411 protein-coding genes, 4 tRNA genes, 1 other RNA gene and 25 pseudogenes (2 of these 441 cut by a window edge) are annotated in these 461,373 nt (G+C 67.0%); 254 read left to right on the forward strand and 187 right to left on the reverse strand.

The window, feature by feature from the left end; all coding sequences use genetic code 11:
* The 10 genes from W7S_RS09345 to W7S_RS09390 form a co-directional block, all read left to right on the forward strand.
* A protein-coding gene (locus tag W7S_RS09345) for a non-ribosomal peptide synthetase (RefSeq protein WP_041297820.1) crosses the window boundary here: on the forward strand, window positions 1-3,473 show its 3' portion. Its footprint begins 31 nt before the window's first position; only the last 3,473 of its 3,504 coding nucleotides appear in the window; its start codon lies beyond the left edge, outside the window; the stop codon is at window positions 3,471-3,473.
* 8 nt (window positions 3,474-3,481) lie between these two features.
* Complete coding sequence (locus W7S_RS09350; protein WP_008255555.1) at window positions 3,482-4,252, forward strand: thioesterase II family protein; 771 nt, start codon at window positions 3,482-3,484, stop codon at window positions 4,250-4,252.
* A 5-nt stretch (window positions 4,253-4,257) separates the two neighbouring features.
* Window positions 4,258-5,577, forward strand: coding sequence for a polyketide synthase (locus W7S_RS09355; protein ID WP_008255557.1), 1,320 nt, complete (start codon window positions 4,258-4,260; stop codon window positions 5,575-5,577).
* Window positions 5,577-8,624, forward strand: a complete 3,048-nt coding sequence (mbtD, locus tag W7S_RS09360; RefSeq protein WP_008255558.1) for a mycobactin polyketide synthase MbtD — start codon at window positions 5,577-5,579, stop codon at window positions 8,622-8,624. Before W7S_RS09355 ends, mbtD begins: the two co-directional genes overlap by 1 nt.
* A gap of 1 nt (window position 8,625) precedes the next feature.
* Window positions 8,626-15,201: a non-ribosomal peptide synthetase gene (locus W7S_RS09365; protein ID WP_008255566.1), complete on the forward strand. Its 6,576-nt coding sequence runs from the start codon at window positions 8,626-8,628 to the stop codon at window positions 15,199-15,201.
* Window positions 15,198-19,637 (forward strand): non-ribosomal peptide synthetase, encoded by a 4,440-nt coding sequence (locus tag W7S_RS09370; RefSeq protein ID WP_008255569.1) that lies wholly within the window; start codon window positions 15,198-15,200, stop codon window positions 19,635-19,637. Before W7S_RS09365 ends, W7S_RS09370 begins: the two co-directional genes overlap by 4 nt.
* The gene (gene mbtG / locus W7S_RS09375) at window positions 19,634-20,920 is read left to right on the forward strand and encodes an NADPH-dependent L-lysine N(6)-monooxygenase MbtG (RefSeq protein WP_008255571.1); all 1,287 of its coding nucleotides are present in this window, start codon (window positions 19,634-19,636) and stop codon (window positions 20,918-20,920) included. Before W7S_RS09370 ends, mbtG begins: the two co-directional genes overlap by 4 nt.
* Window positions 20,901-21,116: an MbtH family protein gene (locus tag W7S_RS09380; RefSeq protein ID WP_008255573.1), complete on the forward strand. Its 216-nt coding sequence runs from the start codon at window positions 20,901-20,903 to the stop codon at window positions 21,114-21,116. The genes mbtG and W7S_RS09380 overlap by 20 nt, the downstream gene beginning before the upstream one ends.
* A 224-nt stretch (window positions 21,117-21,340) precedes the next feature.
* Window positions 21,341-21,880, forward strand: a complete 540-nt coding sequence (locus W7S_RS09385) for a hypothetical protein (protein WP_008255575.1) — start codon at window positions 21,341-21,343, stop codon at window positions 21,878-21,880.
* A 251-nt stretch (window positions 21,881-22,131) separates the two neighbouring features.
* Window positions 22,132-22,656 carry a hypothetical protein gene (locus W7S_RS09390; RefSeq protein WP_008255577.1) on the forward strand — a complete coding sequence of 175 codons (525 nt, stop codon included), beginning with the start codon at window positions 22,132-22,134 and terminating at the stop codon, window positions 22,654-22,656.
* Here the strand turns inward: W7S_RS09390 and W7S_RS09395 are convergent.
* From W7S_RS09395 to W7S_RS09405, 3 genes are all read right to left on the reverse strand, one after another.
* Entirely contained in the window at window positions 22,650-23,555 is a 906-nt protein-coding gene (locus W7S_RS09395) for a sigma-70 family RNA polymerase sigma factor (RefSeq protein ID WP_008255578.1), read from the reverse strand. The two genes, W7S_RS09390 and W7S_RS09395, sit on opposite strands and share 7 nt — an antisense overlap.
* The gene (locus W7S_RS09400) at window positions 23,552-24,148 is read right to left on the reverse strand and encodes a carboxymuconolactone decarboxylase family protein (protein ID WP_008255579.1); all 597 of its coding nucleotides are present in this window, start codon (window positions 24,146-24,148) and stop codon (window positions 23,552-23,554) included. The genes W7S_RS09395 and W7S_RS09400 overlap by 4 nt, the downstream gene beginning before the upstream one ends.
* Window positions 24,149-24,231: 83 nt before the next feature.
* Complete coding sequence (locus W7S_RS09405) at window positions 24,232-24,546, reverse strand: type II toxin-antitoxin system VapB family antitoxin (RefSeq protein ID WP_008255581.1); 315 nt, start codon at window positions 24,544-24,546, stop codon at window positions 24,232-24,234.
* Between the two features lie 171 nt (window positions 24,547-24,717).
* Between W7S_RS09405 and hrcA the strand changes: the two genes are divergently transcribed.
* The 8 genes from hrcA to era all read left to right on the forward strand — a co-directional run bounded on the left by hrcA (window position 24,718) and on the right by era (window position 32,966).
* The gene (gene hrcA / locus W7S_RS09410) at window positions 24,718-25,749 is read left to right on the forward strand and encodes a heat-inducible transcriptional repressor HrcA (protein WP_008255582.1); all 1,032 of its coding nucleotides are present in this window, start codon (window positions 24,718-24,720) and stop codon (window positions 25,747-25,749) included.
* Between the two features lie 56 nt (window positions 25,750-25,805).
* Complete coding sequence (dnaJ, locus tag W7S_RS09415) at window positions 25,806-26,954, forward strand: molecular chaperone DnaJ (protein ID WP_008255583.1); 1,149 nt, start codon at window positions 25,806-25,808, stop codon at window positions 26,952-26,954.
* Window positions 26,955-26,967: 13 nt separating this feature from the next.
* Window positions 26,968-27,729 carry a 16S rRNA (uracil(1498)-N(3))-methyltransferase gene (locus W7S_RS09420; RefSeq protein ID WP_008255584.1) on the forward strand — a complete coding sequence of 254 codons (762 nt, stop codon included), beginning with the start codon at window positions 26,968-26,970 and terminating at the stop codon, window positions 27,727-27,729.
* A gap of 112 nt (window positions 27,730-27,841) precedes the next feature.
* Window positions 27,842-28,900 (forward strand): PhoH family protein, encoded by a 1,059-nt coding sequence (locus W7S_RS09425; RefSeq protein ID WP_036428749.1) that lies wholly within the window; start codon window positions 27,842-27,844, stop codon window positions 28,898-28,900.
* 20 nt (window positions 28,901-28,920) lie between these two features.
* Window positions 28,921-29,454, forward strand: a complete 534-nt coding sequence (gene ybeY / locus W7S_RS09430; RefSeq protein WP_008255587.1) for an rRNA maturation RNase YbeY — start codon at window positions 28,921-28,923, stop codon at window positions 29,452-29,454.
* A 50-nt stretch (window positions 29,455-29,504) separates the two neighbouring features.
* Window positions 29,505-30,725, forward strand: coding sequence for a hypothetical protein (locus W7S_RS09435; protein ID WP_263646491.1), 1,221 nt, complete (start codon window positions 29,505-29,507; stop codon window positions 30,723-30,725).
* Window positions 30,726-30,763: 38 nt separating this feature from the next.
* The gene (locus W7S_RS09440; RefSeq protein ID WP_008255591.1) at window positions 30,764-32,074 is read left to right on the forward strand and encodes a hemolysin family protein; all 1,311 of its coding nucleotides are present in this window, start codon (window positions 30,764-30,766) and stop codon (window positions 32,072-32,074) included.
* Window positions 32,067-32,966 (forward strand): GTPase Era, encoded by a 900-nt coding sequence (gene era / locus W7S_RS09445; RefSeq protein WP_008255596.1) that lies wholly within the window; start codon window positions 32,067-32,069, stop codon window positions 32,964-32,966. The genes W7S_RS09440 and era overlap by 8 nt, the downstream gene beginning before the upstream one ends.
* Before the next feature lie 8 nt (window positions 32,967-32,974).
* Here era and W7S_RS09450 read toward each other — a convergent pair whose 3' ends face one another.
* Together W7S_RS09450 and W7S_RS09455 are read right to left on the reverse strand one after the other, a co-directional pair.
* Window positions 32,975-34,435, reverse strand: a complete 1,461-nt coding sequence (locus tag W7S_RS09450) for an aminotransferase class I/II-fold pyridoxal phosphate-dependent enzyme (protein ID WP_008255597.1) — start codon at window positions 34,433-34,435, stop codon at window positions 32,975-32,977.
* 76 nt (window positions 34,436-34,511) lie between these two features.
* Window positions 34,512-36,002: an amidase gene (locus tag W7S_RS09455; RefSeq protein ID WP_008255598.1), complete on the reverse strand. Its 1,491-nt coding sequence runs from the start codon at window positions 36,000-36,002 to the stop codon at window positions 34,512-34,514.
* A 62-nt stretch (window positions 36,003-36,064) separates the two neighbouring features.
* On the opposite strand from W7S_RS09455, the gene recO reads away from it, so the two are divergent.
* The 3 genes from recO to W7S_RS09470 all read left to right on the forward strand — a co-directional run bounded on the left by recO (window position 36,065) and on the right by W7S_RS09470 (window position 38,325).
* Window positions 36,065-36,862 carry a DNA repair protein RecO gene (gene recO / locus W7S_RS09460; protein ID WP_008255600.1) on the forward strand — a complete coding sequence of 266 codons (798 nt, stop codon included), beginning with the start codon at window positions 36,065-36,067 and terminating at the stop codon, window positions 36,860-36,862.
* A gap of 165 nt (window positions 36,863-37,027) precedes the next feature.
* Window positions 37,028-37,897: a decaprenyl diphosphate synthase gene (locus W7S_RS09465; protein ID WP_014711362.1), complete on the forward strand. Its 870-nt coding sequence runs from the start codon at window positions 37,028-37,030 to the stop codon at window positions 37,895-37,897.
* The gene (locus tag W7S_RS09470) at window positions 37,897-38,325 is read left to right on the forward strand and encodes a hypothetical protein (protein WP_014711363.1); all 429 of its coding nucleotides are present in this window, start codon (window positions 37,897-37,899) and stop codon (window positions 38,323-38,325) included. The genes W7S_RS09465 and W7S_RS09470 overlap by 1 nt, the downstream gene beginning before the upstream one ends.
* A gap of 3 nt (window positions 38,326-38,328) precedes the next feature.
* Here W7S_RS09470 and W7S_RS09475 read toward each other — a convergent pair whose 3' ends face one another.
* Together W7S_RS09475 and W7S_RS09480 are read right to left on the reverse strand one after the other, a co-directional pair.
* Window positions 38,329-38,724: a Fur family transcriptional regulator gene (locus W7S_RS09475; protein ID WP_008255605.1), complete on the reverse strand. Its 396-nt coding sequence runs from the start codon at window positions 38,722-38,724 to the stop codon at window positions 38,329-38,331.
* Window positions 38,721-39,146 carry a helix-turn-helix transcriptional regulator gene (locus tag W7S_RS09480; RefSeq protein ID WP_173662756.1) on the reverse strand — a complete coding sequence of 142 codons (426 nt, stop codon included), beginning with the start codon at window positions 39,144-39,146 and terminating at the stop codon, window positions 38,721-38,723. Before W7S_RS09480 ends, W7S_RS09475 begins: the two co-directional genes overlap by 4 nt.
* 183 nt (window positions 39,147-39,329) lie before the next feature.
* Here W7S_RS09480 and W7S_RS09485 point away from each other — a divergent pair, with 183 nt between their 5' ends.
* The 3 genes from W7S_RS09485 to W7S_RS27790 all read left to right on the forward strand — a co-directional run bounded on the left by W7S_RS09485 (window position 39,330) and on the right by W7S_RS27790 (window position 42,988).
* Window positions 39,330-40,721 carry a glycine--tRNA ligase gene (locus W7S_RS09485; RefSeq protein WP_008255621.1) on the forward strand — a complete coding sequence of 464 codons (1,392 nt, stop codon included), beginning with the start codon at window positions 39,330-39,332 and terminating at the stop codon, window positions 40,719-40,721.
* A 251-nt stretch (window positions 40,722-40,972) separates the two neighbouring features.
* Complete coding sequence (locus W7S_RS09490; RefSeq protein WP_041298206.1) at window positions 40,973-42,196, forward strand: PPE family protein; 1,224 nt, start codon at window positions 40,973-40,975, stop codon at window positions 42,194-42,196.
* A gap of 504 nt (window positions 42,197-42,700) precedes the next feature.
* Complete coding sequence (locus W7S_RS27790) at window positions 42,701-42,988, forward strand: hypothetical protein (RefSeq protein WP_029384279.1); 288 nt, start codon at window positions 42,701-42,703, stop codon at window positions 42,986-42,988.
* Window positions 42,989-43,040: 52 nt separating this feature from the next.
* Here the strand turns inward: W7S_RS27790 and W7S_RS09500 are convergent, their stop codons facing one another.
* Window positions 43,041-45,020, reverse strand: coding sequence for a TPM domain-containing protein (locus W7S_RS09500; protein WP_014711366.1), 1,980 nt, complete (start codon window positions 45,018-45,020; stop codon window positions 43,041-43,043).
* Window positions 45,021-45,162: 142 nt separating this feature from the next.
* Between W7S_RS09500 and W7S_RS09505 the strand changes: the two genes are divergently transcribed.
* The 3 genes from W7S_RS09505 to dnaG all read left to right on the forward strand — a co-directional run bounded on the left by W7S_RS09505 (window position 45,163) and on the right by dnaG (window position 49,108).
* Window positions 45,163-46,440, forward strand: a complete 1,278-nt coding sequence (locus tag W7S_RS09505; RefSeq protein WP_014711367.1) for a deoxyguanosinetriphosphate triphosphohydrolase — start codon at window positions 45,163-45,165, stop codon at window positions 46,438-46,440.
* A 67-nt stretch (window positions 46,441-46,507) separates the two neighbouring features.
* Window positions 46,508-47,125 carry a superoxide dismutase family protein gene (locus W7S_RS09510; RefSeq protein WP_008255630.1) on the forward strand — a complete coding sequence of 206 codons (618 nt, stop codon included), beginning with the start codon at window positions 46,508-46,510 and terminating at the stop codon, window positions 47,123-47,125.
* Window positions 47,126-47,155: 30 nt separating this feature from the next.
* On the forward strand, window positions 47,156-49,108 hold the full coding sequence (gene dnaG, locus W7S_RS09515; protein WP_014711368.1) for a DNA primase: 1,953 nt from the start codon (window positions 47,156-47,158) through the stop codon (window positions 49,106-49,108).
* On the opposite strand, the gene W7S_RS09520 is transcribed toward dnaG, so the two are convergent.
* On the reverse strand, window positions 49,092-49,370 hold the full coding sequence (locus W7S_RS09520) for a hypothetical protein (protein ID WP_009953068.1): 279 nt from the start codon (window positions 49,368-49,370) through the stop codon (window positions 49,092-49,094). The two genes, dnaG and W7S_RS09520, sit on opposite strands and share 17 nt — an antisense overlap.
* Before the next feature lie 142 nt (window positions 49,371-49,512).
* Between W7S_RS09520 and W7S_RS09525 the strand changes: the two genes are divergently transcribed.
* Window positions 49,513-49,585: transfer RNA gene (locus W7S_RS09525), tRNA-Asn, on the forward strand.
* A gap of 28 nt (window positions 49,586-49,613) precedes the next feature.
* Here the strand turns inward: W7S_RS09525 and W7S_RS09530 are convergent.
* From W7S_RS09530 to W7S_RS09570, 10 genes are all read right to left on the reverse strand, one after another.
* Window positions 49,614-50,999 carry an NtaA/DmoA family FMN-dependent monooxygenase gene (locus tag W7S_RS09530; RefSeq protein WP_014711369.1) on the reverse strand — a complete coding sequence of 462 codons (1,386 nt, stop codon included), beginning with the start codon at window positions 50,997-50,999 and terminating at the stop codon, window positions 49,614-49,616.
* Entirely contained in the window at window positions 50,996-52,117 is a 1,122-nt protein-coding gene (locus W7S_RS09535) for an LLM class flavin-dependent oxidoreductase (RefSeq protein WP_014711370.1), read from the reverse strand. The genes W7S_RS09530 and W7S_RS09535 overlap by 4 nt, the downstream gene beginning before the upstream one ends.
* Complete coding sequence (locus W7S_RS09540; RefSeq protein ID WP_014711371.1) at window positions 52,114-53,235, reverse strand: LLM class flavin-dependent oxidoreductase; 1,122 nt, start codon at window positions 53,233-53,235, stop codon at window positions 52,114-52,116. The genes W7S_RS09535 and W7S_RS09540 overlap by 4 nt, the downstream gene beginning before the upstream one ends.
* A gap of 142 nt (window positions 53,236-53,377) precedes the next feature.
* Window positions 53,378-54,061 (reverse strand): serine O-acetyltransferase, encoded by a 684-nt coding sequence (gene cysE / locus W7S_RS09545; RefSeq protein WP_014711372.1) that lies wholly within the window; start codon window positions 54,059-54,061, stop codon window positions 53,378-53,380.
* Between the two features lie 2 nt (window positions 54,062-54,063).
* Window positions 54,064-54,996 carry a cysteine synthase A gene (cysK, locus tag W7S_RS09550; protein WP_014711373.1) on the reverse strand — a complete coding sequence of 311 codons (933 nt, stop codon included), beginning with the start codon at window positions 54,994-54,996 and terminating at the stop codon, window positions 54,064-54,066.
* Window positions 54,997-55,482: 486 nt separating this feature from the next.
* Entirely contained in the window at window positions 55,483-56,613 is a 1,131-nt protein-coding gene (locus tag W7S_RS09555; protein ID WP_041297821.1) for a YeiH family protein, read from the reverse strand.
* Complete coding sequence (locus W7S_RS27120; RefSeq protein WP_168160307.1) at window positions 56,607-56,759, reverse strand: hypothetical protein; 153 nt, start codon at window positions 56,757-56,759, stop codon at window positions 56,607-56,609. The genes W7S_RS09555 and W7S_RS27120 overlap by 7 nt, the downstream gene beginning before the upstream one ends.
* A 140-nt stretch (window positions 56,760-56,899) precedes the next feature.
* Window positions 56,900-57,703 (reverse strand): Stf0 sulfotransferase family protein, encoded by an 804-nt coding sequence (locus W7S_RS09560; protein ID WP_014711376.1) that lies wholly within the window; start codon window positions 57,701-57,703, stop codon window positions 56,900-56,902.
* Window positions 57,704-57,852: 149 nt separating this feature from the next.
* Complete coding sequence (locus W7S_RS27795; RefSeq protein WP_369751737.1) at window positions 57,853-58,110, reverse strand: hypothetical protein; 258 nt, start codon at window positions 58,108-58,110, stop codon at window positions 57,853-57,855.
* 118 nt (window positions 58,111-58,228) lie between these two features.
* Window positions 58,229-62,467: a bifunctional nitrate reductase/sulfite reductase flavoprotein subunit alpha gene (locus tag W7S_RS09570; protein WP_041298208.1), complete on the reverse strand. Its 4,239-nt coding sequence runs from the start codon at window positions 62,465-62,467 to the stop codon at window positions 58,229-58,231.
* A gap of 329 nt (window positions 62,468-62,796) precedes the next feature.
* On the opposite strand from W7S_RS09570, the gene W7S_RS09575 reads away from it, so the two are divergent.
* Window positions 62,797-63,264, forward strand: coding sequence for an LppP/LprE family lipoprotein (locus tag W7S_RS09575; protein ID WP_041298210.1), 468 nt, complete (start codon window positions 62,797-62,799; stop codon window positions 63,262-63,264).
* A gap of 44 nt (window positions 63,265-63,308) precedes the next feature.
* On the opposite strand, the gene W7S_RS09580 is transcribed toward W7S_RS09575, so the two are convergent.
* The 3 genes from W7S_RS09580 to W7S_RS09590 form a co-directional block, all read right to left on the reverse strand.
* Window positions 63,309-65,261 carry an acyl-CoA dehydrogenase gene (locus W7S_RS09580; RefSeq protein ID WP_041297823.1) on the reverse strand — a complete coding sequence of 651 codons (1,953 nt, stop codon included), beginning with the start codon at window positions 65,259-65,261 and terminating at the stop codon, window positions 63,309-63,311.
* Window positions 65,262-65,310: 49 nt separating this feature from the next.
* Window positions 65,311-67,653, reverse strand: a complete 2,343-nt coding sequence (locus W7S_RS09585; RefSeq protein WP_014711381.1) for an ATP-binding cassette domain-containing protein — start codon at window positions 67,651-67,653, stop codon at window positions 65,311-65,313.
* A 114-nt stretch (window positions 67,654-67,767) separates the two neighbouring features.
* Window positions 67,768-68,256 (reverse strand): MarR family winged helix-turn-helix transcriptional regulator, encoded by a 489-nt coding sequence (locus W7S_RS09590; RefSeq protein ID WP_014711382.1) that lies wholly within the window; start codon window positions 68,254-68,256, stop codon window positions 67,768-67,770.
* 109 nt (window positions 68,257-68,365) lie between these two features.
* Between W7S_RS09590 and W7S_RS09595 the strand changes: the two genes are divergently transcribed.
* From W7S_RS09595 to W7S_RS09605, 3 genes are all read left to right on the forward strand, one after another.
* Window positions 68,366-70,402, forward strand: coding sequence for an ABC transporter ATP-binding protein (locus W7S_RS09595; RefSeq protein WP_232518758.1), 2,037 nt, complete (start codon window positions 68,366-68,368; stop codon window positions 70,400-70,402).
* The gene (locus W7S_RS09600) at window positions 70,399-71,253 is read left to right on the forward strand and encodes an energy-coupling factor transporter transmembrane protein EcfT (RefSeq protein ID WP_014711384.1); all 855 of its coding nucleotides are present in this window, start codon (window positions 70,399-70,401) and stop codon (window positions 71,251-71,253) included. Before W7S_RS09595 ends, W7S_RS09600 begins: the two co-directional genes overlap by 4 nt.
* A gap of 127 nt (window positions 71,254-71,380) precedes the next feature.
* Window positions 71,381-72,835: an amino acid permease gene (locus W7S_RS09605; RefSeq protein WP_014711385.1), complete on the forward strand. Its 1,455-nt coding sequence runs from the start codon at window positions 71,381-71,383 to the stop codon at window positions 72,833-72,835.
* A gap of 8 nt (window positions 72,836-72,843) precedes the next feature.
* Here the strand turns inward: W7S_RS09605 and W7S_RS09610 are convergent, their stop codons facing one another.
* The 3 genes from W7S_RS09610 to W7S_RS09620 are packed head-to-tail and all read right to left on the reverse strand — an operon-like array spanning window position 72,844 to window position 75,876.
* The gene (locus W7S_RS09610; RefSeq protein WP_014711386.1) at window positions 72,844-74,184 is read right to left on the reverse strand and encodes an extracellular solute-binding protein; all 1,341 of its coding nucleotides are present in this window, start codon (window positions 74,182-74,184) and stop codon (window positions 72,844-72,846) included.
* Window positions 74,181-75,005 carry a carbohydrate ABC transporter permease gene (locus tag W7S_RS09615; protein WP_014711387.1) on the reverse strand — a complete coding sequence of 275 codons (825 nt, stop codon included), beginning with the start codon at window positions 75,003-75,005 and terminating at the stop codon, window positions 74,181-74,183. The genes W7S_RS09610 and W7S_RS09615 overlap by 4 nt, the downstream gene beginning before the upstream one ends.
* The gene (locus W7S_RS09620; protein WP_014711388.1) at window positions 74,992-75,876 is read right to left on the reverse strand and encodes a carbohydrate ABC transporter permease; all 885 of its coding nucleotides are present in this window, start codon (window positions 75,874-75,876) and stop codon (window positions 74,992-74,994) included. The genes W7S_RS09615 and W7S_RS09620 overlap by 14 nt, the downstream gene beginning before the upstream one ends.
* 58 nt (window positions 75,877-75,934) lie before the next feature.
* Here W7S_RS09620 and W7S_RS09625 point away from each other — a divergent pair, with 58 nt between their 5' ends.
* The 7 genes from W7S_RS09625 to W7S_RS09655 all read left to right on the forward strand — a co-directional run bounded on the left by W7S_RS09625 (window position 75,935) and on the right by W7S_RS09655 (window position 82,818).
* Complete coding sequence (locus W7S_RS09625; RefSeq protein WP_014711389.1) at window positions 75,935-77,452, forward strand: TldD/PmbA family protein; 1,518 nt, start codon at window positions 75,935-75,937, stop codon at window positions 77,450-77,452.
* Window positions 77,449-78,822, forward strand: coding sequence for a TldD/PmbA family protein (locus W7S_RS09630; protein ID WP_014711390.1), 1,374 nt, complete (start codon window positions 77,449-77,451; stop codon window positions 78,820-78,822). Before W7S_RS09625 ends, W7S_RS09630 begins: the two co-directional genes overlap by 4 nt.
* A gap of 41 nt (window positions 78,823-78,863) precedes the next feature.
* The gene (locus W7S_RS09635) at window positions 78,864-79,730 is read left to right on the forward strand and encodes a carboxymuconolactone decarboxylase family protein (RefSeq protein WP_014711391.1); all 867 of its coding nucleotides are present in this window, start codon (window positions 78,864-78,866) and stop codon (window positions 79,728-79,730) included.
* 438 nt (window positions 79,731-80,168) lie between these two features.
* Complete coding sequence (locus W7S_RS09640) at window positions 80,169-80,567, forward strand: hypothetical protein (RefSeq protein WP_009953104.1); 399 nt, start codon at window positions 80,169-80,171, stop codon at window positions 80,565-80,567.
* A 325-nt stretch (window positions 80,568-80,892) separates the two neighbouring features.
* Complete coding sequence (locus W7S_RS09645) at window positions 80,893-81,312, forward strand: hypothetical protein (RefSeq protein WP_008255672.1); 420 nt, start codon at window positions 80,893-80,895, stop codon at window positions 81,310-81,312.
* Window positions 81,313-81,442: 130 nt separating this feature from the next.
* A tRNA-Ile gene (locus tag W7S_RS09650) sits at window positions 81,443-81,519 on the forward strand.
* A gap of 111 nt (window positions 81,520-81,630) precedes the next feature.
* Window positions 81,631-82,818, forward strand: coding sequence for an IS481 family transposase (locus tag W7S_RS09655; RefSeq protein WP_036429757.1), 1,188 nt, complete (start codon window positions 81,631-81,633; stop codon window positions 82,816-82,818).
* 88 nt (window positions 82,819-82,906) lie between these two features.
* On the opposite strand, the gene W7S_RS09660 is transcribed toward W7S_RS09655, so the two are convergent.
* Window positions 82,907-84,058, reverse strand: a complete 1,152-nt coding sequence (locus tag W7S_RS09660) for an alpha/beta fold hydrolase (RefSeq protein WP_036429187.1) — start codon at window positions 84,056-84,058, stop codon at window positions 82,907-82,909.
* 111 nt (window positions 84,059-84,169) lie between these two features.
* Between W7S_RS09660 and W7S_RS09665 the strand changes: the two genes are divergently transcribed.
* Complete coding sequence (locus tag W7S_RS09665; protein ID WP_008255677.1) at window positions 84,170-86,716, forward strand: excinuclease ABC subunit UvrA; 2,547 nt, start codon at window positions 84,170-84,172, stop codon at window positions 86,714-86,716.
* Window positions 86,717-86,878: 162 nt separating this feature from the next.
* Here the strand turns inward: W7S_RS09665 and W7S_RS09670 are convergent, their stop codons facing one another.
* Window positions 86,879-87,052 carry a hypothetical protein gene (locus tag W7S_RS09670; RefSeq protein WP_014711392.1) on the reverse strand — a complete coding sequence of 58 codons (174 nt, stop codon included), beginning with the start codon at window positions 87,050-87,052 and terminating at the stop codon, window positions 86,879-86,881.
* A 165-nt stretch (window positions 87,053-87,217) separates the two neighbouring features.
* On the opposite strand from W7S_RS09670, the gene W7S_RS09675 reads away from it, so the two are divergent.
* From W7S_RS09675 to W7S_RS09685, 3 genes are read left to right on the forward strand one after another with little or no spacing between them, the layout of a single operon-like run.
* A complete protein-coding gene (locus W7S_RS09675; RefSeq protein ID WP_008255680.1) occupies window positions 87,218-88,690 on the forward strand; it encodes a hypothetical protein in 1,473 nt (490 codons plus the stop codon).
* Window positions 88,691-88,705: 15 nt separating this feature from the next.
* A complete protein-coding gene (locus W7S_RS09680) occupies window positions 88,706-89,245 on the forward strand; it encodes a hypothetical protein (RefSeq protein WP_008255682.1) in 540 nt (179 codons plus the stop codon).
* A 28-nt stretch (window positions 89,246-89,273) separates the two neighbouring features.
* Window positions 89,274-89,570, forward strand: coding sequence for a hypothetical protein (locus tag W7S_RS09685; protein WP_008255684.1), 297 nt, complete (start codon window positions 89,274-89,276; stop codon window positions 89,568-89,570).
* Window positions 89,571-89,703: 133 nt separating this feature from the next.
* Here the strand turns inward: W7S_RS09685 and W7S_RS09690 are convergent, their stop codons facing one another.
* Window positions 89,704-91,110, reverse strand: a complete 1,407-nt coding sequence (locus tag W7S_RS09690; RefSeq protein WP_008255685.1) for an aldehyde dehydrogenase family protein — start codon at window positions 91,108-91,110, stop codon at window positions 89,704-89,706.
* 216 nt (window positions 91,111-91,326) lie between these two features.
* Between W7S_RS09690 and W7S_RS09695 the strand changes: the two genes are divergently transcribed.
* The gene (locus W7S_RS09695; RefSeq protein ID WP_008255687.1) at window positions 91,327-92,211 is read left to right on the forward strand and encodes a YgcG family protein; all 885 of its coding nucleotides are present in this window, start codon (window positions 91,327-91,329) and stop codon (window positions 92,209-92,211) included.
* Here the strand turns inward: W7S_RS09695 and W7S_RS09700 are convergent.
* The 3 genes from W7S_RS09700 to W7S_RS09710 are packed head-to-tail and all read right to left on the reverse strand — an operon-like array spanning window position 92,208 to window position 101,945.
* Complete coding sequence (locus W7S_RS09700; protein ID WP_008255693.1) at window positions 92,208-93,809, reverse strand: bifunctional aminoglycoside phosphotransferase/ATP-binding protein; 1,602 nt, start codon at window positions 93,807-93,809, stop codon at window positions 92,208-92,210. The genes W7S_RS09695 and W7S_RS09700 overlap by 4 nt on opposite strands.
* A gap of 46 nt (window positions 93,810-93,855) precedes the next feature.
* Window positions 93,856-94,545 (reverse strand): Type 1 glutamine amidotransferase-like domain-containing protein, encoded by a 690-nt coding sequence (locus W7S_RS09705; RefSeq protein ID WP_008255695.1) that lies wholly within the window; start codon window positions 94,543-94,545, stop codon window positions 93,856-93,858.
* Entirely contained in the window at window positions 94,542-101,945 is a 7,404-nt protein-coding gene (locus tag W7S_RS09710) for a BTAD domain-containing putative transcriptional regulator (RefSeq protein ID WP_008255697.1), read from the reverse strand. The genes W7S_RS09705 and W7S_RS09710 overlap by 4 nt, the downstream gene beginning before the upstream one ends.
* Before the next feature lie 206 nt (window positions 101,946-102,151).
* On the opposite strand from W7S_RS09710, the gene W7S_RS09715 reads away from it, so the two are divergent.
* From W7S_RS09715 to W7S_RS09735, 6 genes are all read left to right on the forward strand, one after another.
* Entirely contained in the window at window positions 102,152-104,722 is a 2,571-nt protein-coding gene (locus W7S_RS09715; protein WP_008255701.1) for a SpoIIE family protein phosphatase, read from the forward strand.
* Window positions 104,722-105,039 (forward strand): STAS domain-containing protein, encoded by a 318-nt coding sequence (locus tag W7S_RS09720; protein WP_008255707.1) that lies wholly within the window; start codon window positions 104,722-104,724, stop codon window positions 105,037-105,039. Before W7S_RS09715 ends, W7S_RS09720 begins: the two co-directional genes overlap by 1 nt.
* Before the next feature lie 87 nt (window positions 105,040-105,126).
* Complete coding sequence (locus tag W7S_RS09725; protein WP_008255709.1) at window positions 105,127-105,558, forward strand: nitroreductase/quinone reductase family protein; 432 nt, start codon at window positions 105,127-105,129, stop codon at window positions 105,556-105,558.
* Between the two features lie 283 nt (window positions 105,559-105,841).
* Entirely contained in the window at window positions 105,842-106,039 is a 198-nt protein-coding gene (locus W7S_RS27445) for a hypothetical protein (RefSeq protein ID WP_232518761.1), read from the forward strand.
* 120 nt (window positions 106,040-106,159) lie between these two features.
* The gene (locus tag W7S_RS09730; RefSeq protein ID WP_008255710.1) at window positions 106,160-107,092 is read left to right on the forward strand and encodes a class I SAM-dependent methyltransferase; all 933 of its coding nucleotides are present in this window, start codon (window positions 106,160-106,162) and stop codon (window positions 107,090-107,092) included.
* A complete protein-coding gene (locus W7S_RS09735; RefSeq protein ID WP_014711393.1) occupies window positions 107,089-107,724 on the forward strand; it encodes a class I SAM-dependent methyltransferase in 636 nt (211 codons plus the stop codon). The genes W7S_RS09730 and W7S_RS09735 overlap by 4 nt, the downstream gene beginning before the upstream one ends.
* A gap of 97 nt (window positions 107,725-107,821) precedes the next feature.
* Here the strand turns inward: W7S_RS09735 and W7S_RS27450 are convergent, their stop codons facing one another.
* Window positions 107,822-108,463 (reverse strand): chitin-binding protein, encoded by a 642-nt coding sequence (locus W7S_RS27450; protein WP_081490085.1) that lies wholly within the window; start codon window positions 108,461-108,463, stop codon window positions 107,822-107,824.
* 203 nt (window positions 108,464-108,666) lie between these two features.
* On the opposite strand from W7S_RS27450, the gene W7S_RS09745 reads away from it, so the two are divergent.
* The 3 genes from W7S_RS09745 (at window position 108,667) to W7S_RS09755 (ending at window position 111,867) form a co-directional block, all read left to right on the forward strand.
* Window positions 108,667-109,380 (forward strand): VIT family protein, encoded by a 714-nt coding sequence (locus tag W7S_RS09745; RefSeq protein WP_008255713.1) that lies wholly within the window; start codon window positions 108,667-108,669, stop codon window positions 109,378-109,380.
* A gap of 100 nt (window positions 109,381-109,480) precedes the next feature.
* Window positions 109,481-110,323: a thioesterase family protein gene (locus W7S_RS09750; RefSeq protein ID WP_008255716.1), complete on the forward strand. Its 843-nt coding sequence runs from the start codon at window positions 109,481-109,483 to the stop codon at window positions 110,321-110,323.
* 2 nt (window positions 110,324-110,325) lie between these two features.
* Window positions 110,326-111,867, forward strand: a complete 1,542-nt coding sequence (locus tag W7S_RS09755; RefSeq protein WP_008255718.1) for a class I adenylate-forming enzyme family protein — start codon at window positions 110,326-110,328, stop codon at window positions 111,865-111,867.
* Between the two features lie 81 nt (window positions 111,868-111,948).
* Here W7S_RS09755 and W7S_RS09760 read toward each other — a convergent pair whose 3' ends face one another.
* The gene (locus W7S_RS09760) at window positions 111,949-112,569 is read right to left on the reverse strand and encodes a TIGR03085 family metal-binding protein (protein ID WP_008255721.1); all 621 of its coding nucleotides are present in this window, start codon (window positions 112,567-112,569) and stop codon (window positions 111,949-111,951) included.
* Between the two features lie 115 nt (window positions 112,570-112,684).
* On the opposite strand from W7S_RS09760, the gene htpG reads away from it, so the two are divergent.
* The 3 genes from htpG to W7S_RS09775 all read left to right on the forward strand — a co-directional run bounded on the left by htpG (window position 112,685) and on the right by W7S_RS09775 (window position 115,966).
* Window positions 112,685-114,619 carry a molecular chaperone HtpG gene (htpG, locus tag W7S_RS09765; protein ID WP_014711395.1) on the forward strand — a complete coding sequence of 645 codons (1,935 nt, stop codon included), beginning with the start codon at window positions 112,685-112,687 and terminating at the stop codon, window positions 114,617-114,619.
* A 69-nt stretch (window positions 114,620-114,688) separates the two neighbouring features.
* Window positions 114,689-114,904 carry a hypothetical protein gene (locus W7S_RS09770; RefSeq protein ID WP_008255723.1) on the forward strand — a complete coding sequence of 72 codons (216 nt, stop codon included), beginning with the start codon at window positions 114,689-114,691 and terminating at the stop codon, window positions 114,902-114,904.
* A gap of 42 nt (window positions 114,905-114,946) precedes the next feature.
* Window positions 114,947-115,966: a TIGR03617 family F420-dependent LLM class oxidoreductase gene (locus W7S_RS09775; protein ID WP_014711396.1), complete on the forward strand. Its 1,020-nt coding sequence runs from the start codon at window positions 114,947-114,949 to the stop codon at window positions 115,964-115,966.
* A 44-nt stretch (window positions 115,967-116,010) separates the two neighbouring features.
* On the opposite strand, the gene W7S_RS09780 is transcribed toward W7S_RS09775, so the two are convergent.
* The gene (locus tag W7S_RS09780; protein WP_014711397.1) at window positions 116,011-116,754 is read right to left on the reverse strand and encodes a sensor domain-containing protein; all 744 of its coding nucleotides are present in this window, start codon (window positions 116,752-116,754) and stop codon (window positions 116,011-116,013) included.
* 119 nt (window positions 116,755-116,873) lie between these two features.
* Between W7S_RS09780 and W7S_RS09785 the strand changes: the two genes are divergently transcribed.
* Window positions 116,874-117,233, forward strand: a complete 360-nt coding sequence (locus W7S_RS09785) for a VOC family protein (protein WP_014711398.1) — start codon at window positions 116,874-116,876, stop codon at window positions 117,231-117,233.
* A 252-nt stretch (window positions 117,234-117,485) separates the two neighbouring features.
* Here the strand turns inward: W7S_RS09785 and W7S_RS09790 are convergent, their stop codons facing one another.
* Together W7S_RS09790 and W7S_RS09795 are read right to left on the reverse strand one after the other, a co-directional pair.
* Window positions 117,486-117,878, reverse strand: coding sequence for a membrane protein (locus tag W7S_RS09790; protein WP_014711399.1), 393 nt, complete (start codon window positions 117,876-117,878; stop codon window positions 117,486-117,488).
* Between the two features lie 29 nt (window positions 117,879-117,907).
* Window positions 117,908-119,038 (reverse strand): NDMA-dependent alcohol dehydrogenase, encoded by a 1,131-nt coding sequence (locus tag W7S_RS09795; RefSeq protein WP_014711400.1) that lies wholly within the window; start codon window positions 119,036-119,038, stop codon window positions 117,908-117,910.
* A gap of 151 nt (window positions 119,039-119,189) precedes the next feature.
* On the opposite strand from W7S_RS09795, the gene W7S_RS09800 reads away from it, so the two are divergent.
* Window positions 119,190-120,365, forward strand: coding sequence for a thiolase family protein (locus W7S_RS09800; RefSeq protein WP_009952300.1), 1,176 nt, complete (start codon window positions 119,190-119,192; stop codon window positions 120,363-120,365).
* Between the two features lie 51 nt (window positions 120,366-120,416).
* Here the strand turns inward: W7S_RS09800 and W7S_RS09805 are convergent, their stop codons facing one another.
* Window positions 120,417-120,980, reverse strand: a complete 564-nt coding sequence (locus W7S_RS09805; RefSeq protein WP_014382325.1) for a hypothetical protein — start codon at window positions 120,978-120,980, stop codon at window positions 120,417-120,419.
* A 170-nt stretch (window positions 120,981-121,150) separates the two neighbouring features.
* On the opposite strand from W7S_RS09805, the gene W7S_RS09810 reads away from it, so the two are divergent.
* Window positions 121,151-121,879: a 3'(2'),5'-bisphosphate nucleotidase CysQ gene (locus W7S_RS09810; RefSeq protein WP_014711402.1), complete on the forward strand. Its 729-nt coding sequence runs from the start codon at window positions 121,151-121,153 to the stop codon at window positions 121,877-121,879.
* Window positions 121,880-121,910: 31 nt separating this feature from the next.
* On the opposite strand, the gene W7S_RS09815 is transcribed toward W7S_RS09810, so the two are convergent.
* From W7S_RS09815 to W7S_RS09835, 5 genes are all read right to left on the reverse strand, one after another.
* A complete protein-coding gene (locus tag W7S_RS09815; protein ID WP_014711403.1) occupies window positions 121,911-123,455 on the reverse strand; it encodes a multicopper oxidase family protein in 1,545 nt (514 codons plus the stop codon).
* A complete protein-coding gene (locus tag W7S_RS09820; protein ID WP_014711404.1) occupies window positions 123,452-123,847 on the reverse strand; it encodes a hypothetical protein in 396 nt (131 codons plus the stop codon). The genes W7S_RS09815 and W7S_RS09820 overlap by 4 nt, the downstream gene beginning before the upstream one ends.
* A 23-nt stretch (window positions 123,848-123,870) precedes the next feature.
* Window positions 123,871-124,239 carry a DoxX family protein gene (locus tag W7S_RS09825; protein WP_008255734.1) on the reverse strand — a complete coding sequence of 123 codons (369 nt, stop codon included), beginning with the start codon at window positions 124,237-124,239 and terminating at the stop codon, window positions 123,871-123,873.
* Window positions 124,240-124,621: 382 nt separating this feature from the next.
* Window positions 124,622-125,107 carry a MarR family winged helix-turn-helix transcriptional regulator gene (locus tag W7S_RS26045; RefSeq protein ID WP_014711405.1) on the reverse strand — a complete coding sequence of 162 codons (486 nt, stop codon included), beginning with the start codon at window positions 125,105-125,107 and terminating at the stop codon, window positions 124,622-124,624.
* A gap of 179 nt (window positions 125,108-125,286) precedes the next feature.
* Window positions 125,287-126,192 (reverse strand): haloalkane dehalogenase, encoded by a 906-nt coding sequence (locus W7S_RS09835; protein WP_014711406.1) that lies wholly within the window; start codon window positions 126,190-126,192, stop codon window positions 125,287-125,289.
* Between the two features lie 111 nt (window positions 126,193-126,303).
* On the opposite strand from W7S_RS09835, the gene W7S_RS09840 reads away from it, so the two are divergent.
* Entirely contained in the window at window positions 126,304-127,032 is a 729-nt protein-coding gene (locus tag W7S_RS09840) for a DUF2652 domain-containing protein (protein ID WP_014711407.1), read from the forward strand.
* Between the two features lie 10 nt (window positions 127,033-127,042).
* Here the strand turns inward: W7S_RS09840 and W7S_RS09845 are convergent, their stop codons facing one another.
* The gene (locus W7S_RS09845) at window positions 127,043-128,182 is read right to left on the reverse strand and encodes a MalY/PatB family protein (RefSeq protein WP_369751748.1); all 1,140 of its coding nucleotides are present in this window, start codon (window positions 128,180-128,182) and stop codon (window positions 127,043-127,045) included.
* A gap of 66 nt (window positions 128,183-128,248) precedes the next feature.
* Window positions 128,249-129,343, reverse strand: coding sequence for a dihydrodipicolinate reductase (locus W7S_RS09850; protein ID WP_014711409.1), 1,095 nt, complete (start codon window positions 129,341-129,343; stop codon window positions 128,249-128,251).
* A 254-nt stretch (window positions 129,344-129,597) separates the two neighbouring features.
* Between W7S_RS09850 and W7S_RS27290 the strand changes: the two are divergent.
* The 3 genes and pseudogenes from W7S_RS27290 to W7S_RS09865 form a co-directional block, all read left to right on the forward strand.
* Window positions 129,598-129,717: pseudogene (locus tag W7S_RS27290) on the forward strand (LLM class flavin-dependent oxidoreductase); the annotation flags it as partial.
* Window positions 129,718-129,872: 155 nt separating this feature from the next.
* Complete coding sequence (locus tag W7S_RS09860) at window positions 129,873-130,934, forward strand: dihydrodipicolinate reductase (protein WP_014711411.1); 1,062 nt, start codon at window positions 129,873-129,875, stop codon at window positions 130,932-130,934.
* A gap of 45 nt (window positions 130,935-130,979) precedes the next feature.
* Entirely contained in the window at window positions 130,980-131,954 is a 975-nt protein-coding gene (locus W7S_RS09865) for an LLM class flavin-dependent oxidoreductase (RefSeq protein ID WP_014711412.1), read from the forward strand.
* An 84-nt stretch (window positions 131,955-132,038) separates the two neighbouring features.
* Here the strand turns inward: W7S_RS09865 and W7S_RS09870 are convergent, their stop codons facing one another.
* Window positions 132,039-132,827, reverse strand: a complete 789-nt coding sequence (locus W7S_RS09870) for a spirocyclase AveC family protein (protein WP_014711413.1) — start codon at window positions 132,825-132,827, stop codon at window positions 132,039-132,041.
* A 196-nt stretch (window positions 132,828-133,023) separates the two neighbouring features.
* Here W7S_RS09870 and W7S_RS09875 point away from each other — a divergent pair, with 196 nt between their 5' ends.
* Window positions 133,024-133,686, forward strand: a complete 663-nt coding sequence (locus W7S_RS09875; RefSeq protein WP_014711414.1) for a TetR/AcrR family transcriptional regulator — start codon at window positions 133,024-133,026, stop codon at window positions 133,684-133,686.
* Between the two features lie 37 nt (window positions 133,687-133,723).
* Complete coding sequence (locus tag W7S_RS09880; protein ID WP_014711415.1) at window positions 133,724-134,929, forward strand: cytochrome P450; 1,206 nt, start codon at window positions 133,724-133,726, stop codon at window positions 134,927-134,929.
* Between the two features lie 12 nt (window positions 134,930-134,941).
* On the opposite strand, the gene W7S_RS09885 is transcribed toward W7S_RS09880, so the two are convergent.
* Window positions 134,942-135,931 (reverse strand): alpha/beta fold hydrolase, encoded by a 990-nt coding sequence (locus tag W7S_RS09885; protein WP_014711416.1) that lies wholly within the window; start codon window positions 135,929-135,931, stop codon window positions 134,942-134,944.
* 44 nt (window positions 135,932-135,975) lie between these two features.
* The gene (locus tag W7S_RS09890; RefSeq protein ID WP_036455125.1) at window positions 135,976-136,488 is read right to left on the reverse strand and encodes a lipoprotein LpqH; all 513 of its coding nucleotides are present in this window, start codon (window positions 136,486-136,488) and stop codon (window positions 135,976-135,978) included.
* Window positions 136,489-136,562: 74 nt separating this feature from the next.
* On the opposite strand from W7S_RS09890, the gene W7S_RS09895 reads away from it, so the two are divergent.
* The 3 genes from W7S_RS09895 to W7S_RS09905 are packed head-to-tail and all read left to right on the forward strand — an operon-like array spanning window position 136,563 to window position 138,831.
* Complete coding sequence (locus W7S_RS09895) at window positions 136,563-136,919, forward strand: helix-turn-helix transcriptional regulator (protein ID WP_036455126.1); 357 nt, start codon at window positions 136,563-136,565, stop codon at window positions 136,917-136,919.
* A complete protein-coding gene (gene arsB, locus W7S_RS09900) occupies window positions 136,907-138,415 on the forward strand; it encodes an ACR3 family arsenite efflux transporter (protein ID WP_179945076.1) in 1,509 nt (502 codons plus the stop codon). Before W7S_RS09895 ends, arsB begins: the two co-directional genes overlap by 13 nt.
* A gap of 2 nt (window positions 138,416-138,417) precedes the next feature.
* A complete protein-coding gene (locus tag W7S_RS09905; protein ID WP_036455596.1) occupies window positions 138,418-138,831 on the forward strand; it encodes an ArsI/CadI family heavy metal resistance metalloenzyme in 414 nt (137 codons plus the stop codon).
* On the opposite strand, the gene W7S_RS09910 is transcribed toward W7S_RS09905, so the two are convergent.
* Window positions 138,832-139,560, reverse strand: a complete 729-nt coding sequence (locus tag W7S_RS09910; protein ID WP_014711420.1) for a hypothetical protein — start codon at window positions 139,558-139,560, stop codon at window positions 138,832-138,834.
* Window positions 139,560-140,438 (reverse strand): LLM class F420-dependent oxidoreductase, encoded by an 879-nt coding sequence (locus W7S_RS09915; RefSeq protein WP_014711421.1) that lies wholly within the window; start codon window positions 140,436-140,438, stop codon window positions 139,560-139,562. The genes W7S_RS09910 and W7S_RS09915 overlap by 1 nt, the downstream gene beginning before the upstream one ends.
* 134 nt (window positions 140,439-140,572) lie before the next feature.
* Here W7S_RS09915 and W7S_RS09920 point away from each other — a divergent pair, with 134 nt between their 5' ends.
* Both W7S_RS09920 and W7S_RS09925 read left to right on the forward strand, forming a co-directional pair.
* Window positions 140,573-141,145: a TetR/AcrR family transcriptional regulator C-terminal domain-containing protein gene (locus W7S_RS09920; RefSeq protein WP_014711422.1), complete on the forward strand. Its 573-nt coding sequence runs from the start codon at window positions 140,573-140,575 to the stop codon at window positions 141,143-141,145.
* A complete protein-coding gene (locus W7S_RS09925) occupies window positions 141,142-142,398 on the forward strand; it encodes a cytochrome P450 (RefSeq protein ID WP_014711423.1) in 1,257 nt (418 codons plus the stop codon). Before W7S_RS09920 ends, W7S_RS09925 begins: the two co-directional genes overlap by 4 nt.
* A gap of 1 nt (window position 142,399) precedes the next feature.
* Here W7S_RS09925 and W7S_RS09930 read toward each other — a convergent pair whose 3' ends face one another.
* The 6 genes from W7S_RS09930 to W7S_RS09955 all read right to left on the reverse strand — a co-directional run bounded on the left by W7S_RS09930 (window position 142,400) and on the right by W7S_RS09955 (window position 149,764).
* Window positions 142,400-143,248: a sulfurtransferase gene (locus W7S_RS09930; RefSeq protein WP_014711424.1), complete on the reverse strand. Its 849-nt coding sequence runs from the start codon at window positions 143,246-143,248 to the stop codon at window positions 142,400-142,402.
* A gap of 46 nt (window positions 143,249-143,294) precedes the next feature.
* Window positions 143,295-144,434: a glycosyltransferase gene (locus W7S_RS09935; protein ID WP_014711425.1), complete on the reverse strand. Its 1,140-nt coding sequence runs from the start codon at window positions 144,432-144,434 to the stop codon at window positions 143,295-143,297.
* A gap of 89 nt (window positions 144,435-144,523) precedes the next feature.
* Window positions 144,524-146,050, reverse strand: coding sequence for an FAD-dependent monooxygenase (locus W7S_RS09940; RefSeq protein WP_014711426.1), 1,527 nt, complete (start codon window positions 146,048-146,050; stop codon window positions 144,524-144,526).
* Entirely contained in the window at window positions 146,043-146,675 is a 633-nt protein-coding gene (locus tag W7S_RS09945) for a TetR/AcrR family transcriptional regulator (protein WP_014711427.1), read from the reverse strand. Before W7S_RS09945 ends, W7S_RS09940 begins: the two co-directional genes overlap by 8 nt.
* Before the next feature lie 269 nt (window positions 146,676-146,944).
* A complete protein-coding gene (locus W7S_RS09950; RefSeq protein WP_014711428.1) occupies window positions 146,945-148,126 on the reverse strand; it encodes an AAA family ATPase in 1,182 nt (393 codons plus the stop codon).
* 33 nt (window positions 148,127-148,159) lie between these two features.
* A complete protein-coding gene (locus tag W7S_RS09955) occupies window positions 148,160-149,764 on the reverse strand; it encodes a Na+/H+ antiporter (protein ID WP_014379881.1) in 1,605 nt (534 codons plus the stop codon).
* A gap of 147 nt (window positions 149,765-149,911) precedes the next feature.
* Here W7S_RS09955 and W7S_RS09960 point away from each other — a divergent pair, with 147 nt between their 5' ends.
* The gene (locus tag W7S_RS09960; RefSeq protein WP_014711429.1) at window positions 149,912-150,346 is read left to right on the forward strand and encodes a protease inhibitor I42 family protein; all 435 of its coding nucleotides are present in this window, start codon (window positions 149,912-149,914) and stop codon (window positions 150,344-150,346) included.
* 19 nt (window positions 150,347-150,365) lie between these two features.
* Here W7S_RS09960 and W7S_RS09965 read toward each other — a convergent pair whose 3' ends face one another.
* Together W7S_RS09965 and fdxA are read right to left on the reverse strand one after the other, a co-directional pair.
* Window positions 150,366-151,640: an alpha/beta hydrolase gene (locus W7S_RS09965; protein WP_014711430.1), complete on the reverse strand. Its 1,275-nt coding sequence runs from the start codon at window positions 151,638-151,640 to the stop codon at window positions 150,366-150,368.
* Window positions 151,641-151,684: 44 nt separating this feature from the next.
* Window positions 151,685-152,011, reverse strand: coding sequence for a ferredoxin (gene fdxA / locus W7S_RS09970; RefSeq protein ID WP_008255784.1), 327 nt, complete (start codon window positions 152,009-152,011; stop codon window positions 151,685-151,687).
* A 224-nt stretch (window positions 152,012-152,235) separates the two neighbouring features.
* Here fdxA and W7S_RS09975 point away from each other — a divergent pair, with 224 nt between their 5' ends.
* The gene (locus W7S_RS09975) at window positions 152,236-153,177 is read left to right on the forward strand and encodes a LysR family transcriptional regulator (protein ID WP_008255786.1); all 942 of its coding nucleotides are present in this window, start codon (window positions 152,236-152,238) and stop codon (window positions 153,175-153,177) included.
* 91 nt (window positions 153,178-153,268) lie between these two features.
* Here the strand turns inward: W7S_RS09975 and W7S_RS09980 are convergent, their stop codons facing one another.
* Complete coding sequence (locus W7S_RS09980; RefSeq protein ID WP_014711431.1) at window positions 153,269-153,985, reverse strand: sirohydrochlorin chelatase; 717 nt, start codon at window positions 153,983-153,985, stop codon at window positions 153,269-153,271.
* The gene (locus tag W7S_RS09985; protein ID WP_014711432.1) at window positions 153,982-155,649 is read right to left on the reverse strand and encodes a nitrite/sulfite reductase; all 1,668 of its coding nucleotides are present in this window, start codon (window positions 155,647-155,649) and stop codon (window positions 153,982-153,984) included. Before W7S_RS09985 ends, W7S_RS09980 begins: the two co-directional genes overlap by 4 nt.
* 291 nt (window positions 155,650-155,940) lie before the next feature.
* On the opposite strand from W7S_RS09985, the gene trxB reads away from it, so the two are divergent.
* Window positions 155,941-156,933: a thioredoxin-disulfide reductase gene (trxB, locus tag W7S_RS09990; protein ID WP_014379888.1), complete on the forward strand. Its 993-nt coding sequence runs from the start codon at window positions 155,941-155,943 to the stop codon at window positions 156,931-156,933.
* A 3-nt stretch (window positions 156,934-156,936) separates the two neighbouring features.
* Here the strand turns inward: trxB and W7S_RS09995 are convergent, their stop codons facing one another.
* Entirely contained in the window at window positions 156,937-158,247 is a 1,311-nt protein-coding gene (locus W7S_RS09995; protein ID WP_041297824.1) for a cytochrome P450, read from the reverse strand.
* A gap of 120 nt (window positions 158,248-158,367) precedes the next feature.
* On the opposite strand from W7S_RS09995, the gene W7S_RS10000 reads away from it, so the two are divergent.
* Complete coding sequence (locus W7S_RS10000) at window positions 158,368-159,033, forward strand: TetR/AcrR family transcriptional regulator (RefSeq protein WP_014382337.1); 666 nt, start codon at window positions 158,368-158,370, stop codon at window positions 159,031-159,033.
* A gap of 168 nt (window positions 159,034-159,201) precedes the next feature.
* Here the strand turns inward: W7S_RS10000 and W7S_RS10005 are convergent, their stop codons facing one another.
* Window positions 159,202-159,786, reverse strand: coding sequence for a TetR/AcrR family transcriptional regulator (locus W7S_RS10005; protein ID WP_014711435.1), 585 nt, complete (start codon window positions 159,784-159,786; stop codon window positions 159,202-159,204).
* A gap of 85 nt (window positions 159,787-159,871) precedes the next feature.
* Between W7S_RS10005 and W7S_RS10010 the strand changes: the two genes are divergently transcribed.
* A complete protein-coding gene (locus W7S_RS10010; RefSeq protein WP_009952240.1) occupies window positions 159,872-160,273 on the forward strand; it encodes a nitroreductase family deazaflavin-dependent oxidoreductase in 402 nt (133 codons plus the stop codon).
* Window positions 160,274-160,275: 2 nt separating this feature from the next.
* Window positions 160,276-160,929, forward strand: coding sequence for a carboxymuconolactone decarboxylase family protein (locus W7S_RS10015; protein WP_014711436.1), 654 nt, complete (start codon window positions 160,276-160,278; stop codon window positions 160,927-160,929).
* Window positions 160,930-160,942: 13 nt separating this feature from the next.
* On the opposite strand, the gene W7S_RS10020 is transcribed toward W7S_RS10015, so the two are convergent.
* Window positions 160,943-162,328, reverse strand: coding sequence for an FAD-binding oxidoreductase (locus W7S_RS10020; RefSeq protein WP_014711437.1), 1,386 nt, complete (start codon window positions 162,326-162,328; stop codon window positions 160,943-160,945).
* A 187-nt stretch (window positions 162,329-162,515) separates the two neighbouring features.
* On the opposite strand from W7S_RS10020, the gene W7S_RS10025 reads away from it, so the two are divergent.
* Entirely contained in the window at window positions 162,516-163,985 is a 1,470-nt protein-coding gene (locus tag W7S_RS10025; protein WP_014711438.1) for a serine/threonine-protein kinase, read from the forward strand.
* Window positions 163,986-164,063: 78 nt separating this feature from the next.
* On the opposite strand, the gene W7S_RS10030 is transcribed toward W7S_RS10025, so the two are convergent.
* Entirely contained in the window at window positions 164,064-164,555 is a 492-nt protein-coding gene (locus tag W7S_RS10030) for a DUF1707 domain-containing protein (RefSeq protein WP_014711439.1), read from the reverse strand.
* A 69-nt stretch (window positions 164,556-164,624) separates the two neighbouring features.
* Between W7S_RS10030 and W7S_RS10035 the strand changes: the two genes are divergently transcribed.
* On the forward strand, window positions 164,625-165,221 hold the full coding sequence (locus W7S_RS10035; RefSeq protein ID WP_014711440.1) for a TetR/AcrR family transcriptional regulator: 597 nt from the start codon (window positions 164,625-164,627) through the stop codon (window positions 165,219-165,221).
* 4 nt (window positions 165,222-165,225) lie between these two features.
* Here the strand turns inward: W7S_RS10035 and W7S_RS10040 are convergent, their stop codons facing one another.
* A complete protein-coding gene (locus tag W7S_RS10040) occupies window positions 165,226-166,494 on the reverse strand; it encodes a cytochrome P450 (RefSeq protein WP_014711441.1) in 1,269 nt (422 codons plus the stop codon).
* A gap of 159 nt (window positions 166,495-166,653) precedes the next feature.
* Between W7S_RS10040 and W7S_RS10045 the strand changes: the two genes are divergently transcribed.
* The 8 genes from W7S_RS10045 (at window position 166,654) to W7S_RS10075 (ending at window position 179,446) form a co-directional block, all read left to right on the forward strand.
* Complete coding sequence (locus tag W7S_RS10045; protein WP_041297825.1) at window positions 166,654-167,106, forward strand: VOC family protein; 453 nt, start codon at window positions 166,654-166,656, stop codon at window positions 167,104-167,106.
* Window positions 167,107-167,385: 279 nt separating this feature from the next.
* A complete protein-coding gene (locus tag W7S_RS10050; protein WP_008258297.1) occupies window positions 167,386-168,618 on the forward strand; it encodes an IS256-like element ISMysp7 family transposase in 1,233 nt (410 codons plus the stop codon).
* A 38-nt stretch (window positions 168,619-168,656) separates the two neighbouring features.
* Window positions 168,657-168,851 (forward strand): hypothetical protein, encoded by a 195-nt coding sequence (locus W7S_RS10055; protein WP_238535840.1) that lies wholly within the window; start codon window positions 168,657-168,659, stop codon window positions 168,849-168,851.
* A gap of 573 nt (window positions 168,852-169,424) precedes the next feature.
* The gene (locus W7S_RS27455) at window positions 169,425-170,117 is read left to right on the forward strand and encodes a hypothetical protein (protein ID WP_238535841.1); all 693 of its coding nucleotides are present in this window, start codon (window positions 169,425-169,427) and stop codon (window positions 170,115-170,117) included.
* A complete protein-coding gene (locus W7S_RS27460) occupies window positions 170,102-170,653 on the forward strand; it encodes a hypothetical protein (RefSeq protein ID WP_232525769.1) in 552 nt (183 codons plus the stop codon). Before W7S_RS27455 ends, W7S_RS27460 begins: the two co-directional genes overlap by 16 nt.
* A gap of 262 nt (window positions 170,654-170,915) precedes the next feature.
* Window positions 170,916-173,972, forward strand: coding sequence for a BPTD_3080 family restriction endonuclease (locus tag W7S_RS10065; RefSeq protein ID WP_014711443.1), 3,057 nt, complete (start codon window positions 170,916-170,918; stop codon window positions 173,970-173,972).
* The gene (locus W7S_RS10070) at window positions 173,962-176,673 is read left to right on the forward strand and encodes a site-specific DNA-methyltransferase (protein WP_014711444.1); all 2,712 of its coding nucleotides are present in this window, start codon (window positions 173,962-173,964) and stop codon (window positions 176,671-176,673) included. The genes W7S_RS10065 and W7S_RS10070 overlap by 11 nt, the downstream gene beginning before the upstream one ends.
* 7 nt (window positions 176,674-176,680) lie before the next feature.
* Window positions 176,681-179,446 carry an ATP-dependent DNA helicase gene (locus W7S_RS10075; protein WP_014711445.1) on the forward strand — a complete coding sequence of 922 codons (2,766 nt, stop codon included), beginning with the start codon at window positions 176,681-176,683 and terminating at the stop codon, window positions 179,444-179,446.
* A 178-nt stretch (window positions 179,447-179,624) separates the two neighbouring features.
* Here W7S_RS10075 and W7S_RS10080 read toward each other — a convergent pair whose 3' ends face one another.
* Together W7S_RS10080 and W7S_RS10085 are read right to left on the reverse strand one after the other, a co-directional pair.
* Window positions 179,625-180,434 carry a hypothetical protein gene (locus W7S_RS10080; protein WP_014711446.1) on the reverse strand — a complete coding sequence of 270 codons (810 nt, stop codon included), beginning with the start codon at window positions 180,432-180,434 and terminating at the stop codon, window positions 179,625-179,627.
* 54 nt (window positions 180,435-180,488) lie between these two features.
* On the reverse strand, window positions 180,489-186,941 hold the full coding sequence (locus tag W7S_RS10085) for a DUF4011 domain-containing protein (RefSeq protein ID WP_014711447.1): 6,453 nt from the start codon (window positions 186,939-186,941) through the stop codon (window positions 180,489-180,491).
* A 190-nt stretch (window positions 186,942-187,131) separates the two neighbouring features.
* On the opposite strand from W7S_RS10085, the gene W7S_RS10090 reads away from it, so the two are divergent.
* The 5 genes from W7S_RS10090 (at window position 187,132) to W7S_RS10110 (ending at window position 193,131) form a co-directional block, all read left to right on the forward strand.
* Window positions 187,132-189,582, forward strand: a complete 2,451-nt coding sequence (locus W7S_RS10090) for an AAA family ATPase (RefSeq protein ID WP_232525832.1) — start codon at window positions 187,132-187,134, stop codon at window positions 189,580-189,582.
* Window positions 189,583-190,048: 466 nt separating this feature from the next.
* On the forward strand, window positions 190,049-191,269 hold the full coding sequence (locus W7S_RS10095; protein ID WP_255348944.1) for an endonuclease/exonuclease/phosphatase family protein: 1,221 nt from the start codon (window positions 190,049-190,051) through the stop codon (window positions 191,267-191,269).
* Between the two features lie 147 nt (window positions 191,270-191,416).
* Entirely contained in the window at window positions 191,417-191,938 is a 522-nt protein-coding gene (locus tag W7S_RS10100; protein ID WP_014711448.1) for a carboxymuconolactone decarboxylase family protein, read from the forward strand.
* A complete protein-coding gene (locus W7S_RS10105) occupies window positions 191,935-192,480 on the forward strand; it encodes a carboxymuconolactone decarboxylase family protein (RefSeq protein WP_008255850.1) in 546 nt (181 codons plus the stop codon). Before W7S_RS10100 ends, W7S_RS10105 begins: the two co-directional genes overlap by 4 nt.
* Before the next feature lie 54 nt (window positions 192,481-192,534).
* Window positions 192,535-193,131: a TetR/AcrR family transcriptional regulator gene (locus tag W7S_RS10110; RefSeq protein WP_008255851.1), complete on the forward strand. Its 597-nt coding sequence runs from the start codon at window positions 192,535-192,537 to the stop codon at window positions 193,129-193,131.
* Here the strand turns inward: W7S_RS10110 and W7S_RS10115 are convergent.
* Window positions 193,111-194,280, reverse strand: a complete 1,170-nt coding sequence (locus W7S_RS10115) for an acyl-CoA dehydrogenase (protein WP_008255853.1) — start codon at window positions 194,278-194,280, stop codon at window positions 193,111-193,113. The genes W7S_RS10110 and W7S_RS10115 overlap by 21 nt on opposite strands.
* 79 nt (window positions 194,281-194,359) lie before the next feature.
* On the opposite strand from W7S_RS10115, the gene W7S_RS10120 reads away from it, so the two are divergent.
* A complete protein-coding gene (locus tag W7S_RS10120) occupies window positions 194,360-195,106 on the forward strand; it encodes an Rv3717 family N-acetylmuramoyl-L-alanine amidase (protein WP_008255854.1) in 747 nt (248 codons plus the stop codon).
* A gap of 1 nt (window position 195,107) precedes the next feature.
* Here W7S_RS10120 and W7S_RS10125 read toward each other — a convergent pair whose 3' ends face one another.
* A complete protein-coding gene (locus tag W7S_RS10125; protein WP_036428776.1) occupies window positions 195,108-195,866 on the reverse strand; it encodes a cutinase family protein in 759 nt (252 codons plus the stop codon).
* A gap of 220 nt (window positions 195,867-196,086) precedes the next feature.
* On the opposite strand from W7S_RS10125, the gene W7S_RS26065 reads away from it, so the two are divergent.
* Both W7S_RS26065 and W7S_RS10130 read left to right on the forward strand, forming a co-directional pair.
* On the forward strand, window positions 196,087-196,353 hold the full coding sequence (locus W7S_RS26065) for a hypothetical protein (protein WP_020822262.1): 267 nt from the start codon (window positions 196,087-196,089) through the stop codon (window positions 196,351-196,353).
* Between the two features lie 66 nt (window positions 196,354-196,419).
* The gene (locus W7S_RS10130) at window positions 196,420-197,907 is read left to right on the forward strand and encodes an NAD(P)/FAD-dependent oxidoreductase (RefSeq protein ID WP_008255856.1); all 1,488 of its coding nucleotides are present in this window, start codon (window positions 196,420-196,422) and stop codon (window positions 197,905-197,907) included.
* A 4-nt stretch (window positions 197,908-197,911) separates the two neighbouring features.
* Here the strand turns inward: W7S_RS10130 and W7S_RS10135 are convergent, their stop codons facing one another.
* The 4 genes from W7S_RS10135 to W7S_RS10150 form a co-directional block, all read right to left on the reverse strand.
* Window positions 197,912-198,316 (reverse strand): hypothetical protein, encoded by a 405-nt coding sequence (locus W7S_RS10135; RefSeq protein ID WP_232536740.1) that lies wholly within the window; start codon window positions 198,314-198,316, stop codon window positions 197,912-197,914.
* A 78-nt stretch (window positions 198,317-198,394) separates the two neighbouring features.
* Window positions 198,395-198,937: an ester cyclase gene (locus W7S_RS10140; RefSeq protein ID WP_008255860.1), complete on the reverse strand. Its 543-nt coding sequence runs from the start codon at window positions 198,935-198,937 to the stop codon at window positions 198,395-198,397.
* A gap of 40 nt (window positions 198,938-198,977) precedes the next feature.
* Window positions 198,978-200,285 (reverse strand): cytochrome P450, encoded by a 1,308-nt coding sequence (locus tag W7S_RS10145; RefSeq protein ID WP_008255865.1) that lies wholly within the window; start codon window positions 200,283-200,285, stop codon window positions 198,978-198,980.
* A 38-nt stretch (window positions 200,286-200,323) separates the two neighbouring features.
* Window positions 200,324-200,671 carry an MmpS family transport accessory protein gene (locus W7S_RS10150; RefSeq protein WP_026071561.1) on the reverse strand — a complete coding sequence of 116 codons (348 nt, stop codon included), beginning with the start codon at window positions 200,669-200,671 and terminating at the stop codon, window positions 200,324-200,326.
* Between the two features lie 90 nt (window positions 200,672-200,761).
* Here W7S_RS10150 and W7S_RS10155 point away from each other — a divergent pair, with 90 nt between their 5' ends.
* Window positions 200,762-201,847: a dihydrodipicolinate reductase gene (locus W7S_RS10155; RefSeq protein WP_008255870.1), complete on the forward strand. Its 1,086-nt coding sequence runs from the start codon at window positions 200,762-200,764 to the stop codon at window positions 201,845-201,847.
* 109 nt (window positions 201,848-201,956) lie between these two features.
* A complete protein-coding gene (locus tag W7S_RS10160) occupies window positions 201,957-203,669 on the forward strand; it encodes an Hsp70 family protein (protein ID WP_008255872.1) in 1,713 nt (570 codons plus the stop codon).
* Between the two features lie 36 nt (window positions 203,670-203,705).
* Here the strand turns inward: W7S_RS10160 and W7S_RS10165 are convergent, their stop codons facing one another.
* From W7S_RS10165 to W7S_RS10180, 4 genes are all read right to left on the reverse strand, one after another.
* The gene (locus tag W7S_RS10165) at window positions 203,706-204,074 is read right to left on the reverse strand and encodes a hypothetical protein (protein WP_008255874.1); all 369 of its coding nucleotides are present in this window, start codon (window positions 204,072-204,074) and stop codon (window positions 203,706-203,708) included.
* 74 nt (window positions 204,075-204,148) lie between these two features.
* Window positions 204,149-205,243 carry a hypothetical protein gene (locus tag W7S_RS10170; RefSeq protein WP_008255876.1) on the reverse strand — a complete coding sequence of 365 codons (1,095 nt, stop codon included), beginning with the start codon at window positions 205,241-205,243 and terminating at the stop codon, window positions 204,149-204,151.
* A gap of 60 nt (window positions 205,244-205,303) precedes the next feature.
* Window positions 205,304-205,927, reverse strand: coding sequence for an MBL fold metallo-hydrolase (locus W7S_RS10175; protein WP_008255879.1), 624 nt, complete (start codon window positions 205,925-205,927; stop codon window positions 205,304-205,306).
* Entirely contained in the window at window positions 205,927-207,012 is a 1,086-nt protein-coding gene (locus W7S_RS10180; protein ID WP_008255882.1) for an S-(hydroxymethyl)mycothiol dehydrogenase, read from the reverse strand. Before W7S_RS10180 ends, W7S_RS10175 begins: the two co-directional genes overlap by 1 nt.
* A 77-nt stretch (window positions 207,013-207,089) precedes the next feature.
* On the opposite strand from W7S_RS10180, the gene W7S_RS10185 reads away from it, so the two are divergent.
* From W7S_RS10185 to W7S_RS10195, 3 genes are all read left to right on the forward strand, one after another.
* On the forward strand, window positions 207,090-208,148 hold the full coding sequence (locus W7S_RS10185) for a class I SAM-dependent methyltransferase (protein ID WP_008255885.1): 1,059 nt from the start codon (window positions 207,090-207,092) through the stop codon (window positions 208,146-208,148).
* Window positions 208,148-208,966 carry a serine hydrolase gene (locus W7S_RS10190; RefSeq protein WP_008255893.1) on the forward strand — a complete coding sequence of 273 codons (819 nt, stop codon included), beginning with the start codon at window positions 208,148-208,150 and terminating at the stop codon, window positions 208,964-208,966. Before W7S_RS10185 ends, W7S_RS10190 begins: the two co-directional genes overlap by 1 nt.
* 152 nt (window positions 208,967-209,118) lie before the next feature.
* The gene (locus W7S_RS10195; protein WP_008255895.1) at window positions 209,119-209,631 is read left to right on the forward strand and encodes a DUF3145 domain-containing protein; all 513 of its coding nucleotides are present in this window, start codon (window positions 209,119-209,121) and stop codon (window positions 209,629-209,631) included.
* A gap of 96 nt (window positions 209,632-209,727) precedes the next feature.
* Here W7S_RS10195 and W7S_RS10200 read toward each other — a convergent pair whose 3' ends face one another.
* Window positions 209,728-210,213, reverse strand: a complete 486-nt coding sequence (locus tag W7S_RS10200; RefSeq protein ID WP_008255897.1) for a nitroreductase family deazaflavin-dependent oxidoreductase — start codon at window positions 210,211-210,213, stop codon at window positions 209,728-209,730.
* Window positions 210,214-210,380: 167 nt separating this feature from the next.
* Here W7S_RS10200 and W7S_RS10205 point away from each other — a divergent pair, with 167 nt between their 5' ends.
* Complete coding sequence (locus W7S_RS10205; RefSeq protein WP_008255898.1) at window positions 210,381-210,674, forward strand: hypothetical protein; 294 nt, start codon at window positions 210,381-210,383, stop codon at window positions 210,672-210,674.
* A gap of 13 nt (window positions 210,675-210,687) precedes the next feature.
* On the opposite strand, the gene W7S_RS10210 is transcribed toward W7S_RS10205, so the two are convergent.
* Both W7S_RS10210 and W7S_RS10215 read right to left on the reverse strand, forming a co-directional pair.
* On the reverse strand, window positions 210,688-211,608 hold the full coding sequence (locus tag W7S_RS10210) for a diacylglycerol kinase (protein WP_008255899.1): 921 nt from the start codon (window positions 211,606-211,608) through the stop codon (window positions 210,688-210,690).
* Window positions 211,605-213,185: an FAD-binding oxidoreductase gene (locus tag W7S_RS10215; RefSeq protein ID WP_008255900.1), complete on the reverse strand. Its 1,581-nt coding sequence runs from the start codon at window positions 213,183-213,185 to the stop codon at window positions 211,605-211,607. The genes W7S_RS10210 and W7S_RS10215 overlap by 4 nt, the downstream gene beginning before the upstream one ends.
* A gap of 47 nt (window positions 213,186-213,232) precedes the next feature.
* On the opposite strand from W7S_RS10215, the gene W7S_RS10220 reads away from it, so the two are divergent.
* Both W7S_RS10220 and W7S_RS10225 read left to right on the forward strand, forming a co-directional pair.
* On the forward strand, window positions 213,233-213,799 hold the full coding sequence (locus W7S_RS10220) for a TetR/AcrR family transcriptional regulator (protein ID WP_008255901.1): 567 nt from the start codon (window positions 213,233-213,235) through the stop codon (window positions 213,797-213,799).
* Window positions 213,796-215,337 carry a glycerol-3-phosphate dehydrogenase/oxidase gene (locus W7S_RS10225; protein ID WP_008255902.1) on the forward strand — a complete coding sequence of 514 codons (1,542 nt, stop codon included), beginning with the start codon at window positions 213,796-213,798 and terminating at the stop codon, window positions 215,335-215,337. Before W7S_RS10220 ends, W7S_RS10225 begins: the two co-directional genes overlap by 4 nt.
* On the opposite strand, the gene W7S_RS10230 is transcribed toward W7S_RS10225, so the two are convergent.
* Window positions 215,334-215,765, reverse strand: coding sequence for a nucleoside deaminase (locus W7S_RS10230; protein WP_008255903.1), 432 nt, complete (start codon window positions 215,763-215,765; stop codon window positions 215,334-215,336). The two genes, W7S_RS10225 and W7S_RS10230, sit on opposite strands and share 4 nt — an antisense overlap.
* Window positions 215,766-215,865: 100 nt before the next feature.
* Between W7S_RS10230 and W7S_RS10235 the strand changes: the two genes are divergently transcribed.
* Window positions 215,866-217,428: an FAD-dependent monooxygenase gene (locus W7S_RS10235; protein WP_232525833.1), complete on the forward strand. Its 1,563-nt coding sequence runs from the start codon at window positions 215,866-215,868 to the stop codon at window positions 217,426-217,428.
* Window positions 217,429-217,490: 62 nt separating this feature from the next.
* On the opposite strand, the gene W7S_RS10240 is transcribed toward W7S_RS10235, so the two are convergent.
* The 7 genes from W7S_RS10240 to aceE all read right to left on the reverse strand — a co-directional run bounded on the left by W7S_RS10240 (window position 217,491) and on the right by aceE (window position 227,378).
* Complete coding sequence (locus W7S_RS10240; protein ID WP_008255905.1) at window positions 217,491-218,912, reverse strand: acyl-CoA carboxylase subunit beta; 1,422 nt, start codon at window positions 218,910-218,912, stop codon at window positions 217,491-217,493.
* 32 nt (window positions 218,913-218,944) lie between these two features.
* Complete coding sequence (gene kasB / locus W7S_RS10245; protein ID WP_008255906.1) at window positions 218,945-220,204, reverse strand: 3-oxoacyl-ACP synthase KasB; 1,260 nt, start codon at window positions 220,202-220,204, stop codon at window positions 218,945-218,947.
* Between the two features lie 135 nt (window positions 220,205-220,339).
* On the reverse strand, window positions 220,340-221,590 hold the full coding sequence (kasA, locus tag W7S_RS10255) for a 3-oxoacyl-ACP synthase KasA (RefSeq protein WP_008255907.1): 1,251 nt from the start codon (window positions 221,588-221,590) through the stop codon (window positions 220,340-220,342).
* Window positions 221,587-221,934 (reverse strand): meromycolate extension acyl carrier protein AcpM, encoded by a 348-nt coding sequence (acpM, locus tag W7S_RS10260; protein ID WP_008255908.1) that lies wholly within the window; start codon window positions 221,932-221,934, stop codon window positions 221,587-221,589. The genes kasA and acpM overlap by 4 nt, the downstream gene beginning before the upstream one ends.
* Window positions 221,935-222,009: 75 nt before the next feature.
* A complete protein-coding gene (locus W7S_RS10265) occupies window positions 222,010-222,918 on the reverse strand; it encodes an ACP S-malonyltransferase (RefSeq protein ID WP_008255909.1) in 909 nt (302 codons plus the stop codon).
* Between the two features lie 143 nt (window positions 222,919-223,061).
* Window positions 223,062-224,384, reverse strand: a complete 1,323-nt coding sequence (locus W7S_RS10270) for a CdaR family transcriptional regulator (RefSeq protein WP_008255910.1) — start codon at window positions 224,382-224,384, stop codon at window positions 223,062-223,064.
* Between the two features lie 204 nt (window positions 224,385-224,588).
* On the reverse strand, window positions 224,589-227,378 hold the full coding sequence (aceE, locus tag W7S_RS10275; protein ID WP_008255911.1) for a pyruvate dehydrogenase (acetyl-transferring), homodimeric type: 2,790 nt from the start codon (window positions 227,376-227,378) through the stop codon (window positions 224,589-224,591).
* A gap of 183 nt (window positions 227,379-227,561) precedes the next feature.
* Between aceE and W7S_RS10280 the strand changes: the two genes are divergently transcribed.
* The 4 genes from W7S_RS10280 to W7S_RS10295 all read left to right on the forward strand — a co-directional run bounded on the left by W7S_RS10280 (window position 227,562) and on the right by W7S_RS10295 (window position 229,233).
* Entirely contained in the window at window positions 227,562-228,149 is a 588-nt protein-coding gene (locus tag W7S_RS10280; protein ID WP_036390648.1) for a hypothetical protein, read from the forward strand.
* Between the two features lie 84 nt (window positions 228,150-228,233).
* The gene (locus W7S_RS10285) at window positions 228,234-228,656 is read left to right on the forward strand and encodes a DUF3052 domain-containing protein (RefSeq protein WP_008255913.1); all 423 of its coding nucleotides are present in this window, start codon (window positions 228,234-228,236) and stop codon (window positions 228,654-228,656) included.
* Complete coding sequence (locus W7S_RS10290) at window positions 228,656-229,117, forward strand: peroxiredoxin (RefSeq protein WP_008255915.1); 462 nt, start codon at window positions 228,656-228,658, stop codon at window positions 229,115-229,117. Before W7S_RS10285 ends, W7S_RS10290 begins: the two co-directional genes overlap by 1 nt.
* Window positions 229,118-229,161: 44 nt before the next feature.
* A tRNA-Val gene (locus tag W7S_RS10295) sits at window positions 229,162-229,233 on the forward strand.
* Window positions 229,234-229,298: 65 nt separating this feature from the next.
* On the opposite strand, the gene W7S_RS10300 is transcribed toward W7S_RS10295, so the two are convergent.
* The gene (locus tag W7S_RS10300) at window positions 229,299-230,012 is read right to left on the reverse strand and encodes an adenosylcobinamide amidohydrolase (RefSeq protein WP_008255917.1); all 714 of its coding nucleotides are present in this window, start codon (window positions 230,010-230,012) and stop codon (window positions 229,299-229,301) included.
* Between the two features lie 84 nt (window positions 230,013-230,096).
* Between W7S_RS10300 and W7S_RS10305 the strand changes: the two genes are divergently transcribed.
* On the forward strand, window positions 230,097-231,224 hold the full coding sequence (locus W7S_RS10305; RefSeq protein ID WP_008255919.1) for an epoxide hydrolase family protein: 1,128 nt from the start codon (window positions 230,097-230,099) through the stop codon (window positions 231,222-231,224).
* A 5-nt stretch (window positions 231,225-231,229) separates the two neighbouring features.
* Here the strand turns inward: W7S_RS10305 and W7S_RS10310 are convergent, their stop codons facing one another.
* Complete coding sequence (locus W7S_RS10310; protein ID WP_008255921.1) at window positions 231,230-231,625, reverse strand: VOC family protein; 396 nt, start codon at window positions 231,623-231,625, stop codon at window positions 231,230-231,232.
* A gap of 139 nt (window positions 231,626-231,764) precedes the next feature.
* Between W7S_RS10310 and W7S_RS10315 the strand changes: the two genes are divergently transcribed.
* Entirely contained in the window at window positions 231,765-232,709 is a 945-nt protein-coding gene (locus W7S_RS10315) for a cobalamin biosynthesis protein (RefSeq protein ID WP_008255923.1), read from the forward strand.
* On the opposite strand, the gene W7S_RS10320 is transcribed toward W7S_RS10315, so the two are convergent.
* From W7S_RS10320 to W7S_RS10330, 3 genes are read right to left on the reverse strand one after another with little or no spacing between them, the layout of a single operon-like run.
* The gene (locus tag W7S_RS10320; protein ID WP_008255925.1) at window positions 232,691-233,521 is read right to left on the reverse strand and encodes an SURF1 family protein; all 831 of its coding nucleotides are present in this window, start codon (window positions 233,519-233,521) and stop codon (window positions 232,691-232,693) included. The two genes, W7S_RS10315 and W7S_RS10320, sit on opposite strands and share 19 nt — an antisense overlap.
* On the reverse strand, window positions 233,521-234,018 hold the full coding sequence (locus W7S_RS10325; RefSeq protein WP_008255927.1) for a low molecular weight protein-tyrosine-phosphatase: 498 nt from the start codon (window positions 234,016-234,018) through the stop codon (window positions 233,521-233,523). The genes W7S_RS10320 and W7S_RS10325 overlap by 1 nt, the downstream gene beginning before the upstream one ends.
* A complete protein-coding gene (locus W7S_RS10330) occupies window positions 234,011-234,676 on the reverse strand; it encodes an HAD-IA family hydrolase (RefSeq protein ID WP_026071565.1) in 666 nt (221 codons plus the stop codon). Before W7S_RS10330 ends, W7S_RS10325 begins: the two co-directional genes overlap by 8 nt.
* Before the next feature lie 90 nt (window positions 234,677-234,766).
* Between W7S_RS10330 and cobC the strand changes: the two genes are divergently transcribed.
* From cobC to W7S_RS10350, 4 genes are read left to right on the forward strand one after another with little or no spacing between them, the layout of a single operon-like run.
* Window positions 234,767-235,795, forward strand: coding sequence for an Rv2231c family pyridoxal phosphate-dependent protein CobC (gene cobC, locus W7S_RS10335; RefSeq protein ID WP_008255931.1), 1,029 nt, complete (start codon window positions 234,767-234,769; stop codon window positions 235,793-235,795).
* On the forward strand, window positions 235,792-236,940 hold the full coding sequence (locus W7S_RS10340) for a Nif3-like dinuclear metal center hexameric protein (RefSeq protein WP_008255933.1): 1,149 nt from the start codon (window positions 235,792-235,794) through the stop codon (window positions 236,938-236,940). Before cobC ends, W7S_RS10340 begins: the two co-directional genes overlap by 4 nt.
* Window positions 236,937-237,674: a zinc ribbon domain-containing protein gene (locus tag W7S_RS10345; protein WP_008255935.1), complete on the forward strand. Its 738-nt coding sequence runs from the start codon at window positions 236,937-236,939 to the stop codon at window positions 237,672-237,674. The genes W7S_RS10340 and W7S_RS10345 overlap by 4 nt, the downstream gene beginning before the upstream one ends.
* Window positions 237,671-238,810: a bifunctional RNase H/acid phosphatase gene (locus W7S_RS10350; RefSeq protein WP_008255937.1), complete on the forward strand. Its 1,140-nt coding sequence runs from the start codon at window positions 237,671-237,673 to the stop codon at window positions 238,808-238,810. Before W7S_RS10345 ends, W7S_RS10350 begins: the two co-directional genes overlap by 4 nt.
* On the opposite strand, the gene W7S_RS10355 is transcribed toward W7S_RS10350, so the two are convergent.
* The 3 genes from W7S_RS10355 to W7S_RS10365 form a co-directional block, all read right to left on the reverse strand.
* A complete protein-coding gene (locus W7S_RS10355) occupies window positions 238,799-239,203 on the reverse strand; it encodes a VOC family protein (protein ID WP_014379932.1) in 405 nt (134 codons plus the stop codon). The two genes, W7S_RS10350 and W7S_RS10355, sit on opposite strands and share 12 nt — an antisense overlap.
* Window positions 239,157-239,999 carry an AraC family transcriptional regulator gene (locus W7S_RS10360; protein ID WP_036429208.1) on the reverse strand — a complete coding sequence of 281 codons (843 nt, stop codon included), beginning with the start codon at window positions 239,997-239,999 and terminating at the stop codon, window positions 239,157-239,159. Before W7S_RS10360 ends, W7S_RS10355 begins: the two co-directional genes overlap by 47 nt.
* Before the next feature lie 84 nt (window positions 240,000-240,083).
* Window positions 240,084-240,656, reverse strand: coding sequence for a helix-turn-helix domain-containing protein (locus W7S_RS10365; protein ID WP_008255945.1), 573 nt, complete (start codon window positions 240,654-240,656; stop codon window positions 240,084-240,086).
* Window positions 240,657-240,702: 46 nt separating this feature from the next.
* On the opposite strand from W7S_RS10365, the gene W7S_RS10370 reads away from it, so the two are divergent.
* Window positions 240,703-241,332, forward strand: coding sequence for a bifunctional 2-polyprenyl-6-hydroxyphenol methylase/3-demethylubiquinol 3-O-methyltransferase UbiG (locus tag W7S_RS10370; RefSeq protein ID WP_008255946.1), 630 nt, complete (start codon window positions 240,703-240,705; stop codon window positions 241,330-241,332).
* Window positions 241,333-241,335: 3 nt separating this feature from the next.
* On the opposite strand, the gene W7S_RS10375 is transcribed toward W7S_RS10370, so the two are convergent.
* A complete protein-coding gene (locus tag W7S_RS10375; RefSeq protein ID WP_008255948.1) occupies window positions 241,336-242,046 on the reverse strand; it encodes a 2OG-Fe(II) oxygenase in 711 nt (236 codons plus the stop codon).
* An 87-nt stretch (window positions 242,047-242,133) separates the two neighbouring features.
* On the opposite strand from W7S_RS10375, the gene rnpB reads away from it, so the two are divergent.
* An RNA gene (gene rnpB / locus W7S_RS25730) (RNase P RNA component class A) lies at window positions 242,134-242,535 on the forward strand.
* Between the two features lie 19 nt (window positions 242,536-242,554).
* Here the strand turns inward: rnpB and W7S_RS10380 are convergent.
* From W7S_RS10380 to W7S_RS10390, 3 genes are all read right to left on the reverse strand, one after another.
* The gene (locus W7S_RS10380; protein WP_008255950.1) at window positions 242,555-244,117 is read right to left on the reverse strand and encodes a CYTH and CHAD domain-containing protein; all 1,563 of its coding nucleotides are present in this window, start codon (window positions 244,115-244,117) and stop codon (window positions 242,555-242,557) included.
* Between the two features lie 91 nt (window positions 244,118-244,208).
* A complete protein-coding gene (locus W7S_RS10385) occupies window positions 244,209-244,463 on the reverse strand; it encodes a hypothetical protein (RefSeq protein ID WP_008255952.1) in 255 nt (84 codons plus the stop codon).
* Window positions 244,464-244,568: 105 nt separating this feature from the next.
* Window positions 244,569-245,780 (reverse strand): FAD-dependent oxidoreductase, encoded by a 1,212-nt coding sequence (locus W7S_RS10390; protein ID WP_080588010.1) that lies wholly within the window; start codon window positions 245,778-245,780, stop codon window positions 244,569-244,571.
* A gap of 128 nt (window positions 245,781-245,908) precedes the next feature.
* Here W7S_RS10390 and W7S_RS10395 point away from each other — a divergent pair, with 128 nt between their 5' ends.
* Window positions 245,909-246,289, forward strand: coding sequence for a heme-binding protein (locus tag W7S_RS10395; RefSeq protein WP_026071569.1), 381 nt, complete (start codon window positions 245,909-245,911; stop codon window positions 246,287-246,289).
* 10 nt (window positions 246,290-246,299) lie between these two features.
* Here W7S_RS10395 and W7S_RS10400 read toward each other — a convergent pair whose 3' ends face one another.
* Window positions 246,300-247,508: a 1,4-beta-xylanase gene (locus tag W7S_RS10400; RefSeq protein ID WP_197538614.1), complete on the reverse strand. Its 1,209-nt coding sequence runs from the start codon at window positions 247,506-247,508 to the stop codon at window positions 246,300-246,302.
* Between the two features lie 187 nt (window positions 247,509-247,695).
* Window positions 247,696-248,541, reverse strand: a complete 846-nt coding sequence (gene panB / locus W7S_RS10405) for a 3-methyl-2-oxobutanoate hydroxymethyltransferase (protein WP_008255960.1) — start codon at window positions 248,539-248,541, stop codon at window positions 247,696-247,698.
* A gap of 206 nt (window positions 248,542-248,747) precedes the next feature.
* Here panB and W7S_RS10410 point away from each other — a divergent pair, with 206 nt between their 5' ends.
* The 6 genes from W7S_RS10410 (at window position 248,748) to W7S_RS10435 (ending at window position 257,959) form a co-directional block, all read left to right on the forward strand.
* Window positions 248,748-250,304, forward strand: a complete 1,557-nt coding sequence (locus tag W7S_RS10410; RefSeq protein ID WP_008255962.1) for an alpha/beta hydrolase — start codon at window positions 248,748-248,750, stop codon at window positions 250,302-250,304.
* A gap of 137 nt (window positions 250,305-250,441) precedes the next feature.
* Window positions 250,442-252,004 (forward strand): alpha/beta hydrolase, encoded by a 1,563-nt coding sequence (locus W7S_RS10415; RefSeq protein ID WP_085976440.1) that lies wholly within the window; start codon window positions 250,442-250,444, stop codon window positions 252,002-252,004.
* An 81-nt stretch (window positions 252,005-252,085) separates the two neighbouring features.
* Entirely contained in the window at window positions 252,086-253,426 is a 1,341-nt protein-coding gene (gene glnA, locus W7S_RS10420) for a type I glutamate--ammonia ligase (RefSeq protein WP_008255967.1), read from the forward strand.
* Between the two features lie 50 nt (window positions 253,427-253,476).
* Window positions 253,477-256,461, forward strand: coding sequence for a bifunctional [glutamine synthetase] adenylyltransferase/[glutamine synthetase]-adenylyl-L-tyrosine phosphorylase (locus tag W7S_RS10425; RefSeq protein WP_008255969.1), 2,985 nt, complete (start codon window positions 253,477-253,479; stop codon window positions 256,459-256,461).
* Window positions 256,458-257,102, forward strand: a complete 645-nt coding sequence (locus W7S_RS10430) for a PaaI family thioesterase (protein WP_008255971.1) — start codon at window positions 256,458-256,460, stop codon at window positions 257,100-257,102. The genes W7S_RS10425 and W7S_RS10430 overlap by 4 nt, the downstream gene beginning before the upstream one ends.
* Window positions 257,099-257,959 (forward strand): TIGR03619 family F420-dependent LLM class oxidoreductase, encoded by an 861-nt coding sequence (locus tag W7S_RS10435; protein WP_008255973.1) that lies wholly within the window; start codon window positions 257,099-257,101, stop codon window positions 257,957-257,959. Before W7S_RS10430 ends, W7S_RS10435 begins: the two co-directional genes overlap by 4 nt.
* 23 nt (window positions 257,960-257,982) lie before the next feature.
* Here the strand turns inward: W7S_RS10435 and W7S_RS10440 are convergent, their stop codons facing one another.
* A complete protein-coding gene (locus tag W7S_RS10440; protein WP_008255975.1) occupies window positions 257,983-258,426 on the reverse strand; it encodes a MarR family winged helix-turn-helix transcriptional regulator in 444 nt (147 codons plus the stop codon).
* A 341-nt stretch (window positions 258,427-258,767) separates the two neighbouring features.
* Here W7S_RS10440 and W7S_RS27800 point away from each other — a divergent pair, with 341 nt between their 5' ends.
* From W7S_RS27800 to W7S_RS26070, 6 genes are all read left to right on the forward strand, one after another.
* Complete coding sequence (locus W7S_RS27800) at window positions 258,768-259,070, forward strand: NAD(P)-dependent oxidoreductase (RefSeq protein ID WP_020822292.1); 303 nt, start codon at window positions 258,768-258,770, stop codon at window positions 259,068-259,070.
* A complete protein-coding gene (locus W7S_RS27805; RefSeq protein ID WP_020822293.1) occupies window positions 259,067-259,399 on the forward strand; it encodes an NAD(P)H-binding protein in 333 nt (110 codons plus the stop codon). The genes W7S_RS27800 and W7S_RS27805 overlap by 4 nt, the downstream gene beginning before the upstream one ends.
* A gap of 336 nt (window positions 259,400-259,735) precedes the next feature.
* Window positions 259,736-260,044 (forward strand): hypothetical protein, encoded by a 309-nt coding sequence (locus tag W7S_RS10450; protein WP_232525834.1) that lies wholly within the window; start codon window positions 259,736-259,738, stop codon window positions 260,042-260,044.
* Window positions 260,041-260,214, forward strand: coding sequence for a hypothetical protein (locus tag W7S_RS27135; RefSeq protein WP_020822294.1), 174 nt, complete (start codon window positions 260,041-260,043; stop codon window positions 260,212-260,214). The genes W7S_RS10450 and W7S_RS27135 overlap by 4 nt, the downstream gene beginning before the upstream one ends.
* Window positions 260,211-260,456: a hypothetical protein gene (locus tag W7S_RS10455; RefSeq protein WP_008255987.1), complete on the forward strand. Its 246-nt coding sequence runs from the start codon at window positions 260,211-260,213 to the stop codon at window positions 260,454-260,456. The genes W7S_RS27135 and W7S_RS10455 overlap by 4 nt, the downstream gene beginning before the upstream one ends.
* Complete coding sequence (locus tag W7S_RS26070) at window positions 260,453-260,692, forward strand: hypothetical protein (RefSeq protein WP_008255989.1); 240 nt, start codon at window positions 260,453-260,455, stop codon at window positions 260,690-260,692. The genes W7S_RS10455 and W7S_RS26070 overlap by 4 nt, the downstream gene beginning before the upstream one ends.
* Window positions 260,693-261,055: 363 nt before the next feature.
* Here W7S_RS26070 and W7S_RS27140 read toward each other — a convergent pair whose 3' ends face one another.
* Together W7S_RS27140 and W7S_RS10460 are read right to left on the reverse strand one after the other, a co-directional pair.
* The gene (locus tag W7S_RS27140) at window positions 261,056-261,193 is read right to left on the reverse strand and encodes a hypothetical protein (RefSeq protein ID WP_008255991.1); all 138 of its coding nucleotides are present in this window, start codon (window positions 261,191-261,193) and stop codon (window positions 261,056-261,058) included.
* Between the two features lie 85 nt (window positions 261,194-261,278).
* Window positions 261,279-261,869 (reverse strand): Fic family protein, encoded by a 591-nt coding sequence (locus W7S_RS10460; RefSeq protein WP_008255993.1) that lies wholly within the window; start codon window positions 261,867-261,869, stop codon window positions 261,279-261,281.
* Window positions 261,870-262,356: 487 nt separating this feature from the next.
* On the opposite strand from W7S_RS10460, the gene W7S_RS10465 reads away from it, so the two are divergent.
* The 3 genes from W7S_RS10465 to W7S_RS26840 are packed head-to-tail and all read left to right on the forward strand — an operon-like array spanning window position 262,357 to window position 263,557.
* Window positions 262,357-262,755 carry a hypothetical protein gene (locus W7S_RS10465; protein WP_232525835.1) on the forward strand — a complete coding sequence of 133 codons (399 nt, stop codon included), beginning with the start codon at window positions 262,357-262,359 and terminating at the stop codon, window positions 262,753-262,755.
* Window positions 262,752-263,069, forward strand: coding sequence for a hypothetical protein (locus W7S_RS10470; protein ID WP_008255997.1), 318 nt, complete (start codon window positions 262,752-262,754; stop codon window positions 263,067-263,069). The genes W7S_RS10465 and W7S_RS10470 overlap by 4 nt, the downstream gene beginning before the upstream one ends.
* On the forward strand, window positions 263,066-263,557 hold the full coding sequence (locus tag W7S_RS26840; RefSeq protein ID WP_136244400.1) for a hypothetical protein: 492 nt from the start codon (window positions 263,066-263,068) through the stop codon (window positions 263,555-263,557). The genes W7S_RS10470 and W7S_RS26840 overlap by 4 nt, the downstream gene beginning before the upstream one ends.
* 397 nt (window positions 263,558-263,954) lie before the next feature.
* Here W7S_RS26840 and W7S_RS10475 read toward each other — a convergent pair whose 3' ends face one another.
* The 11 genes from W7S_RS10475 to W7S_RS10520 form a co-directional block, all read right to left on the reverse strand.
* Window positions 263,955-264,308 (reverse strand): hypothetical protein, encoded by a 354-nt coding sequence (locus tag W7S_RS10475; RefSeq protein WP_008255998.1) that lies wholly within the window; start codon window positions 264,306-264,308, stop codon window positions 263,955-263,957.
* Complete coding sequence (locus tag W7S_RS10480) at window positions 264,301-264,648, reverse strand: hypothetical protein (RefSeq protein WP_008256000.1); 348 nt, start codon at window positions 264,646-264,648, stop codon at window positions 264,301-264,303. Before W7S_RS10480 ends, W7S_RS10475 begins: the two co-directional genes overlap by 8 nt.
* A gap of 433 nt (window positions 264,649-265,081) precedes the next feature.
* A complete protein-coding gene (locus W7S_RS10485) occupies window positions 265,082-265,942 on the reverse strand; it encodes a hypothetical protein (RefSeq protein ID WP_232525836.1) in 861 nt (286 codons plus the stop codon).
* A 110-nt stretch (window positions 265,943-266,052) separates the two neighbouring features.
* Window positions 266,053-266,214, reverse strand: coding sequence for a hypothetical protein (locus W7S_RS27145; protein WP_157884937.1), 162 nt, complete (start codon window positions 266,212-266,214; stop codon window positions 266,053-266,055).
* Window positions 266,215-266,725: 511 nt separating this feature from the next.
* Window positions 266,726-269,500 (reverse strand): transglycosylase family protein, encoded by a 2,775-nt coding sequence (locus tag W7S_RS10490; RefSeq protein ID WP_008256004.1) that lies wholly within the window; start codon window positions 269,498-269,500, stop codon window positions 266,726-266,728.
* A gap of 124 nt (window positions 269,501-269,624) precedes the next feature.
* Window positions 269,625-269,810: an AlpA family transcriptional regulator gene (locus W7S_RS27810; protein WP_036428789.1), complete on the reverse strand. Its 186-nt coding sequence runs from the start codon at window positions 269,808-269,810 to the stop codon at window positions 269,625-269,627.
* Between the two features lie 550 nt (window positions 269,811-270,360).
* On the reverse strand, window positions 270,361-271,731 hold the full coding sequence (locus W7S_RS10500) for a phage/plasmid primase, P4 family (RefSeq protein WP_008256008.1): 1,371 nt from the start codon (window positions 271,729-271,731) through the stop codon (window positions 270,361-270,363).
* Window positions 271,728-272,729: a bifunctional DNA primase/polymerase gene (locus tag W7S_RS10505; protein WP_008256010.1), complete on the reverse strand. Its 1,002-nt coding sequence runs from the start codon at window positions 272,727-272,729 to the stop codon at window positions 271,728-271,730. The genes W7S_RS10500 and W7S_RS10505 overlap by 4 nt, the downstream gene beginning before the upstream one ends.
* Window positions 272,726-272,965, reverse strand: coding sequence for a hypothetical protein (locus W7S_RS10510; protein ID WP_008256013.1), 240 nt, complete (start codon window positions 272,963-272,965; stop codon window positions 272,726-272,728). Before W7S_RS10510 ends, W7S_RS10505 begins: the two co-directional genes overlap by 4 nt.
* Window positions 272,966-273,059: 94 nt before the next feature.
* Window positions 273,060-273,368, reverse strand: coding sequence for a hypothetical protein (locus W7S_RS10515; protein ID WP_008256014.1), 309 nt, complete (start codon window positions 273,366-273,368; stop codon window positions 273,060-273,062).
* Window positions 273,365-273,574: an AlpA family transcriptional regulator gene (locus W7S_RS10520; protein ID WP_008256016.1), complete on the reverse strand. Its 210-nt coding sequence runs from the start codon at window positions 273,572-273,574 to the stop codon at window positions 273,365-273,367. The genes W7S_RS10515 and W7S_RS10520 overlap by 4 nt, the downstream gene beginning before the upstream one ends.
* Window positions 273,575-273,672: 98 nt before the next feature.
* On the opposite strand from W7S_RS10520, the gene W7S_RS10525 reads away from it, so the two are divergent.
* Together W7S_RS10525 and W7S_RS10530 are read left to right on the forward strand one after the other, a co-directional pair.
* Window positions 273,673-274,260, forward strand: coding sequence for a helix-turn-helix domain-containing protein (locus tag W7S_RS10525; protein WP_008256018.1), 588 nt, complete (start codon window positions 273,673-273,675; stop codon window positions 274,258-274,260).
* Window positions 274,244-275,452, forward strand: a complete 1,209-nt coding sequence (locus tag W7S_RS10530) for a site-specific integrase (RefSeq protein WP_008256019.1) — start codon at window positions 274,244-274,246, stop codon at window positions 275,450-275,452. The genes W7S_RS10525 and W7S_RS10530 overlap by 17 nt, the downstream gene beginning before the upstream one ends.
* Before the next feature lie 6 nt (window positions 275,453-275,458).
* Here the strand turns inward: W7S_RS10530 and glnA (W7S_RS10535) are convergent, their stop codons facing one another.
* Window positions 275,459-276,895 (reverse strand): type I glutamate--ammonia ligase, encoded by a 1,437-nt coding sequence (glnA, locus tag W7S_RS10535; protein ID WP_008256020.1) that lies wholly within the window; start codon window positions 276,893-276,895, stop codon window positions 275,459-275,461.
* Between the two features lie 244 nt (window positions 276,896-277,139).
* On the opposite strand from glnA (W7S_RS10535), the gene W7S_RS10540 reads away from it, so the two are divergent.
* A complete protein-coding gene (locus W7S_RS10540; protein WP_008256021.1) occupies window positions 277,140-277,562 on the forward strand; it encodes an RDD family protein in 423 nt (140 codons plus the stop codon).
* Between the two features lie 23 nt (window positions 277,563-277,585).
* On the opposite strand, the gene W7S_RS10545 is transcribed toward W7S_RS10540, so the two are convergent.
* From W7S_RS10545 to sucB, 5 genes are read right to left on the reverse strand one after another with little or no spacing between them, the layout of a single operon-like run.
* Complete coding sequence (locus tag W7S_RS10545) at window positions 277,586-278,338, reverse strand: DUF4191 domain-containing protein (protein ID WP_008256022.1); 753 nt, start codon at window positions 278,336-278,338, stop codon at window positions 277,586-277,588.
* A gap of 28 nt (window positions 278,339-278,366) precedes the next feature.
* Window positions 278,367-279,308 (reverse strand): lipoyl synthase, encoded by a 942-nt coding sequence (gene lipA / locus W7S_RS10550; protein WP_008256024.1) that lies wholly within the window; start codon window positions 279,306-279,308, stop codon window positions 278,367-278,369.
* On the reverse strand, window positions 279,305-280,006 hold the full coding sequence (gene lipB / locus W7S_RS10555; RefSeq protein ID WP_008256025.1) for a lipoyl(octanoyl) transferase LipB: 702 nt from the start codon (window positions 280,004-280,006) through the stop codon (window positions 279,305-279,307). The genes lipA and lipB overlap by 4 nt, the downstream gene beginning before the upstream one ends.
* A gap of 48 nt (window positions 280,007-280,054) precedes the next feature.
* The gene (locus tag W7S_RS10560) at window positions 280,055-280,972 is read right to left on the reverse strand and encodes a TIGR01777 family oxidoreductase (protein WP_008256026.1); all 918 of its coding nucleotides are present in this window, start codon (window positions 280,970-280,972) and stop codon (window positions 280,055-280,057) included.
* Window positions 280,973-280,980: 8 nt separating this feature from the next.
* Complete coding sequence (gene sucB / locus W7S_RS10565; RefSeq protein ID WP_008256027.1) at window positions 280,981-282,774, reverse strand: 2-oxoglutarate dehydrogenase, E2 component, dihydrolipoamide succinyltransferase; 1,794 nt, start codon at window positions 282,772-282,774, stop codon at window positions 280,981-280,983.
* A 195-nt stretch (window positions 282,775-282,969) separates the two neighbouring features.
* On the opposite strand from sucB, the gene W7S_RS10570 reads away from it, so the two are divergent.
* On the forward strand, window positions 282,970-284,748 hold the full coding sequence (locus tag W7S_RS10570) for an SDR family oxidoreductase (RefSeq protein WP_008256028.1): 1,779 nt from the start codon (window positions 282,970-282,972) through the stop codon (window positions 284,746-284,748).
* Between the two features lie 5 nt (window positions 284,749-284,753).
* On the opposite strand, the gene W7S_RS10575 is transcribed toward W7S_RS10570, so the two are convergent.
* Entirely contained in the window at window positions 284,754-285,095 is a 342-nt protein-coding gene (locus W7S_RS10575) for a hypothetical protein (protein WP_008256029.1), read from the reverse strand.
* 141 nt (window positions 285,096-285,236) lie between these two features.
* Between W7S_RS10575 and W7S_RS10580 the strand changes: the two genes are divergently transcribed.
* Both W7S_RS10580 and W7S_RS10585 read left to right on the forward strand, forming a co-directional pair.
* Window positions 285,237-285,686 (forward strand): SRPBCC family protein, encoded by a 450-nt coding sequence (locus W7S_RS10580; RefSeq protein WP_008256037.1) that lies wholly within the window; start codon window positions 285,237-285,239, stop codon window positions 285,684-285,686.
* Window positions 285,683-287,278 (forward strand): NAD(P)/FAD-dependent oxidoreductase, encoded by a 1,596-nt coding sequence (locus W7S_RS10585; RefSeq protein WP_008256039.1) that lies wholly within the window; start codon window positions 285,683-285,685, stop codon window positions 287,276-287,278. Before W7S_RS10580 ends, W7S_RS10585 begins: the two co-directional genes overlap by 4 nt.
* Window positions 287,279-287,286: 8 nt before the next feature.
* Here the strand turns inward: W7S_RS10585 and W7S_RS10590 are convergent, their stop codons facing one another.
* Entirely contained in the window at window positions 287,287-288,834 is a 1,548-nt protein-coding gene (locus W7S_RS10590; protein ID WP_008256040.1) for a leucyl aminopeptidase, read from the reverse strand.
* 50 nt (window positions 288,835-288,884) lie between these two features.
* Here W7S_RS10590 and gcvT point away from each other — a divergent pair, with 50 nt between their 5' ends.
* A complete protein-coding gene (gene gcvT / locus W7S_RS10595; protein WP_008256042.1) occupies window positions 288,885-289,988 on the forward strand; it encodes a glycine cleavage system aminomethyltransferase GcvT in 1,104 nt (367 codons plus the stop codon).
* A gap of 55 nt (window positions 289,989-290,043) precedes the next feature.
* On the forward strand, window positions 290,044-291,150 hold the full coding sequence (locus tag W7S_RS10600) for a branched-chain amino acid aminotransferase (protein ID WP_008256044.1): 1,107 nt from the start codon (window positions 290,044-290,046) through the stop codon (window positions 291,148-291,150).
* A gap of 92 nt (window positions 291,151-291,242) precedes the next feature.
* Here the strand turns inward: W7S_RS10600 and W7S_RS10605 are convergent, their stop codons facing one another.
* Genes W7S_RS10605 through W7S_RS10620 form a run of 4 tightly spaced genes read right to left on the reverse strand, consistent with a single transcriptional unit; the run spans window position 291,243 to window position 294,258 of the window.
* Window positions 291,243-292,004, reverse strand: a complete 762-nt coding sequence (locus W7S_RS10605) for an adenosylcobinamide-GDP ribazoletransferase (RefSeq protein ID WP_008256045.1) — start codon at window positions 292,002-292,004, stop codon at window positions 291,243-291,245.
* Window positions 292,001-293,062 (reverse strand): nicotinate-nucleotide--dimethylbenzimidazole phosphoribosyltransferase, encoded by a 1,062-nt coding sequence (gene cobT, locus W7S_RS10610; RefSeq protein ID WP_008256046.1) that lies wholly within the window; start codon window positions 293,060-293,062, stop codon window positions 292,001-292,003. The genes W7S_RS10605 and cobT overlap by 4 nt, the downstream gene beginning before the upstream one ends.
* Entirely contained in the window at window positions 293,062-293,598 is a 537-nt protein-coding gene (locus W7S_RS10615) for a bifunctional adenosylcobinamide kinase/adenosylcobinamide-phosphate guanylyltransferase (RefSeq protein ID WP_008256047.1), read from the reverse strand. Before W7S_RS10615 ends, cobT begins: the two co-directional genes overlap by 1 nt.
* A 27-nt stretch (window positions 293,599-293,625) precedes the next feature.
* Window positions 293,626-294,258, reverse strand: coding sequence for a DUF3043 domain-containing protein (locus W7S_RS10620; protein WP_225324938.1), 633 nt, complete (start codon window positions 294,256-294,258; stop codon window positions 293,626-293,628).
* Window positions 294,259-294,500: 242 nt separating this feature from the next.
* Between W7S_RS10620 and W7S_RS10625 the strand changes: the two genes are divergently transcribed.
* Both W7S_RS10625 and W7S_RS10630 read left to right on the forward strand, forming a co-directional pair.
* Entirely contained in the window at window positions 294,501-295,577 is a 1,077-nt protein-coding gene (locus W7S_RS10625) for a glycerate kinase (protein WP_008256049.1), read from the forward strand.
* A gap of 79 nt (window positions 295,578-295,656) precedes the next feature.
* Complete coding sequence (locus W7S_RS10630; RefSeq protein WP_008256050.1) at window positions 295,657-296,013, forward strand: iron-sulfur cluster assembly accessory protein; 357 nt, start codon at window positions 295,657-295,659, stop codon at window positions 296,011-296,013.
* Between the two features lie 79 nt (window positions 296,014-296,092).
* Here W7S_RS10630 and W7S_RS10635 read toward each other — a convergent pair whose 3' ends face one another.
* A complete protein-coding gene (locus tag W7S_RS10635) occupies window positions 296,093-296,779 on the reverse strand; it encodes a hypothetical protein (protein ID WP_008256051.1) in 687 nt (228 codons plus the stop codon).
* Window positions 296,780-296,962: 183 nt separating this feature from the next.
* On the opposite strand from W7S_RS10635, the gene W7S_RS10640 reads away from it, so the two are divergent.
* Entirely contained in the window at window positions 296,963-297,937 is a 975-nt protein-coding gene (locus tag W7S_RS10640) for a carbohydrate kinase family protein (RefSeq protein WP_008256052.1), read from the forward strand.
* Between the two features lie 150 nt (window positions 297,938-298,087).
* On the opposite strand, the gene asnB is transcribed toward W7S_RS10640, so the two are convergent.
* Entirely contained in the window at window positions 298,088-300,046 is a 1,959-nt protein-coding gene (asnB, locus tag W7S_RS10645) for an asparagine synthase (glutamine-hydrolyzing) (protein ID WP_008256053.1), read from the reverse strand.
* Between the two features lie 145 nt (window positions 300,047-300,191).
* On the opposite strand from asnB, the gene W7S_RS10650 reads away from it, so the two are divergent.
* The 4 genes from W7S_RS10650 (at window position 300,192) to W7S_RS10665 (ending at window position 303,484) form a co-directional block, all read left to right on the forward strand.
* Window positions 300,192-301,286: a cytochrome c oxidase subunit II gene (locus tag W7S_RS10650; protein WP_026071572.1), complete on the forward strand. Its 1,095-nt coding sequence runs from the start codon at window positions 300,192-300,194 to the stop codon at window positions 301,284-301,286.
* A 13-nt stretch (window positions 301,287-301,299) separates the two neighbouring features.
* Window positions 301,300-301,719 carry a cytochrome c oxidase subunit 4 gene (locus tag W7S_RS10655; protein WP_008256055.1) on the forward strand — a complete coding sequence of 140 codons (420 nt, stop codon included), beginning with the start codon at window positions 301,300-301,302 and terminating at the stop codon, window positions 301,717-301,719.
* A gap of 188 nt (window positions 301,720-301,907) precedes the next feature.
* Window positions 301,908-302,840 carry an MmpS family transport accessory protein gene (locus W7S_RS10660; protein ID WP_008256057.1) on the forward strand — a complete coding sequence of 311 codons (933 nt, stop codon included), beginning with the start codon at window positions 301,908-301,910 and terminating at the stop codon, window positions 302,838-302,840.
* Window positions 302,840-303,484 carry a DUF2561 family protein gene (locus tag W7S_RS10665; protein WP_008256063.1) on the forward strand — a complete coding sequence of 215 codons (645 nt, stop codon included), beginning with the start codon at window positions 302,840-302,842 and terminating at the stop codon, window positions 303,482-303,484. Before W7S_RS10660 ends, W7S_RS10665 begins: the two co-directional genes overlap by 1 nt.
* A gap of 167 nt (window positions 303,485-303,651) precedes the next feature.
* Here W7S_RS10665 and W7S_RS10670 read toward each other — a convergent pair whose 3' ends face one another.
* The 4 genes from W7S_RS10670 to W7S_RS10685 are packed head-to-tail and all read right to left on the reverse strand — an operon-like array spanning window position 303,652 to window position 308,079.
* A complete protein-coding gene (locus W7S_RS10670) occupies window positions 303,652-305,355 on the reverse strand; it encodes a cytochrome bc complex cytochrome b subunit (RefSeq protein ID WP_008256064.1) in 1,704 nt (567 codons plus the stop codon).
* Entirely contained in the window at window positions 305,352-306,578 is a 1,227-nt protein-coding gene (locus tag W7S_RS10675) for a ubiquinol-cytochrome c reductase iron-sulfur subunit (protein ID WP_008256067.1), read from the reverse strand. The genes W7S_RS10670 and W7S_RS10675 overlap by 4 nt, the downstream gene beginning before the upstream one ends.
* Complete coding sequence (locus W7S_RS10680; RefSeq protein ID WP_026071573.1) at window positions 306,575-307,438, reverse strand: cytochrome c; 864 nt, start codon at window positions 307,436-307,438, stop codon at window positions 306,575-306,577. Before W7S_RS10680 ends, W7S_RS10675 begins: the two co-directional genes overlap by 4 nt.
* Window positions 307,439-307,467: 29 nt before the next feature.
* Window positions 307,468-308,079, reverse strand: a complete 612-nt coding sequence (locus W7S_RS10685) for a heme-copper oxidase subunit III (RefSeq protein WP_008256075.1) — start codon at window positions 308,077-308,079, stop codon at window positions 307,468-307,470.
* Between the two features lie 139 nt (window positions 308,080-308,218).
* Between W7S_RS10685 and trpD the strand changes: the two genes are divergently transcribed.
* Entirely contained in the window at window positions 308,219-309,301 is a 1,083-nt protein-coding gene (gene trpD / locus W7S_RS27465) for an anthranilate phosphoribosyltransferase (RefSeq protein ID WP_014711450.1), read from the forward strand.
* Here trpD and W7S_RS10690 read toward each other — a convergent pair.
* Window positions 309,239-311,107, reverse strand: a pseudogene (locus W7S_RS10690) (DEDD exonuclease domain-containing protein); the annotation flags it as partial. The gene trpD and the pseudogene W7S_RS10690 sit on opposite strands and share 63 nt — an antisense overlap.
* A gap of 107 nt (window positions 311,108-311,214) precedes the next feature.
* Between W7S_RS10690 and W7S_RS26090 the strand changes: the two are divergent.
* The 4 genes from W7S_RS26090 (at window position 311,215) to pimB (ending at window position 314,857) form a co-directional block, all read left to right on the forward strand.
* A complete protein-coding gene (locus tag W7S_RS26090; RefSeq protein ID WP_263646885.1) occupies window positions 311,215-311,469 on the forward strand; it encodes a hypothetical protein in 255 nt (84 codons plus the stop codon).
* Window positions 311,470-311,648: 179 nt separating this feature from the next.
* Window positions 311,649-312,797 carry a peptidoglycan hydrolase RipC gene (gene ripC, locus W7S_RS10695; protein WP_014711452.1) on the forward strand — a complete coding sequence of 383 codons (1,149 nt, stop codon included), beginning with the start codon at window positions 311,649-311,651 and terminating at the stop codon, window positions 312,795-312,797.
* 58 nt (window positions 312,798-312,855) lie between these two features.
* A complete protein-coding gene (locus W7S_RS10700) occupies window positions 312,856-313,671 on the forward strand; it encodes a DUF4157 domain-containing protein (RefSeq protein WP_008256084.1) in 816 nt (271 codons plus the stop codon).
* A 55-nt stretch (window positions 313,672-313,726) separates the two neighbouring features.
* Complete coding sequence (gene pimB / locus W7S_RS10705) at window positions 313,727-314,857, forward strand: GDP-mannose-dependent alpha-(1-6)-phosphatidylinositol monomannoside mannosyltransferase (protein WP_014711454.1); 1,131 nt, start codon at window positions 313,727-313,729, stop codon at window positions 314,855-314,857.
* Window positions 314,858-314,869: 12 nt separating this feature from the next.
* On the opposite strand, the gene W7S_RS10710 is transcribed toward pimB, so the two are convergent.
* Window positions 314,870-316,672 (reverse strand): long-chain fatty acid--CoA ligase, encoded by a 1,803-nt coding sequence (locus tag W7S_RS10710; protein WP_014384560.1) that lies wholly within the window; start codon window positions 316,670-316,672, stop codon window positions 314,870-314,872.
* A 147-nt stretch (window positions 316,673-316,819) separates the two neighbouring features.
* Here W7S_RS10710 and W7S_RS10715 point away from each other — a divergent pair, with 147 nt between their 5' ends.
* The 5 genes from W7S_RS10715 (at window position 316,820) to W7S_RS10735 (ending at window position 320,205) form a co-directional block, all read left to right on the forward strand.
* Window positions 316,820-317,209 (forward strand): hypothetical protein, encoded by a 390-nt coding sequence (locus W7S_RS10715; protein WP_009953492.1) that lies wholly within the window; start codon window positions 316,820-316,822, stop codon window positions 317,207-317,209.
* A 116-nt stretch (window positions 317,210-317,325) separates the two neighbouring features.
* Entirely contained in the window at window positions 317,326-317,763 is a 438-nt protein-coding gene (locus W7S_RS10720; protein ID WP_009953491.1) for an SRPBCC family protein, read from the forward strand.
* A complete protein-coding gene (locus W7S_RS10725; protein ID WP_193375027.1) occupies window positions 317,756-319,015 on the forward strand; it encodes an ArsA family ATPase in 1,260 nt (419 codons plus the stop codon). Before W7S_RS10720 ends, W7S_RS10725 begins: the two co-directional genes overlap by 8 nt.
* The gene (locus W7S_RS10730; protein ID WP_014384562.1) at window positions 319,012-319,395 is read left to right on the forward strand and encodes a hypothetical protein; all 384 of its coding nucleotides are present in this window, start codon (window positions 319,012-319,014) and stop codon (window positions 319,393-319,395) included. Before W7S_RS10725 ends, W7S_RS10730 begins: the two co-directional genes overlap by 4 nt.
* Window positions 319,396-319,482: 87 nt before the next feature.
* A complete protein-coding gene (locus tag W7S_RS10735) occupies window positions 319,483-320,205 on the forward strand; it encodes a 1-acyl-sn-glycerol-3-phosphate acyltransferase (protein ID WP_008256099.1) in 723 nt (240 codons plus the stop codon).
* Here the strand turns inward: W7S_RS10735 and W7S_RS10740 are convergent.
* The gene (locus W7S_RS10740; protein ID WP_193375019.1) at window positions 320,202-321,494 is read right to left on the reverse strand and encodes a glycosyltransferase 87 family protein; all 1,293 of its coding nucleotides are present in this window, start codon (window positions 321,492-321,494) and stop codon (window positions 320,202-320,204) included. The two genes, W7S_RS10735 and W7S_RS10740, sit on opposite strands and share 4 nt — an antisense overlap.
* A 117-nt stretch (window positions 321,495-321,611) precedes the next feature.
* Between W7S_RS10740 and W7S_RS10745 the strand changes: the two genes are divergently transcribed.
* From W7S_RS10745 to W7S_RS10755, 3 genes are all read left to right on the forward strand, one after another.
* Window positions 321,612-322,472, forward strand: coding sequence for a hypothetical protein (locus tag W7S_RS10745; protein WP_172417573.1), 861 nt, complete (start codon window positions 321,612-321,614; stop codon window positions 322,470-322,472).
* A 9-nt stretch (window positions 322,473-322,481) separates the two neighbouring features.
* Entirely contained in the window at window positions 322,482-322,976 is a 495-nt protein-coding gene (locus tag W7S_RS10750) for a polyadenylate-specific 3'-exoribonuclease AS (RefSeq protein WP_008256110.1), read from the forward strand.
* A 74-nt stretch (window positions 322,977-323,050) separates the two neighbouring features.
* Window positions 323,051-324,439, forward strand: a complete 1,389-nt coding sequence (locus W7S_RS10755; RefSeq protein WP_008256111.1) for a class II 3-deoxy-7-phosphoheptulonate synthase — start codon at window positions 323,051-323,053, stop codon at window positions 324,437-324,439.
* A gap of 6 nt (window positions 324,440-324,445) precedes the next feature.
* Here the strand turns inward: W7S_RS10755 and W7S_RS10760 are convergent, their stop codons facing one another.
* Complete coding sequence (locus W7S_RS10760; RefSeq protein ID WP_008256112.1) at window positions 324,446-325,735, reverse strand: protein kinase; 1,290 nt, start codon at window positions 325,733-325,735, stop codon at window positions 324,446-324,448.
* Window positions 325,736-325,815: 80 nt separating this feature from the next.
* Here W7S_RS10760 and W7S_RS10765 point away from each other — a divergent pair, with 80 nt between their 5' ends.
* A complete protein-coding gene (locus W7S_RS10765; RefSeq protein ID WP_008256113.1) occupies window positions 325,816-326,220 on the forward strand; it encodes an Rv2175c family DNA-binding protein in 405 nt (134 codons plus the stop codon).
* Here the strand turns inward: W7S_RS10765 and W7S_RS10770 are convergent.
* On the reverse strand, window positions 326,214-327,761 hold the full coding sequence (locus W7S_RS10770) for an alpha-(1->6)-mannopyranosyltransferase A (RefSeq protein WP_014711457.1): 1,548 nt from the start codon (window positions 327,759-327,761) through the stop codon (window positions 326,214-326,216). The genes W7S_RS10765 and W7S_RS10770 overlap by 7 nt on opposite strands.
* 4 nt (window positions 327,762-327,765) lie before the next feature.
* Entirely contained in the window at window positions 327,766-328,815 is a 1,050-nt protein-coding gene (idsA2, locus tag W7S_RS10775) for a bifunctional (2E,6E)-farnesyl/geranyl diphosphate synthase (RefSeq protein ID WP_014711458.1), read from the reverse strand.
* 261 nt (window positions 328,816-329,076) lie between these two features.
* On the opposite strand from idsA2, the gene W7S_RS10780 reads away from it, so the two are divergent.
* Window positions 329,077-329,973, forward strand: coding sequence for a mycobacterial-type methylenetetrahydrofolate reductase (locus tag W7S_RS10780; protein ID WP_014711459.1), 897 nt, complete (start codon window positions 329,077-329,079; stop codon window positions 329,971-329,973).
* A gap of 10 nt (window positions 329,974-329,983) precedes the next feature.
* Here the strand turns inward: W7S_RS10780 and W7S_RS10785 are convergent, their stop codons facing one another.
* Both W7S_RS10785 and W7S_RS10790 read right to left on the reverse strand, forming a co-directional pair.
* Window positions 329,984-330,634, reverse strand: a complete 651-nt coding sequence (locus W7S_RS10785) for a DUF3153 domain-containing protein (protein ID WP_009953480.1) — start codon at window positions 330,632-330,634, stop codon at window positions 329,984-329,986.
* A gap of 166 nt (window positions 330,635-330,800) precedes the next feature.
* Window positions 330,801-331,409 (reverse strand): N-acetyltransferase, encoded by a 609-nt coding sequence (locus W7S_RS10790; protein ID WP_014711460.1) that lies wholly within the window; start codon window positions 331,407-331,409, stop codon window positions 330,801-330,803.
* Window positions 331,410-331,735: 326 nt separating this feature from the next.
* Between W7S_RS10790 and W7S_RS10795 the strand changes: the two genes are divergently transcribed.
* The 5 genes from W7S_RS10795 (at window position 331,736) to W7S_RS10815 (ending at window position 337,595) form a co-directional block, all read left to right on the forward strand.
* Window positions 331,736-332,140, forward strand: a complete 405-nt coding sequence (locus W7S_RS10795) for a DUF3040 domain-containing protein (protein WP_008256119.1) — start codon at window positions 331,736-331,738, stop codon at window positions 332,138-332,140.
* 440 nt (window positions 332,141-332,580) lie between these two features.
* Window positions 332,581-333,012, forward strand: a complete 432-nt coding sequence (gene mraZ, locus W7S_RS10800; RefSeq protein WP_008256120.1) for a division/cell wall cluster transcriptional repressor MraZ — start codon at window positions 332,581-332,583, stop codon at window positions 333,010-333,012.
* Window positions 332,987-334,273 carry a 16S rRNA (cytosine(1402)-N(4))-methyltransferase RsmH gene (gene rsmH / locus W7S_RS10805; RefSeq protein WP_136244429.1) on the forward strand — a complete coding sequence of 429 codons (1,287 nt, stop codon included), beginning with the start codon at window positions 332,987-332,989 and terminating at the stop codon, window positions 334,271-334,273. Before mraZ ends, rsmH begins: the two co-directional genes overlap by 26 nt.
* On the forward strand, window positions 334,273-335,523 hold the full coding sequence (locus W7S_RS10810) for a hypothetical protein (protein ID WP_014711462.1): 1,251 nt from the start codon (window positions 334,273-334,275) through the stop codon (window positions 335,521-335,523). Before rsmH ends, W7S_RS10810 begins: the two co-directional genes overlap by 1 nt.
* 68 nt (window positions 335,524-335,591) lie before the next feature.
* Window positions 335,592-337,595: a penicillin-binding protein 2 gene (locus tag W7S_RS10815; protein WP_008256131.1), complete on the forward strand. Its 2,004-nt coding sequence runs from the start codon at window positions 335,592-335,594 to the stop codon at window positions 337,593-337,595.
* Here W7S_RS10815 and W7S_RS10820 read toward each other — a convergent pair.
* A complete protein-coding gene (locus W7S_RS10820; RefSeq protein WP_081490088.1) occupies window positions 337,592-338,722 on the reverse strand; it encodes an FAD-dependent monooxygenase in 1,131 nt (376 codons plus the stop codon). The two genes, W7S_RS10815 and W7S_RS10820, sit on opposite strands and share 4 nt — an antisense overlap.
* 63 nt (window positions 338,723-338,785) lie before the next feature.
* Here W7S_RS10820 and W7S_RS10825 point away from each other — a divergent pair, with 63 nt between their 5' ends.
* From W7S_RS10825 to W7S_RS10900, 16 genes are all read left to right on the forward strand, one after another.
* Window positions 338,786-339,391, forward strand: coding sequence for a TetR/AcrR family transcriptional regulator (locus W7S_RS10825; RefSeq protein WP_014711464.1), 606 nt, complete (start codon window positions 338,786-338,788; stop codon window positions 339,389-339,391).
* Window positions 339,392-339,456: 65 nt separating this feature from the next.
* Complete coding sequence (locus W7S_RS10830) at window positions 339,457-341,025, forward strand: UDP-N-acetylmuramoyl-L-alanyl-D-glutamate--2,6-diaminopimelate ligase (RefSeq protein ID WP_036428808.1); 1,569 nt, start codon at window positions 339,457-339,459, stop codon at window positions 341,023-341,025.
* Window positions 341,022-342,569 (forward strand): UDP-N-acetylmuramoyl-tripeptide--D-alanyl-D-alanine ligase, encoded by a 1,548-nt coding sequence (murF, locus tag W7S_RS10835; protein WP_008256138.1) that lies wholly within the window; start codon window positions 341,022-341,024, stop codon window positions 342,567-342,569. The genes W7S_RS10830 and murF overlap by 4 nt, the downstream gene beginning before the upstream one ends.
* Window positions 342,566-343,645: a phospho-N-acetylmuramoyl-pentapeptide-transferase gene (mraY, locus tag W7S_RS10840; RefSeq protein WP_008256140.1), complete on the forward strand. Its 1,080-nt coding sequence runs from the start codon at window positions 342,566-342,568 to the stop codon at window positions 343,643-343,645. Before murF ends, mraY begins: the two co-directional genes overlap by 4 nt.
* Window positions 343,645-345,102, forward strand: a complete 1,458-nt coding sequence (gene murD, locus W7S_RS10845) for a UDP-N-acetylmuramoyl-L-alanine--D-glutamate ligase (protein ID WP_036428810.1) — start codon at window positions 343,645-343,647, stop codon at window positions 345,100-345,102. The genes mraY and murD overlap by 1 nt, the downstream gene beginning before the upstream one ends.
* Window positions 345,103-345,110: 8 nt before the next feature.
* Window positions 345,111-346,808, forward strand: a complete 1,698-nt coding sequence (gene ftsW / locus W7S_RS10850) for a putative lipid II flippase FtsW (RefSeq protein WP_008256142.1) — start codon at window positions 345,111-345,113, stop codon at window positions 346,806-346,808.
* Window positions 346,805-348,022 (forward strand): undecaprenyldiphospho-muramoylpentapeptide beta-N-acetylglucosaminyltransferase, encoded by a 1,218-nt coding sequence (gene murG, locus W7S_RS10855; protein ID WP_008256143.1) that lies wholly within the window; start codon window positions 346,805-346,807, stop codon window positions 348,020-348,022. Before ftsW ends, murG begins: the two co-directional genes overlap by 4 nt.
* A complete protein-coding gene (murC, locus tag W7S_RS10860; protein ID WP_008256144.1) occupies window positions 348,019-349,497 on the forward strand; it encodes a UDP-N-acetylmuramate--L-alanine ligase in 1,479 nt (492 codons plus the stop codon). The genes murG and murC overlap by 4 nt, the downstream gene beginning before the upstream one ends.
* Window positions 349,497-350,459 carry a cell division protein FtsQ/DivIB gene (locus tag W7S_RS10865; RefSeq protein ID WP_008256145.1) on the forward strand — a complete coding sequence of 321 codons (963 nt, stop codon included), beginning with the start codon at window positions 349,497-349,499 and terminating at the stop codon, window positions 350,457-350,459. The genes murC and W7S_RS10865 overlap by 1 nt, the downstream gene beginning before the upstream one ends.
* A gap of 267 nt (window positions 350,460-350,726) precedes the next feature.
* Entirely contained in the window at window positions 350,727-351,884 is a 1,158-nt protein-coding gene (gene ftsZ, locus W7S_RS10870) for a cell division protein FtsZ (RefSeq protein ID WP_008256146.1), read from the forward strand.
* A gap of 100 nt (window positions 351,885-351,984) precedes the next feature.
* Window positions 351,985-352,692 (forward strand): peptidoglycan editing factor PgeF, encoded by a 708-nt coding sequence (pgeF, locus tag W7S_RS10875; protein WP_036428813.1) that lies wholly within the window; start codon window positions 351,985-351,987, stop codon window positions 352,690-352,692.
* A gap of 5 nt (window positions 352,693-352,697) precedes the next feature.
* Window positions 352,698-353,474, forward strand: a complete 777-nt coding sequence (locus W7S_RS10880; protein ID WP_008256148.1) for a YggS family pyridoxal phosphate-dependent enzyme — start codon at window positions 352,698-352,700, stop codon at window positions 353,472-353,474.
* 66 nt (window positions 353,475-353,540) lie between these two features.
* Window positions 353,541-354,185, forward strand: a complete 645-nt coding sequence (locus W7S_RS10885) for a cell division protein SepF (RefSeq protein WP_008256149.1) — start codon at window positions 353,541-353,543, stop codon at window positions 354,183-354,185.
* 165 nt (window positions 354,186-354,350) lie between these two features.
* Complete coding sequence (locus W7S_RS10890; protein WP_003878110.1) at window positions 354,351-354,641, forward strand: YggT family protein; 291 nt, start codon at window positions 354,351-354,353, stop codon at window positions 354,639-354,641.
* Between the two features lie 263 nt (window positions 354,642-354,904).
* A complete protein-coding gene (locus tag W7S_RS10895; RefSeq protein ID WP_008256153.1) occupies window positions 354,905-355,702 on the forward strand; it encodes a DivIVA domain-containing protein in 798 nt (265 codons plus the stop codon).
* A 92-nt stretch (window positions 355,703-355,794) separates the two neighbouring features.
* A complete protein-coding gene (locus W7S_RS10900) occupies window positions 355,795-356,133 on the forward strand; it encodes a phage holin family protein (RefSeq protein WP_008256156.1) in 339 nt (112 codons plus the stop codon).
* A gap of 3 nt (window positions 356,134-356,136) precedes the next feature.
* On the opposite strand, the pseudogene W7S_RS10905 reads toward W7S_RS10900, so the two are convergent.
* The 3 genes and pseudogenes from W7S_RS10905 to W7S_RS26100 form a co-directional block, all read right to left on the reverse strand.
* Window positions 356,137-356,820: pseudogene (locus tag W7S_RS10905) on the reverse strand (phosphoribosyltransferase); the annotation flags it as partial.
* A 623-nt stretch (window positions 356,821-357,443) separates the two neighbouring features.
* A complete protein-coding gene (locus W7S_RS10910; protein WP_232518766.1) occupies window positions 357,444-358,988 on the reverse strand; it encodes a helix-turn-helix domain-containing protein in 1,545 nt (514 codons plus the stop codon).
* 592 nt (window positions 358,989-359,580) lie between these two features.
* Entirely contained in the window at window positions 359,581-360,126 is a 546-nt protein-coding gene (locus W7S_RS26100) for a hypothetical protein (protein ID WP_008256161.1), read from the reverse strand.
* A 72-nt stretch (window positions 360,127-360,198) separates the two neighbouring features.
* On the opposite strand from W7S_RS26100, the gene W7S_RS10915 reads away from it, so the two are divergent.
* Window positions 360,199-360,408, forward strand: a complete 210-nt coding sequence (locus W7S_RS10915) for a hypothetical protein (protein WP_008256163.1) — start codon at window positions 360,199-360,201, stop codon at window positions 360,406-360,408.
* A 152-nt stretch (window positions 360,409-360,560) separates the two neighbouring features.
* Here W7S_RS10915 and W7S_RS10920 read toward each other — a convergent pair whose 3' ends face one another.
* From W7S_RS10920 to W7S_RS10950, 8 genes and pseudogenes are all read right to left on the reverse strand, one after another.
* Window positions 360,561-362,039 (reverse strand): hypothetical protein, encoded by a 1,479-nt coding sequence (locus tag W7S_RS10920; RefSeq protein WP_014711465.1) that lies wholly within the window; start codon window positions 362,037-362,039, stop codon window positions 360,561-360,563.
* On the reverse strand, window positions 362,036-362,614 hold the full coding sequence (locus tag W7S_RS10925; protein WP_014711466.1) for a DUF6036 family nucleotidyltransferase: 579 nt from the start codon (window positions 362,612-362,614) through the stop codon (window positions 362,036-362,038). The genes W7S_RS10920 and W7S_RS10925 overlap by 4 nt, the downstream gene beginning before the upstream one ends.
* On the reverse strand, window positions 362,614-363,129 hold the full coding sequence (locus W7S_RS26105; protein ID WP_014711467.1) for a helix-turn-helix transcriptional regulator: 516 nt from the start codon (window positions 363,127-363,129) through the stop codon (window positions 362,614-362,616). The genes W7S_RS10925 and W7S_RS26105 overlap by 1 nt, the downstream gene beginning before the upstream one ends.
* 364 nt (window positions 363,130-363,493) lie before the next feature.
* Entirely contained in the window at window positions 363,494-363,928 is a 435-nt protein-coding gene (locus tag W7S_RS10930) for a type II toxin-antitoxin system VapC family toxin (RefSeq protein WP_008256169.1), read from the reverse strand.
* Window positions 363,929-363,931: 3 nt separating this feature from the next.
* Window positions 363,932-364,386, reverse strand: a pseudogene (locus W7S_RS27470) (type II toxin-antitoxin system Phd/YefM family antitoxin).
* 488 nt (window positions 364,387-364,874) lie between these two features.
* On the reverse strand, window positions 364,875-365,453 hold the full coding sequence (locus W7S_RS10940) for a carboxymuconolactone decarboxylase family protein (protein WP_036428816.1): 579 nt from the start codon (window positions 365,451-365,453) through the stop codon (window positions 364,875-364,877).
* The gene (locus W7S_RS10945; RefSeq protein WP_008256175.1) at window positions 365,450-366,586 is read right to left on the reverse strand and encodes a zinc-binding dehydrogenase; all 1,137 of its coding nucleotides are present in this window, start codon (window positions 366,584-366,586) and stop codon (window positions 365,450-365,452) included. The genes W7S_RS10940 and W7S_RS10945 overlap by 4 nt, the downstream gene beginning before the upstream one ends.
* The gene (locus tag W7S_RS10950; protein ID WP_170320561.1) at window positions 366,583-368,076 is read right to left on the reverse strand and encodes an acetyl-CoA acetyltransferase; all 1,494 of its coding nucleotides are present in this window, start codon (window positions 368,074-368,076) and stop codon (window positions 366,583-366,585) included. Before W7S_RS10950 ends, W7S_RS10945 begins: the two co-directional genes overlap by 4 nt.
* A gap of 209 nt (window positions 368,077-368,285) precedes the next feature.
* Here W7S_RS10950 and W7S_RS10955 point away from each other — a divergent pair, with 209 nt between their 5' ends.
* The 5 genes and pseudogenes from W7S_RS10955 to W7S_RS27475 all read left to right on the forward strand — a co-directional run.
* Window positions 368,286-368,810 (forward strand): TetR/AcrR family transcriptional regulator, encoded by a 525-nt coding sequence (locus tag W7S_RS10955; RefSeq protein ID WP_008256180.1) that lies wholly within the window; start codon window positions 368,286-368,288, stop codon window positions 368,808-368,810.
* 53 nt (window positions 368,811-368,863) lie between these two features.
* Window positions 368,864-369,301: a PaaI family thioesterase gene (locus W7S_RS10960; RefSeq protein WP_008256182.1), complete on the forward strand. Its 438-nt coding sequence runs from the start codon at window positions 368,864-368,866 to the stop codon at window positions 369,299-369,301.
* A complete protein-coding gene (locus tag W7S_RS10965) occupies window positions 369,301-370,212 on the forward strand; it encodes an alpha/beta fold hydrolase (RefSeq protein ID WP_008256185.1) in 912 nt (303 codons plus the stop codon). Before W7S_RS10960 ends, W7S_RS10965 begins: the two co-directional genes overlap by 1 nt.
* Window positions 370,213-370,304: 92 nt before the next feature.
* Window positions 370,305-370,883, forward strand: coding sequence for a TetR/AcrR family transcriptional regulator (locus W7S_RS10970; protein ID WP_020822352.1), 579 nt, complete (start codon window positions 370,305-370,307; stop codon window positions 370,881-370,883).
* A gap of 551 nt (window positions 370,884-371,434) precedes the next feature.
* Window positions 371,435-371,545 (forward strand): annotated as a pseudogene (locus W7S_RS27475) (hypothetical protein); the annotation flags it as partial.
* Window positions 371,546-371,607: 62 nt separating this feature from the next.
* Here the strand turns inward: W7S_RS27475 and W7S_RS27480 are convergent.
* Entirely contained in the window at window positions 371,608-371,787 is a 180-nt protein-coding gene (locus W7S_RS27480) for a hypothetical protein (protein WP_036455211.1), read from the reverse strand.
* Here W7S_RS27480 and W7S_RS27340 point away from each other — a divergent pair.
* The 3 genes and pseudogenes from W7S_RS27340 to W7S_RS26120 form a co-directional block, all read left to right on the forward strand.
* A complete protein-coding gene (locus W7S_RS27340) occupies window positions 371,755-372,432 on the forward strand; it encodes a transposase (protein WP_145958867.1) in 678 nt (225 codons plus the stop codon). The two genes, W7S_RS27480 and W7S_RS27340, sit on opposite strands and share 33 nt — an antisense overlap.
* A gap of 78 nt (window positions 372,433-372,510) precedes the next feature.
* Window positions 372,511-372,879: a hypothetical protein gene (locus tag W7S_RS27350; RefSeq protein ID WP_198345441.1), complete on the forward strand. Its 369-nt coding sequence runs from the start codon at window positions 372,511-372,513 to the stop codon at window positions 372,877-372,879.
* A 70-nt stretch (window positions 372,880-372,949) separates the two neighbouring features.
* A pseudogene (locus tag W7S_RS26120) lies at window positions 372,950-373,093 on the forward strand (ISNCY family transposase); the annotation flags it as partial.
* Window positions 373,094-373,161: 68 nt separating this feature from the next.
* On the opposite strand, the gene W7S_RS27685 reads toward W7S_RS26120, so the two are convergent.
* A complete protein-coding gene (locus W7S_RS27685; protein WP_036455212.1) occupies window positions 373,162-373,941 on the reverse strand; it encodes an IS256 family transposase in 780 nt (259 codons plus the stop codon).
* Entirely contained in the window at window positions 373,893-374,501 is a 609-nt protein-coding gene (locus W7S_RS27690; protein ID WP_020822357.1) for a transposase, read from the reverse strand. The genes W7S_RS27685 and W7S_RS27690 overlap by 49 nt, the downstream gene beginning before the upstream one ends.
* A gap of 87 nt (window positions 374,502-374,588) precedes the next feature.
* Between W7S_RS27690 and W7S_RS25705 the strand changes: the two are divergent.
* From W7S_RS25705 to W7S_RS11010, 3 genes and pseudogenes are all read left to right on the forward strand, one after another.
* A pseudogene (locus tag W7S_RS25705) lies at window positions 374,589-375,904 on the forward strand (ISNCY family transposase); the annotation flags it as partial.
* Between the two features lie 276 nt (window positions 375,905-376,180).
* Window positions 376,181-376,915, forward strand: coding sequence for a hypothetical protein (locus tag W7S_RS11005; protein WP_050989379.1), 735 nt, complete (start codon window positions 376,181-376,183; stop codon window positions 376,913-376,915).
* Window positions 376,916-376,992: 77 nt separating this feature from the next.
* Window positions 376,993-378,225, forward strand: coding sequence for an IS256-like element ISMysp7 family transposase (locus W7S_RS11010; RefSeq protein ID WP_008258297.1), 1,233 nt, complete (start codon window positions 376,993-376,995; stop codon window positions 378,223-378,225).
* Between the two features lie 91 nt (window positions 378,226-378,316).
* On the opposite strand, the gene W7S_RS27695 is transcribed toward W7S_RS11010, so the two are convergent.
* The 7 genes and pseudogenes from W7S_RS27695 to W7S_RS11035 form a co-directional block, all read right to left on the reverse strand.
* Window positions 378,317-378,448, reverse strand: coding sequence for a hypothetical protein (locus W7S_RS27695; protein WP_255348945.1), 132 nt, complete (start codon window positions 378,446-378,448; stop codon window positions 378,317-378,319).
* A gap of 400 nt (window positions 378,449-378,848) precedes the next feature.
* Window positions 378,849-379,067: a hypothetical protein gene (locus tag W7S_RS27295; protein ID WP_157744825.1), complete on the reverse strand. Its 219-nt coding sequence runs from the start codon at window positions 379,065-379,067 to the stop codon at window positions 378,849-378,851.
* Window positions 379,068-379,244: 177 nt separating this feature from the next.
* Complete coding sequence (locus tag W7S_RS11020; protein WP_036429555.1) at window positions 379,245-380,330, reverse strand: IS630 family transposase; 1,086 nt, start codon at window positions 380,328-380,330, stop codon at window positions 379,245-379,247.
* 27 nt (window positions 380,331-380,357) lie between these two features.
* Window positions 380,358-381,233 carry an SDR family oxidoreductase gene (locus W7S_RS11025; protein WP_014711472.1) on the reverse strand — a complete coding sequence of 292 codons (876 nt, stop codon included), beginning with the start codon at window positions 381,231-381,233 and terminating at the stop codon, window positions 380,358-380,360.
* Window positions 381,234-381,608: 375 nt separating this feature from the next.
* Window positions 381,609-382,072: pseudogene (locus W7S_RS11030) on the reverse strand (transposase); the annotation flags it as partial.
* Between the two features lie 61 nt (window positions 382,073-382,133).
* A pseudogene (locus tag W7S_RS26130) lies at window positions 382,134-382,493 on the reverse strand (transposase); the annotation flags it as partial.
* 49 nt (window positions 382,494-382,542) lie between these two features.
* Window positions 382,543-383,073: pseudogene (locus W7S_RS11035) on the reverse strand (transposase); the annotation flags it as partial.
* Window positions 383,074-383,169: 96 nt separating this feature from the next.
* Here W7S_RS11035 and W7S_RS11040 point away from each other — a divergent pair.
* The 3 genes and pseudogenes from W7S_RS11040 to W7S_RS26135 all read left to right on the forward strand — a co-directional run.
* Window positions 383,170-384,253 (forward strand): annotated as a pseudogene (locus tag W7S_RS11040) (IS256 family transposase); the annotation flags it as partial.
* Between the two features lie 195 nt (window positions 384,254-384,448).
* Window positions 384,449-385,339, forward strand: coding sequence for a metal-dependent hydrolase (locus W7S_RS11045; protein WP_014711476.1), 891 nt, complete (start codon window positions 384,449-384,451; stop codon window positions 385,337-385,339).
* Window positions 385,340-385,372: 33 nt separating this feature from the next.
* Complete coding sequence (locus W7S_RS26135; protein WP_074325745.1) at window positions 385,373-386,278, forward strand: metal-dependent hydrolase; 906 nt, start codon at window positions 385,373-385,375, stop codon at window positions 386,276-386,278.
* Between the two features lie 181 nt (window positions 386,279-386,459).
* Here the strand turns inward: W7S_RS26135 and W7S_RS27815 are convergent, their stop codons facing one another.
* The 4 genes and pseudogenes from W7S_RS27815 to W7S_RS27825 form a co-directional block, all read right to left on the reverse strand.
* Window positions 386,460-386,759 carry a transposase gene (locus W7S_RS27815; protein WP_074363640.1) on the reverse strand — a complete coding sequence of 100 codons (300 nt, stop codon included), beginning with the start codon at window positions 386,757-386,759 and terminating at the stop codon, window positions 386,460-386,462.
* A 52-nt stretch (window positions 386,760-386,811) separates the two neighbouring features.
* Window positions 386,812-387,240 (reverse strand): annotated as a pseudogene (locus tag W7S_RS27820) (transposase); the annotation flags it as partial.
* An 18-nt stretch (window positions 387,241-387,258) separates the two neighbouring features.
* Window positions 387,259-387,522: a transposase family protein gene (locus W7S_RS11060; RefSeq protein WP_168160320.1), complete on the reverse strand. Its 264-nt coding sequence runs from the start codon at window positions 387,520-387,522 to the stop codon at window positions 387,259-387,261.
* A 17-nt stretch (window positions 387,523-387,539) separates the two neighbouring features.
* Window positions 387,540-387,722, reverse strand: a pseudogene (locus W7S_RS27825) (transposase family protein); the annotation flags it as partial.
* Window positions 387,723-387,871: 149 nt separating this feature from the next.
* On the opposite strand from W7S_RS27825, the pseudogene W7S_RS27830 reads away from it, so the two are divergent.
* Window positions 387,872-388,147, forward strand: a pseudogene (locus tag W7S_RS27830) (transposase); the annotation flags it as partial.
* Between the two features lie 163 nt (window positions 388,148-388,310).
* Entirely contained in the window at window positions 388,311-388,610 is a 300-nt protein-coding gene (locus W7S_RS11070) for a transposase (RefSeq protein WP_020822364.1), read from the forward strand.
* Window positions 388,611-388,752: 142 nt separating this feature from the next.
* On the opposite strand, the pseudogene W7S_RS11075 reads toward W7S_RS11070, so the two are convergent.
* Window positions 388,753-389,611: pseudogene (locus W7S_RS11075) on the reverse strand (hypothetical protein).
* Window positions 389,612-389,841: 230 nt separating this feature from the next.
* On the opposite strand from W7S_RS11075, the gene W7S_RS11080 reads away from it, so the two are divergent.
* Window positions 389,842-390,549: a TetR/AcrR family transcriptional regulator gene (locus W7S_RS11080; protein ID WP_014711480.1), complete on the forward strand. Its 708-nt coding sequence runs from the start codon at window positions 389,842-389,844 to the stop codon at window positions 390,547-390,549.
* 592 nt (window positions 390,550-391,141) lie between these two features.
* Here W7S_RS11080 and W7S_RS27500 read toward each other — a convergent pair.
* On the reverse strand, window positions 391,142-391,819 hold the full coding sequence (locus W7S_RS27500; protein WP_145958867.1) for a transposase: 678 nt from the start codon (window positions 391,817-391,819) through the stop codon (window positions 391,142-391,144).
* Between W7S_RS27500 and W7S_RS27505 the strand changes: the two genes are divergently transcribed.
* Window positions 391,787-391,966: a hypothetical protein gene (locus W7S_RS27505; protein WP_036455211.1), complete on the forward strand. Its 180-nt coding sequence runs from the start codon at window positions 391,787-391,789 to the stop codon at window positions 391,964-391,966. The genes W7S_RS27500 and W7S_RS27505 overlap by 33 nt on opposite strands.
* 62 nt (window positions 391,967-392,028) lie before the next feature.
* Here W7S_RS27505 and W7S_RS27835 read toward each other — a convergent pair.
* Window positions 392,029-392,133, reverse strand: a pseudogene (locus W7S_RS27835) (hypothetical protein); the annotation flags it as partial.
* 242 nt (window positions 392,134-392,375) lie between these two features.
* Between W7S_RS27835 and W7S_RS27515 the strand changes: the two are divergent.
* Window positions 392,376-392,544 (forward strand): annotated as a pseudogene (locus tag W7S_RS27515) (IS630 family transposase); the annotation flags it as partial.
* Between the two features lie 327 nt (window positions 392,545-392,871).
* On the opposite strand, the gene W7S_RS11095 reads toward W7S_RS27515, so the two are convergent.
* Window positions 392,872-393,618: an IS30 family transposase gene (locus W7S_RS11095; RefSeq protein ID WP_232518860.1), complete on the reverse strand. Its 747-nt coding sequence runs from the start codon at window positions 393,616-393,618 to the stop codon at window positions 392,872-392,874.
* Between the two features lie 202 nt (window positions 393,619-393,820).
* On the opposite strand from W7S_RS11095, the pseudogene W7S_RS27520 reads away from it, so the two are divergent.
* A pseudogene (locus W7S_RS27520) lies at window positions 393,821-393,931 on the forward strand (hypothetical protein); the annotation flags it as partial.
* A gap of 62 nt (window positions 393,932-393,993) precedes the next feature.
* Here the strand turns inward: W7S_RS27520 and W7S_RS27525 are convergent.
* Entirely contained in the window at window positions 393,994-394,173 is a 180-nt protein-coding gene (locus W7S_RS27525) for a hypothetical protein (protein ID WP_036455211.1), read from the reverse strand.
* Here W7S_RS27525 and W7S_RS27360 point away from each other — a divergent pair.
* Window positions 394,141-394,818 (forward strand): transposase, encoded by a 678-nt coding sequence (locus tag W7S_RS27360; protein ID WP_145958867.1) that lies wholly within the window; start codon window positions 394,141-394,143, stop codon window positions 394,816-394,818. The two genes, W7S_RS27525 and W7S_RS27360, sit on opposite strands and share 33 nt — an antisense overlap.
* 295 nt (window positions 394,819-395,113) lie before the next feature.
* Entirely contained in the window at window positions 395,114-395,626 is a 513-nt protein-coding gene (locus tag W7S_RS26165) for a transposase (RefSeq protein WP_014711482.1), read from the forward strand.
* Window positions 395,627-395,733: 107 nt separating this feature from the next.
* On the opposite strand, the pseudogene W7S_RS26880 reads toward W7S_RS26165, so the two are convergent.
* Window positions 395,734-396,211 (reverse strand): annotated as a pseudogene (locus W7S_RS26880) (transposase); the annotation flags it as partial.
* A 342-nt stretch (window positions 396,212-396,553) separates the two neighbouring features.
* Between W7S_RS26880 and W7S_RS11120 the strand changes: the two are divergent.
* A complete protein-coding gene (locus W7S_RS11120; protein WP_074329594.1) occupies window positions 396,554-397,414 on the forward strand; it encodes a metal-dependent hydrolase in 861 nt (286 codons plus the stop codon).
* A gap of 46 nt (window positions 397,415-397,460) precedes the next feature.
* Window positions 397,461-399,026 (forward strand): NAD(P)/FAD-dependent oxidoreductase, encoded by a 1,566-nt coding sequence (locus W7S_RS11125; protein WP_014711485.1) that lies wholly within the window; start codon window positions 397,461-397,463, stop codon window positions 399,024-399,026.
* A gap of 305 nt (window positions 399,027-399,331) precedes the next feature.
* Here W7S_RS11125 and W7S_RS27840 read toward each other — a convergent pair whose 3' ends face one another.
* Complete coding sequence (locus tag W7S_RS27840; RefSeq protein WP_308193009.1) at window positions 399,332-399,580, reverse strand: hypothetical protein; 249 nt, start codon at window positions 399,578-399,580, stop codon at window positions 399,332-399,334.
* A gap of 417 nt (window positions 399,581-399,997) precedes the next feature.
* On the opposite strand from W7S_RS27840, the gene W7S_RS11135 reads away from it, so the two are divergent.
* The gene (locus W7S_RS11135; RefSeq protein ID WP_014711487.1) at window positions 399,998-400,486 is read left to right on the forward strand and encodes a hypothetical protein; all 489 of its coding nucleotides are present in this window, start codon (window positions 399,998-400,000) and stop codon (window positions 400,484-400,486) included.
* Here W7S_RS11135 and W7S_RS11140 read toward each other — a convergent pair.
* The 3 genes and pseudogenes from W7S_RS11140 to W7S_RS11145 form a co-directional block, all read right to left on the reverse strand.
* Entirely contained in the window at window positions 400,477-401,625 is a 1,149-nt protein-coding gene (locus W7S_RS11140; RefSeq protein ID WP_014711488.1) for an IS256 family transposase, read from the reverse strand. The genes W7S_RS11135 and W7S_RS11140 overlap by 10 nt on opposite strands.
* A 24-nt stretch (window positions 401,626-401,649) precedes the next feature.
* Window positions 401,650-401,948: pseudogene (locus tag W7S_RS27530) on the reverse strand (TetR/AcrR family transcriptional regulator); the annotation flags it as partial.
* A 91-nt stretch (window positions 401,949-402,039) separates the two neighbouring features.
* Window positions 402,040-403,050: an alpha/beta hydrolase gene (locus W7S_RS11145; protein ID WP_014711489.1), complete on the reverse strand. Its 1,011-nt coding sequence runs from the start codon at window positions 403,048-403,050 to the stop codon at window positions 402,040-402,042.
* Window positions 403,051-403,251: 201 nt separating this feature from the next.
* On the opposite strand from W7S_RS11145, the pseudogene W7S_RS11150 reads away from it, so the two are divergent.
* The 12 genes and pseudogenes from W7S_RS11150 to W7S_RS26185 form a co-directional block, all read left to right on the forward strand.
* Window positions 403,252-403,537 (forward strand): annotated as a pseudogene (locus W7S_RS11150) (IS1380 family transposase); the annotation flags it as partial.
* Window positions 403,533-403,877, forward strand: a complete 345-nt coding sequence (locus W7S_RS11155; protein ID WP_050989380.1) for a group II intron maturase-specific domain-containing protein — start codon at window positions 403,533-403,535, stop codon at window positions 403,875-403,877. The pseudogene W7S_RS11150 and the gene W7S_RS11155, both read left to right, overlap by 5 nt.
* A gap of 249 nt (window positions 403,878-404,126) precedes the next feature.
* Window positions 404,127-404,573: pseudogene (locus tag W7S_RS11160) on the forward strand (metal-dependent hydrolase); the annotation flags it as partial.
* Between the two features lie 28 nt (window positions 404,574-404,601).
* Complete coding sequence (locus tag W7S_RS26885) at window positions 404,602-405,003, forward strand: hypothetical protein (protein ID WP_131820920.1); 402 nt, start codon at window positions 404,602-404,604, stop codon at window positions 405,001-405,003.
* A 77-nt stretch (window positions 405,004-405,080) separates the two neighbouring features.
* Window positions 405,081-405,794: an ABC transporter permease gene (locus W7S_RS11170; RefSeq protein WP_074363642.1), complete on the forward strand. Its 714-nt coding sequence runs from the start codon at window positions 405,081-405,083 to the stop codon at window positions 405,792-405,794.
* 2 nt (window positions 405,795-405,796) lie between these two features.
* A complete protein-coding gene (locus W7S_RS11175) occupies window positions 405,797-406,666 on the forward strand; it encodes an ABC transporter permease (RefSeq protein WP_036455216.1) in 870 nt (289 codons plus the stop codon).
* Between the two features lie 6 nt (window positions 406,667-406,672).
* On the forward strand, window positions 406,673-407,893 hold the full coding sequence (locus W7S_RS11180) for an MCE family protein (protein WP_036455630.1): 1,221 nt from the start codon (window positions 406,673-406,675) through the stop codon (window positions 407,891-407,893).
* The gene (locus W7S_RS11185; RefSeq protein ID WP_014711497.1) at window positions 407,890-408,933 is read left to right on the forward strand and encodes an MCE family protein; all 1,044 of its coding nucleotides are present in this window, start codon (window positions 407,890-407,892) and stop codon (window positions 408,931-408,933) included. The genes W7S_RS11180 and W7S_RS11185 overlap by 4 nt, the downstream gene beginning before the upstream one ends.
* Window positions 408,930-410,495 carry an MCE family protein gene (locus W7S_RS26180; protein ID WP_081490094.1) on the forward strand — a complete coding sequence of 522 codons (1,566 nt, stop codon included), beginning with the start codon at window positions 408,930-408,932 and terminating at the stop codon, window positions 410,493-410,495. The genes W7S_RS11185 and W7S_RS26180 overlap by 4 nt, the downstream gene beginning before the upstream one ends.
* Window positions 410,492-412,006, forward strand: a complete 1,515-nt coding sequence (locus W7S_RS11195; RefSeq protein WP_020822379.1) for a virulence factor Mce family protein — start codon at window positions 410,492-410,494, stop codon at window positions 412,004-412,006. The genes W7S_RS26180 and W7S_RS11195 overlap by 4 nt, the downstream gene beginning before the upstream one ends.
* 2 nt (window positions 412,007-412,008) lie before the next feature.
* Window positions 412,009-413,136, forward strand: a complete 1,128-nt coding sequence (locus W7S_RS11200) for a virulence factor Mce family protein (protein ID WP_036455218.1) — start codon at window positions 412,009-412,011, stop codon at window positions 413,134-413,136.
* 5 nt (window positions 413,137-413,141) lie between these two features.
* Window positions 413,142-414,686 carry an MCE family protein gene (locus W7S_RS26185; protein ID WP_014711501.1) on the forward strand — a complete coding sequence of 515 codons (1,545 nt, stop codon included), beginning with the start codon at window positions 413,142-413,144 and terminating at the stop codon, window positions 414,684-414,686.
* An 83-nt stretch (window positions 414,687-414,769) separates the two neighbouring features.
* Here the strand turns inward: W7S_RS26185 and W7S_RS11205 are convergent, their stop codons facing one another.
* Window positions 414,770-416,239 carry an IS1634 family transposase gene (locus tag W7S_RS11205; RefSeq protein ID WP_014711087.1) on the reverse strand — a complete coding sequence of 490 codons (1,470 nt, stop codon included), beginning with the start codon at window positions 416,237-416,239 and terminating at the stop codon, window positions 414,770-414,772.
* A gap of 418 nt (window positions 416,240-416,657) precedes the next feature.
* On the opposite strand from W7S_RS11205, the pseudogene W7S_RS26890 reads away from it, so the two are divergent.
* From W7S_RS26890 to W7S_RS11255, 11 genes and pseudogenes are all read left to right on the forward strand, one after another.
* Window positions 416,658-416,780, forward strand: a pseudogene (locus W7S_RS26890) (TetR/AcrR family transcriptional regulator); the annotation flags it as partial.
* A gap of 350 nt (window positions 416,781-417,130) precedes the next feature.
* Complete coding sequence (locus tag W7S_RS11210; RefSeq protein WP_081490095.1) at window positions 417,131-417,739, forward strand: TetR/AcrR family transcriptional regulator; 609 nt, start codon at window positions 417,131-417,133, stop codon at window positions 417,737-417,739.
* Between the two features lie 183 nt (window positions 417,740-417,922).
* Window positions 417,923-418,327, forward strand: coding sequence for an MmpS family transport accessory protein (locus tag W7S_RS11215; protein ID WP_008256190.1), 405 nt, complete (start codon window positions 417,923-417,925; stop codon window positions 418,325-418,327).
* On the forward strand, window positions 418,324-421,221 hold the full coding sequence (locus tag W7S_RS11220; protein WP_008256192.1) for an RND family transporter: 2,898 nt from the start codon (window positions 418,324-418,326) through the stop codon (window positions 421,219-421,221). The genes W7S_RS11215 and W7S_RS11220 overlap by 4 nt, the downstream gene beginning before the upstream one ends.
* A 336-nt stretch (window positions 421,222-421,557) precedes the next feature.
* On the forward strand, window positions 421,558-423,210 hold the full coding sequence (locus W7S_RS11225) for an IS1634 family transposase (RefSeq protein WP_014711502.1): 1,653 nt from the start codon (window positions 421,558-421,560) through the stop codon (window positions 423,208-423,210).
* A 95-nt stretch (window positions 423,211-423,305) separates the two neighbouring features.
* On the forward strand, window positions 423,306-424,568 hold the full coding sequence (locus W7S_RS11230) for an IS256 family transposase (protein ID WP_014711503.1): 1,263 nt from the start codon (window positions 423,306-423,308) through the stop codon (window positions 424,566-424,568).
* A 246-nt stretch (window positions 424,569-424,814) separates the two neighbouring features.
* Window positions 424,815-425,441 (forward strand): hypothetical protein, encoded by a 627-nt coding sequence (locus W7S_RS25710; protein WP_050989381.1) that lies wholly within the window; start codon window positions 424,815-424,817, stop codon window positions 425,439-425,441.
* 47 nt (window positions 425,442-425,488) lie between these two features.
* Window positions 425,489-426,139, forward strand: a pseudogene (locus W7S_RS11240) (helix-turn-helix domain-containing protein); the annotation flags it as partial.
* A 114-nt stretch (window positions 426,140-426,253) separates the two neighbouring features.
* Window positions 426,254-427,486 (forward strand): IS256-like element ISMysp7 family transposase, encoded by a 1,233-nt coding sequence (locus W7S_RS11245; RefSeq protein ID WP_008258297.1) that lies wholly within the window; start codon window positions 426,254-426,256, stop codon window positions 427,484-427,486.
* A 43-nt stretch (window positions 427,487-427,529) separates the two neighbouring features.
* Window positions 427,530-428,303: pseudogene (locus W7S_RS11250) on the forward strand (Mu transposase C-terminal domain-containing protein); the annotation flags it as partial.
* Window positions 428,300-429,112, forward strand: coding sequence for an ExeA family protein (locus tag W7S_RS11255; protein WP_014711507.1), 813 nt, complete (start codon window positions 428,300-428,302; stop codon window positions 429,110-429,112). The pseudogene W7S_RS11250 and the gene W7S_RS11255, both read left to right, overlap by 4 nt.
* A 152-nt stretch (window positions 429,113-429,264) precedes the next feature.
* Here W7S_RS11255 and W7S_RS11260 read toward each other — a convergent pair whose 3' ends face one another.
* Entirely contained in the window at window positions 429,265-429,951 is a 687-nt protein-coding gene (locus W7S_RS11260; protein WP_014711508.1) for a TetR/AcrR family transcriptional regulator, read from the reverse strand.
* 74 nt (window positions 429,952-430,025) lie between these two features.
* Between W7S_RS11260 and W7S_RS11265 the strand changes: the two genes are divergently transcribed.
* Window positions 430,026-430,895 (forward strand): metal-dependent hydrolase, encoded by an 870-nt coding sequence (locus W7S_RS11265; RefSeq protein ID WP_014711509.1) that lies wholly within the window; start codon window positions 430,026-430,028, stop codon window positions 430,893-430,895.
* 164 nt (window positions 430,896-431,059) lie between these two features.
* Here the strand turns inward: W7S_RS11265 and W7S_RS11270 are convergent, their stop codons facing one another.
* Window positions 431,060-431,692, reverse strand: coding sequence for a TetR/AcrR family transcriptional regulator (locus W7S_RS11270; protein WP_085976442.1), 633 nt, complete (start codon window positions 431,690-431,692; stop codon window positions 431,060-431,062).
* A 128-nt stretch (window positions 431,693-431,820) separates the two neighbouring features.
* Here W7S_RS11270 and W7S_RS11275 point away from each other — a divergent pair, with 128 nt between their 5' ends.
* From W7S_RS11275 to W7S_RS11320, 10 genes are all read left to right on the forward strand, one after another.
* Window positions 431,821-432,687, forward strand: coding sequence for an SDR family NAD(P)-dependent oxidoreductase (locus W7S_RS11275; protein ID WP_014711511.1), 867 nt, complete (start codon window positions 431,821-431,823; stop codon window positions 432,685-432,687).
* A gap of 1 nt (window position 432,688) precedes the next feature.
* Window positions 432,689-433,612, forward strand: a complete 924-nt coding sequence (locus tag W7S_RS11280; RefSeq protein ID WP_014711512.1) for a hypothetical protein — start codon at window positions 432,689-432,691, stop codon at window positions 433,610-433,612.
* Window positions 433,609-435,108 (forward strand): NAD(P)/FAD-dependent oxidoreductase, encoded by a 1,500-nt coding sequence (locus W7S_RS11285; RefSeq protein ID WP_014711513.1) that lies wholly within the window; start codon window positions 433,609-433,611, stop codon window positions 435,106-435,108. The genes W7S_RS11280 and W7S_RS11285 overlap by 4 nt, the downstream gene beginning before the upstream one ends.
* 49 nt (window positions 435,109-435,157) lie before the next feature.
* Window positions 435,158-436,675: an NAD(P)/FAD-dependent oxidoreductase gene (locus W7S_RS11290; protein WP_014711514.1), complete on the forward strand. Its 1,518-nt coding sequence runs from the start codon at window positions 435,158-435,160 to the stop codon at window positions 436,673-436,675.
* Window positions 436,672-437,637, forward strand: coding sequence for an alpha/beta hydrolase (locus W7S_RS11295; protein ID WP_036455729.1), 966 nt, complete (start codon window positions 436,672-436,674; stop codon window positions 437,635-437,637). The genes W7S_RS11290 and W7S_RS11295 overlap by 4 nt, the downstream gene beginning before the upstream one ends.
* A gap of 61 nt (window positions 437,638-437,698) precedes the next feature.
* Window positions 437,699-439,234 (forward strand): NAD(P)/FAD-dependent oxidoreductase, encoded by a 1,536-nt coding sequence (locus W7S_RS11300; RefSeq protein ID WP_036455731.1) that lies wholly within the window; start codon window positions 437,699-437,701, stop codon window positions 439,232-439,234.
* A 115-nt stretch (window positions 439,235-439,349) separates the two neighbouring features.
* Window positions 439,350-440,807, forward strand: a complete 1,458-nt coding sequence (locus tag W7S_RS11305; RefSeq protein WP_014711517.1) for a cytochrome P450 — start codon at window positions 439,350-439,352, stop codon at window positions 440,805-440,807.
* Window positions 440,804-441,457: a transglutaminase family protein gene (locus tag W7S_RS11310; protein ID WP_014711518.1), complete on the forward strand. Its 654-nt coding sequence runs from the start codon at window positions 440,804-440,806 to the stop codon at window positions 441,455-441,457. The genes W7S_RS11305 and W7S_RS11310 overlap by 4 nt, the downstream gene beginning before the upstream one ends.
* A gap of 14 nt (window positions 441,458-441,471) precedes the next feature.
* Window positions 441,472-443,091, forward strand: coding sequence for a fatty acid--CoA ligase (locus W7S_RS11315; RefSeq protein WP_020822392.1), 1,620 nt, complete (start codon window positions 441,472-441,474; stop codon window positions 443,089-443,091).
* Window positions 443,092-443,157: 66 nt separating this feature from the next.
* Window positions 443,158-444,279, forward strand: a complete 1,122-nt coding sequence (locus W7S_RS11320; protein WP_020822393.1) for an acyl-CoA dehydrogenase family protein — start codon at window positions 443,158-443,160, stop codon at window positions 444,277-444,279.
* A 268-nt stretch (window positions 444,280-444,547) separates the two neighbouring features.
* Here the strand turns inward: W7S_RS11320 and W7S_RS11325 are convergent, their stop codons facing one another.
* The 3 genes from W7S_RS11325 to W7S_RS11335 form a co-directional block, all read right to left on the reverse strand.
* The gene (locus W7S_RS11325; protein WP_014711521.1) at window positions 444,548-444,868 is read right to left on the reverse strand and encodes a transposase; all 321 of its coding nucleotides are present in this window, start codon (window positions 444,866-444,868) and stop codon (window positions 444,548-444,550) included.
* A 266-nt stretch (window positions 444,869-445,134) separates the two neighbouring features.
* Window positions 445,135-445,857 (reverse strand): creatininase family protein, encoded by a 723-nt coding sequence (locus tag W7S_RS11330; protein WP_008256197.1) that lies wholly within the window; start codon window positions 445,855-445,857, stop codon window positions 445,135-445,137.
* Window positions 445,854-447,152: a hypothetical protein gene (locus W7S_RS11335; protein ID WP_232525770.1), complete on the reverse strand. Its 1,299-nt coding sequence runs from the start codon at window positions 447,150-447,152 to the stop codon at window positions 445,854-445,856. Before W7S_RS11335 ends, W7S_RS11330 begins: the two co-directional genes overlap by 4 nt.
* 60 nt (window positions 447,153-447,212) lie before the next feature.
* On the opposite strand from W7S_RS11335, the gene W7S_RS11340 reads away from it, so the two are divergent.
* The 4 genes from W7S_RS11340 to W7S_RS26190 all read left to right on the forward strand — a co-directional run bounded on the left by W7S_RS11340 (window position 447,213) and on the right by W7S_RS26190 (window position 452,557).
* Entirely contained in the window at window positions 447,213-447,545 is a 333-nt protein-coding gene (locus W7S_RS11340) for a hypothetical protein (protein WP_008256199.1), read from the forward strand.
* Between the two features lie 108 nt (window positions 447,546-447,653).
* Window positions 447,654-449,108, forward strand: coding sequence for an FtsK/SpoIIIE domain-containing protein (locus tag W7S_RS11345; RefSeq protein ID WP_008256200.1), 1,455 nt, complete (start codon window positions 447,654-447,656; stop codon window positions 449,106-449,108).
* Window positions 449,105-450,724, forward strand: coding sequence for a replication initiator (locus tag W7S_RS11350; RefSeq protein ID WP_008256201.1), 1,620 nt, complete (start codon window positions 449,105-449,107; stop codon window positions 450,722-450,724). The genes W7S_RS11345 and W7S_RS11350 overlap by 4 nt, the downstream gene beginning before the upstream one ends.
* A 186-nt stretch (window positions 450,725-450,910) precedes the next feature.
* The gene (locus tag W7S_RS26190; RefSeq protein ID WP_008256202.1) at window positions 450,911-452,557 is read left to right on the forward strand and encodes a recombinase family protein; all 1,647 of its coding nucleotides are present in this window, start codon (window positions 450,911-450,913) and stop codon (window positions 452,555-452,557) included.
* On the opposite strand, the gene W7S_RS11355 is transcribed toward W7S_RS26190, so the two are convergent.
* Window positions 452,539-452,624 (reverse strand) — tRNA-Leu (locus W7S_RS11355). The two genes, W7S_RS26190 and W7S_RS11355, sit on opposite strands and share 19 nt — an antisense overlap.
* 111 nt (window positions 452,625-452,735) lie before the next feature.
* Here W7S_RS11355 and W7S_RS11360 point away from each other — a divergent pair.
* A complete protein-coding gene (locus W7S_RS11360; protein ID WP_268819585.1) occupies window positions 452,736-454,109 on the forward strand; it encodes a M20/M25/M40 family metallo-hydrolase in 1,374 nt (457 codons plus the stop codon).
* 36 nt (window positions 454,110-454,145) lie between these two features.
* A complete protein-coding gene (locus W7S_RS11365) occupies window positions 454,146-454,676 on the forward strand; it encodes a YbhB/YbcL family Raf kinase inhibitor-like protein (RefSeq protein ID WP_008256205.1) in 531 nt (176 codons plus the stop codon).
* A gap of 2 nt (window positions 454,677-454,678) precedes the next feature.
* On the opposite strand, the gene W7S_RS11370 is transcribed toward W7S_RS11365, so the two are convergent.
* From W7S_RS11370 to W7S_RS11380, 3 genes are read right to left on the reverse strand one after another with little or no spacing between them, the layout of a single operon-like run.
* Window positions 454,679-455,743 carry a quinone-dependent dihydroorotate dehydrogenase gene (locus tag W7S_RS11370; protein WP_162143691.1) on the reverse strand — a complete coding sequence of 355 codons (1,065 nt, stop codon included), beginning with the start codon at window positions 455,741-455,743 and terminating at the stop codon, window positions 454,679-454,681.
* A gap of 32 nt (window positions 455,744-455,775) precedes the next feature.
* On the reverse strand, window positions 455,776-456,045 hold the full coding sequence (locus tag W7S_RS11375; protein WP_009955451.1) for a DUF5703 family protein: 270 nt from the start codon (window positions 456,043-456,045) through the stop codon (window positions 455,776-455,778).
* On the reverse strand, window positions 456,042-457,082 hold the full coding sequence (locus W7S_RS11380) for a YncE family protein (RefSeq protein WP_238535851.1): 1,041 nt from the start codon (window positions 457,080-457,082) through the stop codon (window positions 456,042-456,044). Before W7S_RS11380 ends, W7S_RS11375 begins: the two co-directional genes overlap by 4 nt.
* 136 nt (window positions 457,083-457,218) lie before the next feature.
* Here W7S_RS11380 and W7S_RS11385 point away from each other — a divergent pair, with 136 nt between their 5' ends.
* From W7S_RS11385 to mshC, 6 genes are all read left to right on the forward strand, one after another.
* The gene (locus tag W7S_RS11385) at window positions 457,219-457,521 is read left to right on the forward strand and encodes a hypothetical protein (RefSeq protein ID WP_008256218.1); all 303 of its coding nucleotides are present in this window, start codon (window positions 457,219-457,221) and stop codon (window positions 457,519-457,521) included.
* Window positions 457,522-457,595: 74 nt separating this feature from the next.
* Window positions 457,596-458,348: a histidine phosphatase family protein gene (locus tag W7S_RS11390; RefSeq protein ID WP_008256220.1), complete on the forward strand. Its 753-nt coding sequence runs from the start codon at window positions 457,596-457,598 to the stop codon at window positions 458,346-458,348.
* 61 nt (window positions 458,349-458,409) lie between these two features.
* Entirely contained in the window at window positions 458,410-458,997 is a 588-nt protein-coding gene (locus W7S_RS11395; protein WP_008256222.1) for a DUF3090 domain-containing protein, read from the forward strand.
* The gene (locus W7S_RS11400; RefSeq protein WP_263646723.1) at window positions 458,981-459,796 is read left to right on the forward strand and encodes an SCO1664 family protein; all 816 of its coding nucleotides are present in this window, start codon (window positions 458,981-458,983) and stop codon (window positions 459,794-459,796) included. The genes W7S_RS11395 and W7S_RS11400 overlap by 17 nt, the downstream gene beginning before the upstream one ends.
* A 75-nt stretch (window positions 459,797-459,871) precedes the next feature.
* Entirely contained in the window at window positions 459,872-460,639 is a 768-nt protein-coding gene (locus tag W7S_RS11405) for a 3'(2'),5'-bisphosphate nucleotidase CysQ (protein WP_085976493.1), read from the forward strand.
* Between the two features lie 163 nt (window positions 460,640-460,802).
* Window positions 460,803-461,373 carry the 5' end (the start) of a cysteine--1-D-myo-inosityl 2-amino-2-deoxy-alpha-D-glucopyranoside ligase gene (gene mshC / locus W7S_RS11410; protein ID WP_014711525.1) on the forward strand. The gene runs 665 nt beyond the window's last position, so the window shows 571 of its 1,236 coding nt (coding positions 1-571); its start codon is at window positions 460,803-460,805; the stop codon falls past the right edge of the window.

Consider the following 461,373-nt stretch of genomic DNA (forward strand, 5'->3'; position numbering starts at 1 on the left):
TCCGGGCGGAGGTGGCCGAACTCCTCGGCGTCGACGTCGATGCAGTTCAGCCGTGTAGCAACCTCATCGGTCAGGGCCTGGACTCGATCCGGATCATGACCCTGGCCGGGCGCTGGCGCCGCCAGGGCATCGCCGTCGACTTCGCCACGCTCGCCGAAACGCCGACGCTCGAGGCCTGGGCGGAATTGGTCAACGCCGGCAGGCCGAGCGCTGATCGGCCGGCCGAGCCCGCCGATGCACCCGCGGACGCTGCGCGGTCCGGGGAGGACGAGCCCTTTTCGCTGGCCCCGATGCAGCACGCGATGTGGGTCGGCCGCCAGGAAAACCAGCAGCTCGGCGGCGTCGCGGGACACCTCTACGTCGAATTCGACGGCCGAGGAATCGATCCGGAACGCCTGCGCGCCGCGGCGACCGCGCTGGCACGGCGCCATCCGATGCTGCGGGTGCGGTTCCTGCCCGACGGGACCCAGCGCATCGCCCCGGCCGACGAGTTCGACCCCTTCCCGGTCCACGTCGAGGACCTGCGCGAGCGGAGCACCGGCGAGGCCGACCGGCGGCTCGCCGCCATCCGCGCCGCCAAATCACACCAGCAGCTCGACGGCGCGGTGTTCGAGCTCGCGGTGACGCTGCTGCCGGCCGAACGGTCGCGGCTGCACGTCGACCTGGACATGCAGGCCGCCGACGCGATGAGCTATCGCACCCTGATGGCCGACCTGGCGGCGCTCTACCTCGGACGCGACCTGCCCGAACTGCACTACACCTACCGGCAGTACCGCCAGGCCATCGAGGCCGAGGACGCGCGGCCGCAACCGGCCCGCGACGCGGACCGCGCCTGGTGGGCGCAGCGCCTTCCCGAGCTGCCAGACCCGCCCGCCCTGCCGACCACCGGGGGCCGCGCCGAGAACCAAAGCACCCGGCGCTGGCACTGGCTGGACCCGCACACCCGCGATGCGCTCTTCGCCCGCGCCCAGGCCCGCGGGTTCACCCCGGCGATGGCGCTGGCCGCGGGGTTCGCCAACACGCTGGCGCGCTGGTCGACCACCTCGCGCTTCCTGCTGAACGTCCCGCTGTTCGGGCGCCAGGCGCTGCACCCGGACGTCGACTCCCTGGTCGGTGACTTCACCTCCTCGCTGCTGCTCGACGTCGACCTCACCCGCGCGAACACCGCGGCGGCACGGGCCCAGGTGGTGCAGGACGCGATGCGCACCGCCGCCGCCCATTCGGCCTATCCCGGTTTGGCGGTCCTTCGTGACCTCAGCCGTCATCGCGGCACCCAGGTGCTCGCGCCCGTCGTCTTCACCAGCGCGCTCGGACTCGGCGAGCTGTTCAGCTCCGACGTGACCGGCCAATTCGGCACACCGGGATGGATCATCTCCCAGGGGCCGCAGGTGCTGCTGGACGCGCAAGTCACCGAATTCGACGGCGGCGTCCTGGTGAATTGGGATGTGCGCGAAGGCGTCTTCCCTGCCGGCGTCATCGACGCGATGTTCGCGCATCACATCGACGAGCTGCTCCGGCTGGCCTCCGCCGACGAAGCCTGGGAGGCGCCGGGCCCCCCGGCACTGCCCGAGGCTCAGCGCGCGGTGCGCGAGGCGGCCAACGGCCGCACCGCCGAACCGAGCGGAGAAGCCTTGCACGACGGGTTCTTTCGGCAAGCCGAGCAGCGACCCGATGCGCCGGCGGTCTTCGCCAGTTCCGGTGACCTCAGCTACGCGCAGCTACGCGACCAGGCGCTGGCCGTGGCGGCCGCGCTGCGTGCGGCCGGCGTCACCGCCGGGGACACCATCGCGGTGATGGGCCCCAAAACCGCCGAGCAGATTCCCGCGCTGCTGGGCATCCTGTCCGTCGGTGCCGTCTATCTGCCGATCGGCGTCGACCAGCCACGCGATCGCGCCGAGCGCATCCTCGAGTCCGGCGGGGTGAGCCTGGCCGTGGTGTGCGGAGGACAACGCCTGTCCATGCCGGTGCCCGAGGTGGTGCTCGCCGACATCCTCGGCGGCGCGCCCGCGAGCACCGAGATCACTTCAGCGAGAGTCGATCCCGCCGCGCTCGCCTACGTGTTGTTCACCTCCGGCTCCACCGGCGAACCCAAAGGCGTCGAGGTCACCCACGACGCGGCGATGAACACCGTGGAATTCATCGGCCGCCACTTCGACATCGGCCCCGCGGATCGATGCCTGGCCCTATCGACCCTCGAGGGCGACATCTCGGTCATGGACGTGTTCGTCACCCTGCGCACCGGCGGCTCCATCGTCGTGGTCGACGAAGCCCAGCGACGTGATCCCGACGCCTGGGCCCGGCTCATCGACGCCCACCAGGTCACCGTGCTGCATTTCATGCCCGGCTGGCTCGAGATGCTGGTCGAGGTCGGCCGCGGGCGGCTGTCCTCGGTGCGGGTGGTGCCCACCGGAGGCGACTGGGTGCGCCCCGAGGTGGTGCGCCGGCTGCGGGCCGAAGCCCCCAACCTCCGGTTCGCCGGCCTCGGGGGAGCTACCGAAACCCCGGTGCACAACAGCATTTTCGAGGTGACCGAGCCGATACCCGACGACTGGACGGCGCTGCCGTTCGGCGTCCCGCTGCCCAACAACGCCTGCCGCGTCGTCGACGACACCGGCGCCGACTGTCCCGACTGGGTGCCCGGCGAGTACTGGGTGTCCGGCCGCGGCATCGCGCGCGGCTACCGCGGACGCCCCGATCTCACCGCCGAACGCTTCGTCGAACACGACGGCCGAATCTGGTATCGCACCGGCGATCTGGTCCGCTACTGGCCCGACGGCACCCTCGAATTCGTCGGCCGAGCCGACCACCGCGTCAAGATCAGCGGGTACCGCGTCGAGCTCGGCGAGGTCGAGACCGCGTTGCGGCGCGTGCCGGGGGTGCGCACGGCGGTGGCCGCGTTGATCGCCGTGTCCGGCGAATCCGATGTGCTGGCCGCGCAGGTGTGCGCTGACGATGCCTCCGTGACCGCCGAGGGAATCCGGCAGGCTCTCGCCGACCTCGTTCCCGCGCACATGATTCCGCGCCACATCACGGTCGTGGAGCGGATCGGTTTCACCGATGCCGGAAAGCTCGACCGGCGCGCCGTGGCGCGCGAATTGGAAAGCGCCGTTTCGCAATCGCAGCGGCCCGGCCACCGCGCGCCGTCGACGCCACTTCAATCCGCGCTCGCCATGATCGTGGGCGACCTGCTCGGCCGGCAGAACATCGGTATCGACGACGACTTCTTCGCCCTCGGCGGTGACTCGGTGCTGGCCACACAGGCGGTGGCGCGAATTCGGGCCTGGCTGGACGCGCCGGACATCATGGTCGCCGACATCTTCGCGAACCGAACCGTGTCGGCGCTGGCCGCGGTCCTCGGGGCCGGTGAGCGCGACCCCGGCCGGCTTGACCAGGTCGCCGAGCTATATCTGGAGGTTATCGGCATGGACGCCGAATCGGTTCTGGCGGCCTCTCAGCAACCCGCGAAATCGTAAACGGTGCAATGACATTGAATAATCTGATCACCGTGTCTTCCACGTTCCCGTCCTGGATCAAGCTGACCCGGGGCCGCAACGACGGGTCGGCGGACCGCCGTGCGGGCGCCACGGTGGTATTCCCGCATGCCGGTGCGGCCGCCGCGAGCTATCGGGTGCTGGCGGCGGCGCTGGCCGCCGGTGGCGACACCTACGTCGTGCAGTATCCACAGCGGGCCGACCGCCTCAGCGAGCCCGCACACGAAAGCGTGCACGACCTGGCCGCCGGCCTCTTCCAGGCCGCACCATGGCCCAGCGTCGCACCGCTGACGTTGTTCGGCCACAGCATGGGTGCCGTCGTCGCCTTCGAATTCGCCCGCGTCGCCGAGACGCACGGTGCGGCCGTCCGCAAACTCTGGGTATCGGCGGGTCCGCCGCCGTGCGTCGTCGCCGACATGCCCGAACTGCCGACCAGCGACGACGGGCTGCTGGCGGACATCGCCGATTTGGGCGGCACCGACCCGGAACTGCTTGCCGACGAAGAGTTCTCGGAACTACTGACCACCGCGGTGCGCGCCGACTACGAGGCCTTCAACCGCTACGACCCGAGCCCCGACGTCCGCATCGGCGCCGACATCCACGTGTTGGGTGGCCATGACGACCACCGCATCGGGACCGGTGTGCTGCGCCAGTGGGAAAAACACACCGCGGGATCCTTCGCCGTGTCGCTGTATGAGGGCGGGCACTTCTACGTCTACGACCATGTCGACGCGGTCGCCGCGCAGGTGAATGCCGGGTGATACCGATGTCGAACGATGCGTATGACGCCGAGAGCGTCGGCCCCGTGGTGATCGTGGGAATGGGTGTCGAGGCGCCCGGCGGCATCGAAAACGCCGAAGGGTACTGGGATCTGCTGGTGCACGGCCGGGAGGCACTGGGACCCTTTCCCACCGACCGCGGGTGGGCCGTGCGCGAACTGCTCGCCGGCTCGCGCCGGAGCGGTTTCAAGGCGATTCACGATCGCGGTGGATTCCTCAGCGGGGCAACCACATTCGACCCGGAATTCTTCGGCATCTCGCCCCGCGAGGCCGTGGTGATGGACCCGCAGCAGCGGGTGTCGCTCCGCGTGGCCTGGCGCGCCCTGGAAAACAGCGGCATCAATCCCGACGACCTTGCCGGCCACGACGTGGGGTGCTTCGTGGGCGCCTCCGCCACGGGCTACGGGCCCGAGATGGCCAGGTTCTCCGAACACAGCGGCCATCTGCTCGCCGGGACCGCCCTCAGCGTCATCTCGGGCCGCATCGCCTACACGCTGGGATTGGCCGGCCCGGCACTGACCCTGGATTCCTCGTGCGCGTCCGCGCTGGTGGCCTTCCACGTCGCGGTGCGTTCCCTGCAGAACGACGACTGCGACATGGCCATCGCGGGCGGGGTCAATGTGCTCGGCTCACCGGGGTTCTTCGTCGAGTTTTCCAAACAACACGCCCTCTCCGATGACGGCTACTGCCGCCCTTACAGCGCGCAGGCCAGCGGAACCGTGTGGGCCGAGGGGGCGGCGATGTTCGTGCTGCAACGCAAATCGGCCGCGGTGCGCGCCGGCCGCCGGATCCTGGCCGAGGTGCGCGCCACCGCCATCAACCAGGACGGGCGCAGCGCCGGGCTCAGCGCCCCCAGTGGCGACGCCCAGGTCCGCCTCTTCCAACGGGCCATCACCCAGGCCGGGATCAAGCCCGCCGAGGTGGGCATGATCGAGGGGCACGGCACCGGCACCCGGCTCGGCGACCGCACCGAATTGCGCTCGCTGGCACAAACCTACGGCGACACCGAGGCCGGCGCCGGGGCGCTGCTGGGGTCGGTGAAGTCCAACGTGGGCCACTCGTTGGCCGCCGCCGGCGCGCTGGGACTGGCCAAGGTGCTCGTCTCCGCCGAACACGGGGCCGTCCCGCCCACGCTGCACGCCGACAACGCAAGCCCCGAAATCGACTGGGACAAACAGGGTTTGCGGCTGGCGCAGACCCTGACACCGTGGCCCGCGACCGACGGGCAGCGCATCGCCGCGGCGTCCGCGTTCGGGATCGCCGGCACCAACGCGCATCTGATTGTCTCCGTTCCCGAGGTGGCGTGATGCTCACCCATCATCTGCCGGACGGGCGCATCCCGGTGCTGCTCAGTTCCCACGACCCGGAGCTGATCCGCCGGGACGCCGCGGCGATCCTCGATTACCTGGGCCGCATCGATTCGCCGAACGCGACCGCCGCGATCGCATCCACCCTGCTGCGGCTGCGGCGCCCCCGCCGGCACCGCGCCGTGCTGCGCGCGGCCGACGCCGCCGAGCTGGCCGCCGGGCTGGCGGCGATCGCGCGGGGCGAGGAACAGGAGCTGGTCACGCATTCCGCGAAGACCACGCCGCCGCGCATCGCGTTCGTGTTCCCCGGCCAGGGAAATCAATGGCAGGCGATGGGCGCCGGCGCCTACCGGGAGCTGCCCGCCTACCGGGAGGCGGCCGACCGGTGCGCCGAAGAGTTCGTCGTCGCCGGATTCGCCTCTCCGCTGCCATATCTGGTGGGGAAGGAAGAGCGTAGCTGGTCACGCCCCGAAATTCAGGGAGCGCAGTTCACCCACGCGGTCAGCCTGGCCGAGGCATGGCGATGCTGCGGTGTGCTGCCCGATATCACCATCGGCCACAGCCTCGGCGAGGTGGCGGCGGCCTATGTGGCGGAGGCGATCTCGCTGCCCGACGCCGTCGCCCTCGTGGTCGCCCGCGCCACCGTGGTCGGCCGGCTGACGGGCCGTTACGCGATGGCGGTGCTGGGCGCCGGCCTCGACGTCGCCGAGTCGCTGCTGGCCGAGGCGCCCGGCTGGGTGGAGGTCTCGGCGGTCAACGGCCCGTCGTCGACCGTGGTCGCCGGCGATCACGACGCGGTGGCCGCCGCGGTGCGCCTGGCGCAACAGCGCGACGTGTTCACCCATCAACTGTCCGTCGACTATCCGGGCCACACCAGTGCGCTGCGGCCATTGCGTGCCAGCCTGGCCGAGCTGACGCCGCGGTCGGCGTTCCGGGACGGGCCGGTGCGCTTCGTCGGTTCCACCCGCGGTGCCGAGTTGGGCGAAGGGACCGATTTCTCGGACTATTGGTATGAAAACCTCTGCGGCACCGTGCGCTTCGATCTTGCCGTGCAGTACGCCCGCGCCTGCGGGGCCGACACGTTCGTGGAGCTCTCGGCGCACCCCTCACTGCTCTATCCGCTGGGCGACATCGTCGGCGACGAGTCGGTTGTCGTCGGCTCGGGCCACCGCGAGCGGCCGGTCACCGAGTCGCTCTCGGCGAGTATCGCCGCGGTCGCGGCCGCCGACCCCGGCTGCCGGTGGGCCGATGCCGTCCCGAACGCTGATCAGCCTCCGCTGCGGGGCTTCCCGAACGCGCCGATGCGCGCGGTGCACCTCTGGGCGGCGCCGGAACGAGTGACCGAAGCGGCCTCACCGTCCGCGCCGACCGTGGCCGTCGAGGACTGGCAGCACGCCACCTCGCACACCGTTGCGACACGTCCCGACATCGGCTTCTTCGGTACGGACGCTCTCGCCCGTTCGCTCGCCGATGCCGTTGCGGCGCAAGGCGACTGCCGCGTGGTGGCACCGAACGAGGCGGAGGTCCTGGCAATCGTGGCGCCGCGTCTCGACGAGCACGACGCCACGGCCGCCATCGAGCAGATCGCCGCCCGTCCCGATGCCGGCCTACCCGACTACCCCGCGCTCATCGGGCCGCGATGCCGGGCCGTCTGGCTACTGACCGTCGGCGCCGAACAGGTCGATCGAGACGACACCCACCTCTCGCCGGCGCAGGCGGCCCTGGCGGCGATGCATCGCAGCGTCGGGTTCGAATTCCCCGACCAGGCCTTCGGACATCTCGACCTCGAGCGGGCAGATGTGGACGCCGCGACCGCGCGGGCCGTCGCCGACGCGCTCTCGGGCGAGGCGGCCGAGGTGGCGTTGCGGGGCGGCGAGCCGCCGCTGAGCCATGTTCGAAGCCACGTACGGACATTCCGCGAATGCCGCGAATCGGCGACCAGCCGGGCCCTCGACGCCGCCGCCCTGGACGACGTGGTGATCACCGGCGGCAGCGGGGCGATCGGCCTGCAGTACGCGCGGTACTGCCTCGAACGCGGGGCGCGGACCGTCACCCTGTTGAGCCGCACCGGCGTGGACCCGGCCGCGCTGCGCGAGCTCGCCGACGGCCACGGCGCCGAAGTGCGTGCCCCGCAATGCGATATCACCGACCGCGCCGCGCTGGCCTCCGTGGCCGCGACGCACGCGGGTTCGGGGGCGTCGCTGCTGATCCACACCGCGGGCATCGCGCAGGCACGCTCGCGCGCCGACCTCACCGGTGTCGATGTCGCGGCCGTGTGCGACGCCAAGGTCCGCGGTTTGGCGCTGATGGCCGAGGTTTGGCCGCTGCGGCCGGACTGCCGAATCCTCGCCTGCTCGTCGGTGTTCGGGACCTGGGGCGGCTACGGCCACGCGGCCTACGCGGCGTCCAACCGGATGCTCGATGTGCTGGCCGCCCAGCTGCGGGCCGACGGCCGCGACTGCACGGCAATCCGGTGGGGGCTGTGGCAGGGCGCCGGTGTGGTGGTCGGCAACGAGATCACCCGCACCGAACGCTCGGGCCTGGTGGCGATGGAGCCGGAGGCGGCGATCGAGGCCAGCCTGCACCGCTACGACGGCGACCCGCTGATTTTCGACGCCGACTTCGACCGGCTGCAGGTGTTCTTCGAAAGCCAGGGAATGCCAATGCCGTTCAGTGCTTCGCACAGCGGTGACGGCGGCGCAAAAGAAGACGTCGCCGTCGCGAAGCCGCTCGCCGAGGTGGTACGGGCCGAATTGGCCGCGACGCTGCATCTGGGTGATTCGCTGTCGATCGACCCGGGCACCTCCCTGATCGACCTTGGGGTGGACTCGTTGCTCGCCCTCGATTTGCGTAAGCGGCTGCGGCGGACGGTCGGGAACTCGGTTCCGGTGGCGCGCATGCTCGGCGGCATCACCGTCAACGAGCTGATCGACGCGCTGCGCGCCGACTCACCCGGTGGCCCCACGCCGCCGCCCATCGAGCGCACCGGCGCCGCCAACGGTGCGCACCACTCAACGCTCGCGATGCTCGAAAGGTTGGACTCCTAGCGTGACAGACACCACCGGCGCCGGCACCCGTCTCGACGAGGAACGCTTGGAACTGCTGCGCCGCAAGCTCGCTGAACGCGGCCTGGCCAGGCCGACGGGCGCGGCTTCCGTGGCCACCTACGACGAGCCGCGCATGTCCGCCGGCCAGCACCGGATGTGGTTCGTGCAGTCGGTCGATCCCGACAGCGCGCTGCTCAACATCTGCGTCTCCTATCGCCTCCTCGGCGCCGTGGACGCCGCTCGGCTACATCGCGCCGTCGACGCCGTCGCCGCGCGTCACCCCGTACTGCATACGACGTATGACACCGACGGTGACGGCGACCCGCGGCCCGTCGTCCGCGACGACCTACACCCCGAATGGTCCGAGCACGACCTGTCCGGACTGGCCGATCAAGCCCGCCGGTTGCGGCTGGATGTGCTGGCGCAGCGGGACTTTCGCCGTCCGTTCGACCTGAGCAAGGATTCACCCCTGCGCGTCACCGTGGCGCACCTGGGCGCCGACGAGCTGATAATGCTGATCACCGCGCATCACATCGCCTGGGACGACGGCTCGTGGGCGCCGTTTTTCGCCGACCTGACCCGTGCGTACACCGACCCGGACGGCTTTGCCGCGGCGCCGGCGCTGCCGGATCTCGCCACCGACCCGACCGCGATCCGTCAGGCCGATCTGGACTACTGGCGGCCGCTGATGGCCGATCTCCCGGAGCCACTGGAACTTCCCGGCCCCAATGGGTCGGTGGTGCCCAGCACCTGGCGCGCGCAACGCGCGACCGCGCCACTGTCGGCGGACGTCGTCGACCGGGCGGCCGCGCTGGCCCGCGAGACGGGCGCCACGCCCTACATGGTGTTGATGGCCGCGTTCGGCGCCCTGGTGCACCGCTACACGCAGTCGACGGACTTCCTGTTCGCGGCCCCGGTGCTGAACCGCGGGGTGGGAACCGAGGATGTCATCGGGTACCACGGCAACACCGTGGTGGTCCGGCTGCGGCCGCGGCCACACCAGACGTTCCGCGAACTGCTGGCCCAGACCCGGGACGGCGCGGTGGGCGCCTTCGCTCATTCGCGCGCCGACCTGGATTGGCTGGTGCGTGAGTCGAATCCGGACCGCCGGCACGGCGCGGACCGGATGACCCGGGTCAGCTTCGGACAGCGGGAGCCCGACGGCGCCGGCTTTTGCCCGCCGGGCGTGCGCTGCGAGCGCGCCGAGTTGCGCGGTCATTTCAACCAGCTGCCGCTGAGTCTGATGGTCGAGTTGAACCGCACGCCGGATGGCCTGGGCGGCGGCGTCATCGAGGCCGAGTACCTCGTCGAGGTGCTGGATCAGCAGCTGGTGCAGCAACTGCTGCGCCACTACGCCGCCCTGCTGGACAGCGTGCTGTCCGACCCCGACGTGACGCTGTCGGCGTGCGCGCTGATGAACGACGAAGACGCCGAGTGGCTGCGGTCCGTGTCGACCGGTGAAGAATTCGTCACCCCGGCCAGCACCTTGTCCGAGCTGGTCAGCCGGCGAGCGGCGCGCACGCCCGACGCCGTTGCGGTCGTCTACGAAGGGCGCGCCTACACCTACCGCGAAATCGATGAAGAGTCGAACCGCGTGGCGCACTGGCTCATCGAGCAAGGAATCGGCACCGAGGATCGCGTCGCGGTCCTGCTGGACAAGTCACCCGAACTGGTCATCACCGCGCTGGGCGTGCTCAAAGCCGGTGGCGTCTACCTTCCGGTGGATCCCACCTACCCGGAGGACCGGCTGAGTTTCATTCTCGGGGATGCGGACGCCAAACTGGTGCTGCGCGAACCGGTTTCCGGATTGGAGAGCTATCCGACCACGGCGCCCACCGCGTTGCTGCGGCCGCTGAGCCCGCAGAACACCGCGTACCTGATCTACACCTCGGGTTCGACAGGACTGCCCAAGGGCGTGCCGGTGCCCCACGCGCCCATCGCCGAGTACTTCGTCTGGTTCGGCGACGAGTACCGGATCGACGAGACCGACCGGCTGCTGCAGGTCGCGTCGCCCAGTTTCGACGTGTCGATGGGCGAAATCTTCGGCACCCTGATCATGGGTGCCCGGCTGGTGATTCCGCGCCCGGACGGACTGCGCGACATCGGCTACCTCACCGATCTTCTGGCGCGCGAAGGCATTACGTCGATGCACTTCGTGCCGTCGCTGCTGGGACTCTTCCTGTCGTTACCCGGTGTCAGCCAGTGGCGCACGTTGCGGCGGGTGCCCATCGGCGGGGAGGCCCTGCCCGGCGAGATCGCCGACAAGTTCCACGCCACCTTCGACGCGTCGCTGCACAACTTCTACGGACCGACCGAGACGGTCGTGAACTGCACCAGCTACCCGGTGGAAGGCGCCCAGGGCACGCGCATAGTGCCGATCGGCCGGCCCAAGATCAACACCCAGGTGTACCTGCTCGACAACGCGCTGCGGCCCGTCCCTGCCGGGGTGATCGGTGAGATCTACATCGCCGGAACACATGTCGCGCACGGATACCACCGCAGGCCGCAGCTGACGGCCGAGCGCTTTGTCGCCGACCCGTTCACCCCGGGCGGGCGGATGTACCGCTCCGGCGACCTGGCCCGGCGTAACGCCAATGGCGACATCGAGTTCGTCGGCCGCGCCGACGAGCAGGTGAAGATCCGCGGCTTCCGCATCGAGCTGGGCGAGATCGCCGCCGCCATCTCGGTCGACCCCAGTGTCGGGCAAGCCGTCGTCCTGGCCATGGACCTGCCGCAGTTGGGCAAGAGCCTGGTGGGATACGTGACTCCGGCCGAGGGCGCCGGCACGGAAACCGTTGACGTCGAACGCATCCGCGCCCGGGTGGCCGCCGCGCTGCCGGACTATATGACCCCTGCCGCCTACGTGGTGCTCGACGAGATCCCCATCACCGCCCATCAAAAGATCGACCGCGCCGCGCTGCCGCAACCGCAACTGGCGGCCGGCACCGAGTACCGCGACCCGACGACCCCCACCGAAATCCGGGTCGCCCAGCTGTTCTCGGGGCTGCTCGGACACGAGCGGGTGGGCGTCGACGACTCGTTCTTCGATCTGGGCGGCCACTCGCTGGTCGCCACCAAGCTGGTCACCGCGATCCGCGCGGAGTGCGGTGTGGAACTCGGCATCCGCGACGTGTTCGAGCTCGCCACCGTGGGCCTGCTGGCGGAGCGGATCGACCAGCTGAGCTCGGGCCAACTGACGCAGTCGCGCCCCAGGCTGATCGCAACCGCACACGACGAGCCGATGCCGCTGTCGGCGTCGCAGCTGCGCAGCTGGTTCGCCTACCGCCTGGACGGGCCCAGCCCGGTCAACAACATTCCCTTCGCGGCCAAGCTGACCGGTCCGTGGGACGTCGACGCGCTGATCGCCGCCGTCGGCGATGTCCTCGCGCGGCACGAAATCCTGCGCACCAGCTACGTCGAGCTGGACGGCGTGCCCTATCAGGTTGTGGGCCCGGTCGGGGTCGAGGTTCCGGTGCGCCGCGCGGAGGGCGTCGGCGAGGCGTGGCTGCAAGAGCAGCTCGACATCGAGCGGCGCCATTGCTTCGAGCTGGACTCGGAACTGCCGATCCGGGTCGCGGTGCTGCGCACCGAGAACGCGGACGAGCACGTGCTGTCGGTGGTCGTGCACCACATCGCCTCTGACCATTGGTCGGCGGGTGTGCTGTTCTCCGACGTGATGACGGCCTACCGGGCCCGACGCGGTGGCGAAGCGCCGTCCTGGGCGCCGCTGCGCGTGCAGTACGCCGACTACGCGGCATGGCAGCGCACGTTTTTGGGGGACGCCAGCGGCCAGGAGTCCGCTATCGCCGCCGAGCAGCGGGAGTACTGGACCCGCAAGCTGGCCGGGCTGCCGGAGGACACCGGGTTGCGCCCGGACTTCCCCCGCCAGCCGGTGCCCAGCGGGGAGGGCGAATCCGTCGACTTCCAGATCGACTCGGCCACCCGCGCCAAGCTCGGCGAGCTGTGCCGCGAGCTGGGCATCACCGAATTCATGCTGCTGCAAACGGCTGTGGCAGTGGTGCTGCACAAGGCCGGTGGCGGCGTGGACATTCCGTTGGGCACCCCGGTCGCCGGCCGCACCGAAGCCGAATTGGACCAACTGATCGGCTTTTTCGTCAACATCCTGGTGCTGCGCAACGACATGGACGGCAATCCGACGCTGCGCGAACTGCTGAAACGGGCCCGCGAGACGGCCCTGGCCGCCTACGCCCACCAAGACCTGCCGTTCGACCGGGTGGTCGACAGTGTCAGCCCGGTGCGCTCGCTGTCGCGCAACCCGCTGTTCCAGGTCGTCGTGCACGTCCGGGATCACCTGTCCGCCACGCGGGTCATCGAAACCGCCCCCGCGGGCGGCGATGGACGCGACACCGTGTGCACGTCGCTGGACCCCATCTTCGACATGGCCCACGCCGACCTCAGCGTCAACTTCTTCGGCACCGACGGCACCGACGACGTCGGCTACAACTGCAATGTCATCTTCCGTACCGAGCTCTACGCCAGAACGACCATCGAGCGGTTGGCGCAATGGCTGTCGCGGGCGGTCGCCGCGTTCGCCGAGGATCTCGACTTGAGCCTGCGCGACGTTGCGCTGATCGATGCGGGAGAACAGCACCGCATCCTGCAGGACTGGAGCCGCGGCGCGCCGGCACCGCACGACAGGCCGCGCACCATACCCGAGCTGCTGGAACCGAGTCGGGCGTGGGACGCGGATCGGATCGCGGTGCGCTGCGGGGACGAGCGGATCGATTACCCTGCGCTGCACCGCCGTTCGGACAACCTGGCCGCGCTGCTCGCCAAGAACGGGGCGGGGCCGGGCGCGTTGGTCGGGCTGTCGACCCGCCGCAGCATCGACCTGGTCGTGACGCTGGTGGCCATCATGAAGGCCGGCGCCGGTTACTTCCCCATCGACCCCGGTTACCCCTTGGCGCGAAAGCAATTCATGCTCGACGACGTCGCGCCGCCGGTGGTGGTCGCAACGACCGAAGCGGTGGCGACCATGCCACACGTTGCGGGAGTCGAGTTGATTTCGCTGGACGATCCCCACGTGCGCGACCTGGTGGACCGCGATGACGTCGATCCCCAGTCGCGGGATTTGCCGCGGCCCCATCCCGACGACCCGATGTATCTGGTGTTCACCTCCGGATCGACCGGCAAGCCGAAAGGCGCGGTGGGCACCCATCGTTCGATGGCCGCCCGGCTGGATTGGCAGCTGCGGCACTACCCGCCGAGGACCGAGGATGTGCGGCTGGCGCAGGCGTCGATCACCTTCCTCGAAGGCGGGATGGAGATGCTGGCCGGCCTGGCCGCCGGTGCGACCATGATCCTGGCCGACGACGACGAGCACCGCGACCCCGAGGCCCTCGGGGAGTTGATGACCCGGTATTCGGTCGCCCAGGTGACCGCCGTGCCCAGCCTGGTCTCGGCGTTGGTGGACAGCCGGCCCGACGCCGTGCGCGCGCTGTCGCGGCTGGTGTGCGGTGGCGAGCCGGTCAGCACGTCGCTGCTGCAACGGCTGGTGTCGGTGTGCGCCGACGACGGTGCGACCGAGTTGCTGAACAACATCGGTTCCACCGAGACCTCCGGCGCGGTTTCCCGCGGGCCGTTGGGCCTGCCGAATCCGCTTGTCGGAAAGCCGGTCCCGGGCGCGCAGGCCTACCTCCTCGACGACGGGCTGCGTCCGGTGCCGGTCGGCGTGGTGGGCGAGCTGTACTACGCCGGTGACCAGCTGGCGCGCGGGTACTGGAAACGGCCCGCCCTGACCGCGACGCGGTTCGTCGCCAACCCCTATGGCGGGGAGCCCGGTTCGCGCTTGTACCGCAGCGGTGACCTGGCTCGGTGGACCGAGGACGGCCAACTGGAATTCGTCGGACGCTCCGACCACCAGGTGCAGGTCCGCGGCTTCCGGGTCGAGTTGGCCGAGGTCGAGGCGGCCCTCGCGGCGGCCGACGGCGTCGCCGCCGCGGCCGCGCGCACCTGGGAGGTGCACGGCGGCACGTCGCTGGCCGGATATGTTGTGCCCCAACGGCCCATCGTCGATGACGTCGACAAGGCGGCGTTCGCGGGGGAGGTGCGCGCCGCGATCGCCACGACCCTGCCGGGCTACATGATGCCGTCGTCGCTGACCGTTCTCGACGTCCTGCCCAAGACTGAGTCCGGCAAGTTGAACCGGCCCGGGCTGCCGCTCCCGGCGGTCAGCACCGGTGGCCTGACCGAACCGGCGCGCACGGACACCGAACGGGCGCTGGCCAAGGTGTTCGCCGAACTGCTTTCGACCCCCGAAGTGGGGCGCTTCGACGACTTCTTCGCCCTCGGCGGCGACAGCATCCTGTCCGTGCAGCTGGCCTCGCGGGCGCGCGCCGTCGGCCTGGCCGTGAGCCCGCGCATGATCTTCGAGAATCCGACGGTGCAGCAGCTGGCCGCCGCCGTGGACGCTCTGGGGAACGGGCAGGCTGACACCGAGCGGGACGACCAGGCGGCCGACGTCCGTTTCGAGCCGATGAGCACCTCCGGCCTCTCGTCCACGGATCTGGCTGCGGTGACCCAACTTTGGTCGTCGTCACGTGAGGGCACGACATGACGGCCGCCGACACCGACGTCGCGCCCGACATCGAGGACGTGATGGCGCTGAGCCCCCTGCAGGAGGGCTTGTACTCGCTGACCACGCTCGCCGAGTTCGCCGACGGCGAAGCCGCGGACGACCCGTACGTGATCGGCATGGCCGCCGACATCTCCGGCGCACTCGACGTCGCGCTGCTACGCGAGTGCGCGGAGAAGATGTTGGTGCGCCACCCGAACCTACGGGCCAGCTTCTTCAGCCGCGGCATCCCGCGGCCGGTGCAGATCGTGCCCTCCCGCGTCGAGTTGCCGTGGCGATCCGTCAGCGCCGCGCGCGAGGACGTGCCGGCGCTGGAAACCGGCGAACGCCGCCGGCCCTTCGACCTGGAACACGGGCCGGCCATCCGCTTCCTGCTGATCGAATTGCCCGGCGCGCAATGGCGTTTGGTGCTCACCGCCCACCACATCGTGATCGACGGCTGGTCGATGCCGGTGTTCATCAACGAGATGATGATCCTGTACCAGGCCGGCGGCAACCTGTCGGCGCTGCCCGTGGCGCCGCGGCCGTACCGCGATTACATCGGCTGGCTGGCCAGTCGCGAGCCGGAGGCCAGCCAGCAGGTCTGGCGCCGGCACCTCGCCGGCCTGCCCGGCCCCACCCTGCTGGCCGCCGCCCTGGGCTCGGTGGAGACGACGCAGGGACGGCAGACGGCGCTGCCGCGCACCACCGAACTGCGCCTGCCGGCCGAGGCCACCGCGCGGTTGGTCGACGAGGCCCGTTCGCGTGGCATCACCGTCAACACCCTGATGCAGATGGCGTGGGCGCTGGTGTTGTCCCGTCTCACCGACACCGACGACGTGGTTTTCGGGGTCACGGTGTCCGGCAGGCCGCCCGAACTGACCGGCGTCGAGACCATGGTGGGTCTGTTCATCAACACCGTGCCCCTGCGGGTGCGGCTGGACCCGGCCGCCAGCGCCGGCGAACAATGCCGCGCCGTGCAGCGCGACGCCGCCCTGCTGCGCGAGCACAGCTATCTCGGGCACGCCCAATTGCGTGCCCTCGGCGGGGTCGGGGAGATGTTCGACACCCTGCTGGTCTACGAGAACTTCCCGATGAACGGGCTGTCCTCCAGTGGCGAATTGACCGCCGGCGGTGCGACCTTCCGGCCATCCGCCCTGCAAACCCTGTCGCATTTCCCGATCGCCGTCGCCGCCCACATGGATGCCGGCGAGCTGGTGGTGCTGATCGAAGTGATCGACGGCGCGCTGGGCGCCATTCCCGCGGCCACGTTCGGTCGTCGGGTGCTGTCCACCGCCGAGCGGCTGCTGCGGGACTGGGCGCGGCCGCTGCGCGAGATCAGCGTCCTCTTCGACGACGAGGTTGCCCCGCTGCGTGCCGCCGGGGCGCCCGCCGCGACGTCACCGCGGAGCATTCACGCGCGGTTCGCCGACGTCGTGGCCAGCGCGGCCGACAGCCCGGCGGTCAGCTGGGCGGGTGGCACGCTGAGCTATCGCGAGCTGGATGACCGGTCCACCCGGCTGGCCGCCCAGCTCGTCCGCAAGGGCGTCGCGCCCGAAACACCGGTCGCCATAAGCCTTTTCCGCGATCCGCAGTACGTCGTCGCGATACTCGCGGTGCTCAAGGCCGGCGGCATGTGCGTGCCGCTGGTGCCGGGGATGCCCCCGGAGCGGGTCACCTCGATCCTGCGCCAATCCGGCGCGTCGATCGTCCTGGACGACGAGCTGACCGCACAGCTCCTCGAGGCCGGCCGGCCGCACGACGAATTCACGCCGGTCGACGTCGCGCCCGAACGGGCCGCGTATGTCGTGTTCACCTCGGGCACGACGGGAGAACCCAAGGGCGTCATCGGAACCCATGGCGCGGTGGGGGCGTACGCCGATGACCATCTGGACCGCGTGCTGCGGCCCGCGGCCGCAAGACTGGGCAGACCGCTGCGCATCGCCCACGCTTGGTCGTTCGCCTTCGACGCCGCCTGGCAGCCGTTGGTCGCCCTGCTCGACGGCCATGGCGTGCATGTGGTCGACGAGCAGACCCAGACCGATGCCGAGGCGCTGGTCGCGCTGATCGCCGAGCACGGCATCGACATGATCGACACCACCCCGTCGATGTTCGCCCAGCTGCAGGCGTTCGGCCTGCTGACCGACGTGCCGTTGACGGTGTTGGCGCTCGGGGGAGAGGCGCTCGGCAGCGCCGCCTGGGACCGAATCCGCGAGGCGTGCAACGCCACGTCGATGACGGCGTACAACTGCTACGGGCCGACCGAGACCACGGTCGAGGCGGTGGTCGCCGCGATCGCCGAGCACGACGAGCCCTGCATCGGCCGACCGACCCGGCACACCCGCGGATACGTGCTGGATTCCGGGCTGCGCCCGGTGCCGTGCGGCGCGACGGGCGAACTGTACCTGGGCGGCGCCCAGCTGGCTCGCGGCTACATCGGCCGCGCGGGGGAGACCGCGGCGCGCTTTGTCGCCGACCCCTTCGCGCCCGCGCAGCGGATGTACCGCACGGGCGACCTGGTGCGCCGATTGCCCGACGGCACAGTGCAATACATCGGTCGCGCCGACGCCCAGGTGAAGATCCGTGGCCACCGCGTCGAGCCCGGGGAGATCGCCGCCGCCCTCGAATCGCATCCCGCCGTCCGGCACGCCGGCGTGCTGGTACATCAGCACCGGGGAGCCCCGCGGCTGACCGCGTACGTGGCGACCACCGATACCGCGGGGGCCAAGCCGACGGCCACCGAACTGCGGGCCATGCTCGGCACCCGGTTGCCGCGCTACATGGTGCCGCAGCGCATCGTTTTGGTCGACGAAATCCCGTTGACCCCCAACGGGAAACTGGACGAATCCGCGTTGGCCGCCGCCGACGTCGCCGAATCAGCCGGCGGCGCGGCAACACCCGAGACCGCCACGGAATCCGCGCTGGCCGACCTGCTCGCCGAACTGCTCGGGCACCCGAGCGTCGACGTCACCGCGGACTTTTTGCAGCTGGGACTGGACAGCATCATGGCGTTGTCGGTGGTGCAGGCGGCCCGGGCGCGCGGAATGGCGCTGCGCGCCCGACTCATCCTCGACTGCACCAACATCCGCGAACTGGCCGAAGCGATCGACTCGGAAACCACTGCCGCGGCCCAGCAGGTGGACGAGGCAAGCGGGCCAATGCCGTTGCTGCCCAACGGCCGATGGCTCTACGAGCACGGCGACCCGCGCCGGCTCGCCCAGACCGAGGCCATCCGGCTGCCCGAGACGCTGCGCCGCGAACAGCTGGACGCCGCGCTGGCAAGCATCATCAACGGCCACGAGGTGCTGCGCACCCGGGTCGACCGCTCCACGATGACCTTGGTTCCGGTGCCCGACGCCGACGTCCTGGGGGCACTCGAAGAAGTTGAGGTGGACGCAGAGCTGGCCGCGGCGGTGCCGGCCCACGTCGCCCGGGCCGTCGACCGGTTGGACCCCGAACGGGGAACGCTGCTGGCCGCGGTGTGGCTCCGGCCCCCGGCCGGCGAGAGCGTGCTGTTGCTGGCCGCGCACGTCGTGGCGCTGGACCCCGCGTCGTGGCGGGTGATCCTCGGTGAACTCGGTGCCGCCCTGACTGCGGCGGCGACCGGTCACTCACCGGCCCCCGTACGGGAACACACCAGCTATCGGCGCTGGGCCGAGGCGCTCACCGCGCGGGCGCACGGCCTGGACACCACGCCGTACTGGGCGTCGGAGTTGGACGGCGACGACCCCGACCTCGGCGCCCGGCGGCTCGACCCTGACCGCGATCGGGCCCGCGATCTGATCGTCCGCAACGTCGCGACCGACGCCGACCTCACTCGCCGGCTGCTGAATTCGGGTCTGGCGTTGCCCACGCTGTTGGTCGCCGCCACCGCGGCGACGGTGACCAGCTGGCGCCGGCTACGCGGTCAGGCGACCCCGCCTCCGCTGCTGGCGCTCGAAACCCATGGCCGCGCGGACACTTTGGTCGACGGGCCCGGCGCGCACACCATCGACACCGGCGACACGGTCGGCCTGCTCAGCTCCATCTACCCGGTGCGGCTGGACTCCGACGACCCGCACAAGGTGGCGGAGAAGTTGGCCTCGATCCCCGGCGATGGCCTCGACTTCGGGTTGCTGCGCTACCTGCGGGACGACACCGCCGCGTGGCTCGCCGGCTTCCCGCCGCCGCAACTGCTGCTGAATTACCTTGGCGCCGCCCACACCGACGGCGGCACCGGGCTGACGCTCGAGCGCGAGCTGCTCGCCGGGGTGTCGCCCGTGCCCGAGCCCGAGCTGGCGGTGCGCCACGAGCTCACCATCGCGGCGATGGTGCTGACATACGGCGGGGAGCGGGTGCTGGCGGCCCAGTGGCGCGCGCTGCCCGACATTCTCACGGACGCGGACATCACCGCGCTGCAAGGACTTTGGATCGATTCACTGCGGGAGGTGGTGAAATGAGCACACTGGCGATCGTGGGCGCCGGCGCCAAGGCGGTGGCCGTCGCCGCCAAGGCGTCGGTATTGCGCGACATGGGCGTCGAGGTTCCGGACGTGGTCGCCGTGGAACGCATCGGCGTCGCGGCGAACTGGCAGGCCAGCGGCGGCTGGACGGACGGTGCGCACCGGCTGGGCACCAGCCCGGAAAAAGACGTCGGCTTTCCCTACCGCTCGGCGCTGGTGCCGCGCCGCAACGCCGAGCTGGACGAGCGGATGACCCGCTACAGCTGGCAGTCCTACCTGATCGCCACGGCGTCGTTCGCCGAGTGGATCGACCGCGGCAGGCCGGCGCCGCCGCATCGGCGGTGGAGCCAGTATCTGAGCTGGGTCGCCGACCACGTGGGCATGAATGTGGTGCACGGCGAGGTCGAACGGCTGGCCGTCACCGGGGACCGCTGGGCGATCCACACCCATGAGACCACCGTGCACGCCGACGCGTTGATGATCACCGGGCCCGGCCAGGCCGAAAAATCGTTGCTTCCGGGCAATCCGCGCGTGCTCTCGATCGCCCAGTTCTGGGACCGCGCCGCCAATCACGACCGGATCAGCGCGGAGCGGGTCGCGGTGATCGGCGGCGGTGAGACGGCCGCCGCGATGCTCAATGAGCTGTTCCGGCACCGGGTCTCGAGCATCACCGTCATCTCCCCGCAGGCGACGCTGTTCACGCGCGGCGAGGGGTATTTCGAGAACTCGCTGTTCTCCGATCCGACCAACTGGCCGGCCCTCACCCTGGCCGAACGTCGAGATGCCTTGGCCCGCACGGACCGGGGCGTGTTTTCGTCGAACGTGCAGGAGGCGTTGCTGGCCGATGACCGCATCCACCACCTGCGGGGCCGCGTCGCCCACGCGGTGGGCAGGCAGGGGCAGATCCGGCTGACGTTGTCCACCAACCGAGGAAGCGAGAACCTCGAGACGGTCCACGGGTTTGATCTCGTCATCGACGGCTCCGGCGCCGACTCGCTGTGGTTCGCACCGTTGTTCAGCCAGGACGCGCTTGATCTGCTCGAACTCGGTCTGGGTGGGCCCCTGACTTCGGAGCGGCTGCAGGAGGCGATAGGTTATGACCTGTCCGTCACAGACGTCACCCCTAAGTTGTTCCTGCCCAACCTGTCCGGACTCACCCAGGGCCCCGGATTCCCGAACCTGAGCTGCCTGGGGCTGCTATCCGATCGGGTGTTGGGTTCCACCGTCAGCCCGTCCGCGTATCCCCTGAGAAGGAGACATGATGAGCGCCAACCCCTTTGACGACGACAACGCCACCTTCGTGGTGCTCGCCAATGACGAGAACCAGCACAGCCTCTGGCCGACCTTCGCCGACACGCCGTCCGGCTGGCGGGTGGTCTTCGGTGAAGCAAGCCGCGCGGACTGCCTGGAGTACGTGGAGCAGAACTGGTCAGATATCCGCCCCAAGAGCCTGATTGAGGCGCTCGCGGGGGAGTAGCCGCAGGCGCGCGACAAGTGCGAGCCGCTACACGGTTGCGGCACAGACTATTCGGGGTGTTTTCCCGCGTCGCCGCCGTAGCGTCGTCGTAACGTGACCAACTTGAGACACAAATTCCGGAGTCACAGGGCACACTTACACCATCTTCAACCATGAAGACGTGTGACCGTGTGCGGCGATCCCCAAGATTTCCGCCACGGTCCATGTGCATCGAAGGGGGACCTGTGAATTCCGTGAAGTCCATTGCCACGGGCGTGGCGGCGCTGACCGCCATTGGCGGCGCCGCCGCCGCCGGTGTGGCTTCCATTGCAGCACCGATGGGTCTGGATCATGTGCAACTGGCTGCGGTCGGCGCGCCACTGCCGCAGGACCCGCCGCCGCCTCCGCCCCCGCCGCCGGGTGCGCCGGGCCAGTTGCCGACGGCCGATCAGTTGGCCACTCTGTGCAACCAGGTAACCGACCCCGGCGTCAACTACAGGGAGAAGGCCAACTTCGTTGAAAACGGCGTCAGCCAAAACGAGGGCATGGTGGCCGACCACGACCTGCGAAAGGCCTACCGCAACGGGAACTTTCCCGAGCAGTTCAACGTGACGAACATCGCGCCGGCGGGTCCGAACATGGCCCAGGCCGACGTCGCCATCACGGGCCCGAAGTTCGCCGGCCCCGTGACCAAGCACCTCGCGTTCGTCAACCAGGGTGGGAACTGGGTCCTGCAGCACGACGCGGCGATCGCGCTGATACAGGCCGCGACCGCCACCAACTGATCACCGCGCGTAAACCCGATGCCAATCGGGCGGACGCGCCAGATGTTCCAGCGCACCCCATGCGTCGCCTTCCGGAGGCGCATGGGGTGTGGCATCTGCGGCGACCCCCGCACAGCCGGCGCACAGGTTGCTCATGTTGTGTGCACAACGGCCGGCCGTAACGTATCGGTGCCGAGACACGAAATAAGAGACGAAAAGGGCACGCTGACACCACCCGTGCGTCGACTTTCGTGCCCACCGAAGGGGGAACCATGAAAACCGTTAAAACGCTTGCCACCGGCGTGGCAGCACTGGCGATCGTCGGCGGCGCGGCCGCCGGCCTGACCTCGATGTCGGAGCCGAGCCCAACCCCCCAGGTCGGGGTGCAGCTCGCCACGATCGGCGCGCCGCTTCCGCAGGATCCCCCGCCGGTGCAGCCGGTCGTGGGGGCCAACGTCCCGACTCCCGATCAGCTGACCGGCCTGCTCAACAGCCTGGCCGACCCGAGCGTGTCGTTCAGCAACAAGAGCAACCTGGTGCAGGGTGGTATCAGCGGCATCGAAGCCCACGTTGCCGACAAGAAGCTGCAGAAGGCCGCGAAAAACGGTGACCTGCCGCTGTCGTTCGACGTGACGAACATCCAACCGACTGCCGCCGGTTCGGCGACCGCCGACGTGTCGGTCTCCGGTCCCAAGCTGACCTCACCGGTCACCCAGAACGTCACCTTCGTCAACCAGGGCGGCTGGGTGCTGTCGCGGGCCTCGGCGATGGAATTGCTGCAGGCCGCCGGTCAGTGATCGGTACCAAGGTTTAATCTCGCGAGGCGCGCCGGATCCGCCAGCACATCGATCGCCCGGATCCGGCCGCCGCGCACCACGAATCCCATGACGGACGCCGCGCGTCCGGCGACGACGATGACGGCGCCGGCGGCGCCGTTGACGGTCGCGGCGCGCACCTCGCGGTCGGGCCCGGCGTAGCTTCGGGCCAGCCTGGCCACCGAGGCCGCACCGTCGGCCCGGAACGCCGCCGCGGCCGGGCCGAAGTCGCCTCGCAGCACCACCTCGGGATGCAGCACCGACACCAAACGCTCGAAGTCACCACTGCGGCCCGCCGCGAAGAAGGCGTCCACCACCTCGCGTTGGGCGGCGAGGTCGCCGTCGGGAACCGGATCGGCCCGCTCGATCCGTCGGCGCGCCCGGCTGGCCAGCTTGCGGGCCGACTCCGGCGTCCGATCGACGATGGTGGCGATCTGATCGAACGGCACGCTGAAGACGTCGTGCAGCACGAAGGCCAATCGCTCCGCCGGCGGCAGCGTGTCCAGCACCACGAACAGCGCCAGCCCCACCGCGTCGGCCAGCATGACGCGGTGTTCGGGATCGAATTCCTCGTCGGTTTCCACGATCGGGTCGGGCAGGCGGGCGCTCAGCTCCTCGCTGCCGTGAGTTCGGCGCTCGCGCAACATGTTCAGGCAGATGCGGGCGACCACGGTGGTCAGCCACGCGTCGGGGTTGGCGATCGTCTCCCCGGAGCTGCCGCTCAACCGCAGCCAGGCCTCCTGCACGGCGTCCTGGGCGTCCTCGAACGAGCCGAGCATGCGATAGGCGAGGGCGCCCAACCGCGGCCGGGCCGCCTCGAAGCGCGCCGTCAATGCCCGCAGTGACGGCGGTGACGGCGCGGACGCATCGGGATTGGTCACGGCCGATCGGTCTCCGGCAGGGCGCACACGCGGTCGCCGGAAAAGCCCGACGACCCGATGTCGAGCGCGATGTTGAAGCGGGCGCGCAGATTGCCCAGCGTGATGACGTGGGTCAGGCCGACCAGTTGGGCGGTGTCGAAGTGCGCGCGCAGCGCCTCGAAAAGCTCATCCCTCACCTCGACGGGGGTGCGGCTGATCGCGGTCGCGTATTCGAGGATCAGTTTGTCGACGTCGGAAAAGCACGGCGCGTCCCGATAATTGGCCATCCCCAGCAGCTCTTCGTCGGTGATGCCCCATTGCCGGGCGATCTGCGAGCCGAGGTCGATGCAGTATTCGCAGCGCACCGTCGTCGCCGATTTCAGCTCCGCCAGCGCTCGGTGGCGCGGGCTGAGAACGTCCAGCTTCGATTCGGCCTGCTCCAACTTGCCGTAGGCGTTGAGCAGTCTCGGGATGTGCGCATACATCCGCAGCGGTTCCAGCATTCCCGCGGTTTCCAGCCCGGTCATCTGCGCGAGCTTGCGCCTGGTGAAGAAGAAGGCGATCTTGGCGCCCAGGCCGGCGTCGCGGTCGGAGACTCCCTGTAGCCGTGGCATGGCGATCCTCCCGGCAAGTTGTGGTCGTGAACCAACGTCCTCACTAGGTCGACACGCGGGAAGGCCCAAACGTGACCACTAACTCACCCGGGCTGGCCCAGGGGCATGTCCATGTCGAACACGCGGGCGTGAAGCACGGTGCGGTTCCGCAGCGCGGCGCGCACCGCGCGGTGCAGGCCGTCCTCGAGATAGGTGGTGCCCTTCCACCGCACCGCGTGCGGGAACAGGTCGCCGTAGAAGGTGGAGTCCTCCGAGAGCAGGCGGTCCAGCGCGAGCACCGTTGTGGTGGTGACCAATTCGTCGAGCCGGATCTGTTGCGGCGGTATCTGGGACCAATCCCGATAGGACAGGTTGTGCTCGGGATACGGTTTGCCGTCGCGCACGCCCTTGAAAATCATTGGCCGATCTCCCCCGACGCATAGCTGTGGCCCGACCGGTTCATGCTGGAAAGGCTAGCCGGACACCGGCCGTCCCGGCGAGCAGACGCTTGCGCTCCACCGGTGCGGGCGACGGCGCCCGAGACCGTAAAATGAACCGGGTCAAAGCGGTATCGAAGGAGGTGACGACCAGTGGGAACTGCCGATGACCGACGGTTCGAGGTGCTGCGGGCCATCGTCGCTGATTTCGTCGCCACCAAAGAGCCGATCGGTTCCAAGACGCTGGTGGAGCGCCACAACCTGGGTGTCTCGTCGGCCACCGTCCGCAACGACATGGCGGTGCTCGAGGCCGAGGGCTACATCACCCAGCCGCACACCAGTTCCGGGCGGGTGCCCACCGAGAAGGGCTACCGCGAATTCGTCGACCGGCTCGACGACGTCAAGCCGCTGTCCTCGGCCGAACGGCGCGCGATCCAGGGATTCCTGGAGTCCGGTGTCGACCTCGACGACGTCCTGCGCCGCGCCGTGCGGCTGCTCGCGCAACTGACCCGGCAGGTGGCCGTCGTGCAGTACCCGACGCTGTCGTCGTCGACCGTGCGCCACCTCGAGGTGATCGCCCTGACGCCCGCTCGGCTGCTGATGGTCGTCATCACCGACTCCGGCCGGGTGGACCAGCGCGTGGTCGAACTCGGCGACGTCATCGACGACCACGAACTCTCCCAGCTGCGGGAGATGCTCGGCCAGGCGCTGGTGGGCAAGAAACTGTCGGCCGCCTCGGTCGCGGTGGCCGACCTCGCCGGGCAGTTGAGCAGCCCGGAAGGGCTGGGCGACGCCGTGGGCCGATCGGCGACGGTGTTGCTGGAGTCACTCGTCGAGCACACCGAGGAACGCCTGCTGATGGGCGGCACCGCCAACCTGACCCGCAACGCCGCCGATTTCGGCGGCTCGCTGCGCTCCATCCTGGAAGCGCTCGAGGAGCAGGTGGTGGTGCTGCGGTTGCTGGCCGCCCAGCAGGAAGCCGGTAAGGTGACGGTTCGCATCGGCCACGAGACGGCCGCCGATCAGATACTGGGCACTTCCGTGGTGACCACCGCCTACGGCACCTCCGACACCGTGTACGGGGGAATGGGTGTGCTGGGGCCCACCCGGATGGACTATCCGGGAACTATCGCCAGCGTTGCCGCGGTTGCCCTATATATCGGCGAAGTCCTGGGTGCTCGATGAACGCGCACCCGCAGTGTGGGTAGGCGCGGAGAAGACCAGGTATAGGAGAGTCAGGCGTGGCACGCGATTATTACGGGCTGCTCGGCGTGAGCAGAAACGCCGGTGACGCGGAGATCAAGCGCGCGTACCGCAAGTTGGCGCGCGAACTGCATCCCGACGTCAATCCCGATGAGGCCGCGCAGGCGAAGTTCAAGGAAATCAGCGTCGCCTACGAGGTGCTGAGCGACCCCGAGAAGCGGCGGATCGTCGACCTGGGCGGCGATCCGATGGAGAACGCGGCCGCGGCCGGCGGCGGTTTCGGCGGCGGTTTCGGGGGCCTGGGCGACGTGTTCGAGGCCTTCTTCGGCGGCGGTTTCAGTGGCGGCGCGACCTCCCGAGGTCCCATCGGGCGGGTACGGCCCGGCTCGGATTCGCTGCTGCGGATGCGGCTCGATCTCGAAGAGTGCGCGACCGGCGTCACCAAGCAGGTCACCGTCGACACCGCAGTGCTGTGTGACCGCTGCCAGGGCAAGGGCACCAACGGCGACTCGGCTCCGGTGCCGTGCGACACGTGTGGTGGTCGCGGCGAGGTCCAGACCGTGCAGCGCTCCCTGCTGGGGCAGGTGATGACGTCGCGGCCGTGTCCGACCTGCCGCGGCGTCGGGGTCGTCATCCCCGACCCGTGCCACCAGTGCATGGGTGACGGCCGGGTGCGCGCCCGCCGGGAGATCAGCGTCAAGATCCCCGCCGGTGTCGGCGACGGCATGCGCGTGCGGCTGGCCGCCCAGGGCGAGGTGGGACCCGGCGGCGGGCCGGCCGGTGACCTGTACGTCGAGGTGCACGAGCAGAGCCACGACGTCTTCGTCCGCGAAGGCGACGACCTGCACTGCACCGTGTCGGTGCCGATGGTCGACGCGGCGCTGGGTGCCACGGTCACCGTCGACGCCATCCTGGACGGCGTCAGCGAGATCACCATTCCGCCGGGCACCCAACCGGCTTCGGTCATCACGCTGCGCGGCCACGGGATGCCGCACCTGCGCACCGGCACCCGCGGTGATCTGCATGTCCACGTCGAGGTGGTGGTTCCCGCCCGCCTGGACGCCCGCGACACCGAACTGCTGCGCGAACTGAAGGCCCGCCGCAGCCGCGACGTCCCCGAGGTGCGCTCGACCCACGCCGGCGGCGGCCTGTTCAGCCGGCTCCGCGAGACGTTCACCGGACGCTAGTCAAGGCGCGCCGATGGTCGCGACCCTGTTCTACGCCGACGCGCTGCCCGAGACCGGCGCGCTGGCCGTCCTGGGCGGTGACGAGGGGTTTCATGCCGCCAGCGTGCGGCGGATCCGCCCCGGCGAGCAACTGGTGCTCGGCGACGGCGCCGGCGGCCTGGCGCACTGCGAGGTGGAGCACGCCGGGCGTGACGGGCTGCGGGCGCGGGTGCTCAAGCGCTGGAGCGTCGCGCCCGGAACCCCGCCGGTGACCGTGGTGCAGGCCCTGCCGAAGTCGGAGCGATCGGAGCTGGCCATCGAGCTGGCCACCGAGGCGGGGGCCGACGGGTTCCTGGCCTGGCAGGCCGCCCGCTGCGTGGCCAACTGGCACGGCGCCCGGGTCGAGAAAGGTCTGCGCCGCTGGCGTGCGGTCGCCCGTTCGGCGGCCCGGCAATCGCGCCGGGCGCACATCCCGCTGGTCGACGGGGTGCTGTCCACCCCGGCGCTGACCTCGCGCATCCGCGACGAGGTGGCCGGCGGCGCGACGGTGCTGGCCTTGCACGAGTCGGCCACCGAGCGGCTCGCCGGCGCCGACCTCGCGGGAGCGCTATCGGTGTTGTTGGTGGTCGGTCCCGAGGGCGGGATCGCCGACGACGAGATGGCGGCGTTGTCCGAAGCGGGCGCGACGGCGGTGCGGCTGGGTCCGCAGGTGCTGCGGACGTCGACCGCCGCGGCCGTGGCGCTCGGTGCGCTGGGGGTGCTGACCCCGCGATGGGACCACCCGTCGAGCCTGTAATGACTCGTCGCGCGCTGCACATTGGGCGAGCGTCGACCCGGCGGTAGGATAAAAACGCTAGAAAACGCCGGAATCGGCGAGCACTTCACACAAGGCAGGCATCGAAAACCACGTGACGCCCCGCGAGACCAGCGCTGCTGACGCAGCCGGACCCCTCCAGGCCGACGCTCAAGTTCGCAGCAGCATCAACGTTCCGCCCCATTCCGTCATGGGCCTGCTGGGTTCGGCAGACGAGAACCTGCGCTCGCTGGAACGCACCCTGGACGCGGATCTGCACGTGCGCGGCAACACCGTCACCATCTCCGGTGAGCCCGCCGACGTCGCGCTCGCCGAACGGGTGATCTCCGAACTGATCGCGATCGTCGCCGGTGGGCAGCCGTTGACCCCGGAGGTGGTCCGGCACAGCGTCGCCATGCTGGCCGGCACCGACAACGAGTCACCGGCCGAAGTGCTCACGCTGGACATCCTGTCGCGACGCGGCAAGACGATCCGGCCCAAGACGCTCAACCAGAAGCGCTACGTCGACGCCATCGACGCCAACACCGTCGTCTTCGGGGTGGGCCCGGCCGGCACCGGCAAGACGTACCTCGCAATGGCCAAGGCGGTCAACGCTTTACAGACCAAACAGGTCAGCCGCATCATCCTGACCCGCCCGGCCGTGGAAGCCGGTGAGCGCCTTGGCTTTTTGCCGGGCACGCTCAGCGAGAAGATCGACCCGTACCTGCGGCCGCTGTACGACGCGCTCTACGACATGATGGACGCCGAGCTGATCCCCAAGCTGATGTCGGCGGGGGTCATCGAGGTGGCGCCGCTGGCGTACATGCGTGGTAGGACGTTGAACTCCGCGTTCATCGTGCTCGACGAGGCGCAGAACACCACCGCCGAGCAGATGAAGATGTTCCTCACCCGCTTGGGCTTCGGATCCAAGATCGTCGTCACCGGCGACATCACCCAGGTCGACCTTCCGGGCGGGGCCAGGTCGGGTCTGCGTTCGGCGATGGAGATCCTCGACAGCGTCGAGGACATCCACGTGGCGGAACTGACCAGCGTGGACGTGGTGCGCCACCGGCTGGTCTCGGAAATCGTCGACGCCTACGCCAAGTTCGAAGAGCCCGACCTGACGATGAACCGGGCGGCCAGGCGGGCGTCGGGCTCGCGCGGTCGCCGATGATGGTGCGGTGAGCGGGTTCCATGAGCATTGAGGTATCCAACGAGTCGGGCATCGACGTCTCCGAGGCCGAGTTGATCAGCGTCGCGCGGCATGTCATCGCCAAGATGGACGTCAATCCGGCGGCCGAGCTGTCGATGGTGCTGTTGGACACCGCGGCGATGGCCGACCTGCACATGCGCTGGATGGACCTGCCCGGGCCCACCGACGTGATGAGCTTCCCGATGGACGAGCTCGAACCGGGCGGGCGCCCGGACGCCCCCGAGCCCGGGCCCTCGATGCTGGGCGACATCGTGCTGTGCCCGGAATTCGCGGCCAGTCAGGCCGCCGCGGCGGGGCACAGCCTGGGGCACGAGCTGGCGCTGCTGACCATCCACGGGGTGCTGCACCTGATCGGCTACGACCACGGCGAGCCGGACGAGGAAAAGGAGATGTTCGCGCTGCAGGACCGGTTGCTCGAGGAGTGGGTCGCCGACCAGGTCGAGGCCTACCGCCAGGACCGCCAGGAAGAGCGCGATCGCCGATTGCTTGACAAGTCAAGGTATTTCGACAATTGAGCCGACTCAGGATCCTGGTGGCGGCAGCCATCGCGTTCGCGCCGATCTCGATGATCGTCGCCATCCCCGGCACGGTGGCACAGGCGGCGCCCTGCGCCGGCGCGGGCTCGAACCCCGTGTCCTGCCAGCGCTGCATGTTCTACGTGAACGCCTATCACACGGCGAACGTGTGCAACGAGGACAAGCGCGGCGTCCAGGGGCCCGCGAGCAACGCGCCGACACCGGTTCCGCAGGTGCCCATCCCGGCGTACGAACCGCCCCCGCTTCCGCCGCCGGTGCAGCAACCGGTGGTCCTGCCGCCGCCCAACGCGGGCCAAAACACCGTCCCGGTGCTCGAGATCAATCCGCCCGGCCCCGATGCGCCGCGAAACGCCCCGGTGGTCGCGCCGCCGCGAGGGCTGGATGCGCCCTCGGTGGCGATCGCAGCGGCGAAGGCCGCGCCGGTAACCCGCGCCGACCCCGCCAACCCGCCGAAGCCGCCGACCGAGGTGGACTTCAACCAGCAGGTGCAAAACGTGGTGAATGCCCACCGGCAAAACGTCGACATCCTCAAGATCGACGAGCACCGGTTCGTGCGGCCGCGCCACTGGGACTACGTCGACTACGACGATGCCTACCGCCGCCCAACCCTCTACAACCCGCTCAATCAGGCGATGACGTTCCGCTACTTCTACAACGGCGCCTACCAGCAGCTGTACCTCCCGCGCGGAGCGCGGATGGTGCTCGACGCCGCGACCGTCGGCGTCGTCCCGTTCACCGCGGTCGGCGACAGCTATGTGGCCTCGGGCAGCTTCTACGGGGGTGGCTCGCTACCGCTCAACGGATACAACGGGCCACCGCCGCCGGACTACAAGCCGCCGGCGCCCCCGAAGCTGTACGACAACGTCGTCGTGTCCGTTCCCGCCAAGGGCGAGACCGTGGAAGTGGGCCACGTGGCGGTGGTGGGCCACGACGGTAGCCAATCCCCGGGGAGCCAGGACACGTTCCTGCTCGACGACTCCACCCTGGCCTGGGGCCAGATCGACAACTCCAGCAGCGCGCCCGCCCAGATCCGGGTGATCAAGACCCAGCCGACGCCGGGCGTCGGCCTCACCGACGACGGCGGCTTCTTGGTGCTGCTCGCCGTTCACCACCCGGAGCCCGGCCAACCCCACCAATCCGTGTGGACCATGGCGCTGCGCTTCGGTGGGTTCGCCGTGGTGGTGGGCCTGGTCGCCTGGCTGCTCAATCGCCGGAACCGCAGCGAGGACGACGCCGCTGAGTCCTCGTGATGCCACAGGGGAATAGTGACCACGTCGAGGGATGACCGTTGACCGGCTGGTCTGAGCTGTTCGCCGCGGTCGCGTTGATCGCGCTGGGCGGGCTTTTCGCCGCGATCGATGCGGCCATCAGCACGGTGTCGCTGGCCCGTGTTCAGGAAATGGTGCGCGACGAGCGGCCGGGCGCGGTGGCGCTGTCCAAGGTGATGTCGGAGCGTCCCCGCTACATCAACCTCGTTGTGCTGCTGCGGATCACCTGCGAGATCACCGCGACCGTGCTGCTGGTGGTGTTCCTCTATGACAACTTCGGGCTGAAGTGGGGATTGTTCGGCGCCGCGGCCATCATGGTGGTGACCAGCTTCGTCGTCATGGGGGTGGGCCCGCGCACCCTCGGCCGCCAACACGCCTATTCCATCGCGTTGACGACGGTGCTTCCGCTGCAAGCGATCTCGTGGTTGTTGATGCCGATCAGCCGGCTCCTGGTGGTGCTGGGTAACGCGGTCACCCCGGGGCGCGGGTTGAGGAACGGGCCGTTCGCCTCGGAGATCGAGCTGCGCGAGGTCGTCGACCTGGCTCAGCAGCGTGGCGTGGTCGCCGCCGAGGAACGCCGGATGATCCAGTCGGTCTTCGAACTCGGCGACACCCCGGCCCGCGAGGTCATGGTCCCGCGCACCGAGATGATCTGGATCGAAAGCGACAAATTCGCCAGCCAAGCCATCAACCTGGCGGTGCGCAGCGGCCATTCCCGCATCCCGGTGATCGGCGAGAACGTCGACGACATCGTCGGCGTCGTGTACCTGAAAGACCTTGTCCAGCAGACGTTTTTGTCGGGCGGCGGCGGGCGGACCATCCCGGTGGCGCAGGTGATGCGGCCGGCGGTCTTCGTGCCGGACTCCAAGCCCTTGGACGCCCTGCTGCGCGAAATGCAGCGCGACCGCAACCACATGGCCCTGCTCGTCGACGAGTACGGCGCGATCGCCGGCCTGGTCAGCATCGAAGACGTGCTCGAAGAAATCGTCGGCGAGATCGCCGACGAGTACGACCAGGCGGAGACGGCGCCGATAGAAGACCTGGGCGACAAGCGTTTTCGGGTGTCGGCTCGGCTGCCGATCGAGGACCTCGGCGAACTGTACGGCGTGCAGTTCGACGACGACCTCGACGTCGACACCGTCGGCGGGCTGCTCGCCCTGGAATTGGGCCGGGTGCCGCTGCCGGGCGCCGAGGTGATCTCCCACGGTTTGCGGCTGCACGCCGAGGGCGGCACGGATCACCGTGGGCGGGTACGCATCGGCACCGTCCTGCTCAGCCCCGTCGAATCCGACGGCTCACCCGATGGCGAGGAACCCCCGCAGCATGACTGAATTCCGTTCCGGCTTCGTATGTTTGGTCGGCCGGCCCAACACCGGGAAGTCGACCCTGACGAACGCGCTCGTCGGGACCAAGGTCGCGATCACCTCGAAACGGCCACAAACCACCCGGCACACCATCCGGGGGATCGTGCACCGGGACGACTTCCAGATCATCCTGGTCGACACGCCGGGTCTGCACCGCCCGCGCACCCTGCTGGGCAAGCGGCTCAACGACCTGGTGCGCGACACCTACGCCGAGGTGGACGTGATCGGGCTGTGCATCCCGGCCGACGAGGCGATCGGCCCGGGCGACCGGTGGATCGTCGAGCAGATTCGGGCGACCGCGCCCAAGGCGACACTGGTCGCCATCGTCACCAAGATCGACAAGGCGCCCAAGGACCGGGTCGCCGCGCAGTTGGTCGCGGTCAGCGCGCTGGTCGGCGAGCAGGCCGAGATCGTCCCGGTGTCGGCGGTGGCCGGGACGCAAATGGACGTCCTGATCGACGTGCTGGCCGCGGCGCTGCCGCCCGGGCCCGCCTACTACCCCGACGGGGAACTGACCGACGAACCCGAAGAGGTGTTGATGGCCGAGCTCATCCGGGAGGCGGCCCTGGAGGGGGTGCGCGACGAGCTGCCGCACTCGTTGGCCGTGGTCATCGACGAGGTCAGCCCGCGGGAGGACCGCGACGACCTGATCGACGTGCACGCGCTGCTCTACGTCGAACGCGACAGCCAGAAGGGCATCATCATCGGCAAGGGCGGGGCCCGGCTGCGCGACGTCGGCACCGCCGCGCGCGCCCAGATCGAGAAGCTGCTGGGCACCAAGGTGTACCTCGACCTGCGCGTCAAGGTCGCCAAGAACTGGCAGAGCGACCCCAAACAGCTTGGCCGGCTGGGCTTTTAGCGGGCTTTCTACGTGGCGAGCACCCGGATGGTGTTCAGCGACGGATCGGCCGCATCGGGCAGATTCATGCCGGCATTGACGCCCGAGCAAAGATAGTCCAGCACGGCATCGTTGAGACGCTCACCCGGCACGACGGCGGGGATGCCCGGGGGATAGGGGGTGATCTGCTCGGCGGCGATGCGGCCCGCGGCGCTGTCCGTGGACACCGTTTCCACCCGCCCGAAAAACGCGTCACGCGGCAACTCGACGGACTCCAGTTGCAGCTCGTCGGGCGAGGGCAGCGCGATGCTCGGCGGCGGCTCGAAGTCGTCGGCGGCGGTGCGCCACGCGCGCAGCGCGTCGGTGAGACGCCCCAGGGTCTCCTTGTCGTCGGCCATCGACAGGGTGGCCAGGATGCGGCGGTGATCGCTCATCCCCACGTCGATGTGCGCGTGCGCCCGCAGCCAGTCGGCGGCCTGATAACCCGAAGTGCCCGTTGCGGATACGTCGATCAGCACCTGCATCCGGTCCAGGTCGTGGGACGCCTGCGCGCCGAGCAACTCGTCGTCGAGAACCTCCACATCCGGGATGAGTTCGATCTCCTCACGCACGTGTCGCGTCAAATCGAGTGCGGCACCGAGCAATTCATGACCGTGCTGCACCATCTGCCGGCGCCAGCCGTCCATGGCGGCGTACAACAGGACGCTGGGACTGGTGGTCATCAGCTGATCCGCGCAGGCGGACAGGCGATCCCGATCGATCAGGTCGCCCTGCAGGTGAAACACCGAACCCTGCTCGAAACCGGCGCCCATCTTGTGCACGCTGACCACGCAGACGTCCGCGCCGGCGTCCATCGCCCAGGTCGGCAGGTCCTCGTGGAACGGCAGGTGTGCGCCCCACGCCTCGTCGAGGATCAGCGGCTTTCCGCGCCGGTGACACACCTCGGCGATCCCGGCGATGTCGGCGCAGGTGCCGTAGGGGCTGGGGCTGACGACGAGCGCGCCGGCGGCCTCGGGGTGCTTGTCCCAGGCCTGTTCGACCTGCTCCGGCGAGGGCGGATGAGAGAAGTGGTGCGCGGCGTCCCAGCGGGGGGTGATCCAGCGCGGCTGCACGCCGGAGAAGATCAGCCCCGCCACGATCGACTTGTGGCTGTCGCGGCTGACCAGCAGGCTGCCCTCGCCGCCGGCCACCGCCATCATCGCCGCCCGCACCGACAGGGAACTGCCGCAGGTGGAGAACCACGCGGTGTCCGCGCCCACTGCCTCGGCCATCAGGTCTTCGGCGTTCTTCAAGTACTTGTTGCTGGTCCGGCGGTCATCCAGGCCGCCGCTGGCCAGTACGTCGTCGAGGAAGGGTTCACGGCCCAGGACCGCGAGGACCCGCTCGTCGGTGCCGCGGCCCTGCCGGTGGCCGGGCGGCGTGAACCCGTATCGGTTCTTTTCCCGATAGTCGGCCAGCGCATCGAGCAGTGGGGCGTCGGATTGGTCCATGGCGAACGTGTACCCGCCTCGTCGGCAGGAAATTCACCGCTCCGACCTGCCCAGACGGCGGGACGCGGCGGTGATCTCAGCCGCTGGGCGCGGGCGCCGGAGGGGTGTCCGCGCTCTGGTGCCACCAGGGTTGGGGCTGCTTGCTGGCCCATCCGCACACGGCTTCGAGCTCGGCGGCCAGCGAGATCAGCATGCCCTCGCTGTTGGCCGGGCCCATCAGCTGCACGCCGATCGGCAGGCCTTCGGAGGTGAAGCCCGCCGGAACGTTGATGGACGGCCACCCCAGGACGTTCCACGGGAACGTCAGCGGGCAGGCCGCGATCATGGCCCGGTCGGTGCCGAAGCCGCTCAACCGGTCGAAGGCCCGCGCCAGCGGCGGGGGCTGGGCGGTGGTCGGCGCCAACACCACGTCGACGATGTCGAAGATCGAACCGACCCGGCGCTGGTCGGCCGCCTCGTGGCGGCGGGCGCTGCGCAGGATCGCCTGCCCCAGCGCGGCGCCCATGCGCAGGTTGGACAGGGTCCGGGGGTCCAGCACGACGCCGTCGCCCAAGCGCTCCTCCCAATCCCGCAGGCCCGCGGTGGACCGGGCGAGAAAGTCCCACGACAACCGCATGCCGTAGTCGGGGTTGCCGGACACCACGGTGTGGCCCAGCAGTTCGAGTTGGTTACCCACGGCGCGCGTCGCCGCCAGGATCTCCGGGTGCAGCTTGGGCCGGAAACCGGTGTAGGGAAACCGGGTTGACAGCGCGATGTTCAGCGGGCCGGGCGCCTTGCCCACATAGTCGGAGGCGGTGATCGCGGGCGGTTTGTGACGGTCCCCCTCGACGTTGCCGGACGCGGCGTCGAGCACCAGCGCCGCGTCGGCGACCGTGCGGGCCAGCACGCCGTTGACCGTGATGCCGTTGAACGCCTCCGGCAGCGGCCAGGTCGAGATCCGTCCGCGCTGCGGCTTGATGCCCACCAGGTGCGTCCATGCCGCGGGGATGCGGATACTGCCGGCGCCGTCGGACCCGATGGCGGCCGTGACCAGGCCCGCGGCCACCGCCGCGGCGCTGCCGCCCGACGACCCGCCGGGGGTGTGCCGCCGCGACCAGGGGTTGCGGGTGTGCCCGAAACCGGGTCCGCTGGTGAACGGCCACTGGCCGAGCTCACACGTGTTGGTCTTGCCCACGATCACCGCGCCGGCGGCCTTGAGGCGGCGCACCACCTCGGCGTCGTGCGTCGCCGGCGGAACCGTCCCCTCGGTGCCGAACGCGGTGGGCACGCCGGCAATGTCGACGTCGTCCTTGACGGCGATCGGGATGCCCAGCAGCGGGGCGGTGTCCCCGGCCGCGCGGCGCCGGTCGGCCTCGGCCGCGTCGGCCAGCGCCGACTCGGTGAGCACCACCCGGAAGGCGTTCAGCGTGGGCTGGCTGGCGTGGATGGCGTGCAGCGAACGACCCACCAGGGTGGTGGACGTCACCGAGCGGCTGGCCAACTGATAGAGCAGGTCGGTCAGCGTGGGCAGGCGCTGGTTGCCGGACCCGGAAATGGACCCGACTCCCGACCCCGAAGCGCCAATCACGGGGTACGAGACTAGACGGCGCGGATACCCGCAATGTCGCGGCGGGGTGCAAAACTATGGGGATGCGGCTATACCGAGACCGAGCTGTTGTGCTGCGCCAGCACAAGCTCGGCGAAGCCGACCGGATCGTCACCCTGCTGACCCGTGATCACGGGCTGGTCCGCGCGGTGGCCAAGGGCGTTCGTCGTACCCGCAGCAAATTCGGCGCGCGGCTGGAGCCATTCGCGCACATCGACGCGCAGTTGCATCCCGGCCGCAACCTCGACATCGTCACCCAGGTCGTCTCGATCGACGCGTTCGCCACCGACATCGTCAGCGACTACGGCCGCTACACCTGCGGGTGCGCCATGCTGGAAACCGCCGAACGCCTCGCCGGTGAGGAGCGGGCGCCCGCCCCGGCCCTGCACGGGCTCACGGTGAGCGCCCTGCGGGCGGTGGCCGACGGCCGCCGGTCCCGGGGCCTGCTGCTGGACGCCTACCTGCTGCGGGCGATGGGCATCGCCGGTTGGGCGCCGGCGCTGAACGAGTGCGCCCGTTGCGCCACGCCCGGTCCCCATCGTGCGTTTCATGTCGGCGCCGGCGGCAGCGTCTGCACCCACTGCCGCCCGGCCGGTTCGACGACGCCGCCGCCGGGGGTACTGGACCTGATGTCGGCGCTGCACGACGGCGATTGGGACTTTGCCGAGAAGACGCCGCAGTCGCACCGCAACTACGTCAGCGGTCTGGTGGCGGCGCACCTGCAATGGCATTTGGAGCGGCAGCTCAAGACGTTGCCGCTCGTAGAACGGACGTATCACGTCGACCGCACCATCGCCGATCAGCGCGCGACGCTGATCGGGCAGGATATGGACTGTGGCTAAAGTCTGGGCCGGCGGGCGGGCGGTGATCACATCCGTCACACCCGCATCCGCGTCAGCCGGCATGTGTTGTGCCCACCTCCGAGCGACAAAAGCGGGTCACCCGAACGTGTCGCTCGGAGGTGGGCGCAAGACACACGCCCTCCGACCGAGGCCAGTGGGGCGCTAGTGACACACCGCGGTTTCCCGCAGCTGCCCCCCGCGCCCGACGACTATCCGGTCTTCCCCGACAAGTCGACCTGGCCCGTCGTCTTTCCGGAGCTGCCGCCGTCCGCCGACGGCGGCCCGTGCCGGCCGCCGCAGCACACCTCCAAGGCGGCCGCGCCCAGGATCGAGGCCGACCGGCTGCCCAACCATGTGGCCATCGTCATGGACGGCAACGGCCGCTGGGCCACCCAGCAGGGGCTGAACCGTACCGACGGTCATCGCGCCGGGGAGGCCGTCGTCATCGACATCGTCTGTGGTGCAATCGAAATCGGGATCAAGTGGCTCAGCCTGTACGCCTTCTCGACCGAGAACTGGAAGCGTTCGCCCGAAGAGGTCCGCTTCCTGATGGGCTTCAACCGCGACGTGGTGCGGATGCGCCGGGTGAACCTGAATGCGATCGGGGTCAAGATCCGGTGGGTCGGGTCGCGGCCCCGCCTGTGGCGCAGCGTGATCAATGAGCTGGCGATCGCAGAAGACATGACGAAGGACAACGACGTCATCACCGTCAACTACTGTGTCAACTACGGTGGCCGCGCCGAAATCGCCGAAGCCACAAAGGAAATCGCACGGCTGGCCGCGGCCGGACGGCTGAACCCGGAACGCATCACCGAGTCGACGGTGGCGAACCACCTGCAGCGGCCCGACATCCCCGACGTGGATCTGTTCTTGCGGACCTCGGGGGAGCAGCGGTCCAGCAATTTCATGCTGTGGCAGGCGGCATACGCCGAGTACATCTTCCAGGACAAGTTGTGGCCCGACTATGACCGTCGCGACCTGTGGGCCGCCTGCGAGGAATACGCCTCGCGCAACCGCCGATTCGGGAGCGCATAGTGCCCTCGCTACAGGAGCGCCTGGCGTCGATCCTCCGCGATGTCCTTGCGCTGCAGGAGGAGACCGACGGCGCGCTGACCGTTCACCATGACGGCACCATCGCCTCGTTGCGGGTGGTGAACATCGCCGAGGGCCTCGACCTGGTGTCGCTCACCCAGATATTGGCGTGGGATCTGCCGCTGACCAAGAAGCTGAGCGACCGGGTGGCCAAGCAGGCGCGCGACAGCAACTTCGGCAGCGTCAGCCTGATCGAGAAGGTCAATGACAAAGCCGTGCAGCGCAATTCGGGCAAGGGCGCGGCCAAGAACGCCGATGTGATGCTGCGCTACAACTTTCCCGGCGCGGGCCTCACCGACGATGCGCTGAGGACCTTGATCCTGCTGGTGCTCGACACCGGCGCCCAGCTACGCCGCACACTGACGGCGTAATCGTCAGGGCATGCACTCCGAACAGGTGCCGAAGATCTCGATGGTGTGGCTGACGTCGGAGAAGCCGTGCTTGGCGGCCACGGCCGTCGCCCACTCCTCGACCTCGTGATCGCCCACCTCGATCGTGGATCCGCAACTGCGGCAGACCAAGTGGTGATGATGGTGTTCCGAACACCTGCGGTAGACCGACTCGCCGGTGTCGGTGCGCAGCGTGTCGATCATTCCCGCCGCGGCCATCGACTGCAGCGTCCGATAGACGGTGGTCAGCCCGATGTTCTCGCCGCGCCGGCGTAGCTCGTCGTGCAGATCCTGCGCCGAGCGGAATTCGTCGAGTGTCTCCAACAGCGTCGAGATCGCCGCGCGCTGACGGGTCGAGCGAACGCTCGCTCCTGATGTCACGGGGTGTCCTCGCTCGCGTGCGCGACGGCGTCCACCACGATGTGCGCGAGGTGATGATCGGCGAGCCGATACAGCACCTCGCGCCCGGACCGCTCGCCGGCAACCACGCCCGCCGCCTTGAGGATCTTCAGGTGCTGGCTGACCAGCGGCTGGGGCACGCCGAGCGCGTCCACCAGCTCGTGCACGCAGCGATGCGACTCGCGCAGCTGCAGCACGATGGCGATGCGCACCGGCGCCGCCAGCGCCCGCAACAACTCGCCCGCGGCGTCGAGGATCTCCCGCGGGGGTGGGACGGGGTAATCGGCCAGTACGGAGTGCCCACCGGCGCCGAGTCCGCCGTGGTCGTGGGTGACCGCGTCCAGGTCCGTTCCCATGTCGCCGTCGGTGGCGGACGGCATCGACGCAGAACGTGAGGGGGACATCATGGGAGCGGCATCACCTCGAGAAGTGCCAGGTAGTGGGAAAGTATCCGCCGTATCGGCTGCCCTCCACTGTCACATGCATGATGACGCATGTCAAAGACCGCGGCGCCGATCGCTACCATGACTGATGCTCTGCGCACGGCGGTCGGCCGCCAAGCGCGCCCACCCAACCCCGGAAAGGGAGTGCACCACCCCGTGGCGTCCGTCATCGACACCGTAGTGAACCTGGCCAAGCGGCGCGGCTTCGTTTTTCCCTCGGGAGAGATCTACGGCGGAACCCGGTCGGCGTGGGACTACGGCCCGTTGGGTGTGGAGTTCAAAGAGAACATCAAACGTCAGTGGTGGCGCGCGGTGGTCAGCGGGCGCGACGACGTCGTCGGCCTGGATTCGTCGATCATCTTGCCGCGGCAGGTGTGGGTGGCCTCCGGCCACGTCGAGGTCTTCCATGACCCGCTGGTCGAGTCGCTGATCACCCATAAGCGTTACCGCGCCGACCATCTCATCGAGGCCTACGAGGCCAAGCACGGCCACCCGCCGCCCAACGGACTGGCCGACATCCGTGACCCCGACACCGGCGAGCCCGGGCAGTGGACCGAGCCCCGCGAATTCAACATGATGCTCAAGACCTACCTGGGTCCGATCGAGACCGAGGAGGGCTTGCACTATCTGCGTCCGGAGACCGCGCAGGGCATCTTCGTCAACTTCGCCAACGTGGTGACGACCGCTCGCAAGAAGCCGCCCTTTGGTATCGGCCAGATAGGCAAGAGTTTTCGCAACGAGATCACCCCGGGCAACTTCATTTTCCGCACGCGCGAGTTCGAGCAAATGGAAATGGAGTTCTTCGTCGAGCCCTCGACCGCGAAGGAATGGCATCAGTATTGGATCGACACCCGGCTGCAATGGTATGTCGAGTTGGGTATCGATCCGGAGAACCTGCGGTTGTTTGAACACCCGGCCGACAAACTGTCGCACTACTCCGATCGCACCGTCGACATCGAGTACAAATTCGGCTTCGCCGGTAACCCGTGGGGTGAGCTGGAGGGCGTCGCCAACCGCACCGATTTCGACTTGGCGACGCATTCAAAGCATTCCGGCGTCGACCTGTCCTTCTACGACCAGGCGACCGACGCACGCTACATCCCGTATGTCATCGAGCCCGCGGCGGGTTTGACGCGGTCGTTCATGGCCTTCCTGATCGACGCCTACGTCGAGGACGAGGCCCCGAACGCCAAGGGCAAGATGGAAAAGCGCACGGTGCTGCGGCTGGACCCGCGGCTGGCGCCGGTCAAGGCGGCGGTGCTGCCGCTGTCCCGGCACGCCGACCTGAGCCCCAAGGCCCGCGATCTGGCGGCCGAACTGCGCCAGTTTTGGAATATCGATTTCGACGATGCCGGCGCGATCGGGCGGCGCTATCGGCGCCAGGACGAGATCGGCACGCCGTTCTGTGTGACGGTGGATTTCGACTCGCTCGAGGACAACGCCGTGACGGTGCGCCGGCGCGACGACATGACCCAGGAGCGCGTCGCGATGAACACCGTGGCCGATTATCTGGCGGCACGGCTCAAAGGCTGCTAATCACGGGGCCGCCGTCGGCGGCGCCATATCGGGTCCCGTTGCGTGGGTGCGCGTCTGGCCGACTCGCGCGACGGTGAATGATGCGCCGTCGCCGGTTCGCATTTGCGAAATAAGGTTTGCTTAAAAATCGGGCCGCGATGGTGGCGGTGCCCTAGGATCTGCCGTGGGGCATAAGTAGATAGCTAGTTGAGCCATGGGCGGATGTCGGGCGTCTGTCGCTGGAGCCGTTGACTCGGTCGGTTGGGGTGTGGATGATTCCCGCGTTTTTGTTCTTCCCTCCGGAAATCAACTCGGCCTTGATAGTCGGCGGCCCCGGTTCTGGACCTCTATTCGAGGCGGCTTCCGCGTGGGACGGACTGGCGGCGGAGCTGTCGTCCTCGGCGGCCTCGTTCAACACCGTGGTGACGGACCTGGCGGCGGGCCCCTGGACCGGTCCTTCGTCGGCATCGATGACGGCCGCCGCGGCGCCCTACGTGCAATGGCTGCTGATCGCCGCCGCGGAGGCGGAGGTGGCCGCGATCCGCGCCCGGCTGGCGGCGCTGGCGTTCGAGGGGGCGGTGGTCGCGACGGTGCCGCTGCCGGCGGTGCTGGCGAATCGTGCCCGGTTGCTGATCCTGATCGCGACCAACTTCTTCGGCCAGAACACGGCGGCGATCGCGCAGACCGAGCTGGAGTACGTCGAGATGTGGGCGCAGGATGTGGCCGCGATGGTGGGCTATCACGCGGGGGCCCAAACGCTGGTGGAGACGTTGCCGGCGTTCACCCCGCCGCCCGCGGGTCTCGGCGGCGGCGCGGCGTCCGCGGGCCTGGCGGGCCTGGCCGACCTGGTGACGGCGCCGCTGACGCTCGCGTCCCAGTTTTTCCAGGGCCTGTCCTCGCTGGGGACCGCGTTCGCGTCGCAGCTGCAATCGGTGTTCATGGCGCTCTCCCCGGCGGTCTCGTCGCTGACGTCGTTGATGACCTCGACGCCGGTGGCGACCTTGACGACGGTGGCCCAGGCTGGGATGTACCCGGCCAGCGCGCTGATGCCGCCCATGGTGGCGCTGGCCCAGAGCACCGGCCCGGTGGCGGCCGCGCCGCCGGCGGCGCCGGCGCCGGTATTGCTCAGCGCCACCAACGTGGCCGCCGAGGCCCCCCGCAGCGCCCATAGCATGCTGTCCGACCTGCAACCGTTGGCGGGCGGGGGGCTGGGCGCGCTGGGCGTCGCGTCGGCGGGCCTGGGGACCGCGCGGTTCGTCGGGGCGATGTCGGTGCCCGCGGCGTGGCAAGGGTCGATGCCGGCGTACGTGCCCGCACCGGCGGTGTCGGGTGTGGCCACCGGAGCGCCCGCGGCGACGTCGGCCGCGGCCGGGTCGGGTAACGGCGTGCCGATGACGGCCATGCCGGTGGGCGACAAGGGGCCCGAGGGGGACAAGCGCGGCACCAAGGCGGAGGTGGTGCGGTCACGGCCCAAAGTGGTGCCGCGAACCCGATAATCGCGGTGCCGCTGTTGCGGATGTGCATGGAGTGCACGGCGTGAGAAACCGGAAATACCGACTAGGTTGGCCGGGGCGGCCAAGCAACGCCGTACCGCAATATGCGAATTCATATAATTCGTGCCGTAAGAACGCGCGCTCCCTTGCGTTGCCCCGAGCGGGAAGCGTGGAGCCGGACCCCCCGCGCACCCGCGGCCGACCGCTCGATCCGATCACGACGGCTTACCCTAACGTGCTGTGCGGCAAGGAGTTTGTGCGTAGGAATCGACGGCGGATCGTCCGGGATGGCGCCCGAGTTCCCCGGTGTCGCCGGCGCGCGTGGCCCGCGCGGCGGCCCCCTTACCGGGTCGGCGAGAGGCCCGCGTCGTCCGGTACACGCTCAAATTAAGGAAAATTGGCAATTCCCGCATATTTTCTTCGGTTTGTCTTACGATGTCACCGGTTGGTGTAAATAGGTTCGCCACAGCGCCCGAACGCTTAGATCGGCTGTGGAAGGGGGCAGGGGTGCTTTTGCCTCTCGGTTCGCCGTTACCCGATGACACGGTGGCGGCAGTACGCGGTGAGTGCGGTGTGCTCGGCGGTTTATCGGTCCCACTCAAGTGGGGGGTGGTCGTTCCGCCCGACGACTACGACCACTGGGCGCCGAAGTCGGACGCGAGCGCCGACACCACGGAGGAGACACTCGACGCGCCCCGCCCGACGGCGGTCGCCGACGGCGTCTGGAGCGGGTGGGAAGGCGAAGCCGCGGCACGGCCCGTGGGCGTGATCCCGCATTCCCCGGCCGCCGGCTGAAGACCGGTAGGTAGAGAACCGAAAGCCGCCGCGGTCACCCGCGTGCGGCGCGTCAGAATCGGCCGCCGCCGCCCATGAAACCGCCGTCGGAAGAACCCGGCGAGCCACCGAACGACGTCGGGCTCCAGCCGCCGAATCCGCCCCGCATCCCCCCGCTGAGCAGGTCGCCGATGATGATGCCGCCGAGCATCGCGCCCATGTCACTGCCGCCGCCACGCGTGTAGGCGCGCTGCATCGCCTGCACGTCGTCGTTCGCCAGTGACTGAGCGTGAGCGGCCAGCGTCGACGCCGCGTTGGCGTGGGCGATCGCTTCGCTCGGGTTCGTCGCGCCCTTGTCCTGCGCGGCCTGCAGGTGGCGCTTGGCCTCGGCCAGCCGGGTGCGGGCGTCGGGGCCGACGCTGCCGCGGCGCGTGTCGATGTAGTCGGACACCGCGCGCACCCGCGATTGCGCGGTGAACAAGGCCTGTTCCAGTGATCGGTTGAGTCGCTCGGCGGTGGCCTGTTCCTCGGCCAGGGTGGCCAGCAGCCCGTTGAGCGCGGCGTCGGCCTTGGTCACCTGTCCGAAGGCGGCCAGCGGATCTTCGGAACCGCCGGCGCGGGCGCTCTCGACGGCCCTGGTGGCCTCGTCGCGGGCCGCCACCAAATCGCCGCTGCGCGTGGGTTTTTTCTGCAGCAGTTCGTTGGCGCGTGCGATGTCATCCTTGGTGTCGGCGACGGCCGACGGCAGCCCGTCGATCGCGTGCTGAATGTCGCTGGCCGCGTTGTCCACCGCGTCGAGCAGCGCCCGCGCCTGCCCGAGGGCGGACTCGGCGGCCCGGACCGCGTCGACCAAGCCGGCCTGCCCACCGGTGACGGCGTGGGCGGCCAGCTCACGGGCGGTGCCGATGTTGCGGTCGGCGAACGCCAGCCGCTCCTTGGCCGTCGTGACATTGCCGGACACCGAAGTCAGTGCGGCAGCGCTGAAGTCGTGGTGCAGCGCCACCAGCCGTTGCTCCGCCGGCGCCAGACGGGTGGTGAGTTCCACGTACTGCTGCGTCAGCGCATCCAGCCGCGACGCGGCGTTGATCACCAGGTCGCGCAGCCTCTCGAACGCCTCGGTCTGTGACTCCAGCTCGCGGTCGGCCCGCGCCGCCGAGACGATCACCTGGGTGAGCAGTTCGCGCCGCTGGGCGGGTGTTTCCGGTGTGGAGTCGTCGAGTTGTTGGCGCACCGTGAACGCTTGGGACAGAGCCGCTTTGGCGTTGGCCACCGCGCTCGTGAAGGGTCGGGTGCGCTCTTCGCCGAATTCGCCGACCGCCAGGTCCAATTCGTTGGCGCTGGTGCGTAGCGCGTTGTCGACGTCCACCACCAGCGCGCGGGACAGGTCGTCGAGCGTCTGCAGCGGCAGCGCGGCGAGCGCGTCGACGTCGGTGGGGTCGACGCGCCGCGCGGCCGCCAACGCCGCGGCCCGTCGGCGCTGCCCGCGATGACGCATCACCAGCAGCAGGCCGGCGAGCGCGATGAGAATGCCCGCCAGCGTGGCCAGCAGGATCACCCGCCCCGACGAACCGGGCGACGCGTCGAGCCCGTTCGCCGCGGCCACCGCGGCGCCGCTCCAGTCACCGTTGTGCAGGGCGGGTTCGATCTTGTTGCGCCGCAAGCTGTCGACCTGACCGGCGTTGACGCTCTTGATGGTGGACGGCACCAGGAAGGCGTAGGCGCGGCTGGTGGTCGCGACGGCCAGCAGCGCGTCGTAGCCGCCCAGGTCGCTGGCGCGCACGGTGCCTTGTGCCCACCCGGTCGGGCTCTGCCCGGAGAAGTCGTCGACGTAGACCACCCAGAGCCGGATGTGGCGGTCGGTGTAGAGCTTGTTGACGGCGGCGGTGACGGTGCTTCGACCGGAATCCGACAGCGCCCCCGCGTTGTCGGTGACATAGTCGGCCAACCGGAATGATGGTTGCGCGCCGGCGGCCGGTGCCGACAGCAGCCCGCCGCCGAGGCCGACCGTCAGGAGCATCGCGAGCACGGCGAGCAGGCGAGCGGTGCAACGCATAAGGCCAATCTAGCCCCGCGACGATGCAGGCCAGTAGGCCTGCTGAGGAGTGGGGCGGTCAGGCGCGGCCCCGGCCGACACACGCCGGCGGGCCCGAGTCGAGCCGGACTTGGGCGGGCATTCCCTGGCAGACTGTGCGTCGGTGACCAGGAATCAGCACGACCCCTACGACGACTTCGACCGTCAGCGACGGGTGACCGAAGCCGCGAAGACCGCGGGTCTGCCGGGCACCGAAGGTCAGCACCGCACCGACTTCGCCCGCGACCGCGCCCGGGTGCTGCACAGCGCCGCCCTGCGCCGGCTGGCCGACAAGACCCAGGTCGTCGGGCCGCGGGAAGGGGACACGCCGCGCACCCGGCTGACGCACTCCCTCGAGGTCGCCCAGATCGGGCGGGGAATGGCCGTCGGCCTGGGCTGCGACCTCGACCTGGTCGACCTGGCCGGCCTGGCCCACGACATCGGCCACCCGCCCTACGGCCACAACGGCGAGCGCGCCCTCGACGAGGTCGCGGCGAACTATGGCGGCTTCGAGGGCAACGCCCAGAATTTCCGAATCCTGACCAGCCTCGAGCCCAAAGTGCTTGACGCCCAAGGCAACAGCGCGGGTCTGAACCTGACTCGCGCGTCGCTGGATGCGGTCACCAAATACCCGTGGCCCCGCGGCGAAGGCCACGGGAGCGCGGCGCGCAAGTTCGGGTTCTACGAGGCCGACCGCGAGGCGGCGGCCTGGATGCGGGCGGGCGCCCCGGAGGGCCGGATGTGCCTGGAGGCGCAGGTGATGGACTGGGCCGACGACGTGGCCTACTCGGTGCACGACGTGGAGGACGGCGTCGTCTCCCAACGCATCGACCTGCGAGTGCTGGCCGACGACGACGAGGCGGCCGCGCTGGCCAAACTCGGCGAGACCGAATTTTCCCGGGTGCGCGCCGACGATTTCATGGCGGCCGCGCGACGGCTGTCGGCGCTGCCGGTGGTCGCCGCCGTGGGCAAGTACGACGCCACGCTCGCGGCGTCGGTCGCGCTCAAGCGGCTGACCAGCGAGCTGGTCGGGAGGTTCGCCTCGGCCGCCATCGCCACCACCCGCGCGGCGGCCGGACCCGGACCGCTGGTGCGCTACCGGGCCGAGCTGCAGGTTCCCGATCTGGTGCGGGCCGAGGTCGCGCTGCTGAAAATCCTGGCGCTGCAGTTCATCATGTCCGATCCGCGGCATCAGGAAACCCAGGCCGGTCAGCGTGAGCGCATCCACCGGGTGGCCCACTGGCTGTACGCGGGAGCCCCGCGAACCCTCGACCCGGTCTTCGCTGCGGCCTTCAACACCGCGGCCGACGACGGCGCCCGGTGGCGGGTCATCGTCGATCAAATCGCCTCCTACACCGAGGGCCGGCTGGAACGGATCGACGCCCGCCAGGCCGGCCCGTAGCGGGTCGTGGGGCGCAACTCGTCCGGCCCGGGGATCGGCGCGGCCGCCGCGAGTTAGGCTGCCCGACATGAAGAAATTCAGCGGCTCGCCTTTGATGGCCTCCCTTCTGATGGGGCTTCCCGTCGTCGCCATGACCGCCTGCAGTTCACCGCAGCACGAGAGCAGCCAGCCGGGCACCACCCCGCCGGTGAAAACCGCCGCACCGACGTCCTCCGGGGAGGCGACGACCCCGGCACCCGCCGGCGGCTCGCTCAGCGCGGAGTTGAAGACACCCGACGGCCGGACGGCGGCCACCGCGACCTTCGACTTCACCGGCAACTATGTGACCGTCACCGTCAAGACGGTGGCGACCGGCATCCTGACCCCCGGCCTGCACGGCCTGCACGTCCACGAGATCGGTAAGTGCGAGCCGAACTCGGTGGCCCCCACCGGCGGTGCGCCGGGCAACTTCTTGTCCGCCGGCGGCCACTACCAGGCGCCCGGCCACACCGGCAAGCCCGAGAGCGGCGACCTGGCGACGCTCGAGGTGCGCCAGGACGGCGCGGCCTACCTGGTCACCACCACCGATTCGTTCACCCGGGACGACCTGCTGGCCGGTACCAAGACCGCGCTGATGCTGCACGGCGCCCAGGACACCGAGAACGCGATGGATCGCGTCGCGTGCGGCGTCATCGGAACGGGATAGCGTTCGCCGCCGCGCGCTTAGACTGAGCCGATGTCAAGCCCGGCAAGTTCACGGAGCGACGGCGACGCGCGCGCCCGGGGCCGCGGCCGGATTCCGGACCGCGACATCGCCGCCATCCGCGAGCGGGTGCGCATCGACGAAGTGGTCGGCGATTACGTGCAGTTGCGGCGCGCGGGCGCGGATTCGCTCAAGGGGCTGTGTCCGTTTCACGACGAGAAGTCGCCGTCGTTTCACGTCCGCCCCAACCACGGCCACTTCCACTGCTTCGGCTGCGGCGAGGGTGGCGACGTGTACGCCTTCATCCAGAAGATCGAGCACGTCAGCTTCGTCGAGGCGGTCGAGCTGCTCGCCGACCGGATCGGTCACACCATCACCTACTCCGGCCCGGCGACCAGCGTGCAGCGCGACCGCGGCAGCCGAAGCCGGCTCGTCGCGGCCAACGCGGCCGCGGCGGAGTTCTACGCCGCGGCGCTGGAATCCGACGAGGCTGCGCCGGCGCGGCAGTATCTGACCGAGCGCAACTTCGATGCCGAGGCGGCCCGTCACTTCGGTTGCGGGTTCGCACCGTCGGGCTGGGACTCACTGACAAAGCACTTGGTGCGCAAGGGTTTCGAGTTCAAGGAGCTGGAAGCGGCGGGCCTGTCGCGGCAGGGGCGCCGCGGGCCGATGGACCGCTTCCATCGCCGCCTGCTGTGGCCGATCCGTTCCTCGGCCGGCGAGGTGATCGGTTTCGGCGCCCGGCGGCTCTTCGACGACGACCCGATGGAAGCCAAGTACATCAACACCCCGGAGACGCTGCTGTACAAGAAGTCGAACGTGATGTTCGGCATCGACTTGGCCAAACGCGACATCGCCAAGGGCCATCAGGCCGTCGTCGTGGAGGGCTACACCGACGTGATGGCGATGCATCTGGCCGGGGTCACCACGGCCGTGGCGTCGTGCGGCACGGCTTTCGGCGACGAGCACTTGGCGATGCTGCGCCGACTGATGATGGACGACAGCTTCTTTCGCGGCGAGCTGATCTACGTGTTCGACGGCGATGCGGCCGGGCGGGCCGCCGCCCTCAAGGCGTTCGGCGGCGAGCAGAACCTGGCGGGTCAGTCGTTCGTGGCCGTCGCGCCGGACGGCATGGACCCCTGCGATCTCCGGCTGAAGTCCGGCGACGGCGCCCTGCGCGACCTGGTGGCCCGGCGAACGCCGTTGTTCGAGTTCGCGATCCGGTCGGCGCTCGCCGAGATGGACCTGGACAGCGCCGAGGGCCGGGTGGCCGCGCTGCGGCGCTGCGTGCCCATGGTGGGCCAGATCAAGGACCCCACGCTGCGCGACGAGTACGCCCGCCAGCTCGCCGGGTGGGTCGGCTGGGACGACGTCGCGCAGGTGATCGACCGGGTGCGCGGGCAATCCAAGAACGCCAAAGCCCCGGCCCGCGGCGGCGCCGGACCCAAGGCGTCGCGGCGTGCGGAGCAACCCGCCGCCGCGGCCCATGCCGCCGCCAGCCGTCCCGACCCTCGCGACCCCACCCTGTGGCCCCAACGGGAGGCACTCAAGTCGGCGTTGCAGTATCCGGCGCTGGCCGGCCCTGTCTTCGACACGCTGACCGTCGAGAGCTTCACCCACCCCGGCTACGCCGCCATCCGCGCGGCGATCGAGACCGCCGGCGGCACGTCGAGCGGGGTCACCGGGGCGCAGTGGCTCGAGGTGGTGCGCGATCGGGCGTCGTCGCCCTTGACGGCCGCGCTGATCAGCGAGCTGGGCGTCGAGGCCATCCAGGTCGACGAGGAGAAAATGCCGCGCTATATCGCCGGCGTGCTGGCCCGCCTGCAAGAGGTGTGGATGGGCCGGCAGATCGCCGAGGTGAAGTCGAAGTTGCAGCGCATGTCGCCGATCGAACAGGGCGACGAGTATCACGCATTGTTCGGCGACCTGGTAGCGATGGAGGCCTACCGGCGCAGCCTGCTGGAGCAGGCTAGCGGCGACGAGTAGAGGTCTCGAGCTCCTCGTCGGGCAGCGGCTCGACGTCGCGTTCCATGATGGCGGTTTGGTCGTCGATCTGCGCCAGCGTGACAAAGCCGGCGTCCGGGGAGATCCGGTTCGCGATCTTGCGGCGTCCCCCCTCGATCATCGACTTGGCCACCGGGCTGCTGGTTAGCGCTCGATAGGTGCCGACGATCTGCTCGTATCGCCGACGACCGGCTTTCGAGCCCAGCACGTAACCCAGTCCCAGCACCACGACATACCGGATCAAAGCGTTCCTCCCGACTATCGATGGCTCCATCCTGCCTCACCGGGTGGGGTGCGTGCGCGGTCGACCGGGTGAGACGGTGGCGACCCGCGCCAGTTGGGCGCGGTCGTGCCAGTACGCTAGAGTCGTCCCGCGATCGGGTTAGTCCCCTGTAGCTCAATTGGCAGAGCATTCGGCTGTTAACCGAAGGGTTCCTGGTTCGAGTCCAGGCGGGGGAGCAGCAAAATTCAGCGGGCCGCTCGGCCGTCACTGCCCGCTCGCGATACCGGCCGGATTTCCCGCCCATCCCGGCGTCGGCGACAAACCCAGATGCTCGCGCAGCGTGTGGCCGCGGTACTCGGTGCGGAAGCTGCCGCGCTCCTGCAGCAGCGGGACCACCTTGTCGACGAACTCGTCGAGGCCGTGCGGCGTCAGGTGCGGCACCAGGATGAAGCCGTCGCAGGCGTCCGACTGGACGTAGCGGTCGATCTCGGCGGCCACCTGCTGCGGCGTTCCGACGAACTGCTGGCGGCTGGTCACCTCGATGATCAGCTCCCGGATCGAGAGGTTTTCGGCTTCCGCTCGGGCCCGCCAGGTTTGGGCGACCGTCGTGGGATCGCCGTGCCGGACGCGTCCCCGCGTGATGTTCGGGTTCTCGACGGGGTCGACGTCGGGCAGCGGCCCGTCGGGATCGTAGGCCGACAGGTCCACGCCCCACACCTGCTCGAGGAACGCGATCGCGGTCGGTCCGCTGACCTGCTGCTCGCGGATGTGGCGCGCGTTGTCCTGCGCCTCGTCGGGGGTGTCTCCCAGCGCGAACGTCGCGCCGGGCAGGACCTTGAGCTGGTCGGGGTCGCGCCCGTGGGCGGCGGCGCGGCCCTTTACGTCGGCGTAGTAGCGCTGCCCCGCCTCGAGCGATCCGTGCAGCGTGAACAGGGCGTCGGCGTGCTTGGCGCCGAAGTCGCGGCCGTCGCTGGAGTCACCGGCCTGCAGCAGCACGGGGTGTCCTTGCGGCCCGGCGGGCAGCGCGGCCACGCCGTGGACGCCGAACTGCGGACCGAAATGGTCGACGACGTGGATGCGGGCGGGATCGGCGTAGATGCCGGCGTCGACGTCGGCGATCACGGCGTCGGGTGCCCAGCTGTCCCAGAACTTGCGCGCGACACGGATGAACTCCTCGGCCCGGTGGTATCGGTCGGCGTGGGCGAGGAATCCGCCGCGGCGGAAGTTCTCCCCGGTGAACGCGTCGGAGGAGGTGACCATGTTCCACGCCGCACGCCCGTCGGAGAGGTGGTCCAGCGTCGCGAATTGCCTTGCCACCTCGAAGGGTTCGTTGAAGGTGGTGTTGATGGTGCCGGCCAGGCCGAGTCGGTCGGTCACCGCGGCGAGCGCGGCCAGCACGGTGAACGTGTCGGGACGGCCGACGACGTCGAGGTCGTGGATTTTGCCGCGGTGCTCGCGCAGCCGCAGCCCCTCGGCAAGGAAGAAGAAGTCGAACAGCCCCCGCTCGGCGGTCTGGGCAAGGTGCACAAACGATTCGAACGCGATCTGGCTGCCCGCGCTCGGATCCGACCACACCGTGGTGTTGTTCACCCCGGGGAAGTGGGCGCCCAGGTGTATCTGCTTGCGCTGTCCCGCATCTCGAACGGTCATCCGGTCAGTCCCCATCGTTTGGCGATCAGTTCATGCGAGCGCAGCCGGTCGGCGTGCCGGTGGGTGACGGACGTGATGACCAGTTCGTCGGCGCCGGTGACCCGGCGCAGCAGCTCGAGCCGGTCGGCGACCTCATCGGGATTGCCGACGAATTGTGTCGCGGTGCGGTCGGCCACCAACGCCTGCTGGGCCTCGGTCAGGGGTTCGCAGAAGTCGGGATCTGGGTAGGGGATCGCGCCCCGGCCGCTACGAATGGAATACACCCAGTGGCCGTAACTGGACGCGAGGTAGCGCGCGGTGGCGCTGTCCTCGGCGACCACGACGTCGGCCGACACCACCACGTACGGCCGCGCCAGCCGGGCGGAGGGGCGGAAGGCGTTGCGGTACGCGGTGATTGCGTCGAGCGCGGTGCCGGGGGTGATGTGGTAACTGGCGACGAACGGAAGCCCGCGGGCGCCGGCCACCTCGGCGCTCTGTCCCTTGGTGCTGCCGAAGATCCACGGTGTCAGCTGCGCGTGTTCGCCGGGAACCGCCCGCAGCTGATGGCCGTCGACGGCGTAGGTGCCGTCCAGCATCGCTTCGATGTCGGCGACCTGGTCGGCGAAATCCGCCGGCTGCGCGCACGGTTGGGCGAGCACCGACGCCTGCGCCCGCATCCGTTCGGATCTCATCAGCGGGGTTTGGTCGAACGGTGTGGGGACGAGCAGGCCGTCGACGTCCCGCCACGGCTCGGGCGCGCGGTCGGGCTGGGGGGCGCGCGAGGTTGCGGCCTCTTGCCGCCGCTGCCCGGAGCGGCCCAGGCCCATGTCGATGCGGCCGGGATGCAACGCGTCGAGGATGCCGAAGCTTTCCACCACGGCAAGCGCCGTCGTGTGGCCGGCCTGCACGGCGGCCGATCCGACGTGAATGCGCTCGGTGGCCGCGGCGATCTGGCCGATCAGCGTCACCGGCGACGAGCTGGCCACCGCGACGAAGTGGTGCTCGGCGAGCCAGTAACGCTTGTAGCCCCATTGTTCGGCGTGCTGGGCCAGGTCGATGGTGTTGCGCAGCGCCGTCGCTGCGTCGCTGCCGGCGCTGATGGGTGCCAGGTCCAGGACCGACAGGGGAGTGAGGCTCATGACGGCGCCGTCGCGTAGCGGTTGGGGACGGGCGCCAGGCCGAGGCGGTCGCGCAGTGTCTCGCCCTCGCGGTAGCGGGTGCGGAACCGCCCGGCGCGCTGCAGCAGCGGCACCAGGTCGTCGACGATCGCGGGCAGGTCGATCGCGTTGACCGCGGGCCGCAGCCGCACCCCGTCGACGCCGGCGTCCTGCCAGGCGAGCAGCAGCTCCGCCAAATCGCTTGCGCGGCCACGGAAGACGTGCGCGTCGGAGGAGATGGCCGCGCCCGGTGTCAGCGGATCCTCACCCAGCGACACCACCAGATCGGCGTAGGCCTGGATCCTGCGGCCCGTCGCACGCTGCGCCTGGCCGACCTCGGCCAGGATCGCGCGCAGCGATTCCTCGTCGCGTGGGGTGACGAGCACCAGGTCGGCGCTGGCGGCGGCGAATTCGTAGACGCGCGGCGCGTGCGCCAGCGCCGCTACCACCGGCTGGCCCTGGGGAGGGCGCGGGGTGATGGACGGTCCCTTGACCGAGAAGTGCTCGCCGGCGAAGTCGATGTAGTGCAGCTTGTCGCGATCGATGTAGCGGCCGGTCGCCACGTCGCGGATGACGGCGTCGTCCTCCCAGCTGTCCCAGAGGCGGCGCACCACCTCCACCGCGTCGGCGGCCTCGCGGAAAAGTTCGTCGCCGTCGGGGGCGGATCGCCGGCCGAACAGCGCCGCCTCGTGTGCCGTCGCGCTCACCCGCACCTGCCAGCCGGCCCGGCCGTGCGAAATATGGTCAAGCGTCGCAATCGCTTTCGAGACATGGAACGGCTCGGTGTGGGTGACCGTCGCGACGGGGATGAGGCCGATGTGTGCGGTGACCGGCGCGATGCGCGCGGCCACGAGTGTGGCGTCGGCGCGCCCCGCCAGGCGCCGCGGCGAGATCTCGGGCCGGCGGCCCGGCTGCGCATCCAGGCTGTCGTCGATGGTCAGGAAGTCCAGCAGGCCACGTTCGGCGGTGGCGGCCAGCGCGGCCCAGTATCGCCCGCTGAGTTGCCCGCCGCCGGTTGCGTTGTGCGCGAAGGCGTATCGCCACGCGTGGGGGTGCCACCCGTAGCCGTCGAGCCCCACGGCCAGATGCAGCTCGGTCATGACCGGACCGCGGAATCTGCCGTCGGGACGCCGTCGTGCGTCGTGTCCATAACCCACTGTGCAACGCTCAGCGCGGCAATGCATTCCGGGGCGGGGTTAACGTCAGCGTGAGTAATACTTTGCCGAGTTCATCGCCGAAGAATCAGATGGAGAAGTCCTCGCCGTACCAGACTCCGGCTTCGGGGGGCCGGATGACGTGGTTGGTCTGCGCGCCGTCCGCCCGGGCCTCGAGTTTGGTCACCCGGGTCAGCAGTGACTGCAGGCTGACACCGACCAGATCGGGCATCATCGAGTCGTCCGGACTGCCGGGACGGCTGCGGCTGATGACCTGTCCGGGCACCCCGATGACCACCGCGCTGGACGGAACCTCTTTGACCACCACGGCGTTGGCGCCGATTCGGCTGTCGTCGCCGATTTTTATCGCGCCCAAGACCTTTGCACCCGCGCCGATGATCACCCGGTCGCCGATGGTGGGATGGCGCTTGCCGGTGTCCCTGCCGCTGCCGCCGAGGGTGACGCCGTGGTAGATCGTCACGTCCTCGCCGACCTCGGCGGTCTCGCCGATCACCACGCCGGTGGCGTGATCGATGAACAGCCCGGGGCCCAGGACGGCGCCGGGATGAATCTCGACGCCGGTCAGGATCCGGGTGATCTCGGCGGTGATCCGCGCGATCAGCCTCGCCCCGCCCAGCCACAGCCAGTGGTTGATGCGGTGAAGCCAGATGGCGTGCACCCCGGGGTAGGCGAAGATCACCTGCAGCGTGGTCGGGGCGGCGGGGTCCCGTTCCCTGGCGGCCCGGATGTCGGTGCGAATGGCGTCGAGCATGACTAGTCGGCCAGGTCGGCGAACAGCGGCGTGCTCAGGTAGCGCTCGCCGAAGTCGGGCAGCACGACGACGATGAGCTTTCCGGCGTTTTCCGGGCGGCGGGCGACCTTCAGCGCGGCCGCCAGCGCGGCCCCCGAGGAGATGCCGACCAGCAGTCCCTCTTCGGCGGCCAGCCGCCGGGCCAACGTCATCGACTCTTCGTTGCCGACGGTGATGACCTCGTCCACCAGATCCATCGCCAGCACCGGCGGGACGAAACCGGCGCCGAGGCCCTGGATGGGGTGCGGCCCTTTCTGTCCACCGGAGAGCACCGGGGACCCCTCCGGCTCGACGGCGATGAATTGCGCGGAGGGCTTACGTTCCTTGATGACCTGCGCCACCCCGGTGAGGGTGCCGCCGGTCCCGACCCCGGCAACGAAGATGTCCACCTTGCCGTTGGTGTCGCGCCACACTTCCTCCGCCGTTGTCTTGCGGTGGATTTCGGGGTTGGCCGGGTTCTCGAACTGCTGCGGCACGAAGTACCGTTGGTCGCTCTTGGCCAATTCCTCGGCCTTGGCGATGGCGCCCGGCATGCCCTCCGGACCGGGTGTCAAGACGATCTCGGCGCCCAACGCGCGCAACAACATTCGCCGCTCGACGCTCATCGTCTCCGGCATGGTCAACACGCAGCGGTAGCCGCGTGCGGCGGCCACCAGCGCCAGCGCGATGCCGGTGTTCCCGCTCGTCGGTTCGAGAATGATCGTGTCCGGCTTGATCACGCCCGCCTTTTCGGCCGCGTCGATCATCGCAACCCCGATGCGGTCCTTGACACTGTTTCCCGGGTTGAAGAATTCCAGCTTGGCGACGACGTCGGCGACCGCACCGTCGGTGACCCTGTTGAGCCGGACCAGCGGGGTGTTTCCGATCAGTTCCGTGACGTTCTCGGCGATGCTCATCTACCTTTTGTCTCCAACGATGTAGGACCAGGCCTCTCAGCCTGCCAGCTAATATCGAACTCTATGTTCATCACGGTCGGGATGGCTAGCGCCGCATAATCGAGTCGAGCCTGATCAGGGCCGCTGCGGCTAGCTCCCGCCAGGGCGTGAATCGGCTCGGACGATACGGTCATCGGTCGCTAATTTTCCTGAAAATCTCCGTGAGCCCGCGTCTTGACGCCGCCGGACAAATACACCGAAACCGCCCTGACATGGGCTAGCGCGCGGATTTCTACAGTGTCAGAGGCGTGCGGATCAACAACAGCGACACGAACAGTCCGCGACGCGCGACGGGACAAAGCGCAGCTGTACGGAGTGTTGCATGCGTCCACTATAGGACAGGCGAGGTTTTCGCCCGTTGGGCTCAGCCGGGATCCGCACCGTCTGGGCTGGTCATCCCTTCGATCGGCTCGACGCGAGGGTTTCCGCATGGTGTCGGCGCCGTGCCTAGGCGCTGACACCCCACCCGAGCAGCCGCGACGTCAGCAGCACGATGCCGAGCGAGACGGTGGCGACGACCGTCAGCCCGATGACCGCGACGACCAGCGGGCGCCAGCCGGTGCGCGCGATCTGACGGATATCGGTGTTGAGGCCCACACCAGCAAAGGTCAGCAGGAACGCCCATTTCGACACGTTGGCGAGGTTGGCGGTTTGGCCCTTGGTCAGCCAGCCCGCGGTGGCGATCGCCGACACCGCCAGGAAGCCGAGCACAAATTTCGGGAATTTGTTCCAGACGAACGCGGCCTTGGCATTGGCGCCCCGCGCGATCTCGTCGGCCTCCCCGCGCGCGGCCCAATACAGCGCGAAGCCCAGCACGACGAACCCGATCAGCGCGTTGCGGGTCGACTTCACCAGCACCGCGATCTTGCCGGCGTGGTCGGAGTACAGGTAGCCCGTGGCGGTGGTTTCGGCGGTGTTGTCCACGGAAAGCCCTGCCCACAAACCGAATTCGTGATCGGTGAGCCCGATCGCGTGGCCCAGCGGAGGCAACACGAACAGTGACACCGCGCCCAGCGCCAGGATCGCCGCGATCGCGTAGCTGACATCGGAATTGCGGGCCCGGATTGCGCCCTTGGCCGCCACGATCGCCGACACCCCGCAGATCGACGTGCCGATCGCCAACAACGAGCCGAGCTTGCCCGACAACCCGAACGCGCGGGCCACGACGATGATGATCGTCCCCGCGATCGTCATGTCCACCAGGATCTGCACCAGGCTGATCCCGCCGAGCTTGGCGATGTCGCCCAGCACGAAACGCGAACCGAGCGCCACGATGCCGACCTTGAGCCAGAATTCGTAGGTCAGCACACCGGGGCGAAAGATCGGGTGCAGGCCAACGGTATTGGTGATGAGCAGCCCAATCACGATCGCCCACAACACGTATTCGATGTCGGGCACCGTCCAGTGTTGGTGTTTGGCCAGCGCGTTCCACCAGATCTGGGCGTACTTGCCCAGCACCCCGACGCCGATCAGCAGCAGGATGCCCGGGACATAGTCGAGCGGACGGGTACTGGTGAACGTGGCCTCGGCAGACGTTTCGCCGGGCTCCGCGCGCACCGTGCTCACGCCGGTCACCACGGAACCTTCGGAAGCACGTCGGCCATCGCCAGCGCGACGATCACGCCGGCCACCGCGGTCGCCCACCAGTCCACCGATATCGCGCCGAGCCTCGCGGTCCAGCGCGGTCCCCGCAGCGCGTCGTCCCCTGGCACGCCCTCACCCACGATGGCCACTCCTCACGCGACTCCCCGGGCGACAGTGGCGGCTTAGCGCAGCCGCATCCCGTTGAGGGGAATCGTGGCTCGTGGGTCCGGCGCGTCCAAGTGATTGACTCGGGCAGAATTTAGCTCGCCGGGGCGGTCGATCAGGTTGGCAGGCCGCGCTTCTCGGCGTCGGCACGGTAGCGGTCCACCCACTCGTCGGAGCGATGGTCGGCCTGGCGTTCCAGCACCGGCTCCGGCGCCAGCTGCGGGTCAAGACCCAGCGCCTCGAGGATGGAGGCCACCACCTGGGTGAGGTTGCGCCACAACACCGGATACGGAATCTCCATGGGCGTGATGCCCTCCTGGGCGAACCAGTTCCGCCAGCCCTCTTCTTGCGCGCGCAGCATCGTGACCACGTGAGCGATCGCCCCGGCGTGGTAGGTGGCGCGCGCGTCGCGGGCCGGGTCGGGCCTGCCCCGCCAGACGCGGGTCTGCACCGCCCGCCAAAACGACACCGCCTGCGAAATCACGTCGGGCCGGTAGACGTGAATCAGCAGGGGGTCTTCGCCCACCACGTCGCGGATCGCCGCGAGCAGCCCGTCGCCGCTTCGGTCCGGCAGGTTCTTGGCGCGGTTGAGCAGCAGCGGTGTCTGGTTCCACATCAGCTTGCCGCCCCACACCCCGTTCGGCGTCCGTCCGACCGTACGGATGTAGGCGCGCCAGATCTCGGGCGGCGCGAGGTCCGGAGTCCCGGCGTCCAGCGGGTCAAGCAGATTCAGGATCGACTCGTCGTCGACGCCGGCGAACCACTCCCGTGGCTGCGGCGACTGGCTGGTGGCCGGCAAATACTGAAAGAACTCCTGCGGCTCGCCGGCCACGCCGGTCGCGCGCAGCGATTCGACCAGCAGCGTGCTGCCGCTGCGCTGCGACGCCAACACCAGGTATGACGACGGACTCTTTGTCACCCGCAGAGTCTAACCAGAATTTGAAATCCCAATCTGTCAAGCACGATTAGGGTCGGCGTGAATGAAAACCTTGCGTCGAGCCGCCCTTTGCCCGCATGGCTGCGGCGCGGACGGCCAGCCACAGCCACGGTTTCGTGAATCCAAGGGATTCAGGAATATTCGAGGTTTTGTTTCGTCGCAGCCAAAGGAGCCTGCTCGGCGGCGATCTCGCAGACGCACAAGCGCCTACGCATCAGGTGCTGGGCGTAAACCTTGTCGCGCTGATCGCGCGAGAACGCGACGTCCAGGTTGACGGGCAGACCCGCCCAATCCACGCGCTCCTCCGTCACGCCGACGCGTCGCAGGCGGCACCGCAGCGGACAGCCGTTCTTGACGACCCGATCGGGTCCATCACACTCCCGAGTCATACGACGACCCCTTCAGGTGCGCGACCTTCTTGAGTGCATCGTGCGACTCGGATGTTTCATCGGCGGATGCGCGATGTTTCCGCTGTATTACAAGTTCGATGTCAGCGGCGGATCGGCGCTAGTAGACGTCGCGGTGGTAGCGCTTGTCGGCGCTGAGCCCTTGCACGTACGCCTGCGCCGCGTCCGGGTCGAGGTTGCCGAATTCGGCCGCGATGTCGCACAGCGCGCGGTCGACGTCTTTGGCCATCGGGTCGGCGGTGCCGCAGACGTAGAGCTGGGCGCCGTCCTGCAACCAGCTCCACAGCTGCGCGCCGCGGTTGCGCATCAGGTGCTGCACGTAGACCTTTTGCTGCTGGTCCCGGGAGAACGCGAGGTCCAATTCGGTGAGGAAGCCGTCGTCACGCATCTGTTCGAGTTCGTCGCGGTAGTAGTAGTCGGTGGCGGCATGTTGCTCGCCGAAGAACAACCAGTTGGGTCCGGTGTGGCCGAGCGCGCGCCGCTCCTGCAAAAAGCCGCGGAAGGGCGCGATGCCGGTGCCCGGACCGATCATAATCATCGGCGTGTTCGGGTCGCTCGGCGGGCGGAAATTGCTCGACGCCTGCAGGTACACGGCGACTCGATCGCCGGGCGAGCGGTCGGCGAGGTAGGTCGAACACACCCCGCGGCGCGGGACGCCCTGGAAGTTGTAGCGCACCGGTGAGACCGTCAGATGCACCTCGCCCGGGCACTCCTTCGGGCTCGACGAGATCGAGTACAGCCGCGGCTGAAGGCGTTTGAGCACTCGCAGCCACTCGTGGGCCGACGCGATGACCGGCAGCTGCGCCAGCAGGTCGATGGATTGCCGGCCCCACGACCAATCTGCCAGGGCGCGCTTGTTTTCCGGCTTCAGCAGCTCCGCGAGTTTCGCATCACCCGTGCGCTCCTGCACGAACCGCACCAGGTCCCGGCTGATGTGGGCGATCTCGATGCGCTCGGTGAGCGCCGAGCGCAACGACATCAGCCCGTGCTCGCCGACCTCGACGGGGGTCTGCGCGTCCAGCCCGGTGACGGACAGCCATTCGTCGACCAGCTGATCGCTGTTGCGCGGCCACACCCCGAGCGCGTCACCGGCCTCGTAGGTCACGGCTTCTGGCAGGTCGAAAACCAAGTGCCGCACGTCTTTTGCCGATTTCGGCCGACTCAGCACGGTATTGCGGACCATGCCGGTGATCAGCGGATGCTTCTTGCTGTACGTGCTCGGCGCGGGCGGACCCGGGCGCGACGGCGCCACCACCGCGGAGGCGCGGGCCGGCGCCGCCGCCCTGCCGTCGCCGCCGACGGAGGTGGGGGTCCGGGTCAGGGCGTCGATGATGTCGCCCAGCCACTTCGCCGCGGAGTCGTCGTAGTCGGGTTCGCAGTCGACGCGGCCGGCGAGGCGGGTCGCGCCCAGCTCGGCGAGCCGCGCGTCGAGATTGCGTCCGTGGCCGCAGAAGTCGTCGTAATTGGAATCGCCCAGCGCGAGCACGGCGTAGCGGGTATCGGTGAATCGCGGCGCGGATTCAGATGTCAGCGCCCGCCACAGGCCGGCACCGTTGTCGGGTGCGTCGCCGTCACCGGTGGTGCTGGTGATGAGCAACAGCTCCCGCGTCTTGGTCAGCTCGGCCACCGGGAAGTCGTCCATGCCGTGCAATGAGACCGGCAGCTTGGCGTCGGCCAGTTGTGCGGCGATGTCGGCGGCGAGCTCCTCCGCGGTCCCCGTCTGCGACGCCCACAGCACCACGACGGGCGCGCGCTCGGGCGCGGGTGGGGGGCCGGCCGGCGCGACGGGCGGCTGCCCAACGGCCGGCGCCGGAGCCGATGGGTGCGCCACCGGCAGCGCCACCGGCTCGGGTCCGTCGACGCGCGAGAACAATCCCGCCAGTAGGCCGTCCACCCACAACCGGGTGCCGGAATCGAACGGCGCGCTCGGCGGCAAGGTCGGCACCCCGGCGGTGCGGCGGCCGGCGTCCGAGCGGAGCCCGGTCAGCATCCCGGCGAGGTAGGCGCGGCCGAGCTCGTTGAATTCCGGCTTGGGCAGTGATGTCACGCCGAGCAATTCGCCGAGGGTGTCGAGTTGGGACACGCTGATTTCTCGTACCTCCGTGGCCGCGGCTTCCGGTGCGTCGGTGTTCGCCGTCGTCGTGGCATACGGATCGGGTCGGGAGACGGCTACTTTCGTCAAGGTGACGGCGCACGCCTTGAATTCGGGCTGGTTCGAGATCGGGTCGACGGTGTCGTTGGTGACGGCGTTGATCGACAGGTACTCGCCGAAGGCATCGTTCCAGTGGAACGGCGCGAAGCAGTTGCCCGGTCGCACCCGATCGCTGACGACCGCGGGCAGCACCGCGCGGCCGCGGCGTGAAGCGATTTCGATCGGATCGTCGTCGGCAATATCAAGCCGCGCGGCGTCGTCGGGGTGGATCTCGACGAACGGTCCGGGGTTGAGCTTGTTGAGCTTGGCGACCTTGCCGGTCTTGGTCATGGTGTGCCATTGGTGCGGCAGCCGGCCGGTGTTCAGCAGGAACGGGTAGTCGTCGTCCGGCATCTCCTCGGGCAGCAGGTGCGGGCGGGCGAAGAACGCCGCACGGCCGCTCGGCGTCGGAAAGGCCAGCCGCGGCACCGTGCCGTCGTCGCGGACCAACTGTGATTGGCTGACACCGTCGTTCAGATAGCGGATCGGGTTGCGGTCGGCCTCGCTGTCCGGCGCGCACGGCCACTGCACCGGACTCCGGCGCAACCGCTCGTAGCTGATTCCGCGCAGGTCATAACCGGTCTTCGGGTTCGAGAACCGCTTGATTTCCTCGAAGACCTCCTCGGCGGAGTCGTAACTGAACGCCTCCGAAAAGCCCATCTCGCAGGCGATCCGGGCGATGATCCGCCAGTCCGGCATCGCGTGACTCGGTGCGGGGACCGCCGGCTGGAACAGCGTCATGTTGCGCTCGGAATTGACCATCACCCCCTCGGACTCCGCCCACAGGGCCGCCGGCAATAACACGTCGGCGTATTCGGTGGTCTCCGTCTCGAGGAACGCATCCTGGACCATCACCAATTCGGCGCGCTCCAGTCCGGCCAGCACCGTCTTGCGGTTGGCAACGGAGGCAACGGGATTGGTGCAGACGATCCAGCACGCCTTGATCTGTCCGGCGGCCATTCGGGAGAACATGTCGATGGTGCCGGTGCCGACCTCGGTGCGCAGCGTTCCGCGGGGGACGCCCCACAGGTCTTCGACGAACTCGCGGTCCTCGGCCGAGGCGACCGACCGCTGCCCCGGCAGACCCGGTCCCATGTAACCCATCTCGCGGCCACCCATCGCGTTCGGCTGCCCCGTGAGGGAGAAGGGACCGCTGCCGGGCTTGCAGATGGCCCCAGTGGCCAGATGCAGGTTGCAGATCGCGTTGGTGTTCCAGGTGCCGTGGGTGCTCTGGTTGAGGCCCATCGTCCAGCAGCTCACGAAATTGTCGGCCTCGCCGATCATCTGGGCCGCCGCGCGGATGTCGTCTTCGGCGATGCCGGTCATTTCGCTGACCTTGTCGGGGGTGTACTGCGCCAGGAAGCTGGGCATCACCTCCCAGCCCTCGGTGAACTCGGCGATGAATTCGGGGTCGGTGTGGCCGTTCTCGACGATCAGGTGCAGCAGGCCGTTGAGCAGCGCCAGATCCGACCCCGGGGCGATCTGCAGGAAGAGGTCCGCCTTGTCGGCGGTCGCCGTGCGGCGCGGGTCGACGACGATCAGCTGTGCGCCGGCCTTGACGCGGTCCATCATGCGCAGGAAAAGGATCGGGTGGCAGTCCGCCATGTTGGCGCCGATGACGAAGAAGACGTCGGCGCGTTCGAAGTCCTGATACGAACCTGGGGGGCCGTCGGCGCCCAGCGAAAGCTTGTAGCCAGAACCCGCACTGGCCATGCACAGTCGCGAGTTCGACTCGATCTGGTTGGTGCCGATGAAGCCCTTGGTCAGCTTGTTCGCCAGGTACTGCGCCTCGATGGACATCTGGCCGGACACGTACATCGCGAACGCGTCCGCGCCGTGTTCGTCGATGATCGCCCGTAACCGTCTCGCGCACTGGGTGATCGCCTGATCCGTGTCGATGGCCTGCAGCGGTTCGCCGCGATCGGTGCGCACGTACGCCGAGTCCATGCGGCCGGGGGCGCCCAGCATGTCCGCGGTGGTGGCGCCCTTGGTGCACAGCCGGCCGAAGTTGGCCGGATGTTCTTTGTTGCCAACCGACTTGGTGACGTGACCGCGACCCGTTTCCGGGTCCCTTGTGATCTGCAACACCATGCCGCAACCGACGCCGCAATACGCGCACATGGTGTTCACGGCGTTCTCCTCCGCCATGGACTCCGTGGCCACGCTCACGTCCCTCCGTCGAGTGCGTACGGGTTAGCTCCGTATCGAGTGAGTTCATTGTGGAGCAGGCATGTTTCGCCGCCGCTCCCCGAAATTTCCCCCCGTTTACTTTCTTCTCTCACCGGCCGACACGCCGCTGTGAAATCGTCGGGGGAATTCGCGGCGGGGGATTGCGTTACCGCAGGTCACCATTGACCACCCGCCCCGCACGAGGTTACGTCGCGCGCCCCGCGCGACGCTTCTCAGAACGGGCTTTCCGACCAAACCGACGGAACATTCACAGTCTTCGCTAAGCTCACCGCGTGCGTCGGTTCACTGTGATCGTGCTGGTTTTGCTGGCCTGTGGTTGCGGCGGCAAAGCGCCCGCGCCACCGCAGGCCAAGCCCGACACCTGCAAGGCCTCCGACGGGCCGACCGCCGACACCGTGCGCCAGGCGATCACCGCGGTCCCCATCGCGATCCCCGGCACCATCTGGGTTGAAATCGGGCGCGGCCATACCCGCAACTGCCGGTTGTCGTGGGTGCAGATCATCCCCACGATCGCGAATGAGTCGACTCCCCAGCAGCTGCTCTTCTTCGACCACAACAGGCCGCTCGGGACCGCCACTCCGAACCCAAAGCCGTACATCACCGTGCTGGCGCCCTCGGATGACACCGTGACCGTTCAGTACCAGTGGCAGAAGGGAAATGATCAGCTGTGCTGTCCCAGCGGGATCGGGACGGTGAAGTTCCGGATCGGCCCGGACGGCAAGCTGCAAACCGTCGGCAAGGTTCCCAACCAATAACCCGTCGGGCCAACGACTTCGACGACGCCGATCGGCTTCGCCCGTCAGCTTGTGACGGCGTCCGCCAAGTTCTCCGGGTGCAGCATCTCGGCATAACGCAGTTGCTCGGGAACCCCGAAGCCGTCGACCAATGTCGCGGCGTGCGGGCGCAGCGCCCGGCAGCGGTCGTTGATTCCCCGCGTGACGGCCTTGGCGCGCTCGGTGGACAGGTACCGGTGCTCGATGTACCACGCCTTGTCGTCCTCGATCACCGACAACGCGTACAGGTCGCACAGGATCCCCAACAGTTCGCGGGCCTCCTCGTTCGCGCAGCCGTCGATCCCGGCGACGAACGCTTCGAGCACCACGCGGTCGATGTGCGCGCTCGCCGCGTGCAGCACGTGGTCCTGCACCGAGTTGAACGCGTCGAATTCGGACATCTCTTTGGATTTCGCCTGCAGCCGGCGCGCTACCGACGCCAGCAGGTATTCCTCGCGGTCTTCGAACATCTTGATCTGCGTGCCGCGATTGAACAGGCTGCCCTCTTCCTCGCTGTCCTGGCGGGAGTCCACGATCGTTTGGATAATCGCTTCCGCCGCAGTGCGTTTGATGACGCGTTCACCGACGGTGTTGGCGGCAAAGCGCACCCATTCGACCGGGCTCATGCTCTTGATGTCGTCGGCGTACGCGGTCAGCAGCTCCTTGGCCACCAGCTGGGTCAGCACGTGATTGTCGCCCTCGAACGTGGTGAAGACGTCGGTGTCACCGCGCAGCCCGATCAACCTGTTCTCGGCCATGTAGCCCGCGCCGCCGCACGCTTCGCGGGATTCCTGGATCGCGCGGCTGGCATGCCAGGTGTTGGCGGCCTTCAGCCCGGCCGCGCGGGCTTCGAGCTCGCGTTGCTCGTCGGCGTCGGGTTCGTCCGAAGTCTGAATGTCATGGCATTTGCTGACCAGTTCGTTCTGCGCGAACTGCAGGGCGTAGGACTTCGCGATCAGCGGGAACAGCCGCCGCTGGTGCACCAGGTAGTCCATGATCAGCACCTCGGAACCGTCGTCGGGGGCGCTGAACTGCCTGCGCTGCAACGCATACCGGGTCGCGATGTCCAGCGCCACCCGGCCGGCGGCACCGGCGCTGCCGCCCACGGTGATCCGGCCGCGCACCAAAGTGCCCAGCATGGTGAAGAACCGGCGATTGGGGTTCTCGATCGGCGAGCTGTAGGTGCCGTCGGGCGCGACATCGCCGTACTTGTTCAACAGGTTCACCCGCGGGACGCGAACGTGGTCGAACACGATGCGGCCGTTGTCCACCCCGGGCAGCCCGCCCTTGTATTCGCAGTCCGACGTCGTGATCCCGGGCAGGTCGTTGCCGTCCTCGTCGCGGATCGGGACCAGCACGCAGTGCACGCCGTGATTGACCGGCTTGCCGTCCTCGGTGGTGATCAGTTGCGCGAAAACCGCCGCCATGGTTGCCGTTTCGGCCGCGCCCCCGATGTAGTCCTTGCGTGCCGACGGGGTGGGGGAGTCGATGACGAACTCCTGCGTCTCGGCGTCGTAGGTCGCGGTGGTCTCCAGCGACTGCACGTCGCTGCCGTGCCCGGTCTCGGTCATCGCGAAACAGCCGCGCAACTCCAGGCTGATGATCTTGGGCACGTAGGTCTCGTGGTGGCGCTCGGTGCCCAGGTTCTCCACGGCACCGCCGAACAGCCCCCACTGCACCCCGGCCTTCACCATCAGCGAGAGGTCCGACATCGCCAGCATCTCGATCATCGTGATCGCCGCGCCGACGTCGCCGGTGCCGCCGTGTTCTTTGCGGAAGCTGTCGGCGGCCGCGCCGAACGCCGCCATGATCCTCATCTGCTCCGCCACCTTGGTGCGGGCGATCACCGTGTTGGGGGTGTAGTGCGGGCGGAACAGGTCCTCGGTCAGCGTCGTCCGCATCCGGTTTCTGACGTCACTCCACCGGCCGTCCAGCGCGTTGCGGAGATGTTCTGCGGTGCTTGTCTTTTGTGGCGCCATAAGCCGACAGTAATGCGCGGCTCGCGCCGCGGGGAACAAGAACGACGGTTCAGGTGCCGCGGACCGGTGGGCGGTGCTCGCCGGGCAGCGGCGAGCGCAGCCGGTAGAGCGTGAACCCGGCCGCGACGGCACCGAACAGGCCGAGCATCACCATGTCGAAGACCCACCAGCCGCTGTAGTGGGTCCACGTCAAGACGTTGGCGGCCAGCGCGTCGGCCCTGCGCAGATTCACCGTGGACGCCGAGGCCGCGAAGCCCCACTGGGCCGGGACGAACCAGCTGATCTGCTGCAACCCCCACAGGCTCACCAGCTGCACCAGGCTCCCGTTGAAGAGCGCGGACGCCAGGATCACCGGGACCACCAGCGGTAGGACTTGCCGGAGCGCGGTGCCCAGCGCCGAGAGGGTGAGGCCGATCACCGCGGACACGATCGCGGTGGCCGCCGCGGTGACGTAGAGCTCGACCGTGGCGTTGTGCAGCAACGCGGCGTCGCCCGCCGGTCCGCCCCGCACGGCGACGACGATCGCGAACATGACGGCGGTCCACAGGGCGGCGGCCAGCGCGTACACCGTGAGCTTGGCGGTCAGGTAGGCCGGCGCGGACAGTCCTACCTGTTGTTCCCGGCGGAAGACGCGGTGCTCGAGGACCAGGGCGCGGATGGTCAGGGCCGTCCCCAGGATCACCGCGCCGACGTTGAGGGCGGCGAGGATTTCGATGGCTTCGTGCCCGTTGGCGCCGCTCGGCCCGGGCCGCGTCAGGCCTGCGTCGCCCGGGATCAGCAGCGTCAGCCCCGCCAGCGCGAACGGCAGGATCGCCAGGAACGCGAAGTAGCTGCGATGGGCCAGGAGCAGGCGGACCTCCCGTCGGGCCAGCAACCGGATCTGGCGGTGCCGAGGCAGCCCGGCCGGCGGCGTCCACGGCGCGGCGACCTCGGGCGGGGCGGTCAACGGCTGCGGCCGCGCGCGGAACGCGGCGTGCGTTCCGTCGGGATCGGCGCCCACCCGGGCAAGGACCTGCGACCAGTCGGTAGTGCCCATGGCGGATCCGGCCTCGAGCGGTGTGCCCAGGTACGCGACCTTGCCCGCCCCGGTGAGTACCAGCACCTGATCGCACGTGTCGACGTCGGCGAGCGAGGCGCGCGCCGAGATCGCGACGACAACGACACAGCCGATATTGGCCTGGCGCCGGAGCACCGCCATGACGTGGCGCTGTTGCGACGGGTCCAGCCCGGCGGTGGGTTCGTCGACCACGAGCAGGCTCGGCCGCGTGATCAGCTCGATCGCCAGGGCGGCGCACCGGCGCACCTCGGGGGCGAGCTTGCGGATCCGGGTGGTGCGGTGCGGCGTCAGGTCGAGCTCGTCGAGCACCTGGCCGACCACCCGCTCGCGCTGCTCGGTCGAGGCCTCCGGTGGCAGCCGCAGTTCGGCGGCGTACTGCACGGCCTGTTCGACCGTGAGCTGGCGGTGCAGCTGGTCGTCACGCGCGACGATCCCGATGCGGCTGCGCATGGCTTGCAGTTCGGCGTGCACGTCGTGGCCATCGACGATGGCGCGCCCGGAGCTGGGTGCCCTGGTGCCGGCCAGCACGGCCAGCAGCGCGGAATTGCGCGCGGCGGAGGGCCCGATGACGGCGGTCATGGTGCCGGGACGCGCCGCGAACGAGATGTCCGACAAAATCTGCCGCCCGTCGACGGCAAGGCCCAGCTGGTACGCCGTCACCCCGGTGGTGCGCGCCGCGGTTCGCAGCGGCAGACGGAAGGTGGAGTTGGCCTCGTCGCTGCGAATGGAGGGGCGCTGGGCGCGCAGCTTCGAGGTGATCACCCGCTCGATCAGGCCCGGGCCTTTTGATTGTTCGGGCGGTGCGACGGGCGGGTGCGTCGGTGCGATCGGCGGCTGAACGGGAGGGGGCGCCGCGGGATGCGGCGGTGCCGGCGGGGGTGGCGGCGGGGTCGGTGGGGTCGGTGGGGGCGCCACCACGGGCATGCGCTGGGTGGCGCTTTGGGTGGGGACCCGCGGATCGGGCCCGCCGTGCGGCGGGTGTCCCGGTGCGGCGGGGGTGGGCGCGAGCTGGAAAATCAGGCGCGGGCCGTGCTGGGGATCGCCGATGGTGATGCCCAGGCCGTCGCGGATCTCGACCGTCGGCACGCGAAATCCGTCGAGGAAGATGCCGCGGTGGCTCAGATCGATGGCCACCCACTGGGCCCCGGTGAACCGGAGCACCACATCCGGATGGGGCGCGGGTGGCGGCGCGGGACTTCCTAGGCGCTCCAGCGGGATGTCGCAGCCCGGGCCATAGCCCACGAGCACGTCGCGTCCCGGCGAAAAGACATACCTGCTCGGTCCGGCCCACACGGTCAGCGGGGAGGCCGGAACGGCCGAAGCCTCGGTCGGCATGGCCGCCACCTTTCGTCACCGGTCAGCTCGATTGGGTCTCGCCGTCAGGCGCCGGTCGCCCGTTCGGTTACGTGTCTACCCGCGCTCGCGGTCCACTCTCCAGCATTGTGACGTTCACAGCGGGGTACGGCGGCCCGCGAGCGAGGTGGCCAGGGAGGCATCGTCGAGCAGGCGGCGCAACACGTCGACCGCTTGCATCAGCACCTGGCGGTCACCGGCGTCGAGCAGCGCCAATTGAGGTTCGATCGCGGCGGCACGGTCGGCCCGGACCGCGTTGAGGGTGCGCCTGCCCTCGGCGGTGATGCGGATGCGGACGGCGCGCGCGTCTCCCGGGTCGACCGTGCGGGTCACCAGACCCGCTTCCTCGAGGCGACGCACCTGCGTGGTCATCGTCGGTTGCGAACAGTGATCGACGGCGGCGAGGTCACCGATTCGGGCTTCGCCGTGAACTTCGATGGTGGCCAGCAGCCTTGCCTGCGCGGCCGGCAGCGGCATCTGGATGCGCTGGGTGGCGAGGCGGTTGAGCCGCGCGACCACGGCGAGCAGATCGGCCCCCAGCCCCTGCGCTCCCTCGAGCTTTGCGGTGTCGACGACATTGTCCATGTATCCATGGTTGCATAGCTTTGCTAAGCGAGGCCTAAGCGACCAGGCGTGCCGCGCCAAAACCCTTCTTCAGCGGACACCCCCTCGCGGGACTGGCAGAATCGCCCAAGTGACCTTGCTGCGTATTCGGCAACCCGGGGAAGGGGCCCTGCGTCCGAATGAGTTGGCACAGGCCGCGGTCATGGGGGCCCTCTGCGCGGCGATCGAGATCCTCGCCGCGGTAATCCCATTCGCTCAGGGGTTGGGCGTGCTGGGCACCGTGCCCATGGGATTGCTGGCCTACCGCTACCGCCCCCGCGCCCTGATGGCCGCGACCGTCGCCGGCGGGGTGATCGCCTTTTTGATCGCCGGACTGGGCAGCCTGTTCATGCTCGTCGACTGCGCCTGGGTCGGCGGACTGTGCGGAATCGTCAAGCGCAAGGGCCGGGGCACGCCGACGGTCGCCTTCTTGTCGTTGATCGCCGGAGTCCTGTGGGGCGCCGGGTGGGTCGCGGTCCTGGCGGTGCTGACGCGGCTGCGGCAGCTGTTCTTCGACGTCATCACCGCCAATGCCAACGGGGTCGCGGCATTCCTGAATTGGGTACACCTGCCGGGCGTGGGTGACGCCCTGAAGCGATACGTCGCCAACGGGATACACCACTGGCAGCTACTGATTTTCCCATACATGGTCTTGTTGGTCGTCATCGTTTCGTTCATCAGCTGGTCGGCGCTGTCTCGCCTCCTGGAGCGAATGCGCAAGATTCCCGACGTGCACAAGTTGGACGTTTCCGAGGGCGCTGGCAGTGCTCCGGTCGGGCCGGTCCCCGTGCGACTCGACAAGGTGTCGTTCCGGTATCCCGGCGCCGACCGGGACGCGCTGCGCGAGATCAGCCTCGCCGTCCAGGCCGGCGAACACATCGCCGTGACCGGGGCCAACGGTTCGGGCAAGACCACGTTGATGTTGATGCTGGCCGGCCGGGAGCCGACGTCGGGAACCATCGACCGCCCCGGCGCGGTGGGGCTGGGCGAAATGGGCGGCACCGCAATTGTCTTGCAGCACCCCAAAAGTCAAGTTCTGGGCACGCGCGTCGCCGACGACGTGGTGTGGGGTTTGCCGCCGGGGGCGGAGATCGATGTGGGCGGATTGCTCCGCGAGGTCGGGCTCGAGGGACTTGCCGAGCGCGACACCGGCAGCCTGTCCGGCGGAGAGCTGCAGCGCCTTGCGCTCGCGGCGGCGCTGGCGCGCGATCCGGCGTTGCTCATCGCCGACGAGGTCACCACGATGGTCGACCAGCAAGGACGAGATGCGTTGCTGGGCATCCTCTCCGGTCTCGCGAAACGCCACCAGAGCGCCTTGGTGCACATCACCCACTACGACAACGAGGCCGCCTCCGCCGACCGCATCATCAGGCTCAGCGATTCACCGGATAACACCGCCAAGGCCGAGACCCCGACCACCCACGCCCAGACGCCTCACGTCACAGCCCCGTCGCGCACGCCGGTGCTCGAGCTCGTCGACGTCAGCCACGAATACGCCAGCGGCACACCGTGGGCCAAGGTCGCCCTGCGCGATGTCAGCTTCGTGGTCGAGCAGGGCGACGGGGTGTTGATCCACGGCGGCAACGGGTCGGGCAAATCGACCTTGGCGTGGATCATGGCGGGGTTGACGACTCCGACCAGCGGTACCTGCCTGATCGACGGCGAGCCCACCCACGAGCACGTCGGGGAGGTCGCGCTCTCGTTCCAGTCGGCCCGGTTGCAGCTGATGCGCGACCACGTCGACGCCGAAGTCGCTTCCGCGGCGGGCTTTTCGCATCATGACAAAGATCGGGTGGCCGAGGCGCTGATATCGGTCGGTCTGGACCCGGCGATGGGCACGCGACGCATCGATCAACTCAGTGGCGGCCAGATGCGCCGTGTCGTACTGGCCGGGCTGCTGGCCCGCTCCCCGCGGGCGCTCGTCCTCGACGAACCACTGGCGGGATTGGACGTCGGCAGTCAGCGGGGCCTGCTGCGGCTGCTGGAAAACCTGCGCAGGGAACGAGGTTTGACGCTGGTGGTCATCTCCCACGATATCGTCGGGCTGGAGGAACTCTGCCCGCGATCCCTGTATCTGCGCAACGGAGCGCTGGAGACGGCGTCGACGGCGGCGGGGGGCATGCCATGACCGCGCCCGCGGACGCCAAGTCGGCGAAGGGAAAAACACGGCGCACTCCCCGGCCGGTCGTCCTGCTGGTGCCGGTGCCCGGAACGTCGAAAATTCACGAACTGTGGGCCGGCACCAAACTGCTGGTGGTGCTGGGCGTTTCGATCCTGCTAACCTTCTACCCGGGTTGGGCGAGCGTCGGACTGATGTTGGTGTTGCTGATCACGGCGGCCCGGCTCGCGCACATTCCCCGCGGCGCGCTGCCCTCGCCGCGGCGCTGGATATGGATCGTCCTCGCGGTGGGCGGCATCACCGCCGCGCTCGGCGCCGGAAGCCCCGTGGTCTCGATTGCCGGCGTGCATATCGGGCTGGGCGGCACGTTGCACTTCGTGCGGGTCACCGCGCTGTCGATCGTGTTGATCGGGTTGGGGGCGATGCTGTCCTGGACCACCAACGTCGCCGAAATGGGGCCGGCGCTAGCCGCTTTGGGCCGGCCCTTGCGGTGGTTGCGGATCCCGAGCGACGAATGGGCGGTTGCTCTGGCGCTCGCGCTGCGCGCCTTCCCGATGTTGATCGAAGAGTTCCAGGTGCTCTACGCCGCCCGGCGCCTGCGTCCCAACGAGATTCCGCGCAGCCGCCGGGCCCGCCGGCGCCAGCAGGCGCGGGACATGATCGACTTGCTCACCGCGGCAATCGTTGTGACGTTGCGGCGCGCCGACGAAATGGGCGATGCGATCACCGCCCGAGGCGGAATCGGTCAGCTCTCGGCCGCTCCCGGACGCCCGAAGCTCGCGGACTGGGTGACACTGGCGATCACCGCCGCGGCCGGGGCCACCGGCGTGGTCGTCGACTCGATCCTCCAGCTTCACTAGGCGGGAAGCCGTTGCGCGCCTTCGACGATCCGGGCACCTGGACCGAGCCCGGGGTACGCCACCTGACGGCCGACGTGCCGCGAGGACTTCGCCGGCGCTGACGCCGAACCGGAAACAGGAGGCGCAATTGGCAGCCACGTCGGTCGGCCTGAAGGAGCAGCTGCTGCGGCGCCGCCCGGTGGTGGGCGCGCACGTCGCGCCGGGCGCCGCGGAGGGCCTCAAGCGCGGCATCGGCACCTTTCAGCTGACCATGTTCGGGGTCGGCTCGACGATCGGCACCGGCATCTTCTTCGTGATGTCCGTGGCCGTGCCCGAAGCCGGGCCGGGAGTCATCGTCTCCTTCCTGCTGGCGGGCCTCGCCGCCGGCCTCGCGGCCGTGTGCTACGCCGAATTGGCCTCGGCGGTGCCGGTTTCGGGTTCGTCGTATTCGTACGCGTACACCACGCTCGGGGAGGTGGTGGCGATGGGCGTGGCGGCCTGCCTGCTGCTGGAATACGGGGTGGCCACCGCCGCCGTCGCGGTCAACTGGAGCGGCTATCTCAGCAGGCTGCTGAGCAATGTGGTGGGATTTCAACTGCCACATGCCTTGTCGGCCGCGCCGTGGGACGCCCAACCCGGCTATGTGAACGTACCGGCGATCGCGCTGATCGGGATGTGCGCGCTGTTGCTCGTCCGCGGCGCCAGCGAATCGGCGAAGGTCAACGCCATCATGGTGATGATCAAGCTCGGCGTGCTCGTCATGTTCGCGATCGTCGCCTTCACCGCCTTCGACGCGCACCACCTGCGGGACTTCGCGCCGTTCGGCGTCGCGGGCATCGGGTCGGCCGCGGGCACCATCTTCTTCTCCTACATCGGCCTCGACGCCGTGTCCACCGCGGGTGACGAGGTGAACAACCCGCAGAAGACCATGCCGCGCGCGCTGATCGCCGCGCTGCTGACCGTCACCGGCGTCTACGTATTGGTTGCGGTGGCCGCGCTGGGCGCGCAGCCCTGGCACGCTTTCGCCGGACAGCAGGAGGCCGGGCTGGCAACGATTCTCGAGAACGTCACCCACGGCAGCTGGGCCAGCTCGATCCTTGCTGCGGGCGCGGTCATTTCGATCTTCAGCGTCACGCTGGTCACCATGTACGGCCTGACGCGCATCCTGTTCGCCATGGGGCGGGACGGCCTGCTGCCCGCCAGGTTCGCAAAGGTGAACCCGCGCACCATGACCCCAGTGAACAACACGGTGATCGTCGCGCTCGCGGCCTCGACGTTGGCCGCCTTCGTCCCGCTGCAAAAGCTCGCGGACATGGTGTCGATCGGCACGCTGACCGCGTTCGTGGTGGTTTCTGTCGGAGTGATCGTCTTACGGGTGCGCGAGCCCGACTTGCCGCGCGGTTTCAAGGTCCCGGGTTACCCTGTCACGCCGGTCCTTTCGGTGGCGGCCTGCGGGTACATCCTCGCCAGCCTGCACTGGTACACCTGGGTCGCGTTCGGCGGCTGGGTCGTGCTGGCGTTGCTTTTCTATTTCGTCTGGGGCCGCCACCACAGCGCGCTCAACGACGAGACGGTCGGCGAGGTTTCGCGCGGCGCGCCGTGATCAGGCCCTCACTGGCGCGCCGCGGCGGCGTTGGCCGCCGCCTGAGCGCGCCGTAACGTCGACGCGACATCGCCGCGGCCCAGGAACATTTCATCGAAATACGGCTGCAGGGCGTCATTGCCCGCGGCAAACCCCGCGCCGCCGGGCGCCGCGATGCGCGGGCCGTTCAGCACGGTGAAGAAGGGCGTGACATCGACGCCCCGGGTGGCCCAGTAGTGAAAGTAGACCGGCTGGGCCGACGACACCGCGGGGATCGCCGCACCGTAGCGGCCCAGGTATTCGTTGCCCTGCCTGCTGCCCATCCAGGCCAGCACCCGGCGCACCGCGTCGGGATGCCGTGATGCCGCATTGCCCGCCGCGGCAATGCCGTTGGTGACGCTGACCCGGCCCGCCGGGCCCGACGGCATTAGCGCCACACCCCAACGGAAGCGGGCGTCGCGGGCCACCGGGGCCAAGTTGTAGGTACCGGACTGGAACAGCGCCATCCGGCCGGCCAGGAACTGGTTGCGGGAAAAGTCGCCGTTGTCGTTCGTGTCGGCGGCGGGAGGCGCGACGTGGTCGCGGTTGATCAGGTCGACCAGATATTGAAACGCGGTCACGGCCCCGGGATTGTCGAACGCGAACTCGTCGCCGCGCTGAAACACACCGCCGGCCGACCCGATGTAGTTCAGGTAGATCCCCTGGGGGTCATTGGCCGCGTTGTATCCCCACTGCCGCACCCGCCCGGCGTCGAATCCCTTGCTATCGCCGCGGTTTCCGTCGGCATCGACGGTGAGCCGGGCGAGGACGGGCCGCAGCGTGTCCCGCTCGTCGGGACCCCACCGCAACGTGCTCAGCTGGGCGGGGTCGACGCCGGCCGCGCCCAGCAGATCGGCGTTGTAGTACAACGCGATCCCGGCGTCGGTCAGCTGCGGCACCCCCCAAAGCGTGCCGTTGCGGGTGAACTGCTCGACGACTGGTCGCTCCCAGTCCGACGCGGCGATGGGGCCCAGCGCCGCACCGATATCCAGCAGCCGGCCGCTGTCGGCATAAGCCGCGAGGTAGGCGTTGGACAGCCAGAAGATGTCGTCGGCGCTGCCGCCCGCCACGTCGGTGCGCAGGGTGTTGAAGTAGGTCGAATACGCCACCAGGTTGACGTGCACGTCGATGTCGGGATGGGTGCGGCTGAACTCCTGGAACGATTGCCGATAGGCCGCGGCGATCTGATCGCCCCAGATGCGCACCGTCACAATGGTCTTGCCGCCATGGGGCTGGGCCGAGTAATCCAGCAGCACCGCCGTCGCCGCCAGCAACACCGCAACCGCCCCGAGCGCTCCGGCGACCAGCGTGGAAAACCGGGGCCGGGTCATTTCAGCCCCGAGACGACGATCGAGGCGACGATGTGGCGCTGGAAGGCCACGAACAGCACGATGAGCGGGGCGATGGCAATCGTGGTGGCCGCCATCACCAACGTCCATTGGGAGTTGAACCGCGACTGCAGGTCGGCGGTCGCCACGGTGAGCACCCGCCACTTGTGGCCGCTGGTGATCACCAACGGCCACATGAAATTGTTCCACTGGGAGACCACGGTGATCAGCGCCAGCGCGGCCAGGACAGGCCGGCTCGACGGGATCACCACGTGCACAATCTCGTCCAGCGTGTTGGCGCCGTCCAGGCGGGCGGCATTGACCAAGTCGTTCGGAATCATGCGAAAGTGCTCGCGCAGCAAGAAGATCGCGTAGGGCGAGCCGAACATGAACGGCAGCACCAGCGCCCAGAACGTGTTGCGCAGGCCGAGCTGGGCCATCATGAGATACATCGGCACGATCGTGACCGTCGCCGGCACCATCAGCGTCGCGATGTACACCCAGAACAGCGCGTCGCGCCCGGGAAACTGCAAGCGCGCGAAGGCGTACGCGGCCAGCACGGAAAAGGTCAACTGGCCCACCAGAATCACCGCCGTCATCAACGTGGTGACCGCCGCCGCGCGGCCGAACCCGGCGCCGGCCAGGTCGGTGAAGTTGGCGAGCGTCGGTGGCCGCGGCAGTTGCAGCGGCGTACCCGTGACGAATTGGTGCGCCGAGGTGAACGCGGTCATCAAGCCAAGGGTGAACGGCGCCAACGTGATCAACGCGCCCACGGTCAGCCCGGAATAGATCAGCCCGTTGCTGGCGCGGCTAGGTGAGGTCATAGCTGATCCGTCGCCGAAAATACAGATGCTGAAGCAACGTGACGCCGATCAGGATCACGAACAGCACCACCGCCATGACCGACGCCCGGCCGATCGCCGCCGAACCGAACGCCTCGGCGTAGATGCGGTGGGCCACCAGGTCGGTGCTGCCCGCCGGCCCGCCGCCGGTCAGGGCGTACACCGTGTCGAAAACCTGTGCGGTGCTGACAATCCCGGTCACCAGCACAAAGAAGGTCGTCGGCCGCAACATGGGTATCGTGATGCGCCAGAACCGCTGCCACGCGGTGGCGCCGTCGGTGCGTGCGGCGGCGTGGACCTCGTCGGGGATGGCCAGTAGGCCCGCCAGGAACGACAGCGAGACGTATCCGACGTTGGTCCACACCACGACGGCCGACACGAGCGGCAGCGCGAAGCTGGGATCGGAAAGCCATTCGATGCTGTGTCCCAACACGGTGCTCACGGCGCCGTCGGTGGGAGCCAGGATCCACCGCCACAACACCGCAATCGCCAGCGGGGCGCAGATCCACGGCAGCACAAACACGGTGCGAAACAGGCCGGTGCCACGAAGCTGGCGGGCCAGCATCGACGCGGCCAGCAATCCCAACCCCGTCTGCGCCGGCACCACGATCGCCACGAAGATCGCCGTGACGATCAGCGAATTGCCGAATGTGCCGTCGGTCAGCACCGACCGCCAATTGGACAGGCCCACAAAGCGCAGCGGTCCCAGCAGATCCCACCGGCACAGGCTCAGCCAGATCACGACCAGGATGGGCAACAGCAGAAAGGCGAGGACACCGAACAGGCTCGGCGCCAGCAGCGCATAGCCCAGCGCAGTCGATCGAGGACGAATCCTGCGTGCGGCGCCGGCCATGGGGTAATTAAAGCGGGCGCTGCCGCGGTTTGGGGTGAGCGGCCGTTACGGTGGACCCGTGACACCGAACCGGGGGATCGATGCCGACTTCCTCGGCCTGCCGCGCCACGAACTGGCCGACGCCGCGCTTGCAGCGGCCACCGCTGCCGGGGCCACGCACGCCGACCTGCGCGTTCATCGCATCACCACCGAGATCATCCAGCTGCGTGACGGCGCGCTCGAGACGTCGGTGATCAACCGCGAGGTCGGCCTGGCGGTGCGGGTGATCGTCGACGGCACCTGGGGATTCGCCTCGCACGCCGAGCTGGTGCCGTCGGTCGCCGCCGAGACCGCGCGGCACGCGGTGCAGGTCGCCACCACGCTGGCGATGCTGAGCACCGAGCGCGTCGAGCTGGCGCCCGAACCCGTCTACACCGACGCCACCTGGGTGTCGAACTACCGCATCGACCCGTTCGACGTCTCTACCACCGACAAGATCGCCGTGCTCGAGGAGTACTCGGGGCGGCTGCTCAGTGCCGACGGCATCGATCACGTCTCTGCGGTGCTGACCGCGGTCAAGGAGCAGACGTTCTACGCCGACACGTTCGGATCCTCGATCACCCAGCAGCGCGTCCGCATCCAGCCCACCCTGGAGGCGGTCACCGTCGACCCCGCGGCGGGCAGCTTCGATTCGATGCGCACGCTGATCCCGCCGATGGGCCGGGGTTGGGAGGTCCTGACCGGCGACGAGGTCTGGAACTGGACCGACGAGCTGGCGCAGCTGCCGGCGCTGCTGGCCGAGAAGGTCAAGGCGCCCACCGTTGTCCCGGGTCCCACAGACTTGGTGATCGACCCGACCAACCTGTGGCTGACGATTCACGAATCCATCGGTCACGCAACCGAATACGACCGCGCGATCGGCTACGAGGCCGCCTATGCCGGAACGTCGTTCGCCACACCGGACAAACTGGGCACCATGCGGTACGGGTCGCCGGTGATGAACGTGACCGCGGACCGGACGGACGAATTCGGTTTGGCCACCATCGGTTACGACGACGAAGGAGTTGCCGCGCAGAGTTGGGATCTGGTGCGCGACGGGATCTTCACCGGCTATCAGCTCGACCGGGTGTTCGCCCGGCGTCTGGGGCATGAGCGCTCCAACGGCTGCTCGTACGCCGACTCGCCGCACCACGTGCCGATCCAGCGCATGGCCAACGTGTCGCTACAGCCGGCCCCCGAGGACATCAGCACCGACGAGCTGATCGGCCGGGTCGAGGACGGCATCTACATCGTCGGCGACAAATCCTGGTCAATCGACATGCAGCGCTACAACTTCCAGTTCACCGGCCAACGGTTCTTCCGCATTCGCGACGGCCGCCTCGACGGGCAATTGCGCGACGTCGCCTATCAGGCCACCACGACCGACTTCTGGAATTCGATGGAGGCCGTGGGGGGCCGGTCCACCTGGCGCCTGGGTGGGGCCTTCAACTGCGGCAAGGCCCAGCCCGGGCAGATCGCGGCGGTGAGCCACGGCTGTCCCTCGGCGCTGTTCCGCGGCGTCAACGTGCTGAACACCCGCACGGAGGGCGGGCGATGATCCGCCCGCAGCACGTCGTCAACATCGTGCTCGACGAGGCGGCCAAGCTGGGCGGCGCCGACGAGACGATGGTGCTGGTCACCGACAAGGTCGAGGCGACCCTGCGCTGGGCGGGCAATTCGATGACCACCAACGGGGTTTCGGTGAGCCGCAGCGTATCGGTGATCTCCGTGGTGCGCCGGGGCGGCAGCGCGCGCATCGGCACGGTCGTGTCCGCCGAGGCGGATCCGCGGGTGCTCCCCGGATTGGTGGCGGCCTCGCAGGAGGCCGCCGGCTCGGCGCCGGAAGCCGGCGATGCCGCGCCGCTGCTCGCCGATAGCGGGGTGCCCGCCGACTGGGACGCGCCGGTACCGGGGACCGGGCCGCTGGTCTTCGCCGACGCGGCCGACTCCCTGAGCCGCGGCTTCAAGGGCGCGGACCGGCTCTACGGCTTTGCGCACCATAGCGTTTCGACGACGTTCCTGGCATCGTCAACCGGGTTGCGGCGGCGTTTCAGCCAACCCACCGGGGCGGTGGAGATCAATGCCAAACGCGGCGACGCCAGCGCGTGGGCGGGCGTCGGGACACCCGACTTCGTTGATGTGCCAATCGATTCGCTGCTCGAGCAGCTGTCGACCAGGCTGGGCTGGGCGCAGCGCAGCGTCGAGCTGCCGGCGGGGCGCTACGAGACGATCATGCCGCCGTCGACCGTGGCCGACATGATGATCTACATGGCGTGGTCGATGTCCGGCCGCGGCGCGCAGGAGGGTCGGACCGCGTTCTCGGCGCCCGGCGGTGGAACCCGGGTGGGGGAGCGGCTCACCGATCTGCCGCTGACCCTGTTCTCCGATCCGATGGCGCCCGGCCTTGCCTGCACGCCGTTCGTCGCGGCGAGCAGCTCCTCGGAGACGCTGTCGGTGTTCGACAACGGCATGGAGATCACCCAGGTGGACTGGATCCGCGACGGCGTGATCAACGCGCTGGCCTACCCGCGGGCCACCGCCGAGAAGTACGACGCCCCGGTCGCCGTCGCCGCCGACAACCTGGTGATGACCGGGGGGACGGCTACCCAGGACGAGATGATCGCGGCCACCGAGCGAGGCCTGCTGTTGACCACGCTGTGGTACATCCGGGTCGTCGACCCCACCACCCTGTTGTTCACCGGACTCACCCGCGACGGCGTCTACCTCATCGAAGACGGACGCGTGACCGCCGCCGTCAACAATTTCCGGTTCAACGAAAGCCCGCTGGACCTGCTGCGACGGGCCACCGAGGCCGGCGCGAGCGAGAAGACGTTGCCGCGCGAATGGGGGGATTGGGCGACCCGCGCCGCGATGCCGTCGCTGCGGATCCCGGACTTCCACATGTCCTCGGTGAGCCAGGCCCAATAGTTCGATTGCCGCCGGGCGACACGCGCTCTAGCGTGTGACGAATGGCGGCCCCGGTTTCGGTTCGAGAAGACCAGCTCACGCGCCTGGTGGCGCTGTTTCCCGGGGCGCCCGCCGAGGCGCGCATCGCGGCGTTGATCCGGCGGGCGTGCGCGCAGACGGTGTCGCTTCCGCCGCTGCCCTCGGCCGTCGAGGTGGGCGAGCCGGAATCCGACGCCGAGGCGGCCGTCGTCGACTTCGCCGAACAATTCAGCGCCGACGTCGCGGCGATCACCGCCGAGCAACGGTCCCGGTTGTCGAAACACCTCGGGGACCGCACCTTTGGGGTCGTCGTGCAGATGTACATCGCCGACTTCGTCCCGCGGGTGCGGGCCGGGCTGGAAGCGCTCGGGGTCGGCGCGCAGTACCTGGGCTGGGCGGCCGGACCGATCAATTGGGATCACACCACCGACCCGTCGGATCTGGTGTTCAACGACTTTTTAATCGCCGTGGCGCGAATGCGTGCGCTGGACCCGGTCACCTCCGAACTGGTGCGGTTGCGGGGCGCGGCGCAACACAATTGCCGGCTGTGCAACTCGCTACGCGAGGGCGGCGCGCTCGACGCCGGCGGTTCGGAAACGCTGTACGAGGAGATCGAGCGGTTCGAATCGTCGGGTTTGCTCGACGACCGCGCAAAAGCAGCGTTGCGCTATGCGGATGGGTTAATTTGGACCCCTGCGCACCTCGCCGCCGACGATGCCGCCGAGGTGCGCTCCCGCTTCTCCGAGGCGGAATCCGTCGAGCTCACCTTCGACATCATGCGCAATGCCAGCAACAAAGTCGCCGTGTCATTGGGCGCCGACGCCCCACGCGTCGAGAGCGGCACCGAGCGGTATCTGATCGACGCCGAGGGGCACACGGTATTTAGCTGACGGCGGCCGGTGTTAACCCGGCAGTCGATTGCCGCCCGCCGTTTAGCTGCGGGCACCGCGACGCCCGGCGGCAGGGGTCGCCGACGTTTGCGCAGCCGCGTGGCCGGCGGGTGAGCCAGGAGCTCATCCGGGCGCGAGGGCACGAAATGTTAACCATTCGTACATCGACGCGCAAGCGTGCGTTTTCGCTGTGTGCGGGGGTCGTTGGATAACTTAAGCCCCGTCGCCGACACTGAAATGACCACTGAGACGTGACGGTAGCGAAATGGCAGCGTGGCCCCAGCCGGGTGGCCATGGGACGTACGTCATGAGCCGTCATGCCGATGGATTTCCCGGTTCGTTGTTTGCAGCATTCGTAGCTTGGGTTTGCGTCGGAGCCAATCGAGTTCCTGCGCAGAGGGAGGTTCGAACATGACAAGCACCCGTACCCGCTCGCGCATGCGGGTGTCGTCGGTCTGGGCTGCCGGTGTCGCGCTGGGGGCCTCGATGTTCGGCGGAGCGGTGCTTTCCGCGCCCGTGGCTTCGGCAACGTGCGACTTGAGCCCTGCGGATGACCAATACATCAACCTGCTGGCGCAGAACAACATGGTGCACACCGCCGAGTACAGCGATTGTCATGAGGCCGCCGAGGGCCGGTGGTTCGCCAACCAGGTGAAGAGCTCGTCCGATCCGTTCGGCCGGGCCAAAGAACTCGTCAACATGGTGACCAACACGACGCCGCTCAAGGCCGACAAGGCCGAGTGGGAGGTCGAGTCGGCGATCTATGTGTACGCGCCCGAGGTGATCCCGAAGATCAAGGACCAGGCCGCCAAGCAAAACTGGCCGACGGAGTCTTAAACCCCGGGCCCGCGTGTGCCCTGTGCCACGAATATCGAACGGCCGCAACGGCTTTGAATTTCATCCGCCGCATTTGATGTTCTCAGCTAATTGAATAGCGGGGCCTTGAACTGCTGACGACGATGCCGGATGCCGCCGTGCCCGTGGAGGAGCTCGTCGATCCCTGAGCGGGGTAATTCGCTCAAATAGCTTCTCGCGCTGCGATTTTCGATCGTACTTGTTCACCCATTGTTTGTATTCCCGCCGTTTGTCGTGCTCTCTGTCCGTGTACCCATTGGTGTGCGACAGGTGGATCAGCAAATTTCTACGCGAAGGAGTTCGAAAGATGACCATCAGACGTACACGCTCGCGCGGGCAGATGCTGGCGTTGGGGGCGGCCGGCGCCGTCGTGGCGACGTCGATGCTGGGCGAAGCGCTGCTGTCCGCGCCGCAGGCAGCGGCCGCCTGCAACATGACCCCGAAGGACGACCAGTACATCAACCTGCTTGCGCAGAACAAGATGATCCACTCCGCCGAGTTCAACGACTGCAACATGACCGCCGAGGGCCGCTGGTTCGCCGACCAGGTCCGCAGCGCTGACAATCCGTTGGCCGCCGGGAAGCGGCTCGTGACCATGGTGACCAACACGACGCCCCTGAAGCCCGAGCAGGCTGAGTGGGAGGTCGAGTCCGCGATCTTCGTCTACGCGCCGGAAATGATCCCCGCGATCAAGGGACAGGCGGCGCAGGCGTCGTCGCCCGCCTGATTGCGTTTTGTCGATGGGCGCCGCCGCGACGCGGTGCCCATCGCTATGTGACCTGCCATGTGGGCGCCCGCCGCCCGACGGACACTGACTCCGGTCTTCGGCTACGGTTTCCTACGGAACTACCCCGTCGGGGGCGGTAGCTCAGTTGGTTAGAGCCGCGGACTCATAATCCGTTGGTCGCGGGTTCGAGCCCCGCCCGCCCCACCAGAGTTTTTGTATGACGTCGGGTGATGCGTGACATTTTGCCTTCGGTTGATGCGTGTCAGTGTTTCGGCTGATGCGTGACAGTTGTTTCGGTTGATCGGTGACACTCCCTAGATGAGGGAGTTAAGTGTGGCTGAGCAGCGGTATCAGGCCGTGATGGCGGTGATCGGCGACGGGTTGTCGGTGTCACAGGCCGCAGAGAAGACCGGGGTGGCGCGTCAGACGCTGCACCGATGGCTGGCCCGTTATGAAGCCGCGGGCTTGGAAGGACTGGTGGATCGGTCGCATCGGCCGGTGTCGTGTCCGCATCAGATGCCCGGGCAGGTGGAGGCCGAGATGCTCGAGCTGCGCCGCTCGCGACCGTATTGGGGGCCGCGGCGGTTGGTGTTCGAGTTGGCCAAACGAGGTGTCCATCCGGTGCCGTCGGAGTCGGCGGTGTATCGAGCGCTGGTGCGGGCCGGTCTGATCGACCCCGCGATGCGAGATCGACGGTCGCGCAAATGGAAGCGCTGGGAGCGTGGGGCGCCGATGGAGCTGTGGCAGATGGACATCGTCGGCGGGTTCGCGTTGGCTGACGGCACCAGCGCCAAAGCCTTGACCGGTATTGATGATCATTCCCGGATGTGTGTGTGCGCCAAGTTGATGGCTCGTGAGCGCACCCGTGCGGTCTGCGACGGATTACGGGCGGCGCTGGCGGCTTACGGCGTGCCTGAGCAGATCTTGACCGATAACGGCAAGGTGTTCACCGGGCGGTTCTTTCATCCACCGGTCGAGGTGCTCTTTGATGCGATCTGCCGCGAGCACGGCATCGAGCACGTGTTGACCCAGCCGCGAAGTCCGACCACGACGGGCAAAATCGAGCGGTTTCACCGCAGTCTGCGTGCTGAGTTCCTCAGCGGCCGTGAGCCTTTCACCAACCTCAAGGTCGCTCAGCAGGCGCTCGATGAGTGGGTCGAGGACTACAACACCACCCGGCCGCACCAAGCCCTGAAGATGACCACACCGGCTCAACGGTTTCACGCCGGTGCGCCGGCATCACCGCCCTCGAACTCGTGTGCCCGACACGTCGACCGCAGTGGCGATGATTGGGTAAGTCGACGGGTGTGCTCCAACGGCATCGTGTGCGTGTCCTGGCAGCAGGTCTGTATCGGGCGCCACTATGCCGGCGCGCGCTGCGATGTCCACGTCGATGGGGACCTGCTGCGGTTTTGGGTCGGCGATGATCTGGTCAAAACCGCCGCGCGCACCAGCCGCGGCGAGGTACGAAACAAACGGGCCCTGCGCACCAGCGCACCGGCCTAAACCACAACACAGAGTGTCACCGATCAACCGACATAGAAATGTCACCGATCAACCGACTCTGAACACACCACACGCTTTTCACCTGTAGCTATTCGTGGTGCTCGGGCTCGATCCGGGTGTTGTGCCGGATCAGCGATCGCGCCTGATGCAGGTGCTTGGCCGCCCATCGGCGATACGTGCGTTGCGCCCACGACAGTCGCTCCTGCGAGCGCTCGGTACGGCGCACCAGCTCGAGGTCGACATGGTCGAGCTCCTCGGGCCCGATCTCTATTCGGTCGCGGCCGTGGATGAAATCCAATACCAGCGCATCGGGGTCCAGCAGTTCGCGCTCCCATGCCTCGTGGTCGTCGAGGTCCGCGATGCCGATCGTGTCGGCGGCGTCGCGAAGCACCTCGCCCAGCTCGCCGTCGAGCAGTTGACGAAACGCATCGGCGCCCTGGCGAGGATTGGCGATCATCCACGAGTGATACGCGTCCGGCACCTTGTACAGCGTCGCGTCCGCCTCGTTGGCGATTTCGCGCGCGTGCGGGAACGGAACGATCATGTCTTTTTCGGCGTGCACCACCATCGTGGGCATCCCCTCGTCACGGATGGTGTGCAGCATCGGCGTGTAATCGCCGGATTCGATGATGGCCCTGATCGTCCGGACGGCCGCGAGTGGATAACGCAGGTTGGGCACCGCCACCGCGGCCAGCACGCGGAAGTATCCGAGTTGCTCGCCGGGTGAGAGCTGAGTCGGGTCGCCCAGTGTGTCGCGGACAGCGGTGTAGGCCGCGCCCAACGCCTTGGTGGGGGACCTCACCAATTTTGGGATGGTCGTGTCGAACCGCGCTCCGGCCGCCGGGTCGAACAGCACGGCGGCGAGCACCCGCTCAGGCGCGCGTGCGGCCAGTTGGATGGTCATTCGCCCGCCCATCGAATGGCCGACGAACAACGCCTGCCCGATGCCAAGGGCGTCCAGCGTGCGCAACACCGAATCGGCGCGATCGGTGAAGCCGCACGCGTCGCTGGGCAGTCGCCCGGTATCGCCGTGACCGGCGGCATCGACGGCGACGACCAGAAATCCCATACCGGCGATCCGGCTGAGCATCCGCAGATAGGCCCTCCGACTCAGCAGCAGCCCGTGCATGAACAACAACGGCACTCCGCGGCCGCCGACTGAAAGCCCGATCCGGCGCCCGTCATCGAGTTCCACGACGTGATGGCTCAGGCGGATCCGGCTTGGTGATGTTTCCGGCATGGCCACGGCGGAATTCCCGGCTGGCGGGACGTCAAAACCGATTGCCGACAGGTGGTCCTGCCGGGAAGCGCAGGCTTGTGCGGCCGCAACCGGGGTATACCGCTGAGCAAGATGACGCAAACGTCCTACGGAAGCACCGGCGAAATCGATCCTTGTGTGCGCGTTTACGGGGCGCGGGTGCACAATCTGCGGGGTGTCGACGTCGTAGCGCCGCGTGACGCGCTGGTCGCATTTACCGGAATCTCCGGATCGGGCAAATCGTCGTTGGCCTTCGGGACCATCTATGCCGAGGCCCAGCGCCGCTACTTCGAATCGGTCGCTCCGTACGCCCGCCGCCTGCTATTGCCCGCCGGCGCGCCGAAGGTCGATGACATCACCGGGCTACCGCCTGCCGTCGCACTGCAGCAGCGCAGGGGTTCGGCGACATCGCGGTCGACGGTCGGCACCGTCACCACCCTGTCGAACCTGTTGAGGATGCTGTTCTCCCGCGCCGGGACCTATCCGCGGGGGGCCACGGAACGACTGGACTCCGATGCGTTCTCGCCGAACACCGCGGTGGGGGCGTGCCCCGAATGTCACGGGCTGGGACGAATCCATCGGGTGACCGAAGAGACACTGGTGCCAGACCCCGCGCTGACCATCCGCGAAGGCGCTGTCGCCGCATGGCCCGGCGCGTGGCAGGGCCAAAACCTCCGCGACATCCTCGTCACGCTGGGCTACGACATCGACAAGCCGTGGCGGAAACTGCCTAAGCGTCAACGCAATTGGATTCTGTTCACCGATGAGCAGCCGACCGTCGAAATCGATCCGAGCCAGCACCCCGTGCAAGCCGATTATTACTACAACGGCACGTTCTCCAGCGCCGAACGCCATGTCCGCCACACGTTGGCCAACTCCCATAGCGCGATGATGCGACGCCGCGTATTGCAATTCGTCGACACGGTCGGATGCCCGGTATGCGACGGCTCTGGGTTGCGGCCGGAGGCGTTGCGGGTGACCTTCGCCGGGCGCACCATCGCCGACTACTTGGCCATGCCATTGGGCGGCCTCGCGGACACGTTGCGCCCGACGGCTTCTCGGACCGACGCCGTCGCCGCCTACGAGTCCACGACATCCGGCGAGCTGACGGAAGTGGCGACCATGATCGCCGCTGACCTGGTCGCACGCCTGCAGGTACTCATTGATCTCGGCCTCGGCTATCTCACGCTCAGTCGCCGGACCCCGACCGTGTCACCCGGCGAACTGCAGCGGTTGCGGCTGGCCACCCAACTGCGCGCCGGCTTGTTCGGCGTGCTCTATGTGTTAGACGAACCGTCGGCCGGTCTGCACCCGGCCGACGCCGAGCCGCTCCTCGAGGTGCTCGATCGCCTCCGGCGCGCGGGCAATTCGTTATTCGTGGTCGAGCACGACATGGACGTCGTGCGCCGCGCCGACTGGATCGTCGACGTTGGCGCTGGGGCCGGAGAGCTCGGTGGCGCCGTGCTCTACAGCGGGCCGGTGTCCGGCCTCGCCGACATCGAGGGGTCGGTCACTCGTCGCTACCTTTTCGACGGTGCCCGGCCGCCGCGTCGACAACCACGCACGCCGTCCGGGCAATTGCGGCTGCGCGGGATCTGCTTTCATAATTTGAAAGACCTCGACGTGGACCTGCCCCTCGGCGTGTACACGGCGGTCACCGGGGTGTCCGGTTCCGGCAAGTCGACACTCGTCGTCAAGGTCCTCGGCGATGTCGTGCACAGCCATCTCGGCACCGGACGAGCGGCCGAGCCGGCCGAACCCGACGACGACGAAACCGACAGCGGGATAGACGATCTCGATCATGACGCGACTGTCGGTGTGACGGCAGAGGGGGCCGAAAACATCAACCGGCTGGTATCGGTCGACCAGCGTCCGATCGGACGCACGCCGCGCTCGACGCTGGCGACCTACACCGGCCTGTTCGACGCCGTGCGCCGTGAATTCGCTGCGACCCCGAAGGCCCGTCGCCGCGGTTGGACGGCGGGCAGGTTCTCGTTCAACGTGGCCGACGGTCGCTGCCCCACCTGTCAGGGGGAGGGTTTCGTGTCGGTCGAATTGTTGTTCCTGCCAGGCACATACGCCACCTGCCCGGCGTGCCAAGGAGCGCGGTACTCCGACGAGACACTCGAGGTTCGCTATCGCGACCGTACGATCGCCGATGTCCTCGCGATGACCGTCGATGAGGCTTCGGAGTTTCTTGCCGACGTCGCCAGCGCGGCGCGCAGCCTGACCACGCTGCAAGAGGTCGGCCTCGGATATCTGCGTCTCGGACAGCCCGCCACCGAGCTGTCGGGCGGCGAGGCACAGCGGATCAAGCTCGCCGCCGAACTGCAGAGACCCCGGCGAGGGCACACCCTCTACGTCCTCGACGAGCCGACCACCGGGCTGCACCCCGCCGATGTGGATCTGCTCGATAGTCAACTGCACCGCCTGGTCGACGCGGGCAACACCGTGGTGGTGGCCGAGCACTACATGCGGATGGTCGCGGGTGCCGACTGGGTGATCGACTTGGGACCGGGAGCCGGCAGCGACGGCGGCCGGGTCGTCGCGGCGGGGCCACCTGAGCGCGTGGCACGGGCCAAACGGAGCCGCACGGCGCCGTATCTGGCGAAGCGGTTGGCGCCGTCCGGCACTCGGTGAAGACGCCGTCTCACGCCCGGCTCGGCGCTGCGGTTGATCCTTGACGCCCGTAGCGAGTTGAGCGTGGAATCAGCGGCGTCGCCAATGTCGAATGCCCCCAAGAAGGGGATCGCCACTCCGGCAAAGAGGCCGATGCGAAGCGGCTGGGAGGGGGATCATGGGCTATCCCCAGTGCGGCGGCACCTCGCTGCCCGGGCAGTCCGCGTAGCGGCAGTTGACGTCCCGCACCCGCCTGCCGGTGACTTTGCCGTCGCTGTCGTAGCTGTACTCGACCGTGGCCTCGGCCGGACGTCGGCAGTGCGGGCAGACTTCCATTTCGGTTTTGAAGCGCGCCATCATGTCCTCCCGGTCGCAATGCTATTGAAGCGCGCCTCGACCAAACGCGGCGCTCAAGATCCGAGCACTGAAGTGAATTGCGGCGCAATCTCGGGTGGAATAGGGCGGAGGGGAACCAGCGGAGGTAGCGTCAATAGCTGGTCGAGAGCGCAAACGGGCGGTGCGATGCAGCTGAACTGGTTGAACGTCGCCGATCTGATCGCCCAGGCCGGCGGCGATCCGTGGGCGGTCAACAAGAGTTTGCAGGCCGGGAACCCGTTTCAGATCTCCCAGTTGGCGGAGGCCTTTCACGCCGCGGGCCGGTGCTCCACCGCTGCCCAAGAGGAGTTCGATCAGGCCCGCAAACGCTTCGACGCGGCCTGGAACCACCAGAACGGCGACCACCCGATCAACGGCTCAGAAGAAGTGCAGCGGCTGACCAAATCGCTTCGCCTGCAGACCGACCAGTTGCCCAAGATCGCTGCGGACCTGGAAAACATCGCCGCCATGCTGGCCGCCGCGCAAAAAGAGGGCTCCGCGGAGATCACCACGCTGGAACGACAGCTGCAGCTGCTCGACAAGCTGATCGGCGCCGCCACCAAAGATCTGCAGGACCCGACCCTCGACGCGAACAGCCGCAAGGCACTCGAGACCCTGATCAAGGACGCCAAAGCCGACGCCGCCGACGACACGCGGGACGCGCTCAAGCAGATGAACTCAATTCGCGACACTTACACGAAATCGCTGCGTCAGGCACAGGCGAACGGGCACCTCACCCCGCAGGATGCCGCCGCGGTCGCCGAGTTCAAGCCGGCGGGCTTCGGGGACGGGCAAGACGCTCCGCAGAGTGACCCCAGGATCACGGGACCGGCCGGCCCGCCCCAGCACGAGCAGAACACCTACGACCTCCAAGACCAGTTCCAAGACGGCCAGGGCCCGACCTTTGGGGGCGACCCCCGAGATGGCTTCCCCCGCAGCCCGGCATCGGAGCTGGCGCAGGGACCGCCGGGAACTCGTCCGCTGCCGACGGGGACCGCGCTGGGGCCCGACGGTCATCGCTATGCCTTTTTCAGCCACCCGGATGGGTCCGTGACCCCCGGGTTCAACGAATTCGCCACCAACGGGTCGGTCTGGGATTACACCGATCCCGCACATCCCGTGAAAGTCGGTGAGCTGCCGGGGATTTACCAAGCCAGCGGCGTCTACGACCCCGCCACCAACCAGATGGTGATCGTCGGCAACACCAGCAACCGGGTCGGCGACACGACCCGCGGCATGTGGGTGTCGGGACCCATCGATCCGGCCAAACCCAACAGCTGGGTCAACAACCTGCAGCGCGTCGGCACCGTCAGCCTCCCCGGTGATCGCGAAAGCCAACTGGTCTCGCTCAAAGGTGGTGGATTCATGCTCGTCGGCGCGACCAACGGCGGCCCCGTGCAGGGCATCACCGCCGCCACACCGCAAGGCCTGATGGGGGCGACACCCCAAACCCTGGTGGCCCCAAACCAGCTTCCGACCGTCTACGGCCCCACCGTCATGGGCACGACGCTCGACCCCGCGACCGGGCTCGAGACGGTTCAGCTTCGAGTGAGCACCTGGCCGCCCGGGCCGACCTATGATCCCAACACGTGGACGACCACCTTCGGCGTCCAACACTAGGAAGGGGGACGCCACATGCTGAGCAGGGTGGCCCTAGCCGTGATCACCGCGTGCATTGCGGTCCTGAGCCTGGCGTGTTCCCGCAACGCCCCCGGCTTGGCCACCGCCACGCCGCCGCCGAAATTCCCCGATCTGAACGCATTTCAAGCGGTCGACGCCGCGCCCTATACCGCCGCGGCCCGCGCCGGCGGCGCAGCCTATTTCGCGACACCCGATGGGCTGCAGTGCATCCTCCCCAACCCACCCAAGCCCGGGGATCACGTCAGCGCCAGCTGCGATGGGCCACTGCCTGGTCTGCCGGACAACGCCCCCGTCGGCAGCGACGGCTGCTCGGTGGTCGCCTCGCCGTCATCGCTTCCGACAGACCTCAACCCGTACAGCTTTCAAAAGGGCACCGGCTGCCCGATCATCACCTCGCCGCTGCTCAACGTCGGCCAAAAGCTCACCAAAGGTGACATCACGTGCGTCGTGGGCGCTGACCGCCTGACCGCCTGCATCGATCCAATCCTTAACCGTGGCTTCGTGCTTCAGTCCGCCGGCTCGTGGACTTTCTAGACGGCCGCGATTCGGTAAGATTGCTTGCGTGAGTCGCCTGCGCGGGTTGACGTTGGCAGCGGTGCTTAGTGCCGCCGCCGTTGTCTTCGCGCCCGGCGCGGGCGCCGACCCCGGGTCGCCCTCGTACAACCAAGGCAAACAGGCCATCGATGAGCAGATTCAGCACTACCACGTGCAGCTGAATGCTGACACCGATTGGAACCAGTACTGCCAGAGGGTCCTTCAGAGCGATCTGAAAAGCGGGAAGATCGCCCAAGTGGACTCGGGCCCTGATTTCATTGCCGGGTGCACCGACGAGGGCCGTGCCCTCGTAGCGTCTCACTGAAAGCCGTTACGCCCGGGGGCTCCTAGGAGCGCCGGGCGTAACGCCACGGCGAAAAATCAGCGCTTCTTTCGCCGTGGCGTTACGAGCGCGGTGCTAAGAAGGCGTTACGCGCGCGGCCGCCCGGGGCCGCGTCTCACAGACCGATGTAGACCGCCTTGGTGTTGAAGTAGGCCTCGATGCCCTTGCGGCCGCGCTCGCCGCCCCACCCGGACTGCTTGTGGCCGCTGATCGGCATCGACGGGTCGGCCGCGAGTGAGGAGTTCACCCAAACCTGGCCCGCGCGAAGCTCATTCACCATGCGGTGGGCGCGGGAGAGGTTCTCGGTCCAGATGGACCCGGCCAGCCCGTAGTGCGTGTCGTTCGCGGCAGCGATTACCTCGTCCTCGTCGTCGAACGGGATCACACAGCCGACCGGCCCGAAGATCTCCTCCTTGATGAGCCGCATGTCGGGCGTGGTGTTGGTGATGATCGTCGCCTCGTAGAAGTAGCCCTTGCGGTCCATCGGCTTGCCGCCGGTGATCACCTGCGCGCCGGCGGCCACGCCGTCGTTGACGATGCCTTCCACCCGTTTGCGCTGCTTGTCGCTGATCAGCGGGCCCAACACCGAGTCGGGATCCTCGCTGCCGCCCATCGGCAGCATCTGGGCGAACTCCGCCAGCCGCTGCACGACGTCGTCGTAGATGCCGCGCTGGACGTAGATGCGCGACGTGCACGAGCAGTTCTGACCCGAACCGGCGAGCAGGCCCATGCCCGCCCCCAGGATCGCCTTGTCGAGGTTGGCGTCGTCGAACATGATCAGCGGCGACTTGCCGCCGAGCTCGAGCGTCAGCCGCTTGAGGTTGCCGGCGGCCGCCTTGACGATCAGCCGCCCGACCTCCGTCGACCCCGTGAAGGAGATCTTGTCGACGTCGGGGTGCGCGGTCAGCGCGGCGCCCGTGGTCTCGCCGTAGCCGGTGATGACGTTCAGGACGCCGTCGGGCAGGCCCGCCTCGCGGAAGATCTCCTCGAGCTTCAAGGCGGTCAGCGGCGTCTCCTCGGCGGGCTTGAGGACCGCGCTGCAGCCGGCCGCGAGGGCGGGCGCGACCTTGAGCATCGCGACGAAAAACGGCCCGTTCCAAGGGATGATGAGGCCGACGACGCCGACCGGCTCGAGCTGGGTGAACGTGTGGTAGGTCTCCCAGGTGCCCAGCAGGCCGTCGGACACCAGATTGGCCGACTCACCGTGGATCTTGCCGACCCAGCCGGCGTAGTACTTCAGCATGTCGACCGACACCGGGATGATGTGCCGCGCGGCCGTCAGGTTCATGCCGTTGTCTTGGCCCTCGAGCGCGGCGAGCTCGTCGGTGCGCTCCTCGATGATGCGCGCGGCGCGGAAGAGGACGTTGGCCCGGTGCGACGCGGGCGCCTTGCGCCACACGCCCGACTCGAAGGTCTCACGCGCGCGGGCCACCGCCGCGTCGACGGCCGCCTGGTCGGAGTCGGGGACCTCGGTGATCAGCTCCTCGGTGGACGGGTTGAAGACCTCAATGGCGTTACTCACGGTTCTCAGTGGCCTTTCGCTCGCGAGAATGCTGTCGTTGCGCGACAGAGGTTACGCGCGTAACCAGTGGGTGTCCAGTGCGTGGGGGAGCCGTGGCGGGCGGGCGTCTCGGGCGGATTCTGCTGGTCGTCGACGTGCGCAAAGCGATTCGCGCCCCGTTGGTCGCGGATGCGGCGCCCTCCTGACCCAACGCGAATGGGCGGCTAAGTTACCTGTATGCGGGTTATTCGCCTGTTCGGTTCCGTCCTGACGATCCTCACCGCGGGCTTGCTGCTGGCAAGCCCCGGCGCCGCGCAGCCGCCGTCGAAGCTCACGGACCACATCACCGACACCACCGGGGTCTTGACCGATCCGGGTCGCGCGACGGTCAGCGCGGCGATCGACCGGCTGTATCGCGATCGCCATATTCAGCTATGGGTGGTCTACGTCGACAACTTCTCCCGGTTCAAGCCCGACAACTGGGCCGACAAAACCCGCGCCGCCAGCGGGCTGGGCGGCCAGGATGCGCTGCTGGCCATAGCCACGAACACCAAGGCGTACTCGTTCACCGTGCCGCCGCAGGTGCAGGGCCCGACCGAGGCCGGACTGAACAGCCTGCGGCGCAACCAAATTGAACCCGTGCTGGGCGCCAAGGACTGGAGCGGAGCGGCGGTCGCCGCGGCCGACGGGTTGGATAAATTGGCGAGTTCGGCCAAGCCGGCGAGCTCGTCGAAGCCGATCTGGCCGCTGGTCGCGATCGGCGTCATCGTCGCCGTGGTTCTGCTGTTGCTGTTCGTGCTCTATCGCGCGCGTCGGCGCCGGCGCGCGCCGGGCGGCGTTGCGGGGCACGGTGAATCGTTGCCGCAGGCGCTGTCCACCGCGGATGCACGGTTGCGCCAAATCTCTGACTACGTGTCCCGGCATCGCGACAGCGTCGGCGCCGACGCCCAGGCCCGGCTCGACGAGGCCCAGCGGCATTTGGCGGCGGCGCGCGGAAAGGAATCCACTAACGACGCCGAAGCGATCGCGCACGCTAACAGGGCATCGACCCTGGCCGCTCAGGCCCAGACGCTGGCTAACGCCGACGTGCTAGGACGGCACGGCGCGCGACGGCGCCGTTAGCGGTAGGAAGCGCGCAGCAGCGCCAGCGCCTGCTCGACGGTCTCCTCGCTGTCGCGCGTCGCATCGACCCGCAGAACGGACGGTTGCTCGTCGGGGGGCGTGAATGCGGCGCGCAGCTCGGGCCACAGCTCGATCCGCGCATCCGAGACCACGCCCTTCTGCGTGGCGCGCCGCTCGAGTCGCGCGATCAGGGTGGCGTCGTCGGCGTCGCACAGCACGACGCGGAGGTCGGCGCCGAGGCGGTGCGCCAGTTGACGCATCTGGGCGCGCTCGCGCGGATTGCCGAACGTCGCGTCGACGGCCACGCCCCGGCCGCGACGCAACCAGCGCGCGGCGTCGCGGCGCAGCGCGGCATAGGTGCTGCGCGTCATCGCGGGATCGTAGAGCCCCGAACCGAATTCGTCGCTGCCGCGCCGGGTGGGTTCGATGCCCGCCATCCGCTTGCGCGCCACGTCCGACGAGAGATGCACCAGCCCGAGTCGGCCGGCGAGCGCGCGCGCCAGCGTGGTCTTGCCGCTCGCCGGCAGACCCATCGTGACCACCATCGGCGGACGGGGCAGCCCACCCGCATGCGCCCACGCCAGGTCGAAGTACGCCCGCGACTCGGCGACGAGCTGAGCGGTTTCACCGCCGGACGCCTGTTCCGTCTGGGCCAGGCGCAGGCTGCGGACCTTGCCGCGAACGTAGGCCCGGTAGCAGGCGTAGAAGTCGAGCAGGTCGAGCAGACCGTCGTCGCCGCTGGCGCGCACGTAGGAATCAACGAACCCCCACGCCAGATCCGCACGCCCGTGGTATTCGAGATCCATTGCCAGAAAGGCGACTTCGGAAGCGAGGTCGGCGCAACGATAGCGCGGCGCGAATTGCAGGCTGTCGAATAGCAGAATTTGGCCGTCGTCGATGCAGATGCTGGCGGCATGCAGGTCGCCATGGCCATCGCGCACGTGTCCGTCGGCCACGCGTCGCTCGAGCGCCGGCGCCCGCGTTCGCAGGAATTCGTCGACGTAGCGTCGGATGTGGTCGTTGACGTCGCATGAGATGGTCCGGCCGACGAACGGAGAAATCTGATCGAAGTTCTCCTGCCAGTTCGCGGCCACGCTGGACGGGCTGCCGTACGCATCGATGTCGGGGCCGGTTTCGGTCCTGCCGTGAAGCTTGGCCAGGGTGCGGCCGATTCGTCGCGCGAGACGAAGGTCGACCTCCCCGCGCGCGAGCTTGGCCGGCAGCATGTCCTCCTCCGGCAGGCGCCGCATCCACACCGCCGGCTCGCCCGACCCGGACTCGCCGCCGATGCGGTAGTGGCCGTCCCGCTCGGTGACTTCGACGACGCCCAAGTACATCTGGGGACTGAACCGCCGATTGAGGCGCAGCTCCTCGTCGCAGTCGGCGCGGCGCCGCTCGATGGAGGTGAAGTCGAGAAACCCGAGGTCCACCGGCTTCTTGAGCTTGTAGGCATAGGGGCCGGCGAGCAGGACCCACGAGCTGTGCGTCTCGTGAAGACGCACGTCGTGGGCCGGCGGGTCGTACGCATCGGGCCGTAGCAAGTCGGCGACGATGCGCGGGTGGCCGTCGGGTCCGGTCGGGTCGAAGGCGTGTGTCATGCTCCCGCCGACGATTACAGGTGGGCTGGGTGGCCGTCAAGGAACGTCAGGTTCCCGTCGGTCGCGATAGTGAGTGCGTGACGGCGGTGCCGTCGTAAGCGACTATGTGCGCGGGATGGCGCAGGGGCTCGATGCTGGTGTCCGCGTGGACGACGACTCCGCCGCCCGTGGGGATGCCGAGCCCGGTCGCTTCTCCGTGCAGCGATTGGATTGTCTGCGTCAGCCGCGCCCACTCGCCGCGTTCGTCGTGCACGTCGATCACCATGGGGACGAGGCCGAACACGTCGAGCAGTTCGGTGCCTGGGAGCTCGAGGATTCCATAGCGTCCGAGCTGGACCGCGCCGGCCGAAATACCCACGAGGACAGTGCCTTTGGCGTAGCGGTTCAGGATCGTCTCCTTCATGCCGGTTTTCTCGAAGGTGTTCCAGCCGAGGCGGACATCGCCGCCTGCGAGGACGATCACCTGGGCGCCTTCGAGGAAGGCGCGGTCGGCCCGGCCGAACGACGAATGGATCATGCGACGGTCGGTGATCCCGACGGCGTCCACGGCCGCCTCGAAGATTTCGTAGAACTCCGGCCGGTCGCCATTGGAGGCCCCGATGTAGGCGGCGCTCAACGGTTTGTCTCGAGCCAATCCGTCGAGCGCCGTTTCCAGTAGCGGGCGGCCGTCGCGCTTCCAGAACAGCAGCTGACTATCCGCTAGCAGGTAGAGCGGTTGGCGTTGTGGCGCTGTCACTTCGGCTGGTCTCTGCAAGTAACCTGATCGAAGTGCGCAAGGGCCACCTCGAGATCTGACCCCTCGAAGACTTCGACGCGGCTAAGCAGGTTTCCCTCGACCACGATCACGTAGGTCAACCGCAATTCCGCGTCAAATCCATCTTGCGAGGTCATTTTCAGCACTTGAGTAGTGACGGTTCCGTCTTCGGTGAGCTGATGCACGGCTTCGATGTAGGCGCTGGTATCCGAAGTGAGGTCCCACAGGGCACCGACGGATGTGGCCAGATCAACCCCCTCGATCGATACGAGCGATCGATGATCGATGTAAACCGGATCCGGCGTCGTCGCGGGAAGCTCGTGACGATTGAATTTGGCGTTAGCCCTTGAAGTCACCGACCAAGTGTGCGCGTACGCGGCCGCTTCGCCGGCGAGGTAGCGCGCATCGAGTTCCTCGAAGGCAGCATCGATATCGTCGGCGTCGAAAAAGACGTGGGCGGCGATCCGCCCGTCGGTGTCAATTTCGGCGATTCCCAGCAGCTCTACCGCAAATCCCTCCCGCCGGGAGTCGGGATTGAACGAGCGGACGCGGGCGAGCGAGAGGCGCTTTCCACGAGTCGCGATCACCGTCAAGGACACCTGCGCAAGGCCCTCGGCCAGTGCTCGCATTTTTGCCATCACGGCATCGCGACCGTCCCAGAAGCCGACATTCACCACTCGACGTCGATCGTCGACGAAACTGTCCGGCGCCAAGATTTCGGCTATCGCCGCCCAATCGTGGGTGCTCGAGCGATCAAAGAGTCGGTGTTCTGCGCGGCTTGCCGCGTTTTCCAGCTTCCGCGTCTGGCCGTGCAGCTCATCGAACCTGGCGAGCGCGGTGTCTAGGTCGGACTCGTCGAAAAGCTCACAGCGGTTGATCCGATCGCCTTCGAAAGTCATGACGTCGATTACCTGCCACTCGGCGTCGAGCCCTTCGGGCGAAGTCCCAGCCGCGACATGAGTGATCACCGCGCCAAGGCTGCTCAGGCGGTGCACGGCGGCAACGTAGAGGTAGGACTGCGGCGAAAGTTCCCACGCGACGGAGAGATATGCCGCCAGATCACCCGTGCCGATCGGCACCAGTCGTCGGTGATCAATGTTTACCCAATCTGATGTCGTCGCAGGGATTTTCCGCTGGTTCAGCGCCACAAAGGCGTCCGTCACCAGCGTCCAGGTGTGGGAGTGGGTGGAGGCCTCCCCCGCGAGGTACCGCGCATCGAGTTCGGCGATGGCCGCGTCGAGTTCGTCCGCGTCGAATACGACGTAACCCGCAACTCGGTTGTTGTCGTTGATCTCGACAACGGCGAACGCCGCAGCGGAATACGCCGTAGAGGCCTTGTCGTGGTTTGTGAAGGCGTTGCGAAAAAGCGCGAGGCGTTCTCCGCGGATAGCGACGGTCGACGCCACGTGAGTGCTCCAGACTTCACTAGTAGCACGCCAATTCGCCAGTTCAGCATCGCGACCACGCCGGACCCCGGCATTCACGACTCGACGACGGTCGTCTGAGAAAACGTCCTCGGCGAGCAATTCTGCCATCGCCTTCCAGTCGCGGACCGCATAGTGCGCTAGAAATTTCTCGGCCACTCGGGCAGCCGCATTCACGAGCTCGGTTGTCGGCCGGCTGAGTTCTTCGAACCTCGCATTCGCGGCGTCGAGGTCGGGCTCGTCGAAGACCTCGACGCGGCGGTAGAGATCGCCGTCGGTTACGCCAACGATGACTGTCCGCCACTCGGCATCAAAGCCCTCCTGCGAAGTGCCGCGCGCGGTATGGGTCATGACCGCTCCCAGCTCATTCAGCCGATGCACCGCTTCGACGTAGACTCTGACGTCTGGCGTGAGGTCCCACAGGGCGGGAAGGTATCCCGTCAGGTCCTCCCGTTCGGTCGTTAAGGCCGCTCGATGGTCCACGAACACCGAATCCGGTGTCATGCCGGGAACTTCGTTTCTGTTGGCGGCGGCATAGCCTCGCGTGATGACCTGCCACGCGCGCGCGTAAGGAGCGGCTTCTCCGGCGAGGTAGCGAGCGTCGAGTTCGGCTATCGCGACGTCAAAGTCGTCGACTTCGAAGAAGACGACTGCGGCGATTCTCTCGTCAGAGTCGATCTCGAGCACTCCGAGTACCTCGGTGAGAAATGTTTCGGGCCCTTGATCGCGCCCCGAGAAGCGGAGACGCATGAGGGCAAGGCGCCTCCCGCGAGTCGCTATGGTCGTCGGCATCACCTTCGTGGTCCACAGGTCGGCAACTGTCCGCATATGCGCGATCTGGGCGTCTCGACCGTGCTGGATTCCAGCGCCTACCACACGACGTCGATCGTCGTTGGAAAAGTCTTCGGAAAGCGTCTCCGCCATAGCGTCCCAGTCGTGAGCCGCGAATTGCGCTAGGTAACGCTCGCCCGCGCGGCTCGCCGCGTTTTCCAACCTTGTTGTAGGCCGCCCGAGCTCCTCGAATCTCGCGAGCGCGGTGTCGAGGTCTCCCTCGCCAAATAGCTCGCAGCGGCTGAGCAGGCCGCCTTCGATCGTGAGAAGGAAGACTTCCCGCCACTCGGCGTCGAAGCCCTCTTGGAAGTTTCCGTTCGTCACGTGGGCGACGACCGCGCCGATGTTGTTTAGCCGATGTACAGCCTCGATGTAGGTGCTGCCGTCTTGTCCGAGATCCCAGGCAGCGCGGACATATGCGATCAGGTCACCAGGCGCGAACGCCGTCCCCCGTCGGTGGTCGATGCTTGCGAAATCCGGTGTCGTGGCGGGGACTTCGCGTCGGTTGAGCGCCGCGTAGGCCTCCGCGATTACCTCCCATGTGTGCGCCTGGGCGGCCGCCTCGCCGGCGAGATATCGAGCATCGAGTTCGCCTATGGCACTGTCGAAGTCGTCCAGGTCGTAGACGACGATCGACGTGATTCGCTCGTCGGCGTCGATCTCGACGAGATTGAAGGCATCGTTTTGAATCGTCTCCGGGTCGCGACCGGACGCACGCACCCGTGTGAGGGCGAGGCGCTCACCCCGGATCGCTACGACGTCGGCCATCCCTATCGTGAACCCGAGGTCGGCGGCCACCTGCAGATCCTCGATCACGGATTCTCGGCTACCTCGGTCCCCGGCATTCACGACCCGTCGATGATCGGCGCCGGATAAGTCTTCGGAGACGGTGGCTGCCAGGGCGTTCCAATCGCGGGCGGCGAAGTACGACCAGAAGCGTTCGTACACGCGGGTTGCCGAGTTCTTCAGACTTCGCAGGTTCGGACCTTCCGCTCCGAACCGAACGGCATCGAGTTCGGCGAGTGCGGCGTCCACGTCTTCGAGGTCGAACCACACTTGCAGGGAGATCTGGCCGTCTTCATCAATGCCATAAAGCAGGAGGAATTCGTCCTGCGGTGCCCCGGGGCCGACGTCCTCCGCGCCTATCACCAATCGGGCGAGCGCTAGACGCTCGCCTCGCACGGCGATAACCGTTTGGGTGAGCCGCATAGGAACTGTCTCCAAAACACGCCTGTTCACACGTGGAAACTCGCCCGGTGGGACGTCGATCTGTCCAAAGCCGACAATCTTGCGGCGGCTCTCGATGAATCCATCTGGCGCGAATAGCCGCTCGAACTCGTCCCAAGCCTCACGATTTATGGCGGCCACCACGTTTTCGCCCGCTCGCACGCATGCGTTGTCTAATTCGGCCCTTGGCGCCTCGGATGGAGGCGGGGTGGGTGCAACGGCAGTCTCGCCGAGGATCACGCGCGCCCTCTCCGCAAGCGCCGCAGCGCCTTTGCGTTCGTACAGCTCGACCGCTTGTTCGGCGGCCTCGCGCGCCGCCACGACGTCGCCGGCGCCCCCCAAAACCGTCGCCAACGTCAGGCAGGCGTCGCCGTGGTCAACCAGCGCGTCTGTGCGTTCCGCCAAAGTGACAGCCGCCTCGGCAACCTGCCTAGCCGCAGCGTGATCACCGCCGCGCGCCAGCAAATGCGCACGCAGGGTGCGCCACGCGATCGATGCCTTCAGCGCGTGCCCGGCGAGACGCTCGCTCTCCGAACACAATTCGTCCGCCTCGTCATCGCGCCCGAGCGCAAGGCATGCGCGGCCCAACAACGCGGCGGTCTCGGCGGTGTCCGCGTCCAGGCCCATGCGACGAAAGCCGTTGCAGGCCTTCCGCAAATGCGGCTCGGCGGCGGCCGGATCGTCGACGATGAGCTCGACGATCCCGGCGAACTGCTCAACTTCCAGCAGCGCATGACGCAAGCCGAGCTCGCTCACCGTGCGCCGGGCCGAGTCGATCATCCGACGGGCCGCCGCGGCGCGGCCGCGAAAGGCCTCCAACACGGCCTGGCATCGTGTCGAGGTGGCTTCGACGGCGGGGGAGTCGGTCGTGATCCGCAGCAGCCGCACCACGTCGAGGCACCGCCCGCCCGCACGGGGCACCGGGTTGGGGCCCCACAGCGCCGCGAGGGGAGCACCCGCCAAAACCGCGTTCACGCGGCGGTGTTCGCGCGCGCGACGCGCCGCGTTCAGCGCGTCGTCGAGGGCGCCCTCGCAGTCGGCGATCCGCCCGAGACGGGCGAGGCACCCAGCGCGGACGGTGTGCGCCGTGGCTTCTCCGGCGGCGTCGTCTTGTTCGGCGAGTTTGGCGGCGGCCGCGGCCAACGCGGCTTCGACCTCGTCCAACCGTTCGGGGTGGATCAGCATCGACAGCTGCCCGTCGAAGCAAGTCGCCCACGCCGCGAGCCGGGCCGAATCGACTGTCGCCGCCCGCAATTGGGAGACCGCACCCGCGGCCGAGGACACATCGCCGGCGGCCAACAAGGCCTCGCAGCGCGCGACCAACAGCTCGGCGGTCTGGTCGTCGCGGTCGGGCAGCTCGTCGTCAAGTTCTTCCAGCGCGTGCAGGGCGCGGTGGTACAGGTCGGCCGCGCCCTCGTAGGCGAGACGTGACATCGCCTGGTCGGCCGCGCGCCGACAATAGAAAACCGCCTTGGCGGCGTTTCCGGCCCAGGCGCATTCGAAATAGTGGTGAGCAAGCTCGGCGAGCAACTCGTCGTCGGCGCCGGGCAGCGTCTCGAGCGTTGCGGCGATGCGCTGGTGTAATCGCATGCGCCGCACCGACGCCAGCTCGGCGAGCAGCGATTGCCGGACAATCGCGTGGTTGAACCGGTAGTTGCCACCGGGTTCTTCGATGACGATGCCCGCCCGGCGCGCTTCGTCGAACTCGTCGACGAGGTCCTCGCCGACCACCTGCTCGACCAGCTCCAGGGCGAACCGGCTGCCGACAACCGCCGCCGTGGCGAGGGCTTTGTTCGTCTCGGTCGGTAGCCGGGAAAGCCTGCGGCTCACCGCTTCTCGTACACCCTGCGGCAGGGTGCTCTGATCCCACACGCCGCCGCTCTCATCGACGTGGCGCAAGGCCTCGATGAGGAAGAAGGGGTTACCGCCGGTGACCGACGCCAGCGCGTGCGCGAGTTCCTCGTCGTCGTAGCCGGCTTCGGCGACGTAGGTGGTCACGTCGTCCTCGTCGAGGCCGCCGAGGTTGAGCCGGTTGGCCGTGCCGTCGCGGTGCAGGTCGGCGAGCATCGCCGCCAAGGGGTGGGAGCGGTCGAGGTCGGTGCTGCGGTAGGTGCCGACGATCTGCACGCGGGCGTGGTCGCCGAAGCGCAGCAGGTGCCGCAGCAGGAGCAGCGTCGGCTTGGCCGCCCAGTGCAGGTCGTCGAGGATCAAGAGCACCGGTGCGCTCGCGGAGGCGATTTCGAGCAGGGCAACGGCGGCATCGAAGAGTGCGTATCGCTCGGTGTCGGGATCCGCGTGCGCCGGGGGAGCGAGGTCGGGCACCACATCGGCCAGCCCGGGCGCGAGCGGCAGCAACGCTTCGACGCCACGCAGTCCCCGCAGCCGCTCAGCGCCCATACACGGCACGAGCGCACGCAGCGCTTCCGCGAACGGTTGATAGGGCGCTCCGAGGTCCTCGTCGCACCGGCCGTACAGCACGACCGCGCCCATTTCATAGGCCCGCTGCGACCACTCACCGGCCAGGCGGGTCTTGCCGACGCCGGGTTCGCCGGCGATCAGCACCGTGCGCACGCCCCCCGTCAGTGCGCCCTGCCACGCCGACAGCAGGCCTTCGAGTTCGCGGCCCCGCCCGACGAACGGCCCGGGGCCGACGAGCACCGCCGGAAGTCCGGGGCGCTCCATCGGGGTTTCGGCCGCCGCCGGCTGCGGACGCTGCTCAGCGGTTTCCAGTCGCAACTCGAAAACGTGCTCGGGCCGTGCGAGATTCCGCAACTGGCGCATCCCCAGGTCGGTGAGCACCACGTCGTCGGCGAGCGAGTCGATGACGAGCTCGGCGGTCGCGCCCGAGCACAGGATCTGGCCACCCTCGGCCAGCGACCGCAGCCGCGCGACCCGGTTGACGGCCCGGCCGAAGTAGTCGCCGTCGCGAAGCTCGACCTCGCCGGTATGCAGCGCCACCCGGACGCGGATGGGTTGCCGCAGCGCCCAGGGTTCATGCGCGATCGCGTCCTGCAACTCGACCGCTGCCGAGGCCGCCGCAGACGGCCGTTCGAAAACCGAGAAGGTGGCATCGCCCTCGCCGCGCGTCTTGATCAGCCGACCGCCACGCGACGTGACCACGTGTTCGATCAGCTCGTCGTGTCGGGCGAGGGCCGCCGCCATGGCCCCGGCCTCCGCCTCCCAGGCGGCCGTCGACCCCTCGATATCGGTGAGAAGGAACGTCACCGCGCGGGTCACCGACGGAACATGTTGTGCCACAGCAATGTCCAGGGAGGAGTCCTGCGCGACGATCAGGGCCTCGAGCCGGCGAAGTTCCGGTCCGGGATCGACGCCGAGCTCGTCGGCAAGCAGCGCCCTCGCGCGTTGGTACGCGCCGAGGGCTTCGCCTTGCCGGCCGGCGCGGTAGAGGGCGAGCATCAGCTGGCCCCACCGCCTTTCGCGCAGCGGAGCATCGGCAATCGCGGCCTCCAGATCGCCGATGACTTCCGCGGCGCGGCCCGTCGCCAGCAACGCGTCGGCTCGATCCTCCACCAGCGCGGCGTGGCCCTCCATCCACCGCGTTTTTTCGGACGTGCCGCGCCGGCCATCGGGAAGTTCGGGGATTCCGCGCCATAGGGCGAGGGCCTCGTCGAACCGGGCCACCGCTTGGCTCGTGTCGCCGGCGGCGGCGGCAGCGCGTCCCAGGCGGGTGGCCGTCTTGTACCGCGAGGCATCGACCTCGCTGTCGGCGAGGACCCAACCCGCGCCCTGTGTCAGGACGAAGCCGTCACCGAGCGTGCGGCGCAGCGCGGAGATGTGGGTCTGCAGGGCTTTGTCGGCGGTGCGCGGCGGATCCTCGCCCCACAGCAACTCGACGAGCGTGTCGGCCGGCACGACGGAACCGTCGTGCAGTCCGAGCATGGTGAGGATGGCGCGAGGTTTCGCGCCCGGGATACCGACGGCCGCTCCGCCTCGCCGGACCTGGAGAGGGCCTAAAACCCCCAGTTCCACCGCTAAAAGGGTACTCACCTTGCCTATCGTCGGCGGGGCAATTCAATACCCGGTCAAGATTCAGTAAAGGCCGCTGCGCCCGCGCGCCGGCAACCCCACGCACTACCTTGGTGCCTATGGACAGCGACCGGAGTGACTCCGCCTTCACCTGGCAGGGCCGGCGCGAACTGGTGGGCCAGATGCACGACCAGCTCGACGAGCTGGTGGCGGCGCGCGACCAGATGGAACAACTGGTGCAGGTCATCGTCGAACTGGGCTCCGATCTGGACCTGGACGTGACGCTGCACCGGGTCCTCAAAGCGGCGATGGAGCTGACCGGCGCCCGCTACGCCGCCCTGGGCATCCGCGCCCCCGACGGCAGCCTCGTGTCCTTCGTGCACGCGGGCATCGACGGCGACGCAGCGCGACGGCTCGGCGACCTCCCGGTCGGCGACGGGCTGCGCGTCGACGATCTGAGCGCCGATCCGCAGACCGCCGGGCTGCCCGCACAGGACCCACCGTTGCGGGCGTTTCTGGGAATCCCGATCACCGTGCGGGCGGCCAACTTCGGCAACCTCTACCTGGCCGACGACCGGCCCGGGCGCGTCTTCACCGACTCGCAAGAGGGTGCCGTACGAGCGATGGCCACGGCGGCCGCCGCCGCCATCGACAACGCACGACTTTTCGAGCGCGAGCGTGAAACGGCGAAATGGACGACGGCCAGTCGTGAGATCACGACCGCGCTGCTGTCCGGCGACCCGCAGACGGGGCCGCTGCAGCTCATCGTGAACCGGGCGCTGGAGTTGGCCGGCGCCGAGCAGGCGATCTTGCTGGTGCCCCGGGAGCCGGACTCGGTCGCCGACGAGGCCGACACGCTGGTGGTGGCCGCAACGGCGGGCCGCTATTCGTCGGAAGTGATCGGTCGGCAGGTCCCGATGGAGGGCTCGACCACGGGCGGTGTGGCGCGACGCGGTCTGCCGCTGATCACCGATTCCTTCCAATACCCGATCGAGGGCTTCACCGATGTCGGTGAACGCCCGGCGATAGTCATCCCGCTCATCGCGGACGGCGCGGTGCTCGGTGTCATCGCCGTCGCGCGCGACCCGCGCCAGCCCCCGTTCGGCAACGACTACCTCGACCTCGTCAGCGACTTCGCCCGGCACGCCGCGATCGCGTTGGCGCTGGCGGCGGGCCGCGAACACGCGCTCAATCAGGAACTGGCCCAAGCCGATACGGTCGAGGAAGCGGTCCACACCGCCGCCGAAGAGCTGCGCCGGCTGTGGCGGGCGCGCCGGGTCCTGGCCGTCACCTTTCCGGCGTACGGCTCGTCTACGGAGACGGCCTTCGGCGCGCCGCAGGTGGTGTCGGTGGGCGAGCCTGCGCAGTGGGCCGACCTGCCGTCCGACACCCAAGGGGCGCTCAGCTCGTTGCGGGACGGCGACTTACTCACCCCGACGACGACGCAGCCGGGGACGGCGGGCATCGCGCTGCAGCACCCCGAGGGCGTGCTCGTCGTCTGGATCGACCTGGCCGAGCAACGCCCGTTCACCCTGGAGGACCAGACCTTGCTCACCGTGCTGGCCGGCCGCCTCGGCCAGGGTCTGCAGCGGGTGCACCAAGTCGACCAGCAGCGCGAAACCGCTCTGGCCCTGCAGCACGCGATCCTCGGCCCGGCCGATCTGCCCAGCGGATTCGCGGTGCGCTATCAGGCCGCCACAAGGCCGTTGCAAGTGGGCGGCGATTGGTACGACATCGTCGACCTCGAGGACGGGCGCATCGCGTTGGTTGTCGGCGACTGCGTCGGCCATGGCCTCGCCGCTGCCGCGGTGATGGGTCAGGTGCGCAGCGCCTGTCGTGCGCTATTGTTCGAAAACCCAAGCCCCGCTGCAGCTCTCGCGGGGTTGGATCGCTTCGCCGCGCGGCTGCCCGGCGCGCAATGCACCACCGCGGTGTGCGCGGTCCTGACCCCCGACACCGGTGAACTGGTCTACTCCAGCGCCGGGCACCCGCCGCCCATCCTGGTGCACGGCGACGGCAGCACCCAATTGCTCGACGACGGCCACACCATTGCTTTGGGAATACGGGGGGACTGGTCGCGCCCGGAGGCCCGCGTGACCATACCGGCGCGCACGACCCTGCTGCTCTACACCGACGGGCTGGTCGAGCGTCGCCGCAGTCCACTGGATCGGGGCATATTTCGCGTCGCAGACGTCGCGCAGGACGCCCGAACGCTGGGACTGGAAGATCTGGCCAACCAGGTCATGACGCGCGTCGCGCCGCCGGGCGGGTACCAGGACGACGTCGTCCTGTTGCTCTACCGTCATCCGGCGCCGTTGGAGCTGAACTTCCCCGCCGATGTCAGCCAGCTCGCGCCCACCCGCAACGCCTTGCGTAAGTGGTTGGCCCGCGTCCGGGTGGGCCCCGAGGAGGCCTTGAACGTGCTGGTTGCCGCCGGGGAAGCGGTCGCCAACGCGATCGAGCACGGCCACCGGCACAGACCGGAGGGCCTCATTCGGCTCGGCGCGGTCGCGGTGGGCGATGAGGTGAAGTTGACGATCACGGACACCGGTTCGTGGAAGGCTCCGCAGCCGGCCTCCCATCATCGTCGCGGCCGGGGCATCCCGCTGATGCGAAGCCTGATGCACGACGTCGACATCCGACCGGCGCACGACGGAACCACCGTTCACCTATCGGCGCGGATCACCTGATGACCACGCCGCTCACGCTCGACACCGCGCGCGGGCGCGACGGGAAACTCGTGCTGGTCGCATCGGGGGAAATCGACCTGACCAATGTCGACGCCTTCACCCTGGCCCTGTCCACCGCCGCCACCGGCAGCGACGGGGCGGTGCTTGTCGATCTCAGCGCCGTGGAGTACCTCGACAGCGCCGCCATCAATGCCCTGGCCGCCCACGCCGACCGCATTGAGCTGGTTGCGCACCCGATCCTGATGCCCGTCCTTAAGGTCAGCGGCCTGACCGAGCTCACCGCCATCGTCCCCGCGCCGCCGACCGAGAAGCGCTAACACTTTCTCGGTGTTGAATATCCTTGCGGCGCAACATATAACCTGTTATGACTGGCCCATGTGCCTCCTGCGTGCCACGATGGCGCAATGGGTGAGGACGCGCTGAGCTCGGAACGGGACTTCAACGAGCACAACATCGAAGAGTTTCGCCGCAATGGTGGCAAGGTCGGCGGACAGTTCGAGGGCTTCCCGCTGTTGTTGCTGACGTCAGAGGGTGCGCGCAGCGGCGCCCAACGCGTCAACCCGGTCGCCTACTTCGACATCGACGGCAAAATCTATATCGTCGGCTCGGCGGCCGGCCGGGACAACCATCCCGCGTGGGTGCACAACATTCGCGCCGTCCCCGAATTGACCGTCGAGATCGGCTCCGACGCTCCCAAGTCGGTGACCGCGCGCGAATTGCCGCGCGAGGAAAGGGATTTGATCTATCCCGTGATCGTCGAGCGCGCTCCCGGCTTCGGCGAATACCAGCAACGCACCGATCGCGTCATCCCGGTCTTCGAATTGATGACCGACTGAAGGCGCGAGCCGCCAACAACATTCAGGTCCGCCGATTCGGCACGCTAACGCGTCGATTGCCGCACAATGATGTGCGCGGGTCCGGCCTGATGCGACGGCCAACGCCGCGCGCCCTGCCCCAAGGACAAAGTGAGGTCGGCGATGAGACGGTATCTGCGGCGCTCCCTGATCGGCGTGTTCGCCCTCGCGCTGGCGGGGTTGCCGGTGACGGTGCTCGGGACGTCCGCGATCGCCCGCGCCGACGGTGAATGCGCCCCGGGCTGGGGCTGGAGCGTCGAGCTGAATGAGTGCGTGTTCTTGCTTCCGGCCGCAAATGGCCCGGGAGGCCCCGGGGGGCCCGGTGGACCGGGCGGGCCCGGCGGTCCTGGTGGGCCCGGAGGCCCCGGTGGGCCCGGTGGACCGGGTGGGCCAGGTGGACCGGGTGGGCCCGGTGGACCCGGGGCGCCCGGCCACCCAGGAGCGCACTAAAAGGCCCGCTTAGCTGCGGCAACGCCCGCCTGGAATCGGCGACATCGCCGGATGGTCGGCGCGCGGGAACTCCACCCGCCCGCCGGTCGTTATACTGGCTAAGTAATCCGATTCCGAGGGGGACAACAGCCGCATGCCACGCACAGACAACGACACCTGGGACCTCGCGACCAGTGTGGGCGCGACCGCCACGATGGTGGCGGCCGCCCGGGCGATCGCGACCAACGCCGACAAGCCGCTGATCGAGGACCGATTCGCCGAGCCCCTGGTCCGTGCCGTCGGTGTGGACTTCTTCACGCGCTGGGTCTCCGGCGACCTGGTCGCCGCCGATGTCGACGACCACGAATCCGGCTGGAAGCTCGAACACATGCCCGCCGCGATGGCCGCCCGCACCCGCTTCTTCGACTCGTTCTTTCAGGCCGCGACGCAGGCCGGGATCCGGCAGGCGGTGATTTTGGCGTCCGGCCTGGACGCACGCGCCTACCGGTTGGCCTGGCCGGCCGACATGACGGTGTTCGAGATCGATCAGCCGCAGGTGATCGAATTCAAGGCCGCCACGCTGGCAGAGTTGGGCGCCGCCCCGCAGGCCGAGCTGCGCACGGTCCCCGTCGATCTGCGCAACGATTGGCCAAAAGCATTGGCGGACGCGGGCTTCGACAAGAGCCGGCCCACGGCATGGATCGCGGAAGGGCTCTTCGGTTATCTGCCGCCCGAGGCGCAGGACCGCCTCCTGGACAACATCACCGCACTCAGCGCCGACGGCAGCCGGCTGGCGTGCGAAGCTATTCCGGACATGTCCGAGGTAGACACCGAGAAAGCTCAGGAGATGATGCGCAGGGCCACCGCGAAATGGCGTGAGCACGGCTTCGACCTGGAATTCGGCGATCTCGGCTACCAGGGCGAGCGCAGCGACGTCGCCGCGTACCTCGACAACCTGGGCTGGCGCTCGGTCGGCGTCCAGATGAGTCAGCTGCTGGCGGACTTCGGCCTGGACTCGATCCCGCAGACCAACGACTCGGTCTCGGTGGCCGACACCGTCTACTTCAGCTCGGTGCTGGCCAAGTGACCGCACCGCAGCGTCGCGGGCTCAACGAAGCCGTCACCCGGATGTGGACCTTCCTCGCGCCGGCCTACGACCTGCCGTTCCTGCAACAGTGGGTATACCGGCCGCCGCACAACGAGGTGATCGCGCAGCTGCGCAACCACGGGGCGCGAAAGATCGCTGATATCGCCTGCGGCACAGGGATTCTCAGTGACCGGATCCAGCGTGAACTGAATCCCGACGAGATCTATGGCGTCGACATGTCCGACGGCATGCTCAACCAGGCCCGGGCCAAATCGGATCGGGTGCAGTGGTTGCGCGGCCCGGCCGAACAGCTTCCCTTCGACGACGGTGCGCTCGACGCGGTCGTGACGACCTCGGCGTTCCACTTCTTCGATCAGCCCGCGGCGCTGCGCGAATTCCATCGCGTGCTCGCGCCCGGCGGACTGGTGGCCGTGTCGGCCCTGAGCACGCGGCAACCGCGGCTGCAGTCTTCCGCGCAGAACCGGTGGAAGCCGCAACACAACACGTCGGCGCCCGAGATGCGGGCGCTGTTCGAAGACGCCGGGTTCGTGATCAGCGATCAGCACCGGATCCCGCGGCCGGTCTGGACCCGCCTCGTGTCCGACCTGTTGACCGTCGGCACCAAACGCTGAAACTCGCGTCGAACCGCGGAAAGCATTCGCCGCCAACGCATTAAACGACGATGCCCGCCTCGCCGATCGGCGAGGCGGGCATTGCGTTCAGCGATCTTTACAGCGGAATCCAGACCCCGAAGAAGTCGAATCCCCACTGGTTGAAACGAGGGTTCCAGTACGGCGTTTCCTGGTAGCCCCAGTAGTCGATCGGGCCGTAAACCCAGTGACCGCCGGGCGGGGGGAGCGGTCGGTCCCACGCCGGCCGCGGCGGCGCGCCCGCACCCCACGGACCGGGCCCGTCGCCCCACGGGGCGCCATGAAAGTAGCCGCGCTGGTCATCGCCGTGCCACGGGCCACCCGGGCCACCGGGTCCGCCCGGACCACCGGGTCCACCCGGGTGACCGGGACCGGGGCCGCCGGGACCACCCGGCCCACCAGGCCCGCCGGGGTGATCGGGACCGGGGCCACCGGGTCCACCCGGCCCGCCAGGCCCACCGGGATGACTGGGTCCACCCGGACCCCCGGGCGGACCACCAGGACCACCGGGACCGCCAGGACCGCCAGGACCACCGGGTCCGCCGGGATCATTGGGCCCGGTGGGGGCGTGGAAGCCCCCGGGCTGCGGTGCGCCATGACCACCGGGACCGGGCGGCGGACCGCCCGGCGCGGCGTTGGCAAACCCGGCGCCCATTCCCAGGGCCGCAGCGCTCAGCGCGCCGGCCACGGTCACCCCTCCGACAAGCTGCTTCAACTTCATGATGCTTCACCTATCCACTAGGGACTTCTTCAACTAGGGATGTGCTCGGAACCTCCCCCTGACACAACCCAGACGCTAGATAGCTTCCCTATGGACTAGCTGTGTCTGGCCCATGCAATGCTTGGGCGGGCCATCGAAACGCACCGGTTTGGCAAGGCTAGGTTGGCTAGTCGGCCAGGGTTTTCCTCTATATCGTTGCCGCCGTGTCGACTACGTCACATCCGGCCGAACCGCATGTCGGATCGGTGTCCTCGAAGCTGAATTGGCTGCGGGCGGGCGTGCTGGGCGCCAACGACGGGATCGTCTCCACCGCGGGCATCGTCGTCGGGGTTGCGGCGGCAACGACCCTGCGAGCGCCGATCTTGACCGCCGGAAGCGCCGCGCTGGTCGCCGGAGCGGTGTCGATGGCGCTCGGCGAATACGTATCCGTCAGCACCCAACGCGACACGGAAAGGGCGTTGCTGCGCCAGGAGCGTCGCGAATTGCGCGACGATCCGGCCGCCGAACTGGACGAGCTCGCCGAACTCTATGAAGCGAAAGGCCTGACGGCCGCCACTGCGCGCACCGTGGCAGAGGAACTCACCGATCAGAATCCGTTGCTGGCCCATGCCGAGGTCGAACTCGGCATCAATCCCGAGGAGCTGACGAATCCGTGGCAGGCGGCATCGTCGTCGGCCCTGTCCTTCGCGATCGGCGCCCTGCTGCCGTTGATCGCCATTCTGGCCCCGCCGACCACGTGGCGGATCCCCGTCACCATGGTGGCGGTGCTGATGGCGCTGGTGGTCACCGGAGCGGTCTCGGCCGGCCTGGGCGGGGCGCCGAAGCTTCGCGCGGTGCTGCGCAACGCCATCGGGGGCAGCCTCGCACTGACGGTCACCTACGTGATCGGTCACCTGGTGGGCGCCGCCATCGACTGACCGGCACGGTGCGCATCCAGCGACTGGAAGCGTAACTGTAACATTCACGGTTGCGGATCTCAGCAGGGTTCCGCGATCCCCTCACACGAAGGGTCATGCAGTGGCCGAGCCCAATTTCGTTCCGGATGAAGCCCAATGGGCGGAACCGGCGCCGTATTTCGTGCGCGACGAAAAGCATTTCGTACCAACACAAATCGCGCGCGGCGGCTGGGGCCCATCGCTCAGCGGCCACGTCGTCGGCGGACTCTTGGCGTGGGCGGTCGAGCGGGCCGCGCCGGACGCGCACCTGCAACCGGCCCGGCTCACCGTCGACCTGCCCCGGCCGACCGCGCTCAAACCGCTCGAGGTGCACACCGAGGTGCGCCAGGACCGGCGGCGTTTGCGGCTGGTCGAGGCCGTCATCATCCAGGACGGCGCCCCCGTGGCACAGGCCAGCGCGCTGTTCGTGCGGCGCGGTCCCCAGCCCGACGGACACATCTGGTCACCGCCGGTACAGATGCCGCCGATGCCGCTGGGTGAGACTTCCCCGACGCTTTTCATGCGCACCTACGGCTGGGGCTCGGAGGTGCAGAACCCCGAGCCGGATTGGCCCCAGACCGACGGCCCGAAATACACCTGGTTGCACGAGAACCGCCCGTTGATCGACGACGAACCGCTGTCCGCCTTCACCCGCGCCGCGATGGCGGGCGACATCACGGCCTCGATCGCCAACTGGGGCACCAACTCCCTGGAATTCATCAACGTCGACTACACGCTGACGCTGACCCGGCTGCCCGAGGGACCGCAGATCGGGCTGGCCTCCCTCACGCACCACAGCCACGACGGGGTGGCCAGCGGCTCCGCGGTACTCGTCGACGAGAAGGGCCCGATCGGCACCGGTGTGTCGGTCGCCGTCGCGCACTCGGGATTTCGCCCGCCCCCCACCGACCCGACGGTGCGCTGACGTTGGCTGGCGCCGGCACGTTCTGGGCGTTGATTGCCGATGCGGCGCAACGTGGATCGGACCGGCCGCTCCTCGCCGACGAGCACGGTCGCAGCCTGACCGCACGCCAGCTCCGCGACGCCGCGTGCGCCACCGCCGCCGCCTTCGCCGAACGGGGTGTCCGCGCGGGAACCGTGGTGTCCTGGCAGCTGCCCACCACGCTGGAAACCCTGGTGGTGATGTCCGCGCTGGCCCGGCTCGGTGCGGTGCAAAACCCGATCATCCCGTTGCTGCGCGAGAGCGAAGTCGGCTTCATCACCGGCCAGTTGAACACCGAATTCCTTGTGGCACCGGACGTTTGGCGTGGCTTCGACCATGGCGGCCTGGCCCGCGAGTTGGCGCGGGACAAGGGTTTTGAGGTCATCACCCTCGACCTGGAAACGCCTCCGTCCGGCGAGCTGCGGCTGCCCGGCGCCCACCACGGCTCCCTGCCCGCGCCCCCACGATCGGCCGACGACGCCCGCTGGGTCTACTACTCCTCCGGGACCACCGCGGACCCCAAAGGGATCCGCCACACCGATACCTCGGTCATCGCCGGCTCGGCGGGGGTGGTGGGCATGGTCGGGGCCACGAGCAGCGACGTGGACCCCATCGCCTTCCCGATCGCTCACATCGGCGGGGCGGCGATGCTGGCGACGGCCCTGCTGACCGGCATGCGGCTGGCGCTGTTCGCGTCGTTCGACCCCGCGACGACGCCGCTGGCCATCGCCGCCCACAACCCGACGTTCCTGGGCACCGCCACCCCGTTCTTCGTGGCGTTCCTGGAAGCCCAACGCGCCCACGGTGATCGGCCGTTGTTTCCGTCCGTGCGGGGTGGCCTGGCGGGAGGCGCGCCCATCACCGCCGAACTCGGACGGCAGGTCCGGGAGACCTTCGGCATCGCCGGGATCGCCAACGCGTGGGGGATGACCGAGTTTCCGTGTGCGACTTCGCCGCCCCTGACCGCCCCGCCGGAGGTGCTCGACCACACCGTCGGCCCGCCGGTGCCCGGGGTCAAGGTTCGCGTGGTCGACAACTACGAGGTCGAACTGGGCGCCGGCCAGGAGGGGGAGCTGCGACTCAAGGGCCCCCAATGTTTCCTCGGTTACGCCGATCCTTCGCTGGACGCCGAGGCTTTCGACAACGACGGGTGGCTGCGCACAGGCGATCTCGGCCTGATCGATGCGAACGGCAACGTCCGCGTCACCGGTCGCACCAAAGACGCGATCATCCGCAACGCGGAGAACATCTCCGCCCTCGAGATCGAGAATGCGCTCGCGACCCATCCCGCCGTCGCCGACGTCGCCGTCATCGGGATCCCCGACCCGCGCACCGGCGAACGCGTCTGCGCCGTCGTGGTGCCCGCCACCGCCGACGGTGTGACGCTGGAATCTCTTGTGCAACACTGCCAATCGCGGGGGCTGAGCCGTTACAAGCACCCCGAACATCTCGTGGTCGTCGACGCGCTCCCGCGCAATCAATTCGGCAAGGTGATCAAAAAGGACCTGCGCGCGGCGTTTGGCTGACCTTCCCTATTCGCGCACGTGTAACGCCACGGCGAGATTCCGCTGAATTTTTCGCCGTGGCGTTACGCCCGCGGCGCGATGCTATAACCCCTTGGGCGCGTCGCGAACCGCCTGCACGGCCGCGGCGTCGCCGTCGAACTCGACCTGCGCCGCGCGCCCGACGGAGAACAGCAACAGCTCGGCGGGCGCGCCGGTCACCGTGACCGCCGGACCCTGACCGGCGGTGAGCAACGTCTTGCCCTCCGGGGTGCGCAGCGCCACCCGGGCGGGCACCTTGGCGAGCGTCATCCGGGCCATCAGCGGCAGGGTGCGGCGCAGCATCGTGCTCAGCGCGGGCTCCAGCGCGCGCGGCTGCCAGCCCGGCTGCGCGCGGCGCACGTCCTCGTGATGGATGAACATCTCGGCGACGTTGGCGACCGGGTCGAGCAGCTTGAGCGGGGAGTAGACCGGCGGGCCGGCGGCGACCTTGCCGACCAGCTCGTCCCACTCGTTTCGCTCGCTCACCTGGTTTTGCACCTTGGCGGTGTGGGAGGCGAAGAACGGGATCAGGATGCCCGGGGCGGCGTCGGGCCGATACTCCCGGATCACCAGGTGGGCGGCCAGGTCCCGCGTCGTCCAGCCCTCGCACAGGGTGGGAGCGTCCGGACCGACCTCGCGCATGGTGTCCACCAGGGCGGCGCGTTCGCGTTGAGCAACAGACATGGGTTCAGCGTAGAGCCGGTCACCCCCGAAGAGGACGGGTCCACCACACACCGACGGCCGGCGGCTCGGTAAATTTGAGACCGTCCGGCCCTGGAAAGGAGATATAGGAGAAGTCATGAACGCGCGCGTCGAGCAGTTGGAGTTTCAGGCAGAGGCTCGGCAACTGCTGGATCTGATGGTCCACTCCGTCTACTCCAACAAGGACTCGTTCCTGCGGGAGCTGATCTCCAACGCCTCCGACGCGTTGGACAAGCTGCGGCTCGAAGCGTTCCGCAACAAGGACCTCGACGTCGACACCTCCGACCTGCACATCGAGATCGACGTCGACCACCAGGCGCGCACCCTGACCATCCGCGACAACGGCATCGGCATGACCCGCGCCGAAGTGGTCGACCTGATCGGGACGCTGGCCAAGTCGGGCACCGCCGAGCTGCGCCAGCAACTCCGCGAGGCCAAGAACGCCAAGAACGAGGCCGCGTCGGAGGAACTCATCGGCCAGTTCGGCATCGGCTTCTATTCGAGCTTCATGGTGGCCGACAAGGTCGAACTGCTGACCCGCAAGGCCGGCGAGAGCGACGCCACCAAATGGGAATCGAGCGGCGAGGGCACGTACACGATCGAATCGATCGACGATGCGCCGCAGGGGACGTCGGTCATCCTGCACCTCAAGCCCGAAGACGCCGAGGACGAGCTGCACGACTACACCTCGGAGTTCAAGCTCCGCGGTCTGGTCAAGAAGTACTCCGACTTCATCGCCTGGCCTATCCGCATGCAGGTCGAGCGCCGGGAACCGGCCAGCGAGGAGGGCGGCGAGGAGACCGTCACCATCGAGACCGAGACCCTCAACTCGATGAAGGCCCTGTGGGCCAGGCCCAAAGACGAGGTCTCCGAGGAGGAATACAAGGAGTTCTACAAGCACATCGCGCACGCCTGGGACGACCCGCTCGAGGTCATCGCGATGAAGGCCGAGGGCACCTTCGAATACCAGGCGCTGCTGTTCATTCCGTCGCACGCGCCGTTCGATCTGTTCAACCGCGACGCCCACACCGGCATCCAGCTCTACGTCAAGCGCGTGTTCATCATGGGCGACTGCGACCAGCTCATGCCCGAATACCTGCGCTTCGTCAAGGGTGTGGTCGACGCGCAGGACATGTCACTCAACGTTTCTCGCGAGATCCTGCAACAGGATCGGCAGATCAAGGCCATCCGGCGACGGTTGACGAAGAAGGTCCTGTCCACCATCAAGGATCTGCAGTCCGAGCGCCCCGACGACTATCGGACCTTCTGGACCCAATTCGGCCGGGTCGTCAAGGAAGGTCTGCTGTCGGACTTCGACAACCAGGAGACGCTGCTGCAGATCTCCTCGTTCGCCTCGACGCACAGCGAGGAGGAAGCCACCACGCTCGCCCAGTACGTGGAGCGCATGAAGGACGGCCAGACGCAGATCTTCTACGCCACGGGGGAGACGCGTCAGCAGATCCTGAAGTCGCCGCATCTCGAGGCGTTCAAAGCCAAGGGCTACGAGGTGCTGCTGCTCACCGACCCGGTCGACGAGGTCTGGGTGGGAACGGTGACCGAATTCGACGGCAAGCCGCTGCAGTCGATCGCCAAGGGAGAGGTGGACCTGAGCGCCGAGGGGGACGAGAGCGAGGCCGAGCGCGAAGAGCAGCAGAAGGAATTCGCCGATCTGCTCGCCTGGATGAAGGACACCCTCGCCGATCACGTCAAGGAGGTTCGGCTCTCCACTCGGCTCACCGACTCGCCCGCCTGCCTGATCACCGACGCGTTCGGGATCACGCCCGCGCTCGCGCGCCTCTACCGCGCCTCGGGGCAGGACATCCCGGTGGGCAAGCGGATCCTCGAACTCAATCCGAACCACCCGCTGGTCACGGGCCTTCGCCAGGCACACCAGGACCGCAGCGACGACCCGTCCATCGCCGAGACCGCCGAATTGCTCTACGGCACAGCGCTTCTCGCCGAGGGTGGCGCGCTCGACGATCCGGCGCGGTTTGCCGAGATGCTGGCCGATCGGTTGGCCCGCACGGTGTAGGCCGGGCTTGGGCGGCGGATGCCGAAGTTTTTCGGATTGAAACGCCGCGGGCGGGGATAATTAGGTCCCATGGCTGAGTTCCGCGTCATCGACCCGCATGGGCGGGTGGTCGCGACGAAGAATTTCGCCAACGCCGAGGCCGCGCACGCATGGTTCGTCCACTCGGTCGGCGGCAACACCGAGCTGGGCTGGCGCATGGAGGTCAACGACGACGGGCAGTGGGCCTTCTTCGATGACACCGAAGGCTTTACCGCCCCGGTGAGCCGACGGCCGACGAAGCGCTGAATCAACGATCGTCGCGCGCGGCCGGCCACGTAGGCTCCCACCATGCATGTCGACGCGATGACGACGCCCCAGCCGCTCGCTCAAATCGGCGAGCTTGCCCGCCGGACCCAATCCGCCGGCTTCTCCGGTTTGTTGTTCACCGAGACGGGCCGCACCGCCTACCTGAACGCCGCGGTCGCGTCGCAGGCCGCGCCCGATCTCGAGCTGTCCACGGGTGTCGCGGTGGCGTTCCCGCGCAGCCCCTTCGTCACCGCCGCCGCGGCGTGGGAACTGCAGGAGGCGACCGAGGGAAAGTTCCGGCTGGGTTTGGGAACTCAGGTGCGCACCCACGTCGTGCGGCGCTACGGCACGGCCTTCGAACGGCCCGGGCCGCGGCTGCGCGACTACCTGCTCGCCGTGAAGGCGTGTTTCGCGGCGTTTCGTTCCGGGACGCTCGACCACCACGGCGACTTCTACGATCTCGACTTCATCACCCCGCAGTGGAGCCCGGGCCCCATCGGCGCTCCCGATCCGAAAGTCGATATCGCGGCGGTGAATCCGTGGATGCTGCGGATGGCCGGCGAGGTGGCCGATGGGGTGCACGTCCACCCGATCGGCGAACCGGGATACCTGGCCCGCCACGTCCTGCCGACGGTCGCCGAAGGGGCGGCCAAGGCCGGGCGTTCGGTGTCGGACCTCGCGATCATCGTGCCCGTCATGACGATCGTCGGTGACAGCGACGAGGAGCGCGACAAGCAGCGCGAAGTCGTGCGCGCCAGCATGGCGTTCTACGGAAGCACGCCCAACTACGCGTTCATCTGGGACGAGGCCGGTTTCGAGGGCACGACCGCCCGGATCCGCGAGAAACAGAAGGCCGGAGACTTCGCCGGCATGGCCGCCCAGGTCAGCGACGACCACATCGCCGTCTTCGCCACCGAGTCCAGCTGGGACGGCCTGGCCGACGCGTTGATCGACAAATACGCCGGCATGGCAACGCGTTTGGTGATGTACAACTCCGTGGCCGACCAGGACCGCTTCGAGCGCTACGGCGAGGTGGCGCGCCGGATCCGGGACCGCCAATAGAGTTACGGCAGAAGGCTATTGGGGCCGTCGAGCATCGGGGTCCGCTACTGTTTGTCGACCTTCGCGGCGATCTGATTGGCGATGTTGACGCCGAAGTCCCCGACATCCTTGCGGCACGCGTCGACGTCGATGACGACGTTTCGGCGGGCGGTCAGGACCCGCTGACAGGGGACCGTGACGGCCGTGCCGTCCCCGTTGACGGCCACGTTCACCACGGTGCTCAAGACCCCGTTGGCGTTGGACACCTGCCCCACCTTCCACTGAAGCTCGGGGTGGGTGCCGTCGGCGGGGACGGTGTCCTGGCGGTTGGCGCAGGCGGGCCAGCGCTGCGACGACGTGGTGAAGAACGCGTTCGCCTGCTCGGGGGACGGAAACAACACGACAAACTGGTAGACGTCAGGGGCTTCCAGTTGATTGGCCCCCGGAGGCGTGGGTGCGAGGTCGTGGTAGCCGTACACGCCGGTGCTCCCGCTGTCGGCGTATTCGGACGCCAACCCGGCGTGGATCGTGTACTTGCATTCGGGCGGAAAGGTGTAGTCGGTGCGGTGCACCGGGTCCTCGCCGAGGTTGGTGAACGGCGGGTCGCTCGTCGTCCCCCGGGTGCCCAGCGCGCTGTCGATGTCGTCGGGGCTGAGCATCAGGTCGGGCAGCGCGGCCTTCTCGAGGGGAGTCTTCGGCGAAGCCGTCGTGGTCGTGCCCGACGGCGCGGCGGTGTCACCCGCGTTGCTGTCACCGCAACCCGCGACGAGCATCCCGGCGGCGGCGACGGCGGCAGTTAGCTGGCGCATGGTGGGTGCCCTTCCTGCTTGAGCCGACTCCTCAGGGGTCGTTTGCGGTGGAGCATACGACAGCGCCGGCCGCGGCGCGCCGGTTCGGCGCGAGGGGCTATCTTCGCGGGGTGTCCGCAGTGAACTTCGCGTCCGTCGCGCCGATCGTCCCCGTTCGGAATCTCGACGTCGCCCTGGACCGCTACCGGCGGCTCGGGTTCGACGCCCGCGCGTACGACGGCCCGGACCGCTACGGCTTCGTCGACCGCGGGTCGGTGTCGCTGCACCTCACCGAGTGGGACGAACACGACCCGTTGCGCACCGCCGCGAGCGTGTACTTCTACGTCAGCGACGCCGACGCGCTGCACGCCGAGTGGTCCGCGCTGGAGAATCTCGAGGGCCGGTTGATCGCGCCGCAGGACACGCCCTACGGATTGCGGGAGTTCGCCTATGTCGATCCCGACGGCACCGCGCACCGGGTCGGCTCGCCGCTGACCTGATCCGGGGCCGCCACGCCGGCTTCGTGGCGCACCGGTCACAGACGCAACACGCGTCCCTCCGCCGGGGGACACACGAAATGCCCACCTCCGAGCGACAATCCGAGCGAGAGCGGCGGGACACCGGCCCAACACCGGACCACCCCGCGCGGTTGTCGCTCGGAGGTGGGCATTTGCGGTCATCCTCTCCGGGCGGCGCCAGAGCTCCCTACGTGACGGCCGTGGTCAACAAGCGGTGATGCCGCGACGCGCGCGTCAGCTCTCGCGCCGGATCCTGAGCGCGGTGGTGATCATGGGAATCTGCAGCGGCAGCCGGGCCAGGGCAACGATCCGCATCGCCCACGGCTTGTCCCACCACAACCGGACCATGTTGACGTTGCCCGGGAAGACCCCGACGAACAGCGCGACGGCGGCCAGCGCGGCGGTTCGCCGGGTGCGTCGCGGCACCAGCAGCGCCCCGATCGCCAGCTCGGCCACTCCCGACCCGTAGGTGTACAGCCGCGGGCTGCCGGGCAGTTCGACGGGGATGATCGAGTCGAACGGTTTGGGCGCCACGAAGTGCAGGGTGCCGATCCCGAGCAGCATCGCCGCGACACGGAAGGCCAGTTGCTGGGTGGCGTCACGGCCGGCGAGGGGTCTCGTTGTCATGCAGACATTGTGCCCATTGCGGCCAGGGCCTACGCGCGGTCCGCGTCGGTGTAGCGGATGATGCCGCGAATGTTGCGCCCCTCGAGCATGTCGCGATAGCCGTCGTTGATCTGCTCGAGGGTGTACTCGCGCGTGACCATGTCGTCGAGGTTGAGCTGCCCCAGCGTGTACAACTCGAGGATCGCCGGGATGTCGTACTGGGGATTGCCGCCACCAAAAATGCTGCCCTGCAAGCTTTTCTGCAGCAGCGAGAGCCCGGCGAGGTTGAGGGTGACATCGTTGGCCATCACGCTGGCCATGCCGGTGAGGCAACATACCCCGCCCTTGGCCGTCAGCCCCATCCACGACTCGACGTCTTTGCCCTCCACGTGGCCCACGGTGACGATTACCTTGCGGCACATCATGCCTCGCGTCGCCTCGGCAATGCCGGCCGCGGCGCTGCCCACGTCCGCGAAAGCCGCTGTGGCGCCGAACTTGAGCGCCTGCTCGCGCTTCCATTCGTAGGGATCGACGGCGAATATCCGTCGGGCCCCGGCGATGCGGGCGCCCTGCAGCGCGGCGACGCCGACGCCGCCGATGCCGATGACGGCGACGTCCTCACCCGGTGCGACCGCCGCGCTGCGTACCGCCGAGCCGTAGCCGGTGGTCACCCCGCAGCCCACCAGGCAGGCCACGTCGAACGGGATCGCGGGATCGATTTTGACCACCGAGGTCTGGTGCACCACCGCGTACGGCGCGAACGTCCCCAGCAGTGACATCGGGATGACGTCGCGGCCCCGCGCGGTGACCCGAAAGGATCCGTCGGACACCGATTGACCCGACAGCAACCCCATGCCCAGGTCGCACAGGTTGCGCAGCCCGGTCTGGCACGGCGTGCACTTGCCGCAGGACGGGATGAACGACATGACCACGTGGTCGCCGACGGCCAGGTGCTCGACGCCGTCGCCGACCTCGGTGATGATCCCGGCGCCCTCGTGCCCGCCGAGCACCGGGAAGCAGGGGATGGGGAAGTCACCGGTCAGCAGGTGGTGGTCGGAGTGGCACAACCCGGCCGTCTCCAACCGGACCGTCACCTCGCCGGGGCGGGGATCGCCGATCTCGATCTCGTCGATCACCCAGGGTTCGTTGAGATCCCAGATCAGGGCGCCTTTGGTTTTCAACGCGGAGGCCTCCTGAACGTGTACTAACCGCTTAATTGTTAGCGCGGTCACAGACCGGCCCCCACCGAACTTAGACCAATACTATTGCCTATACAGTATTTGAAACGATTCGCCGCGACTGAACGCCGCCAGACCGCTCGAGGTTGAAAACATGGGTACACCCGTCATCGTTGGAGCCGTCCGAACGGCGATCGGCCGTTCCTTCAAGGGGACGCTCGTCAACACGCCACCCGAGACGCTGATCACCGCGGTGCTTCCCGAGGTGGTGCGCCGGTCCGGTGTGGACCCGGCCGCCATCGACGACATCATTTTCGCCGAATCCCACTACGGGGGCGGCGATCTCGCTCGGTATGCGGCCACCGCGACCGGCCTCGAGCATGTCCCCGGTCAATCGGTCAACCGGCATTGCGCGGGCAGCCTCACCGCGATCGGCAACGCGGCGGCGCAGATCGGTTCCGGCATGGAGCGGGTGCTGATCGCCGGCGGCGTGCAGTCGCTGTCGATGACGCCGCTGACCAACTGGCGCATCCCCGGACCCGAGCTGAAGTTCGAGGAGCGGTGGATGCCGCCGACGCACGTCGAGACGCCCGACGCGCCGGCCAAGGACATGTCGATCACGGTCGGCTGGAACACCGCCCAGACCGTCGGCATCACGCGCGAGGAGATGGACGCGTGGGCGGCCCGCTCGCATCAGCGCGCCGTCGCGGCCCAGGACGCGGGCAAGTTCGTCGATGAGATCCTGCCCCTGAAGATTTCGCAGGCGGACGGTTCGGTCATCGAGTTCGCCGTCGACGAGCACCCCCGCCGTGACACCACCGTCGAAAAGCTGGCCGGCCTCAAGGTATTGCACCCCGAGATCGAGGGCTTCTCGATCACGGCGGGAAACAGCAGCGGCACCAACGACGCCGCGGCCGCGGTCGCGCTGGTCGACCGCGAGTACGCCGACGCGGAGAAGCTCAACGTGATGGGCACGGTCAGGGCGTGGGCCGCCGCGGGCGTGCCGCCACGGGACTGCGGCCTGGGTGCGGTCAAGGTCATCGGAAAGGTGTTGCAGCGCGCCGGGTTGTCGCCCGGCGACGTGGCGCTGTGGGAGATCAACGAGGCGTTCGCGTCCGTGCCGATCGCGGCGTGCCGGGAATACGGCCTCGACGAGGAGAAGGTGAACTTCTCCGGTAGCGGCTGCAGCCTGGGCCACCCGATCGCGGCCTCCGGCGCGCGCATGGTGACCACGCTGGCCTACGAGCTGGCCCGCCGCGGCGGCGGCATCGGCGTCGCGGCGATGTGCGCCGGCGGCGGCCAGGGCGGCGCTGTCGTCATCGAGGTCTAGCGGCGATCGCGAGGGCGGCACAGCGGGTCGCCGCCATCAGGTCTAGCGTCGTTAGTTACAGAACGTGTAGCCGATGAACTGGGTGCCCCGCGTGTCGCCGCTGGCGTAGTTGGCAAAGTGCACGGCCGGTTTTCCGTCGTACTGCGTGTTCATCTGCTGCACGGACGGCGGCGGGACGTCTTTGGGGAAGGCCAGGATCATGTCGGCGAAAATCTCCAGGCCGGCCTGGCAGATGGCTTCGCGCCGGGGCGGCTGTGGATTCCACGCGTGCACCACCACCGGCTCGGTCAGCTGAGATCCCGTCGCGCAATTCGGGTCGCAGAGCTTGAACACGGCCGTGCCGGTCCCGTCGGCGCCCTGCGGTCCCCAGGAGTTCCACGACATGTCCTGCAGCGCAACCGCCACGCTGGCGCACCCCAGAACGTTGAGCTTCTTGGGACGCGCGACCGGAGGGACGGACGGGTTGTAGCAGCCGGGGATGGCGAAGCTCTCCGGTGCCGACGGCGGTGGGCTGGTGGTGGGACCCGTCGCGCTGTGGTTGCCTTCGGTTACCCGCACCCCCACGACGGCCAAAACCCCGACCAGCACGACCGCCGCAATGCCGATCGCGATCAAACGCCCCCGCGAGATGTGCCGCAACCGCCTCGATGTAGGGACGTTGGCGTTGCCGCTCACATCCACCAGATTACGGACCACTTTCTGGTCGGGGGTGGCACCCTGCGACGGCATCTCAGGGTAAAGTTGGTCATCGCTGCCAACTTATCGAGGATTCCGTGGAGACGCCGATGAATGACCATGACCTGGCCGCGCGGTTGGCCACCGACGCGGGCCAGCTGCTGCTCGGGGTCCGGCAAGAGTTCGCCGACGCGGAAGCGAGCGAACGGAAAGCGGCGGGGGACAAGCGATCCCACGACTTTCTGATGGCGGCGCTCGCCGCGGAGCGCCCCGGGGACGCGGTGCTGTCCGAGGAGGGCGCCGACAACCCGGTGCGGTTGCGCGCGGAGCGCGTCTGGATCGTCGATCCGCTGGACGGGACGCGGGAGTTCTCCGAGCTCGGGCGCGACGACTGGGCGGTGCACGTCGCGTTGTGGGAGGCCGGCGAGCTGGTTGCCGGGGCGGTGGCGCTGCCGGCGCAGGGCATCACGTTCGCCACCCCCGACATCGCGTCGCCTCCGGCGGCGCCGGGCAAGCCGCGGATCGTGGTCTCGCGCACCCGCCCGCCCGCCATCGCGCTGAACGTCCGGGACGCCCTGGACGGCGTTCTGGTCGAAATGGGTTCGGCCGGCGCCAAGGTGGCGTCGATCGTCCAGGGCTTGTCCGATGTGTACGTGCACGCCGGCGGGCAGTACGAATGGGACTCCGCCGCCCCGGTGGCGGTGGCGCGCGCCGCGGGGCTGCACACCTCCCGCATCGACGGGTCCGCCCTGGCCTACAACCAGCCGGACCCGAAGCTGCCGGACCTCGTCGTGTGCCGTCCCGAGCTCGCGGAAGCCGTACTCGCGGTTACCGGCTGACCGGCCGCGCCGGCCTACGTCCAGGGGACCGCTAGACCGTGACGAAGTCCGCCATCATGGCCATGTCCTCGTGCTCGAGGTTGTGGCAGTGGACCAGATAGGTTCCGCGATAGTCGGTGAACCGCACGATCACTTCCACGGCTTCGGCCGGGGCCACGTCGACGGTGTCTTTCCAACCGTGATCGAAGCGCCCGGGCGGCTTGTTGTTGCGCGACAGGACTTGAAACGGGTTGAGATGGACGTGGATTGGATGCCGGATGTCGGTGATGAAGCGCCAGACTTCGACATCGCCGATGCGCGGCGTCGCAACCGGAGTGCCGGGCTTGTAGGGCTTGTTGTTGATCGTCCACACACCGGCCCGGCCTTGTCCGAACAGAAAGGTGCGGGTGGTCGTGGCACGCCTCCGATCCAGGGGCGCAACGCTTTCGCTGAGCCGTTCGGGAATGCTTGATTCGTCCGAGCGGTCGGTGCCGAGGACGTCGAAGCGCATGACTTCCGTAGTGGACTGTGCGCCAAGGGTGTTGACGAGCCGTACCCGGGTGCCGCGACGGTAGCGGGAGAAGTCGACGACGACGTCGAAGCGTTCGGCCGGCGCGATGTCGATCGCGTCGTGCGTGATCGGACTGGCCAGAAGCCCACCGTCACTTCCGATCTGGGCGAACGGCGGTCCTTCGGGTGGCGGCGGGTCGAGCCGCAATCGGTAGCGGCGGGCGTTGGAGGCGTTGAGTACTCGGAATCGATACCGTGCGGGATCGGTGTCGAGCACGGGCCATGGCGCGCCGTTGACCAGTACGACGTCGCCGAGCACACCGTTCATATAGGAGGCGGCGGCCTCACCGCTGTCGGCGAGCGGGTACTGGAACGAGCCGTCCGCGGCAAACGATCGATCGGTGATCATCAGCGCGATGTCGCGATCACCCTTTGGCAGTGGGAGGGCCAGCTCCTCATCGTCGTGAACGAGGTGAAATCCCGCGAGCCCACGCCAGACGGCTTGGCCGGTGTAGCCCATTCGGTGGTCGTGATACCACAACGTCGCCGCGCGTTGCTGCATGGGGTAGACGTATTCGCGTTGCCCGACAACGGAATTGCGTGACATTCCCGCCGCCATGCCGCCGTCACCGGGAGTGACCTTCGGGCCCTGTGGTTCGATCAGGTCGAGCGGATAACCGTCACTGTCGGGCGGGGTATGGCCGCCATGAAGGTGCACAGCAACGGGAACGGGCAACGCGTTGCGGTGGCGGATCACGGTGCGCCGTCCCGACCGGGAGACGATTGTGGGACCGGGAAAGGTTCCGCCATAGGTCCAGGCGGGCGTAGTCAGGCCGGGCAGTATCGGCAGGTCGGCGGCGCGCTGGGTGATCTCGTAATAGTCGCTCGTGGCGTCGCTGGCGACGGGGGCCAGCTGAATTGGGATCGGCAACCGCGTCTGGTAGAGCGGCGGCAGCGGTACCTGGCTGCGCAGCAGCTTGCCCGGCTCGGCGGGACCCAGCGCCAGCTGCGCCGCGGGCCATCCCGCTCCTGCGACACCGACGCCCGCCGTGAGCAAGCCGGCGCGCAGCAGGGTGCGCCGCTTCACGATGCCACCTCGCCGTCGACGGCGCGCCGAGCCGGCAACGGGGTACGCCAAATCACCGTCGCCACTTGGACAATCCCGACGACGAGCAAGACGCCCAGCGGAACGTGTACGGCAGTCAGTCGCAGTTCGCCTGCGGCGAACTCGGCGACGAGCAACAACGTCTGCGCTATGCCGCCCAAGAACGCGCCGCGCGGGCCGCCGAGACGCCAGATCCAGGCGAGGATAGCGACTTGCACCACAGAGGTGAGGGTGATCGCTTTCGCCCCGAGCGAGTGCAGCATCAGCGCGTCGTACTGGCCGCCGAGAAAATTGCCCGCCAAAGTGGCCTGCGCGAGCGCGAGCACCACCATCGATGCGGTGCTGGCACGCGCCAACAGCAGCGGTCCCCGCATGGCCGGGCGTCGTCCACCGGTGTTCACAGGACCGCCGGGTGTGCTGCAATCGCCACGCCGAGGGCGGCGCAGTTGAGCGCCAGCAGGAATCCGCCGAACATCATCTGGCCCGTGATGTCGTGGGCCAGCACGTGGGTGTACACGGCGCACACGAAAAATATGACCAACCCCGCAGCGGCGGCAATGCCTATTGCCGGTATCCACAGGCCCACGATGAGTCCCAGGGTTCCCAATGTCTTCAGGGTGCCGATAGGAAACCTCAACCACGACACCGGCACGCCCGCGCTCGCCATCCCCGGCAGAATCGGCGCGAAGTGAACCAGCGCCGCGATACCCGAGAATCCATCGAAGGCGATCGCAGTGAATGTCACGATCAAATATGCGGTGTGCACCGTGCCCTCCTCGGGGGATTCATCTCGTCGGTATCGAGTCAGAGTCTTTGGCCGACAGTGCCTCTCGACGTACCATCTGCCACAGGGTCGGGGTGGACTGGGTCGTCGAGATGACCACGATGCGCCCGAGGGAAGCCGAGTCGAGTCGGCCCGTTGGCTCCGAAGATGACCGTCTTCATCGTTCACTTCCCAATTTGTCACGACTAGTGATTATCACGGTACATGACGATTATGCACGGTGCCAGACTGAATGTAGGGAGACTGAAGCCGCGCTGCAGCGCGCCGGCAGCACGGTGTCGTGACTTCGCGCCGTATGGGTTAGGGAATGCGGCCGACGAGCGCATTGCCTCGTCGCGCCCGCCGATCGGTCAATGACCGGCAATCACGCCAGTTGGGGATGAACTCCGGGAATGAGCCCTGCCCCAGCGGCGACGCGCTGAAGGAGGCGGCGCAGCGTGGCGCGTTCCTTCGCAGACAGGGGCGCGGCTATTTCGTTCTCGAGGTCGCGGCCCTGCTCATGCAGCGCGGGCAGCAGGCGGCGGGCCTTGGCGGTAAGCGTGACAGCGACCGCGCGCCGATCCTCGGGGCGCGGTAACCGCTTTGCGAGTCCTCGCTGTTCAAGCTGGTCGATGACCACAACCATGGCATTGCGGTGGATCCCGAGGCGTTCGGAGAGCTGACGCTGGGATTGGCCGTCGGCACTAGCGAGTGCCAGCAGAACTGCGTACGTGCGCGGGTCGGCCCCTATCGACGAAAGCCGGCGCTGGAAGTCGCTGCTGATATGGGCGCCGAGTTGCGCGAGGAGAAACGGGATTCGTTCGTCGAGTTCAGCAATGCCGGAGTGATGTTCGCTCGGCGGCTTGGGCAACGTCGGCTCCTCGAGTACTGGACTGTTTGCGCCGCAACGCTTTACGTACGAAGCGTTGCCAGTGCAGGGATTATCATCCTACAAGATCGTCATCGGCCGGTACAGTTTCTTCAGCGTTGCCGTGGCGCGCCGATCCCACCGCGCCCGCCCCCGCAAGAGCCGCTGCGCATAAGGGTCTCTCAGAGCAAGGCCTGCTGCCACGACAGGACGCGTGCGGCCAGTTCGGGTCCGCGGTCCTCCTGGATGAAGTGGCTGGCGTTGATGCGGGCGTGCGGCTGGCCCGCGGCGCCGGGGATGTGCTTGATCAGCGGGGTGTCCGCTTGCCCGAGGATGGGGTCGCGCGCACCGAAGATGGCCAGGAATGGCTTCTCCCAGCGCCCGAGCGCTTCCCACGCCCTCCTGTTGGCCGGAATCGCCGGATCGCTGGGCGAGGTGGGGACCAACCGGGGGAACGCGCGGGCCCCGGCCTGATATGACTTGTCCGGGAAGGGGGCGTCATACCCGGCCCGCACCTTCGACGACACCCGGCGGACGGTCCCGGCGCCCACGATGCGGCCCGCCGGCAGCACGGGGGAGTAGCGCGCGAAGGCGCGCCAGGCATGGAAGGCGGGCGGGGTGCGCCGCTGCGCGGTGGGCAGGAAACCGTTGGCCACCACCAGCCTCCCGACGCGGTCGGGCTGTTCGGCGGCGATGCGCAGGCCGATCAACGATCCCCAGTCCTGCACGAGCAACGTGACATCGGTGAGATTGAGGTGCTCGAACCACGAGACCACCCATTCCACGTGCCGCTGGTAGGTGTAATCCTCGATGCGGCTGGGCTTGTCCGACCGGCCGAAACCGATCAGGTCGGGTGCCAGCACGCGGTTCCCGGCGTCGGTCAGGGGCGTGATCATGGAGCGGTACAGATAGCTCCACGTGGGCTCGCCATGCAGCAGGACGATCGGCGGCCCTTCGATCGGCCCCTCGTCGAGATAGTGCATGCGCAGCGGCCGGGTGTCGCTTGCCGTGACGTCGAGATAATGCGCTACGAACGGGTAACCCTCCAGGTTTTCGAAACGGGAGTCCGGGGTTCGCAGCACATGCATATCAGCTCCTCCGGTGAACCGGCACCTCTGCTAGCCTCTCTCGCCGAAGCGCATTCGTCTAGTGGGAGATTCATTGAGCTGGGCCGCGCCGGCCATTAAACTGGCTTATTCATGGCAATTCGGCGCGCGGTTCTGCTCATAGCCGACATCGGTGGTTACACGCACTACATGCAGTGGAACCGGACGCACCTTGCCCACGCCCAGCTGACGGTCGCGGGCCTGCTGGAGTCGGTCATCAACGCCGCCAAGGGGTTGAAGCTGGCCAAGCTCGAGGGCGACGCCGCGTTCTTCTGGGCACCGGACACCAACGCCAAAGTGGTGGTGTGCGAGCGGCTGTCACGGATGCGTACGTCGTTCCTGGAGCGACGGGAGCGGATGAAAAACGACATCGCCTGCCAGTGCGCGAGTTGCGCGCAGCTGGAGAAGCTGTCGCTCAAGTTCGTCGTGCACGTGGGCGAGGTGGCGGATCAGAAGGTGAAGCGCCATGTCGAGCTGGCCGGCTTCGATGTAATCCTGGTGCACCGAATGCTGAAAAACATGGTGCCGGTAGCCGAATACGTGCTCATGACCGATCCCGTCGCGGAATGCCTCGACGAGTCGATGCGTGGGCTGTGCACACCCATGGTGCACGTGTTCGACGGCATCGGCGAAACGTCGACGCACTACATCGACCTCGCGTCGTTGCAGGTTCCCGCCGTGGAGTCCGAGCGCAGTTTCTTGCGCCGGCTTGGCGCGACGATGAAGTTGGAGTTCAACACCCTGCCGTTCACCATGGGCATGCGGGAGCCCGCCGAGGGGTTCCGCAACTTGGGGCGCGGGACCGAAGAAATCTCCGCATAGCCCCGCGCCGCTACCCAGCGCCGGCGAGGGCGCGGCCCATGCGCGACAGGGCCTCGGTGAGGATGGCGCGCGAGGTGGCGAAGTTCAGCCGCACATGCCCGGCTCCGCCGGTGCCGAACACGTGGCCGGAGCTGAGCGCCACCCGGGCGTGCTCGAGGAACCAGCGGGCGGGTCCGGACAGGTCGGCGACCACCGCGAGGCCATCGCTTGCCTCTTCGTCGATGCCGAGCGCCCGGCAGTCCAGCCACGCCAGGTAAGTGCCTTGTGGCCATTGATATTTCACGCTGGGCAGCTGCTCGGCGACCAACTCGCCCAGCAGCTTCCGGTTCGCGTCGAGGCCGGACAGCGTCGCGTCGAGCCAGTCGGCGCCGCTGCGGAACGCCTCGGCGTGCGCGATGACGCCGAGATGGCTGGCCCCATGACCGACCTCCTCCGGCATCCGGTCCAGGTCGGCGGCCGCCTCCGGCCCGGCGATCGCCACCGCCGCCTTCAGCCCGGACAGATTCCAGGCCTTGGACGCCGACGTCAGGGCGAAGGCGTTCTCCGCTCCGGGGACGGTCAGGAAGGGGGTGAACCGCGATCCCGGCAGGATGACGGGCGCGTGGATCTCGTCGGACACCACGCGGACGCCGTATCCGCGCGCGAGCTCGGCCACGGCGCGCAGCTCCTCGGGGGTGTGCACCGCGCCGGTCGGGTTGTGCGGATTGCACAACAGGTAGGCCACGTTCCCGTGCGTAGCGCGGGCCCGGGAAAAGGCCTCCGCTAACGCGCCCAGATCGATGCGCCCCTCGGCGAGCGGCGCTTCGATCACCCGGCGGCCGTCGTGCGCCACGAACGCGTAAAACGGTGCGTACACAGGGGGATTGACGACGACGGCGTCACCGCGATCGGTGACCAGACGTAACACCTCGACGATGCCGAGCATGACGTCGGGGACGAGCGCGGTGCGGCCCACCTCCAGGTCGTCCCAGTCCCAGTGCCGCGCCGCGAATTCGCTGACCGCCTCCGCCAGGGCCGTGCCGCACGGGTATCCGGTGTCGCCGTTGTCGACGGCCCTGCGCAGCGCCTCGGCCACCGTCGGCGGCAGGTGCACGTCCATCTCGGCGACCCACAGCGGCAGGACGTCGGCGGGATGCGCCCGCCATTTCATGCTGGTGCGAAGCCGCAACTGCTCGAGCGTGAGCTCCTCGAAGGGATTAAAAGTCACTCGGGCAGATTATGTGGCGAACGCGTGCTTCGGAATCGTCAACGGCAGGTCGACCGAGCTGAGCAATCCCGGCTCCGCGGCAACGACATACGGCACCGCGTTGACGACGCGCATCGCGGTGGCGACCATCGCGCCCGCCCCCGAGGTCATGCCCGCGATCCCGGCCCGGCCGGGATCCCGCAGCGTCGCCGCCAGGGTGCAGTCTAGGTCGGGGTCGCCGGTGATCATGACGCGATAGGACAGGTCGCCGATCCCGATGGGCCAGTCGGGCGCGACGTCGTGGGCGAGCCGGGTGACGTGTTCGATGACGATGGCCTCGCGGCCGTCGACCACCCCGATCGCCTGCATCCGCAGCGCGCCACAGGTTCCGGCCTCGACGGTGCCCATCGCGACTTCCAGCGTCCGGTTGGTGACCGCGCGATCGAAACTCTCGCGGACTTCCTGGACTTCGACCCCGAGGGCGTCGGCGATCAACCGGATCTGGCCCTGCCATTCGCCGGCGATCGCGCCGGGAAAGCCAATCCAGGGTTGGTAGTCGAGCGGTCGGCCGAAACCCAGCGCGTCGCTCATGATGTCGGGAACGCCGTAATCGTCGTAGAGGCCGATCTCGAACGAGTGGATCTTTTCGATGACCGACGACTGGGTCGACAGCACCAGCGGCAGGTAGTCGGCGGCGAAGCCCGGCTCGATCCCGGACGCGTACAGCGATGCCTGGCCTCGCTTGGCGGCGGCGACCAGTTGGTCGCGCCACTCGGCGGGTTCGTAGGCGTGCGGGTTGACCAGCCGCGTGGTGCTGGTCGTCACGACGTTGATCCCGGCTTCGAGCAGCTTGACGTAGTCCGGGATGGCCAGCGCGTCGCGTTCCGGGCCGCTGGCCGCGTAGATGACGCAGTCGGGCTTCAGCGCGATCAGCGCGTCGGCGTCGTTGGTGGCTGCCACGCCGATCGGCTCCCCGCCGGCCAGTTCGCCCGCGTCCCTGCCGACCTTGTCGTCCGAGTGCACCCAGACGCCGGCCAGGTCCAGATTCGGGCGCCGGGCGAGGGCGCGGATGGCGATCGAGCCGATGCCTCCGATCGCCCACACCACCACGCGATGGGTCGTCATCTCGTTCCTCCTCAAGTCCATATCAGCCGCCGGTGTAAGACCAACGGCCGCCGCGGTTTTCGTGTGTTCGCGACGCGCGCGGTTGGTCCGAGCGGTCAGGTTTAAGAAAGCAGGCACTATCTTAACGAACAAATTTTAGGTTACTCTGCAGCGGTGAGGGCCGAATCCGAGTTTTTGCCGCCTCCGGGCGACGATTCGGGACCACGTTGTCGCTGTGCGGCGGGCATTTTTCGGCAGGGCGCGGGCGGGCGCTGATGTTCACGCTCAGGTTCGACATGCGCGCCCCCGGTTTCGGCGCGCCACCCGCGGATCTGTACGCGGCGGTCGTCGACATGTGCGCGTGGGCCGAGACCCCGCTGTGCGGCGGCATCGCCCCCGACGTTGCCTGGCCCTATCTCGAACGCGCCGCGGCCGCCGCCGCCCAGGCGCACGATTCAGCGGGGCCGCGAGAGTGAATTCCACGACGCCGTGGCGGCGTGTCGCGTCGCAGGATTCACCCTCGGCCGCAGGACAGGTGAGGAGCAGAGCTATGAGGGTTGTCGTGTGGTCCACCGGCGGCGTCGGCAAGGTCGCGATCGACGCCGTCCGCCGACGCCCGGATCTGGAACTCGTTGGGGTATGGGTACATTCGGCGGACAAGGTCGGTCGAGACGCCGGCGAGCTGGCCGGCGGCGACCCGCTCGGCGTGACGGCCACCGACGACGCCGACGCCCTGATCGCCCTGGCACCGGACTGCGTGGTGTATGCGGCCAGCGGGCCCGAGCGCGACGGGGTGGCGGTGCCCGACTACGTGCGGCTGCTGAAGGCCGGCATCAACGTCGTGTCGACGTCGTCGACCAGCCTGGTGCACCCCCCGTCGTATTTCGCCCCGGACTGGCGCGACCAGCTCGAGGCGGCGGCCACCGCCGGCGGCGCCTCGTTCTACGTGTCGGGCATCTTTCCCGGCTTCGCCTCCGATCAGCTCGTGCTGCTCATGACGACGCAGTCGAAGCGCATCCGCACCATCACGGCCAGCGAGGTCGCGCTCAACGACCACTACCCGGTAGCCGACGTGATGATGAACGGGATGGGATTCGGCCACCCGCTAGATTTCCAGCCGATGCTCGCCACCCCCGGCTTCATCGAAATGGCTTGGCAGGCACCGATATACCTGATCGCCGGCGGCCTCGGGGTCGAGGTGGACGAGGTGCGCGGCTCCCTGGACCGACGGCTGACCGACCGCGACATCGAGGTGGCATTCGGCACCATCAAGGCGGGCACCACCGGCGCCGTGCGGACCCGGGCGGCGGGCGTGGTGAACGGTCGCGAGGCCATCGTGATCGAACACGTCATCCGGATGGCCCGCGACGTCGCACCCGATTGGCCGACCTCGGAGTCCGACGCCACCTATCGGGTCGACATCGACGGCGATCCCGACGTCCACTGCGAGATGAGGATGGGGGAGGCCGCAGGCCACGGCGCCGGGCACGCCGCCATGGCGTCGACGGCGATGCGGGTCGTCAACGCGATCCCGTACGTGGTCACCGCACCCGCGGGCCTGCTGAGCTCGCTGGACATTCCCATGACGCTGCCGCTTTACGCCTTCGAGTGAAGGTGTAACGTGCATCACCAAGATTAGGCCACCTAGGAGTCTGCCGTGTACACACTGCGCTTCGACATGCGCGATCCCGAATGGGCCGCGGCCCCAACCGATCTGTACGCCGCGGCGCCCGAAATGGCCGCCTGGGCCGAGGAGCACGGCGGTCTTGCCGCCGTGCTGTGTGAGCACCACGGCTCCGAGGACGGGTATTTGCCTTCACCGTTCTTGCTGGCCTCCGCGGTGGCGGCGCGCACCCAGCGCCTGGCGCTGAGCCTGATCCTGATCCTGCCGTTCTACGAAACCGTGCGCCTCGCCGAGGACATGGCGGTCCTCGACATCATCAGCAACGGGCGGGCGTCGTACATCTTGGCGCTGGGGTACCGGCCGGAGGAGTTCGAGCACTTCGGCGTGCCCATCAAGAAGCGCGGTCGCGTCTGCGACGAGAAACTCGCGCTGCTGCGGCGACTGCTCGCCGGTGAAACCGTGATCGAGGACGGGCGGCGGATCACCGTGACGCCGCGCCCGCTGACCCCCGGCGGTCCCGGACTGATGTGGGGTGGGGGAACCCTGGCGGCGGCCCGCCGGGCCGGCAGGTACGGCTTGGGCATGCTGGGCAACGCCAACGCGCCGGGCATCCGGGAGGCCTACGAGGAGGCCTGCCGCGAGCACGGCCACACGCCGGGCCCTACCATGTTTCCCGACCGCAACACCCCGTCGGTCGTGTTCGTCGCCGACGACGTCGATCGGGCGTGGAAAGAGCTCGGCGACCACCTGCTGCACGACGTGCGGACCTACGCCGCGTGGAACCCCGGCGACGAGACGACGGCCGGCTTCTCGCACGTGAACACCGTCGACGAGCTGCGCGAGACCGGAACGTCGCACGTCATCATCTCTGTCCCCGAGGCGGTTTCGCGGGTGAAGGCCGGTCAGGTGCTCAACCTGTCGCCGCTGTGCGGCGGGTTGCCACCGGAGATCGCGTGGCCCTATCTCAAGCGGGTGGGCGAGGTCGTGCTCCCGGAGGCTCTGTCGTAATTTTCCGTCGTAATTCTTCCGTGCCGAGCGTCGAGTTGTGGCGCGAAATGGTCGCGATTCCGCGCCACAACTCCACGTTCGTCGCTAGCGCGGTTGGTTCGGGACGCCCGGGAACAGCTCGCCCGCCGGCGGCTCGGTGGTCACCCAGCCGCCCAGCTTGGTCGCCAGGTGGGGCGCGAAAACGGCGCCGTAGAGGACGTTTCCGATGACGACCACGGCGACGACGGACAGGATCGAGGAGGTGACGCGGTTCTTCGACCTGTTCTGCGCCCACATCTCGATGACGTTGCGCCCGTGGGCGTCGGTTCGGCCCAGCAGGTAGGTGAAGAGCATCATCTGGATGCCCATCGCCAGCGAGTCGTAGAGCGGGTACTGATGCAGGGTCCCCTCACGGATCGCGAGCCCGGGAATCACGCGGCCGTAGTAGAACACGCCGAGCTTGGCGCCCAGGAACCCGTTGAAGAACAGCGCCCAGCAGAAGCCGACGATGAGTCCGACCACCAACAGCGTCTGTGGTCTGCGCCAGTTGAACCGGGTGGCCACCCATCGGCCCAGGGCCGCGCCGGTCACGGCCGGCAGCACGAAGTAGGAGATGTAGCCGACGGGAACGAACAGCGGTAGCCCGCCCCACGTCATGTTCAGCGGCCACCACGACGGCATCCGGGGGATGGCCGGCGGGAACTGCGCGTACATCGCCCAGTCGTAGGGGGCCTCGATCCACGAGAACGACATCGCCGAGATGCACAGCAGCAGAAGGGGGTGCACGCGCCGCTGGCGCACGCTCAGATAGATCCCGAGGGCGGTGAACGTGATGCCCCCGACGAGCGCGAAATCGCTGGCCGCCTGCATCACCGGCGTCATCTGGGAGCTCACCGGTCGGCCCCTTGACTCCGGCGTGCCTGCGGGTCGAAGCGCAGCACCAGCCCGAAGATCACAACGATCAAGCCGAACAGCGTGCCCAGCATGATGACAGCGCCCACAGTCGCAATCCCTTCCGATTCGAGCTCGACTGATTAGATAGTGCCTACTATCCTAAAGGGAGTCAACCATCAGGTGAGGAGGCAGTGACGTGGCCCAGCGGTCGTCCGGCACGAAACGCGGCGCGGCGGAGGCGTCGGCCTCGGTGCGCCGGCCCCGCGGCGCCCCGCGCAAGCTGCTGCTCGACACCGCCCGGGCCCGCTTCGCCCGCCAGGACTACCGCAGCACGACGACGCGCGAAATCGCCCAGGCCGCAGGCGTTACCGAGCATCTGTTGTTTCGCCACTTCGGCTCCAAGGCGGCGTTGTTCCGTGAGGCGCTCGTCCTGCCCTTCACCGATTTCGTCGAGGAGTTCCGCCAGACTTGGCAGTCGGTCGTCCCGGAGGAGACCGACGAGGAGGAGTTGGCGCGCCGGTTCGTCGGGCAGCTCTACGACGTGTTCGTCGAGCATCAGGGCCTGCTGTTGACCCTGATGGCATCCGAGGCGCTGTCCGAGGAGGAAAAGGCCGACGCCGGCATCGCCGAGATCCGGCAGGCCGTCACGGCGCTGGGGCAGATCAGCGCCGAGGGCATGCACCTGCGCGGGCTGCGCTCGGACCATCCCGACCTCCCCGCCCACTCGACGGTCGCGATGATCGCCGGCATGGCGGCGTTGCGCTCGACCTACTTCGGCGCCGAGCCGCCGCCGAGGGAGACCATCGTCGACGAACTCATCCAGGCCATCTTGCACGGCTTCCTGCACAGGAACGGCTGAGCTTTCGAAAGACCGCTCTACTCAGAGGAATTGGTTCATGACAGACACCAGCGCGATCGAGTTGTACTACGACCCCTTCGACTCCGTCATCGACGACGACCCCTACCCGGTGTGGAAGCGGATGCGCGAAGAAGCGCCGCTGTACTACAACGAGAAGTACAACTTCTACGCGCTGAGCCGCTACGAAGACGTGGCGCGCGAACTGCCCAACTGGCAGACCTACCGATCCGGCCGGGGCACCACCGCCGACATCCTGTTCGCCAATATCGAAGTGCCGCCCGGCATTCTGCTGTTCGAGGACCCCCCGCTGCACGATCTGCACCGCCGCCTGCTCTCGCGTGTTTTCACGCCCCGGCGCATGCTGGCCGTCGAAGACCTGGTGCGTGGGTTCTGCGTCCGCGAGCTTGACCCGCTCGTCGGCGCCGGGGGCTTCGACTTCATCGCCGACCTCGGGGCGATGATGCCGATGCGGACCATCGGCTACCTGTTGGGCATCCCGGAGGCCGATCAGGAAAAGATCCGCGACCGCAGCGTCGCCAACATCGAACTGTCCACGGACAGCGACCCCGCCGCGGTCGACGCGAACATCTTCGCGAACTCCATTGCCCTGTTCGCCGAGTACATCGAATGGCGGGCCAGCCATCCGTCCGACGACCTGATGACCGAGCTGCTGCGGGCCGAGATCGACGAGCCCGACGGCACCCGGCGCCCGCTGTCGCGCACCGAGGTGCTGGCCTACACCGCCATGATCGCCGGCGCCGGCAACGAGACGACGGCCCGGCTCATCGGTTTCATGGGACAGCTGCTGTCGGACCATCCCGAGCAGCGCCGCGAGCTCGTCGCCGACCCGTCCCTCATCCCCGGGGCGATCGAGGAGACGCTGCGCTTCGAACCCCCGTCGCCGGTGCAGGCGCGCTACGTGGCCCGGGACGCCGAGCAGTACGGCCGTGTCGTCCCCGAGGGGTCGTTCATGTTGCTGCTCAACGGTTCCGCCAACCGCGACCCCCGGCGGTTCGCCGATCCGGACCGCTACGACATCCACCGGCAGGCGGGCGGCCACCTCAGCTTCGGGCAGGGCCTGCATTTTTGCCTGGGCTCGGCGCTGGCCCGGATGGAGGCGCGGGTGGCCTTCGAGGAGGTGCTCAAGCGCTGGCCGGACTGGGAGGTCGACTACGCCAACGCCGAGCGCGCGCACACCGCGAGCGTGCGCGGATGGGCACTCCTTCCGGTGGTCACTCGCTGAGCCGGGGCACCGCTAGGGCTCGCTCTGGTCCACTAACACCGCACCGTCGGGCCGGTTTCCCAGCGTCTGCAACGGGATGTCCCCGCCTTCGGCGGTGAGGCGCACGATCTGCGCCAGCTGTCCCGGGGCGTCGCACTGCAGATAATGGTCGGCGCCCGGCACCGCCCAGTAGCGATTGCGGCCCGGCTTGTTCTTCAGATAGGTCTGCCAGACATGGTTGGGAACCCGCAACGGGGCCACGTTGTCGTGGAGGCCCCACACCACCGTGGTGTTGACGTCGCTCGTGGAAAGCGCCTCCAGCCAACCGGTTTCGTCGGCGGCACGCTCGTGGAGGTATTGAATGGTGTCGGGCAGCACGCGGATTCCGTCATTGTGGGCGAAACACTTGGCCAGCGCGGCGATCTCCGGATCGTCCAATGTCCGCCGCGGCATGAACGTGCTGGCGCCCAGACCGGCCGCCAGCATCTCCGGCGTCGTCGCCGCCGCGGTCGCGCGCCCTGTCCCGGCATCGAGCAGCGCGGTCTGGAACGCGGTGAGGTTCGAAAGGGGAAGGTAGATATTGGCATTCGTCACGATCAGGTCGGCGGGCAGCGCAGGCGGATCAAGGGCTGACAGGATGCCCAACGCGATCATGCCGACGCTGCTGCCGCGGTCGTGGGTGAGCATGCGATAGTCGGTGAGCTGCCACGCCTCGGTGATGGCGTAGACCAGCAGCCGCGCGTCGTCGTACAGCGAGTACACATACGGCTCGGGCGGTTTGTCGGACAGGCCGTAGCCGGGAAAGTCGAGCAGGTAGATGTCGAACTCCGCGCTCAGTTCGGCCGTCAGCGCGAAGTAGTCGATGCTCGACGTCGGAAAGCCGTGCACCAGCACCAGCGCCGGCGCGCAGGGCGTGCCGCAACGGCGGCTGAAGATCGCGACTTCTCTGGCCTCGTTGGCCGCGGTGGTCGACCGCCAACGAAGTTCGGTGCCGCCGTTTTGCCACTGCGCGAAGATGTCCAAGCTGTCAGCCTCCCAGAGGGGGCCGCGGCAGACAACCACGGCGGCTAGGGGCAGGTCACGTGGATCCCGAACCTCACGTCGCGCACGCCGCTTTGCCCGGGTGTGGTCGCCTGGCCCGTTCCGGTGATCGTGTAGCCCTTGCCGTCCTTGGTCGCCTGGACCTGCGTCGGCGAATTGGTCCCCTGATAGGGCAGCTGATATTGGCCGTTGGGCAGTTTGAGTGAAATCGCGAACCCGTCGACGGTGGGGGGCCGTTCGTCCGAGACGGCCAGCGACACCGACGCCGCGTCGTCGTGCACGCTGATGCGGGTCGTGAGATCCCCCGATTCCGGCGGCGACGCATTCGGCTGGGCCGCCGAGCTCGTGCAGTCGACCGCGGCGATGAGCGTGTGCTTATTCCCATCGATCATCACGGTCGTGCTCGTCAAAGCCGGTGTCGAACTGGGGGGACTCGCCGGGTGACTCTCCTTGCCCGAACAGGCCGGCAGGCTCGCCCCCAGCGCCAGCGCGCCGAGCGCGGCACCCGCACGAACGATCCACGGCCGAGGGTGTGTCATATCGGTCCTCCGCTAGACGGTCATGAGGACTATAGAACCTTGCCTTCTGATTCGATATGCGTTTATATAGATGGATGTCGAATCAATCCACGGCGTGTTGCCCGGCGTTGGGGATGGCCGCGCTGGCCGAGCCGCAGGCCGCGGAACTGGCGGCGATGTTCAAGGCGCTCAGCGATCCGGTGCGGTTGCGGCTGTTGAGCCTGGTCGCCAGCCACCCGGGCGGTCAGGCCTGTGTTTGCGAAATCTCCCCGACGTTCGACGTGTCGCAGCCGACGATCTCCCATCACCTGAAAACGCTGCGGTCGGCGGGGCTCTTGGATTGCGAACGGCGCGGCACGTGGGTGTACTACTGGGTGGTTCCCGAAGCGCTGCAACAGCTTTCGTCGGTGTTGCACGTCGACGCCCTGTCGGGCGCGGGATGCGGCTCATGAACGAGGCGGTGAGCGCGCGGCTTTCGACGCTGGATCGATTCCTGCCGGGATGGATCGCAATGGCGATGGTCGCCGGCCTGCTGCTGGGCCGGCTTGTCCCGGGCCTGGGCGGGGCGGTGAGCGCCGTTCAGGTGGACGGGATTTCGCTGCCCATCGCGATCGGGCTGCTGGTGATGATGTATCCGGTCCTGGCCAAAGTTCGGTACGACCAGCTGGATACCGTGACCGCGGACCGCAAACTGATGGCGACGTCGCTGGCGTTGAACTGGTTGGTCGGACCCGCCGTCATGTTCGCGCTGGCCTGGCTCCTGCTGCCGGATCTACCGGAGTACCGCACCGGGCTGATCATCGTGGGGCTGGCGCGTTGCATCGCCATGGTAATCATCTGGAACGACCTCGCCCGCGGGGACCGCGAGGCCGCGGCGGTTCTGGTCGCGCTGAATTCGATCTTCCAGGTCGTCATGTTCGCCGCCCTGGGCTGGTTCTATCTGTCCGTGCTCCCGGGGTGGCTGGGGCTGAGCACGACCGGCATCGACGTATCCGCTTGGCAGATAGCCAAATCGGTGTTCATCTTCCTGGGGCTGCCCCTGATGGCCGGGTACCTGTCGCGCCGCCTCGGCGAACGCGCCAGGGGCCGCGGCTGGTACGAAAGCCGTTTCCTGCCCCGGATCGGGCCGTGGGCGTTGTATGGGTTGCTGTTCACCATCGTCATTCTCTTCGCACTGCAAGGTCACCAAATCACGTCCCGGCCTTGGGATGTCGCCCGGATCGCGCTGCCGCTGCTGGCGTACTTCGCGATCATGTGGGCGGGCGGATACGCGCTCGGGGTGCTGCTGCGGCTCGGCTATGCGCGCACCACCACCCTGGCGTTCACCGCCGCCGGCAACAACTTCGAGCTCGCGATAGCCGTGGCGATCGCGACCTACGGCGCCGCCTCGGGTCAGGCGCTGGCCGGCGTCGTGGGACCCCTAATCGAAGTTCCGATCCTGGTCGCATTGGTTTATGTTTCCCTGGCCTTGCGGCCCCGGCTCTTTGGTGCGGCCGACAGTTCCCGGTCGAGCGCCGACAGGCCCAGCGTGCTGTTCGTCTGCGTGCATAACGCCGGTCGTTCCCAGATGGCCGCCGCACTGCTGCGCCACCTGGCCGGCGAGCGCATCGACGTCCGTTCCGCCGGAACCGAACCCGCCGACCAGATCCATCCCGCGGCGGTGGCCGTGATGGCCGAATGGGGCATCGATATCACCGACGTCCCGAAAGCGCTCGACGCCGGCGTGGTGCGGACGAGCGACGTCGTCATCACCATGGGCTGCGGTGACACCTGCCCGTTCTTCCCGGGCGTCTCGTACCGCGATTGGCCCCTGCGCGACCCCGCCGGTCAGCCGGTCGAGACGGTGCGGGAAATCCGCGAGGACATCGCCGAGCATGTCTATGCCCTCATCCGGGAGCTGCTCGGGATCACGATGACGATCGATGTGCCCGCCACGAAAGGACAGTGATCATGTCGCGCATCCAACTCGCCCTCAACGTCGACGACCTCGACGAGGCGATCACGTTCTACACCAGACTCTTTGATGTCGAGCCGGCCAAGGTCAAGCCCGGCTACGCGAACTTCGTCGTCGCCGACCCGCCGCTCAAACTGGTGCTGCTGGAAAACGCCGGCCAGGGCGGCACCCTCAACCATCTCGGCGTCGAGGTTCCCACCAGCGACGCCGTGCTCACCGAAAACAGACGCCTCGCGCAGGCGGGTCTGCTCACCGACGAAGAGGTCGACTCGACCTGTTGCTATGCCACCCAAGACAAGGTGTGGGTGAGCGGCCCGGGCGGTGAACGTTGGGAGATCTACACGGTGAAGGCCGACTCCGAGACGTTCGGGCCGGCCGACGAATCGCAGTCCACCTGCTGCGCCTCGTAGCTACGGCCAGGCCTCCCAGGCGATCATGCTGCGCAGCGGCCCGGCGAACACCGGCCGCACAGCCGTTGAGCGCCAACGTTCTTCGATGAGGGGGGCCAGGGCTGCCACGGTGGTGAGCGGATCCTCATCGAGGTAGACGACGCTGATGTACTGGTGTTCGGTGCGCCACCCCCGGGGCAAGTGGCTCCACCCGCCGCTGGATCCGAATGTCCAGGCGCCGGCCGTGCCCGGGATGGCGAGCAGCGCCGGATAGTGCTCGGCGTGCAGCCATTGCAGCCATTCGTCCGGGCGGCCGTCGGTGGGTTCCTCGACGATCAGCACGATGCCGCGGTGCGGGCGAAACGGCACCACCTCGGGAGAGATCAGCGCGTGCGGCGAGGACCGCCACTGCAGCAGGCGCAAGCCCGCCACTTGCAGCGACGGCCGCACGACGGGAAAGCGGCCGTTGTCGCGCAACGCGCGGCCGAGGGTGACGAACTCGTCGAAGGTCTCTTCGACCGGGCCGGTGACCAAATAGTGCACCACGTTGCCGATTTCGCCCAACGGTCCGTGGGCGGCCAGGCGATGGTCGGTGTAGTCGCCGTCGGCGATCCAGCGCAATCCATGCACGATGCCCGGCAGCTGAAATTGCTCGGGCATGTGATCAAGCAGGTGCCAACGCAGATAGCTGCCGTCATCGTCGGGCGGCGCCGCGGCGGTGAGGCTGAATATGCCTGCCTTGACGCGCATTACGTGCCACCGCCGGACGGGGGATGGAGCTCGGCGAGGGCCTGCAGGTTCTCCAGGTAATGGGGCAGCGAGGTGTGCCGGAACGCGGCGCTGACGATGGTGGCGCCGTGCGCGGCGGTTTCGCCCACGAGGTCGCGGGTCCGTTCCGGTGCACCGATCGGGTCCAGCAACGCGGGCGTGGGCAGGATGACGTCGAAACCAGGCCCGAAGTCGAAGCGGCACAGCCAGTCTCGCGCCTGGCGCAGGCTCACGTTGAACGGCGCCCAGCCGTCGGCCAGCGTTGCGGCCCGGCGCAGTGAGCGCAGCGTTTGCCCACCGATCCAGAGGGGGACGCGGTCTTGGACCGCGCACGGGTCGACGACCATGCCGCCGAAGGAGTAGAACTCGCCGTGGTATTCGGGTTCGGGCGTTGACAGCGCGGCGCGCAGGGCCCGCAGCGCGTCGTCCGCGCGCCGGCCGCGGTCGTCGTAGGGCGCGCCGAGCAGGTCGAATTCTTCTTTGAGGCTGCCGACGCCGACCCCCAGGATCAGCCTGCCGCCGCTGATCCGGTCCAGGGTGCCGTAGCGTTTGGCGATCTCGAGCGGATGGTGGTAGCCGAGCACCAGCACGTTGGTGGCCAACCGAATTCGTCGCGTGCGCGCGGCCAGGTAGCCGAAGGTCGCCAGCGGGTCCCAGTAGCGGGTGCCGCGGCGGCCCGTCTCGGTCGCCGGCAGGGCGACGTGCTCGCTGCAGGTCAGGTGGTGGTAGCCGAGTCGGTCGGCGGCCTCGGCGATCCGCGCCAGGTCCTCGACGGTGGCGTTCTTCTCCCAGTCACCGGCGCTGTGGGGAAACATCGTCACGACCGGGGTGGCGACCGACAGTTTGGCGTGACCGCTCATCGGTGCACGCATCCTCCGGCGTCGACGGGGATGCATAACGGGATCTTCCCAGGATGATTCATGCCGGGGTAGATTCTAACAGTGCTCGAATCTGGCTCGAGTCGAACCGCCGCCGCGGGTGAGCGGGTGTCGCGGTGACGGCCGCGGTGCGCCGGCCCTATGGCGAACTCGACCGCGCCCGCGTGGTGACCTCGTTGCGCGACCTGGCCCGCCGCGTCGGCGTGCAGGGCGTGACGATGCGCGAGCTGGCTGCCGAACTCGGCGCCGCGGTGCCCTCGGTCTACTACCACGTGCCGGGCAAGCGGGCCGCCCTGGACCTGCTCGCCGAATCGGTGCTGGCCGAGATCCCGGTTGTCGAGACCGGGTCCTGGGACACCCGGCTGGCCGAACTCTATTGTGCGGCCCGTGAAGTGATCCTGTCGGTGCCGGGCATCGCGGGTGTCCTGCAAACGGGCGGCGGAGGCGACTCCGCCCGTCGGCTCGATAAGCTCAGCCGTACGTTGCTCGCCGAGGCGGGCGTCACCAAACCGGTTGCGGCGGCGGCACACTCGGTGCTGTACACCTACCTGTTGGGTTCGGTGAGCCTGCAGGAGACGCGGCCCGCGCAACGGTCCAAGCGCCAGGCCGCCAACCAGTTTCGCGCCGGCCTCGAAGTGATCATCGCCGGGATCGGGGCCTCGCTACCGGAAGGATCGGCGCCGTCGTGAGCATTGCCAAACCCACGCTGGTGAAATCCCTGGTCCCGCAGAACCTGGACACCGCCGCCGACCGCGACGCGGCCGCCGTGCTGGATCCCGACACCTTCGTCACCGGCGCACCGTACGACGCGATGACGAGGCTGCGCGCCACCTCGCCGGTGCACGCGGTGCAGCTGCCCGGGCTGCCCAGGGCATGGCTGTTGACCAAACACGCCGACGTGCGCCTGGTCAGCCGCGGCACCGACACCTTCACCAGCAGCAAGGGCAACACACTGGTGGAGGCCGAAGCCGGGCCGAACTCGGCGATGCTGCCCGGCATCGATCCGCCCCGTCACGTCCACTTCCGAAAGCTGATCAACCAGGGCTTCACCGTCCGCAACGTGCAGCGGCTGGAGCCGAAAATGCGGCAGGTGGCGCGCGGCATCGTTGCCGCCATCACCGACAAGCGCGAATTCGACGCCGTGACAGACATTTCCGCCGAGATGTCACTGCAGGTGATCGCCGACGTCCTCGGCGTTCCGGCCGAGGACCGGATGGACGTCTTCCGCTGGAGCAACGCCATTGGAAGCCTGGGCATCGAGGATCCCGACTACGCCCCCACGCCGGAAGCGCTGGGCCAGGCCGCGGCTGAAATGTTCGCCTATTGCGGGGAATTGGTGGACCATCGCCGCAAGCACGGCCTCACCGACGACATCTTGTCGGCGCTGCTCGCCGCGGAGGTCGACGGCGAAAAGCTCAACCGCGACCAGCTCAACGAGTTCTTCCTATTGCTGGCCATCGCCGGCAACGAAACGACCCGCAACACGCTGAGCCACGGCATCTTGGCGCTCGCCGAGCACCCCGAGCAACAGGCGCTGCTCGCCCGCGATCCCGCGGCCATCAAGCCCGCGGTGGAAGAGCTGTTGCGCTGGGCGACCCCGGTGATGCACTTCCGGCGCACCGTGACCCGCGACGTCGAGATCCGCGGGCAGCGAATTCCTTCCGGCGACTGGGTGCTGATGCACTACCTGTCCGCCAACCGCGACGCGGAGGTCTTCGACCGGCCGGACCAGTTCGACGTCACCCGCCCCGACGCCGGCCACGCCGCGTTCGGGGGCGGGGGAGTGCACTTCTGCCTCGGCGCACAACTGGCCCGGCTCGAACTGTGCGTCATGCTCGAAGAACTTTATGCGAACGTGCCCGGCCTGGCCGTCACCGGACCGCCGGACCGGCTGCGCTCGTCGTTCTTCCACGGCATCAAAAGACTGCCGTGCACAACGTGATTCAGCCGCGTTCCACCGGGCGAGACGGATCCGAACTCCACTCCGACCACGACCCGGGATACAAGGCGGCCTCCCGGTCCAGCGCGGCGAGCGCCGCGATCGCGACCGTGGCGGTGACGCCCGAGCCGCAGTAGGCGCCCACCGTGTCGTGACGTTCGATCCCGCGATCGGACAACAATCGGGCGACCGAGTCGTCGTCGAGGAAGGTGCCGTCGGCCGCCAAGACGGCGACACTGGGAAGGTTCTTGGCGCCGGGAATGTGGCCCGCGGCGGCGTCGAGCGGTTCCACGTCGCCGCGGTAGCGCTCCGGCGCTCGCGCATCGAGCAGCGGCACCGAGCCCTCGGCAACCCGCTCGGCCGTCAGCGTCGGACGGCTTCCGGCATACAGATCATCGTGCGCCACAGCCACATTGCCGGGCGCCGGTTCGACGGGGCCGGTCTCGAGGCCGAAGCCGGCCGCGCGCCACGCGGCCAAACCGCCGTCGAGGATGCGGACGTTGTCCAGTCCGGCCGCGGTCAGCACCCACCATGCGCGCGCGGAACCGGCCCGATTCCAGTCGTCGTAGGTCACCACCAGCGCGTCCTGCCGGACTCCCCAGCGGCGCGCGGCGGCCTCCAGGTCGCGTCCCGACGGCAGGGGATGACGGCCCCGTCCGGAAATCGCGTGGTCGCTGAGTTCGTCCTCGAGCGAGACGTACACCGCACCCGGTATGTGTCCCTCCAGGTACGCCGCGCGCCCGTCGGTTTCGTCGATCCTCCACCGCACGTCCAGGACGCTCACCGGATCGCCGGCCTCGATGACGCCAGCCAACTCGGCGGCGCCGATCAACACCCGATCGCGTGCTTGCACTGGCCCTCCTCGTCGTCTCCGTCGAGACTAGCCAAGACCGGGGTGGCTACGCGGTCCGCTCCGAATCGCGGCCGTCGAAGGCGGGCGCGCCCATCGACGCGAGCATCCCGGCCGCCGCCCGGTGCCAGGTGAAATCCTCGGCGCGGCGCCGCGCGGCAACGCGGCGCTGGTGTTCGGGTCGGCCCACGATGGCGCTGACCGCGGCCGCGATGGCGGCCGGGTCGTTGTCGGCCGCCGCGCCGCTGTCGGGCGTGATGATCTCGGTCAGCGCGGACGTGCGAGAGACCACGGCCGGTGTTCCGCACGCCAGCGACTCCAGCGCGGCCAGCCCGAATGTCTCATGCGGGCCCGGGGCCAGCGTCACGTCGGCCGAGGCCAGCAGCTGCGCCACGACCTCGCGATCGGAGACGAAACCGGTGAAGTCGATCGGTAGGCGCGCGGCCTGGCGCTGCAGCCGGGCCCGCAACGGGCCCTCGCCCACGACCACGAGCCGCGCGTCGGCGCCCGCGTGACGCAAGGCGCCGAGCGCGTCGATGCTGCGGTCGACACGTTTTTCCACCGACAGCCGACCGCAATGGACCAGCAGCAGCTGTGTCGGCGCCGCCCAGCGCCGGCGCACCAGATGCGAGTGGCGGCTCGGATGGAACGTCTGCAGATCCACGCCCAATGGGATTGTGACGGTGTTGCCGGCGTCGATCCGGTCGAACTCCGCGCGGGCGAAACCGGTGGTGCACACCACGGTGTCGTAGTTCGCGGCGGTGCGCGCGTTGGCCACATCGGCGAACTTCCGCGCGGCCCGGCGCGGAAGCACCTGGCCCACAAGGCGATCCAGGCGCTCATGGGAGATCATCAGCGTGGTGACACCGTGGTCGCGGCCCCACCGGCCCAGCGATCGCAGCGTGAGCCGGTCCGACACCTCCAGCGCGTCGGGCCGCAACGCTGCCAGGAGGGCCTTGACGGGTCCCGGCATCACCGCACGGTAGCCGCCGGTGAAGGGAATCAGCCTGGCGGGCAGGGTGATTCGCACTACTCCGGTGTAGAGCTGGACGTGAGCGGTGCGGCGGCCGGGGACGATCAAGAAGACGTCGTGACCGCCCGCGCAGTATTCGGCGCCCAGCCGGTCGATCGCGGTGCGAAGGCCGCCGGAGCGAGGGCCGTAGAAATTGGCGACCTGTACAACGCGCATACCGCGAGGACACGCGGTGCGCGTGTGCGCACATCAATGCCGAGCCGACGCGCGCCTGAACACTGTATGAATTCCGCTCGCGGGGGCAGCTATCCGTTGGACGGCGGCCCGAACCAGCGCCGTAACGCGGCGCGCAGGGCCTCTTCCTGAGTGCTGCCGAATTCGTCGGCCGCCCAGGCCACATAGCCGTCCGGCCGGATCAGCAGCGCCGCGGCGGGTCGCTCGGCGGCGCTCGCGGTGACGACGTCGACCCGAGCGGCCCACCCTTGCGCCGCGTTCGCGACGCCGCGGCCGAGGTCGAGCAGGACCGGACGGCCATCGTGGAGTACGTCGGCCACCCGTCGGCCGCCATCGAAACTCAGGTCGGGCACGAGGTGGCCCGACAGCGGGTGGTCGTCGCCCACGTCGTAGCGCACGTCGGAGCCGGCCAGCAGCGCCGCCATGTGCCTTTGTGCGTCCGGGAAGGTGAACAGCTCGCCCAACAGCGTTCGCAGCGCGGCGACTTCGGGTCCCGGCGCCATGAGCGCGATCTGGGACAGCGAGTGCATCATGACGCGCTGGCCGACCGGATGGCGCTCGGACTGGTAGGTGTCGAGCAGTCCGGCCGGCGCCGTTCCGTTGATCTCGGCGGCCAGCTTCCAGCCCAGGTTCATGGTGTCCTGCAACCCCAGGTTCAGGCCCGGGCCGCCCATCGCGCTGTGCACATGCGCGGCGTCGCCGAGCAGCAGGACGCGGCCGACGCGGTAGCGTTCGGCATGCCGGGTGTTTTGTCCGTTGATGCGCCGAAGCGCATGGGGCCCGGGGCCTTTCGGCTCCTCGAACGGAACGTCGACACCCAGCACCCGGCGCGCGCTCTCGCGCAACTCGACCAGACTCATCGGCACCTCGTCCACCGGCGGGCCGAATTCGATGGTCCCGAGCAGTGCGCGGCCCGGCTCGAACTCGGCATAGATCATCCCGCCCCGGTCAAAGCGGCTGTGCCCGAAGCGAAGCGGACCGAATCCCGGGACCTCGATGCTGGCGATGTCCGGGCGGCGGTACTGGTCGGGAATGTGCACGTGGGCCAGCCGAGCGACCATCGGTGAGGTGGTGCCGGGGAAGTCGATGCCCAGGGACTTGCGCACCAGGCTGCGCCCGCCGTCCGCGCCGACCGCGTAACCGGCGGCGATGGCGTAGTCGCTTCCGGGTGACGCGACGTGCAGCGCGACGGACTCGGCCCCCGGTGCGATGCCGACGAGTTCGTGGCCCCAGCGCACATCCACGCCGAGGTCGCGGGCCCGCTTCTCCAGCAGCCGCACGAGCCGGGGCTGGGGCATGAGCATCGCGTACATCGGGTTGTCGCGGCCCTCGGGGAAGATCAGCGGCATGGCCGCGAACATCCATCCCGGGCTGGGCCGCGGTGGGCCCTCGTCACCGGTGAAGTCCCGATACATCCCGCGCATGTCGAGCATCCGAACGACCTGTCCGACAAGGCCGTTGGCCTTCGGCTCGGAGCTGGGGCCAGGCAGGGCATCCAGTACGATGGGCCTGATGCCGGCCAGCGCCAGCTCGCAGGCCAGCATCAGCCCGTTGGGGCCGGCGCCGGCGACGACGACGTCGGCGTGTTCGTCAGTCATGGGCTGCCTTCTTTCTGGTGGGTTCCGGTAGCCCCGCCTCGACGGCGGCGAAGCCCGAGCAGATCAACGTGGTGATCGCCACCGGGGGGTCGGCCCATGCATAGGCGTCGGCCGCGGCGTCGCCGACGGCCCGCACGACGGACATGACCAATCGCGGGTACAGGTCATGCTTCGGGTCGGTGCCGGTGCGATCGGCGATCACGCTGAGGAACTCGTCGAACAGGTTCTGCGGCACCGAGTTTCGAACTTGCGGCTGCATGAGCAGCTTTCGCACCTCGACGAGTTCCTGGCGGCTGGGTGCCCGGTTCTCGTTGCCGTAGACGTCGCCGAAGTCGTCCTCCAGGGGCTCCAGCACGGCGTGGGCGATCGCCGTCCACAGCGGCTCGTCGGCGGGACGCTCTCGGAGCAATGCGACGCTGCGGCGCAGGCGTTCGGCTTGCCGGTAGGCCAGTGCCTCGTATTTGCCGCTGAAGTAGTTGTTGAACGTGCGCAGTGAGACGCCCGCCATGTTGGCGACGTCTTCGCGCGTCACGTTGTCCAGCCCGCGCTCGAAAGCCAGGCGCAGCGCGGCATCGCTGAGCGCGCGCCGGGTGTCGGCCTTTTTGCGTTCGCGCAGTCCGGACATAGGGGCCACCGTACGCAAAAGATGCCCGGTAGGCAATATTGCCCGGTAGGCAGTTTTTCTCGAGTGTGCACTGAGGGCTTTCGGTGTGCACTGAGGGCTTTCATAGTGAAGCCATGGCGGCGACACGCCGAGAAAGGCCGCCCAGGTTTCACACTCAACGCCCAGGATTCACACTCGCGGCGAAGACGGGGCGAGCGCCGCGAACGCGGCGAACGCGGCGAACGCCGCGAACGCCGCGAACGTAAGCCGCCAAGCCAAGCCGAAACCCCCTAGCGCGCACCCCAATCCCACCGCGGGGTCGTGATCAGGGTCTGGCCGCCGATGCGCGTTTCGCCCCAGTCCTTGTACAGCTCGATCTCGATGGCCTGCCCGTCGGCCGCATCCAAGATCGGCGCCGCGTCCAGGAATTCCAGCAGGACACGCGAATGCGTGACCACCACGACCTGCGTCTTGGCGGCCGTGGTACGGATCAGCGACGCCAGCGGCGCCACCAGGTCCGGGTGCAGCGAGGTCTCGGGTTCGTTGAGCACCATCAGCGAGGGCGGTTGCGGGCTGAGCAGCGCGGCGGCCCAGAGCAGGAAACGCAGTGTGCCATCGGACAATTCGGCCGCGCGCAACGCGCGCAGCATGCCCCGCTGGCGGAGCTGAAGGTCGAACAGCCCGTCGTGGATGGCCACCGAGAGGGTGGCGCCGTCGAACGCCTCGGCGACGGCGCGGCCCAGATCGTCGAACCCCGCTTCGAGGATGGTCTGGATCGCGGCCGCGAGGTCGCTGCCGTCGTCGGAGAGCACCGGGGTGCGGGTGCCGACCTGCGGGTGCCGCGCGGGCGCCCCGCCGTCGACCCGGAAGCCGTCGTAGAACCGCCACCCGCGCAGCCGTTCCCGCACGGCCGCGAGCTCGGGAAGCGCGTGCGGGTGGGCGTATTCGGCCAGCACGCTGTGATACGACGGCAGCGATCGCGACAGCTCGTCGAAACCGCCGCCGGAGTCCGCGCGGGCCTCGGCGAACACCCGCGACCGGCGCACCAGCGTCGTACTGGGCCGCAGCACCGGGCCGGCGAACAACACCTCCCGTTTGATCTCCGGATCGCGGGCGAACACCGACTTCCCGGCGGACTGCGGGATGCCCAGGTCCACCAGATAACCGAAATCGTCTGCGGCGAAGCCCATTTCGAGCGATACGGGCCGGGTGCGCACCGTGCCCTCGGTCTTGCCGGTGCGTCGGGCCCCGGCCACCTGCTCGGGGCCGGCCCACAGCACCGACTGCAGCCCGCCCTCGCGGGCGAGCGACCCGATCACCTCGCCGCGCCCGCAGTCGGCGAGCAGCCGCAGCGCGCGATACAGCGACGACTTGCCGGACCCGTTGGCGCCGGTGATCACCGACAGCCGGGCCAGCGGCAGGATCACCTCGCGCAGCGAGCGATATCCGCGGATCGCGACGGTCTGCAGCATGCGGCCGACTGTACGGTCGGCCACCGACGGGCCCTAGTCGCCCTCGTCCTCGTCGGCCGCCGCGGCGAGGAGCTGCACCTCCTCGAGATCCATCTCGTTCTGCAGCTCGCGCAGCACGATGTCGTCGATGAGGTTCTGGTTGCGCAGCGCGGTGATTTCGCGGCGCTTGTGCTCGAGCACGCCCAGGCGCACCTGGCGGACCTTCTCGCGGCCCTTGAGGATGCGGTGGTCCGTCGACCCGTCCTCGGTGGCCAGCACGAGCGCGGCCTTTTCCTCGTATTCGGTTTGCAGCCGCCGGCGCAGGTCGTCGCTGATGCCGACCTCGTCGGCGACCGTCGGCAGCGCGGCGAGCGCGGCCTGGGATCCCCGGCAACGAGCCAGTTGCAGTTCCTCGGCGTGGGTGGCGTCCTCGGGCATTTTCGCCCATCGGACCACGGCCGGCAGGGTGCTGCCCTGGACCAGGACGGTCACCAGGATGACGACGGTCACGATGAAGATCAGCAGGCTGCGGTCCGGGAAGGGCGCGCCGCTCAGCGTCGTCATCGGCACGGCGACCGCGGCGGCCAGCGATACGGCCCCACGGAACCCCGCCCAGACGGTGACGAAGCGCTGGCGCCAGTTGACCCGACGTTCGCGTTGGACCTGGCGCCGGTCGATCAGCCGGATCAGCAGCGTGGTGATCTCGCCCCAGAAGATGCGCGACACGATCACGACGGCGGTGACCACCAGCGCGACGAACAACGCGTGGCGAATGCCGCCGTCGACGCCGGCGATGCCGCGCAGCGCGCCGGGGATCTGGACGCCGACGAACACCCAGAGCGAGCCGTTGAGCAGGAAGGTCGCGATGTCCCAGAAGGCCGAGGATTGCAGTCGCGAGCGGGCCCGGATGACCACGGGTCCGGCGTAGGCCAGGACGAGCGCGGACACCATCACCGCAACCACCCCGCTGCATTCCATCGATTGCGCGAGCAAGAACGCCGCGAACGGCGTCACCAGGCTCAGCGCCCCCTCTTCCTGGGGCGCGTCGATTCGCTTGCGCAGCAGCGTGACCGCGCCGCCGACGAGCAGCCCGGCGGCGATGCCACCGAGGTAAGAGCCGATGAACCGGGCCGTCACCTCGGGTGGGCTGATCGCGGCCCCGCCGATCGCGACGTGGACGCTGACGGCGAACAAGACCAGGGCGGTGCCGTCATTGATAAGACTCTCGGCCTTCAGCACGGTCAGCGCCCGGCGTGGCAGCTTCTTCGCGAGGCCGGCGACCGCGGCCGCGTCGGTGGGCGAGAGCACCGCGCCCAGGACGCCCGCCGCGTGCGGATTCATGCCCAGCGCCCGCGCCGTCCACGACACCGCGACCGCGGTCGCGATCACCAGGGCGACGCTGAGGAACACGATGATGCGCGCGTTGGCCCGGATCTCGCGGAAGCTGGTGTTCAGGCCCTCCCAGTACAGGATCGCGGGAAGAAACAGCAGCAACACGATTTCGCCGTTGACCCGCACATGACCGAAATGGGGGACCAGACCCAGCAGCACGCCCATCAAGATGAGCAGCACCGGGGGACCCACGCGATAGCGCCGCCCGATGACCGTCCCCACGATGACGGTGGACACCAGGGCGACGATCAGTTCGAGGCCAAACACCAGCCCATCCTGCCGGATGACACGGTCGGTGGCTGCGCGGGCCGCCCGGCGTCTGACGGCCCGCCGGGTCACGCACGATGGCGTCGGCGCCTATCTTCGGTCTGGATCAGACCGATAGGCTCCGGAGCGGAATTGAAGGGGGATCTGGTGAAGGTGAGGCTGCTGGCAACAGTCGCCGTGCTCATGTTGTCGTCGGTGGTGGGCTGCCACTTCGCGTCCAGGAATCCGCCGTCGACCAAGACCCTCCGGGTCCCGATGACCGAAGTGCTGACCCAGAGCGAGATCAACCAGAGCATCACCCTCGACGTCGGCAACACGTTGGTCGTGGAATTGGGTTCGAACTACACCACGCCCTACCGGTGGACGCCCGACACCAAGATCGGCGACTCGGCGATCATCAGGCAGCTCAGTCACGAGTTCGTGCCGCCGGCCTCCGATGCCTTGGGGGCGCCGGGCACCGAGACGTGGACGTTCGCGGCCATGAGGCCGGGGACCACCACCATCGTCGCGACGTACAACAGCTTTGTGGAGAAGGACGCCAAGCCGGGGTGCGTCTATACGCTGACCGTGACCGTGCGATAAGTCCTTGTGGCGTCAGCGGTTACGCGACGGCGACCTGGCGCTGTCGGGCGTAGATCTCGGCGAGGAATTGCTCGACGGCCACCGCGGTGTGCGCGGCGCGCACCGAGCCGAAGATGTCGAAAGCGTGTTGGGTGAAAGGTAATTCGGCGTAGAGCACCGGCTGCGCGCTGGTTTGACGCAGCTTTTCGACGAAGGTGCGCGCCTGTTCGACGTAGGCCAGCGAGTCGTTGCGGCCGTGCAGGACGAAGAACGGCGGGGCGTCGGCATGGATGTGGTTGACCGGCGACGCGGTTTCGAACGTCTGTCGGTGGGTCGCGGGCTTTTGTTTGATGATCGACTTGATCAGCAGTCCGGGCATCATCGGGTGCAGCGACTTGTCGAACCGGGTGAAGTCGTAGATGCCGTAGAACGGCACGGCCGCCTGCACGCGGGTGTCGACGTCTTCGAAGCCCGGCTGGAATTGCGGGTCGTTTGGGGTGAGCGCGGCCAGCGACGACAAATGGCCGCCGGCCGAGCCGCCGGTGATGGCGATGAAGTCGGGGTCGCCGCCGTACTCGGCGATGTGTTGCTTGACCCAGGCGAGGGCGCGCTTGACGTCGACGATGTGGTCGGGCCAGGTATTGCGCGGGCTGTGCCGGTAGTTGATCGCCACGCAGATCCAGCCGAGTTCGGCGAGGTGGCTCATCAGCGGATGCGCTTGTCCGCGTTTGTTTCCCGTCGTCCAGGCGCCGCCGGGGATCTGGAACAGCACCGGGGCCTTGCCGGCCGGATCGAGGTCGGGGCGCCGCCAGATGTCCAGGCGGTTGGCGCCGCCGAATTCGCCGTAGCTGATGTTGGAGTCGTGGGCGTAGTCGCGGTAGATCCGCAGCATCCGTAGGAGTCCGGGCGTCTTGGCGGTGCCGCTGCCGCTCGGCCGGCGCCACAGGCTCGCCGACTCGGTGAGCCGGTCGGCTCCCAGCCCGCTGTCCAACGCCTCGGTCAGCGGCACGTTGGCGCGATGGCCGGCGCGGCTCAGGTTGAGCAGGCCGAGCGCCGAGAGCCCGGCGACCAACCATGCCGTGATGCGCACGGGCCGCGTCAGGCGCCGTGCCGTCAGGGCCAGCCCGCCGAGCTGGCTGACCAGCGTCTGCAGCGGCAACTCGGTGACGATGAGCCCGACCATCCACGAGTACAGCGACGGGTAGCCGCCGCGCGCCAGGGGGCGGTAGGCGTTGAGTGTGGACGCCGCGGTCACCGCGGTGACCGCTAGCGACCCGACTTGCCGGGTGAGGTGGATGATTCGAGCTGTCCGCATTGCCTCACCTTACGAAACGGGTGGATTCGTCTCGGATTAGCGGGCTACGACGCCTCTGCCCTGCTCTCGAGGTTCTTCACCGGGGCGGGGTCGTTCTCGGTCAGCCCGACCTTCGCGGCTCCGCCGGGCGAGCCGAGCTCGGCGAAGAAGTCGGCGTTGATCTGCAGGTATCCGCTGTGCTCGTCGGGCAGGTCGTCCTCGTAGAAGATCGACTCGACCGGGCACACCGGCTCGCAGGCGCCGCAGTCCACGCACTCGTCGGGGTGGATGTAGAGCATCCGGGCGCCCTCGTAGATGCAGTCGACGGGGCATTCCTCGATGCATGCCTTGTCTTTGATGTCGACGCAGGGTTCGGCGATCACGTAGGCCACGAATGTTGTCCTTCCGTCTGGCTAGCGGGGTCAGCCGGCTGCGGGCCGCAGCAACTCGGTCAGGCTGGCTAATTTAGCGCGGCGGCATCCGCGCGGCTCACCGCCCCTTTCGGGCGGCAATGTTTCCCATGCTTCCGGCCCGCGCCGGGCGTGAGTAGAGGTTTGGCGTTGTGGTGTCACAAGCTATAGTTGTGGTCACACGATTTGATTGTGAGCGCTGCACCATGCCACTCAGCCCGCGGCTGCCCGAACTGGCCTCGTTCGAGGCGTTTTTGGCGATCGCCGAGACGGGCAGCCTCGGCCGGGCCGCGCGCGAGCTGGGGCTGACCCAGCAGGCGATCTCCCGGCGCCTGGCCACCATGGAGGCCCAGATCGGCGTCACCCTGGCCGTCCGGACCACGCGCGGCTCCCAACTGACGCCCGCGGGCCTGATCGTCGCGGACTGGGCGACCCGCCTGCTCGACGTCGCCCACGAGGTCGACGCCGGGCTGGGCTCGCTGCGCAAGGAAGGCCGCGAACGCATCCGGGTGTCGGCCAGCCAGACGATCTCCGAGCAACTCATGCCGCACTGGTTGCTGTCCCTGCAGGCCGATGCGGCGCGGCGCGGCGACACCGCGCCGCAGGTCATCCTGACCGCCACCAACAGTGACCACGCGATCGCCTCGGTGCGCGACGGCACCGCCGACCTCGGGTTCGTCGAAAACCCCGGCACACCAAAGGGTTTGGGCAGCTGCGTGGTGGGGGAGGACGAGCTGGTGATCGTCGTCCCGCCGGACCACAAGTGGGCCCGACGGTCGCGGATCGTGACCGCGCGCGAACTCGCGCAGACGCCGTTGGTGTCCCGCGAACTCCATTCCGGCATCCGCGATTCGCTGGCGGCGGCGCTGCGCCAGGTGCTCGGGGAGGACATGCAGCAAGCCGCACCCGTGCTGGAGTTGACGTCGTCGGCGGCGATGCGCGCCGCCGTCCTGGCCGGCGCGGGCCCGGCGGCGATGAGCCGGCTGGCGGTGGCCGACGACCTGGCGGTCGGGCGTCTGCACGCGGTCCACATCCCAAAGCTGGATCTGCGCCGCAAGTTTCGGGCCATCTGGGTCGGCGGGCGTACTCCGCCGGCCGGGGCGATCCGCGACCTGTTGAGTCACATCATCAACCGCACGACGGCGTAGGACGCTCGGCGAGCGTGGAGTTGTGGCGGCGTTTGCGGGCGTTTTGCCTCAACAACTCGACGTTCGGCGGGAAGAAGGAGAGAGGCAGGGCTTACGCCGCGGCGTTGGCGGCCAGCGCCTCGTCGTAGCGGTCGAGCACGGTCTCGGCCACCAGCGGGTGCGCGCCCAGCGGGGAGGCCATCCGAATGCCGTTGTCCCGGGCGAAGGTTGACACGCCGTCGGTGATGAATCCCGGCGCCAAGAACCACGGCGCGATCACCAGCCGGCGCGCGCCGCGGCGGCGCAACTGGTCGGCGGCCCGGGCCACCGACGCCTCGGGCCGGGTGGCGAACGCCGTTGCGGCGCCGGCCCATCGGGTGCCGGCGGCCAGCCGCGACGCCACCTTCGCGGTGCGGGCATTGGCGGCCAGGTTCGACGAGCCGATCGCGACGACCAGCACCCCGAGATCGTCGTCGAGGGGCGACACGCCGATCTCGGTCAGACGCTCACGCAGGACGGTGACCAGGCGGTCGTCCTCGCCGAGCACGTCGGCCTGCCGGATGCCCTGGGCGCCGGCGCGGGCGATCTGTTCGGGGATGTCCAGGCGTGCGTGATACGCGCTGGCCAGCAGCAACGGGGCCACGACGGCGTGGCGGCTATCGGGCAGGCCGGCCAGCACGTCGACGAAGTTCGGGGCGTTGAGCTCGAGGAACGCCAGCCGTACGTCGAGGTCCGGCCGCATCCGCCTCAGGCGGTCGGCCACGGCTTCGGCGTTGGCACCCGACCGGGGGTCGCGGCTGCCGTGCGCGGTGAGGACGAGCGTGCTCACCGCAGGTCGTCCTCCTCGGCGCGCAGCGCCCAGGACGCGAAAGCCTCTCCGCTGTCGCGCTTTTCGAGGTACTTGCGGGTCACCCGGTCGATGTAGTCGCCCAGCTCGGCGCTGGTGACCTTGTGCTGGCGCAGTTTTCGGCCGAAGCCGCTCTGCTCGCCCAGGCCGCCGCCCAGATGCACCTGGAAGCCCTCGACCGAATTGCCGTCACCGTCGTCGATCCACTGGCCCTTGAACCCGATGTCGGCGACCTGGATTCGGGCGCACGAGTTCGGGCAGCCGTTGAGGTGCACGCTGATCGGCGCGTCCAGCCGCGACTCGACGTCGGCCAGGCGCTGCTCGAGCTCGGGCACCAAAGTCTGGGTGCGCACCCGGGTTTCGGCGAACGACAGCTTGCAGTACTCGATGCCGGTGCACGCCATGGTGTTCTTGCGCCACGACGACGGCCGCGACGGCAGCCCGAGCGCGTCGAGGCCCGCGACCAGTTCGTCGACCTTGTCGTCGGCGACGTCGAGGATGACCAGCTTTTGGAACGGGGTCCACCGCGCCCGGTCGGAGCCGGCCTTTTCCATCAGGTCGGCCACGGCCGACAGGGTGCTGCCCGACACCCGCCCGGCGATCGGCGCGACGCCAACGGCGTTGAGGCCGTTCTTGATTCGCTGCACGCCGACGTGGTCGATCGTGTGCTTGACGGGCGTGGGGGCCGGGCCGTCGATCAGCCGGCGGTTGAGGTATTCCTCTTCGAGGACTTCACGGAATTTCTCGACGCCCCAGTCCTTGACCAGGAACTTCAGCCGGGCCTTGGCGCGCAGCCGGCGGTAGCCGTAGTCGCGGAACAGCTGGGTGACGGCCTCCCAGACGTCGGGCACCTCGTTCAGCGGAACCCAGACGCCGAGCCGCTGGGCCAGCATCGGGTTGGTCGACAGACCGCCGCCCACCCACAGGTCCAGGCCGGGCCCGTGTTCTGGGTGGTGGACGCCGACGAACGCGATGTCGTGCGTCTCGTGGGAGACGTCCTGCAGACCGGAGACCGCGGTCTTGTACTTGCGCGGCAGGTTGGCGTACTCGGGGTTGTTCAGCGAGCGGCGGACGATCTCGTCGATCGCTGGCGAGGGGTCGAGCACCTCATCGAGCGAGTCGCCGGCCAGCGGCGAACCGTGGATGCCGCGCGGGCAGTCGCCGCAGGCCTCGGTGGTCTGCAGCCCGACGGAGTCGAGCCGCCGCCAGATCTCGGGGACGTCCTCGATGCGGACCCAGTGCAGTTGCAGGTTTTCGCGGTCGCTGATGTCGGCGGTGTCGCGGGCGAATTCGGTCGAAATCTGGCCCAGCGTGCGCATCGTGTGCGCCGCCATCGCCTTGCCGTCCGAGCGGACCCGCATCATGAAGTACTTGGCTTCGATCTTGTCGGTGTTCTCGTCGCCGGTCCAGCTGCCGTCGTAGCCCTGCTCGCGCTGGGTGTAGAGGCCCATCCAGCGGAACCGTCCGCGCAGGTCGGACTTGTCGATGCTGTCGAAGCCCTGCTTGGAGTAGACGTTGATGATGCGGTCGCGGACGTTCAGCGGACCGTCGTCGTTCTTGATCTTCTCGGTTTCGTTGAGGGGTTCGCGATCCCCCAGCGCCCACTGACCCTCGTTGCGGGTCTTGACGGGACGTGCGGTGGTCATATGCGTTGCTCCTTCGCGAACTTCGTCGCGGCGGCTCAGATTGGCGGCGTGCGGCCGGAGGCGGGCTGCGGGCCTTCTCGGCTACCGGGCATTCGCGATGATGTTGGGTCTGTGGGCACCCGCAGGTTCGTCATTGGACCCACGGGGCGCGATTTCCATAGTGCACGAGTCGCGCCGGCGTCAGTAGAGGTCACATGTTGTGAGGGCACAACCTCGCGTTGTGTGCGCTGCTTCACGGCGTTGCCTTGGCGGCCAGAGGGATTGGCCGGACTCACAGTAGTGTGGCCGCTTATGAGCTCCTCCGACATCCATGACGTGATCATTATTGGTTCGGGTCCTGCTGGGTATACCGCGGCGTTGTATGCGGCGCGGGCGCAGTTGGCGCCGGTGGTGTTTGAGGGGACGTCGTTTGGTGGGGCGTTGATGACGACCACCGAGGTGGAGAATTATCCGGGTTTTCGTGACGGGATCATGGGTCCGGAGTTGATGGATCAGATGCGTGAGCAGGCGTTGCGGTTCGGTGCTGATCTGCGCATGGAAGACGTCGAATCGGTGTCGCTGGAGGGTGCGGTGAAGTCGGTGACCACCAGCGAGGGAGACACCGTGCGCGGACGGGCGGTGATTTTGGCGATGGGGGCGGCCGCCCGGTATTTGGGGGTGCCCGGTGAGCAGGAGTTGCTGGGGCGTGGGGTGAGCTCGTGTGCGACCTGTGATGGGTTCTTTTTCAAGGATCAAGACATCGCGGTGATCGGTGGTGGGGATTCGGCGATGGAGGAGGCCACGTTTTTGACCCGGTTTGCCCGCAGTGTGACGTTGGTGCATCGCCGTGAGGAGTTCCGGGCGTCGCGGATCATGTTGGAGCGGGCCCGGGCCAACGACAAGATCACCTTCCTGACCAATAAGGCGGTTGAGGCGGTCGAGGGTGCCGAGACGGTGACGGGGTTGCGGTTGCGTGACACGGTGAGCGGTGCGGAGTCGACGTTGGCGGTGAGCGGGGTGTTCGTGGCGATCGGGCATGACCCGCGTTCGGAGTTGGTGCGCGAGGTGCTCGAGACCGACGCGGACGGGTATGTGTTGGTGCGTGGCCGCACCACCAGTACCTCGATCGAGGGGGTGTTCGCCGCCGGGGATCTGGTGGATCGCACCTACCGCCAAGCCGTGACCGCCGCCGGCAGCGGCTGTTCGGCCGCCATCGACGCCGAACGCTGGCTCGCCGACCACGAGGAAACCGACGTGGACGCGTCCGTGACGCCGGCTATCGGTCGAGAACCGTTGCGTAACTGAGGTTTAGACGGGAAGTTTGGCGGAAGTCGTTCTGCGACCGCCGAGTTGGGCCGGCAGCCGGGTGTATCCGTGCAAGTTGATCAGCCCTCGCGGTTGTGGGGGAGCCGTCAGGCGCAGATCGGCAAAACTCTCGAACAGTGCGCGCAGGGCGGTCGTTCCCTCGATGCGGGCCAGGGCGGCACCGAGGCAGGCGTGGATGCCGGATGCGAACGCGAGGTGGTCGCGCGCGTTGGCCCGGGTGATATCGAAAGTCGTTGGATCGATGAACACCTTCGGGTCGCGGTTGGCGCCGCCGAGGAACAGTCCGACCATGTCGCCCGACGCGATGTGGGCCCCGGCGATTTCGACGTCGCAGTTCGGGGTGCGCGCGGTCATCTGAACCGGACTGGCGAACCGCAGGATCTCCTCGACCGCGGAGGGCCAAAGGTCCGGATTGTCGTGCAGCAGCGCCAACTGCTCGGGGTGCTGCAGCAACAGCACGATGCCGTTGCCGATCAGGTTCACCGTCGTCTCGAAGCCCGCGCCGACGATCAGCGCGGCGTTGGCGGTGAGTTCGCGATCGGTCAGCGAGCCGTCGGCGGCCATGCGGCCGAACGGATTGTCGCTCTTCTGGCCGGCGCGCAGTCTGTGGAGGTGCTCGAGCAGGTAATCGTCGGCGCCGCGCAGCCCGTCGATGGCGTCGCGGTAGGTCTTCCAGTCGATCCCGATATCCAGCAACGGGGAACCGCTGCGGCCCCACCCCAGCATGCGCGGATACGAATCAGGCGGCAGGCCAAGGATTTCGGCGATAATAGCGACCGGCAGTTGCATCGCGAAGTCGGCGATCAAATCGGGCTGCGGTGTGGCGGCGATGCGCTCGATCAACTCCATCGTCACTTCGGCGACCCGGGTGTCCAGTGAGTCGATCGCGCGCGGGGTGAAGCTTTGTGCCACCAGTTGCCGGTAGCGGGTGTGATCGGGCGGATTCACGATCACCATCGCGGGTGGTTCGACCGGGTTGGCCACGCCGGGGTCGGTTTTGGCGATGAGCGCCTTCAGCGGGCGGGGCAATTCCATCTCGCTGGGCGCGGTGACACCAAAGCGCTTGTCCCGCAGAATTTGTCGACACACGGCATGGTCGACACTGGCCCACACGTACGGGGAGCGCACCACGGGTCCGCGCGCCCGGATCTGCTCCATCAGGGCATAGCGGTCATCGGCCGTTCCGCTGCGCAGCAGCCGCGCCAGGGGGTCGCCGCGGCGGGCCTGAACGGCGAAGTACGCCCGCGGCACGCCGTGCATGGCCGTCCACCGGGCCCTGAGTCCGACACGCATACGGATCCCTCCCGGAACCTCAACTCCGCTTGCACCCTGCGATACAATGAGACCCTAAATGTCTCGCCTGTTCCGATCGCTACGATACGACGACCGCGACGAGCGGGCAAGGAGGGATGCGTGACCTCGACGCGAACGGCGGAGTTCGTGCGGCGACTCACCGAGCCCGATCCCGTCGTGCTTGCGCAGGTCGACAACCCCGACGAGATCACCGCCCGCATCCTGGCCGCCACCGCCGAACAGGCCGAGCTGGTGGGGATGCGCCGGACCACCATGGAAGATGTCGCGCGGCGCAGCGGCGTCGGGCGCGCCACCCTGTATCGGCGGTTCCCGACCAAGGCGGCGCTCGTCGATGCCGTCGTGCTGGCCGAGGCGCGCCGCTTCCTCGAGGGCGACGCGCAGGCCTGGGCGCGTGGCACGACACTCGAAGAGCGCATGGTCTACAGCACGCTGTTCTCGGTGACGTTCATGCGCGAACACGCCTTGCTCAAGAAGCTGCTCCGCACCGAGCCCGAAACGATTCTGCCCAGCCTGACTATCGACGCGGGCGCCATTCTCGACTTCGCCACCGAGCACGCCATGGGGCTGCTGCGCGCCGCGCTCTACGGTACGTCGAAAACCACGGCGGCCCAGGAGCGCCACCTGCGCACCGTCGCCGAACTGCATACCCGGCTGACGCTGTCATTCATCGTCACCCCGCACACCGGCATCAACCTGGCCACCATTGACGACACCCGCACCTACGTGCGCAACTACCTGATGCCGATGGTCACCGGGCCGAGCTAGTCGGCTGTCGGTGGCGGGTGAGTCACATGCGCCACTTTCGTCTCTCCGCGAGGTGGCACTTCGTATGGGCGTCCGGACCGCGGTGGCACCGGAATACCGCCCGGCGTCGCACCGGAATACCGCCCCGCGTCGGCCCCGGATCACCGGCCCGCGACGTCCCGAGGTCGTCTAACCCCGCGGCGTGAGATGGGCGGTGACGATCGGGGTGACCCGCGCGACGAGTTCGTCCACTGGAGCGGACGCGATCGGTTCGACCTGCAGGACGTGGCGCAAGTAGGCGATGCCTAGGAGTTGGCCCATGGCCAGATCGACACGCAGTTGTGCATCCGATCCCGTCAGCAGTTTGGCCATCTGCGGATACAGCTGGCCCTGAATGAACTGACGCACCAGGGCGGCCGACTCGTCGTGGGTGGCGGCGCCCCGCAGGATTGCCAGTAGGGAAGCGCGCGAGTCCGGCCGCTCCCATGCTTCGAAGAACACCCGCGTCAGGCGCGCGCCGATTTCCTCGCGATCGCCATCGGCGATGTGCGCGCTGATCTCGGCCGGGTCGAACGGCCACCCCATCGTGGACCGGAATAGCTCGGCCTTGCTGCCGAAATAGTGCCGGATCAGCGCCGGGTCGACTCCGGCGCCGGCGGCGATGTCGCGGACCGAGGTCTTGTCGTATCCCGACTCGGCGAACAGCCGTCGAGCGGTCGCCACGATGTCGTTCCGGGTGTCGGGGTTGCCCGGGCGTCGTCCAATGGGGGGCACAATCCAGAAATTCTACAGCCGTTGACTTCCGAATGCTGCAGCGTTAACCTGGATCCATAAATTCCCCAAGTGAGGAGTTAAGGAGATGCCAGCACCGCGATGGGTTGCCCGGGCCAACAAGATCGGCCTCAATCGGTTCACCAAGTACATCGCCCCGTGGGCGCCGGGATGGGCAATCGTCGTCCATCGCGGACGTAAATCGGGGCGCACCTTCCGCACCCCGCTGTGGGCTTTCCGCCGCCGCAACGGATTTGTGATCGCGCTGACTTACGGTCCCGAAACCGATTGGGTGCGCAACGTTCTCGCCGCGGGGGGCTGCGAACTGCAGACCCGGCGCCGGCGGTATCAGCTCGGCGCCCCGGTCGTGTTCCGCGACGAGGACGCGACCGACATGCCGGCGTTCATCCGGTTCATGCTGCGCAAGGTGATCAAGGCGCCGGAGTTCCTCCGCCTCGACATCGTGAGCCAATTAGCAACGGCGCGTTGACGATGGACCTGCCGAGCAGCCCGCTGGGGGAGCTGGATCCGCAATTCGAGAAGCTCGGACTGGAGGTGGCCGCGTTCACGTTCGGGCTGCCGGGAACGAGCGTCCGCGAAAAGCTGCTGCAGACCCTGACGCTCGACATCTGCCGCGCCCATCTGGGCCTGGCCTTCCGGATGCACGTCACGGCGGCGACGATGCACGGTGTTACCTACGCCGAATTGTTGGCCGCGATCCGGTTCGTCGCCCCGTACTCGGGTTATCCCGCGGCGGCAGACGCGCTGGCCCGTCTCACCGAGATCGCGGCCGAGATCGAGTTGGACACAAGCGATCTCGGTGAGCAACCGGGGCCCGGCGCGGTGAACGACGCCGCGGGGCGCCTCGATATCGCCGACGAATGGACCGGCGAATTCGTCGACTGGCAGCTATCCCGGGCGTGGTCGGAGGACCTGCTGAGCAGGCGCGAGCGCGCCATCATGGCGCTGACCTCCGATGTCGGCCAGCAGGATCTCGACGAGTCGCTGCGCCGCCACGTCGAACTCGCGCTCGACGCCGGTCTCAGCGCCGACGACGTCCGTGACGTGATTCGCTTCTGCGCGGAGTATGGCATCGGGCGCGCCGCGGCGGCCCTGCGGGCGCTTGACGACGTGCTAGTCGGCTAGGGCGTCTGGCGGATTACGCGTCGCCCGAAGCGAATACGACGTCGGGGTTGAGGATCCCGGCCGGGTCGAAGCCGGCCTTGATGCGGCGCATCAGGTCAACCTTGACGGGATCCTCGAGTTCGACGAAGTACGGGGCCTTGGCGCGGCCGAGGCCGTGCTCGCCGGAGATCGCCCCACCCAATTCCATTGCCAGCGCGAAGATGTCGGTCAGCAGCTTCTTCCGCGTCGCGGGGTCCGGGCAGAAGATGGCCAGGTGCACGTTGCCGTCGCCGGCATGCCCGCAGCCGGCCGCGGCGCCGCCGGCCGCCGTCGCCAATTCGCGCGCGGCGGACAGGAACTTCGGCATCGCGCCACGCGGCACAACGGCATCGATGAGGTCGTCGGCGCCCACCGCCTTGAGCGTCCAAAACGCCTTCTCGCGGGCCTCGATCAGCTTGCGCGCCGCGCCGCCGTCGAGCACATAGGCGTCGACGGCACCCAGCTCGGCGAGCAGCTCACCCGTCGTCTCGACATCCTCGTCCAGCCGATCCACGGTCCGGTTCTCAAGCGCCACAACGAGATAGGCCTGGCAGCTGTCGCGGACGTCGTCGGGAACACCGAGCTCCAGGTTCTGGGTATGGACCAGCGCGGCCATCGTCACGTTGTCGATGTATTCCAGGATGTAGGGCGCCAGGCCGCTGGCGAGGATCTTCGGCACCGCCTGCATGACCTGGTCGAAGTCAGCGAACGGCGCGAGCACGGTGGCGGTGTGGTCCAGGCGCGGATGCAGCTTGACGATCACCTCGGTGGCCAGCGCCAGGGTGCCCTCGGAGCCGACGATGAGCTGGGTCAGGTCGTAGCCGGTGGAGACCTTGGCGATCTTGCCGCCGGTGCGGATGATCTCGCCGGTGGGCAGTGCCGCCTGCAAGCCGAGCACGTTGTGGCGGGCGACGCCGTATTTGACCGCGCGCATGCCGCCGGCGTTGGTGCCGACGTTGCCGCCGACGCTGGACGACAGCTCGCCGGGGTGGACCATGTACCGCAGCCCCGTGCCGGCGGTCGCGGCGTCCAGTTCGGTGAGCGTCACGCCGGGCTGGACGACGGCGACCTGGTTGGTGACGTCGACTTCGAGCACGGCGTTCATGCGCTCGAACGAGATCAGCAGGCCGTCGGCGCGGGGGATCGCCGCGCCCGACAGGCCGGTTCCCGAGCCGCGGGCCGTCACCGGCACGTGGTTTTCCGTGGCGGCCCTGAGCAGTTGTGCCACCTCGTCGGCGGTCGCGGGCTTGGCCAGGTACGCGGGTCGTTGCGGGGGCTTGGTCAGCACCTCGTCGTGTGCGTAGTCGTCGGAGATGGCGTCGCCCGTTAGGATGTGGTGCGCGCCGACGATCGTCGCGAACCGCGTTGTCATGTCGGTCATCGAAGGCCCACCTTCTCCCGTCGGACAGCCACTCACTGTATCGGGGTGTGGGGGACGGCGGCGCACCGTAGTTGCGGGCGGCGCTGCCGCGCGGTTGCGACACGCGTGAGCCTGCGCACGTTATGTCGACGCCCGATTCGGGAACACGCGGGCTGGACTGTCTTCGACGTTGCGAAAGGATTGCGCAGTGGCCTCCTCGTCCCGCGGTTCGCGGCTCGGTACCCGGTTCGGGCCGTACGAGCTGCGATCACTGATCGGTGCCGGGGGACTGGGCGAGGTCTATCGGGCCTACGACACGGTTAAGGACCGGATGGTCGCGCTCAAGCTGTTACGTGGCGAGACGGCCGCGGACCCTGGCTTCCAGCAACGCCTTTGGCGCGAATGCCGCAAGGTGACGCGACTGCAGGAGCCCCACATCCTGCCGCTGCATGACTTCGGCGAGATCGACGGGGTGCCGTTCATCGACATGCATCTGGTCGACGACGGGGGCAGCCTCAAGGACCTGCTGCGCGAGCAGGGCGCGCTGGAGCCCTCGCGCGCGGCATCGATCACCGCCCAGGTGGCGCGCGCCCTGGACGCCGCCCACGCCGCCGGGCTGGTGCACCTCGACGTCAAACCCGAAAACATCCTGCTCACCCACGATCACTTCACCTACCTGGCCGACTTCGGCATCGCCGAAGCCGCCGGGGACGAGTCCCTTTCGCGCACCTACATGGCACCCGAGCGATTCACCACCGGACGCATCGGGTCGCAGACCGACGTCTACTCCTTGGCATGTGTGCTCTACGAGTGCCTCACCGGGCAGCCGCCGTTCGAGGCCGAGGACGCGGGGGAGCTGAAGAGCGCGCACCTGCTGTCGCCGGCGCCGAGGCCCAGCATCATGCGCCGCGGCGTCGGCCGGGACTACGACGACATCATCACCCGAGGCATGGCCAAACAGCGCACGGCGCGATTTGATTCGGCCGGCGCATTGGCCCGGGCCGCCAGCGAAGCGGTGTTCGCGGCGTACGAGCCGGTTTCCGTTGGGGCCGGCCAGCTCCCGCTCCCGCGCACCCGTCCGTTCCCGGCGGTCGCGCTTCCGGATACCGGCCCGGGCGACGACGCACCCGCGCCGGCCCGGCCGGCGCGCCGACTGATGGTAGGCCACGCGCCGCTCGTGGTGACCGCGGTGGCGACGGTGCTGTTGATCGCCGGGCTGGTGTTGTCGGTGAAATCCGTTGTCGGCACTCATCACAACAGTTCGGCCTCGCCGGGGCCATCGTCAGCGCGAGCGGCCGCACCTCCCGCGCCGTCTAGCTCACCGCCGCCGCTGACGCCGACGTTGTCGCGTCCGGTGAAGGGCGCCGACGGGCTGGGGTTCGTCGGTGAGACGGCCCGCTGCGACCCGGGCAACCCGCCGGCCGCCGTGGTGCGCACCGCCAAATCGCTGGCGGTGGTGTGCCAAAACCTCAGCGGGACTTACTACTACCGCGGCGAGCGGATTCGCGATGGCGCCCACATCGAGCTTTCCAACGCCAAGCCCGTCGAGGACGGATTCGACGTCACCAATCCGGTCGACGGCGTCGTCTACGAGGTCCGCCCGCACCGGCTGCGGATCATCAGCTACGGGCACGTCGATTCGTCGGAATCCGTGCTGCAATACGCGACGGCGTCGTAATCACCGGGAAGCCAACGTCTTGGGCGTACCCCGCCAACGCGGCGGGTGGCGTCGTGAGCCACATGCCTTTCGAACCCGCTAGCGGATGTGATAGCGGTTTGCGCACGATCCCGGTGCAAGCACGGCCGAAAGCGCTGGTTGCCAACGGCTTTGCTTCAGCCGCGGCATCGATACGGCGTGGCTGGCGAGTCCGATTCCCGCGCCGAGGATGGGCCAGATCGGCCAGAAGTAGGTGGCGTCGGTCGTCAGGGCGACGGCCGTCCAGACGGCGAGCACGATGACGACCATGGCGAGGTACGCGGCGAGGTGGGCGCGCAGTCCGCGACGGGCCGCGGCGACGCGGGCGGCGCGCCGGCGGGGGTCGTGACGCCGGATGCGATCGAGGGGCAGGTCGGCGAGGAGTCCGCGGAGTTCGTGGTCGGTCTGCGTCTGGAAAGTGGCTTGTAGCCGTCGGTCGTACTCGTCGATCTGCAGGTAGCCCTGGGCGAGGGCCTGGCCGAGGAGGTCGGCGGTCTTCTCCCGGTCGCGGGTGCCGGCGAGCGTGGATGTGGTGTCAAGCAGATTCGTCATGTCGTCTCCTTGGTCGCCGATGTGAATGCCATTAACATAGTCCGTAATGTTAATGTCGTCAACATGGTTGTGAATCGGTCGACCGCGCGCCGGCGGGAGAACTATCACCACGGCGATCTCAAGCGCGCGCTGACCAGCGCCGCCCTGTCGCTGGTGGCCGAGAAGGGGCCGAAGGGCTTCACCCTCACGGAGGCGGCGCGCCGCGCCGGGGTCAGCGCCGCGGCGCCGTACCGGCACTTCGCCGACAAGGCCGAGCTGCTGGCCTCGGTCGCCGAACAGGGATTCCGCGAACTGCACGCCGAGTTGGCCGCGGCGGCCGATCGCGTGTCGGATCCGAAGGCACGGGTGACGGAGCTCGGGCGGGCCTACGTGCGCTGGGCCATCGCCCATCCCGATCACTATCAGGTGATGTTCGGGGCGTCGCTGAAGGCCGAGCAGGGCCTTGCGATAGCCGGCGAGCAGGCGTTCGGGGACCTGCTCGACGCGATCACCCGGTGCCAGGAGGCCGGGATCGTCGCGGCTCAGGATCCCCGCGAGGTGGCCGGGCCGCTCTGGTCGCTGGTGCACGGCATCGCGACGCTTGCGATCGGCGGGCACCTGCAGGCTGTCGGCATCGCCCAGGCTCCCGACGAACTGGTCGACGGCGTTGTGGCGCAAGTGCTTTGAGTGATCACCAAGGTCGTTCTGTTTCCCGGCTGGTTCCGGGGGTGAAGGTGACCGGGAGCTTGCCCAGCCCGGTCATGCTCGGGTTGCCCAGGTATTGGTGGACGTTTTCGACGTCGACCTGATAGTCGGGGATGCGGGCGAGGACGGCCTTGACCATCACTGCCGACATCAGCCGGGCGAGATGCGATCCGATGCAACGGTGCGGGCCGAGGCCGAATGCGACGTGGCGGTTGGGCGCGCGGTCGAGGATGATCTCGTCGGGCCGGTCGAACTCGGTTTCGTCGTGGTTGGCCGAGAGCCAGCTGAGGACGACCCGGTCGTTCTTTCTCAGGCATTGGCCGCCGAGGACGACGTCGTGAGTGACTGTGCGGCTGAGGGTTTGGTTGACCGAGAAGTAGCGCAGGAATTCGTCGGTGGCGGTGCGGTAGAGCTCGGGGTGGTCGATGAGTTGCTGTCGGAGGTCGGGGTGGGTGCCCAGGTGCCTTAGCGTCAGTGCGGTTTGCGAGGTGGTGGTGTCGACGCCGCCGCCGATGAGGTTCCACAGGATGTTGAGCAGCTGCTCGTCGGTGAGGCGATGGCCGTCGAATTCGAATTGCAGCAGGAAGCTGGTCAGGTCGTCTTCGGGGTTGCTGCGTCTGGCCGTGGCGAATTCGATGACTTCTTGCATCATGGCGGGGACTTTGGCGATCGCGTCGGCGTACTCGTCGCTGTCCTGCGGGACGGCCATGACGGAGTGAAAGAGGTTGGCGTACAAGTGCCAATTGTCGTAGGGCAGGCCCATCAACTTCATGGTCAGGATGGCCGGGACCGGGCTGGCGTAGTCGAGCACCAGGTCCATCTGCCCTGTTGTGATGTGTTGGTCGAGGAACCAGTGGGCGGATTGCTCCATGAACGGCCTGAGCTTCTCGACGGCGCCGGGGGTGAAGAACGGGGCTAGCGCGTGCCGGAGGGCTTGGTGGTAAGGGCCGTCGACCTCGCCGATGCCCAGGGCCGGCTGGCCGTCGGGGCGCGGGACGCCCATCTCGCCCTGATAGTCGACGCCGTCGGGGGCGTTGGGTTCGTATTTGTGGGCGAAGGTGTCGCCGTCGCGGGCCGTATGGCTGACGGCGTCATAGCTGCTGACGTACCAGAAGCCGTCGTAGTTCTCGTTCCACGCGACCGGACAGCGTTGCCGCAGTTCGGCATTGACGGCCAGCTCGTTGAGGTTGAACGCGTCGGAATGATGGTCGAAGTCGACGGTGGCGTCGGGCCGGACCTTCGGGCGTGTGACCATCGAAAAGCTCTCCCACGGAAGCGGTCTGCTTAGTTGGCGGTGACGGGCGCTTATTGGTTTATCTTTGCATTATTGCGCTTTTGAGTGGTGTGGAGAAGCGCGGTTGAAGGGCGGTAACGACTGCGTTCGTCAGGGGTCTGACTTGCTGCGGAGGTTGGGTTGAGTAGTCATCGAACGGTTTTCAATCACGTTGGGTTGTGCGTCACGGATCGCGAGCGGTCGCGCCGCTTCTACGAGGGCCTGCTGGGGTTCCAGTTCTGGTGGGAGCTCGACCCGCCCGATGGCGCGACGTCGCAGCTGGTCGGACTGCCCGAGCCGCTCGGCGTGCACGCGACCTATCTGGTGCGGGACGGGTTCGTGCTCGAGCTCATGGACTACTCGAAGCGTCAGGTGCATGTCGGTTCGGAGCGGGTGATGGACCAGATCGGCCTGACGCACATCTCGTTCTCGGTGTCCGATCTTCCCGGAGTGCTGGCTCAGGTGGCCGAGTTCGGGGGATCGGTGGTCGATTCGTCGGTGTCCGCCGGGGCGGCGATGATTCGGGATCCGGACGGGCAGTTGCTCGAGTTGCTTTCGGATGGGTGGTTGGCTGCGTTGCCGCCGCGGCCTTAGGCGGTAGTCCGTTCACCACCGAGGTGCGGCCAGGTTCGTGCGGCAGGGCCATCTTGTCGGTGCCGGATGAGACGGTGTCGCCATGAAGACGATCGCAGTGAAATTGCTTGGTGCGGTGGTGTTAGCGGGTGCCGCGTTGGGCATCTTGGCCTCGGCCCCCGCGCGGGCGTGTCTTATTGACTGTGTAAGGGGTTCGGCCTGAATGGTGGTGGCTGACCACCGGACAGGAGAGTTCCATTGCCGCAATCTGATTCGTCAAGAGATGATGCTGCCGCCCAGTTGGCCGAGTTGTTGCCGCCGGCGGCAGTCGATGCCTTGTTGGCCGACGCTGAAGCGTCTGGCACCCCGATTGATGGCCCCGAGGGGTTGCTCGCGCAGATGACCAAGGCGGTGCTCGAACGCGCTTTGGACGTCGAAATCGCCGATCACCTGGGCTATGAGCACGGCGATCCGGCAGGGCATGGCTCGGGCAATTCCCGTAACGGCCATGGCCGCAAAACCGTGTTGACCACGGCCGGGCCGGTCGAGCTGGAAGTGCCCCGTGACCGCAACGCCACGTTTAGCCCGGCGATCGTGCCCAAGCGCAAACGCCGCCTGGGCCAGGTTGAGGACATGATCTTGTCGCTGTATGCCCGGGGCATGTCGACGCGCGATATCACCGAGCACCTCGGCGAGGTCTATGGCGCCCGCGTGTCGGCGGCCACGATTTCGCGGGTCACCGACGTGGTCACCGAGGAGATCGCCGCCTGGCAATCCCGGCCGGTCGATCCGGTGTATCCGATCTTGTATATCGACGCGATCCGCATCAAGATCCGCGACGGCGGCGTGGTGGCCAACAAGGCCGCCCACGTGGTCATCGGCGTCGATGTCGAGGGAATCAAGCAGGTCCTGGGCATCTGGATCCAGCAGAGCGAGGGCGCCAAATTCTGGCACGGGGTGCTCACCGAACTGCGCAATCGCGGGTGCCGCGATGCGCTGTTCGTGTGTTGCGACGGGTTGGCCGGCCTGCCCGAATCGATCGCAGCGGTCTGGCCGGCCGCGGTGATCCAGACCTGCGTGGTGCATCTGCTGCGCTCCTCGATGCGTTATGCCTCCTACGCCGACCGCCGCAAGATGGCCACCGCGCTGCGTCCGATCTACACCGCACCCACCGAAGAGGCCGCCAAACTGGCCCTCGAGGAGTTCCGCGCCCAGTGGCGCACCAAATCCCCCGGAGCCATCGCTGTCTGGGATCGGGCCTGGGCTGAGTTCGTGCCTTTCCTGGCATTCCCGGTCGAGATCCGCAAGATCATCTACACCACCAACGCCATCGAATCGCTGAACTACCAGCTGCGCAAAGTCACCAAGGCCCGCGGCTCGTTCCCCTCAGACGCCGCAGCAATGAAGCTGCTGTATTTGGCCATCCGCAACATCAACCAGAAACGAGGATCAACACACGGACCAGGCACCTACCGCTGGACCGAAGCACTGAACACCTTCGCCATCCAATTCCCCGACCGACTCCCACTATGACCCAAAGATAAACGGCTGCAACACCTTACACAGTTATCTTGACAAGCCCCCCCGCGCACGCCGATCCGCCGTGCGCCCGGTTCAACACCTGCCAGTACATGCCGAACCCGTACAACGATGGTCCGCTGATGCCGACGTGGGACGTCCCCGGAACCTACGGCGGCTGGACGAACCTTCCGGTGATGTGCAATCCCGCTGTGTATCGGTGCGAGCAATACATTCCGACGCGGTAGTCGAGGGGGCCCGTTTGCGGGGATATCGCGCCTCGACTAGGGGCTGACCACGCCGGCATCCCCGTCAGCGTGGAAATTCCGCGGGCTTCACGCCGACGTGCCGCCCTCACCTGAGGGCGTTATCCGCGTCGACGACGCCCACCGGTTGTCGGTATCAATGTCAGACAATCCTGCCACGCTCCTCCCGTGCCCACACACTCGCTGCTAGAACTGACCGTGTCTGTAAGGGACGTCGACGAGTCCGCGGCGTTCTACCGCGCTATAGGCAGCACACTGTTCAACGACGGCCAACCCGGCCGACCACATCTCGTCGACGGCCTGATAGGCAGGACGGGTCCCGTTCTCCAGCTTTACCTTTCGGTTGAAAGACCAATCACCAAGGTGCAGCTAGGATTTCGCGTGACCCATTTCGGTGCAGTCGCAGCGGCTCACGCGCCTTGGCGTCGAGTACGAGATCTCCGGTGTGAGGCGGCTCCGGACCACCGACTCGAACGGCAACCGGGTGCATTTGACCGACGTGATCCGAATGCGGCAGAGAATCTGGCAGCACCGAGGTGAGGCGATGAGGAACAATTGACCTACTTACAGCGGCCGACAGTCCGAGCGATCCGCGCAGCTCTCGAGGAAGTGCCAGGGGCGATGCGCGCGGAACCATCCCCTGAAGATGTAGACACAGCCCACGACCCTGCAAGCGAAATCCCGATCTGGGATCCCGACGACACCTTGTCGACGCTTGAATTCACTGGTGTGCCGCCTGACGGCGAACCCAACGATTGCATGAGTGACGAGCCGGCCGTCATCTTTGAAGTGCCGCCGAGTGTGACCGATGTCGACATCCTGAGAGTGCTTGGTCAGGAGCGAATCGCCACTCTCCAGAAATTGACTCAGATTCGCGGCGTCGATGCTCTGGGCTGGTATGTCACCTTCCACCAGCGGAAGTTCCAAATCGGCATTCACATACCGGTCGAAGGCATCCTTTGGCTAGTGGCTAATGTGCTGCAAGCGGTTGACGCGGACGTCGGGCGGAAGATCGAACTTGCCTTCCACGCTATTCTTCGGCATGAGCTATTCCACTTCGCCGCGGACTGCATGACGGCAAATTGGGAATTGGGACGGGTGTCGAGGTTTACTGGGCTTCCCGCGTTCACCGAAACGAAGCCGGGTATATCGAGCTCGAGGAAGGCCTTGCGAATGCCTATATGCTTCGGGGCTTCAGGCACCCCTCGCGGATGTTGGCAAGCGCCCCAGGCGTGTACGCAGCCTTGAAGGGGTTTTGTGAACGACAGCCCGACGGTTACCGGGATGGTCCGCAATATGCGAAGTCGCGTAGTGCTTACTTGCGTGAGTGCAGTTATCTATCGGACAACTATTACCAAGTTTCGGCCGCTGCATGGCACGTTCCGCATGCCTTCGATACCGTGATGTTGTACCCCAACCCGAGCCGGATCGACTGGTCGCGGTGTCCGATCATTCTGATTGATGATCATAAATTTTTGGAGCAGCTCGGAATCAGCGTCTCGTACTTCCGGTCGGTTCCCGAGCTGCACGAAACGGCCAGGTTCCAGCGGGCTCTTGTCAAGCTGGACAGGCGATTGCAGGAACCCTGGCTGATGACAAAGCGGGATCTCGCGCGATCAACTTCATTGAAGAGCCTCGATTTCAAGCAATGGAAGAAAGGTGGAAAAGACTGTTATTCGGTCCGGGTAAAGGGAAGTTTTCGCGCTCACGTTCGCTACGACCGGGGCAAGGCAGTGTGGTTCGCTGAGGCAATCGGAGACCACAAGGCCATGGGGCATGGCTAAATCAGGCTCACGGCGTCTGGCTAAGGCGCCGCTCGTGCAACCTCAACCTCGTGCTCATGAGCTCTCGAAGCGCCTACAAATCCTGGAGGGCGTCTACCGACAGTGCCACAGCCTACTTGGCGCATCGCCTACCTGGGCGATGGCAGGGTTGCATATTCCATCTGCGTGGCCGCTGGGAGCTTCCTAATGTCAATCCCCGAAATCATAGCCGTGGCTTTGCCTAGTATCGGGTTGGCGGATCCAAGCTGTAAGGGGGCGAACCGTGACTGAAGCGATCGAGAATCCGATCCTGAATTCGCCCTACGTACAGCCGGACCGCTACTACGAGGTCGGCCCCAAGGGCCCGACCGGCGAAATCCGACTTGGTCGCCGCCCCAGTGAGTCGTTCATCCCGATCGCCATGTCCAAGAAAGGAAAGGATGGAAGCAGCCAGACCGAGTTCGACTTTGACGCCACTGGCGAGCGTCGGGAGCGAAACACTTTAATCAACGATTTGCGCCGTGATGTCGAGCGCTGGCGCAGGGGCGCGCAGTACCCCGGCGTCACCTCGATCAGCCGCAAGCTGCTGCAGCACTGGGCCGACTCCGAAAGGGAGAACCGAGTGTTGTTCTGTCAGCGGGAGGCTGCCGAGACCGCAATTTTTCTCAGCGAGGTCGCCGGCCGCAAAGGGATGACCGATTGGCGCCAGCGACTCGAACCCGAGAACGAGGCTCACAACTCTGGTCTTCCTCGCATTGCATTGAAGATGGCGACGGGCTCGGGCAAGACAGTGGTCATGGCAATGTTGATCGCCTGGCAGACGCTCAATAAGGTCCAATCGCCGCGAGATGTCCGGTTCACAAACCGATTCCTAGTCGTCACACCTGGCATTACCATCAAGGATCGCTTGCGTGTCCTCTTGCCCGAAGACGTGGAGAACTACTACGACCTTCGCGACTTGATTCCTGCTGACCTCAAGGGCGGTCTGGACCATGCGCGCATCGTGATAACGAACTACCACTCGTTTCAACTCAAGGACGCCAAAGAGATTCGAAACGTCGCTCGCAATACTCGGCTGCTGCTTAAGGGTAACCGCACCGATGACCCGTTCAAGGAGTCACCAGAGGCGATGGTGAGTCGCGTGCTGCGAGATCTAGGCGGCGTCAAGGACAAGCAGCAGATCATCATGCTCAACGACGAAGCGCACCATTGCTATCAGGACCGACCTGTCACATCAGGCGAGAAGCTAAGCGCGGAGGAGAAGGATGCCAACGACGAGGCGCGGGTTTGGTTCAAGGGGCTACAAGCGGTAGCGCAGAGCGTCGGTATCAAGCAGATCTATGACCTGTCCGCGACTCCCTACTACCTATCCGGCTCTGGCTACAACGAGGGCCACCTCTTCCCGTGGACCGTGAGCGACTTTTCTCTGATGGACGCCATCGAGTCGGGAATCGTGAAGGTGCCGCGGACGCCAGTCGACGACGACGCCGCTCATGACCTCGTCACGTACCTGCGGCTCTGGGACTTTATCGGCGACAAGCTGCCCAAGCGTGCGGCAAAAACTCAAGTGGACAAATGGATTCCGCCTCCCGAGCTCGAAGGGGCGCTCCATAGTTTGCACCGCAGCTACGCCAAGGCGTTCGCGCACTGGGAGTCGAAACTGCGGCAATACGGAGAGACGCCTCCCGTCTTCATCGTGGTATGCCCGAACACCGTAGTGAGCAAGCTGGTTTACGACTGGATCGCGGGTGAAGAGGTCGCGGCGCCCGGTGGAACGACCGTGCACAAGACTGGCCACCTCGAGCTGCTGAGCAACGTTGTCGACGGGAAGCCGCTGGCCCGTCCCCGCACCATCCTGATCGACTCGGCGCAGCTCGAATCCGGCGAAGGCCTGAAGTCCGACTTCAAACAGGTAGCCGCCGCCGAGATCGCGGCATTCAAGTCTGAGTACCGTCGACGAAATCCCGGTGCGGACGTCGACAAGATCACGGAAGAAGAATTACTGCGCGAGGTGATGAACACCGTCGGCAAAAAGGGAAAACTCGGCGAGCACGTGCGGTGCGTCGTGAGTGTGTCGATGCTTACTGAAGGCTGGGATGCCAACACGGTGACTCATATTTTGGGTATACGGGCGTTCCGAAGCCAATTGCTGTGCGAGCAAGTTGTGGGTCGTGGACTTCGACGACGTTCGTATGCCGTCGACTCGGAGACAGACTGCTTCGAGCCGGAATACGCCAACGTGTACGGCATCCCCTTCCAGTTCATCCCGTCGGACAAGCCAGCGGCCGACCCTAAGCCCCCCAACCCCGTCACCGAGGTCAGAGCCGTCGAAGGCCGCGAACACCTTCGGATCACGTTTCCGAAGCTCGACGGCTACCGCGTCGAGATGCCCGATGAGCCGATATGGCTGGACTCCGACGATGCGGAACGCTTCGAGATCGGGCCCAACACGGTGCCTCGATGGGTCGAGATGCAAGGCGTTGTCGGAGAACAAGAACGAGAAGGCGGCGACGGGCGGCGCTATCGACGCCAAGAGGTTGCGTTCGCTCTCGCCAAACGAATCATGGACAGTCAGTTCAATATCGACGACAACAGACAGCCGTGGAGGTTCCCCGAGTTGGTGCGGATCAGCACCCAGTGGCTCGAGCAGTGTGTGACTATCGCTGAAGGCTTCGACCTCGGCCATCTCATGACGATTACCGAGACTCAGGCAGCCGCAAGTGAGGCAATCTGGAGTGCGGTCATCCGCCAGATCGGCAATAGACGAGCGCGGCTCCGGCCGATGCTCAACCGCTTCGGCCCCGAAGGGTCGACCGGGGACGTCGACTTTCCGACGCGGAAACCAACAGTGCCGACGGATAAGTCGGAAGTCTCACACGTGACCCTTGACGGCAAGGACGGCAACACGTGGGAGCAATTGCTTGCGGCCGAACTGGAACTTAATAGGAACGTCGAGGCCTACGTTAAGAACGACCACCTCGGTTTCACGATTCCCTATGTCCACAAAGGGCGCAGCCACTCGTACGTGCCAGATTTTCTGGTCCGGCTGAAACGACATGATCGCGACGATGTTGTGCGGACCTTGATCATCGAGGTCTCGGGCAGCCAGAAGAGTCCCGGACCCACCAAAGCCAAAGCTGAGACTGCACGCAACTCATGGTGCGTAGCAGTGAACAACCATGGCGGCTTCGGGCGCTGGGGATACACCGAGATGACGCATCCTCTTGAGTTCAAGCAACGCTTGGTCGAGGCGTTCGCTCTCCTTTACGACGATGCGCCGATCATCGGCGATCCGGACCTCTTGGACTTCGACGATCGGAGGAACGCTCGTGGCGCGTAAGAAGGTGGCGCAAGGACCAACTCCGGTCGACGCGCTGGCGCATAAGGACAAGCGGACCAACATTCCCACGGCCGACGCGCAGGACTTCGTCGATCCGGAAATCCAGCAGATCCGTCGGGTCCGGCTGGAACGCGATGAGAGCCTCGACCCACAGTTGGTTTGGAAGGGCAAGTACGACGCGGAGGGTACTGGAACAGACCTGATCGCGGATGCGCCACCTATCTACATCCAGGAGAAGATCGACCCCCGCGTGCTGATCGAGAACCTCCGCAACACCGCTGAACGTCCAGAGGACGAACCCGAACTGACACTCTTCGAGTCGTTCGATGGACTCGACGGGTTGGACCAGGTCGACTTCTACCAACATGAGGCGAACTGGTCGAACCGCATGATCCTGGGTGATTCGCTGCAAGTGATGGCATCACTGGCCGAGCGGGAGAAGCTGCGTGGCAAGGTCCAGATGGTCTACATCGATCCGCCCTATGGGATTCGGTTCGGCTCGAACTGGCAAGTCTCTGCGCGCAAGCGCGGGGTGAAAGATGGAAAGTTAGAGGACGCCGCTCGGGAAGCCGAGCAAATCAAAGCCTTTCGCGATACATGGGAACTTGGAATCCATTCATATTTGTCTTATCTCCGGGACCGACTGCTTGCCGCACGAGAACTGCTCACCGCTTCTGGCTCTTGCTTCGTTCAGATAGGCGACGAGAATGTGCACCTTGTCCGGAGCTTGATGGACGAGGTTTTCGGAAGTGAGAACTTCGTCAGTCAGATCTCGTTCGAGAAGACCTCATCGTCCTCTATGGATTATCTGGATGGCGTCAGCGATTACCTTCTGTGGTACGCAATTAGTTATGAGCGATTGAAGTACAGGCCGTTGTTCACTCTCAAGTCTCAGAAGGCCCTCCGCTTTCTCGAGCTTGCTGACGGCGTGCGGCGGCCGGCCACGAAGGACGAGCGATCAGGCCTTGCACCCATCCCAAATGGCGCGCGTTGGTATGAAGTTGGAGACATCACAAGTCAAACTGACTCTAGCCAAGCTCGGTATACAGTCCATTTCGACGGACAAGACTTTCACGCAGGCAAGCGCAACTGGGCAACACCACTTCCTGGCATGCAAAGAGCGATACTTGCTCGCAGAGTTGAACGGCGTGCGGCCAGCATTGGCTTCGTGCGATTCGCAGACGACTTCCCGGCCATCCCGTTGCGCAACAATTGGAACGACACAGGTACCGGGTCGTTCACGGATGAGAAGATCTACGTTGTTCAATCGGGTACAAAGATTATCCAACGCTGCATACTTATGTGTACGGACCCGGGTGATCTCGTGCTAGACCCAACCTGTGGCAGTGGCACAACAGCATTAATCGCCGAGCAGTGGGGACGCCGCTGGATCACCATCGACACCTCGCGTGTCGCGCTTGCCCTCGCCCGTCAACGGCTCATGGGAGCAAAATACCCGTGGTATCTGCTCGCAGACACCGCCGAGGGGCACGCCAAGGAGCAGTCTCTCAGTGCGCAACCCCTTCCGCGTCAAGAGTTTACAGGCGACATCCGACATGGCTTTGTCTACGAGCGGGTACAACACATCACGCTAAAATCGATCGCCAACAACCCCGACATCAAAGAAGGAATGAGTCGCGAAGAGATCGACGCAGCTATCAAGCGGCATGCGGACTTCGAGTTGCTCTACGACAGGCCATACGAGGACACGAAGAAGGTACGCGTCTCTGGTCCATTCACCGTCGAGTCGCTGAGCCCGCACCGTTCGCTAGCTTTCGCCGGTGGCCCAGATGCGCCGGTGGAGTCCCGCGCCGAGATCGAGGCAGCGAAGGACGCCAACGCTCCGAACTTCGAGCAATCGATCCTTGACAACCTCGCCAAGGCGGGTATTCAAAACGGTCGACGCAACGAGCGAATCACGTTCGCAGCCTTCGAAAGTTACGCTGGCGAGTACATCCAAGCAATAGGCGAACGAGCGGTTTCGGTGTCCGAAGGACAGCCTGGGCCAGCCGATGATGACCCACTTCGCGTCGGCATCGCGCTCGGGCCTCAATACGGAACGGTGAGCGCATCGTTTGTGAAAAACGCTGCCCGAGAAGCCATTAACGCTGAAGGCGTAGATCTACTCTGCGTGCTCGGCTTCGCCTTTGATCCACAAGTCACCGGTGTTACCGAATCGGACGGTGTAACTGTGGATGCTTCTGACGAGGGTTTCGCGAGCGTGGAGGCGTCCCGCAAGCTTGGCCGGCTGCCGGTCTTAATGGTTCGAATGAACGCTGATCTCCTTATGGGAGAGGAGCTTAAGAAGACGGGCGCCGGGAATCTGTTCACCGTGTTCGGGGAACCCGATATCGAAGTCGAGGAGACCCCGGACGGTTATGTCGTTAGTCTGAAGGGCGTCGATGTCTACGATCCGACCACGGGACAGGTCCGCAGTAATGACACCAGCCAAGTCGCGCTATGGATGATCGACACGAATTACAACGACGAGTCCTTCTTCGTGCGGCACTGCTACTTCACTGGCGGTAACGACCCATACAAGCGACTCAAGACTGCGCTGAAGTCCGACATTAATGCCGATGCGTGGGCATCTCTGAACTCGGATGATTCCCGTCCCTTTCGCAAACCGGATACGGGCAAGCTCGCCGTCAAGGTGATCAACGATTACGGCGACGAGGTCATGAAGATCTTCGAGGTGTGAGCGACCGGTGACCGTCTATACCGACTCCCAACGAGAGGCTATCGACTGCCTGGATCGGCCGCTGCAAATCATCGCGTGCGCGGGTTCAGGGAAGACGCAAGTCATTTCGCGACGTATCGCTAACATCCTGGCTCAGGCGGACACCGATCCTCGCAACATCGTCGCTTTTACCTTTACAGAAAGGGCGGCTGCTGAGCTCAAGGACCGGGTCTTACGTGTCGTCGCGGAACAACACGGCGATATCACCGGCATGGCGGAGATGTACATCGGCACGATGCATGGCTACTGCCTTGACCTGCTGCAGCGTTTGGTACCTGAGACGTTCAAATTCTCCGTCCTCACCGAGATCACAGCCCGCCTGCTCGTCGACCGCAACAGCAGGAAATCGGGGCTGACGACATGCCCGACTTCCTCGGCAAAGGTTCCGACTCTGCGTCGATATGTGAATTCCAAGCTGTTCCTGCAGGCTATGAGCATCCTCCGTGAGGATGTCATCGCTGAGGAGCTTGTGCCTCAAGGTGTTTGGGAATCACACGCGTCATATCTGAAGCTGTTGTATGCACATGCTCAATTCGACTTCACGGAGTTGATCAATCTCGTCGTCCAGCTACTCGAAGCTGATCCGTCGCAGGAAGAAGAAGCCCGGGTGGTGCAAGCGCATATTCAGGACGACGTCCGCTATGTAGTGGTCGACGAGTACCAGGACGTCAACGCATTGCAAGAGCGACTGATTACAGGCCTGGTCCAGTTCGGCGCAAACCTGTGTGTCGTGGGTGACGATGACCAGACGATCTACCAGTGGCGGGGTAGCCAAGTCTCCAACATAATCTCCTTCGCCGACCGACACGCCAACGTTAAGCAAGTCACCTTGGCCGATAACTTTCGCTCCAGCAAGGGTGTCGTAGAACTGGGTCGATCAGTCGCAGAACGCATTCCAGACAGTGAGCGATTAACGAAGGCGATGGTAAGCGCGGACAATCAGACGTGGGAACGCGGAGATCTACTCGCGCTCACCTTCGACGACGTGGCCGGCGAGGCCGCATGGATATGCGACCGGATCGAAGCTCTGCGCGGCGTGCCGTTCCGCGACTACCCCGAGTCGGCAGACCGCGGCCTTTCATGGTCTGACTTCGCTGTGCTCTACCGCTCGGTCGCTAAGGACGCCGACGAGTTGGTGGCGGAACTGCAGCGTCGCGGAATTCCTTACGTCGTCAAGGGTCTGAACCGGCTATTCGACAGCGTGGAGATCAAGGCAGTCGTCGGCATCTTTCGAGCGATGGTCGGCGAACTTTCAGAGGACGATCTGCGTTTGCTCTGGACTGACGCGAACCTCCTTCCGGAGCCAGACAGATGGCGCAGCGCATTCGACGTGTTGGAGAAGGGCCGCGACTTCGGCCGTGGCGAGCGCTGGGGGGTCTACAACATCCAACGCGTCTATCTCGACTTCCTCCAGGAACTACGGCTTCGGGAGGAGACTGTCCCCGGTGCGGCGGGAAGAGGCGAGCTTGTCTTCTATCAGTTAGGCAAGTTCAGTCAGGTGATCTCCGACTTCGAACAGATCTACTTCAACACAGCACCCGAGGAGAAGTACGCGTCATTCGTCAAATGGCTCGAGTATCAAGCGCCTGACTATTATGCGGAGTCGGATGCCGACATCGGTTATGCCACACCGGATGCGGTGACTCTGTCGACCGTGCACCAAGCAAAAGGGATGCAATGGCCTGTCGTATTCGTGCCGTGCATGCGGCGAAACCGGTTCCCGTCGAAGCGGCAGGGCGGACTTAGTGTCTTTCACGTAATCCCCGACGAAGCGATCGTGGACGCCGACCGGTATCGCGGAACTGTCGAGGATGAAACTCGGTTGTTCTATGTGGCCGTCACCCGGGCGCAGAAGTATCTCGTTGTGACGTTCTCGCCCGGTCCGAATCAGCTCTATAGGAACCGGTCTGAACTCTTCGATCACTGCGCTGACCAAACATGGGTGTCGACCCGGCCGAGCGCCACTCCATTGCCAGTGCGAATCAAACCCCGTGCACTGCACGAGATCCCGCAGGTCACATTCTCATTCTCTGAGCTGAAGTATCTGTTTGAATGTCCGTACTCGTTCAAACTGCGCTTCCTCTACGGGTTCAATCCACCGCTGCACGAGGCGTTGGGCTACGGCAAGGGCCTGCACGACGCGCTCAGCGAAGTCCACAAGAAGGCGGTCAGCGGAAAGATAGTTGATGCGTCTGCGGCCAAGGACCTCGTATCCCGCCACCTGCACACTCCGTTCGCCTATCCCGAACTACGGATGGCGCTCGAGAAGGCCGCCGTAGAAGCAATCGAACGCTACTTCGCTGTCCATGGCGACGAAATCCGGCGGACTGTTCATTCGGAAAAGCAGATCCAGGTTCACATCGCCCCAGGCATCACTGTCGACGGCCGCATCGACCTCATACGCAGACTGGACACTGACGAACTGTCGATCGTGGACTTCAAGTCCACCGACCGCGCTCAAGCCGAAGAAGTCACCCGCGACCAGTTGCACGTTTACGCGGTCGGTTACGAGGAGCTCAGCGGGCAGAACGCCGACCTCATAGAGGTTCTGAATCTCGATGAGCAGGGTAAGAGTACGCGCGAAGAAGTCGAGCAGTCCCTGCTAGGTGAAGTGAAGGCACGGATCAAAGAGGCGGGCGAATCGCTGCGTTCCAATCAGCTGAACCGGCTTGGTAGCTGGTGTTCGACGTGTGCGAGTTGCGATCTCGCGGGGCTTTGCCGGGATAGACCCTGACGAGACGGGCTGGCCGCAAGGCTCGCATCGTTTTGGTGACGTGTATCAGTCCAAGTGAGTCGGGCTTGCTGCCTCTCGGCAGAGTGTGTGTCCGGTCCCAGGTAAGTCACGTGCATCAGCGAGGCAGGCTCAGGCTACCCGCATGGTGTCGCCTAGTGACCTGATTTGCAATATGGCCTCACTCGCTTGTGTCGAGAGCCGTTCCGCCTGCTTCATTGGCCAGAGCGTACGTGCAGCAATCTCGCAAGAAGCACATCTCGCACCGCGGCACTCTCGGTCGGCATATACGTTGGCCCAGTTCCCAGAGTGCAAGGTCGAAGACGCCAGGAAAATCGGGAGAAAGCTCTCGGGCGGTGTAGATGACCTCTTCTACGGTGGCGCGGCTCGAAACCAGCCCGAGCCGGGCCATCACGCGGCGGACCTGAACGTCAGCCGATATGTCAATGTATCGGCGATCGGCGACATCGATTCGGAACCCGCGGACCAGGATGTTGGCAGCCATGGTCGCGATTTTTGGCCCAGCGCCATCGAACTCGAGGAAGCGTCGCACCAGCCGGGCACTCGCTGGGCGATCGCTCCATATCCTCGAAGCGTCACCGTCATAGTCATTGGCGACGCGTTGTGTTGCCCGATAGAGGATTTTACCCATGGGCGCACAGAATCGGTGGGCGGGCGTGGGCTCGGAAAGCAGCCGCACCCAATCGTGTTCCGACAGCCCGACTAGGGCATCCATAGCGAGGGTGCCTTGCCTCTCCTGGATCCGCAAAGGGACCATCCAGGCCAGACGTGCGGGTATCTGCCGATCAACCAGGCAACCGAAGACGAAGGCATGCGGTATGTTGCCGAGATCGGTCAGGATAGCGTTTGCTGCGGCGTCGTCGACAAACCTTGGCAATGCGGGTGCCTGCGCGAATGCCTCCTCGCCCGTATCGACAAGCCTGCGCCGGACCTCGGCCAATTGCGGCGCTGGTAAGTCTTCGAGGTTCATACCTAAGTGTCCCCTTGGTGAAGCGACTGTCCTATTGGCCGGAGCTTGGGGCGTTTACGTTTGAGCCGATTCGGCGGCGCCGGATAAATGCAAAACTGCACTCGTGATGAGCCCAGACCCATTCTGGTGCAGAACCTTTCGCTCCAAGGCCTTATTCAGCGCGTCGTTCAGCCGCGCTTCTATCTGCTGCGTGACGCGGCGGCCGCCCAGCAGATTGAGTGCCTCGCGTTTGAGGTCATAGGTCTCGATCCCACCCGTCTGCTCTGCCACCACGATCATCGCGTTCCCGATCTCGATCAGCGACACGTGGTCTAACTGACGACTGGTCCCTTCCGGTGGTCGACGCACGATCCGCCAGTCCTCTGGTTCGACGCCGACGGGCCAATAGAACCCCTCGCCCGTCGGCCTGCGGTAGTCGACGGGGACGACGTACTCAATCGAACGATGGCGATTCTCGTTGAGCCTGGTTAAATTGAAAGCCGCCGCAACCAATTTGGTAAGGCGACGTGGGTGTATCGGGGCTTCCGCAGCCATCGCACTGATGATTGCGTCGTATACCCGCGACTTCGCGTAAGCGATCGGCAAGTCGTCCAGCACAGTCACATCGCCGAGTCGTCCCGGTTTCCATTCGTGATAGACCTGCACCATCGGATGACTCTGAGCGGCTGCGGTTGCTGGTTTCGCCGGCTGACTCGCCCGCAGTAGCGGTGTCGCCTGACGCGGGGGAGCGGGCGACGGCACAGGCGCGGTCGTCTCCGCCCTAAAATTCCCGGACAGCACACGCTGCCGCGCTACGTCCACCGACTCCTTGAGTTGGGCCACGACGTGTTCAGGTCGTCGGAGCCACTCGGGCAACCACACCCGTTCGATGGCAGGCCAATGCATTAGGTCGCGCAGAACATCCACCGGCAGGGCGTCGCGGTCGGCAACGGTGCGCCGTGCGCGCCAACTCTGACCGTCGAGGAGAACTGCGACAAGCTGCCGCTCGGGTTCCGTGGGATCCCCAAGTACAAGATCCACTCGGAAATCGGACAAGCCGAGATCGGTTGTCACGACCAGACCGGCGTCTCGCAATGCAGCGGCGATGTCATCGCGGTGGCGATCGATCACGGGTGTTCGACGCATGCTGTCGGCCACGTCGTCGACACCCCGTGCCGCCATCTCCAGGTACGCTTTGAGATGCTTGGTGCCGATCTGGCTGGTTTCCTCGGCCCGCAGGTCCTCCGCGTCAAAGCTCGCGTAGAGGACTACCTCTCGGCGAGCGCGGGTGATCGCAACATTGAGTCGACGTTCCCCGCCGGGTCTCGACAGCGGCCCGAAGTTGAGGGGCACCACGCCTTTTTCCTTGGCGCTGAACGCTACCGAGAACAGGATGGTGTCGCGCTCGTCGCCCTGGACGTTTTCTAGGTTCTTGACGAAAAGGCCGTCCGGCTCGTCCAGAGCACGCACCACCCGTTCGTCTGCACTGTCGCGCAATAGGTTATCTATCAGGTCGCGTTGCTGGGCGTTGAACGTGATGATGCCCAGCGACGGAACCGCATCGGGCGACTGCTCGAACCGCCGCGCTACGTCATCGACGATGGCATCGGCCTCAACGCGGTTGGTCCGCAGTGTCTTGCCTTTGCCGGACCGCTCGAAGGTCCCGTTCACCCGGATTAACGAGATTCCTTGTCCGCCGGCATCGGATGCGCCACCGCTTCGCGGTGCGGGGAAGGATGCCAGCCGCCGGTTGTAGTAGTGCTGGTTGCTGAAGGCAATCAATGCCTCGTCCTGGCTGCGGTAGTGCCAGGACAACCACTGCTGGGGGAGCTGGGCGTGGACGCACTCGGTGAGGATCGACTCCTCGTCGAGGAAGAACTCTTGGTCGGTGTCGTCCGCGTCGTCGACATTGGCGTTCGCCTCGGCGAAGCTGGTCGGCGGCATCTGCTTGCTGTCTCCCACGACGACTACAGAGCGGCTGCGGCCCATCGCCCCGATGGCATCGGCGACCCGAATTTGAGATGCCTCGTCGAACACGACGATGTCGAACAGATCCGGGCGCGCCGGGAAGAACCGCGCCACCGAGTCGGGGCTCATCATCGTGCACGGCATGATCTGGGTGATCAGCTCCCCGTAGTGCTCGATCAATCCGCGCACGCTCATCCCGCCGCGGCGTCGGTCCAATTGGCGGCGCAAGCCGCCGATCTGGCCGCTGGCCGAATTGGCGTCGAATCGCCTCTTGTGTAGTAGCGCCGCCGGGATCGCTCGAGGCAACTCGCCGCGGATCGCGCGCAAACTCTTCGTGTATCGCTCGACCGTCTTGTCGTGGGCCTCGGCGTTGAAGCTTCCCAGGGCGGTGGCGTCGCGGCGCTCGGCAACGGATGCCACGGCGATGCCGCGCGCGAACGCCAAGCTGGCATCGTCGGGGTCAATCTCGCCGTTGAGGATGGCCGTCCGCACGGCGGACATCCCCGCAGGTTTCAGCGGTTCGATGAGATGCAATAACGCTGCCCAATGCTCGATTGAGGCCGTGTCGTCGAGGCGGCGCGCGCTGCGCATCGCCCACCAGTGGACGATGAAAGATTGGGGCTGTGCCCATTCGTTCTGCCGCTCGGAGCTGGTTTCGGTGGTTTTCGTCAGGGCGCTCCACGCCGACGGGATGCGGGCAAGCTGGCTGGCGAAGGCGCCGACGGGCTGATTCGCGTAGTACGACCGCAGATCGTCGATGTGCGGGTCATTGGGTTGAGCCGAAAGGAGTGCTGCAGTCCACCGCAGCCACCCCAGTTGCTGCCTGACCTTCGCGGTGTGCTCGGGGACAAGGGGATTCCACGGTTCGCCGATGACGGTGGCCGGAATTCTCGCTACCCTGCCGCGCAGCCCGGCAACCGCGGCGTGCGCCTCCAGGATGCCAGTGACTAGGCTAGTAAGCGTTTTGAGGTCAATGGTTTTCGGGTCGACCACCAACACATCAGATAGTTGTTCCAGCACGGCGCGCCGACGTTTCTTGCGCCCGAACAGTTTCGATTCGTCCGCCGCCACCGCGGCCGAGTGAATCGCTGGAATGTCGAGGTCAACCGCGTCCACCGATGCGACTGACCGCCACTCGGGTGTGCGCTGGGTCAGGGTATGGAGATCGGCGTCGAGTGACGCCAGCTCCTGGGCCCAGGCGCCCTCGTGCAAGGTGTCCAGCGCGGACAACGGGTGGCGTGGAGCACCACAGAGCTTTACCCAGCTGTCGAAACCGGCGAGGAGGCCGCACCGCCCCAGGCTATCGATCGTGAGGCCACACTCGACACCTGCGGCCAATGCCGAATCGAACTCGACGGCGCACCGGTGGATTTCGGCGACCTCTGATTCCGCAGGGGGCGAGTCGATGAAGCCCCAGGGGTGATCGATGCTTGGCTGCGCGAGATCGGCGACCTCTGGCAGCTTTCGCATCACCTGCTGGAGGGCATGGAGCGTCTCCGAAGGGCCGCCGGCGACAAGCTCTTTCGGAACTTCGATCGGGGCGACGTCCTGGTCGGCGGCGAGCTCGGCCGTGCGTGCTGAATACAACGACATGCGCGCGGCGTTTTCCTCATGTAGCCGCCGCGCGTAGCGGGCGAGGGCATTTCGACTGGATTCGGCCGCCTCGGTTTGCGTACGCAGCGAATCGGTATCGGCGCTGACACTGAGATCTAAAGCGGCGCGGATCTGTTCGCGAACGGCCGCGGGCCGCGAAGACTTGTCATGCAGATCCAGCGACAGCTCGCCCAATCCGACCGCCTGCAGCCGTTTCTTGACGACGTCGAGGGCGGCGCGTTTTTCGGCCACGAACAGCACCCGCCTTCCGGCGGCCATGGCGTGGGCGAGCAGATTCGTGATCGTTTGGGATTTGCCGGTGCCCGGCGGCCCTTCCAGCACGAAGGTCCGTCCGGCAGCAGCTTGAGCGATGGCCTGCAGCTGAGACGAGTCGGCGGATACCGGCATTTCGTCGCCGAGCCGATCGAGGTCGACCTCGGTGCTGCCGGCCACCGGGTCGGTGAACGGCTTGTCGGGCGAATCGATCAGGTGCCGAACCAAGCTGTTGCTCGACAACGCTTTCCAAGAGTTGTCAAGGTCCTTCCACAGAGGAAACTTCGCGAACTGCAGGATCGCCAGGTGCGTCGTCTCCTCGACGCGGAAGTGCAGTCCTGCCCGCGTTATCGCGCGGCGAACGGCGTTGAAGGTGGCCGCCAGGTCGATCCCCGAAGCGTCATGCGTGGGTTCCTTGAGATCGGGAACCTCGAGGCCGAAGGAAACCCGCAGCTTTTCGACTAGGCAGTAGTTCGGTGTCGAGGCTCCCGTTTCGTCGAGGGCTAGGGTGTAGCGCTCGCCGCGGTTGGCCGTGCTGAGCGTTACGGGCACGAGAACCAACGGCGACCGAAGTTCGCGGTCGTCGAACCGCCAGTTCAGCATCCCGAAGGTCAGATACAGGTTATTGGAGCCGGTTTCCTCGACGATGGTCTTGGCTTTGGCGGCCAAGTACCGCAGCTTGGTCTTGTACGCCGCGCCGGTGATGTCGATGTATGCGCTGTTCTTCTCGGCGAGCAGCAGTTCGCGTTCGCGTTCGGGAAGATCACGCCCATAGCGGATTCCGCGGGCGACATCGATTTCCTTGACGGCGTCAGACGCCAGCAACGTTATGCGTGCATTGTCGTTAACGGCGTCTTCGAAGCGGCCGAGGGCGGGTCCCGGTATCTCCACCCGGTATCCGGCGCGGTCGGTGTAGTTGATCAACTTGTTGCGCAGGCTCAAATCCAGCAACGCGTTCTTCCATTTGGCGACCCGCAGCGGCACCGAGTCTGTCTGATGCGAGACGGTCGCGCTCGAGTCGGAGCGTTGATAAGGCGCAATCGCAGGACCCTCGGCCGGGGTGTATTCGGTGACGACGACGCTGCCATCGGGACTCAGCGTGCGACTGGGCAGCGGATAGATCCTGGAGAGCCGTGCCTGGCGAATATCGGTCACACCAAAGACATTCGACAAGTCATCACCAAGATGTCTTCTGCCCGCGCCGACCGCATCCGGGAAGGGTGAGGAGTCGTCGCCCCCTGCCAGCATCGTCGTCTCGACAAGCCGTATCTGACCGAGGTCCACGAGGTTGGCGACGTCGATTACTTCGGTGGTGGAAATAGCCGGCAGCGCAGCGTCGACTCGCCAATAGCCGAGCAACGCATGGCCTTTGAGCACCCATAGGGTGGTGTTGATGCCAGCCTGTTCCAGCGCGGCGGCCATCGTGACAGCGGTGTCCAGGCAAGTTCCCAGTCGGTCGTCAAGGACTTCGTGCGGCGTGCGAATTTTTTGACCGTCGAGTCCCCAACTTGCCGGAGGTTCCGCATACCGGATGTCCCTGGCGCGCATCGCGTCATAAACCGCTTGCGCGATGGCGTCGGCTCGTTCTGGACTTTCGCTCTGATAGCCGTCGATCGCCGAGCGTCCGGTGGCTGCATTGAGACGATCGGAAACGTCCGGCATTAGCCCGCTGATCGCTGATGCGTTCGGCTGGATGTGCGCGGCTAACATCTCCAACCCCAGATGCAGCGGGGTGGCCTTCCACTGGTTGGCGGCAAGAATGTTGACCTCGTTGAAGCCCTTCGCGATCACTTCTCCTGCGGCATCGTGCAGGACTGCTTCGATGCGGCCTGGGCGCTGGTCGTCGACCGTGAGCATGGACGCAGGGTCCAGCGCCAAGTCAACGTCGCGCAGGATCGTGGGCTTGCCGGCCGCGAGGTCGACGTGCAGTTCGCGCGGTCCGCCATGTGAACCCGTGGCGCTGACCACATCCACCCGAAGCACCGCACCCCGCAGGTCCTCGGTGACCCCATCGATCGTTACCTGGTCGACCACGGGTATCCGGCAATGTGCCATCGGATAGCTCAGGTCGGAGATGGCCTTGATCTCCAGTCGGATCGCGGCCGTGCTCGCGGCCGGCAGCGTAATTGTTTCGTGCGTCGGCGCCGGGGCGAAACGGGTGGCGGGAACCGTCTGTTTATCGGGTCGTTGCGCCATCGGCGGGGTACGCCCGCTCGCCGGCCGGGGCTGGCCTTCGGACGTGGGCTCAGCGGCAGGTAGGGGGCTGACGGTCAATTTCAGCCGGGCGGCTTCGGTCGCGCCGCCGGGGGCATTGGCCGCCCGCAAGAGCAGTTCGATCGAGTCGATAGCCCGGTAAGCCTCGGCGGCGCTAAAGGTCTCGTTGTGGGCCCACCGGTTGCGGACGTCGCGCAATTCGCTGGCGTAGCTTTGTCCGAGCCGGGACAGCTGCCGGTTGAACGGGAAACCGTATTCGCCGAGCCGTTCGGTCATGGCCCGCAGCATTAACGACAAGTCCCGGGCCTTATACATCCCCATTTGCCGTCCGGCGGCGGCATCCTTGCGGCGCAACACCTCGGTCCACGACACGCTGGGTGGCAGCGACTTGGCGCACACCTCTTCGACGAACGGGCTGAGGCCGTCGATCAATATCGACAGCGCCTCACCCACGACGATGTGGTAGTTCTTCTCGCTCACGAGAGGTCTCTCCAGGTGAATTCGGTGAATGCTGCCGCGCTGCTCGGACGTGTGGCGAGCTTAAGTGGCCCGACCGACAGCCCGCGTTGGACATAAAACCACGACAAGCTAACTTTCCGCAGGCGTTCCTGAGCAGCGCCTTACGCGAAAAGCGTGTGGCGTGTCAGCGCGCGCTTTTACTCTCTTCCCCGTGGGAGCACAGGAGCCGGTGAACGACACGCTGAAGAATTACGTGCTGGCACTCGCCGACGCAGACGAATCGCTGAGCGAGTCGGCAAGGCTGGCAGTGTTGGCCGCGCTGGAAGACCCCGACGTCCTCTCCGAAGCGCTGGGCGGTGCCGCGTCCGCGGACGTCTCGGATCTGCTAACCGCCGCCGACGAGCCCGAGCACCCGGTGGGGGCCTATCTCGATTCGATCACCGTGTCGGGGTTCCGCGGCATCGGACCCAAGGTTACCGTCCCCCTTCAGCCCGGCCCAGGCCTGACGGTGATCGCCGGGCGCAATGGGTCGGGCAAGTCGACGTTGGCCGAGGCGCTGGAGCTGGCGCTGACCGGCGTCAATTCTCGATGGAAAGACAAGCCGGTTGTGTGGTCGCAGGCGTGGCGCAACCTGCACGCCGGTGAACCGGCACAGATCCGCATCGGCCTGACTGAAGAAGGCTCGGGCACAACGACAATCGGCGTGGACTGGCCGGCGGGCCAGGAGGTTCCCGTGGAGGACGCACGGCGCTGGGTTCAGCGCAAAAAGCAGAAGCAAGAACCCGTCGGCGCGCTGGGATGGGACACGGCGCTGACGATGTATCGGCCGTTGCTCAGCTACGACGAGCTCAGCGGCATCCTGGAAGGCAGGCCAAGCGAGTTCTACGACCAGCTCTACCGGCTGTTGGGCCTCGAGCAGCTCTCCAGCGCTATTGGCATCCTCGACGCAGAGATCAAAAAGCTTCGCCAACCCGGCGCCGACCTCAAGAAAGCTGCCGACGCCCTCAAGCCGATATTGGCCGCCCACGAAGATGCACGCGCCTCGGCCGCGGCGGCACAGGTCAAGAAAACAAAGCCCGACCTCGATGCAGTGCGCCCATTGATCACCGGCGTGCCACCCAATGTGCCCATGGCGTGGGAACAGGCGCGCCAGCTGACGTCGCCGAGCGCCGAGGACTCCGAAATCAAGTACACAGCCCTTCGATCGGCGGCGCAGGCTCTACAGGCAGAAGTCCGGCGCGCCGATGCATTGGCGGCCGACCGCGCCCAGCTGCTTGAATCCAGCCTGGAGTTTCACGACCAGCACGGTGATCAGCTTTGCCCGGTCTGCGGTCAAGGGATCCTAGACCAAGGTTGGGCGCTGGCCGCGCGCGCGGCCCTCGAGCGCGATCAAAGTGCCCTGAGCGACCTCACCGCCGCTCGCGCCGAGGCGCAGCAGGCGCGATCGGCAGTCGTGGCAATGGTGCGATCGGTGGCTCGCCCGCCGCTCGCCGATGCCGAGCTGAGCACTATCGAAGCAGCGCGCGCCGCCTACGATGTCTTCGCCGAGCTCCCGATTGGCGACGACCTCGCGCTCGCCGACCATGTCCAAGCGACGCTGCCGGCGCTGCGCACCGCCTACGCCGCGCTGACCCAGGAAGCCTCGGACCTGCTCCAAGCCCGCGAGGACGCGTGGAGCCCCGTGGCCGCGGAGCTGGCCGCCTGGCTGCACAAAGCCGAGGCCGCCGCCGCGGTAGCTGACCAGCTCGCAGTCGCGACCGAGGCATCGAAGTGGTTGCAGGCCAACGCTAGTCAGCTACGTAACGAACGGATCGCGCCACTGGCCGAGAAGTCCCGCGAGATCTGGGCGGCACTGCGCCAGGAGAGCAACGTCGATCTCGGTGGCATCCGCCTGGAGGGACAGAAGACCACCAGACGCGTGGTGCTACAGGCTGCCGTCGATGGATCGGACACCGAGGCATTCGGCGTGATGAGCCAAGGTGAACTGCAGGCCCTGGCCCTGGCAATTTTCATTCCGCGCGCGACATCGCCCGAGAGTCCCTTCCGGTTCCTGGTGTTCGACGATCCGATCCAGGCGATGGACCCGTCGAAGATCGACGGGTTTCTGGACGTCCTGATCACGCTGGCCAGAGACCGCCAGGTGATTGTTTTGACCCATGACAACAGGCTCCCGGCGGCCATCCGCAGCTCGCGGGCTCCCGCGCGAATCGTCGAGGTGACACGCGCGGCGAACTCGTCCATCAGCATCGTGGAGTCCACTTGCCCCGCGACGCGGCTGCTCGACGACGCGTTCGCGATCGCGGCCGACGATGCGGTGCCGGAAGGCATCAAGCGATCCGCTATCCCAGCACTGTGTCGAGAGGCGTTGGAGGTGACCGCCTGGGATGTCTATTCGTCGAAGGCTTTGTCGGATGGCCGATCTCGTGAAGCTGTAGAGACAGCTTGGGAAAAAGCCACCAAGGCGACCAAGCGGTTGGCACTGGCCTTGTCGGGCGACGCCGACGATGACGTTGCGGTGGACAAGTGGAAGTCGGGTGGTCGTGCGCGCCGAGACACGTTGTCCGTCGTGAACAGGGGTGTCCACCAGGGAGTTTCGGATTACAGGGGCGCGGTCAAAGATGCCCGGTTGGCGGTCGGCGACTTAGCCCGAGTGGCTGCATGACTGTACGCGCCGCGCTGCTCGAGTACGCCGATAACGTGCTCGATGGAAGCATCGCGCTGGGCCCGCGGGCGGCACGGACCGCGGCGCTGCTGGCACGTCTTGCGTTGGAGGATTGGCTCAACGAGGAGAGCGCCTCCTGGTCATCGTCCAGTGAGAAGCCGCCGACAATGAACTCAAAACTTGTGGTGCTAGGTAGGAATCGAGGAGCTGAGGTGGGGGAGCGGGTAAGGAGGGCTTGGCATTCGCTAAGTCGGGCGGTGCACCACCACGCCTATGAGCTACAGCCCTCGGTGACAGAGGTACGGCACCTTGTGGGACAGGTGCGTGCGTTTTGCTGTACAAATTCGACGACAGCCATTGAGTAGTAAGAGAAGCCGCTGCCCGCCGACCAAACCGAGCGGACTTCCACGATGAGTTGGCGTTCAGGCGGGAAAAGGTTGCACTTAGCCCAAGGGATGGTTGAGCAGTGATACTTCTGACTTGGAACATCAGGCAGGGTGGCGGTTCGCGGGTGTCATCGATCTGCCACCACGTCGAAGATGTTCGACCAGACTTGCTAGCGTTTACCGAATTTCAGGCCCGAAACGAAGCATCGTTGCGCGCACATTTGGACCGGCTTGGCTACCCGTTCGTCATGACGTCAAAACCGATTGCAAATCACAACGGCCTACTCGTTGCCTGCAGGTGGCCGATTGAGCATGCTCCCGATGACTACACACTCGGTGCCGACCAGGAACGGTGGCTCGCGCTTCGTCTCAATGAGCTCGACCTCGACATACTGGCTGTGCACATCCCGGGAGCTCCTGACAATAAGTTCGAAAACGGTTACGGCATCTCCGGCGCGAAGCGTAAGGAGTTGTTTTGGGAATACACCATCAACTACGCCGTCAGCCATAAAGACCGTCAAGCAATCATTCTGGGGGACTTCAATACCGGGTTCCGGATCGATGCCGAGGGCACTAACTTCAAGCAGTCACATTGGATGGCGAAACTGCTTGAGATCGGATACATCGACACGTGGCGGCACCTTCACACCCACGAACGCGACTACACTTGGTTCTCGAAACGGGTGGACAAGACCACGGGTAAGTCCGAAGATCTCAACGGGTTTCGCCTCGACTATATCTTTGTCTCCCCGGCACTGCAGCACGCAGTAACCGACGCCGCAATACTTCATGGGCCTCGAACGGCCGGGGCATCAGACCACGCCAGCGTGGTTCTCAAACTGAGAACGCCGGAAGTAGGCGCCACGACGGTAATCGCCAAAGAACAATTGTCGACGGAAACGATGACTGGTGAACAATCCTTTCACACCTTGAGCGACAAGCTGTTCCATCCAAGAGGGCATAAGGCAGCAATGCTGGTCCAGGGCCGGAAACTCAGTGCTCGCTTCGAGATCGTAGGCGGTCTCCCCGACATGAAGTGCGGCCTCAACGGCCAGGAGTTCTTGCAGCAGTTCCGTCCGACCTACGTGACAGCTGAGTGGGCCGAAGGTGTGCTCAAAGAAGTCAGGATCTGGGGCCCACGCGTGCTCCAAGACGGTTCACTCGGCAAACGGGAATTGGACCACCAGTGGAAAACGCCGGTCCCGGATGGCGGAGTTAGATACAGCGACTTGCCGCCTTCAGTTGCGGCGCAGCTGAAGGCGCATGTAAGTGACAACGGTTTCGCAGGGCCGCCACAGTGAGCTGAGCTGCAGCGCCGCCAGGTGGACAGGCAAGTTCCTGAAACCGCTAGCGCAGGAGCTATCACTTTCCGCAAACCCTTGGCACTCCCGGACAGCCGCGTTCAGTACAGTCGAGGAACCCTTAGTGGGCAAGAAAGGACCTCGGCGATGACGCGAATGCCCTTGGTCAGCACCGACCGCCAACCCGAGGGGATTCAGCAACCCATCGCGAGCCCGGATACCCTCAACGTGCTGCGCCTGATCGCCAACGCCCCCAACGTGTTCGACGGATGGTCGCAGATGGCCGGGCAGCTCTTCGAAAGCCCGACTTTCACCCCGCGGATGCGCGAAGTGATCATCCTGCGGGTCGGCCACCTCCAGGAGTCGCCCTACGAGCTCGCCCAGCACGTGGTCTTCGCCCGAAAGGCAGGGCTCACCGACCGACAGATCGACGCCCTCCAGGACAAAGCGGACCTGGACGCGGCCGGGTTCGAAAGCGGCGAACGCCTCGTCATCGACACCGTCACCGAGCTGTGCACCACCCGCCGGCTAAGCGACGACTCCTTCGCCCAGGCCCACCATCTGCTCGGCGACGAGGCACTCACCGAGATGCTGATGATCGTCAGCTGCTACTACGGCCTGGCGCTGGTGCTCAACGCCGTCGACCTCGACATCGACGCCCCCGCATGACCCGCATCCCGTACCGCGACCCCGAGGACATGCCCGAACTCGCCCGCGAATTGACCGCGCGGCGGGGCAATCTCAACGTCTACCGCGCGCTGGCCAACGCCGAGAAGGTGTTCACCAGTTGGATGGTGGCCGGCGACGCCGCCCTGACCAGCCCGGTGCTGCCCAGGAGGCTGCGCGAACTCATCGTCCTGCGCACCGCGTATCTCATGGACTGCGCCTACGAGCTCGGCCAACACAAGGACGTCGCCCAGACGGTTGGCCTAAGCAGCGACAGCATCGCCGCGCTGACTTCCGAATCCGGTTGGCAAAACGGCGATTTCGACGCCACCGAGCTGGCCGTCCTGCACCTGACCACGGAGCTGGTCACCACCCGCCGCGTCGCGGCAGAGCTTTTCGCCCAGGTACACCAAGCCCTCGGCTCGGAGGCCACCATGGAGGCGTTGATGGTCATCAACCGCTACGCCGGCCTGGCGCTGATGCTCAACGCGCTCGACGTGGACCTCGACGAGACCGCCCGACTGCCGATACCGCCGACAAAATGACGGTGGCCCGCGGTTCCTCCACCAGCCAATCGGCCTTCCCGTAACCTTCACGACATGGTGGTGCGCAAGCAGCCGTCGACCCGCCTGTCGGCCGAGGACTGGCTCGAGGTGGGCTACACCGTGCTCGCCGAAGAGGGTGTGCGCGCACTCAAAGTCGAGCGTTTGTGCCAGCAGGCCGGTGTCACGCGTGGCAGCTTCTACTGGCACTTCGAGGACATCGACCACTACCGGGCCGCGCTCGTCGAATCCTGGAATAAATTCCTCGAACGCGACCGCCAGGCGCTGTCCAAGCTCGACGAGCTGCCACCCCGGGAGCGCCTGTTGGCCCTCACGCGCACGCTGGTCAGCCCCCAGTACTGGATGCTCGAGCGGGCGATGCGCGAATGGGCCCGCCTGGACCCGGTCGCGGCCGAAAACATCCGCGCGGCGGACCGGCTCTTGCTGCGCACCGTGGTCAAGGCCTACTGCGACTACGGGTTCAGCTTCGAGGACGCCAAACTGCGCGCGGAGTTGACCTTCGCCGCGGGAATCGGCCTGCTGCACCTCACCAGCTCGGCCGAGCAGGCCCAATCGCTGTCCCAGCGAGAACGATTCCTGGCCGTGATGCTGGGCGAGTCGGGGACCGCCGGCTCAGATCATGGCGATGGGTGAGATCTTCGCGCCAATCGCCAACGCGCCGGCCAACTCTCGGCTCGTGTCGTAGTCGAACACCACATGCCCCGCGGCGATGTCCACGTCGCGCTTGGCGCGCTGCAGCGGGCTCGACAGGAAATGAGCGCTGGCGCCGGCCGCCTCCAACAGAGCGGCGATGATCGCCCGGCACTCGTGCACCGTGCGCGCCGCCGCCAGCCGGGCATCGGCGCGCACCGACCGGCTCACCCGCCCGCCGCTGACCACGATCGCCTCGATCTCGTCGACGGTCGCCGCGATCAACGCCCGCAGCGCGCTCAGCCGCACCCGCGCCTCGCCGAGCCGGATCTGCGCGGCGGGCTGATCCTTTTGCGCCACCCCGCTGTAGGCCAGCACCCGCCCACCGAGGCGCTCGGCGAACAGCTCGGTCACCCGTTCGGCCGCCCCGAGCACGGGCATCGACGCCGTCAGCGCCAGCGCGGGCACCATCGGCCACCGGTACGTCGGGACCCCGTGCGCCCGCGCGCCGGGTGCGGTGCCGCCGTAGATGTCGGCCACCGCGACCAACCGATGCTCGGGGACGAAAACATCGTCGACGACCAGGTCATGCGAACCGGTGGCCCGCATGCCGGCCGTGTGCCAGGTGTCGACGACCTCGACCCGGTCGGCGGGCAGCACGACGAGCACCGGGTCGATCCCGTCCGCGCGCTCGATCAGCGCGCCGACGATCATCCAATCGGCGTCCATCGCCCCCGTCGCCCACGACCACCTGCCGGTCACCCGCACCCCGCCGTCGGCCGGGACGCCGCGGCCGGTCGGGGCCAGGGGAGCCGGCGCCAGCGCCGGTCCGGACGCGAACACCTCCTCCTGCGCCCGCGGATCGAACAACGACAGCATCCAGTTGTGCAGCGCGTAGAAACCCAACGTCCAGGCGCTCGAGGCGCAGCCGTGCGCCATCCGCCGAATCGGTTGCAGCAGTTCGGGAAACGAGGCCTGCAGGCCGCCGAACCGCGCCGGCAGCAACAAGCGGAACAGCTCGGTCTGCCGGAAATCGCTCACCGTCGCCGCGGGGAGGCGCCGCAGCCGCTCGGCCTCCTCGGCGCGCTCGGCCAGCCGCGCCACGAATTCGTCGGTGATGCCGTGCAGGGGACGGCTGTCGACCACGGACATGCCGACGACCGTAACATACTTTTTAGTATGTAGCGGCGCCGGTTGTTACCATCGCCCGGTGAGCGATCGCCCGGGCGGGATGCGATCACGCCGCGACGTCCTGAAGATCGCCGGTGTCCTGCCGGCGATCCTCGGCGCCGCCGCCGTCCTGCCCGCCCCGCGCGCGGCCGCCGGTGTCGCCGGGATGTCGGTCTTCCTCGATCCCGGCCATAACGCCGTCAACGACGCCTCGATCAACCAGCAGGTGCCCAACGGTCGCGGGGGCACCAAGCCGTGCCAGACCTCGGGCGCCGCGGCCGGCGACGGCTATCCCGAGCACGCGTTCACCTGGGCGGTGGTGGGGCTGATCGCCGACCAGTTGAACCAGATGGGCGTTCGGACCCAGCTCTCGCGCGACGGCGACGGCGGCGTCGGTCCGTGCATCGACCAGCGCGCGGCGGCGGCCAACGCCATGCGCCCGGACGCGATCGTGAGCATCCACGCCGACGGGGGACCGCCGTCGGGCAGCGGATTCCACGTCAACTACTCCAGCCCGCCACTGGGCGATGTTCAGACCGGACCCGCCGTGCAGCTGGCCCACGCGATGCGGGATGCCTTGGCCCAGTCGGGATTACAGCCGGCGAACTACATCGGCTCCGACGGCCTGTACGGCCGCGACGACCTCGCCGGGCTGAACCTGGCCCAATACCCGGCGGTGCTGGTCGAACTCGGCAACATGAAAAACGCGGGCGACGCCGCGCGGATGGAAAGCGCGGACGGCCGGGCGGCCTACGCCGCCGCGGTCACCCGGGGAATCGTCGCTTTCCTCAGCGCCAAGGCCGGCTGACTCAGCTGCCGAAGCCCCCGCTCGCGGGTGGCGGCGCCGGGGCGGGGCCGCCGAGGCCGAGGTGGCTGGAGGCGAAGGCGACGCCTTTGTCGATGATGGAGCCGTCGTCGGCGTAGGTGTTGTGGGCGGCGAAGTTCATGCCGTCGGAGCAGACGGGGTCTTCGGTGGCGCAGACTTTGAGGGTTTTGTCTTGGTAGGCGGGTCCGATGACGACGGGGGGTTCGCCGAGGAAGTTCATGGCGCGCACGTTGGGCATGCCGAAGAGCACGACTGAGGAGACGTGGTTGGCGACGTCGGGGGACAGGGGTTTGGGGACGGTGGCGGGGTCGATGCCTTCGGGGACGGCGGCGGAGGTGACAAAGCCCATGACGGCGGCGCCTTGGGAGTAGCCGCCGAGGACCATTTTGGTGTTGGGGCAGTCATGGGCCATGGACACGACGTGGGCGCCGGCGTCGCGGATGCCGTCGATGCCGGTGTCCCATTGGTCGGTGGCGGGGTAGTTGACGGGGTAGACGTCGAAGGAGCGGTCGCCGACGCGTTGGTGCAGGGCGTCGACGAAGGCTTGGCCGGTGGGGCCGACGCCGGGTTCTTCGCCGGTGCCGCGGGCGAAGACCACTTGCACGTCGGGACATGCGGCGGCGGCGGTGGGGATGAGGGAACCGGAGACGGCCGAGGCGGCCATGCCCGACGCGGCGATAACTACTGCTGGACCAAAAGAACGAACAATTCGACGCACGATCATGCCGTCCAACGTGCCCATGCGAGCCCCTCCCAAACTGTCAACTTGCCGACCATTTCGTGATGTTTTCCTGTATACCGGCGCGCGCCGGCATGCGGTGGATAGCGGCTCCGTCGCCTCCATCGGACCGACGCGGCCAGTGCGCATCTTGTTACCAAAAAACACTTTAAGCCGTCGTTTGATTTCGTCTGTCGAGGGTAGCCGCAGATCGCGGGACTCTGCCAATCAGAGGGGCGGCGACATGGCAACGGGCGAAACGGGTTTCGGCGGCGTAACCTTCGATCTCTTTTCCGTTCAACACCACTCGGTGATATCGGGCCGCGACGACGACCCGTGCGCGCGACGCAACCCACGCGGGACCGAATGGGATTGCCTCCGGCCCCGCGATGAGGACGCCGGTGCGGCGAATTGGTTTCCGCGTGAGCCGAAAATGCTGAGCGGGCGCACAGGTGTCGGCATGGTCACATACGGGCAACGCTCAGGTGCGCTCGGCGTGGCGCCCTATTAGAGTGACGTATCTTAGGGAAAGCTTATGATTCGTTAAGTATGGAAACAGGTAGCACGGAGCAAGGCTGTGAAAACGGACCGTTTCGACGCGATCATCATAGGCGCAGGTTTCGGCGGCATCGGCGCCGCAATTCAGCTCAAGCGCCTCGGTTTTAAGAACTTCGTCATCCTCGACCGAGAGGATGACCTGGGTGGCACCTGGCATGTCAATCACTACCCGGGCATCGCCGTCGACATCCCCTCCACGACGTACTCGTACTGGTTCGAGCCCAATCCCGGGTGGTCACGGTTGTTTGCGCCGGGCGCCGAGGTCAAGGCGTATGCGGCCGACGTCGCCGACAAGTACGACGTGCGCCGCCACATGCGGTTCAACACCACCGTCGAAGGCGCCGAGTGGGACGAGGACGCCGAGGTCTGGCGGGTGGCGCTGGCCGGCGGCGAAAACCTGACCACCCGCTTCCTGATCACCGCGACCGGCTTCCTGTCCCAGCCGCGCCTGCCGGACATCCCCGGCATCACCGGCTTCGAGGGCAAGATCGTCCACACCACCGCGTGGGACCACGACTACGACTACACGGGCCGCCGCATCGCGGTCATCGGGACCGGCGCGTCGGCGGTTCAGCTCATTCCCGAGCTCGCCAAGCGGGCCGGCGAGCTGACCGTCTACCAGCGCACCGCGACCCACATCATGCCCAAGCCCGACTTCGAGTTCCCGCAGGCGGTGCGACGCCTGTTCGCCCGGCTGCCCGCCTCGCAGCGCGCGCTGCGGTGGGTCACCGACATCATCTTGGAAATCATCATGGTCGTCGGGGCGCTGCACTATCGGGAATCGCGGGGGCGCGGCAACATTTCGGCCGCCGACCTGGCCAAGATCAACCGATTCCGGTGGATCCGGGACAAGGATCTGCGGGCCAAGTTCACCCCGGACTACGACTGCGGCTGCAAGCGGCCCACCCTGTCCAACACCTTTTATCCCGCGTTCGCCAAGCCGCACGTGCACCTGGAGACCAACTCGATCGAGCGGATCGAGCCGGACGGCATCGTCACCACCGACGGGCGCAAGACCGTCATCGACACCCTGGTCCTGGCGACCGGTTTCGACCTGTGGGAGGCCAACTTCCCGGCCATCGAGGTGATCGGCCGCAAGGGCCGCAATCTCGGTAAGTGGTGGCGCGAGACCAGGTTCCAGGCCTACCAGGGCGTCTCAGTGCCGTACTTCCCGAACTATCTCGGCCTGGCAAGCCCGTTCGCCTTCTCCGGACTGTCCTTCTTCCACACCATCGAATACCAGATGCGGCACATCGACCGGCTGCTCGGCGAGGTCAAGCGCCGGGGCGCGACGACCTTCGAGGTGACCGAGGAAGCCAACGACCGGTTCATGGAGCGGATGACCAAACGGCTGGACAGTTCGGTGTTCTACAGCGGCGACTGCGCCACGTCGCGGTCGTACTACTTCAGCCCCAGCGGTGAGGCGTCGCTGCTGCGGCCCACGTCGACGCTCAATTCGGTGCGCGAAGCGCAGACCTTCCCGCTCAGCGACTACGTGATCGCCTAGCGCCTCAGCGGCGCGCGGATCCGGTCAACGGTTGCCCGTTGGCGGACTGCAGCAAGCAGATGACGGTGCTAGGGGTGGGGTCGGCGCCGGTGCGGTCCTGGTTCGAGTCGATCAGATAGGTGATCGAAAATCGGCCGGCGTCAACGGATTGCCCGGTATAGGGGGCGAGTCCGGCGGCGCAGTCCTTGTTGGCGACGGCGGCGGTGGCGGTGTCGACGGCCATCGGGGCGCGCAGATACACCTCGGCCAAATGCGCTGTCGCACAGTCGACGACGGTGACGTCGACGCGGCTGCCGTCGGCCGGCGGCAGGTCGGCCACGCACTCACCGGCCCGCAGGTCGATCCATTTCTCGGTGTGCGAACCGGGCGGCAGCGGAGTGGCGACGGCGGCGGCGCAGGGGGCCAACATGGCCGCGACGACGAGCACGCCCACCGGGTGAAGGGGTGAAGTGCGCATCGCAGCCTCCCTTGCTCTTAGCGGTGGAGTTTAGGAGGTGTTGGTCAGCGCCGGGTCCGGTTTTCCCGACGACATCGATAGGAACCCGCGCACGCAGCGCGCGGCCAGCCACCAGTTCGCCGGCTTCCTCATGTCCAGCCCGCCGAGGAGCTGTTTGACCATGGTCAGGCTGTCAAAGTAAATGCGTTCGCAGACAAGGGTTTCGGTGTCGTCGAAGACGAAGTAGGCGGTCATGCGGACACGGAACCGGCTGCCGGTCGGCGGGACCTTGCCCAGGTAGCCGCGGTGGGTGCCCATCAGCCAGAATTCGACGATCACCGCGTCGGCGCTGTGCCGCAGCGCGATGATCTCGTGATCCTGGTCGGGAAACGCCGTGCGGGTCTCGGTGTAGTAGCCGCGCACCGCCGCGTCGCCGTCATGCACGAGCATCTGGGGGATCAACTCGTAGCGCGGATGCGGGAACGTCGCCAAGACGTCGTCCCAGGCCTGGCGGACCTCGTCATGAAAGTGGTCGAGCACGAGCTTCTGGCGCGCGGCCAGCACCTCGGGGGGCGGGAACGCGGGGATGGTCACGTGGTCAGCGTAAGCCCGCGACCTCGCGATTAGAGGCGACCTACCGCGGGGGAGTCCAGGCGACCGGCAGGGTCTTGATGCCGTGGATGAACTGCGACAGCAGCCGCGCGGGCTCGTCCGTCGCGACGATGTCGGGGATCTCGCGGCGCAATTCGTCGAAGACCACCCGGATTTCGCGACGAGCCAGGTTGGCGCCCAGGCAGAAATGCGCGCCCCCGCCGCCGAAGCCGAAATGGGGATTGGGGGTGCGCGCGACGTCGAAAAGCCAGGGATTGTCGAACGTCGACTCGTCGCGATTGGCCGAGTTGTACCACAGCGTGACCTTGTCGCCGGACTTCATCTTGGTGCCGGACAACTTGAAGTCCCGGGTCAGCGTGCGGCGCATGTAGATCACCGGGGACGCCCACCGCACGATCTCCTCGACGGCGGTGGGCGTCAGGCGGTCGAAGTTAGACCACCACTTGTCCCGCTCGGCGGGGTAGCGCGACAGCGCCAGCACACCGTGGCTGATCGCGTTGCGCGTCGTCTCGTTGCCGGCCACCACCAGCAGGATGAAGAACGACGCGATCTCGGCCGACGTGAGCCGTTCCCCGTCGACCTCGGCCTCCACCAGGCTGGTGGTCAGATCGTCGTGGTGATTCGACCGCCGGTCCTCGGCCAGCGCGCTGGCGTAGGCGCCGATGTCCATCGACACCTGGAGGAACTCCCCGAAGTCCGTGGCCAGGTCCGGGTCGCCGAACCCGAGAATCACGTTGGTCCAGTGGAAGATTCGCTGATGGTCCTCCTCCGGAATGCCCATCATGTCGCAGATGACCTGCAGCGGCAGCGGACCGGCGAGCTCGCCGACCAGCTCGGCCTCCCCGTCGGGATGGTTCGCGATCAGCGAGGCGACCAGCCGGCGGGCCCGCTCGCGGACCGACGCCTCGATGCGCGCCACCACTTTCGGGGTGAACGCGCGACTGACGATCGAGCGCAGCCGCTGGTGCCGCGGATCGTCGAGCACGATCATCGAGCCGAAGTACTCGCTGATCTCCGGGGTGTTGTCGTTGATCGTGATGTTGGGGCTGGAGCTGAAGATGTCCGGATGACGGCTCGCGAAATACACGTCGTCATGCTTGGTCAGCGCCCAGTGCCCGTTGCCCGGCTCGAACCCCTCGTACTCGACCGCGGGCCAGAACGAGATCGGCGCCTCGCGGCGCAGGGTGGCGAAGGTGCCGTCGCGGACATCGTCGTCGAGCGCCCAGAAGTCCAGCGACTCGAGGTGGATGTCGGCCAGCGGGATCTCGGGCGGCGGCGCCCCGTTCGTCCGCGCCGCCAGGCCCTTTTTGGGACCCGTCTTGAGGCTCACCTAGACCTCCTCGTGTCGTGCGGGGGCGTGCGGCACGGTCAGTGGGTGCAGACCGTTCGGGCGGGCGTGCCGACCGTGGCCGTCGCCGCGCTGACCACGTTGCCGTCGACCAAGATCTTGCAGGAGATGGGGCCGGGCCCCTGCGCGCTGATCGTGAACACCTCGCCACCGAACCCGGTGAACTCCGTCGACCACGGCAGCGGCGCATTCACCTGATGCAGCTGCCCGGTGTCGGTTTGGTAGTAGATGAATTCGGCGACCGCGGGCCCGTTGACCTCGTAGCGGATCTGCGGCATCTGGGGCAGCGCGTGGGCCACGCCGCCGGCATTCGCGAACCCTAAACCGACGGCCAACACGATCGCAGGTCCGGTGAGGTGCTTCGTCATGAATTGCATCGTGTCACCACGGGCGACGGTAGGGAAGCTTAATGTGAAGTTCCAAGCGGGGGCTGGTGAGTGGAAAGGTGGCGTAAAGGCATGGCGGGACACGGCTCAAAGCGCGTGGTGGTGTTCGGCACCGGCTTCGTCGGCAAGATGGTGATCCCCGAGATCGTCAAACACCCCTCGTTCGAGTTGGTGGGCGTCGGCGTCAGCAACCCGAACAAGGTCGGCCGCGACGTCGGCGAGATCTGCGGAATGGGCGAGAAGGTGGGCATTCTCGCGACCGACGACATCGACGCCCTGATCGCCCTGAAGCCCGATGCGCTGGTGCATTACGGCCCGACGGCCATGCACGCCAAAGAGAACATCCTGCTGATCACCCGGTTCCTGCGGGCCGGCATCGACGTGTGCTCGACGGCGATGACCCCGTGGGTGTGGCCGACGATGCACCTGAACCCGCCGAACTGGATCGAGCCGATCACCGAGGCCTGCGAACTGGGTGAGTCGTCCTGCTTCACCACCGGCATCGACCCCGGATTCGCCAACGACCTCTTCCCGATGACGTTGATGGGCCTGACGTCGGAGGTGCGGCGGGTGCGCGCATCGGAACTGCTGGACTACACCAACTACGAGGGTGACTACGAATTCGAGATGGGCATCGGTCGCGAGCCCGAATTCACGCCGATGCTGCAGGACCGCGACATGCTGATCTTCGCGTGGGGCGCCACCGTCCCGATGATCGCCCACGCCGCCGGCATCATGCTCGACGAGATCACCACCACCTGGGACAAGTGGGTGACACCGACGGAGCGCAACTCGGCCCGCGGCGTCATCAAGCGCGGCCACGTCGCGGCCGTCCGGTTCACCATCAACGGCGTCTACCAGGGCGAGACCCGCATCCAGCTCGAACACGTCAACCGCATCGGGCTCGACGCCGCCCCGGACTGGCCGCGGGGCCACGACAACGACGTCTACCGTGTGGACATCGAGGGGACCCCGAGCATCTTCCAGGAGACCGCGTTCCGGTTCACCGACGGCTCCGGCCGCGACGCCGCCGCGGCCGGCTGCCTGGCGACCGGGCTGCGGGCCCTCAACGCCGTGCCGGCGGTCAACGACCTGCGGCCGGGCTGGGTCACCCCGCTCGACCTGCCACTCATCGCCGGGGCCGGCAACATTCGCTGACCGGCGCACAGCGGTCACATAGCCGCCACCGACACGCGATACAGGATTTGGCGGCACAATAGCGGCTAGCCGGATGCGAATTGGTGCTGCGAACAACGGGGATCGAACTATGGCCAATGGAGCTGGGACCGCACTGGGCCTATCGATCGGTGTCACCAACCTGGCGGCCGCGACCTCCGATAACGCCATCACCCGCAAACCCGTCCTGACCCTGTATCCGGACAAGCCCGCCGAGATCGGCATCCCCGCCGAAAACCCCCGCCTGCAGGGGCCGGGCGTCGTGCTCACCGGCTTCGTGAACCGCGTCGGCGACCCGCGCGGCGTCGTGGCCCCCGACGGCTCGGTGCATCGGGGCGAGGTGTTGCTCGCCGACGGGTTGCGGGCGCTGGCCTACGCCGCGACCGGCGGACGCCCGCTGCCCGACGACGTCGCGGTCACCTACCCGGCCCATTGGGAGTCGCCGGCGGTGGAGGCCCTGGGCGCCGCCCTGGGCGAAATCCCCGAATGGTCGGGGCGCGCGCGCCCCATCCTGTTGATTCCCGACGCGGCCGCGACGCTGCTCGCCGTGCGGACCAACCCGGGCATACCGGCGCGCGGGACCGTGGCGGTGTGCGATTTCGGCGGCAGCGGCACCAGCATCACGCTGATGGACGCCGACGGTGACTACCGGGCGGTGGCGCCGACCGTGCGGCACCGCGACTTCTCCGGCGACCTGATCGACCAGGCGCTGCTGGGGGTCGTGGTGGCCAACATGCCGACCACCGGCGCGTTCCCGACGGGCACGGCGGCGATCGGCTCGCTGAGCCGGCTGCGCACCGGGTGCCGGATCGCCAAGGAACAGCTGTCCTCGAGCGCCGCGACGACGCTGACCAATGGGCTGACCGGGGCGCAAGGTGAAATCCGGCTCGCCCGACACGAACTCGACGACGCGATCCGACCGGCGCTGACCGGCTTCCTCGCGCGGCTGGATGAAACGTTGGCGCGCAACGGGATCCGCGACCTCGTCGCGGTGGTGTCGTCGGGGGGCGGGGCGAACCTCCCAGCCATCACGACCACGCTGGCGCGGCATCTTCGTGTCCCGGTCGCCACCACGCCGCGGCCGCAACTCACCGCGGCGGTCGGCGCCGCGCTGCGGGTGGCGCGCGGCGCCGGCGATGCGACGTCCGCGGCGCCCGCCGTGCCCGCGACCGCGACGGCTCGGGCGGCGAGGCCCGACCGCACCGCGACAACCCAACTGCCGCCCGCGGGCCCAACGCCGATGCCGATCCGGGCCTGGTCGGCCACGGCCCGCCAGTCGCGCGTCATGCCGGCCGGCGACGCGCCCGATTTGGAGGCACCGACCACCCGGATCGCCGCCCCGGCCGCGCGGCGCAAGCGGATGTTCGCCCGATGGCGCCTGCTGCCGGCGGCCGCCGTCCTCGTCACCGCTGCGGCGGTGCTGCTGGTGGGGGCCGCGCTGGCGGTCGGGCTGAACCCGCCGGACAAATCGGCGACGACGCTCGCCCCGGCGGTGACCACCACGCCGCCGGCGCCGGCGCCGGCGACCGCGGAACCCGCGCCCGTGGACGTCCCGGTGCCGTCGACCTCCGACACCAACCCGCCGGCCGAGACCGAGACGCCGATGACCACGACGCCACGGGCGACTCCCCAGGCGGCCCCGCCCCCGCGCCCGGCAGCTCCGCGCCGCGTGGCCGTCCCGCCCATTCCACCGATTCCCGGGCTCAATGAGCCCATCCCCGGGCTCGACCGGGTCAACCAGATCCTTCAGGAGATCCAGGGCGGCCTGGGCGTCAACGCACTCGGGCCGTTACCCGCCCGCTGAACGACCCTTACCCGCCACCGGGGGCCGGTACACGAATTACCTTTCGGTGATACGTTTTTCGCCTTTGTTCTCCGCGGTGGCGGCTTCCCTCAGCACCTCGTTGAGGGCCTTGTCCTTCTCGATCTGGTCCTGCAGATCCTTCTGCTCGCGGCCGTCGTCGTCCTTGGCCTGGGAGTCCGTGCCCTCGGCGACTTCATGCTTCGGGTTACCGTCCTCGTCCAACCATTCGTTGACGGCGGTGCCGGACACGCTCCCGCCGGTGCCGGGCAGCACGATCGTGGGCTTGTCCTTGTAGGCCTCCATCATCTTGGCGGCCTCTTCTTTGTCGTCCTCGTCCGGCTCCGGCTTCTCGGTCAGTCGTTGCTCGTCGTCCTGACCGGACGATTTGTCGTCCTGCACGCTCATGCATCTACCCCCTTGCATCGCAGATTCGACGATGGCGGGGGATTACCCGTTGCGCGGCTGTGCCGAAACTCTCCTCAGCGCGCCCCGTCGCCCTTGACCAGCACAACCAGGGCCTGCGGGATCCGCATCGGCTCGGGTGCGCTGGACAGCCGCTCGGCGACCGCGGCCTGCAGCTGCTCGACGAACTGCCCGGCCCGTGGGTCGTGGATGCCGCCGTCGAGCGCGCGCACCAGGGCGGGGAACAGCGCGGACCGCGCGAAGGCGGCCCACTGGGCGCCGAAGGCGTGGGCGTCGTGGTCGGACTGGAAGCGGGCCCAGAATCGATCCTCGGCGTTGAAGATCTCGAGGTGCTCGATCATCAGCCCTTCGAACCGCCCCTTGGGCGCGAACGGCGCGCGAAAATCCTTCTCGGTGCGGGCAAAGGTGGGAATTGTCATGCGCCGCAGCTCATCTGGGCTCAGCAGGCCGTCGCGTCGCTGCTCGTCCAGCGCGCCGACGATCGCGTCGAGCAGCGGCGCGAAGCCCGCCGTCTCGTCCTCGTCGGCCGCCAGCGTCAGCGCCACCAGCCGGCCCTCGGGCGCCAATTCGCGCCCGCGGAACGCCACGAAGTTGTGCCAGTCCAGGGCGGCCTGGTCGGAATAGGCGGATCGCACCGCGTCGTCGGCGGTGCACGAGACGTGCACGTGATCGGGCACCTCGCAGGGCGTTCGGCTCAGCCACTGCGTCGCCCAGGACGTCCAGCCCAGGTTGACGGTCTTGGACGGGACGATCTGGTTGTAGAAGGACCGGCCGATCGCCGAGGTGAACGTGGCCCCGTCGAGGTGCAGGTAGCTTTCGGGGTCGTCGGCCACCGTGCCGAACAGCGCCGTGAAGTCGTTGCGCGGTACGTCGGTGTGCGCCACCAGGATTGCGTGGTCGTGGCTGGTGCGCCGGCGCAACACCGCGATGGCCGCCGACAGCGGCCGCAGCGAATTGTGGCCGTTGGCGGCGCCGTAGTCGGCGAGGACCATCGGCTGTGGAGACCGGGGCAGCGCAACCTGTTCGGCGGCCCGCTCGAACACCGCGATCGCCTTCGCCAACCCGGCCGCCCGCAGCCGCGACGCCTCGCTGAAGGTCGGCTCGGGGCGGACCACAATGCTCGATTCGGGCATCGGCGGTTCAGGCTGCATAGGGCAACGATAGTGGTTGGGCTGGTGGTCAGTTCGGCGTGGCGAGCGGGCCGGGCGATGTCAGTGGCCGCGCGCCACCCATTCCTCGTAGTGCACGATCTCGTCACCGATGGTGGTGCTGTCGCCGTGGCCGGTGTGCACCACGGTATCGCCGGGCAGGGTGCCCAGCCGCCCGGAGATCGACTGCAGGATGGTCGGGAAATCCGAATAGGAACGCCCCGTGGCGCCCGGGCCGCCGGAGAACAGGGTGTCCCCGCTGAACACCACACCGAGTTCGGGGGCGAACCAGCACACCGAGCCCGGGGAGTGCCCCGGCGTGTGCAGAGCCAGCAGCTCGGTGCCGGCGATGTCGATCGTGTCGCCGTCGGCGATCGTGCGGAAGTCCTTGTCCGGGTGGGTCATTCGCCACAACACGTCGTCGCCGGGGTGCAGCAGGACCGGCGCGTCCAGGGCCGCGCCGAGTTCGGGGGCCACCGTGACGTGGTCGTTGTGCCCGTGGGTGCAGACCACCGCGACGACGTTGCGCTTACCGACCGCGGCCAGGATGGGCTCGGCGGCGTGCGCGGCGTCGAACACCACGACGTCGGAGTCGTCCCCGACGATCCAGATGTTGTTGTCGACTTCCCAACTGCCGCCGTCGAGTTCGAACGTCCCGTGGGTGACCAGGCGCTCGATCGCCGCCATCAGAGCACCACCACCGAGCGCAGCACCTCGCCGCCGTGCATCTTGTGGAACGCCTCCTCAATGTCGCCGAGCCCGATGCGTTCGGAGACGAACTGCTCGAGCGGGAGCCGGCCCTGCAGGTACAAGTCGATCAGCGTGGGGAAGTCGCGTTCGGGCAGGCAGTCGCCGTACCACGACGACTTCAGCGAACCGCCGTGGCTGAAGAAGTCCACCAACGGCATCTCCAGCGTCATGTCGGGGGTCGGAACACCCACCAGCACAACGGTTCCGGCGAGATCGCGGGCGTAGAAGGCCTGCTTCCAGGTTTCGGGCCGGCCCACCGCGTCGATCACCACGTTCGCGCCGAACCCGTCGGTGAGGTCGGCGATGGTGGTGACCACATCGAGTTCGCGGGCGTTGACGGTGTGCGTGGCGCCGAACTTGCGCGCCCAGTCCAGCTTGGTGTTGTCGGTGTCGACGGCGATGATGCGCCGCGCGCCCACCAGCGCCGCCCCCGCGATCGCGGCATCGCCCACCCCGCCGCAGCCGATCACCGCGACGGTGTCGTCCCGGGTTACGGCGCCGGTGTTGATCGCCGCGCCCAACCCGGCCATCACGCCGCAGCCCAGCAGACCCGCGACCGCGGGGTCGGCCTCGGGATTGACCTTGGTGCACTGGCCGGCGGCCACCAGCGTCTTGTCGGCGAACGCCCCGATGCCCAGCGCGGGCGTCAGCTCGGTGCCGTCGGTCAGCGTCATCTTCTGGGTGGCGTTGAAGGTGTCGAAGCACAGGTGCGGCCGCCCGCGCTTGCAGGCCCGGCACTGCCCGCACACCGCGCGCCAGTTCAGGATCACGAAGTCGCCCGGCGCCACGGCGGTCACGTCCGGCCCGACGGCCTCGACCCGGCCGGCGGCCTCGTGGCCGAGCAGGAACGGGTACTCGTCGTTGATGCCGCCCTCGCGGTAGGTCAGGTCGGTGTGGCACACCCCGCAGGCGATCACGTCGACGAGAGCCTCGCCCGGCCCGGGGTCCGGGACGACGATGTCGACCAACTCGACGGGTTCGCCCTTCTTGCGTGAAATCACGCCGCGCACTGTCTGACTCATGGCTCCAACCTACTGATCGCCGCCATACATCTCGCGGCGGGCCGTCCACCCATCGGGCCGGTGTAGCGTCGCAGGGCGTGACGGCCAGGGAAACCACCGAAGAATTCACCGAACGCATCGCCGCGACCCTCGACGGCGCCAGCCTCACAATCCTGTTGAGCATCGGGCACCAGACCGGCCTGCTGGACACCATGGCCGGCCTGCCGCCATCCACCAGCGCCCAGATCGCCGACGCCGCCGGGCTCGACGAGCGCTACGTCCGCGAGTGGCTGGGCGGCATGACCACCGGGCGCGTGGTGGAATACGACGCCGACACCGCCACCTACTCGCTGCCCGCCCACCGCGCCGGCGTGCTGACCCGCGCCGCCGGGCCCCAAAACCTCGCCGTGGTGGCCCAATTCCTGCCGCTGCTCGGCGAGGTCGAACAGAAGATCATCGGCTGCTTCCGCGCGGGCGGCGGCCTGCCCTACAGCGAATTCCCGCGCTTCCACCAGCTGATGGCCGAGGAGAGCGGCGCGATGTACGACGCCTCGCTCGTCGACGTCGTGCTGCCGTTGGTGGACGGCCTCGTCGAGCGGCTGCGCGCCGGCGCCGACGTGGCCGACTTCGGCTGCGGCAGCGGCCACGCCGTCAACGTGATGGCACAGGCGTTTCCGGCGAGCCGCTTCACCGGCATCGACTTCTCCGAGCAGGCCATCGCCACCGGCATCCGCGAGGCCGCCGACCGTGGCCTGACGAATGCCACGTTCGAAAGCCACGATCTGTCCGAGTTGGACAAGCCCGAGGCCTACGACGTCATCACGGTGTTCGACGCCATTCACGATCAGGCCCGGCCGGCGCGGGTGCTCGAGAACATCTACCGGGCGCTGCGGCCCGGGGGCGTCCTGCTGATGGCCGACATCAAGGCGTCGAGCCGGCTGGAGGAGAACGTCGGCGTGCCGATGAGCACCTACCTGTACACGACGTCGCTGATGCACTGCATGACGGTGTCGCTCGCGCTCGACGGCGCCGGGCTGGGCACCGCCTGGGGAACGCAGCTGGCCGTCGCGATGCTCGGCGACGCCGGGTTCGACGACGTGCGGGTCGCCGGGATCGAGGCGGACCCGATCAACAACTACTACATCGCCCGAAAGTGATGGCGCCCCTCGACGTGCTGGCCGACTGGCCGGTCGGGGCCGCGGCCGCCGCCGTCGTCGGGCCGGGCGGCGTGCTGGCCGGCCACGGCGACCCCGGGCGGGTGTTCGAGCTGGCCTCGGTGACCAAGCCGCTGGCGGCCCGGGCCGTGCACGTCGCCCTCGAGGAGGGCGCCGTCGACCTCGACACGCCCGCCGGCCCGCCCGGTTCCACGGTCCGCCACCTGCTGGCGCACACCTCGGGCCTGTCGATGCACTCCGAGAAGGTGCTGGCCGCGCCCGGTGCCCGCCGCATTTACTCCAACCAGGGCTTCACCGTGCTGGGCCAGACCGTCGAACGCGAGACCGGCATCGACTTCGCCCGCTACCTGGCCGAGGCGGTGTGCGAGCCGCTGGGCATGGCGGCGACCCGCCTCGAGGGGGGCGCGGTGGCCGCCGGGTTCGGCGCGACGTCGACCGTGGCGGACCTGGCCGCGTTCGCCGGGGACCTGCTGCGCCCGGTGACGGTCTCGGCAGGCCTGCACGCCGAGGCCACGACCGTGCAGTTTCCCGGCCTGGACGGCGTGCTGCCCGGATACGGGGTGCAGCGGCCCAACGACTGGGGGCTCGGATTCGAGCTTCGGGACGCGAAATCGCCGCACTGGACGGGCGCGCGGAACTCGGCGCGAACGTACGGCCATTTCGGCCAGGCGGGCGGGTTTATCTGGGCGGATCCGGAAATCGAGCTCGCGCTGGTGGTGCTGACCGACCGCGAATTCGGGGAGTGGGCGCTGCGGCCGTGGCCGGAGATTTCCGATGCCGTGATAGCCGAGTACAGCTAATTCGGACTGCACACTAGCGCAACACGGGTATCACAAGGCACAATAGACACGCACGACACACAAATAATCGAAGATTTCGCGCAAGCTGCCCTGCTTGCCGGGTCCACAGGTCGTTGGGGAAGACGTCCCTGGTGGAACCGAAGGAGCAGGAAATGCGAGCGTCGAATCAATTCGCCGACGTGACGACTGGCGTGGTGTACGTGCACGCTTCGCCGGCGGCGGTATGCCCGCATGTCGAGTGGGCGTTGTCGTCGACCCTGGGCGCCAAGGCGAACCTGAACTGGACGCCCCAGCCGGCGATGCCCGGTCAACTGCGCGCGGTCACCAACTGGGTCGGTCCCGTCGGCACCGGCGCCAAGTTGGCCAACGCGCTGCGCTCCTGGTCCGTGCTGCGGTTCGAGGTCACCGAGGACCCCAGCCCCGGAGTCGACGGCCATCGGTTCAGCCACACCCCGCAGCTCGGCCTGTGGAGCGGGGCGATGAGCGCCAACGGCGACGTCATGGTCGGGGAGATGCGGCTGCGGGCGATGATGGCCCAGGGCGCCGACACCCTGGCCGCCGAACTGGATTCCGTGCTGGGAACGGCCTGGGACGAGGCGCTCGAGGCGTATCGCGACGGCGGCGACGGCGGCGAGGTGAGCTGGCTGAGCCGGGGGGTCGGTTAGTTTTCCCGGCGGTGGGACGCAAGAGCCTTCGCGCCGAGTGAACGGCGCTGACCGGTCTAGCGAAAAGGCCGGGCCGACTACGGAACCCGCGGACGGCTAGGTCGGTTCGCAGATCACCACCGGAATCACCCGGTCGGTCCAGGATTGGTATCTGGCCCACCGCGGGTTGTGCGCGGTGAGTCGCGGCCACAGTTGTGTGCGTTCCGTCTCGTCGGCGACGCGGGCACGCATGCTGCGAGTCTGCGCTCGGATCTGGACGCGCACATCGGGGTTGGCGCGGAGGTTCAGAAACCACATTGGGTGTGTGGGCAGACCGCCCTGTGACGCCACCAGGACCAGTCGCGCGTCGTCGGCCATGAATATCAGTGGAGTGGTGCGGGATAACCCGCTCTTGCGGCCGGTCGTGGTCAACAGGCACAGTGCGAGTCCCAACTCGTGGCCGGCAAGGCGGCCGTCGGTGGCGCGATAAATAGCCACGTTCGCCTTGGAAACCCATTTCAGGAGTCGCGGAGCCAGAACCGAAATGAGGACGGGGGGCCGCTTGGCGTCGACCCTGCGAGTGTTAGCCCCCCAACGCCACATTGTTTCTGTTCCTTGTTCGGGTCGCGCGCTCGGCAGGTCTTCTTTTAAAGGATTATAATCGTTAAAATAGACTTTGTGCAGGTGCACACATCGGGACGGCAACGCTACGGGTCAGTCAGCCATGGCGGAAAACAGGCGACGAGCCATCCGGGAAGTAAGAAGCGGCCATGAAAGATATCGAAACCCCCGTAATCGAAGCGCTCGGTGATCACGATTACCTCGTGCGTCTCGGCCAGGACGAGGAACGTGTGACCATCCGGGTGCGGGCTACGCCCGAGGTCGTCGCGCGCATTGCCGGACCCGAGGCCGACGAAGCGCGCGTCATCGCCGCGACCATGGCCTATCTGACGGTGCGTCAGCGCCCCGACGATCTACCACCGCAACTGGACCTCGACGACGTCATCGCCGCTTACGACGATTACCTCGATGACGTCCGTAACGAAATCGGCAACCTGCGGTGAACGGTGCGCATGGCTACCGGGCCGGGCGCAAAATCTGCAGAGCTTCTGGCACCGCCGCGATCTCGGCCGGCAACGCGCACGCGAAGTCGCCGTCGGCGTAGACGTTGATGCCGGGGCACTCGACGTGGATCGATCGGGCGCGCGCGGTGCTGACCTCGTCGAGGTCAACGTGCGTGCCCTTCATCACGGTGGGGAACAGGCGGACCAGCTTGGTGCGGGATGCCGAGTGCACCATGGTGATGTCGAGCAGGCCGTCGGTGTAATCGGCGGCGGGACAGATCCGCATGCCGCCGCCGTAGCTGCGGGTGTTGCCGAAGGCGGCCAGCGTGATGTCGGCGTCGATCTCCGTGGTGCCGTCGAGCACCAAGCGAAAGGGTAAGAGCCGCAACTGCGACAGCTCGGCGAGCATCGCGAGGTAGTAGCGCAGCCGACCGTGCGGCCAGCGCATCCGGTTGGCGCGATCGGTGACCAGCGAATCGAAGCCCGTGGCCGCCACGGTGCCGAACCACTTGCTCACCCCTTCGCTGTCCGTAATCCGGCCCAGGTCAATGGTTTCGGTCCAGCCGTCGACGACGAGGTCCGCGGCCGCCTCGGGGTCCTGGGTGGGGATGCCGAATGCGCGGGCATGGTCGTTGCCGGTTCCCGCGGGAACGATGCCGACGGGAATGTCGGTGCCCGCCAACACCTGCAGCGCGTTGGAGACGACGCCGTCGCCGCCGGTCACCATGACCGCGTCGGCGCCCTTGTCCAGCGCCGCGCCGACCAGGTGCCGCGCGTCGTCGGCGTCATCGCCGATGATCTCGACGACCTCCACCCCCCGCTTGTGCAGCCGGGCGATCGCGACCTGCGCGGCGCGCACGGCGGTGCCGTGCCCCGAGATCGGGTTGGTCAGCGCGATCACCTTGCCGACCTCGCGCCGGCGCAGCGGAGTCACGGAATCAGCTTGCCGGGATTGAGGATTCCGGCCGGATCCAGGGTCGCCTTGACCGCGCGCAACACCTGCACTCCCAACTCGCCGATCTCGTCGCGCATCCACGGCCGGTGATCGGCGCCGACCGCGTGGTGGTGGGTGATGGTCCCGCCGGTGGCCATGATCGCATCCGACGCCGCCCTTTTCGCGGTCTTCCATTGTTCGATCGGGTTGCCTCGCTGGCCCGCGACGACGGTGAAGTACAACGAGGCGCCGCATGCGTAGACGTGCGAAATGTGACACATCACCAGCGCCGGGGTGCCCGTCTCGGCGAGGGAGTCGGTGAGTGCCTGGGTGACAGCGGTTTTCAGGGCGGTGACGTTCGACCAGTCGGTCGCGGTCTCCAGCGTCTCGCACAGCGCACCGGCCGCGAGCAGCGAGTCGCGCAGGTAGGGCGCGCCGAACCGGCCGCGCTCCCACGCCCGCGCGGGCCCCTCGCCCAGCGAGGTTCCGCCGCGGGCCGCGAGCAGCGCGCTGGTTTCCGCGTGCCGGCTCTCGACGTGCTCCTCGGTGCCCTCGAACATGGTGATGGCCAGGCATCCGCCGGTGATCTGGGATTCGCCGATCGCCTCGGTGGTGGCCAGGTTGACGCCCGTCTCGGCCTCGTCGGAAAGCCGAACGACGGTGGGGCCGGTGGCATTTTGGGTGACGGCCCGCAGGGCGGCGGCGCCGGTCTCGAAATCGGGGAACGACCAGGCCTCGTAGCGCACGGCCGCCGGGGCACGGTGGACGCGCAGCCGCACCCGGGTGATGACGCCCAGGGTTCCTTCCGAGCCGATCAGCAGCTGACGCAGATCGGGGCCCGCGGCCGATTCCGGTGCGCGGCCCAGGTCCAGGGTGCCCACCGGGGTGATCACCCGCAGTCCGCGCACCATGTCGTTGAACCGGCCGTAGCCCGCCGAGTCCTGCCCGGACGAGCGGGTCGCGGCGAAGCCGCCGATGGTGGCGTACTCGAAGCTCTGCGGGAAATGGCCGAGCGAAAAGCCGTGTGCGCCAAGGAGTTTTTCGGCGTCGGGCCCGGTGACGCCCGCCTCCAAGACGGCCTGGCCGGACACCTCGTCGAGCGAGATCAGCCGATCGAGGCGACGGAGGTCGAGCGAGACGACGGCGCCGAACTGGGCGCGATGCGGGTCCAGCCCGCCGACCACGCTGGTGCCCCCGCCGAAGGGCACGACGGCGATGCGGTGCTCGCTGCAGTGGCGCAGGATCGCGGCGACGGCGTCCTCGTCGGCGGGCAGCAACACGGCGTCGGGCGCGTCCTGCGGCCCGCGTTGTTTGCGGTTGAGCAGGTCGACGGTGGACTTGCCGCCCGCGTGCAGCAACCGGTCGGAGTCCGCCGTGCGGCAGTAGTCGGCGCCGACGATGGCGGCCAGCGCCTCCCGGTCGATCGGCGACAACGTCGACGGCCGCAGCTCCACCTGGTCGGGTTGCAGTTCGGCCGCGGGGGACCCCTCGACCCCCACAGCCTGCTGCAGCAACGACCGGATCCCTTCCGAGAGGGGCTTGGCCGCGGCGGGATCTCCCCACGCGTTCCATTTCATGGGCGGCAGGAGCCCCTCGGGATGCGTCATGCGTTACAGTATTACATATGTTGTCAATCCGTAACGAGCTGGATGTCGGGGAGCGGATCCTCGCGGCGGCCGCCAGTTGTGTGGTCGACTTCGGCGTGGACCGGGTGACCCTCGCCGAGATTGCCCGACGCGCGGGAGTCAGCAGGCCGACGGTCTACCGGCGCTGGCCGGACACCCACTCGGTCGTCGCGGCGCTCTTGACCCGGCACGTCACCGAGGTGATGAGCGAAGCGCCGCTGCTCGGCGGCGACCGGGAATCGCTTGTGCGACAGATCGTTACGGTGGCCGACCTGCTGCGGCAGGACCCGCTGGTGATGTCGGTCCTGCACTCGGAGCTCGCGACCACCTACATCACCGAGCGCCTCGGGACCAGCCAGCGCATGTTGATCGACGCCCTGGCCGCCCGCCTGCGAGTCGCCCAGCGCCACGGCAGCGTCCGCAGCGGCGACCCGGTCCAGATGGCCACCATGGTGTTGCTGATCGCGCAGTCGACCATCCAGTCGGCGCGCATCGTCGCACCGATGCTCGACGCCGACGCGCTGGCCGCCGAGCTGGCCCACTCGCTGAACGGATACCTGTCGTGATTCCTGACCCCACCGCCTTGAACGCCGCGCGGCGCGCCGTCGACCTGACCGCGCTCGCCGAGGGCGAGCCGCTGGACGTCGTGGTGATCGGCGGCGGCATCACCGGCGCGGGGATCGCGCTGGACGCCGCGGCGCGCGGGCTGCGCGTCGCGCTGGTCGAAAAGCACGACCTGGCGTTCGGCACCAGCCGCTGGAGTTCCAAACTCGTCCACGGCGGCCTGCGCTACCTGGCGACCGGCAACGTGGGCATCGCCCGCCGCAGCGCCATCGAGCGCGGAATCCTGATGACCCGCAATGCGCCCCACCTCGTTCGGGCGATGCCGCAGCTGGTGCCGCTGTTGCCGTCAATGAGCCCGGGCACGCGGGCGCTGGTGCGGGGTGGGTTCCTGGCCGGTGACCTTTTGCGGGCGCTGGCGGGCACGCCGGCCTCGACTTTGCCTCGGTCGCACCGGATTTCGGCGCGCCGCGTCGTGGAAATGGCTCCCACCGTGCGGCGCGACGGCCTCGACGGTGGGTTGTTGGCCTACGACGGGCAATTGATCGACGACGCCCGGCTGGTCACCGCCGTCGCGCGCACCGCGGCGCAGCACGGCGCCCGGATCCTCACCCATGTGTCGGCGTCACAGGCCACCGGCACCTCGGTGCGGTTGACCGACGCGCGCACGGGCGAGGCCTTCGACGTCTCGGCTCGCGCCGTCGTCAACGCGGCCGGGGTGTGGGCGGGCGAGATCGACGGCTCGTTGAGGTTGCGGCCCAGCCGCGGGACGCACCTGGTGTTCGACGCCGCCGCGTTCGGCAATCCGACTGCGGCGCTGACGATTCCGATTCCGGGCGAACTCAACCGCTTCGTGTTCGCGATGCCCGAACAGCTGGGCCGGGTCTACCTGGGGCTGACCGACGAGGCGGCGCCCGGCCCGATCCCGGATGTGCCCGAGCCGTCGGTCGACGAGATCACGTTCCTGCTCGACACGGTGAACACCGCGTTGCGGACGGGCCTCACCGCCACCGACGTGATCGGTGCCTACGCCGGGCTGCGGCCGCTGATCGACACCGGCGAGGGCCGCACCGCCGACGTCTCGCGCGAGCACGCCGTCGTCGAGTCGGCGTCCGGGGTGATCAGCGTGATCGGCGGCAAGCTGACCGAATACCGTTACATGGCACAGGATGTGCTGGATCGCGCCGTCCGGGTGCGGCGACTGCGCGCCGCGAAATGCCAGACCCGCAACCTGCCGCTGATCGGGGCGCCGGCCAACCCGGGGATCACCGCGGCGCCGGATGTCGGGCTACCCGAGTCGCTGGTGTCGCGCTACGGCGCCGAGGCCGCCAAGGTCGTCGCCAGCGCCGCCTGCGAGCGGCCGAGCGAGCCGGCCGTCGAGGGAATCGACGTCACCCGAGCCGAATTCGAGTACGCGATCACCCACGAGGGCGCGCTGGACGTCTCCGACCTCCTCGACCGGCGGACGAGGATCGGCCTGGTGTCGCGCGATCGGGAGCGGGCCGTCGCGGTGGCCGAGGAGTTTCTGGCGCGGTTCGGTTAGGGGGCCCGCCCGATGTCCTCGTGCCACAGCTCGGGGTGCTCGGCGATGAAGGCGGACATCATTTGTGTGCAGCGCGGGTCATCGACCACGGTGACCGTCACGCCGTGCTGCGCCAGCCATTCGTGCCCGCCGGTGAACGTGCGGGATTCGCCCACCACCAGCGCGCCGATGTTGAACTGGCGCACCAGGCCGCTGCAATACCAGCACGGCGACAGCGTCGTCACCATCACCGTGGAGCGGTAGTCGCGCTGTCTGCCGGCGGCGCGAAACGCGTCGACCTCGGCGTGCAACGACGGATCACCTTGTTGCACACGGCGATTGCGGCCGCGCCCGAGCAGGACGCCGTCGGCGGTGAACAGGGCGGCGCCGATGGGGATGCCGCCCTCGGCCAGCCCGGACCGCGCTTCCTCGAACGCGACGTCCAGCATTGCCGGTGCTGAGAGGCTCACGCGTTCATCCTCCACTACGCTGCAGCGCAGGGATAGGCGATCTCGATACATGGGATCCGTCGCATCGGAAGGGGGCGAGATGGCGTCGCGGGTTCCCGTGCTCATCGTCGGTGCCGGCGCGGCCGGGCTCGCCACCTCCGCGCTGCTGGCCAAGTATGGGGTCCGGTCGATGCTGATCGAGAAGCGTCGCGAAGTCTTCATCTATCCGAAAGCCCGCAACCTGAGCTTTCGCAGCCTGGAGATTCTGCGCGGTCTGGGGTTGAGCGATCAGGTGCACGCGGTCGCCGATGGGGTTTCCGGCATGGTGGTCAAGCCGACGCTGAACAGCGTGGACCAAGCGCCCGCCATGGACATCGACGCCATCTTCGCGCCGTTCGTGGGACTCAGCCCGGAACCTCCCGCGCAGTATTGTCCGCAGAGCAAGCTGGAGCCGATGCTGCTGGCCGACACCCGCCGGCGAGGAAGCGAGGTCCGCTACGGAACGGAGCTGGTGTCGCTGGAACAGGACGACGCCGGCGTGACGGTGGTTGTGCGCGAGCGCGATTCGCGAAGTACCGAGACGGTGCGGGCCCAGTACGTCGTCGCCGCCGACGGTGTGCACAGCCCGATCCGCGAGGCGCTCGGCGTGACCACGTCGGGATACGGCGCGCTACCGATCTTCATCGTTTTCGTCTACTTCAAGGCGCCGTGGCGACGGTTCGTTCCGGATCTGCTCGACGGGGACGGCGTGCAGGTCAAGAACCCCGACGTGGACGGGATCTTTCTGGTGGCGCAGGGCGACCTCGGCATGTTCATCACCACATACCTGCCGGGCGAGGGGGAAACGGCCGAGCAATTCACCGCTGAGCGCTGCGTCGAGCTGCTCACCAAGGCGATCGGCGAGCCGATCGACATCGACGTCATCGAAATTGCACCGTGGCAACCGTACGAGCGGGTTGCCGACCAATTCGCTTGTGGGCGAGTATTTTTCGTCGGCGACGCCGCCCACACCATGCCGCCCTTCAAGGCCGGGGGCGCCAACACCGCGATCCAGAGCGCGGACAACCTGGCCTGGAAGCTCGCAGCCGTGGTGAACGGCGTGGCCGATCCCGCCCTGCTGAGCACGTATCACGCCGAGCGGCACCCGGTCGGGCGGTTCAACGCGCGCCAGTCCTTGACCGGCCCGACGCTGGCGCTGATCAGGCTGGACGACGACCGACCCCAATTGCCGCCGGAGGAAGAGGCGCCGATGTTCGCCTTGCTCGCGGGCTACCAGTACCACTCGGCCGCAGTCATTTCCGGCGCGCCGGCCCCGGCGGATCCGGGCGCAGTCTCACTGGTGGACGAGCTGCGAGGGCAACCGGGCACCCGGGTCCCGCACGTGTGGGTGCGCGACGGGGTTTCGACGCTCGATCTGCTGGGCCCCGGGTTCACCGTGCTGGCAACAGACGGGCGATGGTGCGCGGCAGCGGCTTCGGTGTCGCTGGCCGCGCATCGCATCGACAGCCACGAGTGGGCGACGATCACCGGGCTCGCGCCGGACGGGGCGCTGTTGGTCCGCCCGGACGGATTCGTCGGCTGGCGTGCGGAGACGCTGCCGACCGATCCCGAAAGCGAACTGCGCCGGGCGCTCTCGACGATCCTGGGCCGGCCGCGGGCGTAACGTGGCGGCGACTTCTGTCGCGATTTTTCGCCGTGGCGTTACGTCCGCGGTAAGTAGGTGACTTACAGCGGGATGTTCTTGTGGCGGCCGCGGCGCGCGGGCGCCTGCGCCAGCGCCTCGGTGAGCTTGCTGCGGGTGTGCGACGGGTCGATCTTCTCGTCGACCACGCCGATCTCGATGGCGCTGTCCACGCCGCCCGCGATCCGCTCGTGCTCGGCGGCCAGCTCGTCGTGCAGCGCCTCGCGCTCGTGCTCGGGCGCGGCGGCCAGCTTCTTCTTGTGCAGAATGCCCACGGCGGCCTTGGCGCCCATCACCGCGACCTCGGCGTCCGGCCAGGCGTACACCTTGGTCGCGTTGAGCGAGCGGGAGTTCATCGCAATGTAGGCCCCGCCGTAGGTCTTTCGGGTGACCAGCGTGACGCGCGGAACCGTGCACTCGCCGAACGCGTGCAGCAGCTTGGCGCCGCGGCGCACCACGCCGCCCCACTCCTGGTCGACACCGGGCAGATAACCCGGCACGTCGACGACCACCACCAGCGGAATGCCGAACGCGTCGCACAGACGCACGAAACGCGCTGCCTTCTCGGCGCTTTCGGAGTTCAGGCAGCCGCCGAGGCGCAGTGGGTTGTTGGCCAGCACGCCGACCGTGCGGCCCGACAGCCGGCCCAGCCCGATCACCATCGACGGCGCCCAGTTGGCCTGGAACTCGTCGAACGGCGTCTCGTCGTCGAGGATCGCGGTCACGATCGGGCGCACGTCGTAGGCCCGCCGCGCCGACTCGGGCAGCAGCGCGTGGATGTCGGTGTCGCCGGCCTCGGCCTTGGTGCGGTCGAAATGGCCCTGCTGGCAGAACAATCCGACCAGCCGGCGGCCGCGCTCGTAGGCGTCGAGCTCGTCGTCGGCGACGATGTGGCACACCCCGGACTTCTTGTGGTGGGTCTCGGGGCCACCGAGCGAGGCCATGTCGACGTCCTCGCCGGTGACGCTGCGCACCACGTCCGGGCCCGTGACGAACACCCGGCTCTCCGGCGCCATCACGACGACGTCGGTCAGCGCCGGCCCGTAGGCGGCGCCGCCGGCCGCGAAGCCGACGACCACCGAGATCTGCGGGACATAGCCCGAGGCGCGGATCATCGCCTCGAACACCAGGCCCACCGCGTGCAGCGCCTTCACACCCTCGGCCAGCCGGGCGCCACCGGAGTGCCAGATGCCCACGATCGGGCTCTGCTCCTCGATGGCGGTGTCGTAGGCGTCGACGATGTGCGTGCAGCCCTCGATGCCCATGGCGCCGCCCATCACGGTGCCGTCGGTGCAGAACGCGATGGTGCGCACACCGTTCACGGTCCCGGCGGCCGCAAGCACGCCGGAGCGGTCACGCTCGTGCAGGAGTTCGACGCTGTCGTCGTCGAAGAAATTGCTCAAGCGCAACAGCGGGTCGCGGGGGTCGAGCGACTCGCCGACCGCCTCGGGGGCCGTGATAGTCATCGCAGTCTCCTGATATTCCGGTGTTGCTCGGTTTAGTACCGCCCGAAGGCGATGGCCACGTTGTGTCCGCCGAATCCGAACGAGTTGTTGATCGCGTACTCGTAGTTGCCGGGTCGGGGTTTGCCGGCCACCACGTCCAGGTCGATCTCGGGGTCGAGGTTTTCCAGGTTCAGTGTCGGGGGGACGACCTGGTCGCGCAGCGCGAGCACGGTCAGGATCGATTCGACGGCGCCGACGGCGCCCACGGAGTGGCCCAGGGCGGCCTTGGGGGCGTAGACGGCGGCGTTGCCGCCGTGGGGGCCCAGGGCGTTGTTGATGGCCCTGCCCTCGGCGACGTCGCCGACCGAGGTGCCGGTGGCGTGGGCGTTGACGTGGTGGATGTCGCTGGGGGAGAGCCCGGCGAGCTGGATGGCGCGGGTCATGGCGTGCCCGGCGCGTTCGCCGTTGGGGTCGGGGGCCACCATGTGGTAGCCGTCGGAGGTGATGCTGGCGCCCATGATGCGGGCCAAGATGTTGGCCCCGCGGGCCTTGGCGTGCTCCTCGGTCTCGATCACCATCAGGGCGCCGGCCTCGCCGAACACGAAGCCGGTCCGGTCGCGGTCGAACGGGCGGCACGCGCCGACGGGGTCGTCGTTCTTGGTCGACATCACGATCCGCATCTGGGCGAACGCCGCAATCGGCACCGCTTCGATCTTCGTTTCGACCCCACCGCAGATCGCGATGTCGGCTTCGCCGAAGACGATGTTGCGCCACGCCTGGGCGATGCCCTCGGAACCCGACGCGCACGCCGATATGGGCGTGAGGACCCCGGCCTTGGCGTGCCGTTCCAGACCCACCGCCGCCGACGCGCCGTTGGGCATGTACTTCTGCACACCGAGGGGAGAGACCGCCTTCATGCCACGAGCGCGCATGTCGTCGTAGCTGAAGACCATCTCTTCCGACGAGCCCAAACCGGTACCGATCGACACCAGCAAGCGGTCGCTGTCGACCTCGGGCGAGCCGGCGTTCTCCCAGACCCGCCGGCCCAAGATCGTCGACATCCGTTGCAGGTAGCCCGACCGGCGCAGCTCGACGCGGGTCAGCTGGCTGTCGAATTCCTCTAACAGATGACCGCCGATGCGCACCGGCAGGTCAAACTCCTCGACGAACGGGTCCTCGAGTTTGCGGATACCACTTTGGCTGTCGAGCAACAGCTTCCAGGTGGTCTCGGCGTCAGTCGCCAGTGCGGTCGTCATGGCAACGCCAGTGACGACCACGTTCGGAAGGGTCTTCCCGGTAACCAGCTCTGTCATGGGTCTTGCGAACGTTCCTTTCCTGCTAAGTGGTGACCGCGAACCCGGCGGGGCCGGGACGCGGATCGCCACCTTCCGTGGTGTCCGGCTCCTCCTCGGGCCGTTCGCGGCCCGCGTCGTCGCCGGACGCCAGCTCTAGTAACGCCCGAAGGCGAGTGCCACGTTGTGGCCACCGAAGCCGAACGAGTTGTTGATCGCGTAACGGAAATCGCCGTAGCGAGGTTCGCCCGCAACAACATCCAGGTCGATCTCGGGGTCGGGGGTTTCGTAATTGAGGGTGGGTGGAATGACGCCGTCGCGCAGGCTCAGCACCGTGAGCACCGACTCCAGCGCCCCGACCGCACCGATCGAGTGGCCCAGCGCCGACTTCGGCGCGTAGACCGCCGCCTGCTGGCAACCGGCGACTCGGATGGCGTTGGCCTCCGCGGTGTCACCGATCGGCGTGGCGGTCCCGTGCGCGTTGACGTGGTCAACGTCCTTGGGGGACAACCCCGCCAGCTCGAGCGACCGCGTCATCGCCCGACCCGCACGCACACCGTCGGCCGCCGGGGCCACCATGTGGAACGCGTCCGAGGTGATGCCGGCACCCATCAACCGGGCCAGCGGCTTGGCGCCGCGGGCCTTGGCGTGCTCCTCGGTCTCGATGAGCATCAGCGCACCGGCCTCGCCGAACACGAAGCCGTCGCGGTCCTTGTCGAACGGCCGCGATGCGCGCTCGGGCTCATCGTTGCGAGTCGACATGGCCCGCATCATCGAAAACGCCGCGATCGGCAGCGCCTCGATGGGGCCCTCGACGCCACCGCACACCGCGACGTCCGCGTCACCCATGACGATCTGACGCCAGGCGTGGGCGATCGCTTCGGAGCCCGACGAACACGCCGACACCGGGGTGATCACCCCGGCGCGGGCGCCGAGCTGCAGGCCCACGACGGCGGCGGCGCCGTTGGGCATGATCATCTGGACGGCCAGCGGCGACACCTTGCGGGGGCCGCCCTCGTTCATCAGGTCGTAGCTCTCCACGATCCTTTCGGCGCCACCGAGGCCGGTGCCGACCACGACCGAGAACCGGTCGGGATCGAGCTCCGGGTTGCCGGCGCTCTCCCACAGCTGGGTGCTGAGCAGCTTGGCCAGCCGTTGGACGTACGACATACGTCGCATGTCGAGCCTGCTCATCTGCTCGTCGATGGGCTCCTTGAGGTGTCCACCGATCCGGACGGGAAGGTCCCACTTGGTGATGTAGTCGTCTTCGAGGACGTGGATGCCGCTTTCGCCGGCCAACAAACCCTTCCACGTGCTCTCGACGTCCGGCGCGATCGACGTCGTCGCCGTGACGGCGGTTACCACAACGCTGGGGTAACCGCCGTTAGCAGTGGAAGGCTTACTCACTTGGTGTCCGCTTCCAGCCTTGCCTTGACGTTGGCGACCGCGTCGGGGTTCTCGGTCTCCAGCTTGGCGCGCAGCGCCTCGGCAGCCTCGGGGTTCTCTTCCTCGAGCTTCTGGATGTAGGAGACGACGTCACCGACGGTACGCAGACCGGCGAGGTCCTCGTCCGGGATCTTGACGCCGTACTTGTCCTCGGTCTGCACGGCGATCTCGACCATCGACAGCGAGTCGATGTCCAGGTCGTCGACGAAGGACTTCTCCGGGGTGACCTCGGAGGGCTCGATACCGGTGACCTCTTCGATGATCTCGGCGATACCGGCGATGATTTCTTCCTGGCTGACAGCCACAGCGTGCTTCCCTTCGTAATGTGTTGTGAGATAGTCGAACTGACGTGCTATGTGGTTGTACTGGATGCGGCCGACTTAGAGCTCGGCCAAAGCGTCCAGGTCTGCGGGCGACTTGACGGCGCGAGCCGTAACTCCCCGAAGTTCTCGTTTGGCGATACCGGTGAGCGTGCCCGCGGGCGGGAACTCCACGGCCGCACCGACTTCCAGCTCGCGCAGCGTCGCGGTGCACAGGTCCCAGCGCACCGGCCGGGTCAGCTGGGCGACCAACGCCTCCATCGCCGCGGCGGCCGAGGCGACGGGCTTGCCGTCGCGGTTCGACAGCAGCGTCGCGGTGGGCTCGGACGTCTGGACGGCGGCGGCCGCGGCGGCATAACCGTCGAGCGCCGACGCCATGTACTTGGTGTGGAACGCACCGGCCACCCCCAGCGCGCGCACGCGGGCCTTGGCCGGCGGGTCTTCGGCGAGCTTCTCCAACGCGTCCAGCGAGCCGGCGGCGACGATCTGCCCGGCGGCGTTGCGGTTGGCGGGGAACAGGTCGAGCTGCTCGAGGCGGGCGAGGACCTCGGCCTCGTCACCGCCGAGCACCGCGGACATGCCGGTGGGCTCGACGGCACACGCCTTGGCCATCTCGGCGCCCCGGGTGGCGGCCAGGGCGACGGCGTCGTCCGCGGCCATCACGCCGGCGATCGCGTAGGCGGCGATCTCACCGACGGAGTGACCGGCCACGACCAGGTCTTCACCGGCGAGCAGGCCGCGCTTGGTCAGTTCCTGGTGTGCGAGCAGCGTGGCCGCGACGACCAGTGGCTGGGTGACCGCGGTGTCGGTGATCTCGTCGGTCGATGCGGTGGTGCCCAGGCGCACGAGGTCGAGGCCGCTGGCCTTGGACCACAGCGCCAACTGGTCGGCGGCGCCGGCGAGCTCCAGCCACGGCGAGAGCATCCCTTCGGTCTGCGAACCCTGTCCGGGCGCAAGCAATGCAATCACGTGTTTAAGAGAACACTGTGGAAACGGTTTTGGCGGGTGTAACAGATTATGAACCTCGTCTTAGGTTTTTGTGTACACCCTACAAAACGGCTCCGTAAGCTACGGGTTTGATATCGTCCCGCGACCTGTCGCCTGGGTCACTATCACCCGATCTGGCCCACCGCAGCCCCTTTGACCGGCAGCGGAACGACGGGCATGGCGTTGTTGGCGGCGCTGGCGGGATGCGTCGGATAGTTGAGCTGGCCCACCGTCGCCGCCACTCGCAGGACATATGCGTCACGCGGCTGCATGGGATCGCGCCCGGTGAAGTCGGTGATCCGCTTGAGTCGGTAGCGCACCGTGTTTGGATGAACGAACAACTTTCTGGCACAGGCTTCAATCGCGCCGCCACAATCTAAGTAAGCGTCAAGAGTTTCGATGAGCGTCGGGCCGGCGTCGGCCAGCGGCCCCATCACGTCGGTGTGCAGCGCCACGATCGCCGACGCGTCGCCCATCAGGGCCCGTTCCGGCAGGAGCTCGCGCGCCAGCACGGGACGCGGCGCCCCGCGCCAGCCACCGACGGCGTTCATCCCGGATATCGCCTCGCTGGCGCTGTGGTAGGCCGCGGTCAGCATGGGCGCCGTCGGCCCGACGACCACGGGGCCGTCGGCGAACGCGGCCAGCAGCTCCCCGAGGAACTTGTCGGTCGGCGACAATTGCCCGGACACGATGGCGACCAGCCAGGTGCCGTGCACGTCGGTGAGGGCCGCGCGGCCGTGTTGCGCGGCGATGTCGCGGACGTGCTGGCTCGCGCGCTCACTGTCGCCGGGGCCGGTCGACCCGTCGCGCCCGGGCGCCGGGGTTCCGACCACCACCGTCGCGGGCTCGGTGGTGTCCCAGTTCAGGGCGGCCGCGCGGGACAGCAGTTCCGGGCCGGTGTCGCCGCGGACCACCGCGTCGACCACGCTGGCCTCCATCCGGCTGTCCCAGGTGCCGCGCGCCTCGGCCGCGTCGGCGTACGCCCCCGCCGCGGTGAACGCCAGGTCGCGGGTGTACTTCAGGATGCCCACGGTCAGCGCGGTCAGCTGCTCCTCGGAGCGGGCCAGCAGCGGGACGACCTCCTCGAAGATGTCCATGGTGACGCGGACCATGTCGACGCTGTGGCGCAACGCGATCCGGCGCTGCAGCTCCTGGGGCACCAGCTCGAAGGCCTGCGCGGTGTAGCTGACGTTGCTGTGTGGGTCTTGCATCCATTCGACGAAGTTCACGACCGCCGTCTGCACCACCAGCGCGACGCTGGCCCGCTGGGACGCCTCCAGCTCGGCGAAGAACGGCAACCGGTCCTGCATGGCGTTGACCGCCTCGGTGGCCAGCCGCCCGGAGTACTGCTTGAGCCGGCGCAGCACGGAGTCGGGCACCGAATCCAGCGTTTCCAGCGGCGACCGGGGGTGCTTGGCGAACGGGCCGGCGAAGGGATTGTCACTCACCCCTAAAACGTACGCGACTTTTCTGGAAGTTTCCGCCAAAGAGGCGCGTGGCGCCGTGCTCGAACGTGCGGCTGGCCGCACGTTCGGCGAGTGGCGGCCGGTGGACGGCTGGAGCGCCCGGCTGGCCGGGCGCTCCACGCCCAGCGCCCGGCTGCCCGGGCGCTCGGCGAGCCGGGGAGTAACGCGCCAGCCGTTATGCCGCCCTTAGGCCACGCCGGGGTCCGACGTCTGCTCCGGCGCGGCCTGCACGTCGTCGATCCGGTACTGGCGGGCGGCGGCCACCGGCACCGAGGGGTCGATCTCGCCGTCGCGGGCCAGCGCCTCGAGCACGGCCACCACCTGCGACTCGGCGTCGGTGTTGAAGTACCGCCGCGCCGCGGGCCGGGTGTCGGAGAAGCCGAACCCGTCGGTCCCCAGGGTGACGTAGGTGCCGGGCACCCACGGCCGGATCTGCTCGGGAACGGCGCGCATCCAGTCCGAGACGGCGACCACCGGGCCGACGGCGTCCGACAGCGCCTGGGTGACGTACGGGACGCCCGCCTGCCGGTCCGGGTAGCGCAGCCTCGCCCTGTCCACCGCGACGCCGTCGCGGTTCAATTCGCCCCAGCTGGTCACCGACCACACGTCGGCGGCGACGTCCCATTCGGCGGCCAGCATCTTCGCGGCGTCCAGCGCCGCCGGCATCGCCACCCCCGACGCCAGGATCTGTGCCTTGTTCGCGCGCTGTTCGGTGGCGACGTGGTAGCGGTACAGGCCCCGCAACACGCCCTCGGGATCGAAGTTGTCCGGCTCGGGCGGCTGCACGTACGGCTCGTTGTAGACGGTGATGTAGAAGAACACGTTCTCGGGGTCCTGCCCGAACATCCGGGCCAGCCCGCTTTCCACGATGTAGGCGATCTCGTAGGCGAACGCCGGGTCGTAGGCGACCACCGCCGGGTTGGTGCTCGCCAGCAGCAGCGAATGCCCGTCGGCGTGCTGCAGGCCCTCGCCGGTGAGCGTGGTGCGTCCCGCGGTGGCCCCCAGCAAGAAGCCGCGCGTCATCTGGTCGGCGGCCGCCCACAGGCCGTCGCCGGTGCGCTGGAACCCGAACATCGAATAGAAGATGTAGATCGGGATCATCGGCTCGTTGTGCGTCGCATACGAGGTGCCGGCCGCGATGAACGACCCCACCGACCCGGCCTCGTTGATGCCCTCGTGCAGGATGTGGCCGACTTCGCTTTCCTTGTAGGCCAACATCAGATCGGCGTCCACGGCGGTGTACAGCTGGCCGTTGCGGTTGTAGATCTTCAGCGACGGGAACCACGAGTCCATGCCGAACGTGCGCGCCTCGTCGGGAATGATCGGCACGATGCGCGGGCCAACCTCCTTGTCCCGCAACACTTCCTTGAAGGTGCGCACCGTCGCCATGGTGGTGGCGACCTCCTGGGTGCCCGAGCCCTTCTTCAGCGCGGCGTAGATGTCGCGGCTGGGCAGCCGCAACGCCTTGGCCTTCGTCCGACGCTCGGGAAGGTAGCCCCCGAGGGTGCGCCGGCGGTCGATCATGTAACGGATCTCCGGGGCGTCGGAGCCGGGGTGGAAGTAGGGCGGCAGGTACGGATCCTCTTCCAGCTGAGCGTCGTTGATCGGTATCCGCATGGCGTCGCGAAAGTCCTTGAGGTCTTGCAGCGCAAGCTTTTTCATCTGGTGCGTGGCGTTGCGGCCCTGGAAGTGCGCGCCCAGCGAGTAGCCCTTGATGGTCTTCGCCAGGATCACCGTGGGCTGCCCCTTGTGGTCGACGGCGGCCCGGTAGGCGGCGTAGACCTTGCGGTAGTCGTGGCCGCCGCGCTTGAGATTCCAGATCTCGGAATCGCTCATGTTCGCGACGAGTGCCTTGGTGCGCGGGTCGCGCCCGAAGAAGTGGTCGCGCACGTAGGCGCCGTCGTTGGCCTTGTAGGTCTGGTAGTCCCCGTCGGGCGTGGTGTTCATCAGGTTCACCAGCGCGCCGTCGCGGTCGGCGTGCAGCAGGGCGTCCCACTCGCGGCCCCAGACCACCTTGATGACGTTCCAGCCGGCGCCGCGGAAGAACGACTCGAGTTCCTGAATGATCTTGCCGTTGCCGCGCACCGGGCCGTCGAGGCGCTGCAGGTTGCAGTTGATCACGAACGTCAGGTTGTCCAGGCCCTCGAGCGCGCCGACGTGCAGCAGGCCGCGGCTTTCCGGCTCGTCCATCTCGCCGTCGCCCAGGAAGCACCACACGTGCTGGTCGGAGGTGTCCTTGATGCCGCGGTCGTGCAGGTAGTGGTTGAACCGGGCCTGATAGATCGCGTTCATCGGGCCCAGACCCATCGACACCGTGGGGAATTCCCAGAAGTCGGGCATCAGCCGCGGGTGGGGGTAGGACGGCAGGCCGCCGCCGGGATGGCTGTGCTCCTGGCGGAAGCCGTCGAGTTGGTCGGTCGTCAGCCGGCCCTCCAGGAACGCCCGCGCGTAGATGCCGGGGGAGGCGTGGCCCTGGATGAACACCTGGTCCCCGCCGCCGGGATGCGACTTGCCCCGGAAGAAGTGGTTGAAGCCGACCTCGTAGAGCGCCGCGGACGACGCGTAGGTCGAAATGTGGCCGCCCACACCAACTCCCGGGCGCTGGGCGCGGTGCACCATGATCGCGGCGTTCCAGCGGATCCACGCCCGGTAGCGCCGTTCGACGTCCTCGTCGCCGGGAAACCACGGCTCCAATTCGGTGGGAATGGTGTTGACGTAGTCGGTGGACGTCAGCGACGGAATGGCGACGCGCTGCTCGCCCGCCCGCTCCAGCAGCCGCAACATCAGATAGCGCGCCCGCGACGGGCCGGAGCGCGCCAGCAGTTCATCGAAGGACTCCAACCACTCCGAGGTCTCTTCGGGATCGATGTCGGGGAGGTAGGAAGCCACCCCCTCGCGGATCACCCGGACGCGGTCGGGTTCGGTTGCGCTGTTGGGACTTGTGGCCAGATCGTGGCGCACGAATTCGGTTGTCAACCCACTACTCCTGTAATTGGCGGGATGTGTGACGTGAGGGCGGGTCGCGCCCTCTCCACCATCGTGCCGCACGGGTGTTTCAGGCGGGCAGCCGCCATCTGGTAGCCGTCAAAGGCTCACCCGGTGCGCGTCAACTCGGCGTGTATGGGGCGGGTGCACAAGCCACCCGGTAACGTCAGGCCTGTGCTCATCCGGTGGCGTGCCGTCCCCCCGAGGCAGGTGGGGGCTTTCCCCCGGCGTGGCGCGCTGGCCCTGGGCTGTGTCGCGGCCGCGCTGATGGGCATCGTGGGATGTACCTCCGTCACCAACGGAACGGCGACCCCGGACACCAAAGTCGCCCCCGCCTACCGCCAGTCGGTGTCCGCGTCGGTGTCGGCCTCGTCGGCGACGTCGAGCGTCCGGGAGTCCCAGCGCCAGCAGTCGCTGACCACCAAGGCGGTGCGCACCGCCTGCGCCTCGCTGATCACCACCAGCAAGAACGCGATCGACAAGACCAACGAATTCGTCCAGGCGTTCAATTCGGGCCGCGGCACCGGCCCCACCGAGGGCCCGGCGATCGACGCCCTCAACGACAGCGCCACCACGGTGGCCAACAGCTTCAATGACGCGATGTCGCAGCAGATCAAGGACGCGTTCAACGCGTACATCGACGCCGCGCACTCGGTGGCCAACGCCATTGGCACACACGCGGGGACGTCGGAATTCAACAAACGCGTCGATCAGCTCAACGACACGAAAAAGAAGGCGATCAAACTCTGCTTGGCAACGTAATGAGGCGGAAGTGTGAACGGGATCCGCGCTGTGCGACGATAATCCCGAAGCGCACATCGCGAGGGAATTGAAGGAGGCTCCACGGTGGTCGCGGCGGATCACGCCCCGAGCTACGCTCGCAAACTGGGCATCCAACCCGACCATGTTGTCCAGGAGTGGGGCTGGGACGAAGACACCGACGATGAGATCCGCGCGGCGGTCGAGGAAGCCTGCGGCAGCGAGCTGCTCGACGAGGACACCGACGAGGTAGTCGACGTCGTGCTGCTCTGGTGGCGCGACGGCGACGGCGACCTGGTGGACACGCTGATGGACGCGATCGGCCCGCTCGCCGAGGACGGCGTGATCTGGGTGCTGACCCCCAAGACCGGAAAACCGGGACACGTGCTGCCGGCCGAGATCGCCGAGGCGGCCCCCACCGCCGGTCTGATGCCGACCTCGTCGGTCAACCTGGGGGATTGGGCCGCCAGCCGTCTGGTGCAGCCCAAGTCCCGGGCCGGGAAGCGTTGATGCTGTCGGTCGGCACCGCCGCCCCGGACTTCACTCTGCGCGACCAGAATCAACAACGCGTCACGTTGAGCTCCTACCGCGGCGCCAAGAACGTTCTGCTGGTGTTCTTCCCGCTGGCGTTCACCGGGATCTGCCAGGGCGAGCTGGACCAGCTGCGGGATCATCTGCCCGACTTCGAGAACGACGACAGCGCGGTGCTGGCCATCTCGGTGGGCCCGCCGCCCACGCACCGGGTCTGGGCGTTGGACAGCGGCTTCACCTTCCCGGTGCTGTCGGATTTCTGGCCGCACGGCGCGGTCAGCCAGAGCTACGGCGTGTTCAACGAGGACGCCGGCTACTCCAACCGCGGGACGTTCGTCGTTGACCGGGCCGGGCTCATTCGATTCGCCGAGATGAAACAGCCCGGGGAGTCGCGCGATCAACGGTTGTGGACCGACGCCCTGGCGGCCTTGAGGGCCTGATTTTGGGGACTTGGCCGGCGGGCGGGTAGCCTGCCCGCAGCAACGGGCGCGTAGCTCAGTGGTAGAGCTCTGGTTTTACACACCAGCGGTCGGCGGTTCGATACCGTCCGCGCCCACTCCTTTTGGCGGTTCGCGGCCGTAACGTGCGGCGACTTTGGGCGCCGATGTTACGTGCGCGGCCCTATCCGGAGGGCCGGTACTCGGGCCCCGAAATCCAGGCCCGGGCGCCGGCGAGCACCGCGGCGTGCACCGCCCGGGCGATCCGGGCGCCGAACACCGAGCGCGGCCCGCCATAGGTCTCCTCGGCCCCGTCCGTCGGGCAGTGCACGACGACCGCGTCCGACGCGGTTCCGGTGGCGCGCACCCCGACCTCGTGCAACGCCTGCGCCTTGGCCTCCGTGGCGGTGGCCACGGCGTTGACCAGCGCCGCCCCGGACAGCCGCACCGGCACCGCGACCACGATGTTGATGGTCCCCACCCGGTACCCGTCGCCATCGGTGAGCGGCCGGTACTCGACGATCTCGTAGTCGGTGAACGCGGTCGTGCGCAGGCCGGCCGGCACCTCCCGGCGGAAGTGCCGGTCGGGCGCAGCCGCCCAGGCGGGGCTGGACAGCCCGACCGTCGCGGTGGCGTGCACACCGCCGTCGGCGGCGAGGTGGTAACGGGTCACGTCGACCGCGGTGAGCAGCCCGCAGCCGGTGCCGGCGAGACCCAGCGCGGCGCCGATCTCGGTCAGGTGGCGGTCCGGGTCGGTCCGGTGGTAATCCAGGGGGACCGTCGCGTTGACCAACCAGTCGCGGGCGCCGACGCCGCCGCCGAGCGGGCCCGACGCGATGCACAGCCGGGGCTCGCGGAATTGCCAGACGAGCAACGGGATCGACCGACTGTGTTCCACTCGCGTGGTCAACCTGGGATCCATGGTCACATCCTCGCGTGCCGACCCACCCCGCGCGTCGCCGGTGTCACCGACGGCGGCACTATGAAGCGCGTGAAACCGTTCCGCATCGACGTTTCCGACGAGGTTCTCGACGATCTGCGCGCGCGGCTGGCCCGAACCCGTTGGCCCGAGGCCGAATGCGTCGACGACTGGAGCCAGGGCATGCCGCTGGCCTACACCCGCGAGCTGGCCGACTATTGGGCCAACGACTACGACTGGCGGGCGCGGGAGGCCGCGCTCAATCGCTTCGACCACTTCATCACCGAGATCGACGGGCTCGACATCCATTTCATCCACCAGCGCTCGCCGCACGAGGGCGCCTTCCCGTTGGTGATCACCCACGGCTGGCCGGGCTCGATCGTGGAGTTTCACAAGGTGATCGAGCCGCTGACCAACCCCGCGTCGGGTCGCGCCGAGGACGCCTTCCACGTCGTGTGCCCGTCGCTGCCGGGCTACGGGTTCTCCGGCAAGCCCAACGGCGCGGGCTGGGGCGTGGAAAAGATCGCCGAGGCGTGGGAAACGCTGATGGTGCGCCTGGGCTACGAGCGCTACGGCGCCCAGGGCGGCGACTGGGGCGCCGCGGTCACCACCCAGATCGGCCGCAACCGGGGCCACTGCGCGGCCATCCACCTCAACATGCCGGTCGGCAGGCCCACCAAGGAAGCGCTGTCGAATCCCACCGAGGAGGAGCGGCAAGCCATGGCCGGGTTGGCCAATCACCGCAAATGGGGCACCGGCTACTCCAAGCAACAGTCCACCCGGCCGCAAACGCTGGGCTACGGGTTGGCCGATTCGCCGGTGGGCCAGCTGGCGTGGATCGTCGAAAAGTTCTGGGACTGGGCGGATTGCGACGGGCATCCCGAGAACGCGGTCAGCCGCGACGAGCTGCTCGACAACGTGATGGTCTACTGGGTGACCAACACCGCCGCGTCCTCGGCCCGCCTGTACTGGGAGAGCTTCGCGGTGTGGGGTAGGGGAGACCGCGTCGAATTGCCCACGGGCGTCGCGGCTTTCCCCGGCGAACTGCTCAAGGCGCCGCGCAGCTGGTGCGAGCCGGTCTACAACATCACCCACTGGACCGACATGCCGCGCGGCGGGCACTTCGCGGCGTTCGAGGAACCGGAGCTGTTCGTCGAGGATCTGCGCGCGTTTTTCGCGACGGTGCGCTGAACGAATCAGCCCGGCGGGGCGAAGAACTCGAGCGCGATGCCGTCGGGGTCGCGGAAACTGAGGCCCGAGCCGTAGGGGGCGTCCACGATGCCGCCGTGCTCGATGCCCAGTTCGCCCAGCCGGGTGACCCAGTTCTCCAGCTCGGCGCGGCCGGCGCAGCCGAAGCCGACGTGGTCCAGGCCCACGCGGTGTTCGCTGAATCGTTCGTCGGTAGCCGGGCGGTCGTGCTGGTGAATTCCGAAGACGGTGCCGCCGTCGAGCATCCACACCTGGTGCCGGAAGCCGGCGTCGGTGTGTTCGTCGAGCATCGGGTCGGTGCCGAGCAGGTTGCGATACCACTGGCCGCTGACTTCGATGTCGCGCACGGTGACCGCGACGTGGTTGAGCGCTGGGAAAGCCATGGTGTCGACTCTAACCCTCGACGGGCCGGCTGCGCAGACGTGCCCGAGATCGCCTGCCCCACAGGCAAAGTGATGCGACCCGGGTCGCGCGCCGGGCGCCTCGTGGGGACGGTCACCTCCGGTGTGAGACGCTGCCGGGGTGTTTGCGACGCCCCGCACGGCCGGCGTGCTGGTCGGTTACCTGGCCGATCGCGCGCTGGGCGACCCGCGACGCGGCCACCCCGTCGCCGCGTTCGGCACGGCCGCCGCCGCGCTGGAGAGCCTGACCTACCGCGAGAGCAGGGCCGCCGGCGCCGTCCATGTCGGCCTGCTGATCGGGTCGTTGGGACTGCTGGGAGCGGCGGCGCAACGGGCCGCCGGGCGCGGCGGCCGGCCGTGCTCGATCGCGGTGACCGCCGCGGCCACCTGGGTCTGCCTGGGCGGAACGTCGTTGGCGCGCACCGGGCTGGCCATGGCGGAGCTGCTGGAGCGCGGCGACGTCGAGGGCGCGCGCGGGCTGCTGCCGTCGCTGTGCGGGCGCGACCCCGCGTCGCTGGACGGCGCGGGCCTGACCCGGGCGTCACTGGAATCGGTCGCCGAGAACACCTCCGACGCCCAGGTGGCGCCGCTGCTCTACGCGGCGGCCGGCGGGGTGCCCGCGGTGCTGGCCTACCGCGGCGTCAACACCCTGGACGCCATGGTCGGCTACCGGTCGCCGCGCTACCTCCGATTCGGTTGGGCCGCAGCGAGATTGGACGACGTCGCCAACTACATTCCCGCGCGGGTGACGGCGTCGCTGGCGGTGCTGTCGGCGCCCCTGGTCGGCGGCTCAGCGTCGGGGGCGGCGCGGGCGTGGCGGCGCGACGCCGGCCGCCATCCCAGCCCCAACGCCGGCGCCGTCGAGGCGGCGTTCGCCGGGGCGCTGGGTGTGCGCCTGGGCGGGCCCACCCAATACCGTCACGAGCTGCAGATCCGGCCGACGCTCGGTGACGGCCGGGAACCCACCGTGGCCGACCTGCGGCGCGCGGTCGCGCTGTCGTCGCTGGTGCAAGCGGGCGCCGCGCTGCTGGCCGGGCTGCTGTCGGGTTATCGGCGTCGGCCGTAACGGTCGGCGAGTTTGTCCTCCACCGTCTGCGGTGCCTCGGGGGCGGGCGCCGACGCGGCGGAGGGTGACTGCTTTTCCTGGCGGCGCGCCCGGATCTCGGAATAGGCGAAGTAGCCCAACCCGATCGGGGCGAGGATGCCGAACGCGATCCACTGGATGCCATAGGACAGGAACGGGCCGGCGTCCAGCTGCGGCACGCCGACCAACCCGAGGCCGCCGGGCTGACCGTCGACCAATTGCAGATAGGACCCGGCCAGCGGGACCTTGGTCAGCACGGCGATCTGCCCGGTGTCGATCGAATACACCTGCTGCACACCGTCTCCCACGAACGGATCCTTGCCCGCCACGGGGGGCTCCGAGTTGCGCAGCCGCGCCGTGACGGTCACCGTGTCGGCGGGCGGGCGGGGGATCGGCGGAACGCGAGATCCCTCCAACGGACGCACGTAACCGCGGTCGACCAGCACGGTGGGGCCGCCGTCGACGACGAAGGGCGCCAGCACCTCGAAGGCCGGTTTGGAGTCGATCACCCGCAGCCGGGCCAGCACCTGGACGTCGGGCAGGTAATGCCCGGTCGCGGTGACCTGACGCCACTGATGGCCGGGGGCGGCCGAGTTCTGCTGCGGCAGCAGGGTTTTCACCGGGACGGGCGCGGTGTTCAGGGAGTGCTCGATTTGGTGGTTCTCCCGCGAGGTCCTGTTGTGCTTGCCCAGCTGCCACGGCGCGAGCACCGTGAAGCACAGATAGGCGAACGCGATGACCACCAGTGCCAGCACGATCCAGCCCGGGCGCAGCACGAACGCCAACCTGCGCATCACCCCGACCCGTTCTGCGCGAGGCGTTCATCGACCCAGTCGTGCAGGCCGGGCAGCGCGGCCTCGATGACGGTGTAGACGCGTTCGAAGTCGCTGGTGTCACCGTAGTAGGGGTCGTCGACGTCGGGGGTGTGCGCGCCGGTGCGCGGATCGAAAGACCGCAGCATCTTGACGCGGTCCTCGTCGGCGCCCAGGTGCCGCAGCATCCGGGCGTGGTTGCGGTCCAGGGCCACCACCAGATCGGCCGCCAGGTGCTCGGCGTCGACCTGCGCGGCGCGGTGCTCGGTCGGGTAGCCGTGGGCGCGCAGCACGCCGGCGGCCCGCTCGTCGGCGCACTCGCCGACGTGCCAGTTGCCGGTGCCGGCGCTGCTCACCCGCACCGCGTCGCCCAGACCCCGGCGGCGCAATTGGTCGGCGAACATCTTCTCGGCCATCACCGACCGGCAGATGTTGCCGGTGCACACGAACGTGATGTGCAGCGGCTCGCGCTCAGACACCCAGGGCCCTCCGTAGCTCGTCGACGGTCGCGGCGTGCGTCACCCCGCTGAACGTGTCGGCGCGGCCGTACCCCCAGCCGACCACCACCGTGTCGATGCCGTGCGCGGCGGCGCCGTGCACGTCGTGGCTGCGGTCGCCGACCATCAGCACCCGCTCGGGCAGCGGCTCCAGCTGCGAAAGCGCATGGGCGAGCACCTCGACCTTGGCTTTGCGGGAGCCGTCGGGGCTCGCCCCGGCGATGACCTCGAAATGGTGGTCGAGCCCGAAATGGGCGAGGATGCGCCGCGCGGTGGGTTCCAGCTTGGAGGTGGCCACGGCCAGCCGGACGCCGGCGGCGCGCAGATCGACCAGCAGCGCCTCGATGCCGTCGAAGAGCGCGTTCATCGCCCACCCCCGGGCGCCGTACTCCGCGCGGAAGGCCGCGATCGCCTCCTCGGCGGCGTCGCCGAGCTCCATGGACCGGAAGGTGTCGTCCATCGGCGGGCCCACGATCTGGGCGACGAGGTCGCCCGGGGGCACCGGGGCGCCGATGTGATCGAGCGCATGCAGGAAGCTGGCCACGATGCCCTCCGCGGAGTCGGTCAGCGTGCCGTCGAGATCGAAGATCACCAGCTGCGCCCCTGGGGCTTGGCGATCGGTGGACGTTGCGCCTGTCACCTCACCATTGTCCTCGATGGGCGCGGACGGGTACGACGGTGTTGCCGGTGTTCGTCCGGCCGGCCCGCGCGGCGCACTAGTGTTTCACGGATGGCGAGTCTGAACCTGAGCCCGCCTGCGGCGCGCTATCACGGCGATCAGGCCGTCGCGCCCGGGATGCTGGACTTCGCCGTCAACGTCCGTCACGGCCAACCGCCCGACTGGCTGCTGGGGCGGCTGGCCGCGCGGCTGCCCGACCTGGCGCGCTACCCGGGCGTCGACGACGTCCGCGCGGCGCAGGACGCGGCCGCCCAGCGGCACGGCCGGGCCCGCGACGAGGTGCTGCCGTTGGCCGGGGCGGCCGAGGCCTTCGCGCTGCTGGGCAACCTGCGCCCGGCGCGGGCGGCGATCATCGCGCCGGCATTCACCGAGCCGGAGGCGGCGCTGAGTGCCGCCGGAGTGCCGGTGCACCACGTGGTGCTGCGGCCGCCGTTCGACCTCGCGGGCGCGGTGGCCCCCGAGGACGCCGACCTTGTCGTGGTGGGCAATCCCACCAATCCCACCTCGGTGCTGCACCGCCGCGAGGAGCTGCTCGCGTTGCGCCGGCCCGGCCGGATCCTGGTAGTCGACGAGGCCTTCGCAGACTCGATTCCCGGGGAGCCCGAATCGCTGGCCGGTGACGCGCTGCCCGACGTGCTGGTGCTGCGCAGCTTGACCAAGACGTGGGCGCTGGCCGGGCTGCGGGTGGGCTACGCGCTGGGGTCGCCGCAGGTGTTGGCGCGGTTGACCGCCACGCGGGCGCACTGGCCGGTGGGCACGCTGCAGCTGGCGGCCATCGCGGCGTGTTGCGCCCCGCAGGCGGTTGCCGACGCGGCAGCCGGGGCGGCGCGACTGGGGCGGCTGCGCGCCGAGATGGTGGCCGGGCTGGCGTCGGTGGGCGCCGACGTGGTCGACGGCCGGGCGCCGTTCGTGCTGTTCCGCATGCCGGAGGCCGTTGCATTGCGAAAACGACTGCATGACAGGGGAATTGCCATCCGTCGCTGTGATACGTTCGTCGGCTTGGACGAGCAGTACCTGCGGGCCGCGGTGCGCCGGGAGTGGCCGCTGCTGGTGCAGGCGATTTCGGAGGTGCGCCGGTGAGCGTGAAGCTGGCCGACGTCATCGCGGTGCTCGATGAGGCGTACCCGCCTCGGCTTGCCGAGGCATGGGATTCGGTGGGCCTGGTATGCGGTGACCCCGACGACAAGCTGGAGTCGGTGACCGTCGCGGTCGACGCGACGCCCGCGGTCGTCGACGAGGTTCCCGACGCCGGCCTGCTGCTGGTCCATCACCCGCTGCTGTTGCGGGGGGTGGACACCGTGGCGGCCAGCACGCCCAAGGGCGCGCTCGTGCACCGGATGATCCGGACCGGGCGTTCGCTGTTCACCGCGCACACCAACGCCGACTCGGCCAACCCGGGTGTGTCCGACGCGCTGGCGGCCGCCCTCGGGCTCGATGTCGAGGCCGCGCTGGAGCCGGCGACGGGTGCGCCCGGCCTCGACAAGTGGGTCATCTACGTGCCCAACGAGAACGCGGAAGCGGTGCAGGCGGCGGTGTTTGACGCCGGGGCCGGCCACATCGGCGACTACTCGCATTGCAGCTGGACCGTCACCGGGATCGGGCAGTTCCTGCCGCACGAGGGGGCCTCGCCCGCGGTGGGCAGCGTCGGCAACGTCGAGCGGGTCCCCGAGGACCGGTTCGAGGTCGTCGCGCCCGCGCGGGTCCGGGCCGCGGTGCTGGCGGCCCTGCGCGCCGCCCACCCCTACGAGGAGCCCGCGTTCGACATCTTCGCGATGGTCCCCCCACCCGGCGACGCCGGGCTGGGCCGCGTCGGCACGCTGGCCCGACCGGAACCGTTGCGCGACTTCGTCTCCCGCGTGCACGCCGCGTTGCCGCGGACGTCCTGGGGGGTGCGGGCCGCGGGTGACCCCGACATGCCGGTTTCGCGGGTCGCCGTCTGCGGCGGCGCCGGAGATTCGCTGCTGGCCGCCGCGGCCGGCGCGGGGGTGCAGGCCTACGTCACGGCCGATCTGCGGCACCACCCCGCCGACGAGCACCGCCGCGCCTCGGACGTTGCCCTGATCGATGTGGCACATTGGGCAAGTGAATTCCCGTGGTGCGAACAGGCCGCCGACCTGCTGCGGTCGCGTTTCGGTGCGGAGCTTGCGGTGCGAGTGAGCGCGATTCGCACCGACCCTTGGAATGTCGAGCGCGGTGACAACGAGTCCGGGGGAGAAGGGTCATGAAAGCCGAAGTGGCACAGCAACGTTCGCTGCTCGAGTTGTCGAAACTGGATGCTGAGCTGTCCCGCCTCACGCACCGGGCGGCCCATCTGCCGGAGCAGGAGGCCTGCCGGCGCATGCAGGAGGAATACGACGCCGCCGGCGACCGCATCGGTGCGGTGCGGATCGCCCTGGAAGACATCGACGCCCACGTCAAGCGGCTCGAATCGGAGATCGACGCGGTGCGCCAGCGCGAAGACCGTGACCGGGCGCTGCTGCAGTCGGGAGCGACCGACGCCAAACAACTGGCGGACCTGCAGCACGAGCTGGAGACCCTGCAGCGTCGCCAGACCAGCCTGGAGGATTCCCTGCTCGAGGTGATGGAACGTCGCGAGGAGCTGCAGTCCCAGCTGGACACCGAGCAGAAGGCCCTCGACACCCTGGAGGCCGAAATGGCCGGTGCGCGGCAGGCGCTCGACGCCGCGCTCGCCGAGCTCACCGAAGCCCGCGAGCTGCATTCGTCACAACGCGACTCGCTGAGCGCCGCGCTGGACCCGGCCCTGTCCGCGCTCTACGAACGGCAGCGCGCCGGGGGAGGGCCGGGCGCCGCGCAGCTGCTGGGAAAGCGGTGCGGGGCCTGCCGGCTCGAGATCGACCGCGGGGAGCTGGCCCGCATCTCGGCCGCCGCCGAAGACGACGTGGTGCGATGCCCGGAATGCGGCGCGATCCTGCTGCGGGTCAAGGGATTCGATCAGTGAAGGTCGTCATCGAAGCCGACGGCGGATCACGCGGCAACCCCGGACCGGCCGGCTACGGCGCGGTGGTGTGGACCGAGGACCGCGCGACCGTCCTCGCCGAGAACAAGCAGGCCATCGGCCGGGCCACCAACAACGTCGCCGAATACCGCGGCCTGATAGCCGGTTTGGACGACGCCCTCAAGCTCGGCGCCAGCGAGGCCGCGGTGTATCTGGATTCCAAGCTGCTGGTGGAACAGATGTCCGGGCGGTGGAAGGTCAAGCACCCCGACCTGATCGAGCTGCATGCCCAGGCCCGAGCGCTGGCGGCGCGGTTCGACAGGATCAGCTACTCGTGGATTCCGCGGGAGCGCAATTCGCACGCCGATCGGTTGGCCAACGAGGCGATGGACGCCGCGGCCCGGGCCAACGGTGCGGCGGAGACGCCCGAGCCGGCCGAAAAGCCCGAGCCCCCCGGCGCCGAGACGGCGAAAACCGTTGCGGCACCGTCGCCGACGGCGCCGGGCTGGACCGGCGCGCGCGGCACCCCCACCCGGCTGCTGCTGCTGCGACACGGGCAGACGGAGCTGTCGGTGCAGCGCCGCTATTCGGGGCGCGGCAACCCGGCGCTCACCGAGGTGGGGCGGCGGCAGGCCGACGCGGCGGCGCGGTATCTGGCTCAGCGCGGCGGGATTTCGGCGGTCTTCTCCTCCCCACTGCAGCGGGCCTACGACACCGCGGCGGCGGCGGCCAAGGCCCTGGGCCTCGATGTGACCGTCGACGACGACCTGATCGAGACCGATTTCGGGGCCTGGGAGGGGCTGACGTTCGCCGAGGCCGCCGAGCGCGACCCGGAACTGCACCGTCGTTGGCTGCGCGACACCAGCACCGCCCCGCCGGGCGGCGAGAGCTTCGACGCGGTGCACGACCGGGTGTCACGGATCCGTGACCGCGTCCTCGCCACCCAGCAAGGCACGACGGTGCTGGTGGTGTCTCACGTGACGCCGATCAAGATGCTGCTGCGGGAGGCGCTGGACGCCGGGCCGGGCATCTTGTACCGGCTGCACCTCGATCTGGCGTCGCTGAGCATCGCCGAATTCTATTCCGACGGAGCCTCTTCGGTGCGCTTGGTGAACCAGACGGCGTACCTAGCCGGCTGAGGGCGACGCGCCGCCGTAATCGCCGAAGGACCACAGGTTGCCTTCGGGATCGCGGACGGTGAATTCGCGTGCGCCGTAGTCGGTTTCGGCCAGCGGCCGCACCACCTCGGCCTTGTGCCGCAGCACCCGTTCGTAGAGCGCGTCGGGATCGGCGGTGACGACGTAGCCGCCGGCGGTGCCCGGTTCGCGGCACCACTGCGCGTCGGGCTTGTGGCTGCCCAGCATGATCCCTCCGCAGCCGTACGGCCAGTTCAGTTGCGCGTGATCGACGGTCTCGCCCTGGCCGTAGCGCGCCGTGAGGACGAAGCCGAATGTCTCGACGTAGTAATCGATCAGCGTGGGGGCGTCATGGGCCTGCAATGTCAACCAGACGGTCGGATTCGAAGCGGTCATGGTCCCACTGTGCGCCGAACGAGTGGCCGCCGTCTTGAATGTTTCGGAACTCGTCGGCCAGCCACCGTCGCGGCGGCACTCCGACGAACCGGACGAATTCGCGGGTCAGGTGCGCCTGGTCGCTGTACCCCGTGGCGGCCGCGACCCCCGCGAGGTCGACGCGTCCGTGCCGGCGCGCCGACGCGGCGATGCGCGCCGTCGCGTGCTGGAAGCGCATCAGCATCGCCACCGTCTTGGGCGAGCGGCCGACCTCCTGGCCGAACAGCGTCGTCAGGTGCCGGGTGGTCACGCCGACCGTCTCCGCCACCGCGGCCACCGGTATCCGGCCCCGGCTGCGCTCCAGCAGGTGCCAGGCATGCGCGACCTCGGGACGCACGGTCGCGCTCTCGCGGCGCCGCCGCGCCTCGACGAGGTAGCGGGCCACCAGAGCGAACACGTCCGGCCAGCCGTGCGCCTCGGTCACCCGATCGTGCAATTCGAGGCCGCCGCGATCCAGCACGGCGGTCGCGTCGTACTCGGCGACGGGAAGCTCGGCGCTCGGCACGCCGAACAGCGCGCGCGATGCGAGCGGATGCACCGCCAGCTGCACGCCGGCCTGGCCCCGGCGCTGCCGCACGTGGCTGGCCTGCACGTGCAGCCCGCTCAGCAGCAGCGGGTTGGGGCGCGCGACGGCCAGCGCGTCGGCGCTGTCGCCGGCTTCCACCCCGTCGTCGAGGCTGACGATGAACGTCAACAACGCGGATGGCATGCCGCGGTGCACGGTCTCGGGAACGTCGAGCGTGCGGTATCCGACCATGGACGTCACGCCCGGCGCACTGTGCGGCGGTGCGAGATGGTATTCCGAGCCCCGGTCCATCGCTCCACGCTAACGCCGCACCGGTCAGCTGTGCAGGTGCAGCCGCTCGCCGTGCGGGCCGAAGATCACGATCGCCTCCACCGGCCCGTCCACCACGCCGAACCAGTGCGGCGTCCACGTCGAGAATTCGACGGCCTGGCCCGGGTCGATGGTGAAGTCGCGGTCGCCGAGGATGAGGCGCATCCGGCCGGAGAGCACGTACATCCAGTCCTGCCCCTCATGCACGGGCAGCTCGGCGGGCGGATTGCGGCGCCGGGCGCTGACCCGAACCTTGAACGCGTGCAGGCCACCGGCGGGACCCTGACGGGTCAGCGGCGAGTAGGTGACGCCGTGGTGGGTGTGCGCGGCGCCGCGCACCCGCGGGTCCGGCGCCGACGAGGTCTGCAGCAGCTCGTCGGTGCTCACCGACAGGGCCCGGGCCAGCCGCGGCAGATGATCCAGCGCCAGGCGCCGTTTGCCGGACTCCAGGCGGCTCAGCGTCGAGACGTCGATGCCCGCCCGCGCGCCGACCTCCTGCAGCGTCATGCCGCGCTGCGCGCGCAGCTCCCGCAGTCTGCGCCGCACCACCAGGTCGATATCGGGGGTTTTTGCCTGCATGGCAATTCAGCTTGGCAAGTCGGGGCGGAATCGGCAAGCTCGCGGTATGGACAGTTCGTGCAAACCCGATGATGCCCAGCAATTCTGGGAAGACCGCTACCGTTCGACCGAGCGGGTGTGGAGCGGCCGGGTCAACCCCCGGCTCGCCGAGGTGGTCGCCGACCTGCCGCCGGGCCGCGCCCTGGACCTGGGCTGCGGGGAGGGAGCCGACGCCCTGTGGCTGGCCGACCGCGGCTGGCAGGTGGTGGCCGTCGACGTCTCTGACACCGCGCTGCAACGCGCCCGCGCGGCCGCATCGGCGCGGAATATGGCCTCCCGCATCGACTTTCAGCGGCACAACCTCAACGAGACGTTCCCGCAAGGGATGTTCGACCTGATCTCCGCCCAGTACTTTCATTCGCCGGCCCGCCTGGACCGCGAAGACGTGCTGCGGCACGCCGCCGAACGGGTGAATCCCGGTGGCGTGCTGCTGATCGTGGACCACGGGGCGGTGCCGCCGTGGGCGCAGCACCACGATCACTCCTTCCTCGGCATCGAGGAGGTGATCGCCTCGTTGCGGCTGGACACCGCCGCCTGGACGCGGCTGCGGGCCGAGGCCGTCGAACGCGAAATGACCGTCAACGGGGAAACGGCCAGGGTGCCCGACCACGTGATCGCCTTGCGGCGAGACCGATAACCCTCACGCCGCGTCGTGAAAGATCAGTCCCATGGCGTAGCGCTGCCCGGTGCGAACCACGGACACGCCGTGGCGCACCGGTGCCGCGGACCAACCGCGGGCCGAGGGCACCGGCCGCTCCCGCGTGGTGAAGACGTAGCCGTGTCCCTGCGGCAATTGTGTTGCCGTGCCCCGGGATTGCGCCCGCAGTCGCTGCTCGACCAGCAGGAACTCCCCGCCGGTGTAATCGGTGGCCGGGTCGCTGAGATTGATCACCACCTGCAGGGGGAACACCAGGTCCCCGTAGAGGTCCCGGTGCAGCGCATTCCAGTCGCCCGCACCGTATTTCAGCATCAGGGCGGTGGATCGGGTCTGGCCGGCGGCGTGGCAGGCCGCCAGCCAGTCGTCGAGGCGGTCCGGCCAGGGCGCGTCCCGGCCGAGCTTGGCACACCAGTCGCGGGCGATCGGCAGAAGCCGCGGATAGAGCGCCTGTTTGAGTTCCTCGATCGGCGCCGGGTAGGGCGCGTGGAAATAGCGGTACTGCCCGGACCCGTACCGTTTGGGCGCCATGTCGATCGTGGAGCGGAACAGGGCGTCGTCGGCGTAGAGCGCGCGCAGCCGCGCCGCCTCGCTGGGCGTGATCAGTCGCGGCAGCAGCGCCCCGCCGTACTCGTCGACCGCGGCGGCGATCGCGTCCCAATCGCCTGAATCGACACGCCTTTTCCACCGGGACATCGCGGGCCTTCCCATTCGTGATCCGAGTCCACGGTAAACGGTTGCTGGCCCCGGCCGGGTGCAGCGGGTACCGTTTATCGTCGCGGACGAGTTGGCCGGGCGGCCGCGGGCCGTCGCAAGGCGGTTCGAGGAAAGTCCGGACTTCACAGAGCAGGGTGATTGCTAACGGCAATCCGAGGTGACTCGCGGGAAAGTGCCACAGAAAACAGACCGCCACCCTCGCGGTGGTAAGGGTGAAACGGTGCGGTAAGAGCGCACCAGCATCCCGGGTGACCGGGGTGGCTCGGCAAACCCCACCCGAAGCAAGGCCAAGAAGGCCGTACCGCTGGTGCGGCCGCGCAGGCGTTCGAGGGCTGCTCGCCCGAGCCTGCGGGTAGGCCGCTCGAGGCACCCGGTGACGGTGTGTCCAGATGGATGGTCGCCGCCGCACCGCCGTTGCTCACGCGCGGCGGTGGGGAACAGAATCCGGCTTACAGGCCAACTCGTCCGCCTTCAGCCCCTTCGGCGACTAGTGCCCGGCCTTGCGCACCGCCTTGGCGAGCTTGCGCAGCGTGCCGTCGAGTTCGCGGCGGCACCGCTGCGCCAGGTCGGCTTCCCGCTGATACAGCAGGCCGTAGGTGAAGGTGTCCTCGCCGGCGGCGTGTGCGATGTCCGCTTCCTGGCGCAGGTGTTCCCGGCTGACCACGCTGTCTTGGTGATCACCGAGCAGCGACTGCACGGCCTTGGCCCGCTCGGACACTTTGGCTTCCCCGGTGGCGGCCGCGGTGTATCGAAGTCGCTTGGCGCGCTTGCGGATTCGATGTATCGCTTCGTCGCGGTGGTGGTCGCCGGGGTTCTCCCGATCGACCTGGGCGGCGGCCTTGGCGGCCTTGCGGACCTTCTTGTACGCGGCCTCGACGGTGACCGGGGCCTGCTCCTCGGCCGCGGCGGCGCCGGGGGTTTGGACCGCGATCGCCTCCAGGGAGTCGAGCAACCGGAAGTAGCGTTGCGAGCGCATCGCGATCAACGAGCGGCGCAGGCCGGTCTGGTAGCGGCGCTGCGCGCCCCCGACCAGCCGTTCGCGCACCGGACCGCGCACCAATTCCGGTGCGAGCCCGTCCAAGTCACGCTCGTAGCGCTCGGCGAGCACCTCGGCGTCGCGCGCCATCCCCAAAATCCCGGCGAGCTCACGCAGCTCGTCCAGGACCCACCCCTCGTCGGGCAAGCCGAACGAATCCTGGTAGTCGCGCAGCAGGCTGCGCAGCTTGCGGGTGGTCACCCGCATCTGGTGGATGGAGTCGTAGGCGTCGGCGCGCACGGCGCGATCCCACACCAGCAGCTCGCGGACCTGCTCGGCGATGGCGCGCTGCAACGGATCCTCGCTCGGCTGCGCGCCGTTGGGCGGTGGCGGGGTGCCGAGCACCCGCGCCAGCTTGGAGCCGTGTCCGGCGGGCGCGGCGCCGGCGTCCAGCAGCCGGTTGCTCAACCGGTTCAGCAGTTCGGTGCCGGCCGCGCCGTTGGAGTGGCCGCCCGCTTCGAGGAGCTCCAATTCCCACTCCCGCCATTCGAGCTCGGTGGGCGGCGCACCGGATTCATCGGAGCTGTCATCGGGCCCCCGCGTCGACCACGCGGTGACGGAGTCGTTGCTGAACTCGGCCAGCGCGACGCCCGCGGCGTCGTACAACACCTGGCTCTCGCGCTCGGTGGTGATGCGCGCGACCGGCTGCAGCGGACGGTCACGGACGATCGCCAGCACGACGTCGGCCAACTCGGCGGGCACGGTGTTGTTGCCGTCGGGTCCGGACGCGTCCAGCGGCGCCCGGACCTCGGTGCGCGCGTCGGGCCCGGCCGGCAGCTTCAGGTGCCACCCGGCGTCGGAGCCGCCGGTGCGGCGGCGCAGCGTGATCTTGTTGCGCGCGAGGTCATGTGCGGGCGTGTCGAAGTACGTCGCATCCAGGGTTTGCGTCGGCGCCTTCTCGACGTGGGCGACCGCGGCGATCCCCTCGAACGACGGCGACACGGTGGACTCGCCGACATCGAATTTGCGCTCTACCTCCAGGTGACGCGAGGTCTGCGGCGTTTTTGCAGGCATCTTCGGCTCCGTTGAGGGCGCGTCGCCGCGGCCTTGAACGTAATGGACGGTGGGGATGAGACCCATAGCCTGCCATACGGAGGTGACGACGTTATGGCGGCGGCGGAGGAGGGGGCGGAGCCGTCGTCTCGTCCTCCGGCAGCGGCGCATAGACCGCGGGTGGAGGGGCATAGCGGGCGATGTTGTCGGCGATGTTGGTGCAGCCGCTTACCGAGATGCGTCGGCCCGCGCCCACGCACACGGTCGCTTCGACCCGATCGGCGGATGGCGCCGCGGTGAGAATCGCGGGGACGGACACCACGCCCGAGAACACCAGCAATGCGGCAAGCCCGCGGCGGCGATTCATCTGCACTCTCCTTCCGACCCCTCAGTGCATTGTGCCGTCACAGCGCGGCGGGCGGGCCCGGAATCTGAATATCGACGCCGCCTCCGACGCCGCCGCAGAAAAGTGTTAAGCGGTGTGCACGTTCGGGGTGCGGACGTGTTCGGGACGAAGGCCGCGCCCGAAGGCGATCGGCGGGATGGAGCGCAGCGGGCCCCGTCCCACGATCGCGGGGATCGGGATGGGTGACAGGTCACCGCCGTTCAGATTGGGCGCGATCACCCGGTCCTGTGCGAACACCTGGATCGCCTGGATGACCCGGGCGGGCAGCTCTCGCCGACGCTGCACCTTGGCGAGGTCCGCGTCGCGCAGACGTCCGTCGCGCAGTGGGGCGCACAGGATGTTGGCGGCCGCCACCGCATCGGCGACAGCCAGATTGATGCCGACGCCACCGATCGGCGACATGGCGTGGGCCGCGTCCCCGATGCACAGCAGGCCGGTGCGCCACCACCTCTCGAGCCGGTCCACCCGCACGTCGAGCTGACTGGTCTGGTCCCAGGAACGAAGGTCGTCGACGTGTTCGCGCAGCTGTGGCCGCGCCGCCACGATGCGCTCTTTGAACGCCTCCAGCGACCCGTCGCGGGGGTCGGACCCCTTGGGCATCAGATACGCGATCTGCCAATAGTCGCCCCGGTAGATCAGCGCCATGGTGAGGCCCCGACGGGCCACCCCGTACAGCTCCTGCGGATCGCCGGGTCGCCAGTTGAGCCGAAACCACAGCACGTCCATCGGGGAGTGCGCGGCGGCGGTCCTTAGGCCGGCCGCCGCCCGCACCGCGGACTTGCGCCCGTCCGCGCCGACGACCAGGTCGGCGCGCACCTCCACTTCGGGCGTGCGCGCCCCGATCACCCGATCGCCGTCAAAGATCAGGTCCTTGACTTCGGCGTTGCGGATCAGCGTGAATTCCGGGTAGGCAGAGGCCTTTTCGGCGAGGAAGTCGAGGAAGTCCCACTGCGGCATCAACGCGATGTACGGCTGTTTGAAACCCAACCGTTTGAGCACGCCGAAGTTGCCGAAGGTGCGGATCGTCCCGTCGGTGTCGAACGCGACGCGGTCGACTTTGGTGTGCGGCAGGCGCAGAAGCTCATCGACCAGCCCGAGCTCGTCCATGATCCGCAGGGTGCTCGGGTGCACCGTGTCGCCGCGGAAGTCGCGCAGGAAGTCATTGTGCTTCTCCAAGACGACAACCCGGATCCCCGCGCGGGCGAGCAAGAGCGCGTGAACGAGACCGGCGGGGCCCCCACCGGCTACGCAAACCTGGGTCTGAAGCACTTCCGCCACGGCCCGACCCTACCGCGGTCGCGCACTCGTTTGCCGCCTGATTCGCGCGTGCGCGGCGGGCAAACCCCTTATGGTTTGCGGTACGAATACCGCTCGCCTTGGGCGATGGTCGACGAAGGAGCGTTTGCATGGGGTCTTTTGTTCGCCCGGCGGCCCGGGCCGTTGCCGGCGGGATGGCGGCCTGCGCGGCCACTGTGGCAATGCTTTTCGCGACGGCGGGTTGGGCCGCCGCGGACGTGCCGGCCGACGAGCCGGAGCCGGCGCCCGCGTCGCAACCCAATTGCACGGCGGCCGACCTGGCCCAGGTGTCCTCGGGCGTCGCCGCGGCCACGTCGGCGTACCTGTTCACGCACCCCGACGTCAACGACTACTTCACCAGCTTGAAGGGCCAGCCGCGCAGCGACATGCGTGATCAGTTGAAGCAGTACATGGACGCCAACCCGCAGACCCACGCCGACCTCGAGGGCATTCGCCAGCCGCTCACCGACTTCCAGAATCGGTGCCGCTGACGCCTGCGGGTCAGCCGGCCGGCGGCGGCCGCAGATGCATCGCCAGGTCGCTCAACTCGAGGATCGTCTCAATCTCGGTGTCGCGGAACGGCCGTCCGTCGGGACCGAGCAAGTCGTGAAACCATTCCTGCGGCATCGCCGGATCCGGGTTCGGGTGGTCCCAGGAGTCCCAGGGAAAGTACGTCTGGGTTTTGCCGGCGACGAATCCCCAGTTGAACGCGCCGACGCCGGTGCGCTTCGCGATCGGCAGGATGTTTTGCACCGTGCTGCCCAGCGGCCGGGCCATGTACTCGGTGCACAGGATCGGGCGCCCCAGCGGGACGAGCTCGGCGATGCGCCTCTCGAACGCCGCCGGCTCGCCGTAGCAGTGGAAGGTGATGACGTCGGAGTTGTCGAGCTGGATCCCGGCGATGACGCTGCGGCGCGCCGGGTCGGCCCACTCGCCGTGCCACACGCCGCTCGTCAAGGGCTGGCGGGGATCGACCAACCGCGCCCACTCGAACACCTGGGGGAGCAGGTTGGCGACCAGGTCGAGCTTGTCCTTGCGCTCCACTGAGGCGTAGGTGTCCGCGGGGTTGTCCGGCTCGTTCCACAGGTCCCAGCCCAAAATGCGGTCGTCATTGCGGAATTGGGTCAGGACCCCGGTGACATAACCGCGCAGGGTGCGGACGTAGCCGCGGTCGCCGAGGCGCTCGGCGCCCGGGCTCTGCACCCAGCCGGAGTTGTGGATGCCGGGCCGCGGCGCGGGCTGCGGACCCGGGCGCGGGAACGGATCCCAACACGAATCGAACAGCACGAACAGGGGTTTGATGCCGTGGCGGGCCGCGATGTCGACAAACCGCGCGAGCCGGCCCTGGAACCCGCGGTGGTCCTGCGCCCAGAGCAGATCGTGCAAAAAGACCCGCACCGCGTTGAACCCGTTGGACTGGGCCCAGCCCAGTTCGGTGTCGATGCGCCCGGGATCGAAGGTATCGGCCTGGAACATCTCCAGCTGGTTGATGGCATTGGACGTGATGTAGTTGGCGCCCACCGGCCAGCCCTGCGCTTGATACCAGCGGTTGGCTCGCTCGGGTGACCATCGGCTTGCCTGCGGCGAGGTGCGCGGCGGCTGCGCGGACGCGTGCGGTGTGCGGGCCAAAACGATGCCTCCTGCCACTAGCAGCGGGAACTTCAGCACCGTTCGACGGTGTACGAAGCCACCACGGTCCCCCCGGTCGATGTGGTCCACCTTTGCTCTTTTGAGTCCGGATCGTCTCTTAACAACGATCGTACATGCCTGCCACACAACGTTTTTCGGCACTTTCGTTGTGACCGGGGTAACGTGGTGGTCAACGAGGCGGGACCCTCAGCGCGGTGGTCCCGGCGCGCAGCAGGACGTGCCGTGAATCGTGCGGTGGCGCGCCGGATCAGAAGCAGTGTTCGTCGGCGGGGAAAACCCCACCGGCCACCTCTTGCGCATATTGCGTTGCGGCGCGGCGCAATTCCCCGCCGATGTCGGCGAAGCGCTTGACGAAGCGGGCGGCCTTGCCGCTGCTCATGCCGGCCATGTCCTGCCAGACCAGGACCTGGCCGTCGCAGTTCGGTCCGGCCCCGATCCCGATGGTCGGAATGGTCAGCTTGCCGGTGATCTGGGTGGCCAGCTCGGCCGGCACCATCTCCATCACCACGGAGAACGCCCCGGCCTCGGCGACGGCGATCGCGTCCGCGACGGTCTGTTCGGCCGCGTCGCCGCGGCCCTGGACCCGGAAGCCGCCGAGGCTGTTCACGCTCTGCGGGGTGAACCCGATGTGCGCCATCACGGGGATGCCGGCGGCGGTCAGGCAGGCGATCTGCTCGGCGACCCGCTCGCCGCCCTCGAGCTTCACCGCGTGCGCGCCGCCCTCCTTCATGAACCGCGTGGCGGCGGCCAGCGCGGCGGCGGGCCCGGCCTCGTAGCTGCCGAACGGCAGGTCCGCGACGACCATGGCGTGCTGGGCGCCGCGCACCACGCCGCGGACCAACGGGATCAGTTCGTCGACCGACACCGGCACGGTGGTGTCGTAGCCGTAGACGACGTTGGCCGCCGAGTCGCCGACCAGCAGGACCGGGATGCCCGCCTCGTCGAAAATGCGGGCGGTCGAATAGTCGTAGGCCGTGAGCATCGCCCACTTGTGCCCCTCGGCCTTCCACTTCTGCAGGTGGTGGGTGCGGATCTTGGTGAGCGGCTGCGCGGGCGCAGGCGAGTTGGCACCGTAAACGTTGTGCTCAGACATCATTGTCCCTAGTGGGTGGTCGGGTCGATCCTCGTGGCCCTCAGTCTTTGAAAAACCTGAACGGGTCCCCGGGTTCGTCTGACGGTGTCATTCTGCCATTTCTTCGGCGCGGTTGAAACGGCGCGACAGTGTGAGACAGGCCATGCTCCGCGCGCGGCGGTGCCGCTGATCAGGATCTCAGGTTTCCTCTGGCAGCATATGTTGGCATGGGTTTGACTCGCCGAGGCACGCGCGCGCGCACGCTGCTGATCTGGACGTCGGTCGCTGCCGTCGCGCTGCTGGTGGCGGGCTGCGCGCGCGTGGTGGTGGGGCGCGCCGTCATGTCCGAACCCAAGCTGGGCCAGGCGGTGGAGTGGACGCCGTGCCGGGCCGCGAACCCGAAGGTCAAGCTGCCGGCCGGCGCGTTGTGCGGCAAGCTCGCGGTTCCGGTCGACTACGACAACCTCGACGGCGACGACGCCACGCTGGCGATGATCCGTTTTCCCGCGACCGGCGACAAGATCGGTTCGTTGGTGATCAACCCCGGCGGGCCGGGGGAGTCCGGCATCGAAGCGGCGTTGGGCGTCGTCCAGTCGCTGCCGAAGCGGGTCCGCGAACGGTTCGATTTGGTCGGCTTCGATCCCCGCGGGGTGGGCGCGTCGCGCCCCGCGGTCTGGTGCAACTCCGACGCCGACAACGACCGGCTGCGCACCGAGCCCAACGTCGACTACAGCCCGGCCGGCGTGGCCCACATCGAGGACGAGACCAAGCAGTTCGTCGGCCGCTGCGTCGACAAGATGGGCAAGGGCTTTCTGGCCAACATCGGGACGGTCAACGTCGCCAGGGACCTCGACGCCATCCGGGCCGCGCTTGGCGACGACAAGCTGACCTACCTCGGCTACTCCTATGGCACCCGGATCGGCTCGGCGTACGCCGAGGCCTTCCCGAACAAGGTGCGGGCGATGATCCTCGACGGGGCCGTCGACCCCAACGCCGATCCCATCGAGGCCGACCTGCGGCAGGCCAAGGGATTCCAGGACGCGTTCAACAACTACGCCGCCGACTGCGCGAAGCAACCGAGCTGCCCGCTGGGCACCGACCCGGCCAAGGCCGTCGACGTCTACCACAGCCTCGTCGACCCGATGGTCGACCCCAACAACCCCATGATCGGCCGGCCGGTCCCGACCAACGACCCGCGCGGGCTGAGCTACAGCGACGCCATCGTCGGCACCATCATGGCGCTGTACTCACCGAACCTGTGGCACCACCTGACCGACGGCCTGTCCGAACTCGTCGACCACCACGGCGACACCCTGCTCGCCCTGGCCGACATGTACATGCGCCGCGACGCCCACGGCCACTACACCAACGCCACCGACGCGCGGGTGGCGGTCAACTGCGTCGACCAGCCGCCGATCACCGACCGCGCCAAGGTGATTGACGAAGACCGCCGCTCCCGGGAGATCGCACCGTTCATGAGTTACGGGCAGTTCACCGGCAACGCGCCGCTGGGCACCTGCGCGTTCTGGCCGGTACCGCCGACGAGTAAGCCGCACACCATTTCCGCGCCCGGCCTGGCGCCCACGGTGGTGGTGTCGACCACGCACGACCCGGCGACCCCCTACAAGGCCGGCGTGGACCTGGCCGACCAGCTGCGCAGCTCGCTGCTGACCTACGACGGAACCCAGCACACCGTCGTCTTCCAGGGCGACAGCTGCATCGACAACTACGTGACGGCCTATCTGGTCGGCGGCACCACGCCGCCCAGCGGCGCCAAGTGCTGACGCCGAACGTGCACTCCCGGCGGGATTTTCGTCGATTCGTCGCCGTGCGTGCACGCTCGGTGGCGACGCGAGCCGGTTGAGAGCCGAGACCAAGGCGTAATCGTTTCGCGCTGCCACGGGTACCCGCGGCTGCAACGATGACTGCCATGTCGCGCCTGAGATCGTTGAGCTCGGCGCTGCTTTCGTTCGGTCTGGTGCTCGGTGGTTCCGCCGCGCTGCCGGTGGCCGGCGCCACGCCCGAGCCCGGTGCCGGGCAGACCCCGGCGCCGAACCCGCCGGCGGCCGCGGTGCCGCAGGGCTGGGGGAGCTGCGACCAATTCGTCTCGGACACAAGCGATATCCCCGCCGCGCGATGCACCACGGTGTCGGTCCCGATCGACTACAACAACCCCGGGGGCGCCCAGGCCAAACTGGCGGTCATCCGCGTGCCCGCGACCGGACAACGGATGGGGTCGTTGCTGGTCAATCCCGGCGGGCCCGGCGGCTCGGCGGTCGACATGGTGGCCGCGATGGCGCCGGACCTGGAGAACTCGCCCGTGCGGCGCAACTTCGACCTGGTCGGCTTCGACCCGCGCGGGGTGGGCCACTCCACTCCGTCGCTGCGCTGCCGCACCGACGCCGAGTTCGACGCGTACCGGCGCGAACCGATGGTCGACTACAGCCCGGCCGGTGTCGCGCACATCGAGCAGCTTTACCGGCAGCTGGCCCAGCAATGCGTCAACCGGATGGGCAGCGCGTTTCTGGCCAACGCCGGCACCGCGTCCGTCGCGCGTGACATGGACGCGGTGCGCCAGGCGCTGGGCGACGAACAGATCAACTACCTGGGATACAGCTACGGCACCGAGCTGGGCACCGCCTACCTGGAGAAGTTCGGCAACCACGTGCGGGCGATGGTGCTCGACGGCGCCATCGACCCGACCGTCGGCCCCATCGACGAGAACGTCAACCAAATGGCCGGATTCCAAACGGCTTTCAACGACTACGCCACCGACTGTGCCCGCTCGCCGGGCTGCCCGCTGGGCACCGACCCGTCCCAATTCGTCGCCCGCTACCACGCCCTGGTCGACCCGCTGGCCACCAAGCCCGCCCGCACCGCGGACCCACGCGGGCTGAGCTACGGCGACGCGACCACCGGCACCATCAACGCGCTCTACACCCCGACGCACTGGAAATACCTGACCAGCGGCCTGCTCGGCCTGGCGCGCGGCACCGACGCCGGCGACCTGCTGCTGCTCGCCGACGACTATCAGGGACGCGGCCGCGACGGGCACTACTCCAACGACCAGGACGCGTTCAACGCGATCCGCTGCGTCGATGCCCCGAACCCGACGGACCAGGCCAGCTGGGTGACCGCGGATCAGCGGATCCGCCAGGCCGCTCCCTTCCTCAGCTACGGGCCGTTCACCGGAAACGCTCCCCGCGATTTGTGCGCGCTCTGGCCGGTGCCGCCGACGTCGGCGCCGCACGCCGCGCCGGCCATGGCGCCGGGCAAGGTCGTCGTCGTCTCCACCACGCACGACCCGGCGACCCCGTATCAGGCCGGGGTGAACCTGGCGCGCCAGCTGGGTGGCCCGCTGATCACCTACGACGGCACGCAGCACACCGCGGTGTTCAACGGCGACCAATGCGTGGACAACGCCGTGGTGCGCTACCTGGTCGCGGGCACGCCGCCGCCGGCCGCCTACACCTGCCGGTCCTGACCAGCCTGTCGCGGCCATCGCAACGGTTCTGAGCGGGCATCGGTAACACAGAATTAACAGCCGTTGCATACTGTTCGAGTTATGGATCGTCAGAAGGAATTCGTGCTGCGCACGCTCGAGGAACGAGACATCCGCTTCGTTCGGCTGTGGTTCACCGATGTGCTCGGCTTCCTCAAGTCGGTCGCCATCGCCCCGGCCGAACTCGAGGGCGCCTTCGAGGAGGGCATCGGCTTCGACGGATCCTCGATCGAGGGCTTCTCGCGGGTCTCGGAGTCCGACACCGTGGCCAACCCCGACCCGTCCACCTTCCAGGTGCTGCCGTGGGCGTCGCCCAACGGTCACCACCACTCGGCGCGGATGTTCTGCGACATCACGATGCCGGACGGCTCGCCGTCCTGGGCGGACCCGCGGCACGTGCTGCGCCGCCAGCTGCAGAAGGCCAACGACCTGGGATTTTCCTGCTACGTGCATCCCGAGATCGAATTCTTCCTGCTCAAGGCCGGCGCCGACGACGGGACGCCGCCGGTCCCGGTCGACAACGCCGGCTACTTCGATCAGGCGATCCACGACTCCGCCTCGAACTTCCGCCGCCACGCGATCGAGGCGCTGGAGTTCATGGGCATCTCGGTGGAATTCAGCCACCACGAGGGCGCGCCCGGACAGCAGGAGATCGACCTGCGCTTCGCCGACGCGCTGTCGATGGCCGACAACGTGATGACGTTCCGCTACGTCATCAAGGAGGTGGCGATCGAGAACGGCGCCCGCGCGTCCTTCATGCCCAAGCCGTTCGGGCAGCACCCCGGCTCCGCGATGCACACCCACATGAGCCTGTTCGAGGGCGACGTCAACGCGTTCCACAGCCCCGACGACCCGCTGCAACTGTCCGATGTGGGCAAGTCCTTCATCGCCGGGGTCCTCGAGCACGCCTCGGAGATCAGCGCCGTCACCAACCAATGGGTCAACTCCTACAAGCGACTGGTGGGTGGCGGCGAGGCGCCGACCGCCGCGTCCTGGGGCGCGGCCAACCGCTCCGCGCTGGTGCGGGTGCCCATGTACACCCCGCACAAGACGTCGTCGCGGCGCGTCGAGGTCCGCAGCCCCGACTCGGCCTGCAACCCGTACCTGACGTTCGCCGTGCTGCTGGCCGCCGGGCTGCGCGGGGTGGAGAAGGGCTACGTGCTGGGGCCGCAGGCCGAGGACAACGTGTGGGACCTGACGCCCGCCGAGCGCCAGGCGATGGGATACCGCGAGCTGCCCACCAGCCTGGACAGCGCGCTGCGTGCCATGGAGTCCTCCGAGCTGGTCGCGGAAACCTTGGGGGAGCACGTCTTTGACTTCTTCCTGCGCAACAAGCGCACCGAGTGGGCGAACTACCGCAGCCACGTCACCCCGTACGAACTGAGCACCTACCTGTCGCTGTAGCGGTTTCATGCGCCGCCCGCGCCTGAAGATCGGCGGGTTGCGATACCGTCGTGGTCGTGACCAAACCCGCGACGCAGCGACCCCGGCTGCCCAGCGTGGGCCGGCTCGGGTTGGTCGATCCGCAAGCGGCCGAACGCATAGCGCAACTGGGCTGGCACGACCACGACGACCAGGCCCACGTCGACCTGCTGTGGTCGCTGTCGCGCGCCGCGGACCCCGACGCCGCCCTGCTCGCCCTGGTGCGGCTGGCCGAGAACCCGGACGCCGGGTGGGACGAGCTCAACGCCGCCCTGCTCACCGAGCGCCCCCTGCGCGGGCGCCTGTTCGGTGTGCTCGGCGCGTCGCTGGCCCTCGGGGATCACCTGATCGCCCAGCCGCAGTCCTGGAAACTCTTGCGCGGCAACGTCACCCTGTCCACCCACGACCAGCTGCGCACGAAGTTCACCGAGTGCGTCGAGGAGGCGCTGGCCGACCCCGGTTCGGCGATGGTGCGCCTGCGCACCCTGTATCGCGATCAGCTGCTGGTGCTGGCCGCGCTGGACCTGGCCGCCACCGTCGAGGACGAACCGGTGGTGCCGTTCACCGTGGTGGCCGCCCACCTGTCGGACCTGGCCGACGCCGCGCTGGCCGCCGCGTTGCGGGTGGCCGAGAGCACCGTGTGCGGCGACAAGACGCCGCCGCGGCTGGCGGTCATCGCGATGGGCAAATGCGGTGCCCGCGAACTGAACTACGTCAGCGACGTCGACGTCATCTTCGTCGCCGAGCACGCCGACACCCTCACCACCCGGGTGGCCAGCGAGATGATGCGGCTGGCCTCCGAGGCGTTCTTTCAGGTCGACGCCGGGTTGCGGCCGGAGGGCCGCAGCGGCGAGCTGGTCCGCACCGTCGAGTCGCACATCGCCTACTACCAGCGGTGGGCGAAAACCTGGGAGTTCCAGGCGCTGCTGAAGGCGCGCGCGGCGGTGGGCGACGCGGAGCTCGGACAGCGCTACCTGGACGCGCTGATGCCGATGGTCTGGGTCGCCTGCGAGCGTGAGGACTTCGTGGTCGAGGTGCAGGCGATGCGGCGGCGCGTCGAGCAGCTGGTGCCCGCCGAGGTCCGCGGCCGCGAGATCAAGCTCGGCAGCGGCGGGCTGCGCGACGTCGAATTCGCCGTGCAGCTCCTGCAGTTGGTGCACGGGCGCAGCGACGAGTCGCTGCACGTGGCGTCGACGGTGGACGCGCTGACCGCGCTCGGCCAGGGCGGCTACATCGGGCGCGAGGACGCCGCGAACCTCACCGCCTCCTACGAGTTCCTCCGCCTGCTCGAGCACCGGCTGCAGCTGCAGCGGCTCAAGCGGACCCACCTGCTGCCCGAGCCCGACGACGAGGAGGCGGTGCGCTGGCTGGCGCGGGCCGCCCACGTCCGGCCCGACGGTCGCCACGACGCGGCCGGGGTGCTGCGCGAGGAGCTGCGGCACCAGAACCTGCGGGTGTCACAGCTGCACGCCAAGCTCTTCTACCAACCGCTGCTGGAATCGATCGGCCCGGCCGGGCTGGAGATCGCGCACGGCATGACGTCCGAGGCCGCCGAGCGTCAGCTGGCCGCCCTGGGCTACGAGGGCCCGCAGTCCGCTCTGAAGCACATGTCGGCGCTGGTCAACCTCAGCGGCCGGCGCGGGCGGGTGCAGTCGGTGCTGCTGCCCAGGCTGCTGAACTGGATGTCGTACACGCCCGACCCCGACGGCGGGCTACTGGCCTACCGGCGGCTGTCCGAGGCGCTGTCCGGGGAAAGCTGGTATCTGGCCACCCTGCGCGACAAGCCCGCCGTCGCCCGCCGGCTCATGCACGTGCTGGGGACCTCGGCGTACGTGCCGGACCTGTTGATGCGCGCGCCCCGGGTCATCCAGGACTACGGCGACGGGCCGAGCGGCCCGCACCTGCTGGAGACCGAGCCCGCCGCGGTGGCCCGCGCGCTGGTGGCCTCGGCCGCCCGCTATTCCGACCCGGTGCGGGCGATCGCCGGGGCGCGCACCCTGCGCCGCCGCGAGCTGGCCCGGGTGGCGTCGGCCGACCTGCTCGGCATGCTCGAGGTCGTCGACGTGTGCAAGGCGCTGACCTCGGTGTGGGTGGCCGTGCTGCAGGCCGCGCTGGACGCGATGATCCGGACGAACCTTCCCGCGGACGGTAAGGCGCCGGCGGCCATCGCCGTCATCGGCATGGGCCGGCTGGGCGGCGCCGAACTGGGCTACGGCTCGGACGCCGACGTGATGTTCGTGTGCGAACCGGCTTCTGGCGTCGAGGATTCCGTCGCCGTGCGCTGGGCGACGACGGTCGCCGAGCAGGTCCGGACGCTGCTGGGAACGCCCAGCGTCGACCCACCGCTGGAGGTCGACGCCAACCTGCGGCCCGAGGGCCGCAACGGTCCGCTGGTGCGCACCCTGGCCTCCTACGCCGCCTACTACGGGCAGTGGGCGCAGCCGTGGGAGGTTCAGGCGCTGCTGCGCGCGCACGCGGTCGCCGGCGACGCGGAGCTGGGGCAGCGGTTCCTGCTGATGGCCGACAAGACGCGCTATCCACCCGACGGGATGTCGTCGGAGGCGATGCGCGAGATCCGCCGCATCAAGGCCCGCGTCGACGCCGAGCGGCTGCCGCGCGGCGCCGACCCGAACACGCATACCAAGCTGGGCCGCGGGGGACTGGCCGACATCGAATGGACCGTGCAGCTGCTGCAGCTGCGGCACGCCCACGAGATCCCCGCGCTGCACACCACGTCGACGCTGGCGTGCCTGGACGCGATCGCCGAGGCCGACCTGGTGCCCGCCGACGAGGTGGAGCTGCTGCGGCAGGCCTGGCTGACGGCCACCCGGGCCCGCAACGCGCTGGTGCTGGTCCGGGGTAAGCCCACCGACCAGCTGCCGGGCCACGGACGCCAGCTGAACGCGGTCGCCGTGGCCGCGGGCTGGCCGACCGACGAGGGCGGCGAATTCTTGGACAACTATTTACGGGTGACGCGACGCGCAAAGGCCGTCGTGCGCAAGGTGTTTGGAAGTTGAGTCAGGAGGCCGGCGCGTTGGACGCCATATTCGAGGTGCTCAGCGCGACGGAAGCCGATCGCGTGACCGCGCTGTATGCACCGTTGGCCGATGCGGTCCGCGAGCTCGTCGACGCGACCATCCGCACCGAGGCCGACGACGACGTCGTCGCCGAGGCCCGGCGCGCGATCGAGGCCGTCACCGCATCGCTGCGGGAACGCACCCGCCCGATCGGGGTGAGCTACCGCGTCGACGGCCGCCCGCTGCCGTTGGGCAACGCCGCGATTGGCGTGTGCAACCCCATCGCCCCGCCGATCGTCGTGCACCACGAGGGCGACGGGCGCTGCTGGAGCGAGTTCGTTCTCGGCTCGGCCTACGAGGGCCCGCCCAAGCTGGTGCACGGGGGCGTCAGCGCCCTGGTGCTCGACCACATGCTCGGCGAGGCGGCCAGCGAGGGCCTGTCCAAGGCGCGGTTCACCGGGACCATCACCGTGAAGTATCTGCGCGGCACGCCGCTGGGCCCGCTTCGTTGTGAGGCGTGGGTCGACGGCAAGGAGGGCCGCAAAGTCTTTGCGCGCGGCACCATTTCGGATTCCAATGGCGTCACCGTCGAGGCCGACGGCGTCTTCATCGAGCCGGCGTGGGCGGCGGAGGAGCAGTGAAGTTCTACATCAGCAGCGCCTTTTTGAACACCCGCGAAATCATCGAGCTGGCCAAGGCCGCCGACGAACTCGGCTACGACGGGATCGGCATTCCCGACCACGTCGTCAACCTCGAGACGCTGGACACGCCGTACCCGTACACCAAGGATGGGGAACGGCGCTGGCAGCCGTTCACCGACTGGCCCGACCCGTGGGTGCTCGTCGGCGCGCTCGCCCAGGTCACCACGCGGTTGCGCTTCGTCAACACCGTCTACATTCCCGCGATGCGCAACCCGTATTCGGCGGCGAAAGCCATTGGTACCGCGGCGGTTTTGGCGTCGGGCCGGGTGGAGCTGGGCATCGGCGTGGGCTGGTGCCGCGAGGAATTCGCGTTGATGGGTGAGCGATTCGAGGCCCGTGGCAAACGCACCGACGAAATGATCGGGCTGATGCGGGCGCTGTGGTCGCCGGGCTGGACGGAGTTCGAGGGTGAGTTCTATACCGCGCCGCGCCTCGAGATGCAGCCCACCCCGCCGCCGATCCCGGTGTACGTCGGGGGACTCAGCGAGATCGCGCTGCGCCGTGCCGCCCGCAACGACGGCTGGATCGGGGATCTGATCAACACCCAGCGGGCGCTCGATGCCATCGGCCGGCTGCGGGAGATGCGGGCCGAAAACGGTTTGTCCATGGACGATTTCACTGTGTTGACCCCGCTGACCGACGCGTTCACCACCGCCGATTATCGGCGCGCGGAGGCCGGCGGCATCACCGGCATCATCACGATGCCGTGGATGTTCTACGCCGGGCCCGACGCCAGCCTCGACGACAAGATCGACGGCATGCAGCGCTTCCGGAAGGACCTGTCACTCGACGGGTAGGAGACACCTGCTTTGCGGCGGGTTTACCGTGCGTAGGGGTCGGTGATCTCGCGGAGCTGATCCAAGATCTGCTGCAGCAGTGTGAAGTTGCGGGTACCCAGGTAGGCCTTCCACTCCGAGTGGATCTCGTCGAGAGTTGCCGTGGCTACCGCGACCGCGCGCCGGCCACGTTGCTCGATGACGATCAATCGGGCGCGGCCATCCGCGGGGTCGGGGACCCGGCGGACATAGCCCAAGCGTTCGAGTTGATCGACCAGGACGCCCGCGCTCTGCTTGCTCATTTGCGCCTGTTCGGCGAGGTCTGTGAGGCGCGAACCGTCCGGGGCGATGCGCTGGAACACGCGGCACTGGGCAAGGGTCCAGTCGTCGAATCCGGCATCCTGGAGCGCCCGGAAAATCCGGTCTTCGGTGTACCGGTACGGGATGAACAACGACACCCCTAGATCAATCCGCTGCTCGTCGTTCATGCTGCCCTCGGCTCCATCGCCCACGTGGTCCAACGAAATTCACACCCTACGTCCACCGCTACTGCGCTCGGCGGCCCTGCATCACCTGGGTGACTTGCTACATGCCGCTGTTGCGGGCATGGCCTCCGACCATCAGATTAGTAAATATCATTGACTACCATAGACGTCGGCTTGGTCCTAATCTGTTATGGAATCTTGACATTAGCCGAGAGCATGGACGATAGTAGTCAACGTTCCTGACGAGTTACCCGGCGATGGAGGGGTGGCTACCGCGAGGCGGGCCCCGCTCACCATCACGCCCTTTCATCCGTTTCATCCGTTCTAGAGAAAGCGAAAATTTTGTGAAGTTTCTTGTCCTTGGAGCAACCGGCCGCACCGGCCGTCTCTTCGTCACGAAGGCCCTCGACCAGGGTCACCAGGTCACCGCCCTCGTTCGGCGGGCCGACGCCACCGTTGACCCGCGCGCCCACGTCGTCGGCGGCGACGTCACCGACGCCGCCGTCATCGCAACAGCAGCCCGAGGGCACGACGCGGTCATCAGCGCACTCGGAGTCAAAAACGTCCGCCAAACCCCGACGCTGATCACGGACACTGTCCGCGCCGTCATCGCGTCCGCCAAACATCGGGTGTTGACCGGTTTGTGATCGTGTCCGCATTCGGAGTCGGCGACTCCCTGGCCAAGGCATCGTTTCTCGCCGGCCTGATATTTCGCACGGCGCTGCGCAAGAAGTACGAAGACAAAGCTGCGTCCGAAGTGCTCTTGAAAGCCAGCGGCCTGAAATGGACCCTCGAATACCCCGGGGCATTGAACGACGGGGTCGGCGGCCGTTACACCGCGAGGGCGCTCGATGACGTCACGACGTTGCCGATGCTCCCCTCAACCTCTCGCGGAAACGTCGCCGACTTTCTCCTCCACTCCGCCTTAGAGGACACGTTCATCCGTCAGGTCGTCGTCGTCACCGACGCCAAATAGGTCGCCGCAGCGGGCGCTGCCCACGGGGCAGGTTTCGGCGGCGGAACTCGCCGCGGATGCAGTCGCGGCGGCCGAAAACGAAACCACCCGCGCGGCAACAGAACCGCGCGGGTGGTTTCGTCAAGCCGACTCAGACGTCCTTAAACGTCGTAGTACAGCGCGAATTACGTCCTGAGCGTTCGCAACCGTTAGCTGTGTTTACAGCGTAGGGAAATCGCAGGTCACAGCGTTGCCAATGTTGGCAAGCGTGAACTGTTTTGAAAACTACTGCGGACGAACTGCGGACGGAACCGCCTACGCATCCCCGAACTAACCCCGAACATGGAGGGAATCATCGTGCCCAACAACACAACCCCAACCGAGGCCCACACCGCGCTCACCCACGCCTTGCAGCATCTGCGTCACGCGCTGCGGCTCATCACCAACACCGACCGGCTCATCGTCGCCGGTGATCCCGAAAGCCTGGCAACGCAACGCTGCGCTGTCCTGTACGCCGACCTCGCAGCCGCGGCCCGCTCCTGCGCCAGCCTGATCGACCACCTCGACGGCTTCCCGCTCTACCCGCTGCTTGACGACCACCGTGAGGCGATCGCAGCAGCCATGTCGAAGCACCCGGCGGGAAATGCGCTGGGCGGTGCCTTGTGAGTAACCGGAGCTGGCTGGAACGTATCGCCGCGGCCGCCGCGGTGACCTTGGCCGTGGCCTATGTCGGCGCCGCCGAGGTTGGGGTAGTCGCCGGTCTTCTCGCGGGCGTGTTCACCGCCGTGCTGTGGGGCGCAATCCTTCTCGGCCAATACCTGGGCGGGAAGCGATGACCGACAACCACGCATCGGACACCGCTGTCGGGGCCGCGGCTAACCCGACCGACATGCTGCCCACCCAAGCGCAGGACACCCCAGCGTTGGCCTGGGCCGACGACAACCCCGACCAGGAGGACCACCCGGTACCAGCGTCATGGGGCGCGGTGTTCAACTACGCCGCGTTCCTGATCATCTGCGGACTCATCGCCGCAGCCATCACCGCCGGCTTCGTCTGGTTCGGGGACGGTGCCCGGTGAGGGCCGCGCTGACCGCCGTCGCGGTCGCAGTGGCGGTGTGGCTGGGATGCCCAGCCGCGCACGCCGACCCGGCACCACCGCCGCCCACCCCAACACCGCCGGGGTATGTGCAATGCAACGGGCAGCTGATCCCCGCGGATCCGCGCCTCGATGTACAGAACCCGGTCGGCGCCGCCATGTACCGATTTTTCTTGCAGCAGATGTGCGCGGCACCACCACCGGCGCCACCCGGATAGCCCATCACGGCACAGCGCCCCGTCGACATCGGCGGGGCGCTTCCCCTTTCCGGGCTCCCGCAACGATTTTCGCCACGTTTGCCCGATAAGCGCCCCCAGACCGGGCGCGGCGTGCCAACATCGGGCGCAACGACCCCAACCCCATTGCGTCACGGAGAACCAGATGACCCCAGCAGTCCAACTCGCAGTCATTGCGGCTCATCGCCTGCGCGGTGTGCGCGACACTGCTGCTCGTCGTCGCCCCGCCAGCAGATCCCCCAGTTGCGGGAACGCGCGGACGGCTGGCGCGACATCGCAATCCAGCTCGCCGCCCAACTAAACGGCGGGTGCTAACCTCCCGGGGCGGCACCGGGTCGCGAACGGCTACCGGAATCCGGCGGAGTTCATTGCTCGCCGGGCGCTTTCCCGGTCGTCTTCGAGGCTTTTCACGCGGCGGTCCAGAGCCTCGAGCTGACGTTTAAGTTCCTCGATTCGCTGCTCGAGTACGTGCGGTTCGGTCATCGCCAGCTCCCTTTCATCACGGGGGCCATTGTCCTTGGCAGATAACGCTAACGCCAGCCGACCGAGTTGGATTCGCGAAAATCGTTCACTCGAAACGGTTATCGAGCCAGAACTGCTTCATCGGTTCAACAACCCCGTGGAGGTCGAACGCGACGAGAGCCTCCTTATACGCGGCGCTTTGGGGTGTACCCAATTCCACCCAAGAGCGGATCACTGGCAGATCAAAGCGGCGCACCAACTCAAGCGCCAACAAACGCACCGCACGGCCGTTGAAGTCGGCAAATGGGTGGATGTTCAACACCTTTGCTTCGGCGAACGCCAATGCCTCTACCTGCAAGTCCGGGTCGTCCCCGGCGTAATGCACCCGCGCGCCAAGACCATCGAAGAACTCGCGCATCAGGCGGTCGATGTGCCAGTGGTCAGGCGGAATGTGGTTGCCCACCGACACCGGCTTGTCACGCCATACCCCGGCGATACCGGGGACGATATCGGCAAGGAACGCGGCGTGAAAATCGCGGATCAGATCAACGCTCAACATCCGATCGCCGTAGTGACCAGCTTGGATGTCGTCCGCTAACGCGCTGAGCCGGTCTGCTATTAGGTCGCTGATTTCGGAGTAGCTCTTGACGCCATCGGGTGTCTCAAACCTCGGCTCCGTCGAATCGACTTCAGACATCGATCCTCAGTCGTGCGGCTACCGTGCAAGGCGCGCGCGCTGAGCTGCGCGCGCGCGCTGCTCCCAAGCCGCGCTGACAGGCTCACGCTCCATGCGCATCGATCCCACAACCTCGTCGACGACAGTCGCGCGGCGGCGCCACGTCTTCTCCTCGGCAGGTAGAGCGCGCCAAGCAGCGACGTGGGTACGAAACTCTGCCCTGGTCATCTGCGGCCTCCTCCTACCGATCGTCTTCGATGTCATTAAGGGTAAACGAAAAATAGCAGCTCTCCCATCCCCGCGGGCGCCGAAAAGGTCACAAATCGCCCCACTAGCTGCTGTGACACAGGGCGAGTATCGGGGGTGGTCATAGGCAAGATTCTGCCCCCGAAGCGGCCGCCGCTCACTACGTCTGAACCGGTGAACCACAATGACCGGCCGCCCAGCCTCCCAACGCGCCACCCGTGCCTCGAGGTCGGCTATGCGCCGCCATCGGTACATTTCACTCATGCCGTTGCACTCCGATGCCCTGGTAATCAGGGCTGGAAAGGTGCGAGACGTCGAGACGCTGACGGAAAAGGTAAATGAGGCGATCGAGGACGGCGACGGTGCGGTGATCTCGGTTTTCTGCGACGTCAGGCGCACAGACGCTACTGACGGCATGACCCTCAACGAACTATGCGCTGAGAGCGAAGTTGTACACTCAAAAGTGCAGGTCACGACAGTTGGCCGGTTGCGGGACCAAGGCTTTGAGCCAATACTGGATGTATCGAATGGGCAGAGATTCACACACCACCACGTCGTGTTGGCGGAGCCGGTGCAAGGATCCACGCTACAAACGTTCATTAACTGCTTCGGCGAGCCGGTAGCCAACCCGGCCGGCGGCAAGAGGGAGAGGTCGAATTGAAGCGCGTAAAGGTCGACTTCAGCACTACGGTAAAAGACGGCTTGATCAGGGCGAATCAAGCGCGGGCAAACGCTCCCCTGCACGAAGGCGATGAGGTTGTAGCGTTCGACCCCGCCGAAGAAATGGAGTTTGTCGGTGTCGTGGATCATCTATCCACCGACGGCCGGTTCGCTTTCTTATGCATGCAATGGGAGGACAGCCCGCCACCGCCGCCCGAGTTGACGCCAACCTTCGCCTATGTGACCCAGACGAAAACGGTCGGCGTGCCTATCGTGCTCCCGGTCGCCGAGTCGGTTCCCTGCCTGACTGCATGAGCGAAGCATCCGAGTCCGCACACGTGCGGATACTCCTTGCCGACTACGCGATCGTCGACCCACTCGGCAAGATCACGATCGTGGGCGGCGGCATATCGATCCTAGGATTCAACCCGGCTTCAGGAACGACAGCTCCTTTCAGCGTCGTTGCGATCGCGTCTTTCGATCCAAAATGTATCGGCGATAGCCCCGCAGTCGAGCTAATGCTCGAAAACGACGAAGGTCAGCTTGTGCACTTACCAGGCCAGCCCGGCCCCCTGCGAGTCGGCACATCAGAGAAGCTAAATCCGCTCGCACTTCCGGGCGCCAATATCCCGAACGATGCTGTCCGGCCTAAAGCTCAGATACTCATGCAGTTTCAAAACGGGCTGCCGCTGCCTCCGGGGAACGGCTTCAGGTGGCGCGTGAGAGTGGACCATGAGTCACGCCCTGAGTGGGCCGAGCCCCTATACGTTCCCACGGCTAGCGCCGGGCCTGTCATCTTCTAGCAGGTCCGAAAACCTGATCCAGCGCCGGTGCGCTGGTGTTCTGCCTGATAGCCACCCACTTGCACAATCCGCGGCCTCCCGGCCTCCAACGCCGCGACCCGCTCCTCGAGGGCGGCCACGCGCCGCTGCGTCGACCACCGCCACCAGCGCTTCATTCGGCCCACCGCGGTCGACGCCGGCGCGGCTCACCAGGAACCGCATACGTGCGGCAACGGCCGCGGCCGGCGTGACAACCAGCCAGCACCGCGTTGCTGCCCCGGACATGTTCGCCATGCTGGTGCCGCTGCCCGCAGTACGGGCACAGCACCACGATCGTGTCGCGGCTCTCAGCGACGATCTCCGCGACACCTTCAACCCACTCGCCTGGGGTGTTTCCGCAGGTCAACGTACTCATTTCTCAAACCTTCCCTACGGGCCGCACCGAATCATCGGGGCGGACCTCAAACTCGTCAGAAACGCGGCCCTCGCCGCTGAACGTGGGCCGTAGCTGCGCCGGCAGCGGCAGCGAATTGCCGCCGAACATCCACGCCGGCGCGGTGAGCGGGCGCCCAGCGGCAAAAAGCTCCATCTCGGCGAATTCAGAGCCCGCTACTGCCGCCTGTTTCTGCTGGTAGAAGCCTTTTTGGTCGGAAAGTAGGAGCCTTGGGTCAACCTCGGTCTGGTGCTGCGCCTCCCGCCGAACCAGCACGGCGTAGGCGCCCTCGATGACGACCGCCCCGGCGCTGCCCGGTGCTTCGAGCAGCTCAGGCATGCTTTCCCCACCTGGCGTTCGCGGCCTCGCGGGCTTTCATGGTGCGCAGCGATTCCGGCTGCTTCGGGGCCGCTACCTCGACCTTCGCCAGAAGCTGAACCACCAGCCGGTCTAGTTGCCGGATCTCGGTGGATAGTTTCACCTGGACTTTCGCCTCCGAGGCGCCATCAAAAGCTCTGGTCAGAGCGGTGCGGCGGTCGATTGTGTCCGCGAGGATCTCGAGGGTGTGTTGCTCGGCTGCGGTCCATGTCAGCGACACCCCCTGCCGCTCGGCCGCCTTGGCGAGCTTCGCGTCGAGCGCGTTGAGGAGTTCCTGCGCCTCCTGGCAGTGGGTGGTCATCGTTTGCTGTCCTTTGCTGACGTTAGCCGGTTATTTGCTGTTCCTTATTGACACGCGCCCGCTATTGACAGCCGAAAACAAAACGCGATGCGTGCGTTCAGATGCGTTCTTGCGCCCGGCCGGTGAATCTTTTCGGGTGGTCGGGGGCTCCCCTGCACCCCTTCTGACCTGCCGAAACACTGAGCTCAGTTGAGGACGTCTCTCGTCATTGGAGCAGCGTCGATGCGCTCCACTATTAGACACGGCTCGGCTGTTGATCTTGATCGGCCCGATAATGTTTGCTGGCGCAGCCATAGCTAGCCCGCTCTGCCCGATAGCCGCTGCCCGAGCTGACGCTTAGTTGGCCAATGTGGACTGCCGCGCCCATCCCGCCGATGACTCACCACCGGCGGGATACGAAGCTCGGGCAGCGGCGGCTTATCGTCCCCGGCTGTCACAACTCCGCCTCGTAACGGCGCAGTTCCGCCTCTGGGTCATAGCGCTGGTCGTAGGCGATCGCGGGGATCCGTTGCGGCCGCAGCCCATCCGGCGACGGCCCCGACCGCACAATCATGTCGTTGAGGCGTCGCCAGTCGGCGTCGCTGACCGTCTGGGCCTGCTGCGCTGCCACGAGGATCTTCTGCGCCGCACCGAGGGCGGGAACCTTCTCGGCGAACAAACCATCCAGGTAATCATGAACGTGCCCTTTGGCTCGCAGCCACGGCTGCAGCTCCTCAACCAGAACGGACAGCTGCTCACCGTCGGCGGACTCGATTGCCTCCCGCACAACGTTGATCATGTCGCCCGGATCGGTCGAATCCAGCAGCCGCTCTGTGCGCCCCCAATATCTGAGGTTCCGACTCTCGGTTGCTGCGTCACCCGGTTTCGTCAACGCGGCACGTTGAGCGTCGACCACCCGTTGTGCCTCTTCAACTTTCACGTGTACGGCTTCGTGCTGCAGCTCAGCGTCACGGTACGCCTGCGTTGATGTGAACGCATTGACGTGTTCCCGGATCTGTTCGTGCGTGTACCGCGGATCATGCACGGCCGGTTCGGTCGCGGCGAGGTAGTCAGCGAAAGCATCGAAGGCGTGTTGCTTGGATGCCCAGGCGCGTTGCGCGGCTGTTGCGCCGGCCCGGTGCGCAAGTGCTTGCGCTGCTGGTGGTTTCAGGGAGAATTCGGGCTGGTTCGGGAGATCCTTTGGGCTCATCGCTCCGGGGTTGGTGTGTTCGGGGAGCGGCGCTGACCAGTGGGCGGTTCCGTGCTGGGTGACGGCGCGGTCAGCTTCGAGCATATGGTAATAGTCCGTAGTCATGGTACGACCTCTCTTGATTGTGAAGGGTGTTGCAGGGTATTCAGTTCTGGTCGATCTTCTGGATTATTTAGTTGTGTGCCTTGGATCAATACCCCAGTGGCGCAGGCGATTCAGGGGTTGAGTGGAATTGCAGATCCAAATGTTGCACCCGTTGCGGAGAATGAAACGGAAGATGCGCCATTGCCTGCCGCGTCGCCAATCAGCAGACCCAGAGTGGTGTCGACACCATTGCCCGTGGCCGTCCAGCGCTGCGTTTGGTTGTAGCCGCTCATGCTTCCCCAGCCCACACGGCCCCTGGAAGTTCCTCGCCAGGCGGGACCGACACCGCCGCGCCGTTATTTGTATCGTCGCCCTTAGCGACACAGAGAGGCCCTACCGCGCTGACGCCGGACCAGAACGACGCATGCCAAGAGTTGGCGCAGACACTGGCGCGCGCGGGGGCTGTGTCCCAGGCGGATCGAAGCGACCCCTGACCGTCCCTCCTAGTTGGCATCGGCCCAGCGAACACCGAAAGACTGAATCCCCGACTCTCATACCTGAAGCCGCCCAGAAAGTCGAAATAGTGACCCGTCAGCGTCTCTGTGCTGGGTGGCGGCCCAGAAGCGGGATCATAGGCCGGATTCCACCCGGTTCCGACGGTGACAATGCAGAAAATATCATCTGGTAGCGACCTCTTTTCGGGCCAATCCCAAACATCGGGGGACCACGACCATCGACGTTTCGGCCACTCAGCCTGGCCATCATCGAAACAGATCGCCCCGTACGCGCCGTGGTGTTTCAGTGTCATGGCCGGCCCCCGTACCGCATCATTTGCAGCCGTTGCCGGCTGTCGATTTCTCGGCGCATGGCTTCGACGTCGGAGACCGTGACGTTATCGATGCGAACGCTGTAGTCCGGCGAGTAGCCGCCGCCGGCCATCTCGGGGTCAAGTTCGGGCATTCCCCGGCTGGCTATCGCGTGTAGGTCATCGAATTGAGTCGGTGACAAGATCGGCTCAGGTCGACTCGTCATGTTCGCCGCCAGTCCGCCGGGCATCAACCAGCCACCGGTGTCGAAGACGTTGAGCAGCCCGCCGAGGTCGGTTGGCTGTATCGGCTGCGTATTCGGCGGGATCGCCTGCGGCTGCGGTTGCGGTGTAGCCATAGGGCCGGAATGCGGCACCGGAGGCGTAACCGGTTGCGTCGGTGCGAGACTCGGCGCTGCGGGGCTGTTGGGCTGCGGGCCGGACAGCCCCGGCGTCCCGACGGGCGCGGGCGTGAAGTTCCCGGTGCCCGGTTGCGCGATTGGCGCCGGCGAGCCCACCACCTGCTGGCCCGGAAGCTGCCCAGGCTGCACAGGTCCGGCCGGATTTATCCCGGCCTGCTGCGCGCCTTGGGGATTGTCCTGCGTCTGTTGGGCCTTCTCGCCAGTCGTGACCGCCGCCGACATGTTCGGCAACTTCGGCACGAACTGGGAAGGATCGGTCTGGAAGAATCTTGGAACCCCAAATGGCATCAATATCTCGGTCAAAGCGTCGCCGCCGATGCCCGCGAGCTGAAAACCGTACTGCACACCGCGTTTCGCGGCCTGCGTGCCGATACCGATCAAGAATGACGAAGCGGAACCGGCAGCCTGCCCGCCAGCGCCGAATGATCCGGCAGTTGCCGCCGCTGAGATGGCGGTGGCCGCCGCCGATGCCGCCTGGTCGATCAGGCCGTTGACAGCTTGGGCGCCCATCTGCATAGCACCCGACCACAACGACGTTCCGGCCGTGCCGCCACCGCCCGCGCCAGCCGGGATATATCCCTGCGTGCGAAGGTCTTTCCCGCCCGGGTTGGTCACCGCAGCCAGCGGGTCGCTATCAGGCTGCTGCCCCGTGAGGGATGTGAGGGCCGCTGCGCCGTTCGGTCCCGGCGACATACCGGACGACAGCGGGGTATCGCTCGGGCCGGCGCCTATACCTGGCATTCCCTGCAGGGCGTTCTTTGCCTGATCCTGCGTTAGAATGACTTCGGGCTGACCGCTGGCGTTATTCGTCAACGTCATCCCCGGGGGCAGTACACCGCCATCGTCGTACCCCGTTGGCAGGATTCCCTGCAACAGCGCGGCGGCGTTCTCCCGCCCCGGCAGGCCGGCACCCCAGTCGCTGCCGGACGGGTTGGACTGCAAGATCCTCGCCGCGATCTGGCCCTGCTGCTGCGGCGTCGCCGCCAACGGGTTCGGGGCGAACTCCGTTCCGCCGTGCGCCGCCCACGTAGCCGGGGTGATCTGAAAAAGGCCTTGGGCTGCGTTCGGGGAGCCGGGACCACCGTTAGCGTCGGTGATCTGCTGGCCGATATTCCGGCCACTCGACTCGCGGCCGATCAGATGCGCCCACGCCGGATTCGGCGACGTCCATGCCCCAGCGGCGGTCTGCACCAACGGAACACCAGGACCCGTCACGTTGCCGCTCGGTGCGGCCGGGGCGCCGCTCGGCGTTAGCGGCGGCAGCAGCGTCTGCGGGACAAAGGGTTTCGGCCCCTGCACCGGAGCCTTGGGCGGCGCGCTACCCGGCAAACCATGGCCGGGCGTGTCCGGGCTGGAATCGAACGGGTTGAACGCTGACCAGCCTTTGCCGTTCAGCGCGGCCTCGCCGCGGTTGAGGAACCAATACGGGGTTAGAGGGATCCCGTCCTGTGGTGCCACGCGCTGCCCGTTGAAGAACTTCTTGTTCACGTCCGCTGAAAGCTGTTGGCCCATCGTCACCGCGGAGAGGAAAGCCGCCACCGGGCCGGCAGCAGCCGATGCAGCAGCCGCGATGCCACCAATCTTTCCGATAGCCCCGTCCGCGTTCCCGGTGAACGTTTTCAACGCATCCGCGCTGCCGCCGATCGCCCCTTTTAGGACGCTGAAATTCTGCTGCGCGGTCCCGGCCCGGGTTGCGATGTCCCCAATGACGTTCGCGGCGTCACCCTGACCGATCGCACCCAAAGCGGTTGCCATACCGCCTAACACGCCGGCAGCATCTTTGTCTTTGATGCCCGTGATCGACCGCATGATGCCGTCAAAAGCGTCGGCGGCGTGATCTCCGTCGATTCCGAGCTGGCGCGCCCAGTCCCCGATCGGACTGTTCCCGATCGCGTCGCCGATAGCCCGGCCGGCTTTCGCAGCCGCCTTCCCGAACTCGGCCTCTAAGGTAGTGCCGGCATCCTTGGCGCCCTGGCGGGCCGCTTCGAGGATTGACCCGCCGATGTCGCGGATGATGCTGTCGCGGGCCGGTTTCGTGTCCGGCGGCGGGATAGCGACTTTCGTGTTCTTGCTGGCCTTCTCGATCTCTTTGCCCAGCGCGTCGCCGGCCTTCTTGCCGGCGTCCTTCCCGGACTTTTCCGCAGCCGAGCCGATCTCTTTGTTGATCGCTTTGCCTGCGTTTTTGGCGCCTTGAGTGAGGCCATCCTCGATCGCCTTGCCGGCTTGCTTGCCAACCTTGTCGGCGGTCTTACCCACGCCGGTAATCTCAGCGGTAATGTCCCGCATAGCATTTCCGGCCTGCTTGACCGTTAACTCAATGAACCCGCTTGCCAGCTTGATGCCGTCGCTCATCGGACACCCCTACGCGGATTCGGCTGGCCGCCAACGCGTTTTTTTGGGCATTCCCTGCCATGTACCCGACAGCCCGCGCGCGCGGCGGCGCGGCGCGGTTGGGGTGCGGACGTCGGGGCGGCGGTCATGCGTCGACCGCGCTTCGGCCGAACGCGTCGAGGGCGGCGCGGTCAACGCGGACCACACGGGAGCCGAAACGGCGGGCGGGGAGCTGCCCGTCGTGGATCCACTTTTGGACGATGCGCGGCGAAACTTGGAGTTCGGCGGCGACTTCAGAGACACGTAGCAACGGCATAGCACTTGCTTTCATGTGCTTGTCCGTTGCGGACGATGGATGCCGTTGCGGCTACAGAAAAAGCGAACGTTCTCGCTGTTTCCAGCATAACGCACACAGTTGCGATACGCGAAATATCACGAACTAGGAGGACTTTCGGTGCGCACAGGTCTAGGACACCGAGCATCACCCGGCCGCAGGTCTGTGCCGCACCACGTCGATCTGCCCTGGCGCAGAGAGGATGACCGTCCCAAACGATCCGTCTCCCATCGGAACTCGATCACACAACGTGCGAGGCGCATTAGCCACATGTGACGGGCTGGGATGAACCACGACCCGCGAGGGCCGCGGCCCACGCGCCGGTTTTGGTGGTCACTCGCCGCTCCGATCAGTCAGGCGCCCAGGTGTCGCCTGGGAATGCACTACTGGGCCGGGCGCGCAGGCCTCTGACCTGCGGTGTGAACCCCTGTGTACCCCTTTCGGGTATGACCTACATATGCGTGCGCGCGGGAAACATACAGAAACCCCTTCACAGGGGTTCACACCAGTCTTACCGTAAGCTTTTCGGCATGGTCTTCCGTAATGGTCAGTCATTGCTTCCACCTGCCTCAACCGCGATCCCTTGCCGCCACATGCCATCGCGGGTTCGGGTAGCCTTAAACCCATGAGCGGCCAAGGACTCGTAAAAGTCCGCGTCAGTGACCCCGGCAACCCCCGCGGATCCGCTCCAGGTGCGGTAGGCGGCAAGCAGCGCTTGGGTCTTCGCCTTGACCGCCGGGCCAGTTATGCACGCTTCGTTGATGAATTGACCGACCGTGCCGCTGCGATTCCGGTAGTCCCGGGTAGCATTTTTGACCAGATCAGGCGGGTTGAGGCCGGCGAGTTTGAATTCGGCGTAACCGCGTACGGCCCAGGCGAGGATCCCTTCGGCCTGTAACTCGAGCCGCGCCCCTAGTGTGCCGTCCCGTTCCTCCTCCGGTATCACGACGTCGAACGGGACCACCGTCAGGCGGCGCCATAGCGCTTCGTCGTCACCGGAAACATCCGGCAGGTGATTCGTGATCAACACCGAGGTGTGCGACGGCTCGAATTGGACGAAGTCTTTCCGCATGCGGCGGGCGCGGATCGTGTCACCGCCGGTGAGGCGTTTCACGGTAGCCTCGGCCAGTTTTCGCCCTTTCTCTGATTCGGAAACTGTTACCCAGCGGCGCCCCATCAGGTCCATTTCGCCTGTGGGGTGGGCGTTGTCGCGGTGCATGAACAGGTTCGGTTCGCAGGAGATGGCGTAGTCCCCGAGTGCATACCGGATGGCGTTGTCGCACACCGATTTGCCGTTGGCTCCGGTGCCCGTCCATATCGCTAGGACGTGTTCACTGACGCGCCCGGACAGGCCGTACCCGACGTAGCGCTGCAGGAATTGGCGCACATCGCTGTCGGGCAGCACCCGTTGCAGGAATTCCTCCCACAGGCCGGTGGGCGTGTCCGGGTTCCACGCGCCACCAGTCACTTTGGTGATCCGATCGGCGGGGTTGTGTGGGGACATCTCCATGGTGCGCAGATCGAGCGTCCCGTTGGAGACGTTGAGTAGGTGCGGGTCGGCGTCGAGGTCGCGGACTGTCGCCGCGAATTCTTCGCTGGCGGCGGCGATGTCGAGTACCCCGGAGATGCCGCCCGCTGATTCACATTTGCGGACGTCGGAGGCCAGCTGTTTGTCGCCCAGGGAATCGGCCAGGGCTGTCCGCAGTACAGCTACTACGGCCCGTTTGGCTGCCCCGGTGTCGTCGTATGCCCACCGTTTACCGTCCCAGTAGTGCCAGCCGATTCCGTGGACGTGCAGCAGCTTCCCGGCGTAGGCCTCCGCGAGCCGGTAGGCCATACGGACTTGCCCGGAGTGGATCTCGTCCGGTGTCCGGTTGTCGACGACCAGCCCGCCGGTGTTGAAGTTGTTGTCGGTCACGATGCCTCTTCGGGGATGAATGTGGTGTCGCCGGTCTGTGCCTGCGGTTGGGGGATGTCTTTCGCTTCGGCCAGGTTCCAGGCGTTGTCGAGTTGACGTTCAGTGTCTTTCTCATCGAAGCCGTGGGAGGACGCCCAGTCGTGCAGAAGGTTGCGGAGCCCGGCGGTGTCGGCGTGCCCGGCTTTGGCGAACGCGAACACTTTGCACGCCACTTTGAACAGCGTTGGCCGGCGGCCGTATTCGCTGTCCCCAACGACGGCTTCGCCGAGCCGGGCGAGTTCGCCGTCAAGGGCAGCTTTCACATACGCCGGGTTGCGCCCGGGTAGAGCTGGGTTTCCGACCGCCTGACGCGGCTGTGGGGGCGGTTTGATGATGCGGTCCCGCCACGCGGTAGGGGCGGACGCCGGCAGCCCGCCGGGGAGTCCGTCCGGGCCTGCGTTCAACCATGTGTAGGTGCCCATAGTGCGACGCGATGGCGCGGCTACCAGATAGCCTGTGCGGCCGATCTTTATGTCGATGCCGGGGCCGAGTGCACCGTGGACGTGGCTGGTGTCGCCGACGTTGAGCCAGATATGCAGGCCGCCGGTAGCGGTTTGTGCTGTCCAGGTGTCAGGGAGTGGGCCGAGTTCGCCGATCAGCTTGTCCAGCGTTGCCTGGCCCGGTTTTTCGTCTGCCACGTCTACGTCCACGGCGGCGATGCGGTCCCATGGCCGGATCCCGATGTTGGCCTCCGGGTGGCGGTCCCACCATTCGCGAATTGTGTCGAGGTCGACGGTGGCGTCGTGCAGGCCGTGCCCAAGCCGGCCGCATTCACCTTTGCACCGCCCGCGAAGCGGATCGTGCTTGCCGGGGTGCGCGTTCGGGAACAGTGGTGTCTTGTCGCCAGGGCGCAGCGGGAACACCGGAATGTTGGCGTTCGCATAGGTTTCCGCCGCCGAAAGGAGCGCCGTGTTGAGGGCGGCTTCGGCCGTCAGTTCTGCCCAGACGTTCCCGCTCATGCGGCGTCACCGCCCTCGAAGCGGGCACGGATGACGTTGGCTTGCAACCGCACCCCGAGGGGCATGAGGTGGTAGTACTGTTCATCGACGCTGGCGCGAATGCAGCGGCGGTACCAGTCGTCGCGCCACTTGTCGTTGGGCGTGGAATCGTGTTGCTGTGTTACGCTTGGACTATCGGTGTCGGAGAAGGTCGTCCCATTGCGGGGGCGGCCTTCTTTGCTATGGTCGGTGGTCATCGGTGTCAGCTCCGTGTGGTGGGTGTTCCGCGGTCCGTCAACCGGCCTGTAGGCCCCCGCGGAGCTGGTGGATATTGCGTTGGGGTCAGGGGCGTTAGGCGGCTCCTGGTCGTTGTTGGGCCGCGCGGTAGGCGCGGTTGGTTGCAACCTCGCCGGTCCGATCGGAGTAGCACAATGTCGACGACATCGCTTCGCTGCACGCGGTCGCGTCACGGGTGAGTTCGGTACGGAAGTATTCGGCGAACGTTTTGGCCAAACCAGCCGTGGCGCAATGCTGTTCGTAGGCGCGGGCGACCTGTTTGATCCGTGATATCGGCATCCGCAACCCGAGGTCGTGCAACACGATGTTGGCGACGCGGATGTGTTCCTCGGTCTCGCGGGCGCCGCGGGACCAGGAGGTCACGCCGCGCCGGCCGGCACTGCCCCGCCGCGGCGGGTGGCCTTCTCTTGCTCGGCTATCCACCGCTCCACTTCGGAGCGCCGGTAGACGACGCGACGGCCCAGCTTGAAGCTGGCGGGGCCGATGCCGGCATGCCGCCAGTAACGCAGGGTCGCGGCGTTGACGCCTGTCTCCGCGGATACGGACGATGCGTACATGATGTCGTTCATCGACAGCACTCCAATCAAGGGTTTGTAATGTACTCCTTTAGAGAGTACATAATAAAAGCGTTGACTACAAACCCTCTAATCGAGTACCGTTCGGCCTTGTGAGTGACGACCAGGAGGTTGGTGCGAATATTCGCCGGTTCAGACAGGCGCGTGGCCTTCCGCAGGCCGCGCTTGGCGAACCACTTGGTCTAAATCAGCAGGCCATCGCGAAGATTGAAAACGGCACCCGCGCGGTCAAACTGGCTGAAGCGGCGGTCATCGCACGAACCCTCGGTGTCGAACTGGACGACATTGCCGCCGGTCCCGAGCGCACAAGCCGCCGAGCTGCGTTCACTCGACTGACCACCACGCTCCGCGGCCTCGATGAGGAACTCACGTACTTGGCCGAGCGGTTGTCAGAAGCCTTGGTTGAACTTGCGAACGAACTGGGCGGCCACCTAGGCGCACCCGTAGAACTTCGGGTTCCATTAGAAATCGCCCGCGAGGCTGACGAATTGCTCATTCGACGATGGGGCCACGACCTGGACGACCTTCTGCGGGAACTAGTTACGACCCATGCGCCCGGACACGCCGAGGACTACCAGGACTACGTAGACGCCTTACACGCAATCGTTGAAAGTGCCGCGGACACCGGATATCCCGGCATTGACTCGCCGGGAAAGGTTGACGATGACCCAGAAACGTAACCTGCGGGCCGGAGTCGAGGACCGCTGGAACAAGACGGTTCGCGACGAGCACGGCAACCCGCAGACCGTGCCCAGCGCCAACTACGGTAAGGGGAAGCGCTGGCGGGCGAGGTATGTCGACGAGCAGGGCCGCGAACACGCCCAGTCGTTCGCTCGCAAGGTGGAAGCGCAGCAGTGGCTGACTGCTCAGACCGCGACCATCGTCGCGGGCACCCATGTCGCGCCGCGGGACGCCAAACTCACGGTGCAGCAGTGGTGTGACACGTGGATCGAGGGTTACAAGGTTCACCGCGAAGGGACCGTGCGTGAGGCCCGGACCCATATCCGGCAGATCGTCACGGAGTTCGGCGACACTCCACTAACCCAGGTGCGTCCGTCGCAGGTGAAGGCATGGACGGCCCGGTTGCGCGCGGACGGCATGAAAGCGAGCTACATCTACGCGCTGCACAGCCGGTTGTCGCAGATCCTGTCGGACGCTGCGCACGATGGCGTGCTTGGGCGCAACCCTTGTTCGCGGCGCACGGCGCCGCCGATGGGCAAAGCGAAGGTGTATGTGGCTACCACGGAGCAGGTTTGGGCGCTCCACGACGCCGTGCCCGATCACCTGAAAGTAGCGGTGCTGCTGGGCGCGTTCGCTGGCTTGCGGGTCGCCGAGGTGTCTGGGCTGCGCGTGTCCGATGTGGATTTCATCAGGGGAGTGGTGCACCCGAAGCAACAGTGGCCGGACAAGCCCCTCAAGACCGAGGGCAGCTCAGCACCGATACCCATTCCGCAGGATCTCGCGTTGCTGTTGTCGGCGTCGGTGCAGAAGTACCCCGCCGAGATGATGGTGACCAACGGACCCGGCACGGATCGGTGCGGGCCGTGGATCATCGAGCGGGCGATCCGCGATGTGCGCGGCGGGATCGACGACCTACCCGAAGGGTTCTCGTTCCACGACTTGCGCCACTACCTCGCGTCGCTGCTGATCGCTCGAGGCTGCGACGTGAAGACGGTGCAAGCGCGGCTGCGGCACAGTTCGGCCAAGACAACGCTGGACACATACAGCCACCTGTGGCCAGACGCCGACGAGTCCACCCGCTCGGCGATCGGAGCTGTGCTCGCCGAGCGGGTGGACTCCGGTGAAACTACTGCGGACGAACTGCGGACGACGCGGCCCAGCCGCGGGCGTCGGCGCAGGTCAGGAGGTTAGCTGGGCCTATACGTCGTAGTACAGCGCGAATTCGTAGGGGTGCGGCCGGATCTGGACCGGCAGGATCTCGTTCTCGCGCTTGAAGTTGATCCACGTCTCGATGAGGTCGGGCGTGAAAACGCCGCCCTCGGTGAGGTATTCGTGGTCTTCTTCCAGCCGGTCGATCACCGCGGACAGCTGCGTGGGCGCCTGCGGGATGTTGGCGGCCTCTTCGGGCGGCAGCTCGTAGAGGTCCTTGTCGACCGGGGCCTGCGGCTCGATCTTGTTCTTGATGCCGTCCAGGCCGGCCATCAGCATGGCCGAGAACGCCAGGTACGGGTTGCCCGAGGAGTCGGGGCAACGGAACTCGAGGCGCTTGGCCTTCGGGTTGGTGCCGGTGATCGGGATCCGGACACAGGCCGAGCGGTTGCGCTGGCTGTAGACCAGGTTGATCGGGGCCTCGTAGCCGGGAACCAGACGCTTGTACGAGTTCACGGTGGGGTTGGTGAACGCCAGCAGCGACGGGGCGTGGTGCAGTAGGCCGCCGATGTAGTGGCGGGCGGTGTCCGACAGGCCGGCGTAACCGGTCTCGTCGTACATCAGCGGGCTGCCGTCCTTCCACAGCGACTGGTGGGTGTGCATGCCGGAGCCGTTGTCACCGAACAGCGGCTTGGGCATGAACGTGACGGTCTTGCCGTGCTGCCAGGCCGTGTTCTTGACGATGTACTTGTAGAGCATCATGTCGTCGGCCGCGTGCAGCAGCGTGTTGAACTTGTAGTTGATCTCGGCCTGGCCGCCGGTGCCCACCTCGTGGTGACCCTTTTCCAGGCTGAAGCCGGCGGTGATCAGGTTGGACAGCATCTTGTCGCGCAGGTCGACGTAGTGGTCGACGGGGGCGACGGGGAAGTAGCCGCCCTTGGGGCGGACCTTGTAGCCGCGGTTGGGGCTGCCGTCGAGCTCGTTGGGCGAGCCGGTGTTCCACCAACCCGAGATCGCGTCGATCTCGTAGAACGAGCCGTTGGTGCGCGAATCGAAGCTCACCGAGTCGAAGATGTAGAACTCGGCCTCGGCGCCGAAGTACGCGGTGTCGGCAACGCCGGTGCTGATCAGGTAGTTCTCGGCCTTACGGGCGATGTTGCGGGGGTCGCGCGAGTACGGCTCGAGGGTGAAGGGGTCGTGCACGAAGAAGTTCAGGTTCAGGGTCTTGGCTTCGCGGAACAGGTCGATCTGCGCCGTCGCGGGGTCGGGCAGGAGCAACATGTCCGATTCGTGAATGGACTGGAATCCGCGAATGGACGAGCCGTCGAATGCCAAGCCGTCCTCAAAAACGCTCTCGTCGAAAAACGAAATCGGAATGGTGAAGTGCTGCATGATGCCGGGCAAATCACAGAACCGCACGTCGACAAACTCGACGTTTTCGTCCTTCGCGAGTTTGAAGACGTCGTCGGGCGTCTTTTCCGTCACAGAGTGCTCCTTTACTTGGTGAGATCCGCGGCCTGACGCTAGGGAGCAGATGTTGCCCGTCAGTCAACCCGATGTTGCGCGCACGTTACGTGACCATGCCACACGCAAAAAGTGGCCGCTTTGGCGGCGGGTTCTATTGTGGGGCCATGGATCGCAAGATCGTATCTTTTCTGGTGGCAGAGCGCACCGTCCGCCCACCGTTCCGGACCCGGCCGTCGGTTTATTCGGACCCCGGTCCGCGGCGATGATGCCGGAATCGCGATCCGCCTACCCCGGTGAAAAGCTGGGATTGCCTGAGAGCGGGCCGGGCTCGCTGGCGCGGATGGGACGACGGCTGGGCGCGCTGACCATCGACTGGCTCATCGCGTTGGGGCTGGCGGCGCTGGCCATGCGGCTCGGGTGGTTACCCGAAGGGGCGCTGGCGACCGCCGAGCTGGTCGTCTGGTTCGTGCTGGGCGTGGTCTCGGTGCGACTGTTCGGCTTCACGCCCGGCCAGCTGGCGCTGGGTCTGCAGGTGGTGACGGTGGACGGGCGCGGGCTGGTCGGCACGGGCCGCGCGGTGGTGCGCGGCCTCCTCGTCGGCACCGTGGTCCCGGCGCTGTTCACCGACTGGGACGGTCGCGGGCTGCAGGATCGGCTGACCGCGACGGCCGTGGTGAGGCGCTGAGCGCCGAGTTCGACCCGCTGCGATTACTTGCGGCGCACCGTGCGCTGCACGCCGCGCATCTTGCCGGCGTTGGGCAGCGGACCCTTGGGCATGACGGCGGCCCCGGCCCGCGTCCCCAGCGCGGCCAACCGGGACTCCAGCGTGTCCATCTGCTTGACGGTGATGTTGGCCGGCAACCGGGTGAGATGGCGCTCCAGCTTGGCCAGGGGCACCTCGTCCTCGCCGTTGCCGACGATGATGTCGTAGATCGGCACGTCCCCGATCAGGCGGGCGGTGCGCTTCTTCTCCTGCGCCAGCAGTGGGCGCACCCGGGTCGCCGAGCCCTCGCCGACCAGGATCACGCCGGGACGGCCGATGACGCGGTGCACGGCGTCCAAGTGGCCGGTCGCGGCCACGCCGGGGGTCACCCGCCACTTGCCGCGCAGGTTGTCCAATGCCCATGCGGCCGCCCCGGTTTGGCCTTCGGCCTTGCGGTAGACGGACTTCTGGGCGCGGCGCCCGAAGACGATGAACGCGACCAGCGCGCCCAGCACCACGCCGAGCGGGATCAAGGTGATCATCGTCAGCCCGCCGGCCCAGAGCCCGACGCCCACCGAGACGCCCACGATCAGCACGAAGGCGCCGATCATGTACGGCAGCAGGCGCTTGTCCTCCTGGCGTTGCAGGTTGAACGCCTGCCACAACTGGGTGCGGCGCTCCCGCGCGGCGGCCTTGCGGGCGGCCTGCGCCTGCGCTCGGGCGGCCTTGTTCTCAGCGGCAGTGCGGGATTTAGCCATAGTCAAAGAATACGTAGCGCCCCGACGGTCACCGTGCCGCGGCGTCCGAGGCGCGGGCGGCGGCCGCTTGCTGATACAGCCGCCCCGCGCGATACGACGAGCGCACCAGCGGCCCCGACAGCACCCCGGAGAACCCCAGCTGCTCGGCGTGCTGCGCGAACTCGACGAATTCCTCCGGCTTCACCCACCGCTCGACGGGGTGATGCCGCGCCGAGGGCCGCAGGTACTGGGTGATGGTGATGATGTCGCAGCCGGCGTGACGCAGGTCGGCCAGGGCGGTGCGCACCTCGTCGGGGGTCTCGCCGAGGCCGAGGATGAGGTTGCTCTTGGTGACCAGCCCGGCGTCACGCGCCGCGGTGAGCACGTCCAGGCTGCGCTGGTAGGTGAAGGCCGGCCGGATGCGCTTGAAGATCCGCGGCACGGTTTCGACGTTGTGCGCCAACACTTCCGGGCGCGACTCGAACACCTCGGCCAGGCGGGCGGGCTCGCCGTTGAAGTCGGGGATCAACAGCTCGACGCCGGTCGACGGGTTGAGTTCCTTGATGGCGCGCACCGTCTCGGCGTAGAGCCACGCGCCGCCGTCGGGCAGGTCGTCGCGGGCCACGCCGGTGACCGTGGCGTAGCGCAGCCCCATCGTGCGCACGCTGTCGGCCACCCGCCGGGGCTCGTCGCGGTCCAGCTCGGCTGGCTTGCCGGTGTCGATCTGGCAGAAGTCGCAGCGACGGGTGCACTGGTCACCGCCGATCAGGAAGGTCGCCTCGCGGTCCTCCCAGCATTCGAAGATGTTGGGACACCCGGCCTCTTCGCAGACCGTGTGCAGGCCCTCGCGCCGGACCAGGCTCTTGAGCTCGGTGTATTCCGGGCCCATCTTGGCCCGCACCCTGATCCACGGCGGTTTGCGCTCGATCGGGGTTTCGGCGTTGCGCACCTCCAGGCGCAGCAGTTTGCGTCCCTCGGGTGCGACAGTCACATCGCTGATGCTACGCGCGCGGCGCTGTCGTGCTCGCGCACCGGCAGCACCCCGTCCAGGGCGTCGCAGACGGCGTCGGCGACGCTCGTGCGGATGTCGTCGACGGTCACCGGGCGGCGCAGTTCGGCCGACAACGACGTCACCCCGGCGTCGCTGATGCCGCACGGCACGATGGCGTTGAAGGCGCCCAGGTCGCAGTCGCAGTTGAGCGCGAACCCGTGCAGGGTGGTGGCGCGCGACACCCGCACGCCGATCGCCGCGACCTTGCGGTCGGGCCGGCCGTCGGTGCCCGGCACCCACACCCCGGACCGGCCCGGGACGCGGACCGTGTCCAGGCCCAGGTCGGCGCACACCTTGATCAGCGCTTCCTCCAGCCGCCGCACGTAGTTGACCACGTCGAGCGGTTCGATCAGGCCGATGATCGGATACCCGACCAGCTGACCGGGACCGTGCCAGGTGATCTTGCCGCCGCGATCGGTGTCGACGACGGGGGTGCCGTCGGCCGGTCGTTCGTGCGGCTCGGTGCGCCGTCCCGCGGTGTAGACCGCCGGGTGCTCGAGCAACAGCAGGGTGTCGGCGCCGCCCGCGGCGCGGGCGTCGGCCAGGTCGCGCTGCTGCTGCCAGGCCACGCGGTAGTCGACGGTTCCGAGCTGGCGGACGTCGATCAGGGACCGGCTGGACCGGATGGAATCGATCACCTTCGCGACGGTACTCGGCCCGCCCGCGCGAGGGCGACGCACGTGCCGCTAGTCGTGGTCTCGCCGGGCGGTGGCGTAGCCGAGCGCCTCACCAATCGTGTTGTGGTGGAACAGAAAACCGGCGCGCTCGAGCGCCGACGGGATGGCCCGCTGGCCCGTCAGCAGGCCTTCGTCGGCGAACTCCCCGAGCGCGGCCCGCACCGCGAACCCGGGCAGCATCAACGGCGTCGGACGGTTGACCGCCCGCCCGAACGCGGTGGTGAACTCGGCGTTGGTGACCGGCGCGGGCCCGGTCATGTTCACCGGCCCCGACAGCGCGGTGTTCGATATCGCGAACAGCAGCGCGCGCACTTCGTCCTCCAGCGTGATCCACGACATGTACTGCCGACCACTGCCCAGCCGGGCCCCGAGGCCCGTGCGGAACAGCGGCCGCAACCGCCCCAGCGCGCCACCGGCGGGGGAGAACACCAGCCCGGTGCGGGCCAGCACCACGCGGGCGCCGCCGTATTGGGCCGGCAGCGTGGCGGCCTCCCAGTCCTCGCACAGCCGGGCCAGGAAACCGCTTCCGGCACGGTCGTTTTCGTCGACCACGCGGTCCTTGGTGTTTCCGTAGAAACCCACCGCGCTGGCGTTGACCAGGGTCGCCACCCCGGCGTCGGCGACCGCGTGCGCCAGGACTTCGGTGGGGGCGATGCGGCTGTCGCGCAGGCTCTGCTTGAAGGCGCCCGACCAGCGGCGCTTGCCGATGTTGACGCCGCACAGGTTGACGACGGCGTCGACGTCGCCCAGCGTGTCGGGGTCGAGGTCGCCGCTCTCGGGGTTCCAGTGCACCTCGTCGGCGTTGCTCGGCGCGCGACGTACGATGCGCAGCACGCGGTGGTCGGCGGCCCGCAGGGCCGCGGTGAGGGCGGAGCCGATCAGGCCGGACGACCCTGCGACCGCGACGACGAACTTTTGACCAGCCACGTTCGCGCTCAGAGCCCGAGGTCGGCCTCGAACGCTCCCTCTTCGAGCCGGTGCTTGATGGTGGTCAGGAACCGCCCGGCATCCGCGCCGTCGATCAGCCGGTGGTCATAGGTCAGCGGCAGGTAGCAGATCGATCGGACACCGATCGATTCGTTGCCGAATTCGTCGACGATCACCCGGGGGCGTTTGACGATGGCGCCGGTGCCCAGCATCGCGGCCTGCGGCGGGACCAGGATCGGGGTGTCGAACAGCGCCCCCTGGCTGCCGATGTTGGTGATCGTGAACGTGCCGCCCGAGAGCTCGTCGGGTTTCAGGTTGCCCGAGCGGGCGCGCGCGGCGATGTCGGCGATCGCCCTGGCCAGCCCGGCCAGCGACAGGTCGCCGGCGTTGTGCACGACGGGGGAGAGCAGACCCTGTTCGGTGTCGACCGCGAAGCCGAGGTGCTCGGCGTCGAAGTAGGTGATCTCCTTGGTTTCCTCGTTGTAGCTCGCGTTCACGTTCGGGTGGATCTTGAGGGCGTCGATCACCGCGCGGGCGATGAACGGCAGGAAGGTCAGGTTGACGCCTTCGCGTTCGGCGAACGCCGCCTTGGCCCTGGCCCGCAACCCGACCAGCCTGGTCATGTCGACCTCGTGGGTCTGGGTGAGTTGGGCTGTGGCCTGCAGGGATTCGCGCGTCTTGTTGGCGGTGATCTGACGGATCCGGCTGGCCTTCTGGGTGGTGCCGCGCAGGTGCGCCAGCGCCGGCGCCGGGGTGGGCGCGGGAGCGGCCTTGCGGGCCTCGCCGGCAGCGGGGGTGGGAGCAGCAGCGGCGGCGGGCGCCTTGTCGGCCTGCTGCTTGCGCTCGGCGGCCGCCAGCACGTCTTGCTTGCGGATGCGGCCGCCCACTCCGGTGCCGGTGACCGAACTGAGGTCGATGTTGTTCTCGGCGGCCAGTTTTCGCACCAGCGGCGTCACGTAGGGGGTGCCGTCGCCGCTCGCGTCCGCCGGCTGGGCCTGTGCGGGTTGGGCTTTCGGCTCGGGTGCCGCCTTCGGTTGCGGTGCGGGGGCCGGCGTCGGTTCGGGCTTCGGCTGCGCCTGGGGCTGGGGCTGTGGTTGTGGTTGCGGTTGTGGCGCGGGTTCCGGCTTGGGTTCGGCCTTGGGCGCGGGCGGCGGCTGCGGCGCGGCGGGGGCGGCGGCCTCGGAACCGCTGCCGATGCGGGCCAGCTCGCCGCCGACGGGCACGGTGGCGTCTTCCTCGGCGGTGATGCTGATCAGCACACCGGCCACCGGCGACGGGATCTCGGTGTCCACCTTGTCGGTGGACACCTCGACAAGCGCGTCGTCGACCTGGACCGAATCGCCGACCTTCTTGAGCCAGCGGGTCACGGTGCCCTCGGTCACCGACTCACCCAGTTCGGGCATCAGCACCGGGGTGGCGTCGCCGCCGCCGGAGCTCTGCTGGGCCGGCTGCGGCTCGGGCTGGGCCTGGGGCTGCGGCTCGGGCTCGGGTTGCGCCTCGGGCTGGGCGGGGGGCGCCGACTGCGCCTGCGGCTCTTGCTGGCTCGGCGCCTGGGATCCGCCGTCCTCGTCGCCGATCACGGCCAGCTCGCCGCCGACCTCGACGGTGTCGTCTTCCTGGGCGACGATCTTGGTCAGCACACCCGCGGCCGGCGACGGGATTTCGGTGTCGACCTTGTCGGTCGACACCTCGACGAGCGGCTCGTCGAGTTCGACCGTGTCGCCTTCCTGCTTGAGCCAGCGGGTGACCGTCCCCTCGGTGACGCTCTCACCGAGTGCCGGCATCTGGACGGAGAAGGCCATCTTTTCTGACTCCTCGATCGCTCGTGGGTCGGGGCGGGTCGTGCAGCTCGCTTGTGGAAGGCGAAGTAGCAATCCAAAACTATCCTGTCACTGCGGCCGCGCCGGCACGCAGCCAGGGCAGATACCGCGCGCTGGCCGGGTGACTCCGATCACGCTTGCTACCGTGTGGCCACGGCAGCCAGAGCGGGAGGTCCGATGCCGCCATCACAACAACTACCCCGGCATTTCGTCGACAGCGCGGACGGCGCGCGCATCGCCGTCTACGAAGAGGGCAACCGCGAGGGCCCCACCGTGGTGCTGGTGCACGGCTTTCCCGACTCGCACGTGCTGTGGGACGGGGTCGTGCCGCTGCTGGCCGAGCGGTTCCGGATCATCCGCTACGACAACCGCGGCGTCGGCCTGTCCTCGGTGCCCAAGCCGGTATCCGCCTACAGCATGGATCGCTTCGCCGACGACTTCGCGGCGGTGACCGGCGAGCTGAGCCCGGGCGCGCCCGTGCATGTGCTGGCCCACGACTGGGGCTCGGTGGGGGTGTGGCACTACCTCAAGCGCCCCGGCGCGGGTGACCGGGTGGCCACGTTCACGTCGGTGTCCGGACCCGCTCAGGACCAACTGGTCGACTACATCTTCACGGGCCTGCGCGCGCCGTGGCGTCCGCGTACTTTCCTCCGGGCGCTCAGCCAGGCGCTGCGGTTCACGTACATGCTGCTGTTCTCGATCCCGGTGCTGGCGCCGTTGTTCCTGCGGCTGACGCTGTCGGTGCCGGCGCTGCGCCGCAACGCGGTCGACAACATTCCCGTCGAGCAGATCCATCATTCCGACAAGCTCGCGCGCGACGCCGCCCAGTCCGTGAAAACCTATCCCGCCAACTACTTTCGCTCGTTCTCCGGTCGCAAGGGCGGCGTCGCGGTCATCGACGTGCCGGTGCAGCTGATCGTCAACACCAGGGACAAGTACGTGCGGCCGTACGGGTACGACCACACCCCGCGCTTCGTGCCGCGGCTGTGGCGCCGCGACATCCGGGCCGGTCACTTCTCCCCGATGTCGCACCCGCAGGTGATGGCGGCGGCGGTGCACGACTTAGCCGACCTGACCGAGGGCAAGCAGCCCAGCCGCGCCCTGTTGCGCGCGCAAATCGGGCGCCCGCGCGGATCGTTCGGCGACACCCTGGTGTCGGTCACCGGCGCCGGCAGCGGGATCGGGCGCGAGACCGCGTTCGCGTTCGCGCGCGAGGGCGCCGAGGTGGTGATCAGCGACATCGACGAGGCGGCCGTCAAGGCCACCGCCGCCGAGATCGCCACCCGCGGCGGCGTCGCGCACGCCTACGTGCTCGACGTGTCCGACGCACAGGCGGTGGAGGCGTTCGCCGAGCGGGTCAGCGCCGAGCACGGCGTGCCCGACATCGTGGTCAACAACGCCGGCATCGGGCAGGCGGGCGGGTTCCTGGACACCCCGGCCGAGCAGTTCGACCGGGTGCTCGACGTCAACCTCGGCGGGGTGGTGAACGGCTGCCGCTCGTTCGGGCGGCGACTGGTGGAGCGCGGCACCGGCGGCCACATCGTCAACGTGTCGTCGATGGCCGCCTACGCCCCGCTGCAGTCGCTGAGCGCGTACTGCACGTCGAAGGCGGCCACCTACATGTTCTCGGACTGCCTGCGCGCCGAACTCGACACCGCCGGCGTCGGCCTGACCACGATCTGCCCGGGCGTCATCGACACGAACATCATCAAGACCACCCGCTTCGACGCACCCGCGGGAAAGCTGGCCGAGGCCGTCGACGGGCGCCGCGGGCAGCTGGGCACGATGTTCGCGCTGCGGCGCTACGGCCCCGACAAGGTCGCCAACGCGATCCTGTCGTCGGTCAGGAAGAAGAAACCGATCCGCCCGGTCGCGCCGGAAGCCTATGCGCTGTACGGACTTTCGCGGGTGGCGCCGCAGGGACTGCGCAACGCCGCGCGGATGCGGGTGATCTGAGGCGATTACGGGCCCGTGGCCGCGCCGCGGCGCCCGGTCAGCAGGGTCGCGCCGATCGCGATGACGCCGAGCACCGCCAGCGGGATGGCCCACGCCCGGCGGCCACCCACCGACGACTGGCACTGCGCGACAAAATCGGTGTGCGGGACGATCTGGTTGAGGATCGGGATATTCGCGCCATTGCTGTTGTTCGCGCTTCTGGCCTCGGAGAGATCCGTCGCGACGGCGTTGCCGCACCCCACCGAGTGGCCATTGCTGTCGGTGACCGACACCGGCGCCAACAAACCGATGACCCCGGCCAGCAACAGCACCGCGCCCACACCGATGATCAACCGTCGCGCCGTCATGGTTTGCCTTTCTCGCCTTTTCCTGCCAGGGATTACGACCGCTTGCAGATTAACCGGAGCGAAGCGCCGATAAACCCGGACGGATACAGCGCCCGTTGGTGGGTATCCCGCCGCAGTAGTCACGAGCGGAAAGGATGTGCGGTGATCACTGCGACGCGAGAGGTGCCCGTCCCGTGCGAGCGGGTGTGGGAGGTGCTTGCGCAGGGCTGGACCTACACCCAGTGGGTGGTCGGCAACAGCCGCATGCGCGCCGTGGATCCGAACTGGCCGGAGGCCGGCTCCTCGATCAGGCATTCCATCGGGATCTGGCCGCTGGTGATCGACGACGCCACCATCGTGGAGGAAAGCGAACCGCCGCACAGGCTGGTGTTGTGCGCCCGCCTGGGGCCGATGGGCGCCGCGCGGATCACGATGCTGCTGCACGAGATTCCGCAGGGGTGCCGGATCGAAATGATCGAGGTGCCGGTCGAGGGCCCGATGAGCCTCGTTCCCGATTCGGTCGCGTTGGCCGCGGCCTACCCGCGTAACAAGGAGTGCCTGTTGCGGCTGGCGGCACTAGCGGAACGTCTGGAGCCGAGCCAGGTGAAGTGACCGTGCACGACGCTGCCGACGCGGTCGTCATCGGTGCCGGGCACCACGGGCTGGTTGCCGCCGCGATGCTGGCCGACGCGGGGTGGGACGTGCTGGTGCTGGAAGCCCAGCCGGAGCCCGGCGGCGCGGTGCGCAGCGCCGAGCTGACCCCGGGCTATATCACCGACCTGTTCAGCTCGTACTACCCGATGACGGTGGCCTCGCCCGCGATCGCCGCGCTGCGGCTCGAGGACCACGGCCTGCGATGGTCACACGCGCCCGCGGTGGTGGGCCACCCACGCGGCGGCGCCGACGACGACCCGCCCATCATCTACCGCGACCCGGCGCGCACCGCCGCGGAATTCGCGCGCCGCGAGCCCGCCGACGGCGAAAACTGGTGGCGCATCGTGAAGTTGTGGGAGCGCATCAAGGCGCCCCTGCTCGACGCCATGCTGGCGCCCTTCCCGCCCGTGCGCCCGCTGCTGCGACTGCTGGCCGAACTCGGTACGTCGGAAGCGATCCGGGTCGCGCGCCTGCTGGTGCAGCCGGCCAACACCATGGCGAGCGAGCTGTTCGCCGGGGAGGCACCGCGAGTCTTGTTGTTGGGCAACGCCATGCACGCCGACGCCCCGCCCGATGCGCCGATCAGCGGCGCCATGGGCTTTTTGATGACGATGCTGGCCCAGGACTGCGGCTGGCCGGTGCCGGTCGGTGGGTCGGGTCAGCTGACGGCCGCGCTGGTCAGCCGTGCCCGCTCCGCCGGCGCGCGAATCGAGTGCAACGAGAACGTTTCTCGCATCGAGGTGCGGGGCGGCCGGGCGGTCGCGGTGACGACGGCCGAGGGGCGCACGGTGCGGGCGCGTCGGGCGGTGGTGGCCGACGTGACGGCGCCGCGACTGTTCTGCGACATGCTGCCCGCCGACGCGGTGCCGCCCAAGGTGCGGCGCGACCTCGAGCACTTCGCGTGGGATCCGCCGGTGGTCAAGGTGAATTATGCGCTGCGCGAGCCGGTTCCGTGGCGGGCGCAACGGCTGCGCGGGGTGGGCACCGTGCACCTCGGGGCCGACGGCGACGGGCTGGTGCGCTGGATGGCCGACCTGAACACAAAGACGGTGCCCGATCATCCGTTCATGTTGCTGGGGCAGACCACCACCGCCGACCCGACCCGGTCGCCGGCGGGCACCGAAAGTGTGTGGGCGTACACGCATTTGCCCCGCAATGTCGCCGACGACTCCTCTGCCGAGCGCCTCGCCGACTCGGTGGACCGGGTCATCGAGGAGCATGCGCCCGGCTTCGGCGCGGCGGTGATCGACCGGTTCGTGCAGCGCCCGTCGGACCTGGAGGCCAGCGACGCCAACTTGCACCTGGGCGCGCTCAACGGTGGTACCGCGCAGCTTCAGCAGATGCTGATCTTTCGACCGGCGGCCGGGATGGGCCGGGCCGAAACCCCGGTCGAGGGGCTGTATCTGGGCAGTGCGTCGGCCACCCCGGGCGGTTCGGTGCACGGCGCCTGCGGGCGCAACGCCGCCAACGCCGCGCTGGCCGCGGGCGGGGTCAGCGGCTGGCCGCGGCGCAGGCTGACCCGCGCCGCGATGTCGCTGCTGACGAAATAGTCTGCGCGTCAGCAGTTTTCGGCGATGTCCTCGAGGACCGCGAACATGGTGCGGACCGGCACGCCGGTGGCGCCCTTGGGCGTGTAGCCCCACGGTCCGCCGGTGTTATAAGCGGGACCGGCCACGTCGATGTGCGCCCAGCCCACGCCGTCGGCGACGAACTCGCGCAGGAACACGCCCGCCACCAGCATGCCGGCGAAGCGCTGCCCGCTGATGTTCGACAGGTCGGCCACCGTGGACTTCAGGTCCTCCTTGAGTTCGTCGGGCAGCGGCATCGGCCAACCGTTTTCGCCGACCCGCTGCGAGATCGCGGCCACGCGGTCGCGGAACTCGTCGCTGCCCATCACCCCGGGGATCCGGCTGCCCAGCGCCACGGTCTGCGCGCCGGTCAGCGTGGACGTCTCGATCAGGTAGTCCGGGTTGTCCTCGCAGGCGCGCACGATGGCGTCGGCCAGGATCAGCCGGCCCTCGGCGTCGGTGTTCTGCACCTCGACGGTGATGCCGCCGTACTGCGTCAGCACGTCACCCGGGCGCTGCGCCGTCGCCGACGGCATGTTCTCGGCCATCGGCACGGTGGCGATCACGTCGATGGGCAGCTGCAGCTGCGCGGCCAGCGTGACCGTCGCGATGACCGCCGCGGCCCCGCCCATATCCGAGGTCATGTGGTGCATCCCGGCCGCCGGCTTGATCGAGATGCCGCCGGTGTCGAACGTGACGCCCTTGCCCACCAGGGCGACTCGCTTCGCCTGCTTGGACCGCTTGGCCAGCTTCGCGCCCCGGTGGGTCAGCCGCACCAGCCGCGGCGGCCGCGACGACCCCTGGCCGACGCCGATGATCCCGCCGTAACCGCCCTTGCGCAGCGCCTTGTCGTCGAGCACCTCGACCTCGAGTCCCACCGACTCGCCCAAAGCCCTTGCGCGCTTGGCGAATTCGTCAGGGAACAGGTGGCTCGGCGGGGTGTTGACGAAGTCGCGGGCGGTGGCGACCGCGGTCGCGACGGCCGCACCGTGCGCGGCCTCCTTCTTGGCGTCCTTGGCGGTGGCGAGCACCGTGATCTTGCCCAGCCCTTTGTCTTTGGGTGCGGACTTGGGGCTGCGGAAGTCGGTGAACCGGTAGCTGCCCAGGATCAGGCCCTCGACGGCGGCCGAGACGACGCCGTCACCGGGCAACTCGCCCAGCGTGGTGATCACGGCCGCGGTGCTGCCCAGCGACCGCGCGGCCACCCCGGCGGCGCGGCGGACCGTGTCGGCAGGCCACTCCGGCCGCGGCTTGCCCAGGCCGATCGTCAGCACGCTGGACACCGGCAGCGATCCCACCACCAGCCGGTGCACCTGGTCGGCGCCGCCGGTGGCCTCCAGCGCGCGCAGCCCCGACTCGATCTCGGCGACCGCATCCGAGGACAGGAACGGCCCGGCCTCGGTGACGGCCGCGCCCGGCTTGTCGTCGTCGCCGGTCGAGACGACGGGCACGATCAGCACGGTGGACGCGGCGGCGCGCCGGGGCAGCGAGGAGGCGACAGTGACAGCGGGGGAGGAGTAACCGGGTTCTGTGCTCATCCGCATCACCCTAACGGGCCGCCCGTCGCGGCCCCTTAGGGTGAAGAGTCGTGAGCAACGAAGCCGACCTTCTGCACGGACCGTTAGAAGACCGTCACCGCGACCTGGGTGCCAGCTTCGCCGAGTTCGGCGGCTGGTTGATGCCGGTGTCGTATGCGGGCACAGTCAGCGAGCACAACGCGACGCGCAACGCGGTCGGCCTGTTCGACGTCAGCCACCTGGGCAAGGCCTTGGTGCGCGGGCCGGGCGCCGCGCGGTTCGTCAACGCCGCGCTCACCAACGACCTGAACCGGATCGGGCCCGGCAAGGCGCAATACACCCTGTGCTGCACCGAATCCGGCGGGGTCGTCGACGATTTGATCGCCTACTACGTCGACGACGACGAGATCTTTCTGGTGCCCAACGCCGCCAACACCGCGGCCGTGGTCGACGCGCTACAGGCGGCCGCGCCACCCGAACTGACCATCACCAACCTGCATCGCTCCTATGCGGTGCTGGCCGTGCAGGGCCCGCGCTCGGCCGACGTGCTCGGCGAGCTGGGACTGCCCACCGACATGGATTACATGGCCTACGCCGACACCTCGTATTCCGGGGTACCGGTGCGGGTCTGCCGCACCGGCTACACCGGCGAGCACGGCTACGAGCTGCTGCCGCCGTGGGAGTCCGCCGGTGTGGTGTTCGACGCGCTGGCCGCCGCGGTCACGGCGGCCGGCGGCGAGCCGGCCGGCTTGGGCGCCCGCGACACGCTGCGCACCGAGATGGGCTATCCACTGCACGGGCACGAACTGTCGCTCGACATTTCCCCGCTGCAGGCCCGCTGCGGCTGGGCGATCGGCTGGAAGAAGGAGGCGTTCTTCGGCCGCGACGCCCTGCTGGCCGAGAAGGAGGCGGGGCCGCGGCGGCTGCTGCGCGGGCTGCGGATGACCGGCCGCGGGGTGCTACGCGCCGGGCAGACCGTGCTGGCCGGCGACACCCCGGTCGGGGTGACCACCTCGGGCACCTTCTCCCCGACGCTGCAGGCCGGCATCGCGCTGGCGCTCGTCGACACCGACGCCGGGGTCGAGGACGGCCAGGAGATCACCGTCGACGTCCGCGGCCGTCGCGCCGCCTGCGAAGTCGTGCGCCCGCCGTTCGTCGCGGTGAAAACCCGCTAGCCGCGCCGCTTGCGCGGGCGAAATCCGATTCGGCGGGCGGATATACAATCGGCGGATGACCAGTGGCTCCCTCGAGTTCACGGTTTCGCGCTCGACACGTCCGGCGACCGACACCGAACGCGAAACCATCCTGGCCGAGCCGGGTTTCGGTAAATACTTCACCGACCACATGGTGGCGATCGAGTACGACGAGGGCCGGGGCTGGCACGACGCGCGCGTCATCCCCTACGGCCCGATCGAGTTGGACCCGTCGGCGCTCGTGCTGCACTACGCCCAGGAAATCTTCGAGGGCCTCAAGGCGTACCGCTGGGCGGACGGCTCGATCGTCTCGTTTCGCGCCGAGGCCAACGCGGCCCGGCTGCGGTCCTCGGCGCGGCGGCTGGCGATTCCCGAACTGCCCGAAGAGCTGTTCATGGAATCCCTGCGCCAGCTCATTGCCGTCGACAACGCCTGGGTCCCGTCCGCCGGTGGGGAAGAGGCGCTGTATCTGCGCCCGTTCGTCATCGCCACCGAGCCCGGACTGGGCGTGCGGCCCTCCCGGCAATACCGCTACCTGCTGATCGCCTCGCCGGCCGGCGCCTACTTCAAGGGCGGCATCAACCCCGTCACGGTCTGGGTGTCGACGGAGTACGTGCGGGCCAGCCCCGGCGGCACCGGCGCGGCCAAATTCGGCGGCAACTACGCCGCCTCGCTGTCCGCTCAGGCCGAAGCCGCGGCCCACGATTGCGACCAGGTGGTGTGGCTGGACGCGGTCGAGCGACGCTTTGTCGAGGAGATGGGCGGCATGAACATCTTCTTCGTGTTCGGCAGCGGGGGGTCGGCGCGGCTGGTCACCCCGGAACTGTCCGGCTCACTGCTACCCGGGATCACGCGGGATTCGTTGCTGCAGTTGGCCATTGACGCCGGGTTCTCCGTCGAGGAACGCAAGATCGACATCGACGAGTGGCAGAAGAAGGCCGCCGCGGGCGAGATCACCGAGGTGTTCGCCTGCGGCACCGCCGCGGTCATCACACCCGTCTCCCACGTCAAGTACGGCGACGCCGAATTCACCATCGCCGACGGCCAATCCGGCGAGGTGACGATGGCGTTGCGCGACACGCTAACCGGGATTCAGCGGGGCACCTTCGCCGACACCCACGGCTGGATGGCCCGGCTCGGGTAGGCGGCTCGGGTAGGCAGCTCGGGTAGCCGCCCGATCGCCCGGCCAGTCGGGCGCTCGGGTGTCGGCGCCCGGCTGGCCGGGCGCTCGGCGCGTTAGAACCGCACCAGGGCCGCGAGCGCCACCGCGCACACCGTCGTCGTCAGCTCGATCGCGGCGCCCAGCACGTCGCCGGTGATGCCGCCGAAGCGGCGCGCGCAGTGCCGCACCAGCACCGCGCCGCAGCCCAGGCCCAGCAGTACCGCCGCCGGTCCGTGCCACGGCCGTGGCACGGCCGCCAGCGAAACCCCCAGCAGCACCGCGACCCAGGCCGCCACCACGGCCGTCGGCTGACTTCCGGCGACCGCGGCACCCAGCGCGCTGCCCTCGGCGGCCGGCACCGCGCGGTGGCCGGCCAGCACCGCGGCGACCCGCCCGGCGAACACCGCCACGGCGATCCCGACGACCCCGCGCACCCCGCCGCCCGCTCCCAGCGCCGAGAACGCCAGCCCCTGCAGCAGCACCACGACGACGACGGCGGCCACGCCGAACGGCCCGGTCGATCCCTCCCGCATCACCGCCAGCGCCCGCTGCGGCGGCCCGTAGCAGCCCAGGCCGTCGGCGGTGTCGGCGACACCGTCGACGTGCAGGCCACGCGTGATCAGCAGCAGCACCACGACCGGGAGCAGCCCGGGCAGCGGGCTGGACGGCCCGAACGCGTGAACCCCGCCCCAGGTCACCGCCGCGGCCAGCGCCCCCAGGGCCGCACCCACCACCGGCAGCGCCGTCAGGGCGCCCCGACCCATCGGCGCGGTCCGTGCACCCGGGACGGGCAGCACCGTCCCGAACGCGAAAGCCGTTGCCAGCGAACGGATCACGACGGGGGAGCGGCCTGGTCGGGGCGGTTGGACACGCCGGCCTCGGTGAACGTGGCCATCGACGACAGCGCGGCCACCGCGGCGCGCAGCACCGGCACCGCCAGCGCGGCGCCGGTTCCCTCGCCCAGCCGCATGCGCAGGTCGAGGATCGGCTCCAGATCCAGTGCCGTGAGCGCCAACGCGTGGCCCGGCTCGGTGGACCGGTGACCGGCCTGCCACCACATCCGGGCGCCGGGAGCCAGGTGCTCGGCGACCAGCGCGGCCGCCGTCACCGCCATGCCGTCGAGCAGCAGCGGCGTGCGCCGCACCGCGGCCTGCGCGCAAAAGCCCGCCATCGCCGCCAGATCCGCGCCGCCCGCGCAGCGCAGCAGCGCGACCGGGTCCGGCAGCACCTGCCGCGCGCGGAACAGGGCGTCGCGCACCGCGGCGGTCTTGCGTCCCCACCCCGCGTCGTCGATCCCGGTGCCGAAGCCCACCACCACGACCGGCTCGGCGTTGGTCAACGCCGCCACCAAAACCGCTGCGGCCGTGGTGTTTCCGATGCCCATGTCACCGGCGATCAGCAGATCCGCGCCCGCGTCGACCTCCTCGTCGGCGATGGCGGCGCCGGCGGCCAGGGCCCGCTCGGTCTCCTCGTCGCTCAACGCGTCCTGCACCGTGATGTCGCCGCTGCCGCGCCGCACCTTGTGGGCGCCGATCGGTGGACTGAGCGCGTCGGCGTCGACCGCCAGGTCCGCGACGCGCACGCTCGCCCCGGCGATGCCGGTCAGCGCGTTGATCGCTGCCCCGCCCGCGTCGATGTTGGCGACCATCTGCGCGGTCACCTCCGGCGGGTAGGCCGACACCCCCGAGCCGGCGACACCATGATCACCGGCGAACACCACCACCCGGGCCCGCTCGAACTGTCGCGGGGGGCATTGGCCCTGGCACGACGCGATCCACACCGACAGGTCCTCGAGGCGGCCCAGCGCGCCGCGCGGCTTGGTCAGGGCGTCCTGGCGCGCGCGGGCGGCGGCCGCGACGCCCGCGTCGGGCGGTGACACGACGGCGAATTCCATTAGCCCCCCGACGGTTTGATCGGCACCGCCTGCCCGGCCACCACCAGCACGACCCGATCGCACAGCCGGGCGAGGCGCTGGTTGAGGCCGCCGAGTTCGTCGGCGAACCGGCGCCCGGCGGCGGTGGCGGGCACGACGGTCAGCCCGACTTCCGGGCTGACCAGCACCAGTGTCGAGGCGAAGCCGCCGACCGCGGACAGCACGTCGTCGACCGGCGCCGCCACCGAGCCGCCCTCCCATGCGTTCTCGCGGTCCATCGCGCCGGCCAGCCAGGTGCCCAGATCGTCGACCAGGGTGGGGGTGTCCGCGGATTGGCGCAATTGCGTTGCGATGTCCTGGGTTTCGATCGTCGCCCAATGCGCGGGCCGGCGCTCACGATGTTCGGCGACCCGGTGCGCCCAGGCCGCGTCGCCGGCACCGGTCGGCCCGGGAGCCAGGTAATGAACCGGCCGGCCGGGCGGCAACCCCGCGGCGATGGCGTCCTCCGCCCACCGTGACTTGCCTGACCTGATCCCGCCGAGCACCAGGGTGCGCACCGGCGTCAGCCGGCCTTCGGGTAACGGTTATTCGACACTGGCGCCATGCTTGACCTGGGGCCGCGGCGCGCGCAGCCGGCGCATCTGGGAGGCGCGGCCGGCGGCGTAAAGGCCTAGCTTCCAACGGCTTTCGGTGTTGTCGGGGAATTTCGCGTCGACCAGCTTGCTGACTTTGCGGCCCAGGATCAGGCCGTCGACGCTCATCACCGCCATCAGCGCCAGCATCGCCGGGGAAATCCAGAGCTGCAGCTGCGGGACGCCGAACATGACGAACATCAAAAACAGGGTCGACGGCATGAACAGGCCCAGCAGGTTGCGCCGGGAATCCACCACGTCGCGCACGTAGCGCCGGATCGGGCCCTGGTCGCGCGGCAGCAGGTAGCCCTCTTCGCCGGCCATCATGCGGTTGCGGCGCTCCGACATGCGCGCGCGGTTGGCGGTCTTTTCGGCGCGGCGCTCCTCACGGCTGAGCTTGGGCCCGGCCAGCGATTTGCGCCGGGCCCGCGCCTCGGCGGAGGTCATGGGTGCGGGCGCGACGGGACCCTTCTTCGCGTTCCGGCGGGCCTCGTTGCGCTTGGGCGTGGGACGCCCCTTGGGTCCGGTCCGGCGGGGTGCGGCGTCCGGGGCGCCAGCAACGTCGGAGGCGGCCGACACGGCCACGGTTTCGTCGAGGTCGGTGTCCTGGCCCTTCTTGCGACCCAAAAGCTTCACAGGGGCCAGGTTACTTCGCGGACGACGCGCGCCGGAATTCGCCTGGAATGCCTTGCTATTAGACCTGCGTTAGTGCCGCACTTGGCCCTACTCTTACACGTGATGAATGGCTGCCTTTGATGGACGACGGGTCGATGGCCTCGGATGATGCTGCCCCCGGCCTGGCACCCGGCCGCCTTCAGCTACCCGCGATGCAGGTTTTGGTGGCCCCGGACTGTTACGCCGACAGCATGTCGGCCCTGGAAGCCTCCGCCGCCATCGCGACCGGCTGGACACGGTCGCGTCCGGGCGACCGGTTCATCGTCGCGCCGCAGTCCGACGGCGGGCCCGGCTTCGTCGAGGTGCTGGCCAGCCGGCTGGGGGAGATGCGGCGATTGCGGGTGTCGGGGCCGCTAAAGGCCATGGTGGAGGCCGAATGGGTCTTCGATCCCGGGTCGGCGACCGCATACCTGGAGTGCGCCCAGGCCTGCGGTTTGGCGCTGCTCGGCGGTCCGCCCACCCCAGAGACCGCGATGGCGGCCCACAGCAAAGGCGTGGGGCAGCTGATCGCCGAGGCGCTGCGGGTGGGGGCGACGCGGATCGTCGTCGGGTTGGGTGGCAGTGCGTGCACCGACGGCGGCCAGGGCATGATCGCCGAGTTGGGCGGCCTGGACACCGCCCGCCGCCAACTGGGCAACGTGGAGCTGATCGCCGCCTCCGACACCGAATACCCCCTGCTCGGTCCGTGGGGAGCGGCCCGAGTGTTCGGGCCGCAGAAGGGCGCCGACACGGCCACCGTCGCGGCGCTGGAAGTTCGGCTGCAGGCCTGGGCGCTCATTTTGGAGGCGGTGGCCGGGCGCGACGTGAGCGCCGAACCGGGCGCGGGCGCCGCCGGCGGCATCGGCGCCGGGCTGCTCGCGCTCGGCGGGCGGTGTGAGTCCGGGGCCGCCATCATCGCCGAACACACCCGGCTTTCCGACGATCTCGACACGGCGGAGTTGATCGTCACCGGCGAGGGCCGCTTCGACGAGCAGTCCCTGCACGGGAAGGTGGTGGGCTTTCTGGCCGACGCGGCCCGGCCGCGGGGCATCCCGGTGGTGGTCCTGGCCGGCCAGGTCGATCTGGACAACGCGACGGTGCGCTCGTCGGGGATCATGGCCGCGTTGTCGATCGCCGAGCACGCAGGATCGGTGCGGCTGGCCCAGGCCGACGCCGCCAATCAGCTCATGGGTCTGGCCTCCGTTGTGGCGGCGCGACTCGGGAATAGCGGTCCTGCAAGGTACCGTTGATGGTGTGGACTTTCCGGCAGTCCGGCGGCGCCGGGCGTGATCGGTCCCCGCTCAACAAATGAGGCATGTAGGAGAAGCAATGACGGTGCAAAACGAGTCGAACGCCAAGACCCACGGCGTGATCCTGACTGAGGCCGCCGCCACCAAGGCCAAGTCGCTGCTGGACCAGGAGGGTCGCGACGACCTGGCGCTGCGCATCGCGGTCCAGCCGGGCGGGTGCGCTGGGCTGCGCTACAACCTCTTCTTCGACGACCGGTCGCTGGACGGCGACCTGATCGCGGAGTTCGGGGGTGTGACCCTGACGGTGGACCGGATGAGCGCGCCCTACGTCGAGGGCGCGTCCATCGACTTTGTGGACACCATCGAAAAGCAGGGGTTCACCATCGACAACCCCAACGCCGGCGGGTCGTGCGCCTGCGGCGACTCGTTCAACTGATTTCACCGCGAGACTGCGACTACCGACGCGTTCCCCGAGTAGGGCCGTCGGCGGTTGCGGTCTCGCGGCAAGAAAAGCTCTAGTACGAGCCCCCGGTGCGCAGCACGTATGAGCACACCATGATCTGGCCGCGCTGGAAGAGCAGCTGCGCGATGCCCTGCACCTGCCCGCGCATGGGTCCCCCGCTCACCGGCGACACCCGCATGGTGAACAAAGCCTGAGCCTGGTACTGCGACAGGTACACGATCTTGTCGATCGAGGTGATCTCCACCTCGGAGAACTGCTTGCGGAATGCGTCGCTGCTGAGCTTGGCCAGCGCCTGGTCGGATCGCTTGTCCTGGACGGCGTCGTAGAGGCCGCACAGCGCGTTCCGGGCGATCTCGTTGATGTCGCGGTGCTCGAGCGCGTCCAGGTATCCCTGAATCGCCGTCTTCGCCGCGCCCTCGGAGAACGTGGTGCCGGTGTTGGCCCCGTTGGTGCGCACCCCGTAGACGATGGCCACCGTCATCACCGCGACGAGCGCGATGGCCAGCGCCACGCCGACGATCAGCCGCCGCCTGGAGCGTGGCGGCGGATACGGCGCCGGCCCCGGGGGCGGCCCGGCATAATTGCCCGAAGGGGGTCCCGCCTGCGGAGCCGGGGTGAAGCCCGGGCCGCCGGTGGCGGGGTCATCGGGGAACTCGAGTGGCTCGGATTCGCGTGGGGGCTCGTGTCCGCTCGGTCCGTTGCCGCCGCCAGCGTGGTTCGGCGAGTGCGGGCCTGCCATCGTGGTTCTCCTACGGTGGTAGACGGGACTGCAAGCGGGTTGCGGCGCACGCATTGTGATCCCGGCGACTTGAGTGAGTTCCCTAGGGAGGCTAGCGCAGACCTTGCGGCGACCGTGCACGCGACGACGGTCGGAGGCGCCTGAGTAAGCTAGATAACCTTACTAACGAAGGATGGAGATTTCGTGACGATCGCGGTGACAGGTTCGATTGCGACCGACAATCTGATGCGGTTCCCCGGCCGGTTTTCCGAGCACCTGCTGGCCGAGCACCTGCAGAAGGTGTCCTTGAGCTTCCTGGTCGACGACTTGGTGATTCACCGCGGCGGCGTGGCGGGCAACATCGCCTTCGCCATCGGTGTGCTGGGCGGCGACGTCGCGCTGGTCGGCGCGGCCGGTGACGATTTCGGCGAGTACCGCGACTGGCTGCAGAGCCACGGCGTCAACTGCGACCACGTGCTGATCTCGAAGACCGCGCACACCGCGCGCTTCGTGTGCACCACCGACGAGGACATGGCCCAGATCGCGTCGTTCTATCCCGGCGCCATGTCCGAGGCCCGCAACATCAAGCTTGCCGACGTCGCGTCGTCGGTCGGCACACCCGACCTGGTGATCATCGGGGCCAACGACCCCGACGCGATGGTGGTGCACACCGAGGAGTGCCGCAAGCTCGGCCTGCCGTTCGCCGCCGACCCGTCCCAGCAGCTGCCCCGCCTGTCCGGGGAGGAGATCGACAAGCTGGTCGACGGCGCGGCCTACCTGTTCACCAACGACTACGAGTGGGAGCTGCTGCTCTCCAAGACCGGCTGGTCCGAGGCCGACGTGCAGCAGAAGGTGGGCCTGCGGGTGACCACGCTCGGCGCCAAGGGCGTCGACATCGTCGAGCGTGACGGCACCACCACGCACGTCGGCGTGGTCCCCGAGACCAGCCAGACCGACCCCACCGGTGTCGGCGATGCGTTCCGGGCCGGTTTCCTCACCGGGCGCAGCGCCGGGCTGAACCTCGAGCGTTCGGCACAGCTGGGCTCGCTGGTGGCCGTGCTGGTGCTGGAGTCGACCGGAACCCAGGAATGGGCGTGGGACCGCGAGGTCGCCAAGACCCGTCTGGCCGACGCCTACGGCGACGAGGCGGCCGCCGAGATCGCCGCGGTGCTGGGTTAGCGCCGTTTCCCCGACGCCCTTTCTCGCCCGGGCCGCATCGAGTGTGAACCCACGGCGTCGCGTGTGCGCTGACGGCGCCGACACGCCGACACACCGCGCCCAGGGTTCACGATGAAAGCCCAGGATTCACACGCGAAGCCCGGGCGTGGCCTAGAGCTGCACCGGATACATCGGCTCGCTGATCTGCGGCACCACACTGCGCTCGACGAAGATCGCGTGCCAGAGCATGAAGATCAGCAGCGTCCACAGCCGGCGGCTGTGATCGCCGGCGCCGCTGCGGTGCTCGTCGAGCATCCGGTGCACGGCCGCCCGGTCCACCAGGTGGTCCGCCTGCGACGACGCCGCCAGCTCGTAGGCCCACTCCAGCAGCTCGCCGGTGCGCAACCAGTGCCGGATCGGCACCGGGAACCCGAGCTTGGGCCGGTGCAGGACGTGCGCGGGGACGATCGGCTCGAGCGCGCGGCGCAACGCGTACTTGGTGGTCGTGCGGGTGATCTTGGCGTCGACGGGCAACCGGGACGCCACGGCGAACACCTCGGGATCCAGGAACGGCACCCGAAGCTCCAGCGAGTTGGCCATCGTCATCTTGTCGGCCTTGACCAGGATGTCGCCGCGCAGCCAGGTGAACAGGTCGATGTGCTGCATGCGGGCCACCGGGTCCCAGCCCGCCGACTCGGCGTACAGCGGCGCGGTCACGTCGGTGTGGGTCCACTCCGGGCGGAAGCCGGGCAGCGCGTCGCGCAGCTGCGCGTCGGAGAAGCTGCGGGCGTTGCCGTAGTAACGCTCTTCGAGCGTCAGCGAGCCGCGGTGCAGCAGGCTCTTGCCCCGCATCCCCTCGGGCAGCGGGCGCGACACCTTGCCCATCGACCGCCGCAGCGGACGCGGCAGATAGTCGAAGGGCTTCAGCGACAACGGCTCCCGGTAGATCGTGTAGCCGCCGAACAACTCGTCGGCGCCCTCGCCGGACAATACCACCTTGACGTGCTTACGGGCCTCGCGAGCGACGAAGAACAGCGGCACCAGCGCCGGGTCGGCGACCGGCTCGTCGAGGTACCAGACGATTTCTGGCAGGGCGGCGACGAACTCGTCCGGCGTGACCACCTTGGCGATGTGGCGCGCGCCGATCGCCTCCGCCGAGGCCACCGCGACATCGATCTCGGAGAATCCCTCCCGCTCGAAGCCGGTGGTGAACGTGATCAGTCGCGGGTTGTGCCGGATGGCCAGCGCCGCGATGGCGGTGGAGTCGATGCCGCCGGAAAGGAAGGACCCGACCGTCACGTCGGCGCGCATGTGCTTGGCCACCGAGTCCTCGAGCACCGCGGTGATCTCGTCGTACCGGGCCTGCTCGCTGCCGCGGGCGATCGGGGTGGCGGCGAACCGGGGCACGAAGTACCGGGTGACCTCGGGTTGCAGGCGGTCGGGGCGGATCCGGGCGTAGCAGCCCGATTCCAGCCGGCGCACCCCGCGGTGCAACGTCTCGGGCTCGGGCACGTACTGCAGGACGGTGTAGTGCTGCACCGCCCGCTCGTCGATGCGCGTGTCGAACCCGATCAGCTCGGCCAAATCCAGCAGACACTTTTTCTCGCTGGCCACCGCGGTGCCGCCGGCACCGGTCGCCATGAACAGCGGTTTGATGCCGAAAGGGTCTCGGGCGCAAAACAATTCGCGGGTAACGGTGTCCCACAGCGCGAAGGCGAACATGCCGCGCAATCGGGTCAGGACATCGGTGCCCCAGTAGTGGTAGCCGGCGACGACGGCCTCGCCGTCACCATCGGTGGCGAAGACGGCCCCATGGGAGGTGGCCAGTTCGTCGCGCAACTCCAGGTAGTTGTAGATCTCGCCGTTGAACACCAGCACGTAGCGGTCGGGCGCCTCCGGCGGCCCCCAGCGCAGCGGCTGGTGCGAATGCGCGATGTCGATGATGGACAGCCGGTTGAAGCCGAACACCACCGAACCGTCGGTGTCCGGGTCGACCCAGGTGCCGGGCTCGTCGGGCCCGCGGTGGCGCATCGAATGCGACGCGCGCGCGATCGCGTCGTCGGCGCGGGCGGCGGCCGCCTCCTTGTCCCCGTCCTCGGGGGCGGCAACGAACGCCAGCAGACCACACACGGCGCCCCAGTATGCCGCACTTGGCGACCGCTCGTGGACGTCGCACCCGGCACGGCGCGAGACTGGCGGGCCGGGGTTTCGTCGCCCGCCTCAGGCGCGTGGTCTACGCTGCGTAGTATTCGATATCCGAGCAGGAGGCGCCAACGTGACCCCTCGCGAGCAGGACCGTTCGCAATCTTTGTCGCAGGGTAGGTTTCAGCGCCGTCCTGGGGGCTCCGCCACCGGTCTTTCCCGCCGTCTCCGGCCGCTGGCGCTGGCCGTGACGCTGGGTGTGCTGGCGATGTTCCTGAGCGGGTGCAGCAGCTGGGCCGACGCGCTGGCCCTGGGCTGGCCGAGGGGGATCACGCCGCAGGCGCAGCTCAACCGGGAGCTGTGGATCGGCGCGGTGATCGCCTCGCTGGTCGTCGGCGTCATCGTCTACGGCCTGATCTTCTGGTCCTCGGCGTTCCACCGCAAAAAGGCGACCGACACCGAGCTGCCCCGCCAGTTCGGCTACAACATGCCCTTGGAGCTGGCGCTCACCGTGACGCCGTTCCTCATCATCTCGGTGCTGTTCTACTTCACCGTCGTGGTGCAGGAGAAGATGCTGCACATCGCCAAGGATCCCGAAGTGGTGATCGACGTCACGGCATTCCAGTGGAACTGGAAGTTCGGCTATCAGCGCGTCGATTTCAAGGACGGCACGCTGACCTACGACGGGGCGGACGCGGCGCGCAAGAAGGCCATGGTGTCCAAGCCGGAAGGCAAGGACGAGCACGGCGAAGAGCTGGTCGGGCCCGTCCGCGGCCTCAACACCTCGGACCGCACCTACCTGAACTACGACAAGGTCGAGACGCTGGGAACCAGCGACGAGATCCCGGTGCTGGTGCTCCCGACCGGCAAGCGCATCGAATTCGATCTGGCGTCCGCCGACGTCGTCCACACGTTCTGGGTTCCCGAGTTCTTGTTCAAGCGCGACGTCATCCCGAACGCCGACGCGAACAACTCCGTGCACGTCTTCCAGGTCGAAGAGATCAACACGCCCGGGGCGTTCGTCGGCCACTGCGCCGAGTTCTGTGGCACCTATCACTCGATGATGAATTTCGAGGTTCGCGTGGTGTCGCCCAACGACTTCAAGGCCTACCTGCAGCAGCGGATGGATGGCAAGAGCAACGCCGCGGCGCTGCAGGCGATCGGACAACCTCCCGCCGCGGTGACCACGCACCCGTTCGACACCCGCCGCGGCCAGTTAAGCCAGTAGGTTAGGACACCAAATGCATATCGAAGCCAGGCTATTCGAGTTCATCGCCGGGTTCTTCTTTGTGGTTGCGCTGCTCTACGGGGTTTTGACCGCGCTGTTCGCCACCGGCGGGGAAGAGTGGGCGGGCACCACCGCGCTCGCGCTGACGGGTGGGCTGGCGCTGATCGTGGCCACCTTCTTCCGGTTCGTGGCGCGCCGGCTCGACACCCGGCCCGAGGACTACGAAGGCGCCGAGATCAGCGACGGAGCAGGGGAATTGGGCTTCTTCAGCCCGCACAGCTGGTGGCCGATCCTGATCGCGCTGTCGGGCTCGGTGGTGGCGGTGGGCATCGGGCTGTGGCTGCCGTGGCTGATCTTCGCCGGCGTCATGTTCGTCCTGTCGTCGGTGGCCGGACTGGTCTTCGAGTACTACCTGGGTCCTGAGAAGCACTGATTCGCGGCATAAAGGTCACAATCCGATCACGTGATCGCTTGCGCCGATCGCCACGGCGGCTCTGCCCGTTTTGGGTTCGGTAGTGTTTCGCGCAGGCAATGAGAAGTTCCCAGCGCGCCCGGCAACGAGGTGATTGCGGAGTTTTACGCGCAGGTGATGCAGTCGAACAGGGTAGGCAAAGGGCAGAGATGAGCGGGTCGAAACCCCCGGGATGGGAACCTGACGAATCCGATCCTGTCGACCCGATCAGCCACCACGCGGACGCCGGTGACGACCCCGCTGACGACGGGGAGCCCGGCGGCGACCACGACGTCGAGGGCGCGGCGGAACCCTTCGACGACAGCGCCGAACTGGCCGCCGCTGACCAGACGGACGCATACTCGCGTGCCTACTCGGCCCCGGAGTCCGAGCACTTCACCAGCGGCCCCTACCTACCCGCCGATCTGCGGCTCTACGACTATGAGGACTACGACGAGTCCGCCGACGAGGACGAACGCAGCACCGCGCGCTGGCCGTGGGTGGTGGGGATCGCCGCCATCGTGGCCGCGATCGCGCTCGTCGTATCGGTGTCGTTGCTGTTCGCCCGGACCGACACCACCAAGCTGGCCAACCCCAACACCACCACCGCCCCGTCCACGCCGCCGATGCAGGACGAGATCACGACCACCAAACCACCGCCGCCGCCTCCACCGCCACCCACGACCGAACCGCCGCCGCCCCCGACAGCAACGGAGACACAGACTGTGACGGTGACGCCCTCTCCGGCACCGCCGCCCCCGCCCGCACCCGCTCCGGCACCGCCGGCGACCTCCACCGCGGCGGCGCCACCGCCGCCGACGACGCCGGCCGGGCCGCGGCAGGTCACCTACTCGGTGACCGGCACCAAGGCCCCGGGCGACATCATTTCGGTGACCTACGTCGACGCGTCCGGCCGCCGGCGCACCCAGCACAACGTGTACATCCCCTGGTCGATGACCGTCACCCCGATCTCGCAATCCGACGTGGGCTCGGTGGAGGCCTCCAGCCTGTTCCGGGTCAGCAGGCTCAATTGCTCGATCACGACGAGCGACGGAACCGTGCTGTCGTCGAACAGCAACGACTCGCCGCAGACGAGCTGCTGATGGTCAGCAGATATTCGGCATACCGGCGCGGAATCGGCGACGACACCGTTTCGCCCGAGGTGATCGACCGCATTTTGCTCGGCGCCTGCGCCGCCATCTACCTGGTGCTGTTGGGCGTCAGCGTGGCCGCGGCCGTCGCGCTCACCGATCTGGGCCGGGGCTTTCACAAATCGGCCAGCAGCCCGCACACCACCTGGGTGTTGTATGCGGTCATCATCGTTTCCGCGCTGATCATCGCGGGCGCGATCCCAATACTGTTGCGGGCCCGGCGGATGTCTCAGTCCGAGCCGGCCGCCCGGGCGATGACAGCGCCGAACCGGCCGCCGGTGCGCCTGATGTCTCAGGCGCCGCGCACGGCGGCCGAGCGGGCCCGGCAGGCCACGGTGCAGGCGGCGCCGGCGAAGACGGATGCCGAGTGGTCAGGGGAGACGGTGGACCGAGTCTGGTTGCGCGGCACGGTCATACTGACCGGCACCATGGGTGCGGCGCTGATCGCGGTCGCGACGGCGACCTACCTGATGGCCGTCGGCCACGACGGCGCGTCCTGGACGGCGTATGTATTCGCCGGTGCCATCACCGCGGCGATGCCGGCGGTCGAGTGGCTGCATATCCGCCAGCTGCGCCGCGTGGTCGACGAGCGCTGACGCGTATCGCCGTCGAGGTGTAAACCATCGACACATAAGCATTGCGACGACACGTCGTGCGTCGTCGCAATGCTTATGTGTCGCGCGCGCTCGTGGGTGATTGCGGGTGCTCGATTGCCCGGCTCCCGCGTCGGCCAGGGGGCCGATGGGGAGCCGGGCTGAGCGGGTCAGTGCTCGCCGTCGGTCGAGCCGTTGGTCGAACCGTTCGTCGAACCGTTGAGGCTGTCCTGGTGTTCGCGCAGTGCGGTCAGGGCACGCTGCTCGGAGCGGTGCGCCGCCTCCCGCAACGCCGCGTCCTCGGACGCCGGATCGGCGAACATGAAGCTGCCGCTGCCCGGCGTCCCGGCCGAGCCCAGCTTGTTCATCTTCTTGGGCAGCGCCGCGCCCTGGTACTCGAGCGGCAGCGGGTGGCCGTGGTCGTCGACCGGGCCCAGCGGCTGGTGCAGCTCGATGTAGGCACCGTGCGGCAGCCGCTTGATGATGCCGGTCTCGATGCCGTGCTCGAGCACCGCGCGGTCGCTGCGTTGCAGGCCGATGCACCACCGGTAGGTGACGAAGTAGACGATCGGCGGGACGATCACCATGCCGATGCGGCCGATCCACGTCGTCGCGTTCAGCGAGATGTCGAACTTGAACGCGATGATGTCGTTCATCGCGCTCAGCGTGAGCACCATGTAGAACGCGATCGCCATCGCGCCGATCGACGTGCGCACCGGCACGTCGCGCGGGCGTTGCAGCAGGTTGTGGTGCGCGTAGTCACCGCTGAACCGCTTCTCCAGGAACGGGTAGATGATCAGCAGGACGAAGACCCCGCCCATGATCAGCGCCACCCAGACCACCGCCGGGATGGTGTGGTGCCAGAAGTAGAACTCCCATGGCGGCCAGATACGGGCCAGGCCTTCGGTCCACATCATGTAGAAGTCCGGCTGCGAGCCCGCCGAGACGTGAGATGGCTTGTAGGGCCCCAGGTTCCAGATCGGGTTGATCTGCAGCAGACCGCCGAGCAGACCCAGCACGCCGACGATCGCGGCGAAGAACGCGCCGGACTTCACGGCGAACACCGGCATCACCCGCACGCCGACCACGTTGTGCTCGGTGCGGCCCGGTCCCGGGAACTGGGTGTGCTTCTGGAACCACACCATGGCCAGGTGCAGCCCGATCAACGCCAGGATGATGCCGGGCAGCAGCAGGATGTGCAGGGCATACATGCGGGGGATGATGTAACCCGCTGTGGCGCATTCGTTTCCGACGCCGCCGCAGGGGAAGTCACCGCCGAACAGGGCCCAGTGCAGCCAGGTGCCGATCACCGGCATGCCCAACGTGATCGAGGACAGGGCCGCGCGCAACCCAATGCCCGACAACAGGTCGTCGGGCAGCGAGTAGCCGAAGTAGCCCTCGAACATGGCCAGGATCAGCAGCAGCGAACCGATGACCCAGTTCGCCTCGCGCGGCCGACGGAACGCGCCGGTGAAGAAGATGCGGGCCAGGTGCACCATGATCGACGCCGAGAAGATCAGCGCGGCCCAGTGGTGGACCTGACGAACGAACAGGCCGCCGCGTACCTCGAAGGAGATGTCGAGGGTCGACGCGAACGCCTTCGACATGTCCACCCCGCGCAGCGGCTGGTAGGCGCCGTTGTAGGTGACCTCGCCCATGGACGGGTCGAAGAACAGCGTCAGGTACACCCCGGTGAGCAGCAACACGATGAAGCTGTACATCGCGATCTCGCCCAGCAGGAACGACCAGTGGGTGGGGAACACCTTGTTGAGCTGTCTGCGTACGGCAGCCGAGGGGTGATAGCGCGTATCGATGTCCTCGCCCTGGCGGGCCAGGACGTCGCCGATCTTCGGGGGACTCAGTTTGGGACTCATGATGTCGTCCTCTCCCAGAATGCCGGTCCGACGGGCTCGATGAAGTCACCGTTGGCGACCAGATACCCGTTGGTGTCGATGGTGATCGGCAGTTGCGCCAACGCACGCGCCGCCGGCCCGAAGATCGGCTTGGCGAAGTGCAGCGCGTCGAACTGCGACTGGTGGCAAGGGCACAAGATTCGGTAGGACTGCTCCTCGTAGAGCGACGCGGGGCAGCCCAGGTGCGAGCAGACCTTCGTGTAGGCGAACAGCTCGCCGAAGTTGAAGCTCTCCTGGCCCTGCCGCTTGACCACGCGGTGCATGTCGGTGGGGCGAATCCGGATGAGCATCACGGGATTACGCACGCCCTGGTTGATCGCGCGCAGCTTCTCCTGCGACTCCGGGGTGGTGCCGTCACCGTCGGACTCCCGCCACGGGAAGACGGTTTCCATGCCGCCGGCGTCGATGTCCTCGGGCCGCATCTTGACGAACGGCGACCCGGCGAAGCTGCCGGTGGCGCGTGCCAGGTAGATGGTCTCGCCGTGGTAGCGCGGGGTCCAGTCGGAGGTGAACAGCACCGCCTTCTTGCCGTTGGCGGTCTGCACCACCGGCTTCCACGGGTTCTTGATCAGGCCGCCGGCAAACGCCACCAAGGTGGACAGGCCGAACGCACCCAGCCCCACGCCCAGCGACAGCCCGACCAGCTTGCGCCGCCCGATGGTGGAGCCGCTGTAGGCGTCGGCCAGGTTCGCCACGACGGTCTTGCGGTCGACGTCGCGGGAGGCGCCGTCGTGCCGGTCCTGAATCGAAATCTCTTCGGGGATAAAGCGTTTCTGGTACAGGATGGTGCCGATCCCGATCGACAGGATCGACATCCCGAAGGTCAGGCCGTACAGCGGGGTGGTCAGCGAGTAGAGCCAGCTGTCCGCGGCCTCCTTGGGCTTGTACTCCCACGGCCAGAACAAAAAGATCAGCAGCAGCGCCAGCCCGAAACCGCCGCCGCCCAGCAAAAGCCACAGGGCAACGCCACGCTCGGCGCGCTTCTCGGCCTTGGTGCCCTCGACCGGCCAACGGTTTTCCTTGAACACGGTCTCGACGCCGTCGAGCTTGCCGCCCAGCGCCACCAGCTCCTGCTGCGACATCGCGGCCAGCGCGGCGTCGTCGGGCTCCCGCTCGCCGGTGCCGTGCGGGTTTCCGCCGGTGTCCGAGCCGCGAACGTTTCCGTGGTCAGCTGAGTCGCTCATGCCCGTGCCCCAATCCACAGTGCCAGCCCGATCGCGGCGACCATCCCGATGATCCAGGCGGCCATCCCCTCGGGCGCGGGTCCGAATCCGCCGAGGCCGTAGCCGCCCGGCTGGCGCTCTTCGGTCACCGCCTTGATGTAGCCGATGATGTCCTTCTTGGCCTCGAAGGACAGCTGGCGGTCGGAGAACTTCGGCATGTTCTGCGGACCGGTCCGCATGGCCGCCAGGATCTGCTGCTCGTTGGCGGGCTCCAGGTCCGGCGCGTACTTGCCGGACGACAGCGCCCCGCCCTTGCCGGTGAAGTTGTGGCAGGATGAGCAGTTGAGCCGGAACAGGTCACCGCCGCGGCCTAGGTCCTCGCCGCGCAGCGAGTGCATCGCCAGGCTGCCGTCGGGGTTGCGCACGGTCGTCGGGCCGCCGCCGTTGGCCTGCACGTAGGCGCCCAGAGCGTCGATCTGGCCCTCGTCGAAGATCGGTTCCTTGCGGGGCGCCTGCGCCTCGCCGGTCATCGCCGGCATCCGGCCGGTGGACACCTGGAAGTAGACGGCTTCCTCGCCGACGCCGATCAAGCTCGGCCCGCGATCGGGCACGCCCTGCAGGTTGGCGCCGTGGCAGGACACGCACGACGTGTCGAACAGCTGCTTGCCGGTCCGCAGCAGCGCCGAGTTCGACTCGTCGGCGACGGCCACCTGCGGGCGGGGGGTCAGGACGGCGGCCACACCACCGGCGATGGTCAGCGCGATCAGCAGCAGCAGGCCGCCCGACAAGCGGCGGCGCAACCGCCGCCGCGAACGGTCACGCTGCCCTTGGTGCGACTGAGGAAGCCGCGACCCGGATCGGGTAGACCCCAGTTTCTTCAACCGAGCACTCCTGTTCGTCCAGCGCCTGCTCATCGGATGAAATAGATCACGGTGAACAGCGCGATCCACACGATGTCGACGAAATGCCAGTAGTACGAGACGACGATGCTGGCCGTAGCCTGCGCCGGCGTGAACTTGCTCATCGCGGTGCGCGCCAGCAAGAAGATGAAGGCGACCAGGCCGCCGGTCACGTGCAGGCCGTGGAACCCGGTGGCCAGATAGAACACGCTGCCGTAGGCGCTGCCGGGGATGGTGGTCCCGTGGGTCGCCAGGTGGAAGTACTCATACCCCTGCCCGCAAACGAAGAACAGGCCCATCAGGAAGGTGATGACGTACCAGCGGCGCAGCCCGAACACGTCACCGCGCTCGGCCGCGAACACGCCCATCTGGCAGGTGAACGACGACGCGATCAGCACCAATGTCACGGGGACGGCCTGGTACAGGTTGAGCTCGGTCGGCGGCGGCGGCCATTTTCCGCCGGACTGGGCACGCGCGGTGAAGTACATCGCGAATAGGCCGGCAAAGAACATCAACTCGCTGGAGAGCCAGACGATGGTGCCGACACTGACCATGTTGGGTCGATTCAGCGAATGAACGCGCGACGTGATTGCAGTACCTGAGGTCCCGACAGCGCTGGTCACATCCGCAAGTATGACGCTTTGTAGTTGTTGATCTCCACCCGGGGCGCAATTTGATGCCTCGCGCGTCGCGCGCGTGTGTGGTCGGGCCGCCCGCGGCCGACGGTTGGGGCCGCTGTGGTGCTCGTGGGACCATCGGCGCGTGGCTTTGTCATCTGAGGTCTCGCCGTCCGGCGGGTCCGCGACGTCGTGGCCGCGGCTGCTGGGCCGGCTGACGAGCGGTCAGGACCTGACCCGCGGCCAGGCCGCCTGGGCCATGGACCAGATCATGACCGGCGCGGCGAGCGCCGCCCAGATCGCGGCCTTCGCGGTGGCGATGCAGGTGAAGGTGCCCACGTCGGCCGAGGTGATCGAGCTGGCCGAGGTCATGCTCGGCCATGCGCTGCCGATGCCCGATTCCGGGATGCCCGAGGACACCGTCGACATCGTCGGAACCGGCGGCGACGGCGTCAACACCGTGAACCTGTCCACGATGGCGGCGATCGTGACGGCGGCCGCGGGTGTGCCGGTGGTCAAACACGGCAACCGGGCGGCCTCGTCGTTGTCCGGTGGCGCCGACACGCTCGAGGCGCTCGGCATCCGTATCGACCTCGGGCCCGACGAGGTGGCGCGCAGCCTCGCCGAGGTCGGCATCGGGTTCTGCTTCGCGCCGTTGTTCCACCCGTCGTACCGGCACACGTCCGCGGTGCGCCGCGAGCTCGGCGTGCCGACGGTGTTCAATCTCCTTGGGCCGCTTACCAATCCGGCCCGGCCCCGGGCCGGATTGATCGGCTGCGCGTTCGCCGACCTGGCCGAGGTGATGGCCGGGGTGTTCGCCGCCCGCCGCTCCAGCGTGCTGGTGGTGCACGGCGACGACGGGCTCGACGAGTTGACGACCACGACCACCAGCACGATCTGGCGGGTACAGGCCGGCACCGTGGACCGGCTGACGTTCGATCCGGCCGGGTTCGGCTTTCCCCGCGCCGACCTCGACGACCTGTTGGGCGGCGACGCGCAGGCCAACGCCGCGGAGGTGCGTGCGGTGCTGGCCGGAGCCAAGGGCCCGGTGCGCGACGCCGTCGTCCTCAACGCCGCCGGCGCGATCGTGGCCCACGCCGGGTTATCCAGTCGCGCCGAATGGCTGCCGGCGTGGGAGGACGGGTTGGCCCGCGCCGGCAAGGCCATCGACTCCGGCGCGGCCGAACAGCTGCTCGCGCGTTGGGTGCGGTTCGGCCAGCAGGTCTGAATCGCGCAGGGCTTGCTCGGCGGCCAGCCGCGCCGAGCGGGCCGCCTCCGCCCACGCCGCCCACCCGCCGGCCGATCGCAGCGGGGACGCCCAGCCCGCGCCGTCCCCGGTTGCCTCGACCCGAACGATGCGCACGCCGGGAGCGCCCAGCCAGCGCGCGATCAGCGCGGTCTCCTCGACCAGCGCCCCGCCCAGCGGGGCCGGCCCGGGCAGAATCGCTTGTGCCCCAGCGGTAATCGCGTCGACGACCGGCATCGGCGGCACCCCCCGTCGGGCGTTGCCCGCGGCGGCGAGTTGGCCGTGGCGGATGACGGCGAGGTGATAGCCGCCCTGGCCGTCGGGCGCGGCGGCGACCAGCTCGGGCAGGGCGACCAGGGCGCGCAGCCGCTGACCGCGCCACAGCGTCTCGACCGCGGCGGCGGTGCGGTCGCGCAGCCGCGCGGCGCTCTCGAAGTGACGCCGCTCGGCGAGGGCGGCGACCTGGGCCACGGCGGACGTCAGGGCGGCGTTGTCCGCGCCGTCGACCAACGCCGCCATGCGCGCGACGGCCGCGGCGTATTGGGTGGCGGTGACGTCGCGGGCGGCCGGGCACGGTGAGACCTCCGCCTCGGCGCACAGCGGCCCGTGTAATGCCGTGCGCCCCAACCGGTTCGTGCAGGTGCGCAGCCCGGTGAAGCGGGACAGCAGGGCGGCGGTGTCAGCGGCGTCGGCGCGCGCCCGGAACGGGCCGACGGCGCGGTCGTGGCGCGGGGCGCGCACCACCGCCAGGCGGGGGAAGGCCTCGTCGGTCAGCGCCACCCACCACCAGCGCTGCGGGAACCGGGATCGCCGGTTGTACGGCGGGGCGTGCGCGGCCAGCAGCCGCAGCTCGCGCACACCGGCCTCCAGCGCGTGGGCGCACTCGACATGGTCGACCGCGCAGGCCAGCGTGACCATCTCCTTCATGCGGCCGCGCGGATCGGCGCCGGTGAAGTACTGCAAGACCCGCCGCCGCAGGTCGACCGCGGTGCCGATGTAGAGCACCTCGTCCGACGGCCCGCGGAACAAATAGACACCCGGCCGGTGCGGGAGCCCGTCGGCGAGCACGCGTTTGCGGCGCTGGGCCGGTGCCACGTCGGGCAGATAGGAGCGCAGGTCGGCGTAGGTGTGCACGCCCTGGTTGCCCACGCGTTCGATGAGGGCGTGCAGCACGTCGACGGTGGCGCGTGCGTCGTCGAGGGCGCGGTGGGTGGGCTGGGTGGTGACGGCGAACAGCCGCGCCAGCGACGCCAGCCGCACGCTGGGCGCCTCCTCGCGGCTGAGCACCCGGCGGGCCAACCGCACCGTGCACAGCACCTGCGGCCGCGGCCAGGCGATGTCGCACCGCTGCGCGGCGGCCCGCAGGAAGCCGATGTCGAAACCGGCGTTGTGCGCGACCAGCACGGCCCCCTGATCCAAGCGGGCGAACTCCAAAAACATCGGCAGCACGGCGTCGATGGTCGGCGCGTCGGACACCATGGCCGTGGTGATGCCGGTCAGCCGCACGACCTGGGGCGGGATGCTGCGCTGCGGATCGATCAGCGTGGCGAACTCGCCGAGCACCACGCCGCCGCGCACCTTGACCGCCCCGATTTCGGTGATGGCGTCCGGCTCGGTTCCCGCGGCGGATTTGGTGCGTCCGCCGGTGGTCTCGAGGTCCACCACGACGAAGGTGGTGTCGCGCAACGAGAGTTCGTCGGGCGTGAAGGGTGATCCCACGTCGGCGAAGCTCAGCTGAGTCGCCCCGCGTGCAGTCACGGGGGTGACGTTAAGCACGACGGCTGACATCCGCGGCGTCCCACGCCGCGGCCCCGGGGAGATGTCGGTGCCCGCGGTTACCGTTCGGGCAGACCGGCGTGATGTTCGTCGGAGCCAGACCGAGAGGACCGATCCCGATGGCACCAAGAACTGGACCCACCGACGTCGCCATGCCGCCGCCCGAGCCGGGCGCGCCGGTGGTGATCGACTGTGACGACTGCGCGGTGCGCGGACCCGGATGCCGCGACTGCGTGGTCAGCGTGATACTCGGGGTCCCGGATACTTTATTGCAGGACGAACAAGCGGCATTGGAGGTTCTCGCCGAGGTCGGCCTGGCTCCGCGACTTCGTCTGGTGCCGATTCGTCGGGACCGCGGATCTGGTGTAGCGTAAATGCCTTGTCCGCCAACGGCCCTCGGTCAGGCGGAATGGATCACATGAAAATGACAGAATTCTTTCTAATTTCTTAACCGCCCGCTTTGGACAAACGCCGATATCGTTTCGTAACCTGTTTGAGACCTAAACCCGCTCGACGACCAGTGTTCGTCGATGGCCGTTTAAGGAAGCAAATCTTGAGGCTTGATTCTAGTTGCCTGGTTGCGCGTGTCCTGACACGTTCGGCCCTAGGGACGCTAGCTGGCTTCGCGATTCTGTGCAGTGTGGTGATCGCCCCCTCGTGGGCGGACCCGGCCCAGGACGCCATGGCAAAACTCAACGAGCTGTCGCGCCAGGCGGAGCAGACCACCGAGGCGATGCACAGCGCCCAGCTCGACCTGAATGACAAGCTGGCCGCTCAGCGCGCCGCCGACAAGAAGCACAACGACGACCAGGCCGCCGTCGACGCGGCGAAGGCCCATCTGGCGTCGTACCAGAACTCCGTCAACAACCTGGCCGCGGCGGCGTACATGGGTGGTCGCGTCGACGGCATGCAGGCCATCCTGACCGCCGGTTCGCCGCAGGGGCTGATCGACAAGCTCGCGGTGCAACGCGTGATGGCCACCCAGATGGCCAGCCAGATGAAGAGCTACCGCATCGCCGGCGAGCAGGCCGCCAAGGCCGAGCGGGAGTCCGCGAAGTCCGCCGCCGACGCCAAGAGCGCGGCCGAGCAGGCCGCCGCGGTGCGAGCGAGCTTGCAGTCCAAGCAAAGTCAGCTGCAGGTGCAGATCGCGGTGGTCAAGTCGCAATACATGTCGTTGACCGCCGACCAGCGCACCGCGCTGGCCAATCCCGCACCCGCCGCCGTCCCCGCGGCGGCGCCGGCGCCCGGTGCCCCGGCGCCGGAAGCGGCACCCCCGGGACCCGGGCAGGCGCCGGGTGAGGCTCCGGCTCCAGGCGGCATGCCCGGTATGGCTCCCGGCGGTGGGGTCGGCGGCGGTGACCGTGCCACCGTCGTGCAGGCCGCGCTGACCCAGGTCGGCTCGTCCTACGTATGGGGCGGCGCCGCACCCGGCGGATTCGACTGCTCCGGACTGGTGATGTGGGCGTTCCAGCAAGCCGGCATCTCGTTGCCGCACTCCAGCCAGGCGATGGCCCACGGCGGTCAACCCGTTTCGCTGTCGGACCTGCAGCCCGGTGACGTGCTCACCTTCTACTCCGACGCCTCGCATGCCGGCCTGTACATCGGTGACGGCATGATGATCCATTCGTCCACCTACGGTGTGCCGGTACAGGTCGTGCCGATGAACTCCTCGGGCCCGATCTACGACGCCCGCCGTTACTAGACACTCCACGCTGCGTCGGCGGCTTCCGCTACTGCTGGCCTGGGTCTTCGTCGTCGAATTGATCGTGGCCGCGGCCGTGCCGTTCGACGCCGAACGCAGCAGCCGGATCCGGCCCCCGCAGCTGATCACGCCCGCGCGCAGCCAGGTCAGCGCCTCGACGAAGTCGATCGTCGTCGGCGACCGCACCGTCCGGCTGCTGGGCCTCGGCGGCCCGTCCAGCGAGCGCCTGTTGTTTCGGGTGGCCTCGGACATGGGCGCCGCGATCGGCGCCGTGGAGGCGTTCTGGGGCCTCGACTGGCCACGGGAAATCTCGATCGTCGCGGCAGGCACCGACGAGGAATTTCGCGCCGCCGCCGGCGGGGGACCGGCGGCGCAGTGGGCCGACATCGCCGCCGCGACGGTCTCCGACCGGATCGATCCCGTTCGCCGGGTCGCCCTGGGCCAGCGGATCGTGTTCGCGCCGGGTGCGGCCAACATGAGCGCGGCGTCCCTGCGAATCGTGTTGGCCCACGAGCTTTTTCACTACGCCGCACGCGCGGACACCGTTGCCGACGCGCCCCGCTGGCTCACCGAGGGCGTCGCCGACTTCGTCGGCCGCCCCCCGACGCCGGTGCCCAAGGAGGGTTTGCTGCCCATGACGCTGCCCTCGGACGCCGACCTGGATGTGCCGGGGGCGCCGCGCTCGCTGGCCTATGACCGCGCCTGGTGGTTCGCCCGGTTCGTGGCCGACACCTTCGGGGCGCCGAAGCTGCACGATCTCTACCTGGCGACCTGCGGCCTCAGGCGCGCCGACATGGCGACCGCCGCCCACGACGTGCTGGACACCAGCGAGGCGGGCCTGCTCACCGCCTGGCGCCAGTGGCTGACCCACTAACGACGCACCGGGCCGTGTGCACGCACGGCGCCGCCGCCACGCTAGCCTGTCGCAGGTGAGTCGGGTCCTGCTGGTAACCAACGACTTTCCGCCCCGCCCGGGCGGCATCCAGTCGTACCTCGGTGAGTTCGTCGGCCGACTCGTCGAGGCCGGGTCGCATTCGGTGACGGTGTACGCGCCGCACTGGAAGGGCTCCGATGCCTACGACGAGGCGGCCGGCTACCGCGTGGTGCGCCATCCGGGCACCCTGATGCTGCCCGGCCGGGCGGTCGACACCCGGATGCGGCGGCTGATCGCCGACGACGGCATCGAGACCGTCTGGTTCGGGGCGGCCGCGCCGCTGGCGCTGCTGGCCCGGCGAGCGCGGGGCGCGGGGGCGAAGCGGGTGGTGGCCAGCACGCACGGCCACGAGGTCGGCTGGTCGATGCTGCCGGTCGCGCGGTCCGTGCTGCGGCGCATCGGCGACGACACCGACATCGTCACGTTCGTCAGCCGCTACACGCGGTCCCGGTTCGCACCCGCCTTCGGGCCCAAGGCCTCGCTGGAATACCTGCCGTCCGGGGTGGACACCGACAAGTTCCGGCCCGATCCCGCCGGGCGCGCCGCGTTGCGTCGGCGCTACGGGTTGGGCGAGCGGCCCACGGTGGTGTGCGTGTCTCGGCTGGTGCCCCGCAAAGGCCAGGACATGCTCATCAAGGCGCTGCCCTCGATCCGGCGACGCGTCGACGGGGCCGCCCTGGTCATCGTCGGCGGCGGACCCTACCTGGAATCACTGCGGACGCTGGCCCGCGACTGCGGGGTGGCCGACGACGTGATCTTCACCGGCGGCGTGCCGGCCGCCGAACTGCCAACGCATCACGCGCTGGCGGACGTGTTCGCGATGCCCTGCCGCACCCGCGGCGCCGGACTGGACGTCGAGGGACTGGGCATCGTCTTCCTGGAGGCCTCCGCGAGTGGCGTGCCCGTCGTCGCCGGAAAGTCCGGCGGAGCCCCGGAAACCGTGCGGCACAACGAAACCGGGCTCGTCGTCGACGGTTGCTCGGTGACCGAGATCGCCGACGCCGTCACCGAGTTGCTGACGGATCGGGACCGGGCGGCCGCGATGGGCGCGGCCGGGCGCGACTGGGTGACGGCCCAGTGGCGCTGGGACACCCTGGCGACACGGCTGGCCGGGCTGCTCGGCTAGCGGTGCGCGCGGTCAGTCCTTTTCGTAGATGGCCTCGATGTCGGAGGCGAACTTCTCGGCCACGACGTTGCGCTTGACCTTCATCGTCGGCGTCAGTTCCCCGGTGTCCTCGGTGAAGTCGACGGGCAGGATGCGGAACTTGCGGATCGACTCGGCGTGCGACACCGCCTGATTCGCGTCCTTGATGGCCGCGTCCACCTCGGCGACGAGGTCGGGATCGGTGGCCAGATCGGCCACCGACGCGCCGGATCCCTTCTGGTTGCGCTGTTTCCAGCCGTCGAACGCCTCTGGATCGATGGTGATCAGCGCGCCGACGAACGGCTTGGCGTCGCCGACGACCATGGCCTGGCTGATCAGCGGATGGGCCCGCAGCCGGTCCTCCAGCACAGCGGGGGCGACGTTCTTGCCGCCCGCGGTAACGATGATCTCCTTCTTGCGCCCGGTGATCTTCAGGAACCCGTCGTCGTCGAGCACACCAAGGTCGCCGGTCTTGAACCAGCCGTCGGTGAACGCGTCGGCGGTGGCCTGCTCGTTGCGCCAGTAGCCGCTGAACACCACGCCGCCGCGCACCAGCAGCTCGCCGTCCTCGGCGATGCGCATGCTGTTGCCGGGCAACAACGTTCCGACCGTGCCGATCTTGACGTTGCCGACCTGGTTGACCGTGATCGCGGAGCTGGTCTCGGTCAGGCCGTAGCCCTCATGGATGGTCAGGCCGACGCCCCGGTAGAAGTGCCCCAGCCGCGACCCCAGCGGCGCCCCGCCCGACACGGACGCGTGGCAGTCGCCGCCCAGCGCCGCGCGCAGCTTGCGGTACACCAGCCGGTCGAACAGCGCATGCTTGGCGCGCAGCACCGGCCCCCGCCGGCCCCCGTCGGAGGCCTCGCTCCAGTCGACGGCGGTTTGCACGGCCATGGCGAAGATGCGCCCCTTGCCGTCGTTGGCGGCGTTTTGCTCCGCCGTGTTGTAAACCTTCTCGAACACCCGCGGAACCGACACCACCACCGTCGGTTTGAACACCGCGAACATCGGCAGCAGGTTCTTGATGTCGCTGGTGAATCCGACGGTCACCTTGTTGGCGAACGCGGACAGGGTCAGCGAGCGCGCCAGCACGTGGGCCAGGGGCAGGAAGATCAGCAGCCGCTGGCCCTCATCGAGCAGCGTCGGCAGGCTCTCCTTGGCGCCGCGGGTCTCGTACAGCAGGTTGGAGTGCGTCAGCTGGCAGCCCTTGGGCCGCCCGGTGGTGCCCGAGGTGTAGATGAGCGTCGCGGGGTCCGCGGCCCGCAGGCCCTCCAGGCGTGCGGTGAGCTCGGCCGGTTCCACCGACTCGCCGGCCTCGACGAGCTGGTCGAGCGCCTTGGGGCCCGACCCGTTGATGTGCAGCACCCGGCGCAGGGCGGGCAGTTCGGCGGTCAGCTCGGTGACCATCGCCGCGTGCTCGTCGGTTTCGGCGAAGGCCAGCACCGCCTCGGAGTCCTGCAGCACCCAGCGCACCTGTTCGGCCGACGACGTCTCATAGATCGGCACCGTGACCCCACCGACCGCCAGGATGGCCAGGTCGAGGATCGCCCATTCGTAGCAGGTGGCACAGAAGATCGACACCCGGTCGCCCGCCTGCACCCCCAGGGCGATCAAACCCAGTGCGGCAGAGCGGATAAGACCGGCGGCCTCGGCGCAGGTGACGTCGGTCCACTCGCCGTCGACCTGGCGTTGGTAGATGACAAAGTTCGGGTCATCGCGCTCGTGCTCGAAGACCATCGCCGCGATGTTGTCGTCATCGTCGACCGGAAAGCGGGCGGGGACGCTGTACTCACGCACTCTTATGACCTCAATTGACCTCGTGACGTTTCCCGGCAGCCCGGGTTGCTGTCGACCAGCCTAATCCGAGCATCGAGCCTGCACGGCCACAGTCCGTGCGGCCGGGACCCCGACGCCCGCCGCACGCGGGTGTGTGAAGCTGTGGGCATGAACAGCATCCAGATCGCGGATGAGACGTTTGTCGCCGCCGACGGCGCACGGGTGGGCGCCGCGGTCGCAGATCGGGCGAGTTGGCGCCGCTGGTGGCCGGACCTGCGGCTGCAGGTCGTCGAGGATCGCGCCGACAAGGGCATCCGGTGGTCGGTCACCGGCGCGTTGACGGGGACCATGGAGGTCTGGCTGGAACCGTCGCTGGACGGGGTGGTGCTGCACTACTTCCTGCACGCCGAGCCCACCGGCGTGGCGGCCTGGCAGCTGGCCAAGCTGAATCTGGCGAAAATGACACACCGCCGCCGAGTGGCGGGCAAGAAAATGGCCTTCGAGGTCAAGACGACACTGGAACGGTCACGTCCGGTCGGAGTTTCTCCGGTAGTTTAGCCGGGTCGGGTCCGCGCGGAGAGTACCGTTTCGGACCGAGACCCACGGGGGTCCCCGCACGGCCGGTTCGGAGCAGCCGGGACCCATCCGCTCGCGGGAGAGAGGGCAGCAACCAGGTGGCGGAGAAGACGACGCAAACCATCTACATCGACGCCGACCCGGGCACCGTGATGCGGGTGATCGCGGACATCGATTCCTACCCGCAGTGGATCTCGGAGTACAAGGAAGCCGAGGTTCAGGAGAAGGACGCCGACGGCTACCCGAAGGTGGCGCGGATCGTCATGGACGCCACCGTCCTCAAGGACACCATGGTCATGTCCTACCAATGGCCCAAGGATCGCCAATCGGTGAGCTGGACGCTGGTCTCGAGCTCGCTGCTGCGTTCCCTCGAGGGCTCATATCGGTTGGCGCCCAAGGGATCTGGCACCGAGGTCACCTACGAACTCTCCGTCGACCTGGCCATGCCGATGATCGGCCTGCTCAAGCGCAAGGCCGAGCGTCGTCTGACCGACACAGCGTTGAAGGATCTGAAGAAACGAGTCGAGGCTGAGTGAGACGGCTGCGCCCGCCCCGGCCCGGATCAGTCTCTTCGTTGGGAAAGGCGGGGTAGGGAAATCCACCCTGGCTTGCGCCACCGCGGTCAGTTCCGCGAGCGCGGGACAGCGGGTGCTGGTGGTGTCCACCGACCAGGCGCACTCGCTGGGTGATGTGCTGGGCACCCCCGTCCCGCCCAGCCAAGACGAACTGGTGCGGGTGCTCGCCGATGACGCGGAGGCCGGCGGCGGATTTCTCGATGCGCTGGCCTTGGACACCCTTGCCCTGCTCGAGGTCCGTTGGCGTGAGGCCGTCGCCACGTTGGACCGGCGGTTCCCCGACTCCGAATTGAGCACCATTGCGCCCGAAGAGCTTTCGGCGTTACCCGGCGTCCAGGAGGTGCTCGGCCTCTACGCCGTCGGTGAGCTGGCCGGCTCGGGACGATGGGACCGCGTGGTGGTCGATTGCGCGTCGACCGCGGACGCGTTGCGGATGTTGACGTTGCCCGCCACCTTCGGGCTGTACGTCGAGCGGGCGTGGCCGCGGCATCGCCGGCTATCCGTCACCGCCGACGACGGCCGCTCGGCGGCGGTGGTCGAGCTGCTCGAGCGCATCAGCGCGAGCGTGGAGACGCTCGGCGCGCTGCTCACCGACGGCGAGCTGGTCAGTGCGCACCTGGTGTTGACCCCCGAGCGGGTGGTCGCCGCGGAGGCGGCCCGCACACTGGGGTCGCTGGCCTTGATGGGCGTGCGCGTCGAAGAGCTGATCGTGAATCAGGTTCTGCCGCAAGACGACTCATACGAGTACCGCAACCTGCCCGAGCACCCGGCCTTCTACTGGTACACCGAACGCATCGCCGAGCAGCGCAGTGTGCTCGACGAGCTCGACGCCACCATCGGTGAGGTGGCCCTCGTGATGACCCCACACCTGTCCGGCGAGCCGATCGGCGCCAAGGCGCTGGGCGCGCTGCTCGACGCCGCCCGCCGCCGGGGAGGCACCGCGCCGCCGGGCCCGTTGCGGCCCGTCGTCGACCTCGAATCCGGGACGGGACTTGGGTCCGTCTACCGGATGCGGCTAGCGTTGCCGCAACTCGATGCGTCGGCGCTGACCCTCGGGCGGGTCGATGACGACCTCATCATCAGCGCCGGCGGATTGCGGCGCAGGGTGAGGCTGGCGTCGGTGCTTCGGCGCTGCATCGTGCTGGACGCGCGCCTGCGGGGTAGTGAGCTGACAGTGCGTTTTCGACCAGATCCGGAGGTGTGGCCTAAGTGAGTGGGGCTCATCCCGAAATCGGTCCGGAGCTACGCAGGCTCGCCCAGACGATCCTGGACGGCATCGACCCCGCGGTGCGCGCGGCCGCGGCGCTGACGGCCGGCGCCGGACCGGGAACCGGCAAGTGCCAGCAGGTGTGGTGCCCGGTGTGCGCCCTGGCCGCGCTGGCGACCGGCGACCAGCACCCCTTGCTCACCGCGATCGCCGACCACAGCATCGCCCTGCTTCAGGTGATCCGCGACATCGTCGACGACATCGACCGGGCGTCGCGCCCGACGCCGGAACCGCCGCCCGACGGTCCGCCCGGCGGCGCGGCCGACAGCGGCGACGCCGAAGCGCGGACGCGTTATCAGCCCATCCCCGTCACGCTGGACGAGTGAGGGCGCTGCGTCGCAGGTGGTCCCTTCCCGTGGGGATAGGTACAGTTGGCGCAGTACATCAGCGGGGTGTAGCCGAGAGGGAGGGCCATGTGGTACTGGCTATTCAAGTACGTGCTCCTCGGCCCGTTGCTGTCACTGCTGGGGCGGCCGAAAGTTGAAGGCCTAGAACACGTTCCGAGCTCCGGGCCGGCGATACTGGCAAGCAATCACCTGGCCGTGATGGACAGCTTCTATCTTCCGCTGGTGGTGCGGCGCCGAATCACCTTCCTGGCCAAGTCGGAATATTTCACCGGCACCGGTTTGAAGGGGTGGTTCCAGCGGTGGTTCTTCACCGCCGTCGGGCAGGTGCCGATCGACCGGACCGACGCCGACAGCGCCCGGGCCGCGCTGACCACCGCGCAACAGGTGCTGGGTGAGGGCAAGCTGCTGGGCATGTATCCCGAAGGCACGCGGTCCCCGGACGGCCGGCTCTACAAGGGCAAGACGGGGCTGGCGCGGCTGGCGCTGCAGACCGGGGTCCCGGTGATCCCGGTCGCGATGATCGGCACCAACGTCGTCAACCCGCCCGGGACCAACATGTTGCGGTTCGGCCGGGTCACGGTTCGCTTCGGCAAGCCGATGGACTTCTCGCGCTTCGACGGGCTGGCCGGCAACCGCTTCATCGAGCGGGCCGTCACCGACGAGGTGATCTACGAGCTGATGGGGCTGTCCGGGCAGGAATACGTCGACATCTACGCGGCCAGCCTGAAAAAGGGCGGTGACGCGGCCGACGGTGAGGCCGCGCGGATTCCCGAGACCGCGGCCGGTTAACCGACGGCGGTAGCCGGCGCCAGCGGCTCCGGCGCGGCCTCCCGCGAAACGCCGCGGGCGGTCACGGTGACGCCGGCCGCGACGATGACCGCCAGCGCCCACCACACGTACGACATCCCGGCGAGTTGGCGCCACCACACCGCGCTCGCCTCGTGATGCTTGGGCAGCAGGTCGATCGGCGTCCACCTCATCAGCGCCACCCCCACGGCGCTGACGACCATCAGCAGTGCGTTGCGGCGCCGCCAGCCCAAGACGGCCGTCACCAGCACCGCGGGCAGCACCCACACCCAGTGGTGCGACCACGACACCGGCGAGACCACCAGCCCGAACAAGGCGACGCAGACCAGCGCGAGCGTGGGCTCGCCGGCGCGCAGCACCCGGCGCATCGCCCACACCGTCGCCGCCAGCACGAGCAGGGACGCCGCCACCCACAGCAGGAAGCGCTCCTGCTGTCCCAGCCCCAGCCGGGCCAGGGCGCCGGCGATGTTCTGGTCGGTGTTCAACGACGCCGAACCGATCCGGTCGGTGTGATGCACGGTGTGCGTCCAGTACTCCCAGGAGTCGTTCCAGGCCAGCACGAAACCCAGCAGCGTCGCCCCAGCGAACGAGGCCAGCGCGGTCAACGCCGCACGGTGATCGCGGCGCAGCAGGAAATAGAGCAGGAAAACCGCCGGCGTCAGCTTCAGCGCCATGCCCACCCCCAGCAGCAGCCCGCGCGGCCACGGCGTGCGGCGCGGCACGCAGTCAGCGATCACCAGCGTCATCAGCACCACGTTGATCTGGCCGAAGGCGAAGTTCGAGCTGATGGGTTCCAGCCAGACCGTCGCGGCCGCGGCGGCGACGACGGCCAGCCACCACCGGCGCAGCCAGGCCGGGCCGGGCAGCACGGCCGACGCGCTCCAGACGTCGAGCCGGGTCAGCACGATCACGGTCGAGGAGACCAGCAAAACCAGCGTCAGGGCGGTGATCGCGACACTGGCGGCCGGCATGTGCATCCAGGCGAACGGGCAGAACACGATGGCGGCCAGCGGCGGATAGGTGAACGGCAGATCGACGATCGGCGTGTGGAACAACACGTCGCCGCGGTACAGCGGGCGGCCGTCCATCCAGGCCCGGGCGCCCATCTGATAGACGTCGATGTCGATGCGATACGGGATGTGCCCGAACAGCTGCCACGCCGCGTAACCCAGCCCCGCCGCGGCCGCCAGCCAAGCCGCGCCCCACACCAGCGCCCGCCCGGGGGCACGCTTACCTGAGAAGCCCGCCCCGGGCGCCTGCCGTGTACTCATGTCGCACAACAGCGTAATGGGTGCCCGCGCCCGGACACCCCTGGTGCAGCGCGGCTCCCACGGCCGCGGCGCGGGGAGGCGTAGGTTTCAAGGGTGCTCCACTCGTTCGTGGACGAGATGTCCCGATGGTTCGAACATGACATTCACGACCGGGGCCACCTGCCACTGTTGTGCTGCCTGGTGGCCTTCATCCTGACGTTTTTCGTCACGCGGACGTTCGTGCGGTTGATCCGGCACCGCGTCGAAAACGGCCGGCCCACCAAGTGGTGGCACCCGCGCAACGTCCACGTCGGGGGAGTGCACATCCACCACGTCACGTTCGGGGTGGTCCTCACGTTGCTCTCCGGGCTGACGCTGGTGACCCTGTCGATCGACGGGCACGAGCCCCAGTTCATGATGGCCGCCACGTTTTTCGGGATCGGGGCCGCCCTGGTCCTCGACGAGTACGCGTTGATCCTGCACCTGTCCGACGTCTACTGGTCCGAGGACGGCCGCACCTCGGTCGATGCGGTCTTTGCCGCGGTCGCGGTGGCCGGGCTGCTGATGATGGGCCTGCACCCGCTGATGTTCTTCCTGCCGATCTGGCACGACGCCAACTCGTGGGCGCTGCGCGCCGTGGTGGGGGGCGCCATGGCGTTGACGCTGCCGCTGGCCGTCGTGGTGGTGCTCAAGGGCAAGGTCTGGACCGGCCTGCTGGGCATGTTCCTGGTCATCTTGCTGGTGATCGGGGCGGTCCGGCTGTCGCGCCCGCACGCGCCCTGGGCCCGCTGGCGGTACGCCACGCAGCCGGACAAGATGCGCCGCGCGCTGCAGCGCGAACGGCGGCTGCGCCGCCCGGTGGTGCGGGCCAAGCTCTACCTGCAGTGCGCCATCGCGGGCACGCCGCGGTTTCCGGATCAACGTGCGGTGGACGCCAGGTTGGACGACGAGGTTCATCCCGCCCCGGCGCCCACCGGTCCGATCCTGATCAGCAGATAATCTCCCTTCGTGCGGTACTTCTACGACACCGAATTCATCGAGGACGGCCGCACCATCGAGCTCATCTCGATCGGGGTGGCCGCCGAGGACGGCCGCGAGTACTACGCGGTGTCCACGGAATTCGATCCCGAGCGCGCCGGCCCGTGGGTGCGCGCCAACGTGCTGCCCAAGCTGCCGCCCCCGGCGTCGCAGGTGTGGCGCTCACGCAGGCGGATCCGCGAGGACCTGGAGGAGTTCTTCGGCGTCAATTCCGGGCGGGCGGCCGCTGAGCCGATCGAACTGTGGGCGTGGGTGGCGGCCTACGACCACGTCGCCCTGTGCCAGTTGTGGGGCCCGATGCCGGACCTGCCGCGGGCCATCCCGCGTTTCACCCGCGAGCTGCGGCAACTCTGGGAAGACCGGGGCAGCCCCCGGATGCCCCCGCGGTCGCCCGATGCCCACGACGCGTTGGTCGACGCCCGCGATCAGCTCCGCCGCTTCCGGTTGATCACGGCGGGAGACTAAGACGGCCGCGCTCGACGGCGTTCACGCTGATCAACCCTGACCGGGGGCGTCCGCGACCCGGTTACGATGGACCGATGAACTGGACCGTCGACATCCCGATCGACCAGCTGCCGCCGCTGCCGCCGCTGCCGACCGATCTGCGGGCGCGATTGGACGCCGCGCTGGCCAAGCCGGCCGCCCAGCAACCCAGCTGGCCCGCCGATCAGGCGTCGGCGATGCGCACGGTCCTCGAGAGCGTGCCGCCGGTCACGGTGCCGATGGAGATCGTGCGGCTACAGGAGCAGCTCGCCCAGGTGGCCAGGGGTGAGGCGTTCCTGCTGCAGGGCGGTGACTGCGCGGAGACGTTCACCGAGAACACCGAACCCCACATCCGCGGCAACGTGCGCACCCTGCTGCAGATGGCGGTGGTGCTGACCTACGGCTCGAGCATGCCGGTGGTCAAGGTGGCCCGCATCGCGGGGCAGTACGCCAAACCGCGATCGGCCGACATCGACGCGCTGGGGTTGAAGTCCTACCGCGGCGACATGATCAACGGCTTCGCCCCGGACGCCGCGGTGCGCGAGCATGATCCGTCGCGATTGGTGCGCGCCTACGCCAATGCCAGCGCGGCGATGAATCTGGTTCGTGCGCTGACGTCGTCGGGGTTGGCGTCGCTGCATCTGGTCCACGACTGGAACCGCGAGTTCGTCCGGACCTCGCCGGCGGGCGCCCGCTACACGGCGCTGGCCACCGAGATCGATCGCGGCCTGCGCTTCATGAGCGCGTGCGGGGTGGCCGACCGCAACCTGCAGACCGCCGAAATCTACGCCAGCCACGAGGCTTTGGTGCTCGACTACGAGCGGTCGATGCTGCGGCTGTCCGAGAACGACAGCGGCGAGCCCCAGCTGTACGACCTGTCGGCGCACACCGTGTGGATCGGCGAGCGGACCCGCCAGCTCGACGGGGCGCACATCGCCTTCGCGGAGGTGATCGCCAACCCGATCGGCGTCAAGATCGGCCCGACGATCACCCCGGAGTTGGCCGTCGAATACGTCGAGCGGCTCGACCCGCACAACAAGCCCGGCCGGCTGACACTGGTGAGCAGGATGGGCAACAACAAGGTGCGCGATCTGCTGCCCCCGATCGTGGAGAAGGTCCAGGCCACCGGTCACCAGGTGATCTGGCAGTGCGACCCGATGCACGGCAACACCCACGAGTCGTCCAACGGGTACAAGACCCGCCACTTCGACCGCATCGTCGACGAGGTGCAGGGCTTCTTCGAGGTGCACCGCGCGCTGGGCACCCATCCCGGCGGCATCCACGTCGAGATCACCGGGGAGAACGTCACCGAGTGTCTTGGTGGGGCGCAAGACATTTCGGACACCGACCTGGTCGGCCGCTACGAGACCGCGTGCGACCCACGGCTGAACACCCAACAGTCGCTGGAGTTGGCCTTCCTGGTCGCCGAGATGCTGCGCGACTGAGCGCGCCTACAGCAGCCCGTTGAGGTTGCTTCCGACGGTCCACGCCGCGGTCGCCACCAGGCCGGTCAACGCCAGCACCAGCGCCACCCACACCAGCACCATGCGCCGATTGTGCTGGCGGGTCCACACGAATTCGCTGATCGGGATGCCCGCGAATTCGCCTGCGACAGGCTCATATTCGTAGTCATCGTCGTCCTCGTCGGGTTCGTCGACGGCCGCGGCCGGGCGCTGCGGGCGCGGCCAATCCTCGGGGCCCCGGGTCAGTTGGCGGGTGGGCTGGCGCACCGGGGCGGGCCCGGGCTGCTGCGCGGTGGCCGGGCGCTGGCCCATCCGGCTGTGCTGCAGCGCGGCCGAGCGGTGCTGCGCGGAGTTGCGTGGCGCCGGCACGGAGAAGTCCGGCAGCGCAAGCTCATCGGCGATCGCGTCGAGATCGGCACCCATCTCGGTCGCGTCGGCGTACCGGTCGGCCGGGTCGCGGGCCGTCGCCCGCTGCACGAACTGGTCGAACTGCACGGGCACACCGTCGATGGACGCGCTGGGCGCCGGCACGTCGGTGTCCAGCCGCCGGTAAGCGATCGACAGCGCCGAGTCGCCGGTGAAGGGGGTGTGCCCGGTCAACAGCTCGTAGGCGAGGATGCCCGCGGAGTACACGTCGCTGCGCGGGCTCGCGTCGCCGTCGCGCACCTGCTCGGGCGACAGATACGCCGCGGTGCCCAAAATCACACTGGTAGAGGTGATTCCGGCGGCGGCGACGGCGCGGACCAACCCGAAGTCGGCGATCTTCACCTCGCCGTCGTCGGAGATCAACACGTTCTCCGGCTTGACGTCGCGATGCACCAGACCGGCGCGGTGCGCGGCGGCCAACCCGCCGAGCACCGGACGAAGCACCGCCGCCACGGCGTAGGGCGGCATGGGTCCGCGCTCGCCCAGCAGCTCGCGCAGGGTGCCGCCCTCGATGAGCTCCATCACCAGAAACGGGTGCCGAGCGTCGGAGCCCTGGTCGTAGACCGCGACCAGCCCGGGATCCTTCAGGCGTGCGACGGTGCGGGCCTCGCGCTGGAAGCGGGTGAGGAACTGCTCGTCGCCCGCGTAGCGAGAATCCATCACCTTCACGGCGACGGGACGGTCGAGCCGGGTGTCGAGACCGCGGTACACCGTCGAGGTGCCGCCGCTGGCGATCTTCGCCTGGATCAGGTAGCGGCCGTCCAGCAACGCGTTGTCCAACGGGTCCGCCGTCCCGGCCTCCGCCGGCGGACGATGCGGACCGGCCCGGCCGGGCGGATGAGCTTGGGCCACGGGGCCATCGTAGGTGCGGCGCCATGATTGGGCGGAAGAACACGGGCTCACGGCGCGTATCAAGGCTTACACTTGCGCGGATGAGCAGTATTCCTGCCGGCGACGATGTGCTAGATCCCGACGAGCCGATCTACGACCTCCCGCGGGTCGCCGAATTGCTTAAAATCCCGGTAACCAAGGTCCACCAACAGCTCCGCGATGGCCATCTGGTCGCGGTCCGGCGCGGCGAGGGCGTGGTGGTGCCGCAGGTGTTCTTCACCCAGTCCGGTGAGGTGGTCAAGAGCCTGCCGGGATTGTTGACGATCCTGCACGACGGTGGCTACCACGACACCGAGATCGTGCGCTGGTTGTTCACCCCCGACCCGTCGCTGACGGTGACCCGCGACGGCACCAAAGACGCCATCAGCAATGCCCGCCCCGTCGACGCGCTGCATGCCCACCAGGCCCGCGAAGTCGTGCGCCGGGCGCAGGCGATGGCCTACTGAGCCGGTGCGGCGACCTCGGCCGGGCCGGTCCGAGGGCGGGGTGCCCGGTACAGGGTGTACCAGGCGATCAGCGCGACGGCGGTGGCCAGCGAGAAGTGCAGCCACGAGTACATCCCATGCGAGCCATCGGGTTTGAAGATCACCATCACCCAGGTCGACGCGCCGCCGATGATCGCCACCGCCCGTCGTGACTGGGCCAGGGGAGCCACGATCGCCAGCGGCCACGAGTAGTACCAGGGCAACGCGGCCGGGACGAACAGCACCACGATCAGCATCGAGTACGCCATGCCGGTGAGCGCGGCCCGGTCATCACGCCGGAACCGCCACCACAACAGCGGCAGCGAGACCGCGATGATCGCGATGCCGACCAGCCGGGTGACCCGCAGGAGCGGATAGAAGCTCACCGGAAACAACCCGCTGCCGATCGCGTGGATCAGGTTGGCCGCCGCGGTCGGCACGGTCAGCCAGTTGATGATCTTCACCGAACCGGCCAGCGCGGTCAGCCATCCCAGCCCCACGCCGGCCACCGCGGACAGGATCGCGAACACCACCGCGAAGACCAGCAGCGACGCCGCCGCGGCCGCGAGAAGCGCTCGCGTGGAACGATATCCCCGCCGGTCGCGCAGGTCCCGCGCCCACACCCACACCAGGAAGGGCAGCGCGATGCCGGCGGTGGCTTTGACCGCGATGGCGACCGTGATCAGCGCGGTGCCCGCGACGTGGCGGCCGCCGAACGTCAGCGCGATGCCGGCGGCCATAAGGCCCACCATGAGCATCTCGTTGTGCACGCCGCCCATCAGATGGATGAGCACCAGCGGGTTGAGCACGCAGATCCACAGCGCCGTCGAGGGGTCGGCGCCCAGGTGCCGCGCCACTCGGGGCGTCGCCCAGATCAACAGCGCCAGACCGGGCAGCATGCACAGCCGCAGCAACATGGTGCCCGCCACCACGTTGTTGCCGACGAGGACGGTGATCAGCTTCGCCACCAGGATGAACGCCGGACCGTAGGGGGCGGTCGTGATCGACCAGATGGGACTGACGTTGTCCAACAAGATGTTTGGATTGGCGACCGGGCCGACGGCGTAGGGGTCCAAGCCGTCGCGCAGCAGTGCGCCCTGCGCCAGATACGAATAGGTGTCCCGGCTGAAGACGGGCACCGACACCAGCAGCGGCGCCAGCCAGAATCCCGTGGTGGCCTTCATGACGAACTCGGTCGCGTCGCCGGCCAGCACGCGGCGGCCCAGGCCCAGCCAGGCGATCAGCATGAGGCCGACGCCGGTCCACAGCACGATCGACGACAGCACCAGGCCGTGGCCAAAACGCAGCCAGGACATGTGAATCGACTCGAGCAGCGGGTCGTGCTGGCGGGTGCTGCCCGCGCCCAGCCCGCCCAGGGTGATCAGCACCGACCCCAGCAGGCCCAGTTTGGCCGGCCGCGATTCGTCGGCCGCCACGAACGCCCTCAGCTGGGAAAGCCGTTCGCCGCGAGGGGGTTTGGCTGCCGGCCCGTCGTCGGCCGGGGTGTCGGTCGGAGTCGTCATCGGCTCAGGCGGACCGGTTCGTGGCGATCTTGGCCAATTCGGACAGCCCGGCTTTGGCCGCCGTGTTGATGGGGGCGGCGGCCAGCGTCGCCAGCGCCCGCTGGGTCAGCGTGGCGATCCGTTGTTCGGCCGCGGCCAGGGCACCCACCGACTCGATGACGTCACGCAGCCGATCCACTTGCGCGTCGGTCAGCCGGGCGCCGATCGAGGTCCGTAACAGGTTGGCCGCCACCGGGTCTGACGTCTCCGCCAACTCCACCGCCTCGGCCAGCAGCACGGTGCGCTTGCCCGATCGCAGGTCGTCCCCGGACGGCTTGCCCGTCACCGCGGGGTCACCGAAGACGCCCAGGACGTCGTCGCGCAGCTGGAACGCCACCCCGAGGTCCGTGCCGAACTGGCTGAAGATGTCGTGGACGTCGGGTCGGTCGGCGGCGGCGGCCACGCCGAGCTGCAGCGGGCGCGACACGGTGTAGCAGGCGGTTTTGAAGGTGTCGACGTTCATCGCCGACGCGATCGAGGCGGCGGCGCTGGCCTCGGCGACGATGTCGAGGTACTGCCCGCCGAGCACCTCGGTGCGGATGTTGGCCCACACCCGGCGGATGCGGCGCTGGGCCTGCGGCGTCAGGTCGATACCGAAGACGATGTCGTCGGCCCAGGCCAGGGCGAGGTCACCGAGCAGGATGGCGGCCGACGCGCCGAACCGCTCGGGCGAGCCCTGCCAGCCCCGGTCGCGATGCAGGGTCGCGAACTGGACGTGGGTGGTCGGCCGTCCCCGCCGGGTGGAGGAGTCGTCGATCACGTCGTCGTGCACCAGCGCGCAGGCGTGCAGCAGCTCGAGCGCGGAAAACAGCAGCAGCACTTGCTCATCGGGTTCGTCGGTGGCCACGGCGCGCCACCCCCAGTAGGCGAACGCGGGGCGCAGCCGCTTCCCGCCGCCCAGCACGAAATCTTCGAGCGCGGCGATCAGGCCGTTGTAGTCGTCGCCGATGTAGGCGGTCTCGGCGCGCCGCTCGTCCAAATACCGCCGCAACTGTTCGGTGATGGCGCCGGTCAACTCGACGGTTGCCGCCGCTGCTGTGGCTTTGACGCTCAGCGCGGCGCCCCTTTCTGCTCGGCTGGCTGGGTGTTCCAGGCCCGACCAGTGTATTCGTCGCGCGGCCCGGGGTGGGTCCCGCGTGAGGTCGCCGGGTGCACCCAGTTGCTTCGACTGCCTCACTAACCCGCCCCTATGCTGGCGGGTGCGCTGGGGCTCGCGCGGATGCTGCGCGGCCAAGAGACGCCCCGGGCCCAAAGTCGTCGGACGGAGAGAAGCCGCGTGACCCTCAACACCATTGCGCTCGAACTGGTGCCACCAAACGCCGACGAAGGTCGGGAGCGGGCACTCGAAGAGGCGCACAAAGTGGTGCGGCATTCGGCCGAGGCCGGTCTGGACGGCCGGATCCGGCACGTGATGATCCCCGGGATCATCGCCGAGGACGACGACCGTCCCATTCAGATGAAGCCCAAGCTGGATGTGCTCGACTTCTGGTCGGTCGTCAAGCCGGAACTGACCGGGATCAGGGGCTTGTGCACGCAGGTCACCGCGTTCATGGACGAGCCGTCGCTGCGGGGCCGGCTGACCGAGTTGTCCTCGGCCGGAATGGAAGGCGTGGTGTTCGTCGGCGTGCCGCGCACCATGAACGACGGCGAGGGCTCCGGCGTCGCCCCGACCGACGCCCTGTCGATCTATCGCGAGCTGGTGACCAACCGCGGGGTGATCCTGATCCCCACCCGCGACGGCGAACAGGGCCGGTTCAACTTCAAGTGCGACCAGGGCGCCACCTACGGCATGACCCAGTTGCTGTATTCCGACGCGATCGTGGGGTTCCTGAGCGAGTTCGCCAGGCAAACCGATCACCGGCCCGAGATCCTGCTGTCCTTCGGCTTCGTGCCGAAGATGGAAAGCCGCGTCGGACTGATCAACTGGCTCATCCAGGACCCGGGCAACGCCGCGGTCGCCGCCGAGCAGGAATTCGTCCGCAAGCTCGCCGAATGCGAGCCCCCGCAGAAGCGTCAGCTGATGGTCGACCTCTACAAGCGCGTCATCGACGGGGTGGCCGACCTCGGTTTCCCGCTGAGCATCCACCTCGAGGCGACCTATGGGATCTCCGGTCCCGCGTTCCAGACCTTCGCGGAGATGCTCGCGTACTGGTCACCCGCCCAGCAGGGTTAGCGCCGCGAGGCTAGGTGGGCGGCGGCTGGTCGCGCGGCGCGGTGAGCCGCGGTGAGCGGTCCCGGCCGACCCACGCCAGCAGCCCCACCACGCCGGCGGCCGCGAAGGACGCGATGCCCAGCCACACCACGGCGCCGGTGAAGGAACGGGTGTTGGGGTCGGTGTAGCGGGCCTGGGCGGTCATGGTGCTCACCACGCCCGGCTTGAGCTTCCAGGACACCACGTCGGGCTCGACCCGGTCGCCGTTGGTGGAGGTGACCACCCCCGGAAAGGCGACCGTCAGCTCGACGTCCGCCTCCGAATCGGTCAGCGACGTCAGGTCCGCGCGGCCCTCCAGGATCACCAGGTTGCCGTTGCGGCGCAGCGACAGGTTGACGCCGGAGGCGTCGGAGTTCATGTTGGCCAGCTGCGGCAGCTCGGCGAACGTCAGATCGGAGAACACCGCCTGGGAGCCGACGTAGCCGTCGCTGTCGTAGTTCGACACCGCCACCTTCTGGCTGAACGGCAGGTTGTTGCTGTCGAGCTGGGGGCCGGTGTCCTTGGGGGTCTTGGGTTTCGCCGCGGCGACGATCTCCCCGGAGACCAGGTCGTCGGGGGAGACGGTGAGCGAGGCCCGGACCCGCAGGCATCCGGTGGCCAGCGGCACCAGCAGCAGCAACATCGCGATGGCCAGCAGACGGCGCCGTCGGGCCCGGGGGGCTTTCACGCCGCGGCCGCGGGCTGGGGGAGAGCTGGCGCGCACCAGGTCATCGTGCCAGATCCGATGTGCCACTCGAACAAGGCCACTCCGGAGCGCGGGCGCCCGATGCGCGCCCGATTCCGCGGTGTCACAGGGGTAGTTCGCGGCCCAGGATCGCAAACGCCCGCGGGTCGCCGGCGAAGTGGTAGCGGCGGATGACGTCGGTGAAGCCCAGCCGGCGGTACAACCGCCAGGCGCGGTTGGGCTCGCCGTTGGTTTCCGGCGTCGACAGCAGCACGTTCTTTTCCGCGCGTCCGGCGAGCAGCCGCCGAGCCAGCGCCTCGCCGAGGCCGCGGCCCTGGGCGCGGGGATGAATGTGCAGCTCGGTCAACTCGAAATAGCTGTTCATCAGCCGGGCGATCTCCTGGGGCGGCGAGCCGCCGCGCTGCATGCCCAGCACCACCTGCTGCTGCCACCATTGGCCGGGCGCCCCGGGATAGCCGTAGGCCACGCCGAGCAGCGGGGCGCTGGTCAGATCCTCCGCCGAGGGCATCGGCGCGCCCTCGTCATCGGGCCCCTCGGCTTCGACGACCCCGGCCCCTTGCCAGCCGCGGCGGCGGATGTGCTCGAGCCACATCGCGGCGCGCTGTTGCTCGGTGCCGCGCGGGTAGCGCATCGCATCGACGTACACCGTCAGGGCGTCGGTGAGGCGACGCTCCATATCGTGGGGGAGCAGATCGATGAGGAATATCCCCAACTCGCGGTGCCCTCCTCATCCGGTGATCGGTCTCGTTCGATGCTGCGGCGGTCTTACCCGGCTGCCAAGAATCATTATCGGACCCCCACGGGCCGGCGCGACGAGCGGTCGTGGCACCGAACCCACGGACCCCCACGGGTCGGGAAGCCGGTTGTAGCGCACGGGCGTTCCGGTCTGGCGGATTGCCGCGATCCGGCCGGGATAGAATCGGCGCGGAACCAGTGGTATGGGGCAGATTGACCTCGTATCATTCAATTAGTTGCCCGCGCAACGGGCATCGCGTGCTATCGATAGTCACGTGCCAAACTGTCGGCAAGGAGGGACGAATGCCACTCTCCGATCATGAGCAGCGAATGCTCGATCAGATCGAGAGCGCTCTCTACGCCGAAGACCCCAAATTCGCGTCAAGCGTCCGCGGCGGGGGCTTTCGCGCGCCCACGGCCCGCCGGCGCCTGCAGGGAGTGGCGCTGTTCGTCGTCGGCCTGGCGATGCTGGTGTCCGGGGTGGCGTTCAAGGCCACCTGGATCGGCGGCAGCGTCCCCATTCTCAGCATTTTCGGGTTCATCGTCATGTTCGGCGGCGTGGTGTTCGGCATCACCGGTCCCCGATTGTCAGGCAGGCCAGACCATTCCGGCTCCGCGCCCACCTCGCTGCGCCAGCGCCGCAACAAGGGCGGGGGCTCCTTCACCAGCCGCATGGAGGATCGGTTCCGCCGCCGCTTCGACGACTAAGCCCCGACCCACCCGCACGGGGTAGCCGCTGGCTGCCCCGTTTTGCATTTCTCCCACGTCCGTCCCACGCCTCGCGCCGCCCCGGCCATCATCGTCGCAGCTTCCGGCCGGCTGACTGACGCCGCGCAACCGTCGATACCGTTTTGCGCCCCAACCGAGGCCTAGCCGACGCGCGGGCCGGCGGTTAATCCCCACCGGGCCCCACTAGAGTTCCCCACTACGCCCCACCGGCGACATTTACCCTGCTAGCTGCGCTGCCGGCGCCGCCCTGAATCACGGTGCGAGGGCCGCCCGACACGCCTCTCGTAGCGCGTCGAGGGCCCCGTGACGACGGAGAACCCGGAAAACGCCACGGCGACATGCCATGAATGGGGCGAAGTGGGGGATTGTGGGGTATGGTGGCTGCAGTGTTTGGGTGACCTCGAACGGGAGGTGAGCTGGTGTTTCTTGGCACCTACACGCCCAAACTCGACGACAAGGGGCGGCTGACGTTGCCCGCCAAGTTCCGTGACGCGCTGGCAGGAGGGTTGATGGTCACCAAGAGCCAGGACCACAGCCTCGCCGTCTACCCGCGGGCGGAATTCGAGCAACTGGCCCGCCGGGCGAGCAAGGCGTCGCGAAGCAACCCTGACGCCAGGGCCTTCCTGCGTAACCTCGCCGCCGGCACCGACGAGCAGCACCCCGACGCCCAGGGCCGCATCACGTTGTCGGCCGACCACCGTCGTTACGCCAGCCTGTCCAAGGAGTGCGTGGTGATCGGCGCGGTCGACTACCTCGAAATCTGGGATGCGCAGGCCTGGCAGGACTACCAGCAGACCCACGAAGAGAACTTCTCCGCGGCCAGCGATGAAGCACTCGGCGACATCATCTGAGGCGCATGCCCGTGCAACGTGGCCTCTGCCCGAACCGACCCTGGCGTACTTCCCCAACGCCAGGTTCGTGCCTTCGGACAGGGACCTCGATGCAAGGGCGCCACACCTTTTCCGGCACGCTCGGGCCGTGCCGGGGCGCGCGGCCCACGGGTGGCGGCAGAACCGGGGAGGCGTTGCGGTGGCTGACAATTCAGGACGCGGTGATCGCAAGCGCGGCCGTGGTGATCGCAAGCGCGGCGCAGCCGGGCGCAGCGGGTCGCCGCCATCGGGATCAGGCGGGCACGTGCCCGTCCTGCTGGAGCGTTGCGTCGCGCTGCTCACGCCCGCATTGACCCGCCACCACCCGGACGGGACGGGGGCGACCCTCGTCGACGCGACCGTCGGCGCGGGAGGGCACGCCGAGCGGTTCCTGACCGAACTGCCCGGCCTGCGGCTGATCGGACTCGACCGCGACCCCACCGCCCTGGACATCACCCGATCGCGGTTGGCGCGATTCTCCGACCGGGTCACGCTGGTGCGCACCCGCTACGACAGCGTCGCCACGGCGCTGGCCGAATCCGGCTATGCCGCAACCGAATCGGTCGACGGGATGCTGTTCGACCTCGGTGTGTCGTCCATGCAGCTCGACCGCGCCGAACGCGGTTTCGCCTATGCCCAGGACGCGCCGCTGGACATGCGGATGGACCCCGACGCGCCGCTGACCGCGGCCGACATCCTCAACACCTACGACGAGGCCGAGCTGGCGAACATCCTGCACCGCTACGGCGAGGAGCGCTTCGCGCGGCGCATCGCCGCGCACATCGTGCGCCGGCGGGCCCGCCAGCCGTTCGCGTCGACCGCGGACCTGGTGGCCCTGCTCTACGAAGCGATTCCGGCCGCGGCCCGGCGCACCGGCGGGCACCCGGCCAAGCGCACCTTCCAGGCGCTGCGGGTCGCGGTCAACGACGAATTGGATTCGCTGCGTGCCGCGCTCCCGGCCGCCCTGGACGCGCTTGCCGTCGGCGGTCGCATCGTGGTGATGGCGTACCAATCGCTGGAAGACCGGATCGTCAAACGGTCGTTCGCCGAGGCGGCCGCGTCCCGCACCCCGGTGGACCTGCCGGTCGAACTCCCCGGTCACCAGCCGCGATTCCGGGCCCTGACGCAGGGTGCCGGACGGGCCGACGCCACCGAGATCGAACGCAACCCGCGTAGCGCCGCGGTGCGGCTGCGGGCCCTGCAGCGAATGGAATCACAGCAGGCAACCGGGAAAGGCGATTGATGAAAGCGGACCGCGAGACGTCGAAACGACGCGTCGGCAGCGACCGCCGGGGCGCCCGCGACGGTGCTGCCCGACGGGGCAGGCGTCCGGCGCCCGAACCCGGCGCGGCGCGGCGCGCCCGCGGCGCCAGGACCGCGGCGCCCGCCCGCGAATCCCGCGCGCCCAAGGCCGGTCCGCAGAGCAGCCCCGTCGCCCGGCCGGTCGAGCGGCCGGCGCGGCCGAAGAACGCCAGCCAGGCCAAGGCGCGCGCCAAGGCCCGCAAAGCCAAGGCGCCCAAGGTCGTTCGGCCCAAGCTCACCGAGCGTCTGGCCGCCCGGCTGGCGTCGATCGACCTGCGGCCGCGGACGCTTGCGAGCAAGGTTCCGTTCGTCGTGTTGGTCATCGGGGCGCTGGGCGTCGGGCTCGGGCTCACGCTGTGGTTGTCCACCGACTCCGCCGAACGCTCCTACAAGTTGAGCCACGCCCGCGAGCGGACCCGGCTGCTGCAGCAACAGAAGGAGGCCCTGGAGCGCGACGTGCGTGAGGCCGAAGCCGCCCCCGCGCTGGCGGAGGCCGCCCGCAAGCAGGGCATGATCCCCACCCGAGACACCGCGCACCTGGTCCAGGACCCGTCCGGGAACTGGGTGGTGGTGGGTACCCCCAAGCCCGCCGACGGTGTTCCGCCGCCGCCGCTGAACACCAAGCTCCCCGACGAAGTGCCGCAGCCCCCGAAGCCCGCGGCGCCCGCCGCGGAGGTCCCGATGCGGCTCGAGCCGGTCCCCGGCGCCCCCGCCCCGGCCAGGTCGGGACCCGAAGCGCTGCTGCGCGCACCCGACGGCGCCTCGACGGTAGGCGGTCAACACTTCCCGCCGGCAGTTCCGCCGGTGCCCGGCGCGCCTGGCGCCGCCGGTGCGCCCCCTGCCGGTACGCTGCCCGGCATGCCAGGCGGCCCCGTGACCGGTGCGCTCCCTGGCATGCCCGGTGGGCCGGTGACCGGCGCGCTGCCGACGCCGGGGCTGCCGATGCCGGCCAGACCCGCGACCCCCCCGGTGCCCGTCGAGGTCCCGATCCCGTTGGGCGGCCTGCCCATTCCGGCCCCTGGCCAGCTACCCGCGCCCCTGCCGCCGGAGGTTTCCGTCCCGGTGCCGCTGGGCCGCGCGCCCGGCCCCCAGCCGATCGCCCCCGCCGCTCCGGCGCCCGCCCCGATGCCGCAACCGGGTACCGGCGCCCTGCCCGGGCCCCCCGGCGCGGTGCCAGGTGCTCCCAGGTGAGCCGCGGCGACACCCCACGGGCACGCCGGTCGCAGGCCGCACGCCCGACACGCGGTCCCCGTAAGGACATGGCGGACAACGCCGCCCGGCAGCCCAAGCGCCGCGCGAAACCGCAGCAGGCGGACCAGGGCCGTGACGTTCGTGAACCGAAACGACTCCGGAAAGCCAAGCAGCCCAAGGCCAGCCGGGGTGCGCAGCGCCCCGAGCCGGTGGGGGCCGGGCATTCGGCGCGGGAGCGACGCACCCGTCAGATCGTGCAAATGGCCGGCCGCGGTGGGTCGTTCGTCTTCCGCCATCGCGCCGGCAACGTGGTCATCCTGGTGCTGATGCTGGTGGCCGCCGCCCAGCTGTTCGTCCTGCAGGTGACCAAGGCCCCGACGCTGCGCGCCCAGGCCGCCGGGCAGCTCAAGGTCACCGACGTGGAAAAGGCGGTGCGGGGCAGCATCATCGACCGCCGCAAGGATCAACTGGCGTTCACCATCGAATCTCGTGCGCTGACGTTTCAGCCGAAACGCATTCACAAGCAGCTGGAGGAGGCCAAGGCCAAGAATTCGGCCGCCCCCGACCCGCAGCAGCGCTTGCGCGACATCGCCAAGGACGTCTCGGGTCGCCTCGGCAACAAACCCGACTCGGCGACCCTGCTGAAGAAGCTGCAAAGCGACGAGAACTTCGTCTATCTCGCGCGTGCCGTCGACCCCGCCGTCGCCAGCGCGATCTCGGACAAATTTCCCGAGGTCGGTTCCGAACGCCAGGATCTGCGCCAGTATCCGGGCGGATCGCTGGCCGCCAACATCGTGGGCGGCATCGACTGGGACGGCCACGGGCTGCTGGGCTTGGAAGAGGCCATGGACTCCGTGCTGTCCGGGACCGACGGTTCGGTCACCTATGACCGCGGATCCGACGGCGTGGTCATCCCCGGCAGTTACCGCAACCGGCATCGGGCGGTCAACGGCTCGATGGTGCAGCTGACCCTCGACGACGACATCCAGTTCTATGTGCAGCAGCAGGTTCAGCAGGCCAAGAATGTCTCTGGCGCGCACAATGTTTCGGCCGTCGTGCTCGACGCGAAGACCGGTGAAGTGCTGGCCATGGCCAACGACAACACGTTCGACCCCTCCCAGGACATCGGGCGTCAGGGCGACAAACAGCTGGGCAACCTGGCGGTGTCCTCGCCGTTCGAGCCCGGCTCGGTGAACAAGGTGATCACCGCGTCGTCGGTCATCGAGTACGGCCTGTCCAATCCCGATGAGGTGCTGCAGGTTCCCGGCACGATCCAGATGGGCGGGGTCTCCATCCACGACGCGTGGGACCACGGCGTGATGCCCTACACGACCACCGGCGTGTTCGGAAAGTCTTCCAACGTCGGCACTTTGATGCTCGCGCAGCGGGTGGGGCCGGAGCGCTTCTACGACATGGTCCGCAAGTTCGGGCTCGGGCAGCGCACCAATGTGGGCCTGCCCGGGGAGAGCGCCGGGCTGGTGCCACCCATCGACCAATGGTCGGGCAGCACCTTCTCCAACCTGCCCATCGGGCAGGGCCTTTCGATGACGCTGCTGCAGATGACGGGCATGTACCAGACGATCGCCAACGACGGGGTGCGGATCCCGCCGCGGATCATCAAGGCCACCATCGCGCCCGACGGCACCCGCACCGAAGAACCGCGCCCGGACGGCGTGCGGGTGGTGTCGGCGCAGACGGCTCAGACCGTGCGCAACATGCTGCGCGCCGTCGTGCAACACGACCCGATGGGCTATCAGCAGGGCACCGGCCCCGCCGCCGCGGTGACGGGCTACCAAATGGCCGGGAAGACCGGCACCGCCCAGCAGATCAACCCGGCCTGCGGCTGCTACTTCGACAACGTCTACTGGATCACGTTCGCCGGCATGGCCACCGTCGACAACCCCCGGTATGTCATCGGCATCATGATGGACAACCCGGAGCGCAACGCCGACGGCACCCCGGGCCACTCGGCGGCCCCGCTGTTCCACAACATCGCCGGCTGGCTCATGCAGCGCGAGAACGTGCCGCTGTCGCCGGACCCGGGCCCGCCGCTGACGCTGCAGGCCACCTAGACTTCCCGGCCGCGGCCGGTTGCGACGGTGAAATCGCGGTTGCGCGCGTCGATTTGAGCTTGGGTGGCCGGAACCAGGAGGTCACCGCCGCGCGCCGCGGTGGCCTGGCAGCGCAGGGCATGCGGTCGCTGGTCGCGTTCGTATTGCTCGCACGCGTGGCCGGGATCGCCGGGATGGTCGCGCAGCGCTCGCGCGAGAAACCAGGCCCCGGTCAGGGCCAGGGAGGTACCGCGGCCCGACAGGCTCGAGGCACAATGCGCCGCGTCCCCGACGAGGACGACGCGACCGCGATGCCAGCCGGGCATGTGAATCTGGCTGACGGAATCGAAGTACAGTTCCGGGTCGGCGACCGCGGCGTCGAGCAGTTCGGGTACCCGCCACTCGCTGTGGCCGGCGAACGCGTCGACGAGTATCCGCTTCTGCGCCGCGAGGTCGTGGTGGTCGTAGTCGATCCAGGGCGATCGAAACATGAAGACCGCCAAGGCTTTGTCGTTGTAGGCGGCGATGCCGGCCAGGCGCCCGGGGAAGTTGTACATCGGGTTGTCGCGCCCGGACGGCGTATAGCCGGGCAAGTCGGCCAGCGCGACATAGAAGCCGAGATGGCGCAGAAACCGTTGCTCGGGACCGAACGCCAGCCGTCGCACGGCCGAGTGCATCCCGTCGGCACCGACAACCAGGTCATAGCGCTCGCGGTCGCCGGAATTGAACCGCACGTCGACGCGACGGTCCTCGTCGTCGAGTTCGCCGATGGATTCGTTGAACCGCAGTTCTACCGTCGGCCCTAGGCGGTCGCGCAGGATGGTTGTGAGGTCTTCCCGCGGGATTTCGATGTCGCCGGCGGAGTCGTTGATCTCGTCGAGCGGCGGTTCGGCCACCACGGCGCCGTTTTCGTCGACGAACTGGACGCGTTCGGTCATGTCGACCCGGTGCGCGCGGATCGGTGCGAGCACGCCCATCTTGTCGGCGACACCGATGGAGTCCCCGCGAATGTCGATCGGGGAGCCGTTCACCCGCAGGTGGTTGGCGCGTTCGACCAAGGTGACGTCGTGGCCGTCGGCGCCGAGGTTTATCGCCGCGCTCAGGCCGGCGATTCCGGCACCGGAGACGAGAATGCGCATCGATTCCACTCCTGTTCGCTATAAGATACGTTCTGTATCCAAAGAACGTAGACCCGACCGTTAGGAAACGCAATGTCTCTTAACTCGACCGGCGTGGCCCGGCGGCGCCGGGGTCCCGCGTTGGAGGAGGCGTTGCTGGATGCGGCGTGGACGGAGCTGACCGAACGCGGGTACGACGAGCTCACGATCGACGGCGTCGCCGTGCGGGCGGGCACCAGCCGTGCGGTGCTCTACCGGCGCTGGCCGAACAAGCAGGAGCTCGTGCTCGCCGCGGTGGCACATGAGGTCGCCAAGGACGTCGTGGTCGCCCCTGACACCGGCAGCCTGCGCGGTGACGCGATCGCATTGCTGCGGCAAGCGAACAAGGTCAGGGTGGGGTTGGTGGTCCCGTTGCTGACCCGGCTCGGCGGCTTCTACCAGCAGACCGGTAGCAGCCTGGCCGATCTCGAAACGCTGGTGCGGGGGCGGCGCGATGCCGCACTGGATCAGGCGATCCAGCGCGCCATCGATCGCGGTGAAATCGAGCCCGACCAGGTGACCGAGCGCATTGCGCGCCTGCCCGTGGACCTGTTTCGCTACGAGGTCCTGATGACGCTGCGGCCCCTGCCCGACGAAGCCATCGAAGAGATCGTCGACACCGTCTGGCTCCCCCTGCTCGAGCGGCGCAACGGGTCGTGACACCGGCGCCCGGGCGCGGGAACATCCGTCGGCCGGTGCTCCTAGGTAGGGTGTCATGGCCGATCATGGCTGACGGAGGTGGTGACGGGGTGTCGGTGCCCAGTGCGCTGCGGCCCAGCGCCGCAGCGGGCGTGCGCTTGCCGGCGTTGGCGGCTGACATCGGAGCCGCCCCGGCCGGCGATCGGGCCGTGCCGAACCTGCCGGTCACCGGGGTCACGCTGCGCGCCCAGGAGGTGCGGCCCGGCGATCTGTTCGCCGCGCTGCCCGGTTCCACCACCCACGGCGCGCGTTACGCCGGCGACGCGATCGAACGCAGCGCGGTCGCCGTGCTCACCGACGCCGGCGGGGTCGCCGAGATGGGCGCCCTAGGGCAATCCGTGCCGATCCTCGTTCACCCGGACCCCCGCGGCGTGCTCGGCGGGCTGGCCGCCGCGGTGTACGGGAACCCGTCCGAGCGGGTGACGGTCGTCGGCGTCACCGGCACGTCCGGCAAGACCACCACGACGTATCTCATCGAGTCCGCACTGCGCGCCGCCGGCCGCACCGCCGGGCTGATCGGCACCATCGGGATCCGCATCGACGGCGCCGACATTCCCAGCGCGCTGACCACCCCGGAGGCCCCCGCCCTGCAGGCAATGCTGGCGGCCATGGCCGAACAGGGGGTGGACACCGTCGTCATGGAGGTCTCCAGCCACGCCCTGGCGCTGGGCCGCGTGGATGGAACCCGGTTCGCGGTGGGCGGTTTCACCAACCTGTCCCGCGACCACCTCGACTTCCACCCGACGATGGCCGACTACTTCGAGGCCAAGGCGATGCTCTTCGACCCGAGCTCCCCGCTGCGGGCCCGGCGCGCCGTGGTCTGCGTCGACGACGACGCCGGGCGCGCCATGGCCGCCCGCGCCGGGGACGCGATCACCGTCAGCGCCGAGGGCCGGCCCGCGCACTGGCGCGCCACCGACGTGGCCCCGATGGGCGCGGGGGGACAACGGTTCACCGCCATCGATCCCGCCGGGGCGCGCCATCAGCTGGGTGTTCGGCTGCCCGGCCACTACAACGTCGCCAATTGCCTTGTCGGACTGGCTATTCTGGACGCGGTCGGGGTGTCCCCGGAGCAGGCGTCGACGGGCCTGCTACAGGCCCGCGTGCCGGGACGCATGGAGGAGATCGATGCCGGCCAGGACTTCCTGGCGCTGGTCGACTACGCCCACAAACCGGGCGCGTTGCGCGCCGTGCTGACCACGCTGGCGCGTCCGGATCGCCGGCTGGCCGTGGTGTTCGGCGCCGGCGGCGAACGCGACCCGGGCAAACGGGCGCCGATGGGCGCGACGGCGGCCGAGCTGGCCGATCTGGTCGTCGTCACCGACGACAACCCGCGCGGTGAGGACCCGGCGTCGATTCGTCGCGAAATCCTCGCCGGGGCGACCGAAAGCGGTTGTGCGGCAGACATTGTCGAGATCGCCGACCGCCGCGACGCGATCAGGCACGCCGTCGCCTGGGCGGGCCCGGGCGACGTCGTGCTGATCGCCGGCAAGGGCCACGAAACCGGCCAGAGCGCCGGCGGGCACACCCGCCCCTTCGACGACCGGGTCGAGCTGGCGCAGGCGCTGCGGGACCGGAACGGGGCACCGCGATGATCGAGTTGACCGTCGCCGAGATCGCCGACATCGTCGGCGGCACCCTGGCCGACATCTCGCCGCAGGACGCCGCGCGACGCCGCGTCACCGGGACGGTGGAATTCGACTCGCGCGCCGTCGGACCCGGCGGGCTGTTCCTGGCGCTGCCGGGCGCGCGCTCGGACGGCCACGACCACGCGGGCGCGGCGATCGCCGCCGGCGCGGTGGCGGTGCTGGCCGCCCGACCGGTCGGCGTTCCCGCCGTCGTCGTCGCCCCCGCGGGCGCGTCGGGATCGCGGGCCGGGGTGCTCGAGCACGACCCGGACGGCTCGGGCGCGGCGGTGCTCGCGGCGCTGGCCAAATTGGCCCAGGTGGTGGCCGCCGAACTGGTCGCCGGCGGGCTCAGGATCGTCGGGATCACCGGATCGTCGGGGAAGACGTCGACCAAGGACCTGGTGGCCGCCGTGCTGAAACCGCTCGGCGAGGTGGTCGCCCCGCCCGGGTCGTTCAACAACGAGCTCGGGCATCCGTGGACCGTGCTGCGCGCGACGCCCGACACCGACTTCCTGGTCCTCGAGATGTCGGCGCGCCACCCGGGCAACATCGCCGCGCTGGCCGAGATCGCCCCGCCGGCGATCGGCGTCGTCCTCAACGTCGGCACCGCGCACCTGGGCGAGTTCGGCTCGCGCGAGGCCATCGCACAGACGAAATCCGAACTGCCCCAATCTGTTCCGGCATCCGGGGTGGTGATCCTCAATGCCGACGACCCGGCGGTGGCGGCCATGGCCGGCGTGACCGCGGCCCGGGTGGTGCGGGTCAGCCGTGCCGAGAACACCAGCGCGGGCCCCAGCCAGCTGTGGGCCGGGCCCGTCTCGCTCGACGAGGTGGCCAGGCCGTGCTTCACGCTGCACCACCGCGACGCCTCGGGGACCACTCAGGCGCAGGTCCGGCTCGGCGTCTACGGCGACCACCAGGTGACCAACGCGCTGTGCGCCGCCGCGGTCGCGCTGGAATGCGGCGCCGACGTCGACCAGGTGGCGGCCGCACTCGCCGGCGCCGGCCCCGTCTCGCGGCACCGGATGCACGTCACCACGCGCGCCGACGGCGTCACCGTGATCGACGACGCCTACAACGCCAACCCCGATTCGATGCGCGCCGGGCTGCAGGCGTTGGCCTGGATCGCCCACGGCGGGGGGGACCGGCCGGCCGAAAAGCGCAGGAGTTGGGCCGTGCTCGGTGAGATGGCCGAACTCGGCGAGGACGCGATCGCCGAGCATGATCGCATCGGCCGGCTGGCCGTGCGCTTAGATGTGTCTCGACTCGTTGTCGTGGGAAGTGGGAGGTCGATGAGCGCCATGCACCACGGAGCGGTCATGGAGGGTTCGTGGGGCTCGGCCGATAAGGGGGCCGTCAACGTGGCCGACAGCGAGGCCGCCCTGGCGTTGCTGCGGGCCGAGCTGCAACCCGGCGACGTCGTGCTGGTCAAGGCCTCCAACGCGGCCGGGCTGGGGGCGCTGGCCGACGCCCTGGTATCACAAGGCTCGCAGGGCGGTGCCCGCCCGTGAGACAGATCCTCATCGCCGTCGCCGTCGCGCTGACCGTGTCGATCCTGTTGACCCCGGCGCTGATCCGGCTGTTCACCCGGCAGGGATTCGGCCACCACACCCGCGACGACGGCCCGCCGACCCACCACGCCAAGCGCGGCACACCGTCGATGGGCGGCGTGGCCATCCTGGCCGGCATCTGGGCCGGTTACCTGGGGACCCACCTGGCCGGGCTGGCGTTCGACGGCGAGGGCGTCTCCGCGTCGGGTCTGCTGGTGCTGAGCCTGGCCACGGTGCTCGGCGGCGTCGGCTTTCTCGACGACCTGATCAAGATCCGCCGGTCGCGTAATCTCGGGCTGAACAAGACGGCCAAAACCGTCGGGCAGGTCGCCGCCGCGGTGCTGTTCGGCGTGCTGGTGCTGGAATTCCGCAACGCCAACGGCCTGACCCCGGCCAGCGCGGACCTGTCCTACGTGCGCGAGATCGCCACCGTCGCGCTGGCCCCGGCGCTGTTCGTGTTGTTCTGCGTGGTCGTCGTCAGCGCCTGGTCCAACGCCGTCAACTTCACCGACGGCCTGGACGGGCTCGCCGCCGGCAGCATGGCGATGGTCACCGCGGCCTACGTGCTGATCACGTTCTGGCAGTACCGCAACGCGTGCGTCACCGCGCCCGGGCTGGGTTGCTACAACGTGCGCGATCCGCTCGACCTGGCGATCGTCGCCGCCGCCACCGCGGGCGCCTGCATCGGCTTTCTGTGGTGGAACGCCGCGCCCGCCAAGATCTTCATGGGCGACACCGGATCGCTGGCGTTGGGTGGCATCATCGCCGGCATCTCGGTCACCAGCCGCACCGAGATCCTCGCCGTCGTGCTGGGTTCGCTGTTCGTCGCCGAGGTCAGCTCGGTGGTGTTGCAGATCCTGACTTTCCGCACCACCGGGCGCCGGGTGTTCCGGATGGCGCCGTTCCACCACCACTTCGAATTGGCCGGCTGGGCCGAGACCACGGTCATCATCCGGTTCTGGTTGCTCACCGCGATCGCCTGCGGGCTGGGCGTGGCCCTTTTCTACGGTGAGTGGCTGGCCGCGATCGGTGCCTGATGAGCGGGCTTGACCCCTTGGCGCCGGGCGCCCCGGTGCTGGTGGCCGGCGGCGGGGTGACGGGCAAGGCGGTGCTGGCGGGCCTGACCCGCTTCGGCGTGGTGCCAACCCTGTGCGACGACGACCCGGCCACCCTGCGCGGGTACGCCGACGCGGGGGTGGCGACCGCGCCGACGTCGGTGGCCGCCGAGCAGGTCGCCCGCTACGCCCTGGTGGTGACCAGCCCCGGCTTCTCGCCGACCACGCCGCTGCTGGTCGCCGCCGCGGCGGCGGGCGTGCCCGTCTGGGGCGATGTGGAGCTGGCCTGGCGGCTGGACGCGGCCGGCCACTACGGCCCGCCGCGGCGCTGGCTGGTGGTGACCGGGACCAACGGCAAGACCACGACGACGTCGATGCTGCACGCCATGCTCACCGCGGCCGGGCGGTCAAACCTGTTGTGCGGCAACATCGGCAGCCCGGTGCTCGACGTGCTGGACCAACCCGCCGAGCTGCTGGCCGTCGAGTTGTCCAGCTTCCAGCTGCACTGGGCGCCGTCGCTGCGGCCCGAGGGCGGCGCGGTGCTCAACATCGCCGAGGACCACCTGGACTGGCACGGCACCCTGGCCGACTACGCCGCGGCCAAGGCCCGGGTGCTCGACGGCCGGGTAGCCGTCGTCGGGCTGGACGACGCCCGGGCCGCGGCGCTGCTGAGCACGGCGCGGGCGCCGGTGCGGGCCGGCTTTCGGCTGGGCGAACCGGGCCCGGGGGAGCTCGGCGTGCGCGACGGACACCTGATCGACCGCGCGTTCGCCGACGACCTGACGCTGGCGCCCGTCGACTCGATACCGGTGCCGGGCCCCGTCGGCGTGCTCGACGCGCTCGCCGCCGCCGCGCTGGCCCGCAGCGTCGGGGTGCCGGCCGAGGCGATCGCGTCCGCGCTCGCGGCCTTCCGGGTCGGGCGGCACCGGGCCGAGGTGGTGGCCGTCGCCGAGGGCGTCACCTACGTCGACGACTCCAAGGCCACCAATCCTCACGCCGCCGAGGCGTCCGTGCTCGCCTACCCCCGGGTCGTCTGGATCGCCGGCGGCCTGCTGAAGGGCGCCTCGGTCGACGCCGAGGTCGCCAGGATCGCGTCGCGGCTGGTCGGGGCGGTGCTCATCGGCCGAGATCGGCAAGAGGTTGCAGAGGCGTTATCGCGACACGCGCCGGATGTCCCCGTCCTCCACGTTGTGACAGGCGAGGATGCTGATATGGATGCGACTGCAGTGGTTCTTGGTGCAGATGTGACAGAAGTGAAACATTCGAGTGGAGATCTCGGCGCCGCCGTCATGACCGCGGCGGTCGCCGCGGCTCGTGGCCTGGCCGCACCCGGTGACACTGTCCTGCTGGCACCGGCGGGCGCATCGTTCGACCAGTTCGCCGGGTATGCCGACCGGGGCGACGCGTTCGCGGCCGCCGTGCGCGCGGCGATCCGGTAGGGCGGGGCGTGGGTAACGCACTGACCCGGCTGCTGGGCCGGGGCAAAGCGACCGGCGGAACCGCGACCGAGCCGGGGCCGGCGGAGGACGCGGACGCGACGGCCGAGGTCACCGACGCGGCCGCGGACGACGGCGACAAGGCCGACGAGCCCGCCAAGCCCGCGAAGGCGCCCAAGGCGAAAAAGGACAAGGCCGCCGGTGGCGATGGCGGTTCGCCCACCCGGTTCGGTGCCTGGCTCGGCCGCCCCATGACCTCGTTTCACCTGATCATCGCCATCGCCGGCTTGCTGACGACGCTCGGCCTGATCATGGTGCTCTCGGCATCGGGGGTGCGGTCCTACGACGCCGACGGGTCGGCCTGGATCATCTTCGGCAAGCAGGTCCTGTGGACGGTGATCGGCCTCATCGCCTGCTACACCTCGCTGCGGATGTCGGTGCGGTTCATCCGCCGCGTCGCCTTCACCGGCTACGTCGTCACCGTGATCCTGCTGGTCCTGGTCCTCGTTCCCGGCATCGGCAACCTGGCCAACGGCTCCCGCAAGTGGTTCGTGGTCGCCGGCTTCTCCATGCAGCCCTCCGAGCTGGCCAAGATCGCCTTCGCCATCTGGGGCGCGCACATGCTGGCGGCCCGCCGACTCGAGCGCGCCAGCCTGCGCGAACTGCTCATCCCGCTGGTGCCTGCGGCGGTGATCGCGCTGGCGCTGATCGTCGCGCAGCCCGACCTCGGGCAGACCGTGTCGCTGGGCATCATCCTGCTCGCCCTGCTCTGGTACGCCGGCCTGCCGCTGCGCGTCTTCGCCACCTCGCTGCTCGCGGTCTTCATGGCCGGGGCGATCCTGGCGATGTCGGCCGGCTACCGGTCCGACCGGGTGCGGTCCTGGATCAATCCCGAGAACGACCCGCAGGACACCGGCTACCAGGCCCGGCAGGCGAAATTCGCGCTGGCCCACGGCGGCATCTTCGGCGACGGCCTGGGCCAGGGCACCGCCAAGTGGAACTACCTGCCCAACGCCCACAACGACTTCATCTTCGCGATCATCGGCGAGGAGCTCGGTTTCATCGGCGCCTTCGGGTTACTGGTCCTGTTCGGGCTGTTCGCCTACACCGGGATGCGGATCGCCCGCCGGTCGGCCGATCCGTTCCTGCGGCTGCTGACCGCCACCACGACGATGTGGGTCCTGGGTCAGGCGTTCATCAACATCGGCTACGTGATCGGGATCCTCCCGGTGACGGGCATCCAGCTGCCGCTCATCTCCGCCGGTGGAACCTCCACGGCGGCAACGCTTTTCATGATCGGGATCATGGCCAACGCGGCCCGTCACGAACCCGAGGCGGTGGCCGCGCTGCGGGCCGGCCGCGACGACAAGGTGAACCGGCTGCTGCGGCTGCCGCTGCCCGAGCCCTATTCGCCCACGCGCCTGGAGGCGTTCCGCGACCGCAAGCGGTCGCGCCCGCAATCGGGCGCCGCGCCGCGCAAGGGCGCCGGGTCGCCCGGGCGCAAGGCGCCCCGCAACGGCGAGGCGCCGCTGCGCGGGGCGCCCCCGCGGGCGGCCGGCCGCCCGGTCCGCCGGTCTGCGGGTAACCCCCGCTCACGGGCGGGGCATCATGGATCTGGCCAGCGCTATGCGACCCTGGGAGCCAATCAGGCCGCCGGCCGGCGCCAGCAACGGCGCACACGCGCATTGGAAGGTCAGCGTTACGGGTGAACGACACGGTCAACGAGCCGACCGGCGGGCGGGGGGCAGACCCTCTGCCCGCCGGTGCCGCGTTGTCGGCTTTTAGGCCCTTGTCGGTCGTGCTGGCCGGCGGGGGAACGGCCGGGCACGTCGAACCGGCGATGGCCGTCGCCGACGCGCTGCGCGCGCTGGATCCCAAGGTCCGGATCACCGCGCTGGGCACGGCGCGGGGGCTGGAGACCAGGCTGGTGCCCGCGCGCGGCTACGACCTCGAGCTGATCACGCCGGTGCCGCTGCCCCGCAAGCCCAGCGGTGACCTGGCCCGGCTGCCTTCGCGGGTGTGGCGGGCCGTCCGGGAAACCCGCGCCGTGCTGCGGTCGGTCGACGCCGACGTCGTGATCGGCTTCGGCGGATACGTGGCGCTGCCGGCCTATCTCGCAGCGCGTGGTGTCTCGCCGCGCAGATCCCGGGTTCCGGTGGTGATCCACGAGGCCAACGCCAGCGCCGGGCTGGCCAACCGGGTCGGCGCCCGCAGCGCCGAGCGGGTGCTCTCCGCGGTGCCCGACTGCGGCCTGCCGGGCGCCGAGGTCGTCGGGGTGCCGGTGCGCGAAGCCATCACCTCGCTGGACCGCGCGGCGCTGCGCGCCGAAGCGCGCCGACACTTCGGCTTCGCCGACGACGCCCGGGTGCTGCTGGTGTTCGGCGGCTCGCAGGGGGCGGCCTCGCTGAACCGCGCCGTCGCCGGGGCGGCCGCCGGGCTGGCCGCCGCGGGCGTGGCGGTGCTGCACGCGCACGGCCCCAAGAACACGCTCGACCTGCGCGAACCACTGCCGGGCGACCCGCCGTACGTGGCGGTGCCCTACCTCGACCGGATGGACCTGGCCTACGCCGCCGCCGACCTGGTGATCTGCCGGTCCGGGGCGATGACGGTCGCCGAGGTCTCGGCGGTGGGCCTGCCGGCGATCTACGTGCCCCTGCCGATCGGCAACGGCGAGCAGCGGCTCAACGCACTACCGGTGGTCAACGCCGGCGGCGGCATGGTGGTCGCCGACGCCGACCTGACCCCCGGGCTGGTCGCCCGGGAGGTGGCCGCCCTGGTGGGCGACCCGCCGCGGCTGGCGGCGATGACGACGGCCGCCGCGCGCGTGGGACACCCCGACGCGGCCCGCCAGGTGGCCCAGGCGGCGCTGGACATCGCCAGGAAGGCGCAGCTCGGCCGCTTGTCGGCCGGAGGGCAGCCATGACCACCGAGCAGCTGCCGCCGGAGCTGCAGCGGGTGCACATGGTCGGCATCGGGGGAGCCGGCATGTCGGGCATCGCCCGCATCCTGCTCGACCGCGGCGGGCTGGTCTCCGGCTCCGACGCCAAGGAGTCGCGCGGCATCCATGCCCTGCGGGCCCGCGGCGCGCAGATCAACATCGGGCACGACGCGTCGTCGCTGGACCTGTTGCCCGGCGGCGCCACCGCCGTCATCACCACCCACGCAGCCATCCCGAAAACCAACCCCGAGCTAGTCGAGGCCCGGCGGCGCGGCATCCCGGTGATCCTGCGGCCCGCCGTGTTGGCCAAGCTGATGGACGGGCGCACCACGCTGATGGTCACCGGCACGCACGGCAAGACGACGACGACGTCGATGCTGATCGTGGCGCTGCAACACTGCGGGCGCGACCCGTCGTTCGCGGTCGGCGGCGAGATGGGGGAGGCCGGGACCAACGCGCACCACGGCAGCGGCGACTGCTTCGTCGCCGAGGCCGACGAAAGCGACGGGTCGCTACTCGAGTACACGCCCAACGTCGCCGTCGTCACCAACATCGAGACCGACCACCTGGACTTCTACGGCAGCGCCGGCGCCTACGTCGACGTGTTCGACGCGTTCGTGGACCGGCTGGCCCCCGGCGGGGCGCTGGTGGTCTGCGTCGATGACCCCGGGGCCGCGGCGCTGGCCCGACGTACGGCCGAACTGGGAATCCGGGTGCTGCGCTACGGATCCGGGACCTCGTTACCCGGTGAACCCCTGGCCACCACCCTGTTGTCGTGGCAGCAGCAGGGCACCGAGGCGGTCGCCCAGATCCAGCTGGCGCCCGACCTGGACCCCGAGCAACGCCCGCGGGTGATGCGGCTGTCGGTGCCCGGACGCCACATGGCGCTCAACGCGATGGGCGCGCTGCTGGCGGCCCTCGAGATCGGCGCCCCCGTCGACGCGGTGCTGGACGGGTTGGCGGGCTTCGAGGGGGTGCGGCGCCGATTCGAACTGGTCGGCACCGCGGGCAACGGGCAGCCGGTGCGCGTGTTCGACGACTACGCCCATCACCCCACCGAGATCGTCGCCACGCTGGCGGCGGTCCGAACCCTGCTCGAGCAGAGCGGCGACGGCCGCAGCATCGCGGTGTTCCAGCCCCATTTGTATTCGCGGACAAAGGCTTTCGCCGAGGAGTTCGGTCACGCGCTGGACGCCGCCGACGAGGTCTTCGTCCTCGACGTCTACGGCGCGCGCGAACAACCGCTGGCCGGCGTCAGTGGTGCCAGCGTCGCCGAGCACGTCAGCGTCCCGGTGCGCTACCTGCCGAACTTCTCCGCCGCCGCCGAGCAGGTGGCCGCGGTCGCCGGGCCCGGCGACGTCATCGTCACCATGGGGGCCGGCGACGTGACCCTGCTGGGACCCGAGATCGTCACGGCGCTGCGGGCGCGGGCCAACCGCGGCGCGCCGGGAGCCCTGTGATGACCCAGCCGCTCGACCCGGGCACGCCGGGCGGCGGGGCCGGCCAGGCCGACGACCCGGTCCCGGACGACGCCGCCACCGAACCGCTGGTCACCGGCACGGGCACCGAGCCGACGGCAACCGATCAACAGCCCGATCCGGCCGAGGTCGAGGGGCCGCGCCGGCGCGCCCGCCGGGAGCGCGCCGAACGACGCGCCGCCCAGGCCCGCGCCATGGCCATCGAAGAGGCGCGCCGGGAGGCCAAGCGCAGGGCCACCGGGCGGCCGGTCCACGAGCCCAAACCCGTTGCGCGCGGCGTTGTTCGAGGGCTCAAGATGCTGTTGGTCACCATCCTGCTGGTGATCGTCGGCATCGGCCTGGCATTGGTCCTCTATTTCACGCCGGCGATGTCGGCCCGCAACATCGTCGTCGTCGGGACCGGGGTGGTGACCCGCGAAGAGGTCCTGGATGCGGCTCAGGTGCGGCTCGGAACGCCGCTGCTGCAGATCAACACCAGCCAGGTCGCCGACCGGGTGGCGGCGATCCGCCGAGTGGCCAGCGCGCGCGTGCAGCGCCAGTACCCGTCCGCGCTGCGGATCACCATCGTCGAGCGAGTCCCGGTGGCGGTCAAGGATTTTCCCGACGGGCCACACCTGTTCGACCGGGACGGCGTGGACTTTGCGACCGGACCGCCGCCACCGGCGCTGCCCTACCTCGATGTCGCCGACCCCGGGCCCAACGACCCGGCGACCATGGCGGCGCTGCAGGTGCTCACCGCGCTGCGTCCCGAGGTCGCCGACCAGGTCGGCCGGGTCGCGGCGCCCTCGGTGGCCTCGATCACGCTCACACTGAGCGACGGCCGGGTGGTGATCTGGGGGACCACCGACCGCACCGACGAGAAGGCCGAGAAGCTGTCCGCGCTGTTGACCCAGCCCGGCAAGACCTACGACGTGTCCAGCCCGGACCTGCCGACGGTCAAGTAGCGATCTTCGTCACGTCGCTCGCGCCGCGGCGCCGCCGAACAGCGCTCACGCCCGCTCAGCCGCGGAAAAATGCCCAAAATTTGCGGGACGCGCGTCGGCGCGCCTGCAGGGTTCGCGCGCGCCATGCCCATACCGTTCTGGTTGCGCGGAACTACTTGACATAACTCTAACCCTATGGTTGAGGTTGAGGGTTTGCCAGGGGGACCGCCACCGTCCGGAGGAGCCCACCACCGGGAGAGCCGAGCCCATCAGGGAGGAAGACGAATGATGACCCCCCCGCACAACTACCTGGCCGTGATCAAGGTCGTGGGTATCGGTGGCGGCGGCGTCAACGCCGTCAACCGAATGATCGAACAGGGCCTCAAAGGCGTCGAGTTCATCGCGATCAACACCGACGCGCAGGCGCTGTTGATGAGCGACGCCGACGTCAAACTCGACGTCGGGCGCGACTCCACCCGTGGCCTGGGCGCCGGCGCCGACCCGGAGGTCGGGCGCAGGGCCGCCGAGGACGCCAAGGACGAGATCGAGGAGCTGCTGCGCGGGGCGGACATGGTGTTCGTCACCGCCGGCGAGGGCGGCGGGACCGGCACCGGCGGGGCTCCCGTCGTCGCCAGCATCGCCCGCAAGTTGGGCGCGCTCACCGTGGGTGTGGTCACCCGCCCGTTCTCGTTCGAGGGCAAGCGGCGCGGCAACCAGGCCGAAAGCGGCATCGCGGCGCTGCGCGAGAGCTGCGACACCCTGATCGTGATCCCCAACGACCGGCTGCTGCAGATGGGCGACGCCGCGGTGTCGCTCATGGACGCCTTCCGCAGCGCCGACGAGGTGCTGCTCAACGGTGTCCAGGGCATCACCGACCTGATCACCACCCCGGGTCTGATCAACGTCGACTTCGCGGACGTCAAGGGCATCATGTCCGGCGCCGGCACCGCGCTGATGGGCATCGGCTCGGCGCGCGGCGAGGGCCGCTCCCTCAAGGCCGCCGAGATCGCCATCAACTCGCCGCTGCTGGAGGCGTCGATGGAGGGTGCGCAGGGCGTGCTGATGTCGATCGCCGGTGGCAGCGACCTCGGGCTCTTCGAGATCAACGAGGCGGCCTCGCTGGTGCAGGACGCCGCCCACCAGGACGCCAACATCATCTTCGGTACCGTCATCGACGACTCGCTGGGCGACGAGGTGCGCGTCACCGTCATCGCGGCGGGCTTCGATGCCACCGGCCCCGGCCGCAAACCCGTCATCGGCGGCAATGCCGACAAGGAAGAGAAAGTCGGCGCGCACCGCATCGAATCGGCGAAGGCCGGCAAGCTCACCTCGACGTTGTTCGAACCGGTCGACGCGGTCAGCGTGCCGGTGCACACGAACGGTTCGACCTTGAATATCGGTGGCGATGACGACGACGTCGACGTGCCGCCGTTCATGCGCCGCTGAGGTCTCGATTTGCTTGCCACTGCGCGACGAACCGGCCTCGAAAGATAGTGGCCCTACGTCGATGCAGCCTGGCAGGCAACAACTTCCGGATACTGATCACGTGAGCGTTCGCGTCCGACGGGTGACCACCACCCGCGCCGGTGGTGTCTCCAAGCCGCCCTTCGACACCTTCAATCTGGGCGACCACGTCGGCGATGACCCGGCCGCGGTCGCCGAGAACCGGGCCCGGTTGGCCGCCGCCGTCGGTCTGCGCCCCGGCCGCGTGGTGTGGATGAACCAGGTCCACGGCGATCGGGTCGAGGTGGTGGACGGGCCGCGCGAGGCCGCCGTGGAGGACACCGACGCGCTGGTGACCCGCACGGCGCGACTGGCGCTGGCGGTGGTGACCGCCGACTGCGTTCCGGTGTTGATGGCCGATGCGCGCGCCGGGGTGGCCGCGGCGGTGCACGCCGGCCGGGTCGGTGCCCAGCGCGGCGTGGTGGCGCGCACGGTGGAGGCGATGCTCGAGCTGGGGGCGCAGCCCGACGACATCTCGGCCCTGCTGGGTCCGGCGGTCAGCGGCCACAACTACGAGGTGCCGGAGGCGATGGCCGGCGAGGTCGAAGCTGCGCTGCCGGGCAGTCGCACCGTCACCGGTGCCGGAACCCCCGGGCTCGACCTGCGGGCCGGAATCGCTTGCCAGCTCAAGGGTTTGGGCGTCACCGCGATCGATATCGATCCCCGGTGCACGGTCGCCGACCCGACGTTGTTCAGTCATCGCCGGGATGCGCCCACCGGCCGGCTGGCCTCGCTGGTCTGGATGGAGTGACCGCGATGGCGGTGGACATGTCCAATGGGGGAGACCGCGAATCGGAATTGACCCACGCATTGGCGGCGGTGCGCTCCCGCCTTGCCGCGGCGGCACAAGCCGCGGGCCGCAATGCCGCGGAAATCGAGGTTTTGCCGATTACCAAATATTTTCCAGCAATCGACGTCGTGACTTTGTCCCGATTGGGGTGCCGGGCCGTCGGCGAATCGCGGGACCAGGAAGCGACCGCAAAAGTGGCCGAAGTCACTCGGCTCCTGGCGGCTCCCGAACGGGCGAACGTGGGAAATCCGCGCTGGCACATGGTCGGTCATATCCAACGGAACAAGGCTCGGTCGGTGGCCGGTTGGGCCCACACCGCGCACTCGGTCGACAGCACCCAGCTGGTGACCGCCCTCGACCGGGGGGTGGCGGCGGCGCTGGCCGAAGGGCGCCGCACCGACCCGATGCGGATCTACGTCCAGGTCAGCCTCGACGGCGACGAGTCCCGCGGCGGTGTGGACATTTCCCGGCCGGGGGCCGTCGACCAGATGTGCGCCCAGGTCGAGGAGGCGTCCAATCTCGACCTGGCCGGGTTGATGGCCATCCCGCCGCTGGACTCCGATCCCGACGAGGCCTTTGACCGGCTGCAATCGGAACATCGGCGGGTCCTGGAGTCGCACCGGAACGCGGTCGGGCTCTCCGCCGGCATGTCCAACGACTTCGAAATCGCGGTCAAACACGGATCGACATGTGTGCGTGTCGGTACCGCCCTATTGGGCCGTCGGAGGTTACCGTCACCGTAAGTAGTCACTGCAGTAACAGCTTTATCACTAACACCAGGAATCCCAGGGGCTAGAAGGGTCAACGCAATGAGCACACTGCACAAAGTCAAGGCCTATTTCGGTATGGCCCCAATGGACGACTACGAGGACGAGTATTACGACGACCGCGCGCCGTCCCGCGGTTTCCCGCGCCCCCGGTTTGATGACGGCTACGGCCGCTACGACGGCGACGACTACGAGGACCCCCGTCGCGAGCCCGCCGACTACCCGCCGCCGGCCGGCTACCGCGGCGGCTACGCCGACGAACCCCGCTACGGCTCCGTGCACCCCCGCGAATTCGACCGGGCCGAGCGGGGCGGGCCGCGCTTCGGCTCGTGGTTGCGCAACTCCACCCGCGGCGCGCTGGCGATGGACCCCCGCCGGATGGCGATGATGTTCGAAGAGGGCCACCCGCTGTCGAAGATCACCACGCTGCGGCCCAAGGACTACAGCGAGGCCCGCACCATCGGCGAGCGCTTCCGCGACGGCACCCCGGTCATCATGGACCTGGTGTCGATGGACAACGCCGACGCAAAGCGGCTCGTCGACTTCGCGGCCGGCCTGGCCTTCGCGCTGCGCGGTTCCTTCGACAAGGTGGCGACCAAGGTGTTCCTGCTGTCGCCCGCCGACGTCGACGTGTCCCCGGAGGAGCGTCGCCGGATCGCCGAAACCGGTTTCTACGCTTACCAATAGGCGCACCCGCCGCGCTCGGCAGCGAGAGCTGACCGCACCCTCGAACGGTTGAACGACTGCCGAGACCACGTGAGGTGGGGCCGCTGACCCGGAGTCGGTAGGCTGGCAGGCGCCGCGCACGTCCGCGGCGCTTGGCATCTCATCGATAAGGTCGGGGCACTTCAGTTGGTGTTGTTCTTTCAGATCCTTGGGTTTGCGCTGTTCATCTTCTGGCTGCTGCTCATCGCTCGGGTCGTCGTTGAGTTCATCCGCTCGTTCAGCCGGGACTGGCATCCCACCGGGATCACCGTGGTGGTGCTGGAGATCATCATGTCGATCACCGATCCGCCGGTGAAACTGCTGCGCCGGCTGATCCCCCAACTCACCATCGGAGCGGTCCGCTTCGACCTGTCGATCATGGTGCTGTTGCTGGTCGCGTTCATCGGGATGCAGCTGGCGTTCGGCGCCGCGGCGTGACCCCGTTCCGGCCCGCCGCCTGAGGCCCCCGCGCCGCCCCGGAGACGGTTCGGACACGTTTTAGCGTCGGTTTGGTTCCCGCGATTTAAAATTTCTAAGGTTTCGGATTTTATTGGCCTCAATGTTTGAAATTGGCTCTTATTTATTGGGCTAATCAGCAACCGTCGCGCCTGGTGTGACAGGATGGACGGCAGTTGCACCACGGCTACCACTGCGTTCTACACTTTCCAGAACGTTCGACAGGAACTTGAGGGGACGAAACAATGCCGCTTACACCAGCCGACGTCCACAATGTGGCGTTCAGTAAGCCACCGATCGGCAAGCGGGGCTACAACGAAGACGAGGTGGATGCCTTCCTCGATCTGGTGGAAGCCGAGCTGACGCGACTCATCGAAGAGAACAGCGATCTGCGCCAACGGATTGAAGAGCTCGACCAGGAGCTGGCCTCCGGCGGCGGGGCCGCCGCCCCGGCCGCGGCCGCCGCGCCCACGCAGGCCATTCCGGTCCGCGAGCCCGAGCCCGAGCCCGTCAAGGCCGCGGCTGCGCCGGCCGCCGCGGTCAACAACGAGGAACAGGCCATGAAGGCCGCTCGGGTGCTGAGCCTGGCCCAGGACACCGCCGACCGGCTCACCAGCACCGCGCAGGCCGAGTCGGAGAAGATGCTGTCCGACGCCCGCGCCAACGCCGACCAGATTCTCAGCGAGGCCCGCAGCACCGCCGAGACCACGGTCGCCGAGGCCCGGCAGCGCGCCGACGCGATGTTGGCGGACGCGCAGACCCGCTCGGAGACCCAGTTGCGCCAGGCCCAGGAGAAGGCCGACGCCCTGCAGGCCGACGCCGAGCGCAAGCATTCCGAGATCATGGGCACCATCAACCAGCAGCGCACGGTCCTGGAGGGTCGACTCGAACAGCTCCGCACCTTCGAGCGCGAATACCGGACCCGGCTCAAGACCTACCTGGAGTCTCAGCTCGAGGAACTCGGCCAGCGTGGGTCGGCGGCCCCCGTGGACTCCAGCGCCGATGCCGGCGGGTTCGACCAATTCAACCGGGGCAACAACTAGCCTTTTCAGCTGTGCCGGACGCTCGCCGAGCTTCGGGGTTGGCACACTAGGTCCTGAACACCGCAGTCCGCTCGTCGCCTGGAGGATGCCCGATGCTCGTCATTGCGCTGGTATTGGCCCTGATCGGGCTCGTCGCGTTGGTGTTCGCCGTCGTCACGAGCAACGAGCTGGTCGCCTGGCTGTGCATCGCCGCCAGCGTGGTGGGTGTGGTCCTGTTGATCCTTGACGCCTTGCGCGAGCGCCAGCACCGCGAGCCCGGTGGGGCCGAGGCCCAGGATGCGGGTGAGGCCCGTCCCGACGAGGACGACTACGTGGACTATCCCGAGGAGGCTGCCGCCGAGGGCGAAGCGGAGGCGGTCACCGACGGGACCGAGGCGACGGAGGAATCCAGCGTCGCGGCCGAGGGCCGCGGCGACGAGTCCGCCAAGTAACGCTCAGGCCGTCGGGGTGGCGAGCAGTTCGCGCACCTCGTCGTCGCTGACCTGATGAAAATCGTCGTAGACCTGCCCGACCGCTTCGAATCCGGGCGGCATCGTCGCGCACACCACGTCATCGGCCTCCCGCGCCAGGTCGCGGCAGGCGGACTCCGGCCCCACCGGGACCGCGACGGTGATTGATTCCGGTCCCGCGGCGCGCACCGCTCGCACGGCGGCCAACATGCTGGCGCCGGTGGCGATCCCGTCGTCGGCCAGGATCACGACCCGGTCGCGCGGGTCGGCGATCGGCCGGCCGCCCCGGTAGGCGTGCTCGCGCCGGAGCAGTTCGGTGGTCTCGCTGTCGATCACCTCGCGCACCTGCTCATCGGTGACGCGCAAGCTGGCCACGACGTCGTCGTTCATCACCAGGCCGCCACCGCTGGCCAAGGCGCCCATCGCCAGCTCCGACCAGTTCGGCACCCCGAGCTTGCGCACCAGGAACACGTCCAAGGGGGCGCCCAGGGCCGCGGCGATCTCCCAGGCCACCGGCACGCCGCCGCGCGCCAGCCCGAACACCAGCACGTCGCGCCCACGGTAGGACGTCAGTTCCTCGGCCAGCGCGCGACCGGCCTCGCGGCGGTCACGGAAGTTGCGCGTCGCCGTTCGCCGGAGAAAGCCGTTCGGTCGATTCATTGGTCGTATACCAGCCTACGTGGGAAAGCTCACTTCGGCGGTGCATGCCCGGTGGGACGGCCGGCGCAAGCGCAATACGGTTGCGCGGGAAGGCGATTGGATTTGGCCGGCGGCGCAGTATCGGTGTGATCGCGGCTTCGCCGCTCAACATGGTCCATCGGCTCGGGTGTGATCGCGGCTTCGCCGCTCAACATGGTCCATCGGCTCGGGTGTGATCGCGGCTTCGCCGCTCAACACACTCCATCGCCTCAGGAATGAATGCGAGCATTCATTCCATTCGGCTCAGTCGTGTGTCCGAGGGGGGACTTGGCCACTTACGACACGGGTTGAGACCTTTCAACTGCGTCTCTGACCAGTGAGTTTACGGCGTCAGGCGTCTGGGGTGCAGTGGACGCAACGGAGCGATGTCCGGTGGGGTTGCAGAGGTGGCCGAGTTCGGTATTCGTGCGCTCGAACCATCACGCGGCGCCGAGTTTGCGAGGGCAGGCAGTAACGATGTACACGCGACCGCCGAGGCGGCGGATAGGTAATTCAGCGGTCTTCACCGTGCCGTAGGCAGACGCCGTTCGCCAAGAAGAAGAGCCGGCACGGGGCCGTCAGTGTCCATCAAAGGCATCGTCGCGACTGGGTGGTCAGAAAGGTCCGCGGCGCAGCTGCGCGACGGTGGCCGTCCATACGGTGTCGACGGCTTCCTGTAGCCGTTTCTTTGATCCCCCGAACAGACCGGCTTCTACGGCTGGCCACTGGTCGCCCGCGTTTCGAGCATCCACCAACGTGTGCGCGACTTCGGTCTCCTCGAAGGGGTAGCACTCGGCCGCGTGCGCGACGAACAGCCCCAGCCAGGGCTGGTCGAGGAGGCCTGGGCTACGTTGAGCCGCGAGATCGGTGACTAGAAGGGCAAAAAGTAGCTCGCTGGCATCGAACAGCCTGATGTACTGAGAATCGGTGTGGTCGGGAAAGTACGACCGCAGCGCATCGAACAAGAAAGCCGAGACCGGGTAGACCGGTCGGCGCGGAAGTCGACCCGCTGCGAGGGCGTCCAGCAGCTGCTCGGTGAGTACACCTGTCTGGGCGGCACGCAGGGCAAGTCCGAGATGCCGCTCGCGGCCGACTATCTCCCAGGGGCCAGCCTTATCGAGGACCGCCACCTTGCGGTTCGTAAAAAGGGACCAATCGACGGTCAGAGCGCGGACGGCGCCATAGTTCTCGTGTTCAATTGCCGCGATTGTGCCGGCGTAGATCGTGAGCGTCGCTGGCAGCAATGCCAACGCCTCCAGCTGTTGGTTTCGGACAGCCGTGATGAGCGAACCACTCTCTTGGGCAAGCGGTCTCGGCTCGGCGAGCGCGGTGATGACCTGTCGATATTCGACTTCAAGCGTAGTGCTTTCGACCCGACAACCCTCGATGACGAGAGGAAGCAAAGGCGCCGCGGTCTCGCAGTAGCCATCAGCGATCTCGACGTATTGGGTGATCTGCTTCGTCGGCACTCGACTGGCGAAGCCGGGTGGGAACTGTTCAGGGTTGCTGCACGCGTCGATCACACCGCGGGCGGCGCTGCGCATCAGGCGGCCGGCCAACCGGTAGTTGCCGTTACCGATCGCCTCGTCGAACGCGTCACTGTCAGAGACCGGAGGGTCCTGCAGGAGCCGGTTCTGCAGTTCGTTGAGCTCTCGATGGGTTGCCGGCTCGGAGCCGGAGATGCCGCGGCGGAAAACAGTTCCGGACTTGTAGCTCTCGTAGTCCTTGACCAGGGAGTGGATCCGGTGGCCGGGCTGCGGTGGTGCGACCGTGATGATCAGGACGAGTTGCCCGTGGAACTCGACATAGTCGACGTCCCAGTGTGGTCCGTCGACGTAGGTTCGCAGCATCCCGGCGAGGTCCGCCGCGTCGTGCACCGCGACGGCGCCGAGCACGCCGTCAGGCGAAACGCCCACGACGAGGTACCCTTCGCCCTCGCACTCGCGGGCCGCGTTCGCCGGGTCGCGATTGGCCAAAGCGATGATCGCTTTGGCCGCGCTGACCTTGTCCTTGGCCTTGGAGAAATCCAGGGTGCTTTTCCACTCCACCCAATGGGTCTCGGGCGTGGTGGTCGAGGTGGCGTGATAAATCGCTTCGACGAGTTCGCCGAAGCGGTGGCTGCGTCGAAATGACACACTCGTGTCTAGGTTGAGACCCACAGCGGTCGAGCATATTCCCGACCCCGCGCAGGAGCGTCGGCCTGGGGACTCCCGCGGGCGAGACCAACGGCGGAGCGGTCGGAATGTGGTGAGGCACCAGCGTGTGAAACCCCGGCTCTGCGAGCGCAGTTCCGTCGAAAAAGTCGAACAAGATCTCTGGATCTGAACATCGCCCAGCCACGGGCGCGTCGGGCGATGTGGCGATTAACGGAGATCGCTGGCCGACGACGGGGTGCCCGCGATCGCCAGTTTCGTCGAGAATCAGCGGGCAATCCGCCAGCCGCCAGGTTGAATGCGATAACCGCCAACTCCACTGACTCCGGACACAACCACCATCGCCCGCTGCCTATCTCCGTCCCGGGATGAATGTGCGCTTGACGGAGCCGAGGATTATCGGCCCTGTCGACGACGACCCGGTGCAGTGCATCTTTCGTGGCCGGATGACGGCGGTCTTCAGTTGGATTGATCCTCTAGTCCGGCGATGCGTGCCGTCCAGGTTGACAGAAACTCGCGCCCTTCCGCAGTCGACAGCACAGACAGGAGCCCGGCATAGACATCGCAGACGGCCCCCACCAACCGCGGGCCAGCTGACTCACGATTCACGGCGTCGAAGACGTTTGTTGAGTCTGGCGCGATCTTCAGCGCGCATGGCTTCGATCGCCTGTGCTGCATACCGGTTGTAGACATCAAAACTGTCCGCCGCCGGCGCAGTGCTGAACCGGTGGATCTGGCTGTCGATCGTTTGAACGTCTAGAGCGAAATACTGGATTACGACTCGATAAGCGAAGTCGACTGCCCGTAGCAACTGCGCCAGCCGCCCGGATTCCGCCGCTTCAGTAAGCGACCAGTGCAGGCCGTCGGAATGGTTCGTTCCGCGGTGGGAGATCAAGGCGGCGGCGCGTCGGAGGTCGCTGAGGTCTGGATCATCACCCGTGACTACTGGCCAGCGCTCGACAATCACACCATCGCAACGTAATTGGACCGTCGCATACTCCAGCATTTCCGCCACACGAACCGTTTCAGCGAAGACCTGACGCGCAGCGGCCTCCGATGACTGATCCACGGCGACGGTGATATACCCCGCCGCAGGGTTGCGACGATCGTTCGGCTCGAGATGTGTCACAGTCCATTGGCTCATGAATGCGGATCATTCCATGGGGGTGCGACACAATCCTCGTCGTGACGGGACGGCTATAAGGTCAACACACTGGTGCGATCCACCTTCAGGTGCGCTTTCTTCGACGAGTGGACCCCAGCCGTCCTGATCTGCCAGGAGCTGCAGATATTCGAAGGTGTCTGCGAGCACCGCTCGCTGAAAGGCTTCGTCCGCCTGATCGCCAAGTGGCGTGAAGTGTGCACCAACGAGATGCCGATGCAGCCGCAGACCTTCCTAGACCTGACCGCCCTCGCCGCCCGATGAGCAACTACCCAGCCGTAGCGCTGTCGCGCCTCATCAAAGCGCTCCAAGGCGACGCTTAGAGCAGGCGAAGTTCGCCGCATCGTCGGGCTGTCGATAGCGTCAGCCAGCGCTGTTGTCCCAGGGTTGCTCACCAACGGAAGCGCCTGCCGCAGTCAGCTTGTGCGGCCGGGGTGGGCAGTGCGGCAGCCGCGGGCGATGCGCTGGAGCAATCGTTCGCGGTCGGTCAGGATGTCGAGGAGATACACCATGGGCACGAACACGATGTCTGCCGGCAGGCGGCCGGTGTGTTCGGCGAGGATCTCGGCGTTTTCGTTGAATCCGTGGGTGGTGTTGCGGCGGGCGTTCCATAGGTGAATCAGTCGCGACTCCGTTGTGGCGTCGGGGTTGGAGCTGGGGGCGAAGAACTCGTCGGAGACCTGCTGCGCTGCTGTGAGTGCGCGATAGGCCGGCGCCATGACGAGTGGTTTGATCCGGGTGGGTACGTGTTCTTCAATTGCCTTGATGCGCTTCGCGAGTCGCGTCGGTGTCATGAGTTGGCCGATGCCGTTGGCGCCAGTAAAGCTGTCGGCTAGAAGGTCCATGGCTGGGAACATGAGCATGAGTTGTGCTGACCGGTCGCGGGGATGGCTGAGGATCGCCCCGATGCGGGTAATCAATTGTTCAAGGTTCAGCATCCAGCGTTGGTGGGCCTCGGGGACGTAGGTGTTCTTAGCGTCGAGATACGTTGTGGGAGAAAAGATGTCGTTTATTGTCTTGTCGACACGTGAGGCCCACCAGTCAACGGTCTCAGAGAAGATCGCCCTGTGCATGTCCGACGCGTCGGCGATTGTGTTCGCGAAGTCGTGGGTGGGGGAGTGGTGGATAAGCACCCGGAGGCAGTCGAGCGGGTCGCGGCTTGCTCCGAATCCTCTTCCGTTAATCAGGCGGCCGAAAGTGTAGACGATGACCTGTCCGACTCGTGGTACGCCTATTCCCCACATCGATGGACTCTGACTGCCGAGTAAGGGAGCAAAATAGAGGCCTCCGAAAACAGTGCCTTCTAACAGCGCTCCCGACGACTGGAACGTCGCCTTCTCGGGGTTTTGTTTGGACTCCTCGACCAGTTCGGCTGCGGTGGTGTGTCTGAGGCGTAGGAGCACCTGGGGGAGTTTGGACCAGCGGTAGGCGAGAGGGTCGATCCGGACGTCGTGGACGGAGAGGCGCGGGAACAATGGCTCAGTGGCGCCGTCAGCCCGTTCTAGGGGTATGCGGGAGAGCGCAGCGCTGCCCCATTCGATGGCGGCAGGGACTTGGTGGTCGGGGACGGCGATCAGCGTGGTGATGATGCGGTCAAGGCGGGCCGCCAGCGCGGGGTTTTCGTCGAGGGCTTGGGTGATCTTGTCGAAGGTGTCGGACAGTTTCGGTGGCATGCCTCCTGGTACGTCGGGGGTAGGTGCTGGCGAGACATCGAACCTGCTGCGTTTGAGGGCGGGGCCATGCAAGGTCTGCGCGGAGACGAGGTCGGTGTGCTTGGCGGAAACTTCCCACACCGTGTCAGAGCCGATGGGGCGTCGCAAGACGACGAGGCCGAGGTGGTCGATGAATCCGGCCGGATCGTTGCCATACATTTCGGGCGGGACGTCGATGTTCATGATGGCCCGTTGTCGATTTGGTACGCCAGCCAGCGGGTGGCCGTCTCGATAGCTGTGGTGTAGCGGGCGTTGACGGTGCCTAATCGGTCAGTGATCACGACGGGGTCTACAAGGTGCTCTTGGATGAGTGCCTGAACGAAGTTCTGGTCCTTGGGACGGAATGCGCAGAGTTTGGCGACGCAGAGGTCTTCTTTGTCCAGGCACCAGCCGATGAATTGGGGATCACCGGAGGGGGCGGCGGTGTTGGCGTTCTGAACTTTGACGAGGCGGTCTCTCCAGCCCTCGGGTAGGGCAGCGGTGGTGAGGTCGACACCATCGATGCTGAATCCGTGCGTTTGTTCGAATGGTGAGAGTTCGCCGGCAACCCCGACGATGAGGTCGGCAAGTTCAATGGTGGTGTTGTTGTCGTCGGTGATGGGTAGGATGTCGACTTCCATTGAGCGGGTCGCAAGGTGCGGCAACTCGTATTCGGGGTAGGTGCCAAGGATGGCCTGAGAGCCAATCACGATGACTTCGGTTTGGGCGGTGATCTGGCAGGCGGTACGGATTGCGTGTTCCAGTTGGTCGCGGCGCATCACACAGCGTTTCGGAGTGCTTGCCGGCGCTCTTCGTCAGTGAGGATCCCGCCCATCGGTGTGACCTCGCGCATTTCGATCGAATGGCGGTCGACGCCGGTCAGGATGCGGCGCAGCGCGGGGACATCCTTGGTACTGACGAGATGCTGCCAGTGGTCGAGGTTGGCGAGATGCGGTTGGCCACGTACACCAGCGCGTAGGCGGGCTATGTTGGCAAAGATCGTTGGCTGCCAGGCAGTTAAGGATGTGGCATTCAGGTGCGTCGCCAATTGCCGGTGCATGCTCCAAGAGCGGCGCTCGGAACGCGTTAGGTTCGCGTTTACGGCCTGGCGGCTGACTTCGAGTCGATAGCCCATGCACGACAGCAGTCGGTCGATCTGGTCATCGCTGAAATCGATTGTGCCGCTTAGAAACTGGCTGATGCTGGGCTGTCGGACACCACTGATTCGCGCGAGCTGCGATTGGCTCATCCCGGTTGCAGCCATGACATGGCGAAGGACGTCACGGGGACCCATCTTGAAACTATAGCATCCAATACTATAGGCGTAGCCACGCAGAGCGGGCATCTTTGCACAGGGGTGCCACCGTGGTGCTCGTGCGGAGCGAGCACAGGACGACTGCCGCGGTATGGCACCGCAATGGGATGTTCTCCGTTCCCACCGTCGGGCAGAATTAGGACATCGACGCGATGCCAACTTGGCATCAGCAAATACTGGAAATTAGCTTCGACCGAGCTCAGAGCGGATATGCTATCCGTGCAGCTAAGAAATTGTGTCCGAGGGGGACTTGCCCACCTACGACACGGGTTGAGACCTGGCGAATCGGTACCTGATCGTCGTCCGTGCTGGGGTCGGCCCACTCTAATGTCGGGCGGTCGGATTAGGGGTCGAGTTGGGCGGGGGCGACTCGGCACCCGGCGGCTTGGGCTCCGGTGTGCAGGCGTCGGTCCCAGACGGCGACGATCAGGCCGGGGTCACCGACAGCCGACGCGCTGGCCAGATGTACTGCGTCGGCTCCGCGTAAGGCATGGGCTCGGGCGAGGCGGCCGGCGTGCTGTTCAACGGTGGCGGTGAGTTCGACCGGGCGGGTGGCGGCCCAGAAGTCCTCCCAGTCACGCTCGGCGTCGGCGAGCTCGGATTCGGTTAGGTCGTGATTGCGGGCTGCTGCGGCGAGTGCGGCGCGGACTTCGGGGTAGGCCAGGCGGCTGGACAATGCGGCGTCGCAGCCGTCCCATAGCGCGGACGCCAGCCAGCTTCCTGTCTCGGTGGTGAGAAGTTTGACGAAGGCGCTGGCGTCGAAGTAGACGAGTGGCACCGGTCAGCGCCGCTGGTCGCTGACCCGGTCAGACACCGGCCGCCGCGGTCGGGGCCGGGACCGACCCGCAGCGACGGGCCGCTGGGCGGTGGCCTTGCCAATCACGCCTTCGGCCGCGAGACGCTCCAAGTTGCCTGCGCTGTCCAGTGCAGCGAGCCGCGCGACCGGAATCCCGCGGTCGGTGATGACGACCTCACCACCAGCCCGAACTCGATCGAGCCAATCGCTGAGGTGCGCGCGCAACTCGGTCACGGATACCTCCACACCATGAACTGTACACTCACTGAGCCATGATTTGTACATGTCACTTCTGAGTGTGGCAACGACGACTTGAGAGATTGACCTGCGCAAGCCGGAGGCGAGGTGGCAACGGGCCGGTACACCGATTCGTCCGCGGTGCTGGCGACGCCGAGACGGTCGATATCATGGTGGCTGGTGGCCTTCCGTCCAAGCTGCATCCGAAGGTGTTGCGGCGGAAGGTGTTTGCCGTCCCCGGTGGGACTTCGGCGCAGCTGGCGTTCGTGGTCAGCTGCATGGAGACGGCAGCGCCTCGGTGTCGGACGCCGGGTCTAGCTTGCAGCAACGAGCTTTTGAATTCTCTGCTTGAGTTGCTGTGTGCGGTGACTGCTGGCGATCGCCTTCATTGGCGTTCTGTTGCCAGCGACCCGATTGAACGACTCTCCCAGTAGTAACAGTTGGCCTGAGTCGCGAAGAACCTCGACATCCCTTGGATCGTATTCGTATGACGGAGCGTGCTTCAAGCTGGTGTAGGCGTCCCAGAACAGTTGGCTCCACATGTCTAGTTGGTGGCATTACCCCGAGACCGTGGCTATGAGACCGAAATCACAACTACCCGTTTAAAATTCAATAGCCCACAACTGACTAGGAACATAAGGGGTAACCCAGCTTCAAAACTTGGGTGCGATTGCTGAACAACCGTTTTTACTCAATCGTCACGTCGAGGGGCTCGCCCATCGGGCGGCCAGGAGTCGGTACCCGACTCAAGCGGAATATTCAAGGATCGAAGCAGGATCGAAAAGAGCCGCCAATTGGCGATCGCTCCGACAAGTTCGACCAAAACCGCGTGATCGCCATTGAATGCCTTGTGGCACGCGGCCCAGTTTTCCTCGGCAATGACCCCGTCACGTACCACATCATCGGTCGCGGCCAGGACCGCACGCTCGGCATGGCCCAGACGATTGGAACTTTGCCAGTCACGCACCGCCAGAAGGTCATCCGAAGCCACACCGAGCAGCGTCGCGATTCGCCAATGCTGTGTCCACTCATATACCGACCCCGTTACCCAGCCGATGCGCATGATGATCAATTCGCGTAGCCGGGCGTCGAGCACACCGTTAAATAGCAGCGCCTCGAGCATTCCGTACAGGGCCACTGCGAGGCTCGGCTGGTGAAGTGCCACGCGAAATACTGACAGTTCTGCCATCTCTTCGGGCAGCCCACACTCGGCAGCCCGCAGCCGGGCCTGCTCAAGGTCGAGCATCGGTACGCGTTCCGTCCTCGTCACGTGACCTTTCTCTGTTGAAGCTCCGCATGCTGTGAGGGCGTGGGCACGAAGACGTTGTGCAGGGCCGCACTCGATTTGGCATTTTCATCTGCAAGCGAACTGAGCAGCGGCGCGAGACCAGCGAATCCGGTTGATTCTCTTGTGATCCGGTCGAACGGCCAGCGGCGCGTGGCCAGAATCTCGAGGGCTGCCCGGTAGGCGGGATACTCCACGCCGAGTGCACCGGCGATGTGTAATTCCTTATACACCAGCGTGTCTGGTTCAAAGCCGGGCGCGCCGCCTCCGCCGCGGGTGCCGGCAACCACGACCGTGCCGCCAGGCTTGGCAAGGGCGACGGCGTCGGCGAACGCGGAGGGTGCTTTGGCGGTGACATCGACGACCACGTCGGCAAGCTGTCCGCCTGTCTCACGCTGGAGCGCTGTCACTACATCGTCCTGCGATACGTCGATGGGCAGGTCGACACCGAATGATCTGGCTATGGCCAGTCGCTGATCGTCGCGTGGACCGATGCCGGTCATCGCGACGAAAGCGGCTCCCGCCTCTTTCGCCGCCACCGCCGCGCAGATCCCGCGGATGCCGGGTCCCAGTATCGCTACGATACTCCCCGCCTTGGTGTCGGGAAGAGTTTTCCCCCATTGGATACCGGCCCCGAGAGGGTTGAACAACGTGGCGAGAACGGGGTCCATGTCTTCGGCAATCGGGAGTAGCATCGCGTCCCACGGAAGCTCCACATGGGTGGCGTATCCGCCCCATAACCCGGCGCCGATCTCCACGTCGACGAACCCGAACATGGTGGCGATGCCGTTCACCGCACATCGCCGGTATTCGCCGCGGCGACACTCCGGGCAGTCTCGGCAGGACCGGAACACCTCGACGGCCACGCGCTGGCCGGCCTGTACGCACCAGCGTTCGCTGGCCGCGTTGCCGACATGTTCGACGATGCCGACGATTTCGTGACCTGGAACGAATGAGAAGCCGGCAGGCAGGTGTCCGGTGAATTGTTCGTGATCTGTACCGCATAGACCACATGCTTCAACTCGCAGGATCGCACCGCGGTCACCGACGTCGGGGATGGTCATCTGGCGTCGCTCCAGATTCCGCGGTCCGGTCAACACCATGGCCTCGGCGATCATGGAAGCTCGAATCCCGTGGACGACCCTGTGTTTCGGAGGCAAACCGTTCTGCCAACGTACATCTCGCCCGCCATCGCCTCGGCAATCTGCGGATCGTCGCTGCGTGCGACGACTCTTCGCCCGTCGGAGAGGTGCGCGATGATCGGTGTCCATCGAGGTCGTCCGTCTCGGTCGTACACGACCGTGTACCCGTCCACTGTCGCGCGACCGGTCGCCTCGTCGACGCCTGCGACGGCCAGCCGCGATGAATCGATCTGAGCTTGTTCCTCTGCCGTGTCGATCAGTCGCCACCCGGTTGGTGGAGGGGTGGCCGACCACACACCGACCGAATGTTTCGTCGAATACCAACCGAGGCCGGTGACGAGTCCGGCATCGGTGGGGTCGCGTCTGCAGCGTCGGACCATCTCAACGATCGCGTGACTGACGTAGTTGTTACCGGGACCGCCGTGATAGGGGAGGCCTCCGGTTACTGTGAGGCCTCTATCGTCGCGGGGGTCCAACTCGAGAGCCTCGGTGGCTATCTGAACTGCCGACGGGAAGCAGGAGTAGAGGTCGAACCACCGAATGTCGTCGGTGGTCAATCCGCCCGCGTCGAGAGCCTTCCGTGCCGCTACTTCGATACCCGTTGAGCGACTGAGGTCCGGCCGTTGCACGGGGAAGTACACGTCGTTGCAGGTTGCCGCTGACCAGGGAAAGACCCAACGATCGCGCGAGACGCCCAATTCGTCTGCCATCTCGGCCGCCACAACGATGAACGCGGCAGCCATGTCGACGGACATGTTGCTGTTGAGCAGCTTGGGATAAGGCAAGCACACCATGCGGTTTTCCGCCGTTACTTCGCTGAGTTCGGCGGCACTTCGTGTGCGCGGGAACCAGGCCTGCTCGGGATGGCGCGCCGCCTCGGCTGTGAACGGTGCCATCAGCGTTCCCAGCCACTCCCTTTGCGCATCGAAATCATGGCCGTGGCGTGCGGCGATCGCGGACTCGAAGATGGGATACACCTCGTGCGGCCAACTCAGACCTACCGACATCTCGGCTTGACTCAGCCCGGGGCGGGCGTCCCCAAGGGATTCGTCGCCGGAGCGGGGCGGGGCTGGGCAGTTGAGAAGTGTCTCACCCTGGAGCTTGCGCGCGGAATGCCCGCTCTCCGCGCCGACGACCAGGACAACATCTGCGCGGCCCTCGGCTATTTCTCCACCCAACACCTCGACGAGATACTGCGGGGTGTTTCCGCCGACTGGACAGCTGATGCGGCGGGCGGGACTGATGCGCATCGCTTCGGCGATCCTGCTGGCGGGATTGTCCCGCGATATGACCAGGATGCCGGGAGCCGCGACCGTGTCGATGCGCCGTTCGACCGCGCGACCGGTGTCGTTGACCGCGCGGCGTGCGGCCTCCACTGCCAAGTCGATCGGGTCCACGACGTCGTTCCCGCGATGGGTGACTTCGCCTACGCCGACCACCACCGGAGTACGCGCTTCTACCGACAATCGATCACTCGCTCAGGGCCACGGGCTGTTGTGAGACACGAATGCGATGGTGTCATATCTGCAGTCAAGCCACAATGGTGTGCGCCCGCGGCATACTGGCTGTTGTGTCGACGAAGTTGGTGCGATGGGGTGCTGCCGCGCCGTCAGATCGTGGTTCCGCTCGCGACCGATTGCTAGATGCTGCCGAGCGGTGCCTAGAGAGTTGCGGCGTGGTAGGCACGACCATGGAGGACATCGGCAGAACAGCGGGTGTCTCCAGGGCAACGGTGTATCGCTACTTCCCCAATCGGGAGGCGGTGATGTCGGGCGTCATCATTCGCGCCGCCGAGCGCTATCTCGATCGCATCAACCCCCGGATCGCGGAGCACACCGATCTGGGCTCCGCTCTCGTCGATTTCGTAGAATACACAGTTGAGGCCGCGCGCCGCGAAGAGATCATCGGATTGTTGTTCGGCAGCGACGAGGAACTCGCCGGCGTTGGCCTCGCGGCGGGGACCTCGACGTCACTCTTCGAACTCGTCACCGAGTTTCTCCGTCCCATCTTCAGGAGACACTGGAGTTACGTAGAACCGGGCGTCTCCGTCGACGACGCCGCCGAGTGGGTTCTCCGCACGATACTGAGCCTGCTGACTGTTCGAGGACCGCGGGAGCGCAGTCGTGACGGGCTCCGGACATTTCTTTCAAGGTTTCTCCTTCCCGCAATCCTGGCGAGCGACCATTGTCGACCGATGTGACAGACAAGGCGTAATGTCTCAACCACAGCTGAGGTAGGAGGCCGGACATGTCTGTGCAGTTCACCACGTTCAACCAGCAGGTCGCTGAACAACTGCAGAGCGCAGCAGAAACCACGGGCGGGTTGGCCGGTTACTTCGGCTTCCGGCACACTGAATTCACTGCTGGACGGCTCGTCGCGGAGATGGACGCACGCGACGACCTGAAGACGCCTTTCGGCAACTTGCATGGCGGCTGCTTGTCGGCCATGGTCGACCATTGCCTTGGAGTGGTGTTTTATCCCGTGATTCCGATGGGATCCTGGGTCGCGACGACGGAGTTCAAACTGAATTTGCTTCGTCCAGTCTCCAGCGGAACCTGTGTAGCCACGGCTGAGATCATCTCGCTGGGCAGAACCAGCGGTGTGGCACGTATCGACATCTGCAACGACGGCAGAGCGGTGTGTGCGGCGCAGGGCACCGTCACCGTCGTCGCACCGAAGGCCATCTCTTGATGTCTGCAAACAGAGCACATGATTCGTCCGCTCCTGTCGTCGAGCGCGTGCCCACGGTGGATGGGCTCTCGCTGGCGGTCGACTTCTACCGCTGTGACGGACCGCGGGCGGTCGTGTTGCTCCTTCACGGCGGTGGTCAGAGCCGGCACGCCTGGGATGTCACCGCCCAACGATTGCATCAGCGGGGCTACACCGTTGCCGCCTACGACGCAAGGGGACATGGTGACAGCGACTGGGATCCGGACGGACGCTATGACATCGAACGGCTGGGGTCCGACCTGTTGGCCGTGCGCGCGTACGCCGGCTCCGCCCGCCCAGTTGCCGCGATCGGGGCATCGTTGGGCGGTTTGACCATCCTCGGCACGCACTTGCTCGCCCCGCCGGAGCTATGGCAGGCCATCGTCCTGGTTGACATCACTCCGCGAATGGAGATGCACGGCGCCCGACGAGTCGTAGCGTTCATGTCGGCCCATCCCGAAGGTTTCGACAGCTTAGAGTCGGCCGCTGACGTGATCGCCGCCTACAACCCGCACCGCCCTCGCCCCGAAAACGTCGACGGCCTCCAACAAGTCCTCCGGCGACGTGGAGATGGTCGCTGGGCCTGGCGATGGGATCCGGCGTTTGTGACGTCGAATTTTCAGTTCCTGCAGGGTGATTTAGACGACGGCGCAGAGGAGTTCGAGATGATGAGCGCATTCCTTGTCGATGGCGCGCGACAGGTGTCCGCGCCGACGCTGCTGGTCCGCGGCCTTCTATCAGACATGGTCTCCGAAGAGACAGTGAAGGATTTCCTCACCCTGGTTCCCCACGCGCAAACCGTTGACGTGTCGGGCGCGGGCCACATGGTTGCTGGCGACAACAACGACGCATTCTCAACGGCGGTCGTCGACTTTCTCGACTGCACCGTTTGACGCCTGTCGTCAGGCTGCGCGGGGGATCCCAGTTCGCCACCTATTCTGCTCGTATGCCAACTGAATCGGTGCGGATGTCGTTTCGCCGACATATGCGCGAGCAGGTCTTGAGGGCGACACGGGAACTCACCATTGAGAAGGGCTGGGAACAGGTCCGGGTGAGTGAGGTCGCCGAACTTGTCGGCGTCTCCCGACCGACGTTATATAAGGAGTTCGGCGATAAGCAGGGACTCGGTGACGCGCTCGTGGTGGCCGAGGGTCAGCGCTTCCTGGAGGGTATCCACGCCATCCTCGCCGAACACACCGGCGACGTTCAGGGCGGCATCACTGCAGCGGTGCGGTTCACCCTCCTTGAAGCAGAAGCTAGTCCGCTCCTGAAGTCGGTGCTGACGTCCAACCACTCAGGGGATGATCGCGCTGGTGCGCCGACGATGGGCGTCCTTCCTCTCCTGCCGACATCGGCGTCCCTGCTCCAGCTCTCCTCCGCGGCTTTGGTCGCGTGGTTTCACGACCACTTCGCCGATCTCGACTCCGAAGACGTCGAGGAGGTCGCAGACGTTCTGGTGCGGTTGACCGTGAGTCACGTCGTCCTTCCCTCCGCGGACATCGCCACCACGGGTGAGCGGATCTCGCGTGTGGCGCTCTGCTACCTCGGCGTTGGGCATAGATAGCTGTGAGTTGAGCGGTCTTACCCGCGAGCGGCGCCTTACAGAAACTGATTTTCGTAAGATTCTTGATTGCTGTGCTTTAAATGTAAACATCGCGCGGCTGGCGCGCACTTGCCATGACCCCCGCCGGGCTACGCCGGTTCCAAGACCTGCGCCGCAGCCTGCTACAACCACCCCGGCAACTACGGCCTCGGCACATGCCGGACTCCGCGAGCAGCACCACCGAAACCGCTAGCGCCACGGCGTAGCATCACCCACCGAAGCCAGAACCTGCACCCGTGGACGTAGAGCAACGGAACTGCGCGCGGATCGACTGCAGGTGTCGGCTGCCAGTTAGAAGGGACCAGCTCGGCGCCTTCGATTTTAAACGGGCAGTTGTGATTTCGCTCTCACCGGGCGTGTCGCTGCTGTAGGGGGCCCTTGGCCTTCTGAAGTCTGAATGTTGCGAAGCATTCAGGCGAACGAAGGGACCGGGGGCCGTGTCTGACGGTACGACATTGTTGTTCGGGTTGCCCGGTGTGCGGGTCGAGCGTGTCGAGCGTTCAACTGACGGGATGCGTGTGGTGCATGTGGCGACTGCCGAGGAGGAGGGGGCGGCGTGTCCGTCGTGTGGGGTGTTCTCCACCTCGCTCAAGGGCCGGGTGACGACGTCGCCGCGGGACATCCCGTACGGCAAGGGTCGAATCATGATGCGGTGGCACAAGACCCGCTGGCGATGCCGGGAGGACTACTGCGAGCGCGGCTCGTTCACCGAGGCGATCGCGCAGATCCCGGCGCGGGCGCGGACCACCCGGCGGTTGCGCACCCAGATCGGCGCGGCGATCGGGGAGGCCGCCCGGTCGGTGACCGAGGTCGCGATCGCGCACGGCGTGTGGTGGCCGACCGCGCACCGCGCCTTCTCGCCCACGCCGAGGAGCTACTGGGCGAGCCGAAACCCACCCGGGTGCTGGGCATCGACGAGACCCGCCGCGGTAAGCCCCGCTGGGAGCACTGCACCGAGACCGGCCGCTGGGTGCGGGTCGACCCCTGGGACACCGGCTTCGTCGACCTGGCCGGCTCCCAGGGCCTGCTCGGGCAGCGCGAGGGCCGCACCGGTGCCACGGTGATCGCGTGGCTGTCCGAGCGCAGCGTGCCTTTCCGCGAGGGCATCGAGTACGTGGCGATCGACCCAGCCGCCGCCTACGCCTCCGCGGCCCGCACGCCGGGGCTGTTGCCCAACGCCACCCTGGTGGTCGACCACTTCCACCTGGTGAAATTGGCCAACGACGCACTGACCAAGGTCCGCCGCCGCATCACCTGGGACCTGCGCGAGCGCCGCGGCCGCAAGATCGACCCGGAGTGGGCGAACCGGCGCCGCCTGCTACGTGGTCGGGAACGCTTGTCGAAGAAGAGCTTTGCGAAGATGTGGAACCAGATCCAGGCCGAGGACACGAGCGCGCAGATCCTGACCGCCTGGATCGCCAAGGAAGAATTGCGGACCCTGCTGGCAACCGTTCGTCTCGGCGGCGACCCCCACCTGACCCGGCACCGACTGCACCGATTCCTCACCTGATGCGTCGACTCCCAGATCCCCGAACTGCTCACCCTCGCCGTCACCGTCGACGACTGGTGGCCCGAGATTAACGCGTTCGTGCAGACCGGCATCACCAACGCCCGCACCGAGGGCTACAACCGCTGGCCAAACAGGTCAAGCGTGTCAGCTGCGGATTCCGGAATCGAGAGCACTCGGCCCGCCGGATACGATTCCACTGCACCCGCAAACAGCGGGCCGCAACCCAGACTCCATGCTGATTGCCCGGTCAAAATCGAAGAGCCCGCAAACAGCGGGCCGCAACCCAGACTTCATGCTGATTGCCCGGTCAAAATCGAAGAGCCCGCAAACAGCGGGCCGCAACCCAGACTTCATGCTGATTGCCCGGTCAAAATCGAAGAGCCCTCATTGCACCAGAATACCCAACAACGCATTAGCTACTTCGACCTGAAAAAGTCGGCGCGTTGATCCGCGGGCTGGCGGTGCTGAACTGGGAGGATGGCCTCAAGCCCTTGGGCTAGAAGGGATTGAGGCCATCGTGTTTCGTACTGTAGGCGATCAGCCGTCGTTGTGGGAGTCGATCCTGCCGGAGGAGGTGCGGCGGCTGCCCGACGAGCTGGCGCGGGTGGATGCGTTGTTGGACGATCCGGCGTTCTTCACACCGTTTGTGCCGTTTTTCGACCTGCGGATGGTGGCGTCCGAAATCTGGTGTAAATCGGAGGGTGAAGGTTCTGGCTTCGGTGGGTGATGTTACGCGGTGGCGCTAGCGGTTTCGGTGATGCTGCTGGCGGAGTCGGGGGTGTGCTGAGGCCGCAGTTGCTGGGGTGGTTGTAGCAGGTTGCGGCGCAGGTCTTGGAGCTGGCGCATTCCGGCGGGTGTCATGGTCAGTCCGCGCCAGCCGCGGGATGCGCGGTCGAGCACGGCCCAGGCGATGCTGATGCAGCTGGTCTCGCCCGGGAAGCGGCCGATAACCTTTGCGCGGCGGCGGGTTTCGCCGAAGGTGCGTTCGATGAAGTTCGAGTGCCGGATGCGGTGATGATGTTCGGGTGGGAACCGCAGATAGGCGGTCAGGCCCTGGCGATCGGTCAGCAGGATCTTCATCGCTGCCGGGTAGGCGGCGCCGTAGCGGGCAGCGAACGCGCTCAGCCGGGCATCGATTTGTTCGACCAGCCGCGGGCCGGGCTCGGTAGTGAGATCTTCGGTGTCGAACACGGCCCAGTAGCCGTCGCGGATCTCGGCCTGCATCCCGGCGGGGATCTTGGCCAGCACGTTGCGTAACCGGTGGATCAGGCAGCGTTGGCGCAGCGCGGTCGGGAAGATCTGCTCGATCGCGGCGATCAGGCCGCGGGCACCGTCGGAGACGACCAGCAGCGGGCATGCTAATCGCCGGTCGGTGAGATCGGTCAAGAAATCAGCCCAGGCGTCGGTGGACTCCACTACGCCGGGGGCCAGGCCAACGAAGACGGGCTTGCCGGCGGTGGTCACACCCCAGGCGGCCAGGATCGGCTCGGCCGGCGAGCCGGGATGCATCCGAAAGAACGAGGCTCCAGGAACAGGTAATCGAGCACGACATCGCCCAGGGGACGCCGCGCCCAAGTGTCGTACTCGGTCTTGATCGCTTGGCATACCTGCGCCACAGTCGATTTCGAGATCGCGGCCCGATCACCCAGCGCGTCGGCCAGGGTGGCCTCGACATCACGCACCGACAGCCCCCGCGCAAACGACGCGATCACCAGCGATTCCAGCGCGTTGGTCTTGGTGACGTGCTTACCGAACAGCCGTGAAGCGAATGCCACGGTCGTGCCGCGCAGCTTGGGCTGCTCCAAGCTGACCGGGCCGGCGGTGGTCTTGACCGACACCGGCCGATAGCCATTACGCGCCCCGGGCTGCGCATCCGGCACGATGGCGGTCCGTTGATAGCGGTCGCGGCCGAGAAATTCGGTCACCTCGGCCTTCAACGCGGCCTGCATCAGTAACTGCGCACCAAGCCGGGCCACCTCCTCGAGGATCTCGGGTAGCTCACGATCCGAGGCGAACAGCTCGTCGATCTTGGCGCGAACACGATCGGTCGGCGATACTCGTGCAGGCACGGGCGAAGGTCCTTTCTTCGATGACTTGGCAGTTCTCGAAGCAGAACCTACGCCCGGCCCCATTTACACCGGCTTCAGGACGCGACCCCTGCGATTGGCCGGCCCTCGACGCCGATGGAGATCTATCTGCGGTTGATGTTTTTGAAGTTTCGCTATCGGCTGGGTTATGAGAGCTTGTTTCGGGAGGTCTCGGACTCGATCACCTGGCGGATGTTCTGCCGGATCCCGCTGGATATGTCGGTGCCGCATGCGACCACGTTGATGAAGCTGACCAGGCGCTGCGGAGCGAGGGCGGTGGGCGGGCTCAACGAGACGCTGTTGGCCAAGGCGGCCGAGGCGAAGCTGTTGCGCACCAACCGGGTGCGGGCCGACACGACGGTGGTGCCGGCCAACGTGGCCTATCCGACCGACTCGGGTCTGCTGGCCAAGGCGGTGCGGCGGATCGCCGCGACCGGTCAGCGGATCCAGGCGGCCGGCGGGGCGGTGCGCACCCGGGGTGCGGGATCGGTCCTGGGCGGCGGGCAAGCGCGCGGATGCGATCGCATCGAAACTGCGCTCTCGTGCCGCATTGGGCCGCGACCAGGCCACGGCCGCGGTGCTCAAGAGCACCGGTGAGCTGGTCGGATTGGCCGAAACCGCGGCACGCGATGCCCAGCGGCTGCTGGTTAACGCCAAGCGGGCGGTGCGCGTGGCCGCGGCGAAGGCTGCCGCGCTGCGCGCCCGCGGCGAACATGACGCGGCGGCGGGGCGGCGGCGTGGTCGGCTGGTGCGCGCGGTCAACGACCTTTCCAAGTTGGTGGCCGCGACCCGCCAGATCGCCGCGCAGACCCGCCAACGGGTGTCCGGACAGATCCCCGACGGCGCCACTCGGCGGGTCAGCCTGCATGATGGCGATGCCCGCCCGATCGCCAAGGGCCGCTTGGGCAAGCCGGTCGAGTTCGGCCACAAAGCTCAGGTCACCGACAACGAGGACGGCGTCATCGTCGATCACACCGTCGAGATGGGCAACCCGCCCGACGCGCCGCAACTGGCGCCGGCGGTCGGGCGGGTCACCAAGCGAGCCGGGCGCGCGCCAGGCACCGTCACCGCCGACCGCGGCTACGGCGAGAAACGCGTCGAGGACGCCCTGCATGACCTTGGCGCGCGCACGGTCGTGATACCCCGTAAAGGCAAACCCTCCCAGGCCCGGAAGCTGAGGAACACCGGCCAGCCTTCCGACGAACCATCAAGTGGCGCACCGGAAGTGAAGGCCGCATCAGCACCCTCAAGCGTGGCTACGGCTGGGATCGCTGCTGCATCGACGGCACCGCTGCTGCATCGACGGCACCGAAGGAACCCGAATCTGGACCGGGCACGGCGTCCTCGCCCACAACCTGGTCAAGATCAGCGCCCTCGCCCCATGACCGGGCGCGCCAAAGCCACATTCACGCGCCAAACTGGGTACGACCCCACACAGCCGCTCAGTACAGGCGCGGGTTTTTCAGGTCGAAGTAGCTATTTACGAGACACACCACCAGTGAGGCCAGCCTCGGACCGCCGAGGTGGGTGGCCGGGTTGGGTGGGATGGTTGCGGTTGGCTGCTGGTTGGGAAGCGGTCCGAGCCTGCCCTCCGGCGATTCGCGGCGCCGCCGCGAGCTGGGCGCTGGTCAGGACTGGCTTGGCCGACCAGGCTGGCTGTCATGGCTGCGGTGGTGACGGTGAACGATGTGCTCGACGGGCATGTGGGCCTGGATGTGGAGTGTCTGGATCGGATCTATCTCAACGGCTATGTTCCGAATCTGCAGGTCGGTGCGCAGGTGGCGTCGTTCATGACAGCGCATCTGGGCTACCCGATCCCGTCGCCGGCGATCATGGAGAAGAACGGCACCGCGTTTCGCAAGGCGGTGGACCGATTCGCCGCGGCCAACGAGATCCCGGTGGTGCGCTTCGGCAAGGACGACCGCAAGATCGAAGTGATGCGTCGGTATCTGGCCAAGCAGGCTAGCACCGGACGGGCGGGAGTAGCCGCGATCGGGGTGGGGCAGGAGTTCGCGCCGGTGTTCACTGCGACGAAGAAGACCGGGCCCGGTGGTGCGGTGTGGTTCGCTTTCACCAAGGCCGACCGGCGGGTTACCTGCTACTACTTTTACGTCTGGGACGACGATTTCGGTCCGGGGTTCGTCAAGGTGTGCGCCTATTTCCCGTACCCGATGAAGATCTGGCTGAACGGTCACGAGTGGGCCAAGCGGCAGGCGACCAAGGACGGGATCGAGTTCGCCGAGTTGTCCAACGGGTTCGCCTCGGCCACTGATCCCGCAGGGCTGCAGGCGATCTGCGACCGGCTCCTCGGCCCGGGAGCGATCCGGGTGTTCGCCGAACGCTGGTGGTCGATCCTTCGGGCGTGTCTTATTGACTGTGTAAGGGGTTCGGCCTGAATGGTGGTGGCTGACCACCGGACAGGAGAGTTCCATTGCCGCAATCTGATTCGTCAAGAGATGATGCTGCCGCCCAGTTGGCCGAGTTGTTGCCGCCGGCGGCAGTCGATGCCTTGTTGGCCGACGCTGAAGCGTCTGGCACCCCGATTGATGGCCCCGAGGGGTTGCTCGCGCAGATGACCAAGGCGGTGCTCGAACGCGCTTTGGACGTCGAAATCGCCGATCACCTGGGCTATGAGCACGGCGATCCGGCAGGGCATGGCTCGGGCAATTCCCGTAACGGCCATGGCCGCAAAACCGTGTTGACCACGGCCGGGCCGGTCGAGCTGGAAGTGCCCCGTGACCGCAACGCCACGTTTAGCCCGGCGATCGTGCCCAAGCGCAAACGCCGCCTGGGCCAGGTTGAGGACATGATCTTGTCGCTGTATGCCCGGGGCATGTCGACGCGCGATATCACCGAGCACCTCGGCGAGGTCTATGGCGCCCGCGTGTCGGCGGCCACGATTTCGCGGGTCACCGACGTGGTCACCGAGGAGATCGCCGCCTGGCAATCCCGGCCGGTCGATCCGGTGTATCCGATCTTGTATATCGACGCGATCCGCATCAAGATCCGCGACGGCGGCGTGGTGGCCAACAAGGCCGCCCACGTGGTCATCGGCGTCGATGTCGAGGGAATCAAGCAGGTCCTGGGCATCTGGATCCAGCAGAGCGAGGGCGCCAAATTCTGGCACGGGGTGCTCACCGAACTGCGCAATCGCGGGTGCCGCGATGCGCTGTTCGTGTGTTGCGACGGGTTGGCCGGCCTGCCCGAATCGATCGCAGCGGTCTGGCCGGCCGCGGTGATCCAGACCTGCGTGGTGCATCTGCTGCGCTCCTCGATGCGTTATGCCTCCTACGCCGACCGCCGCAAGATGGCCACCGCGCTGCGTCCGATCTACACCGCACCCACCGAAGAGGCCGCCAAACTGGCCCTCGAGGAGTTCCGCGCCCAGTGGCGCACCAAATCCCCCGGAGCCATCGCTGTCTGGGATCGGGCCTGGGCTGAGTTCGTGCCTTTCCTGGCATTCCCGGTCGAGATCCGCAAGATCATCTACACCACCAACGCCATCGAATCGCTGAACTACCAGCTGCGCAAAGTCACCAAGGCCCGCGGCTCGTTCCCCTCAGACGCCGCAGCAATGAAGCTGCTGTATTTGGCCATCCGCAACATCAACCAGAAACGAGGATCAACACACGGACCAGGCACCTACCGCTGGACCGAAGCACTGAACACCTTCGCCATCCAATTCCCCGACCGACTCCCACTATGACCCAAAGATAAACGGCTGCAACACCTTACACAGTTATCTTGACAAGCCCGATCCTTCCGCTACCACTGACCGAACACGACCGCGCCGCGGGCTATTGGTGGGAGCTGTCGATGCGCCAGGTCGAGACCTCCCGCACCCTGGTGTTCGACGCGCCCAGGCACGCCCGCGGGTTCTTCGAGGCGCTGGTGGCCGACAACCTCGACATCGGCCGCCCGGAGCTCATCGAGCTCATCTTCAAACGCCGCCAGCGCCGGGGACGCCCGGCTCGTGGCGAGTTCAAGACCAAGATCGTCACCTACGGCACCGAGGTCAACGTCAACGCCTTCTACCGGCACTCCCGCATCAAACAGTATCTGAAGGACGGGCGCGCGCTACGCATCGAGACCGTCATCAACGACCCGGGCGACCTGGGCTGCCTGCGCCGGTTGCAGCATCTCGACGAACTGCAGGCCCGCGCCCGTGCGGTCAACACCACGCTGCTCGATACTGAACGTGTCGGCCAGGGCTGCGTCCTTGCGAGTCCAGCCTTTGAGCGGATCGCACGGCCCACCCTCACCGAGGATGGCAGGAGGGCCCCGGCCTTACGGTTCGGCGACCCTCGGGTCCAAGCCCTGGCCGGCGCCTTATGCACCACCGCACTCGCTGTCACCGGCATCACCAACAAGAGCCTGCGCGCCTTGATGACCGGACTGCTCGGCGGTGCGAACTACACCATGAACCAGGCCAGCTACGATCTGGCCCGGCTCCGGATCAACGGCCTGATCACCCGCATCCCCGGCAAGAACCGCTACCGGCTCACCGGCGACGGCCTGCGGTTTGCGATCTTCTACACCAAACTGCACGACCGCCTACTGCGGCCCCTACTCGCCGCCGATCAGCCACCCGCACCGCCCCCACTGCGAAAGGCATTGCACACCATAGACATTCACATCACCGAAACCATCGACCAGGCCCGACTCCTACCGACCGCAGCCCTGAAAACTCAAGACAACTCTCAATGTTCTAGCGACCAAGGTTCGCTAGTGTCGCGAGTCGTTAATTCGCTTGCAGTAGTTGGCGACGGATTCGAGGATTTGGTCGGCGGTTTTGGTCCAGACGTAGGGGCGCGGGTTGTCGTTCCAGTTTTGGATCCAGGCGCGGATGTCGGTGTTGAGTTGGCGTACCGAGGTGTGGGTGCCGCGGCGCAGTTTCTTGGTGGTCAGTTCGGCGAACCAGCGCTCGACGAGGTTGAGCCAGGACGAGCTGGTCGGGGTGAAGTGCAGGACGAACCGTGGATGGGCGGTCAGCCAGCGTTTGACCTGGGGCGTCTTGTGCGTGGAGGCGTTGTCCAGCACGACGTGGCAGTCGAGGTCGGCGGGGACTTCGGCGTCGATCTTTTTCAGGAAGGCCAGAAATTCCTGGGCGCGGTGACGCGAGTGCAGCGCGCCGATGACCTGGCCGGTGGCCAGATCCAGGGCGGCATACAGGCTCGATGTGCCGTGGCGCACATAGTCGTGGCTGGCCCGCGCCGGGGTGCCGGGCAGCATCGGGAACACCGGTGCGGTGCGGTTGAGCGCCTGGATCTGAGTCTTCTCGTCCACGCAGAGCACGACCGCACGTTCGGGCGGGTTCAGATACAACCCGACGACGTCACGCACCTTGTCGACAAATAACGGGTCCTTGGAAAGTTTCCACGAATCCTGTTTGTGCGGAGCCAATCCGAACGCCCGCCACACCCGCGACACCATCGACTGGCTCAACCCCAAATGTTGGGCCATCGACCGCGTCGACCAGTGCGTGGCATCGAGCGGCGCGGTCTCCAGCGTCGCGGTGATCAACGCTTCGATCCGCTCATCACCGACCACCCGGGGCCGACCCGGCCGCGGCTCGTCGAGCAACCCGTCGAGGCGATCGGTGGCGAATCGATTGCGCCACTTGGTCACCATTCCCCGCGTGATACCCAGATCGTGTGCTATCGCGGTATTACTCGAATCCCCTTCGCAGGCAAGCACGATCCGTGACCTCAGGGCCAGCGCCTGGGCGCTCTTCGGGCGGCGCGCCCATCCCCGCAACTGATCGCGTTCTTCATCGGACAACACCACAGGCACAGCAATCGGACCCGGCACAGGCCAAGTCTACTATCCGGATGCGGATTAACGACTCACGACACTAGGTAGGCCGAGGCGTTCGGCGACTCGACGCCCGGCACCGTAGCGCCCGGTGCGATAGAACGACGCCATGATGTCCTCGTAGCGAGGGCCGAGGATTCGGGGAATGGCATCGAAAACTCTTGCGTCAGGACCGATCAGCACCCGCGGCTTATTCTTCTTGACCCCGCGTAATATCGCCCTCGACGCTGATTCGGGGCTGGTGAACGCGATCCTATGGAAAATGCGGCTAAGCGTTTCGGGGTCCGAGCCGTCGGGCAGCCCTCGGGCGTGACCGGCGATGTTGGTCTTCACCCCGCCCGGGTGAACGCAGGTAACACCGACCGGATGCCTGGCGGCCCGGAGTTCTTGGCGTAGGGCCTCGGTGAAGCCGCGGACGGCGAATTTGGCGGCATTATAGGCGCTTTGTGACGGAATCCCGACCAACCCGAAAACCGATGACACATTGACGATGTGGCCATCGCCGGACGCGATTAGGTGCGGCAGGAATGCCTTGGTGCCATGGGCGACCCCCCAAAAGTTGATGCCCACCAGCCACTCGAAGTCGTCCCAATCCATGTCGATAACGTCGGCGGAGAGTGCCACACCCGCGTTGTTGAAAACAAGGTTCACTCTGCCGAATTCACTGACGACATTCTTTGCGTGTCCGTAAACTGCCTGCCGTTGGGCTACATCGAGCTCGAACGGCACCGCCTTAGCTCCGACCTTCTCGCATCGACCAGCGGTATCGGCCAGCGCGCTTGTATCGATGTCCGACAGCGCCAGCTGCGCCCCCTGTTCAGCCAAGCTCAACGCCAGGCTGCGGCCGATGCCTGAGCCAGCGCCGGTGATTACTGCCACTTTATTGGTGAAGTCCTTCATAACTTGATCGCCTCCGAATGTATTTGGACTGGCCGACGGCCGGTTCCGCAGATCGTTGACACCGCCCCCTCCTCTTCTGTAACAACGAGAGTCCACTGCACTACACGACATGGCACTGGGTGCAAATCCGCCGTGGATGTTCACCGTCGCCACAGCCGCCCTTAGGGGACTAGAACGGTTAGGTATCCCGGATCATCACACTTGAGCCTCTTTTGTTGCGCGTCGTGCGACGCGGTTGCTTAGCGCCTCGATGTCGGTATCCAGCTTGAGCGCTCCCTGCTTCCGAGTATGCAATTTTTCCGAACAAATAGTATACGTAACAACTAGTACTATGTACTGCGAGTAGGGCCGATTGTCAAAGGGACTGAAGGCAGGGGTGTCCCATAGGGCCCGTTTCGACGGTGCCGACGACCGGTGCGCCCAGTAGGTGCGTGGGGCGATCGCCACGCCCTGGATCCCCAGGGCGCGACAGATCGGTACGACCCCGAACCGGTCCTTGTGTTCGTCGATGAACCCACAGATCAGCGGTGTAGCGGGTCACACTCCCGCGCGAAGAAAGTTGTTGCGGCCTTTAGTATTTCGATCGTTTGCTCAAGTTCCTTGGTTTTGCGGCGCAGCTCCCGCAGCTCGCGTGCGGTCTTAGTCGGCACACCCGCAGCCTCACCGTCGTCCACCTCGGCCTGGCGCACCCACTTGCGCAGCGTCTCCGCGCTCATCCCCAACCGCGCCGAGATCGCGCGCATCGCCGCCCACTCGATCTCGTAGTCATCGCGATGCTCGCGGACCAGCCGCACCGCCTTGGCCTTGGCCTTGGTGTTCTCGTCGTACTTGCTCGGCATCGTGCCATCCTTCCTAGTAAGAAGAAGGTGTGCACGAAACCCGGGATGCTTCTATATCGTGTCAAGGGGTTTCTGGGATGGGGTGTGCTGCGGCCAGGGTGCGGTAGAGCTGTCGGGTGATGTAACGCTTCAGGGAACGCATGATTTCTTTGGTGGTGCGGCCTTCGGCGCGACGTCGTGCAACGTAGGCTCGTGTCGTGGCGTGGGTACGCATCCGAACGATAACCACTGTGGTCAGCGCTCCGTTGAGCTTTCGGTCCCCACCTCGGTTGAGTCTGTGCCGCACTGTGTTTCCCGAGGACGCCGGTATCGGGCAGGTACCTGCCAGCGCGGCGAACGCCGCTTCGGAGCGCACCCGCCCGGGGTGTGACCACGCCGTGAACACGCATGCGGCAACTACCGACCCGACACCGGGCAGCTGAGCATGTCCCGAGTCGCGTGGAATTTTGGTGACGATCCACGGTGAACTTCTATGCGGCGGCACCGACAGTGGCGGTGTCGGGATTGGCGTGTCGGCGCAGGGCGTCGACGAGCTGGGGAATCTGCTTGTAGCCCTTGATGCGGCGGAAGGACCGTTCGGCGTTGAGCATGCCGGCCGCGGTCCAGCGCAGCACCATCTGCCCGTCGCGCCAGCGGGTGATGTTACGGTTGGTCGTTCGTGCTATCGAGATCATCGACTCGACCGGGTTGGAGGTGGTCAGTGTTTTGGCGAGGCGACCGTCGATGCCGAGCCGTGCGACCGTGAACATCTCTTCCAGCCCCTCGCGTAGCGACGAGGCCGCGCTCGGGTAGTTCTTATCCAGTTGCGCGGCAAGGCTTTTAGCGTTCGCCAGCCCGGTGTCGGGGTCAGGGTGCGCGAACGCCTTGATCAGCTTGGCATCCACCCAGGCCTGCTCCTTGTCGGGCAGGTGATCAGCGACATTTCGCCGCTTGTGCAGGGTGCATCTTTGGATGAGGGCCTTGGCGCCTAACACCTCCCGCAGGGCGTGTCTCATTGACTGTGTAAGGAGTTCAGCCTGAATGGTGGTGGCTACCACCAGACAGGAGATTTCAATTGCCTCAATCTGAGTCGCGCGGGTGATGATGCTGCTGGGAAGCTGGCCGAGCTGTTGTCACCGGCAGCCGTGGACGCGCTGTTGGCAGACGCTCAAGCCGCCGGCACCCCGATCGATGGCCCCGGCGGTCTGCTGGCGCTGATGACCAAGGCTGTGCTCGAACGCGCCCTTGATGTCGAGATCGCCGATCATCTGGGCTATGAGCACGGCGATCCCGTTGGTCATGGGTCGGGCAATTCCCGCAATGGGCATGGCCACAAAACGGTGCTGACCACCGCGGGGGCCCTCGAGCTGGAAGTGCCACGCGACCGCAACGGCAGCTTCGAGCCGGTGATCGTGCCCAAACGCAAGCGCCGCCTGGGCCAGGTCGAGGACATGATCCTGTCGCTGTATGCCCGGGGCATGTCCACCCGCGACATCACCGAGCATCTGGGCGAGGTCTACGGCGCCACCGTCTCGGCGACCACGATCTCGCGGGTCACCGACGTGGTGATCGAGGAGATCGCCGCCTGGCAGTCCCGCCCGGTCGATCCGGTCTATCCGATCCTGTATATCGATGCGATCCGCATCAAGATCCGCGATAGCGGCGTGGTGGCCAATAAGGCCGCCCACGTCGTGATGGGCGTCGATGTCGAGGGAAGCAAGCAGGTTCTGGGTATCTGGATCCAGCAGAGCGAAGGCGCGAAGTTCTGGCACGGGGTGCTCACCGAGCTGCGCAACCGCGGCTGCCGCGACGCGCTGTTCGTCTGCTGCGACGGCTTGACCGGCCTGCCTGAATCGATCACCGCGGTGTGGCCGGCCGCGGTCATCCAGACCTGCGTGGTGCATCTGCTGCGCTCCTCGATGCGCTACGCCTCCTACACCGACCGCCGCAAAATGGCCACCGCGCTGCGCCCGATCTACACCGCGGTGACCGAAGAAGCCGCCACACTGGCCCTTGAAGCGTTCCGCGCCCCAGTGGAAAACCAAATCCCCCGGTGCAGTGGCCGTATGGGATCGCGCCTGGGCCGAGTTCGTACCATTCCTGGCATTCCCGGTCGAGATCCGCAAGATCATCTACACCACCAACGCCATCGAGTCCCTGAACTACCAGCTACGCAAAGTCACCAAAGCCCGCGGCTCGTTCGCTGTCGTAGTCGTCGCGGTGTGCGCGGACCAACCGCACAGCCCTGGCCCCTCTGCTGGACGCAACTGGAGCTTCGCGCGCATTTTGGTGAGTCAAAGCGGAGGCTTGCGCGCCCTGTCGATCCGCAGTAGCGTCTCACTAAACACAGTACTGCTGGTACCAGAAACCGTGTGTTCGAGGAAGGGGTATCTTGTTATGACCAGCGACCACATAGTTCAAGAGGCAGTGACCACTGCGAGTGCGGTGAGTGAAGGGTCTCGGTATCCGAGGACGCGGCGGATACGTTTCCCGTTTGGGGAGGGCACCAAGTATTTCGTTAACGACGACATCATCTTCAGCCACTTTCTGGCGAACTTGTCGGGGTCGTTCCCGCCGGGGGAGGAGTTGTTCATTCGGTCGGTGCGCCGGTTTGCCGATGAGATCAGCGATCCTGTGTTGAAGAAGCGGGTGGCCGGGTTTATCGGTCAGGAATCGGTGCATGGCCAGCAGCATCGGGCGCTCAATGACAAGCTCGTTGACATGGGGTATCCGATTGCGTGGTGGGATTCAGAAAAGTTTGTTGATTGGGTGAAACGCATCGAGGAGGTGCTGCCCGCCCGGATACCGCTGGCGGTGACAGCAGCCGCAGAACACTTCACCGCCGTACTTGCTGAGCGCACCCTCGGCGAGGAGGAGATCCAAGCGATCCCCGGGGATGCGGAGGTGTGGAACCTGCTGAACTGGCATGCGTTGGAGGAACTTGAGCACAAGTCGGTTGCCTTTGATGTATTCCGCTCGGTGGGGGGCACCGAGCGGGTGCGTCGACGTGTGATGGCGGTAATGATCCCCCTTCTGCTCCTCCTCATAACTGCCGTACTGGCTTGTTCGGTGGCGCGAGATCCCGAAGCGCGCCGTCAGCCAGTGCGACTGGTGCGTGAGACCTATCGGCTCTACCGCGGTCCCATTCTTCGGGGTGTGATCCCAGATCTCAGGCGATACCTGCGACGGGGATTTCATCCCGACGACATCGACACCAACGCGTTGCTGGAGCAATGGCAAGAGGAACTCTTCGGCACTGAGGGCGCCCTGGTCGGCTACCTGAAGTGACCGACCACCACACTCAAAACAAAAGAGAGTGTCATGGTAGCTAGTCAAGCAGCAGTTGCGAACACCGGAATAGCACCGGAAAGACCAGCAAAAAAGGCGTATCCGAAAACTCGCCGGATTCGGTTCCCATTCGGGGATCCGCAGCCCGTGAAGCATCGCTTTGTTGAGGACGACATCGTGCTTAGCCACCTTGTGGCGTTGCTGTCGGGCATATTTCCGCCAGGCGAGGAATTATTTATCAGGTCGGTCCGGCGCTTTGCCGATCAGGTGACTGATCCGGAGTTAAAGAAGCGGGTGGCCGGATTCATTGGTCAGGAGTCGGTGCACGGGCAGGAACACCGCCGGCTCAACGAGCAATTGGTGGACAAGGGCTATCCGCTGGTCAGTTTTTTCATATTCGATGCCAGCAGTCGGCGGCAGCGGCTGTTGGTGCGGATCGAAAACCTGCTGCCCGCGTGGGTACCCCTCGCGGTCACTGCAGCGGCTGAACACTTCACCGCGACGCTGGCTGAGCGAATGCTAGGCGAGGAGTTACAGAAGATCCCCGGTGATCCCGAGGTGCGAAACCTGCTCAACTGGCACGCGGTGGAAGAGCTGGAGCACAAATCGGTTGCCTTCGACGTTTACCGGTCGGTCCGTGGGCCGGAGTGGCTCCGCATCGGTGTGATGGGGGTTTTATACGTTCTGGCCGTCCCGGTGATCACGATCGGCGTGTTGTTGTCCATCGCGACGGTCCCTAAAGACTGGCATCCGATCAAAGTGGCGCGTCAAGCGCGTGCTGTGTTTCGAGGCCCGCTGCTCAAGGGTTTGATAGCCGATCTGCGTATCTACATGAAACCTGGCTTTCATCCCGACGATGTCGACACCTGTGCGCTGCTGAACAAGTGGCAGCAGGAACTGTTCGGGACCCATGGCGCCCTGGTGGGTTATCAGAAGTAGCAGCAAGTCCGGCGAGCCCGAATTCCATACAAAAGTCGAGATTGACCGGCTACCTGCTGCCGAGCGTGTCTGACCATGACGTCGTCGTTGTGGGCGCTGGGTTGGGCGGTAACGGCGCCGTATCGCCTTGCAACGGAGAGGGATTCACGGCTTTGTCGGCTCTTCGATTTTGACCGGGCAATCAGCATGATGTCTGGGTTGCGGCCCGCTGTTTGCGGGTGCAGTGGAATCGTATCCGGCGAGCCGAGTTCTCTCTGTTGCGGAACCCGCACGCGGCGCGTTTGACCTGTTTGACAAGGCGGTTGTAGCCCTCGGTACGGGCGTTGGTGATGCCGGTGGCGATGAAGGCATTGATTTCGGGCCACCAGGTGTCGATGGTGGTGGCCAGGGTGAGCAGCTCGGGGATCTGTGAGTCGATGCACCACGCCAGGAACCGGTGCAGCCGGTGGCGTGTCAGATGTGGATCGCCGCCGACGCGCACGGTGGGATAGCAGGGCGCGCAGTTCTTCCTTGGCGATCCACGCCGACAGGATCTGGCTGGTGTCGTCTTCGGCCACGATGGCGTTCCACATCTTGGCGAAACTCTTGTCCGACAGGCGTTCTCGTGCTCGCAGCAGTCGGCGCCGGTTGGCCCACTCCGGGTCAAGTTTGCGGCCGCGCCGATCCCGCAGGTCCCAGGTGACCCGGCGGCGCACCTTTGTCAGCGCATCGTTGGCGAGCTTGACCAGATGGAAGTGATCGACCACCAGCGTCGCGTTGGGCAACAACTCGGGGGTGCGGACCGCCGTGGCGTAGACCGCGGCCGGGTCGATCGCGACGTACTCGATGGCCTCGCGGAAGGCCGGGGTTCGCTCGGAAAGCCAGTCGATCACCGCGGCGCCGGTGCGGCCCTCGCGTTGGCCCAGTAGGCCCTGATCGCCGGCCAGGTCGACGAACCCGGTGTCCCACGGGTCAACCCGCACCCACCGCTGCGTGACGGTTCACCGTCGCCAGCGCGGTTTGCCGCGGCGGGTCTCGTCGATGCCGAGCACCCGCACCGGCTCGGGTTCGCTCAGCGCCGCCTCGGCGTGGGCGACAAAGGCGCGGTGCGCGGTCGGCCACGACACCCTGTGGGCGGCGGCGACCTCGGCCACTGCACGGCCGGCATCGCCGATCGCCGCGCCGATCTGGTCGCGCAACCGCGTGGTTGTGCGTGCCCGCGCCCGGACCTGCGCGATGGCCTCGGTGAACGAGACCGCTCGCAATAGTCCTCCTTGCAACGCCAGCAGGTCTTGTGCCACCGCACGATGACGCGGTCGTGTCCGTAGGGGATGTCGCGCGGCGAGGTACTCACCCGGGCCTTCACCGACGTCGACACCACCCCACACTCAGGGCATGCCGCCGGGTCGGGTCCTAAAGCCGGTGTAAAAGGGGCCGGGCGTAGGTTCTGCTTTGAGACCGCCAAGTCATCGAAGTGAAAGGACCTACGCCCGTGCCTGCACGAGTATCGCCGACCGATCGTGTTCGCGCCAAGATCGACGAATTGTTGGGCCTCGGATCGTGAGTTGCCCGAGATCCTTGAGGGAGGTGGCCTGGCTGGGTGCGCAGTTACTGATGCAGGCCGCGCTGGAGGCCGAGGTAACCGAGTTCTTGGGCAGCGATCGCTACCAACGGTGCGCCACCGCGCCGGATGCGCAGCCCGGGGCGCGCAATGGCTATCGGCCAGCGACGGTCAAGACCACCGCCGGCCCAGTCACCCTGGAGCGGCCCAAGCTGCGCGGCACGATGGTCGCATTCGCCTCGCGCTTGTTCGGCAAGCACGTCACCAAGACCAATACGCTGGAATCGTTGGTGATCGCCTCGTTCGTACGCGGGCTGTCGGTGCGTGATGTGGAGGCTACCTGGCCGATGTGCTCGGTGATCAGGCCGCGATCTCGAAATCGACTGTGGCGCAGGTATGCCAAGCGATCAAGACCGAGTACGACACTTGGGCGCGGCGCCTCCTGGGCGATGTCGTGCTCGATTACCTGTTCCTGGAGCCTCGTTTTTCCGGATGCATCCCGGCTCGCCGGCCGAGCCGATCCTGGCCGCATGGGGTATTACCACCGCGGGCAAGCCCGTCTTTGTGGGCCTGGCCCCTGGCGTAGTGGAGTCCACCGACGCCTGGGCCGGTTTGCTGACCGATCTCACCGACCGGCGATTAGCATGCCCGCTGCTGGTCGTCTCCGACGGTGCCCGCGGCCTGATCGCCGCGATCGAGCAGATCTTCCCGACCGCGCTGCGTCAATGCTGCCTGATCCACCGGCTGCGTCACGTGCTCGACGGTGGCATCACCGTTACAACCCGTCAATAAGGAATGGATTTCAGAATTTCCCTCGTGGTGGCTCGGCCGGCCGCTACGATGACCGCGTTCATGATGGTGAAGATGGATCGTCACGCGCGCGAGAGCATGTCCCGAGTCGCGTGGAATTTTGGTGACGATCCACGGTGAACTTCTATGCGGCGGCACCGACAGTGGCGGTGTCGGGATTGGCGTGTCGGCGCAGGGCGTCGACGAGCTGGGGAATCTGCTTGTAGCCCTTGATGCGGCGGAAGGACCGTTCGGCGTTGAGCATGCCGGCCGCGGTCCAGCGCAGCACCATCTGCCCGTCGCGCCAGCGGGTGATGTTACGGTTGGTCGTTCGTGCTATCGAGATCATCGACTCGACCGGGTTGGAGGTGGTCAGTGTTTTGGCGAGGCGACCGTCGATGCCGAGCCGTGCGACCGTGAACATCTCTTCCAGCCCCTCGCGTAGCGACGAGGCCGCGCTCAGGTCGCGGGCCATCAGCTCGGCCAGCGCGGTCTCGGTCTGTTTGACGAACCGGCGCGAAATCGCCGAGCGGCTAGTCGATTTCGCCTCCTTGTCGACCACGGTGCCGACCGGCTCGCCGACCCGCGCATGCCGGCGGGTGGCCACCCCGGCCAGCATCCGCTCCATCACCACCCGCGTCAGCGCGTCCTCGGCAGCGAAGTGGCTGTAGCTGGCCAGCGGCACCTCGTGCCCACCCAGCGTGCGCGCCCCGCCGATCTACCGCCACCCGGCGCCCGCCCAGCGTGACCGAGCCGCGCCCGCTGCCATGGCGCACTGCGGCCCGGTTCGGATCATGCTTGCCTTTCGGTCCGGCCACCTCAGCAATCTCGGCCTCGAACAGTGCCTGCATCACCGCCATCCCGGCGGCCACGCTCATCGCCAGCAGCCCCTCTCGCGCCGCGCCAGCGATATCGGTCATCGCCAGTGCGATCTCCTCCGGCAGATCAGGCAACACCACGGCATCGGCCGTGTCGGCAACGCGAATAGTAGGTACGGTTTTCATGGCGGTCCCTTCCTTCGTGGGTGTTCTTGGTCGTTCACCCGAAGACCTACCATCAGGCAGGCCTCAGGTGAGGGACCGCCACCTCAAATTCCACGAAGACCGGGACAACCTCCGCGCGCGACGTTCAGGCGCTTCCAAGCGGATAGCACGGAGAGGCTCTACGCGTTCGGAGTTGCCTGACGCACTGTTACCTTGCGCAGTGGCTTTATGTTTTGGGTTAGAATTTCGGGGTGTCGATACGCTTGGGTGCCGTGGGGCGGCTACTACCGGAGTTGACGGGAGATGCCCGAGCTGACCGCTGGCGCGAGCATCGAGCTGCTGTACGGGCGGAGCTGATAGAAGCGACGCTTCGCGCGGTCGACGAGTACGGGCCTGACCTGTCCATCGACGATGTCGTAAAGACTGCGGGGATCCCCAGGCCCAAGCTGTATCGATTCTTCGCGGATAAGGACGCCTTATTCGTCGCGGTCGGCCAGCGAGTGCAGGAGATGATCATCGAGCAAGTCGTGCCGCAGTTTGATGCTGCCACCACGGCGCTGGAGCTGGTCAGCTCAGCGGTGGCCGCGTACGTCGAGCTCGTGGATAAGCGGCCTAATCTTTTTCGTTTCCTGGTGAATTCCCACTTCAGGGACGGGCGTTCGCCCGCCGATTTGATCGAGGGCGGCAGGCCGCTCTCGGACGCTACGGTGGATGTTTGGTCAGCCGCTATCGAGGCGCGTGGTGGCGAGGGCGCCAACTTTGAATATGTTGTGGATGCTGCCCTAGGAGCGGCGGGACTTGGTGTGCTGCGCTGGCTGAATTCCCCGACCGTCAGCAAGGATGCGCTTGTCGAAGAGTTGACCGCTTTTTTGTGGGGCGCCTTTTCGGCAATTGCGGAAGTGCGCGGGGTGCACCTCACTCCTGACACGAAGCTAGAGTCAGCGGCTAAGGCAAATTGAGCGATCGCTTTCCCAGTTCAGGCGGCGGGCGGCGCCGATATGCTGAACCTGAAATGTGGAGGCACGCACTGTGAAGAGTGGATATGCCAGAGACACGGAGATGTTCGATCGGGAGTATCGCGAGGGGATCGTCCGGCATTCGGCGAGCCGGTCGCCAAGCCCCAGCTAACCCGAGATCTCGGGATCATACTGGCACCTGGGCGAGTGGGTTGCCAAGGACCGCCCTGAACACGAAGGTACACAAGGCCTGTCCACAAGCGATATCTCGGTGCATATCGTCATAGGGGCTATTGAATTTTAACGGGCAGTTGTGATTTCGGTCTCATAGCGGCTCTTCGATTTTGACCGGGCAATCAGCATGGAGTCTGGGTTGCGGCCCGCTGTTTGCGGGTGCAGTGGAATCGTATCCGGCGGGCCGAGTGCTCTCGATTCCGGAATCCGCAGCTGACACGCTTGACCTGTTTGGCCAGCGGTTGTAGCCCTCGGTGCGGGCGTTGGTGATGCCGGTCTGCACGAACGCGTTAATCTCGGGCCACCAGTCGTCGACGGTGACGGCGAGGGTGAGCAGTTCGGGGATCTGGGAGTCGACGCATCAGGTGAGGAATCGGTGCAGTCGGTGCCGGGTCAGGTGGGGGTCGCCGCCGAGACGAACGGTTGCCAGCAGGGTCCGCAATTCTTCCTTGGCGATCCAGGCGGTCAGGATCTGCGCGCTCGTGTCCTCGGCCTGGATCTGGTTCCACATCTTCGCAAAGCTCTTCTTCGACAAGCGTTCCCGACCACGTAGCAGGCGGCGCCGGTTCGCCCACTCCGGGTCGATCTTGCGGCCGCGGCGCTCGCGCAGGTCCCAGGTGATGCGGCGGCGGACCTTGGTCAGTGCGTCGTTGGCCAATTTCACCAGGTGGAAGTGGTCGACCACCAGGGTGGCGTTGGGCAACAGCCCCGGCGTGCGGGCCGCGGAGGCGTAGGCGGCGGCTGGGTCGATCGCCACGTACTCGATGCCCTCGCGGAAAGGCACGCTGCGCTCGGACAGCCACGCGATCACCGTGGCACCGGTGCGGCCCTCGCGCTGCCCGAGCAGGCCCTGGGAGCCGGCCAGGTCGACGAAGCCGGTGTCCCAGGGGTCGACCCGCACCCAGCGGCCGGTCTCGGTGCAGTGCTCCCAGCGGGGCTTACCGCGGCGGGTCTCGTCGATGCCCAGCACCCGGGTGGGTTTCGGCTCGCCCAGTAGCTCCTCGGCGTGGGCGAGAAGGCGCGGTGCGCGGTCGGCCACCACACGCCGTGCGCGATCGCGACCTCGGTCACCGACCGGGCGGCCTCCCCGATCGCCGCGCCGATCTGGGTGCGCAACCGCCGGGTGGTCCGCGCCCGCGCCGGGATCTGCGCGATCGCCTCGGTGAACGAGCCGCGCTCGCAGTAGTCCTCCCGGCATCGCCAGCGGGTCTTGTGCCACCGCATCATGATTCGACCCTTGCCGTACGGGATGTCCCGCGGCGACGTCGTCACCCGGCCCTTGAGCGAGGTGGAGAACACCCCACACGACGGACACGCCGCCCCCTCCTCCTCGGCAGTCGCCACATGCACCACACGCAGCGACCGTCACCAGACTGCATGCCGGGATTGGCTATGTGACCCCCAACGACGAACACGAAGGTCGAGGTGATGTCATCCGACAAAACCGTCGCGACGGACTCGCACGAGCACGCGAGAACCGCATCGCATACCGTCGAAACCGCGACGGTGCAGACCATAGAGAAAACCAATGAGCACGACCCGCCGTGGCTGGGTATTTACAACCGCGAACGGCTCATTAACTCAAACACACCTCACTGCGCCACGAAACCCACACCTCAGTCCATCGGCTCAACGCCGACTTCCGTGCCTACATCGACATCTTGGAACGACGACCCTCGCCCATACGTCTGGACCAAGGCCACCGACCAAATCTTGACCAGCATCGGCAACTACTGGACCAAAATTAATGACCCAGGACACTAATGCGCTTGCTTTTCTTCCGCAGGCTGCTCCGGATGCCGAGGCGACGCCGCCCCCCCGCCTTGACGACAAGTGCTAGTGCGGCCGCGCCCGGCACAAGGTAACGGCGCCACCCTAGCGCCTCCACGATCATTGCTACCGAGGCCGTACCCAAGACAAGTACTACAACGCCCGAACGGCGAATAGAGTCTAATCCCATGGCCAACAACTATAGCGTTCGTCGCGACCGTCTGGAAAGCAGGCCATGGGGGGACTGTGGATCTCACGGTGTTTTCGGCCTGACACGCTGAAGAATCACGCGATGACCTTCAATCATTCGGCCACACCTTGTCAGCGGCACGTGAAAACTGACCCCGCCGTGATCATGGCTTGGGCGACGACATCAGCGCTGCGGCCCTGAGGTAGATGCAGCAGCTGCACAAACCCGGTGCTGCGTTCAACGAGGGTGCCGATCTGGGAGGCCTGATTTTTGCCGATGATCAGATCGCCTTCCCAGTGCCCGGGCACGGCGCGGTCCGCGGCTTCGGCGGGCCGCTCGCTGATGTTGACCATGCCCGGGATATGGCGGTGCTCGGTGTTGGTGCGCCGGCCCGTGGGTTTGCGCAACGCCCGCCCGATGCGCAAGCACGTGGCCAGTTCCCGACGTAGTTCACCACGTCCTTGTACGTAAACCGCCTTGTAGATGGTCTCGTGGGACACCTGCATCTCCGGGCGGTCGGGATAGGTTTTGGCCAACGCCCCCGCGATCTGCTCGGGGCTGTACTTCTTGACCAACAACGCTTCCACTTCGGCGCGAAGCCTGTTGCAGCGCTTCAGCTTGCCCGTCTTGGGTCGACGAGCCCGCTCCTCGCTGCGGGCCAGGGCGATGCTGGCCCGATAACCCGACTTGGCGTCCCACCCGCCGCGATTGCCGCCAAACCGGTGCAGGGCTCGATAGCGGCCCATAGCTCCATGACATCGGCCATTGCCGTCAATCTCGCGCATGATCGTCGAGGGTGAGCGCCCTAACCGCCGAGCGATGGACCGAATCGACTCCCCTTGAGCAGTGCCAATCATGATCTCCTCGCGCTCGGCCATCGACAATCGTGGCCGAACCTGCCCCTTGGGACTGCTGAACCGCGGGTTCACCCCACCGAATCTGCGGAACCACATTTCGAAGTCTGAATGTTGCGAAGCATTCAGGCGAACGAAGGGACCGGGGGCCGTGTCTGACGGTACGACATTGTTGTTCGGGTTGCCCGGTGTGCGGGTCGAGCGTGTCGAGCGTTCAACTGACGGGATGCGTGTGGTGCATGTGGCGACTGCCGAGGAGGAGGGGGCGGCGTGTCCGTCGTGTGGGGTGTTCTCCACCTCGCTCAAGGGCCGGGTGACGACGTCGCCGCGGGACATCCCGTACGGCAAGGGTCGAATCATGATGCGGTGGCACAAGACCCGCTGGCGATGCCGGGAGGACTACTGCGAGCGCGGCTCGTTCACCGAGGCGATCGCGCAGATCCCGGCGCGGGCGCGGACCACCCGGCGGTTGCGCACCCAGATCGGCGCGGCGATCGGGGAGGCCGCCCGGTCGGTGACCGAGGTCGCGATCGCGCACGGCGTGTGGTGGCCGACCGCGCACCGCGCCTTCTCGCCCACGCCGAGGAGCTACTGGGCGAGCCGAAACCCACCCGGGTGCTGGGCATCGACGAGACCCGCCGCGGTAAGCCCCGCTGGGAGCACTGCACCGAGACCGGCCGCTGGGTGCGGGTCGACCCCTGGGACACCGGCTTCGTCGACCTGGCCGGCTCCCAGGGCCTGCTCGGGCAGCGCGAGGGCCGCACCGGTGCCACGGTGATCGCGTGGCTGTCCGAGCGCAGCGTGCCTTTCCGCGAGGGCATCGAGTACGTGGCGATCGACCCAGCCGCCGCCTACGCCTCCGCGGCCCGCACGCCGGGGCTGTTGCCCAACGCCACCCTGGTGGTCGACCACTTCCACCTGGTGAAATTGGCCAACGACGCACTGACCAAGGTCCGCCGCCGCATCACCTGGGACCTGCGCGAGCGCCGCGGCCGCAAGATCGACCCGGAGTGGGCGAACCGGCGCCGCCTGCTACGTGGTCGGGAACGCTTGTCGAAGAAGAGCTTTGCGAAGATGTGGAACCAGATCCAGGCCGAGGACACGAGCGCGCAGATCCTGACCGCCTGGATCGCCAAGGAAGAATTGCGGACCCTGCTGGCAACCGTTCGTCTCGGCGGCGACCCCCACCTGACCCGGCACCGACTGCACCGATTCCTCACCTGATGCGTCGACTCCCAGATCCCCGAACTGCTCACCCTCGCCGTCACCGTCGACGACTGGTGGCCCGAGATTAACGCGTTCGTGCAGACCGGCATCACCAACGCCCGCACCGAGGGCTACAACCGCTGGCCAAACAGGTCAAGCGTGTCAGCTGCGGATTCCGGAATCGAGAGCACTCGGCCCGCCGGATACGATTCCACTGCACCCGCAAACAGCGGGCCGCAACCCAGACTCCATGCTGATTGCCCGGTCAAAATCGAAGAGCCCGCAAAGGGTTCCTGCAGGGCTTACAACGCGCATGTCGCGGTTGACCGGCGATCAACTCATCGTTGCGGTGCACGTTGGCCAGTCGACCAACGACCAGGCTTGCTTTCTGCCGATGATGCGCGCCGCGCAGGACGCTGCCGCGAGCATGCACACCACCAGCGGCAACAGTGATCACGTGATCGGCACCGTGCTGGCCGGCGCCGGATACAACAGCGACGCGAATCTGGCTGCGCCGGGCCCCGATCGGCTCATCGCGCTGGGCAAAGAACGCGACCAGGCCCGCGCCGCGACCGAGACGCCCACCAAAGGGCCGCCACCCGTGGATGCAACCCCGCGCGAGGCGAACCGGCACCGACTGCGCACCCCGGAAGGCCGAAAGTTGTACAAGCGGCGCGGCGCGACCGTCGAGCCCGGCATCGGCAACCTCAAAAAGATCATCGATCGGTTCTCCCGCCGCGGCCTGACCAACGCAACCAGCGAACTGCACCTGGCCGCCACCGCGTTCAACCTCATGAAGATCCACCGTGCGGCCCCGGCAGCCTGACCAGCCCCAAGCCGCAGCCCCCGAGAATTGACATCGCGCCACGGCAACTCCAGCCCCTACGACACGCGATTCTGCGACAGGCTCCATAATCGAAGAGCCTTCATATAGGCGAAATGGGCGCTGATCTCCCCGGTGGTCACCCCACGCGCATACAGCGACAGCACCACCTCATCGACATCGGTCAGGCGGCGTTGGCGCTTCTTGACGATCTGGGGCTCAAAGCTGCCGACACGATCGCGCGGTACGTCAATCGCGACGGCACTACACGCGCATCAGTAAGCACCGTTTTGGAGCGAACTCCGTTGCGGGAATTGCCACTTCCACGGCCCTCAGGAGCATGCCTGTCATAGCCCGGGTGCTCGCAGAGTTCCTTATCGAGGACGGTTTCGATCACCGTCTTGGTGATCGCTTGAGCAGCCCGTCCGGGCCGGTCAGCGCCACCCCAGCATCGCGGGCCTGGTGCGCCAACTCGCGGGCGACTTCCAACTCGTCGACGTCACGACATTCAGGGATCTCGATCACCGCCGTAGCGGCCTGTTCCTCAGCATTCTGCGATGGCGTCACAGCCACGACAGTCTCCGTCATCAAGCGACCTTTCCGCCCCCGACACACCGGGGGCCGTCAGGCCGCTTACACCGTTATTGCGACACTTCCCGCGGGTCACCCGGCGGCCGCCGCGTTGAGCAGATGGGCGGAGAGATCGGCGGGATGTCTGCTCGGTGGCCGAGTCGCCGAAGCTTACGGAATTGTCATGCCACCGCCCGGGCATCGCGCTTCCGACGCCCGCGTCTCCCCAGCGAGCGAGCGGGACATTGGATTTTTAGCGCTTCACGTCTACGTCTACATCCGATACTATCGGTACCAGAAACCGTGTGTTCGAGGAAGGGGTATCTTGTTGTGACGAGCGACCACATAGTTCAAGGGGCAGTGACCACTGCGAGTGCGGTGAGTGAAGGGTCTCGGTATCCGAGGACGCGGCGGATACGTTTCCCGTTTGGGGAGGGCAGCAAGTATTTCTTCGATGACGACATTGCATTCAGCCACCTCTGGGCGAACTTGTCGGGGTCGTTCCCGCCGGGGGAGGAGTTGTTCATTCGGTCGGTGCGCCGGTTTGCCGATGAGATCAGCGATCCTGTGTTGAAGAAGCGGGTGGCCGGGTTTATCGGTCAGGAATCGGTGCATGGCCAGCAGCATCGGGCGCTCAATGACAAGCTCGTTGACATGGGGTATCCGATTGCGTGGTGGGATTCAGAAAAGTTTGTTGATTGGGTGAAACGCATCGAGGAGGTGCTGCCCGCCCGGATACCGCTGGCGGTGACAGCAGCCGCAGAACACTTCACCGCCGTACTTGCTGAGCGGCTGCTCGGCGATGAAGACTTCCGGGCGATCCCCGGCGATGCGGAGGTGTGGAACCTCCTGAAGTGGCATGCGCTGGAGGAACTTGAGCACAAGTCGGTTGCCTTTGATGTATTCCGCTCGGTGGGGGGCACCGAGCGGGTGCGTCGACGTGTGATGGCGGTAATGATCCCCCTTCTGCTCCTCCTCATCAGTGGCACGCTGGCGTATTCAGTGGCGCGGGATCCCGAAGCGTGCCGTCAGCCAGTGCGACTGGTGCGTGAGACCTATCGGCTCTACCGCGGTCCTATATTTCGGGGTTTGATCCCAGAGCTCAGGCAATACCTGCGACGGGGATTTCATCCCGACGACATCGATACCAACGCGTTGCTGGAGCAATGGCAAGAGGAACTCTTCGGCACTGAGGGCGCCCTGGTCGGCTACCTGAAGTGACCGAATTTCACCGATACTGTCGCCAAGATAAGGAGCAAGAAGTCTTATGTCCGAATCCTTTGACGTTGTGGTTGTGGGTGCGGGTATTTCCGGTATCAGTGCTGCGTGGCATCTGCAGGAACGCTGTCCCAACAAGAGTTATGTAGTTCTAGAGCGCAGAGCTGATCTGGGCGGTACATGGGACCTGTTCAAGTATCCGGGCATCCGATCGGACTCCGACATGTGCACCTTCGGGTTCCGCTTCAAGCCGTGGCACTCGCCGCGCTTTACCGTTGATGGAGCCACGATCAAGGATTATCTCTGGGAAGCTGCTGCCGAGAGCGGCATCGACAGCCACATCCGGTTTGGTAGCCAGGTATTGTCTGCGGACTGGTCGGACGCCGACAGGCGCTGGACAATCAGGGTGGCTGGGGACAGCGAAAAGACGACTGAGATCACGGCCGCGTTCCTGTTTGCGTGCACCGGCTACTACGACTACGACCAGGGGTATCGTCCAGAATTCCGGGGCGAGAAGGATTTCGAAGGAATTATTATTCACCCGCAGAACTGGCCCGAAGACCTCGATTATGCGGGTAAGAACATCATCGTGATCGGCAGCGGTGCTACCGCAGTGACCCTTATTCCGTCCCTCGTGGATTCAGGCGCTGGCCAGGTAACGATGCTGCAGCGTTCGCCGACTTACATTGGATCGCTGCCAAACATCGACCCCATCGCCGTGCAGCTCATCAAGTGGTTACCGACCAGGAGCGCGGACTTCGTCAACCGCTGGAAGAACATCCTGTTAGCTGTGGCGCAGTACAGACTAGCACGTCGCTTTCCCCGTTCTATGCGAAAAGCGCTGATCGCTTGGGCTAAGCACCAGCTGCCCGCAGGCTATGACGTGCATAAGCATTTCGGGCCGAAGTACAATCCGTGGGATGAACGGATATGCCTGGCCCCTAACGGCGACCTGTTTAAGGCCATTCGGGACGAGAAGGCCGATGTAGTCACTGATACTATCGACCACATCACCAAGACCGGGATCAAGCTTTCATCGGGTCAGGAGTTGACGGCCGACATCATTGTCGCCGCAACCGGTTTGAACATGCGGTTATTCGGCGGCGCCGAGATTACCCATAACGGCCAGGTCGTCGATGTCGCCAAGTCGATGACCTATAAGGCCATGATGCTATCCGACGTTCCGAGCATGGCGTTTACTATCGGTTACATCAACGCGTCCTGGACACTGAAAGCAGACCTGGTGTCTGAATACGTCTGTCGCTTACTGAACTACATGGATGCGCACGGCTACGACACCGTCGTAGCTCCCCGCCCTGGCGAGGATGTCGAGGAACTGCCGTTCACGGATTTCGCGCCCGGCTACTTCCAACGCGCGATGGATCAACTGCCTAAGTCTGGATCCCGCGGTCCTTGGAAAGCAAAGCAGAATTACCTCTTCGATGTCCGTCAAATACGCCGCGGCAAGATCGATGACGGTCTGCGCTTCACGGCCAAAGTATCCCGGCCGGCAACTCTGCCGGCCTCGACATCACACCCAAGCACTTCCGAAACGGCTTCTGGCTCAAACCGAGGCAACGGTGAGCACCGCACAAATCCGCTCATCGCCGGATAATCCAACGCGCAAGCCAACTCTCTCACGGTGTCGGCTCCGGGGGAGTGTCGCAATAACGGTGTAAGTGGTCTGCCGGCCCCCTTGAACGCCCGCTACCGCCGCGCCGTGCGGAGGTCGCGTCCGAAACTTGGTGTAAAAGCACGGGCCGGTTTGCGGCTTCGTCGTCAGCATACGGGCGGGGGAACTCGGGCGGCAGTCGCACCACCGGGCGGCTGGCCCCTGATGGGGTCATGGGTAGCGAGGAGCGGGTCCCGCTCCGGATGCTTTGGCGGGCCCGGGCCGACCACTGTAAGGCCGAGAGATGTTCAGCCGTAGAGGGTTTGGGCGGCTTCGGTCAGTGCGTTAAACGCGGCGTCGAGGCGGTCTTGGCGGCGCGGGTTGGGTTCGTGGTTGGCTTCGGCGGCCACGAATCCGATCAGCTCCTCGAGGTCGTCTGCACTGGTCAGCAAGGCGGCGCCGTCGGGGTGGGCGCGGATGCCAAACACCAGTCGCTCACAGTCGGGGTCGAGCAACACCAGGTCGCGTAATAGGGCGGCGGTCTTGTCGCTGACGATGACCTCGTCGACGTCGCCGGCAAGGCTGAGCCGGCGGCGGCGCAGGTCGTATGGGGAGTCTGCCCAGTTGCTGATCACCCCCTCGTCGTCGCAGACGCTGCACCACCATCGGATGGGCGCGGACGCCTCGGCCGCCACGATGGCGATGGTCATCCGGCCGGGGCAGCGCTTGTGGGCCGGTCGGCGCCGACACGGCAACGCCGACACCCACGGATCACCGACCTCGCCGGCGGTGCCTGCCCGGACAATGTCGCCCAAGTGCTGCGCGAGGCGCCGCGCGGGACCCGAAGCGTCGTGCGGCATGTCGAGGAAGTGAGCCAGATCAGCGACCGACACGTCGCCAAACTGTACCGGCGCCAAGCCACGGCGTTCTTGCGTCCCGAGCGTCGGTGGCTTTGCCTACGATCATGACTCGTGATGCTGCGATGCACTGCCAAGGTGTTGGCGCTGCTGGGGGTTTCTGAGCCGGCCATCGGCCAAGCCTGCGCGACCGACTGGTATGCCCACCTGGTCTGGATCGACCGACGCAAATGCCTGCTGGTGACCCACGCCGGCACCTTGTTCTCGGTGTTCATGCCGAATGTCACCGCCGCCGGGCTGCGCCCGATCGGCCCGCCCGTCGTGGCGGCGATCCGGGCCGCGCTGCAAGCCGAACACCTGCCCGTCGATACGCTCGGCGAACTCGATGCCTGGCAGGTGGCCGTGGCCAAGACCGCCGACCGCCGCATCCTGGGCACCATCAACGATCTAGCGTTCACCATCGAACACGTCATCGCCACCACTGGCGGATTGGCCCGCTGCGACATCAATGCACTGCACCACGATCTGCACCGCACCATCAACAGCATCACCGGCTACATCCCACCGATCGACCTGGTCACCACCAGCCGTCAAGGTCAGCGGTGACAACTGTCCTCCTGCCTGAGGACGTAGCGGCGTGGCGACCCGAGGTCGCTACGCGGTGGCTGAGATGGGATCGGTTTGGTCGGTGTCGCCACTCGTGGCGGAGGGCGGCGGCCGCAGTTCACGGGGTGGTCAAGCAGTGATCGGCGTAGGTCTTGCAGCAATCGGGTGCCCACCGGTGTCATGCTCAGGCCGCGCCAACCGGCCGAGGCGCGATCCAGTACGGCCCACACCAGGCTGATGGCGCTGGTCTCGCCGGGGAATCGGCCAATGACCTTGGTCCGTCGCTTGGTCTCCCCAGAGGAGCGCTCAATAAGATTCGAATGTCGAACGCGCCCATGGTGTTCGACCGGGAACCGCAGATAGGCCGTCAGCCCTGCTTTGTCGGTAAGCAGGATCCGCATAGCCGCCGGGTAGAGGTCGGCGTATTTGGCGGCGAACGCCTCGATCCGCTTGTCGACGATCTCAACGAGCCGAGGCCCCGGTTCAACCGTCAGATCGGTGGTGTCGAAAATTGCCCAGTAGCCGTCGCGGACCTCGGCTTGCACCCCGGTGGGAATCTTGGCGAGCACGTTTCGGAGTCGATGAATAAGACATCTCTGGCGCAACGCTTCTGGGTAGATGTGTTCGATGGCCGCGATCAAGCCCTTGGCGCCGTCAGAGACGACCAGCAGCGGAGTGCCAAGGCCGCGCTCGCGCAGATCGGTCAGGAAATCGGCCCACGCATCGGTCGACTCGCCGGTCCCAGGTGACAACCCGACGAACACGGGCTTGCCCTCGGTGGTGATGCCCCAGGCGGCCAAAACCGGCTCGGCCGGCGATCCAGGATGCATCCGAAAGAACGAGGCGTCCAAAAACAGATAGTCCAGCACGATCTCATCGAGTCGCCGGCGCGCCCACGCCTGATACTCGGCTCGGATCGCCTTACAGACTTCCGAGACCGTCGACTTGGAGATCGCGGCCTGATCGCCGAGCGCTTCGGCAAGGGTGGCCCGAGGTGCCCATCCGACCGCGGAGCTGGAGGTTCGTTCGGCGCCGCATCCACGCCCGGGCCCCCGCAACGAGGCGGTGTCGTCTGGGTCGCGCCCCGGCCGCTCGGAGAGCTCGGGACCGTTTTCACCGGTTGCAGTTCGCCAAGCCACAGCGCGCCGGCCTCCTTTCTGAGTTCATTGCGATCCCGAGATGAGGCCGATGCACGTGGCAGTCAGCAAGCGGGCGAGGGCGGATGCGAAGTCCAGATTCCACTCGGGGGGAACCACTTCCGGCTCCTCGGCATAGGCATCGGTGAGGCGCTCTGGCCGGTTGGCGACCTACCACAGCGTGGCCGCCGCGAGTGCGCAGCCAACAGCATATCCAGTGATCCCGAACGGCCGAGCGCAGGCAACGAGCTCCCGATTGCGTCGGCGGGAGATAGCGTCGCGGCGGTGCTGATACGCTTGACCTCGATCACCCGTTCCGCGTCCACCCCTGCTGCGACCGGCGTCTTTGTCCGCGCCGCACTTGAAGCCCTGCGCTACTGGCCGCTCTAATGTTCCACGACCTGCGCGATGGGCGAATTATGCGCTGTTCTTTTCCGGCACGGTGGTGAAATGACAGATAAACGCCGCCACCTCCTCAACCGCGCGAAGCGCATCTGGGTTGACGTCGAAACTCAGCTGGAACATGTGCATCGCCTTGTGCCACTGCTGCACCCACACCAGTACGCCGTGAGCCCGCAGCCGCTCGGTTAGTGTGAGGGTGTCATTGAGCAGCATCTCGTGGGTGCCAACCTGGAGCAAAAATGGGCCAAGGCCATGCAGATCGGCCTCCGACGGCATCACTGGCGCAGCCCGAGTGCCGTTGGCAGTGCCGAATACGTCATAGAGGAACTTCACCGTCATGAACGGAAACATCACGTCGCGATGCTCTTTTAGGGCCCGGAACTTCAACCCCATATCCGACGACGTCAGCGGTGACATCAACGCCTGACCCGCAGGCACTGGCAGCCCGCTGTCGCGGGCGGCCAGTGCGGTACCGGCAGCCAGCATGCCACCGGCCGAATCTCCTGCTAGCACAATGTGATCCGCTGAAAAGCCGAGCGACATAACGTAGCGATAGGCGTCGAGCCCGTCGGACACGGCATCCTCAAGGCGGGCCAGCGGGGCCAGCCGGTAACCGACATTCAACACGCGCGCGCCGGTCTCCTGCGAGAGCTTACCGACAAACCGCCGGTGCGAATTGAGACCCAAAGTCACCAGCGCCGAGCCGTGGAAGTAGACGATAACCCGGTTCGAGTGGCGGGCCGTCGGGAATACCACCCACTCGGCCGGACACTGCGGCAACGCGACGGGGGTCACCTGAGTTCCCGCCGGTGGCGGCACTACGCGCAGCGGTTTGTCGATGACGTCAAGGCGTGCACGCTGCAACAGGTGAGGACTGAAACGGTTGATGACTATGCCGATGACGGTCAAGGTAGCGAGCACTGGGCGCACGAAGATAGCCGTCAATAACGCCAGTAGGCGCGACTGCCAGCAGATGGAGCCGAAGTGGGCGCTCGCGGGCCGATCCCGCCAATCAGACGAATTCACGGGGCCAAAGGTATCAGGTACCACACGTATTAGATACTATCTGTTTGGGATCAAACAGCGTCCGCAGGGTACTAAACTAAGCCTCGATCCACGGATCAATTGAGTCCAGTGGGGGTGTCGAAACGATGAAAGTGCCCTCTGAGCTGGGATGATTGTTGTTCCTTACGCATCAATCGGTCCCAGTTCAGAAAGGCACTGCCGGTGCAAGTGTCGCACCGCTTCACCCCGGAGTCGGCGGTGTTCGACGATGACAACCTCGTGTCGTGTGCTGGGCTGGTGCCCGTGATGACGCTGGCTGCCCAGACCGGCCTGGTCGAAATGCTGGCTGAGAAGGTGCACATCGCCGAGACGAGGATCAAGTCGGGAGCGGCCAATCCGGCACCGAAGTTGGGCCACGCTGATCGCGGGGATGTGCGCCGGCGCGGACAGCATCGACGATGCTGACGTCGTGCGTAGCGGTGGTATGAAGACGATGTTCGGTGGTGTCGTTCTCGCCCGCGATCAGCAGGGACGCTTTGACCAAGATCGGGCGGGAGGTGCGGTCCTGGCGACTGCACCGCCGCCTCGGTCACTCCTTTGGTGATCTCGCACGGTGGATCAACCCCATCGTGCGGGGCTGGATGCAGTATTACGGGGCCTTTATGAGGTCGGCGCTGTATCCTCTTCTGACGCGCATCAACGCCTACCTGATGCGTTGGGTCCGCAAGAAATACCGCCGGTTCAAGGGACGACGCGATGTCCACCAAGCATGGCAGCGGGTCGCCGAGGCGTACCCGCGGTACTTTGCGCACTGGGCCTGGACCACCGCCGTGCCTGCCGTCTGGTGATCAAGATGACAGGAGCCGTATCACATACGCCTTGGCGAACTTCGCGGTGATCTCGGTACGAGACGACATCGACAGCCCACTTCCATGCCTGGCGAGGATCACCGTTTGGCGGGCATTTCTACGTGATGCATCAAGTCAAGATGCCCAATCTGAGGCTTGCGCGCCCTGTCGTCTTGGAGTAGCGTCACGCCCGACACCCTATACCGTCGGTATCTGAAACTGGATGTTCGGGAAAGGACAGCCTGTGTCATGATCGACGGACACAGGATAGATAAGGGTGCAGTGACCACTGCGAGTGCGGTGAGTGAAGGGTCTCGGTATCCGAGGACGCGGCGGATACGTTTCCCGTTTGGGGAGGGCAGCAAGTATTTCTTCGATGACGACATTGCATTCAGCCACCTCTGGGCGAACTTGTCGGGGTCGTTCCCGCCGGGGGAGGAGTTGTTCATTCGGTCGGTGCGCCGGTTTGCCGATGAGATCAGCGATCCTGTGTTGAAGAAGCGGGTGGCCGGGTTTATCGGTCAGGAATCGGTGCATGGCCAGCAGCATCGGGCGCTCAATGACAAGCTCGTTGACATGGGGTATCCGATTGCGTGGTGGGATTCAGAAAAGTTTGTTGATTGGGTGAAACGCATCGAGGAGGTGCTGCCCGCCCGGATACCGCTGGCGGTGACAGCAGCCGCAGAACACTTCACCGTGCGTTCGCGACCCCGTGGATGACTCGATGACGACGGCCAGAGTAATTCTCGTCGAAGGCGTCCGGGATAAGACCTTGTCCAGCGCTGGGAGCTGTTGGCGTGTTTTCGCAGATGCAATTTCAGTTCGACAAAAGGCCGTGCTGAGACGCCATTCCAATGGTTTGAGTTCATCGCCCGAGGTGCGGTTTTTGATGCAGATGTCGATCCTGCCAACCATTGCAGCTTCTTTGTCCCCGGCGGTGCTGAGCGTCTTCACGCTCAACGTGTTGTCGTGCAGGGTCGGCACGACGGCTATCTCTGGCGCGAGCGCTGGGTTGGGCGCTACCACCCAGCTTGGTCTGCTGGTCGCGGTTTCGGCGGTCGCGCTGTACGTTGATCGGCTGTTGCAGCGCGACGCAGGTGGTCCTGTTGTCGAGGGGCATCGGTGACGGCATCCAACGGTTTGTCGGTATACCTTCGTGAACAACTGCGGAAACCGCTGGGGCAGGTGGCCGGCTTCACTCAGATGTGTGTGCTAACCGGTAAGGCGCTCGCGCGTCCGTTCCAATGGCGCGAGTTCATCCTACAGGGCTGGTTTCTACTCGGTGTGTCGTTCCTGCCGACCGTTATGGTCGCAATTCCGCTCACCGTGTTAATCATCTTTACGCTGAATATCTTATTGGCCGAATTTGGGGCCGCTGACGTCTCCGGTGCCGGGGCTGCGCTCGGCGCCGTCACTCAATTGGGCCCCCTTGTGACGGTGCTCGTGGTCGCTGGCGCAGGTTCTACTGCCATTTGTGCGGATTTGGGCGCTAGGACTATTCGCGAGGAGATCGATGCGATGGAGGTGTTGGGCATCGACCCGATTCATCGACTGGTAGTCCCCAGGGTAGTTGCATCGACCATTGTAGCCCTGGTGCTCAATGGCGCGGTGATCGGTATCGGGCTGGTAGGCGGGTTCTTATTCGGTGTGTATATCCAGAATGTTTCGGCCGGCGCATATGTTTCGACTCTAACCCTGATTACCGGATTGCCCGAGGTGCTGATCTCGATTGTGAAAGCCACCGTATTCGGGCTTATTGCGGGGCTGGTGGGTTGCTACCGCGGGTTGACAGCCAGCGGGGGAGCCAAAGGAGTCGGCACAGCAGTCAACGAAACATTGGTTCTTGCGGTGGTCGCATTATTTGCGGTCAACGTGGTGCTGACTACCATCGGTGTGCGGTTCGGAACGGGGCGTTGAGATTGGCTTTCTCGACAGTCGTGCGTTCACGTTACCCACGCACTTGGAGGCTAGGCGCCGGATGGGTCGGCGCTCCTGGCCGTGCGCTCGACGCCTCTGGTGACGTCGCGCTGTTCGTCAGCGAAGTGCTCCGTTACCTCGGGTTCACCCTAAAGAATTACCGAAAGGAAGTCCTGCGCCTGATCGCCGAGATCGGCATGGGCACCGGCGCAATGGCCGCTATCGGCGGCACGGTGGCGATCATCGGCTTTGTGACGCTATCGGCCGGTTCCCTGATTGCGATTCAGGGGTTCGCTTCGCTCGGCAATATCGGCGTCGAGGCTTTCACCGGTTTCTTCGCTGCGCTAGCGAATGTGCGTGTGGTCGCGCCCATCGTAACTGGCACCGCTTTAGCTGCAACCGTGGGGGCCGGTGCTACAGCGCAATTGGGTGCCATGCGGATCAGCGAGGAGATTGATGCGCTCGAAGTAATGGGAATCAAATCAATTTCGTATTTGATATCTGCCCGAGTTATTGGTGCCTTCATCGTCACTATCCCACTGTATTCGGTCGCGGTCCTCCTCTCGTTCTTTTCCGCCCAGCTGGTTACAACCTTGTTTTATTCACAATCAATCGGAACGTATGACCATTACTTCAACACGTTTCTGAGGGTTAATGACTTCTGGTACTCTCTTGCGGAGACGGTCGCCATTTCGGCAGTCGTGATGTTAAACCACTGCTACTACGGATACAACGCCAGCGGTGGTCCGGCTGGAGTCGGCGTGGCCGTCGGCCGATCGATGCGCGCATCGCTAATCGCCATCGTAATGGTCGTGCTAATGGCTTCGCTAGTCATTTACGGTGTCAACCCCAACTTCAATCTCACGGTGTAAATGATTATGGCAAACTCAAGCAAGCGGCGGCTACGGCGACTTATTTCGGTACGAAAGTTTGCGGGGCTGGCGTTGTGGCTCATTACCGCGGTCGTGCTGATCGTCGTCTGGGTGCAGTTCCGGGGTGGCTTCACGCCCAAGATAATTTTAACAGCATTGGCTAGCCGGTCGGGTTTGGTCTTGGATCGGGGGGCGAAAGTCACCTACAATGGGGTGGAGATTGGCCGGGTGGGCCGCATCAGCGAGGTGGAGCGTGACGGACAGCCGGCGGCCAAGCTTTTACTGGAAATTGCGCCAAAATACGCCGGGCTGATCGCGCTAAACGTAAATGCCGAAATTACAGCAACCACGGTGTTTGGCAACAAGTACGTGTCGTTGAGTTCGCCCAAACAACCTGCGGCCCGGAGGGTTACACCGGCTGACGTAATTGTGGTGAACTCGGAGACAACGGAGTTTAACACGTTGTTCGAGACGGTCATGCAGATTTCAGAGAAGGTGGATCCGGTCAAGGTGAACTTGACGCTTTCGGCGGTGGCTGCAGCGTTAAATGGGCAAGGCGATAAATTTGGGGCCTCGATCATCAATGGAAACACCATACTCGATGACATCAACCCGCAGATGCCTCAGATCCGCCATGATATTCAACGGTTGGCGGATTTAGCCGATATCTACGGGAATGCCTCGCCGGATCTTTGGAATGCCCTCGATCACGCAGTGACCACGGCGCGCACCTTCAACCAGCAAAAGAAGGATCTGGACGCCGTACTCCTGGCCGCGATAGGGGTTGGAAACACCGGTGCCGACATCATTGACCAGAGCAAATCGGACCTGCAACGTGCGGTCACCGACCTGGTTCCGGTGACCCAAATGCTTGACACCTACAGCCCGGAGTTTTACTGCCTTTTTCACCATGGCGCTAATGTGCTACCGAAGGTGACGGACGGGGAGAGTGGCAACGGTTACGCGGTAAGGGTAACAGGCACGATCTTGGGAGGAACAAATGCGTACGTGTATCCTGACAACCTGCCGCGAGTGAATGCTCACGGCGGACCGGGCGGGAAACCGGGATGCTGGAAGACCATTACCCGGGATCTCTGGCCTTCTCCGTACTTGGTAACGGATACAGGTTCCAGCCTCGCGCCATACACCCATTTTGGGATTCCACAACCGCAGGCCAGTGAATACGTGTGGGGCCGCCAGTGGGGGGAGAACACGATCAACCCATGAAAACGATCACCGCTACGACAGTGAAGTTTAGTACTGCCGTGTTAGCTTTAATTGCCGTGACGGTCATCATTGTCGTGGTGTTCGCGCAGTTGCGCTTCAACAAGACCTCCAGCTACACGGCTGAATTCAGTACTGCGAGTGGCTTGCGCGCTGGCCAGTTTGTCCGTGCCTTCGGGGTGGAGGTCGGCAAAGTAAGCAGAGTACGGATCTCGGGGGGTGGTCATCGGGTGCGTGTGGACTTCGAAGTAGACCGTTCGCTGCCGCTCTATCAGTCGACGACCGCATCGATTCGCTATGCCGACCTACTCGGGCAGCGCTACGTAGAACTTAAGCGCGGCGACGGTGAAGGGATGGATCGGGTGTTGCCGCCGGGTGGATTTATCCCGCTGTCGCGTACGGAGCCAGCCCTGGATTTAGATGCGCTGATCGGTGGTTTCAAGCCGGTATTTCGCGCGCTCGATCCCGACAAAGTCAATACGATTGCGACCGCGATCGTCACTGTCTTTCAGGGCGAAGGTGGCACAATCAACGATATCTTGGACCAGACGGCGCAACTAACCGCGCAGATCGCTGGACGTGACCAGGCAATCGGCGAAGTCATCTCAAACCTTAACGTCGTGCTAGAGACCACGGTTAAGCATCGCAAGGAATTCGACCAAACGATCGATAACGTCGATAAGTTGATCACCGGGTTGAGCAATCAAGCCGATCCGGTCGCGGCCAGTGTCGCGCACATCGCTAATGTGGCCGGCACGCTGGCGGATCTGTTGTCGGACAATCGGCCGCTGCTTCAGAAGGCCGTTGGCTATGTGCAGAATACCCTTCAACCGGTAATTGACCGGCTCGACTACGTCGACGGAGTGTTACGGGACGCCCCACAAGCGGCGAAGAAAGTCGCGGGTATCGGGGGGCTTTATGGCGACTTCTTCAATTTCTACGCGTGCGACGTCACGCTGAAGGTTGATGGCCTGCAGCCTGGCGGGCCCGTCCGTACGGTGAAGCTTTGGAGTCAACCGACGGGGAGGTGCACTCCGAAGTGAGAACCCTTCAAGCGATCAATCCGTATCGTATGGGGACGATGGGGATCATCGTTGCAGCGATGGTTACCGGAGTGGGCCAAAGTTTCACCAGCGTTCCGATGTTGTTTGCCCAGGCAACCTATTACGGAGAGTTCAAAGACACAGGCGGGCTGAACAAGGGCGATAAAGTTCGCATCGCCGGGGTGAATGTCGGCGAAGTGCAGGGGTTTACGATCAATGGCAACCATGTAGTCATGAAGTTCTCCATTGGATCCAATATAATCGGATCAAAAAGCCGTCTTGCGATCCGTACCGATACCATCCTGGGTAAGAAAGTGCTCGAGATCGATCCTCAAGGCTCCCGAGTGCTCCAACCAAACGCGACACTCCCGCTTGGGCAAACCACTAGCCCGTATCAGATCTACGACGCGTTCTTCGATGTCACGAAGGCGGCTACCGGCTGGGACATCAACACAGTCAAACGCTCCCTGGATGTGTTGTCGCAGACGGTTGAGCAGACCTCCCCACATCTGAGTGCAGCACTGGATGGTGTGGCCAAGTTCTCCGACACGCTCGGGAAACGCGACGAACAAATCCAACGACTGCTTGCTGACGCTAGGAAGGTGGCAAGCATACTCGGTGATCGCAGCAAGCAAATCGATCGAATTTTGGTTAACACGCAGATCATTCTGGCGGCGTTCAACGAGCGCAAGAGTGCCATCGACGGCTTGCTGGGCAATATCGCCACCGTTTCCGCCCAGTTGAAGGGTTTGATCGATGACAACCCGAATCTGCATAAAGTTGTCGAGCAATTGCGGACGATTAGCGATCTGCTACTCAAACACAAAAAAGATCTCGTCGAGTGGGCACCTAACGTAAGTTATTATGCGTCGGCTTTGGCGGAGTCGGTAGCGTCGGGCCCCTACTTTAAGGTGGCTCTGCTTAACCTTGCACCTTTTTGGATGACTCAGCCTTGGGTCGATGCGGCGTTCAAGAAACGTGGGATCGACCCTGAACAATTCTGGCGCAGTGCTGGCCTGCCCGCCTACCAGTTCCCCGATCCTAATGGCACCCGGTTTCCCAACGGCGCACCACCGCCAGCACCGCCGGTAAGTGAGGGCACCCCGGACCACCCAGGACCGGCGGTTCCCCCAGGCTCGTCGTGCGCTTACACCCCCGCAGAGGACGGTTTGCCGCGGCCATGGAACCCGCTTCCCTGCATGGGTATGGGCGCCGGCCCTTTCGGTGGTCCGTCGACGATCGCGCCGTTTGACGTCCAAACGTCACCGCCTGACCCCAACGGGCTGCCACCAACACCCGGTATTCCGATTGCTGGACGACCTGGCGGCCCCCCGCCGAATGTGTTAGGCACTCCGGTGCCGCTTCCCGTAAAGGCTCCGCCAGGCGCGCGTACCGAGAACCTGGCGCCAGCCGGCCCGACATCACCGCCGTCGACCTTCGCGCCAGGACTCGCCCCGGGACAACCATCCCCGCCGGGCCCGGGCCCGCAGCTGCCGGGCCCATTCATCACCCCGGGCGGAACAGGAGGCAGCGGCGCTGCGACGGGAGGCAGCCAGAATTGAGTACTGTTTTCGATATACGCAAAATTCAACTGCCGAAATTTTCGCGAACCGCAATCATCGTTGGGACCTTGGTGATACTACTGGCGTCTATTGCCGCGCTGGCTGCTCCGGATTTCTACCAAAAAATGACCAATAACACGGTGATTGCGTATTTCCCGGAGGCAAACGCGCTGTATATCGGGGACAAAGTCCAGATAATGGGTGTGCGGGTGGGCGCGATCGACAAGATCGAGCCGTCGGGTGACAAGATGAAAGTGACCTTCCACTACGAGAAAAAATACAAAGTGCCCGCTGACGCCTCTGCGGTGATCCTCAATCCCTCGCTGGTCGCCTCGCGCACCATCCAGCTCGAACCGCCCTACGAAGGCGGCCCGTCACTAGGAAATCACGCGGTGATCCCCATCGAGCGAACACAGGTGCCGGTGGAATGGGACCAGTTGCGCAATGGTATCACCGACATTATCTCCAAGCTGGGACCTACGCCCGGGCAGCCCAAGGGGCCTTTCGGCGAAATCATCGAGTCTTTCGCGGACGGCCTGGCCGGCAAAGGCAAACAGATCAACAGCACTTTGACCGGGCTGTCGCAAGCGTTGACCGCGTTAAATGATGGACGGGCTGATTTCTTCGCTGTGCTGCGCAGTATGGCCTTATTCGTCAACGCGCTATATAAAGATGATCAGAATTTCGTCGCTTTAAATAAGGACCTCGCCTTATTTACCAGTTCACTCACCAGCTCAGATCCCGGGCTTGCGAAGGCGCTGCAGCAGGTAGATGATATGCTCCCCGCATTGCGAAAGCTTCTGACGGACAATCGTGATGGGCTCACCCACGACGTCAGCACCCTTGCCGATGTGACCACCGCGCTGGTTCAACCCGAGCCGCTTAATGCGCTTGAAACGGCGCTGCATGTCTTCCCCCATTTCGTCGCCAACGCCCTCGCAATCTATGAGCCAGCGCACGGCGCGCTGACAGGCGAAATAGCCTTGCCAAACTTCGCCAACCCATTGCAGTTCATTTGTAGCGCGATGCAGGCCGGCAGCCGTATGGGATATCAAGACTCCGCCGAACTGTGCGCACAATATTTGACGCCGGTTTTGGATGCGATCAAGTTCAATGGCCCCCCGGCTGGCATCAACCTGTACCAAACTCCTGCTGTACTGCCCAAACATGTCGCCTATTCCGAGCCACGGTTACAGCCTCCGCCGGGGTTCAAGGACACCACGGTCCCCGGGATTTGGGCGCCGGACTCGCCGTTGTCACACGGTAACCACGAGCCCGGCTGGGTCGTAGCGCCCGGTGAGCAAGGCCTCACAGTGGGACCGGCTACCGAAAGCTTGCTTACACCGGACTCGCTGGCTGAGCTGATGGGGGGCCCGGACATGACACCACCGCCATCAAGGTTTCAGACGCCGCCGGGACCGCCCAACGCCTATTCCAATATGGGTCCACCGCCGCCGGGCCCGCCACCCGCCGCTGACGCAGCATCAGTCGCGACAGGATCCGGCCAGTGAGCATGCGGGCGGGGATGTCACGGTTCGTGGCGCTATTTGCGGCCGCTACAGTACTTACCTCGTGTGCTAGCTGGCGAGGTATCGCTAATGTGCCACTGCCTGGTGGCCCGGGCAGCGAATCCGGCTCTTATACGATTTATGTGCAGATGCCGGAAACGCTGGCTTTGAATGCCAATAGTCGGGTACGTGTCGCCGACGTTTTTGTCGGCAGGGTACGCGCAATCGGCCTAAAAAACTGGATCGCGACGTTGACTTTGGATCTAGAAAAGGGCGTCAGGCTGCCGAAGAACGCCACCGCGAAGATCGGGCAGACCAGCCTGCTCGGCTCACAGCATGTGGAGCTGGCGTCGCCGGCCAACCCATCACCGCAACTATTGAAGAACGGCGACATCATCCCGCTGCAGAATGCGTCTGCCTATCCCACCACCGAGCGGGTCCTGGCCAGTTTTGCCGCGGTGCTGCGCGGTGGTGGCATACCTAACGTCGAAGTGATCGCAAGTGAAGTCCGTAACATGCTGACCGGGCGGGCCGATCAGATACATGATTTCCTCGGGAAACTCGACACCTTCACCGCCCGGCTTAACGAGCAACGTGATGACATCACTCGCGCTATCGACTCCACAGACCGGCTGTTGACTTATGTAGCCAAGCAATCAGACACCTTGGACCACGTTCTCACCGAGTTTCCTCCATTGGCAAAGCATTTCGCTGAACAACGACAGCCGTTCCTCGATGCGACCAATGCGTTGGGGCGGTTTAGCGACGTCCTCAATCAGACTTTGACGGTGGCGCGTCCCGGCTTGGATAAAGACGTACGCCAACTGCAGCGTCCCCTGAAACAACTCAGCCGGGCTTCGATGGATCTGGTCGAGACGCTAAAGATTGCCTTGACCCTCCCCTTCAGCGCCGACGCCATCCCGAAGGTGGTACACGGCGACTCAATGAATGTTTCGATAACCTTGGACCTCACTTTGAGCGCAATCGATAATGCGCTCCTCACCGGCACCGGGTTCTCCGGTGCACTGCGTGCGCTTGAGCAATCGTGGGGCCGCGATCCGAACACTATGCTCCCCGATGTCAGGTTCGCACCCAATCCCGCCGACGAACCCCCCGAGCGTGACGAGGAGTAGGCGGCATGTTGACTCGACGCCTTCGCCTTCAGCTAATCGTGTTCACTATCGTCACGGCGGTCGCCATGAGCGTTCTTGGGTGGCATTATCTGAGGTTGCCGAGCGTCGTTGGGATGGGCCAGTACAGTTTGGAGGTGGATTTACCCACGTCGGGAGGGCTTTATCCCACTGCAAATGTCACCTACCGTGGAATCACTGTGGGAAAGGTAACTCGGGTAGAGCCGACCGAACACGGAGTTCGGGCCACATTGCGTATCAGCGACCAGTACAAAATCCCAATTGACTCCTCGGCGAACGTGCATTCGGTGTCGGCGGTCGGCGAACAATACATAGACCTAGTATCCGCGCAGAATCCGGCCAAGTATTTCTCGCCCGGCCAGACCATCACTAACAGCACGGTGCCTAAACCAATTGGCCCGACCCTGGATACCGTCAACCATACATTGGACGTCCTGCCCAAAGACAAGATTGCCGGACTACTCGATGAGACAGCTCAAGCGGTCGGCGGCCTGGGACCGGCCTTAGAACGGCTGGTCGACTCGACCCAGTCGATCGTTGGGGATTTCAAAACCGACCTTAGCGACGTCAACAATATCGTCCAAAACTCAGCACCGATCATCGACAGCCAGGCCGACTCGCGTGATCCCATCGAGCGGTGGGCGCACAACTTAAATATTCTCGACGCGCAGGCCGCGGAAAAGGATAAACAGCTCAAGAGCATCCTGGCCCAGGTTGCGCCGACCGCCGATCAGGTTAAAGCCGTGCTCGGTGACGTTCGCGGAACTTTGCCGCAGACCCTAGCAAATGTTGCGATCGTGGCCGATCTGCTCAAGCGGTACAACAAGAATTTAGAGCAATTGCTGGTCATACTTCCGCAAGTGCCCGCGTTCGGTGAGACAGTGACCGCTGCTTACCCACATACGTTTTCTCTTTCGTTCCAAACGCCAATAAATATGACGCCTGCTTGCCTGACGGGGTTCTTGCCGGCATCGCAATGGCGATCCTTTGTGGACGAGACTCCGGGGCTTTTGACCACGCGGTACTGCAAGATTCCGATGGAGGCACAAAACGCGGTCCGCGGCGCGCGTAATTATCCGTGTGTCGATGTTCCCGGCAAGCGGGCGGCCACGCCGCGCGAATGCCGCAGCAAAGAGCCGTATGTCCCGTTGGGGACCAATCCTTGGTACGGGGATCCGAACCAGATTCTAAGCTGCCCCGCACCTGCGGCGCGCTGTGATCAGCCGGTGAAACCCGGTTTGGTCATACCGGCTCCGTCGGTCGATACCGGCATCAATCCGCTTCCTTCGGACCGGGTGACGGGGACGCCTCCTCCACGAAGCGATCCACTGCAACGGCCAGGTTCTGGGAGCGTGCAGTGCAACGGTCAGCAGCCGAACCCGTGCTTTTACATTCCTAGCGGTGCTGCTGCTATCTATAGTCCGCAAAGCGGCGAGTTCCTAGGGCCCGATGGCGTCAAATACACCATCGAAGACTCGGCCAAAATAGGAGACGACGGTTGGAAGGAGATGTTAGGACCTCAACCGCGGTGAATCGTCCGTAACCTGAGTTAGGACACTTCCGGTCGATTTTCTGAGGTGCGGATGGCTGATGTCATGACCCGACTTAGGACAATTTAGTGTGCATGGCTGCCGTTGATCTTGGCGATGGCGTCGCGGAGGTTGTCGGGTAGCGGGTCGACAGCGGTCAGGACTTGCTTGCCTGCTTTGATCTGTACGGTTCGGTAGCGGCGTGCGGTGCGGACGAATTTCTTGATGCTCCAGCCGGTTTGGGTCTCGATGTAGTGGCTGACGGCCAGGGCGGCGAACACGATGGTCAGGTGAGCGTCGATGGATTCGCGCTTGTGGTGGTAGATGGGCCTGGCCTGCAGGTCGTGCTTGGACATCCGGAAGCTCTTCTCGATGCGCCAGAGTTGGTGGTAGGCCCCGATGACGAACTCCGGTGTGTGTTCGACGAGGTTGGTGGTGTAGCCCTTCAGCCCAGCCAGGCTGCGGGCCTTGGTCTCCAACTCTCGGTTGACGCTCTTGGTGGCGCCCGTGAGCTTGATGAATCGGTTGCGTTTGACCGGGGCTCGCCCGTCAACGGCCTTCTCGGCTTTGGTGACCTGCTCGGTGATGCCGCGCAGCGTGCGGCGGGCGCGGTCGTTGCGGTATTGGTAGTAGACGACTCGGTCGGGGATGCCGCGGGTCTTCTCGCTGCTGGTCGCGGGCCAGGGTTGGGTGAAGATCTGCCCATCGTCGATGTCCCGGTCGGGATGTTTGTCGCGCCATTCGCGCACGACATCGGGCACGAACGGGATCTTGATGCCCAGGATGAACGACAACCCCGAGGCTTTCAGCGCGATCTGGTTGGCTTCAGAGATCATGCCGGCATCGGCGACGACGATGACATCGGTGAGGTTGTGGGCGGCCTTGAACGCGTTGATCACTGGCAGCATGGTCGCAGTCTCGGCCTTGTTGCCCTCGAACGCCTCGACGGCCAACGGGAACCCTGACGCGTCGGTGAGCAGCCCGATGGTGATTTGAGGCTCGAGGCGGCGTTCCTTGGAGAATCCCGGTTCGCGGAACCCGTCACCGGTATCGGTTTCGAAGTACAACGTCGAGACGTCGTAGAGCACCAGCGACGTGGGGCCCAGTCCGGCGCGAGCCGCGCACGCCGCTGACAGTGCTTGGCGCACAGCAGGTTTAGCGAAATTCGGCAGTCGACGCGTGACCGTGCGGTAGTCGACGGGTTCGAGGCCGGTCTCGGCGAGCACCCGTAGCGAGTCGGCCTTGCTGGTCGGTTCGATGATGCGGGCCAACACCAGATCGCGGAACACCTCATCGCCGCCGGTTGCCGCGTCGAAACCGAGCACCTGGTAGGCCGCGCACAACGATTCCCACAGCGGGGTCGACTTCGTCGAGACGATCTCCAACGGATCACCATCAATACCGACGGTGGCCAGCCCGAGGTCAAGGGTGGTTTGGCCCTCGGCCAGGCGCTGGCGGGCCGCGGCCTTGAGTGCTTCGACCTCGCCGTCGTCGTGCGCCGAGCCCAAATGCTCGATCTTGCGCGACCCACGCCGGGTCGACCACACGATCTGCACCGCAGTCGCGCCCGAGGCGGTCTTTACGGTGCGCACATAGGCCACCACAGGACCCTAGAGCCCAGGATTTAGTGTGCAGATTTCGACCCGATGCCCAGCGAATCCGCAGGTCAAATCCCTGAAGGACTGGGCAACGCCAGAAAATGTCCTAAGTCGGGTCGAAGACTCGGCCAAAATAGGAGACGACGGTTGGAAGGAGATGTTAGGACCTCAACCGCGGTGAATCGTCCGTAACCTGAGTTAGGACACTTCCGGTCGATTTTCTGAGGTGCGGATGGCTGATGTCATGAAGGAGCGGGCCTGCTGGCGACAACAACGACGCATTCTCAACGGCGGTCGTCGACTTTCTCGACTGCACCGTTTGACGCCTGTCGTCAGGCTGCGCGGGGGATCCCAGTTCGCCACCTATTCTGCTCGTATGCCAACTGAATCGGTGCGGATGTCGTTTCGCCGACATATGCGCGAGCAGGTCTTGAGGGCGACACGGGAACTTACCATTGAGAAGGGCTGGGAACAGGTCCGGGTGAGTGAGGTCGCCGAACTTCGTTATCTCGAGTCTTCGAGCAAGAGGGGCTATTGACCTGGGAGTCTGCGTTGTAGACCCGGATTGGACGATGACCTCGACGTCGCGGCCGCCGTGGTCGCCCCGGTCCGCGACGTGGCCTGGGCCTCCCGATTTCGGTGACCAGCCGGGTCGCTCCGTCGTGCTTGCGCGTCAGCACTGGGCCGGTGTGCTGGTGGCGGTGTCGGGGGACAGCGGCGGGTGCTTGCCTGCGCAGCCGCGCCGATGTCGAGGACGTCGACTGTGCTGACCTGGCCACCGGCCGCGACATCGATGAACCGGCGTGAGCACAACGGTAGGTTACTGGCCGGTGCTGCCCCGACGGTTCTATTGTGGTGGCTGTGACTATTGCTGATCGCGCGACAACGGAGTTGTCACCGTGGTCGCCCAGGGAGACCGAGTTGCTGGCGGTGACGTTGCAGCTGCTGCAGGAGCATGGGTATGACCGGTTGACGGTGGACGCGGTCGCAGCGACCGCCCGAGCCAGCAAGGCCACCGTGTATCGGCGCTGGCCGTCGAAAGCCGAATTGGTGTTGGCGGCGTTCATCGAGGGCATCCGCCAGGTCGCGGTTGCGCCCGAGACCGGCACATTGCGGGGCGATCTGGTGCGACTGGGCGAGGTGGTATGCCAGGAGGCGTGCCAGCACGCCAGCACCATCCGCGCGGTGCTCGTCGAAGTGTCGCGCAACCGGGTTCTCAACGATGTCATGCAGCGCCAGTTCATCGAGCAGCGGAAAGGCTTGATCCGCCACGTCCTGCAGCGGGCGGTCGACCGCGGTGAGATCGGGGAGGCCGCCATCAGCGACGAACTCTGGGATCTGCTGCCCGGCTACCTCATCTTCCGGTCCATCATCTCCACCCGGGCGCCCACCCGTCAGACCGTGTCGGCCCTCGTCGACGACGTCATCATCCCCAGCCTGACCCGGCCCGCCGGATAGGGTGGTCGGTCATCGCGCGCCCGGCCAATGTGTACGGTGTGCGTCTCTTGTGATGTCCGGCCCCGTACCGTACCGTCATAGCCGATCGATCCCCGCGTGACGCGCAGGAAGATGTGTCACCGGTCATCGAAAGGCCAACGGGTGAAGGGTATTTCAGTTAGCCGCCTGGTCAGGCGCGGCTGGATGATGCTGGTCGCCGTGGTCGTGGTCGCGGTCGCGGGGTTCGGCGTCTTCCGACTGCATGGTGCCTTCGGGGCGCACAAAGGCACGTCGGCTACCGGTGCCGTCTCGGAAGAAATCGAGCCTTTCAACCCTAAACGCATCACCCTTGAGGTCTTCGGCGAACCCGGGAAGGTGGCAACCATCAACTACTTGGACATCAATGTACAGCCCCAGCAAGTCCTCGACGCGACCCTGCCGTGGTCGTTGACCATGATCACGACACAGCCCGGGGCCTTTGCCAACCTGATGGCACAGGGCGACAGCAATCCCCTTGGCTGCCGCATCACCGTGGACGGCGAGGTCAAGGACGAGAGAATCTTTAACGAAGTGAACGCCTATACCTTCTGCCTGGTGAAGTCCGCATGAGCGACCATGACGGCCGACGGTCTTTCTTGGCGCACACCATCCGCCGGCTTTCGGTGCCGCTCGTGCTGCTCTGGCTGGCGCTGGCTGCCGTCACCAATATTGCCGTGCCCAACTTGGAGGCGGTTGCAGAAGCGCACACGGTGGGGATGAGCTCCAATGATGCGCCGTCGCTGCAGGCGATGAAACGCATGGGCAAACTCTTTCACGAGTTCGATTCCGACAATTCGGCGATGGTCCTTCTGGAGGGCGATAAGCCGCTGGGCGATGACGCCCACCGGTTTTACGCCACCGTGGTCCGCAAGCTCGAAGCCGATATCAAGCACGTCCAGCACGTCCAGGACTTTTGGGGGGATCCGCTGACGGCGGCGGGCTCGCAAAGCAACGACGGCAAGGCCGCCTACGTGCAAGTGTATTTGTCCGGCAACCAAGGCCAGAGCTTGGCGACCGAGTCTGTCAACGCCGTGCGTGCCATCGTGGACCATACGCCGCCACCACCCGGGGTCAAGGCCTACGTGACCGGCCTGGGGCCGGTGATCTCGGATCAGTTCAGCGCGGGCCAGAAAAGTCTTCTGAAGGTCACCCTGATCACGGGCCTGGTGATCTTGGTCATGTTGTTTTCGCTGTACCGGTCTGTCGTCACCGTCGCGCTGGTGCTGGCGGTGGTTTTGATCGAGGTGGCCTGCGCCCGCGGAATCGTCGCCGTCCTTGGAAACTACGGGATCATCGAACTTTCGACGTTCTCGGTCAATATTCTCACATTGCTGGCCATCGCCGCCGGGACGGACTACGCGATATTTGTCGTCGGCCGTTATCACGAGGCCCGGCAAGCGGGCGAGGATCGCGAAGCAGCCTACTATACGATGTCGCACGGGACGGCCCACGTTATCTTGGGGTCGGGACTGACTATTGCCGGCGCGGTGTTTTGTCTGGGCTTTACCCGGTCGCCCTATTTTCAAAGCATGGGCATTCCCGGCGTGGTGGGCATGCTGACCGCGGTTGCAGCCGCGCTCACGTTGGCCCCGGCCGTGCTGACCGTGGCCAGTTTTTTTGGCTTCTTAGACCCCAAGCGCGCGATGAGGACCCGGGTGTGGCGGCGCATCGGCACGGCCATCGTGCGCTGGCCCGGGCCCATACTGGTGGTGACGTGTGGGGTCGCCTTGGTCGGTCTGCTCGCCTTATCGGGGTATCAAACCAGTTACGACGCTAAGGCCTATATGCCCTCATCGGTTCCGGCAAAGGTCGGGTATGCGGCGGCGGAACGGCATTTTTCTCCAGCCCGGCTAAATCCCGAACTGCTGATGATCGAGGCCGATCATGATCTGCGCGACCCGGCCGATATGATCAACCTGGAGCGGGTAGCCAAGGCGGTCTTTCACACTCCCGGTATCGCCCGGGTTCAGTCCATGACCAGGCCGTTGGGAACCCCGATCGATCACACCTCGCTAGCTTTCCAGATCAGCGCGGGAAACGTCGGCCAGATCCAGAACCTGCATTACCAGAAAGAACGCGCGGAAGATCTGTTGAAGCAGGCCGACCTGCTGAGAAATACGATCAACATTTTGAACCGGCAGTACGCCCTGCAGAAGGAGCTCGCCGCCGCTACCCACGCCGAGACCCAGAACTTTCACGACACGATCGCAACGACCAATGACCTGCGCGATAAGATCGCGAATTTCGACGACTTCTTCCGGCCGATTCGCAGCTATTTTTATTGGGAAAGGCACTGCTACGATATCCCCGTCTGTTCTGCGCTCAGAAACGTCTTTGACGCACTCGACGGTATCGACAAGCTCAGCGAACAGTTTCAAAACCTCACCGCATCGTTGGATAAATTGGATGCCGGCCAGCAGCAACTGCTCACGCTGCTACCGCCGCAGATCGCCGACCAGGAGAAAAATCTGGAACTGACGCTGTCCAGCTACGCCACCAACTTCGGGATCAACGCCCAAACGCGGGCCTCGACTGACAACGCGACTGCCCTGGGACAAGCGTATGACGCCGCCAAAAATGACGATTCCTTCTACTTACCGCCGGAGGCTTTCGACAACCCCGAGTTCAAAAGAGGTCTGAAACTATTCCTCTCCCCCGACGGCAAGGCCGCCCGCATGATCGTCTCCCATGAAGGCGATCCCGCGACCCCCGAGGGTATCTCGCATGTCGATCCGATCAAGAAAGCAGCCCACGAGGCTGTGAAGGGCACCCCCCTGGCGGACGCCCACATCTACCTCGCCGGCACCGCGGCAACCTACAAAGACATCCACGACATGGCCAATTACGATCTCATGATCGCCGGTCTGGCCGCGCTGAGCCTGATATTGCTGATCATGCTGTTCATCACCCGAAGCCTGGTGGCCGCGGTGGTCATCGTGGGCACGGTGGCACTTTCGCTGGGCACCTCGTTCGGGCTGTCGGTACTGGTCTGGCAAGACCTTTTGGGCATCAAACTCTACTGGGTGGTGCTTGCGCTGTCTGTCATCATCCTCTTGGCGGTGGGATCCGACTACAACCTGCTGCTGATCTCGAGGTTCAAAGAAGAAATTCACGCTGGATTAAAGACCGGCATTATCCGGGCGATGGCCGGCTCCGGCTCGGTGGTAACCTCTGCGGGCCTAGTGTTCGCCGCCACCATGGCCTCCTTCATGTTCAGCTCGCTGGTGATTCTTGGCCAGGTGGGGACCACCATCGGTCTAGGTCTGCTGTTCGACACGCTGATCGTGCGATCGTTCATGACCCCGTCCATCGCCACACTTCTCGGGCGCTGGTTCTGGTGGCCCCAACGGGTACGCCCGCGTCCAGCCAGCCAAATGCTTCGGCCCTACGGACCACGTCCCGCCGTTCGCCAACTGCTGCTATGGGAAGACGGAGACCCAGCGGTGACTTCCCAATCAGCATGAGGTTCTACGGGTCGATCCACCGCTGCCACCGCAGGAAGCAACCGTCGAGGAGCTGATCTACCCCTTACGTGACGACGCGCTGGAAATCGTCAACAGCGATGCCACATCGCGGAGCAAGCTCGATAGCAGATGCTCCTATATTCAGGCAACGACTTTTGCTGCCTTTCTTGGCGGTTGGAGGGCGTGGAAGATTTCGCGGGTGAGGTAGCGCTTGAGACAGCGCACCTGACTTAGGTCAACTTTGGTGTTTTCCGGAGGTGGCAGCCCGTTTACCTGGGGTGATAGTTCGGCTTAGTGCACACGCGAGGCACTAATTCGGGTCGGTAGGCTCGCTGGGTGGTCTGGATTCGGCGGGTGCGTACGGCCTCGGGCGCCACTGCGGTCCAGATCGCAGAATCGGTGGGCGGCCGGCGTCGGATCGTCCGCCACGTCGGCTCAGCCCGTGATGAAGCCGAACTCGGTCTGCTCGTCGAGGAGGCCCGGCGGCTGCTAGCCGATGACGCCCAACGCGAGTTGGACCTGGGCATCACCCCAAAAGCCGTCAAAGCCGAAATGGTCCCACCACCTGCCCCAACACTGTTCCCCGAGGCCACTGGTGGTGCAGTCGCGGTGCGGCAGTTGGTGGCACGTCCGCGGGTCCTCAAATCCTGCAGTGGGCTGCTGTATGACGCCCTGGCCGGGGTGTACGCGAGTCTGGGTTTCGATGAGGCGGTCGGCGATGAGGTGTTCCGGGATCTGGTGATCGCCCGGGTGGTGGAGCCGACCAGCCTGCTCGATGCCGATCGGGTCCTGGCCGAGTTGGGCCGCGCCGCAGCATCTTTGTCGACGCGCAAGCGAACGCTGCGCCGTGCCTACGCGGGTGGTTACCGTGATCAGATCGCGGCAGCGTGCTTTGCCCACGCGCACAGCGCCGGAGATGTGAGCCTGGTGATCTACGACGTCACTACGCTCTACTTCGAGGCCGACAACGAGGACGCGCTGCGGCGAGTCGGCTATTCGAAGGAACGCCGGGTTGACCCCCAGATCGTGGTCGGACTGCTGGTCGACCGGTACGGGTTCCCGTTGGAAATCGGCTGTTTCGAGGGCAACAAGGCCGAAACCCTGACCATCGTGCCGATCGTCAGAACGTTCCAGCAACGCCACGACATCACCGACATGGTTGTCGTCGCCGATGCCGGCATGCTCTCCGCCGGCAACCTGCGCGAGCTTGATGACACCGGGTTGAGGTTCATCGTCGGGTCCCGGGTCACCAAAGCGCCCAACGATCTGGCGTCCCACTTCCACTGGCACGGAACAGTATTCACCGACGGACAGATCATCGACACCATCACACCACGCGACCAACGCGGCGGCACCGCCGCCAAGGCCAGTGATCGGAAAATCAAAGCCGAACCCGTCTGGAACCCGGCCACCCACGCCAAGTCGTGGCGGGCAGTGTGGGCGTACTCGGCCAAACGCGCGGTGCGGGACAACAAGACGCTGAACCTGCAGGAAGCCAAGGCCCGCGCCGTCGTCGCAGGCGACAAGCCGGCTCGCACACCACGATTCGTCACGACCCGCAACGGCGCCCAAGAACTCGACACTGCCTCACTGGAGCGGGCACGCCGACTCGTCGGCCTAAAGGGCTACGTCAGCAACATCGACGCCAAGCTCATGCCCGCCATCGAGATCATCACCAACTACCACGACCTATGGCGAGTCGAGCAGTCCTTCCGAATGTCCAAATCCGACCTCGCCGCCAGACCAATCTTCGCCCGTACCCGCGATGCCATCGAAGCCCACCTGACCATCGTGTTCACCGCCCTCGCCGTCAGCCGCGAAGTCCAGACCCGCACCGGACTGTCACTACGCCGGTTCCTGCGCACCCTCAAGCCCCTGCGCTCAGCCACCATCGACATCAACGGCGTCATCGCCACATTCCAGTCCGCGCTCGACCCCGAGTCCGAGGCGATCCTCAATGCCCTGGCAGACCCGAACTCAAGGCACTAAGCCAAATGACCCAACTCGGTGGGGACTGTCCGAACAACGGTGGATCTGATCTTGGTCTGACACGCCGAGCGTGAGCTTGGCGGGAAGGACTGACGATGTCAGAAACACTCGATCCCGTGGCGATGGAACTGGATCAACGGCAGCTCGCTGAGCAGCTGCTGGCGCAAGCGAAGGAACAGGGTGTCGAGCTGGTCGGCCCGAACGGGTTGCTCAACCAGTTGACCAAGAACGTGCTCGAGACCGCCCTGGACGCGGAGATGGTCGAGCACCTGGGCTATGACAAGCACGACCCGGCCGGGCGGGGCAGCGGCAACTCCCGCAACGGTAGTCGGGCCAAGACGGTGCTCACCGAGATCGGTCCTGTCGAGATCGAGGTCCCCCGCGACACCAACAGCAGCTTCGATCCACAGATCGTCAAGAAGCGGCAGCGTCGCCTGACCGGCATCGACGAGATCGTATTATCGCTGACGGCAAAGGGATTGACCACCGGCGAGGTCGCCGCGCACTTCGCCGACGTCTACGGCGCCACCGTCTCCAAGGACACCATCTCCCGGATCACCGACAAGGTGGTCAATGAGATGGCCGAGTGGTGCAACCGTCCGCTGGAAGCGGTGTACCCGGTGGTGTTCATCGACGCCATCTTCGTCAAGATCCGCGACGGGCAGGTCACCAACCGGCCCATCTATGTCGCGGTCGGGGTGACCTGTGCCGGGGAGCGCGACATCCTCGGCTTGTGGGCCGGCGACGGTGGGGAGGGTGCGAAATTCTGGCTGTCGGTGCTTACCGAGATCAAGAACCGCGGTACCGGCGATGTGTGCATCCTGGTCTGCGACGGACTCAAGGGCCTGCCGGAGGCGGTCAACACCGTCTGGGACCGCGCGATCATCCAGACATGCGTGATTCATCTGCTGCGCAACACCTTTCGCTACGCGTCTCGCAAGTACTGGGATCAGATCGCCAAAGATATCCGGCCGGTCTACACCGCGGCGACCGAGGCCGCGGCCAAGGAACGCTTCGTGGAATTCACGGCGAAGTGGGGTGCCCAATACCCGGCGATCACCCGGCTCTGGGAGAACGCCTGGAGCGAGTTCGTACCCTTCCTGGACTACGACGTCGAGATCCGCCGGGTCATCTGCTCGACGAACGCCGTCGAGTCGATCAATGCCCGCTACCGGCGGGCGATTCGGGCCCGCGGGCACTTCCCGACCGATCAGGCCGCGCTCAAGTGTCTCTACCTGGTGACCCGATCCCTAGACCCCACCGGCCGCGGTAAGGCACGATGGGCAATGAGGTGGAAGCCCGCACTCAATGCGTTCGCGATCACCTTCAACGGCCGGATCACCCCGACCGGCAACTAACAAATGCCAGGGTCGGATCCACCGTTAATCTGACAGCCCCACTCGGTGTTCGGGGGCATTCAGGGTGACCACGTTGAGGTAGGGGTTCGGCACTGACGGTGGGCAGTGTGTCGGCTGGTTGTGCTCCGGTTTGGTCGTTGTGGTGCCGGGGCGGCACGGTGATCAAGTCCTTGGTAGGCGACGGCCCTCCCGTCGTCTCTTGGCCGAGTGCTACGGGAGGGCCGCCTGTGTGCGCTCGGAGGCGCTGTGGTCACCGTAGAAGCGAATGTCGATCAAGTCGAACGCAGGCTGGCGGCTGGTGAGTTGAGCTGCCCGTCGTGCGGATGTGTGCTGGCGGGTTGGGGGCGGGCGCGGCCGCGAGAATTGCGCGGCCCGCACGGGCCGGTGCAGCTGCGCCCGCGCCGGTCACGATGCAGTGGCTGCGGGGTGACGCACGTGTTGTTGCCGGTGAGCGGGTTGCTGCGCCGCGCTGATGCGGCTGCGGTGATTGTGTCGGCGTTGGCGGCCAAGGCGGCCCGTGGGTTGGGGTTTCGCCGGATTGCCGCCGAGTTGAGCCGTCCGGCTGAGACGGTGCGGGGCTGGTTGCGCCCGTTTAGCGAGCGGGCCGAAGCGGTGCGCTCGGTTTTCACGGTTTGGCTGCGCGCCGTGGCGGCCGATCCGATGATGCCGGACGCGGCAGGCGGGGTGTTCGCCGACGCGGTGACGGCCATCGGCGCGCTCGCGGCCGCGATCACACACCGCTTTTTGCTGCCCGGGGTGTCGCTGGCCCAAACGGCGGTGGCGGTCTCAGGTGGGCGGTTGTTGGCACCGGGCTGGCCCGGCGAGCCGGTGCAACACGAGTCGACCCTGCCGCCGACGCCGATGAGGCCGTAAATCTTTGCGCTGTCGTGTGTTTGACAGACAGCAAAGGAGGACAGCCGGTGGCGGTTGGCGATGATGAGGTGAAGGTGCGGGCCGAGCGGGCCCGGGCGATCGGGTTGTTTCGGTATCAATTGATTCGAGAGGCCGCCGAAGCGGCGCTTTCCACCAAGCAGCGGGGAAAGGTGGTGCGCGATCTGGCCTCGCGCGAACACACCGATCCGTTCGGGCGGCGGGTGCGCATCAGCCGGCAGACCATCGACCGCTGGATTCGGGACTGGCGGGCCGGCGGGTTCGACGCGCTGGTGCCCAACGCGCGCCAGTGCACCCCGCGCACCCCGGCCGAGGTGCTGGAGCTGGCGGTGGCGCTGCGCCGAGAGAACCCGCAGCGCACCGCCGCGGCCATTCAGCGGATCTTGCGTACCCAATTGGGCTGGGCGCCCGACGAGCGCACCTTGCAGCGCAACTTTCACCGGCTGGGGCTCACCGGCGCCAGCTTCGGGTCGGCGCCGGCAGTGTTCGGCCGGTTCCAGGCCGAACATCCCAATGACCTGTGGACCGGCGATGCGTTACACGGCATACGGATTCAGCTCCGCAAGACGTATCTGTTCGCGTTTTTAGACGATCATTCCCGGCTTTTGCCCGGCTACCGGTGGGGCCATGCCGAGGACACGGTGCGCCTGGCCGCGGCGCTGCGCCCGGCGCTGGCCTCGGGCGTGTCTTATTGACTGTGTAAGGGGTTCGGCCTGAATGGTGGTGGCTGACCACCGGACAGGAGAGTTCCATTGCCGCAATCTGATTCGTCAAGAGATGATGCTGCCGCCCAGTTGGCCGAGTTGTTGCCGCCGGCGGCAGTCGATGCCTTGTTGGCCGACGCTGAAGCGTCTGGCACCCCGATTGATGGCCCCGAGGGGTTGCTCGCGCAGATGACCAAGGCGGTGCTCGAACGCGCTTTGGACGTCGAAATCGCCGATCACCTGGGCTATGAGCACGGCGATCCGGCAGGGCATGGCTCGGGCAATTCCCGTAACGGCCATGGCCGCAAAACCGTGTTGACCACGGCCGGGCCGGTCGAGCTGGAAGTGCCCCGTGACCGCAACGCCACGTTTAGCCCGGCGATCGTGCCCAAGCGCAAACGCCGCCTGGGCCAGGTTGAGGACATGATCTTGTCGCTGTATGCCCGGGGCATGTCGACGCGCGATATCACCGAGCACCTCGGCGAGGTCTATGGCGCCCGCGTGTCGGCGGCCACGATTTCGCGGGTCACCGACGTGGTCACCGAGGAGATCGCCGCCTGGCAATCCCGGCCGGTCGATCCGGTGTATCCGATCTTGTATATCGACGCGATCCGCATCAAGATCCGCGACGGCGGCGTGGTGGCCAACAAGGCCGCCCACGTGGTCATCGGCGTCGATGTCGAGGGAATCAAGCAGGTCCTGGGCATCTGGATCCAGCAGAGCGAGGGCGCCAAATTCTGGCACGGGGTGCTCACCGAACTGCGCAATCGCGGGTGCCGCGATGCGCTGTTCGTGTGTTGCGACGGGTTGGCCGGCCTGCCCGAATCGATCGCGGCGGTCTGGCCGGCCGCGGTGATCCAGACCTGCGTGGTGCATCTGCTGCGCTCCTCGATGCGTTATGCCTCCTACGCCGACCGCCGCAAGATGGCCACCGCGCTGCGTCCGATCTACACCGCACCCACCGAAGAGGCCGCCAAACTGGCCCTCGAGGAGTTCCGCGCCCAGTGGCGCACCAAATCCCCCGGAGCCATCGCTGTCTGGGATCGGGCCTGGGCTGAGTTCGTGCCTTTCCTGGCATTCCCGGTCGAGATCCGCAAGATCATCTACACCACCAACGCCATCGAATCGCTGAACTACCAGCTGCGCAAAGTCACCAAGGCCCGCGGCTCGTTCCCCTCAGACGCCGCAGCAATGAAGCTGCTGTATTTGGCCATCCGCAACATCAACCAGAAACGAGGATCAACACACGGACCAGGCACCTACCGCTGGACCGAAGCACTGAACACCTTCGCCATCCAATTCCCCGACCGACTCCCACTATGACCCAAAGATAAACGGCTGCAACACCTTACACAGTTATCTTGACAAGCCCCTGGCCTCCCGCGGTGTCCCCAACGCCGTGTATGTCGATAACGGTTCGGCCTACGTCGACACGTGGTTATTGCGGGCATGCGCGAAACTCGGTGTGCGCCTTGTCCATTCCACACCGGGTCGGCCCGAAGGCAGGGGAAAGATAGAGAGATTTTTCCGCACGGTACGTGATCAGTTCCTGGTCGAGATCACCGGCGAACCCGACGTCGTCGGCCGCCATCACGTCAGCGACCTCGCTGAGCTGAACCGCCTGTTTGCGGCCTGGGTGGAAACCGTCTATCACCGCACGATCCATTCCGAGACCGGACAGACCCCGCTGGCGCGCTGGTGTGCCGCCGGCCCCATTCCGCTGCCCGCCCCAGAAGCGCTCACCGAGGCATTTTTGTGGGAAGAGCACCGCCGAGTGACCAAGACCGCCACCGTATCCCTGCACGGCAACACCTACCAGGTCGACCCCGGCTTGGTGGGGCGCAAAGTGGAGCTGGTGTTCGACCCCTTCGATTTGACCCGCATCGAGGTCCGGCTGGCCGGCATTCCGATGGGGCTGGCAATTCCGTATCACATCGGCCGGCATTCTCACCCCAAAGCCAAACCCGAAACCCCCACCACACCACCGCAACCCACCGGCATCGACTACGCGCAGCTCATCGAGACCGCCCATGCCGCTGAGCTGGCCCGCGGCGTCAACTACGCAGCCCTCACCAACAACACCGGCCAAATTCCCGGTCAACTCGACCTGCTCACCGGCCAGGAGGCCCAACCCCAATGATGGACAAACTGATCTCCTACTACGGTTTTTCGCGGACCCCATTCGGCCGCGATCTGGCCCCGTCCATGCTGCACCGCCATGCCGCCCACAACGAAGCGGTCGCCCGCATCGGCTGGTGTGTCGCCGACCGTCGCATCGGGGTGATCACCGGCGAGGTCGGCGCCGGCAAGACCGTCGCCGTGCGCGCCGCGCTGGCCGCCCTGGATGCCAGCCGCCACGCCGCCATCTATCTGCCCGATCCCACCGTCGGGGTGCGCGGCATCCACCATCGCATCGTCGCCTCACTCGGGGGGCAGCCCCTGACTCATCACGCCACCCTGGCTCCCCAAGCCGCCGACGCGCTGGCCGCCGAACAAGACGAGCGCGGCCGCACGCCCATTGTTGTCGTCGAGGAAGCCCACCTCCTTGGCTACGACCAATTGGAAGCGTTGCGGCTCTTAACAAACCACGACCTCGACTCCTCTAGCCCGTTCGCCTGCCTGCTCGTCGGCCAGCCCACCTTGCGGCGGCGAATGAAACTCGGCGTGCTCGCCGCCCTCGACCAGCGCATCGGACTCCGATATGCCATGCCGCCGATGACCGACCAGGAGACCGGCGGCTACCTACGCCACCACCTCAAGCTCGCCGGACGTGACGACACACTGTTCTCCGACGACGCCGTCGGGCTCATCCACCAGACCAGCCGCGGCTACCCGCGCGCGGTCAACAACCTCGCGCTGCAAGCCCTCGTCGCCGCGTTCGCCGCGGACAAGGCCATCGCCGACGAATCCTCCACCCGCACAGCCATCGCCGAAGTCACGGCAGACTGAACACCACACCGACACCCCGAACACCACCGACCCCGCCGAACACCCACCGGCGGGGTCATTTCATACCCGCACATCCTCACAGCCAACGCCGCCATCATGCTCATCCTGAATGCCGGTCAACAAGCGTGTCGGCGAAAACACCGCCGGTCTCATCAGCTGTGGCCCGCCGGGGAGTTGATATCGACCTGGATATGCGAAGCGGCCGGGTCAGGTTTCTGGCCGAGGGTATACAGGCCAAGACTGCCGAGAAAACCCGCACAATGCTCGATAAGAACTTCGGTCGATAGGTTTAGTTGTCCGTCTATCCAGCGACGCAGAGTCTCGAACAGGCCCCCGACACCGTAGGTAGCGGCGAGATCTGCGACCTGAATCACCTCGCTGGGTATATCGAGATGCAGGCGGGCCTCTCTGAGGACGAGCTCCGCAAATTCGGACATCAGTTCGCTTCGCAGCTGCCGAAGCAGGGGTTCCGCGCCCGATTCGACAAACAATATGCGGGCCATGCTGGGATCGTTCTCGATCATCTGAACCAGGGCCTTTATCGGAGCGTAAGCGAGTTCTTGAGGAGCAACGGTGTCATCCGGTATTGCCCTGGTGATCACGGCTTGGAAGGTGGTGGAGATCTTGGTGAACATCGCACGCAGGAGCGCGTCTCTGTCGCGAAACTGCTGGTAGAAGTACCGGCTCGTCACTCCTGACTCCGTACACACAGCGGTCACGGTGCACGCGGCGGCTCCCTGCTTGCCCATAAGCGCGACCGCGGCGTCAATCAGCAGTGCGCGGCGCTGCGCATCGCGTTGAGTTGCGGACAGCCCGCCATAAACACGTGCTGGACTCATGCCCTACATTCTGGCAGTCTCATGTGACAAGGCCTAAAGTCAGATCACGCTACGGAAGGAAGGACCCCGTCAAGATGCCGGAAGATCGAGCCTCGACCAAGAGCCGTGTATTGCCAAAACCCCGGCGCGTTCGTTTCTCCATGCCGACCTCCACGAAGCGGCAACACTTCGTGGATGGCGACCTGGTGATGAGCCATTTCATCTCGGTGCTGTCTGCGACCTTCCCGGAAGGGGAAGACTTCTTCATCCGCTCGGTCAAATATTTCCAGAGTTCCATCGACGATCCCCAATTACTGACAGCGGTCAAGGGTTTCATCGGACAAGAGGCCACACACCGACACCAGCATCGGCTCCTCAACGAACGACTCCAGGCCATGGGTTATCCGACCGCGCGGATCGACCGCCACGTTGCACGCCTGATCAAGCGATTGGAACGGCGCTTTTCGCCAGAAATGCGGCTGTCGATGACCTCTGCATTGGAGCACTACACCGCGACGCTCGCTGAAATCATTCTCACCAGCGACGACGCCCAGAAGCTCATCGGACAGACAGAGGTTCGACCGATTCTGCTGTGGCATGCGTTCGAGGAGTCGGAGCACAAAGCCGTCGCCTTCGACGCCTATCGGCTGATTGGAGGCACCGAGCGCACCCGCGTACGGGGCATGCGGATCGCCTCTGCAATTCTGTTCGGCGAACTCATTCTGCAGACTGCGCTGTCGATGGCCTCTGACAAGGCCTCGTATAACCCGGTCACGTTGGTGCGTAGCCTACATCGCTTCAGTCGCACCCCGATGTTCACCGCCGATGCGCTGCAGCGATTCCGTTCGTACAACCGCCCCGGCTTCCACCCTGATGATTGGGACAGCGCTGCGGTCCTGGAGCGATGGAGCAAGGACCTGTTCGACCAAGACGGCTCACAGAAGGTCATCGCTCAGCCGGGGTAGCAAAAGTGCGTCAGGAGGGCGACGCAGAAACACTGTTTCTGCGTCGTTCCTTCAAACAAAACGACGGCGCGCCTGTCGTCACGGATTGGACGCCCGGTGGCGGGTCAAGGCGAAATCATACAGACAAATGCAGTCGGCCTCGATACTCACGGAAAGGTTTAGCCTCAGCCGCTGACGACGTAGCGTTGAGCCAAGGTTTCAGCCAGTCGGCTCGTGTGCGCGACCACTTCCTTCTCGGTCACCGCAAGCAAACCGGAGTGCCAGGCCGTGATGACTTCGACGAACCCCCCCACTGCAACCAAAGTGTCCATACGAAGGGCCGTCTCGTCGGCGTCTTCTCTGAGATGTGGCCGGCTTGCCTCGACGACCAACTGCGTTGCCTCCTGCAGCGCCACAGCGCGGCGATCTTGCAGCGGTGAGCTACCTACATGCTGAGCGAGCAGGATGTGCGCCCGGCCAGGATCGCGTGCGATCCGGTCGACCACGATGGCGATCGCCGCGGTGATGGTTTCGATCGGTGGCCGATCCACACGCTCGTCGAAGAGCGCGGAAACCTCGCCGAGCATGTCATTGCGAACGCCATCCCACGCTGCGACGAGAAGCTCCTCGCGCGTCTTGAAGTCCTCGTAGAAGTATCGATCGTTGAGCCCTGTCCGGGCGCATACGCCGCGCATAGTCACTGCGGCCCAACCGCTCTCACTCCAAATCTCGGTCGCAGCCTCGATCAATTGCTGCCGTCGTTCTGCTCGACGCTCAGCACCGGTCCGACCACCCCAGACCTTGCTTCTCGACCTCACCTCACCATCTTGACAAAACGTCGGGCCCACGACCAAACTGGTGGCATGCGACCCCAATGGTGGCTGATGCCCCCAAATGAATATTCTCCCGCACCGGAAATCAGTGTCGCGATCCAAAGGGCAAGCAGATGAGGTTCTTGCCGTTCGGTAATTCACCAGGTAGAACCCACCGCGCCCACGCAGTAGTCACAGGCGCAGGGAGCGGTATCGGCCGCGCGTTCGCCGTTGAGCTTGCACGCCGAGGTGGACGTGTTGTGTGTGCGGACAAAGACCCCATCACTGCGAAAGAGTCGGCCGAGATGGTGAGGCAGGCCGGCGGCGAGGGTTTCGACGTCGTATGCGACGTCACCGAACTTGAGCAGGTCCGTAACCTCGCTGATGCCAGTGAAGACTGGTTCGGCAAGGCGGCGAGTCTGGTGATCAACAACGCCGGAATCGGTGCCGGCGGCAATCGCATCGGCGCTACGTCGGTTGAGGACTGGAACGCTGCGATTTCTGTGAACCTTTGGGGTGTTATCTACGGTTGCGAGACTTTCGTTCCTCGCCTCCGGAGCAACGGCCGGGGCGGAGTGATCAATGTGGCGTCCGCCGCAAGTTTCGGCTCGGCGCCCCGAATGGGCGCATACAACGTGAGTAAGGCCGGCGTGCTCGCTCTGTCCGAGACATTGGCGGCCGAACTCAGCGGTACTGACGTCAACGTCACAGTGCTTTGCCCCACCTTCGTCAAGACGAACATCGCCAATAATCCTCAGATTGAGGAGTCGGCGGCGAGACTCGCGACCAACCTGATGAGGTGGACCGGCATTTCGCCGGATCAAGTGGCTCGAACGACCTTGAACGCGCACGATCGCGGACAAATCTATGTAGTGCCCCAACTGGACGCGAAAATTTTGTGGCAACTGAAAAGAGCTTTACCCGGTCAGTTTACGCGGGCGTTGGGGCTGGTGGAGCGCGTGGCCTCATGGAACGATCCAGCCGACCAGAGGGAGCAGTGAAATGGCGTTCGCATATAGCGACATGCTCGAGACGATCAAGAACAAGCAATGGGCTCTCGCCGATATCGATTGGGACGCCCCTGGTGCGGAGTTGATCACCGACGAACAGCGTCCCAAACTCAAGCAATTCATGTCCGACGTGGTGTGGATTGAGCATGTCGGAGCGCGCGCCTTCGCTGCGATGGCCCCGAAGGCGCCCTTCGAAGCGCTCGGAGACATTTACCGTTACTTTCACGCCGAGGAGCAGCGTCACGCCAATGCCGAACTTGCTCTGATGCGTCGCTGGGGCATGATCGAGGAAGGCGAAAAGCCTGTACCGAATAAGAACATCCGTCTCGTGATCGAGTGGCTAGATCGGTACGCTGAGGCTCTTCCTCTGACTGTCATCGGCGCCGCGATTCCCGCACTGGAGACCGCGCTGGACGGGGCCCTGCTGAAATTTCTCCTTGATGAGGTCGACGACCCAATTTGCGGGGAAGTATTCAATAAGGTCAACAGCGACGAATCGCGGCACCTTGCAGTAGGTTTTCAAGTCCTTAATGACCTCGGCGCCAGTCCCATGCGAATCCATGCAATGCAAACGGTCGGCGCTGTGATGGACCCCCGTATTCTTACTGGCGCGTTGCTGTATATACCGCTTCTCACGCGCATGTTGATGAATCTCAACGCGATGGGGCTATCCGAAGAGAAGCTGTACAACGCGGTGACGCGATATGGCAATGTCGGGGACCGCAGTGAGCACACGCGGAGGGTGCCTGGATATCACATTTTGAAGGCCCACATGTCCTCCTCGATCAAGCGGTCCCAACCCCTTCACTTCGTTTCCCAGCGCTTAGGCGACGCGATCGACATCTTCCCCGTGCAAGTACTCGGGCGACCGCCGTCATGGACGGATGAACTGACCTATGAACCGGTAGCTAAATGACGGACACGGCAACGACTTTGATCGTCGGCGCCGGCTTCGCGGGTATCGGTACGGCGATGAGAATGCTCCAAGCGGGCATTGACGACTTTGTCATCTTGGAGCGATCACGTCGCATCGGGGGCACCTGGCGTGACAACACTTACCCCGGCGCCGCCTGCGATATTCCGTCATTGTTGTACTCCTACTCGTTCGAGCCGAACCCAGGCTGGACTCGCGCATACTCGGGGAGCGCAGAGATCCTCGGCTATATCGATGCGGTTGTCGCGAAATACGATCTTGGGAGGTTCATTCATTTCGGTGCGGACGTGAGTGCACTGGAATTCGACGGGGATGCCGGAGAGTGGCTGGTCGACACGACCGGCGGCAGGCGGTATCGAGGCCGTTCAGTCGTGATGGCTAGCGGGCCACTTGCTGACGCTAGTTTCCCCGATATTCGTGGCATCGAGTCGTACGAGGGGAAGAAGATTCACAGCGCTCGGTGGGACCACGCCTATGACATGAGCGGTAAGAGGGTGGCGGTCGTCGGGACCGGGGCGAGCGCTGTGCAGATCATTCCCGAATTGGTCCATTTGGCGGCGTCGGTCAAGGTGTTTCAGAGGACGCCCGGTTGGGTGCTACCGAGGGTGAATTTCCGGCATCCGGCCTGGGCGCGTTCGACTTTTAATCGCATGCCGGCAACTGAGCAGGCCCTACGAGGTGCGTGGTTTTGGGCGCATGAGGTCATGGCCGTGGGCATGGTTTGGGATACCGCTGCAACATCTGTCATCCAAGCGGCCGCAAAGGCGAATCTGCGTCGGCAGGTGAAGGATACCTGGTTGAGACGTCAACTAACGCCGCAGTTCAGACCTGGGTGCAAACGCATGCTTATGACTAGCGACTATTACCCTGCTCTCCAGGCCGATAACTGCAAACTCGTCAGCTGGCCGATCGCCACACTGGCTCCGAACGGAATTCGAACCGCCGACGGCATCGAGCATGAGGTGGACTGCATAGTATTCGCCACAGGCTTCGATGTGTGTAAACGCGGTACGCCATTTCCGATCCGGGGGCGCGACGGGCGAAAACTCGAAGACGAGTGGTCTGAGGGGAGATTTGCCTACAAGAGCGTGAGTGTGGCTGGGTATCCGAATTTGTTCTTTACTTTCGGACCGAATTCCGGTCCTGGCCACAACTCCGCTCTTCTATATATGGAGGCGGCAATCGATTACATCGTAAAAGCGATCGAGCTCTTGCGCGACGAAGGCAATGGAGTCCATACCCTGGATGTGAAAGAGAATAGCCAAAACGCGTACCACTCCAATATTCAACGGCGGTTACGACGCACGACATGGAACTCGGGTTGCAGCAGCTGGTATTTGACCGAGGATGGCTATAACGGCACGATGTATCCCGGCTTTGCGACTCAGTTCATTAGGGAACTGTCCCGTCTGGATATGCGGGATTACGAGATAACTCGGCGTGACGATGCTGGCCTGAAGTTGACACAAACACGCTGAACTGAAGCAGCGGATATAGGTTGGACATCAAAGCGCATATGAGGAAGTAATGGGTTCTGAGTCTGGGCAGCACTACGAAATTGTAATAGTCGGAGCCGGGTTTTCTGGGATTGGTACAGCGATCAGCCTGTTGAAGGCCGGATTTGCGGACTTTCTTATAGTCGATGACGCCGATGGCGTCGGCGGTACATGGCACTGGAATACGTATCCGGGAATAGCGGTCGATATTCCGTCCTATAGTTACCAGTTCTCTTATGAGATGCGAACATCCTGGTCACGAACTTACGCTCACGGGGATGAGTTGAAGGCTTATGCAGAGCGGTGTGTAGAAAAATACGGACTCCAAAATTACATCCGGTTCAACACGACCGTGGACGAAGCCTGTTTCGACGAAGGCGCCGCACTATGGCGGCTGAGCTGCTCCTCTGGTCAGAATCTGACCGCGCGTTTCGTGATAAATTGCTCTGGCGTCCTCAGTCGGCCGAAGTGGCCTGATATTCCAGGAGTGCGCGACTTCGCCGGCGTGACGCTGCATACGGCCAGATGGGACCATACGAAAGATCTCACCGGTAAGCGGGTGGCGGTGATCGGGACTGGGGCATCTGCGGTGCAGCTGATTCCCGAAGTCGCGAAGATCGCATCAAGTCTGACGGTCTTCCAGCGAACGCCGATTTACTGCTTGCCGAAGCCGGATTTCTCCATACCGAGCTGGGCCGCGACAGTGATGCGGTTGGTGCCAGGGGCACAACTGATGACGCGCACTGCGAGTCAGGCGTTCGTCGAGTTCACATTTCCAATCGCAGCTCACTTTCACTCGTTGATCCCTGTGTCGGACCTCATGGAAGAGGCGGCGAAACGCTATATGCGTCGGGCGGTCGACGATCCGGTGACTCGAGACCAACTCATTCCTCGCTATTCGTTGGGTTGTAAGCGACCGAGTTTCCACAATTCCTATCTCGCAACGTACAACCGTCGCAATGTTTCGCTCGAGACCAGCGGCATCACCCATGTCGACCATGCCTCGGTTCACACGGAAGATGGCAAGAATTATCCGATCGATGTCATGGTCTTGGCCACCGGGTTCAAAGTGATGGAGTCGGGCAATATGCCGACTTATGTGCTGAAGGGACGCGGCGGAGTGGAGCAGTCTGCCTGGTGGGATGAGCACCGCCTCCAAGCCTTCGAGGGTGTGAGCGTCCCAGGTTTCCCGAATCACTTCAATATCTTCGGTCCCTATGGTTACAACGGCTCCTCGTACTTCACACTCATCGAGGCGCAAAGTCGGCATATCGTCCGCTGTCTTCGTCGTGCGCGCAAGCTGAAGGCTGATTACGTAGAGGTCAGACAGCAGGCGAACGACCGCTACTTCGCTGACATGGTTAGCCGCCGACATCGACAGGTTTTCTGGCAGCCGAGCTGTTCCAATGCCAACAGTTACTATTTCGACAAACACGGCGATGTTCCGTTACGTCCGTCAACGACCCTGGAGACTTACTGGCGTAGCCGCACCTTCCGGCTCTCCGATTACCGATTTGAACGTCGCGCAGAATCCGTGGGTGCACGGTGACCGACACTGATGCGACGGACCGGCACCCCAGTCTTGCAAGTCATTTCGTGGCAATGACTTCGCGAAACACACTGCGTCCGCTGTCGCAACTCATCCCGTCGAACGCCCACGGCCTCGCGGTGATGGATCGCGTACTCCGGATGGCGCTCGTGGGATCGCGGCCCCGCCGAAGCGTGGCGGTTCGCACAATAGATACCGAGTTCGCCGGGAATCAGATACGCGGGGATTGGATCACTTCTCCTGCAGTCGATCCACACGCCGTTCCGTTGCTCTACATTCATGGCGGCGCCTACTCCATGTGCTCACCGGCTACCCACCGCGGTCTGCTCGGTGAACTTGCCTCCGCGAGCGGTCGGCCCATCTTTGCGGTGAGGTATCGGCTGGCCCCACGCTATCCCTTTCCCGCTGCCGCCGACGATGCACTGAACGCATACCGCTGGCTCGTCACAGGGCGGCCATCGGGTTCCGGCGACCGCGGTGTTGCGGTGGCCGGGGACTCGGCGGGCGGCCAGCTCACGATGGCCACCGCCCTTGGCGCACGTAGTGACGGACTGCCGCTGCCGGATTCGATGCTTCTCATGTCTCCGGTCCTGGATCTGACATGTGAACTCGCGAGGGCACGCGAACTTCGCCGCCGTGATCCTTTCGCCTCTGCTCGGTCCGCGGCCCGCGCTCTTGACCTGTACGTGGCTGGTGCAGATCACCGCAATGAGCGAATCAGCGTGCTCGACGCAGACCTCAGGTCCATGCCACCGATCCTGATTCAGGTAGGCGGAAGAGAAATGTTGATCGATGACTCGAGGCATCTTGCCGACCGCCTCCGATCGGCCGGATCAAGCGTTGAGATACAGGTGTACCGGGGACAGATCCACGTGTTCCAAGCCATGTTCCGAATCCTGCCCGAGGCTCGTGACGCGATCCACCGCGCTGGAAACTTCCTGAAAGCTTCGGCCCACCGGTGAAAGTGTTGGGACCGTGGATGCTCCATTGCCACCGCGCCATCAACTGCTTCTTAGCTGTCTCATGACAGGCGGCTTTGCGAGGGATCCTCGAGGACACGATCCGTCGATAGTGATCATCGGGGCCGGCGTCGCGGGTATCGCCATGGCCCATCAGCTGAAGAGGGACGGATTCACCAACTTCACCATGGTGGAAAAGGCTGCAGACATCGGCGGCGTCTGGCGCGACAACACCTATCCAGGAGCGGCTTGCGACGTGCCGTCAGCGTTGTACTCACTCTCGGACAAGCCCAACACTCGTTGGTCGAGACGTTATGCAGAACAGCCCGAGATACTCCAATATCTTCGCCGACTCGTCCTGGCCGACGGAATGGACCTGCAGCTGCGCACGCGGACCGAAGTCGTCGAGATGACCTTCGATGAACAGGCCGGCCGTTGGCGTTTGGTGACCGAATCCAGCGAGACGATCTGGTGCGATGTCGTGATTTCGGCCGTGGGGCAGCTCTCGCGACCTCATACGCCGAATATTGCCGGCGAAGACACCTTCGAGGGGCCGCGTTTTCATTCGGCGCGTTGGGACCATTCGGTATCGCTGCGCGGCAAGGAAGTAGCCGTCATCGGGACAGGCGCAAGCGCGATACAGTTTGTGCCACGGATCGCACACGAGGCACAGCGCGTAACGCTGTATCAGCGCACGGCGCCTTGGATTTTGCCGAAGTGGGACAGCAGGTACGGATGTCTTCACCAACAGCTGATTAAGGTTCTGCCGCTGTGGCTGCGTCTTGAGCGTTTCGCGGTATGGCTGATTTTTGAAGTGCTCGCAGTGACGTTGGTCGACGCGAAGCCCTTGTCGCGCATTCTCGGCGCGGTCGCCCGCTACCACCTCCATCGGCAGGTTGCCGATCCATTGCTGCGCCGGCAACTCACGCCATCAGATGCGCCGGGGTGCAAGCGGGTGTTGTTCTCGAATGATTACTACCCCGCGATTGCCAACGGTGAAGTCTCGTTGGTGACCAACGCGGTTGCGAAGCTTTGCGACAAGGGAGTCGTGACCGACGATGGCGTACTCCACCGCGCGGACGTCGTCATTTACGGAACAGGTTTCCGCGCTACCGACTTCCTCGCCCCAATGCGTGTTCGCGGCTGGGGCGGAGTGACTCTGGACGAGGTGTGGGGGACGCAGGCGCACGCATACCTGGGCATTACAGTCCCGATGTTCCCGAATCTCTTTCTCCTCTATGGCCCGAACACGAACGTCGGTTCCGGGTCGATCATTTTCATGATCGAGTCTCAGGTCCGTCATATCGGTGCCCTCATCAAGATTTTGGCGAGTGATCCAGGGCGTACGGTCGACGTCAGGCCAGACATCGAGCAAAGCTACAACACACGATTGGGCCGGCGGCTGCGAAGGTCGGTGTGGGCGCTTTGCGCGAGCTGGTACACGGCCTCGAGTGGCGCGATCCCGACGAACTGGCCTGGGCCTACATTTGCCTACCGGATCCTTAGCCGCAAACCACGCAATCACGATTATCTGTTCAGGCACGTTGAACGCCTTCAGTTAGACGGCCCGAGTGAGAACGGCGCGAGGCTGCGCAGATGATCCGGGTCGCAGGCGGTGTCGAACATTTCACTGTTCGCTGTTCGAATATTGACATTCAACACGTCTATGTAAACTGTTATCAGATACCCATGCAGCAGAGCGCCCAGGAGGCATCGTGGCTAATCAGCGTCTCGCACTCACGCGTCACCCCAAGGAGCGGTTAACGTCTGTCCTGTTGGCGCCCGCCCCCCGCGTCGTCGATGACAAATGGCGACGGTGGAGTCGGGACTGGAGAGTCCGGGAACTTGCGCCGGCTCCCGCCGGATCTGGGCTGAGAGCCGTCCTAGGGGACGCTGGACTCCCGTTGCTGGGGCACACGGTCGACTACATCCGATTTGGTTCAGAATTCAGTCGGGAGCGTTACGAACGTTTGGGCTCGGTGTCGTGGATGGGCGCATTCGGTACCAAAATGGTGGTCATCGCCGGTCCAGACGCAACGCGTGAGGCGTTCACAAGCGAAGCCAAGGCCTTTTCTCAGGATGGCTGGTCCTTCTTGATCGATGCTTTCTTCCATCGCGGGTTGATGCTCATGAGCTTCGACGAACATTTGATGCACCGGCGCATCATGCAGGAGGCGTTCACGCGTCCTCGCCTGACCGGATATGTCGGGCAGGTGGCCCCGTGCGTTCGCGCAGCCGTGCCCGCGTGGCCGACCGGTCCGTCGGTCCGGATCTACCCGTTGTTGAAGAATCTCACCCTCGATATTGCCACGGATGTCTTCATGGGTGGCCGCGGCAAGGACGAGAGCGCTGCTGTCAACGAGGCGTTCGTCTCCACTGTTCGCGCGGCGAGTTCCTTTGTGCGAGTTCCACTCCCGGGCACCAGGTTCCGCGCCGGCGTGCATGGGCGGCGCGTGTTGGAGGACTACTTCTCCCGACACCTGCCGGCCGCGCGTGGAGGCGAGAGCGACGATCTATTCGCCGCCCTCTGCCAGGCGACCACAGAAGACGGTGAACGGTTCTCCGACGAGGATGTGATCAACCACATGATCTTTCTCATGATGGCCGCCCATGACACCTCCACGATCACCACCACTGCTGTCACCTACTTCCTCGCTAAACATCCTGAGTGGCAGGAGAAGGCAGCGGCGGAGGCGCAGTCCTTCGGTGACGATTCGCCAGATATCGACGAACTGGAGCAGATGACGGTCCTCGATCTGATCCTCAAAGAAGCTCTGCGTCTGCTGGCGCCCGTTCCGCTGGTGATGCGCAAGACCGTCCGCGATGTCGCCATTGACGGCTATCACATCCCCCCTGAAACCTTGTGCGCAATCACACCCGCCGTAAATCACTTCGACCGCAGAATATGGAGCGACCCGGACCGTTTCGATCCGTCGCGCTTCGACGAGCCCCGGCGCGAGGACCAACAGCACCGATTCGCCTGGGTGCCGTTCGGCGGCGGGGCGCACAAATGCATTGGGATGCAGTTCGGCACACTCGAGGTGAAAGCAATCCTGCATCAGATGTTGCGTACCTACACTTGGACGGTCCCAAACGACTATCACGTGCGTTGGGACAACACCTCGCTGCCCATTCCCGTGGACGGACTGCCTGTGACGTTGCGGCACCGATGAGCGGTGAGAACTCGCCTTACCTGGAGCCCACGGAGTTCCTCGATTGGCAACATGAATCGGTACGCGACTTCGTTGCATCGGCGACCCGCGGCGCGGTCGACGACACCACGAAGGCCATAGCCATCTTCACTGCGGTCCGCGACGCGATTTGGTATGACCCCTACACCGTGACCGATGACCCGCATGCGTATCGCGCCAGCACCATCGCAACTGCAGACCGCGCGTACTGCGTCCCGAAGGCGGTGCTCTTGACGGCGGCCTGCCGAGCAGCAGGCATCCCGGCGCGGCTGGGGTTCGCCGATGTCCGAAACCACCTTCAGACCGAGACATTGCGTGAGCGGATGGGCGGTACCGACGTCTTTGTCTACCACGGATACAGCCTCATGCATCTCGGCGGTGTCTGGGTCAAGGCAACTCCGGCGTTCAATCGCGAGCTATGCGCACGGTTCGGCGTCCCGCCAATTGATTTCGACGGGCGCACAGACGCCCTGCTGCACGGGTTCGCCGGTGACGGCACCCAACACATGGAATATCTGAGGGATCGAGGCGCCTTCGACGATCTACCGCTGGCAGAGATCCTGCAAGCGCTCAGAACCCACTACGGGACGCTCATAGGCGATGCGAGTCGCCATCCAGACCTGTTCGCCTGAAGGGCCGATGCGAAATGCACAGCACGATGCAAGACGTCCAGCTCACAATCTCGGCAATTGTCCGCCATGCCGCCTCCATTCACGGAAACAGCGAGGTGATCACCCCCGACGGAACTGGATACCGAAGTATGTCCTACCGTAGCGTCCTGGGGCGAGCGGGCCGACTTGCAAATGCGTTGCGCGGGCTGGGAATAACGGCAGATCAACGGGTGGCCAACTTTCAGTGGAGTAACCAAGAACATCTCGAGGCCTACTGCGCGGTTCCCTCCATGGGCGCGGTGCTGCACACCCTCAACATTCGTTTGGCTCCAGAGCAACTCGCGTACATCGCCAACCATGCCAGCGATCAGATCATCCTGGTGGATGCGTCGGTTGCGCCATTGTTGGCTAGTGCGCTACCAGCGATGGAGTCGGTGCATACGGTCATCGCCACCGGGGGCGACCTCGCTCCGCTGCAGGGATGCGGGAAGACGGTGTTGCGTTACGAGGAGATCCTGGCGCAGCAACCGGAGACTTTCGATTGGCCCGAGATCGATGAGCGTTCCGCCGCGGCCATGTGCTACACCAGCGGGACTACTGGAAATCCCAAAGGTGTTGTCTACAGCCACCGTTCGACCCTACATGCACTGACCGCCTGCACGTCGAACGCCCTGGCAGTGAGCGAGGCCGACCGTATCCTGGCCATTGTCCCGATGTTTCACGCCAATGCGTGGGGACTGATCTACGCGGCGTTGATGTCTGGTGCGGACTTGGTATTACCCGATCGCCATCTGCAAGCCGCGCCGCTGGTGTCGATCATCGAAGAGACTCAGCCGACTATCGCCGGTGCAGTGCCGACGATCTGGAACGATGTCGATCGATACCTGGAATCGAATCCCGCCCGGGACATCTCCTCACTTCGGCTGGTTGCCTGCGGGGGATCGGCAGTCCCCGTCTCGCTGATGCGGGCATTCGAAGACAAGTACAACGTGCCTATCGTGCAGGCATGGGGCATGACCGAAACCTCGCCGCTGGCTACCGTCGCACGCGCAGCGCACGGAGTAGGCGAGACCCGTGCGTGGGAGATGCGCGAAAGCCAGGGTCGGCCGATGTGCGGTGTCGAGATCCGGTTGCATGACGACCACAAGAAGACCGTGCCGTGGGACGGTCGATCAGCGGGTGAAATACAGGCGCGAGGCCCGTGGATCACCGGCGCCTACTTCGGCGACGATGATCCGGACAAGTTCGACGGAGGGTGGCTGCGCACCGGCGACGTCGGCCGGATCGACCCGGACGGGTATCTCACGCTGACCGATCGTGCGAAGGACGTCATCAAGTCAGGTGGAGAATGGATCTCCTCAGTCGAGCTGGAAAATACGCTGACTGGTCACCCGGCGATCTACGAGGCTGCGGTGGTGGCAGTTCCCGACGACAAATGGCAGGAAAGACCGCTCGCCCTGGTCGTGGTTCACCGTGGAGCCGAGGTCGACATCGACCGACTGCGCGCGTTTCTGTTGGACAAGGTCGCCAAGTGGTGGATCCCGGAGCGGTGGAGCTTCGTGTCTGAGATTCCCCGAACAAGCGTCGGAAAATACGACAAGAAGGCCATACGCGCGCGTCACTCCGCCGGCGAGTATCAGATCGAAACGTCCTAAGAAATCAAACCCATTGATATCGAACAGCCGAGAGGGAATCCTGTGACAGCATCAATTTCTCCCTGGATGAGCGCCGAATTGCTCGAGCTTCGTGACCTTGCCGCGAAGTTCTTCTCGACCGAATTGGCACCACATGCGCAACGTTTCGCAGACCAGCACCAAGTTGACCGAGAATTGTGGCACAAAGCCGGCGAACTAGGCCTGCTCTGCATGTCCATACCCGAAGAATACGGCGGGGGAGGCGGCACATTCGCGCACGAAGCCGTCGTACTCGAAGAGCAAGCCCGAGTCGGGGACAGCTCATGGGGCGCAGGGCTGCACAGCGGAATCGTCGCGCACTACATCCTCCAGTATGCGGCCGAAGAACTACGGAGGCAGTGGCTGCCCAAGATGGCCTCAGGCGAAATGATCGGTGCGATCGCCATGACGGAGCCAGGGACCGGTTCTGATCTGCAGAGTGTCAAGACCAAAGCAATTCTTGACGGTGACGAGTACGTGATCACCGGCGCAAAGACCTTCATCACCAACGGTCAGCAAGCCGACCTGATCATCGTTGTCGCCAAGACAGATCCAAGTCAGGGCGCCGCCGGCATCTCGCTGATCGTCGCCGAAGCCGATCGACCCGGATTCCGGCGCGGCAAGGTCCTCGACAAAATCGGCCAACGCGGACAAGACACCTCCGAGTTGTTCTTCGACGACGTAAGAGTTCCCCGCTCGCACCTCCTGGGCGAGACCGAGGGTCAGGGTTTCAGTCAGCTGATGACGCAGCTACCTCAAGAGCGGCTCATCGTCGCGGTTGGGGCGGTCGCGGCGATGGAACTTGCCGTGGAGCAGACACTCAAATACACCCGTGAGCGGGAAGCGTTCGGACGGCCCGTCTTCGGCTTCCAGAACACGAAATTCATCTTGGCCGAAGCTGCAACCGAAACGCGCATCGCACGAGTATTTTTGGACTACTGCATCGACCTACACCTCGCGGGCCAGCTCGACGTCCAGACCGTCGCCATGGCGAAATGGTGGACCACTGAGCGAGCGATGAAGGTGCTCGATGACTGTTTGCAGCTTCACGGCGGATATGGGTACATGACCGAGTATCCCATCTCGAGATTGTGGGTGGACCAGCGCGTGCAGAAAATCTACGCCGGCACAAATGAGGTGATGAAGGAAATCATCTCGCGTTCCCTATGACCCTGAACGAGTTGCCACCTGCACATTACTCACCTGGGAGGAGGATTGATGGCATCTACAGAGGTGCCATATCGCCACGAAATGAGTGGACATTGCGGATCGGGTGCCCTTCGGGACTTGATACCAGATGCTCCTATCTTCAGGCAATGAGTTCGTTGGTTCTTCTGCTGGGTTGGCGGAGGGCGTGGTAGATCTCGCGGGCGATGTAACGCTTGATGGAGCGCATGATCTCATTCTTGGTTTTGCCTTCGGCCAGGCGGTGAACGAACTAGTCGCGGGTGGGCTGATGACGGCGCATGCGCACCACCAGGATGACGTGCGGGGCACGGTTGGCGTCGCGATTGCCTTCCCAGTTGAGCCGGTGGCGGATCGTTTTGCCGCTGGAGGCTTCCAGTGGGCTGACCCCGCAGAGTTTGGCGAAAGCGGCGTCGCTGCCGATCCGAGCGGGGTTGTCGCCGAGGGCGGTCAGTAGCGTGGCAGCGGTGTCGGGCCCGACGCTGTAGCTCGGGTGCGGCGGTGGCGGTGATGGTGTCGACGTGGCGTTCGAGTCGGGCGGCTTCGGTGTCCAGCTGGTGGCAACGTGCCGCATCGACTTGATCCCAGTAAGGAAAATTCTCACCAAGTCGGCCTTACAGTTCCGTCTGCTCGCCATTCCGGCATAGGAATCGGCGGCCGACGACCGTCAGCGGCGCTCCCGTTCGGCGCGGACCGTGCGGTGATCCTCCTGACAGAGACTTCTCACACCGCAGGCCAGAGCCGGTTTTTGGGTTCCTTGGGTGGCGCTCGCCGGTTTGTTGGGCGGCGGCGGACGGGAGCGGCCAAGCGGACGGTAGCCGCCGCCCCTGGCTTGGTCGGCTATTGCGGTGCGGTGAGGATGTTCAGGAGGGTTTCGGCGCTGCGTCCTAGGTGGTCGAGGGTTTTTCTGCCCTTGGTGGCGGTGGCGCGGCTCGGGTAACCGATGACACCGCTGTCGGTATAGGCGGCGATGCCGAGGGTGGTCAGGTAGCGGCGGTCGTCGGCGGTGTGGTTGGCACCAGCCCAGCCGTCGCGCAGATATTCGGGGTAGGCCGCCAGCAGTATCGAAGTTTCGAGTTCACCGGCGTGCATGTCGTCATGGTTGCTGCTGGTGATGTCGGCGGCTTCGCGGGCTTCGGTCCAGTCGTCACGGCTGGGGTATAGGCCGAGTCGGATCCGTGCGCCGGGGTGGTTGGCTTGCTGGACAACGTTGGTCAGGACAGCGTTGCCGCCATGGGCGTTGACGATCATTAGCCCGCGGACATGTTGCTCGGCGAGGGAGTGGGCAATGTCGCCGACAACAGCAGCCAGGGTGGTGGCTGTGATGCTGAGGGTTCCGGCGAATTCGGCGTGCTCGTGGGAGCAGCTGAAAGTTAGGGGCGGAAGCTGAAAAATGTTGTGATGTGCGCTGATTGAGGTTGCAATGGCGACGGCAATTAGGGTGTCGGTGCCAAGTGGCAGGTAGGGGCCGTGCTGCTCGAACGAGCCGACCGGCAGGACCGCAAGATCGGCTCGGGTGTGGTCGCTGGCCGCGGTGATATTGGGGATGACGGTATCGGTCATGGGGCGATTCCTTCGGTTGCGTCCTTGATCTGTCCGAAAAGTTGTTGCAGCAGTGGGCTTTTGTCGTGTCGGCGCCGATCACGCAGGAGGGTCGCGCAGCTGGCAAGGTGTCGCCGTGCGCGTTGGGACGGCGCGGCCAAGTAACCGCGCAGGGCTTCGGCGGCGTGGGCGCAGGCGAGTTGATACTCGCGGATCACAACGAGAGCGTGTAGCAGCCGGATGTCGGCGACGGCCCGGTCACGATGCTGATGGGAGGTCCAGGACGGTCGGTGCCGGGTGAGCAGCTCGACGGCCTGCTGTGGCTGGCCGAGTTCCAAGTATCCCGAGGCGATATCGCTGGCGACGAATCCAGCGTGGGCGTAGGTGGCGCGATCACCGGCGGCGGGTTCGATATCGCCGAGTTCGAGCGCATGCGCGGCGTGACGCAAGAACCCGCGTTTGTCCTCGTTGGCGATCGCAGCGAGGGCCTGTTGACGGGCGATGCTGGCTTGCAGCCGTCCTACCTCGTGGCCGTCGATCAATCGTGCGGCATCGGCGGCAAGTTCGACCGCCAGGTCGGGGTCCTGGCTAGCGATGATGTTGGATTTGCGCATCCACACCATGGCGCGCAGGTCAGGGGCGGCGGCCCGCAGGTGATCGGTGGCTCGATCGGTCAGTTCCCGCGCTTTGGGGTGGTCCCCGAGGTCTTGCGCTATCCAGCCGGCGACTTCGGCGATGGTTCCCGCTACCTCACGTACCTGGGTGCGCAGCTCAGCGGGCGTGGATTTGATGAGCGCTTCCACGGTCTGCAAATCGCGTTCCACCAGCGGTTGGGCGTAGTCAGGACCGAAGGTATGTTCGGCCTGGATATGGACTTGGCGCTGGTCAGCGATCACGGTCAGGACATCACGGTCAACCGGAAGCTGCAGCAGAAGTGGGCGCGGCAGACTGGTTTCGACTGTCAGCCCGAACAGCTCGGCAGGATCGAGGCCTAACGCTTCGGCGAGGTCGCCACGCCACATCGGCCCCGCGCTGCCGCCGCCTTCGATCCGAACGATCTGCTGGCGCAACGTAGCCCGCTCCGGTGGTGTGTCGCCGCGCTGCTTGCGGACCGTCTCGACTCTGGCCGCCAGATCGTTCAGACTCATCTTGGCGTCCTCGCGCGCTTGATGAACCTGTAGTCCGCTCTGGCGGCGAGCAGGGTCGGTCAAGGCCATACAACGATCATGCATGAACAACGCCGCAGGTCCGGGCATATGTGCGCGTTCGCAGTGTTCCTTGCTGTTCCTAGCTGCCGCTATCGACGCTTCGCCCATCGCGCTGTCCTAGATCCAGTCACCACACGTCGGTGACAACGATCGGAAAGGACAGAACAGATGAAACTCAAAATTGACACCACTGCGGTGTCGTTTATCTGCACGAAAAACCCCGAGCCGCGGACCGATTTCGGCACCGGGCAGCCCAAAATCGATAAGGCCACCGGCGCGGTGCTGCATACGGTGCAGTTGATGGCGCTGGACGTCGATGGCGGGGACGTGTTGTCGGTGACCGTGCCTGGTGCTCCGAAAGTCGCTGTGGGCCAGCAGGTATCGGTGACTGGTTTGGTGGCACTGCCGTGGTCGCAGGACGGCCGCAGCGGTATCGCGTTCCGTGCTGAGACGATCACCACCGCCGAGGGCGGCAAGCCGGGTTCCACGCCGCGCCCGTAACCGCCAGGGAACCATCCCGGCAGCCACTAACTGCTCACGTTGGCTTTGAGCGCTGCCGGGGTGGTTTCCCGACTCCCGCATTCTTTTTCACGAAAGGCAGAAGTAGTCGTGTCGAACACAAACAACAAGAACAACACCCAATCCTCTGGTGAGGATTGGGTCGGTGAACTTATCTGGTCAATCCTGGTAGCGGCCGGGCGGCTGCTGTGGTGGGGTGCACAGTTCCCGTTGCTCGGTGCCCCGGTCGCTGTCGCGGTCGGCGTGGCGTGCTGGCAGGGCCTGAACGCCGGATTCCTCACGCTCGTAGGTTTCATCGCCCTGTACACGCTGTGGGGATTCGTCGACGAGAATAGTCTGCAGCGGTGGGTGATCGACCCGCCCACCCACTATGCGCAGACCTGGTGGCGCTACCGGCGCCGCTGGGAACACGTCTGCAGCCTGCACGGGTTGACCACCAAACTCGTTGACCGCCAACTCATTCCAGCACTACTTGGGGTGTATATCGGCGACTTCACCGACATACTTGCGGTGCGGGTGGTGACCGGTCAATCGATCAGCCACTGGCAGCGCCAAGCCGACGCGTTGGCTGCCGCGTGGACGGCCGACCGGATCACCATCACCGCCACAGCACCCGGTGAAATCCGGATCACGATCATGCGCGGCGACGTGCTCGCGGAACCCGTCGCCCTGCCCATGCCCGAACCTGGTGCGACGGTGAACTTGTTGGCCATCGGCGTCGGAGTCACCGAGAACCGGGGCGTGTGGCGGCTGCCGATCCTCGGGCATCACGTGCTGGTGGCTGGGGCCACCGGTGCGGGTAAGGGCAGTGTGTTGTGGTCACTGATCGCCGGTCTAGCCCCGGACGTGAAGAGCGGGCGCGTCCGGTTGTGCGTGATCGACCCCAAGGGCGGCATGGAACTCGGTCCCGGTGCGTCGATGTTTTCGTTCTTTGCCCATGACGTCACCGGCCAAACCCTGGAACTGCTCCGTGCGTTGGTCATGCTGATGCATGAACGCGCCAACCGGCTACGCGGGCACGCCCGCCTACACACACCGACCACGGCCGATCCGTTGTTCGTGGTCGTCATCGATGAGATCGCGGCGCTGACCGCCTACGTCACCGACCGCAAGATCAAGACCGAAATCGAACAACTGCTAGGGCTGCTGCTCTCGCAGGGCCGCGCGGTGGGTATCTCGGTGGTGGCGGCGGTGCAGGATCCGTCCAAAGACACCCTGCCCGTGCGGCAGCTGTTCACGGTGCGGATCGGGTTGCGCCTGACCGAGGCATCGCAAACGGCCATGGTCCTGGGCCAGGGTGCCCGCGATGCCGGGGCCGAATGCGATCTAATCCCCGACGGCACACGCGGGGTCGGCTACATGATGATCGATGGCACCGCCCACCCGGTCCGCATGCGCGCGTTCTGGGTAACCGATGCCGATATCGCTTATCTGGTGCGCGCCTTCCCCGCGCGGCGCACACGCTCATCCCAGGCTAGGGAGGCCGACAGCGAGAACACCACCGGCACAGACGGCGACAGCGGCAACCGTTCGGGGCACCAGTGAGCGCCGTCCACGAAGCAGGGTGCCCGGCAATCACGCTGCCGGGTCTTCCCGCCGACATCGACCACCATCGCGTGGTCACCGAAATGATGCGCCGTGCCTGCTCGCCGGGATTCGACACCTGGTGGCGGCGCGCCGGATCAGTCGGTTTCTGCGCCAACCCGATCCAACTCACCGGTACTGACGAGTTCGGCCGCGAAAGAATCGTGTGGGTGCGGTGCAACAACCGCCGTGCCACCGTCTGCCCCTCCTGCTCAGACCTGTACGCCCGCGACACTTGGCAACTCGTCGCCGCAGGAACCACTGGAGGCCGCCACAACATCACCCCCGCCGTGGCCGACCGTCCCCAGGTATTCGCCACGTTGACCGCGCCCAGCTTCGGTCCTGTCCATGGCAGCACAGGCAGCGTCTGCCGTGACCACCGTATGATGGGTGGCCACAAGCAATGCCCACACGGAAAACCCATGTGGTGCCGCATCATCCATGATCGCACCGACCCCGCGGTCGGGCAACCGCTGTGCGCCGAGTGCTACGACTACCTCGGGCACGTCCTGTTTACCTGGCACCTGCCCGAACTATGGCGGCGTTTCACCATCGCCCTACGACGCAATCTCGCCAAACACCTCAAAGCTGCTGGCATTGCACCTGGCTCGGTGAAAGCCAGTTTTGTCAAGGTCGTCGAAATGCAGGCCCGTGCGATCCCCCACATTCACGCCCTCATCCGCCTCGATCCCCCCGAAGGCCACGCCGGTACCGCCACCGCCGGCTCACGTGACCAGAGCGATCACGGCCCCGCCGCCACATGTGGTGGTGGGGAGCCCCGTTCGGCAACCGGCCCTGTCTGGGAGCCGCCGATAACTGCCGCCGAACTCGCCGCCCTTATCCAGCACGCCGCCCGCACCGTCACTCTCGACGTCCTGCACCCCGACACCAACCGCCAATCCGACAATCCCAACAAGTCTCACGACACTGCGCCACTGGTGGTCCGGTTCGGCAGGCAGATCGATACCCAACCACTGGGAACCCAAAACCACGCGGTCCCAACAGAATCAGATACACACATCGCCATGAGTCGGACGTCGCCGCGCCGAGTCGCCGGATACCTAGCCAAATACGTCACGAAATCCCTACAAGACTTCGGTGTCGCTGCCCGCCGCCTATCCGCTGAAGCCATCGAGGACCTGAACGTCACCGACCACATCCGGGCGATCCTGACCACCATCGCCCACCTGGCAGACCAAGCCCACACCCTCGGTATCGATGCCTTGGCAGGGATCGGGCGTTGGCTACACACCCTGGGCTACCGAGGACACGTCACCACCAAATCCCGCCGCTACTCGGTCACCATGGGCGCGCTACGCGCCATCCGCGCCACCTGGATTCGAGAACAAGTCGCCAAAAACTGTTCACCACAACACTATTCACCACTCGATCTAGCCGAGCAAAGTGACCAGGTGGGGTGGGAGTTCGACCGTGCAGGACACGCCACCTCCGGCGACCGCACCCTCGTCTACTCTGCCGCCCTCCAACGTATCGACACCCGCCGCATCGGACTGGTAGAGGCCCGTCGCCAAGCCCGCGACGAACAATCGGATCTGCCAGGGGGACCCGATGACTGACAACTCCCGAACAGCACATTCTCGCTCCGAGTGCGACGCTCGACTCGATGCGCCGACCCTGTCAGAGGAGGGTGTTGAAGTTGACGTCGCCGACCACTACCGAATTCCGCGCGAGGCCAACCGCGCGCTGGTACACGTCATAATGGCTGTGCGGGACCGGATGCTTGGATCAGGGAGGGGAGTGGCATGAGCCTGAGGTTCGCCTTCTATGGCCGAGTGAGCACGGAGGACGCTCAAGACCCGGAGGCGAGCCGCAGCTGGCAGAAGCGGCGTGCCATGGACCTGATCACTCCGCACGGCGGAGTCCTCACCGCTGACTACTTCGATGTGGGACAGAGCCGTTCGCTGCCATGGAAGCGCAGGCCAGAGGCGTCACGGCTCCTTGCAGATGTCGCTTGTAGTGACCGTAGCTTCGACGCCGTAGTGATCGGGGAACCTGCCCGTGCGTTCTATGGGCCGCAGTTCGCGCTTACTTTCCCGGTGCTCACGCACTACGGAGTGGGCCTGTGGGTGCCGGAGGTTGGCGGAGCGGTCGATCCCGGCTCCGAGGCGCATGACTTAGTGATGACTCTTTTCGGCGGCATGAGCAAGGGAGAGCGCGCCCGCATCCAGATGCGTGTCCGTACGGCGATGTCGGCACTTGCGCAGGACACGGCCAGATATCTCGGTGGTCGACCGCCGTACGGTTACCGGCTCGTCGATGCCGGCTCGCACCCAAACCTTGCCAAGGCAAATCTTGGGCAGCGGCTTCACCGCCTCGAACCTGACCCCGCGACATCGTCGGTCGTCGAGCGGATCTACCGCATGTACGCCGACGGAGCGGGCCTGCGCTACATTGCGCAACGGCTCACCGACGATGGTGTGCCGTCGCCGAGCCAGTATGACCCGGCGCGGAATCGTCACCGTGACCCGCGAGGTTGGTCTCATTCGGCGATCCGCGCCATACTTGACAACCCGACATATCTCGGTGTCCGCGTTTGGGGCAAGCAGGAGAAATACGAGGTCCTGGTAAACCCTGACGACGTCGCTGCCGGGTATGAGACGCGTATGCGCTGGCGTGATCAGGCAGACTGGATCGCACCGGACCGCCGCACACACGAAGCGCTGATCCCTGACGATTTGGCTCAGGCTGTTCGTCTTCGTACGCAGGCGCGGCGTGGTCCCGGTCTCGTCTGCAGCAGAGAATCGGCGGTGCCGTACGCGCTTCGCGGGATGCTGTACTGCGCCGTATGTGGACGGCGGATGCAGGGCGCTGCTCGAGTGGGGAAGCGAGCAACCCGGATCCTCTACCGTTGTGAGCTAGGTAGGTCGCGTTCTGTACCTGCGGAACTGACTGATCACCCGCGTACGGTCTACCTCCGCGAGGACGCCGTGACACCTCGACTCGACGAATGGATCGCCAGCCTGGCCGATCCGGAAGACCTGGCGCGCGGGCAGGAGGTGGACCCGGCAGCGGGAGCTGGCTACGCCGCCTTGCAGCGCCAGCTCAGCGAGGCGAATGGCAAGGTTGCTGCTTTGATTACCGCAGTAGAGTCTGGTGTGGCCGTTGAGGACTTGACCGCTGCATTGCGCCGTCGCACCGCCGAGCGCGACGAGCTGATGGCCCTTCTTGAACGAGCCGAGAGACCCCGCGCCATGTCTGCTGCACAGATTAGCGAGTTGGTCGAGGAGTTGGGCGGGCTGTCAGCGGTGCTTGGTGAGGCAACCGGGGCGGAACGCGCTCAGGTGTACGCGAGCCTGGGTCTGCGTCTTGATTACGATCCCCATCTGCGACGAGTCAAGGCGACGGCCGACTTGAGTCGTGTCGCCGGATGTGTCCGAGGGGGGACTTGAACCCCCACGCCCATTAGTAGGGCACTAGCACCTCAAGCTAGCGCGTCTGCCATTCCGCCACTCGGACAAGGCCAAACCAGCATGGGTTGGCAGCTAAGGCTATCGGATTGCCTGCCGCGAACCCAATCCGACTCCTCGGACGCCGCGATGCTCGGCATCGGGCCGTCCGGCCGCGGCAATGGTAGGAAAGGGGGTTGTGACCATTCAGAGCGGGGCGACCGAGGAGCCGACCAACCCGAGTGACGACGTGGTCGAGGTGGTCAGCAAGCTGATCCGGTTCGACACCACCAACACCGGCGAACCCGAGACCACTAAGGGCGAGGCCGAGTGCGCCCAATGGGTCGCCGAGCAGCTCGCCGAGGTCGGCTACGCCCCGCAGTATGTCGAATCGGGCGCCCCCGGCCGCGGCAACGTCTTCGTCCGCCTGCCCGGCGCCGACCCCTCGCGCGGTGGCCTGCTCATCCACGGGCACCTCGACGTGGTGCCGGCCGAGCCCACGGAGTGGAGCGTGCACCCGTTCTCCGGCGCGGTCAAAGACGGCTTTGTCTGGGGCCGCGGGGCGATCGACATGAAGGACATGGTCGGGATGATGATCGTGGTGGCCCGGCAGTTGAAGCGGGCCGGCATCGTCCCCCCGCGTGACCTGGTCTTCGCCTTCATCGCCGACGAAGAGCACGGCGGCACCTTCGGGGCGCAGTGGCTGGTCGACAACCGGCCGGATCTGTTCGACGGGGTCACCGAGGCGATCGGCGAGGTGGGCGGGTTCTCGCTGACCGTGCCGCGCCGCGACGGGGGAGAACGTCGGCTCTACCTGATCGAGACGGCCGAAAAGGGGCTGTCGTGGATGCGGCTCACCGCCCGTGGCCCCGCCGGTCACGGGTCGATGGTGCATGACCAGAACGCCGTCACGGCCGTCGCCGAGGCCGTCGCCCGGCTGGGCCGCCACCAGTTTCCGCTGGTGCTGACCGACACCGTCGCGCAGTTCCTCGCGGCCGTCAGCGAGGAAACCGGGCTGACCTTCGACACCGAGTCGGGCGACCTGCGGGGAGCGGTCGAGAAGCTGGGGCCGATGGCCCGCATGCTCAAGGCCGTGCTGCACGACACCGCCAACCCCACGATGCTCAAGGCCGGGTACAAGGCCAACGTCGTCCCGGCGATCGCCGAGGCGGTGGTGGACTGCCGGATTCTGCCCGGTCGCAAGGAGGCGTTCGAGGCCGAGATCGACGAGCTGCTCGGGCCGGACGTGACCCGCGAATGGATCAAGGACTTCTCGTCCTATGAGACCAGCTTCGACGGTGACCTCGTCGACGCGATGAACGCCGCCGTGCTGGCGCTCGACCCGGACGCCCGCACCGTGCCGTATATGCTCTCCGGTGGTACCGACGCGAAATCCTTCGCGCGCTTGGGTATTCGCTGTTTCGGCTTCAGCCCGCTGCGGTTGCCGCCGGACCTGGATTTCACCGCGCTGTTCCACGGCGTCGATGAACGGGTACCCATCGACGCGTTGCGGTTCGGCACCGATGTGCTGACCCACTTCCTGACCCACTGCTAGTTGACGAACGCAAGCCGATCACCCGAGAGGACCGCCATGAGCACTGCGCCCGACCCATACGCATCGCTGCCCAAGCTGCCGACGTTCACGTTGACCTCGCAATCGGTCACCGACGGTCAGCCCTTGGCCAAGCCCCAGGTCAGCGGCATCATGGGCGCCGGTGGTGAGGACGTCAGCCCCCAGCTGAGCTGGTCGGGATTCCCGGATGGGACCCGCAGTTTCGCCGTCACCGTCTATGACCCCGACGCGCCGACGGCCTCCGGGTTCTGGCACTGGGCGGTCGCGAACCTGCCCGCCGACGTCACCGAGCTGGCCGAGGGCGCCGGCGACGGCAGCAACCTGCCCGGTGACGCCCTGACGCTGGTCAACGACGCCGGGCTGCGCCGCTACCTCGGCGCCGCGCCGCCGGCCGGGCACGGCCCGCATCGCTACTACATCGCCGTGCACGCCGTGGACACCGACAAGCTGGATCTGCCCGAGGACGCCAGCCCGGCCTTCCTCGGGTTCAACCTGTTCCAGCACGCCATCGCCCGCGCGGTCATCCACGCCACGTACGAACAGAAGTAGGCTCAACCCCGAGCCGCCGAGCCGACCGCCTCACTGAGCGAGGCGAACCCCCCGTCGTGCAGCCGCCGGGCGACGCCGTCGTGAATCTGCTTGGCCCACAAGCCTCCTCCGTAGATGAAACCGGTGTAGCCCTGCAGCAGCGAGGCGCCCGCGGTGATCCGCTCCCAGGCATCGTCGGCGTTTTCGATGCCGCCGACGCTGACCAACACCAGGCGGTCGCCGACCCGCCCATAGAGCCGGCGCAGCACCTCGACCGCGCGGCGCGCCACCGGCGGCCCGGAGATGCCGCCAGCGCCCAGCTCGTCGACGCCGGGCGTCCGCAAACCCTGCCGCGAGATCGTGGTGTTGGTGGCGACGATGCCGGCCAGGCCCAGCTCGACCGCCAGGTCCGCGATGGCGTCCACGTCGGCATCGGAGAGGTCCGGCGCGATCTTCACCAGCACCGGTGTGGTTGTCTCAGCGAGCACGGCCGACAGGATGGGCCGCAGCGACTCGACCGCCTGCAGGTCGCGCAGCCCGGGGGTGTTCGGCGAGCTGACGTTGACCACCAGGTAGGAGGCCAGAGGGCCCACCAGCCGCGCGCTCGCCCGGTAGTCGTCGACGGCCCGATCGGCCGGCGTTGCCTTCGTCTTGCCGATGTTGACCCCGATCGGCACCTCCGGCCGCTGGTGCGCGAGCCGCATCGCGAGCGCGCCGGCGCCGAGGTTGTTGAAGCCCATCCGGTTGAGCAGGGCCCGGTCGGCGGGCAGCCGGAACATGCGGGGGGCCGCGTTGCCGGGCTGCGGGTGGGCGGTGACGGTCCCGACCTCGGCATGCCCGAAACCCAGCGTGCCCCAGGTGAGTACGCCCAGTCCGTCCTTGTCGAAGCCGGCCGCCAGGCCCAGCGGACCCGGGAAACGCACCCCGAACACGGTGCTGGCCAGCGCCGGATCGGTCGGGGCCAGCAACCGGCGCAAGGCCCGGCGCGCCCAGGCGACGGCCGTGACGCCGCGCAGGAAGCCGAAAACCAGCGTGTGAATGCGCTCGGGCGGGATCACGAAAAACAGCTGCCGCAGCAGGCCGTACAGCCGGTGGCCGCCCGCGCGTGGCCGGTCGGGTTTCACAGTTGCGGCTGGTCGGGCCGCCGCCCCTCGTAGCCGGCACCGTCCAGGCGAGACTTCTTGCGGCGCAACAACACTCGTCTGCTGCCGTCGTTGTAGAGCCGCACCCTGGTCAACTCCCAGCCGCGGTATTCGGCCTCGATGGACAATCGGGTCGACGCGCTGACCCGGGTCACTTCCGGCGGCAGGCGCAGCGGCACCCATTCGTATTCGTCGGACATCTCGGTGTCCCAGCCCGCGGGCAGGCGGCTGTGCCGCGCCGCGGTCAACGCCTACCCGCCGCGTGATCGATGACCTGAACTCCCGCACCGGATCCCGACACCACGTACAAGGTGTCCGACGCTTCGTCGAAGGCCAGTGAGTTGGGTTGCTGCACGGTCGGGTAGCGCACCTTTTCGACGGGGATTCCGGTGGACAGGTCGTAACCAATGACGATATTGGAAACGGTCTGCGAAACCCAGGCTAACGCGCGGGAACCGGCCAGGCCGTAGGGCGCCTGCGGAACCGGGTAGGCCTGCCGCAGGATCAGCGGGTCCACGCCGTAGACCAGCAGCTGACCGCCGCGGGTGTCGGCGACCAGAACGCGGCCCAGCGCGTCGGCGGCCATGGTGGTGGCGCCCCGGCCGGCACGCAGGGCCTGCTGGACGTGGCCGTCGGCGTCGATCGTCGTCACCGACGTCTGCCCGCGATCCAGCACTACCGTCGTATCGCCTTGTGTGGCAAGACAATCGACGCGCGCGAAGACCTTATTGCGACTGGCTATGCTCGCGGCGCTCACCGCGCCCGGCTTGGGGGAGGTGAGGGTGTAGACGGCGCCGTCGGCGCTGCCCAACACGAGCCGGCCGTCGGCGCGTCGCGCCACCGCGGTGAACTCGGTCTGGGCCGCGTCGGTCACGCTCACCTGCGCCGTGTGGCCGGTGGACAGGTCGACCGCGAAGTAGCCGCCGCGCGCGGCCAGATAGGCGGTGCCCTGGCCGTCGTCGGTCAACGCGCTGGCCGGCCCCGGCAGGTCGACGACGCGCGGCGGGGCCTGCGCGTCACCGAAAACGGTGAGGCTGCCCGGCGCTGCCGGGTCGCTGCCCGGCGCCAGGACCGCCAGCCGGCGGGTGCCGGCATCGAACACCGCCGCGGCGGCATGGGCGGGCAGCGGCCGCACCGCGCCGGCCGGCGACTGCGACGGCGGCGGCGACACGGCCGCCGCCGCGGGTTCGATGGTGCGCGGCGCGCCGGCGAGCGGATTCGACGAGCAACCGACCGTCGCACCGAGCAAAACCGCGAGGCTCAACACACCGCCTTGAGCTGCCAGCTTGTGGCGCCATGGTCGTGACAGCAAGTGCTTTCCCTCGTGGTGCGGCGGTGGAACACAAATTCTAAGGAACGAGGTCGGTCCCACAGGGCCATGCTGCCCGCGTCTGGCCGGACCGGCGAGGTATCGTCGGCTCATGGCCGTCACCGCTGACCGTCATATGACGCAGAAAGAGTTTGCTGTCGAAGACATGTCGACAGGCATTTTCGCTAGCGGATACGGACAAGTCGGTGATGGGCGAAGTTTCTCGTTCCACATCGAGAACCGATCACTTGTCGTGGAAGTTTACCGGCCACGCCTGGCCGGGCCCGTTCCGCAGGCCGACGAGGTGGTCGCCACCGCAGTCCGCAGCCTGGTCGATATCGATCTCACCGACGAGCGCAGCCTGAGCGCGGCGGTGCGCGACTCCGTGGCGCACGCGGAGCCGGTTTCCCGGTAGGGCGCCCGGGTCGCCGGCGTCGGTCCACTCAGCTCCGGTCGCGGGGCCGCGTACCGGGTAGCGTCATGGTCGACATGACCGTCATTCTGCTGCGACACGGCCGATCCAGTTCGAACACCGCCGGCATCCTCGCCGGTCGTTCGGAGGGCGTCGACCTCGACGACAAGGGCCGCGAGCAAGCCGCCGCGCTGATCGACCGGATCGGTGATCTGCCGATCCGCGAGTTGATCACCTCGCCGCTGTTGCGCTGCCGCCGCACCCTCGAGCCACTGGCCGACGCGCTGTGTCTCGCGCCGCTCGTCGAAGACCGGCTCGCCGAAGTGGACTACGGGGAATGGACCGGCCGCAAGATCGGCGAGCTGGTGAGCGAGCCGTTGTGGAAGGTCGTGCAGGCCCATCCCAGCGCGGCGGTCTTTCCCGGTGGCGAGGGTCTGGCGCAGGTGCAGGCGCGGGCGGTGGCCGCCGTCCGCGAGCACGACCGCCGGCTGGCCTCAGAGCATGGTGGCGACGCGCTGTGGGTCGCTTGCACTCACGGTGATGTCATCAAGGCGGTCATCGCCGACGCGTACGGCATACACCTGGACGGGTTCCAGCGCGTCACCGCCGACCCGGCGTCGGTGAGTGTGATCCGGTACACCGAACTGCGCCCGTTTGTGTTGCACGTCAACCACACCGGCGCGCGGCTGGCCGCCGCACTGCGGGCCGGACCGCCGCCGAAGGAAGAGGCAACGGCGGAAACCGACGGGCAGTCCAACGGCGAGGCGCAGGCACCACCGGCCGCCGGGGCGCCGTCCAGCGACGCCGTGGTCGGCGGTTCGACGGATTAATTCGACTGCCACCACTATCGGATCGCACGGCGACGGCAACAGCCGGTATTTTGGAGGTGCCATGTCCCGCGCAATTCACGTCTTCCGCACCCCCGACCGCTTCGTGGCCGGGACCGTTGGCCAGCCCGGAAATCGCACGTTCTACATCCAGGCGGTGCACGACGCGCGCGTGGTGTCGGTGATCCTGGAAAAGCAGCAGGTTGCCGTACTGGCCGAACGCATCGGTGCCCTGTTGCTCGAGGTGAATCGCCGGTTCGGCACGCCGGTTCCGCCCGAGCCCGCCGAGGTCGAGGACCTCAAGCCGTTGATCACGCCCGTGGACGCCGAGTTCCGGGTCGGGACCATGGGTCTGGGCTGGGATTCGGAGGCCCAGACCGTGGTGGTCGAGCTGCTGGCCGTCACCGACGCCGAGTTCGATGCGTCGGTGGTGCTCGACGACACCGAGGAGGGTCCCGACGCGGTGCGGGTGTTCCTGACGCCGGAGTCGGCGCGGCAGTTCGCCAGCCGCTCCAACCGGGTGATCTCGGCCGGGCGTCCGCCGTGCCCGCTGTGCGACGAACCGTTGGACCCGGAGGGACATATCTGCGCGCGCGCCAACGGCTATCGGCGCAATGCGCTTCTCGGGTCTGACGATGACCCCGAGGTGTGACGACCATGAGGTGTTGCGCAACGGCGAGCTGACGGTCATCGGACGGATCCGCTCGGCCAGCAACGCCACCTTCCTGTGCGAATCGACGCTCGACGAGCGCGCGGTGCACTGCGTCTACAAGCCGGTCGCCGGCGAGGCGCCGCTATGGGACTTTCCCGACGGAACGCTGGCCGGCCGCGAGCGGGCCGCATACCTGGTGTCGGCGCAGTTGGGCTGGAACATCGTGCCCTACACGATCATTCGCCACGGGCCGGCGGGCCCGGGCATGTTGCAGCAGTGGGTGCAGCAACCCGGCGACACGGTGGACACCGAGCCGCGGCCGGGCCCGGATCTGGTCGACCTGTTTCCCGCGGGCAAGGCCCAGCCCGGCTACCTGCCGGTGCTGCGCGCCTACGACTACGCCGGCGACGAGGTCGTGTTGATGCACGCCGACGACATTCGCCTGTGGCGGATGGCGGTGTTCGACGTGCTGGTCAACAACGCCGACCGCAAGGGCGGCCACGTCCTGCGCGACCTCGACGGCCACATCTTCGGGGTCGACCACGGTGTGTGCCTGCACGTGGAGGACAAGCTGCGGACCGTGCTGTGGGGGTGGGCCGGCAAGCCGATCGACAGTCAGACGTGCAAGGCCGTCGCCGGCCTCGCCGAGGCCCTCACCGGCTCGTTCGGCGACGAACTGGCCGAGCACATCACGTCCGCGGAGATCGCCGCGCTGCGCATGCGCGCGCACGCGCTGCTGGACAATCCGGTGATGCCGGGACCCAACCGGCATCGCCCGATCCCGTGGCCGGCTTTTTAGCAGTGATCGCAAGCGCGGCACGGCGTCGGCGATACTGAACCGGTGAGCCATGCCCCCGACGACGAGTCGGACGAGATGACCGATGCCGCGCTGGCCGCCGATCTCGCCGCCGAAGCGGGGGAGTTATTGCTCAAGGTCCGCGACGAGGTCGGGTTCGGCTATCCCTGGGCGCTGGGCGACGCGGGTGACAGCCTGGCGAACGACCTGATCCTGCGGCGGCTGCGCGTCGAGCGGCCCGGCGACGCGGTGCTCAGCGAGGAGGCCTACGACGACCTGTCCCGGCTGCAGCACGACCGGGTGTGGATCATCGACCCGCTGGACGGCACCCGCGAGTTCTCCACGCCGGGCCGCGACGACTGGGCGGTCCACATCGCGCTGTGGCAGCGACCCAGCGATGGCCAACGCGAGATCACCGACGCGGCGGTGTCATTGCCCGCGCGTGGCAACATCGTCTACCGCAGCGACACCGTGACGGCCGGCGCCGCCCGCGCCGGCGTCACCGACACCATCCGCATCGCCGTCAGCGCCACCCGGCCCCCGGCGGTCCTGCACCGGATGCGGCAGACGCTGCCCATTCAGCCGGTCGCGATCGGCTCGGCGGGCGCCAAGGCGATGGCCATCATCGACGGCGACGTCGACGCCTACGTGCACGCCGGCGGCCAGTGGGAGTGGGACTCGGCCGCCCCGGCCGGGGTGGTGATGGCCGCCGGGATGCACGCCTCGCGGCTCGACGGATCGCCGATGCGCTACAACCAGCTCGACCCGTACCTGCCCGACTTCGTCATGTGCCGCGCCGAGCTGGCCCCGATCCTGCTGGGAGCCATCCGCGACGCCTGGCGCTAAGGGTGGGCGATTCCGGGCAGCTTCGTCGACGCGCTGTGCTGATTGCGCGCCTCCTCCGCGGCCCACTGCGCGGGCCGCATCGTCGACGCGCTGGGGCTGATTGCGCGGCTCCTCCGCGGCCCACTGCGCGGGCCGCTTCGTCGACGCGCTTAGGCTGATTGCCATGCAGTCGTGGTCTTCCCCACAGGTCCCCGTATTGGCGGGGCGCGGCCCGGAGCTTCGGCTGTATGACACCTCTGACCGGCAGGTGCGCCCCGTGGCGGCCGGGTCGACCGCCACGATGTATGTCTGCGGCATCACCCCGTACGACGCGACCCACCTGGGCCACGCCGCAACCTATCTGGCGTTCGATCTCATCTACCGCCTATGGCTGGATCTCGGCCACGACGTCCACTACGTCCAGAACGTCACCGACGTCGACGACCCTCTGCTGGAGCGCGCCGAGCGCGACGGCATCGACTGGCGGGAGCTGGCGCAGCGCGAGGTGTCGCTGTTCCGTGAGGACATGACCGCGCTGCGCATGCTGGCACCCCGCGAGTACGTCGGGGCGACCGAGGCGATCGCCGAGGTCGTCGAGCTGGTCGAGAAGATGCTGGCGTCCGGGGCGGCCTACGTCGTCGAGGGCGAATACCCCGACATCTACTACCGCGCCGACGCCACGCCCCAGTTCGGCTACGAGTCGGGCTATGACCGAGAAACCATGCTGCGCTTGTTCTCCGAGCGCGGCGGCGACC

The sequence above is a fragment of the Mycobacterium sp. MOTT36Y genome (genome assembly GCF_000262165.1).
GTDB lineage: Bacteria > Actinomycetota > Actinomycetes > Mycobacteriales > Mycobacteriaceae > Mycobacterium > Mycobacterium intracellulare.

Bases quoted from the DNA above. Each gene is read 5' to 3' on its own strand.
- W7S_RS09350 (WP_008255555.1), top strand. From the start codon at position 3,482: ATGACATTGAATAATCTGATCACCGTGTCTTCCACGTTCCCGTCCTGG.
- W7S_RS09355 (WP_008255557.1), top strand. From the start codon at position 4,258: ATGTCGAACGATGCGTATGACGCCGAGAGCGTCGGCCCCGTGGTGATC.
- mbtD (WP_008255558.1), top strand. From the start codon at position 5,577: ATGCTCACCCATCATCTGCCGGACGGGCGCATCCCGGTGCTGCTCAGT.
- W7S_RS09370 (WP_008255569.1), top strand. From the start codon at position 15,198: ATGACGGCCGCCGACACCGACGTCGCGCCCGACATCGAGGACGTGATG.
- mbtG (WP_008255571.1), top strand. From the start codon at position 19,634: ATGAGCACACTGGCGATCGTGGGCGCCGGCGCCAAGGCGGTGGCCGTC.
- W7S_RS09380 (WP_008255573.1), top strand. From the start codon at position 20,901: ATGAGCGCCAACCCCTTTGACGACGACAACGCCACCTTCGTGGTGCTC.
- W7S_RS09390 (WP_008255577.1), top strand. From the start codon at position 22,132: ATGAAAACCGTTAAAACGCTTGCCACCGGCGTGGCAGCACTGGCGATC.
- W7S_RS09400 (WP_008255579.1), bottom strand. From the start codon at position 24,148: ATGCCACGGCTACAGGGAGTCTCCGACCGCGACGCCGGCCTGGGCGCC.
- W7S_RS09405 (WP_008255581.1), bottom strand. From the start codon at position 24,546: ATGATTTTCAAGGGCGTGCGCGACGGCAAACCGTATCCCGAGCACAAC.
- W7S_RS09420 (WP_008255584.1), top strand. From the start codon at position 26,968: ATGGTCGCGACCCTGTTCTACGCCGACGCGCTGCCCGAGACCGGCGCG.
- ybeY (WP_008255587.1), top strand. From the start codon at position 28,921: ATGAGCATTGAGGTATCCAACGAGTCGGGCATCGACGTCTCCGAGGCC.
- W7S_RS09435 (WP_263646491.1), top strand. From the start codon at position 29,505: ATGATCGTCGCCATCCCCGGCACGGTGGCACAGGCGGCGCCCTGCGCC.
- era (WP_008255596.1), top strand. From the start codon at position 32,067: ATGACTGAATTCCGTTCCGGCTTCGTATGTTTGGTCGGCCGGCCCAAC.
- W7S_RS09450 (WP_008255597.1), bottom strand. From the start codon at position 34,435: ATGGACCAATCCGACGCCCCACTGCTCGATGCGCTGGCCGACTATCGG.
- recO (WP_008255600.1), top strand. From the start codon at position 36,065: ATGCGGCTATACCGAGACCGAGCTGTTGTGCTGCGCCAGCACAAGCTC.
- W7S_RS09480 (WP_173662756.1), bottom strand. From the start codon at position 39,146: ATGTCCCCCTCACGTTCTGCGTCGATGCCGTCCGCCACCGACGGCGAC.
- W7S_RS09490 (WP_041298206.1), top strand. From the start codon at position 40,973: ATGATTCCCGCGTTTTTGTTCTTCCCTCCGGAAATCAACTCGGCCTTG.
- W7S_RS09500 (WP_014711366.1), bottom strand. From the start codon at position 45,020: ATGCGTTGCACCGCTCGCCTGCTCGCCGTGCTCGCGATGCTCCTGACG.
- W7S_RS09510 (WP_008255630.1), top strand. From the start codon at position 46,508: ATGAAGAAATTCAGCGGCTCGCCTTTGATGGCCTCCCTTCTGATGGGG.
- dnaG (WP_014711368.1), top strand. From the start codon at position 47,156: ATGTCAAGCCCGGCAAGTTCACGGAGCGACGGCGACGCGCGCGCCCGG.
- W7S_RS09530 (WP_014711369.1), bottom strand. From the start codon at position 50,999: ATGACCGTTCGAGATGCGGGACAGCGCAAGCAGATACACCTGGGCGCC.
- W7S_RS09535 (WP_014711370.1), bottom strand. From the start codon at position 52,117: ATGAGCCTCACTCCCCTGTCGGTCCTGGACCTGGCACCCATCAGCGCC.
- W7S_RS09540 (WP_014711371.1), bottom strand. From the start codon at position 53,235: ATGACCGAGCTGCATCTGGCCGTGGGGCTCGACGGCTACGGGTGGCAC.
- cysE (WP_014711372.1), bottom strand. From the start codon at position 54,061: ATGCTCGACGCCATTCGCACCGACATCCGGGCCGCCAGGGAACGGGAC.
- cysK (WP_014711373.1), bottom strand. From the start codon at position 54,996: ATGAGCATCGCCGAGAACGTCACGGAACTGATCGGAAACACCCCGCTG.
- W7S_RS27795 (WP_369751737.1), bottom strand. From the start codon at position 58,110: ATGACTCGGGAGTGTGATGGACCCGATCGGGTCGTCAAGAACGGCTGT.
- W7S_RS09570 (WP_041298208.1), bottom strand. From the start codon at position 62,467: ATGGCGGAGGAGAACGCCGTGAACACCATGTGCGCGTATTGCGGCGTC.
- W7S_RS09580 (WP_041297823.1), bottom strand. From the start codon at position 65,261: ATGGCGCCACAAAAGACAAGCACCGCAGAACATCTCCGCAACGCGCTG.
- W7S_RS09585 (WP_014711381.1), bottom strand. From the start codon at position 67,653: ATGCCGACCGAGGCTTCGGCCGTTCCGGCCTCCCCGCTGACCGTGTGG.
- W7S_RS09590 (WP_014711382.1), bottom strand. From the start codon at position 68,256: ATGGACAATGTCGTCGACACCGCAAAGCTCGAGGGAGCGCAGGGGCTG.
- W7S_RS09600 (WP_014711384.1), top strand. From the start codon at position 70,399: ATGACCGCGCCCGCGGACGCCAAGTCGGCGAAGGGAAAAACACGGCGC.
- W7S_RS09610 (WP_014711386.1), bottom strand. From the start codon at position 74,184: ATGACCCGGCCCCGGTTTTCCACGCTGGTCGCCGGAGCGCTCGGGGCG.
- W7S_RS09615 (WP_014711387.1), bottom strand. From the start codon at position 75,005: ATGACCTCACCTAGCCGCGCCAGCAACGGGCTGATCTATTCCGGGCTG.
- W7S_RS09620 (WP_014711388.1), bottom strand. From the start codon at position 75,876: ATGGCCGGCGCCGCACGCAGGATTCGTCCTCGATCGACTGCGCTGGGC.
- W7S_RS09630 (WP_014711390.1), top strand. From the start codon at position 77,449: ATGATCCGCCCGCAGCACGTCGTCAACATCGTGCTCGACGAGGCGGCC.
- W7S_RS09635 (WP_014711391.1), top strand. From the start codon at position 78,864: ATGGCGGCCCCGGTTTCGGTTCGAGAAGACCAGCTCACGCGCCTGGTG.
- W7S_RS09640 (WP_009953104.1), top strand. From the start codon at position 80,169: ATGCGGGTGTCGTCGGTCTGGGCTGCCGGTGTCGCGCTGGGGGCCTCG.
- W7S_RS09645 (WP_008255672.1), top strand. From the start codon at position 80,893: ATGACCATCAGACGTACACGCTCGCGCGGGCAGATGCTGGCGTTGGGG.
- W7S_RS09655 (WP_036429757.1), top strand. From the start codon at position 81,631: ATGAGGGAGTTAAGTGTGGCTGAGCAGCGGTATCAGGCCGTGATGGCG.
- W7S_RS09660 (WP_036429187.1), bottom strand. From the start codon at position 84,058: ATGCCGGAAACATCACCAAGCCGGATCCGCCTGAGCCATCACGTCGTG.
- W7S_RS09665 (WP_008255677.1), top strand. From the start codon at position 84,170: ATGACGCAAACGTCCTACGGAAGCACCGGCGAAATCGATCCTTGTGTG.
- W7S_RS09670 (WP_014711392.1), bottom strand. From the start codon at position 87,052: ATGGCGCGCTTCAAAACCGAAATGGAAGTCTGCCCGCACTGCCGACGT.
- W7S_RS09675 (WP_008255680.1), top strand. From the start codon at position 87,218: ATGCAGCTGAACTGGTTGAACGTCGCCGATCTGATCGCCCAGGCCGGC.
- W7S_RS09680 (WP_008255682.1), top strand. From the start codon at position 88,706: ATGCTGAGCAGGGTGGCCCTAGCCGTGATCACCGCGTGCATTGCGGTC.
- W7S_RS09695 (WP_008255687.1), top strand. From the start codon at position 91,327: ATGCGGGTTATTCGCCTGTTCGGTTCCGTCCTGACGATCCTCACCGCG.
- W7S_RS09700 (WP_008255693.1), bottom strand. From the start codon at position 93,809: ATGACACACGCCTTCGACCCGACCGGACCCGACGGCCACCCGCGCATC.
- W7S_RS09710 (WP_008255697.1), bottom strand. From the start codon at position 101,945: ATGCTCGGACTGCACGACGGTTCCGTCGTGCCGGCCGACACGCTCGTC.
- W7S_RS09715 (WP_008255701.1), top strand. From the start codon at position 102,152: ATGGACAGCGACCGGAGTGACTCCGCCTTCACCTGGCAGGGCCGGCGC.
- W7S_RS09720 (WP_008255707.1), top strand. From the start codon at position 104,722: ATGACCACGCCGCTCACGCTCGACACCGCGCGCGGGCGCGACGGGAAA.
- W7S_RS09725 (WP_008255709.1), top strand. From the start codon at position 105,127: ATGGGTGAGGACGCGCTGAGCTCGGAACGGGACTTCAACGAGCACAAC.
- W7S_RS27445 (WP_232518761.1), top strand. From the start codon at position 105,842: ATGAGTGCGTGTTCTTGCTTCCGGCCGCAAATGGCCCGGGAGGCCCCG.
- W7S_RS09730 (WP_008255710.1), top strand. From the start codon at position 106,160: ATGCCACGCACAGACAACGACACCTGGGACCTCGCGACCAGTGTGGGC.
- W7S_RS27450 (WP_081490085.1), bottom strand. From the start codon at position 108,463: ATGAAGTTGAAGCAGCTTGTCGGAGGGGTGACCGTGGCCGGCGCGCTG.
- W7S_RS09760 (WP_008255721.1), bottom strand. From the start codon at position 112,569: ATGTCTGTTGCTCAACGCGAACGCGCCGCCCTGGTGGACACCATGCGC.
- htpG (WP_014711395.1), top strand. From the start codon at position 112,685: ATGAACGCGCGCGTCGAGCAGTTGGAGTTTCAGGCAGAGGCTCGGCAA.
- W7S_RS09770 (WP_008255723.1), top strand. From the start codon at position 114,689: ATGGCTGAGTTCCGCGTCATCGACCCGCATGGGCGGGTGGTCGCGACG.
- W7S_RS09775 (WP_014711396.1), top strand. From the start codon at position 114,947: ATGCATGTCGACGCGATGACGACGCCCCAGCCGCTCGCTCAAATCGGC.
- W7S_RS09780 (WP_014711397.1), bottom strand. From the start codon at position 116,754: ATGCGCCAGCTAACTGCCGCCGTCGCCGCCGCCGGGATGCTCGTCGCG.
- W7S_RS09790 (WP_014711399.1), bottom strand. From the start codon at position 117,878: ATGACAACGAGACCCCTCGCCGGCCGTGACGCCACCCAGCAACTGGCC.
- W7S_RS09800 (WP_009952300.1), top strand. From the start codon at position 119,190: ATGGGTACACCCGTCATCGTTGGAGCCGTCCGAACGGCGATCGGCCGT.
- W7S_RS09810 (WP_014711402.1), top strand. From the start codon at position 121,151: ATGAATGACCATGACCTGGCCGCGCGGTTGGCCACCGACGCGGGCCAG.
- W7S_RS09820 (WP_014711404.1), bottom strand. From the start codon at position 123,847: ATGCGGGGACCGCTGCTGTTGGCGCGTGCCAGCACCGCATCGATGGTG.
- W7S_RS09835 (WP_014711406.1), bottom strand. From the start codon at position 126,192: ATGCATGTGCTGCGAACCCCGGACTCCCGTTTCGAAAACCTGGAGGGT.
- W7S_RS09840 (WP_014711407.1), top strand. From the start codon at position 126,304: ATGGCAATTCGGCGCGCGGTTCTGCTCATAGCCGACATCGGTGGTTAC.
- W7S_RS09845 (WP_369751748.1), bottom strand. From the start codon at position 128,182: ATGAAATGGCGGGCGCATCCCGCCGACGTCCTGCCGCTGTGGGTCGCC.
- W7S_RS09850 (WP_014711409.1), bottom strand. From the start codon at position 129,343: ATGACGACCCATCGCGTGGTGGTGTGGGCGATCGGAGGCATCGGCTCG.
- W7S_RS09860 (WP_014711411.1), top strand. From the start codon at position 129,873: ATGAGGGTTGTCGTGTGGTCCACCGGCGGCGTCGGCAAGGTCGCGATC.
- W7S_RS09880 (WP_014711415.1), top strand. From the start codon at position 133,724: ATGACAGACACCAGCGCGATCGAGTTGTACTACGACCCCTTCGACTCC.
- W7S_RS09890 (WP_036455125.1), bottom strand. From the start codon at position 136,488: ATGACACACCCTCGGCCGTGGATCGTTCGTGCGGGTGCCGCGCTCGGC.
- W7S_RS09895 (WP_036455126.1), top strand. From the start codon at position 136,563: ATGTCGAATCAATCCACGGCGTGTTGCCCGGCGTTGGGGATGGCCGCG.
- arsB (WP_179945076.1), top strand. From the start codon at position 136,907: ATGCGGCTCATGAACGAGGCGGTGAGCGCGCGGCTTTCGACGCTGGAT.
- W7S_RS09905 (WP_036455596.1), top strand. From the start codon at position 138,418: ATGTCGCGCATCCAACTCGCCCTCAACGTCGACGACCTCGACGAGGCG.
- W7S_RS09910 (WP_014711420.1), bottom strand. From the start codon at position 139,560: ATGCGCGTCAAGGCAGGCATATTCAGCCTCACCGCCGCGGCGCCGCCC.
- W7S_RS09915 (WP_014711421.1), bottom strand. From the start codon at position 140,438: ATGAGCGGTCACGCCAAACTGTCGGTCGCCACCCCGGTCGTGACGATG.
- W7S_RS09935 (WP_014711425.1), bottom strand. From the start codon at position 144,434: ATGCGCGTTGTACAGGTCGCCAATTTCTACGGCCCTCGCTCCGGCGGC.
- W7S_RS09940 (WP_014711426.1), bottom strand. From the start codon at position 146,050: ATGACTGACGAACACGCCGACGTCGTCGTCGCCGGCGCCGGCCCCAAC.
- W7S_RS09945 (WP_014711427.1), bottom strand. From the start codon at position 146,675: ATGTCCGGACTGCGCGAACGCAAAAAGGCCGACACCCGGCGCGCGCTC.
- W7S_RS09950 (WP_014711428.1), bottom strand. From the start codon at position 148,126: ATGCTGCAGACCGTCGCGATCCGCGGATATCGCTCGCTGCGCGAGGTG.
- W7S_RS09965 (WP_014711430.1), bottom strand. From the start codon at position 151,640: ATGCGGACAGCTCGAATCATCCACCTCACCCGGCAAGTCGGGTCGCTA.
- W7S_RS09975 (WP_008255786.1), top strand. From the start codon at position 152,236: ATGCCACTCAGCCCGCGGCTGCCCGAACTGGCCTCGTTCGAGGCGTTT.
- W7S_RS09985 (WP_014711432.1), bottom strand. From the start codon at position 155,649: ATGACCACCGCACGTCCCGTCAAGACCCGCAACGAGGGTCAGTGGGCG.
- trxB (WP_014379888.1), top strand. From the start codon at position 155,941: ATGAGCTCCTCCGACATCCATGACGTGATCATTATTGGTTCGGGTCCT.
- W7S_RS09995 (WP_041297824.1), bottom strand. From the start codon at position 158,247: ATGCGTGTCGGACTCAGGGCCCGGTGGACGGCCATGCACGGCGTGCCG.
- W7S_RS10010 (WP_009952240.1), top strand. From the start codon at position 159,872: ATGCCAGCACCGCGATGGGTTGCCCGGGCCAACAAGATCGGCCTCAAT.
- W7S_RS10015 (WP_014711436.1), top strand. From the start codon at position 160,276: ATGGACCTGCCGAGCAGCCCGCTGGGGGAGCTGGATCCGCAATTCGAG.
- W7S_RS10020 (WP_014711437.1), bottom strand. From the start codon at position 162,328: ATGACCGACATGACAACGCGGTTCGCGACGATCGTCGGCGCGCACCAC.
- W7S_RS10030 (WP_014711439.1), bottom strand. From the start codon at position 164,555: ATGACGAATCTGCTTGACACCACATCCACGCTCGCCGGCACCCGCGAC.
- W7S_RS10040 (WP_014711441.1), bottom strand. From the start codon at position 166,494: ATGGTCACACGCCCGAAGGTCCGGCCCGACGCCACCGTCGACTTCGAC.
- W7S_RS10080 (WP_014711446.1), bottom strand. From the start codon at position 180,434: ATGAACCTCGAAGACTTACCAGCGCCGCAATTGGCCGAGGTCCGGCGC.
- W7S_RS10100 (WP_014711448.1), top strand. From the start codon at position 191,417: ATGACGCGAATGCCCTTGGTCAGCACCGACCGCCAACCCGAGGGGATT.
- W7S_RS10105 (WP_008255850.1), top strand. From the start codon at position 191,935: ATGACCCGCATCCCGTACCGCGACCCCGAGGACATGCCCGAACTCGCC.
- W7S_RS10110 (WP_008255851.1), top strand. From the start codon at position 192,535: ATGGTGGTGCGCAAGCAGCCGTCGACCCGCCTGTCGGCCGAGGACTGG.
- W7S_RS10115 (WP_008255853.1), bottom strand. From the start codon at position 194,280: ATGTCCGTGGTCGACAGCCGTCCCCTGCACGGCATCACCGACGAATTC.
- W7S_RS10120 (WP_008255854.1), top strand. From the start codon at position 194,360: ATGCGATCACGCCGCGACGTCCTGAAGATCGCCGGTGTCCTGCCGGCG.
- W7S_RS10125 (WP_036428776.1), bottom strand. From the start codon at position 195,866: ATGGGCACGTTGGACGGCATGATCGTGCGTCGAATTGTTCGTTCTTTT.
- W7S_RS26065 (WP_020822262.1), top strand. From the start codon at position 196,087: ATGGCAACGGGCGAAACGGGTTTCGGCGGCGTAACCTTCGATCTCTTT.
- W7S_RS10135 (WP_232536740.1), bottom strand. From the start codon at position 198,316: ATGTTGGCCCCCTGCGCCGCCGCCGTCGCCACTCCGCTGCCGCCCGGT.
- W7S_RS10150 (WP_026071561.1), bottom strand. From the start codon at position 200,671: ATGACGAAGCACCTCACCGGACCTGCGATCGTGTTGGCCGTCGGTTTA.
- W7S_RS10155 (WP_008255870.1), top strand. From the start codon at position 200,762: ATGGCGGGACACGGCTCAAAGCGCGTGGTGGTGTTCGGCACCGGCTTC.
- W7S_RS10160 (WP_008255872.1), top strand. From the start codon at position 201,957: ATGGCCAATGGAGCTGGGACCGCACTGGGCCTATCGATCGGTGTCACC.
- W7S_RS10165 (WP_008255874.1), bottom strand. From the start codon at position 204,074: ATGAGCGTGCAGGACGACAAATCGTCCGGTCAGGACGACGAGCAACGA.
- W7S_RS10170 (WP_008255876.1), bottom strand. From the start codon at position 205,243: ATGCAGCCTGAACCGCCGATGCCCGAATCGAGCATTGTGGTCCGCCCC.
- W7S_RS10175 (WP_008255879.1), bottom strand. From the start codon at position 205,927: ATGGCGGCGATCGAGCGCCTGGTCACCCACGGGACGTTCGAACTCGAC.
- W7S_RS10180 (WP_008255882.1), bottom strand. From the start codon at position 207,012: ATGAGTCAGACAGTGCGCGGCGTGATTTCACGCAAGAAGGGCGAACCC.
- W7S_RS10190 (WP_008255893.1), top strand. From the start codon at position 208,148: ATGGCGCCCCTCGACGTGCTGGCCGACTGGCCGGTCGGGGCCGCGGCC.
- W7S_RS10195 (WP_008255895.1), top strand. From the start codon at position 209,119: ATGCGAGCGTCGAATCAATTCGCCGACGTGACGACTGGCGTGGTGTAC.
- W7S_RS10200 (WP_008255897.1), bottom strand. From the start codon at position 210,213: ATGTGGCGTTGGGGGGCTAACACTCGCAGGGTCGACGCCAAGCGGCCC.
- W7S_RS10205 (WP_008255898.1), top strand. From the start codon at position 210,381: ATGAAAGATATCGAAACCCCCGTAATCGAAGCGCTCGGTGATCACGAT.
- W7S_RS10215 (WP_008255900.1), bottom strand. From the start codon at position 213,185: ATGAAATGGAACGCGTGGGGAGATCCCGCCGCGGCCAAGCCCCTCTCG.
- W7S_RS10220 (WP_008255901.1), top strand. From the start codon at position 213,233: ATGTTGTCAATCCGTAACGAGCTGGATGTCGGGGAGCGGATCCTCGCG.
- W7S_RS10230 (WP_008255903.1), bottom strand. From the start codon at position 215,765: ATGCTGGACGTCGCGTTCGAGGAAGCGCGGTCCGGGCTGGCCGAGGGC.
- W7S_RS10235 (WP_232525833.1), top strand. From the start codon at position 215,866: ATGGCGTCGCGGGTTCCCGTGCTCATCGTCGGTGCCGGCGCGGCCGGG.
- W7S_RS10240 (WP_008255905.1), bottom strand. From the start codon at position 218,912: ATGACTATCACGGCCCCCGAGGCGGTCGGCGAGTCGCTCGACCCCCGC.
- kasB (WP_008255906.1), bottom strand. From the start codon at position 220,204: ATGACAGAGCTGGTTACCGGGAAGACCCTTCCGAACGTGGTCGTCACT.
- W7S_RS10290 (WP_008255915.1), top strand. From the start codon at position 228,656: ATGCTGTCGGTCGGCACCGCCGCCCCGGACTTCACTCTGCGCGACCAG.
- W7S_RS10305 (WP_008255919.1), top strand. From the start codon at position 230,097: ATGAAGCGCGTGAAACCGTTCCGCATCGACGTTTCCGACGAGGTTCTC.
- W7S_RS10310 (WP_008255921.1), bottom strand. From the start codon at position 231,625: ATGGCTTTCCCAGCGCTCAACCACGTCGCGGTCACCGTGCGCGACATC.
- W7S_RS10320 (WP_008255925.1), bottom strand. From the start codon at position 233,521: ATGCGCAGGTTGGCGTTCGTGCTGCGCCCGGGCTGGATCGTGCTGGCA.
- cobC (WP_008255931.1), top strand. From the start codon at position 234,767: ATGGCGAGTCTGAACCTGAGCCCGCCTGCGGCGCGCTATCACGGCGAT.
- W7S_RS10345 (WP_008255935.1), top strand. From the start codon at position 236,937: ATGAAAGCCGAAGTGGCACAGCAACGTTCGCTGCTCGAGTTGTCGAAA.
- W7S_RS10355 (WP_014379932.1), bottom strand. From the start codon at position 239,203: ATGACCGCTTCGAATCCGACCGTCTGGTTGACATTGCAGGCCCATGAC.
- W7S_RS10360 (WP_036429208.1), bottom strand. From the start codon at position 239,999: ATGGTCGGATACCGCACGCTCGACGTTCCCGAGACCGTGCACCGCGGC.
- W7S_RS10365 (WP_008255945.1), bottom strand. From the start codon at position 240,656: ATGCAGGCAAAAACCCCCGATATCGACCTGGTGGTGCGGCGCAGACTG.
- W7S_RS10370 (WP_008255946.1), top strand. From the start codon at position 240,703: ATGGACAGTTCGTGCAAACCCGATGATGCCCAGCAATTCTGGGAAGAC.
- W7S_RS10375 (WP_008255948.1), bottom strand. From the start codon at position 242,046: ATGTCCCGGTGGAAAAGGCGTGTCGATTCAGGCGATTGGGACGCGATC.
- W7S_RS10380 (WP_008255950.1), bottom strand. From the start codon at position 244,117: ATGCCTGCAAAAACGCCGCAGACCTCGCGTCACCTGGAGGTAGAGCGC.
- W7S_RS10385 (WP_008255952.1), bottom strand. From the start codon at position 244,463: ATGAATCGCCGCCGCGGGCTTGCCGCATTGCTGGTGTTCTCGGGCGTG.
- W7S_RS10395 (WP_026071569.1), top strand. From the start codon at position 245,909: ATGGGGTCTTTTGTTCGCCCGGCGGCCCGGGCCGTTGCCGGCGGGATG.
- panB (WP_008255960.1), bottom strand. From the start codon at position 248,541: ATGTCTGAGCACAACGTTTACGGTGCCAACTCGCCTGCGCCCGCGCAG.
- W7S_RS10410 (WP_008255962.1), top strand. From the start codon at position 248,748: ATGGGTTTGACTCGCCGAGGCACGCGCGCGCGCACGCTGCTGATCTGG.
- W7S_RS10415 (WP_085976440.1), top strand. From the start codon at position 250,442: ATGACTGCCATGTCGCGCCTGAGATCGTTGAGCTCGGCGCTGCTTTCG.
- glnA (WP_008255967.1), top strand. From the start codon at position 252,086: ATGGATCGTCAGAAGGAATTCGTGCTGCGCACGCTCGAGGAACGAGAC.
- W7S_RS10440 (WP_008255975.1), bottom strand. From the start codon at position 258,426: ATGAACGACGAGCAGCGGATTGATCTAGGGGTGTCGTTGTTCATCCCG.
- W7S_RS10455 (WP_008255987.1), top strand. From the start codon at position 260,211: ATGACCGACAACCACGCATCGGACACCGCTGTCGGGGCCGCGGCTAAC.
- W7S_RS27140 (WP_008255991.1), bottom strand. From the start codon at position 261,193: ATGACCGAACCGCACGTACTCGAGCAGCGAATCGAGGAACTTAAACGT.
- W7S_RS10460 (WP_008255993.1), bottom strand. From the start codon at position 261,869: ATGTCTGAAGTCGATTCGACGGAGCCGAGGTTTGAGACACCCGATGGC.
- W7S_RS10465 (WP_232525835.1), top strand. From the start codon at position 262,357: ATGCCGTTGCACTCCGATGCCCTGGTAATCAGGGCTGGAAAGGTGCGA.
- W7S_RS26840 (WP_136244400.1), top strand. From the start codon at position 263,066: ATGAGCGAAGCATCCGAGTCCGCACACGTGCGGATACTCCTTGCCGAC.
- W7S_RS10475 (WP_008255998.1), bottom strand. From the start codon at position 264,308: ATGCCTGAGCTGCTCGAAGCACCGGGCAGCGCCGGGGCGGTCGTCATC.
- W7S_RS10480 (WP_008256000.1), bottom strand. From the start codon at position 264,648: ATGACCACCCACTGCCAGGAGGCGCAGGAACTCCTCAACGCGCTCGAC.
- W7S_RS10485 (WP_232525836.1), bottom strand. From the start codon at position 265,942: ATGACTACGGACTATTACCATATGCTCGAAGCTGACCGCGCCGTCACC.
- W7S_RS27145 (WP_157884937.1), bottom strand. From the start codon at position 266,214: ATGAGCGGCTACAACCAAACGCAGCGCTGGACGGCCACGGGCAATGGT.
- W7S_RS10490 (WP_008256004.1), bottom strand. From the start codon at position 269,500: ATGAGCGACGGCATCAAGCTGGCAAGCGGGTTCATTGAGTTAACGGTC.
- W7S_RS27810 (WP_036428789.1), bottom strand. From the start codon at position 269,810: ATGAAAGCAAGTGCTATGCCGTTGCTACGTGTCTCTGAAGTCGCCGCC.
- W7S_RS10505 (WP_008256010.1), bottom strand. From the start codon at position 272,729: ATGAGCGGGAACGTCTGGGCAGAACTGACGGCCGAAGCCGCCCTCAAC.
- W7S_RS10510 (WP_008256013.1), bottom strand. From the start codon at position 272,965: ATGACCACCGACCATAGCAAAGAAGGCCGCCCCCGCAATGGGACGACC.
- W7S_RS10520 (WP_008256016.1), bottom strand. From the start codon at position 273,574: ATGAACGACATCATGTACGCATCGTCCGTATCCGCGGAGACAGGCGTC.
- W7S_RS10530 (WP_008256019.1), top strand. From the start codon at position 274,244: ATGACCCAGAAACGTAACCTGCGGGCCGGAGTCGAGGACCGCTGGAAC.
- W7S_RS10540 (WP_008256021.1), top strand. From the start codon at position 277,140: ATGATGCCGGAATCGCGATCCGCCTACCCCGGTGAAAAGCTGGGATTG.
- W7S_RS10545 (WP_008256022.1), bottom strand. From the start codon at position 278,338: ATGGCTAAATCCCGCACTGCCGCTGAGAACAAGGCCGCCCGAGCGCAG.
- sucB (WP_008256027.1), bottom strand. From the start codon at position 282,774: ATGGCCTTCTCCGTCCAGATGCCGGCACTCGGTGAGAGCGTCACCGAG.
- W7S_RS10570 (WP_008256028.1), top strand. From the start codon at position 282,970: ATGCCGCCATCACAACAACTACCCCGGCATTTCGTCGACAGCGCGGAC.
- W7S_RS10575 (WP_008256029.1), bottom strand. From the start codon at position 285,095: ATGACGGCGCGACGGTTGATCATCGGTGTGGGCGCGGTGCTGTTGCTG.
- W7S_RS10590 (WP_008256040.1), bottom strand. From the start codon at position 288,834: ATGAGCACAGAACCCGGTTACTCCTCCCCCGCTGTCACTGTCGCCTCC.
- W7S_RS10600 (WP_008256044.1), top strand. From the start codon at position 290,044: ATGACCAGTGGCTCCCTCGAGTTCACGGTTTCGCGCTCGACACGTCCG.
- cobT (WP_008256046.1), bottom strand. From the start codon at position 293,062: ATGGAATTCGCCGTCGTGTCACCGCCCGACGCGGGCGTCGCGGCCGCC.
- W7S_RS10625 (WP_008256049.1), top strand. From the start codon at position 294,501: ATGCAGGTTTTGGTGGCCCCGGACTGTTACGCCGACAGCATGTCGGCC.
- W7S_RS10630 (WP_008256050.1), top strand. From the start codon at position 295,657: ATGACGGTGCAAAACGAGTCGAACGCCAAGACCCACGGCGTGATCCTG.
- W7S_RS10635 (WP_008256051.1), bottom strand. From the start codon at position 296,779: ATGGCAGGCCCGCACTCGCCGAACCACGCTGGCGGCGGCAACGGACCG.
- W7S_RS10655 (WP_008256055.1), top strand. From the start codon at position 301,300: ATGCATATCGAAGCCAGGCTATTCGAGTTCATCGCCGGGTTCTTCTTT.
- W7S_RS10660 (WP_008256057.1), top strand. From the start codon at position 301,908: ATGAGCGGGTCGAAACCCCCGGGATGGGAACCTGACGAATCCGATCCT.
- W7S_RS10665 (WP_008256063.1), top strand. From the start codon at position 302,840: ATGGTCAGCAGATATTCGGCATACCGGCGCGGAATCGGCGACGACACC.
- W7S_RS10670 (WP_008256064.1), bottom strand. From the start codon at position 305,355: ATGAGTCCCAAACTGAGTCCCCCGAAGATCGGCGACGTCCTGGCCCGC.
- W7S_RS10675 (WP_008256067.1), bottom strand. From the start codon at position 306,578: ATGAGCGACTCAGCTGACCACGGAAACGTTCGCGGCTCGGACACCGGC.
- W7S_RS26090 (WP_263646885.1), top strand. From the start codon at position 311,215: ATGGCACCAAGAACTGGACCCACCGACGTCGCCATGCCGCCGCCCGAG.
- W7S_RS10715 (WP_009953492.1), top strand. From the start codon at position 316,820: ATGAACAGCATCCAGATCGCGGATGAGACGTTTGTCGCCGCCGACGGC.
- W7S_RS10735 (WP_008256099.1), top strand. From the start codon at position 319,483: ATGTGGTACTGGCTATTCAAGTACGTGCTCCTCGGCCCGTTGCTGTCA.
- W7S_RS10740 (WP_193375019.1), bottom strand. From the start codon at position 321,494: ATGAGTACACGGCAGGCGCCCGGGGCGGGCTTCTCAGGTAAGCGTGCC.
- W7S_RS10745 (WP_172417573.1), top strand. From the start codon at position 321,612: ATGTCCCGATGGTTCGAACATGACATTCACGACCGGGGCCACCTGCCA.
- W7S_RS10755 (WP_008256111.1), top strand. From the start codon at position 323,051: ATGAACTGGACCGTCGACATCCCGATCGACCAGCTGCCGCCGCTGCCG.
- W7S_RS10765 (WP_008256113.1), top strand. From the start codon at position 325,816: ATGAGCAGTATTCCTGCCGGCGACGATGTGCTAGATCCCGACGAGCCG.
- W7S_RS10770 (WP_014711457.1), bottom strand. From the start codon at position 327,761: ATGACGACTCCGACCGACACCCCGGCCGACGACGGGCCGGCAGCCAAA.
- W7S_RS10785 (WP_009953480.1), bottom strand. From the start codon at position 330,634: ATGTTGCTGCTGCTGGTGCCGCTGGCCACCGGATGCCTGCGGGTCCGG.
- W7S_RS10795 (WP_008256119.1), top strand. From the start codon at position 331,736: ATGCCACTCTCCGATCATGAGCAGCGAATGCTCGATCAGATCGAGAGC.
- rsmH (WP_136244429.1), top strand. From the start codon at position 332,987: ATGAAGCACTCGGCGACATCATCTGAGGCGCATGCCCGTGCAACGTGG.
- W7S_RS10810 (WP_014711462.1), top strand. From the start codon at position 334,273: ATGAAAGCGGACCGCGAGACGTCGAAACGACGCGTCGGCAGCGACCGC.
- W7S_RS10815 (WP_008256131.1), top strand. From the start codon at position 335,592: ATGGCGGACAACGCCGCCCGGCAGCCCAAGCGCCGCGCGAAACCGCAG.
- W7S_RS10825 (WP_014711464.1), top strand. From the start codon at position 338,786: ATGTCTCTTAACTCGACCGGCGTGGCCCGGCGGCGCCGGGGTCCCGCG.
- W7S_RS10830 (WP_036428808.1), top strand. From the start codon at position 339,457: ATGGCTGACGGAGGTGGTGACGGGGTGTCGGTGCCCAGTGCGCTGCGG.
- murF (WP_008256138.1), top strand. From the start codon at position 341,022: ATGATCGAGTTGACCGTCGCCGAGATCGCCGACATCGTCGGCGGCACC.
- murD (WP_036428810.1), top strand. From the start codon at position 343,645: ATGAGCGGGCTTGACCCCTTGGCGCCGGGCGCCCCGGTGCTGGTGGCC.
- murC (WP_008256144.1), top strand. From the start codon at position 348,019: ATGACCACCGAGCAGCTGCCGCCGGAGCTGCAGCGGGTGCACATGGTC.
- W7S_RS10865 (WP_008256145.1), top strand. From the start codon at position 349,497: ATGACCCAGCCGCTCGACCCGGGCACGCCGGGCGGCGGGGCCGGCCAG.
- ftsZ (WP_008256146.1), top strand. From the start codon at position 350,727: ATGACCCCCCCGCACAACTACCTGGCCGTGATCAAGGTCGTGGGTATC.
- W7S_RS10880 (WP_008256148.1), top strand. From the start codon at position 352,698: ATGGCGGTGGACATGTCCAATGGGGGAGACCGCGAATCGGAATTGACC.
- W7S_RS10885 (WP_008256149.1), top strand. From the start codon at position 353,541: ATGAGCACACTGCACAAAGTCAAGGCCTATTTCGGTATGGCCCCAATG.
- W7S_RS10895 (WP_008256153.1), top strand. From the start codon at position 354,905: ATGCCGCTTACACCAGCCGACGTCCACAATGTGGCGTTCAGTAAGCCA.
- W7S_RS10900 (WP_008256156.1), top strand. From the start codon at position 355,795: ATGCTCGTCATTGCGCTGGTATTGGCCCTGATCGGGCTCGTCGCGTTG.
- W7S_RS26100 (WP_008256161.1), bottom strand. From the start codon at position 360,126: ATGAGCCAATGGACTGTGACACATCTCGAGCCGAACGATCGTCGCAAC.
- W7S_RS10920 (WP_014711465.1), bottom strand. From the start codon at position 362,039: ATGAACATCGACGTCCCGCCCGAAATGTATGGCAACGATCCGGCCGGA.
- W7S_RS10925 (WP_014711466.1), bottom strand. From the start codon at position 362,614: ATGCGCCGCGACCAACTGGAACACGCAATCCGTACCGCCTGCCAGATC.
- W7S_RS26105 (WP_014711467.1), bottom strand. From the start codon at position 363,129: ATGGGTCCCCGTGACGTCCTTCGCCATGTCATGGCTGCAACCGGGATG.
- W7S_RS10945 (WP_008256175.1), bottom strand. From the start codon at position 366,586: ATGATCGCCGAGGCCATGGTGTTGACCGGACCGCGGAATCTGGAGCGA.
- W7S_RS10965 (WP_008256185.1), top strand. From the start codon at position 369,301: ATGTCTGCAAACAGAGCACATGATTCGTCCGCTCCTGTCGTCGAGCGC.
- W7S_RS10970 (WP_020822352.1), top strand. From the start codon at position 370,305: ATGCGCGAGCAGGTCTTGAGGGCGACACGGGAACTCACCATTGAGAAG.
- W7S_RS27685 (WP_036455212.1), bottom strand. From the start codon at position 373,941: ATGCATCCCGGCTCGCCGGCCGAGCCGATCCTGGCCGCCTGGGGTGTG.
- W7S_RS11005 (WP_050989379.1), top strand. From the start codon at position 376,181: ATGGCTGCGGTGGTGACGGTGAACGATGTGCTCGACGGGCATGTGGGC.
- W7S_RS27695 (WP_255348945.1), bottom strand. From the start codon at position 378,448: ATGAGCTCCGGGCGGCCGATGTCGAGGTTGTCGGCCACCAGCGCCTCG.
- W7S_RS11025 (WP_014711472.1), bottom strand. From the start codon at position 381,233: ATGAAGGACTTCACCAATAAAGTGGCAGTAATCACCGGCGCTGGCTCA.
- W7S_RS11045 (WP_014711476.1), top strand. From the start codon at position 384,449: ATGACCAGCGACCACATAGTTCAAGAGGCAGTGACCACTGCGAGTGCG.
- W7S_RS26135 (WP_074325745.1), top strand. From the start codon at position 385,373: ATGGTAGCTAGTCAAGCAGCAGTTGCGAACACCGGAATAGCACCGGAA.
- W7S_RS11070 (WP_020822364.1), top strand. From the start codon at position 388,311: ATGCATCCCGGCTCGCCGGCCGAGCCGATCCTGGCCGCATGGGGTATT.
- W7S_RS11095 (WP_232518860.1), bottom strand. From the start codon at position 393,618: ATGGCCGAGCGCGAGGAGATCATGATTGGCACTGCTCAAGGGGAGTCG.
- W7S_RS26165 (WP_014711482.1), top strand. From the start codon at position 395,114: ATGTCGCGGTTGACCGGCGATCAACTCATCGTTGCGGTGCACGTTGGC.
- W7S_RS11125 (WP_014711485.1), top strand. From the start codon at position 397,461: ATGTCCGAATCCTTTGACGTTGTGGTTGTGGGTGCGGGTATTTCCGGT.
- W7S_RS11135 (WP_014711487.1), top strand. From the start codon at position 399,998: ATGCTGCGATGCACTGCCAAGGTGTTGGCGCTGCTGGGGGTTTCTGAG.
- W7S_RS26885 (WP_131820920.1), top strand. From the start codon at position 404,602: ATGACGACGGCCAGAGTAATTCTCGTCGAAGGCGTCCGGGATAAGACC.
- W7S_RS11170 (WP_074363642.1), top strand. From the start codon at position 405,081: ATGTGTGTGCTAACCGGTAAGGCGCTCGCGCGTCCGTTCCAATGGCGC.
- W7S_RS11180 (WP_036455630.1), top strand. From the start codon at position 406,673: ATGGCAAACTCAAGCAAGCGGCGGCTACGGCGACTTATTTCGGTACGA.
- W7S_RS11185 (WP_014711497.1), top strand. From the start codon at position 407,890: ATGAAAACGATCACCGCTACGACAGTGAAGTTTAGTACTGCCGTGTTA.
- W7S_RS11200 (WP_036455218.1), top strand. From the start codon at position 412,009: ATGCGGGCGGGGATGTCACGGTTCGTGGCGCTATTTGCGGCCGCTACA.
- W7S_RS26185 (WP_014711501.1), top strand. From the start codon at position 413,142: ATGTTGACTCGACGCCTTCGCCTTCAGCTAATCGTGTTCACTATCGTC.
- W7S_RS11215 (WP_008256190.1), top strand. From the start codon at position 417,923: ATGATGCTGGTCGCCGTGGTCGTGGTCGCGGTCGCGGGGTTCGGCGTC.
- W7S_RS11220 (WP_008256192.1), top strand. From the start codon at position 418,324: ATGAGCGACCATGACGGCCGACGGTCTTTCTTGGCGCACACCATCCGC.
- W7S_RS11230 (WP_014711503.1), top strand. From the start codon at position 423,306: ATGTCAGAAACACTCGATCCCGTGGCGATGGAACTGGATCAACGGCAG.
- W7S_RS11255 (WP_014711507.1), top strand. From the start codon at position 428,300: ATGATGGACAAACTGATCTCCTACTACGGTTTTTCGCGGACCCCATTC.
- W7S_RS11260 (WP_014711508.1), bottom strand. From the start codon at position 429,951: ATGAGTCCAGCACGTGTTTATGGCGGGCTGTCCGCAACTCAACGCGAT.
- W7S_RS11265 (WP_014711509.1), top strand. From the start codon at position 430,026: ATGCCGGAAGATCGAGCCTCGACCAAGAGCCGTGTATTGCCAAAACCC.
- W7S_RS11275 (WP_014711511.1), top strand. From the start codon at position 431,821: ATGAGGTTCTTGCCGTTCGGTAATTCACCAGGTAGAACCCACCGCGCC.
- W7S_RS11280 (WP_014711512.1), top strand. From the start codon at position 432,689: ATGGCGTTCGCATATAGCGACATGCTCGAGACGATCAAGAACAAGCAA.
- W7S_RS11285 (WP_014711513.1), top strand. From the start codon at position 433,609: ATGACGGACACGGCAACGACTTTGATCGTCGGCGCCGGCTTCGCGGGT.
- W7S_RS11290 (WP_014711514.1), top strand. From the start codon at position 435,158: ATGGGTTCTGAGTCTGGGCAGCACTACGAAATTGTAATAGTCGGAGCC.
- W7S_RS11300 (WP_036455731.1), top strand. From the start codon at position 437,699: ATGACAGGCGGCTTTGCGAGGGATCCTCGAGGACACGATCCGTCGATA.
- W7S_RS11310 (WP_014711518.1), top strand. From the start codon at position 440,804: ATGAGCGGTGAGAACTCGCCTTACCTGGAGCCCACGGAGTTCCTCGAT.
- W7S_RS11315 (WP_020822392.1), top strand. From the start codon at position 441,472: ATGCACAGCACGATGCAAGACGTCCAGCTCACAATCTCGGCAATTGTC.
- W7S_RS11320 (WP_020822393.1), top strand. From the start codon at position 443,158: ATGAGCGCCGAATTGCTCGAGCTTCGTGACCTTGCCGCGAAGTTCTTC.
- W7S_RS11325 (WP_014711521.1), bottom strand. From the start codon at position 444,868: ATGCGGCACGTTGCCACCAGCTGGACACCGAAGCCGCCCGACTCGAAC.
- W7S_RS11330 (WP_008256197.1), bottom strand. From the start codon at position 445,857: ATGACCGATACCGTCATCCCCAATATCACCGCGGCCAGCGACCACACC.
- W7S_RS11335 (WP_232525770.1), bottom strand. From the start codon at position 447,152: ATGGGCGAAGCGTCGATAGCGGCAGCTAGGAACAGCAAGGAACACTGC.
- W7S_RS11340 (WP_008256199.1), top strand. From the start codon at position 447,213: ATGAAACTCAAAATTGACACCACTGCGGTGTCGTTTATCTGCACGAAA.
- W7S_RS26190 (WP_008256202.1), top strand. From the start codon at position 450,911: ATGAGCCTGAGGTTCGCCTTCTATGGCCGAGTGAGCACGGAGGACGCT.
- W7S_RS11360 (WP_268819585.1), top strand. From the start codon at position 452,736: ATGGTAGGAAAGGGGGTTGTGACCATTCAGAGCGGGGCGACCGAGGAG.
- W7S_RS11365 (WP_008256205.1), top strand. From the start codon at position 454,146: ATGAGCACTGCGCCCGACCCATACGCATCGCTGCCCAAGCTGCCGACG.
- W7S_RS11385 (WP_008256218.1), top strand. From the start codon at position 457,219: ATGGCCGTCACCGCTGACCGTCATATGACGCAGAAAGAGTTTGCTGTC.
- W7S_RS11390 (WP_008256220.1), top strand. From the start codon at position 457,596: ATGACCGTCATTCTGCTGCGACACGGCCGATCCAGTTCGAACACCGCC.
- W7S_RS11395 (WP_008256222.1), top strand. From the start codon at position 458,410: ATGTCCCGCGCAATTCACGTCTTCCGCACCCCCGACCGCTTCGTGGCC.
- W7S_RS11400 (WP_263646723.1), top strand. From the start codon at position 458,981: ATGACCCCGAGGTGTGACGACCATGAGGTGTTGCGCAACGGCGAGCTG.
- W7S_RS11405 (WP_085976493.1), top strand. From the start codon at position 459,872: ATGACCGATGCCGCGCTGGCCGCCGATCTCGCCGCCGAAGCGGGGGAG.